Genomic DNA, 461,373 nt, shown 5'->3' with positions numbered 1-461,373 from the left:
CGCAGAAAGGGGAATTTTTCAAGGGCGACAGTCGGGAATATCTGGATTGGTGTGTGCGCAAGGGATTGCGTTTCGACGGCGTAATTCTGGATCCGCCGAGCTTTTCGCGCAATCGGGGAAAAGTCTTTTCGGTCAAAACGGATTTCCAGAAACTGGTTGCCGAAGTGGCAGAAGTCCTTGCGCCCGGCGGCTTTTTCCTTTCCAGTTCCAATTACAGCGGGTTTTCGTTGGCTGGCTTTTCCAAGGAAACGCTGCGGACTGTCCGGCAAAAATTCCCGTCTGCAAAAATCGCCTGGAGTCGCGGGCAGGGCTGCGATTTTCCGGGTTCGGGAACGCGCAAGGAGAGTTCCCTTTCCGCCGTCATGATTGAAGTTTAGCAGCCGGTGTCAAAATGCAAAGGGCGTGGGCGAAATAGGAAATGCCCGGCAGCTTGTTTTCGGCAAATTGCCTGTCGTAAAAACGCAGGCAGAAATGTTGCCAGTACACGTCGGAACAGTTTACCAGCATTTTCAATTGGGACGGATGCCCGACAAGGTTAAGCATGGACAGCAAAGGCCGAGCTTATGACAACATATTCGTAGAACGATTCTGGAGAACACTCAAACAGGAGGATATCTACATCAGGGGATACGAGACCGTGACGGAATGCAGACAAGGTCTAGAGGCGTATTTGGCGCGTTATAATGATGTACGACTGCATTCATCCCTTGGCTGGAACACGCCATCGGATGTATATTTCAAAAAGGTTCGGCTAGACAAGGTCGCCTAGGTCGGACTAATTCAACTAAGAAATCAATTTTTTCTGTTGGAAAAAGTGAACCACTTTAAACCATTCTTAAGATTTTGCAAAGATGGCACAGCCTTTAGGTATTCATCATTCATCAATTCCTTGCGTAGCTTTTCTAGATCAATCTGCAATTGATGCGGATTATACATCTCCACATAACCGACAGAAAAGGTCTTGCTCACTAAACCTTCGTTCAACAGGTTCTTGCCGCGATGTCCTAGAATTTTCGGATTCCCCGACTCATCAAAGTAGTAGAACATTTTCTGCGGCAAAGATTCCTTCACGTTAGACTCCATACTTGATATTATCAGCAAGAAATTTGCGTTTCAACAATAAAAATTATTTTATCATCAATTTAGATGAAAAATGGAAATTTTTTACCGCTACGAATTGCTTCACCGCTATTTTCTTTGAGGAAATGCTTAATCGACAATCTGCTTGTTTTTGATGAGGATGCGGAAATAGGGAGATTTTCCGTTGATGGTCAAATCCTTTTCGTCGTCGCCCTTTCGGAATTTGATGATTTCAAATTGGGCGGGATTGAATTTGTGCAAAAAGGTAATCGGAACGCCCATTACGCCTTTATAGTCCATGGGAATGTCTTTTGTTTTGTCCACATTAATCCCATTATAATTGTCATAATCCGGATAGCGGCTTTCGTTGCCGTAGTATTTTTGGGTGAGAGGGATGTTTTCGTTTCTGTTCCATAGAGTTCGTAATGCTCTGGGACAATAAACCCGGAAATACCTCTTCCTAAATGGATGCCAAGCCAAACTTTGTTATCTTTTATCAGATTGAAAATTTCTTTGTATGTAATGGCGTTGATGTTGCCGATAATCAAAAACTGCTTTTTGTAAAAAATCAGCTGTGCCACATATTCTCGGAATAAACTAAATGGCGGATTTGTCTCCACAATATCCGATTCTTTTAAAAGGCGGACGCTTTCTTCACTGCGGAAGTCGCCATCGCTATTAAAAGCTTTCAGTTCATTGGCTGATGGAGTAGGATTTTCTTTTCCCGTGTATTCATAATAAAACGCATGGTGAAAATTTTCTGGAGAAAATAAATCATATTCCCATTTTTTATAGCAGGATGCGATAATTTTTTTCAATCCCAGCTCTTTGAAATGCAAAACAAAATATTTGAAAAAATTGCTGCTTCTGGGGTCGTCGCAATTGCAATAGACTACCTTATTTTGAAAGTGGTTTTTGTAATGTTTTAATTCTCGTTCAATATCAGCCAGCTGGGTGTAAAACTCATCTTTTTTATTTGTCTTGGCATCGTCCAGTAAATGATGGGAAATGTTTCTTGCCACGGTAAATCCCCGTTATTTTTTGCCTGTGAGTTGCGCAAATAAATCAGAACCCAAAATTTTTAAGGAAGTTCTAGAAATCTCCAACATAATCTTCAAAATGGCGTTTCCGTCCCATCGTCTTCCGTCAGGTCTTTTTACTTTTACAATCTGTGTCAAAAAATTTGAACCTTCTAAAAATAATAGATAAGGAAAATAGGATTCGCTTAACATGTAGTTTGATATTTCGGCGATATTCTTATGCGCTCACACGCCAATTTCCATCATCATCTTTTACTTCAATGATTCCTCCGTCCGGTTTTATTTTAGAATCCAGAACAAATAATGTGGTCCCTAAATTTTTATCTATTTTTTGCAAAGCGTTGTTGATTTCTTTTTTAGAAAGGCTCTCTCTGTAACGAAATGTCAATTTTGGGAATTCGTTTTCTAAACAAGTTTTCGAGTATTTTGAAATTTCCGAAACTGCCGCATCGTGAATTTTTGCTTCGTTTCCGAAAATTCCAACCGCGCCGTGGGAACTTTTTTATTGTTTTGTCAATCGGTTTGATTGTTTTTCAGACATTTTTTTACTCTAGGGAAAAGTTCATTTTTGAAAATAGAAATTCCGTCGGGAATATTTTTGGCGATTGCCGGATAAAATAGGGAGCTTCCGTTTTTTTATCGATTAGTCGAAGATTGCCCGCAAGTCCTTTTCGCCCACCAAAAAAAGACGTTTCCCGTTCCGAAGCGCCGTTATTAAAGCGGCAGGGAGCAGAAAGCGTTTTGGTTTTGGATATATTGGAAGGAAAATTTACGCCTGCGCCCTATCTCCTGCCAAATTTTCTTCCGCGTTGGGGCCTTTCTTTTGGCGCTTGGCGATGCTCTCGTTCAGGCGGGATATCTCCGAGTCCAAATTTTTAGAAAATTCCGCAAGAGAAGTATTCCCGATTAAAGCCATAGCCGAAAGGTAAGGCTCTATTTGCTCGTTAAAGATTGAAAGGATGCTCTTTTTAAGGTAGGTGGCACATTCTGTCTTCGAGCCTTTCGATTTCGCATAAACGTCGTTGGCTTCATTGAAAGAATCCTGCGCCGCACGGATGTTGTTTGCCAGTTCCGAAACACCGTCCAGCTTTTCCATGTTCGCCTGGGCTTCCGCCGAGGAGAGCTCTTCCCAAAAGCTTTCCAGCATGGAACTTTCTTCCACATAGCTGGCGTTGATGATTCCCGCCTTGGTATACTTGTCGTAGATGATTTTCAATGCTAGGGCGGCATTCTTTTTTTCGTCGGAAGGATGTGCGGAATAGCCGGCCACGAGCTTGCCGAACGCCCTCAGCGCCTCGTCGCGTATATAGTCTGCTTCGTCCAGATTCGAAACGACCTTGTCCTGCAAAATCGCCGACGTAATCCTCCCCGAAAGCTCTTCCACCTCCGCCATCACGTTTTTGAGATAGACGTCCTCCTGCACCGACGAATCCGCCCTGTAAATCCGAAGAATCGTATTGGCGATGCCGCCGATTTCGTTTACACGCGCCTGGTTTCTGATTTTGTTCATAAGAACCTCCATATTGAATTGTTTTTTTACCAAACAAAAACCCCGCTTGTAAAGATAAGGCGAATTTTCTGGGATTCAAAGTAAAATCCCGTTAGCAATTCAAAATGCCACGAGCCGGAATCGGCAAAAGTCAACGAATGGCAAAATGCCATGAGCCGAAATCGGGAAAAGTCGGGTAATGGCAAAATGCCACGAGCTGGAATCGGCAAAAGTCAACGAATGGCAAAACGCTACGACCCGGAATTGGCAAAAGTCAACGAATGGCAAAATGCCATGGGTTCGTTTTTGCCTGTGTCAGCATTCGGCAAATCCTGAAGCTTTGCCGCGTGCTTCCTTTCGGCGGGCGATATTTTTTTACCTTTTCTCCTATGCTTAAAATGGATTTGCTGGCGCTGGCTTTGGCTTTTGTTTCTTTTGTTTGCTCGGGGGCTTTGTTGTGGAACAGGACGGCGGGGCCTTATTTTATCGAATCGGAAAAGGTGCTTTCTGCCCGTCCCTCGTTGCAGACGCTTGAACGTCGTCTCGCCCTGTTTGACGAAGATTGGAAAAGAAGGGACTCCCGGCTTATGGATTCGATCGCCCGGCGTCTGGATTCCCTTTCTTTGAACCGGGAGGAGGGCGAGATGTGGCTGGAACTGCTGAATCTGGAAAGCAACATTGCCCGCTACCGGGCTTTTGATTCGGCATCGAAGGCGGTGCAGGCGGAAATGGACGTGGAGCTGCAAATGCTCGACGGGAAAATGGCGCAGTTTTGTGCCGCCAATGGCATCCCGGTCCTTTTTGCGTCCAACAACAATTCCATCGTTTTCGGCTCTGGCACAAAAGCGGACAAGACAAAAGAGTTCAACGGGTTGCAGGAGTCGCTCCGATGAAATTTGAAAAGGCGATACTTTTTTCAGCCGTGGTCCTGGCTTTGGCGAGCCTTGCCGCCGCTGTTTATTTCCATTCCACAAACGTGCGTTACGGGTTTGTCAATACGGAAAAAATTCTGAATCCTTTGGGGAGTCCCAAAAGGCTTCGGGCGAAATTCGGGTAGAGGAGGAGAGGTGGCTGACGGAGGCCAGGATTATTGAAGATTCCCTTGCGGCATTCGAAGCCCGAATTCAAAAGGATTACGGAAAGCTTTCCGTAAAGGAAAAGCTGGAATTGAAAAAGGAGCACGCCGCCCGGATTGGGGAATTGGAACGGTTCAATGAAGCGAGAAAAAACGCGCTCCTGAAAATGCAGAGGGAAAAATTGGAGGGCGTGTACGGGAAAATCAATTCGGCGATGGACGAGTTTGCAAGGAGCAGCCGACTGGACGTGGTCTTTGCGACAAGCGACGGCAGCATTGTTTTTGGAGACGGAGGCAAGGCGGATTTGACGGAAGAATTTGTGCGTTTTCTCAACTCCCGGTACAAGTGATGACGTGTCCGTATGGTAAGGCGCTGATGCCACTGGGGCTGCTTTTGTTGGGAGCGTGTTCGAAGGAATACCCGCCGGGGGAGTTTGTGGCCCGCTATGAAAAAGATTGTTCCACGTCCGTTCTGCGTGGCGATTTCCGCCTGACGGCCATGCCCTTTTCCGAATCTTACGAAAGGGCGAAATGGGGCACTCCGCTGGGAGAGGGGAAAAGGGTCGTCGTTTCGGTCCATCCCAAGGCGGGAGTCGAATTTGACGGTGTTTTTCTGGTAGGTGGTGCGGACACTTTCCCGGCTGTCCTCCAAAGAAGAATCGGAACTTTCGAAACGGGAAATACGGATATTTTTTCAAGGTGTTTGAGCATTTCCCAGAAGAACATTTCCCTGAAAAGGCGAAACTCTTTTTGAAAAACGTGGACCACGGCATTGGCACCGTTGAAATTCCCCTTAAAAATTGTTCCGGACTGGAACTGCGGAAAACGTCAAGATGAAGAAGACCGCCCTCCTGCTTTTTGTCCTTTGTTTGCGGGCGTTCGCCTTGCAGGGCGGGGCCGTTCAGCCGGATTACGTCCAGTTTGCCCCGTCCGGCTTGAAGGACATGGTGGATCTTTCCACGGGGGATTTTGTCTACCAGATCCCCCTTGGCGAGGTCCCCGGACCTTATGGGAACTATCCGCTTTCCCTTTCCTACCGGGCGGGAATTTCCCCGCAGCAGGAGGCGTCCTGGGTGGGTCTTGGCTGGAGCCTGAATCCGGGGGTCATCAACCGGGAAGTCCGCGGTGTCCCGGACGACCAGTTCCACGGGGGGACTCTCGGCTTCATTTACCAATATGCCTCGATGCAGACCTGGGGCGTGGAGCTGGGGTTCAGCAACGGCGTGTTCAGCGTGGGCCAGACTTTTTCCAGCAACGGTTCCGTCGGCTTTTCGGCGACCGTCGGTCCCAAGATTGCCGGTTTGGGCGGCGTGGGCTTTACCGTGGGGAGCGAGGCTGTCGGAGTGACGGCGTCCGTCGGTTTGAACTCTGCGGCATCCTTGAAGTTCGGGGTTTCTGCTTCCACGAGGGACGGACGCGCTTCGGTTTCTTTGGGGGCATCCCTTTCGGCGGCAGGGGCTTCCTTGGGGGCGCAGGTGAGTTCCGGAGGCCGGGTGTCTGGCGGCGTCGGCTTTGGACGGGGGGAAAGGAGTTTTGGGATGATCGTGTCGAGTAACGGGGTGTCCATGAGCGTCTCCGACAGGGGCTCTCGCCTTTCGGCGGGTTCGGGCGGTGTCGGGTTCTCCGTCGGGGGGAGCGGGCTTGCCGTTTCCAATTCGTCGTCCCGGGGAACGAACAAGTCGGCGACTGCCGGATTTGCCGTCGTCGTCCCCACCTATGTCGGCGTTTTTTCTTCGGCGTTTAGCCAGTCCACTTACGAATACTGGATGCGCTCCGCCACGTCGGAATACATCTACGGCTATATGTATCAGGCGGGCCCGTCCATCGATGTGGGCGACACCAACGAGTTCCACGGCTTGCCCGATGCGGACATTGCGGCGAAAAGGGCCCAGGGGGCGTCGATTCCATGGAAATGGACCATAAAGGGACGGACTCTTGAAAGCATGGGCGACGAGGACATGAGTCCCGCTTACGATATCTATTCTGTGTCTTCGGAAGGGGGCGGCGGCGCGTTCCGTCCCTTTGCCAGGGAAAAGCACCGGCTGTATAAAAAATTCAGCAACGAAAAGACCGACGGCTTTGGCAGCGTGGAATCCTATTCCACAATTCTGGAGGATTGTGAAGACGACTGGCCCTGCCCGGACGATTTCAAGAAAGATTCTGCCGGGGAACTGGTCCCTACGGGCAGCGCTGCATACGAGGATTATGCCCATTGCCTGCGCAGCAATGGGGAATGTTCCGTCTATGGAATGTACCAGACGAATTACCGCAACAACGGGAACCGTCTGGTATTCAATTCGAAGGACGGGACGGAAGAACGGGGCGGGATGCAGTTCCTGTTTGTCGGGGAGGGCGGAGGCTATTTTGAAAGCGATGACGCCGGGGAGAATAGGGTGCGGCCCAGGAACAGCGCCTCGCAGCGCCTGCTCCGCCGGAGAATCGGGAATTTCGAATACGCCCTTTACGGTGCGCGGCGGATAGAGCCCCTGTTCGAGGACGGAAGCCCCGTGGGCAAGTTGGCCGGCTTTGTCGTTACGAATGCGGACGGGACGCGCTATTATTTTCAGCAGCCGGTCCGCTCCTACCTGAAGGTGGACTATTCAATCAACCGGGACAAGGGCGTTCCCCTTTTCTCGGACCGTTCCAGCAGCAAGTATGAAAATTTCTGGAAGAATCTGTGGGACGGGGTTGTGGCGTTCCACAAGTGGGGCGTGGAACATGCCTTGAATCCCTTTGCCAACGTGAAGGATGTTTACAACATTCTTTTCCGCTCCGGGCATCTCGAGGAGACCTGCATTGCCGGCGACGAAGGCTGGACGAAGGACTATTTCTTTTCTTATGCGGTCAATATGAACCCCTATGCGACGCAGTGGCTGCTTACCGAAATCCGGGGCGCGGACTATGTGAAAATCGGGGACAGGGAAATCGGCTACCATGTCAAGTTCGCTTATACGGAACCAGCCCTTTACCGCTGGCGAACCCCCTATGCGCGGCCCGATCTGGAGGCCTCGCTTTTGCCGAATTTCCGTTCGCCCAGGAACGCCTTTACGCCGGAAGGTTGCGATTCCAGAAAGTACCAGGCATCCTTCGGCATCAAGGAATACGTCTATCTCAAATCCATAGAGACGGCCTCCCACCGGGTGGATTTTGAATTGAACGTCGGGGAACGGGTGGACGGCAAGGGCTGGGAAACTTTAGATTCGGAAATCCCCATTCTGGTGCAGGCTTCCCTGGGCTGGAAAATCGAAAGCCGTGGCACGGAAACCCAAGAGGAGTTTCGTAAACCCGGAGGGCAGGGTGCGGCGGATTCCTGCAGCGTTCCCGTTCAAAGAATGACGGTCCTTCCCCAATACCTCTATTTCAATTCCCCGGTTCCGCAGAAATTTTTGGAAAGCCTTTATGCCGGCAGAAAAATCCGCGTCCATGGATTGCAGCGCAACCAATCTCTCACCTATGCGAAAATCCTGGGCTTCAAAAACGACAAGCTGGGGACTGTGCTTCATTTTTCGGGTCCTACGGATTACGAAATCGAGCCGGGTTCCTACGGCAGGACTTCGGGAGAGGAATCCCGCCTTGGCCTGTATCGGCTGAAGCTGAAGGCGGAACCGGTTAACGTGAAGTTTTATTTTCTGGAGGATTCCCTGAAGAGTCGGCTCCAGACTTTGGACGAGGTGGTGCTCGGGGAAAACGGGGATCTGGACCAGAATCCCTACATCGACTGGGCCGACGTGGCGTTTTCCAATTCCGCCCTTTCGGATTACGACAACCAGATGCGGTATTTGTTCGGAATTTCCTACTACCGGAAGGGCCAGGCGGAGGCCTATCGGGAATACGCTTTCGACTACGATTACAGCCTGCAGCCCAGGACCCTCAATTCCTACTGCAAGGGGAGATACCCCGCTGCGGATTCCATCCGGCAGGTGGTCGAATCGCCGGATTCCGCCGGAATCGGGGTTTGCGAAAATGCCGGTAGGCCCGCCCTGTTCGGCAAGCTCGCCCTCCGCTCTTTGACGGAAAGGGGATGCCGCGACGGCAAATGCTATTCCCTTCCACCCTTCCGCTTTTCGTACAACTCGCCTTCGGCGAGCCCCACGCGGATAAGTACCCCGGAGGGCTGGATGGACTATTTCCAGGGCAACGTTTCCAACGACGATTCGACAGTTGCCGATATGTACGGGCCGGACTATTTTGAAAATTTCAGCGATCTGGACGCCACGATTCTGGCTTCGACGAACACCACCGACGAATACGGTTTCTGGTCCCATGGGGCGAATGTGGAAAACCGCAAGGTGGATCAGGATTTTGCGGATTACGGTGCTGCGGCCTGGAGTTTGAACAAGGTGACGGATCCTGCGGGCGGGGAACTGGAAATCGAATACGAACGGGACAGGCTGGGGCGTTCCTTGGACTATGCGCAAGAGAAGAAGACCGCCGAGTTCTTCGATTTCGGCGAGTGCAAAAGCTTTGGCGTGGACGACTCCCTGGATGCCTCCGGGCTTTGCATCAAGGTAAAGCCCCTGTACTGGCGCGAGCAGTGCCTGGGTCCGAGAGCCGCTTATTGGGACAAGGAAAGGCCCCGGGGATTTAACGGGAACGGTTTTGAATATCTGGACTCGCTGGGGGTGAAATCGGGGAACGGCGTGTTCTTCAATTTGATGGCACAGGTGGGGACGAAGGTGAAGTGCGGCCTGTTCGGGGTGGGGCGTTGCAGCAGGACTCGCAGCGTGGCCCTCGTGGGGGACGGAAATTTGCGAAGGGAAATCGACAGCCCGGCGGACACTTCCCGGATTCTTGTTTTGGACAGGGAGTGGAACGACGTGTGGGCGGGCCTTTTGAAAGCCGCCAAGAAAATCAACAAGAAGCAGAAGTGGGCGCTGAAAGATAACGACGCCCGCAACGGCTACCTGTGGGGAGTTTCCGAGATTCCCGAATACAGGGTGGGCGACTTGCGGGTGAAAAGGCTGACGCGCCACGACATGGGCGTGCATTCCCGGACGGACTACTGGTATGCGGACGGGGAAATGACGCAACTTGCCGACTCTTCCTATACGAGCGTTCTGGGGAGCCGTTTTTATACGAACAAAATCTCCACCGCCTTGCCCGGCCTGCACCTGCCGCCGGTTTCGCGGATAGTGGGTTTCAACGACGACGACCTGATGCTTCTTCCGGGCGCCAAGGTCCTTTATCCGACGGTGACGGTATCCAATTCCTCGGAGGACGGTTCCGCGAAGAACGGGACTTCCGAATTTTTCTACATCACGCCGGAAACGGGAATCCCCCGGGGATATGTGGATGCCGAAACCCGGAAGGTCCTGAAGCCTTTTATCAAAGTCAACCTGCTGCACACGTCCCTTTCCAGCGACCCTGACAACAACAAGGGGCGTATTGTCCGGGTGTCCCTGCTGGATTCCGCGAAAAATCCCGTCCCTTCGTTGGAGTCGCGGACGGTCATCCTCTTCCCCGACCAGCTGCTTCCGCTGTTCTTCTATTCCGGGACGATTTCGGAAACGGGGTATGTGAAACATGTAAAGGTGGAAACCATGGCGAGCGACGGGCATTTTGTTCCGGCTAAAAGCCTGTGCACCCTGGATTCCGTGCAGGCGTTCAACGAGCTTTCCCTTTCCCTTGTCACGCCGAAGGATGTGGACGATACCTCCGCCGTGGACCTTTTGTGGTTCCGCAGCCAGAAGAAAAATTTCTACCCTATCCTATACAGGCAGGTCGCCTATGCCTCTATGCCCATCGATTTGGATGCGGCTTCCGACGGGGACTACTCTTTGAAGAACTGCGACGTGGATTTTGAAAGTTCTGTGACATACCACGACTTGACCGCTTTTTTGGGACGGAACTACAAGACCGTGTTCCACCGGGGCGGCGACGGGGGCGTTGTGGTCAAGATGGACAGTTCCGTGTTTTCGACGGTGGTGCCGGATGTCGCCGACGTGCAGGCCGAAGGTGTCGAGGGCGCTCTTTACAAGGTGGGGCGCCAGGTGGAGAAATGGTCTTCGGAAAACCGTTTGCAGTGCGTGGACAAATCCGGGAATCCGGACCTCCAGGGAAAAGGCAAGGTGTGCAAAAAACAGAAGATGGACCTTTTTATGCGGCAGTCCGCCGGTTCGGAGGCCCGCAAGGAATTTGCCCATATCCGCTATCCCGTTTTTCAGGTGGGTTCCGTGTCCCATGCCGGCTATGACAACCAGCCCTCCTCCGGGCGTTTCCTGTGGCAGGAGTCGAAACTGGAAAATCACCTTTACGACCCGATAACCGGGAACCCGACGGCGACCCTTGCCAGGACTCCCCTGGGTGCGGGCAAGGAGATGCGGAAGCTGTCCCTGAACGCGCCCCACTATGGAATCGCCCACGGAGATACCGCTGTTTCCCGTGGGATGTTCCTCCGCCGGATGCTTGCGCAGAATTTCCTCTCTGCGCTTTATTCGGGGGATGTGGATTCCGCTTCTCCTTGGAATTCCATCCGCATGAACGACAGCCTGCGGAGTTTCGAAATTTTCCCGTTCCGCTTCTTGCCGGACTCCCTTTATCCGAACGGGGAGCGTCCCCTTGTGGGCTGGGGGAGCTTTAAAAGCCGCAGGGAACCGCGGGAGATCCTTGCCGGAAAAGGCCTGCTGGAAACGACGGCCCCCTTCCAAAGCACGGATCCGGCGTCGGGGCAGGATTTCCCTCCCGTGGAGTCCTATGCCGGTGCAAGGATTGATCAGGTGGACGGGCGCTACCGGGTTCGGGAAATCCGGGACGCTTTCGGTCGCACAACTTCCAGCCACTATTCCTACGACGGGATGTACCAGACGGGCATCTTCTTTCCGGCGGGGCTTTCGGAGGTCGCGAGCATCGTCCCCTATGGGGATACCATCGCCATGACCAATTGCGGCATCGAGTCCTTGGGCTACCGGGTTACGGAGGGCGCCTTCATCCGTTTTGACGGGATTGCCCACGTCCGCTGCTATGCGAAATCCCCTTCGGACAAGCCGCTTGTCGCCGAATACGCGTTCAGGAAATCGGGGCGTAGCTGGGAAACCCATCGGGATACGGTCCGGAGTTTCCCATACGAGCTGACCTTTTACGGCGGCTACCTGCTGTCGTATCTGCGGGTCTATCCGGCGGATGGCGAGGCGAAGACCTTCGTCTATGACCGCTACGGCAGCCTTGTCCGCCTGGTGTCCGAGAGGAACCTTTCCAGCTCCTACGAATACGATCCCCTGGGAAATCTGGTACAGGTCCGGGATGACGACGGGAACAGTTTCAAGGCGCACCATCGGGAATATCTTAACGACGGAGGGGACACCCTTCTGGTCGTTCCGGGAGGCGGACGATGAAACGGTTTTTCGCTTTCCTGCTCCTGCTTTCCGCTTTCTCTTACGGGGAACTGGGCGTCCGCATCGCCGAAGGGACCCCCCGGCAGTTCTTTCTTGGGGAAAGGGCGTTCGTATCCGTTTACATTGACGGCGTGAGCGGCAACGGCTCCTCGGAGGGCCACCAGGGGACTTATCCCTATTCGCTTTCGAACCTGTCCGGCAACGCTCCCTGGCTTTTGCCCTCCGGGCGCCCGGATTTCGATTCCGGTCTGGACAATGCGAGGGACCACTGGCAGAACAACCAGAACTTCTGGCTGGAGCTTTCCGGTCAGGCGCCCTCGGCGGGCGAGTATTCCGGCGTTTTCCGGGTGACCAATTCGGCGACGGGGGAATTTGCCGACGTCCCCTACGCGTTCACGGTTTCGGGGCCTCCCGCCGCCGACAGCGGCATCGCCGTCATGATGCGGGACCCTGCGGCAAGCTATGGCCGCCAAATGGAAATCTACACGTCGCTTAAGAATGTCGGCATGGTGCGGAAAACCTTGCAGAGTCCCTACGTGGACTATTACGGGACCCGCAAAGGCGGCAACCAGTCGGTTGTCAAGGTGTGGGGCAGACCGTCTTCCTCCTGCCTCCAGGTGCTGGACTGCGGGAACGGGAACTTCGTCATCCGTCATCGTTTTCTTTCGTCCGTCACTCTCGATGCTGGTAAAGGGAGCGGTGAATTCCGGGTGGGCTACAACGAGGTGGCCAGTGCGAACAATCCCGACTACTACGCCCCTCTGCCGGAAAAGAACCTGGCGGCTTTTCTGGACGAGAAGTCGGGCTACGATCCGGTGACGAACAGCAACGCCTATGTGGACCATTCCATGGCGGGCTTTTCGACCAATTACACGGCGCGCGCCATGCGCAGGAACCTGTTCTACAATCCCGTGGAGGCGCTCTACGACCATTCGGGAAACCTCCTTTGGGGAAACGCTCCCGGCTGGTATTCCCCGGAGGGCTGCACCCTGGCCCGGGTGACGGCCTCCACCCGCTATGACCCTTCGAAGGTGAGGACCGATTCCGGCATTACCGGCTTTTGCACGGAGGGCATGGAGAACGTAGCCCCGGAAATCCACTTCCCGAGTGCCGGGCCGGACACCCTCTACGAGGGGGAGGACTATTTTTTGCGACCTCTTGTTTCGGACGGTGACGGGGACGAGTGGAGCCTGGAATTGACATCCGCCCCCGATTGGCTGGAGGTGGGGACCCCGGCGGACTACTGGGACGACTACGAAAATGTCCTTAAAAACAACGTGAACACGGCGGCGAACCGGCGGGTTGTCTATATCCGTTCCCAAAACGGGGAGGTTCGCCAACGTCCTGTCAGGACTCCCGGCACATACACCTACACGGTGAAGGCTACGGACTCCTTTGGGGCAAGTAGCTCAGTCACGCGGACGGTGGTCGTCTTGGATGGCGGTCTGCATCCGAACACCACGGTGAGCGGGCTTTCGATTCTTGTTGGCGACGAAACCTGGTTCAAGAAGTATCAGCTGGATGTGGCCAGCGGCGTGGTGAACCATTCGGAAAAATCCGTCACGCTGTCGGCGGGCTGGCATTACGACTACTACGGCGTTCACGGGGAACGGAGCACCCTTCCGGCGGCGCACCACTGGTACACGAATCCCGGGATGGACGTGGAATACCGGGATTGCGGTTCGGGCCGTTTCCGGCTGCGTTACACGGGCAGGTCTTCGCAAGTTTTCGCGGCGAACCGCTCCTATCTGGACAGCAAGACGGGTTTCGTGTACAGCACCACCTCCCGGATGGCGAAGGACGACGATTGGAGCGTCACGGATTTCTACGGGGCGGGGGACACGCTGCGCCGCCGTCGCTACGCCCCCAAGGTTCCCCTTTACGACGGCGACGGCAGCCTTTTGTGGGGAAGCGCGCCCGGCTGGGCGGGTGCCTGCGAGGATGCGCCTGCAATGTCGTCCAGTTCTTCGGACGCCTCCTCCAGTTCGGGAACATCCTCCTCCAGTTCTTTCGGCTCTTCGTCGAGTCCGTCCCCGTCTTCGTCCAGCTCCTCGTTGGTGCAGCCCCCCTTCGACCCCTACTCCGACCTTGCCGTCCGCTTCTGGGAAGAATCTCCCACGTCGAACGCCTCGACATTCCGCTTCGACATTTGGAACCGGGGAAATGCCGTCGCGGGGTTGGGCGGTTACGAGCTCTTCTACTACTACAATGGCGACGACACGCTGGACGCTTCGTCCATCGTCTTTGACATCTACCGCGTTCAGGATGTTGTGTCGTCGGCATCCGCGGAACGCTGCGGCGAGAACCTGTTCGCCTACCGGATCCGCCTTTCGGACAGCGCGTCGCTCTCCCCGGGTTCGAAACTGCCCTCGGAAGCGCTCTCCTACTCGGTCCACCGGGGCGACTGGCAGCCCTACGACCGTCGCGTGTTCGCCAGCTGGCAGGAATCTTCCGGACCGATGGAGAATCCGAAAATGGCACTTTTCGATTCGGAAGGCGGTCTGGTCTATGGGACGGCCCAGTGGCCCTGCGGGGGATATGCGGAAAAAAGTCTGCGGCTCTCCGTTCGGGAGACCGTGAATCCCGAATACTTCAAGGTGGCCGGGGGAGTGGGGAACGTGTCCCTGGAAATCCGGAACGACGGCGACTCCTCCCTTTCGGGCCCCGTCTTTGTGGACTTCTATGTCGCGCACCCTGCAGGGCGGGTTCCTGTAATTGCGGTCTCGTCCGATACGCTTTCCATGGCGGGATATTCCCTGGATTTGGGCGGCGGCCTCTCCGTGTCTCGAACCTCGTCCGGTGACAGGCACGCTTTCCGATTCCGCCTTGCCGATGGCATTCCGGCAGACAGCATTCGGACCCTTTCCTTCCGACTTTTGGATCAGTGCCTTTTGGACTGCCCCTCCGGCAGCGAGTCCTCCTATGCGTGGGAGCTGGGGGACGACTGGTCCGCCATGGACGGGGCCGCCACTCCCTGGATTTCTACGGCTACATCCCGCGTGGCCGTCTATTCATCTCGCGGAGAGCTCCTCTACGGCGAGGCCGACCCCTCCGCTCCTGTCTTCGCTGCGGTCACCACCGTAACCGGCGACACCCTGCGTCTCCCGTCCCACCCCCGTCCGCCCCTGTCCCGCCAAAGTGCCAACCGCACCGACGGCGTGATTTATTCGGAGGGGCAGCTCCTTTCCGGTGGCGACTTCGAAAGCGCATGGCTTCACGGCTGGACGGCATCTGGAGAGTCCCGCAGCGTCCGGGGCGGCTCCCCCCAGGGATCCCGTCATCTGGAGCTTCCCTCCGGTTCTTCCGTCCGGCAGTCTTTGCCCTCCCGCTCGGCGGGCCTGCTGTCCGACAGCGGGGCCGTTTTCAGACTCTGGCATTCGGGCGGCCTTTCCGTTTACCTCTGGCGGGGTGATTCCTGCGTCCGCAGGGTGGAGCTTCCTTCCGGCCCGTCCTGGCGGGAGGACTCCCTTCTCTTTGAAAGATCCCTCTTCTCCGCCGGAAGGGAGCATGCCCTGGAGCTTACCGCCCGGGCCGATTCGAGGCTGGACGACGCGCTTCTCCAGGCCGGGGGAAGCGTCCGCCCGGCCACGTACCGGACCCGGTTCAGCGACGCGTCCGGGGGGACTCTGGAAGAGCGCACCTACGACGGCGATGCGGAACTGCTCGTGTCCTCGTCGGAGCCGGACGCGTTGGGCCGCGCCTGGCTTAGCCACCTCCCCTTCGGCCTCCGCTGCTCCGGTGCATCGGGCTGCAACCCGGGCCGGGTCACCCTCCGCAACCCCGGCATGGCGGCACTCTATTACACGGCGTCCAGCCCGGACTATCCCGACGCCGGCGGCCAGCCCTACGGGGAGACCCGCTGGAAGCCGGATCCGCTGGCAACGGAGGATGCCAGGGGCCTCCCGGGTATCGCGTACGGCCTGGACAGCGGGCACGTGGACCGGGTGTTCCTTTCCGGGGTGGACCTTTCGGGCGTGGATTTGCTGGATTCCGCAAGTCTCGGATCCGCCGTCTCCGCGGAGTGCGGCGGTCGCGCCTACGACGGCCGCGAGAACTGCCACGCCCGCCGGGACGCGGACCCCACGCACCTGTGGGAACTCCGCATGGACAGGGACGGTCGCCGAAGCTTCGCGGTGAAGGACGGCGAGGGCCGCACCATCGTCTCCGGCGCCCTGGACGGTTCGGGAGCGCTCCTCTCCCGCGGCGTGGACGAGCTGGACTCCCGGGGCAACGTCGTCCGCCGCCACCCGCCCGCGAGCTGCTCCTACACGCCCAGGCCGCCCTCCTGCGTGGAGCCGGGCACCTACGAGTACGATTCCCAGGGCCGGGTGGTCGGGAGCGTGGAGCCTGACGCCGGGGAGAGCCGCACCTACTACGACATCGCCGGTCGTGTGCGGGCCACCCAGACGCAGCGGCAGATGGATTCGGGGCGCTTCAGCGTGTACGTGTACGACGCCCTGGACCGTGAAATCCTCCGTGGCGAGTGGGCGTCCCCCCTTGACCCGTCCTCCGCCAGGATCTATTTTGAGGACGTGAGCCACCAGTCCCTCCCCTCCGCCGACAGCCTCGTCCCCGGCACGGTCACCCGCACGTTCTACGACCGGACGCCCCCCAGGGACACCCTGGGCGTGGAGCTGTACCCGGAGGGAGTCTCCCCGGACGCGTTCCGCCACGGCAAGGGGTTCGTGACGGCGGTCGTTTCCGACGTGTCCACGGCAGGAGCGGGCGGCGTAATCCGCGTCTCGACGGCCTACTCCCACGACAGGTACGGCCGCGTCGTCGCCAGTTACGCCTACGACCCGACGGCCCCCGCCGACAGCCTGAAGACGCTCCGGACGGAGACCGCATACGACCTGGGCGGCAAACCACTCTCCACGACAAGGTACCCCTACGGGTCGGACACGTCCCGCAGCGTGAAGGAGTCCTACACCTACGACCGCTACGGTCGCATCGGCCGGATCGTGTCGAAAAACGGCACGGCGGACGAGACGGAACTTGCCCGCTACGAATACTTCCCGACGGGCGGGGTGAAGACCGTGACTCTCGGCAACTCGCTCGTGCTCTCCTACACCTACCACATTGGCGGGGCTTTGAAGACGGCGACGGTCGTCTCCGCGGAGGGCGGGGAGCTCTACGCCGACACCCTCCACTACGGGGACTGCGGTGACGGGGCTTGCACTCCCCAGTACAACGGCAACGTGAGCCGCCTGGTCCACCGCCTTGCCCACGGGAGCGGCGACTACGGCGACCTCCGCGACGTGCGCTACGCCTACGACGAATTGAACCGCCTGGTGGAGGCCGACGACTCGGAGCAGGACGGCTTCGACGAGGTCTTCGCCTACGACGCCCAGGGCCGGATGGCGGTGCAGCGCCGCGGCGGGAATGTGGGCAACGCCTCCGGCGGCGAATACGGCTACTACGGCGGCACGAACCGGCTCATGCGCGTGTCCGACGGCATGGGCGGCAGCGCCGACACCCGCGGCATGTCCGCAGACAGCGCTTTCGTCTATGACCGGGACGGCAACCTGGTGGAGGACAGGTCGAAGAATTTGAAGATCGCCTACGACTGGCGGGGAATGCCGGTGGAGTTTGTCAGAAAAATCGATGACGATTCGCTGAAGCTCGTGATGCTCTACGACGGTTCGGGCAGAAGGATTTCGAAGACGAGGCTGCGCAAGGAAACGGGTGCATCCGAATGAACCAAGGAACGCGCCACCCACTACACCGGCATCGGCACGGAAATCCGGGAGAATTTCACGGAAAATGATTCGTCCACGAAAGTCGTCGTCAATATGCCTCAGGGACTGGGAAGGTATGGAATGGAGTCTGATGACGGAACACGCAAGGGAAACGATTTCTACTTGAAGAATCATCTGGGTAGCACCATGATGGTTGCTAGGGTGGCTGGCTCCGACACGCCCGCAGAGGTTATTGCCGCCTACGATTACCGATCTTTCGGCGAACAGGTCGATTTGATGCCGCCCGCTGAAAAGGTGACGGAAACGTTTACCGGAAAAGAATTGGATGACGAAACCGAGCTGAACTACTTCGGCGCGCGCTATCTCGATCCCATGCTGGGCTTGTGGATAAGCGTGGATGCGGCGGGGCAGTTTGCAAGTCCGTATCTGTATGCGGGAAATGGGCTGAATCCGGTGAATGGCGTGGATGCGGATGGGAACAGGGTTGTTGCGAAAACAAAAGAAGATCAAGTTGCGTATGCAAATTGGGTAAACACTTTAAATTCAAGTGCTGCTCGTTTAGTATATGACATAGAAAAATCTGACATTTTAGTAAACTGGCATATCACAGATGAACCAATAAAAACAATGTTTCTTAATCCAGTTACTTTCGAATTAATAACAGCCGGTGGAATGATGAGGGGTGTAGAAAATCAACGAGCTTTAAATGTTATCATACGCGAATTTTCACCGTCAATGCGACTGATATAGGTTGAATCGGGAAGAAAAAAAGTTCCCTAGGGCTAGCCCCTGGGGAACCTGGCCGAAACTTTTCTACCTTGCCGATTCTACCAAAAAAGGACATGGCGGTGAGTCTCAACCAAGCACAAAGATACGAAATACGAGCGCTCAATGCGGCAAAGATCCCCCCGAAAAACATAGCCTTGCAGCTGAAGGTCCACAAATCCACAATCTACAGGGAACTAAACAGGGGCGGCGGCCGCCAGCATTACGACCCGGTCAAGTCGCAGGAACGGGCAGACCTCCTTGCCGCGACAAGTCACCTGCATTACGACTACGACGAGGACGACTGGAAAATCGTGGACGGGAAAATCAAGGAAGACTACTCTCCCGAACAGGTGAACGGACGCGCGAAACTCGATGGGATGGGTGTCCCTAGCGTCGCCACGATATACAGGCATGTGAACAAGGACGAGGACCTGAAGAAGCACTTGCGGCACGGCAAGAAACCATACCGTAAGCGCGGGGAGAAGAAGGACAAGAGAGGCCAGATTGTAGGCCGCGTGCCCATCGAGGAACGTCCGGCAATCGTGGACGAGAAATCACGCGTAGGCGACATCGAGATAGACCTGATAAACAGCGCGGACCATGACGCGAACCTGCTCACGATCAACGACAGGATGACGAATTACAGCCTGATAAGGTATCTTCCGACGAAGAACGCGAAAGACCTGAAGAGAACGCTTGTGAGGGCGCTGAAGGACTTTGAGAAAACGTTCGAAGTCAAGATTCTCACAATCACTTCGGACAACGGGAAGGAGTTCGCCTGTCACGCAGAAATAGCGAAAGCTATGAAGGCGGATTACTACTTTGCGAACCCGTACCACTCCTGGGAGCGCGGTGCCAACGAGAACATGAACGGTCTAATACGCCAATATCTTCCCAAGAAGGAGTCGTTCAAGGGAATCTCTCCCCGGAAAGTTCGCTGGATACAGGATAAACTGAACAACAGGCCTCGAAAAAGGCTTGACTTTATGACCCCTTTAGAGTATATTTATACGCAAGTTAAACTACAAACCTAAGTCGCGTTAGCGACGAAAATCCGCCATATATAGAGAAAATTTACAATCTTCTGGAATGCATGAATTTTATCATGTAGATCAAGCTAATGACTTCTTACAGAGCAATCCTGATTTAACAGGTTCTGATTGGAATGTGGAGTATGAAAAAAATCGGTTGGATTATGAACAAGAGGCATACGAAAGACAAGGGCTTAATTACTCCGAAGAAGAGTTGAAGAATGGGGGCTATCAGTGATAAAAAAACATATTTTATTCTTTGGACTTGCAGTATCATTGAATGCCAGATGCCCTCCAATAATGCATAAATCGGATCTTATAAAAATTGAACAATCGGGAAAAAAATGCTTAGTTACATCTGAAAAGGAATTGAACGATTGTGTTAAAGATTTTAAGTATAATTTTTTTATCTTAAACATATACTATGCATCTAAAGCATTAATAGTATTGAATGATTCCATAGCATTTTTAAATGTAAATTGGCCAATAAACGATGTTGTAGATGACAATGGAAATTTTCTTTGCAAACCGTCTGATGCTGTAAATTATTGTGTGGACAAAAATGGAATAAATCAAGTTGAATATGAGGTAAATCCTTGAGAATTTTCCTATGATTATAATGTATGCTCATTGACTTTGTGCATAAAAATTTTTGTCCGAACATTATTGCGGGCGTATCGATGTTTCTAGTCGTATTCTCCTATGTTGACTCGACTAGGCTCATGTCCGCAGACAGCGCTTTCGTCTATGACCGGGACGGCAACCTGGTGGAGGACAGGTCGAAGAATTTGAAGATCGCCTACGACTGGCGGGGAATGCCGGTGGAGTTTGTCAGAAAAATCGATGACGATTCGCTAAAACTCGTGATGGCCTACGACGGCTCGGGTAGAAGGATTTCGAAGACGAGGCTGCGCAAGGAAACGGGTGCATCCGAATGGACCAAGGAACGCGCCACCCACTACACCGGCATCGGCACGGAAATCCGGGAGAACTTCACGGAAAATGATTCGTCCACGAAAGTCGTCGTCAATATGCCTCAGGGACTGGGAAGGTATGGAATGGAGTCTGATGACGGAACACGCAAGGGAAACGATTTCTACTTGAAGAATCATCTGGGTAGCACGATGGCGGTCTATCGCACCACGGGGACGACTGCTGGGCTGCCTGTGCTTCAACACGCCTACGATTACCGATCTTTCGGCGAACAGGTCGATTTGATGCCGCCCGCTGAAAAGGTGACGGAAACGTTTACCGGAAAAGAATTGGATGACGAAACCGAGCTGAACTACTTTGGTGCAAGGTATCTCGATCCTATGCTCGGATTGTGGATTAGTGTGGATTTGGCAGGGCAGTTTGCAAGCCCGTATCTGTATGCGGGGAATGGGCTGAATCCGATAAATGGGGTGGATGAGGACGGGGATGTTTTACTTTTTGTCCCGGGTTCGTCTCCAGAATTTAAAGCTGAATTTGCTAGAGCGATTCAGTATTTAAATAATGGAAAATCTTCTTCTGTTTTTGCTGCGTTGCAAAAACGAAAGGAAATTGTTTACATTAAAGAGGCTGGAATAGACGAAACCTACATCATAGTAGTCTATACCAACAACCAAAGCTTTACGATTGCAATTCACAATTCCTCCTTGTTTAAGTATTTTGATTGACAATGAATCCTATTCGCCTATGCGACGCAAACAAAGCAATATCCATGCCAACAGTCAAAAATGCCGAAATTGCGTATTTTCGATGCTAAAACCGGCGACATTCGCTCTCACGGCGTTTCAATACTGAACAAAAAAGCAAACATTGTTCAATTTTGAAACTTTTTCTCATTTTCCAAATCGAAACCTTGCCTTTTGTATAAAAATAATGTAAATTTTGAGAAGAAATCTAAAAATTCAAGGATGCAGAATTATGCTTTTATCGTTTACCGTTGGCAATTTTCGTTCATTTAAAGAGAACAAAACTTTTTCTTTGAAGGCAGCCTCCATTCAGGAACTCAAGGAATTTGTGCGTGAAGATTGCGGCGAAAGCATTCTGCCTGTTACAGCAATTTACGGTGCTAATTCAAGCGGCAAAAGTAACCTTCTTATAGCCATGACGGCAATGAGAGGTATTCTGTTGTCGTCCTTCAAAACGAATCCTACAGAAGATCTCGACACCGACATATTTAAACTAGACGAAGCATATTCTCAAAAAAACACTCACTTTGAAGTTGTATGCACTATAGATTCAAAAATATTCCGTTACGGTTTCGAGTATAACGCAAAAAAAATAACGAAAGAGTGGCTTTTCGATGCAACTAAGGGCAAAGAGAAATTGCTTTTTACTCGCAACGAAAATGGGATAGGAGTAGATGAAAAATTCGCAGAAGGTCAAGGAAAAGAAGAAATGACCACAGATAACAAGCTATTCCTTTCCTTGGTCGCAAATTTTAATGGAAAAATATCTTATTCCGTTATGAACTGGTTCCAACATTTCAACGTCATTTCTGGAATAAACGATGAGGATTTCAAATTATTTTCCATTAACTACCTCACAAAAGACTCGCCCGAAGCAGCCAAGGCGAATAATTTCTTAGGAAATATGGATTTAGGATTTTCAATTTTGAAGAAGAGCGAATTGAATTTTGAAGAAACTCTTCCTCCTGATTTCCCTGAAGATTTAAGAAAAGACCTGTTGAAAAAATACCCTAATTCAAAAACACCGCTCTTAAAATCCGGGCACATAGTTCATTTAAATGACGGAACCTCTACAGAACAGTTTTTTTCTGTAGAAGAAATGGAATCCGAAGGAACGAAAAAAATTCTCAATATGTCCGGCCCCATCATGGACACCTTAACAAACGGTTATACTCTTGTCATTGATGAACTAGACGCTAAGCTACATCCTTTATTAACAAGAAAAATCATTGAAACATTTAATTCTCCAGAAACCAACCCAAACAAGGCTCAATTAATTTTTGCAACACATGATACAAATTTATTAAGCAACAAAATATTACGACGAGATCAGATTTGGTTTACAGAAAAAGACAGAAATGACGAATCAACAGACATTTATCCGCTAAGCGATATCAGAGAACAGAATGGCGACAAAATTCGAAATGACCGCATTTATGAAAAAGATTATATAAATGGAAAATACGGCGCAATTCCTTACTTGAGAGGTTAATATGAAAAAACTCTCGTTAGAAGAAATTGCCAAAGAAGAAGAGCTGCACGCTCAACGAATCGAGCAAGAATCGCAACCAAAAGAACGATTTGTAAAGCTCACTTTCCTGATTGCAACCGAAGGCACACAGACAGAGCCCAATTATTTCAATGCTCTCAAAAAAGAACTCGAAAAATCAAATCGCTTCAGCATAGATATTTCCGTGCAAGGCAAAGGAAAACCAACAACCACACTCGTCAACAAAGTTTATCGCCAGATAAAATACAACAACCAGGAATACGACCGCGTCTAGGTTGTCTTTGACAGAGACGAATTTTCCGATTTTGATGAAGCTATTCAACAGGCCGCAGATTATAAAATCAATTGCGCCTGGTCAAATGAAAGTTTTGAACTTTGGCTATTGCTACACTTCAAAGATGTTTCTGAACATACGAACCGAAAAGATCTCTGCAATTTGCTAGAAGCCGCCATTCGCAACGAATTGCACAAAATCGATCCAAACACCCTTTACGACTACTCTAAAGGCGACTCCGAAATTTACGAACACGTAACAAAACTCGGAAGTGAAACGGATGCTTTTGCAAGAGCCGAAACTCTTAAAAATAAATCCAAAGAATCAAGCAATGCTCCAAGTGCACAAAATCCTTGTACGCATGTAGATGAACTCGTTTTTGAATTGAGACATCCCGAACTGACAGCAGAAAAGATAAAAGATTGTAGCGCTTAACCGCAACTTGGAAAAAATTGAGGAAGCTAATAAGGTGTATATTTCCAACCAAGGAGCCACCTTATGGCAGAAGAAAATAAACCTGAAAAACAGAAACGTCGCCGCCTGAGTGCGGAGGACAAAGTCAAAATCCTGAGCGAAATTCTCCTCAAGGGCAGGGGCTTATCTGAACTTGCGGACGAGTACAAGATACATCCGAACAAAATTCTCGAATGGAGGAAGGTACTTTTCGAATCCGCTACGGGGATTTTCGAGCAGAAACGCCCCGACATAACCGAAAAGGCGCAACAGCGTAAAATAGACGCTCTCGAGAAAACCCTGGCCGACAAGGATGCCGTCATCGCCGACATCGCTCAGGAGAACCTGGCCCTCAAAAAAAATTAACTGGCCGTCCCTAGGAAAGAAGAAAATGAGCCTCTCCGAACGGACCGCCATCATTGCGGAAATCGACGCCATTTACGCAAGGACGGGAATCGCCCCGTCCAGGCTGGTATCCTTTTTGGGAATCCCGCAAAGTACATGGAACAACTGGGTTTCGCGGAGGAAGGCGGAAACGCGGCATAACCACGATACGCCGAAGTCCAACTGGATGACCCCGGAAGAGACTCGCGCCATCGTCGACTTCTGCAAACAGTACAAGGACCATCTGCATGGATACCGCTACCTGGCCTGGCTTATGGTAGACAGGGATATCGCATACGCCCGTCCATCGACGGTTTACAACATACTGAAGAGGAACAACCTTTTCGGCAAATGGGCTTTTCCTGCGGAAGCGCGGAAAAAGGGGTTCGACCAGCCGACACGTCCGAATGAACAGTGGCATACGGATTATTCCTACGTCAGAGTTTGCGGAGTGTTCTTCTACTTCGCCTGCGTCCTGGACGGGTTCAGCCGCAAGGTTCTCGTCTGGGACCTTTTCTCCACGATGGAAGGCTTGAACGTTGAAATTCTCGTGACCAGGGCGAAGGAACTCCATCCCGATGCGCATGCCCGCATAATCCACGATAACGGGAAGCAGTTCGCCTCGAAGGATTTCCTCGATCTGGTTTCGAAACTTGAACTCAGGGAGACCTCTACATCTCCCTTCCATCCGCAAAGCAACGGGAAAGTGGAACGTTTTCACAAGACCCTCAAGGCGGAGGAAGTCCGTCGTGACGCTTACCAGGACTATTCCGATGCAAAGAGGAAAATGTCGGACTGGATCAATTACTACAACTCGGAACGGCTACATTCCGCAATCGGATTCCTGACTCCTGACGAGGTTTTCGCAGGAAAGATGGAGGAACGACTTGCAGAACGAAGAACAAAATTGTATAATGCGACAAGAGAACGTGAGGACTATTGGGCTAACCAACCGACCTGACGGAATCCCTTATTAGCTTTGTTAAAATTTTCCAAGTTCAACTTGGGCGGGACAGAAAGAACAGAGGCGATTTTCTTTTGAACAGAAATATCTGCGGGCACAATAATTTCAGTTCTTCTTAAATCATCGTTATACAACCTTAAAATCGTACTACCATTCGACACTTTCCATTTTACATTTTTATAAGCGTAATACAAAAGTGCGTTCACAACTTTAGTTTCATCATTCTCAATCCATACAATATTTGAATCTTGAAAATATGCTTCTTCACCATTAAACACAACTGTGCGACCAATAGTTCCTGCTGCAGAAATTAGAACATCCCCTTTTTTAGGGTAAGAATATTTTGCTTTATACTCTTCAAATTTCTTTCTTGAAATGAAGACATCTGCAACATCGCCAAAAGTCCCGATTTTAAAAAAGGGAATTCCTGAAACAGTATTGGTTTCTTCTTTAAGAATGCGTTTACACATTCTTACTTCGCCAATATCACCCAACTTATGCTTCTTCATTTCCATATTCAACTTCACCCGATTTTTTGCCACACGGATTCGGAAAATCTAACGATTTTCCTGATTGAGATTCTTTTTCTTTTCAATAACAATCATAATATCATTCTCCTTGATTTTCCGTCAGGAAAATCGAATCCGTGTGGCGTCGTATGCGGCATGTTTTTCCTCTTCATGGATTCTATCGCCTCTTCGAGACTCCAGAATGACAGAGAACTAATTTTCGTTTCCTTGATTCGGTCATTTTCCAATTTATACTCCATCCTTGATAATCCAATATCCGTTCTTTTTTCCTCCAACATATTCAATCAGTCCAAGTTCCTTCAAAACAGCAAAATGTTTCTTTACCGCTCTTGATGTCAAGCCGATGACTTCAGCGATATCCGCCGAAGTGGCTCCGGGGTTCTTTTTCAGTTCTTCGAAGGTTTTTAGAGCCCCGTCAGAAATCTTTTGGGGAACTTTTGGGGAACTTTTTGGGGAACTTTTTGGGGAACTTTTTGTTGATTTCCGCGTCCTATAGATAGTCGCAGTAAAGAATTCTTCATCGGCAGAATAAACGACTTCATTCAAGCCGCTTTCTTTGCAGAGTTCCCTGATTCGCTTTATCCCCGTCCCCCACTTTTCAACGATTCCCATTTTCAAGAATACATCCGCAACCAGTTCATTTCGAATACTGGAAATTCCTGAGAGCATCTTTTCCATGGTCAGGCCGCCATACAGTCCACCCGGGTTTGTAATTTCAATGCGGTCATCGAAGATGCAAACCTGAATATTCGAATGCGCCAGGTAGTTCCGGTGCATCACGGCATTCACAATAAGTTCACGGATTACTTCAACAGGAATTTCGGGAATGTCCTTCCGATACAAGCCCTTAATCTCGGCGCCGATATTTATATGCTGCAAAATAAAGTTATAGGCGTTTTCAATTTGTTCGTAAATCGGGCCGTCAAATTCCTTGCTGTCCAAAAAGAAAACCTTATCCGTTCCCTTGAAAACACCGCACTGGATACGGGCAAAATGCAAATCGTTTTCAGCCAGCAACCGATACGCAACAGATGGGAGCAATTTGCCATTTTCTTCTTTGAGGAGGCCCCACCCAAGCATATTTTCAAGTTTCACGGAGCGTTTTTGGCTGTATTTGCCAACAACCTGGCAAAGATTTTTTACGGCATTTTCATTTGCGGGAGCGTGTCTTTCAAAAAGTTTGTCGTAAGATTTTCCTTCACCCCAAAGGACCAGTTCCTTTATCTTTTCTCTTTCGGCTTTTCGCGTGGTTGTCGCCACACGGATGTAAACGCCATCCAGGCTTCCTTCGGCTTTCAAGTAATACGGCTGGTTCTGGCCGGGGAGAATTTCTGTGATTACAATCGTTTTGTCTTCTATGGTTTCAAATGTGATACGCGGATTTATTTGCGGCTGAATGGAATCGCTAATCATATTGGCAAGGGAATCCATGAACTTAAAAACCTTGCCGTTGTCTATTCCAAAAACTTCAAGCGTTTTGTCGTCAACGCCAAACACGACCCTGCCACCTTTGCCATTGGAAAAGGCGACGATAGTCTTCAACAATTTTGAATCCTTAGAGGGAAATTCCCGTTTGAACTCAAGCGTCTCGGTTTCGCCCTTTTTGATCTCTTCTATGTTCATCTTCGCTGTTCCTTATGGCAATTTATTGGGGACATTTTGATTAGGGGCATTAGGGACAATTGGGGACATTTAGAGACATTTCCCCGCGAATTTGAGGCTTGTGAGATTTTTCAGGATTTGCTTGTCCAGCGCGACACCTTCATTGGAAAGCGTTTCCAGTTCCTTGGCAAATCCCTTTATCTTCGCCTTGAATTCTTCGGGGGTTATCTCCACATATTCCACCTTGATATCAAAGTATTGACCTGCACTCAGACTGTAGCCTTTTTCCTTAATATCCTTGTAACTTACCGCAACAGAGAAATCTTCCACTGTTTTCTTTTTGCGGAAGGTGGTTACAATCTTCTCGATTTCTTCGGGGCGTAAACGGCGCTTCTGGTTGTTGCCTTCCTTGTATTCTTCGCCAAGTTTGCTGGCGTCAATCAAAATCACCTTGTCGGAATCTTTCTTGGGCGATTTGTCGAAGAACAGCACAGAGACGTTGGTGCCGGTATTTGCAAACACGTTGCTCGGCATGCTGACCACGCCACTAACGATATGCTTGTCGGTAATGTATTCCAGGATTCGCTTTTCTACGCCGGACTTGCTGGTAATAAAACCAGTCGGGATAACGATTGCGCCCTTGCCTTCGGCCTTGATGGAGTTAATCACATGCTGAATAAAGCAGGTGTAAATGGCCATCTTGGGTTTGTTGGGGTCAACTTTCTTCACCTTGTTGGGGACACCAGCCCAAAAACGGACACTGTCTGCCGCCAGGGTGTCGGAATACTCAGGGAAGTCCAATTTGAACGGAGGATTGCTTACCACAAAATCAAACTTCTTGAGGCTTCCGTCTTTTTCCACATGGGCGGGTTCCAAAAGTGTGTTCCCCTGCACCACATTAGGCAAACTGCCTACCAAATTGTTCAAGATTAAATTCAGTCGCAGCATTTCGCTGGACTTGTCAGAAATATCCTGGCTGTAAAATGGAGCAACGGTCTTCGCCAATCTGGTGAGCGAGCGCCATAAGGAGCGTGCCGGTTCCGGCACTGGGGTCGTAGCAAGTCGCGCCCTTGTATTCAACTTCGGGATTCACCAAAAGTTGAGCCATCACCTGGGCAATGGCACGGGGCGTAAAGTATTCCGCATACTTACCGCCACCGGCGTTGTTGTAATCCTTGATCAGGTATTCAAAAATACCGCTAAAGAAGTCGTATTTTTCGTGGAACACTTTTTCAAAGTTGAATTCGGCAATGTTCTTCACCAAAGCCTTGGCAAAAGCATCGCGCTTGCCGATATCCGTAACGTAGGGAGTCACCGCAGCAAAGATGTTCACCTTCGCCTTGCCCGAAGTCACCACCGAAAACTGGTCCTGGTTATAGGTCGCAATTTCCACCAAGGTGGAATCCAGCATGGCAGAGAAATCGCCCTGAGTCGACGCGTTATACAAGTGGCTCAAGGTCTGGTGCGGCTTGATCAGGGGCACGCCACCGCCCATGTAAGAGAATAAATCCTCGACTTCTTCGTCGGTAAAAGAATCGTATTCGGTATCCCACTTTTCGGCCTTGCTCAAACGCTTTTTGTAAGGAGTCTTTTGGTTCTTGGCTTCAAAAGCAAACTTGTCGTTAAAGAACTTGTAAAGGAATATCTCTGTGATTATCTTGTATTCGTTGCCGCCATTTGCAAGGCCATACGCACCCGTCGTACTTTTAAGGGAATCAATAAGGGCTATGGTTTTGGCTTTGAGTTCTTCGGTGTTCATTTACACTCCATAACTATTATACTGATGGATGTATTCATTAGAAATCAGGTTGCTAATGAATTTGCGGTCATCAAGACTTGCGGTTAAATCAAGGTCCATGAACTTGTGGCTTACGCTGCCCAAAATATCTTTGCGAAGTTTGTCTTCATTCTCCACGATTCCGGGATTCTTTTCAAACAGGTAGTCAGCGGATTCCTTGATTTCAATAAGGCTCCTTTGAATTTCAAATTCTTCTTTGGAAAGCAGCGGCTTTTCCTTTTTATCGCTTTGGTCGCGCTTTGCGTTTTCTTCTACAATTCGCTTGTGGATGCGGACAAATCGCTCGTCGTCCTTGTAATGGGCCTTCAGCACGCGGTTTTTGCGATTGATTTCCTTGATTTTCTTCATCACGTCTTTCAGGTAGAAAATGCTGTCTTCGGCTTCGGCTTCGGTTTTGTCTTTAGGAATATAGCCGTGTTCCCTGAAGTATTTTTTGAATTCTTTAATAAGGTTAACGAACTTGTCTTCTTTCTTGTCGAAGTTGGCGTCAAACTCGGCACGAACTTTTTCGACTTCTTCCTGGAGGCTGTTGATGATTATCTTGAGTTCTTCGGAAATGCCCTTGCGGAATTCAAAATCCAGACTGTCGAGAATGGCGTTAATCATGCCTGAGACATCTTCACTATGGTCGTTGCCTTCCTTAAAGTGGATGGTCGCTATGCGGCGATCCACTTCACGCAGCAATACAGGGATACCGCCGGGCAACATGTTCTTATACTTGTCCTGCAATTCCTCGTTTCCGCTAGAACGGATTCTGTTGCCCAGACCCTTCGCATCTTCAAGAATTTTACGAAGGCGGTACAACGGTTCCTTGTCGTCAAATTCGTCAATGACTTTGCGGAATTCCTCATAATTCTCCGTGGGGAAATTCCACAAGAAATTCGTCAACTCCTTAATTTGCCGCTCGACTTCTTCGGGATTTTCAATAATCGCTTGGCCCGGATTTGCGGGAAGATTCAAGGTCGGGTCATCCGTAGTCTTGTTCAGTTCCCGCAAATAGCGGTCATTGGTGGCGTCGAAGTTTTCCTTGATGTCCACAAAATCCACCACATAGCCATATTTGAAATCCTTGTATGGGCGATTAACTCGGGTCAGCGCTTGCAACAAATCGTGTCCATCCAATTTGCGCCCAAGATACAACTTCTTCAAACGATTTGCGTCGAAGCCGGTCAGGAGCATTTTGTTGACAATCAAAAAGTCTGTCGCCATGTTCTTTTTGTAGTCCACGATGTATTCCTTACGTTCCTTCTTGTCGCCTTCGTCATGGAGAATCAACGACGCCTTCAAAGGCTTTTCAAAGAAAGAAGCATTGTAATGCATCAGCTTTTCCGCTGCCATCAATGCAATTTCTTCTTTCTTTTTCTCGATAACACTTAAAGCAAGATCATAGCGCTCGTTCCACAAGGCATAAAGTTTACGGGCCTGCTCATTGGTTTTGCAAACAATCATGGCCCCCACAGACTTGTCGTCACATGCAATGCGGAACGAAGTGAAATCGTCGATGATATAATCCAGCAAGGCATTCAGATACTTGGGATGCTCGATGATGGCATCCTTATCGATGTCGCTCTTTTTGACTTGAATCTGGTTTGCCGAATTATTTGGCGGATTTTCGTCGCTAACGCGACTTAGGTTTGTAGTTTAACTTGCGTATAAATATACTCTAAAGGGGTCATAAAGTCAAGCCTTTTTCGAGGCCTGTTGTTCAGTTTATCCTGTATCCAGCGAACTTTCCGGGGAGAGATTCCCTTGAACGACTCCTTCTTGGGAAGATATTGGCGTATTAGACCGTTCATGTTCTCGTTGGCACCGCGCTCCCAGGAGTGGTACGGGTTCGCAAAGTAGTAATCCGCCTTCATAGCTTTCGCTATTTCTGCGTGACAGGCGAACTCCTTCCCGTTGTCCGAAGTGATTGTGAGAATCTTGACTTCGAACGTTTTCTCAAAGTCCTTCAGCGCCCTCACAAGCGTTCTCTTCAGGTCTTTCGCGTTCTTCGTCGGAAGATACCTTATCAGGCTGTAATTCGTCATCCTGTCGTTGATCGTGAGCAGGTTCGCGTCATGGTCCGCGCTGTTTATCAGGTCTATCTCGATGTCGCCTACGCGTGATTTCTCGTCCACGATTGCCGGACGTTCCTCGATGGGCACGCGGCCTACAATCTGGCCTCTCTTGTCCTTCTTCTCCCCGCGCTTACGGTATGGTTTCTTGCCGTGCCGCAAGTGCTTCTTCAGGTCCTCGTCCTTGTTCACATGCCTGTATATCGTGGCGACGCTAGGGACACCCATCCCATCGAGTTTCGCGCGTCCGTTCACCTGTTCGGGAGAGTAGTCTTCCTTGATTTTCCCGTCCACGATTTTCCAGTCGTCCTCGTCGTAGTCGTAATGCAGGTGACTTGTCGCGGCAAGGAGGTCTGCCCGTTCCTGCGACTTGACCGGGTCGTAATGCTGGCGGCCGCCGCCCCTGTTTAGTTCCCTGTAGATTGTGGATTTGTGGACCTTCAGCTGCAAGGCTATGTTTTTCGGGGGGATCTTTGCCGCATTGAGCGCTCGTATTTCGTATCTTTGTGCTTGGTTGAGACTCACCGCCATGTCCTTTTTTGGTAGAATCGGCAAGGTAGAAAAGTTTCGGCCAGGTTCCCCAGGGGCTAGCCCTAGGGAACTTTTTTTCTTCCCGATTCAACCTATATCAGTCGCATTGACGGTGAAAATTCGCGTTTTCAAGTTCGTCAAGAATCCCCTGCAAAGTTTCCTTGTAGCGGGTTTCGATAGGCTCCCGCATCAACTTGAGGGTGTAACCGTCCGCAATGGACTTGTCGTAATAGTAGGTGTGAATGTAATCGCCAAACACGCGCCAGGATTCCCGTTCCGCACGAAGCAAAGGCGTTCCGGTAAGGGCTAGTTTTACCGCATGTTTGCCGGCACTTAAAAGGTTTGCGAGGAAAGCACCTTTGGGATTGTAGCCCCGATGTGCTTCGTCAATAAAGAAAATCGCTGCAAGTTCGTGTTGTACCCGGCGGAAATATCCACGGGGGCCTTGTCTTCGGCAAACTTCTGGATATTCACCACGGTGATTTCCAGTTTGCCTTCGGCACTCTTCACCAATTGCGTATTCTTGATGTCTGCCATCAGCTGCACACGGTCTTCGACAGTCTGCACCACAAGGCCGCGGGCGGAAAATTCGTCGCAAGCCTGTTCCATCAAGTCAATACGGTCCACGATGAAATAAAACTTGGCGGGAATGGACTTCCTTGCAAAATAATCGGTAAGACTTTTGACAGAGTAATACGCCAAGGCAGTCTTGCCCGAACCTTGCGTATGCCAAATGATTCCGCTCTTTACGCCTTCATCCAGTTTTTTACGGATGGCAAACGAGGCGAAAAGTTGCTGGTAGCGCATGACATGTTTTTCGAGAACCTTAATCTTTTCGCCATTGTCTTTTTCGACAGTCTTTTCCACGTATGCAAAGCCATAGCGAAGCAGGAACAAGAAACGTTCCTTGCTGAATAGCGAAGTCAGAATGCGATTGGTGGGAGTCGTCGCCTTGCAATTCGTGGCATACTCCGGATGGCATTTCAGGGAAACGCAATTCCTGTGCTTAAGAATCCGTTTTTCCGTATCTTCTGAAACGTCCCGATATGGATACTGGAGACCGAATTTTTCATCTTCTTCGCGGAATACATTGAAAAAGGATTTTTCCTTGCCGATGCAAGCATAAAACGCCCCTTGGACAGGGACACGGTTTACATTGTCGTATTCCTGGTTGTTGCTGAAAATCATCAGTTGGGTGATGTTCAGAAAACGCCTGAAACTTTTGTTGGGCAAACGTTTCTGGTTCGTGCGGTTTTGCTCGGCAACGACGCCTTCCGCGTTATTCGGCTTTTTTACTTCGATAAAGGCCAAAGGCAAACCGTTCACAAAGCAAGTGACATCGGGGCGGAAACTGTCGTGCGTTTCTGGATTTTCGCATGGGAGTTCCGTCGTGACAAGCCAGCTATTGTTCTCCGGATTTTCAAAGTCAATCAGCTTGATTCCAGAATTTGAAGAGAGAATCTGGTAAAATTCACGGCCAAGATCGTCGTTGCCGAGTTTGCTCAACGCATATTTGACGAAAATTTCAAGTTCATGGAGCTTCCGCTCTGGATTCAAGCGAACGAGTGTTTTAAGGAATTCATCGGTAAGGACGTTGTTGTTCTTGTCCAGCCGCCCCATTGGAGTTCCTTCTCCATATTCCGCAAAATAAGTGTAACCTAAACGGCACAGATGAAGTGCCGCAGGAACTTGAACTCGAGTACATTCGTTAAATCCGGCCATATAAAAAAGTCGTTTGCTTGTAATTTAATTAAATCTGTACGACAAAAAATGACGACGGATAAAATTTCACCCGATTTCTCCGTAAAGGAATGGGTTCTTTGTTTTTTCAAGCCTTTTGAAATCAAACGACGCAAACGGAAAATTTCCCGGCCTAAAGAGAAGGGGGCGGAACTATCGCCATCTGCGAAAGGAAATTCCCTCTTGGAAAAGTCAGCCAAACGTGCTTCGCAAAAAGGAAAGAATGGTGTGATTCAGAAAAGCTGCGAAAAAGTACGATTCTCTAGTCTTGAAACGAAGAACTTTGGCGCTTGCGAAATGTCGTTTGAAAACTGGCAGAAACCGTCTGGAAGGACAATTCGCCGAGGGAAGTAAAGCTTCCAAGGCCCGAGGGCAGGCGAGTGGGAAAGAATAAAAAAATTGAACCTCTAGCATTTGGCGCGGGGCGCAATGGGAATGCGCGTTCTGCGCCATATCGTTTTTTGTATTTGCCAGATTTTCTGCGGCGTTTATTTCCGAAAGGAATTTGTGTGTAATCCGTAAAAGTCAAATTTCGATTTTGTGGTCTTTCAGTTTGCGCCAGAGGGTCGCGCGGCTGATGCCCAGCCTTTCGGCGACTTCGGTTTTGTTGCCTTTGCAAATGTCGAGTGCGCGCAGAATGTGTTGCTTTTCCATTTCGTCCAGAGTCAGGATTTCGTTGAAATGCGGCGTGGGCAGTGCGGCGGGAGTTGGTATTGTCAAAGCTCCCGAAGGGGTCGCCGGATTTTTGGGAGCGGGGAGCAGGTCTTTGGTCTGTTGCAGCGGTGCCTGGCTGAGCTCGTCGGGCAGGTCTTCTAGCCGGATGGTCCCGTTTTCCGCCAAGATGACGGCGTGTTCGACGATGTTTTCGAGTTCGCGTACGTTTCCGGGATAGTTGTAGGTGGCAAGTGCCATCTGTGCAGCGGGTTCGATTTTGTGGATGACCTTGGACTCTTCCTTTTCAAATTTGAGAAGGAAATACTTGACGAGATTGGGAATGGTGGCGCGGCGTTCCCGGAGCGGCGGGACATGGATGTGGAAGGTGTTCAGTCGGTAGTAGAGGTCTTCTCGAAAAGTTTTGTTCGCCATGCCGAGGGCGAGGTCCGCATTTGTCGCGGCGAGGATGCGCACGTCGAGGTAGCGGGTTTCGGTGTCGCCGACCCGGCGCGTTTCGTGGCTTTGCAAAAAACGGAGCAGTTTCACTTGGGTCGCCGCCGAGAGTTCGCCGATTTCGTCTAAAAAGAGGGTGCCGCCGTTGGCTTCTTCAAAGAGCCCCTTTTTGTCCGACGCTCCGGTAAAGGCTCCCTTTTTGCTGCCGAAGAGTTCGCTTTCGATCAGGTTCTCGGGAATGGCACTGCAATTGACGGCAATGAAAGGGGCGTTCGCCCTTTTGGAAAGACGGTGCACGATGCGCGCGAGAAATTCCTTGCCCGAGCCGGATTCGCCGGTAATCAGGATGGAACTCGTCGTCGGGGAGACCTTGTAGAGGAGCCGCAGAATCTTTTGCATCCCGGCGGAATCGCCCAGAAGATTTTCCAGAAGATGGTCCTGGAGTTCGCGGTAATTGCTGGAATCCCTGAGCCCTTGCCGGTATTTTCGGGCGAGATCTTCCAGGGTGCGGACTTCTACCGGCTTTAGCAGATAGGAGGCTGCCCCATGGGAAATGGCGTTTTCCGCTTCTTTGGAGGTGGCGGGAGTGCAGAGGAGCACGACCTCCGCTTCCGGATTGTGCGACTTGAGAAAGCTGATGACGTCCACGTCTTTGTGCAGCAGCAAAGAAATATCGATGAATGCGAAATCAATGGGATTCTCATCGATAATGTTGAATAGGGCCGAAGAATCGGAAACGGTGAACAGGGACACGTCGGAAAGGGACCAGGCCGAGGCGACTCTGTCCAGCATTTTCCTGTCGGCGTCTGCTAACAGGACGTTCATCGGGGGGGGCTAGGCTTGCTTGTGGGACTGGACGATTTCATCGACTTTGGCAATGAGATCTTTGTAGTTGGGCGGCTTGGAGAAGATGGAGGTGACGCCGAAATTCTTGGCGATGCTCAGGTAATCTTCGGAAGAGGTTCTTCCGCCGCCGCTGATGGCAATCACGCGGTCGAGCTGGTTCTTGTTCCGGAAATCCAGAATGATGTCGAAGCCGTTCTGCCCCTGCATGATGATGTCGGTGATGACAGCGGCGTATTCGTTTTTGTCGTAGAGTTCTTTGGCCGATTTGCCGTCGGCTGCGGTATCCACTTCGTAGCCGGACATGTTCAGCATATCTTTCAGTACGGAACGAATGTCTTCTTTGTCGTCGATGACGAGTACTTTATCCATGTTTTTCATCCTCTGTAGTTTTGGTCATTGGCCAATATAACTTAAATGTAGTTCCTTTTCCGATGATTGATTTGACATCGATGTAAGCATTTGCCGCTTTAATGAGCTGGAGAGAAACCGAGAGCCCGATTCCCATTCCTTCTCCCGGTGGTCGGGTCGTGAAATAGGGGGTGAAAATGTGCTTGACGACGTCGGGATTCATGCCGGAGCCCGTGTCTTCGACGGAGATGAGCAGGTAGCTGCCCGCCGGAATCGTGGAATACGCAGTGACGATTTTTTCGGGAATGTCGATTTTTTGGCAGCTGTAGGTCAGCGTGCCGCCGTCTTTCATGGCGAGAATGGCGTTTTTCCCCATGTTCAGCATGACGCGGTGGAAGTCGGTCGGATTGCCGTAAGCGGTCATGTCGCTGGAGGAATTCTTGATGATTTTGATGTTGGGCGGGAGTGTCGCTTGCAGGGATTCTTCGATTTCGTCGAATACGAGGGAGACGTTGAAATGCGCAAACGTTTTTTCTTGGTCGCTCTCCCGGGCTTTGAGATGCTCGTAAGTGCGCTTGACCAGATCCGTCGCGTTGTTCAGCGAGTGCTGCATTTTTTCCAGATACTGCTCGGCTCTGGCGGTTTCGGCGTTCTTGGGAAGGGTCGTCTCGGCGAGATCCCGGTATCCGATGACGACGGCGAGGATGTTGTTGAAATCGTGCGCGAGCCCACCTGCGACGTTGCTCATGTCTTCAAAATTGGAGGCCTTGAGCAGATTTTCTTTCAGCTGGTTTCTTTCTTCTTCGAGGGCGTGGAAGTCGGTGGTGTCCTCGATGAGTCCCAGAATGCCGTCCACCCGGTTCGCTTCGTCGAACATGGGAATGCAGATGTGCTTTTCCCAGCGCTTTTTTCCGTTCGGGTCGATGTGCGTTTCGTTTCTGACGGCGATTTTCCCCGGCGATTGCAGGGCCTGCTTTTCCAGGTCGGTAAAAGGCGGGTCGTCTATCTGGCTGATTTTATATCCGCGTTCCTGAATATCTTTTTTGTTTTGCTGGGAATAGGAACCGATTTGCTTTTTGGACCAAAGGCGGATGGGCAGATAGTCCAGCAGGGATTGCAGGAAAAGGCTCTGGCTGCGGTTGAGCTTTTGAAGGCTGAGGAAGCGGGCGTTGATGGAATTGAGATTGTCTTGGAAGGCTTTTTCGAGGATGCTGTTCTTCTGTTTGCTCTCTTGGCTTTTTTGCATATCGTCGAGGTCGATTCTGTAGCCGATAAAGATGTTGTTGGAATATAGCGGGCTTACCGAAACGGATGTGGCGACATTTGTCTTTTGAATGATCGCCGGGATGTTGTGCATTTCGTTCAAGGGCAGGATGGATGGAAAAAAGTAGCTGATCGGTTTTTGCAAAATCGCTTTGCTGCCGACGCCGAACATCTGCAACGCCGCACGATTGGCGAGTTCCACATTGCCGTTGGAATTCAAAATCAGAACTCCTTTTTCTAAACTTTGAACGATTTCGTTTAGAATTTTGGGCAAGTCCATTTCGGTCTTGCTGATGGCGAAAATGGAGAAGAATAGGGTGACGGTGATGATGGGCGGATTTTCGTCGCTAACGCGACTTAGGTTTGTAGTTTAACTTGCGTATAAATATACTCTAAAGGGGTCATAAAGTCAAGCCTTTTTCGAGGCCTGTTGTTCAGTTTATCCTGTATCCAGCGAACTTTCCGGGGAGAGATTCCCTTGAACGACTCCTTCTTGGGAAGATATTGGCGTATTAGACCGTTCATGTTCTCGTTGGCACCGCGCTCCCAGGAGTGGTACGGGTTCGCAAAGTAGTAATCCGCCTTCATAGCTTTCGCTATTTCTGCGTGACAGGCGAACTCCTTCCCGTTGTCCGAAGTGATTGTGAGAATCTTGACTTCGAACGTTTTCTCAAAGTCCTTCAGCGCCCTCACAAGCGTTCTCTTCAGGTCTTTCGCGTTCTTCGTCGGAAGATACCTTATCAGGCTGTAATTCGTCATCCTGTCGTTGATCGTGAGCAGGTTCGCGTCATGGTCCGCGCTGTTTATCAGGTCTATCTCGATGTCGCCTACGCGTGATTTCTCGTCCACGATTGCCGGACGTTCCTCGATGGGCACGCGGCCTACAATCTGGCCTCTCTTGTCCTTCTTCTCCCCGCGCTTACGGTATGGTTTCTTGCCGTGCCGCAAGTGCTTCTTCAGGTCCTCGTCCTTGTTCACATGCCTGTATATCGTGGCGACGCTAGGGACACCCATCCCATCGAGTTTCGCGCGTCCGTTCACCTGTTCGGGAGAGTAGTCTTCCTTGATTTTCCCGTCCACGATTTTCCAGTCGTCCTCGTCGTAGTCGTAATGCAGGTGACTTGTCGCGGCAAGGAGGTCTGCCCGTTCCTGCGACTTGACCGGGTCGTAATGCTGGCGGCCGCCGCCCCTGTTTAGTTCCCTGTAGATTGTGGATTTGTGGACCTTCAGCTGCAAGGCTATGTTTTTCGGGGGGATCTTTGCCGCATTGAGCGCTCGTATTTCGTATCTTTGTGCTTGGTTGAGACTCACCGCCATGTCCTTTTTTGGTAGAATCGGCAAGGTAGAAAAGTTTCGGCCAGGTTCCCCAGGGGCTAGCCCTAGGGAACTTTTTTTCTTCCCGATTCAACCTATATCAGTCGCATTGACGGTGAAAATTCGCGATGAATAGAAAAATGGAAGCGCTTTCCGCATAAATAAACAAACCGAATGCGGGCAAAATCGCGTCCAGCAAAAAGCCGGCGATAATGGAGGTTGCGCAAATGGAAAAGATGACGCGGTGAATGCGGTAAGCGTTTGTGCGAATGGATTGGAAGGCGATGATGGCGGCGAGGGCGACGGGCAGGATCAAAAACAGGAGGATGGCGATGTTCGCGAATTGGGAATTTTCGGCGGTGTAGCCGTACCAGTTCAGGGTGATTCCCGTGTAGAAATATCCGGAAAATCCGGTGAACAGGCAAAGAAGAATGCCGAGCAGATTCCAGCCGTTTAAAAAGCGCTGCACCGTTTTCCAGCCCGGGCGCAGGTTGTTTCCGGCAAGATCGATGATGATGCAGAAAATCGCGTAGCCATATTGGATCCAGCAAAAAACGCCGAGAATGTAGAACGTCATGCGGGTGGAATCCGTGATATACGAAGCGGGAAGCTGTTCAAGAAGCGCCAGGGAATTCCAGGTGATGTTCAGAAGCAGCAGGTAGATGAGCTTTTTTTGCAGCTGCTTGGCGAACGTGTTGGAAAGAATGGCGGACAGCAGCATCGGCAAAAGGGCGATGCTGATTAACAGGGATATCGTCCCGTGCAAAAAGTGGATGTCGAATTCAAAATCCATATCGCCTGCTTATATTTCGTTCACTTTATCCGCCGGATGCCGAAAGTCTGCGTTTTGGTGTAGGAATCCTTTGATGAGAACCTTTTGACGATGTCTTCGCCCAGAGTCTCGTCCGGAATGAATTTGGCGTCGATGTCGATTTTGGCGATATAGGCTCCGGTTCCTAGCGCGCGTCCGTTTTCCGCAACCAGTCCCTGGGTGCAACGCGTCAGCCATTGCAGGCGCATGACGACTTTGTTGTCGCTGGAAAGGTATTTGGGCGTCAGGGAAAAGTCCTGCTTGAAACGGTTTACGGCAGAACCGAGATTGGTGTAGAACGGAATGTCGAATTGGAACTGGACCAGTTTCCAAGCCGGCGACGTGCCGACGGAAGTGCCGCGGGGAATTCCCATATCGATGTCGTAGAGCATCCCTTCAAAAATGTAGGCGTTGGTGTCTGTGCTGAAAAGGAAGGTGTTCTTTTCGTAGAAATCCCATTTGCGGGTTTCCTGGTTCAAGACCACCAGCCGGAAAGGAGGCGCGTCGCTTTCGCAGCTCTCGGCATTTTCCGAAGAGATGTCGGATACGGGCTTGTGCGGGCGGACGTGGAAGGTGATGTGCGGATTCCCCGAACCGGAAACGGTCGCCCACGGATTTTCTGGAGAGGGCTTGTTTCCGCTTTTGTCGAGGAATACGCTAGCGTCCTCTGGCGCAAAGCGGATGCGGTCGCCTTCCTGGACGGCGGTTTCCGCATCCTGGTCGTAGAGCATGGTAAAGGACGAAGTGGCTAGATTGTAGCGGTATGCGGCGACGCCGATAGGACCGCTGCGTTCGCGCTGGATCAGGGTTTGCAGGGTGTCTCCGATGGCGAGGGGTTCGCTGGCTTCGACAAGCAGGGAGAGGAAGGTTCCCGCGTTTTTAACGCTGCCGGCGACGACGATGGGACCCGTCAGGTCTTCGGCCAAGGTGGAATCCTTTTCGTAATTGGCTCCGCTGCCTTTGTGCTGCGTCAAAAGTCCCGCCCCGATCAGATCGCCGCCTTTGGAGGAAAGCCCGGAATAGTTGCCGTTCGTGTTGCCGAATTTAAATGGCGAAGGCATTTGGGCGACGGCTTCGGCCCTGTCCTGAGACCAGTCCAATGCGCTTGTCCAGAGGGTTTCGGGAACGGCGCTTCCAAAAATGACGGAGATGCTGTCCGGCGCGTGCTTGGAATCCACAGGGGAGGCAAAGTTCATGACGACGTGTTCGGCTAGGCCGTCTCCATCGGCATCCGAGATGCTCGCGTATTTGAGGGGGATGGGCAAAATCTTGAGGGTGAACGGCAGGATCGGTGGCTCGCAGACTGTCGAAATGCCGTTGCCCGATTTGTCCGTAATCGTGGCGGAAGCAAGGAGCTGCCCGCGCATTCCTTCCGTAATGACGGAGTTCCCGCTGGCGTCAAAGGAAACCGTCCATTCCCACACGTTCATTTCTTCGTTGTAAATTTTGGAATTGGTTACGCTGGGGGTCGTGCTGAGCGGGTTGCCGTCGGCATCGAAGAGTGCGAGCGGCCAAGAGGTTCCCGGAGCGGAAATCGGTTCGGAGAACTGGATGTAAATCTTGTCGGCAGTCGCGCTTTCCGAGCGTTCCAAGACGGAGAGCGAAAGGACCGTCGGCGAAATGCCGTCCGTGTAAATGTCCTGGCTGGTTTCTGTTTTCCCGGAGATATTGCTTTCAAGGGTTATCCATCCTTCGGGATTCGCATAGATGGCGTTGTCTTTCGGGGTAAAGGAAACGGTCAGCAGGCTGTCGTCGATGGAGGCTTCTGTCACTTGAACTGTATCGCCGCGGTAGCCGAACGAAACCGATTGGAAGGATTGCCCTTCTTGGTAAGAGGTGGTCAAAATAATCTGGAGCTTGTCGGGAATGTTGTCGCAGTCCGAGTCGAGCATTTGTGCGGAACCGATAATCGGCCACGGGGGAAGTTCTTCAATCAGCAGGAGAGCCTTTGCCGAAGTGTAATTGTATTTGGAACTGGACGAGGCCGCTGTCGCATAGAGCCAGGTTTCCAAAGGCGTGTCGCTGGAAACGTAGAAGGTCGCCTTGCCCGCGGAAAGCGTCAGCGTGGTCGTGGCGATGTTGGCGGTGGCGCTCGTGTAGAAGAATGCGGAACCGTTTTCCAGGGAAAGGTTTATCGTGATGTCGTCGTCGGTAATCGGCGTGTCGGTGGAATCGTATAGGGTTACAATCACTTGGGTGCGTTTGCCGATGTAGGCCTTTGCCGTATCGACGTTGAACATCAGGTAGCGTTTTTCGAGGGGCGTTACAATGGAATCCCATTCCGCGTTGGTGCGAACCACTTTGCAGGCGCAGTCGTAGCTGCCGCTCTTGTTCGCCCCGTGATTGTGCCAGCTCACCCAGTCTATCATGTTGTTGCCGTAAGCGAGGTTTTTGGAAACGCTAAAAATGAAGTCGTCGTATTTTTCACATATTCGGTGTTTGCAAAATACGAAACGCCGTTGCCTTCGAAATCGTCGAGGAAGCCGGAAGGCGAAACCGTGCTTTCCCCGGAGAATGTTGCCGTGCGCGCGGTGTCTTCAATGGAAGTCGCGGGGGAGACGAATGGCGATTGGAAGTCGAGGGTCAGCGTGCGGAAAATCGTGAGGTCGCTGGAAGAGGGATCGTAGTCGGGAGCATAGCCGTAAATGTGCGAACCGTGATAATAGATGGTCACATAGGGGTTCTTGGTGTAGGCGATTTCCTTTTGCCCGTTCACGTCTTCGAGGAATGTCGATTCGGAGCCTTTATAGAGCGGGCCTTTGGTCAAGTCGATTCCGGCGAAACGCTCCGGGGCCGAGCTTTCTGTGTGCGGGCGAAGAGACCACGAGCCTTCGATGTCGCCGTAGGTGGCCCCGATGAGCTGCATTTCAAACTGGAAACTGCTCGACACGCCGATGGTGCCGTTCAAGAGGACGGGCAGGTAGTAGCCGCCGCTTGTCGCATCAAAAACCGCGGTTCCGTAAGAGAGCGTCATGGAACTCATGTCGTCGTAGGAAACCTTGACCAGCTGCCCCCAGCCCGTTGCCGAGACGCTCTTGGTCAAGTAGAACCGGAGTTCCACGTCGGAATAGGGAATGGAATCATTGTTGGTCACGATGACAAAGAACGTGTTGCAGCTTTTCCAGTCGGTGCAACTGCTGTTCTTGTTCGCCGGCTTCACGTGTACGCGGAAATCGACCATTGTCGCTTCGGCGGAAGTGGTAAAGCTGTATGTGGAATCGCTGGTCGCTGTTCCCGAAGAGACTTTGAAGTAGTAAGTCGTTCCGGCGTCGAGTCCGGTAAGATATCCTTCGTGGAAGCGGACGGCTTTGCCCGAATCGGCGGCAAGGGATTGGGATAGGGTGGATGCGCTTGTGCCGTATTGCACCGTGCCGTTCAGAGCCTTGTCGCCCGTCCACCAGTAAATGCGGGCGCTGTTGTTGGTGACTTGACAAATGGTGACACCCGAGATGTTCGCGTCCGTGGCGACTTGGGTCCAGTTGTACCATTGTCCGTGGTTGTCGTCGGTGGTGTAATTCTTTTTCACATCGTGCCCGACAAGGTAGAAGTAATACGTCTGTCCTGGCGTGAGTCCGTTGATGGTGACGCTTCCGCCGACTCCAGCGATAGCCGTGATGGAATCGACTTTGGCGGCGTCCGGCGAAATGCCGTAATACACGGTCACAATCGCGCGTTCGTCTGTGGACCAGCTGACAATGGCCGAAGTGTCGGAAATCGCCGTCCCCTGGATGTTGGAAAATAGCGGCCCATCGACGTCTTCGGGAACTTTTTTGGAAAGGCTGAGTCCCGGAATCACAAATTGCGAAGAGAAGTCGATGCAGGTTTCCGTTGCCGTGTAATCGTTCCAGTCGTCTTTCAGCGTTTTATGCGGCGCGGAGCCTCCCATAAGTGCGCCCTTTGGACAGCGGTATTCGTAGGGGAGTGCGCCAGCGTTGTAGCCGTCCGGATTGGATGCTCGGTTGTGCGGGTGATTTTCGTTCCGGCTGCCAGCTCCCATGATGAAGGAAAGTCCCCAGGGGTTTGCTCCCATGTTGTAATAGAAATTGTCCAAGGCCACGTTGAGGTATTGCTCGTCCCCGGTCATGTCGTAAAGCATGAATACGGCGTTGGCGGCTCCCATATTGTAGCGGTTGAATCCCCAGTCGCTGGACGTCCACACCAGATTGTAGGGCGGGACGACGGTGAAGCTGCCGTAGGGATTGGTGCTGACGGTCGAGTCGCCTTGAGTGCCGTCGTCGGTGAGCCGCGTCATCGTGGCGATAAGTCGGGTCAGAAGGGTGTCTCTCTCGCTGCTGGAAATTCCGTAGCTCTGCGCTTTGGCGACCGTCGGAAGGATGAGCTTTGCAAAGGCGAAAAGAACGTAGGCGTGGACGTTTTCGTAGTCGGTCATCCAGCCGCCCGGATAGAATCCGCTCTGGTGCCCCATGTAACCGCCCCGGAAATAGGGAAGATTGTAGCGGTAATTGTCCGCGTTATCGTTGATGGCGGTATTCTTGTAAAGGTCGAAGGCGTAGGTCGTATCCTTGGTCGCATACCAGAGCGCGAGGGCTGCTGCGGCTGCATCGTCGTAAAGGGGGCCGCCTCCCGTGTAAAAACCGAGTAACTCGTCGGTGTTTTTCCCAGCGGGATTGGGTGCGATGATGTTTTTGTAGATATCCTTGGCGGCGGCGATCAGGGAATCCGAATAGCGGTCGGTTTCGTACATCTCCCAGCCGACGGCAAAGAATGCCATTGCGGCGGCATACATTCCGGCGGCGTTCGTGCCCGCACCTTTAGCGACAGGACGGGGGGCACCTCCTTTTGCCGGGCTTTGGGCGTCCTGGTGCTCGGGAACGTCCCAGAACTGGTGGTCTTCGCTGCCGACTCCCACGGAATGGTACATGTCTCCTTTTTCAATCAGCCCGTCGGCCTTGGAAGCCTTGTAAAGCTTGTAGATAAAGTCCACGCCCACCTTGGCTTCCCAAAGAATATCGGGAATGCCGTCCGTTGTCACCGTGTCGTTGTAAGAAGCTCCGTAATGGTCTTCGGCCCGTTCCGAATAGACGTTGTAGGCAAGGGCGAGGGTCATGGCCGTATAGCCTAGGGTCTGGCTCACTTTGAAATGGTCTCCGCAGTCGTGCCAGCCTCCGGTCAGGTCGTGCCCGATGGCGGAGCCGTCTTTGACATGGCAGGCACCGTGCAGCTGGGAATGCGTGTTTCCGCAACGCTGGATTCCAAAAAATTTCAGAGTGGTTTCAAAAACCGCATTGAACAGGTATTCGTCGATGATGAATTGAAACGAGGTGTCTTGCCCGACGACGAGGAAATAGGTTCCCGGCGCAGTCAGATTGGAAAAATCCGCGGTGTAGAGCTGTTCGGTGCTGCTGGAAAGGGAATCCGCCGAACCGAATTCATAGACGGAATTGATGGAGTTGAAAGCCCCGTTCACCCAGATGTTGGGACGAGGCCAGGTTCCGACCGACTGGAGCGATCCCTCGGCGACGGCGATGCCGTTTGAAGCGTCGATGACTTTGAAGGTGCTGGCCGTCGGGTTGGCGACAAAGGCGTGCTTGTGGGCATCTGAAGGGCGAAAACCGATTTGGTTCACCCGGATGACGGGACGGTCGTAAACATTCAAACTGTCCAGAAAACGACGGCTGCAAGTGTCGCAAGTAAAATCGATTTGAGGAATCCGATCGTCGGCAAAAAGAATTGTTGCAAAACTTAGCAGAATAAGAATCAGCCGCTTCATTTGCGCTCCTTTGGGATTTAGACAAACACTCCATTTAAAGATAGTTTTTTCCGGAAATGCGCTCCGTTTTCAAAGCGATGTCAAGGGGGTTGGCGAAACCAAGTTCGGGTAAAAAAAGGGGAATTTCTTCTCGCTGACTGCGAGGTGCTCGCCTACCCATGAGCCTTGGAAGCTCTGCTTCCTTTAGGCGAATTGTCTCTTCCAGAGATACTTCAACTATGGAATCGGAGATTCCCAGTTTCAGGGATGCAAAGCCCCATGAGCCTTGGAAGCTTCGCTTCCTTTAGGCGAATTGTCCCTTGCAGGGATACTTCAACTACGGAATCGGAGATTCCTAGTTTCAGGGATGCAGCGCCGCGGCGGGCGGAAGGGATAAGGGGGCTTCCAAGTTGACGCGTTGCGTCCGCGGCTGCGGCTCAGTAATGCCTGCAAGCAAGCTTGCGGCGCAACATTCGCCTTGCACGCTTTTGCAAAGGCTCCCTTCCAGGGACAATTCGTCTAAAAGAGTAAAACTCTTAAGACTCATGGGCAGCCCCTTTTCCCTTCACCCTATCCCCCGCCACGCTTTGTAGTTGGAAGTTTTGGTTTTGTGGGGTGGAATAGGATATTGCGCCATAGCGAGAAGGGGGAACTCGGTTATCAGTTATCAGTTATTAGTTTTCAGTTGTCAGTTTCAATCCTCAACTCCAAACTCCCAACTTTCAACTAATCACTAGTCGCTAACCCCTAATCCCTAACCATGGTTCGACTAGTTCGACAAGCGGTTACCGAGCTTGCCGAGGTGCACTAACCGACGGTCCCTGAGTTTATCGAAGGGCACCAACCAAGCAAATCGGGTGGAGTTTTGTATATAAGTCCCCAAAAAAAGGAAACCGGCTTGGCGGTTTCCTTGGAATGTTCAAAAGGACTTTTGCGGCTATTTGCTGATGCGGCGGAAGCCGAAAGTTTTGGTCTTGTTCGCCGATTGCTTTTTCGAGTGTCCTTTCTTGTATTTTCCGTTGGCCGTATTGGAAACCGCCAATTCTTTCGCCTTGAAAGAGAAGTGCGAAATATACGCTCCCGTTCCGATATGGCGTCCGTTTTCGGTGCGCGGCGCGATGCCATCGTGGGTCATCCATTCCAGCCGCAGTTTGATGGTGCCGTCGGAGGAAATCGCTTGGTTGGCAATTTCGGAAAGCGAGAAGGTGTAAGTCGTTGTGGCCATTGCCGAACCCGTGTTGTTGAAGAAGTCCACGCTGATTTTCAGTTCGGCGTTCCAGGCGTTTTCTCCCAGCGAATCCTGCTGCAACAGAATCGGCATATTGACGTCGATGTCGAAGGTCGGACCGGCGTGAATGTAGTTCGCCGTATCGTAGGTGACAGGGGTGATCGCCGACAGCTTTTTCTTGCCGCTGGCGAAGACGGTTTCCTTGGAATCGACAAGGTAGGAAAGCCGGAAATGCTCGTCTTTTTGCGGAAGATTTCCTGCATAGAGTTCCTTGCCCGGCGGGGGAGCCGAAATGCCAGCCATCATATTGACTTTGAACGTTACGTCGTCGATATCGCCCTGAACGATGACCCACGGATTTTCCGTTCCCGGGAAATTTTTGTATCCGTCAAAGGCTGTGGAGTATTCCGAACCGATTGGCAAACGGATTTGGTCGCCGACGTGGATTGCGGATTCCGCATCGTAGGAGTAAGAGAACGTCCAAGTCGTTGCCGTATTCTGGAAATTGGTGAACGCATTGAAGAAGGCGGTCGATCCGTCGCGGCGTTTTTGCAAGTAGTAGGGGCCTGCGGAGTCGATAACGGTAAGGGGTTCCGAAAGGGTCACGCGGAGAATGCCCATGGCGTCTGTTGGCTTGGTGATGGTCGCGCTGATGATAATCGGCGGGCATCTGTCGTAGAGCGTTGCCGTATTGTCGTCAAAGAATCCGCCGAGAGGGCCTTGCCTCGGAAGAATCAGACCGTTTCCGTTCCGGTTGCCGTAGGTCTTTTTGTTGTAGGTGTCGCCGGTAATCGGAATGCGGATGGCCGTCACGGTATTTTGCACGGAATCCACGCCGATGGTGTCGATTTTCGGGACGAACATGGAATCTTGAATGGTTTCGTACTTGGTGCAGACCTTGTTGTAGCCGGAAACCGCCGAGTCGATTTTTTCCACATCGCCTTCAGCAGTAAAGGTCGTGTCGTATTTGTAATAGGGGCGGTCTTCCTGCGAAACGCACGTCTTGATTTCCGAACCCTTTATCCAGGTTCCGTTGGCGGAGTCGAGCTTCGTGATATACTGAATCGTTTTGTCGCCCAGCACGGATTCCACGTTCCAGCCGTTTGCCGGTTTGGGGAATGCCTTGTAAATTTCGGGCTTGCCCCAATAGACGTCGATCGTGTCGAGCATATCCTTTTCGCGGAGGGACTTGGTAAACTCGATGTAGATTTCATCGGGTTGCCCATCGCCTTCGTTGTCCGCAATGTAGGCGTATTTGACAGGGACGGGGCGCACGGATTCGACAATGGTCACGGGGCCGTTGCAATCGGAAAGCGCATTTGTCGCCATATCGACAATATGGAATCCCGCTTTGATAATCGCTTTCAGGCCTTCTTTGATGAATGCGCCGTCGTTATTGCCTTCCACGACGTATTCCCAGATTTTTCCGTTATCGTTGCTCTTGGCGCTGATCACCTTGATGGTGCTCTGGTCGATTTCGTTGCCGTCCGCATCGTAGATGGCAAGCGGCCAGGAGTTTGTACTCATCGTGATGCGTTCCGAGAAGGCGATGCGGAGAGTGTCCTGCGCATTTTCGTGATTTTCATTTTCGAGAAGCGCGACGCTCGCAAGGGTCGGAGCGATGCCATCGGTAATGGATTTTTCAGCGGTCTTGACCACTCCCTTTTCGGTCATATAGACGACGACTTTTCCTGCGGGAGAAGCGTTCTTTTCCAGGTTCGCTTCATCGATGGGGAATGTCGCTTCTGCGCCAGAGACCTTTGTCGAAGGCTTCAGCACAAAGGAAGTCACCGCCGTCGTTGCCGAGGAGTCGAGTTGCACTTCCACGCTGTCGAGGGTCATCGAGGAACCGTCAAATTGCGCTCCGCTGAAGCTGATGATCAGGGCGTCCGCTGTGGAATTGCAGTTCGCATCGGTGAGGGTCGCCGTCTGCGGAATCGGTGTCGTGGGGTCGGCGTAGAAGTATTGCGAAGTCGAATCTTCGGGGTCTTCCACGTCGATATAGACGACCGTTACCGTATCGCCGCCGAGCAGAGGAATTTCCGGAATATCTCCGTCCGCCTTGTTCACCGCCGAAAGCCAGGAGCTTTCAAAGTAGCCGAGGGTGGCGTTTGTCCGGTTCAAGGTGATTTTGGTTGAATCCTTCGTGCGGGAATTGAAAAGCGTTACCGAGATGGATTCGTATCCGGCGTTGTCCTTGTCGCTGACCAGAATCTTGAATTTCATCGGGTCTTCTTTGACCGGGCTAGATACCGAGTTGCCGTCTTCGCGCACAAGCTGGATTTTCCCGGCGGTTCGGTCGCCTTTACTGAACTGCACATAGTAGGAGCGGTTGATGAAAGCGCAGCCGCCGTTTTCCTGGCAGTCGGTGCATTCCGGGTTCGGCCCCGCAAAGATGGTCACATCGACTTTATTTGTGCCGATCGACATTTTGACCGGAATGTTCAAGTCGAAGCGTCCTGTCGAATAGTTGTAAATCGCTGCCGTCGCCATCTGTTCCTTGGAAAGAGGGACGCCGTTCACCCAGATGGAAGTCACATAGCCGTTTTCCGAAATGGTCGCCGTTCCGGTCAGGCGCATGGTGCTGATGGTCGAGTCCAGCTGGATATAGGAACCGTTGGAAACATTGAACGGGGCGTCGAAGGCGACGGTCATCTTGTAATTGGCGCGTTTGTGGGTCATTTCCGAATACGAGGGGCTGAAACCGGAAACGAATTCGTCTTTGCGATAGACGACCACATAGGGATTTATCGGCGCTTCGTCCTGGTCGCCGTCGTCCTTGCCCCAGATGGGCATACCGGCATAGTCCGCGCCGTCTATATCGCGTTCGTGGGGTGCCCAGGTCCAGTCTCCGGAAGTTGCGGACATCCGTTTTTCGGGAGCGGTGCGCAGCGGGTCGCATTTGCCGTTCTGGTAAAGCCCTCTAGAGAATCCGAAGTCGATGCGCATCCGGGAAGAGGATTTGATCGTCGTGGAGCCGAGGGGAATCGGCAGATACCAGTCGTAAGTTCCCGTGGCCGCATTATAGGTGTCTTCGAGTTTGACAGGAGGAGCACCGCGGGCATTGTCGCGGATTTCGCGGTCGGTTTCGCAGGGCTTGTTGAAGCCGGCTTCGTCGTAGGCCTGGCAAATGTCTTCGTCGAGAAGCAGGGGGCAGCTGCCGGGCTGGTTGTTTTGGCCTGGCTGGGGTTCAATCTGTTCGGGTCTTGCTGTGACATAGAGGCGGAGTGTCAGGCTGTCGAATGCCCGATCCTCGTTGTTGTAAATGTTGATGTTCAAAAAGTCCAGCCCGCCGAATTCATACTGGTAAGTCCGGACGGCAAAATCGTAAGAGGTGACCGGAGTCGTGAATTTGAGCGGCATGCCTTCGTCGTCGGTGCAGCGGATGGAATTATAGCTTTGGACGCAGTAATAATAGGTCGTCTTTTCTTTGAGAGTGCCGAGCTTGATGTAATGGAAATTCGTCGGAATGCCCGAAACGTCGGCGTTCTGTTCAAAATTGCAGGTGCCGGTGGGGGAGGTGGGGCAGGTCATCTGGTCGTAACTCGTAAGGGTCGTGTCCCAATAGACTTTCGATTCATACTGGCCGTTGGGGGTGTACCACATGATTTCGGCACTGTCCGAAGAAAGGTTGCAAACCTTGATGTTCTGGATGTCGGCGTCAGCGGGTGGGCTGGCCAGAGTGGTGAAGGAGAATGGCGTGCTCGTGCTATCGACAAGCCACTTGGTCGTATAGTTTTCGCTTCTGCCGTTGATAGCGACGACCTTGAAATAGTAAGCGGTTCCGTTCTGGAGACCCGTCATGTGGAATTCGTGGCTGACTCCGTAAAGGGTGTCTTTGAAGATTTCGTTGAAGGGGCCTGTTTCGTTCGTGCTGTAAAGGATCATGGCGGGACCGCGCATATCCTGGGTCGTCTTGACGATGGCGGAATCGTAGCCGACATAGCGGATTTCCACGTTGATTCCGGACGGAGCGCGGCTTCTGTCTTCTTCGCGGACAGCGACTGCGCAAGAGGCGACGAACATGGCTGTCGCGTCAATGCAGGTTTCCGAAAGGTGGTAGTCTTCCCAGCTCATGGTCGAGGGAATCCAGGCATTGCCATCGGCGACGCTCGGAGTGACCCCGCCAAAGAGGGCGCCTGTCGGCGGGTTGTAAACATAGCCGGCGCCGGGCATGTTTTTGCCTTCCGGGTTGCTGGCGCGGTGGTGCGGGTGCGCGTCGTTCTTGTCACCCACGCCGAGCAGGAACGAAACGTCCCACGGATTCACTCCGAGCATGTAGTTCAGCTGGTTCGTGCCGAGCTGCTTCATCGCGGCGGAGTTCCAGTTCTGCACGCCTTTTTGCGGTAAGGAAACCCCTTCCAAATCTTTGGTCACATCGGAATAGGCGAGAACTTCAAAAATATTGCCGGCCAGGTAACGGTTGTAAATCCAGGTCTGGTCGGTCTGCATGTTGTACCAGAGATCCCCGAAAGAAACGGGCGTCGGACCGTTGAGAGTCGGAATCGTGATGCTGTTGGAGCCGGAGCCGCCGAGATAGCTGATGTTTGTCGCCAGAATCAACGCGACGTTTTCGGCGTATTTCAGGCGGGTCTTGTTGTCTATCCCGTATTGAAGTCCGGTCGCTTCGTCTTTTAAAAGCATCTTGTAGAAGCCGTATAGCGTGTAGGTGTAAGCGTTTGCCCAGCTCGTGTTCTTCTTCGACTTGCGCATACCGTCGCGGTTCCAGGCCATCCAACCACCGTTGAAGAAGCCGACGGAAGCTTCTTGGGGAACGCCGATGGTCGCGTCTTCGACCGCATCGTTCAAATAGTTCATTCCGGAATCCGGATAGGTCGCGTAGTGGAGCGCAATCGCCGCAATCGCCAGGTCGTCGTGGGATTCGTTGTTGCCGTTGTAGGCCGCGCTAGACCAGCCGTCCGCCTCGGTATTGTAAACGTAGGGCTTGCCGCCGTCGTAGGTGCCCGGCCCCAGATCCTTTTCTTTGAGCTTCAGGTTCTTGGCGAATTCGTACATCTTTTTGGCGATCATCAGGCAGCTGTCTGCAAAAGCTTTGTCGTAGGTCGCGTAATCCTTGCCGAGAATCGCAAGGCCGGCGGCAATCTGGCCCGAAATGTTGGATCCGAGTTCGCCGAGCCGCAAGTCGCGTTCATGCGGGCCGCCGCGTCCCGTGAGAGTTGTCGGGAGAGCGTCCTGGTTTTCTGGGCGTCCCCACCAGCCGTGGTCCGCACCGAAGTTGCCCACGGAAACCACCATGTTGTCAATAACGCCGTTTGCGAAAACATAGGAACGGATAAAGAAATCCGCCCCGTGCTTGGCTTCGCGAAGGATGTCGGGAATGCCGTCCGTATTGACGGTCTCGCCCATATTGTAAGCGTAATTGTCTTCGTCCCGGTCCGGGTTGGATGCCGCCATCACCGCCAGAACCATAAAGGCGTAAGCCTGCGTTTGCGATTCCTTCAGGTGGTCGCCGCAGTCATACCAGCCTCCCTGCAAAGCTCCTTCCTTGGGCGTGAATCCAGAGACCTCGGCGCCGGCTTGGCCTTGCACAAATTTTCCGCCGCCGTCTTTCGTGTGGCTCGGCTTGTGGAACCAGGATTCCGAATTGCCGCTGCGGTTGATGCCGTAGAATTTCAGGGTGGCGTCGCGGACCATCGAATAGACTTTGTCGCTAATGATAAAGGTGGCGGAATACTGCTTGAGTACTTTGACGCGGTAGCGGGTATTTGTCGAAAGTCCCGCCATGTCGGCGAGATGCCCGACGCAAACCGTTCCGCTCGGACCGTCGGCGTCAACGGTGTAGCGTTTCTGGTTGTTCGTCGCGGCGTTGGTTCCAGCGATAATCGTCCACGAGGAACTAGTGGACTTGCCGGTGCTTGTAAAGGTGCCTCCGCCAGCGACCTCGTTCCCATCCAAATCGACGACGGAATAGGTTTCTTTACAGCTGCCGTCGGAAACGTAGTAGAACTGCTTTTCGGAATCTTCGGGAAGGTAGCCCGCCTGGTTAATGCGGATACGTCCAATGCGCAGGTTCTGGGCGTCGCGGAAAGCCTGATTCAGGGAGTCCGGAATGATGCCGTTCGGCTTGAAATCCAGTGGCACGGTTCCGACAGGGGGAACGGGATTGTGCTTTGTCGGGTTGGGCCTGTATTGGCTGAAACTTTCCACGGTTCCGCCTTCGTCGGTTGCTGCGGTGTCCCATACCATAGGCCAGACGGGGCGAATCAAATCGTAGGGTGTCGGTTGCTCTTGTTCGACCGCAAAAAGGGCAGCGGAAAAAAACAGGATGTACGCAAAAACAGGCACTTTGGCTCCTTTTTTTGAAAAACAAACACAATCCCGCCAAAAAATAATTTTTTCTTGTGGCGATGTTATAGAGTTTGAAAAAAGTTACAAACGGACAGGGAAGGGTTGTATTTATATTTGGCTCATGATGTTCAGCCGTTCTCGTATTATTTCGTTAGTCGGCGTTTCGGCGCTGTTGTTGAATGCTGGTTTGAATCTTGTCGCTTGCGGAAGCGACTCCAGTTCCAGTTCCGAGGAATATCCCGACACCTATTCTTCTGAAGAGGAAAGATCCTCATCTTCGGCGAAAGTTTCGCTTTCGTCTTCGTCTGCTGTTTCTGGCAATTCTTCTTCGGGTGGGGCCGTGGCCTCTTCTAGCTCGTTTGCCGCCAAATCTTCGGCTTCGACGGAAACGACCAGCAGCGATGAAATCTTGAACGAGCCTCAGAAGGCGATTTCGGGGACCTGCGCTCCCACCAAGCAGTCTGTGGAAAAAGGCGAACTCGCGGAATGGAAATTTTACCGGGCGGAAGGCGACGTTTTTGCGCAAATCACCGCGCCTTTTGTGTGGGCATTCGAAGGGGCGACCGTCACCAATGTGCAGGGAAACGGGCTTGACAAGGTCAATGTCCGCTATAATGATGCGGGGGCCTATGCCGCCTATTTGAATGTGGACGGCAACGACGTCCTTTGCGACACGATTCAGGTTCAGGGTATTCCTATTTCGGTGAACTCTTGCAAGCCTTCCGTTTCCACGGCGAAAGCGGGCGAAGCCATCACTTGGACGGTGGATGCGGAATCCGAGTCGCCCATTACGGGCTATGTGTGGACATCTTCTTACGGAGAAGTCTCTGGTTCTGGTGCTTCCGGGTCGATGATGGCGACTTCCGCGATGCATAAACAAAGCGTGACGGCGACAGTCGCGGTATCCAATGCCGACAATTCCATTGTAAAATATGTCTGCGACGGTGTTGCTGTGGTGGACCCGGAATCGGTGGATCTAGTTCTAGAGTTGGGGAGCATCAACGATGCCGATAAATATGGCGAGACGGTGCTTCCTGGTCTTCCCGATTCGCTTTTCATTCCTGCTCAGACGGCGACAACTGTCCAGGTTCCTGCAGGCGCTCCGAGTGGCTGCACCATCGGCTGCAAACCGAAAACGGGTTTGGACTATAGGAATTTGCAAGTCTTCTGGGACTCGGATGAAGCGCTTTCCGGCTTTGCCTATTTCGCTCCGGCGGGTTGCGCTCCGGGCAAAAAGTACACGGTAACGACTTCGGTAACTGCCATTTGCGTGGTGAACAAGTAACGGTTTGCTCCAGGAAAGAGCGGAAACGCCGCCTAAACCTGGAGTTAGAATGAATGATTTTTAGCTGCCTCTAAAATTCGTTTTCAAAAATCGGTTGCTTTAGAGTGGGTTGTTGTCAGTTGTTGGTGAGTCTGCCGCCCTTCGACTAGTTCGGCTGGTTCGGCAGGCTCACCAACCAGCGGTCCCTGAGCCAGTCGAAGCACGGTTGCTGAGCCTGTCGAAGCATTCACCAAAGCAATTTTTAGAGCTTTATCAGCATCGGCTAAAAAGATTTTGTTGCCGCGATAATCGTTAGGAATGTCCGGGATAAGGACTGCGGGCTAAAAGAACTCACAGGGCTCTACTCGGACCCTTTGCTTCCCGTGGGGGGCATTCGGCATTTTGTAAACAAAGTTTTTCGGAAAAAGAGGGGGCAATCGGCCCGCTTCGAGCGTTTTAAAGGAAAAGGCGGCCTTTTAAAAACCCAAAAAACGAGGAAGAATGCCCGAATATAAAATCAAACCGTACGAAGAGCTGGACATCACCGACAACTTCATGTTCTGCAAGGTCTTCAGCAACGAGGACGTGGCCAAGGATTTCTTGCAGGACGTCCTGAAAATCGACATCGAGAGAATTTCCGTGGTGGCGGAGGCGACGAGCCAGGAGGACCCCTTCCGCAAGAGCGTCCGCCTCGACGTCCTTGTCCGGGAGGAGCTTGCCGGCAAGAAGGGCGAACGCCGCGCCGGCCGCTATTTTGACATCGAGCTGCAGATGGCGAATACGGGCGAACTCCCCAAGCGCGCCCGCTATTACCAGAGGATGTGCGACCTGGACGCCCTGGCCAAGGGCGTCGACTACGAGGAGCTCCAGGAGCAGTACATCCTGTTCATCTGCCCGGACGACATTTTCCATAAGGGGAAGCCCGTTTACAGGTTCCAGAACCTCGAGTGGGGCAGCCCGGAAATTTCGTTCGGGGACCTCTGCTACAAAAATTTCTATATATTTAAGAAGTACTCCGAAATCAAGGATGCGGCGACCCGCGAGTATATGCAGTATTTCGCCACTAAGCAGAGCGGCTCCGAAAAGATGGCCCGCATCCGCAGGCTTGTCGAAAAATACCGCCAGGATCCCGCAGCGAGGAAGGCTTACATGACTCTGGAACAGGAATTCAACATCCGTTACAAGAAAGGCCGTTCCGAAGGTGCCGACTTCAGGAACAGGGAGCTTGCCAAGGGCTTCCGCGATGATGGTGTTTCCATTGAAATCATCGCCAAGCGTACTGGCCTCACCCCCGAGGAAATCAAGGCGTTGTAATCTTGAAAGGGTCGCTCCCGTGAAGGGCGGCCCTGTTCTGTTTCTGCGTCCGTTTTTCCCAACTTTCAACTAACCACTAATCAAGCAAATCCGGCGGGCGTTTTGCATATAAGCCCCAATTTTTTGGTATTCACAAAATCCACCGACTTTCTATTCCACCCAGCGTTCTGCGTCGTATTTTTGCAGATTTTCCAGCAAGGCATTCCAATTCGGGTTTGGTTTTGGTGGCGGCACTTTTGAAATCCGGCGGTAAAAGGCGCAAACCGTTTCGCCGTCTTTTCTCCGGTAGCCGAGATGCCGTAGCTTCTTTTCTGTTTTGGACAGCAATTTTTGGAGATGGATGATTCTTGCGCTTTGCGGCCTGTCGGTTTGGTTCCGTCTCCAGAGTTGCCGTATCCTTTTTCGGAATGCCAGCGCGAGCAGCAAAAGAAGCAAAAGGTAAATCGTCGGACGTTGGATTTCCTTTTCCAGAAAAACCGTCCAGGAATCCAGCGCGGCGCGCCAGGTGCCGTCCTTGAGCAAATGGAACAGATAAAGCGTTTTGGCTTTCCATCTTTCGCTCCAGCTTTCCCATGCGGAAAATGCGGTCTCTTGGAAAAGAATCGGCGGCGTTGGGTCCCACGTTTGCCAGGAGTTTCCGTCGAAAAATTCCACCCAGGCGTGGGAACGGTTTCTTCGGAAGAACGCATATTCTTCCGTTTTTTCCGGGAAGGCGAAGCCGACGACATAGCGGGCGGGCACGCCGTTTTTTCGCAAGAGCAGCGTGGCAAAAGAGGCGTAGTATTCACAAAATCCGATTCGGTTTTCAAAGAAGGAAATCAGCGGGTCTCTTTTTCGGTTGGCGGCAAAGGGAACTTCCAGAGAGTAGGTGAAATTTTTCGCAAAATAATCTTGGATGACGGCAGCTTTTTGTGCGGGCGACGGAAAAATTTTCAAATTCAGCGAATCGGTCGCTTGCGCAAAGAGGGAATCTAGGCGTTTGGGAACGTTCAAAAATTCCGCAGTGTCTTCCATTGCCATTTTTTGTCCGGGAATGTAATACCAGTCGTTTCGATTTTCCTGCGGAGCCGAAAAACTTCCGCCAGCATAGAACAGCAGGGAGTCGGCATCCTTGTAAGCGATTCCCGAACCTAGCGGAGCGAAAGCAAAATCGAATGTATTGAGCGAGGCTTTGATCCAGACGGGTTCCGCCGAATCCTGGGCGAGGAAAACCGCATGGTCGCCGATATAGAAGTCGGGCAAAATCCATTTTTGATTTTTGGGCAAATTCCAGATTCCAAACGAATAATCGCCGTAGGCAATCGCGCGAAGATATTCAGGGGGATTTTTTGTCCACAGCCGGAGTACGATTTCTTGATTTTTACCCGACAGAAAATTGGTCTTGAAAGAACCGAGATAGCCGACGGGGGAAAATCCCATCATGGAACGTTCGTTTCTGTATTTTTCTTCCCAATTTCCCGATCGCATACGATGTCGCTGCCAGTCGGCAGCTTTCTGGAAGCCGAAGAGAAGCCCGATTCCCGCAGTCACAGAAAGCAGAATCGAAATGGCAAAGAGAAAATTCCGTCCTTTGGGCTTGATGCTGAAAAGCAAAAAGACGGCGGACGCAAAAAGGAAGGACGCCGAAATTTTGTCGGTCGCATGGAGCGAAAAGAGCAGTGCGAAAAGCGCGTTGAACCGGAAAAATACCGGGAAGCCGCCTTTGCCCGAACTTTGCCACTGCAAAATGGCGAGCGACATGAAATACCAGGATGGAATAACAAATAGCCATGGCGAAAAAAAATGCCCGCGGGTATTGGGCGAGAGAAACCACCAGAGCGCAAAGGGCAGAATCATCGCATACGCTACGGCTTTTTTGTAATTCGGCGTTTTCTTTTGCCGGTGCAGCGCAAAACCGACCGCTATCCAAAGCAAAAAGAAAATTCCCAAGAACCAGATTCCCGAAGATTGGGCGAGGGCGAGCACGGCAAAACCGAGAAAAAGGGCTTCGTACAGGCGCTTCATAGATGCACCTCGCCTTCCGAGGAAAGGGAAAGGAAAAATTTGTCGTCTTCCATGCCGTTCTTTTCGGAGACGACGATTTGCTTGGTGATCAAAGGCGAATCCAGGGGAAGGACGGAAACGGAAAGCACGGGAGCCATCGGGCGGGCGGCGGGATTCCATTTTTGGGGCTTTGGGAATTTTTTGCCGATTTCCGGATAGGGCGCGCGGGCCAGGGCGTCCAGAATTTTGGCGAAGGAATCGTGCGGCGCGTCTTTCGGGAGAGAAATTTCCCGGTCGGCAATGAAAAAGCGTCCGAGAAGCGAACGTCCCACCAGGTATTGGGCGATTCCCGCTGTCAGGCGCACGGCGTTTTCCACCCGGATTTTGTCGGCGACTTTTTGACAGGAAACGTCCAGCAGCAGGACAATCCCTTCGCCCCGTTCCGCGGCAAATTCCTTGGTGAAAGGTTTCCCGTATTTGGCGAAGGCTTTATGGTGCAAGTCCCGCAGGGAATCGCCTTCGCGGTATTCGCGGATGCCGATAAAATCCAGTCCCCGTTTGAAGCTCTGTTGCAGGTAGGGCGCAAACGCGCGCCCGCTTTTCCCGTAAGCCAAAAAATGCATCTGCCCGACGGGAATGGCGCGCGGCTGTACGACGAGTTCAAAATTTCCGGAAGCCGGTTTTAAAATGCTCGTGATGCCGAGCGCATTGGGCACGACCGCCGCCACCGAAGGAATTTCAAAAGCACCTCGCCGAGAAGTCCGGACAAAGGCGAAAAATTCTTTTTCCTCTGAAGGGCGAAGCGATTCGTATTTTTCTTCGTCTTGAAATTTTAAAGCCGGATGCATTCGGAAGCAGCCGAGTTTTACCGCCGCGAAATTTTTTTCCGCTTGGATTTTGGCTGAAATTTTTGCCGCGTCGCCTTCTTTCACGGGAGGAATTTGCACGTGGCGCACGGCGATTTTTTTTAGAGGGAAAAGGGTGAAAATCGAAACGATTAGAAAGGCGCTTGCCGTGAGCAAAAACGCTTTGACGGCGAACGCTCCCGGCACCCAGACAAAGAAAAGCGAAAAGAAGAGGAAAACCGCCAAAACCCGACCTGTTGCCGTCAGCCGTTCCTTCCAGAAATAATAAAAGTAGAGGAACGCTTTGGGCGTGCGGGACATCCGTGGATATTCCCGCCGGTAATAGGAAAGAATGCGGAAAATTTTTCCGGGCTTTGTCTGCGCGTTCATAAAATTTAACGGGGCAGGGGTGTCCGCTTCTGGATTTCGTTCAAAATATGTTCCGCTGTTCCGCTTTCGGCATCCGCGCAGAAAATGCGGTGCGCCATGACCGGCAAAAAGGCCTTTTGAATATCGTCCGGCTTTAGGGCTTTGCGGCCATCCATCCAGGCGAATGAAGACGCCAGAGAAAGAATCGAGATCCCCGCCCGTGGACTTGCCGGCAGACGTACAAGCGCGTGCGAACGCGTGGCCTGGACCAGCGAAACGATATAGCCGTAAAGGCTTTCATCCACATAAATCGATTGGATTTCCTTGCGCCATTTTAAAATTTCTTCGGGAGAAGTGACGGGCTGCACGGCATCGATCGGGTGCGACTCCTTGTGGGCTTTAAGAATCGACACTTCCGTATGGGTGTCGGGGTAGCCGAGTGAGAGCCGAATCAGAAAACGGTCCATTTGCGCTTCGGGGAGCGGGAAAACTCCGTGAAATTCGACCGGATTTTCTGTCGCGAGGACCATGAATAAATCGGGCAGCCGATGGCTTTCGCCTTCGAGGGAAACCTGCCGTTCTTCCATGGCTTCCAGGAGAGCGCTCTGCGTCCTTGGCGATGCCCGGTTGATTTCGTCCGCCAAAAGAATTTGCGTAAAGACGGGGCCTTTCTGGAGTTCAAAAGTTCCTGTCGATGGGCGATAAATGGAACCGCCCGTCACGTCGGCGGGGAGCAGGTCCGGCGTAAACTGGATGCGGGAAAAATCCGCTCCGATTGCCTTTGCCAGAGCCTTGGCGAGGGTGGTCTTGCCCGTTCCGGGAACATCTTCGATTAAAACGTGCCCACCGGCGAGAAGTGCCGCAAGCAGCAGATCGACCGCGCTTTCTTTGCCGAGAATCACCTTGTTCAGTTCTTTGCGTAAAGAATCTATCATGGCGATAAAATACATTATTCGGGAAATTCAGGCGGGGAAGGGGAGAATGCGGGAATGGGAGATGCTGCATCTTGCCGCTTTTTATGGTGAGATTCAAGGAAGGACGGTCTCTTGACCGTCCATGAATTTCATTTGCGATCTGTTATTGCGAGAAACGCTAGTGACGAGGCTGTTTTTAGAACGAGAAAGAAGGGTTACTTCATCTTTCGGAATTTGCAATGACGAAAAGAGTTTTTTCAACGAGCGTTGCGTTGGTCAAGTTTTTCCGACAGGAAAAACCGATTTTTTAGTAGACCAGTTCCCGTCATACGGACTTATTCAAGATTGCATATTTAAAACTTCGCTGAGCAGTTGTCTTCCTCGAAGCATTTCGAGAAGTTCTCCGATGCGTATTAGATACCCTAGTCGGTGTAGGGATCTCCGGTCATTTGTATTTGTTCATTGACACCTACAGTACTTTTACGCAGAAGTCCGATGATGGCGTACTCGACAGTCTCCGGGCGAGTATCCGACTGCAGAACCAGTCGATAATTGCGGTCAGGTACATGAACCCGCGGTTGAGCCGGATGTCGGTGATGTTGGGTTCCACACCTGATTTGCTCGCGTGATTTTCACCCCCTGTAGCAGGCAGGGGGGCCTGTGCTTCGTGCTAGGAATATCGTGAGGGGATCCGGATAGATGGCTTGGATGCCGATCTTTCGCGCCCGCATAAATCCCGAATTCCTTTTACGGAGCGGCCTGTATTTTGCGCTGGCCTGATGTCGGGGTTTCCGTGTAGATTTCGTCGATGGCCGTTCATAATTTCGATCTTGCGCCCGGCCTCCTTCTGCATATAACAGACGCTGCTGCGGGAAATATTCGGCAGCTCGCACAGTTCCGTGACCGTGTATTCAAAGTCGCCCTATCTTTCCTTATAGGAGCCGCAATTTCTTCAATTTTGAAACTTTTCATTAAAAATGATTATATATTTGAAAATGATAATTCGATAAAAAATAAAGTATTAGTCGGACTTTGAACGGACTTCTATCTTTGGCGGCGAAAAGGAAACAGTCAAATAGGAGTTTTCTATGAAAAAAATCGTTCTTTCCTTGATGTTTGCCGCGATTCTTGTCGCTTGCGACGATGCGCACAAATGTAAATTCGTCGAGGAGGACGGGACGCTTCGCTGCCCGGAAAAGAATTATAAAACGGTTTCCATTTTGGGGAAAAATTGGGTCGCCGAAAATTCGAACTTCTTTACGGATTTCAGCTATTGCTACGGAAACGGTTACAAAATGTGCGAAAGTTTTGGCCGGCTTTATACGTGGGAGGCTTCCAAAAAAGCTTGCCCGGTCGGATGGCGCGTGCCGACAAAAGCGGAATTTTTGGAACTCCTCCAATACGGCGAATTCGAAAAATTGAACGTGCTCGCCGCGGGATTCCGTTATTACGAGGACAATTACGTGGATAGGGAAAAGGCGGCGCGTTTTTGGACGAGCGACGAATACGATGGAACCCGGGCGTATATGATGAGCGTCGAAGGCGACGAAATCCTTGCGGAACATTTCAACAAGTCGATTGCCGCATCCGTCCGCTGCATCCAGGAATAGGACGATAACGCCATGGGAATCGGAATCGACATCGCGAGCATTTATTCGGGACATGCGAGGACGCTCATCGTTCTCGGATTGCTTGCGACGTTTCTCTTTTTTCTTTTTTGCCGAATTCTCGATGCCCGTCGGCGGAGTGCGAAGCCCGCGGAGGCGTCGAATTCGCTTGCAAAAAAATCGGAAATGCCGAAAACGGAAAGGATTATAGCCGAGTTCGCGGCTTCCATGGCATCCGCCGGGGCGACCAGTTCGCTTTCGGAGTCGAGCGTCCGGTATTTATGCGCCCGCTTCGGCGTGTCTGCGGAAATCATCGGATTTCCCAAACACGTATTGCTGAGCGTTTCCGACGAAAATCCCGTCCGAAATTTCACCATCACGCAGAAGTTGCAGCCAAACCCGTTGGACTTTCACCGGATAATCCTTTTGCATCGCTTGGCGAAGGAAACTTTGCGGGAAATGTATCCGCTTGAAGTTTTTTGGAACAAATACCGCGAAATCCTTTGCGAAAAAAGATTGCATCCGAATTTGGTTTTGGTGTTGACCGGGCTTGCAAACGCTTCGTTTTGCAAACTTTTCAATGGCGACGCCGTTTCGATGGGAATTGTTTTTTTGGCAACGGAATGCGGATTCTTTTTGAAAAACGCGTTGCACGGGAAATTCGGAATCGACATGCGCCTCGCCACGATTTTTGCCGCCTTCGTTTCCACGGTCATCGGTTGCGCGGGATACGCTTTCCAATTGGGCGACACGCCCGACATCGCGCTTGCGACGAGCGTTCTTTACCTTGTGCCCGGAATTCCGTATATCAATGCGCTGAGCGATCTTTTGAACGGCGCATTTCTAAGTTGTATACGGCATGCGTTCAATGCGACGATTCTTACGATATGTCTTTCCATCGGCTTTAGCCTTGGACTGATTTCCACCAACCTGCACTTTTTTTAATATGCTTTTGTCCACCCTTTTACAAGATGGAATTTTCGCCGCGATTGCCGCCATCGGATTTGGCAGCATCAGCAACGTTCCCAAAAAAATTTTTGCCGGCTGTGGAGTTGTTGCGGCGATGGGGCACGTCACACGATTCGTTCTGATGAATTTGTTCGGAACGCACATTATTTGGGCGAGCCTCGTGGCGGGACTTGTCATCGGTTGCGCGGCGATTCTTTTGAGGCGGGTTTGGAAATGCCCGTGCGAAATGCTCGCGTTCCCCGCGCTTTTGCCTATGATTCCCGGAATGTATGCGTATCGTTCCGTCCAATCGCTTTTGCTTTGTTTCAAAACGCCTAATGACGAGCTTTTCGAACATTACATCCATATTTTCGTGTACAACTTCATGGTCTGCGTGCTCGCCATTTTGATGATGGTTTTCGGGCTTACGTTCGTGATTCATCTTCAAAGAAAGCGGACGATTTTTCAAAAGTGGAAAAAGTCGTCTGTCGCTTTTTCGCAAAAATCGGTGGATTAGCTATTTTTGAAGACATCGAGGTTTATATGAAGTTTTATATTCTGGCTTTTTCCGCGCTTCTCCTGACCGTGATTTTCGGATGCGGGGAAGCTTCGCCAAAATCGGTCGTCATTTATTTTTCGCAAACGGGAACGACCAAAAAAATCGCCGAAGAAATCCGGGAAAACGCGGGTGCGGATTTGGCGGAACTTCGAATGGAAAATCCGTATCCTTCGACGTATGGCTGTATGATTTCCGCGTATCGCGTAGGAATGCGAAACAAAGAATTGGCCAAAACTTTTGAACGGGAAAATGGATTTGTCGAAATACGATATGGCTTATCCCGGCTATTCGATTATGTTCGGGATGTCCTTCCGTTCTGCATGTATGACCGCGGAGGCTTGCAAGTAGCGGCGAGAGAATTAAAACGGCTCGTACCTTACGCAAATGTTGTCGAATCTTATGGAATTGCGCATAAACGAATTTCAAAGTCCGCTAATGACCGAGGAATACTTACTACGGGTGATTGCGATTTCGGATGGCCTTATATTAATTGCGTCGGGGGGGGGCACGTCAAATCTTTTAGTCGCTCGATGCACTGCATTTCCTTCTTGGGATCGCTGAAGGCTTCCTAGGCATTCTTGAGTAACTCCAGCTATCGTATTGGTGTGTACGCCGAACTCGGCGGAGAGTTCACGGATGGCGGTGAGCGCCTCCTTCGCCTTGAACGCTTTGTCTAGCACCTGCGGGTGCATTTTCTCGGTCTTGTTGATACATGTGCGGCTGCTTGCCGTCTTCTTGCCCTTGCTGTTGGCCTTTTATTTTAATTAAGGAGCCGTACGAATTTTCCCGACCGGCTTATTTTTCACTTGTGGTGAATTTCCCACAAAAAAAGACCAACTCGCGTTGGTCTTGAAATGAAAATGGAATTGCCTTATTCTGCGGCAGGGATTTCCGCTGCCGGTTGTGCAGAGGGAAGTTCTGCTGCTGGAGCCGCGGGAATTGCCGTTGCCGGCATTTGCGCGGGAGCTTGAGCTGCGGATTGTTCCGTCGCTTGCTTCAGGGATGATTTTGTAGAAGCGGAACTATCGTTCTGGATGGTCATATAGCCAAGGGCGAATACGAGAACCAAATAGATAATCCCGACAACTCTCGTGAGTTTCTGCACGAATGTCGCCGCTCCCGCCGTGGAAAAAGCGGATTGCGAAGTCATTCCGCCAAGACCGGCGAGGCCGCCCATCTTGTCGTTTTGCAGAAGAATCAGCATAATCAAGAAAAGGCAAAGAAAAACGTGAATGACGATTCCTGCCCAAAAGAGTGTTGGCATGTTTTTTCCTTCGGATGAAATTACTTGGCTTCAGCAGCGTCGATGATGGCTTTGAAGGTGTCGGCTTTGAGTCCGGCTCCGCCAATGAGACCGCCGTCAATGTCTTTTTGCGCGAGGAGACCGGCAGCGTTGGCTCCCTTCATCGATCCGCCGTATTGGATGCGCATGCCTTCGGCAACGGCTTCGCCGTAGATTTCCTTGACGACGGAGCGCACGTAGGCCTGGGTTTCTTCGGCCTGTTCGTCGGTGGCGGTGACGCCCGTTCCGATTGCCCAAACAGGTTCGTAGGCGAGAACGCACTTGGCGGCGTCTTCGGCGGAAACGTCCTTGAATGCGCCCTTGACCTGAAGGCCGAGGACTTCCTTAAGAATGCCGCCGTTGCGCTGGTCGAGGGTTTCGCCGATGCAGATAATCGGCTTGAGTCCGGCTTCCAAGGTCTTTTTCACTTTGAGGTTCACCGTTTCTTCGGTTTCATGGAAATACTGGCGTTGTTCGGAGTGTCCGATGATCACGTATTCGGCACCGATTTCCTTGACCATGTCGATGGAAACTTTTCCGGTGTAGGCTCCCTGGTCCTTCCAGTGGATGTCCTGGATGGCGAGTTTCACGTTGGAACCCTTGATGACATCAGCGACTTTGGCTGCGGCAAGATATGTCGGGGCGATGACGACTTCGGTCTTCTTCACGTCCTTGACGGCGGCGACGATGTCGCTGGCGAGTTGAACGCTTTCGCTCACGGTCTTGTTCATCTTCCAGTTTCCAGCAATGATGTACTGACGCATAATGTTTAACTCCTTAAGAGGTTTGTTTGAAATCCAGACCAAATGTATAAAAAAAGCGTTGCTTTGCTAGCAGCGCTTTGACAAAAAATCGTTAATAGGTGTATTCCTGACTTTTCTTGGGAGGTTCGGACCCGCCATAGCGGTCGCCTTCGATTTTCTCCAGGATCAGCTCGTTTTCGTAGCCTTTCATACGGACCGCTTCCGGCGTTTTCCATTTCAGGCGGGTGATGAGCTGTCCGTCCCTTGTCAGGTATTCCCAAATGTGGCCGTCCTGCATTTCGCGGTCGGGAGGTCCCCAGAGGAGGTTCACCATTTCCTGGGTCATGCCTTCTTCGATGTAGCCTTGCAGGAAAATATCCTTGAGGCGTTTGTCGATGCCCATGCTTTCTTTGGTGGCAAAGTATTCCCGTTCGTATTGTTCGACGCCGCGTTCGACAAGAACAGATGAAGAATAGCGGCTGTTGCAGGCGGAAAGGGCGAGAATCGCAAGCCCGATTGCCAAGACCCTGTTGAGTTTCATAATCGCTCCTGAAAAGGTTTCACGTTCCATAGCGCATTTAAGATAAATAATTTTGGCGACCTCGTGTGTAAATTTCGGGAATTATATGCCATCTCGGCCAGTTCGACAACCGGCGCTCCCTGAATTTATCGAAGGGCGGCGAATCTACGGGCGCAGCGTTTTTTCGATTTCCGAGAGGGCGTTCGCCGTGTAGCGGTTTAAAAGTTTCGATGCGGACTTGGCGATTGCCCGGGGCTCATGGCTTTCGAGCGGTTCCTTCTCGTCGTAGTTCTTTTTCCACAGGGTGGAATCCTTTTGCAGATCGTGCAGGGAGAGTTCCAGTGTGACGTGGGCGTAGCGTTCCGATTCATCGACTTCTTCGATGGCGGTTACAAAACCGGAAAGCTCCAAGTCGGGCATTGCCGACGCCCGGAGTTCCACTTTCTGAAACAGCCCGCTCTGCTTGAAGTTGTCGGCGACAAGGCTTGTCACCTGGTATTCCGGGGAAGAGGCCCACATGTCGTTGTTGTAGGACATGAAGTCGTATGGCGATTCGCGGTAAACGATATTGGTTTGCGCATAAGCCGGGTCGATGGCGAATTTTTTGACGGAGAGCGTGTAGGGGGTAGGGGTTGCCGCTTGGAATTGCGGCTCTGGAGCGAGAGTGTAGTAGCGCGTCTGGATGGTGGTCGTGGAGCAGGCGGAAAGCAGGGCGAGGGCGGCGGCAAAGAGGATTTTTTTCATGAGGCAAATTCCTTGGAAATCGTCGAAATGGTTTGTTCCTATCGCCCTTGCGGTTTGGATTCCCGAATAAGGGCGGACGGGTTCTGTTTGATTTTTTGCGAAAAGACGGACAGGTTGGAAAGGACGACGTTCAGCTGGTCCAGAACTTCGCCCAGACGGTCCTGGTTGTTGTAAAGCACCATATCAGCGCGCTTGGTCATGTCGCTGACGGACTTTAGCGCAGAAACCGTATTCTGATTTATCGTCTGCACGTCGAGCGCTTCCATTTTTTCTTGGAGAAGTTTTAGGTTCGTCTCGATTTTGGTGGCGATTTCCGCCTGCTGGACATCGTCCAGAGTCTTGCGGAGGGCTATTGCCGAGGCTTCGATTTCTTTCATCGGGCTCTGGATTTCGCGGGTGATTTTAGAAGCGTTCGCACTGGCGCTTTCCAAATTTTTGAGGGTGTTGGAAATGTGCCGGGCGTTTTCCTCGGAAAGGATGGTGGAAACGTGTTCCAAAAGTTTGTCCACTTTGTCGTAGGTCGCTTCGGCTTTGCCGGAAACCTTTGTCAAAAAATTTTCCCCCGCTTGAACATAGCCGCCGGGCGGCACATCCATTTCGTTCACATTCCCGCCAGAAAGAACCAAATCCTTCAATCCGGTCAGGGAAATGCCGTGGGTCATTTGGGTGCGAGTGCCTTCCTTGATGGGCGTGCCCTCTTGCACGTTGAAGTGGACGATGACGTGGTTCAGGTTCGTGCTGTCGATGTGAATCTTGGTCACGTTGCCGACTTCGATGCCGTTCAAAAGTACTTTGGCGTCGATGGAAAGGCCGATGACCGACTCGTTGAAAATGGTATAGTATTCTGTTTTTTTGTCGGACAGCTGCTGCTGGGCGATAAAGACGGTGAATCCGATGGCGGCTCCCAGACAGATGAGGAGAAAAATGCCCAGCCGGATGCGTTCTGTTCTTGTCGTGTCCATAAAATTTGCTAATCCTCAAAATGAAAATGGACGAATTGTTTGTCCGTTTCGGTATTGTGGTGCGAGCGCGAAAAAAAATCGTGGATGTCGGGAATGTCGGAATCGATGCCGTCTTTTAACGTGCCGTCCATCAGGACCCGCCCGTTTTTCAGATAGATAAATTTGTCTGTAATCGTCCGGATGCTTTCCAGCTCGTGCGAAACGATAACGACGGAAATTCCCAAAGAGTCCCGCAGTTCCAAAAGGAGTTCGTCCAGGGAGCGCGAAGTGACGGGGTCAAGCCCGGCGGACGGTTCGTCGCAAAAGAGAAGTTCCGGTTCAAAAGCGATTGCCCTCGCCAGAGCGGCGCGCTTGCGCATACCGCCCGAAAGTTCGGATGGGAACTTGTAAAAGGCGTTGAGCAGGTGCACTTTTTCCAGCCGATCGGCGGCGATTTCGTCCAGAGTCTTTTGGGCGAGCTTGGGGTAGCTGCGGCGGAGGGGGAGTTCCACGTTTTCGGCGACGGTCAGGTTGGTAAGCAATGCTCCGCCCTGAAAAAGAACGCCTGTCCTTTTGCGGATGCGGTCCGGAATCGGTTCTCGTGTCGGGATTTCTTCGCCGAAAAAGGAGAGGGTTCCCGATATCGCCCTTTCCAGTTTCAGGATGTTGTTCAGCAGCGTCGATTTCCCGCAGCCCGAAGCACCCAGAATCATCCGGATTTCTTTGGGCATTACCGTAAAGGAGATGTCTTCCAGAATCACTTTTTGCCCGTAACCGGCGCGTAGATGTTTGACTTCCAATACTGCGGTCATGGCTTAATAATAGATGAATGAAAAGAGGGCGTCGGCAATGATGATTCCCGAAATGGACGTGACGACGCAGGATGTGGTGGCTTTTCCCACGGCATCGGCGCCTCCGCGGACGTTCAGGCCTTTTTGGGCGGCGACCAGGGCGATAATCCAGCCGAAGACGAGGGATTTAATCATGCTTTTCGTGATAAGCACGAGGTTTATTCCGTCTTTCAGCGAAAAGATGTAGTTGTAGGGGGAAATTTCACAGACCAGGTCGGCGACGATCATTCCGGAAAGGCAGCCGAAAATGGACGAGCAAAAAGAGAGAATGGGGACGGCGACGCTCAACGCCTTGAAGCGGGGGAGCACCAGAAATTGAATCGGGGGGATGCCCATGGTTCGCAGGGCTTTAATTTCTTCGGCGACGGTCATGCTGGAAATTTCCGCGGTGATGGAACTGCCGGAACGCCCCGCCAGAATAATGGAACTGAGCAGAGGGCCGATTTCGGCAAACATCAGAAAGCCGAGTCCGCTTGCCAGGTAGGATCCGCCCCCGACTGCATTCAGCATATTGGAACTCTGGAACGCGAGGGAGAAAGCGATAAGGAAAACCAGCAAAAAGACGATTCCGCAGGCGTCGCCGCCCAAGCGAAGGAGCTGCCGGGCAGTCCCGTGAAAGGGAATGCGGCTTTTGTCGAAGGTCTTAAAAAGAGTCCAGTAAAGGCATTCGCTGAGCAGGTAGAAAAAATCTCGCAGGCCTTTGAGGATAAAGAATCCGAAATCGCCGGTCTTTTCGACAATGCCCATTTCGTTCTGCGCTTCTTTTGGCGGAACTCTGTTGATGGTCAGCTGGGAAAGTTCGGTGCGGAGCTCGGGAGAAAAACCGCTCAATACGCATTTTTTCCCGGTGTTTTCTGCAAAAAGGGCGATGTCCGCAAGCAGGGTCTTTCCAAAAAAATCCAGAGAAAAAACAGCCGAGCCGTCCAAACGCAAGTTTCCTTTGGAAAGAATGCGGAAACAGCTTTTTTGGATGACGCCGAGGTCTTTCGGGGAAATATCCCTGGGAAGCTGGACTGTCGTAAAATTCTCCATTGCAAGCGCAATTTAGAAAAGAAATCCCGATTTTTTGATGGAGTTAAAATCTTTTGCGACAAGAAAGGCCCTATTTCGGATAAAGGACGCTTCCTTTACACAGGAACGTTTTGCCCGATTTGCGAAAACGGTGATAAAGGGCGGGCGTTCTTGGCGCACTTGATGAAAGCGGGTGAGGGGCTTGCTAGAAAATCTTTTTAAGGTTGATTTTTTTTTGAGAATACGAAAGTTTTACCGAGTAGTCATCAAAATTTTTTTAAATTGGCACTTGATGAATTTTTTCCGCCGACTGAAAACCTTCGTGAGCTGTAGTCTGTTTCTAACAGGCCTTGCTGTCGGCGATATTTTTGACTTTGATGGGCTTTACCGGTTGCGGTATGGTCCGAATGCCAGCGTGGTTCTTTCGGGGAATACGCCTGTGGTGTGGGGCGAGTGGTTGAATCAGGCAACGGGAACAGCCTCTTTCAATTGGATTGAACCGCTGCGCAGTCTGCCTTATGGGGAACCTTTGGATCCGGATGCCGCATTTTTGCGTTTTTCCTTCGATTTGGAAGCTTCGCCTTTTTATGGGGGATTTCGTTTGGGAATCGGAGGTCGCCCTCTCCAGATGAATCCGCAAATCGAAGTTCGCTTTATTTACGAACACTACACCTATTTCAATTCCAACGTAGAGATGACTCTGGCGAGCAATTCGAAAAACGGAAGCATCGCGGATTCGTGGAATGCGGACTGGATGAGCGACCGGGTGTTTTCCAAAGACGCTGCGGTGGATTTTATGCAGAATTTCGCGTTCTATCTCAATATGGAGTATGCGCTGTTGGGGGACGGCCTGCTCGGGATTGGGGCGCATTTTACGCTGGTGGATATCAGCACGCAATTTGAAGGGAAAAGCTTCGACTATCGCAGAAATATCCCGGTTTTCAGTAGGGACTTTATTATAGATCTGGTCGCCTTCGCCTATATTCCCTTTTCGGAACACTGGGCGGTCGCTTGCCATTTGAACCAGTATAATACGGGCAATTCCCGCTCTTCAGACGGCACTTATCTGAAGGAACCTTTAAGCTATACGATTGGGCTGGTGGGTCCGTCTTTCCGCTGGGGGAAAAAATCGCCTAGCAAAGTGACCCTTTTGGGGGGCTTTTGGATGCGGGAAAAAGACCGCTTTTACAGCGGGGATGTTTCCCAGCAGTTTCTTGTCCACCTACAGTTCCAGCGGAATTTCGAATTTGATATCCAGCCAGTTCCATAAACGCATTTTTTTGTCGGGTTGAATTTTCTTTGGACTTTCCGTTTGAGGGCGCTGCGTCTCTATTTTTCGCGCCGTCCGAATCCATAAAGAACCATGATAGTCGTTTCCCCAAAAATCCAGAATGGTCGGCAGAAGCATATTGTCGTAGGGCTTCCAGGAGTGGATTCGGATTGTCCGTTTGTTTTGGGCGTTGAAGTCGCTCATTTGGACGGAATCGGGAGTCGGGAACGTGTTCGGGGTCAAGCTCTGCCAGGTCTGGGATTTTGCGGTGAGGAAAGAGGCGAGTGGGCTGTGCTGGCTGTCCGGGCACAAGAACGCACCTCGGGCGAGAAGTTCCAGATCGTCCCATTTGATGGGACTCTCTCCGATGTTTTCTTTCAAGTGGTGCATGGCCATCAGTCGCCGGAAATTTTCGGGCTTTAATTCGATGTAGCGGAAATTTTCCGCAGAGACATAACGGAAAGATTCTTTTCCCGATACGGAAATGTCGAAAGTGTCGGCGGTAAAGGGCTGGTGCTGCCAGATAATGTCCACGTGGATTCGGGAATGTTCCCGGTTGATGAAACGGCCCTCTGCGGAGATCACCGCGGCAGAATCCATCAGCAGCTTGGGGCATTCTTCAGCGCAAACGGAAGAAAAGAACAAGGCGAGCAACAAGGCTGTTTTAGGGGCGGAAAGAATCATGAAATCGTAAAATTGGAATAGGCGATGGACCAGCTTTTTTCACCAAAGCCATTTTTAAATGGTGGCCAATACAATATAATTTATATCCGTTCGGAAATTTTATCCATGGTTTTGGAATCCAGACAAATAAGCTGGAATCAGCAGCGGTCGTCTCTTTTCTTTAGCCGTGCTTTTAGGAGAACTAAAGCAAAAGCCCTTTCCTCTTTCGCTGGACTTCGGAATATGGCGAAACCGAATTTGACGGATAGAGAAAAGGACTTTCTGTTATCAACGAAATTTTAGGCTTCTTCTGCGGCAGCTTCCGGAGAAATGGAATCGTCCGGAGAAATGGAATCGTCCGTAGAAAGGGCTTCGTCTTCGGAAATATCGAACATTTTCACGTCTTTCATGTTCTCGCGGATTTTCGTTTCGATCTCGCTGCAAATTTCCGGGTTGTTTTTCAGGAACAGGCGAGCACTTTCGCGGCCTTGTCCAATACGCTCGCCGTTATACGAGAACCAGGATCCGCTCTTTTCGATGACATCCAATTCAACGCCCAAGTCGAGAATGCTTGCTTCGCGGGAAACTCCCTGCCCGTAGAGGATGTCGAACTCGCATTGGGTAAACGGCGCCGCGACTTTGTTCTTGACGATTTTTACGCGGGTCCTGTTGCCGATGACATCTTCGCCGTTTTTGATTTGGGCGATGCGGCGGATGTCCAGACGCTGGGATGCGTAGAACTTCAATGCGTTTCCGCCGGTCGTCGTTTCCGGGTTGCCGAACATCACGCCGATTTTCATACGGAGCTGATTGATGAAAATCATGCAGGTGTTGGATTTGGAAAGGATGCCGGTGAGCTTGCGAAGGGCTTGGGACATGAGGCGTGCTTGCAATCCGACATGGTTGTCCCCCATTTCGCCGTTGATTTCCGCTTGCGGAACGAGAGCGGCGACCGAGTCGATGACGATGAGATCGATGGCTCCAGAACGCACCAAGGTTTCGGCGATATCGAGAGCCTGTTCGCCCGTATCGGGCTGGGAAACCAGAAGCTGATCAATGTTGATTCCCAAGTGGCGGGCATAGACCGGGTCAAAAGCGTGCTCCGCGTCAATAAAGGCAGCCACTCCGCCTTGTTTTTGCGCTTCGGCAATGGCGTGGAGGGAAAGGGTCGTTTTTCCAGAAGACTCCGGTCCGTAGATTTCGATGATGCGTCCGCGCGGGAATCCGCCAACTCCGAGTGCCATATCCAGCTGGATGCAGCCCGACGGGATGACTGGAATATTCTGTTCTGGCTGTCCTCCCAGCGTCATGATGGAACCCTTGCCGAAATTCTTTTCAATTTGTGCGATAGCCGCTTCGACGGCTTTAGCCTTTTCTCCGGAAAGGGGCTTGTTGAGAGAGGTCGCTGCTTTCTTTGCCATTTTGGTATCTCCAAGTGATTTTTTGAACTTAAATATACAAACTACTGAACTTTTGTGCAAGTGCTTTTCTGTTCATTTTTTGTTGGTGAGAGCACCGCGCAGAGCGTCCAGTACTTTAAAGACGCTTTTCTGGCGGATTTGTCCACGGTTTCCTGAAAATTTTTCACAGAATACGATTTTTTTACAATCGGAAACGACAGCCATCCATACGAGTCCTACTGGTTTTTCCTTAGTCCCTCCGTCCGGTCCGGCGATTCCCGTTGTAGAAACGGCCCAATCCGTTTTGTAAATCCGGCGTGCGCCTTCGGCCATGGCGAGTGCGGTTTCTTCGCTGACGGCTCCAAATCTATCTAAAGTATCTTGTGGGACGCCAAGAATGTCCCGTTTCGCGTCGTTCCAGTATGTACAGGCTCCGCCTTTGAAAAAAACGCTTGCGCCCGGCAGCCCGACCAATTCGCTGGCGACCATTCCACCGGTGCAAGATTCGGCGGTGGAAAGCGTTTCGCCTTTTTGCTGTAAAAGTCCGGCCAGATTTTCGAGCAGTTCGTTCAGCGTATTCGTGTTGGGTTCTGTTGTCATGGTTTTAGTTCCTTTTTCCTATAAGATAGAATGTCGGATTGACAGAATGTGACAAAAAGCCGCTTCTAAAAATCCTTTTCAAAAAATCGGAGGTTCGTTGTCCGTTGAGAGCGGTTCGTGAGTCAGGCTTCCTTCGATAAACTCAGGGCTCGTCGGTTGAAAACTATTCGCCCCGATTTCTTGCGGCGGTGGATTTGAACTTGTTGTGCTGGGCGAGCGAGCTGGAAAAAAAGTGGGTTCCGGAACCGTCGTCTTTGGCGACAAAGTAAAGGGCGTCCGTTCGGGCTGGATGAAGGGTTGCGACAATGGCTTTTTTCCCGGGATTGGAAATCGGACCCGGCATCAGTCCTTGAAACCGTCGCGTGTTGTAAGGGCTGTCGCTTTGCAGCTGGCTTTTGTAAATCGGGCCGGAGAGGTTCCGAAAGATAAAGCGAACCGTCGGATCGGCACCGAGCGGCATTCCGATGCGCAGCCGGTTCACAAAAACGCCGGCAATCAGATTTCGCTCTTCGATTTTTCCTGTTTCTTCTTCGACGACGCTGGCGAGGGTCAGTATTTTATGCCAGCCACCGAGTTCCTTCCACAGGGGGCTGTTTTCCTTTTCGAGTTCGTCGCGCAGTTTCAGGTTGGCTTTGACCATTTGGCGAGCGATGTCTTTTTCCGAAGCGCCGTATTCAATGGGATAGGTGTCGGGAAGCAGGTAGCCTTCCAGACTTTCTGCATCGACGCCGAGTTCCTGGGCAAATTGCGGGTCGTGGACGAGGGCTTCCCATTTTGTGGAATCGAAAGCGGGAAAGGCTTTGCGGAAGTAGGCGGGCATTTCCCACGAAGCGCGACCTTCGGGAATGGTTACTTTGCGGTTTGCCGTCTTGCCGGAGGTCAGGATCTTTGCCATTCCAGCGATGCTAGTTTGGGGCGGAATGTCGTACCAGCCGGCCTTTAGCTGCAATTTTTGGATTCGGCACCACCAGGAAAAGAGCTTGGCATGGGAAATAAGTCCCTGTTTTACCAGCATATTGCCCGCTTTAAGGGCCGAAGAACCGCTTTCTACTTGGACGGTGGTCCAGGTCCGGTTGTCCGAAGGGGCAAAAATCTGGCGTTTGGCCCCATAAAGGGCGATGGCGGCCATCGATAGAAGAATAAATAGGGCGAAAACAAATTTTTTCATACGAATGGGAATATAAAAAGAAAAAATCCCTACCATTTTGAAAAAATAAAGGATATATTTGGGATAAAGATTAGAAAAAAGGGTTCCACCCTAAGAGGATGTGAAATGACTAAAAAAATTTTGTTCTGCCTTCTTGCTTTGATGGTTGTCGCTGCTGTTGCCGCACCGAAATCGGTGAAGTCAAAACGCGGCGATATTGATTTGACCAAGACGAAAGGCGGTTCGGATGTGGTTTGTACCGCATCTTTCTCCGACGAACTTCGCATTGTAAAAGATGATGGCGATGCGGTTCTTGTCAAAGGTGCTTGCGGTCAGGGATGGGTCGCAAAAAGCATCGTGGAATATGTAGCGAAAGCCGAAGGCGACAAGTCGATGTCCTTGGATGAAGTTGACGTTATTGGTTGGTTGGACAACCCGAGTGCCGTGTTCGTTTTGGACGCTGACGCTGCGGAGTTCGATGGAGTGAATATCGATCGTAACTTCAAGGAATACTTGCAGCATACGATGGACCGCGAAACCATGGAAATGCAGAACAACGAAAACTAGTTCGATTTTCAAAACGATTTAGAAAGGATCCGCCTCATTCAAAGTGGGGCGGTTTCTTTTTTAGAATTTCACTAGCAACAAACCACTACTTTTCCCTTGGCGCTGGTTAGTGTGCTTTGACTAGTTCGATAAGCTCACTAACCGGCGGTCCCTGAGCCTGCCGAACCACTTCACCAAAGCAATTTTATTTAATAACGGATTTTGACCTGCATTTGCGAGTGTTGTTCAAAGGATTTTCAAGGGGCGAAGTGGATCCGAAAAATGGTGTTACGCATCATTTGTATAATTTGGGCTCAAGCTCGGGATTTGGTTCCATAAACTTTCAAAACGCAAATTTTGAAGGAAAAATTTTTTCCGAAAGGATTATTTGTTTTTGTCTGCATATTCCTGGCGGGTGATGACATAGCGAGAGTGGGGCATGACGATTCCTTTGTAATGCTTAACTCCGCTGTCTTTTTTGTGCATGCCGTTTCGGAGAGCCACGCGGATAGATGCCTCATTGTTATCGCGAATGATTGAGCAGACTTCTTGGGCTTTCCATTTTTCGAAAGCGTATTTTTTTGCAGGCGACAGCGGCTTCTGTAGCGAAACCCTGATGCCAAAATTGCCGTTCAAAAAGATATCCGATTTCCAGCACTTCTTCGTTTTTCCACGGTTGCATGGTTAGTCCGCATTGGCCGATGAAGCTGTCGCTTTCTTTTAAAACCACTGCCCACAATCCGAAATGCCACATCTTGTAGCGGGCGATTTGCCGTTCTAGCCATTGCCGGACTTCTTCGTCGGAAAAGGCTCCCTCGTAGGCGTACATGGCTTTGGCATCTTGCAGGGTTTTGCACAAAGCGGAAAAATCTTCTTGCTCCATTTCCCGGAAGTAAAGCCTTTGGGATTCCAGAATCCTCTTTTTTGAGTTAGAGTTCAATGGAAAGCTCGTATTTTTTATCGATGAAAATAGAATTTAGATGGAATTTTTGAGCCATTTCCAGAGAGTGCTTGTTTTCTTTCCAGAGATTTTCCTGAGAACAGTCGTCGTGTAGGCGTTTTTCCGTTTTGGCATATTTTTGAATGTCGTCAAAATGATTTCGGATATAATTTTCGCTCATGATCAGGCAATACGATTGGATGTGCTGGCGATATTTGGGAGCGAAATCACTAGTCCAGTTCCAAGGGATATAGCAGCCTTCCACAATCAAATTCTGATCGTTTTCGATAACGGTTTTTATCATTTCTCGCAGAATGGGCCAGAGAAATTCTGTGAGTTTTTCGTCGTCGGTGGGCGTGAGCTGGGCCAGTCCGCTTCGGATAAGCCCCATTTTCAGGTGGTCGATGGAGAAATAAGGATATTTGTATTTTTCCAAAAGTTTTTGCGCTAGGGTCGTTTTCCCGGTGTGGGATGCGCCCGTAATTAAAATGACCATTCGTTTCTCCGACGATATTTTTGTGACTTCAAAATTTATTTCTGAATTGCCTGTAATTTATGTACGTCATTTCCCAAAATGATTTCCAGATGGTCCAGAATTTTTTGAATGTCCCAGTCCCACCATTTAATTTGTTGTAAAATGGCGATTTCTTTTGGGGAAAAGCGTTTTCGGATTTCTCGGACGGGGTTCCCGGCGGCGATGGTGTAAGGGGGCACGTTTTTGGAAACCGTCGAGTTGGCTCTGATGACGGCGCTGTCTCCAATATGGAAGCCGGGCATAATTGTCACGTTTTGTCCAATCCACACGTCATTGCCGATGACGGTATCGCCTTTTTGGGGCAGTTCGGCAAGATGCTTTTGGTTCACGCCCTCCCTTTGCTGCAAAATGGCGGTAAAGGGATAAGTGCTAATGGCGTTCATGTTGTGATTTGCCGCATTCATGATGAAGCGGATGTTTTCGCTCAGGGAGCAGAATTTGCTGATAATCAGCTTGTCCCCAAATTCCTTGTAATGATACAGGACGCAGTCTTTTTCAAAATTTTCCACGCCCTTTTCGCAATTGTAGTAGGTGAAATCCCCGATTTGAATATTGGAATTTTGGACGACGTTTTTGATGTAGCAGATGTTTTTCAGGTTCTTGTTGGGATGCAGTTCGTTGGCGTTCATTGTTTTTTCCTTTGTGCAGTCCACTCTTCTTTTGTCAAAAGGGTGATGAGACAGGTCCGGGTCTCGTTTAGCAAGGGAACGGGGGAGTTCCTGTCGGTGTGATGGTGGGAAAATCCGCATTTTTTCTGGACGCGTCTGGATTTTGTGTTGCCTTCGTAGGATCCGCACCAGATTGCTGAAAGATTCAGCTCTTCAAATCCTCGGCGAATAAGTTCGCTCGCCGCTTCGGGAATGTAGCCGTTTCCCCAGAAAGGCTTTCCTATCCAGTAGCCCATTCGCATTCGCTGTCGCTTGTTGTCAAGTCAGAGCGTCCGTTGGGAATGAGTTCAATCGCTCCGATAGCTTTTTCGTCTTTTAGGCAGACGGCGTAGCATTCCACTCCGCAAAAAACGGATTCGATAATGCGGCGGCTTTCTTAGACGTTTTGGTGGGGCGGCCATCCGGCGATGTGTCCTACGTCGGAATCCTTGGCGTATTCGTATAGATTTTCCGCATCGTCTTTCTTTCTAGGGCGAAGAATCAATCGTTTCGTTTTCAATATCATGCAAATCCTTGAATTTATAGGCTCTTCTAAAAATCCATTTTCAAAAAATCGGTTGTATTCGAGTGGCTCGGGATTAATGATTGGTGGGCTTCGGGTTCCGCAGTCGTAGCTCGAACTCGTCGAATCATTTCATCAAAGCTCCGTTAAAATTCAATACAGAATTTTTTCAGCGGCGATGGTGGTTGCCGCTCCGTGCCCGCAGCATACGACGGTTTTGGCGTCCAGCACGAGGAGCTTTTCTCGGATGGATTTCAATAGGGTCGCTTCGTCTCCGCAAAACAAATCGGTGCGGCCTCGTCCGCCTTGGAAGAGAACGTCGCCAGAAAACAGTACGCTTTCCGATGTTTCGTAAAGAGCCAGACTTCCCGGCGAATGCCCGGGCACTTCCAGCACTTGGAAGGACATCTTGCCGACTTCGATGATGTCTCCCTCTTTCAAAAAGTTTCGAGGCTGGGGAACTTTCTCGTGGATTTCCAGACCGAAAAGTGCCGCCTGTTTTTCAACCCCTTGGATAAGAAATAAATCCTTTTCCCCGACTTCTGCTGAAATTCGAAAATCCCGTTCCACGAAGCCGTTGCCCAGACAATGATCCAGATGCAGGTGTGTATTGATGAGGCGTTTGGGAAGGAGTCGGTTGCTTTGGATAAAATCCTTGGCTTTGTTCCATTCGGTTTCGTTGTAGAATCCGGGATCAATCAAAAGGGCTTCTCGCGTGTCGTCATAGACGATGTAGGTATTTTCTTGAAAGGGGTTGCAGATGAAATTTTGGATATTCATACCTTTGAATATATATTTTCAAAAGTTCGCGTGTTTTGCTTGCGGCGGCTTTATGCCGGCGTTAAATGCCTACGGGATGAACGGTTCAACAAGGGTGTGTTATGTGTCGTTTTCAAAAAGTCCTCCTTGCGCTGGGTGCGTTTTCCATTTCGGCTTTTGCCGCGTCCATGGTTTCTCAAAATCTGGATTACTCGGATCATCTTCAAAGTTTTTACAATCCGGATATCGGATTTTATACTCCCCAGACCATGCATTTGAAGGTTTCCGGGAACACGCCCATTGCAAAACCTTATGGACGCTTTTTGCATTTGCGGGCGGAGCTTTCGGAATTTAGCGACAAGGCCTGGTGGCTGGACAAAGGGGATACCGTGCGGGGGAAAAGTCAGGATTTGACGGAGGACGCCCTGCAAGCTCTGGGAGAGACTTTGGATAATGTTCGCAAAAATTCGGGAACCACGATTATCCGCTTTTGCTACGACCCTTGGTATAACGGACATAGCAACACCACGCCAGATCAAAGCGTCATTTTACGGCATCTGGAGCAGTTGGCACCGGTTCTTTCCGAACACTTGGACGTGATTACCGCTTGGGAAATCGGGATTTACGGAGCTTATGGCGAAATGCATTCGGATACCATGAGCACTCACGAAAAAGTCGGGGAAGCGATTCGCTTTGCTTTGGAACACACGCCGCCCGAATTGAAAATTTTGACCCGGACCCCACGCTATGCGGCATACGCGCTGGGTTTTGCCAAGAATGCGGAGAATCCGGCCTTGGATGCCGATCCGAATGTCCACTTCAACGTGGAAAGCGAAGTGTTTCAGAGAATCGCCAAGGCAAAAAAGGACACCTTGTTTCGCCTGGGAATGTTTAACGACGGCTATTTGGGGACGCAATACGATTATGGAACCTGGAGCACTACGGCAGAAAACGGAATTTCCCGGGAAGAAGGAGTTGCTTGGCTGGAAACTTACGGCATGCACACGCCCTATGGCGGCGAAGCGCTGACGACGGCTTCGGGCTATCAAGAAATCAATACGCCGGATTTTATCGCCTACGAGGGATTCCGCACCCACACCAGTTATTTGAATATCCAATGGAATTACAATCTGATTGAACGCTGGAAAAATACCGACGTTTTTACCGCGCGAAAGTCCAATGCCATCGATTCCGGGTACAACGGGATTTCCGGATTCAAGTATATCAACGACCATCTGGGCTACCGTTTTGTTCTGAGAAATTCCTGGATGAACGACTCCGTGGGAATTGGCGGGCAATTGCAAGTGGCATTGCTGCTGCAAAATGTGGGCTTTGGGAATGTCACCCGGAAAAAGGCCACGACGCTGATTTTCAAATCGGATGCAAATGAAAGCATTTACGAAATTCGCCCGGATTCGGCCACGGACATTGGGAAAATCCTCTCCCGGAAAATGAACGCCGACACCACCATTTCCTATGACGGAACGGATACGCTTCGGATTTTGGCGAAGCTGCCCGAAGAAATGCCCCTGGGCCTTTGGAACGTGTTTGTGCGTTTTTCGGAGAACGGCGATTTTCGCACGGATGAAAATTTTTCCGTTATCCGCTTTGCCAATGATTCCAACTATTTCGATAAGGAAACGGGTTCCAATTTTGTCGGCACTTTTATCTTAAGCGACAGAATTCAATCGCTCCAAAGTCGGCCCGTGACCTCTGCGGTGGAATTGCGGCAAAATGGGAAAATGCTCATTGTTCGCCACGGCCAAGAGATTGAAATTTTGGATTTGAACGGAGTCCTGCAGGAAAGAAGGGCGATTCCGGAAAGGGAATGGATTTGGGACATTTCTAAATTTTCCGCCGGGCCTTTGGTTGTTCGCGTTAAAGACCGAAATGGAATTGCGCGAATCCAAAAAATAGAGTGCAGGAAGTAGCGCAGAAATTTTCAAGTCGCCGCGAGTTGGAAAATGGCGTTCTGGTATTGGGGGAGTGAACGCGCTTTGCGGATTTCTTTGGCGATTTTGTGCGGCAAGTCGGCGAATGTCCAAAACGGACGAATTTTGTCGAGAAGCTGCTGCGGATTTTGCCATTTGGCCCTGTAATCGTTGAATACCGCCGTGTGAATTTGCAGGAGGGTAGGAATCGGGGCCAGCTTTTTTTTAATGGCGGACTCCCGGGCGAGAGTTGGCCTTTGCAGCAGTCCGCGTCCGATCATGACTCCGGCAAGTCGGGGAAATTCCGATACCAGCTTATCGATTTGGGAAGAGGAAACGATGTCGCCGTTGAAAAGAAGCGGGTGCGCGCAGGCTTCGTAAAAGCGTCGAAAGGAATCCATGTCGAGTTCTCCGCGATATTGCTGCACGCCCAGTCGAGGGTGGAGGACGATGTGCGAAAGGGGCGCGGAGTTGAATAGGGAGAGCAGCCGGAAGATCTCGCTGGGGCTGTTCATTCCCGTGCGCAATTTGATGCTGAATTGGACTTCTGGCGCATAGCGTCCGATTTCTTGGAAAATTTCCTGAACCTTTTCGGGACGTTCCAAAATTCCTGCGCCACGTCCGGCGAGCGTCTGCTTGGGAAAGGGACAACCCATATTCAAATTGATTTCTCGAAATCCGTTTTGCAGCAGGCATTCGACGAGTCGGCAAAATTCCTCGGCATTCTTGGCGATAATCTGCGGAATCAGGCGGTAACCAGCCGCTTCCCCGCGGGACTTGTCTTCGAGAAGGTCGTTCAGGTCCTTTGCGCGTGCTTTGCCTTTTTCAAGGCGTAAAAAGGGCGTGTAATAGGCGGCGATCCCCCCGGCGAATTTGGCGTGGGCTCGTCTGTATGCGGAATCCGTAAATCCCTGGAGGGGCGCAAAGTGGACGGGAAGCATTACGAACAGCGAAGCCGTTGTCCGATTCGCAGGACGCTGTTTCTTTTGATGCGGTTCAGCCGACAGATTTTTTCCACGGACGTGCCGTATTTTCTGGCGATGGCACCGAGGGTGTCTCCCTTTTTCACGCGGTAGATGCGGTATTTGGAAAGTTCCTGCTGGATGGCGAGGTGGTCGGCACGGGCGACTTCCGTCGAAATTTTTGCCGCATTTTCGGCAAGAACTCCGTCCGTGAAATTAAAAACCTCTTCCGGTGAAATGTTGATGTCCTTGTAACGGATTTCGAAATGCAAGTGCGAACCTGTCGATCTCCCGGTGTTTCCGCCCAGCCCGATGAGGGAACCGCCAGAAACCTCGTCGCCGATTTTGACAAGCCGTTTGGCCAAGTGCCCGTAAAGGGTCCGCGTGCCATTTGGGTGCTCCAGCAAAATGTAATGCCCGTAGCCCCGTCTTTCGTACGCGGCCTTGATGACTTTTCCGTCGTGGGCGGCGACGATGGAATCCCCTTTGAAAACCTTGACGTCGATGCCGCGGTGCAGCCGGTAATGGCGAATGCCGTAAGGCGAAGTGATGCGGGTCGCGTGCACGGTGGGCAAGAACCAGTCCGAAAAATCCAGAGCGCTCGCCGCCAGGGAAGAATCGCTCAAGTCCGTTTGAACGGCGGAATCCAGGGAACATTCCGGTTCCGTATCCGGGTCGTCTGCGGGCATGGCAAGTGCCACATTTTCGCTGGAATCCGCTTTCTCGGCAAAGGGTTCCTCGTTTTCGGGGACATCCCGATTTTCTGCATCCGGGGCGCAGGAATCCTCTTCGGGCGTTGCGGCGACAGCCGCCGAATCCGCCGTTTCTTGAAGATTCTGGGCGGCATCTTCCGTTAAAGCAAAAGCCGGAATAGCGACGAGCAGAAAGCACCAGGAAAGAAAACGAATCATAGCGAGGCAAAATTAGAAAAATTTCCGGGTCAAAAAGCCGGGGCGTTCCCCGCACCTTGAGCGGGAACACAGGGCGGACGGGTGCGGGTCGGGCTCTGCTCGGGCGTAGCCCTCATCGTGCCTCATCCGGTTGGCGAGTCACGCCGCCTTCGCGCGACGATCCCTAACGCGATTTGGGAACTTTCCACTTCGTGCATGCGCCAGCAAAAGAAAACCCGCCGACAAAAAATCGGCGGGAGTTTGGGTTGGGATTGGTATCGTTATTTGGAAATGGTGACGCTTCTGGCTTCGCGATAAGAGCCCGTCGTCAATTTGACAATGTATGTCCCCTGCGGCATATTGCGCAAATCGAACTGGTGCTGGTGCGTCCCGGCATTTTGCAGCGGGGTGATTTCGTAAGTCAGCAGTGCGCCATAGGCATTGAACAGGCTGATTTTCACATTGTCCTTGTTCGGCAGCGTGTATTGGATGTCAAGAATGCCGCGCTTGTTTCTCAAGGAGAAATGCGTTGCGGGTCCGCTGATTCCATACATCAAGGCCGTCGTTGCGCCGCCGTTGCCAATCTCGTTCGTGATTTTGACGGTGACTTTATAGAGGACGGTTTTGCCGTTGTAGGTGAATCCCTGCTGGAACGAGTAAGAATCCCCGTTGGAAACGCGGTTCGGGTAATGTCCGACGACAGCGGAATCCTTGTCGAACTGAAATTCCGAATAGATCATTGCCGATTCGCCGTAATCTACGACGTTGCCTTTGGAATCAAACCAGTGTCCGGGAGCGTTTGCGGTAGAATTTGTGTTTTTCGCTTGCGTGTCGTGGTTGATGGCAAAGTAAGTCGCTTGCTGCATATCCGCAGTGGAAAGCCCGAGAGCGGAAGAGACTTGCGAAAGGTTCAGCCCGAATTTAACTCCGGCGTAGTTGTCGTCAATCGGGAGGGTGATGTTCACATCGTAGGAGAGGACAACGGTTTCTGCAACTTCCGAGGAAGAAGAAATGCTGGAACTGCTCGGCGTATAAGAAGAGCTGGAGCTGGGCGTTGTCGAAGAGCTGCTCGGAACGGAGCTGGAGCTGCTTGGAACAGAACTGGAACTGCTCGGTGCGGAGCTGGAACTGCCCGGTCTCGAAGAAGAGCTACTGGAGTTGCCGCTCGAAGAGCTTCCGGGAAGGCTGTTCCAATCATAGTCCAGTTTGAAGTCATTATAGTATTTGGTGTATGCATCGCCGGCTCCGCTGATGCCTTCTTCAAGTTTCAGCTTGTAGTCGAAATGCTTGGTACGGATATTCGTGTTGTTGGTGTATTGGTAATCGGTGTTCACGACGACGGCAAAGACCATCTGGGCACCGTTTGTGGAAGAGGGCGTCTTGTCCAGTCGAAGAGTGACGCTGCCTTCGCCGGTAATGGGTTCGCTGTAAACTGGTGTGCCGTCTGTCGCGCGGTAGCAAATCAGGAAGTTCATGTTGGTGTTGTTGGAATTGCTGCCATTGGGATAGAACGTCACCGTTACCTGCTTGGAGCCGCTTTGCACTTTCAGCGGAATGTAGTTGGCGCCGGACCAACCCGGAGTGATATCCTGATTCGGAACAAGATATTCACCACTTGCAGTTACAGTCTGGTAAGGGGTCATCTTCCAAGTATAACTGTAGTTTCCGTTATCCGAGTAATCCTGTTCCCAATAAGTGTTGCTCCCGAAATTCTGGTTTAGCAAATTCTTGATTTCGTTGGACCATTCCTTCATATCCAAAAGGGCGAGTTTCGCTCGGAATTCCGTAATCAGGCGACGGGTTCCTTCAATGCCAAGTCCTTCGTTGAGAGCGTATGTTTCGAGCAGGTACTTCGTCTTGCCGTAAGCATTTCCATAAATCCAGCGGACAGAGCCTGTACCAAGCCAAGTCCCCAAAAAAGTAGGGAAGATGTTGCTGTATTGGGCGCCGCCTAAAAGGGATCTCTGGTTCCTGCCGGTGACTCCACCGTTGTCTGCACCACCCCCGGGGCCTCCGAAGGTTCCGTCAATCAGCCAGCCCGAATAAGTTTCTATAGGCATAAAGGGCGCGATGACGGTTGCGGCGTTCAAAAATCCCATGCCGCTATAAACCGCATTGCGATGGCTGAACATATCCTGCTGGATCCAGGTGTTGCCCGCTTCCTGGAACCAATGCGCATCCTTGGCACCCGGGTAGGCGTTAGTCATCGAGTGAATGCCTTCGTGAATCATGGCATCCATTTGCGCCACGCGATCACGGTAGGGGCAACTGGTATTGAAACTGTAAAGCGGATAAAAAGAAGCTGCAACAGCCGTGTAATCAGCGATATAAGTCTGCCAACCGCCGGTTGTATCCGTCTTGCTGCCCCCGGCGCAAGTCCCCGAACCATAATAATAAATCGCACTATACTTGCCGTCCTGCGCCTGGGCATCCGGAGCCCAACCCAAGGTGTCGTAGAGGTAACTGAAATCCGTATCGTATTTTTTCAGGATGCTGTCGATGGTCACGTCCGTAATGCGCGAATCCCGATCGGTTCCCCAATAAAGCGCCCACCATTTTCCGGCTTTTTTCCCGGTAACGCCGGAGCAGTTGTTGTTAAATTGCGTCGGTGGCTGAACGACCCCGATGTGCGTTTTGGTGTCGTAATCCAGGTCCGAGCGGTAGCCCGGCCAAACGTAAGCGTCGCCGTTGGCGGCAAAAGTCCAGGAAAAGGACCCAGCCAGCATTAGAGCGAAAAGATTTCTTGATTTCATTTCCAAACCATCCTTTAAAATTTTTATTCAGGTGTGTAAAAAATAATCCACGAAAGCAGAAAATAGTGTCAATAAACCTTTTCAATTTGGAAGTTTCGTGTTGCAAGCGTGTAAAAATTTTTGGATCTGTGTGTAACACTCCAAGAAGTACTCGCGATTGAATTTTTTTTTAGTGGAATTTCTTTCGCGAGGTGAACTCGGTTATCAGTTGTTAGTTATCAGTTTTCAGTTCTAACTCCCAACTCCCAACTAATCTCTTGTCTCTGACCACTACTAGAGAAGGTCTTGGAATGAAAATCGGACGGGTTTCCATTCTCCGGGTTTTAATCCAGAAAGGGAGAGCTTTCCAATTTGAATGCGGATAAGGCGCAGTGTTGGAAAGCCGACCGCGGCGGTCATGTGCCGAACCTGGCGGTTTTTGCCCTCGGTCAGGGTGATTTTTATCCAGGATGTGGGAATGTTTGCCCGAAAACGAACCGGCGGATGGCGTGGCCAAAGATCTTCGGGTTCCGGGACGATTTCCGCTCGGCATTTTTGGGTGCGGTAGCCTTTGATGAGCACCCCGTTTTCCAATTTTTGAATGGCCGCTTCGGAAATTTGCCCTTCTACTTGGACCAGATAGGTTCTCGGGTGTCCGTTTTTAGGGTCGAGAAGCTTGTGGATGAGTTTTCCGTCGTCGGTCAAAAGGAGCGCGCCCTCGCTGTCGTGGTCGAGCCGACCCGCCGCATAAACGCCTTTGGGAAAGTGGAACTCGTCCAGAGCCCGGTGGTTTCCTTCGGGAGTGAATTGGCTGAGGACGCCGAAAGGCTTGTTGAAAAGAATCGTGGGCATGGGCGAAATCGCGTTTTTGCAAAATTAACTTTTTGGGCATCTCTAGATAGTTGGTAGTTGTCAGTTTTCAGCTATTAGTCTGCATTGTCTATCTGACCACGAATCCCTTTTCCCTTCACGCTGGTTGCCGCCCTTCGATTAGTTCGACAAACGGTTGTTGAGCTTGTCGAAGCATTCACCAAAGCCATTTTTAGAGGTTGCCTTTTTTTGGGGGAATTATATAGTCGTCCCTTAAAAAGGTCACTTTGCGAACGCAAGATAAGGACGTTCGCATTTTTTGTTCATTCCGTTCCACAGAAGGCAAAAAAAGTATAGCCATTCCAACAGGACAAAAAAGCGCCTCATGGCCCTCTTGAAGTTGAACGCCGCTGCTGCAAGCTTTGCATTGAGCATATCGCCAAAGATTCCCTTGTAGAAATTTCTGCCCATACGGTGATCGCTTTTCAGATGGCCGTTGATAGGCTCGATGCCAGCCCTCTTGCAAAAAAGATTGTGTGCCTTTTTCTTCTGGTAGTAAGTCGCGTTTTTCTTCGGGACGTCGGGTATCACGATCTTTGTCGTTCCGGATTCCTTTTGTCCGCGGTAGCCTCGGTCGCATGCGGCCTGGCTCGGCCTGAATCCAAGCATTTGTTCAACATGGTCAAGCGTATCGTCTATCGTATGTCCGTCATACTCGTCCCTGAACGCGACTGCGCCGACGATGATGCCGTTGTAGCTCCGGGCAATTGACACCTTGTTGCCGAACTCGTATTTCTTGTGTTCCTTGCCCTTGCCGATGCATTTCACTTCGGGTTCGTGTAGCGAATAGATTTTGTCCTTGTCGCATTTCTTCTGTGCCAGAACTTTGTAGAAAAGTTCAATTTTTCCTTTGTACGTACCCGACAGATTTTTCTTCGAAAGATTCCGTTCCATTTCGCGGACGAGCCGTCCCGCGATGGTTTTCAACCTGCGATCCGCCTTGTGAGCCTTTTTGGCGTTTTTCGGGTGATTGCGGAAACGCTGGTCACGATGAATCTTCTTCAAGGTTCTCTTGTAGGACTGTCTCTGCGGAAGGCCGTGTTCTTCCACGATTTTCTGCACCTGCTCTATTATCTTGTTCGCAAGTTTGGCGTCTGTAGGGAACGTGATGTTCTTTTCCTGCACGGTCGTGTCAAGAAAGACCGTGCCGCATCCTGTCGGTCCTTGTTTATCGTGGTCATCGTTGACGAGGATACTTTCCTTGAGGATCATGTCCAAGCCTTCCTCGCCGATCTTATGCCGGAAGTGGACAAGTTCGCTCGGGTCGCAGGGTTGCTCCGTCGAGAAGAACCGTTCTCCGCAAAAGTACTGGTAATAGGCGTTTTCCTGGAACTGCTCCACGACGGACTCGTCCGATACGTTGCGGATGTGCTTCAGGATGATGAGCCCGGTCATGAGACGGATCGGCTTGTTCGGCGCACCCATTTTGTCGTCAAACAGTTTCGAAAACTCGGTCTCGAACTTGTTCCAGTCAATCTTGTTCGCAAGAACGTAAAGGGGATGCTTGTGGTTCAACTGCTCCTCAAGGGAACAGAAAAGGCTTGTCTGGGCGGAGGATTTTGGCGGTCTGTACATGGGAAAAATTGCAAGGTTTTCAGTCATATTTTAGAAAACCTTGCAATATTTTCACAGGGTAGAAATCAATTTTTCCCAATAGTTATGCGGGCTGGGCGGGATTTTAAGGGACGACTATATACAATCTTCCTCCAAATTCTCACAAATAAAATTTTTTTCAAAGCGTGAATTTCCTTTTCACAAGGGGAATTTCTTCTCGCAGACTGCGAGGTGCTCGCTTTCCCATGAGCCTTGGGAACTTGTTCCCTTAGGCGAATTGTCCCTTGCAGGGATACTTCAACTACGGAATCGGAGATTCCTAGTTTCAGGGATGCAGCGCCCCATGAGTCTTGGAAGCTTGCTTCCCTAGACGAATTGTCCCTTGCAGGGATACTTCAACTATGGAATCAAAGATTCCAAGTTTCAGGGATGCGCCGCCGTGGCAATTCTTGCTGGCACCTCGTCATTGCGAGCAGCGATAGCGGCGCGGCAATCCTTGCTGGCATTTCGTCATTGCGAGTAAGCCGAAGCAATCCTATCTGCGGGAAAGGATTGCTTCACCCCTACGGGGGTTCGCAATGACGTAAAAACAACAGCCTGCGCAAGGAACGCAAGCGAGCAGGCAATCCTGTACACAATCCGTCCCAGCGAGGAACAATGCGATATGGCAATCTGTGCTGGCACCTCGTCATTGCGAGGAGCGTAGCGACGTGGCAATCTTGTCTGCGGGAAAGGATTGCTTCTACACTTCGAGTATAACTCCACTAAGGTAACAAAGTTACCAAGTGTCGTATATCCACATAGAGGATAACTCCACTAAGTCAATAAATTGACAAGTGTCGTATAACCCCTCCGGGTTTCGCAATGACGGTCGCTTTCAAATATGACTGATTTTCTCCTTGGTGGGTACGCAATGACGAATACTACTAGTCTCCTCGAAGATAATGCCAGCAAGCAAGCTTGCGGCGCAACATTCGCCTTGCACGCTTTTGCAAAGGCTCCCTTCCAGGGACAATTCGTCGAAAAGAGTAAAACTCTTAAGACTCATGAGCAGCCCCTTTTCCCTTCACCCTATCTCCCGCCACGCTTTGCTGTGGGAAATTTTGAATTCTAGAGCGGAATAAGGTGTATTACGTTGCGAGAGGGTGAACTTCTTTTCAAACGGGGCTTTTTCTTTCACAAGGGGAACTCAGTTATCAGTTCCAACACACAACTTTCAACTAACCCCTAATCACTAACCACTTACAAACAAATCGGGTGGAATTTTGTATATAAGTCCTTTTTTTTCTATAATTACGGGCGAATATGAAAAACATGGATACGATTGCCGTTCTCGATTTTGGCGGCCAGTATGCGCATTTGATTGCGAACCGGGTTCGCCGTCTCGGAGTCTTTACCGAAATCCATTCCCCGAATGCTCCCGTTTCGGAACTGGAAGGAGTCAAGGGAATCATTTACAGCGGAGGGCCGTCCAGCGTTTACGCCGCGGATGCTCCCGAATACAACCCCGAAATTTTGAGTCTTCCCGTCCCGAAGCTCGGCATCTGCTACGGGCACCAGCTTCTGGCGTTCCAGCAGGGCGGAAAAGTGCAGCCGGGAAAAGTCAAGGAATACGGCATCGCGGATTTGAAGGTCCTGGAACCTGCCGACCCGATATTTGACGGCGTTCCCCAAGCGTCGCCCATGTGGATGAGCCACGGGGACAGCGTCTCGGAACTTCCGGCGGGATACAAAATCATCGCAAGCACGGACGATTGCCCGATTGCCGCCGTTGCCTGCCCCGAAAAAAGACTTTACGGATTTCAATTTCACCCGGAAGTCACGCACAGCCGCTTCGGCATGAAAGTCCTTGAAAACTTTGTGAAATTCTGCGGTTGCGAAAAATCGTGGAATATGAAGAGCTATTTGCCCCTGATTACGTCTCGCATTCGTGAGCAGGTCGGGAACAGGAAAGTCTTCCTTTTGGTGAGCGGCGGCGTGGATTCCACCGTGGCGTTTGTCCTTTTGAACCGCGTCCTCGGACCTCAAAAGGTTCTCGGCTTGCATATCGACAATGGCATGATGCGCCTGAACGAATCGCAAAAAATCGTGGATTTTCTGAAAGCCGAAGGCATGGACAATCTGAAAGTCTGCGACGCCAGTGAAAAATTCCTCGAAAAACTGCGGGGCGTCACGGCACCGGAAACCAAGCGCGGCATTATCGGCAGGGAATTTCTGGTTGTCAAGGACGACGAAATGGCGAAGTTGCACCTGGATCCAAACGAATGGATGATGGCGCAGGGAACGATTTACCCCGACACGATTGAAAGCGGCGGCACGAAAAACGCGGACAAAATCAAGACGCATCACAACCGCGTCCAGGAAGTTCTGGATCTGATGGAAAAGGGGCTTGTTCTGGAACCCCTTGCCGATTTATACAAAGACGAAGTCCGTGCGCTCGGCGAGGAACTCGGCATTCCGCATCATCTTGTCTGGCGGCACCCTTTCCCCGGCCCGGGACTTGGGGTGCGCTTGCTTTGCAGCGAGGGAAAAATCGGCGAAGAAATTGTGCCTGCGGAAAACGTGCGGGATTTTTCCGGGAAATCGCTTGCCGAATATCTGCAAGAAAATCAAATCGACGGACGGATTCTCCCGATTCGAAGCGTCGGCGTGCAGGGCGACGGCAGAACTTATGCGCAGCCGTTTTTGCTTTCGACTCCCGGACTTTCTTGGAAACGGTGCGAAAAATTTTCCACGGAATTGGCGAACCGTTTCAAGGCTATCAATCGGGTGGTGTATCAGATTGGAACCGTCGGCGGGGAAGAGAAGCTTGTTGAGCAGTATGCCACGCGGAAAAATTTTGACACTCTCCGTTTATTCGACAACATCTGCACGGAATTTTTGCAAGAAAACGATTTGTATGAAAAAATCTGGCAGATGCCCGTGGTGCTTCTGCCGCTCCGTGTGCAGGAAAAGCCCTGCATCGTCATGCGCCCGGTGAACAGCTCCGAAGCGATGACGGCGAATTTTGCCGAAATCGAACCCGCTTTGCTCGGGGAACTTTGGCGCCGTTTCGAGTCGGCTGGAGCGGGTTCGCTTTGGTATGACGTGACGCACAAGCCCCCGGAACGATCGAGTGGGAATAAAGGAATTGCGCAGGTCTTGAAGGCGACTTGGCGGGGGGAATTCTCCCCCTGGCTCGCACGCGCTTGCGCTTGTTGCTCCCCACCCCCTCGCCTAGGGGGAACGCCCCCTAAGACGCCGACAGGCAAATAAATCCGCTTGGCCGATCTCTAACCTGCGTTCTGGATTACTTTTTGACAATCGCTTTAGTTTAATTCTTTTTGAATCTCTCATCCTTCTTTGCTGGCATCTATTTTTACTACTATTCCCACTGACATAGCCCTATGCCGCAAGGTGTTGGGCAATAGGTTTTTAGAGTTATTGTTCTTGTTCTCGCCTTGAACTTGGTCGTTTCCTCAAGGCGGTGGGCGCATTCGAATTCTCGCCTTTTTGTTTTCAAAAACAGCGTAAATCTCGCCCGGGCAAGAGCGCAACCCGCCTCTGTTGCATCGAGTCTGCGTCCATCCGTATTCACCATGCCGTGGGGGCTATAGGCGATTCGTAGATGGAATTATTTGACAATGTGGTTAAAACGGTCAAGGACGACCTTCTTGATAAAATTCGTCGCGGCAGTCGTGTTTCGGTGGCGGCGGCATGTTTCGCGAATTTTCACCGTCAATGCGACTGATATAGGTTGAATCGGGAAGAAAAAAAGTTCCCTAGGGCTAGCCCCTGGGGAACCTGGCCGAAACTTTTCTACCTTGCCGATTCTACCAAAAAAGGACATGGCGGTGAGTCTCAACCAAGCACAAAGATACGAAATACGAGCGCTCAATGCGGCAAAGATCCCCCCGAAAAACATAGCCTTGCAGCTGAAGGTCCACAAATCCACAATCTACAGGGAACTAAACAGGGGCGGCGGCCGCCAGCATTACGACCCGGTCAAGTCGCAGGAACGGGCAGACCTCCTTGCCGCGACAAGTCACCTGCATTACGACTACGACGAGGACGACTGGAAAATCGTGGACGGGAAAATCAAGGAAGACTACTCTCCCGAACAGGTGAACGGACGCGCGAAACTCGATGGGATGGGTGTCCCTAGCGTCGCCACGATATACAGGCATGTGAACAAGGACGAGGACCTGAAGAAGCACTTGCGGCACGGCAAGAAACCATACCGTAAGCGCGGGGAGAAGAAGGACAAGAGAGGCCAGATTGTAGGCCGCGTGCCCATCGAGGAACGTCCGGCAATCGTGGACGAGAAATCACGCGTAGGCGACATCGAGATAGACCTGATAAACAGCGCGGACCATGACGCGAACCTGCTCACGATCAACGACAGGATGACGAATTACAGCCTGATAAGGTATCTTCCGACGAAGAACGCGAAAGACCTGAAGAGAACGCTTGTGAGGGCGCTGAAGGACTTTGAGAAAACGTTCGAAGTCAAGATTCTCACAATCACTTCGGACAACGGGAAGGAGTTCGCCTGTCACGCAGAAATAGCGAAAGCTATGAAGGCGGATTACTACTTTGCGAACCCGTACCACTCCTGGGAGCGCGGTGCCAACGAGAACATGAACGGTCTAATACGCCAATATCTTCCCAAGAAGGAGTCGTTCAAGGGAATCTCTCCCCGGAAAGTTCGCTGGATACAGGATAAACTGAACAACAGGCCTCGAAAAAGGCTTGACTTTATGACCCCTTTAGAGTATATTTATACGCAAGTTAAACTACAAACCTAAGTCGCGTTAGCGACGAAAATCCGCCTTTTTCCATTTACGCGTTCAACGAACTCCGCAAGCAGCTGGAAGGTTGCGAAGAACTCCGTTTCATTTTTACGTCGCCCACATTTGTCGCCGAAAATTCCGACAAGGGGCTCAAGGAATTTTACATCCAGCGGCTCCATCGCGAAAAGTCCCTCTACGGCACCGAATTCGAGCTGCGTCTCCGAAACGAACTTAAACAGCGGGTGGTGGCCCGCGAATGCGCGGAATGGATTCGGCGCAAGGTAAAGTTCAAGTCGAACGTGACACGCGAAGGCATGAATAATTTTCTTTCGGTCAAGAATCCCGAAGAAACATTCACCTACACGCCAATCAACACATTCACAACGGTGGACTTGGGCGTAAAGCGCGGCAACAACCTGATGAACATGGTGACGCGCCTCGAAAATCCGGCGAGCGCAGAGTTCCTGCAAAAATTCAACGCCGTCTGGAACGATGCGGAAAAGTTGAAGGACGTCACCGAAGATGTCGTCAAGATGATAGCAAGCGTCTATCAGGAAAATTCGCCGGAACTCATCTACTTCATGACACTTTACAACATCTTCAGTGAATTTCTGGAAGATGTATCGGAAGATGTTTTGCCGAACGAGGCGACCGGTTTCAAGGAAACCGCCGTTTGGAACAAACTCTACAATTTCCAGAAAGATGCCGCCGTCGCCATTATCCATAAACTGGAACAATTTAACGGCTGTATCCTGGCCGATAGCGTAGGTCTTGGCAAGACGTTTACGGCATTAGCCGTCATCAAGTATTACGAGGGGCGCAACAAGGATGTGCTGGTACTCTGCCCCAAGAAGCTGTCCGAGAACTGGATGGCTTACCGCGGAAACCAGAAGAACAATCCCCTGACAGAAGACCGCCTGCGTTACGATGTCGCCTATCATACGGATCTTTCCCGCGACGACGGAAAAATTGCGACGGGCCTTTCCATCAACAGCATCAACTGGGGTAATTACGACCTCGTGGTAATTGACGAAAGCCACAACTTCAGGAACGGCAACGGCACAAACAGCAAGGGTGGCGAAAAGGAGAACCGCTACATGCGGCTCATGAGCCGGATCATCAAGCCAAACAAGAAAACGAAAGTACTCATGCTTTCGGCGACTCCGGTAAACAACCGTTTCTACGATTTGCGAAACCAGCTGGCTTTGGCGTATTGCGACAATCCCGACGAGTTCAACAACAAACTTGCTACGCGCTCGGATATCGACGAGATTTTCAGACAGGCACAAAGGATCTATAACGCATGGTGCAAATTGCCCGAAAAGGAACGCACAACGCAAAACCTTCTTTCCCGGTTGGATTTTGACTTTTTCGAAGTGCTCGACAGTGTAACGATTGCGCGTTCCCGCAGGCAAATCCAGACCTATTACGACATGAAGGAAATCGGTGTGTTCCCGGAGCGCAATAAGCTCATTTCGCTTAGGCCCAAGCTGACCGATTTGGCGGACGGAATCAATTACCACGAAATCTTTGAGTTGTTGCAAAATCTGAAACTCACGATATATACGCCACTCAATTTTGTACTGAAAAGCGCATTGCCTAACTACTTGGGCGACCGCGATACGGAAAAATTCCGCAAGGGCCGCGAACTCGGTATCCAGCGCATCATGGCGATAAACCTGCTCAAGCGCATGGAAAGTTCGGTCCATTCCTTTATGATGACGGTAGAAGAAATTTGTGGTTACCTGAAGCAGACTTCTCTGACAATCGAGAATTTCGAGAAGAATAAACTCGGAGAAATCACAGTCGAAGCGAATCCGCTTGCCCTTGATGGAGACGACCAGAATACGGACTTCTTTACTGTCGGGAAAAAGACTTCGTTCGACTTGCGCGACATGGACTACATTTCGTGGAAAAACGATATCGATGGCGACATAAAGACTTTTGCAAAACTTGTCGATTTGGTGAAGGTCGTGACGCCGGAATACGATTTTAAATTGAACGAGTTGAAACGCATTATCCGCGAAAAGGTTTCGCATCCGATTAACGAAGGCAACCGGAAGGTCCTTGTGTTTACGGCGTTTTCGGATACGGCTGAATACCTTTATGCGAATTTGTCCGAATCACTGAAGAATGAACTCGGCGTGAATGTGGCGCTTGTGACCGGTGACTCAAACGGACGGACGAATATTCCAAATTTCAAACCGGACATCAACCATGTGCTTTCTGCTTTTTCGCCAAGGTCCAAGGACCGCGATGTCCTCTACCCAAACGACAAGGAGGATATCGACATCTTGATTGCGACGGATTGCATTAGCGAAGGCCAGAACCTGCAGGACTGCGACTATTGCGTCAATTACGACATTCACTGGAACCCGGTGCGCATTGTGCAACGTTTCGGACGAATCGACCGTATCGGCAGCAAGAACAAGGTTATCCAGTTGGTAAACTTTTGGCCCGACTTGGATCTTGACGAATACATCAATTTGAAAGAACGTGTTGAGACGCGAATGCGCATATCGGTAATGACGGCGACCGGCGATGACGACTTGATAAACCAGGACGAAAAGGGCGACCTGGAATACCGCAGGAAACAACTTAAGAAATTGCAGGAAGAAGTCGTCGATTTGGAAGACATGGAGTCGGGCGTTTCCATCGTGGATTTGGGTCTGAACGAGTTCCGCATGGATTTACTTGCCTACATAAAGCAAAAAACGGATATGGACCATCTGCCGTTTGGAATCTATGCGGTAGTGAAGGGCGAAAAGCCGGGCGTGATTTTTGTACTCAAGAATACCAAGGGGGGCGACGCCATCAAAGGCAAGAATCGCTTGTATCCCTTTTACATGGTGTACGTGGCAAATGATGGCGAAATTATAGCCAACCACTTGCAGCCCAAGGACATCCTCGACATGATGCGCCTGCTTGCAAAAGGCAAGACCTCGCCAAACAAGGTGCTGTGCGACGAGTTCAACGAAGAAACTAGGGACGGATGCGATATGGGAGCGATTTCAAGATGCTTGGAACAGGCGATAGATTCCATTGTAGCAAAAAAAGAAGAGAGCGATGTCAGCAGTTTCTTGAACGGCGACTTTGTGGATTTCAAGAGCGAAACAATCAAAGGCCTCGACGATTTCGAGTTGATTTGTTTCTTTGTGGTCCGCTAGGTGGTTTAAGGAGACTGGTTCGTGTTTGGATTCCCTGGCAGCACCGCAGTGAAACGGATTATAGCGAAAGATTCCCTGTTTGGGCGTATCGGTACGTTGCCTGAAGTGACCGCCGCTCAGAAGACGGCGTTCAACAACGAAATAAAACAAGTGGCGATTACGAATGTTGTTGGCCCGAAGACGCTTGCCGTGGCGCCAGGCTCGCGCGTCCCCGGATTTTATGTGGCAAGTGTGGTGTTGAAACAGAAAAACTTTAGCTTGAAAAATGTTGAAACCTTGCTTCACCGGATTGGGCAAAAGAATATCTTGTTGGCTTTGTGCGTAGGGGAATCGGCCCGGTTCGCCTTGAAATACGATGATTACGTGGTGGTGTCGAAAGATTGGGTCTCGGCGGGCGAATACGGTTTTGCATTGGACGGGCTTGACTTGGATGCGATATGGAACGGAATCGTAAAGCAAGTGGCAGGTGAGCCGTGGAACGACTCCCTGAACGTTGCCGACAATCTCGATATTCATAAACGCGTTGAAAAGTTGCAGAAGGAAATCGTAAGCCTCGAAAAGAAAGCCCGCGCAGAAATCCAGCCCGCCCGCAAACTCGAATTTTTTAACCAGCTGAAAACAAAAATAGCTGAACTTGCCGATGCGACTACACAATTAACGTCATTGCGAGCCAAAGGCGAAGCAATCCACCCAGATCAATAGGGAGTAAAAACGGGAAATTTCATAAAGATAAACAAAAAAAATGTTCATCTTGTTGATTTTTGCGCAAAATTTTCCTATTTTTTTGGAAAAATAGGTACCAAAAGGCTCTTTTTATGTTTGTTTCCATGAAAATAAAGAATTTTCGTTCCATCATTGAAACGACTGTTTCCATGACTTACGAGGAAGGAAAAGCCCCCAATGGTTATAAAGAAATGCAAAGGTGGCCGTTCTTGGAAGACAAAGGGGAACGTTTGGTGCCCTGCTTGGCAATATATGGGGCGAATGCAGGAGGAAAAAGCAACATCATAAAAGCCTTCTTTGCGCTAAACCGACTTTTAAAATTTGGAACTGGCGAGGCTTTTCCTTCTGTGTTTGATCCAAACTTATTGATTTCTGATAATGAAACAACCTATTTTGAAACAAAAATTGTTTTAAATGGTTCTGTTTTTGTTTATGGCGTTGAATATTCCCAAAAAAAGATTGTTCATGAATTTTTAAAAGAAGGACGGGCCAACGACATCCGGCCTGTATTTGAAATAAGGGATTCCGAGCTTGTTCATTTTTCCGAGGTTTCCTCGGCTATATACAAAGAAAAAGACCTGAAAGAATTTCTGAGAGTGGAATGTTCCGGCAGGGAGGGACTGCAAAACAGGACGTTCCTTTATTTAATGGGAACAAAGTATCCCGCCTTGAATAAAAAAATCGCGGATGTGCTGGATTTTTTCCTTAAATCCGTTTTTATTTCCTTGAACAACCAGATTCCGGCAGGCCTTGGAATGAAAATGCTCGAGGACGCTCTTAAGAACCAGGGCCAAAAGGAAACGGCGTTTGAAAAATTGCAAAAGATAACGTCAAAATTGGACTTTGGAATCGAAAGAATGGAAATCAACAAGGCAAAACTTGTACAAAATGCCGACGGAGGGTTTCAAATACAGGCGAATCCTTTGGATGGGACACCTATAGGTGTGCGACAAGAAGGGCCGGAGGCATTTGCCGAATACCTATATTCATACCATAAGGATGACGGGCAAAAAGAAGTACGATTTGATTTTAATGAAGAGTCCATGGGAACGCAAATCGCTTTTGGCGTATTGGGAAGTATTTTGGCGGCCCTTGAACAAGGCGGTCTTGTGCTCATTGACGAATTGGACCGTTCCTTGCATTCCCTAGTTTTTCAGCAGATTGTCCAAATGTTCACGGAAAAACGCTACAATACCAAGAATGCCCAGCTTGTTTTTTCTGCGCACAATACGGATTTACTGGATGCGGATATTTTAAGAATTTCAGAAATCGATTTCGTCAACAAAACAAAGAAAAAAGGTACGACCATAAAGCGATTGGTAGAGTTTTCTGATATTCGAAATGTATCGAATTTTAGAAAAAGATATCTCTCCGGCGAATTTGACGGCATACCATTCCCTTATTTATAGCAGGCTTAGGTATGGCGAACAACAGAATGATAACTCTTTTGTGTGAAGGTCCGTCTGAAAACGCCTACATCCAAGAACTCAACCGATATTTACGGGAAAATGAATGTAAATTGGTTTTAATTCCTTCTAAAAATCCGATCGGTACTGGTTTTTACTCAACGGTTTACCCAAGATACCGTAAAGAACGTGAAAAAAATCCAAGAACACCAATAAAAGTGATTTTGGACGATGATATCTATGTCCGTAATGGCAACAATCAAGAAAAATCCAATACTGCCAAGTATAAAGATTCGCCTATCAAAGATGACTTTTTGTTTAACACGCATAATTTTGAAGATTTTTTAATGCTTCATTATGATGATGAAACGTTGAATCAATGGATAGCGACGTGTGCGGAATATAATCACGAACAAGTGCCGCTGCATTCGGATGAATACATCCCTTTGCTTCAAAAGATGTTCCCTAACTATAAAAAGGGGGAACTTCTTTTCACTCCGATAGATAAGGATAAACTAGATAATTTATTTAGGCACAACGAGGACAAAGGCATTTTTATAAAGAGTGATTTTGCTGCGTTTTTGAAAAAATTGCTGAATGATAGCTAGCGAATGATCGTCTGAATGCCTAAGGCCGAAAGAACGGGAATTTTAAAATAAGGAACAACTAAAATGGAAAAAGCAACCATGCACAGCCTTGATATGGTAAACGAAAACATCAAGAAAATCGGGTGCCTATTCCCGGAATGCATCACCGAAACCGTTGGCGAAGACGGCAAGGTGAAAGTTGCCATTGACTTTGAAAAATTGCAGGAAAACCTGAGCCATGCCACCATTGGCGAAGGCGAAGAACGTTACCAGTTTACTTGGCCCGGCAAGCGCGAGGCGATTCACAATGCAAATGCTCCCACCAACATGACGCTGCGACCCTGCAAGGAAGAATCTGTGGATTTTGACAACACGCAGAATCTTTACATCGAAGGCGATAACCTCGAAGTGCTCAAGTTGCTGCAAGAGAATTACCTTGGTAAAATCAAGATGATTTACATTGACCCGCCTTACAACACGGGCAACGATTTTGTGTATAACGACGACTTCAAGGAAGATACGGAATCGTTCCAATCGAAGAGCGGAATGTATGACGAAGACGGAAACATGCTTTTGCAGAACTTCGAGAAGAATACCGAAAGCAATGGCCGTTTCCATACCGACTGGCTCAACATGATGTACCCGCGCCTGAAAGTCGCCAGAAATTTGCTTAGCGATGACGGCGTGATATTTATTTCTATTGATGATAATGAACAGGAAAATTTGAAAAAGATATGTGATGAAGTGTTTGGGGCATTAAATTTCATCGCTAATTTTGCATGGAAAAGAAAAAAAGAAATATCGAACGATTCAAACAATGTCGCTATACAAGGGGAATATGTTCTATGTTACGGAAGGGGTGACGCCACTCTTTCTTTAGAACCTTTATCAGCCGAATACATATCAAAATCATACAATGACCCGACAGAAGCTTTTCCATTAGGAAAATGGAGACCCGTTCCATTAACAGTATCAAAGGGGCTAAATGGAGGAGGTTACACCTATACAATTACAACTCCTTCAGGCAAAAATCACACTAGACTTTGGGCTTATCCCGAAAGCAGCTATACAAAACTTGTTGAAAAAGGATTGGTATATTTCGGAAAAGATGGGTCCGCCGTCCCGCAAAGAGTTATGTATGCCAAAGACAGCAAGGGACAACCAACTTCAAATTATTGGGATAATGTTGCCACAAATAAAGAAGGAAAAAAGGAAATTCTAGAACTTTTTGGAGACAATTTTTTTGATACGCCAAAGCCAATCAACCTACTTAAAAAAATCCTTTTACTTGCAACAAAAGAAGACTCAATCATTCTTGATTTCTTCTCCGGTTCAGCAACAACAGCTCACGCCGTAATGCAACTCAATGCAGAAGATAATGGCAATCGTAAATTCGTCTGCGTTCAGTTACCCGAAGTGACTGCAGGTGACTCCGAGGCCTACAAGGCTGGTTACAAAAATATCTGCGAAATTGGCAAGGAGCGCATCCGCCGTGCCGGCAAGAAGATTATGGACGACATCATTGCGAATAACGAAACGTCCGCTGTCATTGCGAGGAGTGAAACGACGAAGCAATCCAAAGACTCTGCAATAGATTGCCGCGCCTCGCTCGCAATGACGCAGAACTCCCAACTAAAAACTGACAACTACAAACTCGACATCGGCTTCCGCGTTCTAAAACTCGCCGATAGCAACATGAAGGACGTTTTCTATTCCCCCGCCGAAACCACCAGCGCGGACATATTCGACGTCGATAACGTCAAGGAAGATCGCACCCCGCTGGACTTGTTGTTCCAGGTCATGCCCGAATGCAACCTGCCGCTCTCAAGCAAGATTGAAGAACGCTCAATCGAGGGAAAGACCGTCTATTTCGTAAACGGCAATTACCTTGTTGCCTGTTTTGATGAAGGAATCACCGAAAAGCTCATCAAGTCTGTCATCGATGTTCCCGATAGCGACAAACCCTACTACTTCTATATGCGTAATATTGGTCTCGGAGGCGACAAGGTTCTCGACAACTTCGAACAACTCTTTGTCCACTACAGCCCCTCCACCAAACGCAAGGTTATCTAGCTGAACATTTTGCGAAAATGATTGATTTTTGCTTAAAATATTTTGCGATTTGTGCAGTTTTACGACTAAAACATTTTGCGATTTCTGTAAAATGTGTGTATTTTAGGCAAAAAAGAGGCTAGAAATGATCTTTAAACGTAAGATGTATGCAACCATGCTCCAGTGGAAAAACAAGCGTCCCGGGAAAACGGCCTTGCTATTGAAAGGGGCTCGCCGTGTTGGCAAATCTACACTGGTAGAAGAATTCGCGAAAAGGGAGTATAAATCCTACATTCTAGTGGATTTTTCAAGAAAATCCAAGGAAATCGACGACCTTTTTAGCAACATGATGGATTTGGACTTTTTCTTCTTGCGTCTGCAGAACATTTTCGGGGTATCTTTGCACAAGCGTGAATCCGTCATTATTTTTGATGAAGTGCAGATGCAGCCTCTGGCAAGGCAGGCTATAAAGCATTTGGTGAAGGATGGTCGTTACGACTATATCGAAACCGGCTCCCTATTGTCGCTGAAGAAAAACATCAAGGGAATTGTAATCCCGAGTGAAGAACATGCCGAAACGCTTTATCCCCTTGATTTTGAAGAATTCTACTGGGCTATCGGAAACACGGTATCTCCTGGACAGATGCATGAGGCTTTCATGATGAAGCGGCCTATGGGCGAGGCGGTGCATCGTCGCTGGATGCGAGACCTCCGACTCTATATGCTGGTTGGGGGTATGCCACAAGCGGTAGAAGCTTATCTTCAATCGAATGACATGAGTGCGGTGGATGAAGTCAAACGTGGAATTCTTGAAATTTATGAATCGGATTTTTTCCGTATTGATCCGTCTGGCCGTGCGTCCAAAATTTTTTCGGCAATCCCAGCCCAGTTGAATAGCAACGCATCGAGATATCAGTTCGGAAAGACTATCAAACGACAAAGTTCAGATAAGACCAAAGAGCTGATTGCAGAAATAGAAAGTAGTAAGACGGTGACAATCGCTCATCACGCGAACGACCCTCAAGTAGGCATGGGAATGTTCGCTGATTTCAACGTTTACAAGATGTTTCTTGCGGATACAGGCCTGTTTGTAACTCTCGCTTTTAAGGATAAATTATATACGGAAAACGAAATTTATAGAAAACTACTTTCAGATAAGTTAGAGTCCAATATGGGCTATGTCTATGAAAACCTTGTTGCACAGATGTTGAAAACGAAGGGCTACGAAGTCTTCTATTACACATTCCCTACGGAAAATAAGCACAATTACGAAATTGATTTTCTTCTTACCAAGGGCAAGAAGATTGTTCCTATCGAAGTAAAATCGTCCGGTTACAAGACTCATAAATCCCTTGATATGTTCTGCGAAAAGTTTTCGTCGCGGATTGGCGAAAGAATTTTGCTTTATACGAAGGATTATCAAAAAGATGGTCCCGTAACATGCCTTCCCATTTATTACACACCTTTTCTCTAGTGAAACTGTAAACAAATGAAATTCAAGTTCAAGATTCAGCAATACCAAACCGATGCTGTCGAAAATACCGTAAACGTTTTTGCGGGGCAACCTTGCTATGACAATACCGTTTATCGCCGTGACTTGGGCAAGCGCAAAGGTCAAGTAAACGTATTCGATCAGGATGAAGCAGGCTTCCGTAACCACGATATCGAACTTTCCGAAAGCGAACTGCTCGCAAACATCCACAAGTCGCAGGATATCTGCGACATCAAGCGCTCTGCAAGCATCGTAAAGTCCGGCGTGGAAGCTTGCCGCCTCGATATCGAAATGGAAACGGGTACAGGCAAGACTTACGTGTATCTCAAGACCATGTTCGAACTCAACAAGCGGTATGGCTGGAGCAAGTTCATAGTTATTGTGCCGAGTAAGGCGATTCGCGAAGGCGTTTATAAGAGTTTCCAGACGCTTGAAGACCATTTTATGGAATATTACGGCAAAAAGGCCCGCTATTTCATCTACAACAGCGACCATTTGCAGCAGATTGATTCCTATTCGAGCGATGCCGGCATCAATGTAATGATTATTAACGCTCAGGCGTTTGCATCATCGTTCAACGAAGAAGATTACAAGAAGAAAATTGCCGAAGGCAAGAAAATTCCCGAAGCGAACAGGAAAATTTTTGACAGGCGCGATGAATTCGGGAGCCGTAGGCCCATTGACGTGCTGGCGGCAAACCACCCGATTGTCATTCTGGATGAACCTCAGAAACTTGAAGGAACTGTCACCCAGAAGACTATGCAGACGTTCAAGCCGCTGTTCATCTTGAATTATTCTGCAACGCATAAGGTCCAGCACAATCTTATCTATGCCCTGGACGCTCTTGACGCCTACCGCCAAAAACTCGTGAAGAAAATCCAGGTCAAGACGCTGACTGCAAAAAACTTGGCGGGAACGGCGGCATATTTGTATCTAGACGATATTATCCTAGATCCGAAAAAGGCTCCTGTTGCAAAAATTCAACTTGAAGTCAAGAAGGGTTCGGGAATCAGCCGGGAATATCGCAAGTTTGAATATGGCGATAAGCTTTCCGTTGCTAGCGGGACCAATGCGTATGACGGCTTCACCATTGCGGAAATCGATCCGCTCGCAAACCAGGTTGTTTTTACTAACGGTAAAGTAATTTACAAGGGCCAAGTCGTAAACGATACGGATGCAAAGACGATGCAGCGTTTGCAAATCCGCGAAACCATCGAAGCCCACTTCAAAAAAGAAGAAGAGCTTTTCAAGAAGGGAATCAAGTGCCTTTCGCTGTTTTTCATTGATGAAGTCGCAAATTACAAGAGCTATGAAGGCGATGACGAGGTCAAGGGTTTCCTCTGGAAAACGTTCGAGGAAGAATACAACAATATCGTTTCAGAAAAGCTGACCTTTTTCGATGACGATTATCAAAAGTATCTAAAAGGGATTACTGCCGAAGATACGCATAAGGGATATTTCTCTATCGACAAGAAAGGCCACGCCTGCGATAGCAAGGCCGAAAAGAAACTGGACGGAATGAGTGATGATGTTTCCGCTTACGACCTTATTCTAAAGAATAAGGAACTCCTGCTCAGTTTTGGGAATCCCGTGCGGTTCATCTTTAGCCATTCCGCATTGCAGGAAGGCTGGGATAATCCGAACGTGTTCCAGATTTGCACGCTCCGCCACGCTAGTTCCAATGTCCGCCGCAGGCAAGAGGTGGGGCGTGGGTTACGCCTTTGCGTGAATCAGGATGGTGATCGTCAGGATTTGGAAGTCTTGGGCGAAAACATCCATAACCTGAACAAACTGACTGTCATTGCTAACGAAGATTACGCCGCATTTGTAAGTGGTTTGCAGTCCGAAATCAGGGAAGCTCTTCGCGATAGGCCGACGCTGGCCAACAAGGATTACTTCTTCGGAAAATCGATTGAAATGGTCGGTGGTGAAAAGCATACGCTGACCGATGCCGAAGCAAGCCTTGTATTTGCATACCTTTACAGCAACGATTATGTCGATGAAAAGGGGCGAATCACCGAAAGATACAAGATGCACAAGGATGCCGGAACGCTTGCTGCGATGGGTGGTAAACTGGCCGGAATGGAAACAAGTATCCATAGACTCGTGCAGGCGACTTTCGATACGGAACTTGCGCTCGAAACGATGGTCGAAGACGGCAACGCTACCGAAGTTCCCGAAAGCGTTCTAAACGCCAATTACAAGAAACAGGAATTTCAGGAACTTTGGAAACGACTGAACCACAAGTATGTCTATACGGTGAATTATGACAGCAATGAACTCATTGAGAAGGCCGTCAAAAGTATAAACGATAACTTGATGGTAAGCGAGTTGACCTACGTCATCACCGAAGCAGACCAGACTGCAGTCGATCAGTTCGGCGGTACAAAAATTGTTCGCAAAAAGGCGAGTTCCATATCTTCATCAACAGTCAAGTACGATTTGGTCGGAGAAATATCAAAGGGGGCGACACTTACCCGCAAGACCGTCGTAGAAATTTTGAAACGTACCGAAGGCAAACTCTTTATGTTCCGAAACAATCCCGAAGAGTATATCAAGAATGTGGTGAAACTCATTAAGGAACAGAAGGCGACCATGATTGTGGAACATGTGGGTTATTCGCTAATTGACGAAACCTACAATACCGACATCTTTACCGCCGAAAAGCATGTAATCCTCGAAAAGTCAATGCTTGTGCGCAAGCATATTACCGACTATATTTTTACCGATGGCTACGCCAAGAAGCCGGAAGAAAGTGTCGAAGGCAAGTTTGCAAGCGAACTCGAAAAAGCCGATGAAGTCGCCGTCTATGCAAAACTTCCGAGGGCATTTCACATTCCCACTCCTGTAGGCAATTACTCACCGGATTGGGCAATTGCCTTCAAGAAGAATTCCGTAAAGCACATCTTCTTTGTTGCAGAAACCAAGGGTAGTATGGATTCCATGCAACTCAAGCCTGTCGAATCCGCCAAAATCCGCTGCGCCGAACGCCTTTTCAACGAAATCTCGACCGAAGACGTAAAGTACCACAAGGTCGCCAGTTACGAAGATTTGTTGAAAGCCATGGAGGCGGTGTAGGGGGCTTTACGAGAAAATGGCGTTTTTTAGCAAAGTATTTTGAGAAAGACGCTGTTTTTGAAGAATTTTGGCCTGAAACGTTACATTCGTTCAAAATTTATCTATATTGTAACGTATAGAGCGGGTGCGCTGTCCAAACAAGGCGTCAGGAACCTTTGAGAGGGCACATTCGTAAAATGTTCCACCGGACTTCCCTGTGGAGTCCAATTCTTAAAGGAGACAGAAATGTCGAATGCGAAAGAAATATACTCCGAGGCTTCGAAGTATTATTGCGAAACAAAAGTTCCATCCAGTTCTATAGATCAAGAAAGATATAATAAAAGTAAAGCAAGAGAGGCTAAGTTTAATGAGAACTGGAAAAAGGAAAAGGTAAATATCGTTGATATTGTGGAAAAGTATGCTCCAAATGCAAAAGCATATGAAAATGGTTATAAATTTTATTTTGAAGGCGAAAAATACACTGTTATAACAGATATGGTTGCCGGGTATTTGCGGATAAAAGATAATGCATCCGGCAAATGGCTTAGGCTTGACGGAACGCTTACAAAGTCTGACAAAAGGACTCATTTCAAAATCAAACGCAAGGAGGAAATGTAATGTGGGTTATTCTATTTAAAACACTAGAAGGTGTCGATTATTACGGCGACCGACCGGATGCTCCAGAAGACGGCGATCCTCGTGCTGAATTCTATGACTTTGACATCAATAGGGAATATTGGAATTTTCTTGAGGCTGATTTTATCAATCCAGTCAATGATTTATGCGGGTCATTATTGGATTTTGATGAGGACGATTTTTTTTGTGTCGAACAATGCGTCAAATTAAAAACCTGGATTGAAAAACGCTTTCAACAAGAAACATGTCCGGCTTTAAAACCCGTTTATGAAAAAATTTTAGAGTATGCCATAAAGGCGATTGACCTCGGAACAGGTATTATTATACAGTTTTAAAACATTAAACGGTTTTCTTCCACGGAGAGTCTGTTATGTCCACATTGACTGATTTCGCTACAAGACTAAAAAATGCTCGTCTTACCAAGGGATGGTCCATGGATAAACTATGTGAAAACATGGATCCTCCCGTTTCTAAGATGACAATTTCTAGGTACGAAAAAGGCGAGATTCTGCCGAGCAGTATTCACCTAATCGCTCTTGCAAATGCATTGGGCAAATCGTGTGACTACTTTGTGCGACCAATAACTTTTCAATTAGAAACAGTGCATTTCCGAAAGAAGAGCTGTGTCACGGTTAAAGAAACTAGGCGGATAGAGCAAGAAACTGCGGACAGACTTGAAAATTATATTGAGTTAGAAGAAATCTGCGGTGAATCTTCAAGTGAAAAATTGCCTATCTATGAAGTTTCCTCAATTAACGATATTATCGCTGCGGCAGAGGATCTTCGAAAAAAATGGGGTATTGGTAAAAATGGAATAACGAATGTTATCGACCTTTTTGAAAGTCATGGCATAAAGGTTATCGAAATAGATGCTCCGGATTCTTTTGATGGTTTAAGCTCGATGGTCTGTGGCGAAATTCCCACTATAGTTCTTGCTTACCAGAAGAAGTTCTCCGAACGCAAACGATTGACTGCATCGCACGAACTCGGACACCTTGTCTTGAAGTTTGACAATAAGATTACTGAAAAAGAGCAAGAATCCCTATGTAATCGTTTCGCTACCGAAATGCTCCTGCCGGAAAAAGAATTGAAAGAGATTTTGGGTGAAAACCTTTCGAATTATGTCTTTAGCGAAGTTCGCTCCGTGCAAAAGCGGTACGGAATATCGTTTGATGCTGTTATGTATAAAATGAAGGAATGTGGCATAATCCCCGAAAAACGATACATTGGCTATAGAATTTATAAGAGTAAAAATCCCGAATACAAGGCAAATGTTGAAGTAAATTATTGGCACGAAGAATGTTCAGATAAACTGTTGCGTCTTGCGGGAAAAGCATATAGCAAAGGGCTGATAACTCTTTCCAAAGCAGCTTGCTTGCTAAACAAGGATGTTGCCGAAATCCATAGGGAACTTGTTCTATAATGATCCGAACGCCGCTAGTATTAGACGCAAGTATTATTCTCAATATGCTCTCCGTGAATTCATTGGAGACGTTATTGGCGGTGGAAAGAGAATTTTGTACAACGGACTTTGTGCTAAACTCAATAAAAAAGACTATTTGCAAGGGAACTTTTGCAAAATTAGAGAAATCACAAAAGTTGAAAATCTATAGCATAGATAAGGATGTTGAAAAATTTTTTGAATTCCATTCATCCTTACGAAACCTGCTTACTATTGAGGGATGCTCAGTGCTGTTCCATGCGAAAAAAACAAATGCCACTTTATTGTCTTCCGATAGGAACTTGCTTGATGTAGCAAAGAAAAATGACATACGTTCTTTCGATTTGTTGGATGTACTGGAATGCATGATTAAGAAAAATATCTTGTCAAAAAAAGAGGCTGTAGAGAATTTAACCACATTAATGGAAGAAAATCGAATATTGCTGAAGGAGGAATGCGAAAAGAGAATTGTTCGCTGGGAAAATTAAAAATGCCGGAAGGCGACGCGAACCGTCTCCGGCAAGTCGCTTGTCGAGATATTGCTATCCAAACAAGGCGTCAGGAACCTTTAAGATAGCAATATCTCGGCTAAAAAGTCAACTAGGGATTCGATGTTTTTGGATTCCGCATCTTAGAGGTTTAAAAAATGGTTGAAAATCTGATCGATTTGCTGAAAGTTTCCGAAGAATACATCCGGTATTTGGAGCGCAAAGAGGTAAAATTTAACAGCAAGGGTTTCCCTTTGCTGCGCAAAGAGATGTTTTTGGATGAATATCCTGAACTCGTTCTTCCATACGATTTTCGCAAAAACACCCTTGTGGCGGATCCTAAAAAGACGCTACTTTGCTTTTATTGCGGGGATAAACGCATTTATCCCAGACTTAAGAAGGTGCTTAAAGATATTCCTGAGTACAAGCGTTTTTTAGGAGTTGTCACAATAGATATAACCGTTACCAGTGATATGGACGAGGAATGGCAAAACGCAATAATGTTGCTGCATCAGTTGTTTATGGCTGTTTTGGCGGTAAACGGGGTGAAGGTTGTGGCGAACCTCCGGACCGGCGATGCCCGTTCAGCAGAAAACCTAAACAACATGCCTAAAGGAATTATGTGGGCCGCTGGATTCCTCGGATGTGCAGAAGAAGACCCGCTAGACTTTCGTTTTATCTCGAGTACCTTGCGAGTGATGCCGTCTAAATTTGTTGTTTATGGCCCGGAAGATGAGATTGCTTTGGGAAAACTCAATATGATGGGCATTGATTACCGCGTATATGACGATTATCACAAACTGAGCAAAAAGTATAAGCGGAGTGCATAAAATGAAAAGCACATACAAACTACTAGGTGTATTTTGGGATAGAAAAGAAATCGTTGAAACCAATTTTGATGTAATCAGGAAATGCCGGGATATTCTTGATTATCGTTATGTACGGGAATTGTTTGACGTAAACAACTATGTTCGAAAAATTAAGGTAAGTGAACTTCTTAAAGCGAATCTAGAGAATGATGTCAAGGTAATTATCAATCAGTTGCGGCATTGCGATAAAATCGTCGGAGTGATTGATTATTTTCCTCGCGTCAAGAATGCTGTTTTACGAAGATTAGCTCGGAAGCGAATATTGCAGGTGCTGAACTATCTGCGGAAAGAATTGCCGAACGCGAAGATTTGTGTGAGCCGAAAAGTTTGAGGATGACATTTTTTAGAAATTGTGTTAGGGAGAGTGACCTTGCCCGCGACTGGCGTTCCGTTGTCGGTGACGACGATGCCGCTCCGGTTTACGTTGACGAGACCGCCCCCGAAGCAATCGAGAAGGTGATGCACCAGACCGTCATCAAGGTGACGAGCGCATCGCCCGAAATTTTGCTGTGGTTTTGATTTCCATTAATCGTCCAGGATGTCCTTAATCATTGCGTTTGCGTTCTTGTAGGATTTGGACTTGCGTTTTCCTGATGCGATTTTGTTTGCTTCGGCTATGGCGGCGATAGTCTCGTCGTTGGGAGTGTCAAGGGCAATCTCGAAAGGGATCTTGCGGAGACGAACGACCTGTTTCAAGAATACGGTTATTGCCGTGGACATGTTCATCCCGAGCTGGTCGAACAGGGTTTCGGCTTGCGTTTTGAGCTTGGAATCGATTCTTGCGCTGATTGTATGCATTGTGGTTCCCATAAAACGCTCCTTTTTACTAAGATTTATATAAAAATTAGTAAAATAGCAATACAGTGTATTAAATTTATATCCATACTTACCCGCTACAGAACATCAACGACGCGAAAATCCCCACGAAAATCAAGAACGGCAGCACTTTCAACAGCAAGGTGATGGCGCAGGCATCCCCTGCGTCGCCAGCCCCGAAATGTTAGAAAATACAATCAACGTTGAAATAAAAATCATCGCAAGAGAACAAGAGCGAAAGCCCGTAGCATCTAGGGAGAAAAATAGTATAAACAATTCAAAGGATTATGGACTGGCGGATGAAATACGCTGAAAATCATAAAATGTCAAAAATTGACGCTAAAATGGATGTATCTTTCCTGTGTAGGCTCCAAAACCACAAGAGGTCCCGATGAGCGTCGTCATTTTGAGATGGAATCCGGAAATTTCCAGCTACAGCATGAACCGTTTCAAGAATGCCATGGAAGAAGCGCGAAATACGCAAAACTACATGCTGAACTGGAGTGTGTGGGAGCACGAAAAGGTTCACTGCGGGGACCGCTTCTTTATGCTCCGTGTCGGCAAGGGGAAAACCGGCGTGGTCATGAGCGGAAGGATCGTGTCCGACCCTTATCATGACGAAGACTGGTCTGGCAAGGGCCGGATGACTTATTATGTGAATATACAGCCCGATTTCTTGGTGGATACGGAGCGGGGCGTGCATCTCAGTATTCGGGATCTCGAAAAGGCGTTCCCTCGATATGTATGGAAAGAGGGGCATTCGGGGATGGTGCTGAACGACTCTCTCGGGACGAAATTGGAATGGCTGTGGGTCAATTTTCTCTATAATGCTTTTACTGTCTCTGCGAAAAAGAATTTTGCTTCTAATTTGTGTGAAACAAATACGGAAAGCGTCCCTAAAACATATCATTACAGCATGGTAGTGCCTCTTCAACTGGATCTTGTGAAGAAAAAGGGTGCTGCGTGTGAAATCTGCGGTTACGATTACGAAAAGGTTTTTGATTTGACGTTCTTAAATTACGGTGGTGTTCAAAACATCTATTACTTTTTTCCGAGCAAGCGCCCGGTAAAAAATGTTCGTCAGAATTTCCACTGCATTTGTGCCAACTGCAGAAACATATACAACGACCTCCGCAACGACACCAACGATGGGGAACTGCTGCCCTTTGAAAGCTTGGCTAAGTTAAAACGATAAAAAGGTCGCATAATCGATCAAAAGGGAATGGATTGTATTTTGTGTGAGGCATCCAGCCAATTTTTGCAAAAACTTATATTTGTTAAGGCGGTGTCACAATGAACAAAATCCTTCCTTTCATTCTTGACTACTACGATCGCGAAGTTTCGCAGATGATTAGCAAGAAGTACGGATTCCCGATTATGGATGCGTACAAGAAGTTCATGTTCTCGAAGACTTATGAAATGTTGAGCAATCCGGAACTCCAAATGTGGGATTTTAGCTGCTTCGGGATTTTCGACATGTGGGAAGCCGAACAAAGAACGGGCGACCCGCGAGATTCCATTTACATTAGGAGATGCTGATGGCGAAGGAAATGGTGTAAGTATTCGGAGTTGGGAGTTTAGAGTTGGGAGTTGGGAGTGGGTGTATTGCAAATCAGAATTTCTTCAACAGAACTGAATGTTTGAAATCCGTCGTTGGGAATATCTAAGTTCTCCCTCCTTGTGGGTTCGTAAAAAAATGGAAAAGAATGAATTTATTTGTACAAAATGTTGATTATTAAGTTATAATCCCTTCAGGGCGACGAAACGTAGTTTCTATGCACACTGCTAGGGAGCTTGGTCGGCAAACGTAGTAATTCCGCGAGCCGCCCGGAGCCTGGTCGGCAAACGTAATAATTCCGCAAGCCGCCCAAGAGCCGGGACGGCAAACGTAATGATTCCGCAGGCCGCCTGGACGTTTGGACGGCAAACGTAATAATTCCGCGGGCCGCCTAGACGTTTGGACGGCAAACGTAATAATTCCGCAGACCGCCCAAGTGCAGGGGAACGAACGTAGTTTTCCCGCAAACCAAAAACAAAACCGGCAAACGTAATTTTTACGGAAGCCGAAAACCTATGGAGGTAAAAATGAAAAAAGTGATCAGTACCCTTCGCATCGCCGAAATCAACGGCCTTGCCGATTCGATTGTGGCGCACTACAGGAACGAATCTGGCCTGAATGGCGATGCCTTCCTTTCGGGCGTGATGGCGGAGGTGGAAGCCCTTTCGGCGAAAATCACGGCGGCCATCCGTCAGGACAGGGCGGTGAGCAGCCTGGACGAGGCGGACACCGTGCGCGACAACGCGGTGAAAAGCCTCGGCACGCTTCTGGAGGGCTATGCGGCGATTCCGCTCGCGGGGAAAAGGGCTTCGGCGCAGAGGCTTTTGACGGTATTCGCCAAATACGGGAAGTCGATTACTTTCGCGAACTATACGGCGGAATCGGCCCTGATCAAGAGCATGCTGGAAGACTTTGCCAAGGCGGACGCTGCGGACATCCAGAACCTCCCCGGCGTGGCGGAGAGCCTCGCGGAAATCCGCGCGGCGCAGGAGGCGTTCTCCAAAACGTCCGTGGAATACACGCAGGCGGCCTCGTCCAAGGTTGAAAGCGCGACCAGCGTCAAAAAGCCGCTCGTCTCGGCGATAAACGACCGGCTCGTCCCCTACCTGAACACGATGGCGATGGTGGACGGTGCGGGCTACGGCGGCTTCTCCCGACACGTGGAAACCGAAATCGCCAAAATGAACGAAACGGTGGGGAAGCGGAAGAAGGGCGGTTCGCCCGCTCCCAGCGTGGATTAACCCGAATCCGCCACTATCCACGGAATCCCGGTCCGCCGGGATTTTTTTTGTTCGGGGAATCAAGGAAGGACGGTCTTCCGACAGTCCAGAAGTCTGGAGGAATGCAGAAGAGTTTTCCGCAAAATCCGACACTCCATTTCCGCTCGAAAAGGCAGCGCCAAGCGGCAAGACCGCCGCTTTAACTTGCATTCCCGAAAGGGCACCCGTCAAAGCGAGAACGAAACGAGGCAGCACTGAATGCGGACAAAGATTGCTTCACCCCTTTGGGGTTCGCAATGACGGAACGCGCATTGGGGTTCGGACTGGCGGAATGCATATTGGGGTTTGGGGAGACGGAATGCGCATTGGGGTTCGGACTGGCGGAATGCATATTGGGGGTCGGGGAGACGAAGCAATCTTTGCGAGCATTAAAAGTCTGGCAGTGCAAGGAAAGACGGTCTCCCGACCGTCCAGAAATCTGGAGGAATGCAAAAGATTTTTCCGCAAAATCCGACACTCCATTTCTGCTCGAAAAGGCTGTGCCAAGTGGCGAGACTGCCGCTTTAACTTGCATTCCCGAAAGGGAGTCGGTCGTTCTTAAAGAAAACAGCAGGGCGGGTGGATAAAGGCAGTTGTTTGTCATGGGTCCAAAAAGATCGTTCTTCATGCAACGCCACCTCCCGTCTCTCTTGCTAGTTCGGATCCGTCCTTGGGTGCCGAAATAGCTCCTGTCGCCCCGAACCCCTAAGGGGTGAAGTAATCTTTGTGAGCGTCAAGTTTGCCACGCCTACGGTTCGACATGACGCCGGGCGGGCCCTTGCCATCGGGGAGTGCGCGGGTTCTGTCTTTCCATTTTTAGAGCTAGTTTGCCCGTTCGGGGGCATTGCTCGTTTCGGCATCTTCGCTGTGTAAAATTGCTTCCATATTTTGTACTATATATTCCTGCGCTTGTTTGCCGTAAATTACATACATATAGTCCGTACCCTTTAAATTGACCATTCTTTCCGCCCGGATTCCAATCCGGCGTCCTTTTCCCGTTGGCATCGTGACGTTTTTCTGAAATTCCTGGTTGAATACCTCGGTTAAGAATCCATGAGACTTAAGCCACTGCGTTATCGGCTTATAGGACAATTTCTGATAAATCCTGTCGTCCACGAATTCATTAATCTGTTTTACAAACCTCGATATAGCCAAGTCCTCTCGATAGGCGAAGTCGGCAAGAGCCGCCATCGGAAACGCCTGCTTGTCCGCTTTCTTTAGTTTGCTCCCTGTATAACCGCCATGGCACTTGACCTCTTCCAATACTTCTTTTACAAAATACATACAGCGAATCACATGGGGATTATTAAGGACGCTGTCGGCCTCGACAGGCACATTGTTCACCGGATTGTTGCCATCCGCAATTCTTTGCACGTAGATGATTGCGGTTTCCAGTTTGTTCATGTCTATCCATTTCATAGAATCGCCTCTCCTAATAATTATAGGCCTTTTGAAAAGTTCATTCATGCTTGAAATTCGGAAGTGGACTGTTGAAAATTATTGTTATCCGCTAAACTTTAATTCATGAATTCATAATCCCCAAAACGTCCCGTTTTCAAGGAAAACGGGACTTGTTTCAAAATACGAGCCCCCTTCAGTTCAGTTGGGACAGGAATGACTGCTGTGATTGCGGTGGAGCGAGTCCACCGACGTATGCATCCCTTACAGCCTTTATTGGAGATTCCAGGAGTTTGTACAGGTCTACGTAGTAGGTTGCACACTGGCGTATCAGCAGAACCGTGCTGGAGAAACTCAGCTTCCTTTTTGTCTGCGCACGAACAATGGCTGTCAGCAGGTTAGCTATCATTACTATCCAGATCTGTATCCGGATCGCATTCTCGCTGTCTCCGTAAAAGAAATGAAGCGGAAAATTCTGCTTGAGACTGCGGTAGAAGGTTTCTATCTGCCAGCGTCTTCGATAAATTTCGACTATTTCCTTGGCAGGAAGTTCATTGTTGTTCGTAAGCAGCCGCCATGTCTTTCCCGTCTCCTCGACATAATGTTCGACTATGCGGGCCCTGTGAACTCGCTCCTTCTTGCGGGAGACAAAATGAAATTGGACATTCTCGTCCCGAAGTATGTTGTCTGAAACGGGGTTGTCCGACACATGGTCGTACTTGAGGTTCTTCTTCATCCTGGTCACGTAGGTCGTTTTCTTTTTGGAGAAGCTCTCGAACAACTTGTAGTCGATGTATGCCCTGTCTATAGCAAGAAATGATTCCGAGGGAAGCTTGACTTTCTTGAGTTCAGTGCTGTCATGTTTCGCTGCCGGGGTCACGATGACGAACTCCGGCGCTCCAGACGAATCCTTCATCACGGTGTGCGCCTTGACTCCGCCCTTCTTCTTGCCCAGCTTCGGGTTCCTGCCGGCACCCTTCATCACGTCGGTGAAGAGGGAGACAGTCGTCGAGTCCATGACATAAAGCCTTTTGGACCAAAAATAGTCCCGGCTGTCCGCTAAACAGTGCTCGTACTTCTTGTGCAACTCATGGTAGAGCCGTTCGAATATCGCGGCCGGTCTCCGTCCGTTCGCGTCAGCGAATGTGCTTCTTTTGGGGATCTCCGTAAGTCCGGCGTGGACTAGCCGTCTCGATTCCGCTTCGAGCCCCAGCAAGATTTGATTGATGGACTTGTACTGCTCCATGACGGAAAACAAGAGCACAAGCAAATGCTGGTACGCATCGAACTTCTTGACATAGCGTTCCCCGCCGTTCTGTCTAGATAGGGACAGGACAAGGTTCTTGGGAATAAGCTTCATTATCTGGGAAAATACCGGCTGTCCGCTAAAGTTGCTATCTTTCATACTGCTTTTGGTTCCTTTTATTTGTGGTTATTTAAAACGATACCAAAAGTGACGGCTCTCGATTATCGGGAACCGTCTTTTTTTATAACTTTTCTACGAAATTGATTAACTTTTAGCGGACACTATTAATTGAAAATATAATTTCCATTTCGTGCGACGGTTGAGCAACAAGGCGTAGTTCCCCCAATCGTTTCCAACTCTCCTCTTCCCGCTCTTCCCCAATTTCAAAATTTTCCTATTTTTTCGCCCGTCTTTGGAGATTTTACAATGAAACATTTTGCTCTTTTCCTTGCTGCGGCGTTCTCTGTGACCTTTGCTAAAGATTTGGCTCCCAACAAGACGCACGCGGTTTTGAATATCTCTTATACGAATTTCGACGATGTTCCGCAAAAGAACAAGACTTTGACTTTTGTCGGGGAGAAGAAACCCAAAAACAAGATTGTCGTGAAAACGAATGGCTACGGGGAAGTTTCGTTTTTGATTCCCCGCGAGGACTCCTATACGATTCTGTGCGAAAGTTTGACGGGCGCTTTTGAATGCGGCAAGACTCCTTATGTTTCTTTGAAGGCTAGCTACGGCTCGGTGAATGTGGCGTTTGACGACACCCGTGCGGAATTGCACGGCGTTTCATTCAAGGCGGGAAGTGCGGAGCTTTTGCCTTCGTCGCTTTCGACGTTGGACAAGACGATTGCGGGTCTCAAAAAGAACGCCAAGGCAAAAGTGGAAATCGAAGGGCACACGAGTTCCGAGGGCGGCGAAGAATTTAACCAGAAACTCTCCGAAGACCGCGCGAACAGCGTCCGGGATTATATGATTCAAAAGGGAATTTCCAAAGATCGCGTGACGGCGGTCGGCTACGGATTTTCCCGGCCCAAGGCGTCGAACGATACCGAAGACGGCAGACGCCAGAACCGCAGAATTGAAGTTCGGGTGACAAATCCCGACGAGGTGAATGTTTCCGCGGAATAGGTACCTTTTCATTAGAGTGGCTATTTGTTAGTGGTCAGTTATCAGTTGTTAGTTATGAGTTGGGAGTTGGAACTTAGAACTGAGAACTTAGAACTGGGAACTTAGAACTTAGAACTTAGAACTGGGAACTGAGAACTAATAGTTGGTCGCTTCCAAAAGTTACCGAAGCGCTTCCGACTGGATTTTCCAAACCTGTTCGGGATTGTCGGACGTAAGCCAGGAAAGGTAAGCGTTTCCTTTAAAGGACCAGGCGAAGATGTTTTGGATTCCCGCTCGGCGGGCTTCTTCAGTAGCGATTGCGATGTCGTTTTCCCGTCCGCTTTCAATCTGGTAATTTTTAATCCACATTTGCGCTTCTTTGCCGAATGTTTTGGCGATGCTTGCAATGCGCTTGGAAATCTGTGCGTAATTCAAACGGATTTTTTCTTCGGAATCCCCGCGCTCCCAGTAAGGGTCGCAGGCGATTTCATCGACGGAGGGAAGCTTGGCGATTTGTTCCCAGTCGTCAAGTCCGGCGGGAAACCAGGGCGGGAGCATGCAGACGCAGTTCCTTTTTCCGCGGGCGTGCACGTCGGCTGTCATTTCGGCAAGGAAATCGACAAGGGAATCTTCCCGGAATTTTTTCACCTCTTCGGTTAGGGCCACTGGCATTTCGCAGCCGAACTGTTCCCGGAATTTTTGTTTGCACGCAGGGCAGCGGCACGCCCAGTTTTCCAATTTTCCCTTTTCAAAGTAGAAATGCGGCTCATCCCAAAAAATGGTTTCGACTCGGGATTTGCAGACGCTTTCTATCCAGCGGTGCATGTAGGCGCGGAACTTCGGCTGGTTGGGGCAGGCTGCGACAGAAGGACTTCCGTCCAGGGAAATCTGGCAGAGGGAATGATCCCGGGCGGTGAGTTCCGAATACGCTTCGCCACCGAAAACCCGTCCGACTCCCCAGGGATTCGCATAGACGGTGAATCCGGCGTCTGCGGACAAGTCGATGATGCGCCGCATCGTTTCGGGGTAGTATTGCTCGTCTTCTTCGGACCAGGTATGCAAAATGCAGTTGAATCCCGCTCGGCGGATTTCGTTCAGGTCGTCGATGATCCGTTCCGGATTTCGTACGCCAAAATAGGCGATTCCTTTTTTCATGGGCAAAACCTTTTAGGGAGAGATTTCTGGATGCGCGATGGCCTTGAATATCGCCGCCGGAATTCGGGCTTCTTGCGTTTCAGGGCTTGAATGTGGCATTCGACCATTGCGGCGTGGTCGCTTCGTCGAGAACATATTGCAGGACTTCGTCCCAGGAATTTTTGTTCACGGGTTTCGGCAATAGGAACGCTTCGTTAGAATCCCTGTCGATGGGATAATCTTTTTCTACCAGTTCGACAATCCAGGATTCCGGGATGGCGTCTCGGAGCCTTTTCCCAAAGAGGACGGATTCCTTTGTCGGCGCAGAAGCGTGGTCGAGAACGATGAGCGCTGGCGATTCGCCTTGGGATAGCGGAGTGTCCAGGGCCTTTTCGCCCTGCGCAATGCCTTTGCACGTGTAGATGGCGGTGTCTGCGGAAATATCATGGGAAAGCATCCAATCGAGAGTCCAATTGGCGATTTCCGAAAGATCCGTCGCAGGGTCGTCAGAGATGAAAAAAATGTGTCCCACGGGTGAAAAAATAACTAAAAATTTTAGCTTTACAGCAAATGGAAAAAACATCTTGGCATTTTCCCCCGTTGGGGGAGTTCGATTTTATACGGCAGATTCTTTCGGATAATGTCCCGATGGACAAAGCGTCTCCTTCGGAACGCCTGTGGCTCGGCGCCGGCGATGATTGCGCTATTTTTGACGGCTGGCTTGTGACCAAGGATATGTCGGCGGAAAATTCGCATTTCCGTCTGGACTGGTCGTCTCCGGAGCAGGCGGTGGAAAAGTGCATCGTCTCCAATGTCTCGGATATTTCGGCGATGGGCGGGGAAGCGGCGTTAGCACTTCTCGGTATTTGCGTGAACAAAAATTGGGATGCGTCCGTTCGGGCGCGGATTGCGGAAGCCTTTTCCAAAGGATTTTCTAAACGGGGAATTTCTCTTATCGGCGGCGACATCGTTTCTGCCGACGAAGGCCTGTTTTCGATTACGATGCTCGGTCGTGCAGTCGGGAAGCCGCTTCTCCGTTCGGGGGCAAAGCCGGGGGAGACCGTCTTCGTTTCGAGTCCAATTGGGGCGAGCGGAGCGGGACTGTGGGCTTTTTTGCACGGAAAGCAGGAAGATGCCGAAATCCAAGACGTCGTGTCTGAACACTTGTGCCCGAAAATCGACGAGAAATTCGGGGCGAATCTGGTGCACGCGGGAATCTCCGGCGGTTGCGTGGACCTCTCGGACGGCCTCAGCTCGGAATTGAACCACCTCGCGCTTTCTTCCGGGGTGAAAATTCGCATTGAAGAAAGCAAAATTCCCGTTCATCCGGGGGCGGTTCGCCTTTCGGAAAAATACGGAGTGGACGTTCGTGAGTTCTGGCTGCGGGGCGGCGAAGACTACCGCTTGCTTTTTACTTCGGACGATACCGAAGAAACCTTGCGGGAAAAAGGGGTTTCCGCCTATGCCGTGGGCCATGTTCTGGAAGGCTCCGGGGTGGAAATGATTTCCCGAACGGGAAGCGTGGAAAGGATTTGCGCTGCCGGCTGGTCGCATTTGTAGCATCAAAGGAGAAAAAGTGGATTGGGCGGTCTCTTTCTCGCCTGCCAAATTGTATATTTTCCTGCAAAATTCGCTGAAAAGACTTTTTGAAAAAGACGGTATCCCGTTTGGGCCGTTCCCGGCGAGGAATGTTTCGCGTTTTCAAAAAGGGAATGGATGTCGAATCGTAAGGACAACGTTGAAATCGGGTGGTTTATGGGATCTGGAAAAAAAATTGGCGAACTCCTGCTGCGTCAGGGAGTCATTGACGAAGATCAGCTGAAACACGCGTTGAGCGAAAACGAGCGGACAAAAATTCCGCTTCCGAAAATCCTTGTGCGCCTGGGGATGGTCAGCGAAGAAGTCTTGACGAATATTCTGGGCGTGCAGCTGCGCAATACGACCCGGATGCGTATCGGCGAAATGCTCTTGAAGCACGGCTTCATCACGGAAGCCCAGCTGAACAAGGCACTGGAAGAACAGAAAAAAACGGGTCAGCGGCTTGGACGGACGCTGGTGTCTTTGGGATTCATGCCCGAAGAACGGCTGGTGGAAATCCTTTCCGCCCAATTTGAAGTCCCCTATGTCAAACTGACGAATTTCAATATCGATTCGGAAGTCCACAACCTGATTTCCGAAGATGTCTGCCGTACTTATAAAATCGTCCCGCTTTTTGTGACCGACAAGACGCTGACGATTGCGATGATGGATCCGACGAATGTCCGGGTTGTCGATATTGTGAAGTTCAAGTCCCAGATGGATGTGGACGTCGTGATGGCGAATGAAAAAGACGTCATGGCGGCTATCGATCGGGTCTATGCGACCACAGCATCCGGCGATTCGTTGGAATCCTTGTTGAATAAGGCGAAAGCGGAAGGTTCCGAAGAACTGGAAACGGTGGACCGGGAAGCGGAAGCCCAGCAGGACGCTGCCCTGACCGATGAAGAAGGCCAGCAGGTTGTCAAAATCGTGACCTCGCTGATTCAGGAAGCGATTGCCAGCCATGCATCCGATATTCATTTGGAACCGCAGGAAACTTTCTTAAAGCTCCGTTATCGCATCGATGGCGACCTTCAAGTTCAAGCGCCGATTCCCGCCCGCCTGATGCCGCAGATTCTTTCGAGAATCAAATTGCTCGCCAAGATGGACATCGCGGAAAAGCGCAAACCTTTGGATGGCCGTTTCACGGTTCGATATCGCGGCAGCGAAGTGGACTTGCGTGTCAGCTCCTTTCCCGTTTCCCTCCGCAAGCGCGGCGTCTGCGAAAAAATCGTCATGCGTATTTTGGACCCGAATTCGGGCCAGTTCCCGCTGAAGGACATGGGATTTGCGCCCATCATGTTCAAGCAGTTCAAAGACGCGATCAATTCGCCGAACGGCATTGTGCTGGTGACGGGTCCGACGGGCTCCGGTAAATCGACGACTCTTTACGCGTCTATCCGGGAAATTCTCGATCCGACAATCAATATCTCGACGATGGAAGACCCTGTGGAATTGAATATCGATGGGGTGAACCAGGGACAGATCAACGTGGCTGCGGGATTTACTTTTGCGGCGGGCATCCGTGCACTTCTCCGTCAAGACCCCGATGTGATTATGATCGGCGAAATGCGTGACAAGGAAACGTCTTCCATGGCCATCGAAGCTGCTCTGACGGGGCACTTGGTGTTCAGCACTCTCCATACGAACGACTCTTCGGGTTCTTTCCCGCGTCTTTTGGAAATGGGGCTGGAACCCTTCCTTGTCGCGACGGTTATGAAAGGAATTCTGGCGCAGCGACTGGTGCGCCGTATCTGCAAGCACTGCAAGGAGCCTGTCGATATTTCTCCGGAACTTCGAGAAGAGCTGCACCTGGATCCCAGTATGCAGTTCTATCACGGCAGGGGTTGCGAACATTGCGACGGTTCGGGCTACAAGGGGCGTTGCGGCATTTACGAATTTCTGGTACCCAACGAAGCGGTGCGGAATGCGGTCGTGAAGCGCGCCTCTGGCGATGAAATCAAGCAGATTGCCATGAGGGAATGCAACATGATTACCCTGCGCATGGATGGAATGCAAAAGGCTTTGGAAGGCCTTACCACTTTGGAGCAAGTTCTCGGCTCCTCGAATCCGGATGACTAATGCCAAAAATTGTTGATTTTGCTTGCCTTCAGAAAGAATTGAACGAAGAACAGGTCGCTGCTGCGATAAAAACCGAAGGCCCGGCGTTGATTCTTGCCGGAGCGGGTTCGGGAAAAACCCGGACGATTACCTATAAAATCGCGCATCTGATTTCTTCCAAGGGCGTGGATCCCCGGCGGATTCTTGCGGTGACTTTCACAAATAAAGCGGCGCGAGAAATGAAGGGGCGCATTCAGCAGATTTTGGAAAGCGACGTCTCGCTGGAATGGATGGGGACGTTTCATTCCATCTGTGTCCGCATTTTGCGGCTGTGCCTTGCGAATGAACGGATTGTGCAGGCTTTGGGCTGGAAAATCAATCGGAATTTTTCGATTTACGATGACGACGACCAGAAAAAAATCCTAAAGGAAATTTTGAAGCCGATTTTTGGCGAAGAAATGGACGCTCAAAAATTGAAGCAGGCCAGATCGGCGATTTCTCGATACAAAAACGGCGTGCACAAGGAATTGCTTCCCGACGGCAGTTCGAAAATCGTGTTGCAGACTCCGGCGGTCGCTTTGGAAAAAGCCGCCTTTCCGGATCAGGTTCAAATGGCGGGCATCTATCGGGACTATCAGGCAAAGCTCGATGATGCGAATGCGATGGATTTTGACGACTTGCTTTTGAACGCGGTGGATCTTTTACAAAAACTTCCGCAGGTCGCCGCACAATTTGCGGGCCGTTTTCAATATGTCGTCGTCGATGAATACCAGGACACGAACGATGTCCAATACGAATTGCTGAAACTCTTGATCAACCGGGCGCAGCAGAACGTGACTGTCGTCGGCGACGATGACCAGAGCATTTATGGCTGGCGAGGGGCGAACATCGAAATCATTCGCCATTTCTCGCAGGATTTTGACGGCGTGACTTTTTTCAAGCTAGAGCGGAATTACCGTTCTTCGGCCAATATCGTTCGTGGAGCTGGTGCGGTTATTGCCCACAATGAACGTCCGCTGGAAATGACAAAAAACGTCTATTCCAAGGAGCCGCCCGGCGATCCGATTCATGTTGTACATATTTTAGCGGATACCTTTGAAGCGGAACAGATAGCCAAGCGCATCGCTTCGGCGGGCAAAGAATGTTATGCGCAGACTGCGATTTTTTACCGGACGAATGCGCAATCCCGCGCCATCGAAAAAGCGTTGAACAATTTGCGGATTCCCTGCGTGATTTTTGGCGGCACCCGTTTCTGGGATAGAAAGGAAGTGCGGGATGTTTTGGCGTATATGCGCCTGCTTTCAAACCCGAAGGACGATGCGGCGCTATTGCGGATTATCAACACGCCGCCGCGCGGGATTGGCAACGGCTCGCTGGATGCTTTGCGCTTGTCGGCAACGGCAAATTCCTGTTCTCTGTGGGAAGCCATGCCGTTGGAAATCGCCAAAGGCGGGCGCTCTGCCAAAGGATTTGAAAATTTCAGGAATCTTGCGGAACTCTGGCTGGCGATGCTCCGGAACAAGGAAGCGCTTCCGATTATTGCAGAACACATCGTCCAAGACACGTTCTATAAAGAGTTCCTCAAAAAGGAAGACGAATCGACAGCCGAAGAACGCGCCCAGAACCTGGACGAAATGGTGAACGCTTTCCGCGAATTTGAAGAAGACAATCCGGACAAGGGACTGGACGAATTTTTACAGGAAATTTCCCTGCTGACCGATGCCGATAAAAAAGTCGAATCGAAAGATACCCGCGTGACCCTGATGACCATCCACATGGCGAAGGGGCTGGAATTTGACACCGTCCATATCGCGGGTTGCGATGAAGGCGTCTTCCCGTTGATCCGGGAATCGAGCGCTTTGGAAACTCCCGACGAACGCAAAAAACAGACGGAAGAAGAGCGCCGACTCTTTTATGTGGGCTGCACCCGGGCGAGACACCAGTTGTATCTGTATCACGCCGGTCGGCGGTTTTGGCAGGGAACCCTTCGTCCGTTTCCGCCTTCGCGATTTTTGGAAGAAATCGATCCGGTCACGGTTTCCGTAGAAGGAAAAAGCAGCGACGACGAGGAACTTTCTTTTACCGGAGCTCCTTGGAATGCTGGCTTCGGAGGCTATGCCGGAAAATCGTCCCGTTCCTATTCAAGTTATGGACAGGAATCGGGATTGTCAAGGAAAAGGACTTTTGCCGCTCGAACTCCAGAACGCGCATCCGGAATGCACAGGACGCAGCGAATCGTTTACAGCAATCCTCCCGTCGTCGAAAAGGTGGAAAAGGGTCCGCGTCTGGTTTACGACGAAAACTGCGACAATCCGTTGCATCGCGGCGTGAAAGTAGGGCATTTGAAATTCGGCAATGGCATTGTGACAAATGTGTCGGGTTCAGGCGAGAATACGCGTGTCGAAGTACGCTTTTCCGACGGAATTGTCAGAAAATTGATTTTAAAATATGCGGGATTGAAAATTTTGGACTAGACAGCGAAGCCAAGTTTTATATCTTTGAAAAAAATGGCGTATTCTGGAAAAACAGAACCGTCGATAAACAGAGAAAGGTCATCATGTTAAGCAAAGAAGAAGTTTTGAAAATCGCCAAGTTGTCCCGGTTGAAAATTTCCGATGCGGAAATCGAATCTTTTGCAAAACCGCTGGACAAGCTTTTGCATTATATGGAAGATTTGAAGGCCTTGGACCTTTCGGATGTAGAACCGATGACCGGAGTGGAAGATGCGCCGACCGTTCTGCGTGAAGACGTGCCGCTGCCTTCCCTCTCGCATGAACAGGCGTTTGCCAATGCGCCGGAAGAGGAAAACGGCCATTTTGTCATTCCGAAAGTCATCGGCTGATTCGCGAGAATTTTATGAAGCCTGAAGTCTCCTGCGTCGTTCCCGCACGGTATTCGTCTTCCCGGTTTCCGGGAAAGCCCCTTGTCCCGATTTGCGGGCGGCCAATGATTCTTCGCACATTAGATAGAGCTATCGCCGCCGGGTGTTTTAGAAATGTCGTCTGCGCTACGGACGACATTCGCATTTTAAAAGCGGTGGAAGAGGCTGGATTTTCGGCGGTGATGACCGCGCCGGCAAAAACGGGTTCCGACCGTGTGGCGGAAGCCGCGCGCAAGCTGGGATTGGATCTGGTGGTGAATTTGCAGGGCGATGAACCCTTGGCGAACCTCCAGACTCTTCGGGATGTGGCAAATGCCCTTGCGGAAGAACCGGAATCCTGGGTAACGGTCGCGGCGCCTCTGGCCGATGCGGACCGGGAAACCCTTTCCATTGTCAAGGTGGAAGTGGATGCGCAAAATTACGCGACGGATTTTGTCCGAGAGATTCCGCCGGGAAATCGCCGATGGATGCGCCATGTGGGAATTTATGCGTATTCCGCAAAGGCGAGAGAAGAGTTTGCTGCGTTGCCGCAGTCGGCTTCCGAAAAGGAACGTTCTTTGGAGCAGCTTCGCATTTTGGGAAAGCGTCCGATCAAAGTTGTGAGTACTACATCCCTTTCTGCGTCGGTCGATTTACCGTCCGATGTGCAAAAGGTCGAAACCCTCTTTTTGAAAATGGGGAAACCATGAAAAAGGAACATGAATATAACGGCAAAACCAAATTTATCGTCGTGACCGGCGGTGTCATTTCCGGCTTGGGCAAAGGCGTTGCGGCGGCGAGTATCGGCGCGCTTCTTTCCAACCGGCTCAAAGTGATTCCGGTGAAATGCGACGGCTATTTGAATACGGATCCCGGGACGATGAATCCGACGGAGCACGGCGAAGTCTATGTGCTTGACGACGGCGGCGAAGTCGATATGGATTTCGGGCATTACGAGCGTTTTTTGAATGTGGTCGCCCGTTCGGATTGGAGCCTGACGATGGGCAAGGTGTTCAAGCTGATTTTGGAAAAGGAACGCCGCGGCGATTTTTTGGGGCATACGGTACAATTTATTCCGCACGTGACCAATGTTATCAAGGAACATTTTTACGAGGTGGCGAACAGCGAAAACGCCGACGTTTTGCTGATTGAAATCGGCGGAACAGTGGGCGATTTGGAAAATCAATTTTTCATCGAAGCCGCTCGGCAGCTTTCGCACGACGTGGGTTCCGAAAATTGCATGTTCGTCCATTTGACGTACGTTCCGATTCCGTCTGGAGTCAAGGAGCAAAAGTCCAAACCGACGCAGATGTCCGTTCGCGAATTGAATGAACGCGGAATCTATCCGGACATCATCATCGCGCGTTGCGAAGAATTTTTGAAACCGCACATCAAGGAAAAAATCGGGCTGTTCTGCAATTTGCCTGCGTCCCATGTGATTTCGGGCGTGGATGTGAAACACGTTTACGAATGCCCGCTGGTTTACGACAAGGAAGGCGTTCCCGAAATCCTGTTGAAAAAATTGCGCATTTATGCGCCGCCCAAACTTGACCGTTGGAGTCGCCTTGTCGATACGATGAATCGGAACGATGTCAGCCCGCGCAAGGTTTTGACCGTCGCCATCGGCGGAAAATACACCCGCTTGGAAGATTCCTATGCGAGCATTGTCGAATCCCTGAATCATGTTTCGGCGCATCTGGATGTCCACGTGGAAATTCGCTGGATTGATACGGAAAAATTGGAAAAGCATCCCGAAGAAGTGGAAAAGGATATGCAGGGGATCGATGCGGTCATCGTTCCTGGCGGCTTTGGAACCCGTGGGATCGAAGGAAAAATCGTGCTTATCCAATACGTGCGAGAACACAAGATTCCATTCCTAGGCATTTGCTACGGTATGCAGCTTGCCGTTGTGGAATTTGCGCGCCACGCCTGTGGACTGGCCGAAGCGGGGACTATGGAAACGGAAGCGGATTCCCATGTCAAAGACCCCGTTATCGCTTATTTGCCCGGACAAGATAAAATTCGGGAGATGGGTGCCTCGATGCGTCTTGGCGGCCACGATGTGCTTATCAGCAAAGGCTCCCTTGCGGAACGGGTTTATGGAGCAACGGAAATCCGGGAACGTTTCCGCCACCGCTACGAAGTGAATCCCGAATATGTGGAACGCTTGGAAAAAGGAGGCATCATTTTCTCCGGCAAGGCGAAAAATGAGAATATCATGCAGATTCTGGAACTTGCGGACCATCCCTTCTTTATGGCTTGCCAGTTTCATCCGGAACTCAAAAGTTCGCTTTTGAAACCCGCACCCCTTTTCCTCGGTCTCTTGAAGGCTGCAGATGAACGGGGCTGAAAAGAAGGTCTTTATATTAGCGATTTTTCTTTTGGGGCTGGGCGCCCTTGTTCGGTATTCCCCGTGGGATCCGGTTCCGCATATAGAATCTTTTGAATATGCGGAAAACGATTCGAATGGAATCGGGGAACAGGAAATGAAGACTTTCGCGTCGTCGGACTCCGAAAAGGGGGCGGCGCGCGATAAAAAGCCGAAAGGCAAGCGGGCAAAAAAGCCCGTGGTCCATTTTCCGATTTCCATCAACAAGGCTTCCGCCGAGGAACTTTGCGCCATCAAAGGGGTCGGACCCAAGCTCGCCGAAAAAATTATCGAATATCGGAACGCGCATGGGGCGTTTTCTGGAGCCAAAGACCTGAAAAAAGTGTCGGGAATCGGCAAGAAAAAAGCGGAGGCCCTCCTCGGCTTTATCGTTTTTGACTAGTTTTATGAAAAATAAAACGTAAGTTGTTGGTATTATGGACGATACGAAGTTACATCTAGGAATTGAAGCCGGCGATGTCCTTCTCAAGGTGGCGCTTTACAACCCCCAGGAGAAGAAAGTTGTCAAAACGGCGATTCTCAATACGGAAACGAATCCGCTGGACGACGTCTCCTCTTTTGAAGCCGCCTTGCAAGCGTGGTTTGCTGAAAATGAAGACGTGAATGTCGGTTCGGTCTCTTTGACCGTGCCGTCTTTTCGGGCTATCGTTCGGCAGGTCTTCATCCCGTCCGAAGCGAAAAACATTCGGGAATATCTCCAGTGGTATTTGGGAACGCTCGTCAATGTCTCCGCCGACGATTATGTTTTGGATTTTGTGGAACTGGGCGGTTCCGCCGAACTCGGGCGCACGGTTTTGATGATTGCCATGCGCAAAATCTGGGTCAATTCCATTCGCAAGGGTTTCCGAAATCAGCAGATAGCTCCGAAAGTTCTGGAAGTGGACATCCTTTCGATCATGAATCTTTTGGAAACCGCTGGCGGTTTGGACGGAAAGCTCCAGTGCGTGATCAAAGCCGATACGAACGGTGTCATGCTGCTGTGGATTTCTCGCGACGACTTGCGCTGCGTGAGCCATTGCCCGACATTTGACCTGGCCGGGAAGAGCCGGGAAGACGCTTATGCGATTCTTTCACAAAATGTGGCGAAACAGATGCGGAGCTCCGAAGAGATTTACGGAATGTCTGTGAACCGCTTTTTGCTTTGCGGCGAACTGGCGACCGATGAACTTTTTGTGCAGAATCTTTTGAAAGAACTCGAAGGCAAATCGCTGAAGTTGATGGATTCTTTTGAAAATATTCGCCTTCCCACAGACGAAGAAAGCGCTAACCACGTCCTTTCTTGCATTGGCGCAATCGGTGTCGCATTGAGGAGCGTAAATCATGATTGAATTGAATTTGATTGAAGCGGCGTCGCAGTCGGTTTCGATTCCAGTCACGCCGGTGACAAAAGAGACGTCGGATTCTGCGCAACGGAATTTTCCGAAACCTCTGATTGCCGTCGCGGCTCTTCTGGTGGTGATTGTCGGATTTTTTGGCTGCTTGAAAGTGGTCGGAATCCCTGCGTTTTTGGAAGGAGCTTTGCCGACTCCGCTTTTGGGGGCATTGGGGATTGAAGATCCCAGCCGTTCTGGTCCCGAAATGAATGTACGCCGGGTCAGCCAGATGACGACTGCGGGTGGAGGTTTGGAACGTCGCAAGGCCGAAGAGGAAGCCGCAGCGGTGCGTCTTGCCCAGGCGAATTCCCCGGAGCGAGTCGTCCAATCCGTGCAGCCGGGAATGTTCCAGAACGAAAAACGTTCCGGCTATGCGGCCATGTTCCCGATGGTTAAAATTGTGTACCAAAAGACATTGGCTGCACAGGTGTTTGAATTTATCAACGCGATTACTCCGGAAGGGGTGAGTTTTGCGGAACTTTCCTATATGGCTCCGAATTTTTATTCCGTCCGTGGTGTGGCAGAAACGCCGCTCATCCAGCGGAACTATTTGGAACGCTTGAAAATGGGAAGTTCCGAATTTAAAACGCCGGAATTGCCGGAAAATGCGCCTGCAACGGCGGTTACTGCATACGGCGTTCTCAATGCCAAGCCGGATATGACAAAAGCGTCTTCGGTGCCGTTTGTCAAAGATGACGAAGTAGCAAAGGAAATCGATTTGCTCAAAAAATTGGATGCGAACGGAAAATTGCGCTTGGCGGGGCTGAAACACGCGAAGGTTGAAGACTTTGGCGTGTATAAAAGTTATACATACAACGTAACTACCAAAGCCGATTTTGTGGTGGTGCTGAAGTTCTTGCAAGCTTTGAGCCAAAGCCCCGCTCGCGTGGGCATAGAACGAATCAAAATGTCGGCTTCGGGGAAAAAAGGCGTATCGACGTCCATGACCCTTGTCGTTTATTCTTCGAACTGATGTCCATTCGTATCACCGGCGGGGAATTTCGCGGACGCCAGATTTCTTCGCCTTTGACTTCAAAGACCCGACCCACGGGCGCCATGGCGCGCGAAGCCCTTTTCAATATCCTGCAAGATGTTTCGGAGTTCAACGTTCTGGATCTTTTTGCGGGATCCGGTGCTGTCGGGATTGAAGCTCTTAGCCGTGGTGCGGAGCAAGTCACTGCGGTCGAAAAAAATAGAGCGCAGGCTCAATCCCTTTTGAACTCTTACAAGTCGCTTGGCGTGGAAGAGAAACTTCATTTGTGCGTAGCCGAAGTGCAGGACTTTTTTTCACGGGCAATCACTAGGGAAGAGCGTTTTGATTTGATTTATGCGGATCCTCCGTTTACCGAAGCCTATCCCGATTTGCAGCCATTTTTAAAACTTCTTTCTCCTCGTGGTGTTGCCGTTTTTGAAATTCCGTCTCGAAAGGCTCCGGAATGGACGCAGGCAGGCAGAATCCGCCGCTATGGAGAAAGCTCGCTCGCTTTCTTTTCGGCAACTTTGTAAATTTGGCGTTATGGAACGCATTGCTGTTTTTGCTGGTTCTTTCGATCCATTTACATTGGCCCATTTGTCGATTGCAAAAAGGGCGAGTTCTCTTTTTGATCGGATTTTTATCGTTGTCGCCCAAAATGTGAACAAAAAATCCTTATTTCCTGTAGAAGTTCGGATGCGCTTCATTCAAAAGGCGGTAGCCGGTTTGCGGAATATTTCCGTAGAATCTTATTCGGGACTGACGGTGGATTTTGCCCAAAAAAATGCGGCAAAGTATTTGGTTCGCGGCATTCGTTCTTCGGCGGAATTTGATGCGGAACGCAACTTGGCGTGGAACAATCGCCGGCTCGCTTCCGAAATAGAAACCGTCTTTTTGCAGATAGAACCGGAATTTGCCGACGTGTCCAGTTCCGCCGTTCGGGAAGTCCTGAAATTCGGCGGCGACATTTCTTCGATGGTTCCTTCCACAATTTTACACGACATCCTTCACGAAACGGAGAAACTCTGATGTTTGGATTGAAACCCTTCCGTTATCTGTCCCAGCCGATTCGCATCCTTTTCATGGCGAATGCCGTTGTTTTTGCCATTTGCTTTTTCTCGCGAACTTTGCATTTGGATTCCCTGTATTCGTATCTGGTCGGCTACGGGGCTTTAGTGCCAGTCGCTTATGAGCAGGCGTGGCGTTATTTGACATACGCGTTCATCCATGTGAATTTCTGGCATTTTGCTTTCAATATGTTCTCGCTCTGGATGTTCGGGGATGATGTCGCTATGGCGATTGGATTTCGCCGTTTTTGGATTCTTTATATTTTCTGCGCGGTCTTTGCCGGGCTTTTCAGCATTCCGTTCTATTTGTTCGGTGCGATGTCGCCGATGACCTTTATCATCGGGGCTTCGGGCGCGTTGATGGGAATTTTTGTCGCTTATGCTCGGCTTTTCCCCGATCGGATGATTCTGATGTTCTTTGTCATTCCGATGCGCATCAAGCACGCTATCTGGATATTCATCGCGTTGGACGTTTTTATGGCGGGTTCCAACGATACCATTGCGCATTTTACGCATTTGGGCGGCGTCCTTTCGGGATTCCTGTGCATGTATTTTTTTGAACACGATATTTGGGCGAAGCTCCGCGGGGAATTTCAAGAAAAGCTTCGTGGAAAGCCCAAGGGAACACCTGAAGATCCGCTCGAAGGGGAAGTACGTTTTCTGGACAATCAAAAGCAGCTGGACATGATTCTCAAAAAAGTGAGTGAATCCGGAGTCAATTCGCTTTCGGAAAGTGAAAAGTCGTTTTTGATTCGGGAAAGCGAGCGTCGTCGCCACGGCGGTTTTCGTGGGTTTTAAATAAAAGGGATTTCAATGAAAAAGGTTTTAGGTTTTGGTGCTGCGCTGGTCGATTTGCTGGTCCACGTGGAAGAGGAACGGATTCAAAAGGCGAATGTTCCCAAAGGCAGCATGAATCTGGTAAAATATCCTCAGCTTTTGAAACTTTTGGATGGCGTGCAAAATCCGCAGAGGGTTCCGGGCGGATCGGCCTGCAACACGATGGTCGGCTTCGCGAAGCTCGGCGGCAAGTCCTCTTTCTTTTCCAAAACGGGACGTGACGAATTGGGCGTTCTTTTTGCGAAGCATTTGGAAAATTCCGGAGTGGAAAATCATCTGCTTTTATCTTCGACGGCGACAGGGACGGTTCTTTCGGCGGTGACTCCCGATGCGGAAAGGACGATGTTCACTTTTTTGGGCGCTTCGGATGAAGTTTCTGCGGCGGATATTTCGCCAGAACTTTTTGACGGTGTTGGGATTCTTTATCTGGAAGGCTATCGCGCATACGGTGAAGAGTGCTTTGCCAAAATGGTGTCGGAAGCTCGTCGTCGCGGGGTCATGACTGCTCTGGATTTTGGAAGCTTCGGCGTGGTGAACGATTGCCGTTCATTTTTTAACAAACTCTTTGCGGGCAAAGAAATCGACATTGTGATAGCCAACGAAGAAGAAGCGAAAGCCTATACGGGGGAATGCGAGGAGGCTGCTTTGGCAAAGATGGCGCAGTTTGCTTCCATCGCGGTAGTAAAGCTCGGCAAACGCGGCGCGCTGATTTCTCAAAATGGAAAAATCACCCGTGTAGAAGCCGGCTCGGCAAAGGCTATCGATACGACAGGCGCTGGCGATTTGTGGGCTTCGGGCTTTTTGTATGGACTTCTCTCCGGTTGGTCCATGGAGCGCGCAGGAATTTTGGGCAGCATGGTTTCCAATGAAGTCGTGCAGGTTGTCGGCGCGCAAATTCCAGAAGAAGGTTGGGAACGCATTCGCAAGGAAATGGGAAATGTCTGAATCGTCGGAACAGATGGAATGGATGACTCTGGAAACTTTTGCCACGGCAGAAGAAGCGCGGGCGTTGGCCGCCCTGCTGCAAGAGAATGCTTTGGAGTCGAATGTTATAAACGATGCGAATATGGGCGGCGACCCGCTGGGACTCGATTTTCAGAATCGCGGGGCGTCTTCGGTGATTGTACGGGTTCGGGCAAAAGATATTGAATCCGCGCGTCGTATTTTGGAAGCCGCCGTCAAAGCTGCCGTTACGGATGCGGACGAAGCGAGCCTTGCCATGTTTGAATCTTTTTCGGACGAAGACCTGCTGGAAGTTTTGCAAAAACCGGACGAGTGGAATCCGGAAAACGTGCTGCTTTCGCGGAAAATTCTGGCGTCGCATGGAAAGGAATATTCGGATGCGGATTTGCAACGTTTTTTTGACGAACGTCTGGCCGCTTTGCGTGCACCGATTCCTGTGAAAGTTTCCAGCGGCGCTCTTTCCATGGTCGGCTGCATTCTTGTTTTTGTCATCGCCGGCGTGAACTTTTTGTACTTGGACAATGTGAATTATCTCTATCTTCTTTGCATTGCCTTTTTGATTTCTTGCTTGGCGTTGATTGCGGGATTGAATTGGACGTATCGCAAAAAACGCCTGCCGAATGGTGAAAAAATTTTCGTATTCTCCAAAAGGATGCGCCTTTTTTCGTTCTGCGAAATGGTGCTTGCCGCATTGTCTTTGGCTGCGGTCATTATAGATATCGCTATTCGAACGATGTAATTTGCGGTTGTCTTGGGACAACGTTTTTTGGTGAAAGTTCGGGATAAAAGAAGAGACGCATTTAATTTTATGCCTATCGAAAAGGAAAAAATATGCGCTCTTTGCTTTGGCTTGCACTTCTCTGCGTTCCCTGTTTTGCGGCGATTTCTCTTACGGAAGTGGCCACTCTCCCTGAATCGCCCAATTACGGCGGCGGGGACAACGTCGGCTCTTTGCTGATTTCGGAAACTTACAATGCGGGCAAGGGACCCGGAATTTGGATTGTTGCCGATGGCGGTTATCGTTTGTATGTAAACGGCGAACTTTTAAAAGAAGATGTTCAGGCGGGGCGGGTGAGTTTTGTCCCGTACACTTTTCTGCCTGGAGAAAATGCGGTGAGCGTCGTAGGCGTCAATCGATCGGGCGCTCCCGGCGTTCTCGTGCAAATCGACGAATTGGAAAAATCGTATTATTCCGGTGCGGGGTGGGTTTCAAAACCAGCGGTAGGAAACAACGCGTGGAAAGCGAAGGGACGCGATCTTTCGCAATGGGGCGGTGCGACCATTCTCGACTATTCCAACCAGAAAATGCCGAGCGGCGGCGATCTTTCGGGATTTGCCGAAGATACGAAAGCAAAGTGGATTTGGACGGGAAGCGAATCGGATTCCCTTGCCGTTCTGCTCTATACTTTTTATGTGAAAGCGGAAGGCTTTGGAGCTGCGACGACAGGCGGCTCTGGGGGAGAAGTCGTGCTGGCGACGGACTCGGCAAGTGTTCGCAAGGCTTTGCAATCCAATGGCCCAAAAACGATTCTTATTCCCGAAGGAACCTATGATTTTCGGATTTTTAAAAATGCCGTGACGGATGCCAAAAACAGAAAATGGACATGGTGCAAGGGCCAATGCGGGGCAAATGATAAAAATTCAGGCAATACCTTTTACCGCATTTCCTTTACGGAAAATTCTTGCAGCGGGCTCAGCGAAGACGTGACGCCGGTCAGCGAATCGGAAAATTTGCAATCCTGGAACAACTGGATTACCACGAGCGCGGACAAAAGTCTTATCGGCATGGGACGCGGAGCCAACTTGCGCGGGGCGGCCATCAATCCGAGGTCGTATGAAAACGGCCACAATAATATCTATCGGAATCTGGCGTTTTACGATGTGAATCCGCATTTGGTCGAAGCGGGAGACGGTTTAAGTGTGGACGGTTCCGATGAAAATTTCGTACAAAAATTCTGGGCGGATCATATTTCTTATAAATGGATAAGCGATGGCTTTGACATTGGGAATGTGAAAGGTGCGACGGTGAGCTATCTGGATTACGACGGCACGAGCGAATTCAACTGCTGGGGATACGATCCCTACATGGCATTGGTTCAAGATGCAGAACTCACTTATGCGAATGTCTATTGGCATGGAACTTATGGCAGGGTTCCCAAAGTCGGCGGAAATTCCCACGTGCATATATTCAACAATTACACTTCTTATAATTATTGGACGGGAGCAGCGGTCAGCGGCGATAATTCCGGCAGCTATTCGCAAATACTTTACGAGAACAGCTATCTGGATCAGATGAATTTTCACATTGTCGATGTCGGAAGTTACGGCTATATGAATTTCACGGGCAATCAGGTAAAAAACAGCAAAGGCTGCTATTATGTCAATGGGGTATGCTCCAGCAATCCGCCGCAGAATAGCGTGTTCACACCTTCGTATTCGTATGCCAAGCGGACGGTTTCGGCGATTCCTTCGGAACTTCCGGTTTATGCAGGCGTTGGCGGAAAGTGGGGGAAAATGCCGGAATACAATCAGGCTTTTGAAATTTCGCCCAAAGCTGCCTCGGTATCTGTGGAAGCGCAAATTGCGAATAATGCGGTAACATTGAAAGCGACGGTGACAAGTTCTAGCGGCGCGGCGATTCAGCGAGTGGATTTTTACGTGGGAACGGAACTTGTTGGAAGCGCCCATTCCGCACCGTATTCGTTCAACGTTTCCGATCTCGTTCCGGGAGTTTACAGTGCCATCGCTGTAGCGACAGATAAAAATGGACTTTCGGGCGTTTCCTCTTATGTGGTATTTCAGGTTTCGGGCGAGTCGGAAAAAAAGGTGGCGAAGCTGATTAAAAATGGAGCGGGTTCTTCCAATCAGAATTTGATTCTTGGCGATTCCCTTGTTCCGTTCAGTTATGTTTGGGAAAATGCAGAAACGGTAACGGCGACGGGATTTCCCATGGGCGTGAATGTCTTTATAGATTCGCTGGATTCTCGAATTTCCATTTCGGGAACGCCTACGGAATTCGGAGAGTTTGTGTACACCATTACGACTGTCGGAGCGGATTCTAATGCCAGCGTCGTTCGCACCATTCGTGTTGCTGAATCGGAAACCGCGATAACGCATCAACAAACCGTTCTACCCAAAGCCTCTTCGTATCGGGTATTTGATTTGCAAGGACGCCTATTGTATCGTGGTGCTTTTCAACCGAGGATTTATAACCAGAGAGTTTTGGTTGTAGAATTTGATAAAGAGGGAAATGCGCTGCGGAAATATCTGATGCCTTGTTCTAAGTCGATGCCAAAATAAAGGAATTTATATACAAAATTCCACCTCGATTTGCTTGCCCTTCGACAGGCGGTTCTTGAGTTTATCGAAGGGCAGGGACCGGTTAAGAGTTAGGAGTTGGGGGTTGGAACTGAGAACTGAAAACCGAGTTCACCTTGTGAAAAAGAAATGCTTATTTTGAAAAAAAATAATTGAAAGTATTTACTGGAAGAATGTATATAGTCGTCCCTTAAAAAGGTCACTTTGCGAACGCAAGATAAGGACGTTCGCATTTTTTGTTCATTCCGTTCCACAGAAGGCAAAAACAGTATAGCCATTCCAACAGGACAAAAAAGCGCCTCATGGCCCTCTTGAAGTTGAACGCCGCTGCTGCAAGCTTTGCATTGAGCATGTCGCCAAAGATTCCCTTGTAGAAGTTGCGACCCATGCGGTGGTCGCTCTTCAAGTGACCATTGATTGGTTCGATGCCAGCCCTCTTGCAAAAAAGCTTGTGAGCCTTTTTCTTCTGGTAGTAAGTCGCGTTTTTCTTCGGAACGTCCGGTATCACGATCTTTGTCGTTCCGGATTCCTTTTGTCCGCGGTAGCCTCGGTCGCATGCGGCCTGGCTCGGCCTGAATCCAAGCATTTGTTCAACATGGTCAAGCGTATCGTCTATCGTATGTCCGTCATACTCGTCCCGGAACGAGACCGCGCCGACAATGATGCCGCTGTAGCTCCGGGCGATTGACACCTTGTTGCCGAACTCGTATTTCTTGTGTTCCTTGCCCTTGCCGATGCATTTTACTTCGGGTTCGTGTAGCGAATAGATTTTGTTCTTGTCGCATTTCTTCTGTGCCAGAACTTTTTTGAAAAGCTCGATTTTTTCTTTGTGCGTGTTCAACAAGTTCTTGCTGGCGAGATTTCGCTCTAATTCACGGACGAGCCGTCCCGCGATTGTCTTCAGCCTGCGATCCGCCTTGTGAGCCTTTTTGGCGTTCTTCGGGTGATTGCGGAAACGCTGGTCACGATGAATCTTCTTCAAGGTTCTCTTGTAGGACTGTCTCTGCGGAAGGCCGCGTTCTTCCACAATTTTCTGCACCTGATCTATTATCTTGTTCGCAAGTTTGGCGTCTGTAGGGAACGTGATGTTCTTTTCCTGCACGGTCGTGTCAAGAAAGACCGTGCCGCATCCTGTCGGTCCTTGTTTATCGTGGTCATCGTTGACGAGGATACTTTCCTTGAGAATCATGTCCAAGCCTTCCTCGCCGATCTTATGCCGGAAGTGGACAAGTTCGCTCGGGTCGCAGGGTTGCTCCGTCGAGAAGAACCGTTCTCCGCAAAAGTACTGGTAATAGGCGTTTTCCTGGAACTGCTCCACGACGGACTCGTCCGATACGTTGCGGATGTGCTTCAGGATGATGAGCCCGGTCATGAGACGGATCGGCTTGTTCGGCGCACCCATTTTGTCGTCAAACAGTTTCGAAAACTCGGTCTCGAACTTGTTCCAGTCAATCTTGTTCGCAAGAACGTAAAGGGGATGCTTGTGGTTCAACTGCTCCTCAAGGGAACAGAAAAGGCTTGTCTGGGCGGAGGATTTTGGCGGTCTGTACATGGGAAAAATTGCAAGGTTTTTAGAGGCATCATCAATATGTGTGGTAGCATTTAGGCTGCCTTGCTAGATGATTCTCTCGATTCCGATTCCCATTCGTAGGCTATCTTTACATCTACATAGGCACAGCTCAACATTATCAGCGACAGCATGTTGTTCATATTCCTGAAGCCATAGGCAGTCCGTATCAGTAGCTTTATCTTGTTGTTCGTCGCCTCGATCCTTGCGTTTGACACGCCCAGCCTGATTGTGTTGAGGATTCCGTCGTAGTTACGCTTGATCTTTGCGTACAGATCCTTTACTGAGCCGATGCGTGAGTGGCTTGCACGCCACAGCCACCTGTCCAGATTTTCCCTGGCATCGGCATAGCCCATCTTCAGGATGATGCGCAGCTCCTCCTTCAGCTGGTATGCCCTGTAGAGCCGCGGATAGCGGCTGGCTATGAGCTCTATTTTTCTCTGCTGGCTTTCGCTAAGGTTCTCTGGAGCCTTGCCCAGAGCGTACCTGGAGTTCTTTATCCCCTCCGCGGTGCGGTCCTTCGGGACGCTGTCCTTCGTGGGCCTGCCTCGGCCCCGTTTCGGATTGCGGTTTTCCTTGCGGGCCTCCCTCCAGGCTTCCACACGGACCTTGTCCAGGGCATCCGTCGCCCACTGTACGACATGGAAGCTGTCCACGCACCGCTCGGCATTGGGCAGGAACTCCTCGATGCTTGACCTTATCCACTTGGCGCCATCACAAGTCACAAGCTCCACGCCCTTGCGCTGCTCTTCGCTGAGTTCCCTCATGAAGATGTCCAGCACCTCCTTCCCGTAGCCCTCGTGCACCCAGATCACGCAGCGCCTGTCGTGATCCACTACCACCGTTATGTACTTGTGCCCTTTCTTGTAGCTGGTCTCGTCGATGCCTATGCGCCTGAAGATGCAGCCTGCCTTGATAGGCCTTGTGTCCAGGCGTTCCCATACGCGGTCGACGATTTCTCCCACGGTATTCCAGGCGATGCGTAGCTGCTTTGCGACAGCCTTTTTCGACATGCTGCATACGGCCCATGCGACCTGCTGCTCGAAGGCGTCGGTGAAGCCTGACCTGTGGCTTGCCCACGGCACCTTCACGGTTTTTACGCCGCACTTCCTGCACTTCACCCTGTAGGTGTCCATCTTGATGAAGCCCATTTTCGTGCCGAGATCGAGCGTCCGCCACACCCTCTGTTCCCGGCCGTTGTCGTAGAGTTTCCCTTTTCGCCCGCAACAGCCGCACCTGCTGGCGTTGCCCTTGGTGAGTCTTACCGTGATTGTGACCGTGGTATCGGTTTGCTCCTGCTTGACGACAGTACAGCCGTTGACATTGAAGATGGATTTGTATAATTTTGACATGGGCTTTTTCTTCTGTTTTTTTTGGCGATTAAATTTTAGAAAATAGCCCATTTTTTGTTTAATTTAGGCGAAAGTCAACAAAAAAGGGGGGCGAAGCCACCCACACATGTTGATGAAGAGCCGGTTTTTAATCCCATTTTAGAAATCCTTGCAATAATTTCACAGGGTAAAAATCAATTTTTCCCAATAGTTATGCGGGCTGGGCGGGATTTTAAGGGACGACTATATAATTCCCAAAATAAAGTTCCGATTTCTTACGGCGTTTTTTATCGTTGGGTTGGTTGCATTCTATCGTTTTCAGGATCTCTATTGCGGATCCATCCGGCTAAAAGTTTTCTCCATCGCTTGAATAGAGGATTTTGGAAGATGATGAACTTTCAAAAGCTATAAGCCCGAAGAATCCTTTTTTCCTGTTGCCTTATTTTGGGGAAGGATTCTTTTCTTTGATGATGGCAAAAGCGATTGCGCCTTGGATGGTTTGGAACAGAAGTGGCATATAGCTGAACAAGGTGGACGCCAAAACGATATCGGCGGGAATGCCTAAAAGTCCCGTGTACAGGCTAATTTGTACGTTTTCGCGAATGCCTATTCCGTTAATGGAAATGGGCAGCATGGTGAATGTCACCATAATAGTGGTAAAAACTGTAATGACGGCAAAGTTTACATCCACTCCCATCGCTTTAAAATACGCCCAATGAATAATAATGGTTATCGCTTGTAGCCAAATGGAATCCAAACCGGACAAGAAAAATTCTTTTTTATACTTGCGGTAAAGACAAAAAGCATCTTGCAGTTTCAATAGAAAAGGAAACTTTGTAGTCAATGGGGCGGGAAGCTTTATTTTATCGGAGAAAAGTCCTAGGAAAATGACAAGGAGTGCAATCAATGCCAAAATGCAGACGACAGCGACGTATGTCATCGGAATGTTGTATTCGACAGCCACAAAAGGCAATGCTATAAAGAAACTGAAAAACATGGCCAGTAGTCCCATGATTCGGGAAACGATAATAGCTGCTACAGAGTTTGCCATCTTGCCAAATCGCCTTCCAAAGGCGATCGTTTTTACCGCATCTCCGCCAAAATTGCTCGGCAGTAAATTGTTGAAAAAGTAACCCAGGGCGATATAAGCGTAGAATGATTTAAAAGGGATCTTCCGGCCTTCATTGAGCAACAGCCCTCTCCAGCGATTGGCTTGAATTGCCATAAATAGGATCGTTAGCGCGAAAATAAGCAAAAGCCATAACAGAGCTTTGGATGTCCATAGGCTTAAAGCGTCGTTTAGGGGAACCTTGCTGAAAACATAACAAAGGCCTCCCAAGGTAATTAGAATTTTGATGGCATTTTTTAAAATTTTTTTTGCGCCTTGGTTCATGTTTTTAATTTAGAATTATTTCTCTAGGAGTTGCTTTTGAGGGAAGTGCGTTTATATTTATCCCCGTATTACGATTTTTTGCGTGGAGACAATGGATGAACGGCGAATAAAAGAAATTTTATCTGAGTCAGGGATTATGTGTTGCGCTATTTTCTTTTACGGCTTGTTCTAATGCCGATGTTGCCGGTTCGGAAGAAACTTTGCAATCTGATATAGTTCTGACCTCTCTTCAAATACCTCCTTGTTCTCGTTCCACGGTCTCTGCCTGGACGTTGAACCCGGAAGACAGTGTTTATCTCAGCCAACGAATTCTACCGCTTCTGGCGAGTGTCTGTGGATTGCCGCTTGGGAATTGAATGACTCTTTAATGTCGGTAAGGATTATACGGGAAATGGCCATACTGCGGTGGCGGGAGATGACCGTGAAGAATATCTTGGTCGCGGAACCTTCAGGACGTTATGGCGACGGCTGGATGATTCGTGTTGATGACGGGATTCTTCGCGTCCACCTTTGCGACAGCCAAGCGCATGGAGTTGAGTGGCAAATTTTTGAAGGGCAAATCGATTGCATCCGTTACTACGGTATTCTCCAATAACGAGATAGATGTATATTTTAACGGAACTTTTTACGATCCCGTTTTTTGAGAAATTTAAAATGAATATAGATGTTGGAATTATCAACTATAACGGTGGCGATGAACTCATCGACTGTGTACGCAGTTTGGTGATGCAGACGATGCCTGTTCGTATTTTTGTTTTTGACAATGCTTCTGTGGACGATTCCATTTCAAAGCTAAAAAAATCAGAGCTTGCTTGCAAAGTGATTTCAAGCGATAGAAATTTAGGTTATGCGGGTGCCTGCAATCGGTTGCTGGATAATATGGATGCCGAAGTTCAAGTGCTCTGCAATATGGATTTGGAATTTGATGCGCATTGGGCGGAACATCTGTTGGCCTGTTTTGCGAGGCATCCGGATGCGGGCTCCGTGGCGAGTTTGGTTATGGAAAAAAGTGGCGTGGTGAATGCCGTCGGCGTTCAGTTCGGTCCCGATCTTTTTGCGAAGAATGAAGCCAGCGGTTTAGATGTTTCGGAAGCGGATCTGCGGGAAAAAGAAGTATTTGGTTGCTATGGCGCTGTGATGAGTTTTCGTCAGGAGGCCGCAAAGGCGGCGGGTCGAATGGATGCTGGCTTCTTTCTCTTTTTTGAAGAAACGGAATGGTATTTTCGTCATCGCCTGGCCGGTTTCAAGACGGTATTTTGCCCGGATGCCAAAGTTTTTCATGAACGATCTAAAACCACGGTGCGCTATTCTCCCAACAAATTATTTTATTCCGAACGCAACCGCTTGCGCTCGGCGGTTCGTTTACTCCCTGCAAAAGAAATTGCAAAACTGCCTTTTTATGCGGTAAAACGCTATTTATCGATGGCAAAAAATACTCCGGATCGTTCTGGCGACGGGAAAAAACTTTCCACCTTTTCGATTTGCGTCGCTTTGGCCAAGGCTTGGGGGCAGGCGATGGCTTTCTTGCCTGTAGATATAAAAATAAGGAGCCGTTACCGTCAAAAATTTGGCAATGTTGATGCTGTCGTGATGGAATTGTTGAAAACTTACGTTTTAAATTGAAGGGCGGTAGGGCTTGCTGAAATGGATGTGCAGGTTTTCGGGGTTACAAAAAGAGGAGTGCGTTCGCACTCCTCCTGGATTGATATTGTCGCTAATCGGATGCCCCGAGTTTAAGGTTTATCCATACCGCAAGGATTTCCTCCACCGCGGCTCAATCCGACTAAAAGATAGCTTTTATTGTGCGAACAAACAAGAGCGGAAGACGCTTGGTTGAAAAAAAAGTGTATTCTCCGGGAATACGCATTTCAGGGATTCAAGGAAAGATTGTTTCCCTCTCTCGCCATAGTAATTTATTCCTCCTAAAAGCTCAAAATTTCCAACCATAAAGCGCGGCGTTTCTAAAGCAAGTTAGTGTCCTTCGATTAGTTCGACAAGTGGTTACCGAGCTTGCCGAGGTGCACTAACCGGCGGTCCCTGAACCTACCGAAGGGCAGAGATCGGTTGGGAGTTGGAAGTTATGAGTTGAGAGCTGAGAATTGAGAACCGAGTTCCCCCTGTGAAAGAAAACGCCCCTTGCGAAAAGAGGTCCACCCTTTGAAAAAAATCGCGAGTATTTGGCAAAAGATTATGTATAATTTCTTTTTTTTTAATGTTATATTTGTGGTTGTGAATTTTAACCTGTTTTTGGCTATCGCTGCGATTTTGGTCTCCTCGCTTTGTGCGCAACAGACGTCCAGCACACCTGCACCCGTTTACTACATTATTGTGACGGACACTTCTGCATTGCGTTCTTTGCCCGAAGGAACGGTTGTCTATCCGGCTCAGCCGCCGAATCCGCAGCCATTGGAATCCGCACCAAAGGCCGTGCACCATTCTGCTTCCAGCGATGCTTTTACTGACGAGAGGGGACAAACTCCGAATGCGGAGAATCCGCGCCGCCCGAAAAGAGCCCGCAGCAGTTTTTACTTCAGCCCTTCCCTGAATTTTGTGGCCAATATTTTAAAAATGGAAAGGGATGACGACTATTACGATTATTATGACGAAGAAAGCGAGCTGGATGCCCTGGGACTGGGAATGTCCTTCAAATTAGGATGGAATATCAAGAACGTCGTAGCTCTGCATGGGACGCTGGAATTTACTGTGGCTCAAGGGGATCTCGAATACACGCGCAAAAAAGAAGGGGAGACTAACGAATCCATCTCTTTGGATGGTGCGGAATTTTCCCGATTCTTTTTCGGCTTTGGCGCGACGATTTTCCCATTCAGGGATACCTCTTCCGTTTTTCACGGAACCTTTTTTAGCACTTCGCTGGGCTATTCCTTTGGCTCTTATGCGGATTGGGACTATTATTCTTCCGATGATTTCTACGTAGGCTTTGGATTTAAAGCCGAAGTGGGGAAAGTGTGGGCGGTGAGCGAACGCTGGCATTTGGGGCCTTCCGCCGCATTCTCTTTGGACGGCTATGTGGGATACGACGAGGATGATTTTCGGCGGACGTGCTATTCTTTATGGCTCGGCATCAATATCGTCCGGAAATGACGCTGGATAAAAAAGCCGCTGATTTTGAAGCTAGCCACAAATAATTCACAAAAAAATCACACATTCCCTTTCCAAAAAAGGAAAAGTTTTCTATTTTCCTGCACCCACAGCAAACCTAAAAAAAGGAATATTATGTATTCTATTGTTGAAACAGGTGGTTTCCAGTATAAAGTCGAAGTCGGTAAGACTTACAAGGTCCCGAGCGTCGATGCTGCTGTCGGTTCTTCTCTGGAACTCAAGTCCGTCCTTCTTTTCTCTAACGGGAAAGAAGTGAAAGTCGGCACCCCTGTCCTGGATGATGCTTCTGTCAAGGTCGAAGTTCTCGCCCACGACAAAGAAGACACGGTGATTGTCTTCAAAAAGAAGCGTCGTACCCGCTACGTCCGTCGTAACGGTCATCGTCAGGGCTATACGGAAGTGCTTGTCACGGAACTTCATTCCGGTGCAGAATCCGAAGTGGTCGATCCGAAGATTGTCGAACGCAACCGCGCCCGCGTCAAGGCTCTTGCCGCTCAGAAGGTGCAGAACGTTCCTCTGACCCGCAAGGAAAAGATCGCTCAAGGCATTCCGAAGCCCGCTAAAGTCAAAAAGAATTCCATCCGCAAGTCGAAGGAGGCTTAATAATGGCTCACAAGAAAGGTCAAGGCTCCGTTCGTAACGGCCGTGATTCCAACGCCAAATATCTTGGTGTAAAGAAATACGCCGGAGAAACGATTAAAGCCGGCGGTATCATTGTCCGTCAGCGCGGTTCTCATTTCCATCCGGGTACAAACGTCGGCATGGGCAGGGACTTCACGTTGTTCGCTCTTGTTGACGGAAAAGTCAAGTTCGAACAGAATGCTGGTGCGCAAAAGGTTTCGGTCTATCCGGAATCGTAGAGTGTTAAAACGCATTTAAACAAGGCCGAGTGCAAACTCGGCTATTTTTTTAGGGATTGGGTCTATGAAAAAAATTTTTGCACTCTCGTTGCTTTGCTTGGGAGCGGTTCTTTTTGCCGAAGAGCCTGTCGATGCTTTCGGGTTTAAGAAAATCTATCGGACAAAAGCGGGAACGGAGGAATGGAATTCCTCCCATTGGGCGAATGGAAAGGCTCGCTCGGTCGAATGGGACGGGGATCCGGACGATCCTTGGGGCTGGACGGAAAGCCACAGCGCCGGTTCTGGCTCTTTTGATATCGATGGCCAGGGAATCATGCAGATGAACTGGAACGACGGACCGCGATTTCACTTGAACAGCCTGCACGGTTCTTCGACGCAGTTCTTTTTGAACTCCGAATGGACGGGCTACTTTATGCGGGATGCCTTGGGTGGCGAAAATTACGGCGGCATGGTTGTCGGTATGCGTTCGGGACCGCTTGGGCACGCTTCCAGCGGTGGCGACGATTGCGATGCGACGACGTATTACGCCCGTTTTCGCAACGACGGCAAATGGGATTTTGAAAAGGAGTGGAAACACCCGGAAAGCTATTATCGCACGACATCGGGAGTGGGGAATCAGGATCCGCTCTGGAATGGAAACGTGCTGCCCGTCGGAAAGTGGATCGGCATGAAGTATATCGTTTACAATAAGGACGCGGGAACTGTCCGCCTGGAACTTTATATCGATTCGACATCCAATGCGACTCCTCCCGGAAAATGGGAACCCGTCGGCGCCATTGAGGACTCGGGAACGGATTTCCGCGGAGCGTATAGCGAAACGGTTTCGGGCTGTTCCTATTCGGACGCTTATGCGCCGATTTTGGAAGGCGGCGGCACGATTCTCATGCGTTCGGACAAGGATCATCCTTACTACAAATTTGTGACCCTTCGCGAAATAGACGTTCAAGAAGCTCCGTTTGAAGGGACGGAGTCGATTCGGAAGCTGCCCGCCCGCAGCTGGATTCCCGCTATTTCTGACAAAGCGTTCGATTTGCTCGGTCGCCCGGCTGGTTCGGGGGATGTTTGGAAAATGCTTGCCCGATAGGTGAAGGCGGGGAGTGGGAGTTAGGAGTGGTTAGTGGTTAATGGTTAGCGGCTAGCGGCGTTGAATAAAGCTTTGACTTTGACAATGCCGTAGTGCGTTTAGATTGCGTTTTCTCTTTACGCTTCGAAAATATCCCGCAGATACGCGAGAGCACCATTGGCGACCGGCATCAAGTAGGCGCGCTGCTGCGTTTCGGAAATCGTCACCAGAAGTTGGCGGGCAAGCCTCGTGTTAAAGTCCCTGTCGAAACTGAAATTCGGCGGGAAAACGACTTTATTCACGCGTTCCCAGTAATTCTGGCTGCGTTCCGTATAGACGGGCGCAATGCCGAACCAGATTTCGGCATCCGGCAATTGTTCCAGCCAGAGTTCCAGCATGCCAACGGAAAAAAACGGCTGCGTAAAAAATCCGTCGCTTCCCGCATCCCGCTTGGCTCGGGCGTAGTCGAGTTCTTCGCGAAACGAAGAGCGGTAGGGGTCCAGCCCCGTATAGATTTTGAGCTGGGGAAATTCCCGTTTGACCGCTTGAACCGCCTGAAGCGTGGTGAGTCCGGAAGGGACGAAATCCGGGGATTCTTTGGGCGGATCGCCGCCGATAAGCAGAACTTGGGATAGTCCCGCTTCCACTAGGACGGCAATTTTTTGCAGCAGATCTTTTTCGCTTCTATCGATGAGGCGAAAATGCGGAGTCGTCACTAGGCCGGATTCCAGAAGGCGCTTCGAAGGTTCAAACGATTTGATGGGCAGCCGTCGGATTTCAGGAATGTTGATGGACGTTACGAACGGAAACGAGGAAAGGGACTCTCTGGCTTCGGCAAGGACGCCGTCGAGCGTGCGCGGAACCAATTCTAAAGCGATGTTTTTGGGTTTTCTGAAGCTCATGCGAATAATATAGCAAGATTTTTTGTTAAAGCAATGCGTAAATGCGAATTTTTGCATAAATATAGATCGGCTAAGAAGGGGGGGCAATTTATCGCCCGATTCTCGGAAAGATGGAAGTTGGGGCTTCAAATCTTCGTTTTTCCAAGCTTTTCAAAGTCTAGCGGCGAGAACAGAAAAAATCCTTTAAAGATATGCTCCCTGATTTCCGCGTAGAAATATGACGTTGAAGAGAAAACTTGCGAATTTTACCGCATCCTCAACGCCGCAGTAAGCTGCAAGCATAGCCCTTTTGTTCAGGTTGCCTTCTATCCGTCTTGACATCCCGCTTTTGAAAACTTTGGCAATCGCCGATTTAGATGGAAAACGCCCCCTCCAAAACGCTTTATTTTACTGGACTCGAACCGATTTTCGACAATGCGGAAACTAGAGCGACGGCAATTTTATATATTGTTGCATCCGAGGAAATTTTTTCATGCTGCGTTTTTTTATCCTTGTCGTTTTTGCTCTTTTGGAAGTCGCTGCGGCTCCGGCGATCACGGTTTCCGTTACGCTGGCTCCGTATGCAAAAATGGTGCGAAAAATTGCCGGGGATCGCGTGGATGTCGTTACCCTCGTCCCCGCCAATGCGAATCCGCACTCTTTTGAACCCAAACCGGACGCGCTAAAAAAGTTCGCTTCCGCTTCGATTTATTTTTCGGATGGCTCCGGTTTGGACGAAGCCTGGCGTCCGCGTTTTTTAAGCGTGAATCCCAAAGTCCGGGTGGCGAACCTTTCCGAAGGGATTTCTTTTATTTCGGAACCAGAAGAACACGGGCATCGGCACGGGGATGATCATGAACTCGATCCGCATTTATGGAATTCGCCACGGCAAGTGATTTTGGTAGCATCCAATATCTGCAAGGTCCTTTCGGAAGCGGATGCGGCGTCGGCGGGATTTTACCGGACGAATCTGGAAAATTTTTCTCGCGAACTTTCGGTTCTGGACGTCCGCTTCACGGAAACGGTGCGTAGTCTGCCGGAGGAACGTCGGACGTTTATCGTTTTTCATCCTTCTTATGGATATTTGGCGCGGGATTACGGATTGAAACAAATCGCCGTGGAAATGGACGGCAAAGAACCGAAACCGCAGGATTTGCAGTGCCTGATCCAGACGGCAAAGGCGAACCGTGCAAAAATCGTTTTTGTGCAGCCGCAATTCAGCCGCCGGGCCGCAGAATCCTTGTCTCGGGAAATCGGGGCGAAAATCGTATCGATAGATCCGCTGGCCTACGATTTTGACGAAAATCTGCTTTTGTTTTTGAAAACGCTTGCGGGAGATGGAAAATGAATCTTTTCCCGGCGATAGAAATTCGGGACGTGAGCTTTTCTTATGGCAAAACGCCGGTTCTTTCCCATGTGAACATGAGCGTTCGTGCTGGCGATTTTCTCGCGATTATCGGTCCGAACGGCGGCGGCAAAAGTACATTGATGAAATTGATTGTCGGGCTTTTGAATCCGTCGGCGGGAAGTGTCCGGCTTTTCGGAGAAAAGGTTCCGACAAAAAAGATCTCGGTCGGCTATGTCCCGCAAAATACGAACGGCAATCTGGAGTTCCCAATAACGGTCGAGGAAACGGTGGCGACGGGGCTTCTCCGTTACAAGTCCCATTCGGACCAGGTGAGACAGGCTCTGGAAACCGTCAAAATGGAGTCTTTTGCTGAAAGGCGGCTAGGGGAGCTTTCCGGCGGGGAACGTCAGCGGGTGCTGATTGCGCGGGCCCTTGCGTCCAATCCGCAGATTCTTTTTTTGGACGAACCTTCCAGCAATATCGACGCCAAGGGCCAAGAGGATTTATACGGGTTGCTGGCACAACTGAATCAAAGGATGACGATTATCATTGTCAGTCACGATTTGATGGTGCTATCCAGCCATGTCAAGAGCGTCGCCTGCGTGAACCGGGACGTGCATTTTCATTCTGGATCGCAGATAACTCCGGAGATGGTGCAGGGAATGTATGGCTGTGAAGTCGATTTGATTGCGCATGGAGTGCCACATCGGGTTTTGGGTTCGCACGACCATCTTCACGGTGGCTGCGCGTAAAAATCCGGGCGTTTTGATTCAGAAGATGTACCCGTAAAATGGACTGCATAAACGGTTCGGCCTCCTATTTTGCTTTTGCTGTCCGGAATTTTTGAAATTTATTAAATTATACAGGTCAAATTTATCCAATAGGAATACGAATGGAAACTGCAGCACAACTTTGGAAAAAAATCCAATCTCCCGATTTTAAATCGGCTAACGACATGAATCTGGTAGAAAGCGTGAAAAAAATCGCGCTTGCCAGTGAAACGCCTTGCACGGTCAGTTTTGGGACTTCCGGCTTTCGCGGAGAAATCGGAACGGAATTTACCCTGCGCACGGTGGAAGTGATCGCTTCGGCGATTATCCGCATGTATCGGGAAGCGGATGCGGATTTGCTCGCAGCTCTCGGCGTTTCCGGCTTTGAAGAATTGCAGGAACGCGGCATCGTTTTGGGACACGACAACCGTCTTCTCGGCGACGAATTTTGCATGGCGGTAGCGCAGGTCTTTGCCAAAGCGGGCGTCAAGAAAATTTATTACGGCGGCGAAATGGCCACCCCGGAATTTTCAGCGGCGATAGAAATGCTCAAGGCGGCGTGCTCTATCAATATGACCCCGAGCCACAACCCGTCGAATTACGCGGGCATCAAATTCAATCCGGTGGACGGCGGCCCCGCAGGCCCCGAAATCACGAGCGTCATCACTCGGCTTTCCAATGAAATGATGAAGGACTTCCAGCGGGAAGACTTGGAATCCGTCGAAGTCAAGAAAATCGATTCCGTGGCGATTTACAATGAATTCTTGCACAAGCAGGGGACAATCCAGTTTGCTCGAATCCAGAAGCTTTTGGACGAAGGTCGCTTGACTCTGGTCTGCGATCATGTGCACGGCGCTACCCGCGGACGCCCGAATGCCATTCTCGGCAATCCGCAGTGCCTGCTTTGTCTGCGCACCGAGGACGATCCGCTTTTTGGTGGCATCGCACCGGAACCGAGTTCCAAAAATTTGGAAGGCGTCAAGCGTATTTTGGATCAGAGCAAGAGCTGGTATCGTCTGGGTTGCATTTTTGATCCGGATGGTGACCGCGTGCGTTTTTACGATGGTTCCCGCGAAATCGATATGAACCGTTTTGGCGCGATTGCATTCCACTATATGGTGACGTGGCGCAAGGAAAAGGGCGTTGTCGCCAAGTCCGTGGCGACTTCCAATTTTGTGAATGTCATCGCGAACAAGTTGGGCGTTCCCGTGATGGAAACCCCCGTGGGATTCAAGAATTTCCGCCCCTGGCTTTCTCGCGCGGCGAATCCGAAAGGACTTATCGCTTTCGAAGAATCGGATGGCATTTCAGGATTGAACAACACCCTTGAAAAGGACGCGCAGTTCGGCCTTTTGCTCGCCCTTGAAATCATGGCGACGACGGGCAAAAACCTCGGGGAATACCTGGACGATTTGTATAAGGAGTTCGGTAAATTCTATCCGAGCCGTGCCGGTTTTGAAGTGGACAAATCGCTAGTCGGCGCTCCGCTTGCCGCACAGGTAATGGCTGTTGCGGATAAGGCCAAGGCTGGGGCCCAGGTCAAGGTCGGTGACAAAGAAAAGACGGTGCGCGAACTCTTGACCGTGGATGGCGTCAAAATCATCTTCGAGGACGATTCCTGGATGCTCATTCGCCCGTCTGGAACGGAACCGAAAGTCCGTATTTATACGGAATGTCGAGAGGAAACGGAAAAGGACGCTATGTTCGAAGCCGCAAAATCTTTGTTCTTTAACAAATAAGGGATATGGGCGCTATCGGAAAAGAGGGATGAAGTTCTTGATTTTCGGATGGCGCTTGAATTTCAAGATTGAGGAGTTGAAAATGCTGAGAAAACTATCGATGTTTCTTGTGCTTTGCGTGACGGTCTTGTCCTTTGCGCAAATAAAACCGTCATTCCAGGCCTTTAATGCCGATTACTTGGTTCTGGACGAAGCGATGAACGGCTATCACCAGTTCAAAATTCGCGTCGATTATGCCCCGTGGGCTTTTGTCGCCGAAGGAAAGGTAAAAGCTCCGCAAGGAGACGTCGATTTGCTTTTCAACAGCATTGACAACGACCAGTTGTATATTGAAGTCGCTTATGCGGAGGCTCCCGTGGGGGCGTCCGACGGTTTGGAATACCAGGCGGGAATTTACGACGTGATGATTTTCTATTCCGACGGCACGGACGAATTCGACACGAAAATCAAGGATTTGAAAGTTTCGCTTTTGCCGCCTATTGCCGGAGATTCTTGGGCGACGGGTTCTTTGGCGGATGCGCAAGGCCGTCGTGGTGCTCCGGGCAGCGTTTTTAAGGACCCTGCCAATGCCGATGCGATTTTCAAGGCTTCTGCCCGCCCCCTTTCTAAAGCCCAGGCTCAGGCGGCTCGCAAAGCGGCGGTGGAAAAGAAAAAGAATGCCGCCAAAGCGCGCCGGGATTCCATTGCTGCCGCGGAAGCTGAAGCGGCCCGAGCTGCTGAAGCCGCAGCCGCTGCGAAAGCCGTCAAAAAGAAGCAAGTGCGGCAAACCCAGCCGGTCGTCGAAGCGGCGGAGGATACTGTGCCGACAAAGACTGTCAAGCGTAGGATTATCCGGAAAAAGGTCAAGAAGGTCAAAGCGGAACCTGTGGAAGAGCCCGAAGAGGAACTTTCTCCGCGGGAACGCAAGCGCCAGGCGATGCAGGCCCAGCAAAGCGCTCCGAAAGCGGCAACGCCAGCTTCCACTTCGTCGGATCCTTGCGACCAGCCGGGAATGACGCCGCTTCAAAAGAAGCGTTGCCGGGTGAACAGCAAATAATACGACTGAAAATGGATAACGGCGGTTCTTTCGAGAATCGCTGTTTTTTTGTGGAGTGGCTTTTTGCGCTGCGGCGACGCAGGAAATGTACTTTCAAAAAGAGCTAAATTTAATCCGTGAAAGTATTGTATCGAAGCGTCCGGGTTCTGGGTTCTTTGCCGGTGGGAATCTTTTTATTGGCCTCCCTTTTTGTCCTGTCGTTCTGGGGAATTCTTTTTGATGCGCAGATGGGTGTGGATTTGGGGACGGAACGCTTTTTCAATAGCTGGATTTTTTTTGCCGCAGGCATTTTTCCTTTGCCGGCTTTGAAAACCTGGGCAGTCCTTTTTGGGGTGAATATCACTTGTTCTTTGCTCTTCCGAATGCCGCACACTTCCAAAAAGTGGGGAGTTTTGCTCTCGCACATTGCGCTTCTTGTGCTGATAGCGGGAAGTTTCGCCGCTTCTTGTACCCGGGAATCTTTTACCGCATTGGGTTTTGCCGGGAGTCGCATTGTATTGAACGAAGAGCGGGCGGATGGTTTTCAGATTTTGGCGGTGGATTCCGACGGTTGCTCGATAATTTCCCTTTCCCATGGGGACACGCTTCGCGTTGCCTACAACCAACCGCAAAACATAGGCGCTTACCGGCTTTATTTTGAAGAGTCGTTGTGGCTTTCCGCAGAAAAAGGAATCGCCCGTCTGCACGTAAAGCGGGATCCGTTTGGCTTTGTACCGTATTTATTTTCCGTCCTGCTGATTGTCGGACTTTTGGGAACTCTACTGCCGCTTTGGAGAAATCGCCGCTTATGATTCGCATTCTAATGGGGATATTCTTTTTGTTGCCGGTTTTGGCCGGTGCTTGGAATTTAACGGAAAAGAAAATCCCCGACTGGATCCGATTTGAATCTAGGATTCGCCCTCGCCAATCGTTCGAAATCCTTTTGGCGGAGCGTTTGTGTGAAAAAACGAAATGCGACGGTTTTTCCGCCGCGGAAATTTTGCAGAAAATTTGGAATGGAACTGCGGATTCGCTGGAAGTTTTTCGCATTAGCCGTTCGACGGCGGTGGAAATTCTGCATTTGCCGCAGAACCGCAGAACATTTCGGCGTTCAGAATTTGAAAATGCTCGGCCTTTGCTTCGGCAATATGCGGAACGCGAGGACTCTCATCCTTTAACTCGGGAATTCATCCGTTTAAATTCGGCGCTGGATTTGTACGATTCCATCCAGTCGGATTTTCTTGTGCATCGGGCTGTGCCTGAGGAGTCGCTATCATCGGAGGAATTGAGAAAATTGCAGGCGGAAGCTTTTTATCTGTCCATTGATCCCATGTTTTTTATTTGGATTCTTTCCTGTTGCGCGTTTTGCCTTGCGGCTTTGGGAAACCGGTCTCGGCGAGCTTTTCGGGCAGGCTGGATCTTAGAAGTTCTGCTCGCTTTCGGAATTTTTACGGTATTTGTTTGGCGGGGAATTTGCGAAGGGCGCTTGCCGTTTGCATCGCTTTATGAAATGGTGATGGCGGTGGCTTTTGGCATTGCGGCGGTCACGGGAATTGCTGCGTTCAAAACGAAGATGCCGGGAGTTTTGCTGGGGGGCGCGGGAACCGTATTTTTGCTGGTGACACTTCTTCGATTGGCTTTTCCGGCCAGCGGCGCATTTGAACCGGTTTCCCTGCTTTTGAATTCGCCGTTTTGGCTATCCTTGCACGTTCTGACGATTGCTTTTGGCTTTTGCGCGCTGATTTTTTCGAGTGTTGCCGCCCATATTTCTTTGTGGCTTGGCGTTTTTAGAAAGGCACCGTCCGAATCGCTTCGTTCCATTTTGCGGGCGACTCTTCGGATTGGCTTTGTCTTTTCTGCCTTGGGGACGGTTTTGGGCGGATTTTGGGCGGATATCGCATGGGGGCGTTTTTGGGGCTGGGATCCCAAGGAATGCGCCGCTTTATTGGTGCTGCTTTGGACGTTGATTCTTTTGCATCTGGAACACGGAAATTGGATTTCTGCAAAGACTTGGGATGCTTTGTCCGCTTTTTTGCTGGTCGTTATTGCGTTCTGTCTTTTTGGCGTAAACCTCTTGGGTGTCGGTCTCCACAGTTACGGTTATTCTCCCAGCGTCTTTTTCGCTTTTAGCGCTTTTTCCATTTTAGATTCGTTGCTGATTGGCTTTGCGTATTTTTTGTCGCGCAAGAACTGTCAGATTCCGTAGCAATCTCGGGTGTTTTGGCGAATCTGCTTCATCAATTCTTCAAAAGGGATGTTTTTTACCTGGGCGAGAACTTCGCCGATTTGGGGAATCATGCCTGCGTGACTTGGCTTGCCCCGAAAAGGAACGGGAGCCAGGTAAGGGGAATCCGTTTCGAGCAGCAATCGATTCAGAGGAACGCGGCTTGCGGCTTCTCGGACGGATTCGGCGTTTTTAAACGTGAGAATTCCGGTGAAGCCGACGTAAACGCGGCAAGGCAACTGAAGGGCCGCTTCTACGAAACGGCAACTCGCCGTGCAACTGTGAATATGGAGAGTCGCATTTTGCAGATGGGCGTGTTGAAGAACATTTAGAGAATCGTCGTCGGCTTCGCGCAAGTGCAAAACAAAAACTTTATGAAAGGGCAAGCCGATTTCCAATTGGCGCTCAAAAACTTCTCGTTGTTTTTTTCGGGATGCTGTTTCATAGTGGTAGTCGAATCCGATTTCGCCAATGCCGACGGTTTTAGGAGAAGCCCAAAGTCGCATGAGGCATTCTTCGGTTTCGGCGTCATAAGAGTCGGCATTTTGCGGATGAATGCCAAAAGCGGTATAAACGTTCGGGTACAAACGGGAAATTTTTTCGGCGTATTCGAATCCGGATTTTTCGCAGGCGACGTGAAGAATCGCATCGGGTTTGGGAGAAACCGTATTCCACCAGGAATCTAAATCGATTCCGGATTTTTCGGTGAAGGAATCCATATGGCAATGCGGATCGACGAAGTTCATTTGTATGTGATTCCGATGATGACGTATTCCACTTTTCCGCGTGGAATTTCGATGGTCACGCTGTCGCCCTGTTTTTTACCGATAAGAGCCATGCCAACGGGGGAATTGACGCTGATTCTTCCGGCGATGGGATCGATTTCCTGAACGCCGACAAGGGTATAAATGCGCTGTCTATTTGTCTTTTTATCTTGGAGGGTTACGGTCGCTCCAAAGCGGATGGATCCGTCGGCAGGAGCGTTCGTCGAAACGACTTTTGCATGGTCGATAATTTTATCGAGTTCGCGCAATCGCCTGTCGATATCCCGCAACCGCATTTTTCCATAAGTGTAGGCGGCGTTTTCGGAGCGGTCGCCTTCAGCAGCGGCGGCTCCTACTTGGCGTTGCATTTCGGGACGTTCTACAAACTTGAGGCGTTTCCACTCTTCCATCAGTTTGTCGAATCCTTCTTGAGAAATAAAATCGGACATACGGCAAATATAGATAAGGCCAGCGATTTTTTGAAAATGCTTTTTTGGAGGTTGCCTTAAAGCGTTCTTATTGGGTGAAAAATAGGGTAGTCCCTTTTGGCGAAACTCTTAAAATTTTCTCGTTTTCTATTATTGAAGCGATGTCCGCCTGTATTCATTTTTCCCATTTGTCTTTCGCTTATTCTAAACAGTCCTCTTTGGCTTTGGACAATGTGGACTTTGCCATTGGAAAAGGGGAATCCTTTGCGCTTTTGGGCCCTAATGGTGCGGGCAAAACAACGCTTTTGCGAATTCTTTGTGGAAGGCTTTCCGCTTTGAATGGATGTGTGAAATTGGATTCGGAAATGCGCCTCCCCAATGGAATGCTGAATTTGGCGAAGTGCGGCATTCTCTTGGAAAATCCCGGCGTTTATCCCCGTCTTTCCATCGAAGAATATCTGCGTTTTTTTGCGGATTTTTACGCTGTTCCCGACTTGAAAACGCGTCTATCCAAACTTGCCGATGCGCTCGGTATTTTGAATCTCTTTCAAAAGATGGGAACTCTTTCGCAGGGGATGCGGCAGAAAGTGCAAATAATGCGCGCGCTTCTTCCTTGTCCATCGCTTTTGCTTCTCGATGAACCTGTGGCGAATCTGGATCCGGAATCGCGAGAAACGGTGTGGGAACTTCTTGCCGATTGGAAAAGGCAAACGAATGGAACCCTTGTTGTGTGTTCGCATATTCTTGCCGAAATGGATAAAGTCGCAACATCCTTTGCCATTTTGGAACGGGGAAAACTTTTGTGTTGCAAAAAAGTCTCGGATTTACAAAATCGGGAAGTGGAAATTCGGGTGCGGATTCCGGAAGGAGAAACGGAAGCGGCATTTTGCGAACACCTCCTTTCCTCGGCAAAAAAGACGAAGGGAGAAGTTTTGAATGTGAAAACCGTTCGTCCGTCGCTGGAAAAATTTTATTGGGAATGCGTGGCGTCTTTGAAATCGCAGGGATTGAAAAAATGAAAAATGCGATTCGAATTGCTCGGCATGAAATGCGTCAAATTTTGCGGGAACCGAAATTTCTCATTCCCTTTTTACTGCCGCCCTTATTTTTAATAGGATCTCATCTGTTCTTATTTTCGGAGCAGATGCATTCGGATGTTTTGCCTTATACCATGTTGCTTTGTGCTTTGTTGATTTCTCCGATGGTGGTGCCGCTCGCTTCTGATAGTTTTGCAGGCGAACGGGAGCGCAATTCTTTGGAGCTGTTGCAGCTTTTGCCGATTCATCCGCTCAGTATTTTTTGGGGAAAAGTTTTGGCTCTTATTCCGATTCCACTTTTTTTCCTTGTGTTTTCCGAATTCGTTTTTGCGAAAATGCTTGCAGAAAGTTCGTTTGTCTATTTATGGAAAACGCTTTGGATGGGATTTTGTTCGACAAATCTTTTTACCGTCATTGCATTGCTTGTTTCTCTTTATGCGAAAAGCGCACGAGCTGCCAATCAAATTTCTTTACTCTTTTTCTTTATTGCGTTTTTCTTTTTTCAAATGGGTTCCTCCTTTTATTTGAGCAACGCATTTGCTCCGCTGTGGCTGGGTTTGCTTACGCTTCTGGCCGATATTCTCATAACATTTTTTGCCGTTCGCCGTTTCCGCAAACTTTGATTTTGGCGTTAAGTCAAAAAGCTATTTTCCCACATTCATGCTGCCGCTCCGAAATCCTTCCAAATCCAAGGAAACATAAGCGAATCCAGCTTGTTTGCATTCGCGGAGAATCGCCGCTTTGTGCTGAAATAATTTTTCAAAATCTTCAGGGAGCACTTCGATTCTTGCCAACTCGTTGCCATCGCTTCCGTGAATGCGGACTCGGTATTGCTTGAATCCAAGTTGAAAAAGAAATTGCTCGGTGCTGGAAATCATTTTTAAGCGGCGTTCCGTAATTCTTTCCCCATAAACAAATCGGGAAGCAAGACAGGCGAAAGAAGGTTTATTCCATGTAGAAAGTCCCAATTCCTTGGAAAGTTCACGGATTTCCATTTTGGAAAGTTTCGCCTCTCGCAATGGACTTTCAATGCGAAGTTCTTCAATAGCTTTCAATCCGGGGCGAAAGTCTTGCAAATCGTCCACGTTGCTTCCTTCGCAAAGGGTATGGAAGGAATTTTCAGCAGCGATTTTTTGAATTTGAAAAAAGAGATGACGCTTGCACAAGTAGCATCGATTTTTTGGATTTGCAGCAACGCCTTCTATATGGAGGGCTTTGAATGGATAAAAGATTTGCCGGATTTTTTCTTTTGTACAAAACGCTTCCGTTTCCTGCATTTCGCATTCCGTGAAAAATTCGGAATGGGCGGTAATGGCAATCGCTTTTTCGTCTAAAACGTCGTGGGCAACTTTCAATAAAAACGTAGAATCCACTCCGCCTGAAAAAGCTACGGCGACACTTTCTTGTTTGCACAGAAAATTTTGCAAAGTCTGCAATTTATTTTGTAATTCCGGAGGCATATCAATGGAAAATTTTCGTTTTAATCAGCGGTTCCTTCGGTGAACGAGGTTTCGGCAATGCGACGGGCTTCGTCGAAAATTTCTCGAAAAGTGGCTGCCGGATTTTTTTGTTGGGCTTCGCAAACGCTTTCGTATTCCGGATAAAAGCGGACAATGTCTTTCCAACTGCATTTTTTGACTTGAAGGATTCCGTATTTTGTAGGAACCTCCTGAATTTTCCGTTCCATGCAGATTCGCCGGGCGGCGTATTGCCGAACGCCGATGGTTGTGGTATAACGCAAAATGGCATTGGCGACGTTTTCCGCTTTTTCCCCTTCGGGAACGATTGCTTTCAACAAAACTCCCGGACGGTTCTTTTTCATTTGGCAGGGAATAAAATTCACATCGGCAGCTCCAGCAGTAAATAATTTTTCCATAGCAAATCCCAATTCTTCTGGGGTGGAATCGTCGATGTTCGCTTCTAAAATCTGGATGTATTTTTCTTCTGCATTTTTCTTTTCAGAAGAGTTGGCTTCATCATTTAAAATCATTGCTCGCAGAAAATTCGCTTTTCCAAAATCCCGTTTGCCCAGCCCGATGCCGATTTTTTCAATTTGGTAAATTTCGGGAAGGCGTTTTTTTGTACGCAAAGCGGCGGCAATGGCGATACCTGTAGGCGTAACCATCTCTCCTTTTACAGATGTCTTTTGGAGCGCAATTCCGTAAGTGGCTGCGATGTTTGCCACGGCAGGAACGGAAACCGGGAGCGCACCGTGCTGAGTCAGGACTTCTCCCGAACCTTCGTGCAGCGATTCTACAACGGTATTTTCAATGCCCAAATCGTCCATTAAAACGGAGACTGCCAAAATATCCGCAATGGAATCCAGCGCGCCCACTTCGTGGAAATGCACTTCTTCTTTAGAAACGCCATGGGCTTTGGCTTCAGCTTCGGCGATGATTTCAAAAATGCGGTGGGCGAGATTTTTGGCACGAGGCGTCAATTTCGCCTGGTCCACGATTTCAAAAACTTCGGCAAGGTGGCGGTGAGCATGCCTATGATGCTCATGATGTCTATGAGACTCGTGGTTGTGATGCTCGTGATTTTCGTGATAAGATTCTTCGTGGTGCTCTGTATGGTCCGCGTCTTTTCCGTGAACGAAAACCTGAAAATCCAATCCGGAAATGCTATAGGAATTTTTCCGTTCAAGAGCGTAATGCAAACCCAGGCTGTGTAAATCGGCGAAAAGAGCGTTCAGTTTTTCCCGACTTCCTCCCAAATCCAAAAGAGCGGCAACCGTCATGTCTCCGCTAATTCCGCTGGCACCTTCCAGATATAAATACTTTGCCATAACATCTCCTAAAAATGGGACTTGAAACTTAATGGTGGGCGATTTGTTTTAAAATGCGGCAGGCTTGGATGGCGGCACCAAATCCGTTGTCGATGTTTACTACGGAAATTCCTTCGGCGCAGGAATTGATCATGGAAAGCAAAGGAACGATTCCTTGTAAGGAGGCACCATAACCTACAGAAGTAGGCACGGCAATAACGGGCGCTTGCACAAGTCCAGCAAGAATTCCCGCCAAGGCTCCTTCCATTCCTGCGATGGCGATAATCACATTTGCCCTGCGAATTTGTTCAATTTTGGACAAAAGTCGATGAAGCCCAGCAACGCCTATGTCAAAGAATTTTTCAACGGTCGCTCCCTGAAATTCGGCAACAGTTGCCGCTTCTTCGGCGATGGGAAAGTCGGCGGTCCCGGCACAGCAAATGGCGATTTTCCCGGCAAGGGCTTGGGGCTTTCGATTCCTTAAAGAAAGAATTTTTGAAGTGGTGTCGTAGTGCACTTCCGGCATGGCGTTTCGTACAAATTCATACTGTTCCCATGAGCATCGGGTGCCCAAAGCATTGCAGGAATTTTTTTGAAATGCCGAAAAAATCTGGAGCAGCTGTTCCTTCGTTTTTCCAGAGCAAAAAACCGTTTCGTCAAATCCTGTGCGCTCCCGACGAGAAAGATCCAATTTGGCAAAGCCCAATTCCAAATAATCATCCTGTAGCGCTTAACCGCAACTTGGAAAAAATTGAGGAAGCTAATAAGGTGTATATTTCCAACCAAGGAGCCACCTTATGGCAGAAGAAAATAAACCTGAAAAACAGAAACGTCGCCGCCTGAGTGCGGAGGACAAAGTCAAAATCCTGAGCGAAATTCTCCTCAAGGGCAGGGGCTTATCTGAACTTGCGGACGAGTACAAGATACATCCGAACAAAATTCTCGAATGGAGGAAGGTACTTTTCGAATCCGCTACGGGGATTTTCGAGCAGAAACGCCCCGACATAACCGAAAAGGCGCAACAGCGTAAAATAGACGCTCTCGAGAAAACCCTGGCCGACAAGGATGCCGTCATCGCCGACATCGCTCAGGAGAACCTGGCCCTCAAAAAAAAATTAACTGGCCGTCCCTAGGAAAGAAGAAAATGAGCCTCTCCGAACGGACCGCCATCATTGCGGAAATCGACGCCATTTACGCAAGGACGGGAATCGCCCCGTCCAGGCTGGTATCCTTTTTGGGAATCCCGCAAAGTACATGGAACAACTGGGTTTCGCGGAGGAAGGCGGAAACGCGGCATAACCACGATACGCCGAAGTCCAACTGGATGACCCCGGAAGAGACTCGCGCCATCGTCGACTTCTGCAAACAGTACAAGGACCATCTGCATGGATACCGCTACCTGGCCTGGCTTATGGTAGACAGGGATATCGCATACGCCCGTCCATCGACGGTTTACAACATACTGAAGAGGAACAACCTTTTCGGCAAATGGGCTTTTCCTGCGGAAGCGCGGAAAAAGGGGTTCGACCAGCCGACACGTCCGAATGAACAGTGGCATACGGATTATTCCTACGTCAGAGTTTGCGGAGTGTTCTTCTACTTCGCCTGCGTCCTGGACGGGTTCAGCCGCAAGGTTCTCGTCTGGGACCTTTTCTCCACGATGGAAGGCTTGAACGTTGAAATTCTCGTGACCAGGGCGAAGGAACTCCATCCCGATGCGCATGCCCGCATAATCCACGATAACGGGAAGCAGTTCGCCTCGAAGGATTTCCTCGATCTGGTTTCGAAACTTGAACTCAGGGAGACCTCTACATCTCCCTTCCATCCGCAAAGCAACGGGAAAGTGGAACGTTTTCACAAGACCCTCAAGGCGGAGGAAGTCCGTCGTGACGCTTACCAGGACTATTCCGATGCAAAGAGGAAAATGTCGGACTGGATCAATTACTACAACTCGGAACGGCTACATTCCGCAATCGGATTCCTGACTCCTGACGAGGTTTTCGCAGGAAAGATGGAGGAACGACTTGCAGAACGAAGAACAAAATTGTATAATGCGACAAGAGAACGTGAGGACTATTGGGCTAACCAACCGACCTGACGGAATCCCTTATTAGCTTTGTTAAAATTTTCCAAGTTCAACTTGGGCGGGACAATCCTTCATGTTCACCGCCTTGACGGGCATCTTGCCCATCGGTTTCTCGTTCAGTTTCTTCCATTTTTTTTACTGCCGCCGTTAGTCGCAAACACGTCAAACGACGCAATGTCCCGAGCGTCCCGAAGTTCTTTCATGGTGGGAGCGTTCCTGTATTTTCGGGCAAAGAAAAGCCCCGCTTCAAAAAGCAAATAAGTGGGAGTGCCCAGCATCAGTTGGCTTACAATGTCCGGCGGCGTCAAAAGAGCTGCCAGAATCAAAATCAGGATAATGATAAAGGGACGCTTTTTTTGAACAGATTCGTATGAAAAAAAATCCCCAGCGCACCAATGCGTATGTGAGAATGGGAAATTGGAACATAACGCCAAAGGCCAGAGAAAGCCAAATGCCAAGGCTCACGATATTGGAAACGCCGAAAACGGGCTGCAAGGATTCCGTTGAAAAGCTGACTCCGAACTTAAGAATCAGGGGGAAACAAAGAGTCAAGAAAAAGACGACGCCTATTACAAACAAGCTGCTGGAAAGCCAAACCAGCCCCCGCAAAAAATGGCGTTCATCCTCATACAGGGCAGGCAAAATAAACTTCCAAATTTCCCAGGCGGTAAAAGGAAAGCAGAGGGCCACATCAAACAGGGCCGCCAGTTTCAGTTGCTGCAAAAAGACTTCCATCGGAGAAAAATAATGGAGAGAGGCGTTCGTGCTTGCAACAATCCGTTCCGAAAGAAAATCTAAAGCGTAGGGAGCCGCGAAAAACATGGGAATAATGCCGATTCCCAGTGCGACAAAGCAATGGATAAGCGTCTTCCGTAACGCTTCCAGATGAGAAATCAGGCTGCTATCGTTTTGATTGTTCTGGTCTTGCAAAATTTTTCTTGGGCTTTGGGTTATGCTTCCGAAGATTTTTCTTTTTCGGAAAGGTCAGCCTTTTCTGCTTTTACTGCAGTTTCGCCTGCTTTGTCAATGGTCTTTTCCAAATCGGCGGCTTCCTTTTCCAGCGATTCCTTTGCCTTCTTGTATTCGTATTTGGCTTTGCCCAGAGAACGGGCCAGTTCGGGAATACGCTTGCCGCCAAAAAGCAGAAGCACCACCACGACAATCAAAATGATTTCGGGAATTCCGAGTGACATAAAAACTCCTTCGTTAAATTTCAATCAAGTTATAGCGACGATTGCCCAATTTCAGCGCATCGGCAGCTTCCAACTGGTGCAGACCCTCGCGACTCTCGATGCGTTCCTTGATGTCGTGCAATTCGTTGGCGGGCAACTTGTAAAGCAAATCGATGGACGCCTGGTCGATGGCCAAAAGGTCTGTGGAAGCGAGAATCCCGATGTCACGGCAGGTAGGTTCCGCAGCGTGAAGCCCCGCACAGTCGCAATCCACGGACATACGACGCATCACGTTCAAAAATACCATATTCTTTCCGAAATGGTCGCAAGTCGCCTTGGCACTGTCTGCCATCAGTTCCATAAAGTAAGATTTTCCCGGCCAGGAAACGGTAGAAGCGTCTGCATCCAAGGGAACACCGTGGACTTCCTTTTTCCCGATTTGTCCGCCGGCGCAACCGATGGCGATGTTTTTCAAGGAGCCGCCGTAACCGCCCATGGCGTGGCCTTTGAAATGAGTCAGCACGATCATGGAATCGTAATTCAGCATGTGCTTTCCCACGTGCAATTCTTTCAGGTGCTTGCCGCCCTTGACAGGAATCGCGGTTTCGCCTTCTTCGTCCATAATATCCACCGGGGAGAATGTCCAGCCGTTCACTTTTAAAGCTTCCCGATGATCTTCCGTGGTGTAGCGGTCGCCTTTGTAAAGCGTGTTGGTTTCCACAATGGTGCTGTTGGGAACCTGCGCCTGAAATTCCTTTACCCATTCCCGGGGCAAAATGTTCGGGCCGTTCTTTTCGCCGGTGTGGAGTTTAATGGCGACTTTTCCCCGAATCCGGTCCCCTTTGATTTTTTGATAAAGGGCGATGAGGGTTTTCGCGTCCAGTGTTTTAGAAAAATACACGTCGGAAACCGCTTCCGATTTTCCGGCGGCAACGGCAGGCTTTACGCCCAAAGTTGCGGCTACAGTTCCGCCAATGGCAACGCCTGCGGATGCTTTCAAAAATTCTCTTCTGTCCATGTTGAATCCTCTTGATTTAAAATTTTTAGGGGCGAATGACCCGTTTAGGATCTTTGACGATTAAGTTGGCAAGCCAAATCAAAAGCCCTAGAGCCACGGCGGCAAATCCGAGAACGGCATCATTCAGCATATCGGAAAGAGCCGGCGTGAAAAATTCAGCCTTTTGCTCGGCGTATTCAAAAGCTGCATCCACAAGCCACATGAGGGAAGCTCCCCAATAGTAATAGCACAATGTGGAAAAACGCCACAGATTTTTCGGAGCGTCCTTATACCAGAGAATACTTGCAAAAATGGCTGCGAATAAAACGACCAGCAGCGTCATATCAGTTTTCCTTTTTCTCTTCAATCGGAAGAGGCTGCAATGCGGCGCGCTTGGCCATAACACTCTTGAAAGCGATGATTCCCGCCCAGACGGTGGTGACCAACGCCGCCATGGATACGCCGACCGTAGCCATTTCGTGTAACATCACCTGGGTTTCCGCCGCATCTTGCGCCGCCGTCAGGAACGGATACCAAGGTTGGATTTCCCCGTGCCACAGGTGCTCAAAAGCCAGCAAAGCTGAACCGCCCCAAAGCAAATTGGAGAGCAATTTCAATTTTTTATAAAGCGGCTCCTTTGGCGCAAAATCCACTTTTTCAACAGAAAGTTCCTTGGATTCCTTTTGAATCGCCTTTTTTTCCAGAACGTGGGTGGCGATGGTAACGATGGCGGCTTCTGCCGCTGGAACAACAAAACAAGCCATTCAAAACTCCTTATGAAATGAAGAAATCCCATGGTGCGAATTTCAAATAATAATACACGAGTTAGAGTTGACTTTAAGACAAGCGTTTTTGTTTTCTTTTTGTGTAAAAATAAAATTACGGGACGAAGGTGCCCAGTTTCTTGATTTTGCGCAAATCCAAGGTCTATATTTAAAACGTTTTTAGGAGTTTCTATGTCTTATTCCATCGGTCAGGTCGCACAGAAGACAGGGCTTTCCGCACATACTCTTCGCTATTACGAAAAAGAAGGTTTGCTGCCGTTTGTCAAAAAGACGCATTCCGGCATTCGTACTTATAACGATGAAGATATTGGCTGGCTTTCGATGATCGAATGTCTTAAAATGACGGGAATGTCGCTCAAGGATATTCGCCAATACATTGAATGGTTCAGCGAAGGCGATTCTTCTTTGCCAAATCGGTTGGAACTTTTTCGCAAACGCAAAGCAGACGTTTTAAAGGAAATGGAAACGCTCAAGACGATTCTTGGAAAAGTGGAGTTCAAAATTCGTTTATATGAAGAGGCGGTCAAGTTGGGTTCTCTCGATTTGGCTATGCAATCGCAGACGATACAAAAATTGCGGAAGAAACTTTTTGGAAACCCGCACTTTTTTCCGACGCGGAATGATGACGCAGAAAGGCTTTCGGCGTCTGCGGACTAGCTTCTGTTGTGGATGCCGGAAGTTGCTCGGGGAGGAATCGGAAACGTGAAAATTTCCGTTTTTAGGAATCCCGCTCTGAAAATGGGGCGCAAAATGAAATCGTTGGCGAGTTTTTTGTGGAGGCTTTTTTTCATTTAACTAGATTTTGTGTCAAATTCGAATGGAGATCGTCATGAAAAAATGGATTCCTCTTTTTTGTATTGCAATTGCTCTGCTCGCTTGCCGGGAAACGGAAAAAACAAAAGAATCCGACGCTTTGGAAAAAATCAAAGCTGCCGGCGAACTGGTTCTCGGATTGGACGATTCTTTCCCGCCGATGGGATTCCGCAATACGGAAAATGAAATTGTCGGATTTGACATCGATCTGGCCAAGGAAGTAGCGAGCCGCTTGGGAGTGACTCTTCGCATCCAGCCGATTTCCTGGGATGCCAAGGAACAGGAATTGAATACGGGCAAAATCGATTGCATCTGGAACGGGATGTCCGTCGATTCTTCTCGGGCTGCTGCGATGAGCCTTTCGGCTCCTTACTTGCAAAATCGCATGGTATTTGTGGTCAAGGATTCGGCGATTCAAAAAGTTTCCATGCTCGCCGGCAAAAAAATTGCGGTGCAGAACGGATCGACCGCGCAAAAACTGCTTGAAGCCTCCGATGCGGGCAAGTCGGCCTCGGCGTTGATTCCATTTGATGACAATCTGACGGCGTTGATGGATTTGGAAAAGGGCGGCGTGGAATCGGTATTTCTCGATGAAGTTGTCGCGGACTATCTGATTGCGGCTTATGCGAAATCGCTCCGCGTGCTAGCGGAAGAAGGGATGAATGAAGAAGAATACGCCATCGGTTTTCGCAAAAAGGACTTGAAATTGCGGGATGCCGTGGACAGCGTATTGAATACCATGCGCACGGATGGCACTTTTGCCGAAATTTCCGTAAAGTGGTTTGGCAAATAAATCGGCTTATGTCAGATCTCGCTTCGCTTTTGCCGATTTTGTGGGGCGGATTCCTCACGACTCTCGCCATTTTCGGACTGACCCTGCTCTTTTCGCTTCCCTTGGGATTGCTTGTCGCTGTGCTGAAGATGAGTCGTTTTCGGGCGATACGTTATCCGGTTTCGTTTTACATTTCTTTGATGCGGGGAACGCCGCTTTTATTGCAAATCGTCGCTATTTATTTTGGGTCGTATTATTTGTCGGAATATTCGGGAATGCAACTTTCTTTTGATCGATTTCCGGCGGTCATTGCAGCATTCTCCATCAATTATGCCGCCTATTTTGCCGAAATTTTCCGAGGGGGTATTCAGTCGATTAGCCGTGGACAATATGAAGCGGCGGCGATGCTTGGGCTTTCTCGCAGACAGACCTTTTTCCGAATCATTTTGCCGCAGGTCATCAAGCGGATTGTTCCGGCTAGCGCCAATGAAGTCATCACGCTGGTGAAAGACACTTCGCTGGCTCAAGTCATCGCCGTAACGGAACTTTTTGCGCTGGCGAAAAAACAGCAGGCCGCTTATGCGAGCATTTTTCCGCTGTTTGTTGCCGGCGTGTTCTACTATTTGGCGAACCTGTTGTTGAGTATGCTCTTTGCCTATATTGAACGCAAATTGAATTATTACAGATGAGGCGCACTGTGGACGATTCTCAAAAAATAATTCCGATTCTGCAAGTCAGGCATTTGAAAAAATCGTTTGGCGAAAACTGTATTTTAAAAGACATTTCCTTTGATTTGAATGCCGGGGAAGTCCTTTCGGTCATCGGGCCTTCGGGTTCGGGAAAAAGCACCCTTTTGCGTTGTTTGACCCAATTGGAAACTTTTGAACGCGGACAAGTTTGTGTAGATGGCCGGAATATGGTTGTTTCGGAAACGGAAAACGCAGGGCGTCTTCGTTATGCGTCGGCGCGGGAATTGCGGGAAATCCGTCTTTTAACGGGCCTGGTTTTTCAGAATTTCAACCTCTTCCCCCACTTGACCGTTTTGCAAAATATCACGTTGGCTCCGGTTCGGGTGCTTGGCCGTAACAGGGCTGCGGCTCGGGAGACCGGAATGGAACTTCTGAAACGGATGGGGCTGGAATCCAAGGCGAAGATGTATCCGTGCGAACTTTCCGGCGGGCAGCAGCAGCGGGTTTCTATTGCTCGCGCTCTAGCGATGAAACCCAAGATTCTTTTTTTCGATGAGCCGACCAGTGCGCTCGATCCGGAACTGACGGGCGAAGTGCTGAAAATTATCAAGGGGCTTGCCGAAGAACGCATGACGATGGTGATTGTCACGCACGAAATGGCGTTTGCCCGGGATGTGGCGAACCGTGTTCTTTTTATGGACGAGGGCATTATCGTGGAACAGGGGACTCCGCAATTCGTCTTTGAAGAATCCCGAAATGAGCGTTTGCGGGCTTTTCTCGCACGCTTTTCACAAAACGGAGACTGATATGCACGCTGTGATGGAACAGGAATCGCAGTTTGAAGAATACACGAAAACATTTCGCGTCGAAGAATCGATGATAGACAGAAATCACCATTTGAACAATGTTGTCTGCGTCGAATGGATTCAAGACATTGCCGTGGAACATTCGGAAGTGACCGGCGGGACAAAGAAAATGGAAGAACTCGGTTGCGGCTGGATGATTCGGACGCAGCATGTGGAATACAAGGCGCAGGCCTTTTTGAATGACGAAATCGTAGGAACGACGTGGGTGCCGGAGTATTCTAAAATTTCGACAAACCGCTATTCAAAATTCGTTCGCAAATCCGACGGGAAAGAAATTTTTTCGGCGGTAACCACTTGGGTTCTTGTCGATTTGAACCGGGGGCGCCCCATCGCGATTCCCGAAGAGATTAAGTCTTTTTTCCGCAAGAAATAATGCTTTGCGAGTAGGGCTTTTACTATATTAAGTGTGCTAAAATTTTCACATCAACAGAAGGTACAACGATGGCAAAACTTTCCATTGAAGATCTCGACCTCAAGGGCAAACGCGTATTTATCCGTGTGGACTTTAACGTCCCGCAAGACAAGGTGACGGGAGAAATCACCAACACCAAGCGAATCGAAGCCGCTCTTCCGACCATTCAGTATGCGCTCGACAAGGGAGCGTCCGTGATTCTCGCTTCCCATCTGGGACGTCCGAACGGCAAAGTGAATGCAAAATTTTCCCTCGCGCCGGTTGCCAAGAAACTGGAAGAACTCATCCAGAAGCCGGTCAAGTTCTTGAACGATTGCGTCGGTGCCGAAGTCGAAGCGGAATGCGCCAAGGCTCAGCCGGGCGACATTATCCTTTTGGAAAATCTCCGTTTCCACATTGAAGAAGAAGGCAAGGCCAAGGAAAAGAATGCGGACGGAACGGAAGCGAAGATAAAGGCGGATCCGGCCAAGGTCGAAGCTTTCCGCGCTTCCCTTTCCAAGCTCGCCGACGTTTATGTAAACGATGCTTTCGGTACGGCGCACCGCGCCCATTCTTCCATGGTCGGAGTCAATTTGCCGGTTCGTGCAGCGGGCTTTTTGATGAACAAGGAACTGAAGGCTTTCGACAAGGTTTTGAACAATCCTCCGCGTCCATTCCTCGCCATTCTCGGCGGAGCAAAGGTGGCGGACAAGATTCAGCTCATCAACAACCTTTTGGACAAGGCCGACAAAATCATCATCGGCGGCGGTATGGCCTTCACCTTCAAGAAGGTTTTGAACAACATCGAAATCGGCTCTTCTTTGTTTGACGAAGAAGGCGCAAAGCTCGTTCCGGATTTGATGGCCAAGGCCAAGGCCCAGGGCAAGGAAATCATTCTTCCGGTGGACTACATCGCGGCGGATAAATTTGCTGCGGATGCGGCAACTAAGGTCGTGACCGACGCCGAAGGCATTCCTGCTGGTTGGATGGGACTCGATGTGGGTGCTGAATCCACCAAGCTTTTTGTGAATGCGATCCAGTCTGCCAAGACGATTGTCTGGAACGGTCCTGCGGGAGTGTTCGAATTTGACGCTTTTGCTCAAGCGACCAAGGCGATGGCCGATGCGATTATCGATGCGACCGCTGCCGGCGCAATCACGGTAATCGGTGGTGGCGATACCGCTACGGCTGCTAAAAAATTCGGTGCCGATAAGAAGGTGACGCACACTTCTACCGGTGGTGGAGCTTCCTTGGAGCTTCTCGAAGGCAAAGTGCTTCCGGGCGTCGCCTTCCTGACCGATAAATAATCGGCGTTTGCCTGTGCAAAAGGGACCTTGCCGTTTGGCGGGGTTCCTTTTTTTTATAGATGCTCAATTCCAAATTTGGGGGTTTTAAAATGAAAAATAGGATTTCAAAAATCCTATTAAAGTTTATGAAAGTATATCGGGGTAGCCAGATTCGAACTGACGACATTCTGCTCCCAAAGCAGACGCTCTACCAGGCTGAGCTACACCCCGTAGCAGTCCAAATATAATAAAAGTTGCGACTTTTGGAAATGGAACAGATTTTGAAATCCGTTTTTGTTTTTGAAAATTCTTTATGTTATTTTTGAAAAAAAGAGGATTTTATGAATGAAGATCGCAGAAAGCTCCGAGACGAAGTCTATTCGCAGATGATGCTTGCGCAAGCGCGCCTTTCCAAGGATGCCAACACGCAGATGGGCGCGGTTCTGGTTTCGGGAGACGGGAGAGTCTTGAGTACCGGTTATAATGGTGCGCCAAAAGGATTTGACGATTCGACGGTTCCTTATACACGCGAAAAGCAGAAACTGGCCTATGACCTGCTGGATGCGGATTCTGGCGAGTTGATTTCCCATCATGAATTTGAAGCCAACAAATACCCTTTTATGGTTCACGCCGAAATCAACGCCCTGCATTATGCGCACGGAAAAGTGCCGCCGGGTTCCAAATTGTATGTCATCGGTTTTCCTTGTGAACGATGCGCTTTGGAAATTGCTCTTTCCGGTGTTTCGGAAATTTTTGTGGCGAAAGACGACTACGATCCGAATTCCTCGCTGAACAATTGCCGGGACACGGCTTACTATATGTTTGCGCAGGCGGATATTCTCGTGACGATTTGCGGAAAGCGGATGCGCCCGGTGATTTCGAAATGCCGATAGGATTACGCCAGATATAAAAAAGTCCGCCTTGAAGCGGACTTTTCTTTTACCGAGAAAGCTTACTTGCCGAATTTGGCACTTGCACGTTGAACCGCCGGATCAGATTGGGCAGCTTTGATTTTCCGCTTGATGTCGTCTTCGATTCCGCGCTTGAGCTTGTTGGCCAGCGCATTCCCAAAACGGTCGGCGAGCGAGTCGGAAAACGGAGCGTTCTTTTTAGACGCCTGGTGGGGTCTATCACCTGCACGGCGAGGCTTTCTGGCTGGTTTCTTGACTTTTGCTGCAGGAGCAGTTTTAGTTTCTGTGGTTTCTTTCTGTTCGTTTTCTGCCATTTTATACCTCGGAAGATGATTGTTTGTAAATTTCCGCGGCAAATTTAGAAAATTTTTGAAAAATGACAGGCGATTTGCCGCTTATATAAATCTTTTCCGGCAAAAATGCCGCCGTGACGCTTCAAATTAGAATCCTAGGCTGGCTTGCAGCATATAGACCCGACTTTCTTCCTGTCCGGTATAGTAGCCCAGCTCTTCGCCCCAAGTAGCAAATTCGACTTCGATAAAGCGCAAGGCTTCCAGGGCGATTCCCGCGGAGGGATAGCCGCCGTGAAAGCCTCCGGAAAGGCGTACTTTTAAAAGCCGCAGATTGTTGTTGTAACCGGGGAAGGCGAGCAAAACCTGTTCGAGTTCCATGCCGAAATTGAGATGGCTGAGAGTTTTGTAATTGCGGGATTTGAATAGGGCGTTTTCGTAGTCCACGGCAAAGTTCACTTTGCGGGAAAATGCCGAGTTGCGGTTTAAATATCTGGGGCTGTAAGCCATGCCGACGGTCAGGTTGGGAAGGATCCGTTCTCCGGCGAGTTCATTGAAGAAAACGTTGTTGCAAGATGCGCCGATGCGCATTTCCCGCGTCGCCTGATAAAGAACGCCGAAATCCATGCCGATTCCAAAGTCGTCAAAATCCGATATTTTCAAGGCTTCGGAAAAACGGTCTTCCAAAGTATCTTCGATGGAGTTGAAGTTGGAAACATCCACGCGGACCATATCGATTCTCTGGCGATTGGCGATTTTAAGCCCCGCTCCGACCGCCAGATTGTCGGTAATTCCAAAGGCTCCGCCGACTTGTGCAACCGCATCGATGTAAAAAGTGTCTATTCCGAGAAAGGGAAGGACGATGCCTCCATCGACGTAAGGCGCACTATTGCCATCGACCCAAAGGGACGCTCCAAAATTGTGAAAGGCGATTTCGGCGTCGGCCTTGAGAATCAGGCTCAGCAGCATATGGTCGTATCGGTTTATCCGTTTGACCAGTTTGGGATTTGCTGCCAGCGAATCTGCAAAGGCTTTTTCCATGGAAACGTCACTGTTTTCCGCGTCCTTTTCCGTTGCGTCGTATAAATCCTGCAAGTCGTCAATGAGATTATAAATGCGCCGCGCTTCATTCAGAGGCCCCGCAAGTCCAAGGTTGATGCGCATATCGACGGCGTTGTGGGGATAGTAGCCGACTTCGGGATGTTTCTCGTAATTGCCGAGTTTGTTCATCTGGTTCAGGCCGGCGTAATTGTAGTAAAGGGCCTCTTTGTCATCGACAATGGCGACGTGGGCGTTTCCCATCGCGTATGCGCGCAGGGATTTGTGTTTGGGCCCTTGGGCTGCAAGGCAGCTGGCTGCGCAGAAAAGGACGAGGAGTCGGGTGGAGAATTTCATTCGGCATCTCCCTGGCGGTTTTGAAACCAGACCTTAAATTGATTTTGTGTGTAATTATTCCAGCAGCGTCCGATGAGGCGTTGCCGTTCCGAAAGGGATACGCGAACGTTTGTTTCATCCGAATCCTTCAGAATTTGGAGTTGTTTCGCTTGGTAAGAGGAGTCGCCGCTGTGGATGCGTTCAAAATTTTCGGCAAAGAGGAATGTGCCGTCTGGTTTAAAGATGTGTTCGAGAGAATCTTCTTTGACTCCGTTTTGGTCGTGGTCAATGGAATCCTTGCCGATGCCGACGTAAACAATGGCCGAATCCGTGTCATAGCCCAGAGGGACAAGGCGCAGGTCTTCGTCGATAAGCCCGTCACCGTCGTTATCCTTTCCGTCCAGGATTTCTTCGTCGATGCAGCCGTCTCCGTCGTTGTCGATGCCGTCGCCGATTTTGTAAAAGCTGACCGTCCATTTGGCGGATTCTGCGGAAGAGCGGGTCTGTTCGTCCAGAATCTGCGAAATGCCAATCGAATCGTCGGAGTCGAAAAGCCCGCTGTTTTCCAGCGTTTCGGAAACCATCGGCAAAACATCGTCCAAAGTATAGGCCAAGTCGAGTTGCAACTGGTCGATGCTCTGGTTGAATTGTTCCAAGAGCTGGGCGTTTTCCAGAGCGTTTTCATAAAGAGAACCCAAACGGAAATGCAGGGTATTGCCGTCTATGTAAACGCCGATTTCGGAACCGACGGAGTGGCGAAAGCGAAGGACGGTATAGGCGAATTCCAAAAGCCCGTAGCTGAGGGAAAAGTTGGAATAGACGACTTTTCTGTCCGAAAGTTTTAGCGAGGGATTTTTTTGGGTGATCGTGTCTCGCCGGACAAGTTCCCGCAAAGGCATAATGGCCGAATGTACGGCGTCATAGTATTCGGCGGCGAGTTCGGGAGAAATTCCCATTAGAGGCAGGTTGTCCTCTTTTTGCTGAATATCCGAAACGATTTGGAGAGGATTCTTGGAATGCCGGTAGAGATTCGCTTTGGCGAGCCCGAACCAGGCTTCCGATTTGCTGGAATCGGCTTGAAGGGCACTGGCAAAAAAGTTGGCGGCACTCTCGTATTCCGATTCGCGGAATTTTTTTTGCCCTTCGTAAATCAGCATGGAAGCATTGTCCTTTTGAACAGAAGTGTCATCGGAAGGATTGAAAATGTTGCACCCCCACACGAAGAGGAGCCATGTTCCGCATAGCCAATGTTTGATTTTCATTTCAGGTTCTCCCTAAATCGGCATCGAGTCTCTTTTGCACAATGCAAAAAATAATTTTATCTTTAAAAAAAGAACGAGCAAAAGAAAAATTCACTTCATATATTTGTCTTTGTGCCTACTGAATTGGAATATTTCCCGTCACCCGCCTACAAGCGTTCCGTCTTGCGGATTCGCTCGCTGCTTGCAAAAGAAATCGCTCGCTTGGAATCGATAGCTCAAAAAAAAGGGCGGGCGAGTGCCATTGGAAAGGACAATCTGGGCGAGGAACTTCCCCGAATCCGTGCATTTTGTCGGGAATATCACAAGGCGTTTATGCGCTATTTGGACGCAACGCTTCCGCAGCATAAAAACGGCGTGCAGTGCAAGGCGGGGTGCGGAAATTGCTGCCACCATTTTCCCATGTCCGTCGAACCGTTTGAACTGGTCGAATTTTATGCGAATATCCGTAAATCGCCCGATTTGATATTGTATTTGGAAGAATGCGTTTTTCGGACTCGGACGTATTACGCGTTGCTGAAAAGCGGGGAAGTGCGCGGGGAGGAGGATCCTGAAGATTTTGCCCTTGTCAGCTATTTTAAAAAGACTTTGGCGTGTCCCTTTATTCGTGCAGACGGCGATTGCGGAACCTATTCTTGCCGTCCGGTTACATGCCGGATGTATTTCAGCGAAACGTCTGGCGAATTTTGCGTTCCGGAATATCTGCAGACCGAAAAAAATCGGAGCTTCATCGTTTATCTGCCGGACGACGTGGAATGGATGATTGCGGACCTTTCGGCGCATTATCAGGAACTCGCTTTGCCGGAATCGCTTTACGAGGGAATCCTTTCGATGAATACGTTGGAACCCTTTTTTGCAAATGCCGATAGCCAAGGCGGAGTGGTGTAATGGAAAAGGCGTTTTTGCAAACCGATTTGTTTGATCTTGACGAAGAACCTTTGCGAGACAAGGCTCCGAGCATTTTGAAATCGAATGCCCCCAATGCCTCGGTGATGTTTCATTTTGAAAAACGCCTAAAAAAGGGTATTCGTTTTCTGTGGAAAAGGCAGGAAAATGCCTACGAGCTTTTTTTGCCTGCCTATATGGAAACGGAAGATTTTTCTTCAGTCCGGGAACTCGCATTGGAATGCTGCCGCCTCTCTTTTCAAAAGAAAAAGGAAAGCCGGGAGAGGTATCGCCTTTTGCTCTCCCAGGTCTGGAACGAGACGGAAAGGATTTTAGCGGGTCGGGGTGAAAAATTTTTCGCTAGCCGGACCCCGCCCATTCGTCCTGTCGGTAAATTTTACGATTTGGAAAAAGTGCTCGCGGAAGTCAATCAAAATTATTTCCAAGGAAGATTGGCCGCTCGCATTACATGGAGCAATCGCAAAGGCGGACTCAGTTATCACCGGAAACTTCAAGACCCGGCAACGGGAGAAAATTTTCATCTGATTAGCATCAGCCGCGGCTATGATTTTCCGAATTGCCCCCCTTACGCGGTTGCCGGAGTCGTCTATCACGAATGCTTGCATATTGTGAATCCGCCGATAGTAAAAAATGGGCGCCGCATTGTACACGGGAAAGATTTTAAAACGGCGGAACGGCGTTATCGCGAATATGAAAAATGGACAAAGTGGCATGCCGAAGTCCTGCCGAAAAATGTTCGGGCCATGAATCGCCCTGTGAGACGTTGGCTTTTCGGATTGGGGAAAAAATGAAAAAGCTCTGGATGGGTGTTCTCTTTTGGTGCGGCGTTCTATGGGCGGAAAGTGCGATGGCGGATCCGCCTCCTGTCACATCCTTTTCCGAAAAATTCTTTCTCCAGCTTATCGCGCGTTACAATTACGCTTCGTTCTCGGGCGAAAGTACGGACGACGTTGATTTGAAAACCAATCTTCCCATCGAGTTGGGCGTTGGCGGCGGTTACGGAATTTTTTCCTGGAGTTCGCTCCTTTCATTTTCTTTTGGCTCGGAAGATGACCGCCCTAGCACAAAAGGGACTAACTTGCAGCTCGGCTTTTACGGCAACCGATTTTTTGGCGAAGCGTCCTTGCTTGCCGATGATGGATTTTACAGCAAGAAGTGGAACGAGGACAATGCCATTTCCTACAATCTTTTTGTGATGGAATTGGCGTTGAAATTGAACTATCTATGGAATCCGGAACATTCGCTGCGAGCCTTCTATTCCATGGATCGGCGACAATGGGTGAACAACGGCAGTTTTATTTGCGGATTGGGAGCGTATTATCATGGCATCGAATCCAAAGACTCCGTGATGGCGTATTATTCGGAAAGGCAGTCCTTTCTTCATGCGGGGCCGAGCGTCGGCTATTCCTATAATTGGGTGTGGGATAGCGGAATGTTCCTGAATTTAATGGCGACAGGATCGACGACGGTTGGCAAAAATGTGACCCGTGACAAATGGATGGTATTCTTCCAGTTTTTTCCGCAGGCGGTTTTGGGCTATCATAGCGACACCTGGTCTGTCAATTTTCCGTTTGCCATCAATTTTTTACATCTGAGCGATCAGAGCGGAAAAATCAGCGATGTCCTTTTGAAAGCGTCTGGCGGCATGACGCTGACAAAGCGTTTTTAGCGGCAGGACAGGAGTTCTAAAAATTCCGGGAGATGCCCGTTGATTTTTTGGATGATGCTTTCTGCGTCGGAAAAGGCGCAGATGGGAAGACAAAGGGATTCTTCCGCTAATTTGTTTGAAATCGGATTTTGTTTGCCGTCCTGCGCTGCCGTTTTGAATCGGGCAAAGCAGGGTTCTTGGGAGAGGGGGCTTTCGTAATAGATTCGGGTCGGAATTTCCAGTTGCAAAAGCTTTTGCCGAAAGGCGTCTCGTTTCGGAATGCGCAAGGCGTATTGGGCGTAAATGCTCTGGTTGCCCGTTTCTATTTTGGGCGTGGAAATGGCGGGAAGCTTGCTGAAGAACGAATCGTATCGGGCGGCGTTTTTTCGTCGGCGCTCCAGCTCGGCAGGGAAATGCTTGCGCTTTACGGAAAGGATTGCCGCTTGAATTGCGTCTAGTCGGCTGTTGGTGCCGCATTCCGCATAGACACCTTGGGCATTTTGTCCGTGGCGGGCGAAGATTCGGACGCGCTCCGCCAGATGCTCGTCATTGGTAAAAACGGCTCCTCCATCGCCAAACGAACCGAAGGGCTTGGTCGGGTAAAAACTGGTGGCCGCGATGGTGGCGAGGGAGCCGGCCGCTTTGCCGTTTTGCGTCGCTCCGAAACTTTGGGCGGCGTCTTCTAGAATCCACAGGTGGTGCTTTTGGGCGATTTCTTGCAGGCGAGGGTAATCGGCGCATTGTCCAAAGAGATCTACAGCGATAATGCCGACGGTTTTAGGGGATATGCGTTCCGCAACGGATTCGGGTGCTATCAAAAAATTCTCGTTCACATCGGCAAAACGGGGAATTCCGCCTTCGAGAACGACGGCTTCGGCGGTGGCGATAAACGTGTAATCCGGGACAATCACTTCGTCTCCGGGTTCTAGTCCAAGTGCTCGTAGGGAGAGCCGTAGCGCACTGGTTCCGCTGGCGCAAGAGATGGCGTGCGCACATCCCGTGTCGATTCGCAGATTTTCTTCAAAATTCCGGACCGCTTTCCCGCCAATGTAATCGCCGCTTTGAAGAACGGAGGAAATCGCCGAGTCCAATTCTTCGCGGTACATTTTATATTGGGCGGCCAGATTGACGAACGGAATCATGCCGTAAAGCTATAAAAATGGACTGCTCCCGCCGGATAGACTTGACTAAATCCCCAATTTATACTAATATTGTCTCAACATTTTTAAGATTTTCACCCGGAGATATAAAGGTGCCTAATCATCAGTCTTGCAAAAAACGTATTCGTCAGACCAAGAAGCTGACCGAAATCAACCGTTCCGTCCGTTCCGCAATCCGCACGAGTCTTAAGACGATTCGTTCTGCCAGCGACAAGGACGCCGCTCTCAAGGAAATGCCGCGTTTGTTCAGCATGCTCGATAAAGCTGCTGCCAAGGGTCGCGCAGGTTTCAGTGCCAATCGCGCTGCAAACTACAAGGCGAAGGTTGCTCGTGTCGTGAACGGTTTGGCGGCAAAGGCTTAAGTTTTTTGTCCGAAGTTCATGGAAACCGCAGCCTGATGCCTGCGGTTTTTGTATTTTTATCGGAAGTTTGTGCCGCTTGCTTATATTTTTTCTAGATTAGAGGAAAACTTGAGGAAGAAGAAATGTCATCGATAAACTTCGCCACCCGTGAAATCAGTTGCAAGGTCGTGTATTATGGACCTGGTTTGAGCGGCAAGACGACAAATCTTCAAGTCATCCACCAAAAGATGCCGCAGGACAAGAGAACGGACATGGTCTCTTTGGAAACCGAAGGCGATAGAACTTTATTTTTCGACTTTCTCCCGTTGAACTTGGGCGATATTAAGGGATTTAAAACAAAATTCCAGCTTTATACGGTTCCCGGTCAGGTCTTTTACAACTCGACGCGTAAAATCGTGCTGCGTGGTGTAGATGGAATCGTATTTGTCGCGGATTCCCAGCGTTCCCGTGAAGCCGAAAATTTGGAAAGCTTGCAGAATTTGCGCCAGAACCTAGAAGACTACGGCGTCAGCCTGGATGAAATCCCGCTGGTCCTTCAATACAACAAGCGGGATATGGACAACGTTTTCACTTTGGATGAAATGAATGCGCTTCTGAATCCGAAGAAAATCCCGTTTTTCCCGGCGACAGCCCATAACGGGAAAGGCGTTGTGACGACTCTCAAGGCGATTGCGATGCTGGTCATCCAGCGCTTTAATGTCAAACAGGGGTTTTTGCGAAAGGCGGCGGATAGCGTTCACAATACGGGAGTGCACGATGTGACTTTCGGCGGAAAGAACGGTGTTTCTATCGCGTCTCCGGAACCTTTGAAGCCGGTTGCCGCGCCGACGGAAACTCCTAAAATGGATGCGCCCAAGCCGGTGGATGCTCCCAAGTTCGCAGAACGTCCGCGTCCTGTCCCGCCCGTGTCGGGAGGATCGGTCTTCCGGGGCGGATTTTTCCAGAAAAGCGCATCTCCGTTTGGACGTCCGGCGGCATCTCCGCTTCCCAACGTCAAGCCTTTTGGTGCGTCCAATGGGAATTCCAATGGGGAAATTTCGGATGACGATATCGAATTGCGTCCGTATATTCCCAAGAAAAAATGATTGTGGGGAATTTTTCTGATGAGCGATTTTGCAGTTTATACAGATGATGCCGACAGGCTCCGCCGCTTGATGCAGGCCTATTTGACGAATGTGAAAGCGGATTATATCATGCTGGTGCACCGAGACGGTTCTGTAATTTCGGAAGTCGGAACTATCGGAATGGATACGGTTCCGCTGGCTGTTTTGAGCACGGCCTCTTTTGGCAGTGCCAAGCAGATCGGTACAATGCTCGGCGAAGGGGAGTTCAAGTCGGTTTCCTATACGGGCGAAAAACGCTCCATCTATATCGCTCCCGTGGAAAGCGCCCTTTTGCTTGTCCAGATTTTTTCGGGAAACAAATTGCCGAATCGCATTGAGGATTACAATAAATTATTGGTTGAAAAATTGATTGAAGCCGTGCCCGCATTTACCCAGAATACGAGCAAAATTCACCGCTAGAAATTTTTGGAGCAAGGGATGCCTCCATTACGCTATATCCGAAAGACGACTCTGATTTTTCTGGTCGTCTTTTTGAGTTTTATCGGGCACCGGATTTTCGTGTCGTTCAGCGCAATGGAAAATCAACAGAGAAAGGAAGAAATCAAAAAATCTTCGCCCCTTTACAGCGTTATTTGTCGGAACATTGTGGGCGGTTCTCCTTTTGGCGTGGATTCCGTTTTCCCGCTACATACGCGGTTGCATTATTATGCGGAACTTCCGAAGCGGGTGTGGGCTGTTCCGGACGGGAAAATCGTACACGTTTGGTTTAACGGGGCGGATACGGTGCAGAAAGTGGTATGCACTTTGGCGGAAAACGCTTGTGAAAGTTCCATTGCCCCGCAAAAGCTGGTTCCCGGCGATTGGAGCGTGGATGCCGTCAGCGGACGTAAACTTCTTTCTAGCCGCCAGTTCAAGGTGGAACCTTCCAAGGAATAGGCGTTGCCTTTTTTTGCTTGTATTCTCCTGCTTTTTTCGTCAGTTGCTTGGGCGGGGGACTATGCAAAGCTTTCTTTGGATTCCGTGCCTATTTGGCGCGGGGTTCCGTTTTTAAAACAGGACTCGCTGAAATCACAGAGAAACGCCGAACCTTCGGAGCGGGATACGCTGCGTTTGCAGACCAGAGGTTCAAAAACCATTCAGGTGACGGTGGGCGACGGCGGAACGGAAGTGGATCAGGAATTGCGGCTTTCCGTGCAGGGCGAAGCGACCCGTGGCGTTTATATCGATGCGCTGTTGTCCGATGTGGGGCGGGAAGCGGGTAGTGAAAGAACGGCGACTCTTCAGGAAGTGGACGAAGTGCATTTCCGGGTGGAATCGGAACGGCTTTTTTTGCATTTGGGCGATATGACTTGGAAGGAATCCGCTTTGGGATTTTCGGGATTGGAACGGGCGACTTTAGGTGTTGCGGCTGGAGTCAAAGCGGGGCGTTCCCAGGTGCGGGGCGCTTATGGTTATGACGAATTGCACAGCGTCTATTCCGTGTTTCGCGGCGTTGACGGGCAGCAAAAAGGCTACTTGCTTTCTACCGGGACGACAGAATCGTATCTGGCTGTTGTGCCGAATTCCGAAACGGTTTATTTGAACGGTATCAAGCTGAATAGGCAAGAAGACTACGTGGTGAATTATGCGGGCGGCGTTCTGGATTTTTTGGGAACGGTGATTCCCGGGGCGGAAGATGAAATCCGGGTGGAATTTCAGGCGTACAATTCCGGAGCTCTCCAGATTCTCAAGGCGGCGGACGGCAAGTATCGCGGGAAAAATCTTTGGCTGGACATTGTCGGGTTCGAACTTTCGAGCGATACGGCCCGCATGCGGCGAAATACCTGGTCCGAGGAAGATTTGAAAATGCTTCGGCAAGATGATGGGAGCGAATTTGAACGGGATGATTCTTTGGGGATTTTGGAACGCCCGTGGATGTTGCGACGTTTGGGTTCTCGCTTGCGCGCGCAGTGGGAAAATCACTATTATATAGATGCGGAAATCGGTTACAGCGAAGCGGATACCAATACGCTTTCGCATCGGATTGGTGGACCTTCCGGGCGGGCCTATCGCTGGTTTCTTTCGACCGACAGCACAGAGTCGCAAAGGTATTCGCGGTTGCGCCTTTCGCTTTCCGGCGATTATTTGCAAGAGGGTTTTCTTCAAAAAAATTATCAGGGAACGGACAGAAACTGGGATTCTTATCGCTTGCAGGAATTTTGGGATTTGGACTCGTCAAAAGTAAACGGCTCGCTTCGCTATGACGAAATTGCTTTGCAGATTAAATTGCCTTCGTCCTATTTTTGGGGAACGGAATGGGGTTATCGCCGGAGTTTAACCGAAGAGGAAAAATGGAATTCCTCTCGCGCCAGATCTTATTTGCTGCACAAGACGAACACTCTGCACAGTGAAATTTCATTTGTGCGAATCGCCTCTTTTAATGAAAACGAAATGGAACGCTATCAGGGAATCGCCGATGCCGAATACACGACGGGAATGTTCCGGCCTTTTGGCTATGCCGATTACGGAATTTGGAAAAAAAATTCGGAGCGGAAACAAGAAAATCGTTCTGAAAAAACCGACGTGAAAAGCGGATTGAATGTCGTCGGCGATAATTGGAATACCAAGGGAACTCTTTTTGGATTGCGGGTTCGGACCGGAGAAAATTTTGAAACGCTGGAAGATTCCTTGCGGGTTGCCGGTTTTGAACATTCGGCGAATTATTCGGGAAACCGTTTATCTTTTGGACATGTTCTTCAATACAAACGAAGCGATTTGGATACGGCGGGCGCATCAAACGCCTGGCTTTCGGAAGAATCCGTGGAATGGGGAGATTCCAGAACGCCTTTTGTCGGCAAGGCTTCATATCGTTTGGGATTGACTCGCGAAGTCCCCTATGTTCCCATTTACAAGGCGGTAGCCAAGGGGACTGGCGATGTGATGTTCGACAGTATTGCCGGCGTTTTTGTGGAAGGGGTCGATAACGGCGATTATGTTTATGAAGGAATGGGGCGTAGCGATTCGGCGGAAGCGGTTCGGGCAAGTTCGGCATCCATGTCGCTTTCGTGGACATTTGTTCCGAGGATGCTGGGAATTCAAAATGGCGTTTTACGGGATTTGGAGTTTTCTTTTGACGGGTCTAGCGAAGGACGGGATACGACGGGAAAAACGCTTTATCTGCCGCCGTTTTTTCGCAGCCAGCTTCGCGATCTAAGCAGTGGAATTTTTCAAGGTGAATTTTCCGTTTTGTGGTCGGAAGCGCAGAACCGTGGCTCTCTGGGATATTCTTTGGGAACGGAAAGTGAAAAACGCAATACGTCGCAGGGATATTTTGAAAATCGGACGTGGCATAAACTGGACGGCGTTTATTCGGGAAGGAAAAAAGAAACGTGGGAATTGGTTCCGGCATTGGAATTTGTGGATTTGGAAACCTTCCAAAAAATGGAATGGAAAATTTATGAAGCGACCATGTCTTGGAAAAGGGAATTGCCCCTTCACTTGTATGTGATGCCAAAAGCTTGGATTCGGAAAGGAAAGGGAAACGACGAGTCCGGTTCCATGGACGCCTTTCTGCGTCAAGCATCTCTTTTGCTGGGATTTGACAACGAGCGTTCTGTTCGGGCTTCCGACGAGTTCAGCGCGACTTATGTGACAACTCAAAATGAAGTGCTGCCTTACCAGATGATTTCGGGATTTGGCAAGGGCGTCACCTTTCGCAATTCGGCGTCCGTGACAGTCGATGCCAATGAATTTCTTTCGCTCGGATTTTATTATGTGGTGCGATTTGGCAGTGCCGAAAACGGCGTGTTTCAAAAAATGTCGATGGAGGCGAGAGCCTATTTTTAGGCGACGATGAAATTCTTTTTGCTGATTTTTCTAGTTCTCACGAACTTTCTGTGCGCATCGGATTGCGTGGTGAAAGGCGTGCGTTTTCACGGCGATTCGCTGGATGGATTTCAGGATTTTGACAGCGATGAAGAATGTGGGGACTGGGAAATTCGTCTCCGAAAAAAAATGGACGACTTTGCCGAAAACGGCTTTCCGTTTGCTGCGGTTTCGTATCGAATGGATTCGTCGGGAATTTGGGATGTGGCATTTTCCCGGGGAAGTGCGTATGTGTGGGCGCTTGCTGAAAACGCTGAGAACTCCAAAACGAAAAAGGAAAATTTTGCCAGGCTTTCCGGGCTGGAAGCGGGATCGCTCGTGCGGCTTTCCGATTTGGAACGGGCGGAACGCAAACTCGTCAACTCGGGCTACTTTGAATCGGTCGCCTCGCCGAGAATTTTCCGGGATTCGGTACGGAACCGTTTGGTACCGGTATTTTATATGCGGGATCTTTCCGTCAATTCCTTTGAAGGTCTGCTTTCTTATGCTAGCGGAGACGCTGGCGGTTGGGCGGGCAATATCGATTTGAATTTATTCAATATGCGCGGGACGGGGCGCGACTTGACGGTTTCGGGGCAAACAGGGGAATGGGGACGTTCCCTGTCGGCCTCTTACAAGGAACCCTGGCTTTTTGGTACAGGATGGAACGGTATTGTCCGTGGCTTTTTTGAAGAAGACTCGTCTTTTCGGGATGCGCAAGTCGAAGCGGGAGTTTCTCGCAGTATCGGCTTCTTTTTTGACTTTGCGATATTGGGGGGCATGGGAAGTGACAGATGGATTTACACCCTGGAAATGCATTATCGGAACGAAGACCGGGTGATTCTTCCCCGGCACGGGATGCGCATGAACGGCACTTTCCGTGTGAGCAAGGATCGATCGGATTCCCTGAACGCCTTTACGACGGATTTGCATGGGGATGTCCGCCTATATACGCCGCTTTCTTCCGCTTTTGTTTTGCAGACTTCTTTTTGGGCCGGAACGCTGCTTCCGACCGATCGCCGATTTAAAAATGCGGAACTGTTCGCTTTGGGCGGAATGACGGACTTGAAAGGATTCCGAAACGGCTTTTTCAGGACTCGAGCCTATGGCATCGCCGAAATGAATTTGCAATGGCGTGCGCTGGAAAGTACCGCATTCCATCTGTTTTTTGAACCGGCACTGCATCGTGCCCGAACTCCGGCTCATGGTTGGGAGGATTCCTACAGTTACGGAGTCGGCATTTCCCAGTATCGGGGCTATTGGAGTTTTTCTCTCTACTACGCTCTGCGAAATGGAAAGGACCCTTTGGACGGGCTCTTGCACTTCGGTGTGAAGACGCTTTTTTAGTGGAAGGCGAGCCTTTGCCTTTGTGGTTCCGCGGATTTGTGAACGCTCCTCTGGACTTTTGATCCAAAGCTTGCGGCTTTTGCCCTACAGAATCGGCGTCTTGGATTTTTCTCCGGCGATTTCCCGGACGAATCGGGGAACCAGATAGCCGGGAAGGCGCTCTCGCAATTCTTTCATGATTTTCAGCGCATCGCCGTCGGGAATTTCAAAGTGGGCGACTCCGGTCGCATGATCCAGCTGGTGCAAGTAGTAGGGGAGGACTCCTTGCGAAAAAAGTTTTTGCGAAAGCGCTGCGAGCACTTCGGCGGAATCATTGACGCCTTTCAGCAAAGTCGATTGGTTCAAAAGAACGGCTCCGATGCTGGCAAGATTTGCGAATACGGCGGCGGAAGCGTCATCGAGTTCGTTCGGGTGATCCACGTGGGAAACGAAGACGAGCTTTTTTTGAAGAGCCGCGTTTTTCAAAATGGGGAACAGGGAACGGTCTCTTTGCGGATCCAGCACCTGAGGAAGGGTCACGGGAATGCGGGAATGGATTCGGAGCGCCGTTATCGCGGGCTTGGAGAGAACGATGTCGAACAGGCTGGCTAGGTCCGTCGGGGAAAGCATCAGCGGGTCGCCCCCCGAAAAAATAATCTCGCGAATCTCTGGCGAAGACGAAAGCAGGCGGTTCAAGCGGTTGGCAAAATTGGTCGGCGCCCTTTTGGGTTCTGCCCGGCGAAAGCAGAATCGGCAATGCAGACTACAGGCGAAAGTCGGCTCCACCAGAATGCGTCCTGCGTATTTTTGCAGAATGCCGGGTTCCTTTTCGCTTTGGGAGTCTCCGACGGGATCGTCGATAAAGCCTTCGACCTTTCTATTTTCTTCTTCCGTCGGCAAAATTTCGCGCAGAAGCGGGTCGTTCGGATCGTTTTTGCGTATCTTGGAAGCAAAATGGCGAGAAACCAAAAAGGAAAAACGGGAGTTGGCTGCTTGAATCGGCGGGGAAGGCAATTCCAGAAAGGCGAAAAGGTCCTTTATGCTGGTGAAAAACGCTGAAGTTTTGGTCATATTTTTCTATCTTAAGCGAAAATCTTTTATAAGAGGCATATTTATGGGTACAGTCAGCACCAATGAGTTCCGCAAAAAGTTAAAAATTATCGTCGATGCCCAACCGTGGGAAATCGTCGAAAACCAGTTTGTGAAGCCCGGAAAAGGTCAGGCCTTTAACCGAGTCCGCATCAAGAACCTGGTGACGGGTCGCACTCTCGAACGGACCTGGAAAAGCGGGGACACCGTCGAAGAAGCCGATGTGACTTACACGGAAATGACCTATCTCTATAACGATGGCGAAACGTGGTTCTTCCTCGACAATACGACCAACGAAACGATGGAAATTCCGAAAGAGGCGTTGAACGGCGGCGAAGTCTGGCTTTTGGACGGGGCGACTGTTCAGGTGACCTGGTGGAACAACAAGGCGATTGAAGTGATTCCGCCGACCTTTGTCGAAATGACCATCACTTCCGCTCCTCCTGCGGTTCAGGGTAACACCAGCGGCAACGTCATGCGTGAAGCCGTTCTGGAAACCGGCGCCGTCGTGATGATTCCGCTCTTTATCGCCGAAGGCATGAAGATTAAGGTCGATACCCGCGACGGTTCCTACGTGGAACGCGCCAAGTAATCGAATCGGTTTCAGCGAAAATGAATAAAATCCCGAAAGTTTTTTCGGGATTTTCTGTTTTGGAAAAAGAAGTGAATGGCACGATGCCGCAACCCGTTTTTTGCCCGGGATGGTGAATGGCACGATGCCGCAACCCGTTTTTTGCCCGGGATGGTGAATGGCACGGTGCCGCGAGCCGTTTTTTGCCTGGGACAGCGAGTTAGTGATTAGTTAAAAGTTGGGAGTTAGGAGAAACAAAAAGCAGCACGCCCCATGAGCCTTGGAAGCTCAGCTTCCTTTAGGCGAATTGTCTCTAGGGATACTTCAACTATGGAATCAGAGATTCCTAGTTTCAGGGAGCCTCGGAGGAGGATGCCGCTTCTCCTTAACTATTAACTGACAACCGGCAACTCTCCGCATTCGGGGCGAAATTTCCTATATTTGGGGCAAAATAATTGTTCAAAGGATTTATCATGGCGAAAACCGTTCAAAATGCACTCAAGGATGTGATTTCCCTTTGTAAGAGACGCGGGTTTATTTTTCCGGGTTCCGAAATTTACGATGGCCTTGCCAATACTTGGGACTACGGTCCCTATGGCGTGGAACTCAAACGCAATATCAAGAATCTCTGGTGGAAAACCTTTGTGGAATCCCGTCCGGATGTCGTCGGGCTGGATTCTTCCATTTTGCTGAATCCCCGGGTTTGGCAGGCTTCTGGCCACGTTTCGAATTTTTCGGATCCGCTGGTCGATTGCAAGGCGTGCCACGAACGTTTTCGCGCGGACCATCTGTTGGAAGAAAAACTGGGTGAAGGCTGCTGCGCCGGAAAGACTTTCCCGGAAATTCACCAGATGATGGTCGATCATGCCATCGAATGCCCCAAGTGCGGCAAGAAGGATTTTACGGAGCCGCGCGCTTTCAATTTGATGTTCCAGACCCAGCTCGGCGTTTTGGAAGGCACGGGTAGCAAGGTCTATCTCCGTCCGGAAACGGCGCAGGGCATTTTCATCAATTTCAAGAACATCATGGACAACGTCCGCCCGAAGATCCCGTTTGGCGTGGGACAGATCGGCAAGTCGTTCCGTAACGAGATTACGCCGGGCAACTTTATTTTCCGCACGCGCGAGTTTGAACAGATGGAACTCGAATTCTTCTGCGAGCCGGGAACGGAAGTGGAATGGTACGATTACTGGAAAAAGTTCTGCGTTTCCTTTGTCGAAGGCCTGGGCGTGAACAAGGAAAAGCTCCGTCTGCGCGAACACGCCAAGGAAGAGCTGTCGCATTATTCCAACGGCACTTCGGACATCGAATACAATTTCCCGTTCGGATGGGGTGAACTGTGGGGCATCGCGAGCCGCACGGATTACGACCTGACCCAGCACCAGAAGGAATCCAAAGTCAAGATGGACTACTTCGATGCGGTCAATAACAAACGCTACATTCCTTATGTCGTGGAACCGTCCTTGGGCGTGGACCGTCTTCTTCTTGTCCTTCTTTGCGATGCCTACGATGTGGAAAAACTGGAAAACGGTGAAGAACGCGTCGTGATGCACTTCAGCCCGAAGGTCGCTCCGGTCAAGGCGGCGATTCTTCCGCTGGTCAAAAAAGGCAAGGTGAAAGAAGTCGCCGAGAATATCTATAAGGATTTGATTCAGCACTTCAACGTGGAATACGACGAGACGCAGTCCATCGGCAAGCGCTACCGCCGTCAGGACGAACTCGGAACGCCGTTCTGCATTACCGTGGATTTCGACACGATCGGCGAGGGCGACAATGTGAATCCGGAGCTCAAGGGCATGGTCACTGTCCGCGAACGCGATTCCATGAAGCAGGAACACGTCCGGATTGAAGATCTTTCCGGTTGGATCTTCTCCCATTTGAAGTAAGCTGAAGTCGCTATGGAATTGCTCGAAAAGGCAAAACGGAGAATTCTGGATTTCCGCGAAAAAATTCAGGATCTTCCCTGGTGGCGCAAAGGGCTGCTTCTCGTTGTGGCGCTTGCGCTCCCGGCGGGCATTTTGCTGGCGACGATTCTTTTTGTCCTTTGGAAAGGTCGAAAAAAATGAAGCTTAGCTTTTCTTCCAGACTTCCGGAGGATCTTTCTGATTCTCCGTTTTTTTTGCAGCTTTCGGCGTTAAAGCGCAAGGTGGGCACTTGGACGGATTTGACGGTTTCCACGCCGCTCTCGGCGGGCATTCCTTTTGATTTGGATTCGGTTTTGTCCGCAGCTTCTGGAAATTTTTCTGTCTGGAATCCGGATTCGAGCGGCTGGCTGCAAACCCGAGAGGCCGTGGCGCGCTATTTTGCGGAACGGGGCGGCTCTTTTGATGTGGAGCATATCCAGCTGACGGCGAGTACGAGCGAAGCGTATTCGATCCTATTCAAAACGCTTTGCAATCCGGGCGATGCCATTTTGACGCCTGTTCCGGGCTATCCGCTTTTGGATTCCCTTGCCGCTTTGGAATTTTTGAAAACCTTCCCGTATTTTTTGACATGCGCCGACGGAAAATGGCGTCTGGATTCAGGCTCGCTGTGCGCTTTTCCGCCGCAGACGAAAATTCTTTTAATCGTGTCGCCGAATAATCCGACGGGACATGTTTTTTCCAAAGAGGAATGGAATGCCGCCGTGGAAATGGCGTCCCGTGAAAATTGGGCAATTGTCGTGGATGAAGTTTTTGGCGATTTTATTTACGATGGGACGGAACGCCCGTGGAATTGGGATTCCAAGGATGTTCCCGTGTTTTTTCTGGGCGGCCTTTCGAAATCCGTCGGCTCGCCGCAGCTGAAGCTCGGTTGGATGGCTTATCGTCCGGGGCGTTTGGGCGCACGTTTGAAAGAAGCTGTGGAATATGTGGCGGACGCCTACTTGAGCGTGTCTTCGTCGGCGTTTGCTTTGGCGACTCCGATGCTTTCGCATTCCTTGGAATACAAGGCGAAAATCCAAAAGCGGATTTGCGACAATTTGTCCGTTTTGCGCTCAGTTTTTGGCCAAGTGGAAGTGGTGCCGAATGTGCAGGGCGGCTGGTATGCGGCGTTGCATTTTGACGGGGAAGAGGACGATGTTTTGACGTTGCGGCTCCTTCGGAAACATGGGATTCTGGTGCAGCCGGGATTTCTTTTCGACTTTCCGGAAGACGGTTGGATTGTTGTGAGCCTTTTGACGGAAACGTCCGCTTTTGAACAGGCGTTGCGGAAAATTGCACTGGAAATCCGCGCTTGCTGACCGCTCGCCGCTACCCCCTAATCACTGATCCGGTCGGACTTTATTTTTCTGTCGCCTTATACACGCCGTTCCAGACTTCTCCTGCTTTGACTGGAGGATTTAATTTATACGTCTGGCAGCGGGCAATAAAGACTTCGGAGGGCGTGGGCGGAGAACCCGGATCTTTTTCTTGCGTATGGGGTTCCAAAAGTTTGCACTCTTCAAATGCGGCAATGGCTTCGTCCCATTTTTCGGCAAAGTAGAGTTCGTGCGCTTTCTTCCAGAAGGAGACCAGGAGCTTGAATTGGCCCGCGTCTTCGTCGGTGTTTGAAGCCAACAGTTCGTAGATTTGAACGGGTTCGGTTTTGCCGACGACGTTCACCTTGTCGATGTATCGGGTGATGAATTCGTTTCGGTAGTCCGTTTTGTCGTCGGGATCCTGTTCTCCGGTCAGGACTTCCTTGCTCACTAGAATGTAAACGCCGTATTGCTTAGCGATGCTTTCCAGCCGGGAAGCCAAATTCACGGCGTCGCCCATGATGGTATAATTTTTCCGCGTTTCCGAACCCATGTTGCCGACGACGATTTCCCCGGAATTGATGCCGATCCTCGTGTGCATTTTGTAAACGGAATCCGGCCAGTCCGCCTTTCCGCTTTCCGATTCGGCTTTCCAGCGGGCGCGCAGCAGCAACTGGTTCTTTTGCATGGAAAGGGCGCAGAGAAGAGCGTTTCTCCGTTGATTTTTCAAAGGCGATGGCGCGCCGAAAAAGGCGATGATGGCATCCCCTTCGTATTTGTCCAAAGTCCCCTGGTGTTCTTCCTTGAGAATGTCCGTCATGACGCTCAGGTAGCTGTTCAACAGGACGACCAGTTTTTCGGGGTCGCCTATCTTTTCCGAAAAGGAAGAAAATCCCTGGATGTCCGTAAAATAGGCGGTCAGGTATTTCTTTTCTCCGCCGAGTCTTGGGAGCGTTTCGCTGTTCAGCATCTGGTCTATCAATTCGTTGGAAATGTACTGCTTAAAGGATTTGTCCAAAAACGTCTTGTCCCGGTTTTCAAAATAGAAGCGGACGAGGAAGGAACCTAGGAACGCCCAAAAAATTTCGATGATGTACGTAGCGCAGCCGATATAGAGACCATTCTTGAAAAAGTGGAACGAAATGAAGACGTTTAAGAGCATCAAGCAGATAAGAAGCAGAATCGCCAAATATTGGTATGCGAAAAGCCCGATGAGAATAGCGAAAATCGCCATGGCGATGTATAAAGTCGGATGGGGAAAATCCGAAATCATATAATCGTTGTTCAGAATGTTGTCCATGATGGTGGCGTGGACGAGGACGGCGGGGAAATGATCTTCTTGAGGCGCGTTGTAGAAATCGAACATGGCGGGGGCCGCACTGCCCAAAATGAAAATTTTTCCCTGATAGGTTTCGGGAGGAATCCTGCCTTCGATGACGTCGTAATAGGAAAGGTGCTGAAAGGTACGCTGCTGCGCGGGAATGTTGTAAGCGCTTTTGTAGTGCAGGATAAAATCCCCGTGTTCGTCGATGGGCACTTGTTTTCGCTTGCCAAAACGGATTTCTTCACCCGGCTTCAGTCCGCAGATTTGATTGGTGTCGGCTTGGAAAAGTTCGTCGAGGACATCGGGCGAGAAAATGGAGAAGTTGGAAACCCAGCGTTCTCTTTTTTTGCTGTAGTGGAAATCCAGCAGGGCGGAGAGCCAGCAGCTTTCGCCTTCGCGCAGATTTTGGATTTCCGGTTGGAAAAAGCGGATGATTTCCCTGTCGTAATCGCTCAATTCTTCGTCGTCCATATCGAAGTCGCCTTCATTGGTCAAAATGGTGACGCTTCCATCTTCGTTTTTGAGTGCTTGGACTTGAGACGTGATTTCTACGAAATTTTCGGCGAGGCTGTCCTGAGGTTCCTGGGAAAGGAGCGATTTATATTGCAGGAGCCGCCGGATCATCGGGTAGGTGATTTGCGGATAGGTAGTGCGTAAAATTCCGGAACTGTCGCGGTAAATGGCGAAAGGTTTTCCCAAATCGGCGTATTTCCCCGGAATGATTTGTACCGAATCCGGATTCGCCTGAAAAAGATGCATCAAGGTCGAGATGGAAAGAATCGGGTAAACCTGGGATTTTTCTTCGGGCCATATTGCGGAATTGGGAAAGCGGTAAAACAGGCGCATTCGGCGGACAATGCCGTCATCGTCAGGGGTCGCGTTGACGACTCCAAAATTTTTGGACGCGTTGGAAAGCTCCGGGAAAACATTGTCGAGAAGATCTTTCTCTTCGATTTGAGAGGGGTCGGAAACTTGCTCTAGCTGAAATACCGGTCTGGAACGGATTTGCTTTGCCCGATTTCCCGTGCTAAGGGGCATCCATTGCGATTGGTGCTTGTAGTCCGTTCTGGAGCTGAATGTTCCGCACACAATGACGTTGTTGTTTTGGGCGATGGTTCTCACCAGAATGGAATCGTAATCGTAGGACTGGCGGATTTTGTTGAAGTCCGCACGCCAATCGCGATCTGGGTAAAGTTCGCCGAGTACTTTTTCGGTGCGCCTGGCATTTCTGTTTCCGAAGTCGGCGTTTTTAAATAGGATGTCGAATGCGATGGCGGCCGCTCCGCCTTTTTCCAAATTTTGTACGACTTTGGCGTGGGTTTCCCGCGTCCATTCGTTATAGGGACCATATTTAGAAAGAGAGTTCTCGTCGATATCTACAATCAGAATGTCCTCGGAATGGCTTTCTTCATGGTCGGAGAGATATTTGGAAAATCCGTCGTAAAAAATGTATTCGGCACGGTGAAGAATGTCGGAGGGAATCAGAAGCAGGACTAGCGTCATGATAACGCCGGCGAGGAGCCCTGCCAATGTGCGCTTGATTTTTTTGGGATGCTTGAATTTCACAAGCAAAACATAGCAAAGAAAATGAATGATGCGGCAGTGCAAGCGGCGAAGAAGAAATCGATTTTCCTAACTTTCCACTAACCACTAACTTGTTTTGCTGCGTCTTCCGTTTCCAATTTCTTCCGGCGAATTGGAAATGTTGGCGGTTCGCCGCGTCGCTTTCGGGGGCGCATTTTCAAAGGAACGGTTTTGCTTTTGCACCGAGGCAAAATCCCTAGGGGAAAATAAATTATTATTGTTATCCGCTAAACTTTAATTCATGAATTCATAATCCCCAAAACGTCCCGTTTTCAAGGAAAACGGGACTTATTTCAAAATACGAGCCCCCCTCAGTTCAGTTGGGACAGGAATGACTGCTGTGATTGCGGTGGAGCGAGTCCACCGACGTATGCATCCCTTACAGCCTTTATTGGAGATTCCAGGAGTTTGTACAGGTCTACGTAGTAGGTTGCACACTGGCGTATCAGCAGAACCGTGCTGGAGAAACTCAGCTTCCTTTTTGTCTGCGCACGAACAATGGCTGTCAGCAGGTTAGCTATCATTACTATCCAGATCTGTATCCGGATCGCATTCTCGCTGTCTCCGTAAAAGAAATGAAGCGGAAAATTCTGCTTGAGACTGCGGTAGAAGGTTTCTATCTGCCAGCGTCTTCGATAAATTTCGACTATTTCCTTGGCAGGAAGTTCATTGTTGTTCGTAAGCAGCCGCCATGTCTTTCCCGTCTCCTCGACATAATGTTCGACTATGCGGGCCCTGTGAACTCGCTCCTTCTTGCGGGAGACAAAATGAAATTGGACATTCTCGTCCCGAAGTATGTTGTCTGAAACGGGGTTGTCCGACACATGGTCGTACTTGAGGTTCTTCTTCATCCTGGTCACGTAGGTCGTTTTCTTTTTGGAGAAGCTCTCGAACAACTTGTAGTCGATGTATGCCCTGTCTATAGCAAGAAATGATTCCGAGGGAAGCTTGACTTTCTTGAGTTCAGTGCTGTCATGTTTCGCTGCCGGGGTCACGATGACGAACTCCGGCGCTCCAGACGAATCCTTCATCACGGTGTGCGCCTTGACTCCGCCCTTCTTCTTGCCCAGCTTCGGGTTCCTGCCGGCACCCTTCATCACGTCGGTGAAGAGGGAGACAGTCGTCGAGTCCATGACATAAAGCCTTTTGGACCAAAAATAGTCCCGGCTGTCCGCTAAACAGTGCTCGTACTTCTTGTGCAACTCATGGTAGAGCCGTTCGAATATCGCGGCCGGTCTCCGTCCGTTCGCGTCAGCGAATGTGCTTCTTTTGGGGATCTCCGTAAGTCCGGCGTGGACTAGCCGTCTCGATTCCGCTTCGAGCCCCAGCAAGATTTGATTGATGGACTTGTACTGCTCCATGACGGAAAACAAGAGCACAAGCAAATGCTGGTACGCATCGAACTTCTTGACATAGCGTTCCCCGCCGTTCTGTCTAGATAGGGACAGGACAAGGTTCTTGGGAATAAGCTTCATTATCTGGGAAAATACCGGCTGTCCGCTAAAGTTGCTATCTTTCATACTGCTTTTGGTTCCTTTTATTTGTGGTTATTTAAAACGATACCAAAAGTGACGGCTCTCGATTATCGGGAACCGTCTTTTTTTATAACTTTTCTACGAAATTGATTAACTTTTAGCGGACACTATTAATAAATTATATTTGCTCCCGTATGAAAAAACGTTCCAAACAAAAGGGAAAGCAAATGGATCCGAAAACGCCTAAACGGATTTTGGGCGTTATATTGCTGGCTTTTGGATTCTTGCTGCTGGTTTCGCTGGTCTCGTTTATCGGCAGTGAAAAAAATGGGCTTGGCCCGATTTTTGGGACAGCGGTTCCGCAGGCTTTTATTTATGTGTTTGGAAAGTTCTCGGCAACCATGGTGTCCGTCTGCTCGATATGCTGGGGAATTTGGATTCTTCTTTCCAGGGAATGCCCGAAATATTTAAAAGTTTGTTTCGGCATATCCATCCTTTGCGTTCTTTGCCCGGCGATATTTTCTCTGCTCGCCGCCCATTCCGGAAACCTGTCTTTAAATGACGAAGCTTTGTATGCGTCGGGAGGTCGTTTCGGTTTCTTTTTGGTGCACACATTGCTTTGGCCTGTTTTTGGAAAAGAAAATTTTGTCCTGCCGTTCCTCTTTTTGCTTTTAGTTCTCCTTGTTGTTTTTGTAGCCTTTTTTCATTTCCCGTTGGCGAAATTGGGATTTTTAAAAATGCCTTTTGTCGGCTTTGCCGGTTTTGTCCGCTGGATGTTCGCCCGTTCGGAAAAGGAAATTGCAAGCCCGAAATCGGATTTGAAAAAAACAAAAGGAACTGCGGAAAAATCTTTGGAAAAAGCAAAAGTCAAGGCGGCGAAAGCGGACGAATGGAATAGCGATTATACTATGTTGGGCATCGAAGCGAAACCGTTTCGCGGAGTCGCAGGCGCATTTGACGGGACTCTTCCTGTAGAGCAGCCCGCTCCGTTCCGGGAAGAAACGGAAACGCCGTCTTTGGTGAGTCCGGAGGCGACCGCTTCGGAAACGCCTTCCAACGAAGAGGCTTCTTCCAATGTGGCGGAGAGGGAAATCGAAGAGAAGGAACGCTATTTGCGCGAAAACGAAAAGCGCATGGGCGCCTTGGAAGTCCGAGCGTTGCGAGACGAAATTGCCCACTTGCGTCAGGTTCAGCAAATGAACAATTGGGAAAACGACCGCCATAGCCGTCCGACAATTAAAGGCGTTGTGGTGCGCGGAAACGATTTTGCAAAGAAAGATTTGCCCGAGGAGATCGGTCCGGAAAATCTTCAGGAAGTAAAGGCTCCCGCAGAAGAATCTGCGGCGGATTTGCCGTCGGAGTCCCCTCAGACCGCGGAAAATACGACAACGGAATTGCGCTATGACGAATATGTGATTCCCCAGGTCGCCGAAATTCTCGATACGCCGCCGGAGCAGAAACCGGACTATACGGCGGAAGAACTGGATGAAATCAGTCACCAGTTAGAAGAGCAATTGGAAAATTTTAAAGTGAAAGGGAAAGTTCTGGGCATTTCGACGGGTCCGATGATTACCCGTTTTGAAGTGGAACCCGGGCCGGGCGTGAAGGTTTCGCGTTTTACGACTCTCCATGAAGATTTAGCCCTGGCGCTGAAAGCGAAGTCCATTCGGATTCTGGCTCCGATTCCCGGAAAGTCCCTGGTCGGCGTGGAAGTGCCGAATCGCAAATTGCAGACGGTCTATTGCCGGGAGATTTTTGAAAGCCCTTTATTTAAACCGCAGCCGGATAAATTGATTATTGCTTTGGGCAAGGACATTACCGGAAATTCCTATACGATGGATCTTTGCCGCGCACCGCACATTTTGATTGCCGGTCAGACGGGTTCGGGCAAGTCGGTTTGCATCAACACGCTGATGGCGAGCCTTCTTTTCAGCAAGTCTCCCGATGAATTGCGGATGATTCTGGTGGACCCGAAAGTCGTGGAATTGAAACTCTACGAGAACATTCCGCATTTGCTCGCTCCGGTGGTCACGCAGCCCGATGTCGCCGTGAGCGCTTTGCGTTGGGGCTGTGTGGAAATGGATCGCCGTTATGAAGTTCTCGCTCAGTATAAAGTGCGAAATCTGGTCGGCTATAATCAAAAACGCCGGGAACAGCAGGAATTGATTCGCCAGATAGAAGAAAAGAAGGCGGCTTACGAATCGGCGAAGGCCCTTGCTGAAAAAATCGAAGAAGAAAACCGGCAAGAGGTGGAACGGGCGACTGCCAGCGGGGAATCTCCGGTAAATTTGCAGGAAGTCCCCGCGGTTCCCGATCCGAAGGATATTCCCCCGATGCCGGAGGATGTCATGGAAAATATGCCCTATATCGTCGTGGTCATCGACGAACTTGCCGATTTGATGATGGTGGCGGGAAAGGAAGTGGAAAAATACATCGCCCGGATTGCGCAAAAGGCGCGCGCAGTCGGGATCCACCTGGTCATTGCGACACAGCGTCCTTCGGTCAATGTGATTACCGGGCTCATCAAAGCGAACCTTCCCGCGCGAATTAGCTTTAAAGTCGCTTCGCTCGTGGATTCCCGGACTGTGATGGATCGGGGCGGAGCCGAAAAATTGCTCGGGCGGGGCGATATGCTCTACCGTTCTGGGGACGATCCGGAACCGATTCGTGTGCACGGCGGCTTTTTGACGGATGAAGAAGTGGAGAAGCTGGCGGATTTTTGCGCGGACCAGAATGTGCATTTTGAAAGATTGGAGTCCTTTGACGTGGACGATCCTGCCGAGGATGCCGAAAACGCCGACGGCGCCGCCAATCTGTCTGGTAAAATTGACGGGTTGGCCATGGATGTCGCTCGCTACGGCATGGAGCGCGGCGCCCTTTCCGCTTCCGAAGTGCAACGCCATTTCTCTGTCGGGTTCAGCCGTGCGGGAAAAATTCTGGATCAGCTGGAAAGGTTGCGAGTCTGCGGACCGAAACGCGGTTCCAAGCCCCGCGAAATGCTGGTGAACGACGAACAGTCCCTTTATGACCTATGGCCTCGCTGAACTCTAAAACTCGGGCTCCTCGCAATCGGACGCTGACCATTTCTTCCGAAGAAATCGCTCGCTTGCAAAAGCGGCTTGTTGTGGATTCCGGGGAAAATTCCTTGCCGACGCTTGTCGAAAAAACGATTCTTGGGGATTCTTTGCGAGTCCTTCCCAAGATTCCGTCCTCTTTTGCGGATTTGCTCATTGTGGATCCGCCATACAACCTTTCCAAAAATTTTAATGGCAACCGCTTTTCTGCCATGTCGTCCGGGGATTACGAGGCCTATCTCGATTCTTGGATGGGGGAACTCGTTCGGATTTTGAAACCGGAGGGTTCGCTTTACATTTGTGGTGATTGGAAATGCACGTCGGCGATTCAGCGTTCTCTGGAAAACAAATTAACGGTGATGAACCGCATTTCCTGGGGACGCGAAAAGGGACGAGGGGCTTTGGCAAATTGGAAAAACAGCATGGAGGACATCTGGTTTGCCGTCAAGAATCCAGAGGCTTACACTTTTCATGCGGACGCCGTGCGCTTGCGCCGCCGGGTAATCGCTCCCTATAAAACGGATGGCGTTCCAAAGGATTGGCAAGATTCGGATTGCGGAAAATTTCGTGATACGGCTCCATCGAATTTTTGGGACGACATCAGCATTCCCTTTTGGAGTATGCCCGAAAATACGGTTCATCCCACCCAGAAACCGGAAAAGCTTTTGGCAAAACTGATTTTGGCTTCTTCCAATCCGGGCGATATGGTTTTTGATCCCTTTTTGGGAAGCGGGACGACAAGCGTTGTCGCTAAAAAATTGGGCCGCCGTTTTTGTGGAATCGAGCAAAATCTGGAATACGCCTGCCTTGCGGAAAAAAGATTGGAGCTGGCGGAATCGGACAATTCCATTCAGGGTTATACGGATGGTATTTTTTGGGAAAGGAACTCCCTTGGTGCGCAGAAATGCAAGACGAAAAAATAAAATGGCGTTCGTCGCCGCCTCCTAAAATGCCTGGCGTGCAGGTGATTCTCGACCAGAATCTCGAAGAGCTGGTTCCGTTTATCGACTGGTTTTACTTTTTTTACGGCTGGCGGATTCCGGGAAAATTTCCGGAACTTTTGGAAGGGGACTCGCCTAAGGCGGAAGCCGCGCGGAAACTCTACGGCGATGCGCAAGAATTGCTTCAAAAGGCGATAGCGAAAAAGTGGATTCGGGCGAATGGAATCTGTGGAGTGTTTCCGGTAAATCGCCATGGAGAAACTCTGGAATTGCGTTCCGAATTTGGCTCGTTCCGCTTTGAATTTTTGCGGGAACAGGAAGTGCGCAGTGGCATTTGCAGAAATCGATCGCTGGCGGATTTTGTGAACCCGAAGGAAACGGATTACATGGGACTTTTTGCGGTTTCCGCCGGTTTCCAGATCGCGGAGCAGTCGGAAGAGTTCAAAAAGAAAGGCGATGAATATTCGGTGCTACTTCTCCAATCGTTGGGCGGTCGCCTGACCGAGGCTTTTTCCCAAAAATTGCACTTGGACGTGATGAAAAAGTATTGGGGCTATTTGCCGGAAAATGCGGAACCCTTTGGAATAAGGCCTGCTCCCGGGTATCCGGCTTGCCCGGACCATACGGAAAAACTGCCGATTTGGCAAGCGATGCGGGTTCAGGAAAAAACGGGGATCGCTCTTTCGGACTCGTTTATGATGATTCCCGAAAATGCGACTTGCGGCTATTATTTTGCGCATCCGAAAAGCGGCTATTTTTCCATCGGGAAAATCGGCGAAGACCAGCTTTTGGAATACGCCCGGCGCAAGAATTGGACGTTGGAAACGGCGCGCAGATGGTTGTGCCCTCGAGAATAAATTATATTGACTCGCGATGGTGGATATCTGCTCCTACGTTTTGATCTTGGCGTCTGTAGTTCTATTTGGTTACAGCCTTTCTCGCCTTATCGATGGTTTTAGCACGGTTCAAAAGAAAATGCAGGATTATCGGCAGATGCTTGCGGAATACGAAGCCCCTCCTGATGCGACCCGCCGGATCAATACTTTGCAAAACGGCTTTCTGGCGCTGGGTTATGTCGTGCTGGCGCATCTCGCCGGTTTCACTTTGTGGTTTCTCGCTTTAATGGCTGCGAAATTTACGCTTTCCTGCTGCTTCTCGGACAAGCTGCATTGCCTTGTCATCCACAGGGAACGTACGCTTTCCAGACGCTTTTACGGGCTTCTCAAAGCGGACGCCCTGCTGAATATCTTTTTGAGTGCCTTCTTGCTCCTTGTGCTTGTTCTATGATAGGACCTTCTCTAAAAATGCCTTTTCAAAAATTCGGTTGCGACGCGTTGCGCTGTTTCGGGTTGCTTCGTTGCTCCGCTTTTCGGGGTGACGGTTCTTACCGATTGCCGAATCCGTCGAAATATCCTCGGTCTCTCTCGATGTTTCTTCTCCAGTGCCATTTTTAGAGGGACCATGAAAAAAATTCTGTTTTTGGCACTCTGTTTTTTCTCGGCTTCTTTTGCTCAAAAAATGCCTTTTGTTGTCGGCGCTGTCGCGGAATCCGGTTACGGCATTTTGGATGACGGTTCGGAAGGAGCGGGGCTGAACAGGATGACTCCTTTTGTCGGCATCTGGTTGCAGGGCATAGGCGCATTGCGCTTGGGTTATGGCATTTACAATTATTCGCGAACGGACGGCGAGGGCGATCATCTTTCGGTTCGTTCCCGGGCATTGAACGTCTCTTTGAATATCGCGCCGGGCGGAGCCGGACGTCCTTATTTCATCGGGTCTTTTTCCCGCGCCCGAAAGCTCTCCAATATCGGGGACGTAACCTGGTATGAATGGGGTGTTGGGGGTGGGGCGACTTTTCAGGTGCTTCCCACGGCGGCTATCGTCACGGAGTTGGAATACCGCTGGATTCTTTCCCATTACGATCCGGTCGCGGATTTGCGTGTAAAAGGAAGCCGTCTTCAATTTAATGTCGGTTTTATGGTCTATGTCTTCTAAATCGGTCGCTATTTTCGGCGGAGCTTTTGACCCGGTTCATCGGGATCATGTTCGCCTTGCCCGCCTTTGCTTGGATTTAAAACTTTGCGATGAACTCTGGTTTGTTCCGAGTCCCGACAGATGGGACAAAAAACTTTTTGCCTCTCCGGCAGATAGGCTTGCCATGCTGGATCTGGTGGTGGGCGACGATCCGCGCATTCGTGTTTCTGAAATGGAATTGAACATGGGAGATTATCGGGGTTCCTATGTTTCGATGAGTTTGTTCCGCGAAAAATTTCCGGGCGTGAATTTCCGGCTCCTTGTCGGGGCGGACAGCTATCTGGGCATTCCGCATTGGCGGGATCCCTTGCATTTTTTTGGAACGGAATTTAACGGTGCTCAGCTCCTCAAAGAATTTGAACTGATTGTTTTTGAACGCCGGGGTTCTCCGAAACCCGACATGGCGGGGCACTTGGCAAAAGGCTATGCGCAGATGTTCTGGGTAGGACGCGAACAGAATTTTGACGGCAAATATGCGAGCAGCGAAATCCGCAAGGAACTTTTCTTTGGTTCCGGAAAAAAGCCGGAAGGCCTGGACGAAAAAGTGTTCGACTATATCCGAAACAATAATTTGTACCGTCTATGAACGAAGTTCCGAGCACTCTTTTTTTTGAAAGCGTCGTCCGCAACGAACAGCGAGGCTTTTTCCTTGTAGATGCGCTGGCAGCCCGCTTTACCTACCTCTCCCGGGACGCATGGCGGCAAAAGATTTTAAACGGCGTAGTCACTTTGAACGGCGAAGTGGCAAGTCCCGAAACGATTGTGCAGGCCAAGGATAAAATTGTCTATCGGGTGGACGATTACGCCGAACCGGAAGTGCCTACGCATTTTGAAACGCTCTATCGCGATGACGATTTTTTGATTCTTTCCAAACCGGCGGGAATCCCTGTGCACCATACGGGCCGCATCTTTTACAATACGTTTACCGGAGTCGTGCGCCGCGCTTTTCAAAACGATGAAATTTCGCCGATGCACCGCTTGGACAGGGACACGGGCGGCATCATGGTTTTGGCGATGAATGCGGATACTTTAAAGCGCTTTGAAAAATCACTGGAGCACATTCTTTTGCGCAAGTTGTACTTGTGCGTTGTCCGCGGGAGTTTCCCCGAAGGCGAAACGGTTTGCGAGTTGCCTTTAGCCGAAGATCCGCAGCATAAGATTCGCATCAAGATGTTCCCTCGCGAAAATGGAAAGCCCTGCAAAACCGTTTTTCGCAAAGTGGCGGAATTTCGGGAAAACATCGGCGACATCGAAGCTCCTTTTTCCGTTGTCGAAGCGGAACTTTTCACGGGTCGCAAGCACCAGATTCGGGCGCATCTCGCGAGCCTTGGCCATCCGATTGTCGGGGACAAACTTTACGATTTTGACGGGTCGTTTTATTTGAAGCTCGTCGAAGGGCCGCTTTCGGAAAATGATTTCCGGATTTTGGGCGCGCACACGCAGATGCTTTTCGCCTATCGCGCGCAAATTGCCATTCCGGGCAAAAATCCGCAGTGGTTTGCCGCGGACAATTTTCCAGAGGAAATGCGGCAAGTCGTGCAAAAAATCCCCCAGAAGTGGTTTTAGGCCAGCTTTAAAATTTCATTTTTTAGAGTAACTAGCGGTCAGTTCTGAATTTTCAAGGCATGGCGACTAAAACGAATCGCTATTTTTGAATGGCTCAGGAGAAGCTGCATCCCTGCCGCCCTGCATCTCGCTTCCAACTTCCCAACGGATCACTCAATATCACCGGCAACCTTGAATTCGTCCATTTGCCCATCCATGTCGGCGAATATCCGTATTTGGGCGTCTTTTGTGGAGAAGTTCGCTTGACGGCGGGGACAATTTTCTATTTTTTGCGCCAAGTAGTTGCATTTGTCCCGGATCTGCAGACCAGAATCGCCAAATTCCACTGGGTGCAGGCAGAGATGGGGCTAAAAGTAATTCTTTCACATAAAACCAAAAAGGAAATGGACGGCATATGGCTACCATTACAAAAGAAAAGATTCAGGAACTCACCGCCAAGTTCGGCGCTAATGAAAACGATACCGGAAACGTCCGTGTACAGATTGCGATTCTCACGGAAAGAATCAAGAACCTCACGGAACACGCCAAGGCCAACAAGAATGACCACCATTCTCTTCGTGGCTTGTCCTTGATGGTTGCCCAGCGCAGAAATCTGTTGAAGTATTTCAGCAATAAGGACATCAATGCGGCTCGTCAGCTTATCAAAGACCTCGGCCTCCGCGGTTAATTTTTAAGGATGCTTATGGAATATCAAATGCTAGCGCCTAAAGAGGCGACGGCAAAGCTCCCCGACGGAACGGAAGTCGTTCTGGAGACGGGGCGTCTTGCCAAGCAGGCTTCGGGATCTGCGGTTGTTAAAATCGGAGATGCCTTTGTTCTGGCTACGGTCTGCTTTGGACCGGAAAAGGACGGAGACTTTTTCCCGCTGACTGTGGAATATCGCGAAAAGGCTTATGCTGCCGGACGTCTTCCTGGTGGATATAATAAGCGTGAAGCGGGCCGTCCGAGCGACGAGGAAATTCTTTCCGCCCGTATCATCGACCGTCCGATTCGTCCGATGTTTCCGGAAAACTTCACCCGTGAAGTACAGGTCATTGTAAACGTCCTTTCTGCGGACAAGAAGTTTGCGCCGGACGTATTCGGTGTCTCTGCGGCGTCTTTGGCCATCGGTCTTTCCGAACTGCCGTTTGAAGAACAGGTTGCGGCGGTTCGTGTTGCCGTCATCGGAGACGAATACATTGTCAATCCGTCCTATGAACAGGTTTCTGTAGCCGATCTGGATCTCGTGGTCGCCGGTACGGAAAACTCGGTCTGCATGGTGGAAGGCGGTGCTTACGAAGTTTCCGAAGATACGATGATCAAGGCGATTACGACCGGGCATGAAGCGATCAAGGTTCTTTGCAAAGCACAGGCTGAACTCGTCGCCAAATTTGCCAAGCCGAAAATGGTCCTCACCCCGAAGAACAAGGGCGAAGCGCATGAAAAGCTCGTTTCCACGGTCAAGGAAGTCATTTTTGACGAATTGAACGAGGCGCTTCACGCTAATATGGTGAAGACGCAGCTTTATCCGAAAATGGCCGAACTGGAAGCCAAGGTCGTCGCGGATCCCAAGATTCTTTCGATTATCGGTGAAGGCGATGCCCAGGATCCGGCGCTCCTCGCCGATGCGAAGGCCATTTTTGCCGAATTGGAACGCACGACGATGCGTATGATGATTTTGAATGAAGGTCGTCGTATCGATGGTCGTGCCACGACAGAGGTTCGCCCGATTGAAATTCAGTTGGGACTCCTTCCGAGCGTGCACGGCTCCGCCGTCTTCCAGCGCGGCGAAACCCAGGCTCTGGTCAGCTGCACTCTCGGCACCAAGGCCGATGAACAGCGCTACGAAACCTTGCAGGGCGAAGGCTCCAAGAGCTATATGCTCCATTACAACTTCCCGCCGTTCTGCGTCGGGGAATGCAAAAAGCTCGGCATGTCTCGTCGTGAAATCGGGCACGGCCACTTGGCGGAACGTTCGCTCAAGGCGGTTCTTCCCGTCACGGAAGACTTCCCGTACACCATTCGCATTGTCTCGGAAATTTTGGAATCCAACGGTTCCTCTTCGATGGCATCCGTCTGTGGCGGAACACTCTCGTTGATGGACGCCGGTGTTCCTATCAAGGCTCCGGTTGCGGGCGTGGCGATGGGACTCATTTCCGAAACGGGTCATGCCGATGATGCCAAGATCAAAATCCTCACCGACATTACCGGAACGGAAGACCACCTTGGCGATATGGACTTCAAGGTCACGGGTACTGAAGAAGGTATCACTGCGTTCCAGATGGACATCAAGATCAAGGGCATCACCCCGGAATTGATGCGCAGCGCTTTGGAACAGGCTCGTGCAGGCCGCTTGCATATTTTGGGCAAAATCAAGGAAGCGATTCCGGCTCCGCGAGACCATTTGTCTCCGAAAGCTCCGACCATGCTCAAGATGCGCATTCCGACAAGCAAGATTCGCGACGTCATCGGTTCCGGTGGCTCCGTTATCAAGGGAATGCAGGCGCAGACGGGTTGTCAAATCAATATCGAAGAATCTGGCGATATCGATATCGCGGCACCGAACGCCAAGGCTGGCGCCATCTGTCGCCGTATGATTGAAGAGCTGACTGCCGAACCCGAACCGGGTCGCATCTATAAGGGAAAAGTCAAAACGATTCAGCCGTTTGGCGCATTCGTTGAAATTCTTCCCGGGCGAGATGGACTTGTACATATTTCCGAACTTGCCGACTATCGAGTCGAAAAGGTCGAAGATATTGTTCACGTGGGTGACGAAGTTACCGTTCTCTGTCTCGGCATTGATCCGAAGGGAAAGGTCAAGCTTTCGATCAAGGCGCTTCAGCATCAGGAAAAACCGGCAGAGCCGCAGGGAGATGATCCCGCAGAGCCGCCGCAAGCCTAGTCTGTTTTAGCGACAAAAAATCCCGAACATCTGTTCGGGATTTTTCTATTCTGGCATGGATTTAAAAGCTGAAAGGCGAATGCTACGGAACGTTGAAGCGAAAAAGTTTGACTCATCCGCAAATGGATAAAATCCAAAAGCAGAGTGAGGCTATGCTCCATAGGATGGCATTTCTGAATCTGTGCTTTTTACCGACAGCGCAGAAGGTGACAATCGAAGTAAAGGTCAAATAAATGCTGAAAAAATAGCAGATGCCGGATTGAATGCCTTCGGGAATCCATCGTGGGGAACATCCTCCTTGAGCTAAAACAACGTAAATCGCAAAAATTTGAAACAGCGAGGGAAGAACCAGGGCTTTTCGCATTTCTGGTTTTATTTCTTTCCAGGTCAGCACCAGTTCTATCGCAATGGCAAGAGCTGCTACGGTAGATAAAATGGGTAAAGCAATCATGTTCTGCAAGATAGTTTTTTAGGGGATTGTAAACGATTCCTTTGGAAAAACGGCAGAAGTATTTTGCTCTAAAAATTCTTGTCGTTCCGCATATGAATTCAAGAAATCTTTTCAAGTGAATGTCGTCGGCTGCGTTTGGGATAAAATTTTACCGGGAAATTTATGGTTTCGTCGTTCCAAATTTTCATGATTTTTTGATAAAACGGATTTACGCTTTTCATTTTGCTGGGAAGAACGCCTCTTTAAAAATCGGTGGCGAGCCTCTGCAAAGGCTAGGAGACTCGCGATTAAAAAATTAGCCGCTAATAGTTATGGCGAGGAATGAACGCCGAGAATCTTGTGATGTGCGATGCGTATTTAAAAGATTGCTTTCCTATATAGAGGCGAAGTCAACGGGCAACGAGTTGCCGCGTTTCTACAATGCTTTGGAATTTGCAAAAACGATTCTTCCTATTTTCAATTCTCAAACTCGACTCCCAATTCTCTTTCCCTCGACATCGGCCCGTAATCGCTTGCTGACTATGGATGTACTTTTTTAGCTGGCTGGCTCACGGTCTTGCTTGATTTTTCTTCACTAAAGCCCTTTTTAGAGGTGGTATTCTTTCCAAAAAATGTTATCTTTTCTTTGCTTTTTGAGGTGATTTTAAATGAAATTTTGGATTTTAAATCTTTTGCTCGTTGTTTCGCTGGTTCTTTCCGGTTGCTTTGCGGCACCGGGGATGGTGTTGAACGAATCCGCGGACGAAGAGGGAGCGATTGACACTCTGGCGGATTTTCAAGGGGCAAAAGTGCATTTGCAGAGCATTAACGCCAAAACTCTTGCTTTGCAGTCTTCAGCTTCGCTTGCGTCTGGCGGCAGTGTCTCTCCCGAACTTCTTTCCTATTCGCCGGAAGCTTACAAATTGGGACCTTTCGACATTATTCAAGTCGTTATCTGGGAGCATCCAGAATTGACCAGCCCCTTGGGTTCGTATCGCAGCGATATTGCGACCGGACAACTGGTAAGCGAATCGGGAATCATGTTTTATCCCTATGTCGGGGACATCAATGTTCTGGGATTGACGATTACGGAACTGCGTGTCAAAATCGTCCAGGAACTTTCAAAAGTCCTGAAAGATCCGCAGATAGACATTCGGCTTTTGCAGAGCCAGCGTCACAAGATTTATGTGCAGGGTTCCGTCAAGAATCCGGGCGTTGTTCTTTTAAGCGATGTTCCCGTGACCCTTTTGGAAGCGATCAATCGTTGCGGGGGCGCAACCGTTGCCGCCAATCTTTCTTCGGTGGAATTTTCCCGGGATGGAAAGAATTATACGATAGACCTTTTGGCTCCTTATGAAGCGGGAAAAGGCCCAAATGACATTGTACTGAAGGATAACGATGTCATTCGCATTCCGGATGCGGAAGAATCCAAAGTCTATATGATGGGCGAAGTCGGTCGTCAGCAGGCGCTTCCTTTGAAGAACGGCAAGCTTTCTTTGGCGCAGGCCATTGCCGAAGCGGGCGGTTTGCAGTCGGAATCCGCCAAGGCGGAAAATATCTATGTGATTCGCGCAGCCGCTATGGACGAAATCAACGTGTTCCATTTGAATGCGGGCAATCCGATGGCTCTGGTTTTTGGCGATCGCTTTGCTTTGCAACCGGGGGATCTGGTGTATGTCGATGCGACCGGGCTTGCTCGTTGGAACCGCGTCATGAAGATGCTGCTCCCGACGGCTCAGCTCATTTACTACGGAACGCAGGCCGTCCATACGACGCATACGGCTAAAGAAGATTTGATGAACTGGTAACGGCAACTTAAAACGCTTTTTCAAAAATTGGTGGCGACGTGTCGCTAGGGGTTTGTGGTGAGTTTTCCGAAACTCTAACCCCTCCAGTTTTATTCGCCAAAGCTATTTTGGAAATCGCCTAACAGAATTTTAGGATTTTTTTCGGAAACACTTGTTTTTTCCTTTGCTATGTGTATATTTTCGCTATGAGTGTAAAAAACGTCAATTCGCCGGAACGTCCGTTCTGGAGTCGCAAGAACCAGAAAGCGTATCGGATCAATCGAATGCTCATTTATGCGACGATGCTTTTGTCGCTTCTTGCAGCGGGAATTGTCTGGTTTGGCGTGAAAAGCACTCTAGGAGAATAAACAGAGAGGTGTATTCTTATGAACTTTAAGAATATGGGCAATCACGAAACGATGTATTGTGGCCGTCGCCCCAAGAACGAAAACATTGAACCTTCCGTTCCTCTTGCCAGCGAAGAGGAGCAGGAAGAACAGGAAGAGGAGGAAGAAGAGGACCTCGATGAAGAGGTCAATTTCGACAAGCCTACTTTCAAGCGTGACCAGATTTGGAACGACTACGCTGAAGATCTGGATTACGACCAGTGATTTCTTCCCTGAAAAGGGGAGCTTTTTTACTTTCCGCTTTACTTTTGTCCGTCGCCCTCCTGTCTTGTGCCGCAAGGCAGGTTTACACGCCTGAAGCCGAGGAATCTTTTGTTTCTCGGGCGATGAGCGATTGGGTTGCGTCGGAAGAAGAGCTGCGGGAATCCTGGCAGCAATACCAGTTTGCATTGCAAGCGATGGAAGACGAGGATTGGCTTGTCGCCCGTCATCATTTGGATATCGCATTGAAAAAGCTGGTGGCGGAACGATACGATTCCGCATTTTACCATCAGCCGACTCCGGAGCGCGATTCTCTTTATCGTAGAGAACTCGCTCTCAAGATTATCGCCGCTTTGGATGAAATCTATCCGGAAGTCCTTCGCATGGGGGAGGATGCTTCGGCGTATGTGCAATATGAATTTGAAGACAACGGCCTGGAGGATTTGGACGAACCGCCATTGGACAGCGCGGAACGGTTTGAAATCGAAAGTTTTTTGGATACGCTCTCTCGTTCGGCGTTCACTCTGCCTGTGGAATTTAATGAACGGGTCATGCAGGAAATCCAGTATTTGACGACTCGGGCGCACGACTTTACGGAAGCATCGCTTTCTCGCAAGACCGCTTTTGATGAAATGATTTATGCGATTATCGATTCTTTGGAGATGCCCCGGGACCTGATTTTTTTGGCGTTGGTGGAATCGGGGTATAAAATCAAAGCGTATAGTCGGGCGAAAGCAGCGGGACTTTGGCAGTTTATTCCGGCGACGGGAAAGCGTTACGGGCTCTATCAGGATTTTTGGATGGATATGCGCCGAAACCCGGAACTTTCGACTGTTGCCGCGATGAAATATCTACGACGTCTGCACGATGAATTTGGCGACTGGCTGATGGCGATGGCCGCCTATAATTGCGGTGAAGGTTGTGTGCGCAGGCGCATTCGGGAATGCAAAGAGGATTCTTTGTGGGATTCTACGAAAACGCCGACTTATTGGGATTTGCGCCTTCCCAAAGAAACCATGCATTATGTGCCGAGGATTCTGGCGGCAATGACGATTGGACATTATCCGGAACATTATGGGATGAATGTGGAAAAGCGCGAAAGAACGCCTTTCGATACGGTCACGGTCGTGGAATTTATGCCTTTGGAACAGGTGGCCAAGGCGGCGGGAGTCGATACGAAGACGATTCAGGAATTGAATCTGGAATTAAACCGCTGGTGTACGCCGCCCAAGGAATCCGGTTACGTTGTGCGCATTCCGGAAGGCTCGCGGGATTCTTTTTTGGTCGCCTATGACAAGATGGACAAAAAATCGTTTTCCCGTTGGCAGTATCATAAAGTGAAAGACGGTGAAAATCTGGGGCTTATCAGTCGACGCTATGGCGTTTCGGTTCGGGACATCCAGTCGGCAAACCATTTGAAAAATACGCGCATCCGGCGTGGGCAGAATTTAATGATTCCGCTGCCGTCCGGGGCCTATTCGCCGGGGAAAGAAAATTCCGGAAATTCAAAAAATAAAAATGCCGGTCGTACTTACAAGGTTCGGTCGGGAGACAATCTCGGAAGCATCGCTAGAAAGTTTGGCGTGTCTGTAGCGAATTTGCAGGCGTGGAATCACTTGAACAATTCTTCGATTTTTGCAGGGCAGGTTCTTTTTGTTTCAAAACCATCCACGGAAAAGAATACGAAAAAAGAGAATTTGAAGCCGGAATCGAAAAAAGAAAAGAAGCCTCTCAAGATGGATTCGGAAAATTTTATAACGCATCGGGTTCAGTCCGGGGAATCGTTGTGGGATATTTCCCGCCAGTATGGGGTGACCATCGAGCAGATTGTGGAGTGGAATAAGAAGCAGACGACTAAAGTGAAAGCTGGAGAACTGTTGAAAATCCGAAAATAATGTGGATGCCTGATGCCGTCGGCGTTCATTGTCTTTCTTAAAATGAAATTTCCATTTTTTTCTATTTTCTGTGAAATGAAAGTGAAATTTGTTTTTTTGTTGGTCTTATGGAGCTTGGCTCATTTTGCGTTTGCGGCTCCAGCGGATTCCGTTCAAAATACGTCGGCAAAAAAGAATGGAATTTTGGCAAGCTTGCGCCCCATTGATGAAGACGAGGCGATTTATCGCGGCAACATTTTTGCTGGCACGACGTTGTTCCTGTTGCAAGGGAGTACAAATGATGAAACGCTGAACGTCCTGTTCGGCGATATTTAGTCGTCCCTTAAAAAGGTCACTTTGCGAACGCAAGATAAGGACGTTCGCATTTTTTGTTCATTCCGTTCCACAGAAGGCAAAAAAAGTATAGCCATTCCAACAGGACAAAAAAGCGCCTCATGGCCCTCTTGAAGTTGAACGCCGCTGCTGCAAGCTTTGCATTGAGCATATCGCCAAAGATTCCCTTGTAGAAATTTCTGCCCATACGGTGATCGCTTTTCAGATGGCCGTTGATAGGCTCGATGCCAGCCCTCTTGCAAAAAAGATTGTGTGCCTTTTTCTTCTGGTAGTAAGTCGCGTTTTTCTTCGGGACGTCGGGTATCACGATCTTTGTCGTTCCGGATTCCTTTTGTCCGCGGTAGCCTCGGTCGCATGCGGCCTGGCTCGGCCTGAATCCAAGCATTTGTTCAACATGGTCAAGCGTATCGTCTATCGTATGTCCGTCATACTCGTCCCTGAACGCGACTGCGCCGACGATGATGCCGTTGTAGCTCCGGGCAATTGACACCTTGTTGCCGAACTCGTATTTCTTGTGTTCCTTGCCCTTGCCGATGCATTTCACTTCGGGTTCGTGTAGCGAATAGATTTTGTCCTTGTCGCATTTCTTCTGTGCCAGAACTTTGTAGAAAAGTTCAATTTTTCCTTTGTACGTACCCGACAGATTTTTCTTCGAAAGATTCCGTTCCATTTCGCGGACGAGCCGTCCCGCGATGGTTTTCAACCTGCGATCCGCCTTGTGAGCCTTTTTGGCGTTTTTCGGGTGATTGCGGAAACGCTGGTCACGATGAATCTTCTTCAAGGTTCTCTTGTAGGACTGTCTCTGCGGAAGGCCGTGTTCTTCCACGATTTTCTGCACCTGCTCTATTATCTTGTTCGCAAGTTTGGCGTCTGTAGGGAACGTGATGTTCTTTTCCTGCACGGTCGTGTCAAGAAAGACCGTGCCGCATCCTGTCGGTCCTTGTTTATCGTGGTCATCGTTGACGAGGATACTTTCCTTGAGGATCATGTCCAAGCCTTCCTCGCCGATCTTATGCCGGAAGTGGACAAGTTCGCTCGGGTCGCAGGGTTGCTCCGTCGAGAAGAACCGTTCTCCGCAAAAGTACTGGTAATAGGCGTTTTCCTGGAACTGCTCCACGACGGACTCGTCCGATACGTTGCGGATGTGCTTCAGGATGATGAGCCCGGTCATGAGACGGATCGGCTTGTTCGGCGCACCCATTTTGTCGTCAAACAGTTTCGAAAACTCGCTCTCGAACTTGTTCCAGTCAATCTTGTTCGCAAGAACGTAAAGGGGATGCTTGTGGTTCAACTGCTCCTCAAGGGAACAGAAAAGGCTTGTCTGGGCGGAGGATTTTGGCGGTCTGTACATGGGAAAAATTGCAAGGTTTTCAGTCATATTTTAGAAAACCTTGCAATATTTTCACAGGGTAGAAATCAATTTTTCCCAATAGTTATGCGGGCTGGGCGGGATTTTAAGGGACGACTATTTACAGCGCTGAAGGCTATACTTTTCGGGTCGAGGCTTTCGGCGGTTATTTTGTGCGTAGTGCGATGGCTCTGGGTGCGCGTGCCGGATTTAGCAGGACAAATCTGGACATCGATTTTTCCTTGTTGGAGGACATTGCCGATGTTTCGGAACGGCGGCAGTATTTGAGCAACGCGTTTTTTGTGCAGCCCTTTCTCAAGAATTATTTTAAAGTTTTCGATTCCAAGAACATCTATTTTTTCAATGAAACATCCTTGATGGTGGAGTATTCTTACGGGATTTCGCAAACCGACGATGACGAAGATATTTCCAAAACAAAAAATCGCAGTTGGACATTTCAATTTGGAATCAATCCGGGCCTCAGCATTTTAGTGCTGGATCGTTTTGCTTTTGAATCTTCGGTGGGGCTTTTGGGACTGAGCTCTTCGTTTATGGAAATTGAAGAAAACAGAGAAACTCGCAGTAAAATCGTTTACAATATCGTGAATTTCAAAATCAATTTGCTCGCCTTGAATTTTTCGCTGGTCTATTTCTTTTAGGAGAATGGGATGAAACGATTGCTTTCTTTTATTACAAAAGGTCTTTGCGGAAAAATCTCCTGGATTGTTTTAGCGGCGATGTTGCCCGTCTCCTTTTGGGCTTGTTCTGCCGATTACGATACTTTTGGAACTTCGGATTATTGTGAATTAAAAGAAATTTCTTTTATGGAACAGAAGGGAGATCCTGCAATTTATTCTCGAGAGCATCGGATGGAATTTGATTTGCTGGAAATTCCGGACTCTTTGGACACGTGGGATTCAATCACTATTGCGGGCTTTGACATGAGTCATTTTGCCTCGTTGCATCTTGTAGATACGGAAATCGGGGAATTTCCCAAAGATTCTTTGGCTTTGGATTCTCTGGCGGAGAGCGTGGACTACGAAACGTCCCGATTGCGGAAACAGACCCGAATTCCCATCTCGGCAAATCAGAGCGTCTTTTTGCTAGTCCTTTCGGAAAGTGGAAACAAATCCATTTGGCAATTGAATTTTTCGATTCCCGAGAAAAGAGTCAGTTCTTCGTCGGTAAATTCTTCAAACAGTTTTTCGAAAAGCAGTTCCAGCAGCATCGCCTATAATTCCAGCAGTTCGGGGCTAGAAAATCCGGCGGATTCAACCTTGCCCGAAATACTGTCTCTCTTTATTGCGGGCAAAGAAGCACAGATTGAACGAGAAAGTAAAACCATCCATTTGGATTCTTTGGAATATCTGGCCGATTTAACACGTTTGGAACTCTCGGAATTAACGCTTTCTGAAGGGGCGAACGCCGATGTGACAGTCGGGGAATATTATGATTTCGGTACTGGAATTTCGGTAACGGTTACGGGAGCCAATGGAATGACACGGACATATTTTGTCAAGGCCGGATACCAGATTCCAGGAAGCAATTTGGATGTTTGGAAAAATAACGACGTTGTGCCGGATTCCATTTGGGGAAATGCCAATACGATTTTGACGACAACAGAAAAGATGACGGAAGGCTCCGTAATCGGGGCGAAAATTACAACGGGTGCCGTTCTTTCCAAAATTGCCAGTGGAAGCCTTTATACGGCGGATTTCAATCCGAATGGTATTAGTGTTCTTTCTATGGCGAGCGCATCGACATGGCCCGATGGAAATGAGCTGCTGGATTTTGGAAAACCATTTAAGGCCCGCCCGGAGTACATGGAAGTGAAATTTTCGTATAAAGGAAGTGGCGACAGCTGTGACGTTTACATTCTGCTGGAAAACAGAACTGGCGATAAGAACGTCAATCGAAAGAGCAGCGATGTGAATAAGCTTGTCGCTTCGGCTTGGTTCCGTTCGTCGTCTGCGGATGGTTCCGGTCACGTGAATCCTGATGTTGTCAGTATTTCGGATGCGGATGAAAATGGGTTGAGAACGCTTCTCCTTAAATTGCAATATGGAGATCCTTTGCCGGGTTCGCCGATCGAGCGCTCTTCGGTTTTCAACACTTCTCTTCAATCGAAGAATGCGAAGGCGATAAATAATGGTCTGGTGCAAGGCTCGGCGGAAGATTTGGTTACGCACGTTCGCATTGTTTTTGCTTCAAGCGCAGATGGAAATCATTATGAAGGGGTAAAAGGCGCAACGCTGATTATCGATTCGGTGCGTTTGATTTATGGAAGGTAGCGTTTCGTTGAGGATTGGAAACTATTTCTTGTAGATTTTTTTGAATGGAAATTTCTTTTTCGATGAGGAATTTTTCTTCAGACGATGAAATTTTTTTCAAAGTGAGAATTTCTCTTCGGAACGAAAATGTTCCTTCCAGCATTGTATTGTCTTCGCAGGCTGAACTCCGGCGGATTTTCAAAAATTCGTTTCCGGCAAACGGTTCTTTCGGGCGGTATATTTGCAGAACAGAGGGATGCGTTCAAGACTTAGCGAAGGCGAGCGTCTCGCAGTCAGCGAAAAAAAATCACCTGTGAAAAGCCATTCCACTTTGAAAAAAGAGTTCACCTGTGAAAAAGAAATCCACTCTTCGGAAAAATTTTAACGGCGACCCTTTTAGTGGAGGATTGCAATAAATCCCAAAAATGGGCTTCTTTCAATTCGTATAAAAGAGGGTTAGAATGATTCGGCGCGAGATTTTTCTCGCCGTTCACGAAGTTCTTCTACCACAGAGTATGGCATTTTCATGCAGTTTGGATTATACGGACTGCTTTCCGTATGAAAGTCTGAACCTCCGGTGCCGACTAATCTATAATGTTCGGCGAGTTCCCGGTAGCGTCTTCCGACGGCGCCTTTTTGTGCGGGCGAATAGATTTCAATTCCCTGAAGCCCTGCTTCGACAAGATCGGGAATCAAATTGTCAACGTTGGATTTGTAAGGATGGGCGAGTACGGCGATGCCCCCAGCGTTTTCAATGAGTCGAATTGTCTGCTGGGGGTTCAATCCTCGTTTTTCCACAAAAGCGGGTGCACCGTCCGCAAGGTATCGGGTAAACGCCTCTCCGAAGTTGGAAACGTATTCTTCGCCGACGAGAGCCATCGCGATATGAGGACGCCCGACGACTTTTCCTTTGCAGTAGCTCATCACTTTTTCAAAGCTCAAGTTGATGCCCAATCCCGACAGTTTTTTGAGAATGGCTTTGGCGCGCGAAATGCGTTGCTTGGCGCTTTCGGCTAGTTCTATGCTGATAGCCAGGTTCGTTGGATCGCAGAAGTAGCCGAGAATGTGGACATCTCGCCCTTGCCAGACAGAAGAGATTTCGATGCCCGGAATGATTTCCATGTCAAATTCTTGCGCGTAAGGCTTGGTCGCTTCATAAGAGGCCAAAGTGTCGTGATCGGTTACGGAAATGCAGCGCAGCCCGCGGCGCTTGGCGAGTTTGACCAAATCGAGAGGGGAAAGCGAACCGTCCGAGAGGTTCGTGTGCAAATGCAAATCGGCAAATCCGATTTTTTTCTTGTCCTGATCCGTCATGGAACCGCCCGATTGAATAGATCCATCAAAAATTCGGATCGTTTAGGGTGTTCGTCGCCGGCAGAAAGGCTAAGATTTAAAAGCGGATAGAATTTTTCGCAATCAAAACCAAATCGGTATGCCGCTCCACACATTTTGGCGAGAAAGAGCATCTGGAATCGCGGCTCGGGTTCCAAACAGATGCTGATGGAAATTTTTTTAGGGGGAAGAATGGTTTGGAGCTTTTGAAACTCGGGCTCTCCATATCGGCAACCGTTGGTGGTGTAGTAAAAAATTTCTTGAGCAATCCGATGTTCTTGCAGCAGTTTTTGATGGTCGCGATGCGCAAGGAGAAGGGTGCCGTGATTTTTGAACTTTTCCAGATTTTTAAGAAAGGGAAGATAAGCGAGAAGGGCGTCTTTGGCTTCGGGCAAAATGACGAAAATCCCTTGGATGTTGGCGAATGGGATGGGGTATTGAAATGTTTTGCTTTCGTCACCCGCTTTTTTGCAGAACCATCGCAACAAGGATTCCTTGGAGAGGAACCGCTTGAAAAAGAATGCGAAGGTATCGGCGAAATAAGGTGATGGCTTCAAAAAGGACTCCAGTTTTTGCGAAAGAAAATATAAATTTTCGGCAATGGGAAAAATGAAATTTTATGCGATAAAGACGTCATCGATGCAAAAAATTGTGACTTCTTGGCCGGAATGCGAAAAATTGTCGCACGGGGTGAAAGGCTGCCTTTTCAAGTCTTTTGCGTCATGCGAAGAGGCGAAGTCCTGGCTGACGGGGCTTACATCCCAAGCGGAGCCAGGCGGTTTGCGCATTTATGTGGATGGCTCCTTTTCTCCGGAATTTGACCGGGCCGGGTGGGCGTTTATTGCGGTGGAAAACGATCGGGAAATCGCTTCGGAAAGCGGCGTTACCGAGTTCCCGGCGGAAAGCCGAAATATCGACGGAGAATTGACCGCCAGTTTGCGGGCGATGGCATGGCTTCGGCGAGTGGGAAAATCGGGCGTCATCTGTCACGATTACGAGGGAATCGCCCGTTGGGCGAAAGGCGACTGGAAAGCGAAAAAGGCGGTTTCCCAGCGTTATGTACGGGATGTGCAAAAGTATTTGCCTGTCCAATTTGAAAAAGTTCCCGCCCATTCAGGAGTCAAATGGAATGAAGCTGTGGACGAACGGGCAAAAAAAGCGATTGAACTTGCGCGAAAAAAAGAGAGCCTTTCTGTGCTGCCGACTACTCCAAAGAATATTCCGCCCTTGTATCCGGAAAAAAAGGCTGAAAAGCCGAAAAATTTTTCGGCTCAGGAACAGATGGATTTATTTGGATGAGTCCCTGGGCGATTTGGCTCCAAAGGATTCGTTTTCCTGTTTGCTGATGCAATGCAGACTTCCGCCTTCTCGGATAACCGCCGAGCAGTCGATGCCGATAATTTCGCGATTCGGGAAGACTTTTTTAAAGTAGGCTTCGGCTTTTTTGTCGAATTTCTCTTCGTATTTGGGATAGACGAGCGCGCCGTTTAGAAAGATGAAATTCATATAGGATGCGGGAAGCGTGTTTCCTTCCCATTTTTTTTGCGTCGGAATTTGGACGGTATCGACTTGCGCTTGGGAACCGTAATGCCTTTTAATCCAAGTTTCTAGGATGACTTTATTTCTTTGCAGCGGAAGAAAATTTTCTTTGGACTGGTCGTCTTCCCAAGCCATAGCGATTCGATTTCGGGAAACAAAGCGCGCAGCGTTATCGATGTGCCCGTCGGTGTGGTCGCCGGCAAGACCTTCGGGAAGAACCAGCAGGTCCTTGAGCCCGAGGGCATCCTTGATGGCGAACTCGACATGCTTGATGTCTTTGGGATGGTTCCGGTTCTTTCCGACAAGGCAGGGAAGAGTCGTGATTCCCAAACCGTCATCGTTGACTTCAATCGCTCCGCCTTCAAAGATATAGGGAAATTCCTTGACGGCGAGCCTTTTCTTTTTGGCGATTTGGAATGGGATTTGTTCGTCGTTTTCCCAAGGAGGAAATTTGGCTCCCCAGGCGTTGAATTGAAATTTGACGATTTTCTTGACGCCGTTGTCGTTGAATACAAAGAAGGGGCCGTAATCCCGAATCCACACGTCGTCGGTTTGCATGGGGATGAACTTCGGTTTGAACGCCGCTTGGGAAAATATTTTTTTTTGAAGTGCCGGGAGGGCGAAATCCTCTGGAACAAGGACGTTCACCGGCTGGAACCTTGCGCAAATTCCGATGAGTTCATAGTAGAATGCGAAAATTTCGTCTCGGTTTTTGCCTGTCCAGTTTTGCGTGTTGTGCGGAAAGGCTAACCAGATGGCTTTTTGTTTTTCCCATTCCGCGGGATAGTGAAGATTCATGGCGTCATCCAGCTTTTGAGAATGTCAGAGTAGAGGTCGATGCGGCGATCGCGAAAATGCGGCCACCAGCGCCGGTTAAATTCGATTTCGGAAAAGTCGATTTCCGCAACGGAGCTTCCCCAAAAATCGGCGGGGAGATTTTGCAGAATATAGCCGTCCGGAGCGCACACAAAGGAATTTCCCCAAAAAGTCAAATCGCTTTCCATACCGATTCGATTGGCGGCGATAACGAAAAGGCGATTGGCGATAGCGTGCCCGCGCATGACGGTCATCCAGCTGTCTTTTTGGCGTTCGTAAAGATCCGGTGATTCTTTTTTGTCCCAGCCGATTGCCGTCGGGTAAATCAGAACATCGGCCCCTTTGAGTGCCATAATGCGTGCCGCTTCTGGAAACCACTGGTCCCAGCAGATGAGAATGCCCAGTTTTCCCGCAGAGGTTTGGATGGGTTCAAAACCGGTGTCGCCGGGTGCGAAGTAATACTTTTCGTAGAAACCGGGATCGTCGGGAATATGGCTTTTGCGGTAAAGTCCGGCGGTGCTACCGTCGCGTTCAAAAACATAAGCGGAGTTGTAATAAATTCCTCTTGCCCGTTTTTCAAAAAAAGGAAAGACGACGACGGCGTTGATTTCCCTGGCGACCTGTTGCCATTCTTCGATTAGAGGGGCGTCCTTTTCGATAGCCCAGTCGAATCCTTTTTCGTTTTCTTCGATGGGAAAGTAGGGCGTGTGACAAAGTTCGGGCAGAACAAGAAGATCGATTCCTTTGCCTTGGAATTTTCGGGCTTCGGAGACGTACCAGGAATGGGTTGCATGGGCTGAGCCTAGCCATTTGCCTTGAAGAATAGCGGTTTTCATAAGAATAAATGTAGAAATTGGTGATTCAAGGAGCTGGGAGAGTTTGGAGATTTCTTTAGAATGGAGAATTTTTATTTTTGAAAGGTGAAACAAATTTTCTTTTTTGCTTTTCTTTTCCTGCTTGTTTTTTTTCTCGGTTGCGCATCGCATTCCGAAGCGGGCAGAACACCTGTGGAAACTCCTTTGAAGGCTTTGCCGAATACGGTATCGAAAGAACTGCCGTATCGATGCGATTCTGTTGCTCCGCATCAAGAAATCCGTCGGGTTTCTGTAAAAGATTCGACCGCTTTGCCTACGCTCTCGGCTTTGGATTTTGCCGCCTACTATAAAAATCCGATTCGCGAAGCGGGAAAACAGGAACGCCCCGAAAACGCGACTCCCTTGCCTTCAAATTTTTCGAGCGAAGGCTTTCCGATGCTGGACAGCGTTCTCTTTTCGGAGCCGGAGTTTCTGCGATCGTCGGAGGCGCTAGCCTGGGAACCATTTACGCGTTACCTGTACGCGAAAGGAGCGGGCGATTCGCTTTCTTTGCTTCTCCGGCAAATCGAAAGCTTCAAATGGAATCAGCGGGAGGTTTTTGCGGACTTTCAAAAGGTGGAAAAATTGTATCTGGTTGGAGCGAAAGAAAATGCCAGCTGGTGGGTGCAAGTGGATCCGCGCTCTTGGACCGGGAAAACGCCTTTCTGGGCGAAAATGAAGCACCGGCCATCTTCGGCAGAAATCGAAGCTCATCGAAATTATACGACGGAATCGCTTTCTCTAGATGCCGCGTTGGATTGGGCAAAATCTCTGGCTGCTTATCTTTATCCGACTTACAATACCGATTTGGAACCGCACACTCCCGGTGCGGAATGGATGGGAAATCGTCCATTTGCCGTGATGCGCGGAAATCCGATGGGCGAGCCTCTTTGGGTGGCTTTTGATGTACCCGCATTCCGCAGGGCAACTCCCGAAACAGAATCGACATCGCCGACGAAAGAACTTGTCCGAAAACCGGATACGACTTCGGCATGGCGTCGGCAGAAGTTGCAGGAATTGCAGGGTGTCTGTTTAGAAACGGAAAAGACGCTGGAGTTTAAGCAAAAGCTTGCCTTGATTCTGGATTCTCTCCCGACCGATCAGAACGCCTGGCATGCAAATGGAATGCTGTGGTTTCGCCGTAACGCCAATTCGCTTTTGGCAAAGAATTTTCTGGAGCAGGATTCCCTGCATAATCCGCTGCCCCGAATGCTGGAGCTGAAAGCGTATTTGGACAGCTTGGGAATCCAGTTGCTGGTTGTGCCTGTGCCGACAAAGGAAGCGATTTATGCGGAACGTCTTGTTTCTGGAACCGAGGACACTCTTTGTGTCGATGTGGCGGAAGTAGAATTTGTACGTAATTTGCTGGAAGCGGGAATCGATGTGCTGGATATTTATCCGGCGTTGCGCTCGGCAAAAGCTGGCGACGATGAAGATCATTTTTCCTTTCAAAAATTTGATACGCATTGGGCGTTGTCTGCGGAACTCGCCGCTCTCGAAGAAATTGCCGGAAAAGTGGCGTCTTATTCTTGGTTTGCGGAATCCGGTGCGACTCCGGGATTTTTGGAAATGCGAGATACTTCCATTGTGCGGGAAGGCGATTTGATTCAGCAGCTCCCGACTCTGGAACAATCGGGTTTTGCTCCGGAGACGTTGGAAGTGAAAAAAATTTACCGAAAGGGAAAGCCCTATGTCGGCGGAAAGGATAGCCCGATTTTGTTGATGGGCGATTCGTTTACCGGCGTGTTTGAATCGGTGGATGGCAAATCGGGTGGCCCGGCTTCTTTGCTCGCTTTTGCGCTGGGCTTGGATGTTCAGGTGATGACGAGTTGGGGCGGAGGTCCCGGCGTTAGACATCGTCTCGTCAAAGACAAAAAATCATTGCAATCAAAGCGTCTGGTTATTTACATGATGACCGCTCGCGATTTTTGGCATTCGCCGCTGGAGTGGGATGTATTCTAAATCTTTTGTAAAACCGATCGCTTTGCTTTCACTTTGCGTGATGTTTACCATTATTGCGGTTTTGGGCCTTGCGACAAATCGGGATGACCGCGAGTCTTTGATGGATGCCGCTTGTACTTTTGATAGCTTGGAACCGCATTGTATGGATTCCAATTCTATTTGGACGGATGGCCTTGCTTATTACGACAGCGTACTTTTGCAAACCCGAGATACGATTTTTGCCGTGCGCTCCTTGCTGTGGGATTATTGGAATTTGCAGTTTGCCGGAGCTGAACATGTGGAAACTCCGGATGTGATTCTGCCCTCTCGGATTTTGGAAAAGAAAAAAACGGGTTGTGTCGGCGTCACTTGGCTCGCTTTGATGTTGAAAGAGATTCGAGGCGTGCAGGTGCAGGCGTTCCTTGTCCCCGGACACATCTATTTTTCGGTGAACGATTTCAATATGGAACCTAACCGGCGAGGCTATAGCTATTCGCACGAGGAATACAAAAGAAAATATCGGGCGGGTTTTTGGGAAAAGGATGCGCAGAGTCCGCTTTACAAAAATCAGTTCTTGGGAATCGTGGCGTTCAATTTGGGAAATGCGAAACTGGAAACGGATCCGAAAGGCGCTTTGGCCTGGTATCGGGTCGCGAGCGATTTTTATCCGGCGTATTCCAAAATTGGGGATAATCGCCGAATCGCCCTTCGAATGTTGAGCAAGGAACGTCAGCGATAAAACGCAGGCAAATGAATTGGATTTATAAAATCTCTTTTGCTTTCGCAGTCGCTTTTTTTGCGTTTTTCCCTTTGACGGATACGGATGTCTGGTGGCATTTGGCCTGTGCCCGAAATTACTTGGAACAGGGTTTAGTGCTGGAGGATCCTTTTTGCTGGACGCCATCCCGTTCGCCTTGGATCAATGTGCATCTGTATTTCCAGCTGGCGCTTTACGGCATTTATAAAATGCTGGGAACTGGGGACTTGTTTTGGTCAAGTCCTTTTTATGGGGGATTGTTGCTTTTTTGTGGGTTTTGCCCGTCCAAAAACGAATTTCTTTTTGCACTTTTTCTGTGGCGATTTTTTTTGCGTTTGTTTTTCGCTATGCGCTGGAATGCCGCCCGATTCTTGCAACGATGACATTTCTAGGAATTTTTTGGAATGTCTTGCCGCGCTTACTTCGCCCGATTTTTTTTCGCTGGTTTCTTTGGGCTTTTCTACTGCTTGGCGTAGAGTGGATTTGGGTGCGCTCGCAAGGGCTTTTCCCTTTGGGTTTTGTCATGTCGGCTTGCGCTATTTTTTTCGCTTGGAAAGAACGGCAAAAAGGGGAACGTTTTGCGCTGACCGCCTTTTTTGTTTTGCTTTTACTTGTTCCTTTGCTGCATTCGCAAGGCTTTTTGCTTTGGCGGTATCCGTTCGCCCTTTTGGATAGGCTGATGGGCGGCTCTTATTCGGCGCAGATTTTTGCGGCGGAAATAGCAGAAAACCGCTCGCCGCTGACCCTTTTGTTGAATGGGGAAAATGCGTTGTCAATGCTTGTGTTGCTTTTGACGATTCTTTTTTCGGGATGGATTATTTTGACTCAAAAATTTCGTTCGGAAAATTTCCGGGTCACATGGCTCTTGGTGGTTCTTTTTTTAGCGATTTCGGCAGAGCGGAATTTGACGCTTTTCTTTTTCCCTTTTGTCGCGGTCGCCTTGTTTGAAACTCCTTTCCCTTTGAAAACAAAAAAATCCGTTTCGAAAATTTCCCTGGGAGACGAGAAACGGGCTTCGTCATGGCAATCGTTTTGGGGTACGCTCCTCCTCGCTTTTGTCCTGGGATTCTTTTTGCGCTGCCTTGGTGCTTATCGAAGCGATGACGGTTGGATGACAGTCTCGGAAAATCGCGTTCCCTTTCGCGCGTTAATTTATATGCAGGAACATCCGCTTTTGGAGTGCCAAAAACTTTTCAATGACGATCGCTCCGGAGGCTATCTGGAATTTTTCCTGCCGCAGGAAAAAACGTTTTTAGACGGGCGGTTTATATTGAAAGATTCTTCCTTTATGGCGACTTATTTGGGGTTTGCCCGGAAACCGGAAACTTTTTTTCCCGCCGCCGATTCCCTCGGAATTTTTAGAGCGTTGATTCCCATTCGGCATATTCCGCTTTGGCAAAAATTGGACAGCGCGTTTTTTGAAAATCCAGATTGGAAATCTGTTTATCGAGACGACTTTTACGCGGTTTGGGAACGCTAGATTTTTTATTAATAGTGTCCGCTAAAAGTTAATCAATTTCGTAGAAAAGTTATAAAAAAAGACGGTTCCCGATAATCGAGAGCCGTCACTTTTGGTATCGTTTTAAATAACCACAAATAAAAGGAACCAAAAGCAGTATGAAAGATAGCAACTTTAGCGGACAGCCGGTATTTTCCCAGATAATGAAGCTTATTCCCAAGAACCTTGTCCTGTCCCTATCTAGACAGAACGGCGGGGAACGCTATGTCAAGAAGTTCGATGCGTACCAGCATTTGCTTGTGCTCTTGTTTTCCGTCATGGAGCAGTACAAGTCCATCAATCAAATCTTGCTGGGGCTCGAAGCGGAATCGAGACGGCTAGTCCACGCCGGACTTACGGAGATCCCCAAAAGAAGCACATTCGCTGACGCGAACGGACGGAGACCGGCCGCGATATTTGAACGGCTCTACCATGAGTTGCACAAGAAGTACGAGCACTGTTTAGCGGACAGCCGGGACTATTTTTGGTCCAAAAGGCTTTATGTCATGGACTCGACGACTGTCTCCCTCTTCACCGACGTGATGAAGGGTGCCGGCAGGAACCCGAAGCTGGGCAAGAAGAAGGGCGGAGTCAAGGCGCACACCGTGATGAAGGATTCGTCTGGAGCGCCGGAGTTCGTCATCGTGACCCCGGCAGCGAAACATGACAGCACTGAACTCAAGAAAGTCAAGCTTCCCTCGGAATCATTTCTTGCTATAGACAGGGCATACATCGACTACAAGTTGTTCGAGAGCTTCTCCAAAAAGAAAACGACCTACGTGACCAGGATGAAGAAGAACCTCAAGTACGACCATGTGTCGGACAACCCCGTTTCAGACAACATACTTCGGGACGAGAATGTCCAATTTCATTTTGTCTCCCGCAAGAAGGAGCGAGTTCACAGGGCCCGCATAGTCGAACATTATGTCGAGGAGACGGGAAAGACATGGCGGCTGCTTACGAACAACAATGAACTTCCTGCCAAGGAAATAGTCGAAATTTATCGAAGACGCTGGCAGATAGAAACCTTCTACCGCAGTCTCAAGCAGAATTTTCCGCTTCATTTCTTTTACGGAGACAGCGAGAATGCGATCCGGATACAGATCTGGATAGTAATGATAGCTAACCTGCTGACAGCCATTGTTCGTGCGCAGACAAAAAGGAAGCTGAGTTTCTCCAGCACGGTTCTGCTGATACGCCAGTGTGCAACCTACTACGTAGACCTGTACAAACTCCTGGAATCTCCAATAAAGGCTGTAAGGGATGCATACGTCGGTGGACTCGCTCCACCGCAATCACAGCAGTCATTCCTGTCCCAACTGAACTGAGGGGGGGCTCGTATTTTGAAACAAGTCCCGTTTTCCTTGAAAACGGGACGTTTTGGGGATTATGAATTCATGAATTAAAGTTTAGCGGATAACAATAATTTTTTATATTTTCTTTATGCGTTTTTTATTGTTTGCTGTTTTTGCCTTGCTGCTTTCGTGCGCAAATGAAGCCTCCGACGCGGATTCCTTTTCGGATTCATTTGAAGATCTTTCCCGCGTTCGAACAGAGAATGATTCCATATTGCTGGAAGCGGCGAATCTCACCGTGAAATTCTCCTACGATTTTTACATGGGAGAACACGAGGTGACGCGCGGTGAATATGCTGCGATTATGGGTGGGAATGTGGAAACGGGGTTTGATCGCAAGCCAGTAGTGGATGTAACCTATTACGACGCGGTCCTTTATGCGAATGCCCTTTCAAAATCTCTCAAGCTCGACACGGTTTACACGTTTAGCGGCAAGACTTACGACTCGGAGGGCCACGTTGTTTTTCTTGAAAATCTCGTCACGGATTTTACGAAGGAGGGCTACAGGCTCCCGACAGAAGCGGAATGGACTTTTGCTGCTTCGAACGGATGGAATCCTCAAAAGAATGCGTGGACATCGGAAAATTCGGAGTATGAAATTCACGACGTATGCACCATAGGGAAAAATGCCTGGGGCCTTTGCGACATGGCGGGAAACGCTCTCGAATGGACGAACGATTGGATGTCCGATATTTCGGACACGACCGTTTTGGACTTTGTCGGAGCGGATTCTCCGAATTTCCTGAACGAAGTTGTTGTCAAAGGCGGGAGTTTTCGAAATGCGGCGGCAAACATCACCCTCAAGAATCGCAAGGACATTTATACCGTCACGCCCTCAATGGCGGCGGATTACGTCGGATTCCGGCTGGTTCGCGGGATAATCGCGAATCCGGGTAGCGCAGCTGGCGGCGAAGTAAATGCCGAATACAACGTTGAAGTGCTCGTGACATCAAAGGAAATGAAGAGGTTGCTCGGTACCTACCGCGCGACGCTCGCCTTCCGGGACGACGAAACGGGGAACATCGGTTTTGTGAATTTTTACGGTTCGAACCCGCGGGCGGTGGAAATTCCGGACACTCTCGATTCCTACCACCCGGCGATAAGCCCGGACGGCAAGCGCATCGCGTTCTGCACGAAACCCGAAGGGATTTCCGGCAAGTCGGAACTCTATGTGCGCAATCTGGACGCAAACGGCTCAGGTCTTGTGAAACTCGACGTGGAAAGCGCGGCGATTCCACGCTGGCGAGTGGTGGGAGCGGACACGCAAATAGTCTACGTGACAAGTGCGGGCAACAATTCGGACGCGTCGGAGTGGAAGTCCGGATCGACGTGGGCGGTGAGCTTCTCGAACGGGAAGTTCGGATCTCCGCAGAAGCTTTTCGATGGGACATACAATGGCGGTGTTTCAGCAGACGGACATCTCGCGGTGAGCGGGGCGCGTCTCTTGCGCGCGAACGTCGGCGGAAAGGAAGATGTGTGGTACAACGGCGAGCAGGCCTGCAACGCATCGCTCGAGGATTCGACGAAGCGTACCTTGTTCCTCGACTTCGGGAGCGCGACGGGGGCGGCCTTCGCCGGGAAATCCTACCTCGCGCACGAGATGCTTCTCGTCTTGGACAGCTTGGGAGAGCTTGCCAAAATGATTCCTTCCCCTAAGGGATATGCGTTCGACCATACGGAATGGGTGCATGGAGGTGCGGGTTTAGCGTTGGCTAGCCTCACGGATGCGGACGGAGCGCATGCAAAAATCGCTTTGGTGAACACGTCGGACTCGAGCGTCTTGGAACTTCTTGAAGGTGCGGAGCTTTGGCACCCGGAACTGTGGGTGGGGAAATCGGACGCGGCCCACTTCGAGCTCGACCCGGACAGCGCGGGAGTGTACCAAAGTGATTCAAATGTGGAATATGGGTTGAAGACCCGTCGCATCCGAATGGAGCTTTTTTGGGAAAATGCCGATTTTTTGGATATGGTCTGTGTCGGAAGTTCACATATCGAATTGGGGGTGAAGCCGCTTCTTTTGACAGGACAAAAAGTAGTCAATATGGGAAATCCGCATACTTCTTTCGCATCGACCGTTTATGTCGCCGAAAATTATGTTTTGAATCATTCCGCTGGGTTAAAAGCCATTCTCATTTCGCTCGATATCGGAATTTGGTCCAATTCGGGATACTATCCGGCGGCGGAACAGTTTCTGAATTCTCCGGGGGCTATCTATGACAGGAATCACGAATTTTGGCGCGACGGCGTGCCCGAACACTTTGTCGATATGGTTCGGAACGGTTTTGTCGCCGACGACATACGAAACGTGCTCAAACCGTTTATGGGATACGCTCCGGCAGCCTCCGGCGATTGGGGGGGCGTTCCGGAAGTCGCCATTGATTCGAATTGGGCTACAAAAGCGCCCGAAGTCGTCGAGTTGCAAATGGGTCGGTTGGAAGAACTCATACAACAGGCCACGGAAAAGGACGTCTATTTGATAGGAATCATTTTCCCGCAGTCCCCGCGATATCGGGAAACGGGATCTTTTGGCCGCTACGGTCCACAGCGTTCCGTGGCGAAGCGGATTATCGAAAGGTTGGATTCCCTGCAAAACGTTTACCCGAAATTCGTTCTGATGGACGAGAACAAGTTCGGCTATCACGACTACACCGATGAAATGGCTCAGAATTGGGACCATCTGGCGGAACCGGGAGCCGTCCAATTGACGATCCGTCTCGATTCGCTGCTGCAAACTTTGGGGTTAAAATGAAAAATTGCATCCTTTTTTTTCTGCTTATTTTTCTTGTCGCCTGCTCGGAAAATTCCTCGTCGGTGGGCGGGGAATTTTCTTCCGAGGTTTCCCTCGAAAACGATGCCGAGCATTCCGGGATGGTTAAGGTGTTCTCCCGCGGAGCTTTCGCCGTTTTGGGAACGAACGACGCCGGCGCAAAATCGAACGAACGTCCCCAAATGAAAGCGATGTTCGACTACGATTTTTCCATCGGAAAGCGCGAAGTGACCTGCGGGGAGTTTCAAAAGCATTTCCCCAAGGTCGATTGCGGCTCGGCGGACCTCCCCGCTGTGAACGTGACGTTTTTCGATGCGGTGCTTTTGGCGAACTCCCGCAGCAAGGATGAAGGCTTTGACACTGCCTACACCTATACGGCGAAAGCCTTCGATTCCGACGGGCACGCGACGAATTTGGAAAATTTCGAATTTCTCTCGGAAGTTTCGGCCTACCGCCTCCCGACCGAAGCGGAATGGGTTTTGGTCGCTTCGCAAAATTGGAACCCGGACAAGGGTTGGAACTCGAACAATTCGGATTACGAATTGCGCAAGCCCTGTACGGCGAAGGATTTCGGGAGCGATTCTTCGAACGCCGTCTGCGACATGGCGGGAAACGCGATGGAGTGGGTGAACGATTTTATGGGAAATTTCGCGGATACGACCGTAACGAACTTCGTCGGTTCCAAGTCGGAGAATTCCCTCGGGGAACGGGTCGTCAAGGGCGGAAGCTTCCGGAACTCTCCGTCGGCGACGACGCAGCATTCCCGCGGGGACGTGTATACGGTCACCTCTTCAACGCGATCGGATTATGTCGGGTTCCGCTTGGCTTTTGGAAAAATTCCGAACGCGACTTGGCTGGATTTAGAAAAGGACGTTGAGGAATTTTCAGTGAAAATTTTGACAACCTCGGCAAAATTGAAAACACTTTTGGGAACGGCGCGGGCGACGCTCGCCTTCCGGGACGACGAAACGGGGAACATCGGTTTTGTGAATTTTTACGGTTCGAACCCGCGGGCGGTGGAAATTCCGGACACTCTCGATTCCTACCACCCGGCGATAAGCCCGGACGGCAAGCGCATCGCGTTCTGCACGAAACCCGAAGGGATTTCCGGCAAGTCGGAACTCTATGTGCGCAATCTGGACGCAAACGGCTCAGGTCTTGTGAAACTCGACGTGGAAAGCGCGGCGATTCCACGCTGGCGAGTGGTGGGAGCGGACACGCAAATAGTCTACGTGACAAGTGCGGGCAACAATTCGGACGCGTCGGAGTGGAAGTCCGGATCGACGTGGGCGGTGAGCTTCTCGAACGGGAAGTTCGGATCTCCGCAGAAGCTTTTCGACGGGACGTACAATGGCGGTGTTTCAGCAGACGGACATCTCGCGGTGAGCGGGGCGCGTCTCTTGCGCGCGAACGTCGGCGGAAAGGAAGATGTGTGGTACAACGGCGAGCAGGCCTGCAACGCATCGCTCGAGGATTCGACGAAGCGTACCTTGTTCCTCGACTTCGGGAGCGCGACGGGGGCGGCCTTCGCCGGGAAATCCTACCTCGCGCACGAGATGCTTCTCGTCTTGGACAGCTTGGGAGAGCTTGCCAAAATGATTCCTTCCCCTAAGGGATATGCGTTCGACCATACGGAATGGGTGCATGGAGGTGCGGGTTTAGCGTTGGCTAGCCTCACGGATGCGGACGGAGCGCATGCAAAAATCGCTTTGGTGAACACGTCGGACTCGAGCGTCTTGGAACTTCTTGAAGGTGCGGAGCTTTGGCACCCGGAACTGTGGGTGGGGAAATCGGACGCGGCCCACTTCGAGCTTGACCCGGACAGCGCGGGAGTGTATTATTCGTCGGCGGGAACGCTTGGCGATTACGTGATGCGGATAAAGATGGAACTTCTTTGGCGTTACAAGGATTCCGCGACTGTCGTCGTGCTGGGTTCCTCGAGACCGTTGAATGCTGTCAGCGCGGAAGATTTTTCCGAAAGCTTTTTTGTTTTGAACTTGGCGCAGACGCCCAATTCGATGTTTCTCTCCAGGGAAATTCTCGAAAAATATGTTTATCCCCATGTTCCCGGGTTAAAATATCTCATCTTGTCGTTGGACATCGATTTTTGGTGGAAAACCGAAGAAATGGAAGACGCGTCCTTGGCTGTCTATCAGCGGCAATATCCCGGCTACGCCTACGATAAAAATCACGGCTATTGGAAAGCCGATTATCCGTCGGATCTTTTGAAATTGACGGAGAATGGTCCCGGCAATCGAAATGAAGATCCCTCGCTTTATTCCGTGTATGCGCAGAATCATGGCCGGGCTTTTATGGACTGCATTTCCTGGGGCGGCGATGAACCACAAATCAGCAAAGACAGCACTTTTTACGACAACAAACCCGAACTCATCAAAAATAATTTTGCGGTTCTCCGAAGCATTCTGGAATCGACCGCCTCAAAAAACGTCCATGTCGTCGGGGTCATCTTTCCGCAAAGTCCGGCTTACAAATCGACAGGAGCGTTTGGACGTTATGGTCTCCGCCGCAGCAAGGCGAAAGTTTTGCTGGATTCGCTTAAAGGGCTTGAAACGGAATATGCGAATTTTTCGTTGATGGATGAAAATAAATTCGGCAATCACGATTACGGGGATGATGTGGCGTTGGATTACGACCATCTGTGCTATCGGGGAGCCGCCAAAATTTCTGTGCGTCTCGATTCGCTGCTTCGAACGTTGGAGGACAAATGAATGGCTGCTTCTTGCCCGATTGTCGCTTTTAAAAATGTATTTTCAAAAGGCTTTGAACAAAAGGAATTTTTATGAAATTGTCCGAAATAATTATTGCCGCTCTTGCGCTTTCCTCCCTTTCCTTTGCCGACGAGGCTCCGACAGGCGCGCCCGTTTCTCCGACATCCGAAGAACAGTCCGCGTTGAATGCTCTTCAGGGAAAATTGAAAGGCAAAATCGTCTGGTCGTCTTCGCGCAGCCATTCCACTCATGATTTGTGGCTGATGAACGCCGATGGCTCCGAAAAAAAACAGCTGACCAATTCGACGACGGTCGATTGGTTCCCGCGCTTTTCTCCCGATGGAAAAACGGTCATCTTCACCCGTTCCAAGGGTGGCTGGACTCCCGAAAATGATGCGAATTACCCGGAAAAATGGGAACTCTGGACAATTGGCGTCGATGGCCAGGGCGAAAAGAAAGTCGCGGACAATGCGACGTGGGGAACTTTCCGGCCTGATGGCAAAAATATCGTCTTTTCTCGCGGCGCAAACGTCTATACGAAAAATCTCGAATCCGGCGAAGAAAAGCTCCTGCTTGACGGCAAGAAGGCGTTTGATGAGGACGGCGTGATTTTGCAGGAACCGAATCTTTCTCCCGATGGCAAATATCTGGCATTGACTTTGCGCGGATCTATGCGGGAAACGGGAATTTGGGACTTGGCGAACAAGAAGTGGAATAAATCCGGAGACGGCTGCCAAATCGATTTCTTTGCGGACGGCAGTCGTGTCTATCGCGTCAATCCCACGGGAAACGGGGGCACGGCGGCACCGAGCGAAATCCTGTGGTTTACTTTGAAAGACGGCGTGCAGCAGGAAAAAATCGGATTTTTTGGCGTCCCCAAGGCTGCCAAGTTGATGGATCTTCCGGGGCGGCGTTCGCACGAGTATTTTCCCCGCGTTTCATCTGATGGGAAATGGCTCGTCTGGGGCGCGACGGCCAAAGGCCATGATCACGACATTTACGATTATGAACTTTATCTTTGGCAAATCGGAACTCCGGTCAAAACGGCGGCCCGCTTGACGAATCATACGGCGAATGACCGCTGGCCGGATATCTGGCTGGAAAAATGATTGCGGAAATTCTGTTCGCCGCAGCACTCGGACAGTTCAGCGTGGTCGATTCCGTGGAACATGATTCGCGGAATTACACGCAAGGGCTTTTTTTTGACTCTGGCGTTTTGTACGAATCCACCGGGCAATATGGCGATTCGCGCCTTTTGCGATATCGGAGTGTGGGCGGAGCGGTTTCGGATTCGGTAAAAATCGGAAGGGGCTTTTTTGGTGAAGGCTCCGTCCGATTTGGAAATGACATTTTTTGGCTGACATGGCGCGAGGGCGTTGCATTTGTTTTGGATGCCAAAACGCTGGAGCAGAAATCGAACTTTCCGATTCCGGGCGAGGGCTGGGGATTGACCGTTTTTCAAAATGCGCTGGTTCTTTCGGACGGATCGGCGACGCTTTTTTTTCTTTCGCCGGGTGATAAACGCATTTTTAAAACGCTGGAGGTAAAGGACGGCGAACGTTCCGTTTCTCGGTTGAATGAATTGGAAATGGTGGGGAATTTTCTTTACGCAAACGTCTGGCAGTCGGATTCCGTTGCTGTCATTGATATGAGTTCTGGCAGTGTTTTGGAGTGGTTGGATTTTTCGGAAATTTCCCGGAAACTGCGAAAAAGATTTCTTCGGGCGGAAGTGCTGAATGGCATTGCTTATGATGGAAAATTTTTGTGGATTACCGGAAAATACTGGCCTGTGATGTATAAGGTGCAGTTCTCGCCGCCGATGAAGAAATCCCGCTAATTGTCAAATTGCCACGTGATGCCGTAAAGAAAACGGATTCCTTCGGGGCGGTAGCCCGCTGCCGGTTCATACATGCTGTGGTTCAGATTGTCGATGCGCGTATAAAGGGAAAAGGAAAGGATTTTCATGCGGGCTTCGAAATTCAGAGCCAGGTAATGTTTTAATTCGATGATTTCCAGTTCGTCGTCTTCGTTCATCTGCAAATCGCAGCGGTTGCCGAACCAGGTAAAATCAAAACCGATGCTGACTCCCAGACGATTCTTTACAAATTTATCGGCCCAGCGGATGTAGCCTTTATAATAAAGGTCGGAAACGTCTATCGGACGATTTTGCTTGGAGAGCTTTTGTTCCCTTTCCAAATAGAATTGCCAGTTGCCGAGCGCAAATCCTGCGGCGACATACCAGTCGAGTGCTTCGGCATTGTGCAAATTTATCCATTGGTATGCGCGTTCTATCGATTCCAGCCCGGAGCCTGTCACCCAGCGAGGCTTTATCAGATTTTCCGCGTATTCGTAGCGAAGGCCAACTCCGTAAAAAATGCCGCCGGGATTCCATTCCAGATCCCCGGTAATGCGGGTGTGCTCTTCGGGCAATAGGTTTTTATTGGGAAAAGCGTATCGTCCGCGATTAAAAATTTTCAGTTCGTCGATGTCGGGGAAGCGGGTGTCGTATTTGAATGAGGTTTTCAAATCGACATGGAATGGCAAGTGGAAGGAAGCGTTGGCAGAAGCGGTCTTTGCCACTTCGGTGGAATCGAAAATGCCGGAATTGCGGAGGGCTCCCGCCTGAATCCGGAAATCCAGAAAGGGAAATTCGTTCTGCAATTCCAAATAATAGAGTTCCCGATCTTGCTTGTATTGCGAATTGGCTTCTGTAAATTCATATTGCATTCGCAGTGCCGGATTCAAGGGCAATTTTAGGGCGACACCGCCTTCACCGTTCACGGTTTCGTATTTGAGTTCATCGGTTGTGCCGTACCATGTCGTGTCGTGGACAATCCTATCCAGAGAGTCCCGCGAGTCTTGTACGCTTTGAACCAGATTCACCAGGCTGTCGTAAGAAATTTCGTGCTCTCCCGAATAAACGCTCGCATAGATTTCAATGCTTTTCGTGGGCCGAAATCCCGCGCGTACACCGTAAGTAAAGGAACGCAACTCCGTTTGGAATGGCTCTTGCAGGTAGGTGATGTCGGCATAATTTGTGGAATCGATTTCAAAAGCATAAGGGGGAATGTCGGCGTTTTCGACCACGAGGTAGTTCAGGCTGGCGGAAATTTCTCCTTTGGACATAAACCAGGTGACCGCGGGTTTGAAATGCGTCGTGTTCATCGCGATGTTGCGCCCGCTGAAGGGAATTTGCGAAGAGTCGCGTCCCAAGGCGAAAAACGGCTGATGGGTGACATCCTGGTAGCGGAAGACCTTGGAACTGTCGTTGGAATAGCTCGCCATGCCGATATCGAGTTCAATGCTGTCGAGCAGCAATCGCCGGAAATCCAACCCGAAGGCGTTGCCGTTGAACGCATAGCGTTCCCAGAGAATTTTCGTTTCGGGAGTGTCAACGGGAATGCCGTGGACGAATTCTTCTTTCATAATGCCGTTTTCGCCATACAGGGAAAGCTGCGTAGCATCGTATTGGAGGGGGAATGTAAAAATGCCGGCGAGCTTGGAGGGAAGTCTGTGTGTAGGATTTCCGATTCCTGCCGAGCGGGATTCCAAATCCGGATTTCCCAAAATGGACGTTCCCAAAATCCATTCCGCTTTTTGCCCTTCCAGATCGTAGGTTCTTTCTGCGATTTCGGAATGCTCCGCCCCTTTACGGGCAGTGCTTAGCTCTTCGATGGCAAAAGCGTGCGAAAGCAAAAATGAAAACGTGATGAATATCGCATAAAGGGGCATCAATGTACTCTCAACCTGCAAAAATAGTTATTTTAAAGAAAAATTTAAAAGAGGTTTTATCATGTCTGTTCTTAATGTGACTGAAAAAGATTTTGACCAGGTCATCAATTCGGGAAATCTTGTCCTTGTGGATTTTTGGGCCGTCTGGTGCAGACCTTGCCAGATGATGGGGCCTGTGATGGAAGAACTGGCGGCGGAATATGATGGCAAGTTGGTGGTCGCCAAGGTCAATGTCGATGAAAATGAAGGGCTTTGCGCTCGATTTGGGATTACGAATATCCCGAATATGAAACTTTTCAAAAATGGCATCGAAGTAGGCAATGTCGTCGGCGCAGTGCCAAAAAGTACTTTGGTTGCCGCTATCCATTCGAATCTTTAAATGTTGCTTCGTGCAGTAGATTGCATAAGAAATCCCGGATAAAGCGTTGTCCGGGTTTTCTGTTATAATGATGTCGTTCTTTTGCCTTAAAGGAAACCTCTAAAAAATCGGTTGTATTGGTGGTTTGTGTTTTTCAAACCACTTTACCTTCGACATGGTTTGCGACTGACAAACTCACAAACCAAGGTTCGGCAGCCGCTTTGCGGGTTAGAAATCGAACAGCGAGTTGGGAATTTTATCGGATTTCTGCATCCGGAGAATTTCCGTCGTTACGACGCTTTCTTGACCGTTTACGACTACCGATGTTTCCATTTTCTGAATTCTGTTGTTCACATCGTAAGAGAAGATTGTCCATGAGTTTGCTCCGTCCTTGTCGGATTCCATTTTTTCGATGCGTTTTTTCTTGGAATTGTAATAGAGCGTGCCGATAGTTCCCTGTATCGTATAAATATCGTCCGAAAGGAATTTTGGTTCGCTCCATTCGCCGGAATCCAGCGGATGAAAAGCTGCATAGGAGTCCGTCCCTAGCGCTTCGCCATTGTAATCCTGAATCTGCGATTTGCTGGTATTCAGGTCGGTGATTTTCATTTTATTGCCGTTTACAATGCTGCGCTGCTTCAGAAAACCGCTTTTGATTTCGGTATAGCTTTTTTCGCGCCCTTTGTTCACCAGATAGATGTCCGTCTGCTGGGAGATGCCGGTTGCCTTTACGGAAACCCGCAAATTCATTTCAATGGAATCCCGTGGGAGAACGCACTCTGCAAGAGTCGCTTTCACCTGTTCCAAAGTGAGTGCAAAGGATTGGAATGCGAAAAGTAGAAGAATGGGGAGAATTTTATTTTTCATATCAATCCTTTACGCAGCGGATGGAGAGCCAGTCGTATTGGTCGTAGTTTATGTGTTTGGCTTTTATTGTCTGAGATTCAAAAACTATTCCGATTGTTTTTTTGGCGAGATTGTTGACATCGGCAGTCCACAATAACGCCGCATAACCATCCTGCTTATTGGGACTGGTTGTAGTATAGATGCTCGTTATAGGTATTGGCAGCACTCCAAAAGCGCAGTCGTCGGTTCCATTAGATAATTCACCGGGATTCAAAGGCAGCCATCCTGCCGTTGCTTTTAACCGGTATCCTGCGGTATCGGCTCCGCCCATATTTTCAAAAAGCGTTAGCCATTCTTTATGTGTAGGTAAATGCCATCCTGCTGGACAAGCGCTTGGAGCCGTAGGCTGTGCGTAAATCCGGCCTTTCAGACATGCCTCGTCAGCACAGGATGAATTTTCTATTTCAACGTTCAAATTTTCCGCCATCCAAACCTGGTTCCCGATGCTGGTGTATTTGTATGTTCGCCCGTCTCGTTCGTCGATGAACGTTCCGCGGTTCGGTTCGCCGTAGGCATTCAGGCCTTCCGTTGGGCATACGACGCTGGCGTCAAAAGAATCTTCTGCCGAAGAGCTATTTTCGGAACAGGCTGTAGATAAGGCGATCAGCAGGATCGAAAAAATAAATAAGAATGAAAAATATTTTGAGTGACGTTTCATTTTTGTATATTCCTATAATGTTAAGTTGTTTGCTGGGATAGAGTTAGGTGTTGATAATAATAGAGGTTTGCGATTAATTGTTTTTTATGCACCGTATAAAGGAATAATCTATTGTGCTTCTAACATAATAAACTTTAGTGTTTATATAAAAACTGTAAAGTGAGATTAAATCGAAAAAGGTTGAAGTGGCAAAATAAGGGCTAATATATTTATAGTTTTTTTTAGGATCTTCAGGTTTCTCCAAACCAACAGCCATTGGCAAAATATTAAATGCGCAATCATCGGTTCCCGGAATAACATTTTCAAAAACGGTAGTACTTTGTAATCTCAATAGACCTTTTGCATCGGAACCCATATTGGTAAATAACGAATCCCATTCTAGAACAGAAGGCACATGCCACCCTGAAGGGCAAATGGTCGCAAGCCATTTGCGCACATCATGTTCTTGACGCAAAGGAGCGGATATGTAGAATCGGCCTACGCTATCGCAGTAATTCTCGATTTCCTTGAGGCATTGGCTCTGATCGGCTTCGATTTTCAAATTTTCCGCCATCCAAACCTGGTTCCCGATGGTGGTGTATTTGTATGTTCGCCCGTCTCGTTCGTCGATGAACGTTCCGCGGTTCGGTTCGCCGTAGGCGTTCAGGCCTTCCGCCGGGCATACGACGCTGGCATCAAAAACGTATTCGGGTTCCGAAGAGGAGCTGTTTTCGGAACAGGCGGTGAGCAAGACCGCAAGCAATGCGGCGCAAATGAGGAAGATGTTGAGTTTATTCATGAGGTTTCCTTTAGAAAAATGTTTAGTTCAAAAGTTCCCATGCAAGGATTTCCGAATTCTTGCGCAGTACGATATAGCTCGATGGCGGAATCTGTTTCATGTCGAGAGTCACCGAATGCTCTCCCGCTTCCCAAGAGCCTTTGTACAGGTTTTTTAGCGGAACGCCGATGGCATTCACTGTTTCAAGGGTGTAATAGCCACTTTCTTCGATATTCACATAGACGATGTCGCCTTCCCTATATATGGATTTGGCATGATTTTCTTTGACGATGTATTCGGGGCGGAATTTTGGCTGCGGAGCATTTCCCCAGAGCAAGTTGCCCTGTCTATCTAGAACCACAATGGAGTCGGCTTCCACCATTTCGCGGTTGTTCAGATTGTAGTGAGAAGGGTCGTCTGCGGCGTTGAAATCGTGAGTCCTGTTCGGATGATGTAGAGAGAATTGCACTCCGTTGCCGTAATCGGACTTGTCTCCCGCATTTAGAATATCGTCATACAGGAAGGAAACGTAATATAAGTCGCCGCCTGCGCTTACTTTGCTGCTTTGGGCGAACGCATTCCAGTAGATATCCAATTCTGTTTGAGCGGTGTCCCGGAAGTAGTAGCGCGTTTCAAAGCCGTCCACCGGGACGCTTCCGGTATTTTCCACATAGATGGCAAGATGGCTTTCGCTGTTTGATCCTTCGCTATTGTCCCTAGCCATGGCGCGAACGCGACGCTTCGCCTTTTGTATCGGGCCGTCTTCGTCGTAACAGGAAAATTCATTGAGCAAGTTTCCTTCGGCGTCCAACAGGGCGACTCCTGTTGCTTCGGCGTATTCCTTTTCTGCTTCCTGAATGTAACTCGGGTCATCGGTTATATCCCAATAGGGGAAGTAGTTGCTGGGTGAAGTCAGGCGATGCAGACCGATTAAAGGACCTTGCCCAAAGTAGGCGGTGCCGTAAGCGGCAATGACTTCGGTGAGCGCAAACTCCGCATAGAATACGGATCCCGCATCGTTTACGACCCGCATCGGAGAACTTGGATAGAATGCGACGGCGTTTACGTTTTCGCCTTCCCCTTTGTAATAGTAGCGAATTTTTGCATTTTCCAGAGCCTTGTCCGTTTTGTTACGCAGATCAAAACGAATTTGCGCCCATTTTTTATCGTCCAGAGTCTCGTATTTCATACGTACTTGGACTTTTTCCTCCGGAATTGTCCAGGAGGATTCTCCATAATCCATCATATTTCCATCCATACCCGCTTGAGAACTCGCTAACGCCAAAGCGGCGATACCGAGATTTCCCATAGGACGAATCGTCATTTCATGAACACCTGCTTTCAGGGGAAGATGAAGATCCGCCACTTGTTCGCTTTTCCACAAGCCTGTAGAATTTAGCTTAAATTTTCCGAGGTGCGTTCCGTCTATGGTCACTTCGACCTCGGATTCTTCGGTTATATAGTTTCGATGGAAAAGGTAGAGGGTATAATCATCGGCATCCAAATCGACTTTCCACGTCATTTTCCCGCTATTGTCTGTAGTGTTTTGACGGAGATACGCCTTTCCCGGAGCGGAACAGGACTGATCGACCGTTAGACCGTTTCTATCCGAGAGCGTTACAGCGCGAACAGATGCGATATGTACGGATCTTTCGCGAGGGACTCCGGCAAATAGATTCTGGATTTGTTCCGCACTGAGTGCCGAGGCATAGAAACGCAGGTTGGAAATGTTTCCCACGGCACTGCGCAATCCGTTGCGAGTTCCAATGGCAAGCTTGCCTTTTCCTCCGTACAAAAGCTCGTTTTTTAGACGGATGGTTTCTGTAAGTTTGCCGTTTTTGTAAAGGCTTGCATTTTTCCCTTCGACTACGACCGCTAGATGAGTGGGGATATTTGCATCGCGCTTTGTATTGAAGTAAAATACATCGGAGCCGACCTTCAGGAAGTAGCGGTTATAAGTGCCAAGGCCAAAAGTCCATTCGTTTTGACCGACAAAGCTGAGAATCGCCCAATCGCTTTGCTGGATGTTGCCCGCATTGAAATTCAGTTCAAATGTAAACGGACGCAGGGAATCCAAGGCTGCCAGCGTGTATCGGCTGCTTGCGGAATCGGTCGCTTTGTACAAATGTACTCCGTATCTTCCATTCCACGGCGCATTTATCGCGGAAAGATCAAAATGCATTCGCCTGGGATTTTCCTTTGTCATCAATTCGTAGCCGATGTTTCCCGAACCCTCGGCAAAGGGATACCACAAAACCAAGGAGGACGGATAGGGGTAAAGCTTTTCTGTTTGTTTGACAGCTTCATCGGTATTGTGTCCCTTGTCCTCGGCGATGACTTTGATTGTCGCTTGGCAACCGACGCAGGCGTAGAGAGACTTTCTGTCTAATTGAAAGTCGTATATCGGTGGTGCATTTCCGGGAATCGTCACGCTTTGCAGTAGATTTCCGCCCAAGAACAATTCCAGCGTGGATTTTGCCATGCCGCTTCCGATTTCGTCGATTTCCACTTCGACATGAACGCTTCGTCCACTTTCTTCATCTTCGGAAATAGAGGTTTCCACGCTTTCAATGATTGGAGCGATGGAGTCCAGGCGGACTGTTGGACCGAGCTTCTGTTCTGTATTGCCATCAATGCCGTAAAAGACGATGGACGATTGGTACACGGAATCCGAAATCGCCAAATCGGTATTTCGGATTGGCCAAACAATGGGGAACGTCGATGCCCCGCGGTGCTCCGCAGACACGTTGTTTTGGACGCTCAGTTGCAAAAGGTAGTTGCTCTTTCCCGTACACGGATAGGGAAATTCGAACCAGCCGTTTGCTGTTCCCATCCAAAGCGTATCCAACCAAAGGGTGTCCAGCTGGTAGCACGAAAATGCTTCGATTTTTTCGGGAAGAGAATCGATGAACATGACGCTGTCCGCGTTTGCCGAATCCAAGACGATGAACTTCGAGAAAGTTGGTGTCTTGGCATTTATTCTTGCGAAGGCGCAGGAATACGGATCTGCGGCTTTGCAGGGCTGTAATTCGGCGTCAAGGAGAACGATTGCGCCTTCCTTTTCCAACGGAACGATTTCTTTTTTTTCCAGTTTATAGATTTTCAAGTTGCGGAAATCGACCCCATCATTTTTCAAAGTCTCCATGGAAATATCTACAGTCACCAGTGGGGACTTGCCGTCTGGAAAGACGTGCGACGGAAGCACTTCGATAATTGGACCTGTTGGATGCATATTCCGAAATAGCTGGCAATCATAGCATTCGCTAGGATCCATGGTGCGCACGGTCACGTCGGCATCGCTTTTCCAGGAATCTTTTTCAAAATGAACGGAAACGTTGCCGTACATGGAATAGACAAAATTTTCTGCGTTTGCTTTTACCTGTTCGCCGATGCGTACGTCCAGTTGCCGATAATAGGTGACGTCGCCGATTCCTTTGTAAGTCAAGAAGAAAGACGTATTGCCTTGTAAGCGGTTCACGTCCATCGTGGCTTCTATCGGTTCCTTTGTGCCCTCTGCAATTTTAAAACGCATTCCGTTCTGGATGTAAGAAATTTTCCAGTCGGTGATGTTGTACGGAATGCGGCCTTGCAGAGTAACCATTTCGTTTTCGCGGGAAGCGTAAATGTCCGAAGAATTGCGAGAAACGGCAAATTGCTTGGCGGTGGAATCGTAGCGGGCGTTGAAATAGGGATGACGCGTGAAATTCGTGTCGTTGGGCAGCTTTCTTTTGAAAATGCCGGTGATTTCCGCGGACGGATTTTTTGCCCAGTCCGAATGGATTATCGTGTCTGCAAGAATTGGGCTTTGCGCAACTACTCTGGCTAAAGGAATTGCTTCGCTTTTCCCACCGTTATTTAGGCCTTTTTCGGATGTAAAAATAGAGTCCCTAGCACGGTAGAATGTCAATTTTGACGTTTTGTTTTTCCCTTTATTAAATATGCTGAAAGTGGTTGTATCGGTTGTGGACGAATCGATTTCCCATGCGTCGGAATTTCCTTCGTCTGATTTCAGGATATATTTTTTTACAGAAATGCCGCCAAAAATTTCATCGACGTCGGATTTCGGATTTTCCAAGTTGAAACTCCAAAAATTGTGTTGGGTGGACCAATTTTTCGGAGTGATGTGATAAACCAATTTTTCGTTGTTGGAGTCTATTTTAGGCGTTTCAATAGCGGTCAAATTTTCAAAAATGACGCTGGAATCGGTCAGCGGGTTGCGAATAAATCCTTGCCCGTTCTTCAATGCGAATCGGCTTTTCCACAGGGAATCGTTCCAATCGTTTTTCGCGGAATGCAGATGGGAAACCCACTTGTCGCAGCCGTAGAAACGATTGCCAGTTTCTGCATGGACTGAACAATTTCCTTCGTCCAAAGGATAGGCTACTGTATTTGTATGGGAAAGGAGTATGCCGGCATTTTTTGCTTCCGTGATATTCATTGTCGGAGCGACGTCAAAGTAAAATCCATAAGGAATCTGGATTTTGCCAATGCTCTTATCTTCTCCTGTTAAGGCCGCCTGTTCATTGCTCTGGAAGGATGCCAATAAGTTTCCTTCAAAAGTTCTTGTTTCCGCTTTGTAGTTGATGTCGCCACTGCCGCGATAGAATCGCCAAGAAAATTCGGAAGGATAGTATTTTACGGAAGAATCTTTGTTGTCGGGAAGATAGGCGAGAATTTCATCATTAAAAAGCAGCGGATTTTCCGGAATAGGCCACATCGGCAGACGTTGGACTTCGAATACGGTAGGACCGTTATTGAGTCTCGAATCGGCGACCCATGTGGAGCCGTTATAGAAATTGAGAAAGTCTCCGGCGACAAGTTTTGTAATATAGCCGTCGTTTCCATACAAGGTTTTGCTCAACGGATCAAAACGGGCGTAGCGGTTGGCCAAATTGTTCGTTCCCCATATTTTGGGTTCCCAATAATCCGGGTTTACTTGAAGGACGAATTTAACTTTAATGTCTGAACCGGAATTATCCATTTCACTACAATAGTTTTTCTCAAACTTCTTGATGACAAAACTTTTTTCACCATCAAAAGGCTTTAATTGGACATCCATCATAAAGGCATGGGGATTGTATTGTTGGACAACATAGGGATCAATTTCTTCTTTTGCGTTTTTGGCTCCGCATACAAATCTGGAATCGTCCTCGGATAAAGAAGATGACTCTATATCGTCTGTTTCGCAGGGAGAAATCGCGGCATTAAAAGCGTTAAGTAAACTGCCTGCATTGGAAATAATATTCAAATTCGTATCCACCGCTTCATAATACAGGGGTTGTCCCCAGTTGTTGAACCAGTTGGAAATCTGGTGGAAATATTGGCTATTAGTATTGTTCATATATGAATTCTTTTTGTAAACATTTTCCCATGCAAAATCTTTGGTTGAAGAAAATCCCGCATCCCATACGGCATTGTACATCGAATTTCCTATAAAGGATTCAATTGTTTCGAAAGAGCTTGCCGGAAAAATTTTGATTGCAGCCAAATTATGCAATACTTCTATGTTATTTGATTTGTAACCATAAATCCTGCTGTCATTTTCTTGAAGGGAGTCTAAATCCACCAAAATTTCTTTATTGGATTCGCCCTTTTTGAATTGTACTCGTTGTACATCCATTCGATACCAATAGCCTCTACTTTCTTTGATTCCTGTTTCAAAACAACAGCGAGATAGACCACACCAGCTGACTTGATATACTCGTGATTCGCTCATCACCAATGTTACCACCGTTGCCCAAAATTCATCACGGTGTCTTCGAATCCCAATACTTGGACGTGTTTTTTTGTACACAATAGGCTTTTGAATCCCGCCGTAGATATCCCATTCGTAGAGGAATGTCCTTTCATTTTCCGGAAGAATAGTCGCAGAAACATTGGATTGAAGAATGTAGTCGGGCTTTCCGATATAGCGGTAATTTCCGTTTTCATCCAAGAATGTTTCGAGCATCTTCAAGTCGGCTACCTGACCTGCCGAATCCTTTTTGGCTTCGACGAGATCTGTTCCCCATGTCATTTCAAAGGGATAAAGCGTGTCGATGACAATTCCGGATTCGCTTTTGACAAGAAGATGTACCGCATAAGAGCCCGCCAGCACAAGACCGTCGTCTTTGACGCCGTTCCAAGAAAGGGTTTGCCATTGATTGGTGGCGGTCGCCAAGACGAGCTTGTTATCCAACAAAGTTCGCACCACATTTTTTGCGGAATCCAGAATTTCCGCTGTCACGTATGCCGAACGTTCCGTCAATTTGAATTGAAATCCATAATCCGCTAGTTGCATTTCGGATGAATCGGCGTTTGAACCCAGAAAATTCACATAGTATTTTTCCAGATTCTGCGGAGCGATTTCGATTTTTGGATTTTCGTATTCCAAATACCATTTCGCTTCTTCGCTGAGGATGTGCTTCTCGTTTCCTTTTTCGTAGGCGATGACGTTCAGTCGGGCAAGGCTTCCGCTGGAATAGCTTCCGTTTATTAAACCATCCCACACAATATGTGCCTTGTATTTTTCCGGAAAAACATAGAGGACGGGACTTTGTGAAATTTCAAAGAATGCACCCTCGATCCAGGAAGCATCTACCGTAAAAGGTTTAGTGGTTTGAAATACCAAATGAACGCTATCTTTCCCGACGTTCCATAGCTTGGTTGCATTGTAAGGTGGAATGGTCAGGCTTATGCCTTCATTTTGAATTCGAATGCTGTCCATGACAAAAGACAAAGACGAACTGGAATCCGGCAGCGTTGTGTGGTTCCAATTGACTTCGCCTTCGACAAAGCGGATCGCCAAGTAGGGCGGCATTCTCGAAATCGTCGGGTTTGCTTTTGTGGAATCCGTGATTTTCAACCCCAAAGCATTTCCAGCGTGACGGACGTGCCAGGTGCAACCATCGTTTTCCTGCCAAATGGAAAGCCCGGAATCCGAAGTCGCAGCGAGGGTTTTAAAAGGAGAGGCCGTCATCGGGTCGAATGTTTTTTCTAGGGCTCTTACATAAGTTGTCGAATCTTTTGGCGATGGCACTTCGATAAATGCTTTCACCAGCCATCTTGAGTCTTCGGGTACATTTTTCAATTCGATAGAAATGTCTTTGTCTTGTCCGGCTCGGTGATTCCCGACGGGCGGAGCGATAACCAGTTTGGGAACATTTGCCGAATCAAGTGGTGCAACGTCATTTACAAAAACGATTTTTTCGTCGGAAATCCACGGGCAGGAATCGCAACTTCGGACGGAAAGTTTTAAAACATAGCTGCCCCTTGCCAGATTGCATTCCGCGGGATTCCATATTGCCAAATCTCTTTCCGACGGCAATAAGGATTTATCAAATACCAGATATTGGATTCCTTTTTCGGACCAAGTACTGTCCTCCTCTTTTTTCCAAGATATGCGGAATTCGCCGAGATTGTCATTTTCATGTACGAGAGGATTTGGTGCTATACCCCGAATTAAAATCGGGCCGCTATAAAAATCGTTTTGGGGATGGGTTATTTTGGGATAACGGGCTCCTATTTCCACGGAATTTATGTTTTTGCCGAAATTTCCGGCATCATCGTAGCATCCGAAATAGACAAACCAAATGCCATGGGTCGTATCCGGAGCGGCTTTTCCGAAATCAAAATGAATGTTCGCATTTTGTGCTATCTTGCTTGCGTTTTCCGGCAGAGGTCCTTTCCAGCTTCCTTCTTTGTCAAAGAAATTGACTTTGACATAACATACGAGTTCGGAACGGTTTCGGGCGTCATCTGCGCTTTGGCTCACGTGTGCGCTTCCTTTTTTCAATTCGGCAATGTTTTCGTAGGCGAAATCGCCGAGGGTGATTCCGCGAATCTGCGGGAGAGTTCTATCTACTCGCACATTTTTTAAGATTTGCTTGGAACTTTTATTTCCCGCTTCGTCGGTAAGAAATACGTTTAAAGTATAGATGCCGTCTTCGATTCTGTTCGCGTCCGGTTCTTGAAAAACGAATCGTTTTGTGGAGTTGCTCACGGTAAATTCATAGAGATACCGTTTTTGCTTCAAATTGCTTCTGTCAAGAGAATCCGTAAAGACCAATTCTACGACGACAATTTCAGAATCGCGCCCGAACAGATTTTCTTCGATATCAAAAGACAGCAGCAAAGTGTCCATTGCGTTCAGCAGAACTTCGTCTCCATTTTTTCGTTTGGCGAATGCGGGCAAGCTTTTGTCTGCTACGCCGAGGACTTTTAAATTTTCGGCACTTGCTTGAGGAGGCGCATTGTCCAGAAGAATTTTTTGATGGATGGATGTCCCGTTGATTCCCGCTCGGAATGTTGAATCGATCAGGGCGAATGCCCACGAACTTCTTGCGGAATCCTGCGCCGTATTTGCCAATTTTGCTTTCATCGAAAAATTCGGATTGGCGAAATCATACGCTTGCGCATACAAGTCTGCAACTCCGCTCCAAGAAACCGGTGCTCCTGTCCAGCGGATTCCATAGGAAGGCTCGCCAACATTTGCCTGATGCAGAAGCCATAGCGTGTCTTTCGTATCCTTGCGGACTAGAAAACTGCGCAAGCCTCGGAGCGGGCGATTTTCCACGGAATCCAAACTTTGGACGTAAGCAAAAGTTTCACCCTTATTCAAGGAAAATACCGGAGACTTTGAAAGCGTATCAAAGGCCAGCGAAGGCGCGGAAACATCTCCCCACACAATCGTTTTGGGGTTGTAATAAATGTTTTGTTCGCCTGATGTATAGTCCTCTTTTAACGTTTTTGTTTTAAAACCTAAATGCCATTGGAGTGTATAGGCGGCATTTTCCAGAGGATGCTTTTTCCAAATCGAAGACAAATCCGCCTTAAATCGGTAACGAGAGCCGGAACCTTTCAGGCTGTCCACGAATACCGGGACCGTATCTTGATGTTTTAAACTTGATACGATAAGGCGATATTCCCCTAATGACGCTCCATAGCCCAAGTCGTTTGCATAAATTTCCACAGTATCCATTTGGGATACCGTTTCAAAGGATTTCGGCCAGCCTTCTTCTATCAAGTAGTCCACTGCTTGGAATTTGAAAGCGATTCGCTGGTTGTTGGCCTTGCCTGCTTTGTTTACAATATAAATGCTGATACAGTTTGCTCCATCTTCTTGAATTGCGCTAAGTAAAATACTGTCCTTTTTGTCCGTAATGCCCTTGTTCAGAACTTCTTTGGGGCGGAAAACAAAAAGTCCGTTTTTTTGAATGGGGGATTTTTGCAATGTGTCGATAGGATTTTCTTCCCATTGGTTATTCAGCCCCCGATAGACGTACCACGTATGGCCTCGCCGTTCGTAGGCGAGCTGCATCCGGGCATTAAAATCAAATTGGATCAGATGCAATTCGTCCGGTTGAAAATCGTCGATGATAAAGCGATATTCCCGCGCGAATTTTCACCGTCAATGCGACTGATATAGGTTGAATCGGGAAGAAAAAAAGTTCCCTAGGGCTAGCCCCTGGGGAACCTGGCCGAAACTTTTCTACCTTGCCGATTCTACCAAAAAAGGACATGGCGGTGAGTCTCAACCAAGCACAAAGATACGAAATACGAGCGCTCAATGCGGCAAAGATCCCCCCGAAAAACATAGCCTTGCAGCTGAAGGTCCACAAATCCACAATCTACAGGGAACTAAACAGGGGCGGCGGCCGCCAGCATTACGACCCGGTCAAGTCGCAGGAACGGGCAGACCTCCTTGCCGCGACAAGTCACCTGCATTACGACTACGACGAGGACGACTGGAAAATCGTGGACGGGAAAATCAAGGAAGACTACTCTCCCGAACAGGTGAACGGACGCGCGAAACTCGATGGGATGGGTGTCCCTAGCGTCGCCACGATATACAGGCATGTGAACAAGGACGAGGACCTGAAGAAGCACTTGCGGCACGGCAAGAAACCATACCGTAAGCGCGGGGAGAAGAAGGACAAGAGAGGCCAGATTGTAGGCCGCGTGCCCATCGAGGAACGTCCGGCAATCGTGGACGAGAAATCACGCGTAGGCGACATCGAGATAGACCTGATAAACAGCGCGGACCATGACGCGAACCTGCTCACGATCAACGACAGGATGACGAATTACAGCCTGATAAGGTATCTTCCGACGAAGAACGCGAAAGACCTGAAGAGAACGCTTGTGAGGGCGCTGAAGGACTTTGAGAAAACGTTCGAAGTCAAGATTCTCACAATCACTTCGGACAACGGGAAGGAGTTCGCCTGTCACGCAGAAATAGCGAAAGCTATGAAGGCGGATTACTACTTTGCGAACCCGTACCACTCCTGGGAGCGCGGTGCCAACGAGAACATGAACGGTCTAATACGCCAATATCTTCCCAAGAAGGAGTCGTTCAAGGGAATCTCTCCCCGGAAAGTTCGCTGGATACAGGATAAACTGAACAACAGGCCTCGAAAAAGGCTTGACTTTATGACCCCTTTAGAGTATATTTATACGCAAGTTAAACTACAAACCTAAGTCGCGTTAGCGACGAAAATCCGCCCCGTATAAAATCGATCACCCTAAATCCATCGACTGCGGCATATCTCGTTTTTTTATAGAGCGAACCATTCCTTTGCTCGTCAAAAACATCCTTCATCATCACAAACCGATTGCGAGTCAAGGCATTACGCGGAATTTCGGAAAATTCGGAAGCGGGGAACAGATAGCCGTAGGCGAGGGAATCTTGGGAAATATCCGCAAAATTTTTCACGTCGTCAAAAGTCCTGTACAACGCCAGCGGAACGATGGAATCGGCAGAGATGCCGCTTTTGCGAACTGTTTGCAGGGAGATGATGGGTGTTCCGAAAAGCATGTTTTCCATGTCGGAGGACGCAATGTCGTGCGAGATGCCGTTGTGGTCATGCCAAGAACTGTGGGCAGGCTTTTGTTCTATAGATTGTTTTATAGCGATGTATTTGGCGGATCGCAATGCGCCCACATTTTGAACGGCTTTCTTGATATTCTGCGAAACATTTGCAATCAAAGTGACGTTCGTCAAAAATTGGGCGGCCCGGCAGGCTTTTCCTATGGCGGGATTTATTGCCTCTACGGCGGAACATCCGATTTTAAGACCCAAATCGATGTCTTGTCGAATTCCTTCCAATTCGCCGGCCTTGGATGTGTAATTCATGTAATCTTTCAATTCTGAGAAATCCTTTTGGTGAGCTTGCGCGTAATCTTTTAGCGAATAGCCGATACGCATGACGCCGGATTCTTTGAATGCACGGACATTCTTGCCGATTGCGCTGAAGGCAGGAACGTCAAATGTCCCTTCGTCAAAAAAATGGATGGCGTAGTTGGAAAGGTTGCTGGAAAGCAGACCCGTTCCCTTTTTTAGATTTCCTTCAATCTGTTGGACGCTTTCTCCCAGTTCCGAAAGCGTTTGCGAATACTCGTCGATGAAAGTGGAGAACAGTTCCGATTTGTATTTTTCCGGCAGGTATTTATTTGCGATGCTGATGATCTTCAGAACGGAACTTGAAAAATTTTCCTTGTTGAATTTCAGGTTGCTTAATGAAGAAATGTCCCGAACGCATTCGGCGATTTGTCCGACAGGAATGTCATAATCGGAGGCTATTCGATTGGCCGCTTGCATGGCGTCTGCCGTAAAATCACCATTCATTGCGTTTGAAACGACGCTTTGGATGTCTTCAGGAACAAAATCCTTGCCATTTTTGGCCATCATCGCCGAGAGCGATTCCGTCAGCATTTTTTGAAGCCTTTCCTTGCTCACGTGATTCTTTGCTTGGTCCGCGAAATCGGCCAGCGTGCGACGCCCGTTCCCGATGCTCGGAAGCCCGTAGGAATAAATGTTGTTGTATGCCGGATGCTCGTAGGAATTTAGCATCGAGTAGGCGTTCAGCAGTTGAGTGCTCCCCGCGAAATTTTTCAAATCCAATCCTTTTTCCTGTGCATTCTTTTGGACTTCACGGTAAGCGGCGTCCTGCAAATCCAAATCTTCCGCCAGATACAACAGGGATTTATACGATTTTTCCTTGTTCTCGAAATAGCCGGAAAAATGCTTTTTGATATCGCCTGCGTTTTGAACCATGCCAAGCACAGCCTCTTTCAAGAGCGACATCATCAGGTCTTCTAAAGCGCCTCCTCCGCCGATAAGGTAAATTGCCAATGCCAGCGGGATAATATCGCTATAATCTGAAGCGGATTTGGATTTGTTCAATGCGGAAGAGCCATTTAAAAGCGTTTGATCGGCAAAGCCCGTTCCTTCATGAGGCGTGTTGAAAAAAAGAACGTTTTCGATTTCACCCTGGTAATCCTTGCTTTGAATGTATTCGCGTACAGCTAGGCCGGCTACGCCTTCGGCGATAATGACAAATCGGTTCGGAGTCTGTTCGGAATTTGCAGCATTACTGTTTTGCGCCCAGTTTTTCAAGGCCTTGTTGAAAATGGAATTTTTTCCTTTCAAAAGGGAGTCGGCGGCTTCGGCAGGGGTCATCGAATCATCATAGAAAAAGCAGAAAATGGAGTTGGAATCCCCGTAGAAGGCGTTTTCTCTTAGAAATTTTACCGTTTGCATTTTATCCCACGATTCGGAAGAAGTTTCGTCGCACAAGCCGGAAGCGTCCAAGAGAATCGCCAAGGTCGAAGAAGAGGGGCTGAAAACGGCTGCCGAAGCGAAAACGGCGCATAAGAGAAGGGTTTTGATAAAATTTTTCATTGGCCTGAAAGGTTATGTTATGGAACTTGGAAGAATTTAGTGTGCGGCCAGAATTGAGTCAATGTTTTGTAAGCGAACTTTTGACATTCTTTCTTTTCTTTAATCGCTTAATTAAAAATATCGCACGAATCGGATGATTAATCCACGATTAAGCGCTCACCTTTCGTGAAATTCTTTTGTGGCGTTTTGAAAATGGTCAAAGAGGCGGATGCTTTAATTGCCGAATGGGCTTATGTGTCATTTGGATACCTAAATCTCTCGTAACCCATTGATACATAAGGCATAGCAGCAAATTTTTCTTTTTTGGGAAAAATTTGCTTTTTTGTGGTTCAAATGACACTGTGAAGAAGGGACTGTCGCACGGCTCCCAGAGATGGCTCTGCAAGGCGTGCGGGAAGCACTTTTCTAAGAAAAAGAAGGATTCCGCTTCCGAAATCCGGTCGCTCTACTCCAGCGGAAAGTACAGCCTGGACGACATATCAAAATTTCTAGGCATATCAAGAAGTACCGTATGCCGAGCCTTGCGAAATTATATTCCCGAACCCCAAACGCAAGACCCGCGCAAGATAATTGCGATGATGGACGCAACCTATTGGGGAACTAAAATCCCTTTTGCGTCGACACGGGGGAATTTCCGTCGAGTGCAGAAAAATGCTCATCTGGGAATATTTTTTTGGCTCCAGACCATATAAATAAGGGGCTGCAGGCCGTTTTAGGTATCCAAATGACACATAATGGAACGGATGCCTGTTTTCAGGTATCCGTTTGACACATAAGCCGAAAATTTTAACCTTTGTCTAAGGCGGAATATCGGATGTATCTCAAAAAAGGTTTGATATAAGTATCGTGCATTTTCTTGCATCTCATTTTAGCACTTTTGACAAAGATGTTCAAATAATGCCTAGTCCATTCCTCTCTAGTGCCGTTCCAGGATTGGTCTAATTCACATACATGAAATTGAATTTGCATAGCGGCTGCCCAGTTAATATATAATGTTTCTGGATTCGCCTTGAATAAATTTCCATGAAATGCTTTTGTAGCGGTGAGAGAGTTCCCCTTTTCTTTCCAATTGACTTCGATATAATCTATGCTAATGTTGTCAAATTCATTGTTGTCTATCATCAAAACGCAAGTTTTGGCTAGTTTGTATGCGGAGATGATATTTGGGGCCATAGCGGATTTTGAAATGTTTCTTGTCTTAACGTCAATGATGTCGTAAAATCCATTTTTGTAATATAAAATATCGGCTGTGTCGTTTTGTTTTTCTTCCGCGAATTTTCACCGTCAATGCGACTGATATAGGTTGAATCGGGAAGAAAAAAAGTTCCCTAGGGCTAGCCCCTGGGGAACCTGGCCGAAACTTTTCTACCTTGCCGATTCTACCAAAAAAGGACATGGCGGTGAGTCTCAACCAAGCACAAAGATACGAAATACGAGCGCTCAATGCGGCAAAGATCCCCCCGAAAAACATAGCCTTGCAGCTGAAGGTCCACAAATCCACAATCTACAGGGAACTAAACAGGGGCGGCGGCCGCCAGCATTACGACCCGGTCAAGTCGCAGGAACGGGCAGACCTCCTTGCCGCGACAAGTCACCTGCATTACGACTACGACGAGGACGACTGGAAAATCGTGGACGGGAAAATCAAGGAAGACTACTCTCCCGAACAGGTGAACGGACGCGCGAAACTCGATGGGATGGGTGTCCCTAGCGTCGCCACGATATACAGGCATGTGAACAAGGACGAGGACCTGAAGAAGCACTTGCGGCACGGCAAGAAACCATACCGTAAGCGCGGGGAGAAGAAGGACAAGAGAGGCCAGATTGTAGGCCGCGTGCCCATCGAGGAACGTCCGGCAATCGTGGACGAGAAATCACGCGTAGGCGACATCGAGATAGACCTGATAAACAGCGCGGACCATGACGCGAACCTGCTCACGATCAACGACAGGATGACGAATTACAGCCTGATAAGGTATCTTCCGACGAAGAACGCGAAAGACCTGAAGAGAACGCTTGTGAGGGCGCTGAAGGACTTTGAGAAAACGTTCGAAGTCAAGATTCTCACAATCACTTCGGACAACGGGAAGGAGTTCGCCTGTCACGCAGAAATAGCGAAAGCTATGAAGGCGGATTACTACTTTGCGAACCCGTACCACTCCTGGGAGCGCGGTGCCAACGAGAACATGAACGGTCTAATACGCCAATATCTTCCCAAGAAGGAGTCGTTCAAGGGAATCTCTCCCCGGAAAGTTCGCTGGATACAGGATAAACTGAACAACAGGCCTCGAAAAAGGCTTGACTTTATGACCCCTTTAGAGTATATTTATACGCAAGTTAAACTACAAACCTAAGTCGCGTTAGCGACGAAAATCCGCCTTCAAAGATATTTTCCGGCGACCATTCTTTTGTTGCTTTATCTCCTCTGCTAAGTAAAAATAATGCTGTTGGAGAATTCATCAGAGCATATCGTTGTTCAAGAGAGATATGCTTGGGGTGCTTTAGGTAGATGTCATTTAAATATTCAAATTGTTTGTAAATATTGTTTGGATATAACTGCTTTAATTTGTGATAGACGCATTTTTCAAAAGGCTCGCCAGCCGCATGTCCGGATAGTGTTCCGGCAGAAGATTTATTTGGGCGTTCAACCGTTTGATTTGCCATGCTGTTGATTATTTTGGTGAAATCTAAAATAGGTATGGTGTTTATCCTTGGAATAGAAAATTGAATTCGGAATTTATGTTGTTAAGATGAATAGGTAATCCATCCTTCAAGTAGTTTTGTACTTCGAGCGTGATACGATTGTGTGATGATAGTTCTTTTTGCGAGTTCCAGTTTATGGGTCTAAAGGGGATTGACGCGATAGGTGCTTCTGAAAATTCAACAATATCCCCTTTGACAATTCCATTAAGACTTAGCCAAGAAAAAACTCGGAAATTATTGAGATATGCCAGTATGTACTCTAACGATTCTTTAACGTTGTTTTTTTTGAAAACAGCCGTTACATCCTGTGTCGAGTAATAACCTGTTGGTGCATAGCAAAAGCGAAAATAATTTTTATTGGAAATCCGTTCTTTGCAGGGAACAAATATTCGTGGTTCTTTTCGTTCAAATTGCCTTTGATTACGGGGAAAAACAAATTCCCAATAGGGAATTTTACGGTTGTAGCTATATCGACTAGATAGCTCTTTTAAGTTTGGTTCAAAATGCTTAGCAAAGTTGGGGTATTTTATGCTGAATTCATAAGGAGTGATATTTTCTTGGATGAAAATATATGGAGTGCTGGATTTACTTGTATATGGGAGCATATCTTTTGCTTTGATTACCGGAATCAGGGCTTTTTGCTCCGCATCGTTTAGCTTGCATGCATTCTTGAATTGAAAAGCGGAATCAAGGCCGGATACCATTCCATTTCCAATATCACAAAAATCACCGATGGTATATCGCTCGTTGCCAAATAATGTAGTGCTTGGTTTTATGCAAGCTTGCTCGAATTTGAATATTTCTTGTTGTGCTGATTGTGAAGCCAGAACCCATCTATTATTTGCATTAAATTGAGGTATGACGACTTTATCAAAACATGTGCGGTTTGTTAATTCCTCTTGGGTTGGCAAAGCATGCCCTTTATTGTATTTATATAATTGGATTATTTTTGAATGCTGCTTGCTTTTGACATATCGAAAAATAATAAATGATGCGGTAACTTTTTCAAATAGAGGAGCCTCTTTGAAATGGTATATTTCGGAAAAATATCCATTTTGGCTCATATAATTTCTAAGAGAGGACGAGTTCGTTGTGTTTAGCCAATAATCTGTGCAAATAAATATCAACTCTCCGTTTTCATTTAAATGTTCTATACTTTTTAAAATGAAAATGAATAAATAATCGCAGAGGCTGTTAAAATATTTGTTCCACAGAAAATGGTTTGTCAGTTCCTTCTTTAATTCGGGTTCAAGATTTTTCCATCTAATGTATGGAGGATTTCCAATGACAACGTCATATTTTTCAAGCAGAGAAACCGGTAGAAAGCTTTGATATTTAACAAATTTGTATGGGGTCTCTAAAGTCCTGTCTATTTCATATGCGGAGATGTTGTTAAAATCTTGTTGAATGAGGCTGTCCAAGAAAACGCCTTTACCACATGCCGGTTCAAGAATTTTGCTGGCTTTCTTATGGGTTATTAGAGAGGTCATGAAATCTGCGATGACTTTAGTCGTAAAGTATTGCCCGTATTTGTTTTTTTGCATCATCGAACTCCTTAATTTCAAATTTACAATATAGCTATAAAATTCATTTTCCCTCATCTATTATGTTGGGAAAATGTGAAATTCAATAAAAAAAGCCCAGCTTGGCTGGGCTTATTATCCGTTTTGTCAATTTTTAACCTTAGCGGATGGAAATCGTGCGAGAGGCGTTCAATGCTCCGTTTGCTCGGACAATGTAATTTCCGGCAGGGATTTTGGACAAATTGAACTGGTGCGTTCCGGCGGAAAGGTTGCCGCTGTGCAGCGAACGGATGCGGACGCCGTTCATATCGAAGAGTTCCATGCGGATATTTGCCGGCTGGGAAAGTGTCAGGGTGACGGAATTTCCGATTTGGGAAAGGCGAGACGTTCTTGCAATAATCGCGTGGTGAATTCCTGCGACATAATCTTCGTTGTTGAAGACTATTTTGATTTCGGGAATTTGCACTTCCGTGTTGCCGAGGCTGCGGGAGAAGGCGTCGTATTTGTCGGCATTGAAATTGAAGAGGGTGTCCGTTCCGGCGACAAAGTCGTCGTAAAGGAGGGTTCCCGTGTAGCCTGTCGCGTAATTGGCCACGATGATGCTGAGAGTCTGGTTTCTGTCGGCGAGCGACGAAATGTCGAACGAACAGGTTTTCTTTTCTCCGGCGGCGACTTCGCAGGGGTCCGCAAAATTGTCCGTCCACTTCCATGCCGATGTCAGCTTGAAAATCAGGTGCAGCTGGGCGGTGCTGCTTCCGTTGTTTTTCACGGTGAAGGAAAGAGTACTCGCTTGGCTCAGGTCAAAAGTTTTCTGGTATTCGATTTGAGCATCGTCGTCGCCGTAAGTCACGGCCATCATGCCGTTTCCTGTGGCTTCTTCGATTTCTGCGTCCTTGATTTTGATGCTTGCGGAATCGGTCGCCCACAGTGCTTTCATCGCTTCGAGTGCCGGATCAATCGTGTAGGTGTATCCGCCGAACTGCGATTCCGTCTTGTCGCCAATGTATTGCCAAGCGAGTGCGCCCGCATATCCGCTGTCGAGAGCGATGCGGTAGCATTCTTCGGTGGAAATTTGCGTCTTGGCGGCCATGGAGTTCGTGTAAGTGGTGCCTTTCCAACCGCTGGCGGGGAATTCGCCGATAATCAGTGGCTTGCTTGCGTCAAAGGCGTATTTGCTGGCGAGGGTTTTGGCGGAATTGCGGAATGGGGAAATTTCGTCCGCCTGATAATAGGGATAGTAGTGCGTCTGGAAAAAATCCAAAGTTCCGTTCGCTTCGCCGCCCGCAGCAATCAGTGCGGCATCGTTCCAGTATTTTTGGTATTGGATGTTCACGCTCCCGGTGGAAACCAGCAATTCGCTGTTGGCGTTGTGGATAGCTGCGGCGACTTTGTTGGTGAATTTCTGGAGCTTGGAAAGCTCCATTTTTTCGGCTGTCCAGCCGTTGCATTCGGTCGTCATGCCTTCGGGTTCGTTGAAAACTTCCCATGTCATGAGCGCATTGTGGTTGCCAATCGCTTTGACGACGGGATTCAGAACGTTATTGATAAAGGCAGTCGTTCCTTCGTCCGTAAAAAGCTTCTTGTTCGCTTCGATATCGAGCTTCTCGTTGTAGAGTCCCCATTGATTCGGTTCCATCAGGTTGTGGCTGAAAAGGCACATGGAAACCATTACGCCGTATTCTTCGGCGATGTCGAGAGCTTTTTTCATGTTGTTGATGGTGTTTTCTTTAAGTCCCGAAACGAGGTGCGTGGTTTCATTGATAGCGGGGCTTTGGCTCATATTGTTGAAGAGCCACCAGCGGATGGCGTTTCCGCCCGCGGCACGCGTTCCTTCGACCGCTTTTCTCCAGGCGTTTTCGTTGAGGGGCGAGTCGCCGACGTCGGAGTTGTAATCGGCCCAAGCGAGGTTCGTTCCGCTGAAGAAAATCTTGTTGCCGTTATAAAGAAAATCCGTTCCTTGGATGGTGAGGCCCGGTGCCGCGCAAAGCGCGCCTGCGGTGAGGCTGGCAAAGGCTATCGATTTTGAAAATAAATTCATCGTTTCTCCTTCAAAAGAATGCTTCTTAAAAATAATCTAAAAGGATGGATGGAGATGTTCGACTGTCGAAATTTTACGCCGGGAAAGGGAAATTGCGCTTTGAGGCGAGATTGTACCCATGGACATTGAACGCGATTTCTAGTTTTGGGGTTTATATACAAAAGTCACCCGATTTGCTTGTATGAGTGGTTAGCGACTAGCGGCGAGTGGTTGACTCCTTTCGACTAGTTCGATAAACGGCTGCTGAGCTTCGGTTAGTGAGCTTGCCGAACTAGTTGATGCAAAGCGGGTTTAGCGCGTTTTCACGTGAAAACGGCTACAAAATGTGTAGGCTACAGTCGTCATTGCGAACCCGCCAAGGAGAAAAACAGTCACATTTGAAAGCGACTGTCACCCCGAACCCCGGAGGGGTTATACGACACTTGTCAATTTATTGACTTAGTGGAGTTATACTCGAAGTGTAGAAGCAATCCTTTTTCCGCAGACAAGATTGCCACGGCGCTATCGCGCCTCGCAATGACGAGGTGCCAGCACAGATTGCTTCGGCTGCGCATCCCTGAAACTTGGAATCTCCGATTCCATAGTTGAAGTATCCCTGAAAGGGACAATTCGCCTAAGGGAACAAGTTCCCAAGGCTCATGGGGCCTTACTCGCAATGACGCGGTGCCTGCACAGATTAAGTATCTCTGGAAGAGACAATTTGCCTAAAGGAATTAGTTCCCAAGACTCATGGGGCTTTGCATCCCTGAAACTTGGAATCTCCGATTCCATAGTTGAAGTATCCCTGAAAGGGACAATTCGTCTAAGGGAACAAGTTCCCAAGGCTCATGGGGCTTTGCATCCCTGAAACTTGGAATCTTTGATTCCGTAGTTGAAGTATCCCTGAAAGGGACAATTCGCCTAAGGGAACAAGTTCCAGGTTATCGGGGAAAATCTATACAATTTAATCGAACGGATGGCGGAATATTGTTTTTTGCTTGCAACCATCTCTGTAAAATATTCGCAACGTGTTCCTTTGATCTTTTTTCGGACATCTTTCTGCATTTTTTTGATGGCCAGGAAAAAAACGGCGCCGATGGCTGTTTTGAATCGGATGGAAAAACAAACAGGAGCTTTCTAATTCAGTAGGAAAGGCGTTTTACGCCGAGGTCGGGATTCTAATTCAGTAGGAAAGGCGTTTTACGCCGAGGTCGGGATTCTAATTCAGTAGGAAAGGTGTTTTACGCCGAAGTCGGGCTTCTAATTTTGTAGGAAAGGTGTTTTTCGCCAAAGTCAGGATTCTAATTCAGTAGGAAGGGTGCTTTTCGCTGAAGTCAGGGTTCTAATTTTGTAGGAAAGGCGTTTTTCGCTGAAGTCAGGATTCTAATTCAGTAGGAAAGGTGCTTTTTCAAAGCGGCTTATTGAAAGTTTTTCTATTGCGCTTCCTTTCGCGAATTTTGCAGCCTGTTTATGGTTTTTGCGCAAAAGAAATGGGACTTATATACAAAATCCACCCGATTTGCTTGGTTGGTGCCCTTCGATAAACTCAGGGACCGTCGGTTAGTGCACCTCGGCAAGCTCGGTAACCGCTTGTCGAACTAGTCGAACCATGGTTAGGGATTAGTGGTTAGTTGAAAGTTGGGAGTTGGGAGTTGGGAGTTGGGAGTTGAGGGTTGAAACTGACAACTGAAAACTGATAACTGAAAACTGAATTCCCCTTGTGAAAAAGAAATCCACGCTTTGAAAAAAAAATTATTTGAGGGAATTTGGAGGAATATTCTATATAATTCCCTAATTTATCTAGTTTTGGTCAAAAGAATTTTCGCCCAAAGGAGTTTTGTTTTGAAAGGACAAATAAAAAAGGCTCTTCATCAACATGTGTGGGTGGCTTCGCCCCCCTTTTTTGTTGACTTTCGCCTAAATTAAACAAAAAATGGGCTATTTTCTAAAATTTAATCGCCAAAAAAAACAGAAGAAAAAGCCCATGTCAAAATTATACAAATCCATCTTCAATGTCAACGGCTGTACTGTCGTCAAGCAGGAGCAAACCGATACCACGGTCACAATCACGGTAAGACTCACCAAGGGCAACGCCAGCAGGTGCGGCTGTTGCGGGCGAAAAGGGAAACTCTACGACAACGGCCGGGAACAGAGGGTGTGGCGGACGCTCGATCTCGGCACGAAAATGGGCTTCATCAAGATGGACACCTACAGGGTGAAGTGCAGGAAGTGCGGCGTAAAAACCGTGAAGGTGCCGTGGGCAAGCCACAGGTCAGGCTTCACCGACGCCTTCGAGCAGCAGGTCGCATGGGCCGTATGCAGCATGTCGAAAAAGGCTGTCGCAAAGCAGCTACGCATCGCCTGGAATACCGTGGGAGAAATCGTCGACCGCGTATGGGAACGCCTGGACACAAGGCCTATCAAGGCAGGCTGCATCTTCAGGCGCATAGGCATCGACGAGACCAGCTACAAGAAAGGGCACAAGTACATAACGGTGGTAGTGGATCACGACAGGCGCTGCGTGATCTGGGTGCACGAGGGCTACGGGAAGGAGGTGCTGGACATCTTCATGAGGGAACTCAGCGAAGAGCAGCGCAAGGGCGTGGAGCTTGTGACTTGTGATGGCGCCAAGTGGATAAGGTCAAGCATCGAGGAGTTCCTGCCCAATGCCGAGCGGTGCGTGGACAGCTTCCATGTCGTACAGTGGGCGACGGATGCCCTGGACAAGGTCCGTGTGGAAGCCTGGAGGGAGGCCCGCAAGGAAAACCGCAATCCGAAACGGGGCCGAGGCAGGCCCACGAAGGACAGCGTCCCGAAGGACCGCACCGCGGAGGGGATAAAGAACTCCAGGTACGCTCTGGGCAAGGCTCCAGAGAACCTTAGCGAAAGCCAGCAGAGAAAAATAGAGCTCATAGCCAGCCGCTATCCGCGGCTCTACAGGGCATACCAGCTGAAGGAGGAGCTGCGCATCATCCTGAAGATGGGCTATGCCGATGCCAGGGAAAATCTGGACAGGTGGCTGTGGCGTGCAAGCCACTCACGCATCGGCTCAGTAAAGGATCTGTACGCAAAGATCAAGCGTAACTACGACGGAATCCTCAACACAATCAGGCTGGGCGTGTCAAACGCAAGGATCGAGGCGACGAACAACAAGATAAAGCTACTGATACGGACTGCCTATGGCTTCAGGAATATGAACAACATGCTGTCGCTGATAATGTTGAGCTGTGCCTATGTAGATGTAAAGATAGCCTACGAATGGGAATCGGAATCGAGAGAATCATCTAGCAAGGCAGCCTAAATGCTACCACACATATTGATGATGCCTCATAAAAAACGTCATTTGTGGAATGATTTTGTTGGGGGCGTTTTGCGCTTGCAGCTCGCCGACGGTTTCGCCGGAAGAAGATTCGCCTGTTTCCGCAAATTCTTCGAGTTCTGTTGCCGTTGTAACAAGCAGTTCTTCTGTTTTTTCCAGTTCATCCGCTTTCATTCTCAGCAGCTCTTCGGCTTCGCTCTCGGCCATTTATGAAGGCGTCGAAATTTCCGGGCTTTATACGACCAGGGATTCTGTCGCCGCTTATCTTTGCAAATTCGGCGCGCTCCCGAAAATCTATGTCGATAAGGATTCCGCACAAACGCTTTATGAATTATCGGGAAAAAGCTTTTCCAAGTGGAATTTCAATCCGTATCAGGAGTTGGGCGTGATGGTGGGCGGAGATTCTTTCGGGAATGCGGAAGGAATGCTTCCCGGTGAAAACTATCGGGAATGCGATGTCGATTATTCCGGGGAAAATCGGGGAACAAGGCGGCTCGTTTACGGCGACTCCTGCGAAATCTATTTTACCGCGGATCATTACGAAACGTTTGAACGGCTTGAGTTTTGAGGGATGCTGTCACAAGAAAGGCCGGATTCAGAATCCGGCCTTTTGAAATTTTGTTTAGCGAAGTAGAAGTTTGTGGGAGAATGTCCTGCCCTTTTCGCGGATTTGGAGAATGTAGAGTCCGCGGGAGAGCTTGGAAATGTCGAGGCTGTGCGCACCTGCGGTGAATTTGCCGGAAATTTTTTGGATGCGTTTGCCCGTGGGCGTGTAGAAGAGAACGTCCGCGCTTTCTTGCAGGGTGAAGTGCAGTCGATTCTGCCTAATGGAAATGTGGAATGTTCCCGCTTGGGAGGATGTCGGTATTTGAGTGGAAACGTTTTCCCAGCCGGGCATGGTTTCCAGTTTTAAAATGCGGTCATCGGCGAGATTCTTTTTCCAAACATCATTGGAAGTCTGGTTCAAAAATCCCGAGCCCCAGGTGTTATACCACGGCATCCAGAAAGACCAGACGGATCCATCCGTGTGCATGCTGTCCACGTCGGGAATCGGTCCGTTTTCCGTTAAGGCGAGCATTTTTTTTGCGCCGAGCTCATCCACCATTTTATTGAAGTATTTAACGTTCGAGGAATTGTCGTTGGCATTGTTGTAAATATCCACACCGATAATATCCACATATTCGTCGCCGGGGTACCATGCCGGATTGAGTGCTCCGAAGTCGTAGCCGATTGCGGGATCGCGTTCGATGTTCCAGACCCAAATCAGGTTCTTTACGCCGTTCGTGTTTGTCATGCGGTCATAGACGAGTTTGTAAAGCGCTTTGTAACATTCCGCACCGCCGACTCCCCACCAGAACCAGCCTCCGGCGGCTTCGTGGAGCGGTCGCCAGATGGCAGCCACGCCAGCTTCTTGAAGTTCTAGAAAATGGGCGGAAAGCTTATCCACGTCGGCCATCAGGAGCGCGTATTCGTCGGAAGCCGGGTTGATTTCTTGGCAAGTGGAATCTTTGAAAGCCTTGGTGTAATTGAAGCAGGTGTTTTCTGCGGAAGAAGATTGAACGCCTTCCGTGCATCCGGCATTTTTGAAACCGCTGTTTTTGGTATAGAAAACCGTGTCTTCGCCGACTTTCCAGTGCCAGGTGAATGCCGGGATGCCACCTTTTGCCCAAAGCTCTTTGGCCATGCGCACATTGTTTTCGGTATAGCCTATGAACCAGCCTTCATCGGAATGGCCGCCGGCGGCGAAGAGCATATCGAATCCGCCGAGAGCCGGGTTGTAGCCGCTCCGTTCCTTGAAAAGCCGAATGTCCTCTTGCCCGAGGAAGGTCGTCTTTTCGTCTTCAAACGAGCAGGAGTCGCTGGGAACGCATTTTTCAATCAGCTTCATGTTGCCGTAATCGTAGTTGAATGCGTTGTCGCCAATCATCATGCCCGAAACGGTTTTGCTGCCGAAGTTCTGCAAGAGGAATGCCTTGAGTTTGTAGGCGCTTTCGGTTGCGCCCGCTGTGACGGGAGAGCCGTCGATGTCGAATACGATGGCCGGGTGCATTTCCACGGAAAGATAGTCGATGTTTGTGGATCCGCCGGAAAGTTTGATTTCGTTTGTTCCCGCATTGAGCTTGGCGCTTGTTTCGAGAATGTAAGTTGTGAATGCGCTGTCTGGGGAATTGGTGAGGAAGGATCCGACGCTTTTGCCGTTGACGGAAATTTCCGTATTGAACCAATCGTATTGCTTGACCCAGATTTTTGTGGAAATATCATAAATGCCGGATTCTTCGACGGATACTTGGAAAGTGAAGCCTTGCGCTGAAACGTATTTGCCCCCGGAAACGCTTGCGCTGTCCCGAACGGTCGCTGTCGGGTTGTTTGCCGTTTGGTCTTCTGCTTCGTAGATGGTCGCTTGCGCGGTTGCCGCTGCTAACGCGAGGAGCGCGGGCAATAGCTTTGAAATTTTCATTTTAACACTCCTTTGATTTCTTTTAAAAATAATTTTTATTTGGCGGTGAAGTTTTCGTTTGGAATTCGGTTTTTTGTCAAGAAAGGCAGAATTTCAAATTCATTCCTCAAGTTTTCCGCCCCAAAGCGATAATGCCAAATAGGTTATTGCAGGTAAAAGAATGGATGGGGAAAGAGGCGGAAAAATTGCAGCGGGAGTCGGATAGGGTTCGAATCCATTTCGGGCTCCACTAAAAATTTGATTCATTTTGAATGCACTTCGTGGCTGGGGCAAGGAATTTGGTAACGGAAATTGTCGATGGCATTGAAGGGGGTAGGAACACTGCGCACTTTCAATAGCTCTAATGCCTTGAATCTAAAGACTGCTGATGATTTCTTCCAGTTCTTTGTCCTTGAGTTGCTTTTCGAAGTGTACTTTGACTCCCTCGGACTCCATGTTCTTGAAGAACACCTTGGCGGATTCTATTTTCAGTTTTTCGCCGCCTCGCAAATCCTTGTCGGCGTCTTCGACATCCTTGCATTCCACAATCAGGTTCAGTTCATTCTTGCCCTTTCGGCGAATGATGTATATAAAGTCCGGGCTGTAGGTTTCGCCGAGAATGGTCGGAATGCGGATGGTGCTCTTGGGAATCTTTCCATAAACTTCCACGCCTTCGATACCGTTCAGGATGTCGGATTTTTCCAGCGGCGAATCGTAGGCGATGCTGTCGTAAAGGTACTTGTCAGGCACCTTGCCGCTGTCCCCGAATTTGCCCACGAGTCCCTGCGATATGAACTTTTCCGCATTTCCTTTTTCGTCGTTGAGCCAAGTCTTTTTAATTCGGGTGCGGCTCACTTTCTGGTAGCAGAACCGTCCCTTCAAATGTTCGATTTTCCAGTTGTGAATTTTCTGGCATACGTTAAGAAGCGTACGTTCGTTGAACATCACCTTCCCGCCCTTGTTTGCAAAATCGCACAGGGCCTTGTGCATCAGCGTTACGGGCACGGATTCCTTGGACTGGACGCGTTGCAGGAATTTTCCGTAAGCAATCGGGCGTTCCACTTCGTAATTGTCGCCACAGGCGTCCTGCACACTCGCTACGCCATTTTCAAACGAAACGACATTGCGCACGCTTTTAGAGATTGTCTTCTGGAAAAGCGACTGGTCCATCAAACCCGGCAAAGCCTGTTCCAGTTCCGCATTCAGGCTTTCATCAAAAGTCAAGAGATAGTGTTCGTTCATCTTGAGCCAGAGTTTTTTCAACGCCGCGTATTTTTCGCTGCGAATGCCGATGCGTTCGCCTTTGGTTTTCTTGTTGCGGTCGATAATGCGGCGTTCCGCATCGCCTCTGCGATAAAGTTCAGGATATTCCGCTTCGAAGGCTTCCGCATTCTCCGAGACAATCGGATAGCCGGGCATATCGATTTTGCGAATCTTGATAAACTTCTTTCCAAACAATTCGGCAAGCAAATCTTCAGCCTCTTGGCCGCACTTCTTGGCAAACGCTTCAAGCTGCTCATCGGTCAGATACAACTGTTCTGCTCGTTCGCCATTGATTTCATCCACAAGTTTTTGAGCAAATTCCTTTTCGGAGTAATCGACGATGTAATTGAGTACAAAGTTTTCGCCGGTCACGCGCTTTCCGTATTCGTTCACGGGAAGTCTAAGACCGCGACCGACTTCCTGCAACTTGCTGATTTCGCTACCACTGCTGCGGAGTTTTGCGATGGTAAAAACATTGGGGTTGTCCCAGCCTTCCTTAAGCGTCCATTTGGAAAATATAAAGCGGCGCGGATTATCAAAGGAAAGTAGCGATTTCTTGTCGTGCAGAATTTCCGTCACTTCCTGGGCAACGGCCTCATCTGAGCTTTCGTTATCCTTTGCAAAATATCCGCCGTGAGTTTTCGAAATGTCCTCCAGCGACTTTTCCAGATACGCCCTGTAATCATCGCCATCTTGCAACGACTCTATTTTCTGCTTGATTTCTCGTTTCAGTATTTTCTCAAAAGAGATTCGCAGGTATTCGGATTTTTCATCCCAATCGTGACGGTAAGCCGAAATATCATCTATAAAGAACAGGGCAAGCGTCTTTATCCTGTCTTCGCGTTTGAAATTTTCTTGCTCCGTTTCCAAATGTCGGCGAATTGCCATCGTGAGCATGGCTTCTTGGTAAGCGGTCGCATACATATCGGGCGTAAGGGAATCGCCTTCTTTCAGAACAACTCCGTTGCTTAAACGCACTATCCCCTTCTCAAAATCTTCGACGGCAAGATTCCCGAAATTCTCGTGGATGTTGGAAAGAGGAATGTTTGACGCCAAAGACTTTTGATGCTTTTTGCCAAGTGCATCTGTCCAACTAAATTTCACTTCTTCATTTTTCGAATCAATTTCTGTTGCTTTGATTTTAACATTTTCGGCATCTTTCAGCGGATCGATATGTTCCTTGGCGATTCCCTTAATCAGATTTTGGTGAAACGACTCGTATGCATCCAAATTATAGACAAGATTCTTATAATCCTTGACGGTTTTCTTGTTCTTGCCGCGACCTTCGCTCTTTTCGGGATAAGTCGCGCCGAAGCGGATAAGCATTTGCGGGCAAAGTTTGTTCATGATTGCAGCCATCGCCTTGTTTTCGGAGGCAAAGCGGTGCGGTTCGTCAATAATGACCACAGGGCGAGTCGCCTTTAGCGCATCGAGAGGGCAATAGAAGTTGTCAATGCCGTAATCAAAATCGTCCTTCGCATAGTTCGAATTGGTAAGCAATTGGCTATTCAGCAAGAGGACGGAAATATATTTATCGGAATCGCCCGGGTTTTGGTAGAAATTCGAAACCGCCGAAGGGAAATTCTTTTTCTTGTTCTTGGATTTTTGTTCCGTTCCTTCAAACAAACGGATTTCCGACTTGTAATCGCAGGTATTTTCAAAATGTTTCTTGACATCGGGATCGTTTAAAAAACTGGATGCGCCCGCCTTGATGGATTTGCCCGGGACAACAAGGATAAATTTCGACACGCCCAGTTGCCTGTGCAATTCGTGAATAGTCTCCGTATAGACGTAGGTCTTGCCCGTTCCGGTTTCCATTTTGACATCGATGTAAAGACAAGGCTTTTCGGCAATCCCGAAGGGTTCCGTTGCCGAAACAAAACTTTTCATGTCTGCAGAGAAATTCGTTTGCAATGCGGACAATGCCTGCTTGATTTTTTCGTCGTTCGGATAAAGATTTCTATTGGCGGCGTAATTTAAGGACTTTTTCGTTTGCAGCGTCTCCGTCACGTTCAAGATGCTGTCAATGGCTGCCCGTTGGTGGGGCAAATCTTTTTCGAATTGCAATTCCATGGCGGCCCCCATTAGTAACGGATTTCAAGGTTGATGTCGATACCTTCGACACTCTTGATGTTGCCTTTCAGAGTTTCTAGGGCGGTAATTCCGAAACTGTAGCCGAACACCACGATGTGCTTGGGCTTAAATTCCTTGTCTTCGTCGTACTTCTTGAACAGGGCTTTCATGTGCTTGGATCCGATATCCTTGTCAATCAGGTAGAGGTAATCTTTTACCTTGTAAGCGGTATAGCCATCAAGATCGATTGTTTCGACAGATGCATTGAATGTATGTCCGTCATCGACCATCCATGTGGCGAGAACGGTTTTGCTTCCGAAAGCCTTGAGAATGTTGTCTGCGCCGAAGTTCGGGTTGGGCACGAATTTTTCCAGCGCGTCCAAAGTTTTTTCCTTGGGCTTTTCGATGCTGTAATGCTTGAAGCCGAAATCGCATTTCGCATCGGGATGTTCGCTCTGGATTTTTGCTGCGGCACGGCGTATGCGCTCCATGCCGATTTGGTCAAGGGTGTGGGGTTTGTTGATGGAATCGAGGAACTTGATGGCATTCTTCGTTGTTTCGCTGGGTTTTGTTACGGCATCCAAATTTTCTGGAAGTTGCACTGCAATAAACTTCCTTCTTCCTTCATTTTCTGAAGCGTTTAATTGTAAAATTGAATGAGCTGTTGTTCCACTTCCAGAGAAAAAATCCATAATGACATCATTTTTCTCCGTTGAAAAATTCAAAATTCGTGCAATCACATTTAATGGTTTTGGATTATCGAACACCTTCTTCCCATCAAATAAATCTGCTACCATTTTAGTCGAAGCTCTATTGTCTTCATAAATGATGGATTTAAGAGCATCTGTTGCCGTTTCAATTCGTTGCTTTATGTGAGGTTGAGTGCTATGATCTTTGCCCCATTCTACTTGCCCAGCATTTGCATAATTCCAAAAAGTTGTTTCCGGCCAACGCCACCCATTAGCTGGTATTGGGCAATTTCTTCCAGTGACTGGGTGAGGAATATCAAACATATATCCACCCGGATGAGGGTTAGAAGAATTAGTCGAACTGCTGTATACACCATTTTCATCAACATTATTGTAGTGTGCAACGGATTTTAATCCCAAATCAAGTTTATTGTCCTTTATCCATTTTCTCAACTTTTCCTGTATTTTTTCTAAATCAGTTTCACGCTCTTTTATCTTTTCATACTGTTCCTTAATTTTCTTTGCCGCTTCACTTTTTAATATCCAATTTTTCACCAAATCTTTATTTCTTGCAAAACACAACATGTATTCGTGTTCTGTACAAATTTGTCTTGGATTGTTATCCGTTGCTGTTTGAATAATCAACTGACCGCAAAAATTCTCCTCCCCAAATATTTCATCACACAAGATTTTCAAATTCGCTTGTTCGTTGTCGTCGATGCTGATGAAAATCACGCCATCATCCTTGAGCAAATCGCGAGCGAGTTTCAGACGCGGATACATGAACGTGAGCCACGCCGCATGGGACCGCGAACCGCGTTTTTTCATCTTCAAAATTTTTTGTGCGCGCTCGGGTTCGTCAATGCCCAACTTTTCTTGCAAATCCTTTTCGCTAAAATCGAAGCTGTCGTTATAGACAAAATCATCGGAGCCGGTGTTGTAGGGCGGGTCGATGTAAATACATTTCACCTGTCCTTCGTAGGAGCGGCGCAAGTGCTTGAGGACTTCCAAGTTGTCGCCTGAAAGGTAAAGGTTTTCGCTGTCCTTGTTTTCGTTCTTCCTGTTGTTTTCTTCGTCGGGGACAATCACCGTCTCGGTGTCGAGTGCGTAAAGCAGCCGGGCGTAATCCTTGCCTAGAAAATTGAATGTCTCGCGTTCTTCGACCACCAGGTGTTTGTCACCCACGGCATGTTCCGCCCAATAACGGATGGCATCGGCATCTACCGTTCCCTCTTTTCCGAAGGCGTTCGGAATCAGCGCTTTCAATTTTTGGAGAAGATCGTTGTTTGGGTTCACCTTCTCGTTCTTTTGTATGATGTCGCGTATCATCGGGCGGTTCCTTATCGTTGCGAGTTCCGCCCTGCGTGCGTTCCGTCCACTAAAAAAGGCGTGGAGTTGAATGCAATTATTGTACTTCGAGGCTCTAGCAAAGCCTTGTTTACCAATACCGCAAACAACCCACGCCCCAATCGGGACGTGAGCAGTCTGCCCTATTCTCGTAAACGGTGAAACTGCTAGATTTCGAAGTAGAGATTAGAGCAAATACTCAATAAAACGGGCGCTCCGCACTTTTCGGTACGGGGCTATGTCGTGGGGAAAATTAGAAAAATGCGGAGCTGATTGCCGGGAATTGGAAAGTATGCCGACAAAACTCGCAAGATTATTGTGTTGTAACCTTCCTAGGACGGCGAACGAGATTTTCCCGTTTCGCGCCCAAGTGCGGGGAGACAAACGTAGTTTCCACGAATGCCGAAACATGGAGGAAAAATGAAAAAAGTGAACAGCGTCCTTTGTCTCGCCGAAATCAACTGGCTTGGAAATTCGATGGCGGCGCATTACAAAAACGCCGATCCGACCCCTAATCACTCAAAGTCCTTAAAAACCTGATTCTCTCGCGGATATGTCTCCAAAGGCCTGTATTGCCTGACGGCTTCTTTTTTCTAGAAAGCGTTCAAGTACAGGGTTTTCGCTAAGGAGAACAACGTCCTTTTTGATAAAAACATCGGCTCTTCTCGGATGGTTGAGGGGTCGTTTTAACTTCCCACTAGCAACGTAGCCGCAATCCTTACACGTTGAACAGATAGAACATAATGTCGCCGTCTTTAACGACATAGTCCTTGCCTTCCGTCCGGACGACGCCGGCTTCCTTGGCGGCATTCCAGGAACCGTGCTTCCGGAAATCTTCAAAGGCGAGGGTCTCGGCGCGGATGAATCCCTTTTCAAAATCGGAGTGGATGACGCCGGCGCATTGTGGAGCTTTGGCTCCCTTTTCAAAAGTCCACGCGCGGCATTCCTTTTCGCCGGCGGTAAAGAATGTCTGGAGCCCGAGAATCCGGTAGCCTTCGCGCACAACGGAATCGAGTCCGGATTCTTTCATGCCGAGTTCTTTGAGGAATTCTTCTTTGTCCGCGGCTTCCATTTTGGAAAGCTCCTCTTCGATTTTTCCGCTGATGACAACGACGGAAGTGCCCTGCTTCGCGGCAAATTCTTTCAGGCTTTTGACGTATTGGTTTTCGGTGCCGATTTCATCTTCGCGGATATTGGCGCAGTAGAAGAGTGGCTTGGCGGTAAGGAGGGCGAGGTCCTGCACTATCGCATCGAGGGCGTCTCCGTTTTTGCCGACAAATTCCCGTGCGCTTTTGCCTTCTTCGAGTCCTTTTTTCAGAATGCTACAGGCTTCGGCGTTTTCCTTGGCTTTGGCATTTCCCGTGCGAGCGGTTTTATTTTCGTTCGCCAGACGCTTTTCCACCGATTCCAGGTCTTTTAAAATCAGTTCGGTTTCAATGATGTCGATGTCCCGGACTGGATCAACGGAACCGAGAACGTGGGTGATGTCCTCGTCGTCAAAGCAGCGGACGACTTCCATAATGGCGTTGCATTCCCGAATGTGCGTCAGGAACTGGTTGCCAAGGCCTTCGCCTTTGCTGGCTCCTTTGACAAGTCCTGCGATATCGACAAATTCCGTGACGGCAGGGACGATGGATTTGGGGTGGTAAACGCTGACGAGTTCATTGAGGCGCCCGTCAGGAACGCTGACCATGCCGACGTTGGGTTCAATGGTGCAAAATGGGTAGTTGGCGGCTTCGGCGCCTGCATTTGTAATCGCATTGAAAATCGTACTTTTGCCGACGTTGGGAAGACCGACGATGCCGCATTTGAGACTCATGTTGAACTCCTTTTGAAACGCGTCCAAATCTAACAATTTTTTGGGCAAGCGGCGTTCGTTCAAAAAATGAGATGCTTCGAATTCCCGAAATAGGCAGTCGTGGCGATTCGGCTGCGCTGTTAATAAAAAATCCTCGTGCAAAAATGCCAGGCCGGTTTCATTCCTAAAGCATTTTTTAGTAAGTTGTGTTTATGCGTTGGATTTCATGGTTTCGATTTTCTGTGGCGTTGGGCGTTTGGGTTTTAGGGGCGTGCGCCGGGAATGGGCAATCGTCGGGAGCAAAGGATTCTCCGGGGGATTTCGGGTGCGAGGATTGCGGCGAGCAAGGGGAAATGGAATTGGAAATTTTTGACGAGCGGAAGTTTGTGGAGATGCACCCCAAAATCACGGAAGCTTTTCGGACCGTGTCGACGGTTGGCAGTTTTCCGACGCAGAAAGTTTTTGCCATGTGTCCCGAAGGAAGTAAAATTTGCCATAGTTTCAGCGACGACGCGGTGGATTTTGATTTGGCGCATTTTGAAGATTCCCTTTTGGCGGGCCGCTTTCCGGAGGCGAAGCGCGAACAGATGCTGGAAGGTTTAAGAATTCCCGAAGAAGATTCCCTGTGGATTCGGGAGGCGTTGCGGAAAATTCTTTCGACGGCTTTGGTCGATGGCAAATCGCTTTTGGATACGGCCTTTTGGAAATCCCGAACGGACGATTCCGAAATTTATTCGCGTTTTGAACGGGAAATCCCGCGGGAAATTCGGCGGGAACTGGCCGCGGTGTCGAAGCGTTACAATGTGCGCTATTTGACCATTCCCGTTTTTGTCCGGGTTGAAATTTTACCGAAACTGGGGAAGAGCGGCGGCTTTCGCTGGATGTCCCTGTGGACTCTTTGGGATGCGCGCTTGGGAAATCTACTGTTTTTAAGTTATGAAGAATTTGGTGCCAAAACCAAGAGCCGGATTGCTCCGGAGCGTCATTGGGCGAAGCCTTTTGCAGAACGATTGGGAAAAGACATTCTTTTAGATCCGCAGAAGATTGAAAATCATTAGGCTCCTGTGTTCAAACTAAAATTCCATTTCCGGCTTATGGGGCGAGCATCCCCGAAGCAAGTTGGTGGCTAGTGCCCTTCGACTAGTTCGGCAAGCGGTTGGAAGTTGGAAGTTGGAACTAATAACAGATAACAGATAACAGATAACTGATAACAGATAAGGTTAGCGTTCTGTAAGCGCAAGAAAACCGAGCAGATAGAGCATGCCGTCGTAATAGCGCCAGGTGCCTGTAGGAACGGGGGCGTTCCAGAAAGCGTTCAGAAAATAGGCGGCGAGTTCTTTGTCTTGTAAAAGGGAAAAATCGAGCGCGCCGGTGGCAGCTGCGTTCATGGCGATAAGTCCGGTTGTGATGGGACGGGAATTCTCGCAGGGAATGCCGTTTAAGCGGTAGTCGGCGCGTGGATTTTTTTGCGACTTGAAAAAACGGAGCATCTTTCGGATCGTTTCTTGGGCAAAATTTTTGGCGAGCAGATGTTCCTTTTCGCAAATGCCGGGAATTTCCCAGTTGGCGTCTAAAGCCAGGTTGTAGGCGACGCGCCAGGCGTCCCCGCTAAAACAATCGCTGTGAGGCGAGAACGCTGTGGATTTGGGTGAACCGTCAAATTCAGCGTAGTCCGGAAAAAGTCCCGTGTCCGGATGGGCTGCGCATTTCAAAAAGGCGACGCTTTGCTTGTAAACGGATTCCCAGAAAGTATCCTTGGTTTCTGCAGCAAAGAGGCGGTAAAAGGCGAGGGTGTGGTAACTCGGGTCGGTAAAATCGTTGCCCTCCACGGGAGAAAATCGGACGAGAAAATTTTCCGGGTCGAACATGGCGCGCACTTTTCCTGCGGGCTTTTTATGCGCCATCGCGTGGAGAAGTTTCAATGCTTCGTCTCGGTATGCGTTGTTTCCGAATCGGCGAGCCGCCAACAGAAGTGCCGCTGCAAAATATTCTTCGCCATCCGGGGCGGATCCTGCATCCATTTTGAAAAATTGCCTCTGACGTTTTTTGTCGAATCCGACTTGCCATGCAAAATAGGGAGCGTCATCGGTTTCTGCATTTTGCAGATACGTTTTTGAAAATTCCCAAAGGGCTTGGAAAAGTTCCAGAAGGCCGAGTTTGGCGGCGATATACATCCCGTAACTCATTCCCTCGCTTCGGATGTCCGAATGCCCGATGTCGATAATGCATTTGTACTGCTGAAAGTCGAAGCAGATTTTTTCGCTGGAGTCGTTTCCTTCAAAAAGACTGTGGAATGCGCTCTGGATTTTTTGCTGCACTTCGGCGGCGGATTTGCCGATGAGTTGAAACGGATTGTTCATTTGGAAATGTCGCGTTTGCTTGCCCGAAAAAATTCATCGAAAATGGAAAGCAGGGAAGAGCCGTTTTGGAATAGCTTCGTCTGCATTCCGATGGCGGTTGCTCCACGGATGTCACGGTTCGGATCGTCGCCGACGAACAGGGTGTTGGCGGGGTTGGTTCCAAGGCGTTCCAGTGCGATCTGGAAAATTTCGGGCTCGGGTTTTTTGTGGTGGACTTCGCTGGAAATCACGACGGCGTCGAGCATTTTGAGAAGTCCGTGCTTGCGCAAAACTTTACGGACGTGGGGCCCGTGCTCAAAATTGGAAACGATGCCGATGCGGACTTGCTGCCGTTGCAGTGCCTGTAAAAGGGGAATCGCTTGCGGGTGAAGCGGAACCATTCGCTGCCAGCGGTTCATGGAAGTGGCTGCGGTGTGCTTAATCCAGTTTACATCCGGAGAAATTCCAAAGTGTTCGGCGAGAATTTTCAGGCGCGATTCATAAAGGGTGAAACCCTCTTTTTCGGGGATGTCTTCGGCAAAAAAATGCTTGCACTGCTTGGAAACTTGGGAAACGGAAACCGATATTCCCAGATTTTTCAGTGCGCGTGTCAGATCTTCGTGCCAAAAGCCGAAAGCCCGGGACATATTGCCGTAGGTGAAAAGCGTCCCGTAAAGGTCAAAAAGAACACCGGAAATTTCCATTGGAACAAATCAGATTTCGTAGTCGATGACGCAGCGCTCGCTGGAAACTTTGCCGATGAATTGCTTGATGGCGACGTGGGCGGGAAAGTCCTGGTAAAAATCCAGGTCCGCTTTGGTGGGGAATGCCGTCACGAGACCGACATCCCAGGCTGCGGGGCTGCGGTTGAAGTCGATTCCGGATTCGATCGAAAGAAGCCCCGGAACTTTGCCTTCCAGCGTTTTGAATCGGGCGACGATTTCTTGGGCATTTTGTTCGGCGGTTTTGCCTTCGGCTTCGGGTTTCAATTTCCAAAGAACAATGTGTTTGATCATAATCTGTCCTTGATGATTTTTTGATACAGGGCGAATTGCCTTTCAAAGCAGCTTTGCCAGCTGAATTTTTTGGCGTAGTCCGTCGCCTTGCTTTTCAAATTGGCGATTCCCATCTGGGAAATTTTTAGGATGGCGTTTGCCAAAGCCTGCGGCGTTCGCTCTTCGAGAATGATGCCGGCTCCGGAATTTTTCAAATGTTCCGCAGCGGCTCCGGTGGATGCGGCCACGAGCGCATTGCCGCAAGCCATGCTTTCCAAAATGGAAAGTCCAAAAGTTTCCCATCCGGAAAGGGCGAGTCCCAAATCCACGCTGGCATAGTGGCGCGCCATTTCGGCGGCGTCTTGGATGAATCCTTCGTAACGAATATGCTTGTAAGTTTCGGCTGCTTTTTGAACTCTCGGCAAATCCGGTCCTGTGCCGGCAAAAAGTACGGCGGGTTCATGTCCCAGTTTTTCGCATAAAATCGGATAGGCGTCCAAAAACAGGCGCAGTCCTTTTTCGTCGCAAAAACGGTGCGGAAAAAAAATCGTCAGACGTTCAGGGTTGCCGACCTTGATTTCATTCACCAGTTTTTCGTCTGCGGCTTCGGGGCGGAAAGTCTGCAAATCCACGCCGAGGGGAATCCATTCGAGCCGGTTTTCGGCAAAGCCGTGGCGTTGCATGCGTTCCATGACTTCGTGGCAGCTCGCTTCCAAAACGGCGTAATCTTTGAAACTGGAGCGGGCGTAAGCAAAGGCGGCGTTTTCGCCGAATTGGGCAAGGCGTTTGAATCCCCATTTTTCAAAAAAGCGCCGGACGTAGGTCACGGGAAAATCCGCATGCCAAAATGCCGTGAGAACAGGTCGCTTCGCCATGTTCTTGGAGGCTTTGGAAACCGCCTTGGGAAGAATATACGGCGATCCGACTTCCACGATGTCGGGCTGGTATTTTTTGAGGGCGACTTGGATGTCGGCGTTTTTCCACAGAAATCGGTACTCCCAGTTTCCGGGAAAACGAAATGCCTTCGTGTGTTCAATAATCAGCGAATCGGAAACTTTTTCGGTGAAAGTCCTTCCATCGTTTTGCACAAAGACGAGCAGCGCATCGGTCTTGTCCTTGTAAAACTTCATGCGCTCCAGATGATAGCGGCGGACGCCGCCGCCAGAGGGACTCCAGAAATTATTGTAATCGACGATGACCAGGCGGCTCATTATTTCTCTTTCATGCGGTAGGATTTGTCCGAGAAGAGCAGGTTCGCTTCATATAGCAGGGAACCGGAATTTTTGAGATTTACGGTAAGCCAAAGGGCGCCGTCTTCTTTGCGCTCTAGCCAGAATGTCGCATCGGCATCGCGAAGGAAGGGTCGCGGACCTAAAATGTGATCGCCGTCTTTGATGACGGAGCCGCTGACAAAAACGGGAATGTCAAGAGTCTTGTAAAAGTCGAGGATGGCCGAAGAACGCCGTTCGTTCAAATCGGGAATGTCGCTCCGGTCCGAAATGCGCAGGTGGTCTATCCCATCTACAATCAAAATGAGATTCGGGTGCTCGGCGATTTCAGCTTGCAGTTCTTTCAAGAAGGATTCGTATTGGAATGTCTCCCTGTCTTCCCAGATTTCCAGACGGTCGGTTTTTACATAGTTGATAAGTTCTTGCGTGGCAACGTGAATTTGCTTGTTGATTTCGTCGTCTTTGCTGAGTTTATGCACGTCTGCTTCCGAAACGCCGGCGAGCATAGCGATAAAGCGATTCAATGCTGCACGGCGAGGGCTGTCGAGAGCCACGTAAATCACTTTTGCGTCGGGATTTCCTTCGATGAGGTCCAATGTGAACGAAGAGAGCGCGTGGCTTTTGAATCCGTAGGGGTCGGATGTCAGAAAATAGTAGCCGGGCTGGATGCCGTCGAGCGCATGGGTCAAAGCCGGGAAATTTTGTAGCCGATGGCCGACGTCCGAATCCGCATTGCGGCTGATTGCCGAATTGAAATTTTCTTTGATGTCTTGCAACAGGACGGATTTCCGGTGCGTTTGCATGGTGTCTTCCGCTGTTTCGCGGATTCTGTCCATAAAGGCTTCGGCTCCATCGGAACGGATAAGCGATTCGGCGGTTTCCCCTGCCGGAAGGACGATGGATTTGAATCGGATGCCTTCGGATTCGGCGAGTTCCAGGCATTTGCGGATGTGCTGTTCCTGGCTTCTTCGGTTGGCTTCTTTGCGGAGAACCAGCGATATGCTTTCGGCTCCGCAGGATTTCAGCTTGTAGAGATGGCTGCGGTTGAACGGCTGGTACATCGTTGAAACCATACCGGGAATTCCGGCCAGGTCGGCGGTCAAAACATCAAAAAGTCCTTCGACGATGATCGGCGATTCCATATCTTGCTGGATGTTGAACGGAATATCCAACGGCCCGGACGCATAGGAAATGTAAACGTCTTCGTTGCAATTTGGCGAGCAGTTGTCCAAAAGCCGTCCATAAACGGAATGGATGACGCCTTTGGAATTGCGGGCGGGAATCGTGAGGCGCGGTTCGTGGGATATGTCCAAGTTGTCCAGGTAAAAACTGATTTCATGGCGCTTGAGTCCGCAGAGGAGTCCGTAGCTGAAGAACGGTTCCGGATCGCCGCTGTAATAACCGATGCCATAAAGTTTGGACTGATCCAAAGTCCAGTTTCTTTCTTTCAAAAATTCGGCGGTGGTTTCGCTCTTGGTCGCGGCCCAATAGCAGTAACGTACAAAGCTTTCCAGGACGCGGACTTTGGCTCCTCCGATTTCTTGAATATGCGCGGCTTCGTCCTCTTCTTGGATTTTTAATTCATTTTCGGAGGCTCCCCAAAAGTCGAGTGCTTCTTTGCGGGCTGCATTTTCGTCAAGTCCGTTGAAGCGGCTGCGCATCAAAAATTCAACCAGATCGCCATCGGCCCCGCAATGGACGCAGTGATAACGCCAGTAGCCTAGGGAATCGTAAAAAAAGAGCGTCGATTCCTCGGGAGCGTGAAAAGGGCATTGGGATGCCAGATTGCGCCCCCAACGGGTCAGGGGAACTCCCAGGCGTCGCGGGTGGGTTTTTACACGGGAAAGTCCGATGATGTCTTCTTCGATGAGCATAAGCACCTCGATTTCCAACATAGAAATTTTACAGGTAGCTTGTTGGAAAGAAGGGAAAGAGAACTTAAAAATCGGCCTGTTCGCAGAAGCTCGCCGGCTTTTTCCCTTTTCAAAAGTTACATTTTTCCCGTATGGTTTTTCTCGGTGTGGATCCCGGTTCCTACACTTCCGGGTATGCGTTTCTCGATAAGGGCGCGGACGATTCGATTCGTGTGCTGGAATACGGAGCGATTTCCGCAAAATCCCGGGATTCTTTTGCTGACAGGCTGGTGAAAATCGTCGGCGATTTGGAAAAACGGGTGAAGGAGTACAACCCGTCGGTCTTGATCATGGAAAGCGCCTTTTTTGCGAAGAACGTTCACAGCGCGATGATTCTCGGCCATGTCCGAGGGGCGATTCTGGTCATGTGTCGTCGTCTGGGCATGGAATTTTTTGAATACAGCCCGCGATCCGTCAAGTTGGCGGTGACGGGAGACGGTGCGTCGTCCAAAGAAAAAGTGGCGGCTATGGTGACGTCTCGATTGGGCATTTGCCAAGGGAAAATCAAGCTGGATGCGACCGATGCGCTTGCCGTCGCCAGCGCCCATCTCTTTTTGCAAAAGGGAACGGTGCTGCATTCTCCCCGCAAATCGACGTCGCAAAAAAGCAAGCAGCTGCGGGAATTGATTGTGAAAATGGGAGGCAAGTTGCCCGAATGACAGAACTTTCAGCGTTTGGTTTGGAGGAAGAAGGTTTGGTGTTTGTTCCGGAAACGGAGTATCGTGTGCAGCAAAGCGTTTTGAAGCCTTTGCAGGCTTTGTCGGCGTCGGCTCTTGCGTCGGGTTTTTCCCTGCGTATCGAGAGCGCTTACCGTTCTTTTGATCGCCAGCTCTCCATTTGGAATCGCAAGGCGACAGGGAAGCTGAAATTGCTTGATAAGAACGGCGTTCCTTTTCGGGAATTGCCGCGTGATGAAGAAACGTTGATGCGTTCGATTCTTTTTTGGTCGGCGCTTCCCGGCACATCCCGGCACCATTTTGGAACGGAAATCGATGTCGTCGATGGCGCAAGCGTTCCGCCGGGATACCAGGTGGAATTGACCGAAGAAGAATGCGATTCTCTGTTCGCCAAATTTCACGCATGGCTTTCTCGGGAAATCGAAGGCGGCTCTTCGTTTGGTTTTGAAAGGGTCTTTGTTCCCGGTCGCGGAAAAATTCAGCCCGAGCGTTGGCATTTGTCCCATCGGCCTTCGGCTTGCGAGCTGGAACGGCTTTTTCGCCCGCAGGAATTGCGCAGGATCTATGAAAAATCGGATATCGAATTGAAAAGCGCTATTTTGGATAATTTTGACGAGCTGATGCGGGATTATGTCTTTCCTTATTTTGAAACGTCGCCTATTTGAGTGTTGATATGTTTGCTTCTGTTTTTCGCAGCCCGGTCGAACAGGGGATTTTCCCGTTTCCATTGGAGGAATACGGACGTTCTTTTGAAGGGACTCCTCTGCGTTTTTTGCCCGCCGCCAAGGAATCTCGCTTGCTCATTTTTGCGGCCATCCATGGCGAAGAGACCGAAACGACATTTTTGCTTTCCCGGGCTTTGCGGATGCTCCGAAACTCGCCTCCCTATGTGGCTTGCGTTCTTTCGGCAAATCCCGACGGGGCGTTGCGGGGGACGCGGGCGAATGCGCGCGGCGTGGATCTCAATCGGAATTTTCCAACCCAAAATTGGCAAAAAGGCGTGGCTCTTTCGCGGCTTCTTTTGGAATCTCCCCGAATCACCGAACTGTCTTGCGGGGAATTTGCGGGGAGCGAACCGGAAACGCAGGCGCTGATTCGGCTAATCCGCTCTCTTTCCGTGAAAAAAGCGGTCGCTCTCCATTCCCCTTTCGGAATAATCGATTCAGAAACGCAAACGGAACTTTCTCAAAAAATGGAAGCTGTTTTCCGTCAGCCTTGGCAAAGCGGCGTGGGGTATCCGACACCGGGAAGTTTTGGTTCGTTTGCGAGGGAAAAGGGAATGGACTGCGTCACTGTGGAACTTCCCCGGGAATCTCCGGAAAAGCTCGTCTCCCTTTTTGCGGAACCGTTGGCAGAATTTTTGCAGTCCTATACAGGATGATTTTTTGTCTTTCCTTCGACTAGTTCGACAAGCGGTCACGGCCCTTCGACAGGCCGAAGCACGGTTGCTGAGCTTGTCGAAGTATTCACCTAAGCGATTTTTAGAAGAGGCCTAAAGAGATTCTTTGTTGGCTTCGGCTTCGGAAAGGATGGAGGCGCGTTTGGCAAAACCGATGGCAAAACCGATAACGATATAGCTTCCGCAAAGGAGCAGGAGATAGGAAAGAATCAGGTTTTGAAGTCCCGTGTCCGAGGTGATGAAGAAAAAGCCACAAAGGTAGGTGATAACGACCAGAATAATCTGGACTGCGGCAAGGAACTTGTTTTTCAACGGATGGAGCTTTGGCAGAAAACAGGGGCTGACCATCATCAGGCCGGTAACGAGCATGACGACCACCGGAACAATCAAAAGCTTTGTGTTGCTCGGAGAGAACAGATTGTGGAGCGTCAGATAGCTCAAAAGGATGACATTGATGGCTCCCGCAAAAGTGCTGGGCAGGCCTGAAAAATAATTCTTGTAGGAATCGCAATCCATCGCGTTGTATTTGGCAAGCCGCATCGCCGCGCAAAGAACGTAAATGGCGAAAACCATAATGACTAGCACCAGATTCTTGTCCAGCCATTCCGGAGCGTTTGCCTTGTAACTGAAAAATAGGCAGAATGCGGGGGCAAGGCCAAAGCCGACCAGATCCCCTAGGCTGTCGAACTGGGCGCCGAACTCGGAACTGGCATTGACCAGTCGGGCGGCAAATCCATCGAGTTTGTCGCATAGAACGGACAAAAGGACAAAATAGGCAGCCATACGGAACGGGTCCAGGGCGGAATAGCCGGCGAACATTCCTGCGGACCAGCAAATAGAAAAAACTCCCAGCAAAAAGTTCATGCTGGTGAATGCGTTCGGCAGGATAAATTTCGCTCTTTTCATTGTAAAGTCTCCAAAACGTGGCTACAATCTAATAAAAAAAGCCCGTAAACGAACGCGCTTTTTTTATTTCTCTTGTTTGTGATTATTGAACCGGCTTGATTTCCCAAAGTGCTTTTACGCTGGCTCCAATGATAAGAGCTTGGGGTGGGGCGTAGGGATTTTCTTCGGTCGGAAAGTTGGTCCAGTGTTTTGTCGAGAACTGGTAGAACTGCGATGGGCGGTACATCAGTGGCAAAACCGGGATTTTTTCCATAAAAATGCGGTTGAGATGGCGATAGGCTTCTTTCAGCGCCGTGGAATCGGTCAAAGACGGAATCAATTCCAAGAGGCTGTCCGCCGTGGGATCCGTGAATCGCCCGGGATTTGAAAACGCTTCTTCGCCGACAGGTTTGAAGTCCTTGCTGCTCATCACCTGATTGAAGCGTCCCCACGGCGTTGCCGCCGAAAGATCCGCCGTTTGGGTTTTCATCACCAGGTCGAATTTGCCATAGCGCAAATCCTTTTCCCATTCGCTATAGTCCACAAAACGCTGGTTGGTGGAAATTCCCAATTCCTTAAACGATTCGGCGACCACCTTGATGGCGTCTTCCCAGTCTGTCCATCCCTGCGGGCATTCCAGGCTGAACGGACGAATCGGCATTCCTTCCTTGTTTAGAATTTTGCCGTCGTTATCCCAGGAGTAGCCGGCATCGGAGAGGATTTTCCGGGCTTTGACCAAGTCGTAGGAATAGCCGTATGTCTTGGCGTCTTCTTCATTAAAATAACGGGCTTCCTGATTGAATGGTAAAATGAATCCGGGGCGCATCGCATCGGTATAATTGGATACGGCGACGGATTTGATTTTTTCAAAATTGATGGCGTGGGCTAGGGCGCGGCGGAAAGCGATATCGTTAAACGGAGTCGTTGTCGTCGCGATGAAAAGAGTTGGGATGGATCCCGGATAGTGATAGGGCTCTTTGAGGCTCCAGGCTCGGATGTCGTCCCGTTTCTTTTCCCAGATGCGGGGCATAAAAATGGACGAAATGTCCAAATTGCCTTTAGTCATGGCATTGTTGAACAGATTGTTGCTTGTGTAAAGCGAGTGGATAATATAGAGCGGCGCGGGCGCTTTGCCGTTGTGCTTGGCGTTTCCCCAATAATTTTCAACTCGTTTCAGAACGATTTTGTCGGGATAGTAGGAATCCAGATTGTAAGGGCCCGAAACAACAGGCGAGGAATCGTTTTTAAAGGTAAGAACGTTGGCGTAATTGTAGCGTCCGTTGGTTTTGGAGGCTTCGACGATGGGTTTAAAAACGCTCTTGGGCAAAATGGAAGTTTCCGAAATCAGGCTCAAAAGAACAAGGGGGTTCTTTTCTTTTTTATTCATGACGAATTCGAGCTGATTTTTCCCCGTCGTTTTAATCCGGTCGATATAGCGCCAGCCGCCGTGACGTGGAGTGGGGAAGATGGAATCCATGTAGAAAGTGTACAGGACGTCTTCTGGGCTGACTTTTTCCCCGTTGCTCCAGCGCGCCCGCTCGTCCAATTCCACTTGAATGGAGGAGTCCGTCTGGACAAAGCTCTTGGCTAGCATGGGTTCTGTTTTGCCGTTCAGATTATTATAAGCGAAAAGGGATTCGTACATCAGGCGGATGTTGCCGTCTATGGGGAAATTGGGATCCCCGTCCAAAGGATTGAATGTCGTGGGGGGCGCCCAGTCGAAACCGCCGATATAAAGGGTTTGGGCGCGCGGGTACAAGGATTCTTCCGCGACTTTAGGAGAGCTTTCTGAATCTTCTTGGCATGCGTTCAAAAAGAAGCAAGACAGAATCCCTGCGGAAAGGAGATTCACAATACGACAATTTGGCATTTTTGTATGCAACACAAACCCACCTTTTGATTGTACGAATACAATCTATTCTAAATTTACAGAATCCGAACAAGTTTGTCGCAAATTTTTAAGTAAAAAAAAGATTATTATGATAAAAATTTTTAAAGAACATTTTTCCGTTGCAAATCGGCATCGGTGTTAAACGCCCGTTATTTCAGTGGAAATGCGTAAAGCAGCCTTTTAGGCGAAGGACAGAAAAGGGTATTGTCCAAGATAAAGGGGGTTCCAGCTCCGCCGGGAGTGCTGAAAGATTTTTCCAGAATCCCTTTGGCAAGCGATATTTTGGCGATATGCGTTTTTTGATCAATATAAAGGCTGTTCCCGTTTATCACCGGCGAAGAATAGACGGAGCCTTGCCCGGCGTAAGTCCATAGCGGCGTCTTGGAAGTGAGTCCATAGAGGTGAATTTTTTGGCTGGCCGTCATGGTCAAAAGATAGGGTGTGTTGCCGACGACCGCCCAGTGGAGGGAGAGGATGGGTGAGTCGGTTTGAATCGTGTGCGTCGGCTTTTTTTGATGAGGGGAGAACACGTAGATTTCGTTTTGTTCGGAAGCGATGGCCACCAGGGTGTCCGAAAGTTCCATTGAGGAAACGTTGGCTCCGATTTCCAGCATTTCATCGATGTTTTGACCTGTTGCCGCATTTACAAATCCGAAACTTCCCTCTAGGCTGGAGACGGCGATGGAAGATGTCGAAATGTCGAAATGGAAGGGAAGGTTGAAAAGTTTTCTCGCCCAGGCGATGCTGTAATTGGGGGCGAGAAGTTTGACAAAGTAGCCGTTCCAGGTGGAGACGAAAATGGAATTGTCCCAAAATTGAATCTGGAAAGGTTTTCCGGGCAGGTCGCTGTAGCGCATTTTGCCGTTGTGCTGCAAGTCCAGAATCTGGATGCGGAATCCGCTGGCCAATGCCAAGCTGGAAGAATTGTTGGCGAAAACGGGACTGGTTTCCAGAAAGCCGAGATCTTTTTTCCAGCGGATGGTTCCCGTTGCGGGGTCGATAGCGAAAAGCTGCTGCGCTGCGGGATCCACCGTGTAAAGATTATGGCCTGCGCTAAAGAGGTTCGGGTAAGGAGTGCGCGGGGAGAGCGGCAGAAAATGGACGTAATGGGCGCCGATGATCTTGGCAAAATGATCCAGAATTTTGGGGGAATCTTTGGCATTGCCGAATGAATAGCGGACGGTGTTCGCCCAAGCGTTTGCCCGGGTATTTTCGTCTGCCCCGATTTGTTCCAGATAAACGGCCTGCAAATAATTGACGGTCGGATTTCCCGGTTCCAGTGCTATTGCCGAATCGATGTGCGCTTTGGCGTTTGTCCAATCCCCGTTGTGCATTTCCGAAAAAGCGAGCGATGCGAATTGCTGGGAAAGAATCGGTTTTTTCCCATAGTGCAGAGCGGTAATCGTGATGATTTCCTGATTGTCGAAGGGCAAATAGATTCGACCTTGATTTTTGAATGGCTTCGCAGAAAGGGGCTTGCCAAAGTGGTATTCCCACAGCGGTTGCAGCTCTTCATTGACGACGGTTAGTGCGCCTTCTTGGGAAAAAATTCCCAAAGCTCCCTGGGCGGTTTCAAAAAGAATTTCGCCATCTATTTGGGTCGAGTTCGTTTCGTTGCCGGTGTGCGGATCGAGCAGTTTGAGGTTTCCCCCGGTTTCCAAAACCGCTATGCGATTTCCGAAAAAGGTCATGCTTTCTATCGGGTTGCACTTGCTTTCCCATTGGAAACTGAGAGCGTTCTGCGGGCGGTAAAGGCGAATGGAATTTGCGGAAGCCACATAGATGCCGTCCTCGGTGAGCAGGGTATGCTGAATCGGATCCATCAGGGAGAGCGTCTGCATTTCGGAGCCCGTTTCGGCGTCGATCAAATGCAGCGCGTTGTCTTGGCAGTTGAGGACAAGCTCGTTTTGGGCTTCATATATGCCGACGGGAGTGCAGCCGCGGTAACGGTTTTCGATAGAGAATCGGATTCCTTCGTTGAAGACGTAGGCGAAATTTTTTTCGGTCGTGACCATGGCGCTCTGGTTGGAAACGGGCAAAACATCCAGAATTTTTGAGTCGAATGTGAAAATGTGAATGGCCTGTTTGGTGTTTTTCGGTTGGAACTGGAGCGTGTTTTCGGCAAGGGAGGAAAACCAGATTCCTTGAGACGAAATGGCGAAAATTTTGGATTCGCTGGGAATGGAGGTGGGGACAGCGACGAGTTTTTCTTCGTGCAGGGTGTAGAGCTGGTTGTTGGCGAGAAGAATGGAGGGCGAGGAATTTTCAAAAGTCTTTCGGATGGAAACGGGGAAGCGGGTGCGGCTCAGGACGATGCGCTCCGGCGAGGAATCCAGTGCGGCGATGCGGCTCGCTAGAAAATAGGCGTGCTCCGAAGACTGGGGATTTATCAACGCTTGTCTGTAATAGAACGCGGCGTTTTGCGGATTTTCGGTCACTTCCTGGATTTTGCCCAAAAGAAAAAAAGCGTTGCTGCGGTCTTCTTCATCGCCTTCCAGGGATATGCGGGAAAGTTGATCCTGCGCATCCATAAAGTTGCCTTTGATTTCAAACTGATAGACAGCTTCCCGAAGTTCCTTATACATGCGGGATGCGAAAACGGAGACGATAGAGAAAAGTATCGCGAGGACTATTTTTTTCAAAAGATGGGTGCGCATTTCTTGGCCGATCAGACGTCTAATTTGTAACCGGCGCCGCGGATGGATAGGATGATTTTGGGGTTTGTCGGATCGGTTTCGATTTTTTTGCGAAGATTCACAATATGGTTGTCGATCGTTCGGGTGGAAGGCATATTTTCGGGAGTGTATCCCCAGATATCTTGAAGCAGGTCTTCGCGCCAGACGACTTCACCGCGTTTGCTCCAAAAATATTGAAGAATTTGAAATTCGCGGGCGGACATTTCAAACGGCATATCGTTTTTGGTCGCTTCGAATCTTTTGAAGTTGATTCGGATGCCGTTAAATTCAATGATGTCTTGAGAGGAAGGCTCTGCCTGTGGAACGACGGTGCCGCCGGTACGGGGTCCTCGACGGAGAAAAGCTTTGGCTCGGGCGAGCAGTTCTAAAATGGAAAAAGGTTTTGTCACATAGTCGTCGGCTCCCATTTCCAGTCCCGTCACTTTAGAAGATTCTTCGGTTTTGGCGGTCAGCATAATGATGAATGTGTCCGGATGCTTTTTTCGGATGTAGCGGCAGACTTCAAAACCGCTTTTCTTGGGAATCATCAAGTCGAGAATGACCAGGTGCGGCAAAAAGGAATCCGCTTTTTGAATCGCTTCGTCGCCGTCGCCTGCCGTTTCGACGATATAGTTTTCCAATTCAAAATTGTCTTTCAATCCGATTCGGATGATTTCTTCGTCTTCGACGATGAGTATTCTGGTGTTTTCCATATTTTAATCCGCCTTTTTGAGCTTTACCGTAAAAGTGGAACCCTTGCCGGGATGACTTTGTACGGAAACGCTCGCTTTGTGTGCTTCTGCCACGCGTTTCACAATCGCAAGTCCCAGGCCGGAGCCTTTGGTGCTGCGGGTCATTTCGTCGCCGACGCGGTAGAAGTCGTTAAAAATGTTTTTTTGCTCGGAAGAAGCGATGCCAATTCCGGTATCCATTACAGAAAATAGGATTTTTTCATTTTCCATGCGGGTCTGGATATGCACTTTTCCCGGAGGGTTGGTGTATTTTATCGCATTTTCGATAAGGCTTTGCGCCATGCTGTAGAGCGAAGCGAAGTCTCCCATGACAAATGCGCCGGGAGCGAGTTCTTTGGTCAGGGTGATTCCCCGATTGTCCGCAATGTCCAAAATGGATTCGTAAACTTTTTCAACGCACGCCGACAGATCCAGTTTTTCCCAATGGAAGACTTGCTTTCCCGATTCCATGCGGGTGTAGTTGAGGATGGCGGCGATCAGATTTTCGAGCCGAGTCGATTCCTTGCCGATAAAACGGCTGTATTCCTGGCATTTTTCGATTTTTTGAACGCGCCCGTTGGAAATCATTTCGGCGAACATTTTAATGGAGGTCAAGGGCGTTTTCAGTTCGTGGGAAACCGATGAAAGGAAATTGGTTTTCATGGAAATCAGTTTGCGTTCCTGGGAAATGGATTTGAGGATGAAGAAGGAACCGAGAAGAACCGTCAAGAGCGAGAAGGCGACAAGTCCCGAAAGAAGGAAAATCTTGTGCTGCGCTTCGCTGTAAATTTCTTGCGAGTTGCGATTGTAGAGGGTGAGAGTCCAGCCGAGTCCTTCGCCAAGGAGAATTTGTTTGGAAATGACGGTGAGGGAATCGAGAGGCTGGCCGAAAATCGTGGAATCCCTGCTGTCGGTAATCGCGTAGGAAATGTTTTTCCATTCGCGGGAAACTTCGGAAAGCTTTTCGCAGATGCGTTTGCGGTAGGCGTCGCGGTCCAGCATTCCGATGACGACCTGATCGCCGGACAGCCACGGATATGCCATGCGGAAAAAAAGCTGGTCGGCATCCTGTTTGTAGAATATTCCGTCTTTGGCGGGGAACTGTTCTTCGGAAAATTTTTGCAGAAATTCTTTGTGCAGAGTAAAAATTTCGGCGTGTTCCAGCTGGCGATTCAGATTCTCTCGCAGATTCCAAAAGGCGTCCCGTTTTTTTTGGGAAAGATCTTCAAAGGAAAGAATCCGGCTTAAGGCATTGTCGAAAAAATATTTCGCCTTGCTGATGTTCTGTAGGGACCGGCCTTCTAAAAATTGCGAAAAGAGTTGCAGACAGTAGTTTTCCGCCTGTTGGTGTTTTTTCTGCTCTACAAAAATTTCAAATTTGAGCAGGTGCAGGGATTCGTGGAGGTCCGTCAGCAGATAGCCGTTGGCATGGGGATATTGTTCTAAGATGTCGATAATTTGAAGGGATGCGTCAAAGTCCTTTTGTTTGTAATGCAAACGTAAAAGTCCCAAAAGATTTAAAATGTTGTCTTGCCGGGATATCAGGGGCGCGCGCATCAGGACCGCGGAGCGGGCGTAGGCAATCTTGTCGGGACCGCGTCCAGAAATTTCTCCCCGGAGCAGTTCCTTTTCGATGTTTCCGGGAATGGTCGTGGGAATGGCTTCCGTCGTTTTGCTGTGGAAAGAAATGCTCGGAAAAACCAGCCTGTTTTCGTTGAATAGAAAAATCGCCTTGACTCCCTGAACCTTTTTAAAGGAGGCTGCATTGCCAAATTCCAAAAGCTTTTGTGGCTGCTCGTATAAAAATTGAGAGGCGTTTTTGGTTTCTTTCAGAACTTCTTTCTGCTCATTCTGGACAATTTGGACCGTCTGCTTTAAAAATGTGTTTTGTGCATTTTCAAAGTTCTTTTCCGTCAAGAGCAGTTCGCTTTGGACGTTGCGAAAACTGAGAAAGGCCAAAATCGCTGTCGGAATGATAATCCCGCAGAAAAAAAGCACGATGAAAATGCGATTGTTCTTCGGAAGATTCACCGTTTGCCTTGGTCAGTAAAAAATTTGAACCAGCTGCGAAAGTTTGTTTTGTCCGAGGGTTTGCGCCAGGGCGTCGGCTGTGGACGGGCTTATTGTAAAAAGGACCGTCATGAATAATTGTCCCGCGATAAGGAGGGCAAAAATCCATAAGGCGACAATGACGATCCTGAATTTCATTTTGCCAGCTGGACCTTATGGGTTATCGAAACGAGATTGCCAAATTCAATCCGGCGGTCACTGTAATAGGACTCGCGGATGAGGATGATGGCATTCTCTTTGTTGAGGCTGGTCACGAGTCCACGGGCAAGCAGACGCGGAGGAATGAGCGAGTCGGAACGGTCCCTTTCCCAAATGGCGACGCCGTCCCCGAGGGAATAGCCGTTGTCGGATCCCTGGTCGATGAGGACGTATTCATAGGGGCCGACGACCAGATTCTTTCCCAAGGTAAAGCGGATGAGAGCCATATCTTTGACCGCCACGGATTGGATGCGCGAGTAGCCGTTGACATTGATCGGTGCAAAGGGCTTTTGCAAGCGGGCTTTGGCGTATTCCATTTTGATTTCGCGCATGGTCTGGATGATAATCGCCCGGGAAAGAGTATCGCCGACATCGGTAATCCGAGCGAGTCCGGCAAAGCGGAGAATCGCCCCATCTTCTTTGGCACGGATTTTGGTCTTGGGCAAATCCACACGACGTGCGTCCCAGATTTCGACCATGTCGCCCACTTTGGCCTTTTGCGGCGTATTCATGCCGATTCCGACGACCACTTCCTTTTCGACCGTGTGAACGAGCGGCTCCCGCTTTTCTCCGCTGCGGATGGTGAACCAGTCCGGGTCGGCTTTCAGGCTGTCCGGATGGGTGACGACGGGAGCTAAAATCTGGTAGTAGCCGTTAAAGAGTTTCGGTTGCGCTCGCTGCGAATAAAAATAGGACGTTCCCTTTCGGGCGGGGCGTTTTTGTTTTTGATGGCTGGAATCGTTTGCCAGCTTGCCCAGTTTTTTGGCAAAGTTGTTGTTTTCGTCGCCAAGGCAACCGCTGGGAATGGAAACGCCTTTGGGAAGCGTGGAGTCGGGAGCGGCCGTGGCGCAAGGTGCAGACGGCTTTTTTGGCTCTGGCTTGACGGATGTATCGGGCGCACTTCCCAGATAGATGGAGTCGCCGGGATAAATCCAGTGCGGGTCTTGAATGTGCTTGTTGTTTTCCCAAAGATCTGGCCATGCGAACGGATCGTTCAGGTATTCGTCGGAAATATCCCAAAGGGTATCGCCTTCTTTAACGAAATAGGCGCTTGCGGCGAGAGCGGCAAGGGCGAGGGTAACGGAAATGTATTTTATCAGCCTCATACTTATCAATTTAAACTATTTCAAGTGGTGAAAAAAATCATTTGCGCCGCTTTTGTGTGAAACGGATTGTTTCCGCAGCGTTTGACATGTCGGTGGCCGGCTTTTCGATGCGCTTGATCACTTTGCCGGGATGCGGCGTTTTGCGACCGAGAAGTCCCGCCCGATCGGGAACGAACAGGAAAAGGGTCTGGAATGTATTGCTGCCGGGTTCCAAATCCAGCGGAATGATTTTGCGGAGCATGTAGCCTTCATTGCGAAATTTTTTGATTTCGGTAGTGGCGACGGACAAATTGGAAGAATTCAATAAAATGCGTTCCGGGCGACAGGCTGCCATTTTGGAAACGAGGGCTCCTAGGCTTTTTCCGTTGGGAGGATCCAGGTAGATGGTCCATTTGCCTTCCTTTCCTTTGCCCGCGAAGAATTTTTCAAAGAAATCTTTTTCGACGGTGGAACGGATCATGCGAACGTGGGGCACTTGGCGGGGAATGTTCCGTTGATCGACCGCATAGGATGCCGAAAAATAGGGAGAGAGCGCTTCGGCGATATAGGCGGGGCCCGCATGGCATTCTAAAAATTTGTCTTCTTTTGAGGGGTGGATGGCTTCGCGAATCCGCTTGGGCAGCGCCAGCCATGGTTCTTTGGCACGGGGAGTCCAATCGGCGATGTGGAACATTTGTCCTGTTCCGGCGATGGGCAAAAATTCGTTCCCGAAGCCTTTGTGCAATTCGATTTGCGAATCCGGCGATGGGTGTGCGGGATCAAACGCTTGAACGGGGCGAATCTGGATCTGGTGGCAGCAGAGGATGTCGCTCGAATGCTCGTGCTTCAGGTAATTCATGAAGGTTTTGAATTCGCGGGTCGCTTCCGCCGAATGCAGGATGGTCTGGACGGCAAGTCCGTAACGCCCGTCCCCTGTCGCACGAAACCAGATTTGCAGAACGGATTTGCGGAATTTGGAGAGGTGCGGCTTGCGAATCTGCGCATCGATGTCGAGGACGATTTTCGGGGGCTTGGCCCCTTTGTAAGGGCCTTCGATGGAAAGGACGCGGTTTGTCTTGGAGAGCATTTGGGAGTGTATTCTCCAGTCGCTGGTCTCCGCTTTGGATGGCTGGGTAAACCAGCTTTGAATTTTCCCGGGAATGCGGTTTTCTTTAACCCAGTTTTCCAGATAGGCTTTTTTCCCCTCCAGATCCGGGGGAATGGGACCCACGATTTTGGGGGCGGCGTCCTTGGGACCGGGCTTTGGGGAAGTGCGGTTCCATGTTCCGCGGTTTTCCATTTTTTTTCTTTGCATAAATGAAGTCGGTTAAATGATGAAACGAGGGTAGTGCCAGCTGCAATCCTGGGCGGGAGACGGGGGGAAGTTCCGGAAATTCCCGCGGATGCAGAACATATTCGGGTGGGAGTCGATGGGCGACAGGGAAATGAGGGAATCCGCATGGGCTTCGAGTTGCGGGAATTCTTTCGGATTGACTGCGGCAATTACTGCGGAGCCTGTCAGGGCGATAAGAGTTTCCGCTAAAAGGAGCAAAGCCTGTTCGGGTGGGATATTGTTACGCACGGCTTTGGGGTTGTGCAAAATGGCCGACAGGGAATCGATGATGATGACGCCGTAGTCGTGCAGTTCGAGTTTTTTCGCCCCTTTGACTCTTTTGGCGATGCACTGTGCCATTTCCAGCGGGGAAAGCGCTTGTCCGCGCAGATTCAGGAAGCCGATTTCGGGAATGGATGCGGAAAGTCCGCGGGAAGCGGCGACGGCAAAAAGCCGCCCGAGTACGGTGGAACGCGAATGGTTGAAGTTTACCAGCAGAACGTCCGTTTTGTGTGTGGAATGGCCGAGCCAGTCGTCGCCGTAGGAGAGCGAAAGGGCTAGATCCAGCAAGGCGAAAGATTTCCCGGATTTGGGAGGCGCTGAAAGCAGCATGAATTCGCCGGCCTGCAAAGCATTATCGACGAAGAGCTTTTCTTTTTTGGGAGCGTCGTCGTTGTCGCTCGCCAGTTCGATAAGGGGTTTGCCATCGAGACAGAATTCGACCCAGGTCTGCCACGCTTCGAAAGTCTGCGCACCTTGATTCAGCCCGATAAGATATTGCTGTTTTCCGTTTCGGAGAACTCCGGGCAATCGGACCATTTGCGCTGGGTTGGGAATTCGGTTTTCGACATCAAAGCCCTGCTCTTCCAAAGTCTTGAACAGGTATTCGACCCGCTCGTCGTATTCGGCCCGGTTCTTGGCATGGATTTTTATCCACGCCTGCACGGAATTGGCTCCCGTATTGACCAGAGCGGCACAGGGCAAATTGAGTGCCTTGTAGTAGGCGAGCTGTTTGGCAAGGCTTATCTGGGGGTTATCGACCACGGCGTAGCGATAGCGGAAAGACTCGTCTTCTTCCGAAGAGCTTTTGACTGCATTGATGGAAACGAGTGCCCCGTCCGGTCCGTCAAGGGCTTTCATGGTTTTCTTGATGCCGTTTGATTGCTCCAAAATGCTTGCGACCGTGTTCGTTTCTGCTTTGGGCGTGTTGGACATCTTGTATTCGACGGATTCGTCCGGTTTGAACAGGGCGTCCAGCAGCTTGAGAAAATCCATTCGCCAATCCGGCGTCGGCCACGGGATATTCAGCGCTTCGGGATCAATTCTGTGATTTTGCAACAGTTCCAGCGCTTTGGCATCAAGTCCCATAGCGAGAACCTGTTCCAGGGAAATGGAACCTGCAATGATGGGTTGAGCGACTCCTGTTGCGGCAATGGCGGGCATCGCCTGCGTAGAGGGCTGTGCAGCTGAAGCCGCCTGTTGAGGGGCTTGTGGCGCCGGCTCCCGTTCGCGGGAACGCTTTTCCGCAGCGTAAGCCCGTCGGATAATCGCGTCCGATTCTTCTTCCGAAAGTCCTTCTTCTTTGGCATGGTCTCCCAGCTGGAAGGTGGCTTCCATGTAAGTCATTCCGACTTGTTCCGCTGCTTCCGCCGCTCGGAAAAGTTCTCCTTTCAGATCTTCGGAACTAAAATGATTCGATAAGAATTGGTTGATTATCTGCCGAGGTGATTCCATATAGGGTAAATATATGTTTTTTGAATGCGCGAATTTTCACCGTCAATGCGACTGATATAGGTTGAATCGGGAAGAAAAAAAGTTCCCTAGGGCTAGCCCCTGGGGAACCTGGCCGAAACTTTTCTACCTTGCCGATTCTACCAAAAAAGGACATGGCGGTGAGTCTCAACCAAGCACAAAGATACGAAATACGAGCGCTCAATGCGGCAAAGATCCCCCGAAAAACATAGCCTTGCAGCTGAAGGTCCACAAATCCACAATCTACAGGGAACTAAACAGGGGCGGCGGCCGCCAGCATTACGACCCGGTCAAGTCGCAGGAACGGGCAGACCTCCTTGCCGCGACAAGTCACCTGCATTACGACTACGACGAGGACGACTGGAAAATCGTGGACGGGAAAATCAAGGAAGACTACTCTCCCGAACAGGTGAACGGACGCGCGAAACTCGATGGGATGGGTGTCCCTAGCGTCGCCACGATATACAGGCATGTGAACAAGGACGAGGACCTGAAGAAGCACTTGCGGCACGGCAAGAAACCATACCGTAAGCGCGGGGAGAAGAAGGACAAGAGAGGCCAGATTGTAGGCCGCGTGCCCATCGAGGAACGTCCGGCAATCGTGGACGAGAAATCACGCGTAGGCGACATCGAGATAGACCTGATAAACAGCGCGGACCATGACGCGAACCTGCTCACGATCAACGACAGGATGACGAATTACAGCCTGATAAGGTATCTTCCGACGAAGAACGCGAAAGACCTGAAGAGAACGCTTGTGAGGGCGCTGAAGGACTTTGAGAAAACGTTCGAAGTCAAGATTCTCACAATCACTTCGGACAACGGGAAGGAGTTCGCCTGTCACGCAGAAATAGCGAAAGCTATGAAGGCGGATTACTACTTTGCGAACCCGTACCACTCCTGGGAGCGCGGTGCCAACGAGAACATGAACGGTCTAATACGCCAATATCTTCCCAAGAAGGAGTCGTTCAAGGGAATCTCTCCCCGGAAAGTTCGCTGGATACAGGATAAACTGAACAACAGGCCTCGAAAAAGGCTTGACTTTATGACCCCTTTAGAGTATATTTATACGCAAGTTAAACTACAAACCTAAGTCGCGTTAGCGACGAAAATCCGCCTTATAAAAAAAGACGGTTCCCGATAATCGAGAGCCGTCACTTTTGGTATCGTTTTAAATAACCACAAATAAAAGGAACCAAAAGCAGTATGAAAGATAGCAACTTTAGCGGACAGCCGGTATTTTCCCAGATAATGAAGCTTATTCCCAAGAACCTTGTCCTGTCCCTATCTAGACAGAACGGCGGGGAACGCTATGTCAAGAAGTTCGATGCGTACCAGCATTTGCTTGTGCTCTTGTTTTCCGTCATGGAGCAGTACAAGTCCATCAATCAAATCTTGCTGGGGCTCGAAGCGGAATCGAGACGGCTAGTCCACGCCGGACTTACGGAGATCCCCAAAAGAAGCACATTCGCTGACGCGAACGGACGGAGACCGGCCGCGATATTTGAACGGCTCTACCATGAGTTGCACAAGAAGTACGAGCACTGTTTAGCGGACAGCCGGGACTATTTTTGGTCCAAAAGGCTTTATGTCATGGACTCGACGACTGTCTCCCTCTTCACCGACGTGATGAAGGGTGCCGGCAGGAACCCGAAGCTGGGCAAGAAGAAGGGCGGAGTCAAGGCGCACACCGTGATGAAGGATTCGTCTGGAGCGCCGGAGTTCGTCATCGTGACCCCGGCAGCGAAACATGACAGCACTGAACTCAAGAAAGTCAAGCTTCCCTCGGAATCATTTCTTGCTATAGACAGGGCATACATCGACTACAAGTTGTTCGAGAGCTTCTCCAAAAAGAAAACGACCTACGTGACCAGGATGAAGAAGAACCTCAAGTACGACCATGTGTCGGACAACCCCGTTTCAGACAACATACTTCGGGACGAGAATGTCCAATTTCATTTTGTCTCCCGCAAGAAGGAGCGAGTTCACAGGGCCCGCATAGTCGAACATTATGTCGAGGAGACGGGAAAGACATGGCGGCTGCTTACGAACAACAATGAACTTCCTGCCAAGGAAATAGTCGAAATTTATCGAAGACGCTGGCAGATAGAAACCTTCTACCGCAGTCTCAAGCAGAATTTTCCGCTTCATTTCTTTTACGGAGACAGCGAGAATGCGATCCGGATACAGATCTGGATAGTAATGATAGCTAACCTGCTGACAGCCATTGTTCGTGCGCAGACAAAAAGGAAGCTGAGTTTCTCCAGCACGGTTCTGCTGATACGCCAGTGTGCAACCTACTACGTAGACCTGTACAAACTCCTGGAATCTCCAATAAAGGCTGTAAGGGATGCATACGTCGGTGGACTCGCTCCACCGCAATCACAGCAGTCATTCCTGTCCCAACTGAACTGAGGGGGGGCTCGTATTTTGAAACAAGTCCCGTTTTCCTTGAAAACGGGACGTTTTGGGGATTATGAATTCATGAATTAAAGTTTAGCGGATAACAATATTTTTGAACAGAATTTTTGGGAAAGGATTACAGATGTCTTTTGAAAAAATAGGTTTTGCATTTGTTTGCGCCGGTTTTGCGCATTCTCTTTGGGCGGCACCGCTGGCTTTTCCAGAGGCTCTCGGCTTTGGGGCGAATGCGACTGGCGGCAGAAACGGCAGCGTCTATCATGTGACCAATTTGAACGATTCGGGCGAAGGTTCGTTCCGGGATGCGGTCAGCAAAAGCAATCGCATTGTGGTCTTTGATGTGGGCGGCTATATCCAGCTCAAAAGCGCGGTTTCCATCGCGAGCGACATAACGATTGCCGGGCAGACAGCACCGGGCGAGGGAATCGGATTTCGGGGCGGAAAGCTTTCCATGGGCAAGCAAAAAAACGTGATTGTCCGCTATATCCGCATCCGTCCGGGGAGCGAAACGGCTTCGACAAAGGACGTCGGCATCAATCTTTACAATGCGCGAAACGTGATTCTCGACCATGTGTCCATTGAATTTGCGCCATGGAACAATATCGGCGGCGTGAGCGACGACTGGCAGAATTATCCCGTGACGGATGTGACTATCCAAAGCTGCTTGATTGCCAATCCGATTTACCAGCAATTCGGCGCACACGTGGAATCGGTGAATAGCAACTGGTCCTGGTATTACAACGCTTTCGCCAATACGCACAACCGGAATCCGCTCGATAAAGTGAACGATGTTTTTGTGAACAACATCCTCTATAATTTTGAAGCGGGCTATACGACGCACACGAGTACGAATTTCAAGCACGATATTGTGAACAATTATTTTGTCTATGGTCCCAAAGGAAAAAACGCCTGGTATCAGGTGGATAAAAATCAGTCGATTTATTACAGCGGAAACAAAATCGATACGGACCGGGATGGAATTTTAAATGGCGGAGAGACGACTCCTTACTGGTATCAGGGAGAGGGGACGGTTTTGAGTGAACCCTGGTCCGAACATACAACGGCGAATCCCGTCTATAGCGCAGAAACCGCTTGGCGGCTGGTGACTTCGCAATCGGGCGCGCTTCCTTACGACGATATCGATTCGTTGGTTTGGTCGCAAATCAACAGTCTCGGGAGTGCGGGCGTTCTTTATACGAGCCAGGAACAAACGGGACTTTCTAACAACGGCTACGGAGAAATCCTGGGAGGAGAAAAACCGCTCGACAGCGATAACGACGGAATGCCCGACTATTTTGAAGAGGCGTTCGGGAGCGATAAGGATAAAGACGATGCGATGGTTATCGGCGATGACGGATATGCCCATATCGAGAAGTACATCAATTATTTGGGCGCGCCTCATGCGACGGCGAAAGCGGGGGAGGAAACTCGTGTGGATTTGCGGCAATGGACTTCTGGATTCCAGAGCGTTGCTCCGGTTTATTCCATAAAGGCTCCAGAAAATGCTGCCGTCGTGCTGGCGGATGACGGCCATTCGGCGATTTTTACCGCGGATAAAAAGGCATCTGGACTGATGTCTTTTCAATACGTTGTTCGGGGAAATGACGGCTCGGAATATGCGGGCAAAGTGGAAATGCTCGTTTCCCCCAATGCCGCTGCGGATTCTACGGGAGAAGACGAACCGTTGCGCTTGACTCCGGGAATTTTTTCTGCGGAAAAGGTACGGGTGCATCTTGCGGAAGGCTTTGTTTACGCTCCGGAATCGGGCTTCTTGCAAATGCAGGTTTTTGATTTGAATGGGAAATGCCGATTCCGTTTTGCACGGCAGGTTTCGGCGGGAACGACCTTTTTGAATCTTCCGGCTTCGGTTTCTTCTGGTGTGTCCGCAGTCCGCGTAAAATTCAGGCCTCGGGCGCAATCCAAGTAGTTCTTTCTCTCTGCACAAAAAAGGACAGGTTCGCGCCTGTCCTTTGCATTTTTTTTGCGGAATTATTCGCCGATGAATTTGAAGAAGACGGCTCCGAGAGGTGGCAACTGGATGTTCGCGCTGAACGGGCGATTTTGCCAGGGCGTTTCTTCGGAGTGAATCTCTCCGGCGTTGCCGATGTTTCCGCCGCCCCACATTTCGGAATCCGAATTGAAAATCTCTTGCCAATGTCCGCGAATCGGAAGGCCGATGCGGTAAGGCGTTCTGGGAACCGGCGTGAAGTTAAATGCGCAGAGAATGGTGGCGCCGTGCGCATCGCGACGGATAAAGGAAACGATGGAATTGTCCGCGTCATCGCAGGAAATCCATTCAAATCCTTCGGGCGCATGATCGACTTCCCAAAATGGGCTTTCCGATTTGTAAATGTGCGAAAGCGTTTTGAACATCTGATGCAGTTTGCCGTGGGTTTCCCAAGAAGTCAAGTGCCAGTCCAAGGACTGCTTTTCGTTCCATTCGCGGAATTGCCCGAAATCGTTGCCCATGAAATTGAGCTTTTTGCCGGGATGGGCGAATTGGTAAGCGTAGGCGAGACGCAGGTTGGCGAATTTCTGCCAGTTGTCTCCAGGCATTTTGCCGAGCATGGAACCTTTGCCGTGCACGACTTCGTCGTGGCTGAGCACCAGAATGAAATTTTCGGAATAGGCGTAAACCATGCTGAAGGTAATCAGATTGTGGTGGTATTTGCGGTGGACGGGTTCGTGCTTCATGTAAGAGAGGAAGTCGTTCATCCAGCCCATGTTCCACTTGTAATGGAAACCGAGGCCGCCGCGTTCGGGGGGCCTTGTGATGCACGGGAAACTCGTGGATTCTTCGGCGATGAGAATCGCATGGGGGGCAAGACGTCCCATGATGCTGTTCAGGTGCTTGAGAAATTCCAGAGTGTCGTAGTTGATGTTGCCGCCGTCCTTATTCGGGACCCATTCGCCGTCTTTTTTGCCGTAGTCCAGGTAGAGCATGCTCGCGACCGCATCGACGCGCAAACCGTCGCAGTGGAATTCGCGCAGCCAATACATGGCGTTGGCAATTAAAAAGTTGGATACTTCCTTGCGGCCCAGGTTGAAAATATACGTTCCCCAGTCCGGATGTTCGCCTTGGCGCGGGTCGGCGTGCTCGTAACAGGCTGTGCCGTCAAAACGCCCGAGCGCATAGGAATCTTTGGGGAAGTGGGCGGGAACCCAGTCCAGAATCACGCCGATTTCGTTCTGGTGGCAAATGTCCACAAAGCGACGGAATTCATCTGGAGAGCCGAAACGGCTGGTCGGCGAGTAGTAGCCCGTCACCTGATAACCCCAGGATTCGTCGAGCGGATGTTCCATAATGGGCAAAAATTCGACGTGCGTATATCCCATTTCCTTCAGGTAGGGGATCAGCCTGTCGGCGAGTTCGTTCCACGAAAGGAACCGGTCCGGATTGGACGGGTCGCGCTGCCAGGAACCGGCGTGCACTTCGTAGATGTTCATGGGGCTGCCAAAAACGCGGGTCGCATAATGCGTGTCCATGTAGAGCTTGTCGTCCCACTTGTAACCGTCGAGGTGCGTTGTCACGCTTGCCGTCGCAGGTCGCATTTCGCTCCATTTGGCGAACGGGTCGGACTTTGTCAAAAGGCGACCGTCCTGGGCGTGGATTTCAAAACGGTAAAGTTCGTTCTCACCGAGTTCCGGAATAAAAATTTCCCAAACGCCGGAATCCCCAATCATGCGCATCGGGTGGCGCCGACCGTCCCAGCTGTTGAAATTGCCGACAACGGAAACGCTTTTGGCATTCGGGGCCCAAACGGCAAACTGGACTCCGCTAAATCCCTGATGACGGACGATGTTCGCTCCGAGTTTTTTATACAGTTCGTAATGGGTTCCGTTTTTGATCAGGTGGCAATCGAAATCGGTCAGGACGGGAAGGAAGGCGTAAGGGTCGATGACGGAATACTGGATGCCGTTATCGAGGGTGATATGCAGCCTGTAAAAGAACGGCTGAAATTCCATGTCGAGAACGGCTTCAAAAAATCCCGAATCGCCGATTTTCAAAAAGTCGAAAACGAGTTTTTTGGCGTCGTCCTGCGCGGTTTTGGTTTTTGAAGCGCGCGGCGATTTTGCTTTGCTGGTTTTGGCCGTTTTGGTTTTGGTCGCTTTAGGTGCCGCTTTGGCGTTCTTTTTACTTGTGGTTTTTTTGCTTGCCTTGACTTCGACTACGGGTTCTTCGGCATTCACTGCGCCATAGAGAATTTCGGGTTCTGCGGATTCGCCGCGGATGGCTGCGGCTCCGGGCAGGTACACGCGGATTACCGTTTTAAGACCGCGGTCCGTTTCCAGAGCGTGAATTCCCAAAATGGAAAAGGGGTCGTGGCAGTTGAAATTCCATAGGGAGTTCATTTGGTCTTGAGTCATCGTCGTCATGTTTTGAATATCCATAGAGAACCTTATTTTAGAACCTTTTAGAGTTATTTGTAAAATTACTTTAATTTTTGAACGGTAAATCAAGAAATTTCAAAATTTCCGAAAAATGTCCCCAAGGAATCCTTTAACGCGATACCCCCCCCGATCTGTTTTTATGACGGGCTCGATTTTTTGTAGAATGTTCAACGATGGAAGCCGAAAATTCGCAAAGCCCTGTTGCAAGTTGTCGAAAAAGTTGTAGGAATTTTTATTGCGTATTTTGTGCGCAGCCGGGAAGGCCGTATAATTTGTTATGGAGACGTGCGTTCAAAAGGAATCCGAAATGAAGCGAAGCAAGGGATGGCGAGCTTTTTGCTCGGTTTGTTTCATGCAATGGAGAAAAATTTCTTTGGCGTAATGACGTTGGATTTATTCATTTTCAAAAATCGAGTTGCATTGGAGTGGCTTGTTGTCAGTCCGAATTGCCCATCTGACCATTCAGCACTTCTCCCTTGACGCGGGTTGGTGTGCTTCGGCTAGTTTGACAAGCTGGCGGTCCCTGAGTCTGCCGAAGGGCAGCAATCGCTTGTCGAACCACGGTTGTTGAGCGTATCGAAGCATTATCAAAGCAATGTTTAGGGGCGGCCTTGGAAAAATCATCCTCGCAAATTGCTAGATTGAATTTCCATCTGTAGGAAGGCTTTTGAATGAAAATAAGACATTTGATTTTGAACCCGATCAAGATTTTCTCCATTTTGAGACGTAGAGGCTTTTTACGTTGGATGCCCGATTCCTTGTATTTGAAATTATGCTTTAAAGAGAAAATCGGCCGCTGGCCGGATTTGAAAAATCCAAAGACTTTCAATGAAAAAATCCAGTGGCTGAAATTGCACGATCGGAACCCCCTATACACGCAACTGGTGGACAAGTACGAAGTGCGCAAATATATCGCCGAAACGATTGGCGAAAAATATCTGATTCCGCTTCTCGGCGCGTGGGATTCTTTCGACGAAATCGACTTTGACAAGCTGCCGAACCAGTTCGTACTCAAATGCACCCACGACTCGGGCGGGCTGGTCATCTGCAAGGACAAATCCAAGCTGGACATCGAAGCGGCGAAGAAAAAAATCAACCAGTGCCTGCAGCGCAACTATTACTATACTTGGCGTGAGTGGCCATATAAGAATGTAAAGCCAAGAATTATTGCTGAGGAATATATGGAGGACGAACCCGGTAAAGGCTTGAAGGATTATAAATTTTTCTGCTTTAATGGCGCGGTGAAGGCTTTGTTTGTTGCTACGGATAGAGAAATTCATCAAACCAAGTTTGATTTCTTTGACCCCGAATTTAACCATTTGCCAATGAAACAGCATTATCCTAATAATGAGGAAAGAGAAATAAAGCGGCCGGCAGGATTTGAAGAGATGAAACTCCTTGCGTCAAAATTGACTTCGAAGTTTCCCCATTGTCGGGCGGATTTTTACGATATGGGTGGAAAAGTGTATTTTGGTGAATTGACTTTTTCTCATTTTAGTGGTTTTGAACCGATGGAGCCAATGGAATGGGATGACAAATTTGGCAGCTGGCTGACATTGCCAAAAGGATGATAAGCTTCTTCTAAAATTTTGAAAAATGATGGAAGTCAAAGCTTTCCGTTCCGTTCTTCAGATGCCTGCCCCGACAGAAATGAAAAAAGCGGCAAAGGGCCGCTTCTTTTAGATTTTTAGTTCTTCCGTTATTTTTTCTTTTTCCTGCTGGCGAACCATTCGTCGAAGGTTATTGCCCTGTCGAGATAGCCCGTGGGCGTGAGTTCCAGAACGCGGTCGGCGAGGGTTTCCGCAAATTCGTGGTCTTCGGTGCAGAAAAGAATCGGGCCTTTGTAGGCTTTGAGCCCGTTGTTGAGTGCCGTGATGGATTCCAAATCCAGATGCGCCGTCGGTTCGTCGAGCATAAGCATATTGGCGTTGGAAAGCATCATTTTGCTGAGCATGCAGCGGACTTTTTCGCCGCCGGAAAGCACCTTCGCCGACTTGAGCGCTTCTTCGCCGGTAAAAAGCATCCGTCCGAGGAATCCGCGAATGAACGTTTCGTCCTGTTCCTTGCTGAATTGCCGGAGCCAATCCACAAGGGAAAGCTCTTCGGTAAAGAAAGCGTCGTTGTTCTTGGGAAAGTAGCTTGTGGAAATGGTCGTTCCCCATTTGACTTTGCCCGACTTGATGTTTTCTTCATCCTGGATGGCTTCCAGGAATGCGGTTTTCAAAACGCCGTAATCGCCGACCAGGGCGACTTTGTCGCTGCCGCCGAGAGAAAAATTCAGGTGCTCGAGCTGGGTGCCGTCGCCGGCGGTAATGGTCAAGTCCTTGACTTCGAGGACGATTTTTCCCGGTTCGCGGTCCATTTTAAAGCTGACCCACGGGAATTTGCGGCTTGATGCGGGCATTTCTTCGACGGTCATTTTGTCGAGGAGCTTTTTGCGGCTTGTCGCCTGCTTGGCTTTGGATGCGTTCGAGGCAAAGCGCTGGATGAACGCTTTGAGTTCCGCTATTTTTTCTTCGGCGCGGCGGTTCTGGTCCTTGCGCTGCTTTTGGGCGAGCTGGCTGGCTTCGTACCAGAATTCATAGTTGCCCGCGTACAAATTGATGCGACCGTAGTCGATGTCGCAGATGTTCGTGCAGACCGTGTTCAAAAAATGCCGGTCGTGTGAAACGACGATGACGGTGTTTTCAAAACGTTCCAAATAATCTTCGAGCCAGCTGACGCATTCCAAGTCCAGGTGGTTCGTCGGTTCGTCGAGCAAAAGGATGTCGGGATTGCCGAAAAGCGCCTGCGCCAGAAGAACCCGGATTTTTTCGTTGCCGTCCAGTTCCTTCATCAATTTGGTATGCGATTCTTCGGGAATTTCCAGGCCTTTCAAAAGGGTTCCCGCCGAAGATTCCGCTTCGTATCCGCCCATTTCCCCGAATTTCGTTTCCAGATCAATCGCTTCCATGCCTTCTTTTTCGGTCATTTCGGCTTTGGCGTAAAGTTCGTCCCGGCGTTTCCCGATTTTGTAGAGCTCCGGGTAACCCATCATCACCGTGTCCAGAACGGTAAATTCTTCGTAGGCAAAGTGGTCCTGCTTTAAAACGGCGATGCGTTCATTTGCGTCGTGCGAGACGTCGCCCGTATTCGGTTCGAGTTCGCCGGAGAGGATTTTTAGGAATGTGGATTTTCCCGCGCCGTTTGCGCCGATGATGCCGTAGCAATTTCCCTTGCGGAAAGAAAGATTGACTTCCTTGAAAAGTACACGGCTTCCATACTGTAAACTGACATTAGAAACATTGAGCATGCGCCAAAGATAGTAATATCCGGGATATTTTGAAGTGAAGGCTCGGGGGCTTCCTGCTAGAATCTTCCGAGGAAAATGATTTCCCGTTCCAGATTGACGCCGCTAGCCTTGAAAACTTTTTCTTTGGCGATTTCCGAAAGGTCGTAAATCTGTTGCGCAGTTGCATTCCCGATATTGATGATGAAGTTGGCGTGCTTTGTCGAAATTTGTGCGCCGCCCAGAGTGAATCCTTTGAACCCCGCCTGTTCGACGAGTGCGCCGGGAAAGTGGGAACCGTTTCTTTTGAACACGGAACCCGCGCTGGGAAATTCGAGAGGCTGCTTGGCCTGGCGTTCGGCGAGAATCCTTTTTTGCTCGGCAAGCAGTTCTGCGGAATCGCCCTGCGAAAGTTTGAACGTCGCTCCGAGAATGATTTTGGGCGAATTTTGAAATGAGGACTTGCGGTAAGCGAATCCGCATTCCTCGCGAGAAAAGGTTTTGATTTTGCCGTCTTCGTCCAGAAATTCGACGCTATCCAAAGTCTGGCCGATTTCTTGGCCGTAGGCTCCTGCGTTCATAGTGACCGCTCCGCCGATGCTTCCCGGAATGCCGGCGAGCAGGTGCATTCCCGAAAGGCCGAGAGTGGCGCTCGTGCGCGCAATCAGGGAGAGGGGTGTCGCCGCCTTGACGCTGAGCCTTTCTTTGTCGAATTTAAAATGTGAAAAATTTTTGCCGAGCTTGACGATCAGCCCGTCGAAACCGGAATCCGAAACAAGCACGTTGGAACCGAAACCGAGCAGGAAAAAAGGAACGCCTTTTTCTTTGGCGAATTTTTGAAGCTCCGGAATTTCTTCCACGGATTCCGCCACGGCAAAATAGCGTATGCTTCCGCCGGCTCGGAAGGTCGTGAGTTTTTTGGAATCGGCGTTTTCTTGGATTTGGGACATAATGTTTTTAAAATGGCTTGCTTTAGAGGATTTTCTTGCCGAATTTTTCTTCGAATTGTGCGCAGATGTCGATGAATTTAGGGTAGTATTTTTCGAGCAGCCGATGGGCGGTTCGTTCAAATCCTTGCGGGACTCCAAAGAGAGGTTCTGCAATGCTTCCGGCAATGCAAGCGAGGGTATCGCTGTCGCCTCCGAGGGAGACCGCATTCCGAATGGCGTCTTCGAAATTTTCCGCTTCCAGAACGGCGCAGACGGCCTGCGGTACGGTTCCTTGGCAAAGTGCCGCACCCGGATATTCCCAACTATAAACGGGGCGCAGGGAATCGATGGTGAAATTCATGTCGTAGCAGAAGTCGTCTTCCATCATGCGCTTCAACTCTTCTTTGGTCGTGCCTTGTCTAGCCATTAGAATGGCGAGGGCTACCGCCTGCGCGCCTTTGATGCCTTCCGGATGGTTGTGAGTGCATTCCGCGGATTCCTTCGCCTTGGCAAGAACTTCTTCTTTAGTGTTGAATGCCCAACCCACGGGCCCCACTCGCATGGCAGAGCCGTTTCCGCAGCTGTTGTAAGGCTTGCCTTGTCCCGTAGCGCGGGCGTCGATGACATACCTGGTGAAACCGCCGCCGTATCCGCCAACCGGACAATCGTACTTGCTCGCGTAAGCCACGTAGTATTTCCACACTTCGCCCCCGCGCATAATCCAGTCCGCCGTCGCGAAAGTCAAAATGCTGTCGTCCGTGGGTTCTATGCCTAATCCGAAAAATTCGAAATCCTTGGTTTTAATGTTTTCAAATTCGTAAATGGATCCGACAGAATCGCCGATGATAGAACCGATCATGTGTGCTCCTTTTTAAGGGAAAATATAGAAAAAAAAGGAGGCGTCGATATGAGGACGCATCTAGAGAGTTTTGCAAAATAGTTTTTCAAAACCTGTTCAAAGTCGCTATTTATTATCTTCGTATTCCTATGACGATGCCGAATTGAGCATCGCATGGACTGTGGAATAAATTTACGAGGGCGATTTTGTAAATCCCTTGGCTTATAATGAATGTCCGAAATCGCATCAAGAAGGACGTACGTCGTTGGAGATGCCTGTGCTTTATGGTTATATTCATTTGTGAATGAAAGCTTTAATCGCTTTCGCTAATACTGGAGAGTCGAAAATGGAGTTTTGCAAGACAATCTGCATTTGGTGCGCATTTGTCGCCGCCGCCGTAAACGCCGATGTTATCCCGCTCTCGGTGGAAATCAGGAATGAGCAGCCCTATTCGCTAGACAATAACGCGATAAGGATAAGGGTGTTTAACCATGGCACCGACACGCTCAGGAGCATGTCCTTTTGCTACAGGTTCCACGCGAACAAGGAGTTTGTGTTTGAACATGACTGGTATTTGCCCGATTTGAATTTTAAAGTCGATACCTTGACCGACACCACGTATCAAATCCATTTTTGGTTGAAACAGGGAGCGTTCATCGCCCCGAACAGTTATTTCCCGAATACATCCGGCATCGTGTTTGGTTTGCATTATCGGTATTGGTTCCCGTGGGAACACCAGCTGGATTATTCGTTTTCTTCAAGCCCTGTTTTTGAAAGTACAGACAAACTATTCTTGTCCATGACGGATGAGTGTTACGACAACGTTGTGACGATTGATTCGGCAAGAATTAAAATTCTTGGAGAAGACAAGGATGGGAATGGCGTCCGGGACGACTTGGATTCTCTGATAGATGCGGAAATTCCCGACAGCCCCGAAAAAAGGGCAGCCTATCGCTACTTGGCCCGCGCCATACAGAACCAATGGACAGCCTTCTATGAAAATCCGCAAATGACTTACGAGGAATTGCACCCGTATGAGGTTTTGGCTTCGTTGGGAACAACTTTTGTTGACGAGGTATATGCAGAAACCGATTTAGATTGGAAAATCTTTCAGGCACAACTTCATAATACGAAAGAGCGGATTCTATTTGATGATGAAATTGATCAACTCTTTGTCGGAAAATCTTTACCTGTTGCAGTCGGGAGGACAAAGCGATATCCAAGTGAAACTGCTAAAGGTCGGAAAGATTTTCAGGAACTTTTAAAAATTGAGGGGATGAAGTAATGAAGAATCTTTTGGCATCTTTATTTTTCTAATTTTGTCTGTCTCATTTGTGTGAAAATGAATTTTTTTTAATCACATCTTATTAACGCTGGAGAATCAGAAAATGAATCCATACAAAATAATTTGCATTTTGGGTGCTTTGGTTGCGGTCGCATTTGCGGATTCCCATGTTATGCCATTAACGGCAGAAATCAAAAACGAGCAGCCCTACTCGCTGGATAACAACGCTATAAGAGTGAGGGTTTTCAATCATGGAATCGATACATTAAAACAGATGTCGTTTTGCTATCGGTTTCACGCCAACAAGGAGTTTGTGTTTGAACACGACTGGTATTTGCCTGATTTGAATTTCAAAGTCGATACTTTGACGGACACCACCTATCAAATCCATTTTTGGCTGAAACAGGGAGCGTTCATCGCCCCGAAAAGTTATTTCCCGAATACATCCGGCATCGTGTTTGGTTTGCATTATCGGTATTGGTTCCCGTGGGAATACCAGCTGGATTATTCGTTTTCTTCAAGTCCTGTTTTTGAAAGCACAGACAAACTATTCTTGTCCATGACGGATGAGTGTTACGACAACGTTGTGACGATTGATTCGGCAAGAATTAAAATTCTTGGAGAAGACAAGGATGGGAATGGCGTCCGGGACGACTTGGATTCTCTGATAGATGCGGAAATTCCCGACAGCCCCGAAAAAAGGGCCGCCTATCGCTACTTGGCCCGCGCCATACAGAACCAATGGACAGCCTTCTATGAAAATCCGCAAATGACTTACGAGGAACTACACCCGTATGAGGTTTTGGCTTCGTTGGGAGGCTCTCTCATCCATGAAGTAGATGCCAAAAAGGAATTGAAATGGAATCTTTTTTTTGCTCAGTTGCATAATACGAAGGAACGAATTCTATTTGATGATGAAATTGATCAAATCTTTTCCGGAAAATCTTTACCTGTTGCTGTAAAATTTGACAAACGTTATTCTAGTTTAGTTGCAGAGGGGATGAATACTTACAATGAAATTTTGGAACAAGAGAGGATGAAGTAATGGAAAAACATTTGACATTTTTTGTTTTTCTAATTTTGTCTGTTTCATTTGTGTGGTGTGCCGAATCACCTTGTAAAATAATGAATTTAAAAGGATCCGTGGTTTATGAAGGATATTGCCAGCATTCCGCAGGGATTATTACCACAAATGAAATTCTATCTCTGAAAGGTATTTTTCTTCTAGAAGATAAGAAGAATGGGAGTTTTAAAAAGGTTAGTATAAAAGAAAATAAGATAACGGCACAAAGTTCTTTAAATGATGATTCATTGTTTGTTGTAGGAAATAGAACATTAAAGAAGGTGTATAATTCAGGAGTTTTAAAGAAGGAAAACTCACTTTCTGACGAATATTACCTTAGAACAAATTTTTTCGCCATAAATGGAATTGGTTATGATTCTAGGCAAAATGCATGGGATAATTTTGAAAATTTATTTGTTTATGTAAAAGAAGCTATTCAAAAGCAATTTCCAGAAGACACCATTTCTACGGAATTGATATTTAATAAGACATCGCGCAACAAGTTTACTGACATTGTTCAAACTATCTATAATATGGTGGTGGATGCAGGGCCTGATATTAGCGTGCTGGGTTTAGGTGTATTCCTTTATATGTCGTATGAAGAATTAAAAATACAATTTGCATCGCAATTTAATCCTGTATTAGAAGAAATTATTAATTATAGAGATAAACTCTGGAATGAAATTATTGAGTCTAATGAAAAAACAGATGCGGATCTAAAATCCGAGTTGGCTAATTGTGCAAACAATAAATCGAGAGCTTTGGTGCTTGGCCATTCACAAGGTGGAATGTACACATACAAAGCATTCAATTCGTTTCCCGATTCCGTCCGTGAACATTTTTATTCGTTCAACGTCGCTGTTCCTACAGATAAAAATCCTGATTGGTACCTGATCAATGACAACGATTTAATTGTCAATGCGGCAAGGGTTCTTCTTTGAACAATTCCTGAGGGTGAATCCAATGGCCCTGTTGATGGAGAGGAGTGCGAAAGTAATAACTTTACACATCACGCTTGGAATGAATCGTATTATAAGCCATGCTTACAGAGCTACGCCAAAATCAATGCGGCGATTGAAAACGCGTTTAGAACAGTTCCATATTGGGAAAAGGAAAAGAAAAATGCCATGTATCAATTGGTTTGGTATAACAGTGCTGCGCAAACGACGATTGAAATCGCCAAGGCCGATGGCTCGTTTGCGACCCTTGGCACCTATCACGGATACCATGTTACCGACCCGACGATAAAGACCGTTCCGGACGTTTTGCTTCAGGATGGCGTCCCTGTATTGAGAGTCAAGTCGTATCATCATGAATCGTGGTGGGGTCCCTATTTGTCTACGGATCCGGGTTTCTTTGAAATCGTTTCCAATGATGACGGCAGTCTGACTTACCTGATGTCCGATGCGTGGAGCCCGTATTCCTATGACGATGCCGAATTGAGCATCGCATTGACTGTGGAATAAAGTTTATTCTTAAAGGCGATTTTGCCTTTCCCTTGGCTTTGCCGGGGGAATTTTTAATTCTATCTTTCCCATAGACATTTTTGAAGAGTATTTGCTCTCGTTCTCCGCTCTGAAATACGACCAAATTTTTCAATCGGGAGAATGGGACGAACGCTCACGTGAATACGTTTTGGCGTACTGTACATCTACAGTGCGTTCGGGCGTATTTCGACAGATACGGCAAACAGGAACGTCATTGCGAGGAACCGTAAGGTGACGAAGCAATCCATCCAACATTTGTCGTGTTTTCTGTCGCCCGTTTTGGGGCGTGAGTTGTTTGTGCTTATTTCGATAGGGTACTTGGTCGTAACCTCAGAGCGGATAAGTGCATTCAACTTCACGCCTTTTTTATTTGTGAATGCGGATTGCGCCGAATCAGGGCAAAGCTCCAAGGAGCAAGCCCCATGGCGAAGAACAGCCAGTTGAATAGCGCGAAGAACGCCAAGAAAGATGAATTTTACACCCAGCTCTCGGATATCGAGAACGAGCTGAAACATTACAAGAAACATTTCAAGGGAAAGACAGTCCTTTGCAACTGCGACGACCCACGGGTGTCGAACTTTTTCCACTACTTCGCCTACAACTTTGAACACTTGGGCTTGAAAAGACTGATTACCACCTGCTACAAGAATCAGGAACGGGACCTGTTCAGCCAGAACGATTCCGAGCGGGCGATTTGGCTGGAATACTTTGGCGACAAAAATGGCAACCGCGTCCCCGACCCCGAAGAAATCGGCATTCATTATTTTGAAGGCGACGGCGATTTTCGCAGTGCCGAATGTATTGAGCTTTTGAAACAGGCAGACATCGTGGTGACAAACCCGCCCTTTAGTTTATTTAGGGAGTATGTGGCGCAGTTAATAGGGTTTGGGAAGAAGTTTCTGATTGTAGGGAATCAGAATGCAATTCACTATGTTGAAATCTTTCCTTTGATTAGAGACAATCTTATTTGGCTGGGCAATCATGCGGGAGATATGAAATTTAAGGTTCCCGATTACTATGAGCCGCGAGAAACACGCTTTTGGGTTGATGAAACTGGTCAAAAATGGAGGAGTCTTGGCAATGCGTGTTGGTTTACCAACCTTGACTTGCCAAAGCGCCATGAAGACTTGATTTTCTATAAGAAATACTCTCCTGAAGAGTATCCGCATTATGACAATTACGAAGCCATCAATGTCAACAAAACCGATGAAATTCCCGAAAATTATGACGGGGTCATGGGAGTCCCGATAACCTTCCTAAATAAGTATAACCCGGAACAATTTGAAATTCTTGGAACAAGTACAGACTCAATGCCGAAGGGGGCGCCGTATGTAGCAGGCAAAAGAATTTATGAACGCGTCCTCATCCGTCGCCGCCAAAGAAACTCCTAATCACTAATCACTAACCACTGTCCATTAAATTATGAAAATCGAACTCAAGCAAATCAAAATCCGTGACCTTGTAGAGGGTTACGAAAGCGATGATGAAACAGGCCGCGTGGTCGCATTCGGTGGAAAACTCGACATCCGTCCGCCCTACCAGCGAGAATTTATCTACAAGGAAAAGCAACGCGAAGCCGTCATCGATACCGTATTCAAGGGATTCCCGCTGAACGTGATGTACTGGGCTCTCCGCGAAGACGGCTCGTTCGAAGTCATTGACGGGCAACAGCGCACTATCTCGATATGTCAATATGCGGACAATGAATTCGCCTTTGATTTTCGCTATTACAAGAATCTCGCCGATGACGAGCAGCAGAAGTTTTTGGACTACCCGCTCATGGTCTATGTCTGCTCCGGTACGGATTCCGAAAAACTCTCCTGGTTCCGCACCATCAACATCGCAGGCGAAAAACTGACGGAACAGGAACTTCGCAACGCCGTGTATGCAGGCCCTTGGGTGAGCGATGCTAAGCGCTACTTTAGCAAGAACGGCTGTGCTGCGCAGAAAATCGGAGCGGATTTCTTGAACGGTTCCGCCATCCGTCAAGACTATTTGGAAACGGCCATCTATTGGCTCGGCGGAGGAGCCATTGACGAATACATGGCAATTCACCAGCACGACCAAAACGCCGGAGCGCTGTGGCGTTATTTCCAAAACGTCATCGAATGGATTAGGACTACGTTCAACGCTTCAAAGCAACGCATCAAGTTGATGAAGGGACAGGACTGGGGGTTTTTCTACAACGATTACAAGGACGATTTTTTTGATACGGAGAAGCTGGAAGCCGAAACGCAAAAACTCTTGCTAGATGACGACGTGACCAACAAACGCGGAATCTATCCCTATCTTTTGACCCGCAAGGAAAAATTCCTTTCCATCCGCGAATTTTCCGATGCGCAGAAAATTGCCGCTTATGAACGCCAGCAAGGCAAGTGCGCAAACCCGGATTGCCCCGACTGCGGAAAGGTCTTCCAAATCGCGGAAATGGAAGCCGACCACATTACGCCCTGGAGCCAAGGCGGCAAGACCCTATTGGAAAATTGCCAAATGCTCTGCAGGGATTGCAACAGGAGGAAATCCGATAAATAGGCGTTCCTAAAAAACGCGGAATGCGCATAAGATAAGCGGGAACGCCGTCTTCCCCGTTTGTTTTGCCCGAGAAAGTCATTTAAAAATGGGCGTTTTCAAAGTGTTTTTATTATTTTAAGGGCGATGTCCAACACCCGCGAAGATATCGACGCCCTGAAAGCCTCGCTTTCGATTACCCAGGTGGCAGAACGCTTGGGACTTCAAGTTGTCCGCGGAAAAATCCGTTGCCCTTATGCGGTGCGCCATGCTCATGGAGACAGGACGCCAAGCGTTTCGCTTTCGGAATCGAAGGGGCTTTTCAACTGCTGGGTTTGCCCGGATGTTCACGGCGATGTCATTCGGCTAGTGGAATTGACTTTGGACTGGAATTTTCAGAAAGCCGTGGACTGGTTGCGTGTGGAATTTTTTCCGGATTCGTCGCTAGGGGCGGGCGTTTCTAAAAATGGCTCTTCGTTAAATCGGAATGCCGCGGCTTTGGCAAAACCGCTTCATCGAAAACAGGAACCCGAAATCGATCCGATTTTGCGCACAAAAATCATTCTCGCTTTTTTTGAAATGCTTTCTCCCGTGGACAACACTCCGGCGTCGGCGTGGCTTATCAAACGGCGCATTTTCAAAAAAACGTGGGACTCCGCGCGGCTGCGCTTTATTTCGGACTACGACAAGGTGAATCGGGAACTTCTGCAGAAATTCGGCTTGGAAGTGTTGCAGAAAGCGGGGCTTTACAACGAAAAGGGCAATCTGCGCTATTACAAGCATCGCCTGCTTTTCCCTTACATCGACGAAAAAATCATTCCCCGGTATTTTCAGGCGCGGGCTATCGATGCGGAGACGCAACCGAAGGAATTGAACTTGCGCGGGTCCGTGCCGTTTCCATTCAACGTCTCGCTTTTGGATGGAAAACCCGGCTGGATTTATTTGTGCGAAGGCTGCGTGGATACTTTGACCATGATGGACAGGGGATTTCCTTCGGTGGGAATTCCGGGAGTGAAGTCGTTCAAACCGGAATGGACAAATCTTTTTCGAAATAAGCGGGTCGTCGTCTGCTTGGATCAAGATGATGCGGGCAGAATCGGGACCGAGAGCATTTTGAAGGTATTGAAGAATGCGGGAATCGATGCGGCGCCTTTGGGGGCGGGGCTGACTTTGGAAAAATTCCGTATGGCCGAAGGGCAGGATATCAATTCTTGGTTTGGCGGAAAGAAGTAGCGGGGGAGTTTCGCCTCCCCCTCCGAGTTTACTGCATTTTAGTTTTCCGCTTTAGCACCCAAACCGTTCCCACGGCGATAACGAAAATACAAAGCGAAATGAGTCCAATCCAAAGCGAAATGCGCACGGCGTCGGATTTATATTCCAGACGAACCGTCGATTCGCCCGCAGGGACGACAACGGCTCGCAACGTGCCAAAAGCCTTGTAAACTTTGGCGGGTTTGCCATTGACTGTCGCTTTCCAGTAGCGGTGGAAATTGCCCGACGAAAGCATGATGGCGGGGCGGTCTGCATGGACTTTATAGGTCAGGTCGTCCATTTTGGGGCTGGCGACCAGCTTGGCGGAACCCGTCACCGCATCGGACGGGGAAAATCCTTCGGGCTTTTCGGCAAGGATGATCGTCTTTTTAAAATCCATTCCGTTGCGTAGAGATTGGACGGCTTCGGAATCGCTTTGTACCGTGTAATTGGCATAAAGTCTGCCGTCGCTTTCGCTGTTTTGCAGAGGGACGTATTGCACGCCGGCGCGGGAATCGAAAATGACGTCGCCGATGTTCATCAGGTCGAGGAAGGCGTTTTGCGCTTGCCCTTGAATCACCTGGTTTATGTTGTAGAGATAATTTTCGTTGTTTTCTCCGCGGAAAAGCCGGTAGCTCGCGAGTTCGTTGTCGTGAAATCCGCTGGCGTTGCGCATTCCGTAAAGCGGGAACGAGTTGGAGCTGAAGGCCTGCGTCTGGGAAATGGAAAGGACCCGCGGGCGTTCGGTCGCGTTCGGATGCTCTGCCTGGATGCTGCGGATAACGGGGTGTGTCGGTTGGGCGTATTCGCTCGCCTGCACGTTTTGGATGAATGTCGCGTCGAGGGTGTAAAGTTCCACGGCGGCGATGGCTCCGACTATCAATGCTTTTTGCAGCGCGGATTTTTGGGTGGCGCACACGAACCAGACCCCTAAAATGGCGGCGACTGCCAGAATCAAGCTAGGAATCATTTTGCTTGCGGAGTAGCGCATGACGTTTTCATTCAAACTTTTGAAGTAGCCTGCGGTGACGGGGTCGGCGAGAAGATTTTGGTCGGAGAGAAAAAATAGCCCGGTAAGGAGGAAGGGGACGAAGAGCGAGCCGAGTTCCAGCTTGGAAGAACCCTGGAATTTGGATTTGAAGGCAAGGATGAATTCGTCCATTTTAAATGGAGCGTCGCGGTCGAGAATGTTGATGACGGCAATCAGGACGGTGCCATAGGCGATGGAAACCAAAAAGCCCGGAATGCCCAGAAAGCTTGTCCAAGAGAATCGGGCGATGCAGGCGAGTCCCAAAAGGGAAAGGAACATGATGAGGCCAGCTTTGAGGCTCCGGCGATTTTCGGGCCGGTTGAACGCTTGGATGACGGGAATCGCCATCATCATCATCACGAGCGGAAGCCAGAACATGGCCATGCTGGGCGCACGGAAACTTTTCATGCCGGGGATAATGGCGAACCAGAGTTTAAAGAGCGGGGAATGCGCGCCCATCGCGTAAGAGAGGGCGACGGCGGCTCCGACAAACCAGAAAATGGCGGCTCGCCGGCTTTTGCGCACAAAAAATCCGAGAAAAGCGAGGAATGTGAGAACGATGCCCGCGCTGTCGTGGTTCAGTTTAAAAGGATTGTGCCCCAGTAGAAAGGCGAACCCTGCAATCCCTCTTTTTGCATGTCGGCATAGGGCACTGTAATGAGCGCACTGCCCGAAAGTTCCGGTCCTGCCGCTCCGTTTTTCTGCTCGTAAACATCCACGCCGAGAAATCCCGGAATGAGCATCGAGGCCAACTCTTCCTGATGAAGCGACCAGCTGCTTGCGTGCCCGTAATTGGTTTTTTCTCCGGTTCCCCGGACGGATTCCGCAGTGGTGTAAAGGTAGGGCGGGATTATCTGGAATGCGGAAATGCCCAGCGCAATTGCCAGTGCTCCCGCAGCGATTCCCAATTTTTGGGAGCGGACTTTCCAGCTTGCGTTGAGGGCGAGGGTTTCAAAGAGGGCGTAAAATCCGGCACCCCAGAGGAACAGGTAGGTGAGCTGCAAATGCGAGCCGAGAATCATCCAGACGATGGAAAGAGTGAAGACGATAAAATAGAAGAGGCTGCCTTCCCGAATGATTTTCCGAATGGCGAGAATGGCGAGAGGCGCCACGGCGAAAACCATCATCTTGCCGTCGTGTCCGCCATAGACGTAGGAAAAGTACTGCGGAGAAAAGGCGTATAGAAAACCGAAAAGGGTTCCCCAGGCGAGGCTTCCCGAGAGCGAGCGGGCGAGCAGAGTCGCGCACAAGAAAGCGACCCATACGATTAAAATGAATTTAAATCCGACGGCGCGGGCGGGATCCGTCAGGAATTCGACAAGAACCAGCGGGTGGTAGGCGTCGCCAAACAGGGCGTCGATGGTTGGAACTCCGCCCAATCGGGAATCGTCCCATTCCGAGAGGACAAGGCTTTGCGCCCGAACGACCTTGCTGCCGATGCCGTTCAGCTGGTCGGAATTGAGCATCAGCGTATTCGCGTCGAATACGAAGGCCCGAAAAATAAAAAGGAGAAAAAGGAAAAAGGCGATGCCGATACCGGCGAAAGTTCCAAGTTGTTTTACGGATTCTTTTTTCATATTCGCAAGGTAATAAAAAACCGCCTTATTGCGAAAGGCGGCGACTTCAGTTTCGGGATTCTAATCAGTCTGCGGCGTTCTCGTCCAAAGAACGGGATTGGACGATGTGGTAAATCGAAAAGAGAGAAAGCAGGAAGACGGTGACAATCCCGACGATTTTGACGAATTTTCCCATAAAGGCACTCCTTGTTTTGAAACCAAGATAAATTTACTTAAAAAAAGGAAAAAAGAATATCATGCCGGCAAATTTTTTTTCACGATGACGCAGATGGCGGGAAGCTTTTCTTCGGTAGAAATTTCGCTCTGGATGATTTCCGAAGTATCGATTCGGCAGGGCAGGTTTTGCAGCAGGAACTGGATGCGTTCTTTGCTGAATCCGAGCCAGAGATGCCCATGGGATTCGCGGAGTTCCTCTTCCTGGTGTTCCGCAAGGTCGAGCAGGGCAAGGGTTCCGCCAGGAGTCAAAAGTCGGACGGCTTCGGCCAGGGCTTCTTGCGGGCTGGGCGCATGGTGCAGAACCTGGCTCATTAAAACCAGGTCGGCGCATCCTGTCGGGAGGGGAATTTTTCGCATATCGGCGCAAATCGCGTTCAGATTTTCGGTGCCTTTTTCGCGGGCGATGTCCATCACGCCTTTCACGGTGGTTTCGTTGATGTCGATGGCGGTAACTTGCTTGCAGCGGTTCGCAAGCATAAAGCTCAAGTCGCCGCCTTCGCCGCAACCGATATCGATAGCGTGTTCAAAGGGGAGCATCAGATGGGCGAAAAGGGAAATTTGGGCTTTCAGGCTCCCGCCGGCTTCGGAAAGCTTGTGGAATTTTGCCGTGTTGCTGTTCCGCCGGGCGACCAGAAGCTCTTCCACTTTGCTTTCGACGAGCGCCAAATCGGAAAGCTGCTCCCAGGCCTTGGAAATCATGTCGTAGAGTTTTCTGCTCAGATAGAGGTCGTCGGAAAGTCCGTAAAAGGCTTTGGTCCCTTCGCGCCGGTCTTTGAGGAGCCCGCAGCTCGAAAGTTTGGCGAGATGACGGCTGGCATTCGACTGGTGGATGCCTAGAATTTCTTTCAATTCGTTTACCGTAAATTCTGAACGGGATAGAATCATCAGAATTTTAAGTCGGGTCTCGTCGGAGACCGCGTTGAAAAGGTCAAGAGTTGGAATGAGCGGTTCTAGGGCGGAGCTTTTTTTTTCCATGGAATAAATCTATCTTATTTTCCGAATAATGGCGACTTCTAAAAATACATTTTCAATAAAGCGGTGGCGACTTGTCGTGCAGACCGTCTTTCCAAGAGGCTTTAGATTATGGCACTATCTCGTCGTTCAGGCGTTCGGAAGTGCGCAAATAGCGGCGTGGCTAGAGAGGTGCTTACAAAATGGCTTTGTCGCTCTGCATTTCGTTATGACGTTTTTTCAAACCGGTAGGTGCCCTTTGGCAAGCTCAAGGACCGGTTGTCGAACTAGTCGAACCATGGTTGGTGAGCCTGTCGAACCACTTTGCCGGACCCCTTTTTAAAAGCTGCCGAATGAATTTCCGTTTTTCCTTTTTTTTCTTTTTGATCGCCGCTTCGATGGTTTTGCATTGGGGAGCGTCGCCATCATTTGCCGAAGAAAAAACGTTTGCCTGGAATGCGAAAACGGATGTTCCTTTGCTCGTGTTAGGTACCGGGGTTTCTTTGTGGGGCTCCCTGCGGTATGCGGATATGGAACCTCGCCGGGATTTGCCGGATAAAAGCGAATTGTTGCCGTGGGACAGGCCGTTTGCGGGGAATAAGAACAAGGTCGCCGATCGCATTAGCGACTGGATGTCGCTTGGCATTCTCCTGCCGTTTGCATGGGAGGGTTACAATTGGGCGACGGACAAAAGCGATGCCGGGGAAGTCTGCGTATTCTTGTTGAGTGCCGTGGAAATCGGCTTGTGGACGAACGGGATCAATTTGCTGCTCAGAAGTTCTCGCTTGTGGCCGCGCCCGGAATTATACGCTTCGGGGGCGGATTTGGAACGCGGGGAAGCCTGGGGCTCTTTTTATTCCGGGCATACGAGCGCGGCATTTGCCCTGGCCGTTTTCAGCGGAATGTGGTACGATGCGAAAAATCCGAATTCCCCTTATGTGCCTCTTGTTTGGAGCGTATCGCTTTCGGCTGCGGCGAGCGTCGGCGTGTTGCGGATTTGGGCGGGGAAGCACTACCCGACGGATGTTTTGGCTGGAGCCCTTGTCGGTTCTTTGGGAAGTTTTGCCGTTTTGCGGTTGCACCGCTCTTCGCGGGTTTCCCTGGTGGCGCTTCCCGGCTATTTGGGGGCTAGCGTCCGTTTTTAAGGGACGTGATTTTTATCTTTGAAAGCGATGAAAAATCCCTCGCTTTTTCTGTGGCATATCCTCGCCATTTTGACGGTATCCGTTTGGGGAGCCAGTTTTGTTTCGACAAAAATTCTTTTGAATGCGGGCTTTTTGCCGACCCATATTTATCTGCTGCGTTTTCTTTTTGCCTATTTGATTCTTTTGCTGCTCTCTCACGATAAATTCTTTGCGGACAGCTGGAAACACGAAGGAATGCTTGCGTGTTGCGGGCTTACCGCCGGATCCATTTATTTCATTGCGGAAAATACGGCTTTGGAATACTCGCTCGTTTCCAATGTGTCTCTGATTGTTTGCGCCAATCCACTGCTGACTATGATTGTTGCGGGAGCGCTGTTTCCAGGCGAACGCTTGAACAGGAGACAGATTGCGGGTTCGGTAATTACTTTGTGCGGAATGGCTCTGGTCGTTTTGAATGGAAAATTTATTTTGAAACTTTCTCCGGTGGGCGATATTCTGGCGTTTGCAGCAGCCTTGGCGTGGACGGTTTATTCGCTGATTGTGCGGCCTCTTTCCGGATGCTACTCGTCGCTTTTCATTTCGCGAAAGATTTTCTTTTACGGAACGCTGACGTCGCTTCCGGTTTTAGCTTTGGTGGGGCTGGACGTTCCCTGGGCTGCATTTAAAAATGGACAGGTCGTCGCCCATTTCCTCTTTTTGGGAGTCGTCGCGTCGCTATTTGGCTATGTGGTTTGGAATCGGGCTTTGCGCGTCATTGGAACTGTGCTCGCGTCGAATTACATCTATGCGATTCCGCTGGTTTCCATGATTCTTTCGGTTCTCTTTCTGTCGGAACGGATTACGGTTTTTGCCTGTATTGGAGCGGGGCTGATTCTTTTCGGAATGATTCTTGCGGAATGGCAGGATCATCGTAAAAAGAAAACGGAGCATTGAAGAACAACGAGTCTAGGCTTGGGTTAAAAAGTGCTATATTGAAGCCATGTCCGAAAATTTTAATTATCCCTATATGCCGAACCGCTTCTCTCCGGTTCGCAGAAAAACGGTCCGGGTTCAAGTTGGCGAAGCCGTGATTGGCGGCGAATCCCCCGTGCTCGTGCAGTCCATGACGACGACCAAACCCAAAGATGTCGCAGAAACAGTTCGCCAGACTTTGGCCTTGGCTCAGGCGGGATGCGGTCTTGTCCGTATTACCGTGCCGACTCTTGCCGACGCCCAGGCACTCGAAGAAGTAATGCGCCAGATTCGCGCTACGGGCTGTCGGGTTCCCGTCTCTGCAGATATCCACTTCCAGCCGAAGGCCGCATTCGAAGCCCTCAAGTGGGTCGAAAAAGTGCGCATCAATCCGGGCAATTTTGTCGATTCGGGAATTGCCACTTTGGAAAAGCAGGCGGAAAAAAATTTTGAAGAAGGCAAAGAAAAAGTCGTCGAGGCCTTTACGCCGTTTGTCCGGGAAGCCAGAGAGCGCGGACGGGTGATTCGCATCGGCGTCAATCACGGATCCCTTTCGGCTCGGATGCTTTACCGTTATGGCGATACGGTCGAGGGAATGGTCGAAAGCGCCATGGAATATCTGGCGGTCTGCGAAGCGGAACATTTTGATCAGGTCGTGGTCAGCTTGAAATCTTCGACGCCCCGCGTGGCGATTGCCGCTTATCGGATGCTTGCCGCTCGATTGGAAAAAGAGCATTTCAAACCGTATCCGTTCCATGTTGGCGTTACGGAAGCGGGAGCTGGCGAAGATGGACGGCTCAAGTCGGCGGTCGGCATCGGCTCGCTTTTAATCGACGGCCTTGCTGATACGATTCGCGTTTCCTTGACCGAGGATCCTGTCGCCGAGGTTCCTGTCGCGCAAGAATTGATTCGGGTTTCTGAACTTCCGCAAAAAACGTTGGACTTTCACGTTCCCGATTGGGCAAAGGACCCTTACCATTACAAGCGTCTGGAAACGGAAAAAGTTTCGTATTCGGGGGGCGCAATCGGTGCCGCGGAAATGGTGCGTGTTGGCGTTTCGGCTCCGGTTCTCAGTCTTTCCAATGGACTTCGGTCTCCGGAATTTGCGTTCACCGGCTTTGCTGGGCAGAACATAGTCGCTTTTAAGGACGAATTGGATATCGCCGCTTTTGCCGATGGAAGCAGAAATATCCCGCAGGATTCTTTGGTGGCGTATGTGGGCGAGCAATTCGTTTTGGGCAACCGCGCGCTGGTTTCGGCTTTGGAATCGAGAAAACAGAAAAATCCGGTGCTGCTTTACAAACGGATTTCCGCTTCGGAAAGCGACAAACTGAAAACGGCAGCCGAATTTGGCAGCTTGCTCGCCGACGGAATAGGCGATGCCGTTGTCGTCGAATCGGAAAGCGACCAGAATATGGCCGTGTCTCTCGCTTTCGATATTTTGCAGGCTGCCGGCGTGCGTCGGAGCAAAACGGAATTCATCAGCTGCCCGGGCTGTGGCAGAACTCTCTACGATATTCGGGAAGTCATCGGAAAAATTAAGGCCCGGCTGGGACATTTGCAAAACATTTCCATCGGCGTGATGGGCTGTATTGTGAACGGTCCTGGAGAATTGGCGGATGCGGATTTCGGCTATATCGGCGGGGCCCCCGGATTCATCAATCTGTTCGAGGGCAAAACCTGTGTCAAAAAGAATGTCCCCGAGGCAAATGCCTTGGACGAACTCGTGGAACTCATCAAGAGCCGCGGTCGTTATGTGGAAGCAAAAGAATCTAAATGAATCATAACAAAGGAACTCACCATGCGTAAAATCAAAACCCTGAATAATATCTCCCAGAAAGGTCTGTGCCTGTTTGGCAAGGATTACGAAGTTTCGGAATCGGTTGAAAATCCGGAAGCGATTCTTGTCCGCAGCGCCCAGGTCGATACGGATTCTTTCAGCGAATTGCTGGCCGTCGCCCGCGCCGGTGCCGGTGTCAATAACATCACCATCGACAAGGCGAGCGCAAAGGGAATTTGCGTATTCAATGCTCCGGGAGCCAATGCGAACGCTGTCGCCGAATTGGTCATGACGATTCTCGGCATGGAAGTGCGCCACGTTTTTGAAGCGACGAATTGGGTCAAGAATCTGGATCCGAACGATCCCGCTTTGGACAAAACGATTGAAAAAGGCAAGAAAATGTTCTCGGGAACGGAACTTTCCGGAAAGACCCTGGGCGTTATCGGCCTTGGCAAAATCGGCGTTCTCGTTTCAAATTATGCCCGCTGGAAAAACATGAACGTCGTCGCTTACGACCCCTATCCGAGCGCGGCGAACATGCACAAGCTTTCAAATGTCGTCTCGGTGGTGAAGACCATCGACGAAGTGATTGCCAAGTCGGATTTCATTACCGTCCATGTTCCGTTCATCAAGGGCGTCACGGAAAATATGCTGAACGAAAAGAACCTTGCCGCATTCAAAGGCTCCATTATCATGAACTTCGCCCGCGGCGGAATCGTGAACATGGACACCGTTTACAAGATGCTGGACGAAGGCCGTTTGCAGAGTTACTTGACGGATTTCGCCGACAAAAAATCCTTGCAGAATCCGAAAATCAAAATTTTCCCGCACCTTGGCGCAAGCACCGAAGAAGCGGAAGAAAATTGCGCGGTAATGGCTGTCGAAGAACTCAAGGACTATTTGGAATTTGGCGTGGTGCGCAACTCGGTCAATTTTCCGCCGCTGGACAGCTATCCGCATGCAGAAGTCAAGAGCCGCGTCGTTGTCATCAACCAGGACGTGCCGAACATGATTGCCGAAATCACCAAGGTCTTTGGTGCCGCAAACATCAACATTGCAAGCTTTAGCAACAAGAGCAACGGCAAAATCGGATACAATCTGATTGATGTGGAAACTTCCGTCGATGATTCCATTATCGATGCGCTGAAAAAGTTGGAAAAGGTCATTCGCGTTCGCGTCATCCATTTCTAATTTTTTGCCCTGTCTTTTATATGCGCCGAAGAGTTTCTTCGGCGTTTTTGTATTCGATGCGTTTTTTAGTTTGTCGGCTTGAATTTGATTTGTGGAAGAAATTCTGGACAGCGCCGTCGAAAAGAGGCAAACAGAACTTCCGAAAATCGATTCGGAAAATGACTCGAAACGTTTTGAAAATCCGTATGCAAAAATCGGTTTTGAGAGGACGCAATCGACGAGTTGAAAGTTTAGGTTTATTTGGACGTCTTTTTGTTTCGCGAAGCTCCACAAAAACTAGGCTTTGCGGGGTTCCGCTATCGCTCATTCCGGCGCGACGCTTCGGAACTGCTGGCGCAGCCCCTACAATCCTTGGCGCAAAAGGGAACGGTTCTTTTATATCGGCAACGCAAATTTTGAAATGTCAACGCCTTCCATTTTCAACAGTTCGATTTTTTTATCGATACCGCCAGCGTATCCGGTGAGGCCGCCGTTCGTTCCGACGACTCGGTGGCAGGGAATTATCAGCGAAATGGAATTGTGCCCGACCGCTCCGCCGACGGCTTGCGTCGAGACCGCTTTGCCCGTTTCCCATACGATTTGCTGGGCGATTTTTCCGTAGGTAGAAGTCTCTCCGAACGGAATGTCAAGCATGATTTCCCAGACGCGCTTTCTAAATGGCGAAATCCCGACGAATGCAAGCGGCGGTGTAAAAACCGGGGCTTTTCCCGAAAAATAAATGTCGAGCCATCTCCGTGCTTGCTCGAAAACAGGCAAATCCTTTTCTTCGTATTCTTCGGGCAATGTGTCGGCAAAAAATCTTTGTCCGTCGAACCAAAGCCCGGTCAGTTCTGTTCCGTTGCTGGCTAGCGTTATGCCGCCGATGGGAGAATGGTATTTGTTTGTCCAAAACATAGCAGTAACCCTTGATATAGATTGTAATTTATTTTTGCTTTTTGAACCGAGCTTTTTCAATATGAAAGTCGTCCGTTGTCGTTCCACTCGCCGTACATAACGCCGTTCCTGCTGTTTTCGATGAGTTTTTGAAGGCGGAAACGGAAAACTTTTGGATTTTTCTTTTTGATTTGAACCGTGTCTATTCGGATGCGCTGATATAAAACCGGAAAAGTCAAAAAATAGTGCCACGCCTTTTTGTCCGCTTGAAGGGCGGCGAGCACATCTGCGTCCATGACAAAGCCCTTTTCAGACATATCGGAAAGAACGGCTCTGCCCGCGTCTGTCATCTTGCCGAGTTTTTCCATTCTGCGGCAACGCTCTTTGTTCAGTTCGGACCATACGCTTTTTTTTGCGACGTGGTGCAAAACGCTGCGCCGTTCCGAGTCCCGTTTTTTTGGTCGTGCAGTCGATCCAACCGAAGCAGAGCGCTTCTTCGACAGCGTCGATGTACCAGAAAGTGCCGTCATCCACAGGGCGTCCCCGTTGGACGATAATCCAGCATTCTTTTTCCTTGCCATGATTTTCCGAAAGCCAGCGTCTAAATTCGCCTCGGTTTTTGATAGGCAGAATTTCCATGAAGTCTCCGTTTTGGGGGACGAGCAATTTAAGTGCAGCGGCAAAAACTTGACAATCCGGGCTTGCGAGACTGCGATTCGCCTATCGTACAGGCGTGTCCGCATTTCACTTTGGTCATCGTGTTTCTCCTTTTTTCGGGCGGCTTTTTGTTCCGCACCGCTTCACAAAAATCAGGCTTTCCGTGCTTCCGCTTTCGCTCCATTCCCGCGCTGTGCGCGTGAACGCTTGCCGCGGCACTCCAATCCTTGCCGCAAAATCCGCCAAGTCCATTCATATTAGCAAAATGGCAGGCGTGGGCATGAGGCAAACCCGTGACAGCCAGATGAAAAAGAAACGAAGCGCAGAAGTTCTGCGAGAGGAGGCGGAAATGCGCGCGAGTTTAAAACAAAAAACCTCTCCGAAGAGAGGTTTTTAGCGGGACGGACGAGGCTTGAACTCGCAACCTCCGGCGTGACAGGCCGGTGCTCTAACCAAAATTGAGCTACCACCCCGTTTCTGGGCGATAACGGATTCGAACCGCTGACATTCTGCTTGTAAGGCAGACGCTCTGAACCAGCTGAGCTAATCGCCCCTACTTCTTTCGATCATTGCCGCCCCAGAAGATTCCAATAGGAATGACAACCAGATAGGCAAGAACCAAAATAATCGGTGCGACCGTCAGTGATACAGGGTTGTCCGCAGGCCCTTGGGCAAGACAGACAAATCCGATCACTATCAACAAAGCTCCGAGAGCCACTAAAAGAATGTTCTTCTTCATAACTTCAAGCCTTGTTTAGTGTTATCACCAATAGGGTAGCCCAAATATATAAATGATTTTAAACCGTGTCAAGAGGTATTCCAAGAAAAAATGCAATTTTTTTTGAAATACTCGAATTTTGTCAGGGCTGGAGTTGTGGACGCCTTCTTCCTGCGGCAAGTGCTGCGGCTGGATACTTCACGCGGGTGTGGTATGTGCCGTCAAGACTCTGCAAAAAGACTTTTGTGAGCTGGGAAATTTCTCGCAGATTGAGTCCGCTTTCGGAAAGCTGGCCTTCGTTAAGCCGGGCGTTGATGGTCGTGTAAATGAGGTTTTCCAGTTTTTCTGGCGTCGGTTCGGGCATGGCGCGGCTGGAAGCTTCGACGACGTCCGAAATCATCAGTATCGCGGTTTCCTTGGATTGCGGCCTGGGTCCCGGATAGGTGAAGTCCGCCGCTTTCGTTCCTGGATCCTGCTTTTTGGCTTCCTGATAGAAATACTGGATGATGCTCGTGCCGTGGTGTTCCACAATACCGTCGGTGATGGCTTCGGGCAGCTTGAATTCCTTGGCGAGTTCAATTCCTTGGGTAACATGGCTGAGAATGATTTTGGCGGAGTCGCGCGGCTGGAGACTCGTGTGCGGGTTGATGCCCTGTTTCTGGTTTTCCGTGAAAAATTCGGGACGCATGGTTTTCCCGATGTCGTGGTAAAGGGCCATGGTGCGCACGAGCAGGGCGTTCGCGCCGATTTCGTCGGCGACTTTTTCGGCGAGATTCGCCACCTGAATGGAGTGGTGGAAGGTTCCCGGAGCAAGGTCGGAAAGTCTTTTGAGCGCAGGGCGGTTAAAGTCCGAAAGCTCCAGCAGCGTCAAGTCGGTCGTGATGCCGAAAATGCGTTCGGCCAAATGGATGAGCACCACGGAGGAGACGGCGCTCCACGTGACGATATTGATAACGCCCGCGAGGAATGTCGGGTAGATGATTTCCCACTGGAAGCGATTGCGCAAAAGCAGTTGGATGGAAAGGGCGATGGCAAAGGCGACGATGGCGGCCAGAATGCTCCAGATGAATTGGGAACGGTAACGGATCCGGTTCAGGTTGTGAAGCCCGGCCCAGCAGATTCCAAAAGCGAGAATGGTTGTCGAAAGGTCGTAGCCAGAGAGAATGCCCAAAAAGGATGCCGAAAAAATGGAGAAGAGCGTGCCGATTTTCCGGTCGTAGAGGACGGTGGAAATGACGGGGGAAAGGATGAAGGGGAAGAACCACGTTACGTCGATGTCCTGCGGCAGGTTCGGGGTGGTCGTCTGGATGTAAGCGCCAAAATGGTGAATGGCCGCAAATGCGCAAAGCTGGATGGCGGCGAGGGCGGCGATGCTCCAGATTTGGCGGCGGGTGCGGAAACGCTTGGAATGGAAGTAGTAAAAATACAGGAAAAAGAGGAAAATGATGACGGCGATAAAGATGGCTTGACCGTAGATGGCGGTGAAGTGCCGCGAACCTTCTTCTTTTTGCATGGCGTTCTGCATGGCTTCTAGCCGTTCCAGTACGTCTTTGGTGACAATCGATCCTTGCGAAATCAGTTCCATGCCGCGGGGAATCATGCCTTTGGAAGCGTTCACTTGATTTTCGGCCAGTTCCCGGCGGTGTTCCGTTTCTTTTTTCAGATAAAAGACGTTGGGCAGGGTGAACACGTAGAGGGCCTCGTAAAATGCGCTCTGCATCGCCTGGTTTTTGAAATACCGTTGCAAATCGGTGAATGTTTCGTCGATGGCGCGTTCGCGTGGCTGGATGCGGCTGGCGTCCAGCTTGCGTTCTTCATTGTCCCGCACAAAGGAAACTTCGGTTTTGGAATAGGGCAGGTAATTGACGTCCTGGATGTTGTAGGTGTCTCGGAAAAGTTGCACGCTGGTGTTGTTCGTCGCGAGAAGCGTGTTGGAAACGCCTTGATCTAGCATCCGGTTGAACGCGCTTTCCAGGGAATCCCTTGCCCGCTTGCTCGAAGAGAGCTGCTGCACGGCCGTGTTGGAAAGGCGGTTCGTCAGCTGGTGAAAAATCTGGGAGGCCTGCTGCACTTTGATCTGCATGGTCGAATCGTCGGTATCCGCCGAGATTTCGGCCTGGAGAGTTCCATAGCGGGAAAGACTCGAAAGGTAGGATTTTAAATCGTTGAGAATGCGCACGGTTTCGTCGTGGTTGTATTCGAATACCGCATAGACTTTGTCGGCGGCGCGGGATTTTTCGTTGATGATTTCCTGCGCGGACTTGGGGACTTCAAAAGAAATGGGGGCGACGATGGTCCGCGGGCTAATCTGCCCCAGGTGGGGAACTTCGGATTTTTGCGCCAAATTTTTGTCGGGGAACAGGACGATTCCCAAAATAATGACGATAAGGCATCCGAAAAAGAGATGCCGCTTCAAAGTTTTATGATTCATTTTCTGTCTCCGGATTCGTATGCTTTAATGATTTCCCGTACCAGGGGATGGCGCAGAACGTCTGTCGCCGGAAAGCGGATGTGGGCGATGCCTTTGACTTTGGACAAAAGCCGGATGGCGTGCGCAAAACCGGAAGTCTGCTTGGGACCCAAATCGATTTGGGAAGAGTCTCCGGTGATAATCGCTTTGGAGTGGGAACCCAGACGCGTCAGGAACATTTGCATTTGCGGAATGGTCGTGTTCTGCGCTTCGTCCAGAATGATGAAGGCGTGCTTGAGGGTTCGGCCTCGCATATAGGCGAGCGGTGCGACTTCAATTTGACCGCTTTCCTGGTATTTGCGCAATTTTTCCGCGGGCAGCAGTTCGGCCAGGCTGTCTTGGATGGGGCGCAGGTAGGGCGCGATTTTTTCTTTGAGGTCGCCGGGAAGGTAGCCGAGCGATTCTCCCGCTTCGACCGCTGGGCGCACCAGGCAAATGCGTTCCACTTCTCTTTGTTCCAGGCTGGCGACGGCGATGGCCACTGCGAGGAAAGTCTTTCCCGTTCCCGCAGGCCCGTCGGCAAAGATGACGTCGTTTTTTTCGCAGGCTTTGAGCAGTTCCGCTTGAGATGCGGTCTTGGCGACGACGGGAATTCCCGTTTTGTTCCGGAGGATGACTTCCTGAGGAATGAAGGGAGTTTCGTTCGGGCTTTTTTCGGCAAGGCCCGACAGAAAATGCGGCGAGATGAACGTGCCGTTTTTGGCTGCGATTTTCACCTGATCGAGCATGGACAAGGCTCCTTGAAGGTCGGCTTTGTCCCCTTTGGCTTCGATGCGCAGTCCGGAAAGGCGGGAATGGACGATAACGGAAAAACGGTCTTCCACCATGCGGAAAACCGTTTCATTTTCTCCCGCGATAATCCGTTTGAGATTGTCGGAAAGAGGGTATCGGACTTCTTGTTCCATCAATTATTGGACGGCTTCTGCATCGGCTGCGGGTTCTTCGGCGGCCGGTTGCGTGGAAATGCCGAGCTGGGTTTTCGCTTCAAAAATCTGGCGGCGCAGCTCGTGGTTTTCTTCCGTCATTTTCATGGCTTCTTGCTGGGTTCTTTGCAGTTCGCCTTCGTCCACTTTTTGGGCTTTGGCGGAACCGCCTTCGGCTTCTTCCGAGTATTCTTCAGCAGCTTCTTCGCTTCCCCCTTGACGGGAGCCTGCGCAAGCGACGAGGGAGAATGCGCAAAGAGAAGCGAGGGCGAGTTTCCAGAGTTTAGATAAAGACATTGTAAAAGCTCCATGCAAAATTGGTTCTACGGAAATATATATAGAAAAATCGGCGTGTTTTCGTTTTAGGCGTCAAAAAAAGTAGATTTTGTGGCATGAATCGCTATTCTCAGGTATTTATTGAACCGTCGGGCGATGTGCCCGCAACCGAAATTTATCGTTCCCGCCGAAAGAAACTGCTGAAAAAATTGGAAACCATCGGCCTTTTTGCCGGGGTTTTTCAAAATCCGGGTTCCGAAGAAGTCTTTACGGAAATCGGGAACAAGATGGTCCAGGATCCATCCTTTTTGTATTTGACGGGCTTGAATCAGCCGGGTTGCAAGCTTTTGCTGAATCCGCTTGCGGAAAGCGAAGGGGAACGCGAGGTGCTGTTTTTGCCGCCCAAGGACGCTTTGGGGGAATTTTGGACGGGGCGAAAGCTCGCGTATTCGGACGACTTGGACGAGGTGAAGGAAAGGACGGGTTTTCAAAGGATTTATCCTTCGACGGAGTTCTGGCGCTATTTGGACGCGTCCGTGAAAAAATGGCGGCTCGATACGCTGGAAGTTTTTTTCTTGGAATTTTTGACGAAGAACGGCGTCCGGGGGATTACGGGGGATCACAACGGGCGTTTCGCCGATGAATTGAAAGCGCATTTCGGCGATTCCTGTCGCATAAAGAGCCTGGCGGAAAAGCATTTCGATTTGCGGGTCGTGCTCGATCCCTTTCAGCAGAAGGATTCCCGGAAAGCGCAGGGCTGGACTGCCGAAGCGTTTCGCCTCTTTTTGAAGGAAATGAAAAATTTTCGGACGGAACGGGATGCCGCTTTGTTCTTGAATTACCAGATGCAGCGGCAAAGTGACGGGGATTTGGCTTTCCCGACGATTATGGCTTGCGGAGAAAATGCCTGCTGCTTGCACTATGTGAAAAACGACGAGCCTTTGGAAAGCGGAAAACTTTTGCTGATGGACTTTGGAATCCGGGCGGGAACGCAGCACAGCGACATTTCGAGAACGGTTCCCGTCGGCGGAAAATTCAACCCGCTGCAAAAAATCCTGTATTCCATTGTTCTGGATGCTCAAAAATTTCACGCTTCGCAGGTGAAGCCCGGAGCGTTTTTGCGGGAATTGGATGCGAATGTCTGGAATTTTATTGAAAAAGCGCTCGACGAACGTTTTGTGCAGAAAGGCGGCAAATGCCGTCTGCTTTACGACAAGCGACCGCACGGCGTCAGCCATCTTATCGGGGAACAGATTCACGAAGGCGACCCTTTCCGCGTCTATATGGACAAACCGCTTGAACCCGGGATGCTGATTTCGAATGAACCCGGAATTTACGGCTATTTTGAAATCGAGCTTTCTGGCGTGCGCTATGCGGAAAATGTCGGAATCCGCATTGAAAACGACTTGCTGGTGACTCCGGATGGCTGCGAGGATATTTCGGCGGCGATTCCGCGGGAAATCAAGGAAATGGAATCGGCGATGGCGGAATTTTGAGGGGAAAGTCCTGAAATCCTCGGTCAATTCTGCTGGGTATATGAGTTATTTAATTATCTTTGGGCTGAAAATGAGGTAGCCAATGAAAAAAACAGGTCTATTGTTTGTTCTCGCTTTTTCGGCGCTGGGTTTGGCGTGGAATAACGAATTCGGAGTCATTCCTAAAACGTTCCAGGTGCAGCTCTCCGGGAATACGGTTTTGTATAGCAATCTGTATCACGACGGTGATAAGGCCTCTTTGGACGAAACCTATCTCCAGTTGAATTTGATTCCGACGATTCGGGTCAGCCCGGTTCGGGGCATTGAATTTAATTTCAGCTATCCATTTCGCAGCGATGAAGATATGAAGGATGCAACGGGTTTTTGGGGGCCGATTCTCGGCATTAAATACGGAAGCCCTTCTTCGGCGGGATTTTTGAATTTCGTGTTTCCGGCGGGGTCTAAAAATCTGTTGGGAAACGGGGAAAATCCCTCTCCGGCGCTGATTTTTGGCGGAACCAGTTTTTACGGCAACTGGGAATCCTTCGGGATTCGGCTGCATTCCTGGTATTTTTGGGATTTTAACGAACATTCTGCGGACGAGCTTCTTTTCCTTATCCGCCCGGAATTGAATCTGGGGTTGATTCAGATCGGTCTGGGATTTCCCTTTGAATGGATTTTCGGAAATTCCAGTGCTTGGATTAGCAATACGCCGGGAACGGTTCGCGCGATTGGTGGTGGCGAAGATTTCGAATACGTGATGGTCTTTTCCATCCAACCCAAGGCCGTTATCGATTTGGGAAAAATCAAGGTGGAACCCTATTTTTCGATTCCCCTCTGGAAATATACGAGCAAGCACGCCTTTATGTATTACAGCTTTACCCTTGGCGTGGATGCGAAATTGAATTTCTGATTTTGAGGTGATTGGCTTATGTGGAATGTTAAAGGTACGCTTCCCCTGTTTCTCTCTATTTTTGGAACCACTTTTGCGGTGATGGGGCATTTTGTCTTTACGCAAAAGGTTTTGACGACGCATTACGACGGTTCGCAGCTTCAGTTCTGGAGTGCCTGCTTCCAGGCTTTTTTCCTGCTCCCGTTTATTTATATGGTGGTGCCGGCGAGTTTCTTTTCGAACCGCTTTTCTAAAAATCGGGTTCTCGCTTGGACATCGGTCGTCATTACCGCTTCGTTTATCGCGACGGGCGTCTTCTACACCCTCAAGTTTTACAATCTGGCGATTTTCTTTACTCTCCTGACGGCTTCGGCGTTTGCCGTGCACAGTCCCGCTAAATACGGCATTTTAAAAGAAATGTATGGGACCAAGAGCCTCGGTTTTGCCAATGCGGTTTTGCAGGTGATTTCCGTGATTGCTCTGGCACTTGCGGCGTTGCTTGTTCCCGGTCTGGATGCGGTGGATTCCGCTTTTGACGGTTCGCCGACGGTCAAAGAATTTTTGAGCAAGACGGTTGCTTGGCCGTGGGTCTTTATGGGAATCAGCGCCATTTCTACTTTGGCGGCGTTTTTTGTTCCGCAGGTGCACCGTGGCTATGCGTCCGCGCGCCGTTCTTCCGTTTTCCGCAATTTGGCGCACACCTGGAAAATTCCGATGGTCCGCGCTTGCATGGTCGGCATTTCCATTTTCTGGATTGGTGTGCAGGTCTTTGTAATGGTCTTTCAGCAGCAGACCGCCGCTCCCAATGAAACGCTGGCTCTTTTCAAAAACGGGATTTTCTTTGCCATTCTCGGGCTTTTGCTCGGTTCTATCATCGTCGGTCGGGCTTCCAAAGATTATATCGAAACGGGCCTTGTTCCGATGGGAGCGCTCGGATCGTCCGTCTGCCTGGCCATCGTTCCGTTCCTGTCTTCGCAGGTTTTTATCGACGTGGCTTTCTTTTTGATGGGCGCTTTCGGCGGGATGTTCCTGGTGACTCTCAATGCGCTTCTTCAGTTCAATACGACGGCGACCAATTCGGGGCGGATTCTCGCCGTTTCCAATTTGATTCAGATTGTTCTTTTGGGAGCCTTCCTCGGGCTGGAATCCGTTGTCCTTTACAATGTGCAAACGCATTTCCCGGAATACCGCAGCTGGATTTTCCCGGGATTTTTTATTGCGCTCGCCCTGATTTCCTTTGTGGGATTCACCTATTCCCTCAAGCATCTGCCGCAGGCCCTTTTGCGCTCGCTTTTGCGGACTTTTTTCAGCCCGTACAAATTGAAGGTCCTGGGTCTCCAGAATGTGCCGGATGAAGGTCCCGTCCTTTTGATGGGCAACCATTTCAGCTTTATCGATTGGGCGGTTTTGCAGATGGCGACCCCGCGTCCGCTCCGGATTGCGAGCAACAAGGACCATTTTGAAAAGTGGTATTTGCGCTGGCTTTTAAAACGCATGGGCGTTATCCGGATCCATAAAAAAAATCCCGCCGAAGCGATGCAAAAAATTCATGAAGCCTTGTTGAACGGCGATGCGGTGGTGCTTTTCCCGGAAGGCGAAATTGCGAAGTCTCCGTTCATCGGGCCTTTCCGCATGGACTACTCCGAAGCCATCAAGGACACGGAAACGGTAATCGTTCCGTTCTACATCCAAGGATTGTGGGGGAGCCGTTACTCTTACACGAACGAAGTGCATTTGTTTGGCCCTGCTTTGACTCGCATTATCACAGTGGCTTTCGGCGAAGCGCTCCCCAAGGAAACGGAACCGAACAAGATTCGCAACATTGTGCGGGAAATTTCTATCGATGCCTGGAGCAACTCGCTAAAATACTACAAGCCGATCGCTTCGTCGTGGCTTTACGCCTGTAAACGCATCGTGCGTTCGGGACCTTCGATTTACAGTCCGGACGGTGCGCACTTCTCGGGCTACAAGCTGCTTTGCGCGACCTTGGCCTTTAGCCGCGTATTTAAAAAACGCCTTTCGGGAGAATCGCATATCGGGATTATGCTGCCGCCTTCTGCGGGTGGTGTCATTGCGAACCTGGCGGGCTGGGTGCGCGGAAAAATCAACGTGAACCTGAATTACACGTCTTCGCCGGATATCGTCGCAAAGTGCATCGAACGGGCGGAAATCAAAACGATTATTACGAGCCGCGTTTTCTTGGAACGCCTAAAACAAAAGGGAACGGATTATTCCGTGCTTTCCAAAGTCTGCACGCTGATTTACGCCGAAGATGTGCTCAAGGGAATTCCCAAGTCGGCGATGGTGTTCCACATGTTTGCCGGCATCATTTTGCCCGTCAAATTGATTGAATTTTTCTATTTCAAAAAAGTCCGCTTTACGGATACGGCGGCCATCCTGTTCAGCTCGGGTTCGGAAGGAACGCCAAAGGGCGTGGAGCTTACCCATTACAACATCGTGGGGAACTGCCAGCAGCTCTCTTGCATTTTCAATGCGACCAAGTCCGACGTGATGCTGGCCGAACTCCCGCTTTTCCATTCGTTTGGACTTACGGTGAACGTCCTTCTCTGTCTGGTGGAGGGCATTCCCATCGTGGTGATTGCTGACCCGACGGATGTGAAGACGATGGCGCGCGCTTGCGCCGAATTCCGGGTGACGGCCTTTGTCGGAACGCCCACATTCCTGCGCGCGTTTACGGTAAACCGCTGGGTGCATCCGATGTGCTTCAAATATCTGCGCTTGATTATCGCGGGGGCCGAAAAGCTCCGTCCCGAAATCACGACGGCGTTCCGGCTCAAGTTCGGCAAGGATATTTTGGAAGGTTACGGCTGCACGGAAACCGCTCCGGTGGCGTCCGTCAATTTGGACAATATCCTTTTGGACGATTACCTGACGATGCAGGTGAATCACAAGCCGGGTTCGGTGGGAATGCCGCTTTGCGGAACCCTCTACAAGATTGTGGATCCCGATACGAACGAGGAATTGCCGGTCGGCGAAGACGGCATGATTCTCATCGGCGGTTGTCAGGTGATGAAAGGCTATCTGAAGGATTCGGAACATACGAAGAGCGCGATTGTGGAACTGGACGGTCGCCGCTGGTATCGCACCGGGGACAAGGGACACTTGGACGAGGACGGCTTCCTCACGATTGTGGACCGCTACAGCCGTTTTGCAAAACTCGGCGGGGAAATGATTTCTTTGGGAGCGGTGGAAATCCGCATCAACGAAACGAAGATTCTGGAAGGCAGCGATTATATGGTCACGGCGATTCCGGACAGTGCCAAGGGCGAATGCGTCGTGCTGCTCTATTCGGGTTCGGAACAGGAGCCTGCGGATGTCTTGCGCGCGCTTCGCAAGTCGGGCATTCCGCCGTTGATGGTTCCCGGGCTGGCCTTCAAGGTTCCCGCGGTTCCCAAACTCGGGACGGGCAAAGCGGACTTTAAAGCGTCCAAGCAGCTCGCCCTGGAACTTGCCAAAGCGTAGAATTTCTAAATTTCCGCCAAAATAAGGATTATCATGCGAAAAAAAGGCCTGATCCCGTATTTGGTAACTGTTTTAGCTTCATCTTTTATGCAGATGGGGCTTTTTCTTTTTTTTGAACAGTGGCTCAAATATTCGTTTGCAGAACCGAATGAATTTCCGGTTTACAGCGCATTGCTGCAAGCGATGTTCTATGTGCCCTATTTGCTTTTTTTCCCGATTGCCGGTTTTCTTGCGGACCGCTTTGGCAAGGGGAAGGTCATCGCCTGGTCTTCGCTCGGCTATGTGGCGGGATCGATAGTCATCGGCGTCTTGTGGACGGTCGGACTTCCGCAGGTTGCCATCTGGTTTGTGTTGCTGGTTTCGTCTTCGTTTGCGCTGGGAAGTCCCGCGCGCTACGGCGTGGTCAAGGAAATGTTCGGAACCGAGCATCTCTCGACCGGAGTCGCCCACATGTTCACCATGATGATTATCGGGGCGTTGGTCGCGTCTGTCGGGGTGATAAGCCTTTATCATGAATCGGCCACTTTGCTGGGCGTCGATTATCTGCTTTGGATTTTTGTCGGCGTGGCGGTGCTTTCCGAGGTGGCGGCGTTTTTCATTCCCAAAACGGGTCAAGAAAGAGAATCCTTGCAGATTCGCTCGCCGGGTCGGATTTTTCATGCGACTTGGTATATCAGCCTTTCGCGCATGATTATCATCGGGCTTGCGGTTTTTTGGGGACTGGCTCAGGTCTTTATTCTGCTTTCCCAAAGCCTTTCCGGCGAAGCGTTCTTGGCGGTGGTGCGGAACGGTCTGGTCTTTTCGGCTGTGGGCATGGTCTTTGGCGGCTATCTCGCTTCGCGCTCTTCGCACCAGTTTATCGAAGTCGGGCTGATTCCCGTTTCCGTGTTCGGCTGCAGCGTCTGCGCATTCTTCATCCCGATGGTCGATAATCCCGTCATCATCCGAATGCTTTACGCTTTTCTCGGCCTCTTTTTCGGGGCGCTGGGGACGGTCCTCAATTCGCTTCTTTTGCAATACTCCCGCCCGGTTTCCACAGGTCGAATCGTCGCCGTATCCAATATGGTGACGATGCTCTTTTTGATTTTTGTCGTCGGGTTGGAAGCGATTCTGCTTGAATTCACGCACATCGACCGTGAAACTTTCCTTTTTGTTTTCTCACTCTTTTTGCTGGGCGCGTTTGTCTGGGCGTTCATCCGTTTTCCGCAGTCGCTTTTGCGGACGATGTTCCGCGCCTACTATGTGTTCCGCTACAATCTGAAGGTGACGGGCAATGAGAACATCCCGATTGAAGGTCCGGTTTTGCTGATTGGCAACCACACGAGTTTTATCGATTGGATTCTTTTGCAGATGTCTTCCCCTCGGCCTTTGCGCTTGGCGATGAACGAAAATAAGTCGGAGCACGGCTTTTTCCGCTGGGTTCTCAAACTTTTGGGCGCAATTCGCATCAACCGCCGCAACCCGGAACCCGCCATGGAGAAAATCCGAAAAGCGCTGCTGCACGGCGAAGCCGTCGTCGTGTTTCCGGAAGGCGAGCTTGCCAAATCCTGCAACATCGGGCGTTTTTCCATCGATTATTCGTCGGCGGTCAAGGACACGAGTGCGCGCCTGATTCCGTTCTACATCCAGGGGGTCTGGGGAGGCAAATACAGCTACACGGATGAAAGCGTCAATTTCGGCGAAAAGACGACCCGGATTGTTTCCATCGCATTTGGAAAAGAAGTGCCGCTGGAAACCGAACCGGCCAAGTTGCGCAATATCCTGCGGGAGCTTTCCATGTCGGCTTGGGCGAAATCGCTTTCGTACTACCCGACGATTATTCCGCTCTGGTTGAAAGCGGCGAAACGCCGCGTGCGCCACCATGTTTCCATTTACAGCCCGCAGGGCAATCACTTGACGGGCTATGGCCTTATTCAGCAGGTGTTGATTTACGCCCGCGCTATCGAGAAGATGGCGGCCAAGGAAGAACGGCTGGGGTTCATGCTGCCGCCTTCGCCGGAAGGGGTTTCGCTTTTGCTCGGCATCTGGACGGTCGGGAAAACCAGCGTCAATTTGAATTACACGTCGGGAATCGATACCGTTTTGAAGTGCATGGAACGCGCCGAAATCAAGACGGTTCTGACGAGCTGGGCGTTCTTGAACAAATTGCAGCGCCGGGGACAGGATTTCTTTAAACTCGGGACTGTCTGCAAACTGGTCTGCGTGGAGGATTTGGAAAAATCCGTAAGTCCGCTCTACCGCGGTCTGGCGATTGCTTCGTCGATACTGCTTCCCGCACGGCTGATTCATTTCCTGTTTGCCAAATCGGTGAAGCCCGAGGACAATGCGGTCATTCTTTTCAGTTCTGGCTCCGAAGGCATGCCGAAAGGCGTGATGCTGACCTATCGCAATCTGGTTTCCAATACGCAGCAGGCCAATTCCATCTTTTCGATTCGCCCGCACGACGTGATGCTTGCGGAACTGCCGATTTTCCATTCGTTCGGTTTGACGGTGACGATGCTTTTGCCGCTTCTGGAGGGAATCCCCATGGTCACTTGCTCCGAGCCGACGGATGTGAAGACGATGGCGCGGGTCTGTGCGGAATACCGCGTGACCATTCTCGTAGGAACGCCGACTTTTTTGCGCGCGGTAGGCATTAACCGCTGGGTGCACCCGATGTGCCTCAAACATTTGCGCCTGGTTCTTTCCGGCGCCGAGAAATTGCGCACGGAAATTCGCGACCTCTTTGCCCGAAAATTCAAAAAGGACATTTTTGAAGGCTATGGCTGCACGGAAACCGCTCCGGTCGCCACGTTCAATTCCGAAGATGTTCTTTTGGACGACTTTTTGACGATGGATCCGCGGGCGAACCTCCAGTCGGTCGGAATGCCGATTCCCGGAGTCGGCGTGAAAATCATCGATCCCGAAACCAACGAGGAATTGCCGCAGGGCGAAGAGGGCATGATTCTTATCGGCGGGTGTCAGGTGATGAAAGGTTACCTCCGGGATCCGGAGCGCACAAAGAGCGTGATTCTGGAAATCGACGGTCATCGCTGGTACAAGACGGGCGACAAGGGTTATTTGGACAAGGACGGCTTTGTCTTTATCGTGGACCGTTACAGCCGCTTTGCGAAACTCGGCGGTGAAATGATTTCTTTGGGAGCCGTCGAAGGAAAATTGAACGATACGGGGCTTCTTGCTGGCATGGATTATGTGATTGTCGCGATTCCGGATGAGGTGAAGGGCGAACGGATTGTGCTGCTCTATTCCGGCGATAAGGATGCCGATGAACTGCTGCGGGAAATTCGCAAGTCGGGGATTCCGCAAATGATGATTCCGGGAGCCGCATTCAAAGTGGAGCAAGTGCCCAAGCTCGGTTCGGGCAAGGCGGATTTTGCGACCGCCAAGAAACTTGCCGTGGAACTTTCGACCAAGTAGCGGTTCCGTTTTTTGGGAGGATTTATGCTAGAAGAAGCTTTGCCGAAAAGTGACCTTTTGAAATCCGAAACGGAAAAGGGATTTTCCAAAATTCGTACGGTGCGCCTTTTGGGAATCGTGGCTCTAGCTCTGGCAATCCTTTTTGGCGTTCTGTTTCTTGCACTTTCCTATGTGGACGATTTTGCGTCGCAGGTGGTGAATCTCGCCATGGCGCGCTACAGCAATTTCACCGGCAAATTCGCCTTGAACAATTTTGAAGAGGACAAGCGGCTGATGGCCATTCTGCTTTCGGTCAAGGACGAGCTTTTGCCGCTCGTCGAATGTCTGAAACCGATCGCCTTTGTGAGCGCATCGCTTTTTGGAGTTGCCGCCCTTGTTTTTTGGATTTTCCCGTCGTGGATAGCCGAAAGGCTTCTTCGCTTTCGGATTTTGCGTGTGGCCGGGGAAGGCTCGGGCAATTCGATGTCGCCTTTTTCGCTTTCCAAAAAGACGCTGGTTGCTTTGGCGACCCTTGTCACGGTAGTGCTATTGTCGTTTTTTGTTCTGCAAAGGGATCCTGCCAAGGAGAATGTGGAAAAAGCGGCGGAGTTGGAGCGGGAAACCGCCCGCTTTGTGCAATTGCAGCGGCAATTCTATCAGAAAAACAAAAAGCTCGGAACCTGGGCGCAAATCGGTTATGAACCGGCAAAATCCGACGATTTCCTTTTTGAAAAGCGCGGAAAATTTGCATGGCAGGCAAAAAATCGAAAATCCTGGGAAGAATGTCCGGATTCCAGCGTCTGGAAGGCCTCATTTGAAATGACGGGATTTTTTACCAAGGAACTGAAAATCTACATATCGGCTCCGAAAGCGGCGAATTGTGCGCATTTAACTCCCGATTTTAGGCAAAATGTACTGCAGCGTTCCGCAAAACAAGAATAGAATTCTCGTTGAATTTTGCTTTTTTGTAAAAAAAGCTTATCTTTAAAGGGTAAATGTGAGGTCGTCATGTTTTTTTCTCCGGAAGAGGTTCTAGAAAAATTTCCGTCAGCGCTAAAAGCGGGAGAGTTTGCTGTTTATTACCAGCCGCAGTTCAGCCATTCTACGGGCCGCCTTATCGGTTCGGAAGCCCTGGTCCGCTGGATTTCTCCAGAACACGGCATCGTTCCTCCGTTGGATTTTATTCCTGTCTTGGAAGAAAATCGGCGTATTCCGGAATTGGACGCCTATGTGTTTGAACAGGTCTGCCGTTTTTTGCGGAAAATGCTGGACAAAAATCTGTCTGTCGTTCGGATCTCGGTGAATCTCTCTCGTTGCGATGTGATAGAACCGGATTTTATCCAGCGGTTGGAAGAAATTCGCCAGAAATACAAAATCCCTTCGAATCTTATTCATATCGAAATTACGGAAACGATGATTGTCCATGGGGCGAAGGTCGTCATGAATTCCGTGGACCAGTTTCATGCTTTGAATTATAAAGTGGAAATGGACGATTTTGGCAGCGGCTATTCTTCGCTGGCGGCTCTCAAGGATATTCGTTTTGACGTGCTGAAATTGGACATGAATTTTATTCCGGACGGGGCGATTGGCGATCATCGTGGCGGGATTATTTTGAGTTCGGTCGTTCGCATGGCGAAATGGTTGAAACTTCCCGTCATTGCCGAGGGCGTGGAAACGGTGGAACAGGCTGACTTTTTGCGCAGCATCGGGTGCGACTATGTGCAGGGCTACTTGTATTCCAAGCCGATGCCCGAGCAGGATTACGAAAAATTGCTGAACGGAGCCACGGTCGGGGCGATTGTGCCGCAGATGAAATTGCTGGACTCTTTGGATGCCAACCGGTTTTGGAATCCGGGATCGATGGAATCGCTGATTTTCAACCATTTTGTGGGCGGTTCCGCCATAATCGATTATCACGACGGGCAAGTGGAAGTTTTGCGGGTAAACCAGAAATACCTGCGCGAAATGGGAATGAACCAGTCGGAAAAGAACCTCATCCGCTCGAATCCTTTGAGCACGATGTCGGCGGCGGATCGGGAACTTTATTTGAAAACTTTGGATGCGGTGATTTCGACAAAAACCGAACAGGAATGCGAAACTTGGCGGGAACTTCAGTCGGCGTGCTGTGGCGACGAGAAGGTCTGCATCCGCAGTTCTTTTCAGCTTATCGGGGAGTGCGAGGTCAGTCGGCAATTTTTTGTGAGCATCCGGAATATCACCAAAGAAAAATTGCAAATTCAGTCCCTGTCGGAAAGCGAACGCAAATTCCGCATGGCCAGCGAACAGGCAAATATCTACTGTTGGGAATACTGGGTGGAAAAAAAGGAAATGCGCCCTTGCTTCCGCTGCATGCGCGATTTGGGGCTTCCGCCTTTGATTCGCAATTATCCGGAGCCCGTTATTCGTTCGGGGCTTTTCCCCGCCGAAGTCGCCGATATGTATCGGGATTGGCATCGCCAGATTGCCGCCGGCGTCAAATCTTTGGAAGCGGTGATTCCTTTAACGGAAAATCGTATTCCGTTCCGGGTCCGCTACACGACGGAATTTGACGATTTAGGAAAGCCCGTCCGTGCGTATGGATCGGCGGAGTGCATGGAAAACAATTAAAAAATGGGAATTCTTTTTCAGACGAGGCGAACTCGGTTTTCAGTTGTCAGTCTTCAGTTATCAGTTCCAACTTCCAACTTCCAACTTCCAACTCTCAACCGGTCGCTAATCGCTTTTGAATATGAATTTTTAGCGCAAGCCTTAAAGGACTTTTCGCAATTCCTTGCGGACGTTTTCTAAGTAACGGATGTATTCTTCGCTTTGGTAGTCGCGATAGGTCCATTCAAAAGGGTGAAAGTGCCCGTCTTGAAAATAGAGAGTCGGCTCCACATAAATGCCGTCTCGCATATAAACTCGCTGCCGCTGGTCTTTTGTCGTCGCTAAAAAAAATTGGCCGAGGGTCATGTAGCCCGGATCCAGATTCACGGGGCGCAGCCCATCGCTGCCGCATTCCTTGGCAAAGTCCAGCTCCATTTCGTTTGTCTGCAATTTGATATCGACAATAGTCTCCCTTTCGATGAGTTTCTGGTAGCAGACAAAGGCGCGCACGGGATTTTCGCCGATTTCTTCTTTATAGTAGTTGGTAAAGCGAAAAGGGAAAGGCTCCAGAACAAGATCCTCTTCACCGTAGATGTGGCGAAGGCGCGGACGGATTCGTGCGATGAGTTCGGCGTCTTTGGCGAGAAAGCCCATGACGAGTTTCGATGGTTGCGGCTTGTGCGTTAGTCCCATATCGCAAAGATAGCTTCATTGCACGGAAAAGAACTTTTATATTTTTGTCCCATGCAGCAATACCTAGACCTTTTACGAGACATTATGGAAAATGGCGTGGACCGTTCCGATAGGACGGGAACGGGGACGCGTTCCGTTTTCGGACGGCAGAACCGTTACGATCTTTCCCAAGGATTTCCGTGCCTGACGACCAAAAAACTTCATTTGCGGAGCATTATCCATGAACTTTTGTGGTTTTTGAAAGGCGATACGAATATCCGGTATCTGCATGAGAACAAGGTGACGATTTGGGACGAATGGGCGGATGAAAACGGGGACCTCGGTCCGGTTTACGGGCACCAGTGGCGCAGTTGGCCTTCTCCGGATGGCGGGCATATAGACCAGATTCAGAATCTATTGGACTCGCTGAAGAACAATCCGGATTCCCGTCGTCATCTCGTGTGCGCCTGGAATGTCGCTGAAGTGGACAAGATGGCGCTTCCCCCTTGCCATTGCCTTTTCCAGTTTTACGTGGGGGGTGTGGGAAAAAGCGGTCGGCGAAAACTCAGTTGCCAGCTGTATCAGCGGAGTGCCGATATGTTTTTGGGCGTTCCTTTCAACATCGCCTCGTATGCGCTTCTCACATTGATGCTTTCGCAGGTGCTGGACTATGAACCGGGAGATTTTGTGCATACTTTTGGCGACCTGCATTTGTATCACAACCATTTTGAACAGGCGAAGGAGCAGCTCGCGCGCACGCCGCGCCCCTTGCCGACCATGAAGCTGAATCCCGACGTGAAAAGCCTGTTCGATTTTCGGTTTGAAGACTTCAGTCTGGAAAATTACGACCCGTGGCCGACGATTAAAGCTCCGATTGCGGTCTAATGGAATTATTTCTAAATTGCGGTTATGAAAAAAATTTCACTTACAGGCATTAAGCCTACAGGAACCCCGCATTTGGGGAATTATCTGGGCGCCATCCGTCCGGCTTTGGAACTTGCTAAAGATTACGACACCATTTATTTTATCGCCGACTATCATGCGCTGACCACGGTGCACCAGGGAGATGAAATGCGGGAAAATATTCGCAAGGTCGCAGCGACTTGGCTGGCTTGCGGACTCGATCCCGAACGCGGGCTTTTTTATAAACAGAGCGACATCCCGGAAATTTTTGAATTGAGCTGGGCTTTGAGCTGCTTCACGCCAAAGGGTTTCATGAACCGCGCTCACGCTTACAAGGCGAAAGTCGAAGCGAATCGCGCTGCCGGCGAAGACCTGGACACGAACATCAACATGGGCCTCTATTGCTACCCCTGCTTGATGGATGCGGACATTCTGATGTTCAATGCGGATGTCGTCCCGGTCGGTAAGGACCAGAAACAGCATGTGGAATTTGCCCGCGACGTGGCGATACGATTCAACAAGCAGATGGGCAAAGATGTCTTTACGATCCCGGAACCGTTCATCCAGGAAACGACGGATGTCATACCCGGACTCGATGGACGCAAAATGAGCAAGTCCTACGACAATACGATTGAAATTTTTTTGGAACCGAAAGCGCTGAAAAAGAAAATCGGAAAAATCGTAACGAACAGCCTGCCGATAGAAGCCCCGAAAGATCCGGAAACCTGCAATGTTTTCAACCTTTATAAGTTGTTTGCGACTCCCGAAGAAACGGCGGCTCTTGCGGAAACTTATCGCGCGGGCGGTATGGGCTGGGGCTTTGCCAAAGGGGAACTCCTCAAGGTGCTGGAACGCACATTTGGCGAAGCTCGTGAAAAGTATAACGATTTGATGGCGAATCCGACGCGAATCGATGAAATTCTTCACGCGGGCGCAGAAAAGGCGCGGCCTGTGGCGCGCGCCCATTTGGAACAGATTCGGGAAGTGCTAGGCTACGGGAAGATTTTCTGATTTTTCCACCCAGATTCTTCCATCCGCTATTTCGGTAACGCAGACGGTTTCGCCTGCGTTTATCATTTCGCCTCTTGTTTGCACGTCAAAAGATTTGCCGTTGAATCGGGCGTGTCCCACCGGGCGGAGCGGAGTCTCGGCTTTTCCGAGTTCCCCGATTTGGATTTCCCGCATATCTTCTGTGGGGGAGGTGGCGTTTCCCAAATCGGTTTTAAGCATGGGAGTCCAGCCTTCGGGCAAAAGGGGAATCAGGTATTTGGAAGCGAGAATGGGGAAGAGCACGGCGATGAGGGCGCAGGCGGCCACATAAAGCAAAATGGGCTGCCAGGAAGCTCCGGCTTCGGAAACGCCGGGAATGAAAGAAGGCAAACTGGAAATATCGAAGGTGAGGACGAGGGCGATTCCCATGCACAGGATGCCCGCAATGCCAAAAAGGAAAGTTCCGGGCAACACCAGAATTTCAACGACGAACAGCCCGATGCCGAGGACGAGCAAAATGACGGGAAGGTAATCGCCCAGATGGTTGGCGTATTGTCCCAGAAAAACGGTGGCAATCAAAACGATTCCCGCAATGCCGAAGAGTCCAAATCCCGGCGTTTTAAATTCGATATAAAGCGCGCCGAAACCGAGAATCAGCAGAATCCCGGAAATGCCTGCGATAAATCGGGCGATTTTTTCTCCCCAGGTGGATTCAATCTCGTGGCTGCTTTCAATGCCGAGCATCTTTTCAAAAGCGGCTTTGGTTTCGGGAGTTCCTTTGGAAAATTGCAGGGCGACAGCTTCTTCGTCGGTCATGGTCAAAAGTTCCCCGGAGTCCACGAGAACTTTGGGCGTTCCCCAAAAAGCCTTGTCCTGCTTGCTCCACTTTTCGTATTTGGATGCTTCGACGGCGATGGTGGAATCTTTGCGCTGCAATTCGTAAACCGCCAAATCCGGAGAGACCATTGCCATGGAAAGCAGTTCCGGGTAGCCGTTCTTTTGGGCGAGGTTTCGGAATTTGGCGCGAAGGGGCGACTGGATCTTTTCACCGACGATTTGCGGAGTGCCGTCGCTGTTCTGCACAATCGGGGCGCAGTCGCCGATGGTCGTTCCCGGCAGCATATAGAGTTCCTTGCTGGATAGGGCGATTAAAGCCCCGGCGCTAATCGCCTTTTTGGAAACGAACGCGACGGTTTTCGCCTTTTTGATTCCCATGATCGTATCGACAATATCGAATGCCGCATCGAGTCTTCCGCCGAAAGTATTGATGTCAAAAACGATGTAGTCGGGATTTTTCTGCACGGCTTCGCCAATAGCGCGGGCGGCGTAATCGTACATTCCCGGATCGACGTCGCCATCGAGGGAAATCCAGACGGCGGTTTTTGCCCAAGTGAATCCGGTCAGGAAAAGAACGAAAAGAAGAATGAAAGTCTTGAAAAAATGTTTCATGCAAATTCCGGGAAAAAGTTCCTTGTAAATTTAATCCTAAAGTCGGAATTGGTCAAATAGCGAAAATTGTAGAGGTGTTGAATTTGATGGGAGAGTCCAAAATAGTGGGACAAGGGTGTAGCGGTTACTGGTTCACTAGCCAATCGCAAAAGGAAGACAGCTGGTTGTCATTTGTCAAATTGGCTGCATAGTCAAGCATTCCAGTTTGAAGCTGGCTGTATATTTCTTCAGCCATCGCCTTTTCAATAGCTCCGCCGATAAATGCGATGTACACTTTTTTAAAAGAAGACCGGATACGATCTAAAGCTGCTCTGGCCGTTTTCCAATGCTCGTCGGCTCCGGCAGGATCTATGCCTCCCTTCAGCTCTCCCATGACTATGTAATTCTTGTAGTCTTTTAAAATCGGTTCCAGATGCTTTTTATCAATGGCTTCGGCGAATTGGTTAAAAACTACAAAGTCCACATTTTTTGAAACGCCTGGGATATTTGTATTGTGAATGAGCATTCTTGGATAGTTTCCGTTTTTCCAGCGAATCGCCTTTGCGGCACTTTCGTCGTTTGGCGAGCAATTTTGTCCATTCATCCATTTTCCTTCGCCTCGATGAATTTCAAACGGAAAGCCGTAAACTCTCAATTGCGCAATAATTTTTCGGGACAGCTTTTCTACGGCTATTTTGCCAATGATGTTACGCATTTTTCCACCGAGTTGGTCGCCTAATGCGAGAAGATAACGATATACAATTTCATCGACACATTTATTGCCGCAGGGGCGTAGAACCCTATCTACAAATTCTTCAAGTGTAATCCACAGTCAAATGGCTCTGGGCTTTTACGGATAAACCGGAAGCAAGCAAAAGGGCTTCACGGATATCGACCTGATTCATAATATCGTCGCAGGAATTGGTTTCTGAATTTAATTTCGCCCACAGGGCTTTTCCCTGTTCGAGATAGGGAATAGATTCGGCATTTCGTCGCAAAGCAATTTCAAGAAATCCGTTTCTTCTTGCTTCTGGAGTCGTGACAAAATCTTCAGCCCGAGAAATGTACGGAAGGAATGCTGCCATTTTATTTTTCCTTCATAATTTGTTCTTTTACGGCTTTGGCTACAGCTTCCGCAAGAACGGGGGGAACCGCATTTCCGACTTGGCCAAATTGGGTCATTGCCACATTTCGGGAGTGGCTGTAGGAATCTAGCCGGACACCTGTAAATTCCCATTCCAGTGGAAAAGTTTGCAAACAAGCTAATTCGCGCACGGTTAGTGTCCTGTCGTATTTAGGATGGATAAAATCCCTGTAGCCGCTCCGCGTGACGGTTGGCGATGGACGGTTCGGGTCTAATCTTCTGTAGGCACTTCCAAAAATTTTTTCTTTGTCTGCAAGTTTTTCCCCGATGCCCACTTTCTTTATTTTTTCTATGGTTGAAGGCGCATGGGCTGTAGCTTCGTGATTTTTAATAACCATGCTTTTCTATTCTCCCTTTAATAGAGGATGCAACTCGCCTTGCTGTTTCGGATGGAGCAGTTGCTGGAGGAAGTTTTCCGATGGCGTCCTGTACTGTTTTGTAAGGCCTTAATTTTTTGTCGAATAGATTTGGAGTCTGTTCGCTTTGTGAAAAACCATAAATAGGTTCCGGAAAGACAAATGGAATGTGTAGCCTGTTTCCGACAATAAAAATTCTCTCGCGAAATTGGGGGACTCCATAAGAAGCCGCGTTCAAAATTTGATACTTGACTTCGTATTGGTATGTTTTGCCTTTGTATTGTATTGGTTGAGTGGCCTCTTCAATGATGGCATTCAAAGCCCTTCCGTGTTCCCAGTTGGCAAGTCCCCGTACGTTTTCCATAACAAATCCGACGGGCAGGGCTTCACGCACAACCCGGATGAATTGAAGAACGAGTTTACCGCGAGGGTCGTTCAGGCCCATTCTTTTTCCGGCCAAACTGAAACTTTGACAAGGAGGTCCGCCAACTACAAGAGCTGCTTCAAGAGGTTTCAAATGGCCTGCATTCAAAATACATTCCGTCGGAATTTCGTTGATGTCGCCTTCAATAACAGGAACTTCGGGCATATTTGTGCGAAGAGTGTTGCAACAAGCCGAGTCCCTTTCTACCAAGACGGCTGTTTGAAAGCCCGCTTCATGAAAGCCTATGTCCAGTCCTCCGGCACCGCTGAACAAAGAGATTATTTTCATTTTATTTTGCATTGCCTATAGAAAATAGTTTTTCCTTTGTGAGGAAAAGTTGGGATGGGTGTAAATTCATCGGGAAATAATTCGCCTTTTGAGATGGTCTGGGGTATTTTGATTCTTGTGCCCAATCAAATTGTTAGCGTAGTGGCGGCTTGCGCCCGGCAGCGCGCAGCTCTTGCACTTTGGCGAGCACCGCCTTGTTCGCATGGAGAATGCGGGTCAGGGCGGTTGGCGTCAGCCCGAAGGCGTTTGCCGCTTCTTTCGTATCGCCTCCGTTGGCGGCGACAATATCCAGAACGTCCGCGATGAATTGCGGGTAGGCCTCGTTGGAAGGCTGGATATGCCCCATGCTTCCCGGAAATTTCAATTCGCTTGTCGCTTTGGGCGCTTCTCGGACGTTTAGGGCAATGGCCAGACGCATCCGGTGCAATGCGTGCACCTTGTTTTCGCTGGCGCTCCTGCTTTCGCAAGATTTGATTGCTAAATTGAATGCGGACAGCCGAAGATCGACTCCGGAATTGGTCTTGTTGCGGAACTGACCGCCGGGACCGCCGCCTTGAAAGCCCGAAACTTTGCAGGCTTTGAGAAGTTCGTTCAGCGGCATTTTCAAATAGGAATCGCGATGCATCGTCAAAAAAATACAATATTCTCTGCGACAAAAGGCGTGTTGTTTTTCCTTTTCGTCGGCCTCCTTGCCGTGCTTTCTGCCTGCGCCGGGCATACGGCGGCAAAGACTTCCGATGCGGTGACTTTTGAGCAGACTTCCGAAGAGAAAATGCAGAAGCTCGAACAGACTTTCGCCACTTTGCTCCAAAAAATGAACGAGAACATCCCGCCGGAATCGCTTCTTGTTTTTCTCACGGACACATCTTATTATTGGACGGACACCTTGCAGCGTTATGCCAAGGAATTGCCTGCGGAACGCGTCGAAGAATTGCCGCTTGGTGAAATGCTCGCCGTTCTTGTCTATCGCATTTTTGAGCACGAGCGGGCGTGGGATCCGAACCTGAATGAAGATTATCGGATGCTCTCCCTTTTCACGGGAAAAAGCGGCGTGTTCGTGCGGACGACCGGATTAAAGCTCGGGCCTTTTGAAATCAAAAAGGACAGGGGAGTGTCGGGCTGGCGTCAAGTCCCAAAGTTCCCGTCATCATTTTTGAATGGGACGATTCGGTGTGGAAGCTGGATTTGAAAGCGACGCTTCCGCTGATAACCAAAGGGCTGGAAAGCATCGGCGTGAAAAAGAATTGGACGACCAAGGAACTCGCGCTCTACTTGCTGGAAAAGGAATTCCATTACAAGTATCCCGACATTTCTTTTGACGATTCCCTTTTGGACCCCTACTCGACTTTTTAACGGGAACTGCGAAGGAAATTTTCAAAATCGGTTGAATGGGATTGGTTTGCTGTCTGCGGTCAGTCGTTGAAATATCGGGCTTCGTCGAAGCCTTTTTTAGAGGAATCCTAAATGCAAAAAAATCTGGAGTCTTGGAAAATCCGATCGGTGGAATCGCTTTTGGACACGAAATATCTGCGTGTGGACAAGGAAACGTGCGAATTGCCGAACGGGAATGTCATTCCGGATTTCTATACCCTTTGGCAGCCGGACTGGGTTTTGATTTTAGCGCAGAATGCTGAGGGGCTTTGGCTGATGGAAAAGCAGTATCGCCACGGCAGCCGAACGATTTCGCTGGAATTTCCGGCGGGAATTATCGAAGCGGGCGAGTCTCCGGTGGCGGCGGCAAAACGGGAATTGCAAGAGGAGTGCGCTTTTGGCGGCGGTGCTTTTGAACTAGTGGCAAAGCTTCCGGTCAATCCGGATAGGCATCGCGGGCATTTTTTTGTCGTTCGGGCAACGGGCGTTTCCGCGCAGGGAAGTACGCGTTTCGATTCGGGCGAAGAAATTGAAACCCTTTCCTTTTCCACGGAAGAAGTCATGCAAAAAATGCGCGCGGGGGAAATTTGCCACCCGCACCAGATTGCCGCTTTTTTTCTGTATGGACTTTCTGCGTGAAGACTTGCTCATGAAACAATCCGTCTTTGAAACCGAAATTTTTTCCCATTCGCTGTCGTTGAAAAATGCCGGCGTGCGGATTTCTTGCGACCGTCTTGCGTTGCCGAAAATCGAATGGCTCTTACCGTCCGGCGAACTTCTTTGGGCTTCGGACGATGCGGATTCGTTCCGGCGGCTGCATTTTCTTTCCCTCCGTTCTTCGGGTCTTTTTAAAAATCCGGAAGAGGGAATTTCTTTGCTGGAACATCTTGCTCCGGTGTTTTTGCTTTATCCGCAAATGCGCTTTAAAGTCCAGGCGCTTTCTGGCGAGCTTCCCCTTTTGGACGGGAGCGCGTACCCGTGGTATGAAGCCGTTCGTTCTCTGGCGGGCATTCCGCAGGAACTGGCTTTTTACGATGTGCCGCTTCGGGAGCGTTTGGAATTTGAAAACGGTTTCTGGGAAATTTCGCCTTCGGAAACTTTGGAGGTGGAGTACTCTATTTCGCACAGCGCTTTTTCGGATTCGGCGTATTGCGCTATTTACGATGCCGAGGATCTGGTGAAAATTTTTCCCGCGCGGACTTTTATTTTTGAAGAGGACTTGGCAAAGGCGCAGGCCGCAGGCTTGCTTTCCGGCGTGGATGCGCATAGCGGGCTTTTGCTTTCGGAGCGGAATGGGGAAGCGTGTGCGCTTGTCGGTGCGCCCTTCCGACAAAAAAACGAGCCGGCAATGCATAAAATTTTGGATTTGATTGGCGATTTGTCCCTGCCGCTTCCTTTTTTACCTAAATTGAAAATCAGAATTCACAATGGTGGGCATATCGCCCATCGAAAACTTTTAGAGAGGTTATTGGATTATGCTTTTGGAAACTCTTCCCAAGTCGAATAAACCCGGCGTTCTTTACGATTACGAGGCGATACTGAAAATTCTGCCGCATCGTTATCCGTTCCTGTTTATCGATCAGGTTCTTTCTTTGGAAGCGTCCGCAGAAGTGCCGTCGATTGTTTGCACCAAAAATGTTTCCTTTAACGAACCCTTCTTTCAGGGGCATTTTCCGGGAGAGCCGGTGATGCCCGGCGTCATTCAAATAGAAACGATGGCGCAGGCCGGAGCGATTCTTGCCAGTCTTTGTTGCGAACAGGAATGCTCGGGAAAGCGTCCCGCCTTTATGGGCGTGGATGGCTGCCGTTTCCGCAAACCCGTGCGCCCCGGCGACCGGCTTGAAGTCCGCGTCTCTCTTGACAAAATGCGTCGCGGCATTCTTTTCTTTAGCGGGGAAATCCGCTCGGACGATGCGGTGGTTTGCAGCGCAACTTTCAGTGCCACGATGATTTGATTTTGCCAAACGGCAAATCGGATGAAGGCGGTTCTCGGAAACGGGAATCGTTTTTTTATAGAGATAGGATAAGAACAAACGATGCACGCCACGTCTCAGTCTGGATTTTCGCACTTATTAAACAGGATAAAGAAAATCTGGGGATTTGAAAAGGTGATTTTCAAAAAGGCATCTTTTTTTGATTTGTCTCCTATTTTGGAAAATGGTATCTATATTTGGGCGAACTTTGGCGCAGTTCGAATAAACGATTGCTATAAGGCTGAAGTATTACTAACCGTTTAATCTTGATTTATCATCTTTTGGTGCTGCAAAAACACGTATTGGCCAATTGCAAAGGAGAAAAATGAGGTCAAGCTTGTGGACGCGCCTCTTTGCGCCCAAATCGCGAACTTGTTCCTATCTCGTCGAAACGCAAGCTTCTTGCAACACTGCGGCATTTATCAAATTCCGAATGTTCGATGGGGCGATGAGCGGACGTTTACGACCATAGAGTTGCCGGAAGCTGTGGCTTTTGTTTTTTATCCTTGCCATAAAAATATTTGCCCAAATCAATCACATTTAATTCCTGAACCAAATTTTTTAGAGTTGCCGATTTTATAGTCACCAAACTTCTGCTCCGAGTTGTTCAAGCCTGATTCGAACGGCGATATGCAAGTTCATTTCTTCCAAAAACAGGAAATGCCGCTATCTAGAAAAGCTCTGATGTAGCTTTTGAGCATTTCCTTGGAGTAAGCTTTATAAATAGAGTTGTTGCATTTTTCCCTGTCGTCGATAATCACGATAGTTCCCACATCATGCATCTGGCGAAGCAAAAGTTTGAAATCAGCTTCCGTATCAATATGAGAATCCAGCCAGGAAACTTTAATGAAACGCAACAGCTTCGAAGACGGATTGTCAAAGAGATTCCGGCGTTCCGTAAACGAACATAAAGGGAGTGTCACTGGTTTTGTATAACGAAGTTTCTTCAAATCGATAAAATCCGTCTCCATCAGGTTAAAAAATTTTTGGTAGCAATAACAGTTGGGCATACTAGAACCAGAACCATATCGGCATATCAGTGGATTTCGCAAATTCCAGAGCTTCAATGAGTTTTTGGACTGCCCTCTTTAGCACTTCTTTCTTGCTACGCTTCTGAAAAAATCTCGTACTGCACTTTTGAAGAAATTCCTTCGCCATCTCCAACGCTTCAGCAATACATTCCTTGCCCAATACGCAGTCTTCGGAGGAATCTATATACACATTGAATCTTTTACAATAGTCAAAGAGAATGGAATTGATTATCGAATTCATTTCCTCTGTCGTAATAGCCCACTCTTTAAAATTCCCAGTGCATGGGTCTCCCATTTGCAGCATATCAATTTCTAAACCTTGTTGATTTATGGGCACTAACATACGTCGCCAAGGTTCATGCGGTTCTTGCATAATTACATCTCCTTTCTTTTTAAGATTTTAAAATGGGTTGCAGCATTGAACTGAACGTTGTTTCTACCCTGCTTTTTGCCCCTGCTGTTAATATAGTTTCTAGCATCGTTGCCGTTGATGTCGAGGAAGCGTTCTTTGCCGCGTTTTGTCGTATCTTCCAATCGGCAATAGCCACCTGCAACATCGGCGACAACTCTTAAATTATTATGCTTGCTTTGGTAAAAAATTTTTCTTCCATCTTCGCTAATTTCGCCTTTGGCTCCAGAAGCAAATTTTTTTACAAATGCATTAATGTTCACCTTTTGCCAATTTTTCTTGTAGAGAAATGATTCTTTTTGAGCTCTTTCGAACAAAAGATCCAATCTTTTTGAAAAGAAACCTTTTACTTTTTGAAAAAATACCTTTACTCGATAATCGTGTTTAGTGTCAGCCATTAGCAACCTCCTGCGATTTTGCATAGGATCGTGTTCTGAAATCCTTAAAGACTTTATGTTTTACGCCATAATCATTGAGTATTTTGATGATTTGCTTATCTTCGCTACCATACAGCCAACATTCTTTTGGAGTTTTAATGAATAACTTCTGCTCAAAAAGGAAGGCGTCACTTGGACTACTTTGCTTTGTACAACCGAGAGTCCCAACGCAGAATGAAATACCTTCCGGATAACTATGAAGAGCGTCATATGTAGAGTTATCCCCTATACGAAAATTTCCTATCAGTTTCACTCCGTTTAATGCTAAATAAATAGCCGCCATTTGATTCAAACAAATATTAAAACGTTGCTGTTCCGTTTTCCATTCCGCACGGGGACTCAAATCGAAGACTACCATTGCGTAATACTCTTTATATTCAGGTAAGTTTTCCTTTAATTTTTTTAGACGTGGATAAATGAATTCGTCGTCGCAGAAAGTGCATGAAGCCGTACTACTTTTGTCTTTAGTCTGAAGTCTATTCCGGAAAGGAAGAATCTCTGAGGGTTTCTGAACTGCGAAAAAAGATTTTCTGAAGTGCGGGAAACCGCTTTTAGAAAATCGAATGTTATGCTTTCGCAGTTCCTGATGTAGCTCCGCATAGATAGCGAACAAATCGATTTTGTGATTCAATACCATAATTTACCTTTGCAAATTACGCTAAGAAAATGAATGTTAAGGAAAATTATGCTATATTGAAAATAGTTAGAATTCGCTATAGCGTAATTTCGACTACGCCTTGAGGTTTGTCCGAACGTCAAGGCGTTTCCCTTTTATAGTCTTGGAATGCAGTGCACCCCATATATTCATATATAACTCTTTTTCACCCCTTTGTCAAGTCGAGTTTTTACAGAATGACGGTCGTTTTTTTAGGTTTTATGTCGCATTTGTTTTGTTATTTTACAGGATAATGTAAAATATCAAATTTTTCTCAATAATTTTTATAGAAAATTTTTAGAAAAATTGTAATTTTTGTAAAAGAGGTCATCTTATGGTTCAAACGACTTTAAGTGAAAATATTCGCCGTTACATGAAAATGAAAAATTGGACGATCCCTTCGTTGGCAGACAAAGCGGAAATAAGTACGACAACATTGTCGAACTGCCTAAACGAAAAATCGGATCCACGAATTTCGATTATCCAAAAAATCGCAGGCGCATTAGGTGTTACGATGGTTCAGCTATTTGCCGAAAAACCTTCTTTTGGCAATATCCGATTTCGTTCTTTATATGCACTCACGGCAAAGGAGACGGCTTGCCGCGAAAACCTTCTTTTTTTAATCCATGATAAAATACAAGAATATCGGCATATAGAAAGCTTTGCTGAAAAAGAAAACAAATTTACTTTTTCAGATGATAAATTTAACAATCCAATCGAAGCTGCGCATAGCGTGCGGGAACAACTCTCTATTTCTCAGAGTGTACCTATTTTGGACATTTGCGAAATGATTTCAAAATTGGGAATAAAATTTTTTTATTTCAATTTTAATTATGCTAAAACTTATGGAGCTTCTGTCGCAGCCAGTGATGGAGGACCTGCGATTATTTTAAATAGTGCGATTGCATCTGTAGAGCGGAAAATTTTTACCGTTGCTCACGAACTTGGTCATATTCTTTTGCACAAGGATTCATACAAAAATACAGAGACGAAAGAAGAAAAAAATTCAATTGAAGAACACGACGCCAATCTTTTTGCTGGTGAATTACTGTGTCCACAAGATGTCGTTTATGAAAAAGTTAAAGATACGAATGGATTTTCGTTTATTGACGCTGTTCTAAAAATCAAACAGGTTTATCGAGTAAGTTATGGGACTGTTCTTCACCAGTATTGCAATAAATACGGAATTTCAGAACAATATTCTAACGTGACCAAAAAATTTCAGGCGATGTACGCAAATAAAAACAATATATCTTTTAAAGGGCATTACGAACCTTTTGCGTTAAATGAAACCTTATATCGCTTTGAAGATCCGTTTTTTCGAGATGCCGTGCTAAAACTGCGTCTGGATGAAAAAATTTCTTCAGCAACAGCAGCGGAGCTTTTGAATTGGAAAAAATCTTCCCTTGAAGAGTGGTTAAAAAAAATGGATACGTCTTTAAAAAGTTCATTACCTTTTTAGGAAAAAAAACACATTTTCTTACGCTGCAGAAGCGTTCCAATATTCTGAATTTTATTGTTTCTGCGCGCCCGGTCAAAAAGGAGTACAGATAATGCAAAAAAAAATGTTGGCATACCGCACGATTCAATTGTTTCGATAGGGACATACGGATGTTGCCAAACTCAAGATGAAAAGCGATTGATGCACTGAGGGGTTATAGAAATGCTGAAAATTTTGAAACCGCAGATTGTCGTGGTCTATGGGGCGATGCCGAGGGACGTGTTTTGCGAATTGCCTTCGGAATCAAAATTCTTGCGGTTTGATAATTGGACAAAGGAGAAGCGTTTGGAAAAATGAGCGAAATTTTTCACCAAGAAGAAAATGGGGGTGTGAAATTCGCCGATTTTAAATGCGTCTCTTGTCCGGGAAAAGAAATATATTCCGATTATGCGAGCTGTATTTTTTCTCTTTTTGATGGCGTGCTTTTCTCTGGCGAAAATCCCTACCGACGGGCTTGTCGCCTATTTTCCTTTTAATGGAAATATCGAAAATCAATCGGCTGTTTCATTGCCGCCGGGAGAGAATCACAACGGAGTCTTTGTTCCGGATCGCTTCGGGAACGAAAGCGCGGCGATTTCCTTTGACGGGACCAAATCAAGTTATGCGGAATTTCCGGACGATGACGCCTACAGCATTTCGACGACGGGCGCACTTGCCATTTCGGTCTGGATGAGCCCGGACACCCTCACCTTTCCGGTCAGCGATGACGGTTATATCCATTGGATGGGCAAGGGGACTTTCACCGGAACGGATAAAGGAAATATGGAATGGGGTTTCCGAATGTATAACGAAGAAAATTCGGCAAACCGTCCCAACCGCATTTCGGCATACGCATTCAATCTCGCCGGAGGATTGGGTTCCGGAAGCTATGTGCAAGAGCCGGTGACTGTTGGCGAATGGATTCATTTTTTGGCGATTTACGATACGGGCGAAAATCTCATTCGCGTTTACAAGAACGGCGTACTCAAGGATTCCGATTCGCTTTACGACGAGACGTACAAAGTGGTCGTCCAGAACGGCGATTCGCCTCTTCGGATAGGGACGCGTTCCCTTTGGTCATTCTTCCGCGGGAAAATCGACGACTTGCGCATTTACAGCCGGGTGCTTTCCGAATCGGAAATTTTGGAATTGTACCGGGAAAAACCGTCGGCGGGGGATTCTTCTGGCGTTTCCAGTTCTTCTCGGGTGGAATCGTCTTCGTCGTCTGCAGAAAATCCGGACTTTATCGTTGCCCAATCGGCTGTCTCGCCGCTTCGCCTATCGGTTGTTTCGCGTACGCTTTCTGTGGCGGGCATTCGTCAGGGTAGCAATCTCGTCGTTACCGATGCGCTTGGGCAGGTTCTCGTTCGGGAAAAAATTGCCGGAAATCATCGGGTTTTGCATTTTCCTGCTGCTGGTAATTATTTTCTGAAAATCGGCAATGAAATCAGGCGGGTTCAAATTCGCTAGAGAAGGGTGGGAATGTGGGGCAGCTATTTTGCATCATTTGGGTGACTTTACAGTGCGGTTCCCAAATATTTGTTTTGGACTCTATTGGCGAGGACATGGCCTATTTCAAATTGAATTTAATGTGAAAATTGCCTCCCTTGGTTTGGGTGCCAAATCCGCTGTTTGGTTTTATTTCTATAAAAATTTTCTAAAGAGCGATGGGGCTTGGACTTGCCTTGTTCAGGAATATGGCGATAGCAGCTATTATACGTTGAAAATTTATACTAACGGATTCTTGTCAAATTCAAATATTCGTTCTTATGGAGAACTGGTTCAGGTTCACCGTGTGGAAGGAAATTTGTATTTGATTGCCAAGACAAAAGATGCTGTAGCCATTTATTTGGTTAGGAATGATTTGTCCAGCATTTCGTCTACCTATTATGGCACTAAAAAATTCAATGTTGAAGAAACGCATTTTAATATTTTAGGGCAAAAAATAAATTTTGCTGAATATGAAAAACTTCCGGAGTATTTAAAGAAGACGATTCCGCAATAGAGTTTTTGGCGCACCGCTTGATTTACGGCTCCTGTCGTCTTGGATTCGCTTTAAACAACAGACTAGAAGCATGGGCGGAGATTAGGTAAAGGAATAAAAAAAAACACCAGCCAAGCTGGTGGTTCCCAAAAAGCCTTTTGGCGGTGATGGAAAAATCCTCCAGCTAATTTTACGATGCGGTCTGTACACTGCATCAGTTGCATTAGCGATGAAAACTCACATGGAAAATATAAGAACAACTGCCCATACGAGCTGGAACTGCAAATACCACATAGTGTTCGCCCCAAAATTCAGGCGGAAGGTGTTTTACGGAGAGAGACGGCTGGAAATCCCGCCCAAGTATGCCGTGTCCAGCGTGGTGGGCTTCTTGAAGGGAAAAAGCAGCCTGCAGTTGTACGAACGCTTTCCCGAGTTGAAGTTCAAATACAGGAACAGAGAATTTTGGTGTCGCGGCTACTATGTTGACACGGCAGGCAAAAATGCGGCCAAGATAGTGAACTATATCAAGCATTGGCTGGATGAAGATTATTTGGGGAACAGTTGACCATGATGGGTAAACTATAGCCCGTTTACGGGCAGCCAGTAGGGATCGAACGCCAGTGTCAGAACCGTCAACGCGTGCTACGCGTTGCTAGTATCCTAGGGCTATGCCGGCGGGAATTCGGATGGAGTTTTATATGATTGCGAGACGCTTTGCCTGCACGTGAAACTTGAATTTGGGCTTGAACACAGGGGAAGCGGCATCCTTGCCGCTTTGAAGAAAACGCAAAATGGCAGGGCCCTTTCTTCCGGTTCAAAATAAAGACCGCCAGCGATAAAAGCCGACGGTCTTGGAAATGGAGGACGAAATTACGAAGCGAGGGTTGCTAAACGGACTTCGTCGATTTTTTGGGCGACCGCACCGGAGTCGATGGCGTTGAGCGCCATTTGGAATCCTTCCCGGAGATTCGCCGCCCGCCGCGCGACGTAAAGGGTTGCGCCCGCATTCAAAGCGACGGCATTCCGGATGGTGGGATTTCCTTTGCCGCTTGCCAGCTCTAGGGCGATTTTTGCATTTTCTTCACCCGTGCCGCCGCGAAGTTCGTTGTCGCTGGTCGTTGGAATTCCCATTTTTTGCGGATCTATTGTGTATTCCAAGGCGTGGTTCGCTTCATCGATTTCATAGGCGAATGTGGGAACATTGGGGGAAATTTCGTCAAAACCGTCGGTGCTGCAAACCGCCAGAACGTGTTTTGCTCCGAGCATTTTAGCGGCTTCCGCCATCGGCTTCAGCAATTCTTTGCTGTAGGCGCCCAGCAGCAGGTATTGGGCTTCGGCGGGATTCGTCAAAGGCCCGATGAGGTTCATGATGGTCTTGATTCCCAGGGATTTTCGAACTGGAGCGGCGAAGCGCATCGCGTTATGGTAAACCTGAGCAAAGAGGAATACGAAGTTTGTTTTTTGCAAGACTTTGGCGGCCTGTTCCGGTTGCAGGGCGAGATGGAACCCAAGGCTTTCGAAAAAGTCCGCGGCTCCCGATTTGCTGGAAACCGCCCGATTGCCGTGTTTGGCGACAGGGCAACCGCAGGACGCGCAGATAAGGGCGGAGAAGGAACTGATGTTGAAGCTTCCCTTGCCATCGCCGCCGGTTCCGACTACTTCGGCGACAGGGGCGTTCTTTTCGTGGGGAAAGGGCTTTTTCTTTTTGTTGAGCACTTTTGCACAACCGGCGATTTCCGAGGCTGCGGGATTTTTTGCGGCCATTGCCGTTAAAATGGCCGCGGTCTGTCTTTCGTCGAGCATTCCCTCTGTCAGGTTTTCCATAAAAAGTTCCGCCTCTTCGCAGGTCAAATTTTCCTTGGAAATCAATTTGCTCAAGAATTGTGAAACGGGAAGAGCATCCCGGCGGTAATGGAGAAAGGAACGGAAAAGAGCGTCGCCTTCTTTGGCGGCAATGGACTCCGGGTGGAATTGAACTCCTTCGATGTCGAGGGTTTTATGGCGGACTCCCATGATGTCGCCGTCTTCGGCCCGGGCGGTGATTTCAAATTCCGACGGGAGGGATTCTTCTTCGACGACAAGGCTGTGGTAGCGCATAAACGTTCCGCGCTTGCCGATATGGCGGAAAAGCCCGCGCCCGTCCAAGTTCATTTCTTCGGCTATGCCGTGCTTGATGAATTTGGCGGAGACGATTTTTGCTCCGAAGGCGTGGCAAATGGCCTGATGCCCGAGGCAGACTCCTAAAATGGGGATTTTCCCCGCAAAATGGCGGACGGCGTCTTCGGTGATTCCCGCGTTTTCGGGGCGTCCCGGTCCGGGCGAAAGAATCAGGTGGGATGGGTTTTGCTTTTCGATGTCTTCCAGGGTGCATTCCTTGGAGCGCATAACGCAGACTGCTTCCGGTGTGATGCGCGAAATGGACTGGTAGATGTTGTATGTGAAAGAGTCGTAGTTATCGATGATGACAATCATTTTTGAATCCTTTTTTGAAATGGCGTGGCTTATTTTTCTTTGGTCTCTAGAACTTGGAGGAGGGCGCCCAATTTTTCATTGGTTTCTTCCCATTCGCGTTCCGGATCCGAGGCATAGACGATTCCCGAACCCGCTTGCAGTGTGTAGATGTTCCCCTTTTTCAAGGTACAGCGGATTCCAATGCAAAAATCCAGATCTCCATTGGCTTCCAGGTAGCCGACGGCGCCAGCGTAAAAGTTGCGCTTTTCGGATTCCAGCGAAGAAACGATTTCAATGGCGCTGATTTTGGGTGCGCCGCTGATGGTCCCCGCCGGAAATACGGATTGCAAAACTTGAATCGGCTTGATGTCGCTGCGATTTTCTCCTTCCACTTCGGAAACGATATGGATGACATGGCTGAACAGTTCGCATTCCATGTTCCGTGTCAAATGGACGCTTCCCGGCTTGCTCACTCGCCCTAAGTCGTTTCGGGCCAAATCGACGAGCATCAGATGCTCTGCCCGTTCTTTCGGGTCGTTCGCCAGTTTTTCCTTGAGCTGTTCGTCTTCGGCTTCGTTTTTTCCCCGGCGGCAGGTCCCTGCGATGGGACGGATGGAAGATTTGCCTCCATGGGAGCGTACCAGGCTTTCGGGCGATGAACCGATGAGCTGATAATCGCCAAAGTCGATGTAGAGCAGATAGGGCGACGGATTCAATGAACGGATTCTCCGGTAGGTTTCCAGCGCGGGCATTTGGGATTCGATTTGCAGGCGGCGAGAGGGAACCGCTTGAATAATATCCCCGGCAACGATGCGCTTTTTCAGCTCTTTCACGCAGTGGACGTATTCGTCGTGGCTTTTTTGCAGGTCGGTGATAATCCTGTAGGGATATTTTTCCGTCGAGGCTTCCAGATAGGAAAAATCCAGATTGGAAAGTTTCTTTTGAATGCGGGCAAAGGCTTCGGACAAATCGATTTCATGTTCGTCGTAGTTTAATCCGAATAAGTGGAGCGTATCTGTAAAATGGTCAAAGACGATGTAGATGTGCCCGACGACAAATTCGGATTCGGGAATTTGCAACCCGTCTTTTTGCTTTGCCAAATGGATGGTGTCGCAGCGTGCGCAAAATTCGTAAGAGAGGAAGCCGATTCCCGCAGCCGGGAGCGGAATTTGGGGAGGCTTTTCGTTTTCGGCGGCGATTTTTTCCAAGGCTTCCAAAATGTTTCGGCTGTCGCAGGGCTTGCGCTGTCCTTCGCTTACAATCGCGACGCCTTGCTCGTCTTCAATGACGTGGAAAGCTTCTTCGAGCATCAGGATGGAATAACGGGCCGATCCTTGGGAAAAAGAAGCGGATTCGAGAATCGCTTCGGCACCCAATTTTTTGGCGAGAGAAAAGGGAGTGTAGCGGTCTCCTTCTAGAGAGAGGTATAAGTTGTCGGTTCTTTTGTTCATCGTATTGTCCTTTTGTTGTTTTTTTTGAGGGGTGGAGGGGAGAATGGGTTTGGGGGAAATAAAAAAGGCCCCGATGTAGAATCGGAGCCATTGACGCATCAATAGAATATTAAAATTCGTCGCTTAACACGCGTACTCCGATATCGAAGTGCGCCACCACCAACGGTTGGATAACGTGAAGCGAATCATGCCGTGAAATTATAAAAGTAAAAGTGGTATGGCAATGGTTTTTCTAAAATTTTTTTTGATTTCCGACGGTATTTCATGCGCGGAATGGTGTAGATTAAGGAAAAAACAGATAGGACGGTTTATCATGGCTGTTGAAATGCCGCAAATAGGTGCTAAAATTTTCAAGACCCTTGGCAATAGGGGATTCTCTTCTTCCGCAACTTGGTCTCTCGCCGGTTCTGCCGGCTCTGGGCGACAGTATTTTCGTATTCGTGAAAACGGCAAGTCCGCCATTCTCCAGACGAATGCTTCCGCCAACGAGGATTTTGAACGTTTCGTTTCTTTGGGCAGGTCGTTTTCGGCGTTCAAGTTGCCGACTCCTGAAATTTGGGCAGTCGATGAAGAATCCTGTCAGGTCCTGATGCAGGATTTGGGAGAAAATACGCTTCTTTCGCAAATGCTGAACAACGGGGAACTGACGGGGAATGTCCGCATTCTTTATCCGGTGGCCATCGAAGCGCTTGTGCGTTGGCAGGAATCCAGTTCGAGATTTTTCCTTTCTCGCCCGGATATTGCCGCACGGCGTTTTGATTACGATGCGCTCAAGTGGGAAACCGATTATTTCCGGATGAACTATTTGCAGAAAAAGCAGGGAATCACGGAAATTCCGATGGAAGTGGAAAACTTCTTTGCGACTTTGGCGTGCATGGTGGATACGCATCCGAAAGTATTGATGCATCGGGATTTTCAGTCGCAGAATATCATGGTGTGCAGCAATTCCGAAGTGGGATTCGTGGATTTTCAGGGCGCGCGCCGAGGATCCATGTTCTATGATATCGCTTCGCTTTTGTGGGATCCGTATGTCTCCCTTCCCGAAGAAATCGTTGTGGACTTTTTCACGGAATGGTATCGGACTTATTTGCCTGTCTCGCAGTCCTTTAGTCCCGAAGACGCTTGGACTCTATTTATTCAAGCCAGTTTGCAACGCCTGATGCAGGCTTTGGGCGCATTCTGTTTCCTTTCGACGGAAAAGAAAATCCAGAGCTTTGAAGCGTATATCGAACCGGGAAAAAAACGGCTTTTGCGCGTGTTGGAACTTTACGAGTCGCTGAGTCCTTCTTACCACAAAGCAATTGCTTTTCTCAAGAATTCGCTAGCGTCTTCTTGAGTTGCCACTCGATGTGGTTTTCAATTTCGGCGTGGGCGTCAAAGCTTAATCCGAATGTGGTTGCGATTTTTTCGACGGAAAACAGCATGGGTCTGTCGGACCATCCCAGATCTTGCTCCACAATTTTTGCGGAGCATTTTTGTCGGGTGATGGCTTCGTATTTGGCGATCATGCTTTCGGCTATTTTGCGCCAGGAAATCCAAGACGAACCGAGTCCGAGGAAAATTTCTTCGTTGTAATCGCTGTCGAGAACCCGATGGAATAGTTTGGCCTGATCCGCCGCCGAAATAAACTGTGTGCCATCGTTTTTGATGAGAGAAATTTCGCCGCCGCGAACGATCGCCTGCGCCATCAAGGCGAAACGCTTGTCCGGTTGGCTTACCCCATCGGATGAAAACGCGGGATTTCCAAAGGTATAGCCGGGACGGATGATGTTCCTTTTCATCGACGTGGAGCGAAAGCCCAGTACAAAGGCTTCGCCGGCAGCTTTGGTCGCTCCGTAAAGGTCGATGGGAATGTTTGAAACATTTTCGTTCATGACGGCGCGGAATTTTCCCATGGCCGCCGTGCTGCTGGTATAGATGAATTTTTGGCAGCCCGCTTTGGCGGCGGCTTGCAAAATAAGGACGGAAGATCGGGTGTCGTTCTCCAGCATGGAAAGAGGGGTCTCTCCCCAGCCCAGTGCGATATGGATGCAGGCGTCGCAGCCTTCGAGTCCTTTGGATATGGCGGCAACGTCCTGAATGGATCCTGTCACCAGAGTGACTTGTGGATGATGGGCAAGCGTTGGAATTTTGTCCGGGTGCCGGGTGAGAATCACAATCTCGTGTCCGCAAGCTACAAGTTCCTTGGCCACGTAGTGGCCGATAAAGCCGGTTCCGCCAGTCATGAAAATCCGCATATTCATTCCTCAAAAAATGCTTTTTACGAAACTAGATTTCTTTTTGGAAAATGGACGTTTATCAATGTAAAAGTTTAATAAGGCCTCCATTAAAAATTGCCTTGTCGAAACACGCTAACCAGCGGTCTCGGAGCCTATCGAAGGGCGGCAGGAATTTTCTTCCATCTCCATCGGATGTGTCTGAGACGGCGTTTTTCCCGTTTTGGCGCTATTCTCAAGTCTTGGTAATTTTCTATCTTTGTTTCCCGAAAAAATCCTTTTGAATCAAGGAGCTGTATATGGGCGGTTTTTGTGGCGTTGTTTCTAGACAAGATTGTGTCAGCGATCTTTTTTATGGAACCGATTACCATTCACATCTTGGAACCCATCGGGGCGGCATGGCCGTGTTGAAGCCGGACGGCAATTTTCACCGTTCGATTCATAATATCCAGAATACGCCGTTCCGCAGCAAATTTGAACATGACCTCCGCTCTTTTTCGGGAAACGTCGGCGTTGGAGTGATTTCGGATACCGATCCGCAGCCGCTCGTGATGACTTCAAAACTGGGGACGTTTGCTATCGTCACTGTCGGGCTCATTTCAAATATCGAAGAATTGAAGGAAGAACTTTTCCGCAACAACTGTATGCAGCTCCAGTTTTCGACGACGAGCGGAATGGTCGGACCGACCGAAGTCGTTTCGGCCCTGATTGCCACGCAGGATTCTATTGTGGATGGCATTCGCTATGTTCAGGACAAGGTGAAGGGCAGCTGCTCTCTCCTGATTTTGGATCGCAGTGGAAAATTTTACGCAAGCCGGGACAAGTGGGGCAGAACTCCTATCGTCATCGGCAAAAAGGACGGGGCGATGATCGCCGTGCAGGAAAGTTGCGCGCTTCCCAATCTCGGATACGAGTATGTACGCGATTTGGGTCCGGGCGAAGTCGTGGAATTGACTCCGGATGGAGAATCGACTCTGGTTCCTCCCGGAAAGAAAATGGCGATATGCTCTTTCCTTTGGGTGTATTACGGTTATCCCGCTTCCAGCTATGAAGGTCGCAATGTGGAAATGACCCGCTACCGTTGTGGGAGCGCGCTGGCGAAAAGAACGCCTACGCTTGCGGATGCGGCTTGCGGCATTCCCGATTCGGGAACTTCCCATGCGCTGGGCTATGCGCATGAAGCGGGAATCAAATTTTCACGTCCGTTTGTCAAATACACGCCGACATGGGCGCGCTCCTTTATGCCGCAGGACCAGCGTCAGCGGGAACACGTCGCGTCGATGAAGCTCATCCCGATTTCCGGGCTTATCAAGGACAGACGTCTTGTTTTTTGTGACGATTCCATTGTCCGCGGAACCCAGCTGGGAAAGCAGGCGGAAAAACTCTATTCGATGGGTTGTAAAGAAACGCATATGCGCATCGCCTGCCCGCCGCTTGTCTATCCGTGCAAATTCATCAATTTTTCCCGTTCTAAAAGCGAATACGATTTGATTACCCGTCGATACATTCGGGAACAGGAAGGTGAGAACGCGGATGTGGAAAAATATACGAATCCGGATGGCGAACCCTACAAAAAAATGGTGGAATACGTCCGCAACAAATTGAATCTGACGTCGCTCGCCTTTCAGCGCATTGACGATTTGGTTCATGCGATTGGGCTTCCGGCGGAACAGCTTTGCACGTATTGCTGGACGGGCAAGGATTATGCGGAAACGGGCGATTGCTTCCACTGTCCCTGCGGCGGCGAATGCCCGGGACATTCCAAGGAAGAGTAGCTGTTTTCAGTGCCTTGGCTATCTGTGATAAGGAGTAATAGGGCATGTACGGACCTCAATTGTGTCCAACTTTTTGTCCGCATTCCCAAGTGTGAATTATCTTTCGCAAGGTGAACTCTTCTTCAAAGTGGGAATTTTCTTTTTCACATAATAAATTCTTCTCGCAGACTGTGAGATGCTCGTCTGCGCCCCATAAGCCTTGGGGGCTCAGCTTCCTTTAGGCGAATTCTCCCTTGCAGGGATGCTTAATCTGTGCAGGCATCTCGTCATTGCGAGCAGCGATAGCGCCGTGGCAATCTTGTCAGCGAGAAAAGGATTGCTTCTACACTTCGAGTATAACTCCACTAAGGTAACAAAGTTACCAAGTGTCGTATATCCACATAGAGGATAACTCCACTAAGTCAATAAATTGACAAGTGTCGTATAACCCCTCCGGGGTTCGGGGTGACGGTCGCTTTCAAATGTGGCTGATTTTCTCCTTGGCAAATTCGCAATGACGGTCCCTTGCAGGGATACTTCAACTACGGAATCAAAGATTCCAAATTTCAGGGATGCTCGTAGGAGGATGCTGTTTTCCCTATGAACTCTAACAACTGATAACTGACAACTAATCACTGATCACTAATTACAAACCTCTGACCATGGTTCGACAAGCTCACCAACCAAGCAAATCGGTGGAATTTTGTATATGGGTTCCGTTTTTTTGAAAGACCGACAGTGCAACGGTCGTCTCCGATTTTTTTGAAAATGTATTTTTTGCAAAAACCAAAGGAAGTTTTATGCAGAATCATTTTTTGTTCTTGTTGGCGGACGGTTTTGAAGAAACGGAAATGGTCGTCCCGTTCGATATTTTGCTTCGCGGCGGCGTGAAGGTCTCGCTGGCGAGTGTCCGTAAAGAGTTGAATGTGAAGGGGGCGCACGGCTTGCAGGTCAAGGCGGACGTGCTGCTTTCGGACGTGGACATTTCGTTGTTTTCGGGAGTGTTTTTGCCCGGCGGCGGTTTGGGCGTAGAAAATCTGCGGGCTTCGGAAGCGGTTCTGGATGCGGTCCGTTCCTTTGCGTCGGCGGATAAATGGGTGACGGCGATTTGCGCTGCGCCGACAGTTCTCGCTTCGGCGGGAATCTTGCACGACAGGCGCGTTACCAGCTATCCTTCTACGGAAACGGATGTGTTGCCGCATTGCGGTTCCTATTCCCAGGAACGGGTTGTTGTCGATGGCAAATTGCTCACGAGCCGCGCTCCGGGAACGGCGGAAGAATTCGGCTTTGCGCTCTTGGAACTTTTGGAAGGCAAGGAAAAGGCGGAATCGGTGCGTTCCGCCATGGTTGCCCGGTAAAAAATTCAAAAAGCGGATTTTTTATTGCTAAATTGAAATCGCTATGCAAGACGTATTTCTTTACGATACTACTTTACGCGACGGCAATCAGGACCGCAAAATCTCCTTTTCCTTGGCGGACAAATTGCAGGTCGCCAAATTGCTGGACACTTTTGGATTCGATTATATCGAAGGGGGTTGGCCAAATCCCAGCAATCCGACGGATGTCGAATTTTTTAAGCGCATTGGCGAAATGCAGTTGAACCATGCGAAAGTGGCGGCGTTCGGCAGCACTCGCCGTCCCAAGATTCTGGCGGAAAACGACCCGCTGCTTCAGGCTCTGGTGGCGAGCGGCGCTCCGGTCAAAACGATTTTTGGCAAAAGCTGGGACTTGCACGTTACCGATGTCATCCGCACGACCCTCGAAGAAAATCTGGACATGATAGAATCTTCCATCCGTTTTCTTCAGGAGCATTCCGAAGAAGTCATTTACGATGCGGAACATTTCTTTGACGGCTACAAGGCGAATCCGCAATATGCGCTGGAAACCATCAAGGCGGCGACTCTCGGCGGCGCGGATTTTATCGTCCTCTGCGATACGAACGGCGGCACGATGCCCTGGGAGTTGCAAGGGATTTTTGAAGAGGTCAAAAAAGTGACCGATGTCCCGCTTGGCATTCATGCGCACAACGATAGCGGAGTCGGCGTGGCCAATTCCTTGGTGGCGGTCAAGTCTGGTGCGCAAATGATTCAGGGCGTGTTGAATGGCTACGGGGAACGCTGCGGCAATGCGGACCTCACGACTATCGCTGCCGATCTGGTTCTGAAATTGCAAAAGAATGTCTATTGCGGTAAAAATTTGAAGGAACTCCGCAAGGTGAGCCTCGCTTTGGATCAGATTGTGAATCTCCCGAGTGACGTCCATTCGCCTTATGTTGGCGATGCGGCATTTGCCCACAAAGGCGGAGCCCATATCGATGGCGTGATGAAGGTCTCCCGGAGTTTTGAACACGTCGATCCGAAACTGGTGGGGAACAATCGCGTCTTTGTGACGAGCGATCAGGCGGGCGGTTCCCTGGTGGTGGAAAAAATCAAGGAACTGCTGCATATCGAAGTGGACAAGAAAGATCCGAAGGTGCAAAATCTTTTGCGCTTGATCAAGGAACGCGAAAATGCGGGCTGGCATTTCGACAGTGCTGAAGCGAGTTTTGAAATGCTCGTCTATCGCACTCTCGGGCGTTTTGAATCGCCTTTCTCCGTGGAGAATTACCGCGTCATCGAGGACCGTTCGGAACAGGGCGTCAGCGTGTCGCAGGCTTCCGTCAAGCTGCGCGTCAAAGACGAGATAAGCCATCAGGTGGCGGAGGGCGATGGCCCGGTGAACGCTTTGGATGCGGCATTGCGCAAAGCGCTCGTGCCCTACTATCCCTATATGAAAAACGTCCACCTGAAGGATTTTAAAGTACGCGTTCTCGGATCGAATGTCGGTTCCGATGCCCATGTTCGGGTCTGGAGTACCTTTGGCGACGAAAACGGGGTCTGGCATGTGGCGGGAGTTTCGACGAACATCATCGAGGCCTCGTGGTTTGCTTTGGTGGACGGGCTCTCCTACAAGTTGTATCAGGAATCCTTAAAAGGAAGTGGCAAATGAAAATCATCAAGGTCAAGCAGAATTCGCAAGAAGTCGATCGCATTTGTGCGCGGGGCGTCGCTCCGACGGAAGAAATTCACCAGAAAGTCAAAAAGATTCTGGAAGACGTTCGCACGGGCGGCATGGCCAAGGCTGTCGAATATGCGCAAAAGTTTGACGGACTTCAGGGTAAAAAGCTGTCGGTTTCAGAAAGCCAAATCGCAAAGCTCGCCGACAAAGTTTCCCCGACTTTGGCAAAGGCGTTGCGCCAGGCGATCAAAAACGCTGTCGCTTTTCATCAGCACGAATTGAATGACCTGAAGGGCTTTTCGTTTCAGGGCAAGAATGGCGAAGTGCTTGGACAACGGATTCGCCCTATGCGGCGTGTCGGGCTTTATGTGCCGGGCGGTGCTGCGGTCTATCCCAGCACGGTGATTATGAATGCCGTTCCGGCTTTGGTCGCGGGCGTCGATGAAATTGTCGTGACGACTCCGGCAAAAGACGGGATTCATCCGTCGGTCGCTTTCGTTCTCCGCGAACTCGGCATTTCGGAAGTTTACCACATCGGCGGTGCGCAAGCGATTGCGCTGCTCGCATACGGCGCGAAAGGCGTTGAACCCGTGGACAAGATTGTCGGACCGGGAAATGTTTTTGCGGCAATTGCCAAGAAGGAAGTTTTTGGCGTCGTAGATATCGACATGATTGCGGGCCCTTCGGAAATTCTCGTTTTGGCGGATTCCTCGGCGGATCCCGATTTTGTGGCGGCTGACCTTTTGAGCCAGGCGGAACACGGCTCCGGTTTTGAAGCGGCTCTCTGCATTACCGACAATATGGATACCGCTAAAATGATTTCCGAATGCGTGGACGAGCAGGTGGAGCGTTCCCCGAAAAAGGAACTGCTCGAAAAGGTCCTGGAAAATTTCGGGCGGATTCTGGTCGTCAAGGATTGGTTCGATGGCGTGGCGATTGCCAATCGGATCGCTCCGGAACATTTGGAAATCATGACGCGAGAAGCGGAAGAGCTTTCCCAAAGCATTGTGAACGCGGGAGCCGTGTTTATCGGTCCTTGGTCCAGCGAACCCGTCGGCGATTATTTTGCCGGTCCGGATCACGTGTTGCCGACCAATGGGACGGCGCGCTTCTCGAGTCCTCTCGGCGTTTATGATTTTGTCAAGCGCATGAGCGTCATCCAGTATTCGCAGAAGGCGATTCTGAAAAACGGCAAAGCGATTGCGGAAATGGCGAATACCGAAGGCTTCTTCCATCATGCACAGGCGGTTTTGAAACGCCTGTAATAGAAAAAGCACCCCGAAGGGTGCTTTTCTTGGAAAAACGAAAAATTCGCTCGAAATTTTGCAGAAAACGAAAACCCACTGGCTTGCACCAGTGGGTTCTTTTCGAGCGGAAAAAGGGACTCGAACCCTCGACGTTCAGCTTGGGAAGCTGACGCTCTACCAACTGAGCTATTTCCGCAGGCGTTACAAATGTAATAAAGAAATGCCGGTTTGGACAAGGGAGAGTGAAAATTTTTATTGTTGTGCCATGTTCAAAAGAAAATTTTTTCTTGTACTCTTGTCGGCGTTGGCTTTGAACGCTTTTGCGGAAGATTCTCCCCAGAAGAAATCCTTGTGGGATTCCTTTACGAGTTTTTTCAGTTCCAAGGCGGAACCGCAGGGCGAAGGTGCCATGTATCAGCAGCTCGCCGATATCGACAATGAAATTCAAGAAACGCAGTGGCGTTATTCGCGGGAACGGCGTTCCGTTCGGAAATCGCGTTACAAGATGCACCTGAAAGAGCTGGGCGCACGCCGGGATTCGCTCTCGGCGGAAATTGAAAAAGCGAAAACCGCTCCCGCTGGTTCCAGTTCGTCCAGCCAAAATCTTTCTTCGCAGGCGAGTTCCTCTTCTTCGCGAGTCGTCCTTTCTTCGTCGAGTGCCCTATTAGAAAAATCGCCGCAGTCTTCTTCATCTGGAAATGCGACGCCGCCGAAAAAAAAGGCAGATCCCGTTCCGGATTCTGTTGTTGTGACGGTGACGGTCACCAAGTTTGTGCATGACACGGTTTTCGTTCGCGATACGATTTTCATTCGGGATACGCTTGTCGTCCATGACACGATTTATGGCAACCTCTAAAAATGTATTTTCAAAAGATTGTTGCGGTGCATCGCATTGGCGACTCTCACAAATGGTCTCTTAAACAGGAAGTTTTAAACGGATTCGGTTCTTACAAAACAAAAGGATTTTTCAGATGATTCATGAATTTGCTCCGGCGAAAATCAATCTTTTTTTGGACATTCTGGACAAACGTCCCGACGGCTATCACGATTTGGGAACTCTTTTCCAGACGATTGATGTGGGCGACGAGCTTTCTGCGGAGGCCAATACGTCGGGGGAGATTTCCATGCGCTACAACTTTCCACAGGAATATCCCCTAGAAAAAGATTTGGTGTATAAGGCGGCGCTTCTGTTGAAACAGGAGCTTGGCGTTCGGGCGGGCGCGGATTTCTATCTGGAAAAAAAGATGCCGCTCGGGGCGGGGCTCGGTGGGGGCAGTGCCGATGCCGCGGCGGCGTTTCGGCTGCTCAACCGTTTGTGGAACTTGAATCTTTCTTCGCGGGAAATGGAATCGCTGGGGGCGAAAATCGGTGCGGACGTTCCCTTTTTGATTTGCGGGGGCAGCGCTTTTGCCGAAGGCATTGGAGACAGGCTCACTCCGCTTTCTCCATTGACATTGCCCGCGGGTTCCGCTTTGCTGGTGGCGACCCCGCTGTGTGCCGTGCCTACAAAGGCCGCCTATGCGGGTTGCATTCCTTCCGGGGATGCCCGTTGGAAGGCCTATCGAAAATCCGATTTCGCCGATTTCAAGTCGGGCGCGTTCAATAAATTTGAAGAAACGGTTTTGCCCCAGTTCCCGCCGATTGCCCGCCTCAAACAGGAAATGCTGTCGTTGGGAGCGGACTTTGCCCTCATGTCAGGCTCTGGAGCTTCGGTTTTCGGCGTGTTTCCCTCTCGCTTGCAAGCGGAGAATGCAGCGAAAAAATTGGCGCCCACTGTCCGTTATGAAGCCGTTGCCGATTTCTTTTGCGGTTTTTTGCGCTGATACCTTGCGAACTGGAAAAAACTTTTCTATCTTTGGGAAACCCTTTGGGGTATCGTCAAGTTGGTAAGACAACAGATTTTGATTCTGTTATTCGTTGGTTCGAGTCCAGCTACCCCAATAGGTTTTTTATTTTACTGGAGAAAAAATGCAGCTTACAACACTCAAAGCAACCTCGAGAGTAGCAGGGTCGTCGCGCGCAACAGGTCGTCTTCGTAAGGAAGGCTTGATTCCGGCGGTCTATTATGGTAAGGGTCAAGAGTCGGTAAGTATCAGCGTCAAGGCTCAGGATGTGGCGAAGATTCTCGCTCCGGGCAAGCGCTATACGCTTCTGGATCTTGAAATTGATGGCAAGGCCGGCAATCCGGCGGTCATTTACAGCTATCAGAAAGATTCCATTTCTTTTGCCATCGAGCATATCGACTTCCTCAAGATTGACGAAAAAATGCCGGTCACGGTTCGCGTCCCGGTCGTTTTGAACGGTCTCCCCGTCGGCGTCAAGAATGAAGGCGGTCTTTTCTCCCAGATTACCCGGTATATCAAACTCAGCACGGTTCCGGAAAAGATTCCGACAAACGTTGCGCTGGACATTACCGACTTCCATGCGGGAACGACTTTCTATGCGAAGGATCTCAAGTTGGAAGGTGCCGAATTGGCTTCTCCGGAACGCACCGTAATCTTTACGATTTCTACGAAGTCGAAAGCGAAAGCCGCTGCTGCTGAAACGGCAGATGCGACAGCTGCCGCAGCTCCTGCAGCCGCTGCTGCTCCGGCTGCAGATGCCAAAAAGTAGTTTTCATATTGATGAAACAAGGATGCTCGCAGAAATGCGGGCATTTTTTGTATAAAGACCCATAGGGCTAGCCCTTTGCTGGAATCCGCCTTGCGCTGGTAATTTTCAAAACGCCAGCTACCACTCCTAATGCACGCCGTCGCTGTTTCCTTGGGGAAGGGCGGCGTACCAGTTTTGGATTTTTTCCTGCGTCTCTTTGGAAAATCCGGGTTTGTTGTCCAGAATTTCTTCGGCAAGGGTGAGCATTTTTTGAATCAGTCCCTGGTCGGCAATCCAGTCGAACCAGCGGAAAACCCAGGCCCCGCTTTGCTCTGAACCTTCCAGATTTCCCGCGCCGCGTTCCTGCATATCCATTTCGGCGATTTTGAATCCGTCATCGGTGCTGGCAAAATGGGTCAATCGTTCGTGGGCGGGGCTTTGCTGTGGGACGATTAAAAAACACCAGGCTTCCTGATTTCCTCTGCCCACGCGTCCGCGCAGCTGGTGCAGTTGGGCGAGTCCAAAGCGTTCGGGCGCATCGATGACCATCAGGTTGGCTTCGGGAACGTTCACGCCGACTTCGATGACCGTCGTCGCCACAAGAACCTGGATGTCGCCTTTGGCAAAGGCATTTAAGATGGCATCGCGTTCGGTTTCGTCCATTTGTCCGTGGACGGCTCCGACTTTCCAATGGGAATGGTAGGCTTCTAATTCTTCCTGCACTTCGCCGACGCTCCGAGAACCGCCTTCGTCGTCGATTTCAACACGGCTTACGACCCAATAGCAGCGGTTGCCGTTTTGCACTTCGTTCAAAATGAAATTTTTCATATCGTCCCGTTTGGCGGGGGCGACCAGTCGGGTCTTGACGGGCTTTCGACCTGCGGGTTTCTCATTTAAAATGATGGGTTCCAGATCCCCGTAAATCGTCATGGCCAGGCTTCTGGGAATGGGAGTCGCGCTCATGACCAGCAAATCGGGGTATGTTCCTTTTTTTAGCAGGGCTTCCCTTTGGTTTACGCCGAAGCGATGCTGCTCGTCGATGACGACAAAGGTGAGATCTTTAAAGAGGACATCCTTGGAAAACAGCGCATGGGTTCCGATGACGATCTGCGTGAGTCCCATTTGCAGCTCTCCGGAAATCGTCTTTTTTTCGGCGGCGGAGCAGGCACCCAAAAGCAGGGCGGAACGGATGCCGGCAGCGTCGAAAAAGGGCTTCAGATTTTTATAGTGCTGGCGAGCCAGAATGTCGGTGGGGACCATGAGGGCGCATTGTTCGCCGCACTGGGCGACGGCAAGCATGGCGAGCATGGCGACGACGGTTTTTCCGCTGCCGACATCGCCTTGTAGCAGGGCGTGGAATTGCTTTTTTCCTTGGAGTCCGTCCAGAATTTTTTGGACGGCGTCTTTTTGTCCGCGGGTCAGTGCAAATGGCAGGGACGCTTGCGCTTTTTGCAGAAGCTCCTGGTCGATGTCACGCGCTTTTCCGCGAAAGACCAGATTGCGGCGGCGGACATTCATCCGCAGGCAAAAGGGGAGCAGTTCGATTTTTTTCAGTTGCTGCTTGGCTTGCATCGCTTCGACAAAGGTTTTGGGCGTATGCAGCCGTTTCAAATTTTCGATAACGGGCGCGATTCCCATATAGTCCGTCAGTTCCGACGGTGGCGCATTGGGAACCGAAAGATTGGGCAATGCAAAAATTTTGGGATACAGGTTTCGGAAAAAATTCTGCTCGATTTTGGCCGCGTGTTCCGCTTCGGTGATGGTATAGACGGGTTCGATTCCGCCGGCAAATTCTTCGCCCTCTTCCATTCTTTGCATTTCGGGATGGACCAGCTGGAGGCCGCGGTAATCGCCGAGCTTGCCGATGACGCACCAACGGCTTCCTACGGTAATCGTCTTGGCCCAATGCCTCGCCCCGCGAAAAAAAACGAGGTTCACTTGCCCTGTTCCGTCGTCCAGAACGGCTAAGACCCGGCTCATTCTGCCTGGCACAATTCCCGAACGCCGAATCACGCCCGTAAAGATGACGTTTTCGCCGACTTTGCTTTCGGCGATTTTATTCAGGCGGGTCCTGTCGAGCCAGGTGCGCGGAATGTTGAAAAGCAAATCGGAAACCGAGTGCAGTCCGGATTCGGAAAGCGCTTTCAGCCGTTTGGGTCCAAGCCCCGGAATCGAAGACAAATCCATATTTTAAAAATAGAAAGACGGAATGGAAAAGTGGGGTATGTTAGAATCCGTAAGCGTTCCGGATGGCGTAGGCTAAAATAGCGAAGGCGCTAGCGACGTTCAAGCTCGCTTTTCTGCCGGCCATGGGAATTTCGATTTTTAGGGAGCATTCTTTCAAAAGTTCCGGCGCAATTCCCAGTTCTTCGTTTCCCAACAGGATGAGTCCTTTTTTAGGCCAGACGACGTTCTGAATGGGGATGGCGTCTTCGCCGGTTTCCAACGCCAAAATGGCGTAGCCCTGCTGCCGAAAATTTTGGATGCAGTCCAGCGGCGAATCCCAGCGTTGGCTCTTTACCCATTTTTCAGTTCCCCGGGCGGCGCTTTTCAGCATGGCGTGTGAAATGTCGGGTGTGTATCCGGACAAGTGGACCGCTTCAAGTCCCAAGCAATCGGCTGTGCGGAATAGGGAGCCGACGTTGAAAGCACTGCGCAGATTGTGCGCCAGGACGCTATAAGGCAGCGTGGGCAAAACGGAATCCTGTCTGTCGCCGGGTTCGTTTTCCAGATACACGTCCCGTTCAAAACCGAGTCCGCATTCCTGCCGAAAGTTTTTGTATAGTTCGATGAGTTCCGCCTGGTTCTTGCCGTCCAGCCGTTTTTCGGGAGGAAGCTTCGCCCATTCGGCGTAATCGTCGTATTCCTTTTTGGCTTGGGCGATGTCGTTTCCCAGCTGCAAAATGAGAATCCGCAAAAGTTCCGCAAAGCGTTTGGCGCGGGTCTTGGGCGGAAGATTCAAAAATTTGCGTTCGGAATACATGCGCGTTGCCGAAAGTGCGGATTTAATGGACTTTTGCGCCTTCCGCCACGTCGCATTTGACGGGCTGTCCGTTCACTTCCAGAGCGTTCTTTCCGCAGAAAACCACTTGGCCGTGTATGTCGAGCGAAATTTTTTCAAAGTCCTTGACCTTGAGAACGCGGGCTTCCGCTGAAGGGGCGATTCCCTGGAAGAGGGCGCGGTCGCCGGGTTTTGCGCTTTCGGGTGGGGTGAGCAGTTTGCAGACGTGTTCCGTATTGGTGTCGCCGGCAAAGAGCATCCCACTGCTCATGATGCCGCGGAGCGGGGCGGGCTTGAGGTTGGCAAAAAGGACGATCATGCGGCCTTGGAGTTCTTCCGCAGTATAGCTTGCGCGAAGGCCCGAACAGATGGTGCGCATTTCAGGTTCGCCCGCATCGACTTTTAGCACGTAGAGCGAGTCGGCGTCCGGATGGTTTTGCACATCGACAATTTTGGCCACGCGAATATCCATCGCTGCTGGGACGTCTTCTGCCGAAAGAGGCTTGTTTTGCTTGGGCTTTGCTTGCGCTTCGGGCTTTTTGATTTCTTCGACGATCCGCGGGAAAAGGGCTGCGCCTTCGCCAAATTTTTCGCCGCCCTGGAATTTTCCCCAGTTCAAATCCTGAACGCTGTCGAGGGAAGTGCCGAGCATGGCGAGACCTTCCCGACTTTTGGACGGAATGATGGGCGAAAGAAAGCTGAGCGCCAAGCGGATGGCTTCGGCGGCGGTGAAGAGTACGGTGGCGAGTTCGCCCTTCCGACTTTCTTCCTTGGCCATTTTCCATGGAGCTTTGAGTTCAAAGTAGCGGTTTACGGAGCGCACGAGCGACATGATTTCTTCGACGGCCTGGGAAAGTTTCACATTTTCCAGCAGGGCATTGACGGATGCGCTCAATTTTTCGGACTGATTTTGAATGGCCTTTTCTTCGTCTCCAAAGGGAAATTCGGGCTTGGGCAGAACACCGCCGAAATGGGTGAGAACCAGCCGGTGAACGCGATTGACAACGTTTCCCAAGTCGTTGGCCAAGTCGCCATTGATGCGCCGAATAAAGCCTTCGTGCGTAAAGCTCGCATCCTGACCGACGACCATATCCCGGGCGAGGTAGTAGCGGAAAGAATCGACGCCGTATTTTTCCATGTAGTCCATCGGATTGACGACGTTTCCCGTCGTCTTGCTCATTTTGTCGTTGCCGACGAGCCACCAGCCGTGCGCCAGAATGTGTTTCGGGAGAGGGAATCCCAAAGCGAAAAGCATGGTCGGCCAGTAAACGCTGTGCGTGGTGATGATGTCCTTGCCGACGAGGTGGTAGGATGCCGGCCAAATAGGTTCTCCATTGGCAAATGTCCTTCGGGGAACCAGATTGCCGTTTTCGTCCAATTTCATCACAGCGCTCACATAGTTCAACAGGGCGTCAAACCAGACGTAGGTCACATAGTCGGTATCGAACGGCAGGGGAATGCCCCAGCTCAAGCGCGCTTTCGGGCGGCTGATGCAAAGGTCGTTCAGCGGCTGTTTTAAAAATCCGCGGATTTCGTTCCAGCGGTAATCCGGCACGATCCAATCTTTATGGCTTTCGAGATAGTCGATCAGTTGCTGCTGATAGGAACCCATTTTGAAGAAATAGTTCTTTTCTTTTATCCAATCGACGGGACGGTGACTGATCGGGTCGCAGCCGTTTTCGTCGAGTTCGTCTTGCGTGAAAAAACGCTCTTCGCCGACAGAATACCAGCCTTCGTATTCTTTGGAATAAATCTGCCCTTTGTCCCAGAGCATTTGCAGGCACTGGCTCACGAATTGCTTGTGGTCGGCATCGGTCGTGCGAATGAAAAAGTCGTAGCCGATATCCATTTTTTTCCACAGATTTTTGAACCGCAGATTGTATTCGTCCACGTGTTCCTGCGGTGAAACGCCGCGCTTTGCCGCCGCCCGCTGGACTTTTTGGCCGTGCTCGTCGGTGCCGGTCAGGAAAAAGGTTTGGTAGCCCAGAAGTTTGTGGAAACGGGTGAGGATGTCGGCGAGGACCGTCGTGTAGGAGTGCCCAATATGGGGCGCGTCATTGACATAATAAATCGGAGTGGTGACGTAAAAATTTTTCATGGGCGGAAAGATAGAATTTTTGATTGGGGAATGATAATCAGTCTTCCACCAAATAGTCTCAATTATATTTAGTTATGAGTTATTAGTTTTCAGTTCCAACTCCCAACTTTCAACTAATCGAAGGGCGCTAACCCCAAACTTGCGTGAAGCGAATTTTGTATATCGGTCCCTTTAATCGCCTGATTTGCCGGGTGCGCTAGTGTGCAAAAAAATCCCGGCTTTGGCCGGGATTTTTCAAATCGTTTCCGATGCGATTAGTGGATGGTGCCGATCAGGTTGCCGGTAAATCCGTAGTCGCGGGAAGTGCCGTAGCTGTGCGCACCGAAAGAAAGCGTGAAGCGTTTGGTCAGCGGCTTTTCGATGTAGAACGCGGCGAGAACGTCTTTCACGTGCTTCTTGTCTTTGTCCGCATAATCGGTTTCTGCACGGTCGTGGATGTATTCCGCTTCGAGAATGATGCGGTAGTCGCGCGGCGTAAACAGGATGCCGCCGGTAATCGGAGCCACGAGATCCTTGGTGCGGGTGCGCTTTTTGCCAAAGCGGTCTTTGTAGGTTTCTTCGGCGTCAATGCCCATCAGCGCGCCTTCCAGGAAGAAGTAGGCGAGGTCGTTTACAATCGGCGTCTTGCCCTGCAAAGAAATCGTGTGCTGCACGTCGGTATCGTCGTCGTGGACAATGTCGAACACGTTTGTGCGGTAGCCCAGATCCAAGTTCAGAAATTCAATGCCCGAAAGATCGTGGAAACGGAACATCAAGCGGAGATCGCCGGTGTTGAGATTCGGCGTCGTGCTGATGAACGCCACGTCCATCGACATGGTTTCCGTCGGCGTGAACGAGAACTGGAGAGCGTTTTCGCTGTTGGTTCCGCTCTTGAATCCGTTGTAGTAGCCATCGACGTAGTTACCGAAGTAGTCGCCATTCTTCTGTGTGAATTCCCAACGACCGAGCTTGATGGCCGCATAGCGGGTGTGCTGCTCGGCGTATGCCTCGTGGATTTCAAACAGGTCGCGATATTCATAGGTATCGGACGTGTCGCCGTTGGCGGTATGGTGCGTGTGGTACTGGTTGTCTTGCAGGTCGCCCGGATACATATAAATCAAGATGCGACCGTTGAAATCATTTGAACGGGTTTCCAAACCGAGGTTGGCGCGTCCCCACCATTCTTCGAGGTTGTCGCTGTTCTTGTCGTCTTCGCTGACCCAGAGGGTTTTTCCCGCCTGGATTTCAAAGCTGGCGTTAATGTCAAATTCAAATTGGCCCGCTTTCAAGAGGGGTTCTCTTTTCTTCTTTTTCTTTTTGGGTTCGGAATCGGCAGCTGCCATCGACATATCCGGAGCGGGCTGCGCTTTTTTTACAGCCTTTGCGGAATCGGCCTGTGCTACTGGTGCCGCCTTGACGGAATCCGCCGCCACGTTTGCCGCTTCGGCTTCGAGGGCCTTTGCGGAATCGGCCTGTGCTACTGGTGCCGCCTTGACGGAATCCGCCGCCACGTTTGCCGCTTCGGCTTTGGGAACCTTTGCGGAATCGGCCTGTGCTACTGGTGCCGCCTTGACGGAATCCGCCGCCACGTTTACCGCTTCGGCTTCGGGCGCCTTTGCGGAGTCGGCCTGCGCGATGGTTTCCGCCTTGACGGAATCCGCAGTTGCATTTGCCGCTTCGGCTTCGAGGGCCTTTGCGGAGTCGGCCTGCGCGACCGGTGCCGTTTTTGTCGTATCGAGCGCGGGCTGCGCTGCGGTGGCCACTGGTGCCGCCTGGGCGAACAGTGTCGTCGCCATTGCAAGGGAAGCAAGTAGGACTTTGTTCATGGATGTCTCCTTTTTATGCGTTATTCAAACAAAATTATAACAATAATTCTCGCGGAATTTTTAATTTGTCCCCATGATTCGAGTCGAAAAATCCAGAATTCTTTTTTTAGACGAAAAACCGATTCGGCGGTTGCTGGAATTTCGGTCGGACTATTATCCGGTGATGCTTCGGATTCTCGACATCGTCTATGAACGCCAGATCCAGATGGTCTCCTCTCCCATTTCGTTGGCGAATCTTTCCGCCCGTGCTTACGAGAAAGGTCTTGCTGTGCTGGCCCGGGAATTGAAGGAATTCTTCACGAACAGCGCACAGTTCCGGCTGCGGGAAACGGATGCGGAAATCGCGCTCCTCTCTGCCGAATACCGGGTGAAGTACAAACTCTCTTTTGAAGATTCCTTGCAGCTTTCGACGGCTTTCGTTTCGGGCGCAGACCTCGTGCTGACGGAAAATGCCGCCTGGAAAGAAGTCGATGGGCTGAACGTCTTGACTTTGGAAGAACTGCTTTAGGGCGTGCCAGCCGTGGCTGTCGGCGAGCTGCGGGCTACCTTCCAGTCGGTGCTACGCACTGGCGCGGAAAAATTCCTACAGCTGGTTCCGCGCCACCCTCCGCATGCCTCACGCGGTTTCTGGCCACAAGCAAAGAAAGGAATGCGGAAAACCCGGCTTCGGACAAGACGCTCGGATTGCAAAATTTTATATTTGCAAAAAACGGGCGCTTGCGTTCCCAAGAGGAAAGTTCTGGATTAGTCTTTGCCAATTCCGCTTTCCGAAGGCGGCGAAAGTTTGGCCCGGCGAAAGAAGGAAAACTTGTTCGGAGTTATCATGTCTAAGTATTATCCTGTCATCGGTCTTGAAATCCATTGCCAGCTGGCCACCAAAACGAAAATGTTCTGCGGTTGCGAAATCGAAGTCAATACGAGCCCGAATAAGCACGTTTGCCCTGTCTGCCTGGGATTTCCCGGGGCGATGCCGGTTCCCAACAAGAAGGCTGTGGAATTTGCCATTCGCCTGGGCCTCGCTCTGCACTGCGAAATCGATTTGAATGCGATGTGGACCCGCAAGAACTACTTTTACCCGGATTTGCCGAAAGGCTACCAGATAACCCAGACCGGTGGACTTCCCATTTACGACCATCCGATTTGCAGCAAGGGCTGGCTGGAAATCAAGCGTTCGGATGGCGTTGTTCGTCGCATTGGCATCACGCGTATCCACATGGAAGAAGATGCGGGAAAGCTGGTTCACGACATGAGTCCCACGGGCAGCCACTTTGACGCCAACCGTTGCGGAACTCCTCTTTGTGAAATCGTGACGGAACCCGATATTCGCAGCCCGGAAGAAGCCGTTCTCACGTTCAAAAAAATCAAGCAGATTCTGGAATACACGGGAGTTTCCCATGCGAATATGGAAAACGGCAACATCCGCTGCGACGGCAACATTTCGATTCGCCCGAGCGAAGATGCGCCCTATGGGACCCGCGCCGAAATCAAGAACCTGAACAGCTTTACGAACTTGGAAAAGGCGCTGACCGCCGAATTGCTTTTGCAGACGGTCACTCTTGACGCCGGTCGGGAAGTGCAGCAGAGCACCAAACGCTACGATCCGAATGCGGACAAGACCATTGTCATCCGTTCCAAGGAAGATGCGCCGGACTACAAGTATTTCCCCGAACCGGACATGGTGCGCCTGGTAACGGATCCGTCGGTGGTCGAAGAAATCCGTCGGACTCTTCCGGAATTGCCGGACGCCCGTTTTGCGCGCTTCTTGCAGGAATACAAATTGACGGAATATGACGCTCAGGTTTTGACGGATGAAATCCACGTCAGCAACTGGTTCGATTCGGCGGCGAAGACTTGCAAGAATCCGAAGATGCTCGCGAACTGGGTCATTACGGAACTGCTTTGCGAAGTGAAGGAGCTGGAAGGTGGCTTTGATGCGGTCAAGGTCCGGCCCGAACAGCTTTCCGCTCTGGTGAACTTGATCGAAGACGGGACCATCAACGGAAAAATTGCCAAGCAAGTCTTTGCCGAAATGTTTGCGTCGGGAAAAGATCCGGAGGTGATCGTCAAGGAAAAAGGTCTGGTGCAGATTACGGACACGGGTGCCATCGAAAAAACGGTGCGCGAAGTCGTGGAAAAGAACGCCGCCCAGTTCGCCGAATTTAAGGCGGGCAAGGTCGCTCTCAAGGGATTTTTTGTCGGTCAGGTCATGAAAAGTTCCGGCGGCAAAGCAAACCCGAAGATTGTAAACCAGATTCTCGACAAGCTTGCGCAGGAATAGTTTCTTTTGCCGCAGAAAATTTCGAAAAGCCCTTTCCGAGTTCCCTCTTTCGGAGGGGCTTTTGTGTTGGTTCTGCTACTGCTTTTCGCTGTTGCGGCTCCCGCCGCGGATTCGTTCGATTCCACTTACATCAATACGCTGAACATGACGGACGAAGAAATCGCCGAGGTTTACGGTGTGGATTCCACCAAGATCCAGGTGAAGCCGACACGGCAGGAATTGCAAGAAGAAAAGGAACCGCAATATGTCATCCGAGAATACAATCACCGGGAGCAGGTGATTGTTGGCGTCTCGGTCATGCTTTGCGTGGCGCTCGCGATGGTGATGATGAACAATTACAATCCGATGCGCTGATTTTTTTCCCAATCCTGCATGGCGGAAATCAGTTTTTGCTTAAGTGCTTCCATGCCGATGTTTTCTTTCGCACTGATTTGCAGAGCTTCGGGATAGTGCGCAAGAAGTTCCTTTCGCCGTTCCTCCGAAGCGGCTTCCGCCTTGTTGAAAGCGATGATGCGAGGCACTTTTTCATCCACGAGTTCCTGTAAAATCCGGTGGGTAATTTCCAGATGCTCTTCATAATCGTTTGCAGTCGCATCGACGACATTTAAAATGCAGTTCGCATTGCTCGCTGCGCTGAGCGTGCTTTTGAAAGTGTCCAAAAGATGGGGCGGCAATTTGCGGATGAATCCCACCGTATCGGATAGCAAAATGAATTTTCCGTCGCCGACGTAGAGTTTTCGCATGGTGTTGTCGAGGGTCGCGAAAAGCTGGTCTTTCACATAGACGGAGCTGCTGGTCAGGCGATTGGTCAGAGTGCTTTTGCCCGCATTGGTGTAGCCGACGATGCCGACTTGAAAAATGCCTTTGCGGCGTTCCGCTTGACGTTCTCGGGCACTTTCGATTTTTTCCAGTTTCTTTTTGAGCTCCTGAATTTTTTTGCGGATAATCCGACGGTCGGTTTCAAGCTGCGTTTCGCCGGGGCCGTTCATGCCGATGCCCTTTCCGCCCGCTTGTCGGGAAAGGTGCGTCCAGGCGTGAGAAAGTCGCGGAACCAGGTACTGGAGCTGAGCGACTTCCACCATCAGGCGGCTTTCCGCCGTCACGGCATGCTTGGCAAAAATAGCGAGAATGATGCCCGTTCGATCGAGAACTTTGATTCCCGGAAGGCGTTCTTCGAGATTGCGTACTTGCGAACCGGAAAGATCTTCGTCGAAAACGAGCAGCTTGGCGTTTTCTTCGTCGAGCGCGGCTCGGATTTCCTGTACTTTTCCTTCGCCGATAAGGGTCGCCGGGTTGAACGCTTGGACTCTTTGTAAAAATGTGCGGCAGACGACGGCACCTGCGGTTTCGGCAAGGCGTTCCAGTTCGGACAGGTGTTCTTCGGCAGTGCTTTTCCGGATGTTCGGTGTAACAATGCCAACAAGGATGGCGTTTTCTAAAGTTTGTTGCATATAGGGAATCTCCCGAATTCAAATTTAGAGGAATCGGATTTATTTATCGAAGATGATTTTCAAAGAGGACTTGAAAATGGAAATCGGTTTCTTAATGGATATTCATTGTCGTAACATTCAATTTGGATTTTTTCAAAATATACATTAGAAGGGTTTCCCTGTCAAGATACAGCGCGCCTTCCCGCCGAATTTTGTCTTGGAAAATCAGCTTGTACGGAGAAAGCTTGCGCCCTTTTGCCATGCAAACCGGATTTTTCCAAGACAGCTTTTGTCAAAGCTTCGTTTCTTTTTTCAAGATTTTTCCGTTATATTCCCGCGATGGATTCGGCGATGCCTTCCGATGTGATTCCCAGCGATTGCAGAAGCTCTTCGGGATTGTAACGGTCGTAAAATTTCTTTTCGAGCCCGTAAACTTTGACGCGAAGAGGAGAATCGGCAAGGTAGGTCGCCACTTTGGAACCAAAGCCGCCGTCGATAATGCCGTCTTCCAACGTGATGATTAGCGAATGGTTCTTTTTGAGGTTGTCCAGCGTCTGGGTATCGATGTCCGAAGCGAATCTCGGATTGATGAGCGTCGGGACGAAATGCAATTTTTCCTGAATGGTTTTGGCAAGCGATTCGCCCCGCTGGAAAAAATCGCCGAGGGCGATGATCGCCACTTTTTCCCCGGCCTGTTCCGTTTTAAAACGAACTTGTGCGTAATCCGAATCGGCTGCGCGGGAATCTTCTATCACGCCGTTTCCCGGAATCAAGACGATGGTCGGGTGATCCTGCTGCTCGATGGCGTATTCTACCATGGACAGATATTCCGCTTTATTGGTCGGTGCGAGCACGCGGACATTCGGAATGTTGCCGTAAATCGAGTTGATGTAAATGCCGAGATGCGTCACGTCGGTCAGCGTGTTGAAACTGGAATAATTGAGAATGACGGCGATGGGATTATTGTTGATGGCTGTGTCCTGTGCCATCTGATCGTAAGTCCGCTGTAAAAAAGTCGCATTGGTCACGACGACGGGTTTTGCTCCGCGTTTTGCCGCCCCCGAAGCCATCGCGATGGCCTGTTCTTCGGCGATACCGACGTCGGCGTATTGGGAACCGAGCGCTTGCCGAATCGCAGGAGAAAGTCCGACCGAAGCGGGCATTGCCGGCGTAATCACCAGAAGTTTAGGGTCTTTTTTGGCTTTTTCGAGCAGATAGTTCGCAGTGATGGACTCATAACTTTCTCCGTCGCCCCAATCGACTGTCGGCTTGCCACTGGCCCTGTCAAAGGGCGCGCACCAATGCCAGGCTTCCTTGTTTTCTTCGGCGAACGGGTAGCCTTTTCCTTTGAGGGTGTGGATGTGCACGACGACAGGATGGTCGATGTCTTTCACTTTTTGGAAGGTTTGAATCAGGCTTTGGATGTCGTTGCCGTTCGGTTCATAAAGGTAATCGAATCCGAGCGCTTTGAAAAAATTCGGGTTGGCGTTTCCGTTGGAAAGGCGAAGGGCTTCCAGATTTTTATAGATGCCGCCGTGATTTTCGGCAATGGACATCTCGTTGTCGTTCACAATCACGATAAAATTGGAACGCAGTTCGGAACCCGCATAATTCAAGGCTTCCAGAGCTTCGCCGCCCGAAAGGGAACCGTCGCCGATAAAAGCGATAATGTTTTCTTTTTCATGGGCGAGGTCGCGGGCTTTGGCAAGACCGGAAGCGAGGGAAATCGAAGTGGAGGTATGCCCGACATTGAAAAAGTCGTGTTCCGATTCGTCGGGATTTGTGTAGCCGGAATTTTCATTCAGCTTGGCGCTGTCGATATAGCCGTTTTTTCTGCCGGTGATGATTTTGTGCGCATAGCTTTGGTGCGACACGTCAAAAACGATTTTGTCTTGAGGGGAAAGGAAAACGTAATGCAGGGCGATTTCCGCTTCGACCGTCCCGAAGTTGGGACCGAAATGTCCGCCTTTTTGAGTGAGCCGATTGAAAAGCGCTTCGCGAATTTCTGCGGCGAGAAGTTCTAGTTCAGAGGCGTTTAATTTTTTAACGTCGGCGGGGGAGTTGACTTTTTGCAAAATTTCGTACATGAAAACCTCGTGTTTTGAATGCGATTATCAATATACATTTGAAAATGAAAATTGCAGCCGGCCTGTCCGCTTTGCTTGGAAAGCGATGAAGTCTCCCCCAACGACTCGCTTCAATTCGCTCGCTCTTTTCTTTCGGAAATAAAATGCAATAGCGATTCCATCCATTCCTTTTTCGCTTGGGCGAGCTTTTCGATGGAAGTCTCGTCGGCGGGGCTGGAGTCGCGCAGGGCTTTCAACTGGCGGTAGGCGTTGAGCATCTCGGCGGCTTGGGGAAAATCCGGCGTCAGATTTTGCAAAGCTTCTTCGATTTTTTCGTCGGAGTAGTAGCGCAAAACCCCTTGCAGATAGGTTCGGATAAATTCGTCGATATTGCCGTCTTCCTTTTGCTTTCGGGCGATTTCGAACTCAAACGGGCTGATTTTGTCCATCCATTCGGCTTCTCGGATGTATAAATCGTTATCCAAAGCGATGGCGTTTTCCTGCCTGGAGATGCGGAGCTGCTCGGCGAGTAGTGGACGGTAGGATTCCATGTCCACGTGGATTCCTTCCGCCAAGAGGAATGCCCCCAGATTGTTCAGATTTTTTTCGGAAGGGCTTTCTAAAATGCGTTCTTTTAAAATGGCGAGTCTCGATTCTCGGGGGAGTGCCTGAAATCGGGGATTGTCCAAATCGGTTGCCCGCAGGTGCAGGACAAAGGCGCGAAAAAGAAGCAGGGCAAGGAGGAGAGTAAAAATAATGGCGGCGGTCATCGTGCTGTAATCTTAGAAAAACAGATCATTATTCTTGGAAAGAAGCCGCGCTATTAAATGCTGTTGGTCACTCTTTTTTGCCTTTTTAGGGAAATTCGTAAAAAAAAGATTGCGGAAAGAATCGATTGAAGCGAAAAGTTTTATATTTGGGGGGAATATATTCCTACACCCTTTTTTGGTGGAGATTGTGTACATGATGAAAAAAATTTTGATGTTTGCCACGGCTCTTTCTGCGGGGGCTTTTGCTCAGGTCTCTTCAATACCCATTACGCTGGACGTGATTGTCCGCGACTTCCAACCCAGTCACCCCGACTTCGAAAACTTCTCGGAAGAGGCCGTAAACCATATGGACGCGATTTATGGTTACAACAAGCCGGGTTACGATGCGGATTGGTACAATCGGGCCGCGTATCATAATAGCTGCGGAAACAAGGAATCTTTCGCTAAATATCAAGCCGGTGTTCCTCTGGGCAAAGACGGCCTGCCTTGGACTGCAAACACGCTGCTTCCACCCTATCTGCAAAAGCAGACTGCTTCTCCTGCCATTTTGACCTATGGGCAGTGCAGTAACTCGGCAATTCCGGGGGTTAAGAATCAACGCGGATTTGGATCGAATACAGCCACTCAGTTTAAGGGCGTTATAAAAAATACCTGTTCCGGTGGTATGTATTGGGAAAACAACGTGGTCTATACTCCAGGTATGGTTAAACCTTATCTGACTTTTGATATGGATGAAGAGGGCAATCCGCTTTACCTGGAAGGTGCGCATATCCGTAAATTGGGTGATGCTTGCGATAACTCGTTTTTTGAACAGTGGTTTGAAGATGTCGGCGGAATCAATAAACGTTCCAACTTGACATTGGATATTCCGACTGCTGCCGACGATCCCAAATACAAGGAATTGGACTACAACTACAACAACGGCGGCTATTTCCCGCTGGATGTTGTCGATCCGGCTTCTCAAAAATGGCTGGGTTCTGTGGAAGGAACGGACCAGTTTGGACCGCAGAGCTTTTCGATTTTCTGCCCTCCGTATAATTATCAATATGCTTCAACGCAGGACGACTTCCTTGGTCAGAATACCTATGCTCTTTGCTTGGATTGGCTGAATTATGGAGGTCCCCGCGCTTTGACTGCGGAACAGGCGATGACTATTGCCGCTTCTAAAGGCAATATCGGCGTTCAGCATTTGCGCAATTACAACTTCACCATGATGGGTTATGCGAATTTCCGCTATTACAAAGCCAACAATACCGACGAATTAAATCAGGAAATCTTTGAATTTGCCGGCGACGATGATATGTGGATTTTCGTGGATGGCGTGCTTGCCGTGGATTTGGGCGGCACCCACCTGGCGACTCCGGGCATTGTGAACATTCGGGAATTGGCGATGAATAATCACGGTTGTAATGCGGGTGAACCGTTGGCTGCTGTTCAGCAGAGCAAGGGTGCTTGTGCCGCGGACGGCTGGACGGACGGATCTTGGCACCATCTGCACTTCTTCTATGCGGACCGCCAGTCCGATGGCTCCAACCTTTACATCCGTGCAAACCTCGCCGAAGTCGCTGCTTCTGCCTATGGTCAGCCCCGTATTCTCGAAGCGGAACTCGTCAAAAACGACGCAGGCAACTTTGACACTTATATCTATGTCAGTTCGCAGCTTTCCGATGAAACGGTCAATTTGATCAATGCGGCGAATGGCCAGTATTTCCCGATTTTGACCAAGCGCGGAATGGATACTTTGGCCTATCAGATTACAGGTTTCAAGTATGTTCAAAGAACCGCCAAAGGTTATTCCTACGAAATCAAGGGAAAACTCTGTAAGGATGCCCTTTGCACCGATTTGCGTAATCCGGCTTTTGGCGACTCTTTGGCCTTTAACCATCCTGCCAACGATGTGGATCCCGTCAATAGCATTTTCGCTTCGGTGATGCAGGTGTTCTCGAAGACGGGCAAAGCTGTAGATACTTATCACTGGGGTCCGGTGACAACGGTTACGATGTCGCAATCGACGACGATTGTTCCCGCCGATACGACGATCGACCGTCCGCCGTTTGACGATTCCAGACTCCCGAGCGGGGAATTGAGTGACAAGCAGACCGGTGAAATCGTTGTCAGTGTTTTGCCGCCGAGCTATGCGAATGCGGAAGATCAGGCTGCTTGGATTGCCGATTCTTTGAAGCATTACACGCAGGCTCCTTCGATTGGTAGTGATGGGAAACCCGTGCCTGGTTCTTCAATCATTAATTCGACAACAGGAGGCGCCGCTTCTTCAAATGCGACGGCTCTTTGCGGAACCGATGCTGCCGGAACGGAAAACTGCGTAAGCTTCTCCTTTATAACCGATGAAGCTTTCCGCGTGAACGTCCGAATCTTCGACCATCTCGGCCATTTTGTGAACCAGTATAACCAGGAACTTTCTAAAACACAGTTCAATGCGATTACGAACACTCAAGTGGAAGATGGAAGTAAGAGTTGCCGTCTGTTCAATGACCAAACGCCGGGAACGGGTACGATTGCCGCCAGCGTCAAAATGTATCCGGTTTCTAAGAATGGACGCAAGCTCGGAACGGGTGCTTACATCTATCAGATTTCCCTGATTGAATTCCCGCAGCCGCACTGTACCAAGGTTGGCGAGGATTGGCAATTTTCGGAAGGCACGTATCGTCGAACCGAATACAAGCAGACCCGCGGCTTCCGTCGCATTACCGAATAGCGGCGAGTTTTAGAAATTCATCCCGGGCGTTTCGCTCGGGATTTTTTTGTGGATTATATATTCCGCCCAAGTCGTCAAAAATCTAGAATGGCAATTGGCCTGAATAACAGCGACCATTGTGAGTTCCAAAGTAGCTTCTGTCATAGCGAGTTCCGAATTTGCATTCATCATTGCGAACATCCCCCCCCGTCATTGCGAACGTAGTGAAGCAATCCAAACGCATGCAAGAAGATTGCTTCACCCTAAAGGGTTCGCAATGACAAATGACCGTCACGCTTCCACGAAACTTGGCAATTTATTGCCTTAGGGAGTTGCTCGCATCGCAAGGAGGGACGGTCAGTCGGCAGACAAGACGCTCCTCGGAGTGACGGAATACGTTCCGCTTCTGGTGAAAATGGAATGCGCTTTGCTCTTTGCCATGACTTAGACCACTCGCTCGCAATGGCGCGTGCAACTTTGCCTCCACGTGACGGGGATAAAAATAAGCGGCAGAATTCAAAATGTGGGGAAGCACCTTCTTCCAGTCAATTTTTGGCGACCCTCTTTATTAAATGACTTGGAGAGTATTCTTTTTTGAAAATGGAATTGGTAAACCCCCGCCGGTTTTCTAAATTTAGGACACCAAGTAGAGGTATTTATGTCTGAAGAATTGAATTTGAAATTTGTATCTCCGCAGCCGCTTCGCTACGGTGAAAATTCCCACCAGTCCGCTGTTTTTTATCGGGATCCGACTTGTGATGAAGCAAGCCTTGCTACGGCAAAGCAGCTCCATGGAAAAGAACTTTCCTACAATAACATTGTCGATGCCGACGCGGCTCTGGAAATGGCTCGCGAGTTTAGCGATTCCAATGCGATTGTCATTGTGAAGCACATGAATCCCTGCGGCTTGGCGACGGGCGAAACCCTGCTGGAAGCGATGGAAGCGGCTTGGGCTGGGGATCCGGTTTCGGCTTTTGGTTCTGTCATCGCTTCATCTCGCAAAATCGACCTCAAGACGGCAGAATTTCTGAAGGGCAAGTTTGTGGAAATTCTTTTGGCTCCGGCTTTTGACGAGGACGCTCTTGAATTTTTGAAAAACAAGTCGAAGGACATCCGTTTGCTGGAAGTCGGCAAAATCGAAAAGGCAAAGCACTGCAAGGTTTACAAGCACGTGATTGGTGGCATGCTGGTACAGGACCGCGACGTGGACACTTATGAAAAGTTTGAATGCGTCACCAAGGCGCAATTCCCGAAAAATAAAGAAGAACTCGCGCGCTTTACATGGCTTGTGACCAAGCATACCAAGTCGAATGCGATTGTCATGGGATACGAATACAAGCCCGGCTATTTTCAGGTGTTGGGACTTGGACCGGGACAGCCGAACCGCATTGACAGCAATTTGCGCCTTTGCCAGCCGCGTGTCCGGGACAACGTCGCCCGGATGGATGCCGCCAAGCCTTTCTTTGATGCCGAAGGAAAACTGGTCGATGAAGCTGGCCTTAAAGCTTTGGAACGGAAGGTTTTTGGCGAAGTCGTCATGGGTTCCGACGCCTTCTTCCCGTTCCCGGATAACGTGGAAGCGGCTCACGATGCCGGAGTTCGCTACATTGTTCAACCCGGCGGATCCAAGAAGGATGACTTGTCCATTGCCGCAGCGGACGATTTCGGCATGGCGATGGTCTTTACCGGAATGCGCCACTTCCGTCATTGATTTGGTTCCGATGAGTTTGAAAAATACACGGACAAGTGCTTGCGAAACCTACCTTATGGTTTTGGACTTTTTGAAAAAGGCCTACCGCAAGGGGCTTCGCAAGGTCAATTCCTCGGATTGGAAATCCTTTTGCGATAAATTGAAGACTTTTTCGGTTTCTGCGGAAGAGGCAAACGCCATCGGTTTTTGGACAATCGAAAATCTGGCTTGTCACAATCCGTCTCGGATGCAGCCGCGCTCCCTGCAAGAATTTGAAGAGAGAATTTTTCCGGGGGCGGTACATAGCGAGCTGGTGGAAGCCGTACAATTTGGCATGGTCAGCGAATTGCAGTGCGAAAACATTCTGGAAGAATTTTTGGAAAATTCATCGCAGGCGGTTTTGCCCGACAAGATGCTTTCATCGCTTTCCGATGTCTGGTCCAGGAATATCCAAGGCTTTCGTTCAATTAAGGTCAGCTGATGCGAGTGCGTGTAATCGGAGGCGGTCTTGCCGGTTGCGAAGCGGCGTTGCAGCTGGCGTGCCGCGGTTTTGACGTGGATCTTTACGAGATGCGTCCGCATCGGATGACGCCCGCCCATCGGGACGGTTCTTTGGCGCAGCTGGTCTGTTCGAACAGCCTGAAGGGAATGGAGCCGACGTCGGCGCACGGCCTCTTGAAGCGGGAATTGCGGCTGCTCGGGAGTTTCCTTTTGAAATCGGCGGACGAGGCCCGGGTTCCGGCGGGGGAGTCGCTGACGGTCAATCGGGAGCTTTTCAGCCAATCGGTGGAAAGGGCGATAGCTTCGGCTTCTCGCATTCACTTGCATCGGGAAGAAGTGGCGAGTCTTGCGGGCGACTTGCCGACGATTGTGGCGGCGGGTCCTTTGGCGAGCGATGCTTTGGCGGACGATATTTTCGCGCGGTTGGGCGGTGAACGCCTGCACTTCTTTGATGCGATTGCTCCTGTTGTGGAAACGGATTCCATCGACATGGATCACGCATTTTACATGAACCGCTGGGAAAAGGGTGAAACGGCGGATTTCATCAACTGCCCGCTGGACAAGGAAACCTACGATGAGTTTGTGAGAAGGCTTCGCGAAGCGGAATCGGTGGAGCCTCGTCCGTTTGAAAAAAAGGAATTGTTTGAAGGCTGTCTTCCGATAGAGGAAATGGCGCGTCGCGGAGAAAATACGCTGCGCTTTGGACCGATGCGGCCCGTGGGACTTGGGCTGGGCAATAACGGACACAAGTGGTATGCGGTAATCCAGCTGCGAGCGGAGAACAAGGAAAAGACGCTTTTCAATATGGTCGGATTTCAGACCCGCTTGCATTATGGAACTCAGAAGGAAATTTTCACTCTCGTGCCCGCATTGCGGAATGCCCGCTTTGCTCGTCTTGGAGCTATGCATCGCAATACCTTTATTGAAAGCCCTAAACTTTTGGATGAAACGCTTCGATTAAAACCCGAAGTGGAAAAAGAAAACGGCCTGCCGCCGACTTGGTTCGCGGGCCAGATTACGGGGGCCGAAGGCTATACGGAAGCGATTGCGACGGGATGGTATTCCGCTTGGAATATGGCGAATACGCTGCTCCACGATAAAACGGACGAACTTCCGGAAGAAAGCTGCATCCGTTCGCTGCTGCATCATCTGGTGAGTCCTAATGAAAATTTCCAGCCGATGAATTTCAATTTCGGTCTGCTGCCGCACAAGCAGGATTACAAAAAGAAAGACAAGAAACGCCTTTTGGCGGAGCAGGAAGATTTGGCTATTCGGGAATGGATTGCCGGACGCTCTCTTCCCGATGTCGAATAGAATCAATCGCAGACGTGCTGGAGCTTGATAATCTGCTCCTTGCCCCATTCTTCGAAGGTGTCGCTTTGGATGTGCGCTTTGGCGTCGCGCATGAGCTTTAAATAGAAATGCACGTTGTGGATGCTCGCCAGGGTCATGGCGAGAATTTCGCCGGAATGAAAAAGGTGGCGCAGATAGGCGCGGCTAAAGTTTTTGCAGCAGTAGCAATCGCAGTTTGGGTCGGGTGCTAAGTCGAGGGATTTGGCGTAGCGACCGGCTTTGTAATGCAGAACTCCTTCGCTGGTAAAGAGCATGCCGTTGCGGGCGTTGCGCGTGGGCATGACGCAGTCGCACATGTCCACCCCGCGGAAAATCAGTTCGAGCAGGTTCCAGGGAGTACCCACACCCATGACGTAGCGGGGCTTGTCTTCGGGCATCAGGTTTGTGCAGAAGTCGGCGATTTCATACAGGGTTTCGGTCGGCTCTCCCACGGAAAGTCCGCCGAGCGCATAACCGTCCGGGTTGATTTTTTGGATTTCTGCAATCGCTTTTGCCCGGAGTTCTTTGTGCATTCCGCCTTGGATGATGCCGAAAAAACTCTGGTCGTAGCCAAAGAGCGGGGGATTTTTTTCCAGGTATTCTTTCGCGAGGCGCGTCCAGTGCAGGGTGTAGTTCAGCGACTTGAGTGCTTCCTGTTCCGTGCTGGGGTAGGGCGTGCATTCGTCGAGAGCCATAATGATATCGGCTCCGATTTCCCGCTCCGCCTTCATAACGCTTTCGGGAGAAAAGAAATGCTTGGAACCGTCCAGATTGCTGCGAAATTCGATGCCGTCCTTTTTGATTTTGCGTAAATCCTTGAGACTCCACACTTGAAATCCGCCGCTATCCGTGAGAATCGGGCCGTGCCAGTGCATAAAGCGATGCAGCCCGCCAGCGTTTTTGATGAGTTCTGTTCCCGGGCGCAAATACAGATGGTAGGTGTTTCCCAAAATGATTTCTGCTTGAGCTTCGTCCAGATCGCGGGGAGTGAGGCCTTTGACGCTTGCCTGAGTGCCGACGGGCATAAAGATGGGCGTCGTGATTTCACCGTGGCCGGTTTTGATTTTTCCCAACCGGGCTTTCGATTTGGCGGATGTTTTCAGAAGTTCGAAGCAGTTCTTTTGCATAAACGTATCGCAGTATATTTAACGGGTTTTGACGATGGTCCATGCTTCATCGAAAAGGCGGGCGGCGTCCCCCGGATCTTGCAGAAAGACCATGCGCTTGATTTCTTCTGCTGTTGGGTTGATGACGCGGTTTTCGGTAAAGTCCTTGTCCAAAAATTCGAGTGCCTTGGTGTTCGGCGTGGCGTAGTTGATGTATTTGGCCAGCTGCGCGCCGATTTTTCCATCGAGAATGTAGTTCATGAATTTGTACGCGCCGTCGGGATTGGGGGCCTTGCTGCTGAGAGTCATGGCATCCACCCACATGAAGGATCCTTCCGTGGGAATCGCGAACTGGAGAGTGGAATCCTCGTCGATAGCTGCCATCGCTTCGCCGTTGAAAACGATGGCAGCCCAGTCCATTTTGGAAAGCACTTTGTCCTTGCCGCCGACGGAACCGTCAAAGCCGAGGAAGTGCGGATCCTTTTTCGCCTGCAAAATATATTCGACGGCCTGGTTGATTTCGTCCTTGCTTGTGCTGTTTGCATTGAAACCCTTTGCCTGCAAAGCCATGGAGAGCATGGAACGGCTCTCTTCGAGCAAACTAAAATTGCCTTTGGTGTTCTTGGCGTCGAAAAGCATGCTGTAGCTGACGTTCATCGGGTCGATGGTGGAATCGCGATAGAGAATGCCGGTCGTTCCCCACAGATACGGAACGGTGTATTCGTTTGTCGGGTCGTAGCTCGGATTTTTGAATTGGTCGGCGATGTTTGTCTTGTTCGGGATTTTTTCCATATCGATTTTGCCGATAAGCCCCAAGTGGATCATCTGCTGGATAACGACATCGCTTGCGATGATGACGTCGTATTGGGCGGTGCCGACGGTCTGCAATTTGCTAATCATCTCTTCTTGCGCTTCGTAGAGTTCGATTTGCAGCTTGTAACCGGTCTGTTTTTCAAAATCGGTAATCATATCCGGATCGATATATTCGCTGTAAATCATGACGGTGACTTTCGTCGGCTTGGCGGCTTCGTTTTTGGCCTCTTTGCAGCCGAACAGAGTGGCGACTGTCAAAATGGAGAGTGCGAGAAGAAATTTTTTCAAGGTGAGTCCTTTTGAAGAAAGTGAACGGCTTGTTTTGGGGTAAATTTAGGAATTTTTCGTGAAAAATAGGGAGGATTTTTCGGAATGCGGAAATTGTTAGGCTTTTCTAAAAATGATGTTGAAGCTTGCTTCGACTCGTTCGGCTGGCTCAGCGACAGGTGTGCGGTGTTGTGGCGAAAAATAAAGTGTGATTTTTTTCCCTTTCGCGGGAGTGTTTCTGTTTCGGGAAGGACGCTCTCTTTTGGATGGGGCGCGCTTTTTTGCACGAGCGTTTTCGTTTGGAAGAAGAAGTTCTCCGTGGAACAAGTGAAGTTTTTTTTTCACTAATGCTTCGTCTTCTCGGACGGTGCTTTTTTGCAGAACAGGTGGAGTGTTCGGAGTTGCGAAGTCCACCCTCCCCCTATCCTGTACCAACCCCCTTGGGCACGCTTCTTGTCTTCTGAAGCTGTGGAGAACTTTTTTGAACGGGAGATGTCGTTTGGGAGGAAAATTTAGTTACGGAAAGAAAAGAGGTTTCCCTTTCGCGGGAGCGTTTCTGTTTCGGGAAGGAAGCTCTATTTCGGACGAGGCGTGCTTTTTTGCACGAGCGTTTTCGTTTGGAAGAAGAAGTTCTCCGTGGAACAAGTGAAGTTTTTTTTTCACTAATGCTTCGTCTTCTCGGACGGTGCTTTTTTGCAGAACAGGTGGAGTGTTCGGAGTTGCGAAGTCCACCCTCCCCCTATCCTGTACCAACCCCCTTGGGCACGCTTCTTGTCTTCTGAAGCTGTGGAGAACTTTTTTGAACGGGAGATGTCGTTTGGGAGGAAAATTTAGTTACGGAAAGAAAAGGTGATTTTCCTTTCGCGGGAGTGTTTCTGTTTCGGGAAGGATGCTCTCTTTCGGATGGGGCGCGCTTTTTTGCACGAGAAATTTTTTCACGAGTGATTTCGTTTGGAAGAAGAAGTTCTCCGTGGAACAAGTGAAGTTTTTTTTCACTGAAGCTTCGTCTTCTCGGACGGTGCTTTTTTGCAGAACAGGTGGAGTGTTCGGAGTTGCGAAGCCCACCCTCCCCCTATCCTGCACCAACCCCTTGGGCACGCTTCTTGTCTGTTCTTGTCTGCTGATGCGGGGCGCAAGTTTTTTGAATGGGAGATGCCGTTTGGAAGGGAAATTTCATTACGGAAAGAAAAGGTGATTTTCCTTTCGCGGGAGTGTTTCTGTTTCGGGAAGGATGCTCTCTTTCGGACGGGGGTGTGCTTTTTTGCACGAGAAATTTTTTCACGAGTGATTTCGTTTGGAAGAAGCGTTGTTTTTTCTGAACTTTCCTTTTTGGAAATGAGTTTTCTTTTGGAGCGGGCATTGCTTGTTTGCAAAGGCGTTACTTTTTCCGCGGACGTTGCTGGTAACGTTTTTGTGAGAGACAAGGAGAGCGGCAGGCTTGCTAACCCCTATTCACCATCCGCGAGTCGATATTCACTTCCATTTTGATCGGGATATTTTCTATTATTAGGAATAAAAGCATAAAGGATTTCTATGGCAAATTTGAATGATGATGACGAACTCGACTCTTTTTCGAATGAGCGGGCGAATGAAGACAATATCGAAAGCGCGATGAAACCGCATGATTACAGTTCTCGTCGCGTTCTTGTATGGGAGGGCGACGATCAACGCCGGAATTACGCTGTCGAAGTGATTTCGACTCTTTTGACGGGGGCTTTTGTGGAGGGAGTCGCGACAGAGGCCGAAGCTTTGCAGAAATTGGACGAGGAGCTTTGGGATACTTTTGTCGTTGATTTTTATAACGAAGGCTGTTCTGAATCCGAATTCGTGAAAAAGGTGAACAACTATCCGGATTCGATTCTGGTCGCTTTGAACCTGGCGCCGTTTACCCTTCCCGAAGAGCGCAACCGTTACAAGATTGAACCTCTCCGCAAATTGTTTGAAATTGAAAAGCCCAAGGCGGAAGACGAAGAAGCATCTTCCGAGGATGAGGATTCCTTCAACGAGGATAATTTCAGGGATTGATGATGGCAGAAGCCAAATCGGCGATTGATCTTGTCCATGTTTCCAAGGCTTACCCCGGAGAAGCCGATGCGGTAAACGATGTTTCGCTTTCCATTCGGGAGGGCGAATTCATTGTTCTGGTCGGTCCGTCCGGGTGCGGAAAGTCTTCGGTCTTGCGGATGATCGCCGGCTTGGAATCTCCGTCGCGCGGTAAATTGTTTTTGTATGGCAAGGACGCCAGTCGTCTAGAGCCGAAGGACCGCGACATTGCGATGGTCTTTCAGACCCATGCGCTTTATCCGCACATGACGGTTCGCGAGAATCTGGAATTTGCGTTGCGTATGCGGGGAATTTATTCGGCGGCGGAAATCAAGGAGCGTCTCCGCGAAGCGATTGAAATTTTGGATCTGGATTCCATCTTGGACAGGAAGCCGAAGCATCTTTCCGGAGGGCAGCGGCAACGCGTTGCTCTGGGGCGCGCCTTGGTGCGGAAGCCGAAGATATTTCTCTTTGACGAACCGCTTTCCGGTCTGGATGCCAAAATGAAAAACCAGATGTACGTGGAACTGGGAAGGCTGCATTCCCGTTTGCAGGCGACGATGGTGTTTGTCACCCATGACCAGAACGAAGCGATGATGATGGGGGACAGGGTCGTCTGCCTTTCCAAGGGAGCCATCCAGCAGGTGGGAACGCCCATGGAATTGTATTCGCACCCGGCGAACGATTTTGTGGCGAGTTTTATCGGCAACCCTCCGATGAATATCTTTGCGGCGCAGTGGACGTGGGACGGGCTCTTTTTTGAAAAGGCGGCTTTTACGTTTCCCGTTTCCGAAGATTTTCGGCGTCGCTTTGCCAATGTTCCAAGGCTTCTTGTCGGCGTTCGTCCGGAATTTTTTACGGTTTCAAATGCGTCGCCGACAGCGATGGCCGTTACGGTTGAAGTCATCGAGCGGCTGGGGTTTGAAACCCTGATCTATGCCCAGTGCAACGACCAGAGCTTTGTTTTGCGCGTGCCTCCGGCGGAATCTTTTTTTGTCGGGGAAAAGATATTTCTGTCTTTGGACGAAAAGAATATCCACCTGTTTGATATTTCGACGGGAGTCAGTTTCCTTTGATCGAGCGGTGCGCCATGCGGATTTTCGCCGCTTTGCTGTGTGCGCTCGCCCTTTGGGGCTGTGAAACGGAGCGTTCCCTCAAAAAGGAAGTTCTTCAGCTTTGGATTATGCCGAACAGTCCGGATCCGGCTGCGGATATGCTGCACGTCCTGCGCAATTTTGAATTGGAAAATCCCGGCATTGAAGTGCAGGTGACGATTCTCGACTGGAGCGTCGCCTGGACAAAAATCACGACGGCTGCGGCGACGCATAGCGGACCCGATGTCCTGCAGATGCCGACGACGTGGGCGGCTTCCATTTCGGCGATGGGAGCTTTGATGCCCCTTGATTCGCTGCTTGCCGTTTCGGGTGGGGATTCCGCTTTTGCGGAGGTTTCCATGAAGTTTGCGCGACCGGGGACTTCCTTTGCGACTTCGCTTCCTTGGTTTCTGGATGTTCGACCGCTTTTCTTTCGCCGGGACGTGCTGGCCGAAGCGGGAGTGGACCCGAAAACGCTGCTGAACTGGACGGATTTCCGAAAGGCTCTTTTAAAAATTCAGAAGGCGGATTTGACAATCGAGGGAATGCGCATTGCGCCTATCGGATATCCCGGAAAGCACGATTGGAATGTCATCCATAATTTGGCGCCTTGGGTTTGGGGTGCGGGCGGGGATTTTCTGGATTCGACGGGAAGCGAAAGCCGTTTGGCGACAAAGGAAAGCATTGCCGGTATTCTTTTTTATTTGAATCTGGTCCGCGACGGATTTAACAGCAAAAAGAACTTGACGAAGAATACGAATCAGGTGAGCATGGATTTTGATGAAGGGCGGCTGGCTTTCTGGTTCGATGTGACGAACAAGACGCTTTATTTGGACAGTCCGCGTTTTTTGGGAGGCTCTTCCAAGAATGTGACGGCGCGCAATTATTCCGTGATGCTTCCGCCGACGGCCCCTGCCGGAAAAAGCACCTATTATTTTGCGGGCGGCTCCAATCTTTCCGTCTCCCGCTTTACCAAGCACAAGCGTTCCTCGATGGCGCTTGTCCGCTACCTTTCTTCCCGTCCGGACGTGCAGTTGGAACTTTCGCGCGTGACCGGTTTTTTGCCGGCGCTTCTTTCGACGTATGAATATCCGTATTTCAAGGAAGATGAAACGCGGGGCGTTTTTCAGCAGATGATTTCACGCTTGCGTTCGTATCCGGCGGTACCTTATTGGGGAGAAATCGAAACGGAAATTCTTTTGCGTCGTTTTGGCAACATCTTTGACTTGATTACGTTGAGCGGCGACAACGCCTGGCCGGAAAAAGAAATCCTCTCGGAAATTCGTGCGGCGGACAGCGAAATCAACCGCTTTATTAAACGGCAGCGGGAGAGCGGCAAATGACGAGGCGTTATTTCTTTATTTTGCCGATGCTGGCTTTTGCTGTCGTTTTTTTGATGGTGCCCGTCCTGTTCGGTCTGCTCCTTCCTTTTTTTGACGGAAATTCGCAGAACGCTCTGGGCGGTTCGTTCAGCATCCAGAATTTTTTCAAGGCGGTTTCTTCGGCTTCGGGAACGGGGCTTATCGACGCGGCGCGCAATACGGTGATTTACACGCTTTGCGTTTCTAGCGGAAGCATTGTGCTCGGTCTTTTTGGCGCGGTTATTGTAACGCAGAAGTTTCCCACGGTGAAAATCGTTCGCGGGCTGATGATGATTTCCTGGGTGGTTCCGACGTATATTGTCGGGCTTCTTTGGGGATTCATGTGGCAGCAGGATGAAGGCATTATCAATACGCTCCTGTTCGACTATTTGCATTGGGATCGGATTTCCGGCTTGTTCGGCGCCGTCTGGACGTATTCGGACAACGGAATTCTGATCAAGCCGAATTGGCTGACGGGACCGAATACGATTTGGGCGATTATCGTTCCGGCTATCTGGAGAAACTGGCCGTTTTGCATGATGATGTTTTTGTCGGCGATGGCGGCGATTCCACGGGATATTTACGAAGCGGCGGAATTGGACGGCGTGCCTGGCCGCGAGCGTTTTTTGCATATCACGCTTCCGATTCTCAAACCGATTTTTGCCGTCATTATTTTGGAATGCCTGGTCATCAATATGTATAGCTTCAATTTGGTGGCGATGATGTTCGGAAATGGAGCCGGCTTTCCGGGAAAATACGGCGACCTGATGATGACTTTTTTGTACCGCACGTCTTTCCAGACCTGGAATTTCGGGGCGGGAGCCGCTTTGGGAACGTTGATGATGATTGTAGCACTTTTCGGCGTTTCGCTTTGGTATCGGAATTTTGCAAAGGATTTGCACCATGCTTAAATTCCTCGCCTGGGCTTTCGCTTTTTTGAATATCGCGCCGCTTTTATGGATGGTGTGGAGTTCCCTTTTGGGATCGAGCGAAATCCAGCAGGGGAAAATTCTTCCCGATCCGTATCCGAATGACGTCGTGTTTGTGGAAAAAATTTCGGATGGCCGCATTGTGGCGGGGACTTTGCACGGTCAGATTTACCAGTTTGAAAACGGAAATCTGGACTCTCCGATTCGCCGCTCTTTGGATCTCTCGGCGGTTTCTGTAAATTACACCGTTGCGGATTCCAGCCTCTATGCGTTTTCTCCGGATGAAGGCGTGATGCGGGTGAATTTGAATCGCTGGAAAGTGGATAATCGTTGGGATCTGGGGGATTTTGAAGAGGCGTATCGGAAAAGCGATTTCTCGGAATTCCGCTACGTTCCAAACCAGATGCCTGAGGGAGAATTTTCCAGGCTCGGTGCCCTTCTCGATTCGCTTCCGCTTGCGGAAAACGCCAAGTGGACTTTGGCGGAAGTTTTGGGTTCGCCTTTTCCCCGGGATTCTTCGATAATTCAAAAACTCAATGGCATTTTGAATTCTCCGCAAGTGCTTGCGCGGGTAATTGGCGTCTGGCAGGGAAAATCGGACTGGGTGAACCCGGCTATCGGCAGCCTTTTGAAAAAAAGGAACCGCTCCGATGCAGATAATCGTCGTCTGTTCCGCTGGTGCCTTGCAGAACGGGCTCCTAGCCCGCTGACGATTTTTCGGCAGATTCCGTGGACGCCTATCTGGGTGAATCGTGTTCCTGCCAGCGATCACGGGGTTTCAGTGGTGAGCGCTGGCGATTACTTGTGCGTGGGCATGTGGTGGGAACAGTTTCCGGGAATTGCCTTTGTACACAAAAAGACGGGAAAAATCCATTGGCTGACTTCGCAGTGGGGGCTTCCCTCCAGTTCCGTGCAGCGGATTTTGCGGATTTCGGATTCGGAAATCCTGGTGGCGCACGACCAGGGATTTTCCTTGGTCGAAGTGGAGAGGCAAAAAGTCAAGGCGAATTACCTTTTTGGCGAAGGCGGGCTTCCTTTTTACAATGGGAGGGATTTGCGTTTGTCCGTGGTGAATCGCAGCGCGATGCTTTTCGCCTGGGGGCGGCAGATAGTGTTTTTTGATATCCGTGCGGGGCGTGCCATCAAACGGCTTTACGAGGATTCCGAACTTTTCCAGTCCGATATTTCCGTTATCAAAAGCGGCGGTGACGGGCGGGTCTTTTTCGGGCTTGTAGGCGGGCTCGTGGAAATGAACTTGTGGGATTTGCTGAGCGAGGTCGGCAACCAGAAAACCTACTCCGTTTTAGGAACGGCGACAAGCCTTTCCTTGGACGGGAATCGCCTGCTGGTCGGGATGCAGGGTGGAAAGATAGCTCTTCTTGATTTGGAAAACCCGGCGGGGAATCGCAGCGTTCAGCTGCCGGAAGGCGGCATTTATTTGCATTGGCGAAATTATGAAGACTTGCTCCGTATGATTCCCTTTGGCACTTTTTTCACCAACTCGCTCTTGATTTGCGGGACGACGGTTTTGATTTGCCTTTTGCTGGGTTCTTTGGCGGGCTTCGGGCTTTCCCGGGCGACAAGAAAGTTGCGTATTGTGGTCAATGCGGGATTGATTTGGAGCCAGATTGTTCCGAACGTTCTTCTTTTGATTCCGGCTTTTTTGCTGGCCTCGTATTGGCAGTTGCACACGCCTATCCAGATGCTCAATACCCGGTGGGGAATCATCTTGCTGTACTCGGTACTTTTCTTGCCGATGACCGCCTGGATTTTGCAGAATTTTTTCCGCTCGGTTCCCCGGGAAATCGAAGAAGCGGCGATGATGGACGGCTGCACGGCGTTTTCCGCCTTTTTTCGGGTCATTGTGCCGTCGTCTTTGCCGGGAATTTTGGCGACGGGAATTTACGTCTTCATTCTGGCGTGGGACGAACTGATGTTCGCCTGGGTATTTTCGATGGACACTTCATCGGCGACGATTCCTGTCGGCCTGCGCCTCTTTTTTGGACAGTTTGGCAACCGCTTTGATTTGATGATGGCGGCGGCAACCCTATCGACTTTGCCCGTGATAGTCCTTTTCTTGATTGTACAGCGCAAGCTGTTGAGCGGATTCGCCGGCAGCCATTCGGCGGGGATCAAAAACAAGGCTTAAAAAATTCTATATTCTCGGCGGTTCTTTTTGGAGTTTTTGATGGCTGTAGCAAGAAAAAAAACGGAAAAATCTCGGGTGACGCGGATTTCCCGAGTCTATTTCAATCGGATGTTCCCCAAACGGATGGATGCGCTGAAGGTCGCTCTTTCTGTATTCTTGGGAGTATTCATTGGAATTATGCCGACCATCGGCATCGCCATCATTTTGACAGTAGCCGCCTGCGCTTTATTTAAGCTTCCCAAGGTGCCGGGAGTCGTGTCGTCTTTTGTGGCGAATCCGCTGACCCAGTTCGGTTTCTTTTATCCGTCGGGATATTATATCGGGAAAAAAATTCTCCAGCCTTCGGCGATTTCTTTTGATTTCCTTCGGGAATTGGAGGGACTTTCCTTTCGGAATTGCATCGATGTCGTGACCCGGCTTTGGAATGATGCCGGAGGTCATGTCTTGGCGTTTTTGCTCGGTATCACCTTTATCGCGCTGGTTTTTGGAATCGCTTTCGGAGTTGCCGCCTATTTCATCGTTTCTTACCGCAAAAAGAAACATATCGCGATTAAAAACAAGTATATTCAGGAACTTATTTCCGAAGACCAGAAAATCATTAAAGAAGCCAAACTCAAAGGAAAACACATGCATATCTTTCCCTTCAAAGCTCTCCGTCCCGTGGACCCGAAGTGCGCCAAGGACATTTCCGCTTTGCCTTACGACGTGATGAATCGTGAAGAAGCCAAGGAAATGGCCAAGGGGCTCCCTTACTCCTATTTACGCATTACCCGCGCGGAACTCGAGCTTCCGGATTCTGTTGACGCTTATGACCCGAAGGTTTATGCCCACGCCAAGGAAAATTTGGAAAAGTTCATAGCGGACGGCGTCATTGCTTTCGACAAGAAGAATTGCCTTTACATTTATCGCCAGACGATGAACGGACGGGAACAATACGGGCTGGTTTGTACGGTCCCCGCCAAGGATTATTTTGACAACATCATCAAGAAGCACGAGCTGACCCGCAAGGATAAGGAAGACGACCGTCTGCGTCACGTTCTGGCGACGAATTCGAATACGGGTCCTGTGTTCCTCACCTATCGGGATCAGGGACAATTTGAACTGCTCAAAAAAATTATCGCCCGCGACCCGGTCTATGATTTTGTAACGGAGGCCGACGGCTTTGGGCATACGGTATGGGTCATTGACGACGACAATGAAATCGAAGAAATTTGCCGTTCGTTCGATTCTGTTCCCGTGTGCTATATCGCCGACGGGCATCATCGCAGTGCCGCCGGAGCGCGTGCTGCCGGATACCGTGCCGCCCAGAATCCCAATAACCGCGGCGACGAGGAATACAACCGCTACCTGGCGATTCTCTTCCCGAGTACCCAGCTGAAAATTCTGGATTACAACCGCGTCCTCAAAGATTTGAACGGGCGCACGCAGGAAGAATTTTTTGCGGAACTGGAAAAAGTCTTTGTCATGGAAAAGTTGCCGTCCGCGGCGCATCCGTCCAAGCAGAACGTGGTGAATATGTATATCGGCGGAAACTGGTATGCGTGCGCGTTTAAGCCGGAATATCTGGAGGATTTGGGACCTGTCGATAGTCTGGACGTCGCCCTTTTGCAGAAGCTCGTTCTTAAGCCGCTCTTCAACGTGGACGATCCGCGCACGGCGAAGAACATCGATTTTGTGGGCGGAATCCGCGGGCTGGGCGAACTCGAGAAACGCGTGGATTCCGGTGAATGCGCCTGCGCTTTTGCCATGTATCCGACGACCCTTGACCAGTTGATGGCGATTGCGGATGCTGGCGAAATCATGCCGCCGAAGAGCACCTGGTTTGAACCGAAACTTCGGGACGGCCTTTTGGTCCACTCCTTGGATTGATTCGTGAGCGGGATTTGCGGAAATCGGATTTTAGGAATGCGCGCTGTTTTGTGCGTATTCCTTTTGGCGTTTTCCGCTTATGCGGGCAATGTAAAAACCGCAGGCGTTTCGGCGGGCGATGCCGCGACTCGCGACTTGCAGCTGCGCGAATTCGGGATGGTTTTTCATCCGCAGACATACGGCTATCTGGGGGCGAATCTCCTCTATTTTCCTCTTCCTGTTCAGACAAAACTCTCGACGGAATACGGCAAGCACGAGGGCTATGTCTTGCGCCAGAATTTTGCGGCCTACTTTGCGGATTCTTTGGGAAAAAGTCCGTGGCAACTCGGCGTTTTGTGGTGGTTTGAACGCCACGGCTGGGATAGCGAGGACTTTCTTCTTTTTCCGCATTACGGAGATTTCTCGTTGATTCGCAGCGTGCAGACGGCGGGCGTTACCCTTTCCCGACCGGATCTTGGTTGGGGCATTGCGGGCGGCATCCAGTATTCCAATCCGGAATTTGTCGGTCGGGGCTACGAAGCGGAAACGGATTCGCTGTTTGAATGGGCCGCTTTTACCTGGTCTTCTTTTTCTGTGCAGACGAGTTTTCATCATTCGCATTTTCGCCATGCTCGCCTTTCGCTGAATTTGGAATCCAAACAGGTTTTGGGCGGCCATTCGTCGGGTCCTTGGACGTATTTGCCGAATATCGATATCGCCCTTTATGACCGGAACGGTGATAGCAACGACTCCCTGCGACTTTCTTGGGAACAAAATCTGATTGCGCAGCGCTTGTATGCGGAAGTTCTGGTCTATTTCCCGGACAAGGCTTTGCGCTCGGTTTCCCTCAAGTATTATCCCGATCCGTCTAAAATTGTTTCCTTCGACGTGACCTGCTACCGCAAGCCGGGCGGGGATTTGCTGTGGGGCGGGGGGATTACCATGCCTTTTATCCGGGTCGCTTACAATCACGCCGACGATATCGAAAATGTTTTTGGTCTGCGGGGAACCTGGATTGTCCAGTTCCATCTGGGAATTGAAAAAATCCTGGACAAGTTTGTCGGACTGAACGGTTCCCGTTCGACGCCCATGATGACCCGCTCCATCGATACGGACGAATCCTTAAAGAAACAGCGCCGTGAAGAACGGGAAAAGACGCTTCGCTCTTCGGACGGGCTTTCGTCTAGGACCAAGGAAATCACGGCGAAGGGCATTGTCGTGGAGGAGGCGAAATGAAAAAATTTTTGGCATTAGCCTTTCTCTGTTTATCCGCCTGTTCGCATCTGGTGGTGGATTCTACGGAGCGTTTGCAGATTAAAAATTTGTCCGATAAGGCGATTACGCGTTTTTCCGTTGTCGGCAAATCGGATACGTTGCTTTGGGTTCCGGACACGGTCCTTCCGGGCGAGCTTTCGTTTGTACGCGAAGCGGATTTTGTCGGGACTTTCCATGCGGTTTTTTACGCTGCCGATTCGACGGGAAAATTTCATCTGGTCGATGCGGGCAAAATCCATTTTGACGGCGGAAGCGAACTTCTCAAATTTTCGGAAAAGGACGATGTTTGGGATTTGGAATTTGAATAACGCCTTTGATTAAGCTACTTTTTCCATAACGTGAAGATTACCAAGTTAAAGATTTTCGGCTTCAAGTCGTTTGCCCAGCGAACAGAAATCACGTTTTCTGGGAACGGGCTTACTGCGGTTGTCGGTCCGAACGGAGCGGGCAAGTCCAATATCGTGGACTCGATTCGTTGGGTTCTGGGCGAACAGCGAGCGTCGGTTCTGCGTATGGATAAAATGCAGAGCGTCATCTTTTCTGGAACGGAAGAACGCGCGGCCATGAGCCTTGCCGAAGTCTCCTTGGTCATCGACAACAGCGACGGGGATTTGGCTTCGGAATATTCGGAAGTGATGGTGACTCGCCGGGCGCACCGCGACGGCCTGACCGAATATCTGATCAACAATCAGGAATGCCGCCTGAAGGACATTCAAAATCTTTTTTTCGATTCGGGGTTGGGTTCCGGCAGTTATTCCCAGATGAACGAAGTGATGATTCGCAATGTTCTCGCGGATAGTCCGGAATACCGCCGTACGCTTTTTGAAGAAGCCGCCGGCGTCAGCAAATACAAGAAGCAGCGCAAGGAGACTGTCAGCCAACTGGAAAGGGTTCGCTCCGATCTGGAACGCGTCGAAGACAATTTGAAGCACGAGCGCAATACGGTTCGCCAATACGAGAAACAGGCGGAAAAGGCGAACGAATGGAAACGATTGCGCACCAGACTGCGGGAATTGGATCTCTCGGTCAGTTTGGATAGGCACGAGGACAACCGGAAAAATCTGGCGGTTCTGAACGACGCCAAGACTCGGATTCAGCATGAACAGGATGCGGATAAAACCCGTCTGTCGGAATTGGAAACGAAAATTGCCGAACGCCAGCTGCTCATCGCCGGCGACGAAGAAAATCTGCGCGGCCTGGAGAACGAGGTCAAAAAACAGGAATTTGAACTGAATGATTTGAACAACGAGCTTTCCCGCAACCGAGAGGCGCAGGGAAATGCGGAGATGAACATTCAGAAATATCTCGGGGAAATCGAGGATTCCAAAAACCGGATTGCGTCTTTAAAGCAGGAAAGCGACCGGCTGGAAAACGAAACCAGCCAGTTGGGCTCGGAAGACGTCCTTTCGGAGCAGCAGGCGGAACTGGAGCGGGAAGAAGAAGCGTTGCAGGTCTTGCGGGACAGCGTAGATGATTTGCGGGAATCTTCCCGGGCGCTTGCGGACAAACGCATTGCGTGCGTGAACAGGGTGAACTCCCTGCGCGCCAACTGGCAGCGTCGGGACGCGGAATCGGAAATCCTTTTGGCGAATGCTCAAAAATGGAAATCGGAGTATTCGGACTTGGAACGCCGAAAGAACGAGTCCGAAGAAACGCTGCGCGAAATTGCAGCTGGCGTTGAATCCGCCCAGCGGGAAATAGAAATTTTGCAGGAACGCAAAAGCGTGCAGGAAGAGGAAATCGAAACCCTTTCCGCCTCCCTTTCTCAGCAAGAAGAAAAAATGCTGCAGGCGAAATCGCGGATTGCGGGGCTTGAATCGCGCATCGAATTGCTGGAAAATATGGGAAGCGACGCCCTTGCTGGCGAAACTTTCCTGCTGAATTCCCGGGCGTCCGAAGTGCGCGGCCTGTTAGGTTCGCTGATGACCGTGGAACCGGCGTATGCAAGCGCCATCGAATTTGCTTTGGGAAGAGCGCTGAACGCCGTTGTAACCGATTCTTCTCGATTGGATGCGCTGCTGGACAATTTGGATGCCGCCGAAGCGGGGGGCGCCATTCTCGCTTTTGTTAGTGGGAACGCCGATGTCCAAGAATTTCCCCACCGTCCGGGGGTCATTGGTGTCGCCAGCCGATTTGTCCAAGCGGAACCGGCAATTCTTCCTTTGGTCGAAAGACTGCTTTCCCGAGCCGTTCTTGTCGAAAATTTTGCCACGGCCAAATCGCTTGCCCAGGAATTTGCCCGCGAAGACTACTGGTTCCTTTCTCTTGACGGACGTTATGTTTCTACGCGCGGACTTGTCTGGGGCGGTTCCGGGAAGAATGAAGCACCGGGCGTGCTGGCGCGCAAAGCCGAACTGGAAAAAGACGTGGCGGAAGTCGAAGCGATTCGGGCGGAAGCCGAGCGCATTGCCGATGAACGGGAACGGTTGAAAGAAAGATTGGAAGAATCCCGTGCGGTGCTTTCGGAATCGGAAGATTCCATTCGGGATGCGGATGGGCGGATTCGTTCGGGAGAAGCGGCAAAAAAAATTCATCAAGGCGTTCTTTCCGATGTGGAACGGCAGATGGCCAATCTGCGCTCCAGTCTGGAAAATGCGGAAGCTCGCATTGCGCAAGCGCAATCCGAAAAATCCGACGATGCCGAACTCGCCGCCGCCGATGCGGAGTCCAAAAGCATCGAAGACGAATACGCCAAAGTGATGGACGCCCTGTCGGAAAAAGAACAGATCTGCAAGGACAAAGAAGAAGATGTTCGGGAAATGCGTTCTCGGCTCGGAGCGACTCAATCTTCTTTGCAGAACAGTTTAAACCGCATCCGTTCCATTGCGGAGCAAATTCAGGTTTTTGACGGCATTATCGAAGGCCGTCATCAGGAAATCGAAAAAATCGCTTTGCAAAAGGAAAATTTGCTGGCAAAAGAAAACGAGCTGGCGGAGAAAATCCAAAACAAAGACGAAGAGCTCCGCATCAAGGAAGGCGAGCGGGATGCGGCACGCGAACGTTACAATGTCGTTGCGGGAGACTTGGCCGACTGGCGTTCCGAAGTGAATGAAATCAACCGGAAATTGCTGAATCGATTGAACGATATCAACGATTTGACGTTGCGCATCAATGCGCTCGGTACCAATATCGACCGGATGAAGGAACGCGTTTTCAGCGAATGGGAAGTGGACATCGACCATGCGGAAGATGTGGAACGCGTAGAATACAATGAAAGCGCCGCCAAAAAGGAAATCTCCGATTTAAAAAGCCAGATAAAGAACTTGGGTCCGGTGAACGTCGATATCATGGAAGATTTCGATGCGCAAAAAGCGCGCTTGGCAGAAGTGGAGAAGCAATTCAACGACTTGGACAAGGCGCGCGCGTCCTTGGATCGCACTATCACCAAATTGGACGGCATTGCCCGCGAGCGTTTCTTGGAAACTTTCCGTCGTATCCAAAAAAATTTCCAGGACGTGTTCAGTCGGGTCATGGTGAACGGCGAAGCCAAGCTGGCACTTCAGGGCGACGATCCTTTGGAAGCGGTCATCGAAGTGAACGCGCGGCCTACGGGCAAAAAAATGCGTGGAACGACTGCGCTTTCCGGTGGGGAACGCGCTTTGACCGCGGTTTCCCTCCTCTTTGCCATTTACATGGAGAAGCCTTCGCCCTATTGCGTTCTGGACGAAGTCGATGCGCCTTTGGACGATGCGAATATCGGTCGCTTTATGGAACTCTTGCGCCATTTTTCAAACAAGACGCAGTTCATCCTTGTCACGCACAACAAGCGTACGATGGCCGCCGCCGATATGCTTTACGGTGTGACGCAAGAAATCAAGGGCATTTCGCGAATCGCTTCGGTAAAGTTGGACGACGCTGTCGCTTTGGAATTGCACCGTTCGACTTAATGGACTGCGCTTTTCTGCCGTTTCGCATTCTTTCAAATTTCCGGGTGGCTTAAATCGCTTAAAGAATGCTATATTTGTGCTGCTGAAAAGGAAGCGTTTAGCTTTGGGGGCGAATCCAATCGTCTGCGAAGTTCGACGTTCTAGAATGCATTTAAGCCCTCATAGCTCAAAAGGATAGAGCACGCCCCTCCTAAGGGTGAGATCTACGTTCGATTCGCAGTGGGGGTATTTTTTAGAGCCTATGAAACGCTATTACGTTTTATTTACCGTCGTCTTTTTTTTGATGCTGCTCCTGCCGCTTTCTTGGGAATTGGCTCATTCCGTTTGCGAAAAAAAAGCGTTTGCCCCGTTTGACCTTTTTCGGGATGCCGTTCGCCCTGTTGTTCGGGAATCGGTTTTGCAAAGGGAAGCGGATTCTCTCTATGCGGTTTGGCGGGAAGCCCTTTCTGTGGCGGAATCTTCGGACGTTTCTTTGGAAAAACGCGAAGAGGCTTTTTCCCTTGTGGATGAATGCGCGCAAAATCTCAAGCGCACGATCATGAATGTCAATGCCTACCTTCCTTTGGATTCGCTGGATTCGGCGGTGCAAAACATCTCCGCGATGCAGAAGCTCCTTGCCGCATGGGAATCGGAAGAGGACGTTCGGGATTCGCTGGAACATTTGGCTTTGGCGATTCGCGAGGAGTATTCGTCGTTTTCGTGGAAGCGTCTTGGGAATGCCTGGCTTTACCACGGTTTTTTGAACGGGGATTATCTGCGGGCTTATGAAAATCAGCAGGAAAAAGAAAACGCCTTTGTCAAAAAGACGCGCCCCGTTTATCAGGCTTTTGCATGGAAAGTTCTGCGGGATCCTGGAGAGAAGGCGGTTGTCGCCGATTCGAATTTTCTTTTTTACCGGCAAGATGTGGATTTTTTGGTAAAGCCCGCTCCATGGACCACGGACAGTTTGGACAATCCCATTGAAGCTGTTCTCGATTTTAAAAAGGAATTGGAAAAAAAGGGAATTGAACTGCTGGTCGTTGTCGTTCCGGGAAAGCCCACCATCTATCCGGAAATTTTGAATCCGCAGCTATACGGGCTTTCGGGAATGAATATTTCCTTGGGTCGGCGTTTTGTGGATACCCTCCGCTCGTTAAATGTGAATGTGGTGAATCTTTATACGCCGTTGATGCAAGCCAAGCAAAAAGATCGGCGCAAGGATTTTCTCTACTTGAATACGGATACGCACTGGACGCCGCGCGGGGCGCAAATCGCTGCCAAAGTCATTGCGGATGATGTGAAGAAATTGCCTGTGGCAAAAAATCTGCCGCATGAAGACTGGGTGGATTCGCTGGTGATGGTCGACCGTGTCGGCGACGTGGCGACGATGGCAAATCTGGAATACGCTTTTCCCCAGCAAAGAGTCGAAGCGTTTCAGGTGAAAAATGCGAAAACGGGAACGCCCCGCGGCAACGATTTTCGCAAAGCGAAAATTTTGATTTTGGGAGACAGCTATTCCCGCATTTATGAAACGGATGCGCCGATGTCGTCCGGATGGATTTCCCACTTGGCGAAGGAATTGCGTACTCCTGTTGCAAGCATTGTTTCCGATGGCGGCTCCAGCACCCTTGTCCGGGAAAAGCTCGCGCGCCGTTCTGGCGTTCTCAAAGGAAAAGCACTGGTGATTTGGGAATTTGTCGAAAGGGATTTGCGCTTTGGAGCCGAAGGCTGGAAAAAAGTGAGGTTGGACTGATGGAAAATTCTTGGTGGAATCGTGCGCTGAAAGTGTTGCCGGGCGGCGTGGACTCTCCTGTCCGCGCATTCGGCGGAGTCGGGGGTGTTCCTCTTTTCATTCAACGTGCGCAGGGACCTTATTTGTATGCAGACGACGGAAATGCCTATGTGGATTTTATCGGCTCTTGGGGGCCGATGATTTTGGGACACAACCCGAAAGAAGTCGTGGAAGCCCTGAAGGAACAGCTTTCCCGGGGGCTCAGTTTTGGAATGTGCACGGACATCGAAGTGGAACTTGCCGAATGCATTCTTTCGAAAATTCCGGGGATGGAAAAAATCCGTTTGGTCAATTCGGGAACGGAAGCGACGATGAGTGCGATTCGCGTGGCTCGCGGGGCGACTGGTCGCCATAAAATCATCAAGTTCCGCGGCTGCTATCACGGGCACGGCGATTCGTTTTTGATTCAGGCGGGCTCTGGCGCGCTGACGCATGGAACTCCCAGTTCTCGGGGCGTAACGCCGGGAGTTGCTCAAGACACGCTTGTAGCGGACTACAATCATTTAGAAGACGTGTCCGCTCTCTTTGACGCAAATCCGAACGAAATTGCTGCGGTCATTGTGGAACCTGTTGCGGGAAATATGGGCTGCGTGCCTCCTCGCGCAGGATTTCTCGAAGGTCTGCGGGAACTCTGCACAAAAAATGGGGCGGTTCTCATCTTTGACGAAGTGATGACGGGCTTTCGCGTTTCGGACGGGGGAGCGGCAAAACGCTTCGGTGTTTTGCCCGATATGATTACGCTGGGAAAAATTGTTGGCGGGGGAATGCCGCTTGCCGCTTATGCCGGCAAGGAATCGCTGATGCGCAATGTGAGTCCGCTTGGAAAAGTCTATCAGGCGGGAACGCTTTCCGGCAATCCGATGGCGGTGACGGCGGGGCTTTCGCAATTGCGGGCCCTCTTCCAACTGAATCCGTGGGAGTCCTTAGAGAAGAAGGGCGCATTTCTGGAGTCTGCATTGAAAGCGGCTGCCGCTTCGGCGGGATGTTCCGTACAAATAAATCGTGTCGGAGCGATGTTCACCGTTTTCTTTTCCTCGCTTCCTGTTGTCGATACGGAAACGGCGATGTCTTCGGACACCAAGCGCTTTGCGGCCTTTTTTCATGCGATGCTTTCTCAGGGAATTCTCTTTCCGCCTTCGCAATTTGAAACGACATTTTTCGGCACGTCTCATACCGAGGAAATTTTTGAAAGGACCATCTCGGCGGCTCGTACCGCATTTGAAAAGGCGATTTAAATGAATATCTTTGAAGCTGTCCAGTTTCTTTCCGACGAGGCTAAAAAATCGACGACCGCGTTTGACATTGTGGCGGGGCATTCCAAATCGGAAGGCGTTTCCGTTTTTCAGGGTAAAGTGCAAAATACGGAAATTTCCGAATCCGTCGGTGTCGGGATTCGCGCTTTCTGCGGGGCAAAACCCGGCTATGCTTACACAGAGCGTTTGACAGAGAGCGCCTTGATGCAGACTTTAAAAGATGCGTTGCAGCACACGAAACTTACCAAGGATTTGCCCATATCGCTTCCGCATCCGGAAAATCACGCTTTTCGCAGGGAACATTATAATCCGCATTTAAAAGACGTTTCGCTTTCGCAAATGACGGATTTGGCGTTGGACATTGAAAAACGTTGCTATGCGCTTTCCGCAGATGTCAAAAATGTGCCGTATTTGGGATGCCAAAAGAGCGAGAGCCAGATGATTTTCGCCAATTCAAACGGTGTCTATTTTGAATCCGTCGGCAATGGAATCGGAGCGGGCGCGGGGCTTGTCGCGGAACGGAATGGTTCCCGCAAAATGGGAAGCTTCGACCAGGACAAAGAGCGGATTGAAGACATTTCCGCCGAGAAAATCGCCCAAAAGTCTGTAGAACGCGCTTTGGAACTTTTGGAACCGCAAAAAATCGTTTCGGGAAAAATGCCTGTCGTGATTTCCGAACGCGTTGCCGGGCAGCTGCTGGGCATGTATGCTTCTTCCTTTATCGCGGAGCAGGTGCAAAAAGGGCAATCCCGCTTGCAGGGAAAGCTCGGACAAAAAATCGCCGGAGCGAATCTGACTCTTCTTTCCGATCCGACTCGCGAAGATTTGCCGGGAGTAAAAACTTACGATGCCGAAGGCACTTATGCGGACACGGTTACGGTTGTTCGTGACGGCGTTCTTTCCGAATTTCTTTACAATTTGGAAACCGCCGCGGTGGAAGGGAAAAAGAGCAACGGCTGTGCAGCCCGTTCGTATGGCGGAAAGGTGGGAACGGCTTTTTCCAATCTTGTCGTTCTTCCCGGTGAAAAAACGACTGCGGAGCTTCTGCGGCTTTTCCCGTGCTGTCTGCTAGTCGTGAAGCTCGAAGGCAATTCCGGTTGCAGCGCGATAAGTGGCGACATGAGCATCGGCGTGCAGGGGCTTTATGCGGAAAACGGAGAGGTTCTTCATCCGGTCGAAGGCGCTACTTTGAGCGCGAACTTTATCGATCTTCTGGAAACCCTAGTCGCTATCGGAAGCGAATACCCGGATGCTTTTTCCGGTTTGCAGGTCCCCGCTTTGGCGTTCCCCGAGATTTCGGTTTCCAACTGATTCTTTGGTAGCGCTTGCAACCATTTGAATCGGGTGGGCATCCAAATGGCGTAAAAAAACGCTTCTAAAAATGGCTTTGATGAAGCGGTTCTACAAACGGCTGCTGTGCTTCGACGGGTTCAGCAACCGGCGCTCCCTGAGTCTTGGTTAGTGCACCTCGGCAAGCTCGATAACCGCTTGTCGAACTAGTCGAAGGGCTGCAACCATGCTTCGGCATGGTTCACCAACCAGATGCTGTGTCGTAACCGATTTTTTGAAAATGAATTTTTAGAAGTGACTGTAAATGAAATAGGTTGAATCATGAAAAAATCGACAATTTCTTTCTCTTGTTTTATAACTGGAATTTTTATTGGAATTTTTGTATTGACCGCTTGCTCTTCGGAAAATACGCCTCAGCCGTCCAAGGCAGCCCGAAAAGGCGCAGGGGCGAAAACGCTTCGTGTTTCGGGCTACATCGCTCGGGAAGATTCCACATCGGGAGTATATAGCACGGACGGTGAACTTGTCGCTGCGAATCAGGTGGATGTCGCCGCGGAAACGGCGGGCAAAGTTGTCAAGCTCTATGCAAAAGACGGCCAATCGGTTTCTCAGGGATTTATCCTTGCCAAACTCGACGATGCGGAGTTGCAGGCGAATTTGAAAAGCGCAAAGGCTTCCCTGGATCTGGCGCAAAAAAAGGCGGCGCGCATCAAGACGCTCTTTGAAAAGGACGGGGCGACAGCCGAAGAGCTGGAAGCCGCAGAGAGTGCGGTTCAATCGGCAGAGGCTTCCCGGGATTTGATTCTTGCCCAATTGAAAAAAACGGAAATTCGCGCGCCTTTCGTCGGCGTTTTGGGAGTGGTCGATATTTCCGAGGGGGCTTGGATTACTGCGGGTTCTAAAATTGCCACTCTCACGGACAAGCGAAAACTCAAAGTGGATTTTGATTTGCCGCAGCGCTATGCGTATAGCGTTAAAAATGGGGACAAGGTGGAACTGATGGATTCGGAACGGGGCGAAAGTTTTGTGGCGAAAATCGCTTTCATGGATGCCACGCTCTCCAATTCCAGTCGCACACGCAAAGTTCGAGCGATTGTCGATAATGCGAATAAAAAATTGCTCGCCGGAACCTATGTCCGCGTTCGCTTGAATTTTGGAAACGGAACCGTCGCGGGCTTTCCGATTCCCTCCGAAGCGGTGACTTTGGATGCGAACGGGGCGTTTATCTTTATCGTCAAAGAGGGCAAAGCGCAGGAAGTCCGCGTAAAAACGGGGCTTCGCACGCCGATAACGGTGAATATTCTCTCCGGCCTTTCGGCGGGAGACACCGTCGTTGTTTCCGGTTTGATGAATGTTCGTAACGGAATGTCTTTGGAAATCAAGGACATTGTGAACAACATGAATTACGGGGTAAAGGAATGAGTTTTTCGACTCTTTCAATTCGTCGCCCCGTATTGATGACGGTGCTGGCTTTGGGCATTGTCCTTGTCGGGGCTTTCGGGGCGATGAATTTGGGCATTCGGGAATATCCCAATGTGGATTCGCCAATTATTACTGTTCGCACGACTTATACGGGGGCGAATGCCGCGGTCGTGGAATCGGAAGTGACGGAAATCATCGAGGCTTCGGTGAACAGCGCGGCGGGCATCAAGTCGCTCACTTCGACCAGTTCCGATGGCAGCTCCACAATTCGTGCGGAATTTGAAGTGGGAACGGATTTGGAAGCGGCGGCGAATGATATTCGGGACCGGGTTTCCCGGGTGACGCGGAGATTGCCCGATGCTGCGGACGCTCCTGTGGTTTATAAGTCTGACTCGGATTCGGATCCGATTTTAATCGTGAGCCTTTTGTCCGATACGCGGGATGCGATGGAGCTTTCGGAGATTGCGACGAATGTGGTCAAGGAAAAATTGCAGACGATTGCGGGAGTTTCCGAAGTGAGCCTTTGGGGCGCAAGAACGCCCGTCGTTCGCCTGTGGCTGGATCCGCTTCGTATGAAAGCTTTGGGTGTGACCCCTTCCGATGTTTCGCAGGCCATCAGCCGCGAAAATGAAGAACTTCCTGCGGGAAAAATTGAAGGCCAGACAATGGATCTTTCGATTCGTACCTTGGGCCGTTTGGAAAAACCTGCCGAGTTCAATTCAATCCCGATAAAAACGGCTTCGGACGGCTCTATTGTCAGGCTTTCCGATGTGGCTACCATCCATTATGAACCCAAGGATACGCGCACGGGATTTAAACGCAATGGCAAAAATACGATTGCTGTCGCCTTGATAGCCCAACCGGGGTCGAACCATGTCTCCATTGCCGACGATTTTTACAAGCGCGTGGAAGAACTCCGCCGGGATATGCCTTCGGACGTGAAAATCGTGAACGGCATGGATTCCTCCATCAATATCCGTTCTTCGATTCGCGAAGTGATAGAAACGATTTTCATTTCTTTTCTCTTGGTCGTTGCCGTCATTTTCTTCTTTTTGCGGGAAGCTCGGACCACGTTGATTCCGATGATTGTCATTCCCGTTTCCCTTGTCGGCAGCTTTTTCGTCCTCTATCTTTTCGGATTTTCCATCAACGTGCTGACTCTTTTGGCGATGGTTCTGGCGATAGGCCTGGTTGTCGATGATGCGATTGTCATTGTGGAAAATATCTACCAGAAAATCGAACATAAAATGTCTCCGAAGCAAGCTGCCGTAGCGGGAATCAACGAAATTTTTTTCGCGGTGATAGCGACTTCTGTCGTTCTGATGGCCGTCTTTGTGCCGATGCTCGCCTTGGGCGGAATGACGGGGCTTCTTTTTCGGGAATTTGTGGCGGTGATGATTGGGACCGTCGTGATTTCCACATTCTGCGCTCTGACTTTGACGCCCATGCTTTGCTCCAAAGTGTTGCGCGTGCAGAAAAAAGGCCTTCTGTACGAAAAAACGGAACCGATATTTGTGTGGCTGAACGAGCTTTACAACACATTGCTCAACGGCTTTTTGCGGGTGCGCGGACTGATTTTCGTCATCATCGCTTTGTTGCTTGGCGCAGCCTATTTCTGCTTTAACAATCTTTCTAGCGAAATGGCTCCGCAAGAGGACAGCAATATGTTCATGGTGAACATCTCGGCTCCCGAAGGGACGGGGCTCGGGCAGACAAAAAAGATGACCGAGGCTTTTGTCGAGGAAATGACGGCGTTGATGGATTCTTCGGAATATGAAGAAATTCAGGCGGGCGCGCGTTCCGGCGGCAGTTCCATGATTCGCGTGACGCTTTCTAGCGACAAGTCCAAACGCCGTTCGCAAAGCGAGATCGCCCGTTCCGTACAGATCCTGGGAGCGAGCTATCCGGATTTGCGGGTGATGGTATTTGAACCGCAGAGCATCAGTACGGGGCGCGGTGGACTTCCTGTGCAATTCGTACTTCAGGCGGGGAATATCGAAACCCTTCGGGATTTGCTTCCCGTCTTTACCGCCGAAGCGGAAAAAAGCGATGTTTTTAGCGTGGTCAATGCCAACTTGAAATTCACGAAACCGGAATTGCACGTACAAATTAATCGAGACAAGGCGCACGATCAGAATGTTTCCGTAGATGACATTGCGAAAGCGGTTGCCCTCTCGATGGGGGATCAGACTTACGGGGAATTTTATCAGGACGGCAGGCAATACGATGTCATCGGGGCGGTTCCTTACGAATATCGCTCCGAGCCGATGAATCTAGAAGAACTGAGCGTGCGAAACGGTGCGGGGGAAATGCTTTCCGTTTCAAATTTCGTCTCCTATGTGGAAAAATCGGCGTCTCCATCTCTTCCTCGTTACAACCGCTTTAGTGCCGCGACGATTTCCGCAGGTCTCATGCCGGGAAAGACCATCGGCGACGGGGTTGCCGAAATGCGGCGAATCGCTAAAAAGGTCATTCCGGATTCTTTGAATATTCAAACGGAACTCGCGGGCACTTCCAAGGAATACGAGGAAAGTTCTTCGGGGCTTTACATCGTTTTCCTTTTGGCCCTGGCTTGCATATTCTTGGTTCTTGCCGGGCAGTTTGAAAGCTACCGCTCGCCCTTTGTCACTTTCTTCACCGTGCCGCTGGCGATTGCGGGGGCCATCATTTCGCTTTATCTCTTTGGGCAGACTTTGAATATATTCAGTGAAATCGCCCTGATTCTTTTGCTGGGACTGGTGACAAAAAATGGCATTCTGATTGTGGAATTTGCGAATCAGATTATGGCTAGAACCGGTTGCTCTCGATTGGCTGCGGCGAAAAAGTCTGCGCGTTTGCGCTTCCGCCCGATTCTCATGACGAGCCTTTCCACGGTTCTGGGGGCGGTTCCCCTGATTATGACGGGAACGCCTAGCCGTGTGGCGATGGGCGTTACCATCGTTTGCGGTCTTACCTTTGCGACATTCCTGACGCTATTTGTCGTCCCTGCTGCCTATTCGTTTTTTGCGGGAAAGCCTGTGGAAAAAGCGAATGCCCAAAATGGAAAGGGCGGTCTGGCGAAATCGCCGGCTCTCTCCCTCTTGTTGGGCGCGTTCTTGATTTTGCCGGTGAAATCCTTTGCTGGACTTTCTCCCGAAGAGGCGGTGCGCACGGCTCTCGAAAAGAATACGGGCGTGCTGATTTCCGAAGAAAACGTCAAAAACGCCGAAGTTGCTCAGAAAAGCGCGCGCAAAGGCCTTTTGCCGACTCTGGATCTTTCGCTCTCCCGTTATTACACCTACGGCGATTCCTATTCCAAAACGCAGGCTGGAGTGGCTACGGATATCGACGATAATTTGGGGCGCAGCGATGCGTTTCAGATTGCGGTGAATTATACCGTTTTCGATGGCTTTCGGGATATTTCCAGTTACAAATCGAGCAAGGCTCAAATCGAAAGTTCCAGGGCGGCATTTCGGGCAGAAAGGGAAGCTTTGGCTGCAAAAGTTTTAAACGCCTATTTTGAAGCCGTTCATGCAAAATCCGCGTCGGCTCTTTCCGATTCCAATCTTCAGGTTTCTCGTGCCCGCCGGGAACTTTTCCAAAATAAACTGGACGCCGGATCCGTTACCCGTTTGGATTATCTCTCTGCGGAAATGGATTTTAAAAGCGACAGCGCGGCAAACCTTTCCACCAAATCGCAGCTGGCGTCGGCGATCCGTTCTTTGGATGAATTGCTGGGAGGGAACGTGATTTCGGATGCCCGGGATTTACCGGATTCCGTTGCCGTAGAAAGAAATCTGTATTGGCTGACTCCGGAAGGACTTTTGGAAGCGAAGCAACGCGCCGTCGAAAACAATGCGGAACTCGCGGCGGCCAGAGCGCAGATGAATTATGCGCAAATCCATCGGCAGGGTTCGTCGTCGTCCTTGTATCCCAAGCTCAATTTGCAGGGTTCCTGGAATGCGACAGCCAGCGAAGCGGACAAGGGAAATCCCGAGAAATCGAACAGCCAGTATTTTCGGATTGGTGCGGATTTGACGTGGAATCTTTTTAACGGTTTTGCCGACAACGCGACAGTGGAAACAGCGAAAATCGCGGAACGCTCTGCGGAATTGCAGGTGGAAAACGTCCGCCTGAATGTCGAAACAAATGTGGCGAATGCCGTAGAGTCGCATTCTCGGGCGCTAGAATCTTTGGAAGTGGCGGAGGGCAATGATTCGCTGGCAAGGGAATTGCTGCAGCTCGGCGAGGAACGTCTCAAAGCGGGACGCATTACCGCTTTTGAATTTCGGGAAATGCAGAGCCAGTGGCGTTCTGTGCGGGAAGCGTTGCTCTCGGCGGCGGTAACGGCCCGAAAGGCGCAAATCCAAGTGGAACTGCTGACGGGGGAGATTTTGAAGTAGCAGTCTTCATCGATATTTTTACATTTGGCGGAAAGAAAAAAATCTAAATCTATAGGAGTATGGATATGAAAAAATGGATTTGCCTTTTCCTGAGTTTGTGCGCCTTTCTTTTTGCCGATCAGACTTTGCCCGTTTATCAAAAAGAAAATCCGCAGTCCCGCATTTTAGGGTATTTGAACGCTTCGGATTCGGTTGAAGAATTGCCGATTCCCCCCATCAAGAAAAAACAAGTGAAATATGTCAAGCAGCGGAATTCCAAAAAGAAAAAGAAAGTCGTCCGCTATGTGGAAGTGCCCAGGCAGGAGCCGCCCGAATACATCCCGGTTAAAACGCGATTTGCTAAAAAGGGATATGTCCGCCGGGCCGATTTGGCGCGCTTCAAAGAGCGCAGCGCGGATTTGAGCGGCATCTATTCTTCCAAGACGGGAACGGTTGTGCTTTCCAAATCGCCGAATTCGCCGGGCCGCTTCAACATCCGGATTCAAAATGGGGAAGGGGCTTCCCGGGCGGAAATCGCAATAGGCAATGTTCAAGCCAAAGAGCACTTTGGGCATACCCGCTTTGAATACGCCGAATCGGGCTGCAAATTGGATATCGATCTTTTTGACCGCAAGGTTCGGGTCGCCGAAAATGGTTGCGAAGAATATGACGCTCCGAATTTCCGATTGGCGGGAACCTATGACGTCTATAAGGAATATCGCCATCGGGTGGAAGTTTTTCGAGATCCGGAAGTCCGCCAAAAATTCAAAAAATTTCTCTGGTGTCCGGAGGGCCCCGCATCTTGTGAAAAGATCCGGGACGAGGACGGCTGCGATGTGGAAATCGTCTGGAGCAAGGATTCCCAAGGGATGATCGAACGCCATTGCGGGGATCAAGTGCACAAGTATCGTCCGATGGAACGCATGATTCCGCACAAACGGGATTTTTTTCAGGGCGAAAAGCCTGTCATGATCAAGGCGAAGCGAGCGGATATGGCGAACGAATGGATGGTCTGGTCTTATTATCCGAAGGCGGAGCGTTTTAAAATGGTGCGTCAGGGCGCACGGGAAGACATTGCCTATACGGAAATTTACGAGTAGTTTTAGAAAATGGGTTTTGCACGAGATTGTATGCAATCCGCTAAAGCTGCAAAAAATTCATTTTCAAAAAATCGGTTGCGCTACGTCGCACTGCGTTGTTGCGTCACGTCTCGCCCCACGTCTTTGCGAGCGAAGCGCGGCAATCTTGATGCACACGAAGATTGCTTCACCCTAAAGGGTTCGCAATGACGGATGACTGCCTTTATCCACCCGCCCTGCTGTTTTCTTTAATATAGAATGACTGTAGTGCTAAATTTTTCCGATTCCGCCTCTGCTCGGTCCCGCTTGATTTCTCTTTACCAAAGCAATTTTAAAAGGCCTACAGGGGATGCGGCGCATTTAGATGCCTAAAAGCCTTGCCGGACGGTCGGGAGACCGTCCCTCCTTGAATGACGGGAATGCGACCGACCGCAATGAAAGTGTCCGCTAGCATATAGCCCAGGGATATCCTGCAATCCCCAGTGACAATTGACAGCTCCTGTGAAAAATTACCGTTCGCTTCCCGGTTGATCCCGATTCCCATTCCATAAAAAAACGGCGCCGCCTTTGGAGGTTGCGCCGTAAATTTGTACGCGAAGATGCTTTGCGAAATTATTCGTCGTCCTCTTCCACGGGGGATTTGGATTCCTGCTTCCGTTTGTGCGGATCCAGCGTGATTTTCCGCAAGCGCAATGCCTGCGGGGTCACTTCGACGCATTCATCGTCGTTGATAAAGGTGACGCATTCTTCCAGCGTCATCCGGCGATAGGGAGTCAGCTGAATGTTGTCGTCCGACGCCTTGGAACGCATATTGGTCAAGTGCTTGCCTTTGGTCGCGTTCACGATGATGTCGGTGGTGCGGTTGTGCTCGCCGATAATCATGCCCGGATAGACTTCCGTCGCCGGCGGAATAAAGAGCGCGCCACGATCTTCGAGTTTTGCGAGAGCGTAGCTCGCTGCTGCACCCGGCTCCTTGGCGATGAGAACGCCGTTGATGCGGGCGGGAATGTCGCCCTTGTAAGGTTCGAAACCGAGGAAGAGGGATTGGGAAATCGCGTAACCTTTGGAAAGGGAAAGGAGCTTTGCACGGACACCGAGAAGACCGCGGCTCGGAATCTTATATTCGAGGTTCACACGGTTGTTTTCGTCGGTTTGCATGTCGACCATTTCGCCCTTGCGACGACCGAGTTCTTCGATGATTGGGCCGCTGTATTCGGATGGAACTTCCACCTTGAAGGTTTCCATCGGTTCGAGAAGCTTGCCCGCTTCGTCCTTTTGGAAAATCACCTGCGGAGAACCGATGGTGAATTCGTAAAGCTCGCGGCGCATATTTTCGACGAGGATCGTCAAATGGAGAATGCCGCGTCCAGAAACCTTGAACGTGGACGCACCGTCTGCCTTTTCGACGAGGAGAGCCGGGTCGGCCATGTGAGCGCGTTCGAGGCGTTCCGCGAGGTTGTTGCCTGTGAGGAACTTGCCGCCGTCCTTGCCGGCGAGCGGGGAAGTGTTCACCGTGAAGAGCATGGAAATGGTCGGCGGATCGATGTGAATGCGCGGGAGGCTAACCGGCTTGTCTGTAGCAGAAAGCGTATCGCCGATATCGAAGGTTTCAAGGCCTGCGATCTGGATGATTTCGCCAGGGCCTGCTTCGTCGATCGGAGAAGACTGAATTCCATCGTAATGGAGAATCTTCTGGATGCGAATGTTCTTAACCTTCGGGGTATCGGAATCGTTATCGGTCATGAAGCTCTGGGCGACGGTCATGCCGGTTTTGAACGTTCCTTGCTGGACGCGGCCTACCGCCATACGACCGAGGAAGCTCGAATATTCGAGGGTGCTGATCTGAAGAAGCGGTGCTGCATTCGGGTCGCCCTTCGGAGCCGGAATCTTGTCGATAACGAGATCCATCAAGATGCGAAGATCGCCATCCGGATCGTCAATTTCCTTGCGGCAGATGCCCTTACGGCCGCTGGCGTACACGCAAGAGAAGTCAAGCTGGGATTCGTTTGCGTCGAGTTCGCAGAAAAGGTCGAATACCTTGTCTAATGCACTGTGCGGATTGCAACCGTCGCGGTCGATCTTGTTGATGACGACGATTGGGGTAAGGCCGAGCTGAAGAGCCTTCTGTGTCACAAAGCGCGTTTGGGCCATCGGGCCTTCGAAAGCGTCCACCACGAGGAGCACGCCGTCAACGGTGCCGAGAACACGTTCCACCTGGCCGCCAAAGTCCGCGTGCCCCGGCGTATCGACGATGTTGATGTGGTACCCTTTATAGTTCACACTGGCGTTCTTCGAAAGAATGGTAATGCCGCGTTCGCGTTCGATAGCTCCAGAGTCCATCACGCGTTCGTTCACTTCTTCGCCTTCGTGGAACGTGCCGCATTGTTTAAGAATCTGGTCCACGAGTGTTGTCTTACCGTGGTCGACGTGTGCGATAATCGCAATGTTTCTGATTTTGTTCTGATCCATCTTGGATGTCCTATTTAAGGTGCTTCCGATTTATTTTGCGGCAAAATTTAGAAATTTTTCGAGGAAATGGAAGCCGCGGTTTAGGGAGTGGGGGAGTTGGGAGTTTGTAGTTGGGAAGTTAGAAGAAACGGCAACAGCCGTTTGGTTTTTTCTTCAAAGCGGCAGGATGTGGTCTTAAATGCACACAAAGGATTGCTATCGAGAGGCCCCAAAAATTATACTTTTGTAAACATCTTGTGCAATGAGGATTTATGTTGGCCAAAGAGCAAAAGGCGAGAGCGAAAGAATTTGTGGAAAAATGGTCCGGAAAAAACGACGAAAAGGAGCACTGTCAGCTTTTCTGGATAGACCTTTTGCAGGACGTTTTCGGAATAAAAAATGTCAGCGAGTACATTTCTTTTGAAGATAAAGTCAAGCTGGGCCACACCAGCTTTATCGATGCGCGGATAAAGTCCGCCAAAGTCCTCATTGAACAGAAATCGGGTTCCGTGGATTTGCGAAGTGCCGCAAAGCAAAGCGACGGAACGCTTTTGACTCCCTACCAGCAGGCGAAAAGATACGCCAGCGAATTGCCGGTTTCGGAACACCCCCGTTGGATTGTCTGCTGCAACTTCAAGTCCTTTCTGGTCTATGACATGGACGCCTTAGGGAAGGAGCCCGAAGAAATTTTGCTTGCCGATTTGCCCAAGGAATACAACCGGCTGAATTTCCTGTTGAACGAGACGAAAGTAAACCTGCAAAGGGAAATGGAGATTTCCATCCAGGCGGGGGAGCTGGTGGGCAAAATTTACGATGCCCTTTTCAAAGAGTTCCCGGACAAAAATTCCATCGTTACCCACCGCAGCATCAACACGTTGTGCGTCCGGCTGGTCTTTTGTCTTTATGCCGAGGATTCCGGCATTTTCGGCCACGACATGTTCAGCAACTATGTCAATAGTTTCCATGCGGACAACGTGGACTTGGGGCTTAAGGAATTGTTCAAGATTTTGAACACGAAGGAAGAATCCCGCAGCCCTCTGTTGAAAGACAAGCTGAAATGCTTTCCCTACGTGAACGGCGGGCTGTTCGACGATGGGAAACTGGACGAAGATTCCATTCTCATTCCGCCATTCAGCGAAGAAACGAAAAAAGTCCTGGTGGAAGAATGCGGCTTCGGCTTTGACTGGAGCGGCATCAGCCCCACTATTTTCGGCGCCGTTTTTGAATCAACATTGAACCCGGAAACCAGGCGCAACGGCGGAATGCACTACACCAGCATCGAAAACATCCACAAGGTCATCGACCCGCTGTTCCTTGGCGGCCTGAACGAAGAATTTGAAAGCCTGGTTTCCAAAAAGGGCTTAAGCAGGAAAGCGAAGAGGGACGCCCTGGAAAAATTCCGGGACAAAATTTCGAAGCTGAAATTTCTGGACCCCGCCTGCGGCAGCGGCAACTTTCTGACGGAATCCTTTATGAGCTTGCGCAGGCTCGAAAACAAGGCCTTGCGGGAATTGCGGGAGGGAAGCGCGCAGATGGAGCTGGGAGGCGATTTGTCGCCAGTCAAGGTGAGCATCCACCAGTTTTTCGGCATCGAAATCAACGACTTCGCGGCCACGGTGGCGATGACCGCGCTATGGATTGCCGAATGCCAAATGCTGCAGGAAACGGAAGACATCCTGGGCGAAGCATTGGACTTTTTGCCCTTGAAGAATTACGCCAACATTGTTTTAGGCAACGCCCTGAAAATCGACTGGAAGACGTTGAAAGCCAACGAAAGCATTGGCGGCATCCTTGCCCACACCGAAAAGTCCGAAGACGAAATCCACTACGACTATATCATGGGAAATCCGCCGTTCGTGGGATATTCTTTACAGAGCAAGGGGCAAAAGGAGGATGTGGCATCCATAATGCCCAAAGGAGTCAAGAACGTCGATTACGTCGCCCTGTGGTACTACAAGGCGGCTCGGCTGATACAAAATACAGCCACGCGTTGCGCCTTCGTTTCCACAAACTCTATCTGCCAAGGCGAGCAGGTGACGGCGGTTTGGAAGCACTTGTTCGAAGAGCTTGGCATAACCATCGACTTTGCCTACCGCACCTTCCGCTGGGACAGCGAATCGACGCAAAAAGCGCACGTCCATTGCGTGATAGTGGGATTTAGCATGGGAGAAGCGGCTCTGGGGGAAGCGGCGTCCTCGCCGCTTAATCTCAAAACATCATCAAGCGGCGGGGAAGCCGCTTCTCCTAAACGCATCTTCGACGGCGAAAAAGTAGAGTTCGCCGACAACATCAATGCCTACCTGCTGAATGCGCCGAACGTTTGGATTGACAAACGGACAACGCCGCTGTGCGATGTGCCTCAGTTTGTCAGGGGCTGCCAACCTACGGACGACGGCAACCTGATTCTGACGAATGAAGAAAAAGAGCAATACCTCAAAAATGAGCCGCAGGCCGAAAAGTTCTTGCGCCCGTTCATGATGGGCAAGGATTTCATCGACCGCAAACCCCGTTGGTGCTTCTGGCTTGTGGAAGCGAACCCCTCCGACTTGCGCAAGTGCCACTCACTGCTTGGACGAATAGAGAACGTGCGGAAATTCCGCCAAAGCAGTACAAAACCCGCCACCCAAAAGAAAGCCGAAACCCCCACTCTTTTTGACGAGATAAGGGAGCCGCAAAGCGATTATGTAGCCTTACCTACTGTTTCTTCGGAGGGTAGGCGGTATATACCTATCGATTTTTTACCCAAAGAAGTAATCCCTGGAAACAAAATATACTTTTTGCAAGGGGCGACTCTTTATCACTTCGGCGTGCTCGTGTCGAGCGTTCACATGGCATGGATGCGCGCAGTCTGCGGACGACTAAAAAGCGATTACAACTACTCGAACACAATCGTCTACAACAACTTCCCGTGGCCATTTACAGAAAAACAAACGGATTTGTTCGCGCCTAACGGCACTCACGAAAAAAAAGCGAAGAACGTTAGTTCTGAGCAAATCCGCTTGTTAAAAACCAAAATCGAACAAACCGCCCAAGCCATCCTCGACGTCCGAGCCAAATACCACGACTCATCCCTCGCCGACCTTTACGACGAAACCACGATGCCGCCGGAACTGCGCAAGGCGCACCGGGAAAACGACCTCGCCGTCATGGAAGCCTACGGCTTCTCGCCCAAAATGACCGAAAGCGAAATTGTCGCGGAGCTGTTTAAGATGTATGAAAAACTCACGGAAGGCAAATAAGAAAAAACAACCGGATTTGTTCGCGCCTAACGGCACTCACCAAAAAAAGCGAAGAACGTAGTTCTGAGCAAATCCGTGTGTTAACAAATCAAAACCACGGAAAGGTGAAAAAAGGACAACCGGATTTGTTCGCGCCTGACGGCACTCACCAAAAAAAGCGGCCATTTAAGACCGCTTTGCTTTTTATTCCGGAATTTTTTCATTCGAACCGGCCATTACAGAAGCCGAAAGGGTTCCCCGTTTTCGCCCGGTCTCGTTTATGCGAGAGATTTCCCGTTCGACTTTGGCGGAAAAATTTTCGTACATGTCGGCATTTACCAGGCGCATTGCGGACAAATAAGGCAAAAGTTTGTCGTTGATAATCAAAACCAGAGTTTTCTTAATAGACGTGGCACTCTCTGTTTTAACAGCCGTACCTGCCGTGTAAACGTCATTCGCTTGGGCAAAAGCCTCCTGCGCCGTGCGGATATTCTCTAAAATTTGTGCTATGCCGTCCAATTCTTTTACATTCGCTTTGGCTTCTTCTTGACTAAAATCTTCGAGCAGGCTTTCAATCAAAGACGATTCGCTCGCATAATTGGCCCGCGTGATTTTGTAGCCATATTTATTAAAAATCGCCAAAAGTTTTTCGCCGGCGGCTTTTTTGGATTCTACCGGGAACACCGAATAGCCGGCAAGAACTGTCCCTAAAATTTTCACGGCTTCGTCGCGCTCGACATCGGCGTTTTCCAAACCGCTCAAAACCTTGTTCTGGTTGATGGCCCCCGTAAGTTCCACCGAACGCTTTTCGATTTCTTCCATAACGCCTTTTAAAAACGCATCGCCTGCAAATCCGGATTCCGTCTGGTAGATTCGCACAAGGGAATAGCCCAGCGCAGCCGCTACGGTGATAGTTGTCGTCGTTTTTAATTTTTTCATGATTCCTCCATACTAAATGTTACATGATAACAAGAATATAGGCAATTCAACCCGGAAAAACTTCAAAAGATTCGTTTCTGTCGCGACGTTCTTGCAAAAACATTTTTACAAGTATAAAAAAAGAAACAATAGCTTTTCGTTTTCAAAAGCTAGACATTTCAGCAACGAAGCAAGCTTCGTAACAGCTACACTTGCCGATTCACTCGTGCGACACGCTTTGTTGCCATTACACTTGCCGATTCACTCGTGCGACACACTTTGTTACCATTACACTTGCCGATTCACTCGTGCGACACACTTTGTTGCCATTACACTTGCCGATTCACTCGTGCGATACACTTTGTTACCATTACACTTGCCGATTCACTCGTGCGACACACTTTGTTGCCATTACACTTGCCGATTCACTCGTGCGACACACTTTGTTGCCATTGCACTTGACATTTCACTCGTGCGGGGCCTCTGCAATCGCTACAACGGGCTTTTTTAAGGGACTTATGTAAAAACTCCACCCAATTCGCTTGGCTGCTGAGCTTGTCAAACCATGGCTTGGGAGTTGGGAGTTGGAACTGATAACTAATAACTAATAATTAATATTGGCTTCGCCGAATCGCGCTTTGGGTAAATCCTTCCGGATCCGTGGAAAGAGCTATATTTGAAATGTGAATTATCTAGGCATCGATTACGGAGAACATCGGGTCGGGATTGCTTTTGCCGATTCCGAACTCAAGTGGGCATTTGCCCGGGAAACCAATCCCTATGACTGGGGGGGATGATTATTCGAATGTTTCTACTATTGCTCGATTGGATGTGCCGATGGAACTATCTATTTATGCCACCGGATGGCTTCGATTAAATGATGGTGTGGACTGCGAAACTCTATTGCGTGATACATCCGATTTTTATTTACAAGATAGGATTTGGATGCCATATACCAAAGGAAAATGTTTTCTTGGATCAAACGATTCTGTAGGTTATTCTGTGGTGCTGGGAACAAAAACTAAAGTTCACGGGATTTCTACCAAAGGCCGAGTTTTTTTAAGAAATGGCTCCGAGGTGCAGGGAAATATCCGTTTTTATCATTGTCAAGACAGCTCTTATTGTTTGCAAAAACAGCAGAGGGCAAAACATCATTATGGTCGGGTCCTTTTTAGAGATGAATTGTATTGGCCTTACGCAATTCAAGAGTTGCCGCCGATGGAAGATGTTGGTCAAAGGGAAGTGAGGGTGAAATATGGCGAAGTTCTGACTTTACAAAGTGGAGATAAATTTAAGAAACTTTCTGTTGCTCCTGGTGGCACGTTGCGTGTTCCCATGGGGGAATTCCATTTTGGTGAATTGCAAATGGATGCCAGCAGTCAAATTGAGTATGTAAATCCCGGGTATAAAACTGTATTCCATGTGAACGGATCCTGTATATGGCGCGCCAAATTAAATCAACTAAATAATCTTCAAGATTCTACAATAATTGCCCGTGGCGTAATGCTTATGCAGCACGGCAGCGAGACAATGTTTATTGAGGGGGAATGGGCGGGGACGATTCTTGCGCCGAACGCCGATCTGGTACTAGGGCAATCCAATAAAATAGTGTACGGCCGCTTTGCCGGCAAGAATGTAACCGTCCATCAATATGCAATGGTTAAGATTGTTCCGTTCAACCCGACGGAGCTTTACGAAGTTGTTTTCTTGGGAGGTGCAAAATGAAAAAATATCTGTTGGCAACTTATTTGTTTTTGTTTTCGATTTCGAGCAAAGCGTACGAACCGGTATTGTTATATGAAAATCAACCATCGAATGACTTTGCATTTATGCCGGGAGAATTTTCTATGGATACAGTAATTCTAAAAAAATATTGTTCCGAAAATATAAAATCGGTGTTGTGTGGCTACAATATGTTTGAGAATTTTATTATTGGAATAGAACAATCTGTTTTTGATGCAACTGTTGAAATTTATATTTATATGTGTGCACATGAAGATTATATTGAAGAAATCTCTATAAGACGTTATACGCAAGAGTGTTTGGACTACAACGGACATGAAGTGGATGGGGAAAAGGGGAGTCTTCCATTTAGTGAAGTCCTGAAATTGGAATTAGGTAGGCTCAGGGATTATGGGGCGTTGCTGGCGACAGATTCCATGGTGAATGCTTTTATTTCCAAATTATTAGATTATGCTCATTCTGGTTGTAGTAATCCGGACGGTTGTTATGATATGTGCAAAGATATAGATGGCCTGATGTACGCAAATGGAAATCCTTATACGCTAGTTGGCCAGGGGAGATGCTGCTCTGTATTGAAAGATTCCTCGTCCGGCTTTGTTCAAACGGCCTTTACTGCCGTTCCCCTAAAAGTGCGGCCTTTGGCGGACAAGCGGTTCTTTGTTGAAAATGGGCAGGGCAAGGCCTACGATATTTTTGATTTGAACGGCAAGCGCATCGGCGGCGGCACCTTCCGCAGCAATGTTCTGCACGTAAAAGCTTTGCCCGTCATTTTGAAAGTTGACGGCATGGGCAGTGTGCTGCTGAAGTGAGGGGCAACCGCGAACTTGCGGGATGGTCGGGGAGACGGGAATGTCTCGAGTCTTTAGGTTTTTCGGCTGATGGGGCTTGGAAGCTTGTTTCCTTTAGACGAATTGTCCCTATGGGGCGTATCCCGCTCTCTGCAAATGCTATTTTTAGTTCAAAGGGATAAGGGTGTTTTGGGGTTGCTTCTTCCGCCTCGAGTTGGGAGGACATTCGTGAATTGAAAATGATTTTGATTTTGAAAAATGATTGAAACTCCGCTATTTTTTGATGTGAAGCCCGTTTGTTTTTTGAAAGGCTCTGTCCCCCCAATGTGTTGGTGAAATAAATCCAAATATATAAGGCTATGTCCACCCAAAGTGTTGCTTGGAGTTACTAACAATTAAACAAAATGTTATCCACGTTTAACTAATGCCACCAAAAATGCGATAGAAAATATGATTGTAGTAAAGAGCGTTCTGTATAATATCTTGTATTTTATTGCATATGATATCATTTCACATCATGATAAATACGGCATTAAAGGCAACCCCATCAAGCAACTTGTTGCACGACAACTTAAACAATGGAATCTGGCGCATCCTGAATTGATGAATACAATGTACAGCATTGAAGGTAGTCTAGATTGTACGGAAAATGAATCAATCTTAGGAAAACGTTGTTATTCAGTATCACGCCGAGTGAACGAATTGTACGAAAAATATTTTAACGAGTTGTTCGATGGGTAAGATTATCCCAATTGCATTATTGATAGCGTCATTAGCATTCGCTAGTGAGTATTCTTGTGTCGCCTTACAAGGTCCAACGGAAAGTCCCGTAGACAGTGGATTTTGCTGGATTGTATTATTGGATGAACGGGATGGTAATAAATATATAGCCTCGTTGGACAATGGTTCCGGCATGATTGACCCAAAGCCTGAAATCACGATAGTTGAAAATATTCGCTTCCGCGATGTCGCCGAACAATGTGATATGGCCGGATGCCTGTATAAAAGCAACAAGACGGCTGCCGAAATTTGCCCTCCGATAGAAGGAATGTCTGTCTCATTCGAAGCATCCGATGTTTTAATGACCATTAAAACTCCGGAAGAATACGAACGCTGGCGTTCAAACATTATCAGTGGAATGAAATCGCGGCTGGAATACCCGTCCATTAGGCAAGACCGTAATTCTGTAATGAGATTCGCATCACCATATCATGATAATAGAGAGACCCTGAATGTATTATCCAATCACTCAACATGCGACCAATATTCGCATCTCCCAAACACCTGTGAATTCACTGCAGCTGTACCAAATGAACTCCGATATGCAAAGTGCAATTATATGATGAAATGAATGCGTTTACACCTTTTTCTATTTTCCATGCATTGTCATTTTATGGCAGTGCATTTTTGCTATATGTGTAGTATGAAGGATGCCTTTATGTCAGAAGTCAGCGTAGTCATGCAAATGTACCAGTCGCTATCGGCTGAAGAGAAGGCGACCTTCCTGCGCTTGCTCGGGCTTCCACAGGAACTGACCGAAATCGAGTTCTTTCTAGTAGTTTATAACAGTTTGACCTAAATTGTCCGTATGTATCCTTCTCCTTGTCCGACAACGATTTAAACATCTGGAATACTACATTTGCTTCTGCCATACTCTAAATGTAGTATCGTCCTGTTGACAAAAGGTGTCAATTTTGAATGTATTTTCAACACTTTGGGGTGACAAAGCCTTTTGAAAAAGTCTTTTTCGTCTAGAACAGGACTGCCAACCATAATGTCAAAATATTTTGCGATCGGCAGGGAATGCTATCCGTTTGCTCCCGTTCGACCCTTTGGGGGGCAAATTCCCGTCTGCAAGCGGCAGCCCTCTGTATATGGATTTTCTGCGTGAGGGATGGTGACCCGGATGGGCGGAGACGCACTGGCGCGGCTCCGTTGCCCTTGGCGGCTTTGCCGGTTAGGGCAATACAGCCCGACCCGCCGCGAGGCGGGACACGCCCGGTTCAGTTCGGCTTGGCACAGCAGCGGTAGGGGATGGAGACGTCCGTGTAGAATGCCACCGCTTCTCCGGTATTCGGCAGTGTGGCTGGCGTCGCCGAATCGCGCTTTGGGTAAATCCTTCCGGATCCGTGGAAAGAGCTATATTTGAAATGTGAATTATCTAGGCATCGATTACGGAGAACATCGGGTCGGGATTGCTTTTGCCGATTCCGAACTCAAGTGGGCATTTGCCCGGGAAACCATCGACCAGAAAAAGACGGATTTGATGAAACGCCTTTCGGAACTGGTCAAGGAAAATAAAGTGGACGTTTTTGTCGTGGGGATGCCCTTTCGCCCCGACGGTCGCCCGGACGGGAAAAACCTGGTCGTAGAAGAATTTGTTCGCAGGCTCGCCGAGCGGTTTCCGCAGATTCCGATTCAAACGGAGGACGAGGCCTACACTTCTGTCGCGGCACTCCAGGAAACGAGCTACTTAAAAAAGAAAAAGAAGCAGCAGGACAAGGGCCTTGTGGACAGGCTTGCCGCTCAGCATATTCTGCAATCGTATTTGGATGGTCTTTGAAGTCGGTTCTTCAAAACAGGAATTTTTTCACCAAGTGAATTTTTCTCGCGGGTCGCGAGGTGCTTCGCAAAGGATTGCCGCGCTTCGCTCGCAATGACGGGCCGCTAGCTCGGATTGTTCCGCCTTTACAAACGTTCTTCCCGTCATTGCGAACCCTGCCGGGGTTATACGACACTTGTCAATTTATTGACTTAGTGGAGTTATCCTCGAAGTGTAGAAGCAATCCTTTTTCGCTGTAAGAACAAAAGCAAATACTTCTTCTGCTCACTCCGCTGGACTTTGAATGGGAAAGAAACGATTACAAGCAAATCGGGTGGATTTTATATATAAGCCACAAAAAAAGCCCCGGATTTCTATCCGAGGCTTTTAGTAGCGGGGGCAGGACTTGAACGCTGCGACCTTTGGGTTATGAGCCCAACGAGCTACCAACTGCTCCACCCCGCGTCGAGGTGTGTGCCATTTCTAGCACGAAACCATATATAGTAAATCGAAATGGGTTTGGCAAGGGGTCGTCCCTCAAATAGGAGGGATTAGACGTATTTTTTGAGAATATGCTTGGAAGAAACGAAATAATCGATGCCGCTTCCCAGTGTAATCGCCGTGATGACGCCCATGACGATTGTCGGGAAATGCTGCCATACCTTTTGGAACCCTTCCAGCTGTTGGATGGGGTCCAGCGCACCGACCAGAATGGCGACGATGCCGATTCCCTGCAAGGCGGTTTTCCACTTCCCGCTGCGCCGGGCGGGCATGACCAGGCCTTCGGCTGCGGCCAGAGTGCGGAGGGTTTCCACGCTGGCTTCGCGGAAGTAGATGAGGGCGACCATCCATACGGGAGCGTAGCCGGTCGCGATGAAGCACATGAAAATGGTCATGTTCGAGATTTTGTCGCTGAACGGATCCAGGTATTTGCCGAGAGTCGAGACTTCTCCCCATTTGCGGGCGAGGTGCCCGTCCAGATAATCCGTGAGCATGAATCCCAGAACCATCACCAGGGCGAGGACTTTAAAGACGAGATGGTTGTTGGTGTAATTGAGGTCGTTGTCGTAAAAGAAAATCCACAGGAAAAAAGGCGTGAGGACAATGCGGGTCATCGTGAGCTGGCTCGCGATGGAAAGCGGCTTGCGGTGGGCGGGGTCCCGGTAGAACCAGTAGAGGTAAGAGGCGGAGGCGGCTCCCATCAAAAGCATGCTGGCCACGACGCAAATCTGCTGGAACGGGTCGATGTTGAGGATGTAAACGAGCATCGTGATATTGATGGCCGTTGCCGATAGCTTCGACCAGACATGCTTTCCGGGAAGTTTTTTCCCTTCTCGCAGGATGCTCAGCGAAAGAAGCGAGTGGGCGACGACGCGGATGAAGAGAAAGAGGCATCCGACCGAAAGCAGGATTTCAAAATCGTTATCCACGAAGTAGTTCCGGATAAGGATGCTGGTCATGACGGTGACGGAGAGGATTCCTTCAATGACGTTTAGCCAAAGCTGGTAGTAGGGCTCTTCAAATTCCTGGGTGCGCAGCTGCCAGTTGCTGAGCCACGAGATGATAAGGACGATAAGCGTTATCATGGCGGCGGTGTAGCTGTGCTGCGTCCAGATGGCGGCAATCAGGGGGATGAAAAGGGCCGCCCGGAAAATTCTCCAGATGCGTCCGTGCATCCGGATGGTTCGCAGTTTTTCTTTAAGAGGCATTGGCTTCCTCCAGAAGTTCTTTGGCGTGGGCGAGGGAAGTGGGCGATTTGGCATCGCCGAGCATTCTCGCGATTTCGGTAATGCGTTGCGGATAGGTCAGAACATGGACCGTGGAAACGGTTCTCGCGTCGCTGTTCTCGTGCTTTTCGACGGCCAGATGGGATTTTGCTCGGCAGGCGACCTGCTGCAAATGGGTGATGGCGAGAATCTGGTGGAATTTGCCGATTTCCCGCAGGGCATGCCCGACATTGTTCCCCACTTCGCCGCTGATGCCCGAATCCACTTCGTCAAAAACGAGGAGAGGAATGCTATCCCGTTCTGCCATGACCGATTTGAAAGCCAGCAGCACCCGGGAGAGTTCGCCACCGGAGACCGCTGCGCGGAGCGGTTTTTGTCCTTCGCCGACATTGGGGGCGATGCAGAATTCGACACGGTCTTTGCCTGTCGCGGAAAAGGGCTCTTCGGAAATGTCGGTCACGAATTTCGCTTTGGGCATGCCGAGGGAATGCAGCACCTCTTCGACTTTGGCGTCGAGGGTCGCTTTGCCCGCTTGCCGTTTGCGGGATAGTTCATCGGCGAGGCGTGTTAATTCGTCTTCCGCTTTGCGGATGTTTTTTTGGATTTCGGCGAGGTCGGCGTCCAGATTTTCGAGGCTTTCAAGCTCCTGCTTTCTTTTTTCGAGCAGCTGGACTAACCCGCTTTCGTCGGTGCGGTATTTCCGCTTGAGCCGCTGGATGAGGGCGAGGCGGGAATTGGCGCGGTCGAGAGCCGCCGAATCGATTTCTTCGCCGGAGCCGACTTCCTGTAGGGCTTCTTCAATGAAAGAAAGCGAGTCGTAGGCGTCTCCGAGACGCTTTGCCCATTCGTCGGTTTCGGGAAGGACGGAAGCGAATTGCCGCACTTTTGTTTGGAATGTCTGAAATTCCGCCATGAGCCCGTTTTCGCCGTCGAACATGTTTCGCAGGCTTTGCACGGCGCGCATTTTGGCTTCGGATTTTGCCGCCGCCGAAGTCTTGGCTTCCAGCTCCGCTTCTTCGCCCAGACGCAGGGACGCTTTTTCCAGTTCGTTCTTTTGAAAAGTCAGGAATTCTTTTTGTTCGGCGAGGATTTTCGCGTTGTCTTCGGTTTCTTTCAGGCTGTTTTTCAGCTTCGTCCATTCGGCGTATTTCTGGGCGTAGATTTCCCTTTCCGCTTTGCATTCGCTGTAGGCGTCCAGCAAGTGCAGCTGGGTCCGCAAGTCGCGCAGGAGCAGCTGGTCGCTTTGCCCGTGCATCTGCACCAGGGTTTCGCCGAGTTCTTCGAGGGTTGCGTGATTGACGACCGTCCCGTTCACGCGCGTCCGGCTTTTTCCGCCGGCAAGGACTTCCCGCTGGATGATCAGTTCGTCGTCTCCGTCGATTTCCTGAGAGTCCAGGATGCGCTTCGCTTCTTCGTTTTTCGAAATGTCGAATGTCGCTTCGACGGTCGCCTTGTTTGCCCCGTGGCGAATCATCGCCGGTGTGGTCTTTCCGCCGACGACGGTGCGGAGTGCGCCCATCAGAACGGATTTGCCCGCTCCGGTTTCTCCGGTGATTGCCGAAAAGCCGGTTTCAAAGTGTATTGTGCATTCTTCGATGAGTGCGAAATTGTGGATAGAGAGCTGCTGCAGCATGGTTTCCGCTTTTATTCGGCCTTGTCAAATTCAATGATACTACGGTATATCGGTCGGCCTTCTTGCCGATATTTCTTTTCAAAATTGGTCATGATCCCTTCGGTCGGGCTGGCGGTGTTGCGTTCCAGGACGGTCGCGCCGCAGAAATGGTCGAAGGTTTCCAAAGCCACTTCGTTGTATTCCTTGTGGTCGGTGCCCCAGAAGAAAAGGCGCTTTCCCGGTTTGAGGACCCGGGCGACTTCCGTCAGAAATTCTGGACGCAGTAAACGATTTTTGTGATGGCGTTCCTTGGGCCAGGGGTCTGGGAAATACATGTGGAAAGCATCGACGGAATTGCTCTGTACCCTGTCCCGCAGAAAATAGAAGACGTCGCCCCGGAGCATTGCCGTGTTCTCGCCGACTCCGTTTCGCATTTCCCGGCTTGCTGCGTAATGCGCCCAGGTCAAATCCCATTCGCTTCCTAAAATGGAAATTTCCGGATGCCTTTTGCCGTATTCGACCAGAAAGCCGCCCTTGCCGGAGCCGATTTCAATTTCGATGTGCCCGTTGTGGTTCGGGAAAATCTCTTTCCAGTCCAAGGGGTGCTTGTCTGGCTGGTTGTCGGGAGTCTGGACGGGCTTTCGCGTTCCGGGAAGATGGCGGTGAACAAAGTGCCACAGGCAAGGGTATTCCTTGTCCCGATTCAAGTCCCTGTAAAATTCGGGAATGACGATTTCTTTTTTTTCTTTGGGCTTTGCCGCGTTTTGGATTTCTTCGTTCATGTTCGCCTTAAATAAATGCGATGATTTTTTCCTGAAATTCTTCGGGAATTTTCTTTTGGAGGGTTTCCAGAATATGTTCCGCGGAATACTTCATCGAAAAATGATTGAGTACGACGTGCTTGCATTTCATCGTGTCGCCGTATTTTTGAAGAGCTTCGGCGATAGCGGAAATGTGGGTGTGTCCCTTTTTTTGCGCCATTTCCTCTTCTTCGTCGTCGAGGAATGTGCATTCCGTGACCAGGATTTCGGAATCCCAGACGGATTGAAGGTTCGGGTCCAGCAGGTTTTCGCCCAGACTGTCGCCCATGAAAGTGATCAGCGGGTCAAAAACCTCCCGGGTGATGCACGTTCCCTTTTGACGAAGTTCGATCAGCTTGGAGGAATCCAGCCCCAGAAATTCGTCCTTGAGTTTGTTCTTGTGGTTGTACAGGGTAATTCCCATAGCGGGCAAAAAATGTTTGCCGAGCGAGGCGTGGCGCACGTTGAACGCTTCGATGTAAAGATCTTTTCGATAAGCAAGGGCCTGCTTTTCTCCGGCTTTTACGGGAATTATCTTGGGCAGTTTAAAACGGCTTTCGGGAACGCCTTCAAAGGAAGCTTCGGCGTGAATCCACTCTTCCGCTCCGGGAACGAGTTCCTCGGGAATGTAGTAAACCGACGGCTTTTCTACCCCCATCATCCGGCGCAGACTGTGATGCCGCATAAGGCAGCGGCTGTGGTCGCCGTGGGCGTGCGTCAAAAAAACATGGTCGATGCCGATTGCCGAAATGGGGCATTCTCCCATATCCACGCAAAAATTGTGTTCGGGAAGCTGTAAATACGTTGCCAGCCCCGAAACGGAAAATCCGCAAAGTCGAACTTTGCCTACGTGGAGTCGAACTTGACGCAAAGCGTTGTGCAGCGATTTGTTTTCTTGCATTTCGGCATCAAAGATAGCAAGTTTTTCTAGGATGACGGAAGATCGGTCGGGAAAGTTCCCAAGGAAAAAAGGGAATTGTGGACAATCTTCCACTAAATACTCTTAATAATTTTTTTTCAAAGAGTGAACTTCTTTTCAAAGCAAGCATTTCTTTTTCTCTAAGAGAATTCTTTTTCAAAACGAGGCGTTTTCTTTCTCAAGGCGAATTCTTCTCGCAGACTGCGAGGTGCTCGCCTACGCCCATGAGTCTTGGGAACTTGTTCCCTTAGACGAATTGTGCAAAGCCCCATGAGTCTTGGGAACTTGTTCCCTTAGACGAATTGTGCAAAGCCCCATGAGTCTTGGGAACTTGTTCCCTTAGGCGAATTGTCCCTTCCAGGGATACTTCAACTACGGAATCGGAGATTCCTAGTTTCAGGGATGCCTTGTAGGCTGGCGGGCGGAATGAAATGTGTTACGTCGCGAGAGGGGATATCGTCTTTTTCACAAGGAGAACTCAGTTATCAGTTCCAACTCCCAACTCCCAACTTCCAACTTTCACCTAACCACACGCTTTCGCACTCTAAAAAATGAAAGAACATTCCTGCTTTGAAAATCGGATATATATTTAAGAAGCGAAACATTTGAGGTATGTATGCTCATAGACTTTAATCAAATCGAAGCGATTCGCGGTCCGGGAATGAATCATGGTTCCGGGGAAATGTCTGCACAGGTGTTCGATTGCGAACAGGGAAAATTCGTCATCACGCGAATACACCCGTTCGGATCCATCGGCATTCACGAACAGAAACTGGGTGACGACATCAATTACGTCATTTCGGGCACGGGAACCGCCTATGTCGATGGCAAAGAGGAAGTCCTTTATCCGGGCTGCTGCCATATTTGCCCCAAAGGTTCCCGCCATAAAATCATGAACACGGGGATTGACGATCTGGTGCTTTTTACGGCGATTGTCGATAGGGGATAGCCGAAAGCGCCAAAAAAAGTTGCATTTCTGTAAAAAAAGAATAGTTTTGTCCAAGGGTTTTCTCTTTTTTTGGAGATACGGACGTCACATTTTCCTTTAAGGAGTTTTATACTATGCGCGATCTTCTCGATAAGTTGCTCAAAATGGGGTATTCGGTTCTTTTTTCTGTAGAAGGCGGCTTTCCTGTTGTCCGCATCATTCAGGGGACGGACGTGGAGCATCCGGTAAAGAGCTGTAGTCTGGGTTCCGGGGATTTTCGGGAGAGCATTGAAGAAACCCTCCAGTCCATGATTCTGGATTTGGAAAGGCATCCCAATTAACCGAATGTAATTTTCTATATTTGGCCTCGTAAAAAATACGAGGCCTATTTTGTCTATTCATCCCGAAATTGCCAAACGACGTACTTTTGCCATTGTCAGCCATCCGGATGCCGGCAAGACGACCATTACCGAAAAATTCCTATGGTTCGGGAAAGTGATTCGGGAAGCGGGCCATGTCCGCGCCAAGGCGAATCGCAGCTATACGGTCAGCGACTGGATGAAAATCGAACAGGACCGCGGAATTTCCGTTTCGAGTTCGGTTCTGAATTTTCCGTTTGAAGATTGCTGGTTCAATCTGGTCGATACGCCGGGGCATCAGGATTTTTGCGAAGACACCTATCGGGCGCTTACCGCCGTCGATTCCGCGCTGGTTCTGATTGACAGCGTGAACGGTGTGGAAAAGCAGACGATCAAGCTGATGGAAGTCTGCCGGATGCGCCATACGCCCATCATTACGTTTATCAATAAGATGGATTTGGATGGTCGTCCCGTTTTGGACTTGCTGGATCAGATTGAATCGGTGCTGAAAATCAAGGCGATTCCTTTTACCCTTCCGATTGGCGTCGGGAAGCTTTTCAAGGGCGTCTATTCCATTGCGGACAACACTTTCAACGTGTATAATGAAAAGTCGGGGCATCAGGAAATTCTCCAGATGACGGGTCCCGACGATCCGAGGCTTGTGGAATTGTGCGGTGAAAACTGGGTGAAGCCGTTCCGGGAAGAATACGACATCGTTACGGGAGGAATGGATCCCTTTGACCATGAACTTTTTTTGAAAGGCGAAATGTGCCCGGTTTTCTTTGGCAGCGCCGTGAACAATTTTGGAGTCCGTCAGCTGTTGAACGCTTTTGCGAGTCTAGCGCCGGCGCCTATGCCGCGGGAAACGGACAAGCGGATGGTGGAACCCGGAGAATCGGATTTCAGCGGTTTTGTTTTTAAAATCCAGGCGAACATGGACCCGAAGCACCGCGACCGGACGGCTTTTTTGCGTATTTGCTCCGGGGAATTCCAGCGCGGGGACAAGGTTTTTCACGTGCGTTCAGGGCGGGAAATCCGGCTGGCGGCTCCGACGGCGTTTTTGGCGAAGGACAAGGAAGTCATCGATACCGCTTGGGCGGGAGACATTGTGGGCATTAACGACCCCGGCCTTTTCCATATCGGCGATACGCTGACGAAAGGCGAAAAAATCAATTTTTCGGGCATTCCGGATTTTGCTCCGGAATTCTTTGCGCGCGTCTCCCTTTTGAATCCGCTCAAGTCGAAGCAGCTTGCGAAAGGGCTCAAGGAATTGACGGAAGAGGGCGCGACCCAGCTTTACCAGCCTTTTAAATCGGCGATTCCCGTGATTGGCGTCGTTGGCGAATTGCAGTTTGACGTGCTAAAATTCCGCTTGATGTCGGAATACGGCGCAGACGTTTCCTTGGATCGCATTCCCTCTTACGGGGTTCGCTGGATTGTCGGGGATGCCGCCGAAGTGGACAAGTTCGTGGACGAAAACGGCGTCGATTGCATGCGGGACAAGGAAGAACGCTTTGTGTGCCTGTTCCCGAATGAATACCGCTTGAGTCTGGCGATGAAGAATTTTCCGAATCTCCAGTTCCGGGAAACTTCTTTGGGGTAAATGGGACGGGGGACTTTATGAAATGGCATTCCGTTTTCAAATGGGCCGTGTGGCTGGTCCTTTTAACACTTGCGGCGTGCAGCAATTCCAAAAAGCAGCAAGTTCCCGCAGAAGAGTCGCCTTCCGTTCCGATTGTCGAACAGCCGAAGCCCGCAGAAATTCCGGAGCTTCCGGCATCCGCTCCAGAAGAAACCCGCACGGACAAGGCGGACACTTCGGAGGTTTCCTTTTTGGCGATAGGCGACGTGCTTTTTCACACGCCCCTTTTCAAAGCCTGCAAGGAAGATTCGGCGTTTTGCCATTTTGAATATGTGTTCGCTCCGTGGGAAAAGGATATTGCGGCTGCGGACATTGCGGTCGTCAATCAGGAGACCATATTTGTCCCGCGCAGCGATGGGTATGCGTCGTATCCGAGTTTCGGTTCTCCGGAAGAAGTTGGGCTTGCGGAAATCGCTGCAGGGTTTGATTTGGTGACGCACGCGACGAATCATACAATCGACCGGGGCGAAAAAGCGGTGGATTACACCATCGGCTTTTGGAAGGACAAGTCCGCCAAGGCGTTGGGAATTCATGCGACGGAAGCGGACCGCGATTCCGTTTTCGTTTTGGACAAAAAGGGAATCCGTTTTGCGTTTGTCAATTTCACTTATGGTTTGAACGGACAAAAGCTGCCTGCGGATCGCCCCTATCTGGTGGACCTTCTGGATTCCGGAAATCTCTGGTTGAAACCGATTCAACGCGCCGATTCCCTTGCGGAAGTCACCGTGGCGTTCCTGCATTTTGGAACGGAGTATGTGGAATTGCCGTCTCCCGAAGCGATGCGGCAAGCGGAACTCGCGATTGATGCGGGGGCGGATATTATCGTGGGAACGCATCCGCACGTGATTGAGCCTTATGGCGTTTATACGACAAAGGCGGGAAACCGCGCTCTGGTCTATTGGTCTCTCGGCAATTTCGTTTCGAACCAGCAGCAGCTGGAAACAAATCTGGGCGGCGTGGCGAAATTCACCGTGCGCAAAATCCAAACGGCGGATTCTTCGAAAATCGAAATTACGCAGGCTCTGTTTGAAGGTTCTGTCACGCAGCAGGAAGTGGGGAATTATCATGCTGTGCCGCTTTCGGCGTATTCGGATTCCCTTTCTCAAAGGCATCTGCTCAAGGCGAAAGTTCCCGCTTTCAACTTGGAAAACTTGCAGGCGCACTTCCAGAAAAATTTGGAAAATGCCAAAAATTGCCAGACCGAAGATCCGGCGGGACATTTGCCCCTCGCCATTGGCAATCCCTCTTTTAAAAAGTGATTTTGTTTATCAAGGAGATTCTATGAAGTCCGTTCCTATCACTCTTCTTGCCGGTTATCTCGGAGCCGGAAAGACCACGCTTTTGAACCATGTTTTGAACAACCAGCAGGGTTATCGGGTTGCGGTCATCGTCAATGACATCGGCGAAGTGAACATTGACCAGACGCTCATTGAAAAAGGCGGAAACGTGCAGCAGAAAGATGCCGTTGTCCCGCTTTCGAATGGTTGCATTTGCTGCACCCTGAAAACGGATCTTTTGGAACAGATTGCGCAGATTCTGGAACAGGGCAAGTTCGATTACATTCTGATCGAAGCGAGCGGCATTTGCGAACCGCTTCCCATTGCGCAGACGATTACCCTGATGGGTTCCAAGCTGAAAAGTCGGGACGGCAAACCGCTGCCGTGCCACTTGGACGGGATTATTTCCGTGGTGGACGTATTGCGCCTGGCGACGGAATTTGGAGCCGGGGAAAAACTTCTGGACGAGAATATGGACGAAGAAGACGTGTCCAGCCTGCTCGTGCAGCAGATTGAATTTTGCAACACGATTGTCCTGAACAAAGTGGACAGCATTTCCGCGGAAGATCTGAAGCACGTTCGCGCCGTCGTCCGCGCCTTGCAGCCCGAAGCCAAAATGATCGAAACCAATTTTGGCAAGGTGGAAATGGCGGATATTCTGGATACGAAGCTTTTTGATTTTGCCAAGGTTTCCAATTCGGCGGCGTGGGTCAAACAGTTGAACGAACCCGAAGAAGAGGAAGAAGGGGAGTCCGAAGAATATGGCATCGGCACTTTTGTTTATCGGGAACACCGTCCGTTCAATCGGGAAAAGCTGGAAGCGTTTTTAGACGATTATCCGAACAGCATTATCCGGACCAAGGGACTTCTTTGGTTTGACGACGACCGCACCTATTCTTATCTCTTTGAACAGGCGGGAAAGGATGCGAGCGTTCATTGTCTGGGACGCTGGATTGCCTCGCTGAACAAGGGGGAACAGGAACGCGCCTTGGAAGAGGAACCCGAAGTCCGCAAAATGTGGGATGAAAAATACGGCGACCGTGAAATCCGTCTTGTCTTTATCGGGCAACGCATGGATAAGGCGGAAATCGTCCAGTCCTTGAACGCGTGCTTGGGCGAATAAAAACTTTCGGGAATTATGGACAATCTTCCGCCAAACGTTCTCAATTAAAAATTTTTTCAAAGTGTGAACATCTTTTTCGCAAAGTGGAACTCTTTTTTTCAATACAGGAATTTCTTTTCCACAAGGAAAATTTCTTCTCGCAGACTGCGAGGTGCTCGCTTTAGCAAAGGCTCCCTTCCAGGGACAATTCGTCTAAAAGAGTAAAACTCTTAAGACTCATGGGCAGCCCCTTTTTCCTTCACCCTATCCCCCGCCACGCTTGGCGGGGGGAAATTTTAGATTCTGGGGCGGAATGAGATATGTTACTTCGCGAAAGGGGGAACTCGGTTATCAGTTCCGACTCCCAACTTCCAACTAATCACTGATCACTAGTCGCTAACCATGGTTCGACTAGTTCGACAAGCTCGCTAACCGACGGTCCCTGAGTTTATCGAAGGGCACCAACCAAGCAAATCGAGGTGGAATTTTGTATCTAAATCCCAAATATTCCGATAAAAGAAAATAGCGAAACACGGAGTTTCGCTATTTTTATATCCACCGGACGTTTCGGCAATTCAAAAGAAGTGCCGCCCGCGATAGAAAATTACTCCTCTTGGGAGGTTCCGAGTTGTCGAAGCATTTCGAGCAGGGTCTGCACGCCGAATCCCGTCGCTCCGTAAGAAGTGTATTTCCAGGCTTGCGTCGTGTAGGCGGGACCCGCGATATCGAAGTGCGCCCATTTGACATCTTCGGGAACAAATTCCCGCAGGAACAGGGCGGCGAGAATAGCCCCGGCGCTTTTTCCCACATTGGAAAGGTCCGCATAATGGTCTTCGAGTTCTTTGAAGTATTCGTCTTCAAGCGGCATCTGCCAGAACTTTTCGCAAGCGGCGTTGCCTGCCTGAATGACTTGTTTCGCCAATTCGTCATCGTTGGCGAAAAATCCCGCGATGCTGGGTCCAAGAGCCCGAACCATGGCTCCGGTAAGGGTTGCCAAATCGATAATGTGGGTTGCTCCGCTTTCGGCTGCGGCGCAAAGACCATCCGAAAGAACCAGGCGGCCTTCGGCATCCGTGTTGCCAATGGCGACTGTTTTGCCGTTCTTGGCCGTAAAGATGTCGCCGGGCAGCATGGCTCCCGAACCGATGCGGTTTTCGGCAAGGCAAAGATAGGCCGACATTTTCACGGGGAGTTTGAGTTCGGCTGCGGCGCAGATGGCGGCAAGGGCAGCAGCCGCTCCGCTCATGTCGCTGATCATTTCCTGCATTCCGCGGGCGGTTTTTAGGGAAATGCCGCCGGTGTCAAAGGTGATTCCTTTTCCGACAAGGGCCAAGTGGACGTTGTCCGCGGCGTTTTTGGGATTGTAGCTGAGCTTGATCATGCAGGGTTCAAATCGGCTGCCGCTGCCTACGGTCAAAAGACCGTTGAATCCGTTTTTGGCAAGAATTCGAGAATTGAGAATCGTGATCGAGAGTCCCGGAACCCGGTGAGCCTCTTGAATGGCAGTTTTGGCGAAGGCGTCCGGATTCAATTCGGAACCGGTCGTATTCACCCAGTTTTTGCAAAGGCCGATGTAATGCTGTTCTACGGCAACTTCGGCGGCAATCTTTTCAAAATCCTTGGCCCGGGAGTCCGCTTCGATTTCATAGGTGACGCAGAAATTGTCCGGAATTTTGCTTTTGTATTTGGAAAAATGGTAATCGCTGTAATAAATGCCGTGGAGAATCGCTTTGAATTGTTCGTCGGCGGCGTCGGCAAGAAGAAGCTTGACGGTTTTAAATTGCTTTTGGCTTGCGCGCTTCCCCAGCCTGTAGCCTGCCATCCGGAGTTGATCCAGCGCAGAAAGCCCGCGGTCTTTGGCGGCGTCGATGAAAATGGTCTTGTGTCCGTCGATGTCTGCAATGTCCGAGTCCTGGGAAATGCCTTTGGCGACTTCGGAAAGAAAATGGGAAACCTGGATTTCTCCATTTTCGCTCAGCACAGAAGAAAATTGGATCGCTTTTTTGACGAAGAAAAGAGCGTGGGCGTCTGTATTGTCGGTAACGTGTTTAGCAATTTTGATCTTTATCATGTTTTTAAAAATAGAAATTTATCGGGTGTTGCGAAAATTTCTTGGTGAAGGGCGCGAGGGCGAAAAACGTCTTATGCCAAACAAAAAAGCCTGCTCGCGGAAGTCCGTTGCGCAGGCCGTTTGTCATTTTGAAATTCGTTATTTGATGGTCGTTGTAAAGCGCAGGGCGACGGCGACATCGTCAAGTTCTTTTTCGCTGAAAACATTGAATTGCGCTTTTGTGCGTCCGTAGGATTTGACCAGTCCGACCGTCCAGGCGAAATCGTCGGCATCGGCATTCAGTTCGTCGCGGTTGCCGACGTGTTCCAATTCAAACATCAGATGGTCGAGGAATCCCATCGTGGGAATTTCCAGGCCGACGTAAAAAGGAAGATGCTCGGAGCCTTGTGCGTATTCCGGTTTGATGGCGTTGCCCGCGGCGATGCTTTCTGCGTTCACGTCGCTGTCTTCGGTGGTTTTAATGTAGGCGATTTCCCCGTAGATCCGCAGATTTTTGACGAAGGAATAAGAAAGGTATCCGGCGACACGATGTGTCTGGGTGGCCGGCTGGTTCATGGCGTCAAGGGCGTTTACGCGGTAGGCGACGGCGATTTCCAGCGGGAAGCTGAATTTCAGGCGTTCTTCCACGCGGACATAGCCGGTGTTGAATTGATTGTCGGAAGTGGCGAGCATCGCCTTGAAAGCGGACGGTCCGAAGTTCCAGCCGAGTTCAAAAGCGTCATGCGAATAATCGCGCATCATCATGCCGCGGCGGTTGAGTGCCGGATCGACATAGGTACCGAAATTGCCGGAATTGCTCCAGTCGGTTTTCCAATGTCCGAGTTTCAGGTTCAGCGCATGATCCCCGAGACGGTATTTGTAATTGGCCCAATAGAGGTCGGCGAGAAATTTGTCGTATTCCTTGCCGTTGATTTTATTCCCGAAATGCGGACCGAACATGCGAATCATGATTTGGGCGTCAAAATTTTCGGATTTGTACATTCCGCCGAGATTGGCGCGGAACCAGAAGGATTCCAGACCGTCGTCGTTATTGTTGGCGACCGCCTGCGTCTGGATATTTCCTTTAAAGGCAAAGTTTTCGGCGATATCCGCTGCAAATGCGTTCACGGAAAAGGCAAAAGCGATGGCAGCAGTTGTTTTGAAAATGTTCTTCATTTCAACTCCTTGAAAAGGCGGGTAAAATTTATTAAAAAAGGAAGGCTTTGGGGCGGGAATGGCATTTTTTAGTGGGGAAGTCATCTTTTTCAAAACGTGAATTTCTCTTTCGCAATAAAAATTTTTCTCGCGGACTTGGATATTTCTTTTGCAGGAAATAAGTTGCACGAACACTTGCTGAGTTAAAAGAAGTACAAAAGGGCGCAAAAAACCGGTCCCATACGGGACCGGCAAAGATTTCCTTTTTAAGATATGCGACTAGTCTTTCTGGAAAGGTACCAGTTCCACGCGGCGGTTCTGGGTGCGGCCTTTCTTGGTTTTATTGTCTGCAATCGGCTTGCTGGAGCCGAAGCCGACGGCGCGCACTCTGTCGCTGGAAATGCCTTTCTTGACGAAGTAATTGACGACTGTTTGCGCACGTTCCTGAGAAAGCTTGTTGTTCAATTCCTCGGAGCCGGTGTTGTCCGTATGTCCCTGTACTTCCAGATTGGCTTGCGGAATCTGGTTCAACAGGCGAACGATGTCGTCCAGAGTTGCATAGGACGCTTTTGTCAGTTCCGCCGAGTTGGATTTGAATTGGATTCCCTGTTTCAACTTGCTGAGGTCCTGCTTCTTATTTACAGGGCATCCCTTGTTGTCGATTTTTACGCCGGGCAGGGTATTCGGGCATTTGTCCGAAATATCGGGTACGCCGTCCTGATCGCTGTCGAGCGGGCATCCTGTGGAATCCACCGGTTCGCCTTCCTGGGAATTGGGGCACTTGTCGAAGGAATCGGGCACGCCGTCCTTGTCTCCGTCGAGCGGGCATCCCAACGTATCGACCGAAACGCCTTCCTTGGTATTCGGGCATTTGTCAAAGGAGTCCGCCACGCCGTCCTTGTCGCTGTCGGCGGGGCATCCCGTGGAATCGACCGTAATGCCTTCTTTGGAATTGGGGCACTTGTCAAAGGAATCGGGCACGCCGTCCTTGTCGCTGTCGAGCGGGCATCCCGTGGAATCGACCGAGACGCCTTCCTTGGTATTCGGGCACTTGTCAAAGGAGTCCGCCACACCGTCCTTGTCGCTGTCGGCGGGGCATCCCGTGGAATCGACCGTAATGCCTTCTTTGGTGTTCGGGCATTTGTCGGCGGAATCGGGGACGCCGTCCTTGTCGCTGTCAAGCGGGCAACCTGTGGAATCAATCGAAGTTCCTTCCTGGGTGTTCAGGCACTTGTCAAAGGAATCGGGGATGCCGTCCTTGTCGCTGTCGAGCGGGCAACCGATGGAATCGACCGCCACGCCCTGTGGCGTATTCGGACATTTGTCCTGGAAGTCGGGAATCGAGTCCTTGTCGCTGTCGAGCGGGCAGCCCTTTTCGTCGATAGGAGCATCCTTCGGGGTGTGCGGGCAAAGGTCTTTTTTATCGTCGATACCGTCGCCGTCGCTATCCTTGGGCGTGGAGCCGCCGAGTCTCCAGCCGATTAACGCAGACACTCCGTAATGCGCTTCGTTCTGGACGTAGGTTTTGGATTTGATGCCGTCTTCGCTTTCGTGATAGATGGAGAAGCCATGTCCCTGCTCCATTTCCTTTTCGGTATCGAATGTCGGGTTGTTGAAATTCTTCAGGCCGATGTCCAGACCGAGAGCCACGTCGATATGGTAAGGCAGATGGAAGCGCACACCGGGAGTCAGCACCATCGGATCCAGATCATAGGGCATTCTGGGGATGTGGGTTTCTTCGATGCGGGTTTCCGCGTTGAATTCCAAGAAGGCATCCAACAGGGGGTTGATGATGTAGTTGGCGGCGGCTCCCCAAATCAGGGTGTTTGCGCCGTAGTCGATGGTCGCGACATAGCCCGCGTAGGCGTTGAAGCGCAGAGGAACGTCGATTTTCGTCAAGTCCGCGGTTCCGATAAGGCTAGCCGAGAGGATGATCTGGTCGGCGGTGAATGCCTGCGTCGCACCGTCGTTCATGTACCAGACGTGACGGACTCTGGCTCCGTAGCCGGTTTCTCCGGTCGGAACGGACATCTGCAAAAGCAATGCCACTTGGAACGGATTGCTCTCTTTCAGGAAGGGCGCGCGGATTTTGGTCCACAGTTCCAGATCGCCGAAACCTGCAGCCCAGAGTTCTGCCGCCCCCGCCATTCCATCGTCGATATGGTCGTAGTAGTAGGGCATCGAAAGGCCGATATCCAAGAAGGGAAGCAGGCCGACTGCCGCATACAAGTTGAAATCAAAGGATGGGGAATTTTTGGGCATTGCGTAGGTTTTTCCGTTTACGGAATAAATACCGCCGCGGGACATTGCCCAGCTGTCGAGAGTTCCGCTCATTCCCAAACCGGCACTGACTCCCCATTGACCCAATGTCCAAGCGTTTTGCTGATGAAGCCCATCGCTTCCGCCTTTTAATCCGCTCTGCGCCATGCTAACCGCAGCCGCTAAAAGCACGACGGACGTTACTTTTTTTAGATTCATTGAATCCTCCTTATAATAATCGCGCAAAATATAAAAAAATGTGTTTTTTTCAATTTGTTCGGTTAAAATATGGTGACGAAGCGAAATGGAATGTGACAGCGAACAAAGCCCGCTTGGCGAATAGGCTGGCTTGTGGATTTAGCGTTTTGAAATGGCCGGGTGAAATTAGCGGACGATGATTTTTTTGATGCCGAAACGGGGAATACCCACCAGGTAAATTCCCGGCCTGAAATTTTGGACGGAAATGCTTTCGTTGGGGGAAAGCGAAGGCTGGCTGTAAAACTCTTTGCCGTTGATGTCAAGAATCCGAAGGGATGCACTCTTGGAGGAATGCGTCATCCGCAGGGTCTTGCCGTTTACGACGACCGAGAACGTCGGGCGTTGCGGAATCGTTTTTAACGGAAGCGGTAAAAGTTTGGAGGGAGTCTCGTCGTAGCGGGTGGCGAGAGCCATTAGGAACCAGATGGAATGGGGAAGCCACTGTTCAATTCAGAGCCAGTTTTGGCCCGTTTTCACGTGAAAGCCGTGGTTCGACAAGCGGTTACCGAGCTTGCCGAGGTGCACCAACCGGCGGTCCCTGCCCTTCGGCAGGCTCAGGGACCGATTGGGTGTCGGAACTGATTACTGATAACCGAGTTCCCCCTTGCGAAAGAAAAAGCCCCGTTTGAAAAAATTCCCCCTTCTCGCTATGGCGCAATATCCAATCCCACCCCACAAAACCAAAACTTCCAACTACAAAGCGTGGCGGGGGATAGGGTGAAGGGAAAAGGGGCCGCCCATGAGTCTTAAGAGTTTTACTCTTTTAGACGAATTGTCCCTGAAAGGGAGCCTTTGCTAAAGCGAGCACCTCGCAGTCTGCGAAAAGAAATTCCCCTTCTGAAAAGGAAATTCACGCTTTGAAAAAAAATTATTTGAGGGTATTTGGAGGAAGATTGTATATAATTTCCAAAAAAACACCTTGCCGAAGCAAAGTGTTTTTGAAAATTCCTGTTTTCGTCGGAAGAATTTTACTAACGGGAGTAGTATTCCACCACGAGCTGTTCTTGGAGCTGAACCGGAATTTGACCACGGAGCGGAGTCGCTACGAGTTTGCCTTCCATTTTGTCCTTATCCACAGCCAGATATTCCGGAGCTGCCGGCGCATTGTCGATGGCTTCCTTGATCTGGACGTGGTTTTTGGAACGTTCGCGGACGGCGATCACGTCGCCGGCCTTTACGAGTCGGCTCGGAGAATAGCTGCGGACGCCATTTACGGAGAAATGGCCGTGGGCAACATACTGGCGTGCGGCAAAAATGGTGCGCGCAAAACCCATGCGGAAGACGAGGGCGTCCAAGCGGGTTTCGAGAAGAACCATCAGGTTGTCGCCTGCAGAACCGTCACGACGGTTGGCTTCGGCATAAGTCTTTGCCATCTGGGCTTCGGAAATGTTGTAGGTGAAGCGGAGACGCTGCTTTTCGACAAGCTGCTGCTTGTAAACGGAAGCGGACTTCTTGCGGTCTTGGCCGTGCTGACCGGGACCGAACTTACGACGGTCCAGAACCTTTTGGGTTTTAGGGGTGATTGCAAGCCCGAGAGAGCGGGCAACCTTGGCTTTGGGTCCACGATAGGACATTGTTACCTCGAAAGGAAGCTCTTTAGTTAAAACCGTTTTGCTGGCAGAGCTTGGCTCGGCAAAACGGTGTGCGAAATATAGAAAAATTATTCGTTGATGTAAACGGTGATTGTGTCGCGAGCTCGCGGATCGGCTTTGCTTTCCGCAATCAGGTGGAAAGTTTCACCGATGGCTTCGTCATTTTCGGTGATGACGACATTGTTTGCGCTTAAAAGCTGGTCCGAACCTTTGGACTTGCAGCTTTCCATTGAATAGGCGGACTGGATGTAGGCGAGATCTTCGCAGGGCATATACCAGCGGGCGAGGTTGCTCACGTCCGAGGGCTCTGTGCGGAGGGAAAGCGACGCAAAGTGGAGCGTGTCGCCAAGGCTCCTTGAATACTCCGTGATAACTTTGTCGAGTTCTTCGTCGTAGAAGTAGAATTTGGTCACGTAGTTCAAACGCTGGATCATCGTATGGAGAGTCAGGATCTGGCTGCTTGTCTGCGGCGGGGAGTTCAAGCGGATGTAATGCAGATAGTAGTCGCCGTCTTTAGGCGCGATAAACTGCGGGCGGGTTTCGGTAATGGTGGAAATGGAATCGCCTTCGCTGTCGAGTATCGTGTAAGTGGCGGGGTAGCTGGCATCGGAGAAGTAGCCTTCGATGCTGTGGTAAATCTGGAGGGTGTCGCCTTTGGAAAGCTTTGCCAGCCACACGTATTGTTCTTGGCGCAGATAGTATTTGGCGGCGTCGTTTTTGGGACGGACGATGGTGAGCGTGTCGCCGACTTTCTGGATGGAATCCGGCAGGGCGAAGTATTCTCCCTTTTCCAAATCGCGGCTGGTCGTTTCAATGGTGAAATAACCGTAGTAGCCCGTCTGGTAGTTGGGGAATTTTTGCGGACGGATGGCGACGGAATACTCTTCGTCTTTTTCGGGCAGAATCTGTTCGTTTACGGAAAGTCCCGAAGCGAGGGTCGAAGATTTGCTGCGAAGGACGATTTCATCGAGAGACTTGCCGAATGCTTTGATGTTGATGCTCTTGCCCGTGGATGCTGAAAATCCGGCGAGTGCGCTGTCGCTTGAATTGCCTAGCAGGAAGACGCCGCGAATGGTGTCGCCCGGTGAAAGTTCCAGCCGGGTGGTATCGCCGACGTAGCGGTAGTAGCCGCTCTGGATTTCAGCGGCAATGCGGATGGAAAAAGAAGAATCCCGGTCCGTGCTGATGCGGGGAATATCCACATAGTAGAATCCGGAGTTTGCCGTTGTGACGAAAATGACCGAGGAATAATCGGCGGTGTCCAGCTTGGCGTACAAATTCTGCGTGTTGTAGGTCGTGTCTCCGTTTGCGTCCGTCCAAAAATATTCCGGGTAGAGAATTTCACCCGCTTCTTCCCGGACGAACAGGGAATCGGCGTCGCCTCCCGTCTTTTTCGCTATAATCCGGATGCGCGAACCTTGAGGGAGTTCTCCTAAAAACAGCTTGCAGGAAGAGAAGAGGGAATCGCGGGGAGTTATGCGGAGCGTGTCCGCGGTGAGCGTGTCCGCATAGAGGACGTCGAGGCGGTTGGAATAGGAACTGGACGAAACGGACGACGAGGATTCCGAAGAAGAGGACTCTTCACTAGCGGAGGAGCCGCTGTCGCTTCCGCAACCGATGAGGGAGAGGGCGAAAATTGCCGGAATGAATTTGAAAAATGCGTGCTTCATATCTGCCTTAATTCAGGATGTAGAATTTTTCTTCGCGGGAGAAGGATTCTCCGGAGACTTTCAAGGTGTATTTGCCCGTCGGGAAGCTTTTCGCCTTGAACTTGAAGGGGTATTTGGTCTCGCTCTTGAGTTCCCGCCCGCAAATCTGCTGGATGAATTTGCCGGATTCGTTGAAAATTTCGATTTTGACGAATTGCGGTTCGCCGATGGTCAAATCGAAATCGCATTCCAGTGTCACGATGTCGATGTGGACTTTGGAAAGCTGGATGGCGCTTTCCGTGGTGATGCCGCTGACCGTACGGTTGGAATCGAAATAGCTGATGTAGAGGGCGGGGGCGAGTGCCTTGCCGGCGTCGCGCGAATAGACGAAATAGCTGGAATCGCTGGGGGCGACTGCGGAAAGGATGAACGTGAAAATTTTCGATTTGTGCTTGCGCTTCATGAAGTCTGTCAAGTTCGTCGTCTTGATGAACGTTCCGAAGGGGGAATCCGGTTTGGGCGAAATCGTGCCGAGGTAGCTTGTGTATTTGGGGTCAATGCCACCGCCGCGCGCCTTGCGGGGAATGTAAGCGCCGCCGGGACCGTCCTGATTGGCGGGGGCGTTATACCAGGTCATTTCGCTTTCCTGCCAGTCCGCGGGAAGGATGCCGTCTCCGAAATCCTTTCCCGGCTCTTCGAGAAGCCCGAAGACATTCCACAGGACGGGCTTCTTTTTGTCTTTATAGCGGGGATCCGGAGGCATCTGGAGTTGCAACGCCGCGTCGGATATGGGGCCTGGAACTGCGGACACGTCGAACTTGAGGTAGATCTTGGCGCTGGCCCCTTCTTTGCTGTAGCCGATTTGCAGAAGCGAGTCGTCGCCGTGCGGGGAATAGCCGTCGAATTCCGAAACCCAGGTGTCCATGCCGCGTCCCGAAGCAACGCCGTTTCCGCTGTGGTCTTTGGTGGTCGTGCGCAGGTCAAAAACGTAAATGCGGGAAGTGTCGCTGCTCTTGAACTCGCCGTCGTCCGCGGTAAAGGCGATGTTGTATCTGCCGCTGTAAGAGAACGACACGTCTGTTTCGTAATCCTTGTCGTTGGAAAATACGACGCGTCCCGGTCCGGAAATTTTTTTCCATTGGACGGGATCTTTGCAAAAGCCTTTGCTCCCGCGTCCGTCGTCATAGACCCTGCCGGAGAACTTGGCGATGCCGCTCTGCAAAAGAATCATGTCGTCTGCGCCTTCCACTTCGGGCGGCTCGTTGCTGCCGACCTTGGGAATGTAGCCGACAAAAAGCGTCATCATGGTTCCGCCGGACGGATTTTTGAGCAGGTTTTCGGAAAAGAGGGTCTGCGTGATGCCGTTCCGAGTTTCTTCGGCAATCTTGGGGAAGGCGTTCCCTTGAATGAGGGTCTCGCGGAGGCCTTCGACGGAAATGCTCGCCGAGTCATTGATGAACATCGGGGCGTATTTCGCCTTGCGGTTGGAAATGACGTGGACGCCGACCAGTTCCGCTTCGCCGTGCTTCCGGTTGTGCAAAACCGTATTTCCGTTGTTCGCCGTCAGTCCGAGAATCCATAGAGTGCCGCCGTTGTTTACAATTTTCGTCTTGCGGTCGTTGTCCATGTAAAGGCTGCGTCCCCAGACGTGTTGCCGGTTGATTTCCATCTGGTTTATCGCCACGTCTTCCAGGTAGAGATCGCCCGCGCCCTGCTCCGCGCTTTCGTATTCCTTGACTTTCATGTTTTTGAGAATCAGCGCCTGCGGGGACTTGTGGACGATTCCTGCGCCGAACTCGCCGAACCTTTCGATGGTGATTTCCTTGAATGCGCTGCTCTCGATGATGAATTTTCCCGTGCCGTCGATGGTCGCTTCCGTTCCGATGAGACGCCGGACTCTTTTGCGGATGTGGATGTCCTTGTTAATCGTATAGCGTCCGCCGGGAGTGAAGTAGATGGTCTCTGCGCCGTCGTCAATCGCCTGCTGGATGGCTTTGGAGTCGTCGGAACCCGTGCCTTGCGTTCCGCCGTAATCGCCTTGGATTCCCACCCACAAGTCGGCGGTCTGCTCGACGGGGAGCATGGTTTCGGCAACGGAAAGCTTGAAGGAATACTGCGGGGAATGGCAGAGGTTTGTCGGAAGGTCGGAAGAGTATTCGATGATTTCGGAGCCGTCAACTCCTTCACCGGAAGCGGGTCCGCGGTCTTCGATCGCTTTGGCGTATCGGCTGGTGGCGATGTCGCGCGCAAAGAGGAAACCTTCGTTGTAGATGGCGGGGATTTTGGCCTTTTTCTTGCCGGTGTATTCCAGTGCGCCGCCGAGCATCGTGAGAAGGGCGTTTTCACCGAAGTTGGCGACGGCGGGAACCGCGTTGCGGCTGCGGAGATTGCGGATGGTCAGAACCTGATCGTGGTTTTCGATGCCGTATTTCTTTTGGTCGAGAAGGGTGATGTGTTCAAAAGTCATCCCGTACATGGGGAAGCCGGTGAGAATGCCCACATTGAATCCGCGGATTTCCACGTTCTTGATAAAGAGGGGACCGATATTGTCCGTATAATTCATGTCGATGCCGGCGACGCCGGAACCATCGCCCGAGAAGATTTTCACATTCAGGATGGTCCCCTGGTTGTTGGCGTTAAAGCGGATGCCGATAAGCCCCGGATTGCCTTTGCCCGTGTGGAGAGTCATATCGCGGATGGCGTTCCGATTGTGCGCGAAGTTGCCCATTCCCGTGTAGAGCATCGCCCGGGGAGCGTCCGGATTGTCGTAGCCGTAGGCGTTGTCCTGCATGACAAGATGCGTGCCTCCCATGCTTTCGCCCTGAAGGATGGTCTTGCGGTAGGAATGTTCCTCTTTTTCGGCTTGGGGCCAGCTGAGCTGGCGCGAAATCAGGTAGGTTCCATTGGGCAAATAAATAATGTAGTCGCCGTTAGGATGATCGTCCAGAGCCTGCTGGATGATTTCTGTCACATCGGTCTTGCCGTCGTTTTTGGCATTGTAAGGCGGCAGGGTCACGTCGATGACGCCGGAACCATGCGGAAACTGGACTTGGGCAAAAAGCGTGGAGAAGGATAAGAAAAGGGCAAAAACAGCTAGGCGAAGCACAGAAACCTCGTAAAAGGGAAACCGTGTGACGAATCACACATTTTCAAAAATACATAAAAGCGGGGAAATGCCGTTCCAAAAATTTTAAAAAGCCTTGAGGCGACCTTTAAAAAGGGCTTGGGAAATGCTTCGACTAGTTTGACAAACGGTCCCTGAGCCCGTCGAAGGGCACCAACCGATTTGAAAACGTCATTCCGTGCAGAAACTCGTATTCATCATTGATGTAGCCAGGCGGGCTTCAGACTAATCCATACGTTCATTCAATCGACGGATAGGATTCCTGATCCGAAATGGCTTCGTCCAAATCCTTCAACGGGAACTTCAAAAGGGCTTCCCAATTCGCCACATACAGGGTGTCACCGACGGCAACCATATCAAAAGAAGCGTCGCGAACAAGGCAACTTAGGTGGGAACACAAGTTGCCAAAAAACCATCGCCAGCCCTTTTCCTCATTTCCATAGGGTTCTCCATAGTCACCCATGTAAACATAAGGTGCCGCATCGCTACCTGCAACAAACAAATGTTTTCCATCCGACGCCAAGGAAAAACGGTTAAACGGACCGCTCTTATAAACTCTATGCCCACGATAGGGGTCGGCAAAAGGGTCCGTCGTGTCAATAGTCTCGTTGTAGGTCTCAATGACGCTGTCTATAGGGTTCCACAAGTCCAGACTTTCATCATATTCAAGGATGCTGGTAGAAGAATATTGACCTATAACATAAATTTTATTCTTATGCACTACGATGTCCATAATTCCTTCTGTAGTATCATTTTTATCAACCCATGTCGCCCAGTTGGGAATTGGAGTTTTCTCTATCTTTTTCCAGCTGCCGCCATAGCGCCACATGCCACGGGCACCGCTAATCGTGTACAACTTGCCATTTAGCTCAACCCCCTTGTGGAACTGCATCGGGTTTTCCTTGGGCGAATCGTAGTTATACGTGATATCCACCCATCCGGTATCCGTCTGCATTTTCATCGCAAGCTTTATGGTTTCGTTGCGCTTATCGGTACGGTCCTCGAAGCCGGCGAGGCATACAACGGGGCGGCCTTGGTAAATGGCAATTCCATAGACGTTGTACAAACCGAGCGAATCAAATGGGTGCGCATATATCACGTCCCATGTACTGCGATCGAAATCGTACTTCAGAACCTTGCCGCTAAGCTGGGTCCCGGCATAAAGGCCGGTGGAGTCCCCGTACACGTAACGAATCCACTCGGAACTGACAAGTGCGTCCCAATGAGTCGATCCGATCTTCGAGGCGAACACCCTTGGGGTATTGGTGCCAGGCTCCAGGGAAGTATACTCGTTGCTGGACCAGTAATCGTCAACCAGAACAATCCTGTCGCCGACATGATAAATAGATTTCAGGCCTCCAAACGACTTGGATTCGTCTAGCACCGGGATGAAATCCCCCTTGCGCCAGCCAAAATCCGGATCGTATTCTTTCTCTCTGTAGGCCTGCGTTACCGAAGATTCGTCGAAACAGGCGAACAGAAGCAACGCCAAAAGGAAAACGCACAGATTCTTCATGTCAAATCCTCCATACATACTGGAGATTCAAGAGACTGGGCGCATCGTATGCCTTGCATTCTTCAATGGAAGGTGCTTTCCCGAAAATCACATTTCCTTCGGAAACAGATAAAATAGCACAAATAACAATTTTGCTTTCATAAAGCTTCCTTATTTGCTGGCTAAAAAGCGCAATAAGCTATAAAATTGTTCTCGTCTCGTCAATATTGCGCCTTCAAAATGGAAGAATCTAGCCGAAACGATTTTGTACAACATTCCGTAAGGGAACGATTATGAGGGAGACTGGCGGGGAGCTGGCGCATTTCTGGCGCGAGTGCGAACATCTTGCCGAACACGTGTGGCAGCATACTCGCCATTTCTTTACGTTGTTCTTTTTCTGGAATGCGGGAAGCCTTTGCCGTGATCATCGTTGCGTTGCTGGCTATCGTTCCTCTGAAAGAGCCTTGGTGAAGAGGTTCGCCCTTCGACAGGCGGTTCCTGAGTTTATCGAAGGGCAGGGACCGCCGGTTAGTGATCTTTGACAAGCTCAGCAACTATGGTAACAACTGATAACTAGCCGCTTTCATGCAACTTAGAGGAGGCCTTTTGCAAAAGCCCGAAAAGGCGGGCGGAACGCAAAACGTTCCGCCGAGAGCTTTGACCGTTAGCCGAAAAGATCCGGCATATCGGGATTTTTGGAATCTTCCGGAAGTTCGCCGCCGGTTTCTTCGTCGATTCGGGTAAAGCGTTTCACTTTTTTGGCGGTGAATTTGCTTCCCAGAGCCTTGTAAGTCTTGACGTCGGCCATCACGGTCAGATCGATTTCCTCTTGTTCGACCTTGTGCCCGGACTGGTAATCCATAGTGACTCGGGCACTGTCCGTGCTGAAGAGTTCCACCATGCGAGTGTCCGGATGATCGGAAAGAATGTTGAATTCCGTTGTCGTCGGGCAATTTTCCAGGGTAAAGCGCTTGACCATGTAGCTGAAATTTTCGCCTTCAAAATAGAGGACGGTGAATGTCAGCTCCGGATCGTATTTTCCGATATACAGAATGTCCGTCCCGACGAGAATCGGGTCTTTCATCTCGTGCAGTTTCGTCATGCCGTTTGTGCGGATGGTAATCAGTTTTTCTCCGTCTTCAAATGCGCCGAGGCGGTTGCCTTTGCGCTGCGTACTGACGATGCCGGATACGGTGTCGAAGTAATAGATTTTGGCACCGAGGGTGCTTTCTCCCGCGCTGATCTTCTTGATGGATTTGACCGCATATTTGGTTACTTGGTTGCCCAGCGTGTTGCGGCCTTTGATTTCGGTATCGGCGAAATCCACTTCAAAGTTCAGCTTGATTCGCGGGCGAGGCTTGAGAATCACCTTGACCACTTCGGCTTCGCCGTTCGGATTCGAGGAAATGTAGAGAATCTTCGTTCCCGGTTTTCCTTTGCCCATCGGGTAGTCCTTGTTGCGGGTGACGCCGCCGACGTTGAATCGCTTGATGAGAGCCGGGCCGTCCTTGCCGTCCTGGTAGATGACGTTGTAAATGCGGCGTTCGTCTTCCTTGTTGAATTTTTCCACCAGAAGGATGTCTTTGCCGACAAAATCCTTGTCCGAAACTTTGACGATTTTATAAGTCCCGTCCGCTTTGAATACAATGATGTCGTCGTATTCCGAGACGTCGAACAGGTATTCCTCTTTTTTGAGTCCCGTGCCGACAAAGCCTTCTTTGCGATTGACGTAGAATTTCTGATTCGCCATCGCGACGTGGACGGCATCGACTTTTCCGAATTCCGTAATCTGGGTTTTGCGTTCCCGGCCTGCGCCGTATTTCTTTTCCAGATTTTTGAAATGGTTGATGGTGTATTCGGTGAGGTGTTCCAGATTGTGGTTGATTTCTTCGATGTGGGCGTCGAGCTCTTTCAGAAATTCGTCCGCTTTTTTCCGGTCGAAATGGGAGAGCTTGCGCATCGGGATTTCGACGAGCTTTTCAAGATCCTTGGAGGTCACTTCCCGGCGAAGCTTTTTGACGTAGGGACGCAGGCCTTCGCTAATCCGAAGGAACATGTCTTCCCGGTCTTTCGATTTCTCGATGACTTCGTAAACCTTGTTCTCGATGAAGATCTTTTCAAGGCTTGTCGCGTGCCATTTTTCTTGCGTATGCTGGAGGTCGTTTTCGAGTTCCCATTTAAGCAGACGCTTCGTATGGTTTACGCTCAGCTTCAGAAGTTCCGTGGTCGTGGTGAAGCACGGCTTCTTGTCGATGATGACGCAGGTACATGGGGAAAGCGATTTTTCGCAATCGGTAAACGCGTAGAGCGCTTCGATCATTTTCTGCGGTTCGGAACCCGGCAACAGATGGATGATGATTTCCACGTTCTGCGCGGTGTCGTCATCCACGCGCTTGATTTTGATTTTGCCCTTGTCGTTGGCGGCGACAATCGATTCGATGAGCGAGCCGGTTGTGGTGCCGAAGGGGATTTCGCGGATGACGAGGGTCTTGGCATCCTGCACTTCGATTTTGGCGCGGACTTTGACTTTTCCGCCACGGGCACCGTCGTCGTAATGCGATACGTCAATGGAACCGCCGGTGAAAAAGTCCGGGTAGAGCGTGAATTTTTTGCCTTTCAGATAGGCGACGCTCGCTTCGCAAAGTTCGTTGAAATTGTGCGGAAGAATGTAGGTGGAAAGCCCGACCGCGATGCCATCGACGCCCTGGGCGAGCAGCAGCGGGAACTTGGCGGGGAGGGTTACCGGTTCTTTGCGTGTGCCGTCGTAATTCGGAATCCATTCGGTCGTTTCGTCGTTGAAGAGGACTTCTTGTGCGAATTGGGAAAGGCGCCCTTCGATATAACGCCCTGCCGCCGCGCCGTCGCCGGTGAGCGGATTTCCCCAGTTTCCCTGCGTTTCAATCAGCAGGTCCTTTTGCCCGAGTCCGACAAGCGCCGTATAAATGGACGAATCGCCGTGCGGGTGGTATTTCATCGTGGCACCGACGACGTTGGCGACTTTGATCAGATGCCCGTTGTTCATTTCGGAAAGGGTGTGCAGAATGCGGCGTTGCACGGGTTTCAGGCCGTCTTCAAAATAGGGGACGGCGCGGTCCAGAATGACGTAGCTCGCGTAATCGAGGAACCAGCCGTCGTAGAGCTTTTCCAGATGGTTGGCGTTGGAAAGCCCGAGAATCGCCGTGTTGCTTTGCACTTCGGCTTCGTGGATGTTGGAATCGAGTTCTTTGTTTTCTTCGTTGTTCATGTCGCTCATTACAGTTCCTCCACAGCGCTAGCCCGCAGGTTTTTAACAATGCGTTCCTGTCGTTCGGGGGTGTTCTTTCCCATATAGTAGCCGAGCATTTTTTGCAGGGATGCGTCCGGCGGTGTGACTACGCTTTCAAGCCGCATCGTTTCGCCGATGAATTGGCGGAATTCGTCCGGGTTGATTTCGCCGAGTCCTTTGAAACGGCTGACTTCCAGATCGGCTCCGGCGAGAACTTTTGCCGCCTCGTCCCGTTCGGATTCGTCGTAGCAGTAGAGCACTTTTTTCTTTTTGCTGTTGCGCACGCGGAAAAGCGGAGTCTGCAAAATATACAGGTGCCGTTGTTCCACGAGTTCCGGGAAAAATTGCAGGAAGAACGTCATCAGAAGAAGGCGGATGTGCATGCCGTCCACGTCGGCATCGGTCGCGATAATCACTTTGTCGTAGCGCAGGGAATCCAGACCGTTTTCGATGTCGAGAGCGTGCTGGAGCAGATTGAACTCTTCGTTTTCATAGACGACTTTTTTGGTCAGCCCGAAACTGTTGAGCGGTTTCCCGCGGAGGCTGAATACCGCCTGGTTTTGCACGTTGCGCGCCTTGGTCAGCGTTCCCGAAGCGGAATCGCCCTCGGTCAAGAAAATCATCGTTTCTTTGTGGATGGGATTTTTGACATCGGGCAGGTGTACTTTGCAATCCCGGAGCTTCTTGTTGTTCAGGTTGGCTTTGCGCGCCCTTTCGTTGGCGAGTTTGCGAATGCCGGCGATGTCCTTCCGTTCGCGCTCGCTTTGCGAAATCCGGTCGAGCAGCGCCTTTTCGGCATCGGCATGCTTGTGCAGATAATTGTCCACTTCCGTGGAGACGAAATCGACAATCCAGGTGCGAATCGACGGTCCGTCCGGTGCCGTTGTCGTGCTGCCGAGCTTCGTTTTGGTCTGCGATTCAAAGACGGGTTCCTGGATGCGTACGGCGATGGCCGCAATAATGCAGTTGCGAATATCCGCAGGGTCCAGGTCCTTTTTGTAATGGTCGCGGATGCCTTTGACGAAACCTTCTCGGAACGCTTGCTGGTGCGTGCCGCCCTGGGTCGTGTGCTGGCCGTTTACAAAACTGAAATAGTGCTCGCCGTATTGATTTCCGTGGGTAAAGGCGATTTCGATATCCTTGGTCTTGGAATGGGCGATAGGGTAGCGCAGCGTGTCATCGACTCGACCGGAAAGCAGATCGAGAAGCCCGTCCTTGCTCACGTATTCCTTGCCGTTCATCACCAGGGTGAGTCCGGTGTTCAGGTAGGCGTAATTCCAGATTTTTTCTTCCATGTAGGCGGGAAGAAAGCGGTAGTTCTTGTCGAAAATCGTCGGGTCGGGAGAGAAGATGATTTCGGTTCCGTTCTTTTCGGAGGTTTTGCATTCCCCGTATTCCCTGACGAGTACGCCGCGGCTGAATTCCGCCTTTTTGCATTTGCCGTCCCGGAAACTCTGCACGATGAACTTGTCGGAAAGGGCGTTCACCGCCTTGGTGCCGACGCCGTTCAGGCCGACGGATTTTTGGAACGCTTCGGAGTCGTATTTGCCGCCGGTGTTCATTTTGGAAACGCAGTCGATGACTTTTCCGAGCGGAATGCCGCGCCCATAGTCCCGGACATGGACTTCGCGATCCTGGATTTCGATTTCAATCCGTTTTCCCGCGCCCATCACAAATTCGTCGATGGAGTTGTCGATAATTTCTTTTGCCAGAACGTAAATGCCGTCGTCGGGGCTTTGACCGTTGCCCAGCTTCCCGATGTACATTCCCGGGCGCATCCGGATGTGTTCGTGCCATTCCAGCGATTTGATGTTGTCTTCGGTGTATTTGACTGCCATAGTAATCCTTAATCCTATAACCCTAAATCTCGATTTTTCTGAAAACGAGCCAAATATGGATAAATTTTCTCTCCGTACCGGGGGAGAACCCGGAGTTCCGGTTCGATTTTCGCAAAAGATAATAAAAATTTTCTGTCGCGAAGTGCTTTTTTGTGCATTATTCAAGAAGGTTTGTGGAAAGAATGGGGAAATCGCAGGCGGAGCTTGGGGAGGCGTTTGGGAAAATTTACGGGAGAAGCGGCTTTGAAGACGGCAAGAAGTGAGCGTCTCCGACTTTTCAGAAAATCGGGACGCTACGAGAAGGACTGCGGGATTTTGGTCTCCGTTGAAGTATATTTCAGCTCCGGCAAGGCGAATCGGATGACGCAACTCGCCTGGTGAAAAGGAGTGTTTATGAAAACTTGGAAAACGATGCTGGCTTTGACGGCGGCTTGGGGAGTGCTGGCTTTTTCTCATGCCATCGTGCCCAATAAACTGGTTTCGGGCGGTCTTCCCGCTTATACGGGAACGGGTTCGACGGATTATTTGACGGACGGCTTTCTCACCAACTGGAAAAGCTCCTCCGCAAAGGAAATCGCCATTCACGTGGGGCAGGGTCCGGAAAAGCTCCTCGTCAACTGGGAATCTTACGGCGATTGCGCTTGGGCTGTCGATTTTACGTCCGGTTGCGGGCATAGCGGCGTCGCCCTTTCAAATTTCAAAATTTTGACTTCGGCGAATTCCTCCGACGGATTTGACGGAGACTGGGAAACGGCGGCGACCATCCAAAACAATCCGGTCATGGCACGGGGCGTACAAATCGATTTTGCCGGAAAATCCTGGTTCAAATTGCAGAGCGAAGGAGATGTCGGGCAGATTTTGGAAATCGAAGCGTTCGATATGACGGAAGGCGGCACGGACACCTGGTTTTTCATGGGCACGAGCATCAGCCAGATGGGACTCAAACAGCAGGAAACGGATTCGACGACGGCGCAGCTCATTCACGCGCGCTTTCCAGAATACACGCCGGCGATGCTTCGCGGAGGCATTGGCTGCATCAACAGCGCGGAAGTGGTCGAACACTTGGGCGATTATCTGGAATATGCGGGAAACGTGAAATACTGGGCGATTGAAATGGGGACGAACGACGCCTGGGGCGGCGGCGACTGGAATCTTTCGACATTCGTCGCGAATATGCAGACGATTATCGATTCCGCCAAAGCGCACGGCATTACGCCGGTTATCGCCCGAATTATCGCGACGGATTCCGTCAAAGCGGGTTGGCAAATCCATCCCCGTTTTTTGGAAGCGCTTGACAGCCTGGTCCGGGAAAACGGGCTTCCGCAAGGTCCCGATTTTTACACCCACTTTTTGGAACACCCGGAATGGATTGGCAGCGACGGCGTGCACCCGGAGGCGAATAGCGGAGGAAAAGCGATGCATCGCCTGTGGGCGGAAGCGCTCTCCCCTCTCTACGAAAAAAGCGACTCTTCGGAAACAGCCCTTGCTTCAAATTTCACTCGTTTTGCAGTCCCGCAAGTCAGCGTGCAAGGCAAAAATATCACGCTCTCGAACGTGGAGAAAAATGCGTCCGTCCGTCTCGTCTCGGTCATGGGGCACGTGGAAGAAATCCGACCGCATGGCGATTCATTTCAAGCGCAGGTCGCTTCGGGGCGTTACGTCCTTCTTGTCCACGAAATCAATCGCCAAATCTCGATTCCGGTTTCGGTGAAGTAGGCGGGGGAAGCCTCCCCCTCGCAGAAGCCGGGACTCGGCAAGCTCGGTCGCCGTCTTCTGCTACCCCCTCTGCGGGGACACCCCGCAACGCCCCGGTTGCGAAAAAAGCTTCGTCGGAAACGCGCCAATAGCGGCGAGTGATCAGTTGGGAGTTATGAGTTGGAACTGGTAACTGAGAACTAAGAACTAAGAACTGAGAACTGAGAGCTAAGAACTGAGAGCTAAGAACTGAGAACTAAGAACTGAGAACTAAGAACTAAGAACTAAGAACTAAGAACTAAGAACCGACTTCACCGTGTGAAAGGCTCCTCTCGACACTACCATTTCATTCCTCCCTATAAATCCAAAATTTTTCAACTATAAAGCGTGGCGGGGATAGGGTGAAGGGAAAAGGGGCTGCCCATGAGTCTTAAGAGTTTTACTCTTTTAGACGAATTGTCCCTGGAAGGGAGTCTTTGCAAAAGCGTGCAAGACGAATGTTGCGCCGCAAGCTTGCTTGCAGGCATCATCTTCGAGGAGACTAGTAGTATTCGTCATTGCGTACCCACCAAGGAGAAAATCAGTCATATTTGAAAGCGACCGTCACCCCGAACCCCGGAGGGGTTATACGACACTTGTCAATTTATTGACTTAGTGGAGTTATCCTCTATGTGGATATACGACACTTGGTAACTTTGTTACCTTAGTGGAGTTATACTCGAAGTGTAGAAGCAATCCTTTCCCGCAGCCAGGATTGCCACGTCGCTACGCTCCTCGTAATGACGAGGTGCCAGCACAGATTGCTTCGGCTTTGCATCCCTGAAACTAGGAATCTCCGATTCCGTAGTTGAAGTATCCCTGGAAGGGACAATTCGTCTAAGGGAACAAGTTCCCAAGACTCATGGGCTGCTATCGCTGCTTGCAATGACGGGATGCCGGTAAGGATTGCGCCGCCATTGTGTTTTGGCGTTTTTCCGGTTGCCCAAACGCTCGCTGACAATTTTTAAGCGTTTTTTCATTTGCCCAAACTCTCGCTGGCGTTTTTACGTCATTGCGAACCCCGCAGGGGTGAAGCAATCCTTTTCACGCAGACAAGATTGCTTCGCCTTGCTCGCAATGACGTACCGCTGGCTTGGATTGCCACGTCGCTACGCTCCTCGCAATGACGAGGTGCCAGCAAGAATTGCCACGGCGGCGCATCCCTGAAACTTGGAATCTCCGATTCCGTAGTTGAAGTATCCCTGAAAGGGACAATTCGTCTAAAGGAACAAGTTCCCAAGACTCATGGGGCTTTGCATCCCTGAAACTAGGAATCTCCGATTCCATAGTTGAAGTATCCCTGGAAGGGACAATTCGCCTAAAGGAAGCGGAGCTTCCAAGGCTCATGGGGCTTTGCACAATTCGCCTAAAGGAAGCGAAGCTTCCAAGGCTCATGGGTAAGCGAGCATCTCGCTGTCTGCGAGAAGAAATTCACCTCTGTGAAAAAAGTTCACGTATTGAAGCTTTCAAAAGAATGGAATGTTTTGACTTTCGCGTTAGCGACCGACGCCCGGATGGGTTCGGACAAATTTCTGGAAATTTGGCTGAACGGACGCCGAAAGCGATAACGCTAGGGAGCGGCCCGCCGCAGGCGGGAAACGCCCGGAAATAGCGAACTTTGTGAAAAATTTTTAAATGCGAAGATTTCGTGGAATTTTGTATAAACCTTAAAATTTTTAGCTCGTCAAATGGAAATGTCGCTCGGTTTGCACTTTCTCTTTGGGCGGGAGAAGGCGTTTTTCATTTCGGAAATTATATTCTAGGCGAAGCGTTCACAGGAAAGGAAAGAGATGAAAAATAGATCGTTTGCGAAACAGGAAACGGAAGAGTCTTCGGCAAAACTGGCGGTTCTTATCGATGCGGATAATGCACAGCCTTCGGTTTTCGAGTATCTGCTTTCGGAAATTGCCAAATACGGCGAAGCGACGGTCAAGCGGATTTACGGGGATTTCACTTCTCCCCAAAGCGCCCAGTGGCGGGCGATTCTCAATGAATTCGCCATCAAGCCGGTTCAGCAATTCGCCTATACCAAAGGGAAGAATGCGACGGACAGCACGATGATTATCGATGCGATGGATTTGATGTACACGCGCCGCTTTGACGGTTTTTGCATTGTTTCCAGCGACAGCGATTTTACGAGCATTGCAACCCGGATTCGTGAAGAAGGCCTGCTGGTTTACGGCTTTGGCAAAAAGACGACTCCCGAAGCGTTTAAAAATGCCTGCCATGTATTTGTCGATACGGAAATTTTTGCGCCCTCGAAGCCGGAAAGAAAATCGGCGAATAGAAAGAATTCCGAAAAACACGAATTTTCCCAAACGGGGCCCTCCTTGCCCTCGAAAACCGTTAAAGCTATTGCGACCGCTTTAGAACAATCCAGCGACGATACCGGCTGGTCGCATCTCGGGACTTTCGGCAGCATTTTACTCAAGTTGAAATCGGATTTTGATCCGCGCCAATACGGATTTAAAAAGCTGAGCGAGTTTGTCAAAGGCCGCAGCGATTTGTTTGAAATTCAAGAACGCAAACAGGCAAATTCCGAATCCATTGCTCTCTATTTGCGCCCCAAGAAATAGCGGAAGCATTGCTGTTACAAAAATGAAATTTTTTAGCGTTTGCTTTTTGCGGAAGAAAGCGAAATTTTTTGTAGCCCCCAAAAAAACAAGGGATTTTCAGAAATTCAAATTCTTCTTTTTTTAATTTTGGGACGAATTGCAAAAGAGGAATTTTCATGTTTACCCATAAAACGAAAATTGTCTGCTCCATGGGCCCGACCACTGCCGACGACGCAATCGTTTCCCGCCTGATTCTCGCCGGGATGAATGTTGCCCGGTTTAATTTTTCGCACGGGACTCACGAATCCCATTTGGAAATGATGGATCGGGTGAAGCGGGTTTCATCGGCGTTGAATCGCCCTATCGCGCTGATGCTGGACACGAAAGGTCCCGAAATCCGGACGGGGAATACGGCGAAGAATGCTCCCGTTTTGATTCAAAAAGGCGACAGGGTTTTGGTGACCGTCGATGGTTGCGAAACGGTGGCGGCGACGGAATCCGAACCGGCGCGGATGTCGGTGTCGTGGACGGATTTGCCCCACCGGGTTCAAAAGGGAAATCGCATTCTGGTGGCCGACGGGCTTTTGGAATTGGATGTGGAAGATTCGGATGGTTCCACGGTTTTTGCGGTTGCCAAAAATTCCGGGGAAATTTCCAGCAAGAAAAATGTGAATCTTGTGGGGCTTCACGCCGGGCTTCCCATCATGAGCGAGCAGGACAAGCTGGACATCAAGTTTGGCGTGGAACAAAACGTGGATTTTATCGCGGCCAGTTTTGTGAGTTACGCCAGTGAGGTTCAGGAAATTCGTCGCTACCTGGAAAGCCTGAATTCCAAAGCGCGGATTATTGCCAAAATCGAAAACGAGGAAGGCCTGAACAACATTCGGGAAATCGCCGAAGCGGCGGACGGCGTCATGATTGCCCGCGGGGATTTGGGAGTGCAGCTGCCCACGGAAAAAATCCCGCTGGCGCAAAAGCATATTATCCGGGTTTGCCGCCAGTTTGGAAAGCCGGTCATTACGGCGACGCAAATGCTGGAATCCATGATTTCTCACCCGCGCCCCACCCGCGCGGAACTGACGGATGTGGCCAATGCGATTTTTGACGGCACGGATGCGGTGATGCTCTCCGGGGAAACCGCCAACGGCAGCTATCCCATTGAAGCGGTGGAGACGATGGTGCGGGTGGCGGTGACGGTGGAATATTCGCCGGAGTATTACAAGAAAATGCGGGAATCTTTTGAAATGGATTTGCGGGGGGACATCAGCCGGATTGTTTCCCAGAACGCTTACCAGACCGCCCGGGATGTGAGTGCCACGGCGATAATCACTCCCACTCTCAGCGGCAATACGGCCCGTATGGTCAGCATGTTTCGACCGGAACAGCCGATTCTGGCGGTGACTCCCCATCAGCAGGTGGAACGCCAGCTGCTTTTGAATTGGGGCATTTTCCCGCTTTTCGCAAAACTGGTGACAGGCTCCGATGACATGGTGCAAAATGCCATTAAGAGTGCCCACGACGCGGGAGCCGTTCGCATTTCCGATAGAATCGTGATGGTTTCCGGTTTTCCGCTGTCGGCTTCCGTGGTGAATACGATTCGCGTCCTGTATGTGGGAAACATCTTGGCGCGGGCGGATTTTGGCGGGGTAGCCAGCGAAGAATTTCCCCGGGCCACGGGAAGGATTTTACGGGCGAACTCGCCGACGGAAGCTTACTTGCTCCAGCGCAAAGAAAGCGACGAGATTTTGCTTTGCCCTACGCTCACCGAAGAATACATTCCGGTTCTTCGCCAGGTGCGAGGCGTTATCGTGGAAGGGGAATGCAAGATTCCGCCGGACGTGCTTTCCATTGTCAATCCCCGCTTGGTCTGGCTTTCGGCGGTGAAAGACGCCATGCGGATGCTGGAACCCGGATTCGCGGTGACCATCGACGGCAAGAGCCTTGTGGTTTATGAAGGACGCTTGTAATTTTCTGGCTACAGACGACAATTCTCTTTTTTGTTTCGTTTTTCCAAGCTTCTTGAAATCTAACTTCGCATTTTTCAAGGATCGTGGCGGGGTAGCCTTGACGCAAGTTGGTGATTAGCGCCCTTCGGCAGGCGGTTCCTGAGCCTGTCGAAGGGCAGGGATCGGTTGGGTGTCGGAACTGATAACTGGGTTCCCCTTGTGAAAGAAGAAGCCCCGTTTGAAAAGAAGTTCACCCTCTCGCAACGTAATACACCTTATTCCGCTCTAGAATTCAAAATTTCCCACAGCAAAGCGTGGCGGGGATAGGGTGAAGGGATAAGGGGCTGCCCATGAGTCTTAAGAGTTTTACTCTTTTAGACGAATTGTCCCTGGAAGGGATACTTAATCTGTGCGGGCACCTCGTCATTGCGAGCAAGGCCCCATGAGCCTTGGAAGCTCTGCTTCCTTTAGGCGAATTGTCCCTTTCAGGGATACTTCAACTATGGAATCAAAGATTCCAAGTTTCAGGGATGCAAAGCCGAAGCAATCTTGGCTGCTGAAAAGGATTGCTTCACCCCTTCAGGGATTCGCAATGACGACTACAGCCTACACATTTTGTAGCCGTTTTTAGGTGCACACGGGGCAAAATTTTCTGCGGCGACTAATTTTCACGTACACACGAGCCAAAACTTTCCGCGGCAACCAATTTTCACGTACACATGCGCCAAAACTTTCCGCGGCAACCAATTTTCACGTACACACGGGGCAAAATTTTCTGCGGCGACTAATTTTCACGTACACACGAGCCAAAACTTTCCGCGGCAACCAATTTTCACGTACACACGCGCCAAAACTTTCCGCGGCGGACAATTTTCACGTACACACGCGCCAAAACTTTCCGCGGCGGACAATTTTCACGTACACACGCGCCAAAACTTTCTGCGGCGGGTAATTTTCACGTACACACGAGCCAAAATTTTCTGCGGCAACAAATTTTCACGTACACACGGGGCAAAATTTCTGTAGCGACCAATTTTCACGTGAAAACGCGCTAAAACCGGTTTGCTTCGACAAGCTCAGCAACCGTGCTTCGACAAGTTCAGCAACCGTGCTTCGACAAGCTCAGCAACCGTCTGTCTCCGTATGATAAACCCAGGGACCGGTTGGAACTTGAAACTGAAAACTGATAACCGAGTTTCCCCTTGAGAAAAGAAGTTCTCCTTTTTGAAAAAATTTCTAATTGCGAGTATTGGGTGGAGGATTGTCCATCATTCTCGTTTTTTGCGTGAGGGATAGCAGTGGCGAAGCCATTCGGACTCGCGAAGCGAGGCTGAACGGACGCCGGGCTCTGGATTTTTTGATTTGAATTGCCCGGCGATAACGCCATAGCCCGACCCGCCGCAGGCGGGGGACGCCCATTCCGTTTTTGCTTTTTTTCCTTGTGTAAAATCGATGTAAAGTCTGTGAGAAATTTTTTCAAAAGCTGCTCGGACGCTCTTGTTCCGGCGCGTTTTCCCGTTTAATTTTGGGGCATGGATATTTATGTAGTAGTTATCGGAATGCTTTTTCTTTTGGCCGTTTTCGATTTGATAAACGGCGTGTCGAACGATGCCTCCAATTTTTTGAATTCGGCGGTGGGCTCCAGGGCTTTCGGTTTCAAGTTTCTGATTGCGATTGCCGCAGCGGGGATTTTAATAGGGGCTTCTTTTTCGAGCGGGATGATGGACGTGGCGCGGCATGGGATTTTTCAGCCGCAGCATTTTACGTTCGCAGAAATTATGGCGATATGCGCGGGTGCTATGCTGACCGATGTGATTTTGCTCGATATTTTTAATATGCTCGGCCTTCCGACTTCGACGACGGTTTCGATGGTCTTTGAACTTTTGGGCGGGACTTTTTCCCTTTCGCTGATCAAGCTGCATCGGGGCGCGGGTGAACTTTCCCTTGGCGACTTGGTCAATTCGGAAAAAGCTCTGTCGGTGATTATCGCCATTTTTACGTCGGTCGCCGTCGCTTTTGTCTTTGGCTGGATTGTCCAGTGGATTTCCCGCGTCGTTTGGACGTTCCGTTATAAACCTCGGGAGAAGTATTTTATCGCCGTATTCGGGGGATTTCCTTGTCGGCGATTTTCTATTTCGTCCTTTTTCAAGGGCTTAAAGGTTCGGCGATTGCGGTGCCCGAAGTTTTGGCGCAGAACAGGCTTGGTACTTTTCTAGGCAGCTTTCTTGTTTTTGCGGCTTTGTCCGAACTCCTCTTCCTGTTGAAGCGCAACGTGTTCAAGCTGATTGTCGCAGCGGGAACCTTTTCGCTTGCGCTCTCCTTTGCCGGGAACGATCTGGTGAATTTTATCGGAGTGCCGCTTACCGGGCTTTCCGCTTTTATGGCGTATGCGGATAGCGGGCTTTCGGCGGATCAGGCGATGATGACGGCGCTCTGCGCTTCGGAAAAAAGCCTGTGGTGGATTCTTTCTTTGGCGGGTGTCATTATGGCGGTTTCGCTTGCGACTTCCCGCAAGGCGCGGAATGTGATTCGCACATCGGTTTCGCTTTCGAGCCAGTCTTCTTCGGAGGAATTGTTCGGCACAAGCCCTATCGCCAGGGCTTTCGTCCGTTATGCGGATCTTTTGTCGTCGGTGGTGCGCGGAATCGTCCCGTTTAAAATTCGGAATTTTTTGAACAGGCGCTTGGATGCCCGACGATTGCAGCTCGAAGAAAGCGACGCCGCGTTCGATTTGCTGCGGGCTTCGGTGAATTTGATGCTCGCTAGCATTCTGATTTCGCTCGGCACGTTTTTCAAATTGCCGTTATCGACGACCTATGTGACATTTATGGTCGCTATGGGTTCTTCGCTAGCGGACAAGGCGTGGGGGCGCGAGTCCGCGGTCTATCGCATCACGGGTGTTTTCTCGGTGGTCGGCGGCTGGTTCTTTACGGCGTTTGCGGCGTTCGTGTGCGCCTTCATGGTGAGCGGCATGATTTTTTGGGGTGGCATTCCGGTGGCCTTCCTGCTTTTTGGTCTGGTGGTCTGCATTCTTGTGCGCTCGTCCGTCCGGTATCGAAAAAAAGAGAAAGAAAAGGAGTCTGCTCCCGGAGAATTTCAAACGATTCTGGAAGAAAAGGATTCGCAAAAAATTCTGCCGATGGTTCAGGCCTATTATTCCAAAGGCTGGGGCTGGTTCCTCGTGTTTGTGGAAGATTCCGTCCTCGATACGCTGAAAGCTTTGGCAAACGAGGACTTGGAGACGTTGCGCTATGTCCGGCAAAGGATGAAGCAGGAGTATAAGACGCTGCACCGCTTGCGCCACGAAGGATTTGCCTGTTCGCAAAAAATGTTCCACGAAGAAACGCTGGCAAAAAAATTTTTCCTTTACCAGGCGAACGATTTCGCGATGTCTCTCTATTTCAGTTTGGAACGCGTCCATAAGCCGTGCCTGAATCACGTCGATAATCACTTGACGCCTTTGGGAGAATCGCAAAAAAAGGTCCTGCTGGAACTCGCCGAAGAAATGCGCGATGGCATCGAAGATTCCGCCCGCATGATTTTGGAAAACGACTATTCGGATTATGCGGGGTTGCAAAATCGGCTTCGAGCGCTGGGGGCGAAAATCGTCGGCATTCGGAAAACGGCTATGCAGCAAAAGGTACCTGAAAATCAGATGGTGGCGAGCGTCAATCTGCTTTTTTTGACCGTCCTTTACGAGTGCCGCGCCATTCTCGATGCTACGGGCTATTTAAACAAGTCCTCTAAAAAAATGATGACGGATTTAGTCTAGATTTTTGGAAAACGCATTTTTAAAGGTCGCCCAAAGGATGCTTCGATGATTTGTGTGGTAGAAGACGACAAGAATATCCGGGAAATGGAAGTGTATGCGCTCCAGAGCGCGGGATACGAGGTGGTTTCAGCCTCTTCTGCGGACGAGTTTTTTTCGGTTCTGGAAAAGCGGGTTCTTTCTCTGCTGATACTCGACGTGATGCTTCCCGGAAAGGACGGTTTTGCGATTCTTGAAGCTTTGCGCAGGGACAATCGCACGGCTTCTGTTCCCGTGATGATGGTGACTGCCAAGACGACGGAACTGGACAAAATCCGCGGGCTGGATTCCGGAGCGGACGACTACTTGACCAAGCCTTTTGGCATTATGGAATTTTTGGCTCGTGTGCGCGCATTGTTGCGCCGCGCCGAAAAGCGTTTTGAAAATCGGGAATCGGAAGAATCGCGCCGCATTTGTCTGGGCAAAATCGAAATTGACGACTTGCGGCATGTCGTCACGGTGGAAGGCGAACCGGTAGAATTGACTTTCAAGGAATACGAAGTTTTGAAATTGCTCTGTTCCCATCCGGGAATCGTTTTTGGGCGAAACCAGCTGCTGGAAAAATGCTGGGGAATTGACGCCGCTCTGGAATCGAGAACGGTCGATATGCACGTCAAAACGCTGCGAAAAAAACTGGGAAGCGTCGGCGATTACATCAAGACGGTTCGAAACGTCGGTTACAAGGCGGAAAGCGGGGAAAACGGTGAAGGAAAAACTGAGCTTTAGCCTTTTCTATGTCGGGCTTCTTGCCGCCCTCATCGCCATGCTTTTGACGGCGGGCGCATTTCGCACGGGAATTGCGAATCAGGCTGTTCAAGATTTAAAACAGCAGGGAGCGATAGTCGCCAGCGCTTACGGATTTATCGATTCCGTCGCGGATTTAGAAAAATTGGCGACGCCCTCTTTGCGCATCACATTGATTTCGCCTACGGGAGATGTCCTCTTTGAATCCGACGCCAAGGACAAAACGCTGGACTTGCATCTTTCCCGCGCGGAAGTGCGTGCTGCTTTGCAGAATGGTGAAGGTTCGAGCTACCGTCTTTCCCAGACTTTGGAAACGGGAGTGTATTATTACGCCCGGCTTTTGCCCGACGGCAATGTCTTGCGCCTTTCCGTTCGGAAAAGCATTGCCTTTTCTGTCCTTTCCGATGTCTATCCCAAACTGGCGATTCTCTTGGCTGCGATATTTTTGCTTTCCCTGTTCTTTGCCCATATTCTTTCCCATCGTTTTGTGGAACCGATTCGCCGTCTGGCGGAAAATCCGGATTCGCTCCAGTTTCCGGAAGGGGATTTGCTTTATCGGGAACTCGCTCCGTTTGCGCGGCAGCTCAAGCGGGAAAGGGACAATACGCTGCGGGAAATGTCGCGCCTGAAATTTGAAAGGAACCGTTTTCGCACGCTGATTGAAGAAATGTCCGAAGGCATGATTTTGCTGGATTCCCAAAGCGACGTCGTCCTGGTGAATGGTGTCGCCCGGGAAATGTTCGGCGTCGATGGCGATTTTTCGGGAAAGCCTTTGCGCGCTTTTTCAGAACGCCCGGAACTTCTCAAGGCGGTGGAAAAGGCTTTGAACGGCGTCAAGGAAGATGCGGAAATTCAGCTTGCAGGCAAGGATGTCCGCCTCATCGCCAGCCCTGTTTTGGTCGGCGGCGAAGTTTCGGGGGTGATCGCCATCCTGCTCGATGTCACCGAAAAGAAAAACCTCGCTCTCCTTCGGGAAAGGTTTACAGCCAATGTCTCGCATGAATTGAAAACGCCGCTCACATCGATTGCGGGCTATGCGGAAATGATGGAATCGGGGATGGCGAAAAGCGAGGACATTCCGGAATTCGCCGGGAAAATCCGCAAGGAATCGGCGCGTCTGATTTCCCTCACCAACGATATCCTCAAACTTTCGGAACTGGACGAACTCGATCCGAATGCCCTTCGCCTGGAAAAATGGAACCTGCGGGAAATTGTCGGGGAAGTCGCCTCTGAACTGGAATCTTTGGCGAAGGCGCGGAACATTTCCATAACTCTTCCGCAACGGGATTTTTTCCTGCGGGTGGATAAAAGAAAAATCTTTGAAATGCTGTATAATCTGCTGTCGAATGCGATTCGTTACAATAAGGATTCGGGAAAAGTCGCCGTTTCCTTTGAAGGGAATGCGGTCGTCGTGAGCGACAGCGGCGTGGGGATCTCGGAAGAACATTTGCCGCATATTTTTGAACGCTTTTACCGCGTGGACAAAAGTCGTTCCAAGGAAACGGGCGGCACAGGACTTGGGCTCGCGATTGTCAAGCATATCGCCGAAATTCACCGGGCGAAAATTTCTGTCCATTCCGTTTTCGGCGAGGGAAGCCGCTTTCGGGTCGAGTTTCCCGCGGAATCGGTTTCTGGCTAACCGCCCGTCGTACTATCCGGCGCGTCAGTTTTAAATCGTCCTTCGCATTGCAAAAAACTTTGCAAATATCTTTTTCCCGCTTTTCCACCGGCGAAATTTTTTTTTGTATAGATTAGGGGAAACGCGGTCTTATTATGGATAAATTGTCTCCCTTTCAATTTTTAGATTATCGTGAATATCTGACGGCTTTTTTTGAAAGCAAAAAGGCAAAGTCCCCCTGGTATTCCTATAAGGTCTTTGGCGATGGGGTCGGGCTGGATCAGAGCCAGGTTTTTCGGATCCTTCAAAAGAATTTGCACATCTCCAAACGCGCTCTTCCGCGTTTTATCGAATATCTGAAATTAGACGAAAAGGAAGCGCAGTATTTTGAAAAACTGGTGGAACTCGGGCGCGCTCGCCGGGAATCCGACACCCGGCGGCTATTTGCCGAAGCGTTGGCGTTGAAGGGGGCGACCAGTCGGGACCTTAAAGCGGACCAGTATGAATTATACGCCTGCTGGTATCACAGCGCAGTGCGGACGCTGTTGGGCTTTGTTCGCATTCGGGATGACTATGCGGCTTTGGGAGCGATGGTTTCTCCACCGATTTCCGCCGACGAAGCAAAAAATGCTGTGACTCTGCTCTCCCGTTTGGGGCTGGCTGTGCGGGATGCCGAAGGCTTTTGGAAACTTTCGGATTTGACATTAAGGGCGGGCGGCGCGGCTTTGCAGGCGAAACGGGTCCGGGCGTATCAGGCCGAATCGATGAAATTGGCTATGCAGAGTCTGGAAATCCACGATAAATCGAAACGCGACATCAACGTGATGAATATGGCCTTGGACGAATCCGCGTTTCGGGATTGTCTTGCTATCTTGGAGAATGCGCGCGACGAAATTCGGGCCCGGGTCGAAAAGGTCCATTCGCCGGATAGGGTCATGCGTTTGGCGACGGCGTTTTTTCCGGTTGCTTTTTCAAAAGAGGTTTCGTCTTCATGAAAAATGCGGCAATTTATCAACTGTTTTTCCTCTCGCTCTGCTTGGGGCTTTTCTCTTCGTGTTCCGAATCGACGCAGACCAGCGGAGGCATTTGGGACGAAACGCAGAACACTCTCGCCGTCCGCATCCGTTTGGCTTCTGGGGAACCCGCCGTGGCGGCAAAAGTCCGCTTGGTTACGGAAACCGCCATCGTCGAAGACAGTGCCGTTGCCGATGAATCGGGAATCGCCCGGTTAAAGCGCCCTTCGCAGGACGGCTTCATCGAAGTCCAGGAAAAGTCCGGCGTTGCCCGGAATCGGGTTTTGGCGGGAGATTCCCTTTTGACGGATACATTGAAAAAACCGGCGAGTTTGCAGGGAAAACTGGTCGTGCAAACGGCAATGCCTCGGCGGCTCTTTCTGTTTGGAACGTCCTATGCTGCGGAAGTTTCCGAATCGGGCGCATTTCGTTTTGAAAACATTCCGGATGGGGAATACGCCGTACTTTCGGAAGGGGAGTCGGAATATGTTTTTTGGGAAACTCTTGTTGCTAACGGCAATGCTGCCGCGGAAACGGAACTTGCGGAGCCTTCCCCAGACAGTGTTCTCGTCGAAGATTTTGAACGTTCCGTGGCGACAAATCGCTTCGCCGCATTGACGGGGGCAAGCTGGTGGTTTACGTCTTCGGATTCTTTGAGCCACGTCGAACCGGAATCGATAACGGACGCTTTAGTGCGTTCGCCGGAAAGCTTTGAAACTTCGCAGAGTGCCCATTATACATTTGTCGTCGATACGACTTTGGCAGATGCCTTTGCCCTTTGCGGCTTCGATATCGGCGTTTCGTTTTGGCAGGACTCGACGACCTCTTACGATATGTCTCAAACGGACAGCGTTTCGTTTTACATTCGGGGCTCTGGCCACGTCGTCATGCAATTTGCGGGATTAAACGAAGCCGGTGAAGTGGAATCCTGGGACTTTGAATTTGACATTCCTTCTTCCACGGAATGGGTTCGGGTTGCCGTGCCGCCGTCGGGAAATGAAACTTGGGAAAAGATAAAGTCGCGGATGCGGATGATTACTTTCCTTTCGACAAGAAATATGGATTTGTGGCTGGATAAAATCGTTTTCCACGGAGTCTCCGCACAGGATTTGTTCCGGGATTTGCTCGGACGTTAGTATTTTTTTGGGGGC

General features: G+C 49.7%; 377 protein-coding genes, 7 tRNA genes and 10 pseudogenes (1 of these 394 only partly in view). 227 read left to right on the top strand and 167 right to left on the bottom strand.

Annotated elements, in window-relative coordinates:
* Positions 1-377, top strand: the 3' portion of a protein-coding gene (locus tag BGX14_RS03140; protein ID WP_233126384.1) for a class I SAM-dependent rRNA methyltransferase. 598 nt of this gene lie to the left of the window's left edge; only the last 377 of its 975 coding nucleotides appear in the window; its start codon lies off the left edge, out of view; the stop codon is at positions 375-377.
* On the opposite strand, the gene BGX14_RS03135 is transcribed toward BGX14_RS03140, so the two are convergent.
* On the bottom strand, positions 361-543 hold the full coding sequence (locus BGX14_RS03135) for a hypothetical protein (protein WP_095879030.1): 183 nt from the start codon (positions 541-543) through the stop codon (positions 361-363). The genes BGX14_RS03140 and BGX14_RS03135 overlap by 17 nt on opposite strands.
* Here BGX14_RS03135 and BGX14_RS03130 point away from each other — a divergent pair.
* On the top strand, positions 542-769 hold the full coding sequence (locus BGX14_RS03130; protein ID WP_078777452.1) for an integrase core domain-containing protein: 228 nt from the start codon (positions 542-544) through the stop codon (positions 767-769). The two genes, BGX14_RS03135 and BGX14_RS03130, sit on opposite strands and share 2 nt — an antisense overlap.
* A gap of 23 nt (positions 770-792) precedes the next feature.
* On the opposite strand, the gene BGX14_RS03125 is transcribed toward BGX14_RS03130, so the two are convergent.
* The 4 genes and pseudogenes from BGX14_RS03125 to BGX14_RS03110 all read right to left on the bottom strand — a co-directional run bounded on the left by BGX14_RS03125 (position 793) and on the right by BGX14_RS03110 (position 3,630).
* Positions 793-1,083, bottom strand: coding sequence for a hypothetical protein (locus BGX14_RS03125; protein ID WP_073306326.1), 291 nt, complete (start codon positions 1,081-1,083; stop codon positions 793-795).
* A gap of 126 nt (positions 1,084-1,209) precedes the next feature.
* Positions 1,210-2,102, bottom strand: a pseudogene (locus tag BGX14_RS03120) (adenine-specific methyltransferase EcoRI family protein).
* A gap of 12 nt (positions 2,103-2,114) precedes the next feature.
* Positions 2,115-2,598, bottom strand: a pseudogene (locus BGX14_RS16415) (EcoRI family type II restriction endonuclease).
* 291 nt (positions 2,599-2,889) lie between these two features.
* Positions 2,890-3,630 (bottom strand): DUF6261 family protein, encoded by a 741-nt coding sequence (locus tag BGX14_RS03110; RefSeq protein WP_143394103.1) that lies wholly within the window; start codon positions 3,628-3,630, stop codon positions 2,890-2,892.
* Positions 3,631-3,998: 368 nt separating this feature from the next.
* Between BGX14_RS03110 and BGX14_RS03100 the strand changes: the two genes are divergently transcribed.
* From BGX14_RS03100 to BGX14_RS03030, 15 genes and pseudogenes are all read left to right on the top strand, one after another.
* Entirely contained in the window at positions 3,999-4,502 is a 504-nt protein-coding gene (locus BGX14_RS03100; RefSeq protein WP_095879027.1) for a hypothetical protein, read from the top strand.
* Complete coding sequence (locus tag BGX14_RS15460) at positions 4,499-4,666, top strand: hypothetical protein (protein ID WP_158223211.1); 168 nt, start codon at positions 4,499-4,501, stop codon at positions 4,664-4,666. Before BGX14_RS03100 ends, BGX14_RS15460 begins: the two co-directional genes overlap by 4 nt.
* A complete protein-coding gene (locus BGX14_RS03095; RefSeq protein WP_095879026.1) occupies positions 4,657-5,034 on the top strand; it encodes an OmpH family outer membrane protein in 378 nt (125 codons plus the stop codon). Before BGX14_RS15460 ends, BGX14_RS03095 begins: the two co-directional genes overlap by 10 nt.
* Complete coding sequence (locus BGX14_RS03090) at positions 5,031-5,438, top strand: hypothetical protein (RefSeq protein ID WP_143394102.1); 408 nt, start codon at positions 5,031-5,033, stop codon at positions 5,436-5,438. Before BGX14_RS03095 ends, BGX14_RS03090 begins: the two co-directional genes overlap by 4 nt.
* 79 nt (positions 5,439-5,517) lie before the next feature.
* On the top strand, positions 5,518-12,015 hold the full coding sequence (locus BGX14_RS03085; RefSeq protein WP_095879024.1) for an RHS repeat domain-containing protein: 6,498 nt from the start codon (positions 5,518-5,520) through the stop codon (positions 12,013-12,015).
* The gene (locus tag BGX14_RS03080; protein ID WP_095879023.1) at positions 12,012-17,714 is read left to right on the top strand and encodes a hypothetical protein; all 5,703 of its coding nucleotides are present in this window, start codon (positions 12,012-12,014) and stop codon (positions 17,712-17,714) included. Before BGX14_RS03085 ends, BGX14_RS03080 begins: the two co-directional genes overlap by 4 nt.
* Positions 17,715-17,834: 120 nt before the next feature.
* Entirely contained in the window at positions 17,835-18,464 is a 630-nt protein-coding gene (locus BGX14_RS03075; RefSeq protein WP_158223210.1) for an RHS repeat domain-containing protein, read from the top strand.
* A 92-nt stretch (positions 18,465-18,556) separates the two neighbouring features.
* The gene (locus BGX14_RS03070; protein WP_095878741.1) at positions 18,557-19,516 is read left to right on the top strand and encodes an IS30 family transposase; all 960 of its coding nucleotides are present in this window, start codon (positions 18,557-18,559) and stop codon (positions 19,514-19,516) included.
* 55 nt (positions 19,517-19,571) lie between these two features.
* Complete coding sequence (locus tag BGX14_RS03065) at positions 19,572-19,751, top strand: hypothetical protein (RefSeq protein ID WP_095879021.1); 180 nt, start codon at positions 19,572-19,574, stop codon at positions 19,749-19,751.
* On the top strand, positions 19,748-20,113 hold the full coding sequence (locus tag BGX14_RS03060; RefSeq protein WP_143394101.1) for a hypothetical protein: 366 nt from the start codon (positions 19,748-19,750) through the stop codon (positions 20,111-20,113). Before BGX14_RS03065 ends, BGX14_RS03060 begins: the two co-directional genes overlap by 4 nt.
* A 23-nt stretch (positions 20,114-20,136) precedes the next feature.
* Entirely contained in the window at positions 20,137-21,171 is a 1,035-nt protein-coding gene (locus tag BGX14_RS03055; protein WP_095879019.1) for an RHS repeat domain-containing protein, read from the top strand.
* A gap of 250 nt (positions 21,172-21,421) precedes the next feature.
* On the top strand, positions 21,422-22,681 hold the full coding sequence (locus tag BGX14_RS03050) for an ATP/GTP-binding protein (RefSeq protein WP_095879018.1): 1,260 nt from the start codon (positions 21,422-21,424) through the stop codon (positions 22,679-22,681).
* A 1-nt stretch (position 22,682) separates the two neighbouring features.
* A pseudogene (locus BGX14_RS16410) lies at positions 22,683-23,408 on the top strand (RloB family protein).
* Positions 23,409-23,471: 63 nt separating this feature from the next.
* The gene (locus tag BGX14_RS03035; RefSeq protein WP_095879015.1) at positions 23,472-23,792 is read left to right on the top strand and encodes a transposase; all 321 of its coding nucleotides are present in this window, start codon (positions 23,472-23,474) and stop codon (positions 23,790-23,792) included.
* 25 nt (positions 23,793-23,817) lie between these two features.
* Positions 23,818-24,771: a DDE-type integrase/transposase/recombinase gene (locus tag BGX14_RS03030; RefSeq protein ID WP_095878958.1), complete on the top strand. Its 954-nt coding sequence runs from the start codon at positions 23,818-23,820 to the stop codon at positions 24,769-24,771.
* Here the strand turns inward: BGX14_RS03030 and BGX14_RS03025 are convergent.
* The 15 genes and pseudogenes from BGX14_RS03025 to BGX14_RS02960 all read right to left on the bottom strand — a co-directional run bounded on the left by BGX14_RS03025 (position 24,747) and on the right by BGX14_RS02960 (position 51,965).
* Positions 24,747-25,289 (bottom strand): restriction endonuclease subunit S, encoded by a 543-nt coding sequence (locus BGX14_RS03025; RefSeq protein ID WP_095879765.1) that lies wholly within the window; start codon positions 25,287-25,289, stop codon positions 24,747-24,749. The two genes, BGX14_RS03030 and BGX14_RS03025, sit on opposite strands and share 25 nt — an antisense overlap.
* 243 nt (positions 25,290-25,532) lie before the next feature.
* Positions 25,533-26,927, bottom strand: coding sequence for a helix-turn-helix domain-containing protein (locus BGX14_RS03020; protein WP_095879014.1), 1,395 nt, complete (start codon positions 26,925-26,927; stop codon positions 25,533-25,535).
* A gap of 69 nt (positions 26,928-26,996) precedes the next feature.
* Positions 26,997-28,665 (bottom strand): annotated as a pseudogene (locus BGX14_RS16405) (N-6 DNA methylase).
* Positions 28,666-30,222 (bottom strand): type I restriction endonuclease subunit R, encoded by a 1,557-nt coding sequence (locus BGX14_RS03010; RefSeq protein ID WP_095879013.1) that lies wholly within the window; start codon positions 30,220-30,222, stop codon positions 28,666-28,668. It abuts the pseudogene before it with no gap.
* 110 nt (positions 30,223-30,332) lie between these two features.
* Positions 30,333-31,292 (bottom strand): IS30 family transposase, encoded by a 960-nt coding sequence (locus BGX14_RS03005; RefSeq protein ID WP_095878741.1) that lies wholly within the window; start codon positions 31,290-31,292, stop codon positions 30,333-30,335.
* Between the two features lie 97 nt (positions 31,293-31,389).
* Positions 31,390-31,683, bottom strand: coding sequence for a hypothetical protein (locus BGX14_RS16255; protein ID WP_255404508.1), 294 nt, complete (start codon positions 31,681-31,683; stop codon positions 31,390-31,392).
* The gene (locus BGX14_RS03000) at positions 31,626-33,014 is read right to left on the bottom strand and encodes a type I restriction endonuclease (RefSeq protein WP_198951140.1); all 1,389 of its coding nucleotides are present in this window, start codon (positions 33,012-33,014) and stop codon (positions 31,626-31,628) included. Before BGX14_RS03000 ends, BGX14_RS16255 begins: the two co-directional genes overlap by 58 nt.
* Positions 33,015-33,557: 543 nt before the next feature.
* Positions 33,558-34,964 (bottom strand): sigma-54 dependent transcriptional regulator, encoded by a 1,407-nt coding sequence (locus BGX14_RS02990; RefSeq protein ID WP_095879012.1) that lies wholly within the window; start codon positions 34,962-34,964, stop codon positions 33,558-33,560.
* 9 nt (positions 34,965-34,973) lie between these two features.
* Positions 34,974-35,354 (bottom strand): response regulator, encoded by a 381-nt coding sequence (locus BGX14_RS02985; protein ID WP_158223209.1) that lies wholly within the window; start codon positions 35,352-35,354, stop codon positions 34,974-34,976.
* Positions 35,347-36,876, bottom strand: a complete 1,530-nt coding sequence (locus BGX14_RS02980; protein WP_095879011.1) for an ATP-binding protein — start codon at positions 36,874-36,876, stop codon at positions 35,347-35,349. The genes BGX14_RS02985 and BGX14_RS02980 overlap by 8 nt, the downstream gene beginning before the upstream one ends.
* A gap of 77 nt (positions 36,877-36,953) precedes the next feature.
* Positions 36,954-37,913: an IS30 family transposase gene (locus BGX14_RS02975; RefSeq protein WP_095878741.1), complete on the bottom strand. Its 960-nt coding sequence runs from the start codon at positions 37,911-37,913 to the stop codon at positions 36,954-36,956.
* Between the two features lie 97 nt (positions 37,914-38,010).
* Entirely contained in the window at positions 38,011-38,703 is a 693-nt protein-coding gene (locus BGX14_RS02970; RefSeq protein ID WP_095879010.1) for a hypothetical protein, read from the bottom strand.
* Between the two features lie 20 nt (positions 38,704-38,723).
* Positions 38,724-41,090 (bottom strand): hypothetical protein, encoded by a 2,367-nt coding sequence (locus tag BGX14_RS15940; RefSeq protein ID WP_233126383.1) that lies wholly within the window; start codon positions 41,088-41,090, stop codon positions 38,724-38,726.
* Complete coding sequence (locus BGX14_RS15935; protein WP_233126382.1) at positions 41,087-44,452, bottom strand: glycoside hydrolase family 9 protein; 3,366 nt, start codon at positions 44,450-44,452, stop codon at positions 41,087-41,089. The genes BGX14_RS15940 and BGX14_RS15935 overlap by 4 nt, the downstream gene beginning before the upstream one ends.
* A gap of 916 nt (positions 44,453-45,368) precedes the next feature.
* Positions 45,369-51,965 carry a glycoside hydrolase family 9 protein gene (locus tag BGX14_RS02960; protein ID WP_095879009.1) on the bottom strand — a complete coding sequence of 2,199 codons (6,597 nt, stop codon included), beginning with the start codon at positions 51,963-51,965 and terminating at the stop codon, positions 45,369-45,371.
* Between the two features lie 124 nt (positions 51,966-52,089).
* Between BGX14_RS02960 and BGX14_RS02955 the strand changes: the two genes are divergently transcribed.
* Positions 52,090-53,253: a hypothetical protein gene (locus tag BGX14_RS02955; protein WP_143394100.1), complete on the top strand. Its 1,164-nt coding sequence runs from the start codon at positions 52,090-52,092 to the stop codon at positions 53,251-53,253.
* 480 nt (positions 53,254-53,733) lie between these two features.
* Entirely contained in the window at positions 53,734-54,546 is an 813-nt protein-coding gene (locus tag BGX14_RS02950) for an Rpn family recombination-promoting nuclease/putative transposase (protein WP_095879007.1), read from the top strand.
* 150 nt (positions 54,547-54,696) lie between these two features.
* Here the strand turns inward: BGX14_RS02950 and BGX14_RS02945 are convergent, their stop codons facing one another.
* From BGX14_RS02945 to BGX14_RS02935, 3 genes are read right to left on the bottom strand one after another with little or no spacing between them, the layout of a single operon-like run.
* Positions 54,697-56,550 carry a transglutaminase family protein gene (locus BGX14_RS02945; RefSeq protein ID WP_158223208.1) on the bottom strand — a complete coding sequence of 618 codons (1,854 nt, stop codon included), beginning with the start codon at positions 56,548-56,550 and terminating at the stop codon, positions 54,697-54,699.
* The gene (locus tag BGX14_RS02940; RefSeq protein ID WP_095879764.1) at positions 56,547-57,764 is read right to left on the bottom strand and encodes a DUF58 domain-containing protein; all 1,218 of its coding nucleotides are present in this window, start codon (positions 57,762-57,764) and stop codon (positions 56,547-56,549) included. Before BGX14_RS02940 ends, BGX14_RS02945 begins: the two co-directional genes overlap by 4 nt.
* 5 nt (positions 57,765-57,769) lie before the next feature.
* Positions 57,770-58,678 (bottom strand): MoxR family ATPase, encoded by a 909-nt coding sequence (locus tag BGX14_RS02935; protein ID WP_073305920.1) that lies wholly within the window; start codon positions 58,676-58,678, stop codon positions 57,770-57,772.
* Between the two features lie 787 nt (positions 58,679-59,465).
* Here BGX14_RS02935 and BGX14_RS02930 point away from each other — a divergent pair.
* From BGX14_RS02930 to BGX14_RS02910, 5 genes are read left to right on the top strand one after another with little or no spacing between them, the layout of a single operon-like run.
* Positions 59,466-59,693 (top strand): hypothetical protein, encoded by a 228-nt coding sequence (locus BGX14_RS02930; protein WP_073305871.1) that lies wholly within the window; start codon positions 59,466-59,468, stop codon positions 59,691-59,693.
* Positions 59,694-59,745: 52 nt separating this feature from the next.
* Positions 59,746-60,267, top strand: a complete 522-nt coding sequence (locus tag BGX14_RS02925; protein WP_073305873.1) for an FISUMP domain-containing protein — start codon at positions 59,746-59,748, stop codon at positions 60,265-60,267.
* Between the two features lie 12 nt (positions 60,268-60,279).
* On the top strand, positions 60,280-61,209 hold the full coding sequence (locus BGX14_RS02920) for a threonine/serine exporter family protein (protein WP_073305875.1): 930 nt from the start codon (positions 60,280-60,282) through the stop codon (positions 61,207-61,209).
* Position 61,210: 1 nt separating this feature from the next.
* On the top strand, positions 61,211-61,729 hold the full coding sequence (locus BGX14_RS02915) for a threonine/serine exporter family protein (RefSeq protein WP_073305877.1): 519 nt from the start codon (positions 61,211-61,213) through the stop codon (positions 61,727-61,729).
* 26 nt (positions 61,730-61,755) lie between these two features.
* On the top strand, positions 61,756-62,343 hold the full coding sequence (locus BGX14_RS02910; RefSeq protein WP_143394099.1) for a hypothetical protein: 588 nt from the start codon (positions 61,756-61,758) through the stop codon (positions 62,341-62,343).
* A 299-nt stretch (positions 62,344-62,642) separates the two neighbouring features.
* Here BGX14_RS02910 and secG read toward each other — a convergent pair whose 3' ends face one another.
* From secG to BGX14_RS02875, 7 genes are all read right to left on the bottom strand, one after another.
* Complete coding sequence (secG, locus tag BGX14_RS02905) at positions 62,643-63,035, bottom strand: preprotein translocase subunit SecG (RefSeq protein ID WP_078777505.1); 393 nt, start codon at positions 63,033-63,035, stop codon at positions 62,643-62,645.
* Positions 63,036-63,055: 20 nt separating this feature from the next.
* Positions 63,056-63,817 (bottom strand): triose-phosphate isomerase, encoded by a 762-nt coding sequence (tpiA, locus tag BGX14_RS02900; RefSeq protein WP_073305883.1) that lies wholly within the window; start codon positions 63,815-63,817, stop codon positions 63,056-63,058.
* Between the two features lie 91 nt (positions 63,818-63,908).
* Positions 63,909-64,337, bottom strand: coding sequence for a hypothetical protein (locus tag BGX14_RS02895; protein WP_095879763.1), 429 nt, complete (start codon positions 64,335-64,337; stop codon positions 63,909-63,911).
* 144 nt (positions 64,338-64,481) lie between these two features.
* The gene (locus tag BGX14_RS02890) at positions 64,482-65,060 is read right to left on the bottom strand and encodes an ABC-type transport auxiliary lipoprotein family protein (RefSeq protein WP_073305885.1); all 579 of its coding nucleotides are present in this window, start codon (positions 65,058-65,060) and stop codon (positions 64,482-64,484) included.
* A gap of 38 nt (positions 65,061-65,098) precedes the next feature.
* Positions 65,099-66,022: an MlaD family protein gene (locus BGX14_RS02885; protein ID WP_073305887.1), complete on the bottom strand. Its 924-nt coding sequence runs from the start codon at positions 66,020-66,022 to the stop codon at positions 65,099-65,101.
* Between the two features lie 8 nt (positions 66,023-66,030).
* Positions 66,031-66,813: an ABC transporter ATP-binding protein gene (locus tag BGX14_RS02880; protein ID WP_073305889.1), complete on the bottom strand. Its 783-nt coding sequence runs from the start codon at positions 66,811-66,813 to the stop codon at positions 66,031-66,033.
* Between the two features lie 3 nt (positions 66,814-66,816).
* Positions 66,817-67,884 carry an ABC transporter permease gene (locus BGX14_RS02875; RefSeq protein ID WP_073305891.1) on the bottom strand — a complete coding sequence of 356 codons (1,068 nt, stop codon included), beginning with the start codon at positions 67,882-67,884 and terminating at the stop codon, positions 66,817-66,819.
* 271 nt (positions 67,885-68,155) lie between these two features.
* On the opposite strand from BGX14_RS02875, the gene BGX14_RS02870 reads away from it, so the two are divergent.
* The gene (locus tag BGX14_RS02870; protein WP_095879004.1) at positions 68,156-69,133 is read left to right on the top strand and encodes a hypothetical protein; all 978 of its coding nucleotides are present in this window, start codon (positions 68,156-68,158) and stop codon (positions 69,131-69,133) included.
* On the opposite strand, the gene BGX14_RS02865 is transcribed toward BGX14_RS02870, so the two are convergent.
* The 4 genes from BGX14_RS02865 to mltG all read right to left on the bottom strand — a co-directional run bounded on the left by BGX14_RS02865 (position 69,086) and on the right by mltG (position 72,964).
* Positions 69,086-69,817 carry a hypothetical protein gene (locus BGX14_RS02865; RefSeq protein WP_095879003.1) on the bottom strand — a complete coding sequence of 244 codons (732 nt, stop codon included), beginning with the start codon at positions 69,815-69,817 and terminating at the stop codon, positions 69,086-69,088. The genes BGX14_RS02870 and BGX14_RS02865 overlap by 48 nt on opposite strands.
* A 278-nt stretch (positions 69,818-70,095) precedes the next feature.
* Positions 70,096-71,217: a recombinase RecA gene (recA, locus tag BGX14_RS02860; protein ID WP_073305897.1), complete on the bottom strand. Its 1,122-nt coding sequence runs from the start codon at positions 71,215-71,217 to the stop codon at positions 70,096-70,098.
* A 72-nt stretch (positions 71,218-71,289) separates the two neighbouring features.
* Entirely contained in the window at positions 71,290-71,796 is a 507-nt protein-coding gene (locus tag BGX14_RS02855) for a CinA family protein (protein WP_095879002.1), read from the bottom strand.
* A gap of 163 nt (positions 71,797-71,959) precedes the next feature.
* Positions 71,960-72,964 carry an endolytic transglycosylase MltG gene (gene mltG, locus BGX14_RS02850; RefSeq protein WP_233126381.1) on the bottom strand — a complete coding sequence of 335 codons (1,005 nt, stop codon included), beginning with the start codon at positions 72,962-72,964 and terminating at the stop codon, positions 71,960-71,962.
* Between the two features lie 105 nt (positions 72,965-73,069).
* Between mltG and BGX14_RS02845 the strand changes: the two genes are divergently transcribed.
* Positions 73,070-73,510, top strand: coding sequence for a hypothetical protein (locus tag BGX14_RS02845; protein ID WP_073305902.1), 441 nt, complete (start codon positions 73,070-73,072; stop codon positions 73,508-73,510).
* Positions 73,511-73,873: 363 nt separating this feature from the next.
* On the opposite strand, the pseudogene BGX14_RS02840 reads toward BGX14_RS02845, so the two are convergent.
* The 5 genes and pseudogenes from BGX14_RS02840 to BGX14_RS02820 all read right to left on the bottom strand — a co-directional run bounded on the left by BGX14_RS02840 (position 73,874) and on the right by BGX14_RS02820 (position 76,914).
* Positions 73,874-74,372, bottom strand: a pseudogene (locus BGX14_RS02840) (GNAT family N-acetyltransferase).
* A gap of 46 nt (positions 74,373-74,418) precedes the next feature.
* Complete coding sequence (locus BGX14_RS02835; RefSeq protein ID WP_369833017.1) at positions 74,419-74,943, bottom strand: adenylate kinase; 525 nt, start codon at positions 74,941-74,943, stop codon at positions 74,419-74,421.
* Between the two features lie 17 nt (positions 74,944-74,960).
* The gene (locus BGX14_RS02830; RefSeq protein ID WP_095879762.1) at positions 74,961-75,593 is read right to left on the bottom strand and encodes a CatB-related O-acetyltransferase; all 633 of its coding nucleotides are present in this window, start codon (positions 75,591-75,593) and stop codon (positions 74,961-74,963) included.
* Positions 75,590-76,137: pseudogene (locus BGX14_RS16400) on the bottom strand (GNAT family N-acetyltransferase). The gene BGX14_RS02830 and the pseudogene BGX14_RS16400 overlap by 4 nt, the downstream one beginning before the upstream one ends.
* A gap of 150 nt (positions 76,138-76,287) precedes the next feature.
* Entirely contained in the window at positions 76,288-76,914 is a 627-nt protein-coding gene (locus BGX14_RS02820; RefSeq protein ID WP_095879000.1) for an MBL fold metallo-hydrolase, read from the bottom strand.
* Positions 76,915-77,015: 101 nt separating this feature from the next.
* Here BGX14_RS02820 and BGX14_RS02815 point away from each other — a divergent pair, with 101 nt between their 5' ends.
* Positions 77,016-78,824: a DUF4832 domain-containing protein gene (locus tag BGX14_RS02815; RefSeq protein WP_095878999.1), complete on the top strand. Its 1,809-nt coding sequence runs from the start codon at positions 77,016-77,018 to the stop codon at positions 78,822-78,824.
* A gap of 11 nt (positions 78,825-78,835) precedes the next feature.
* On the opposite strand, the gene BGX14_RS02810 is transcribed toward BGX14_RS02815, so the two are convergent.
* From BGX14_RS02810 to BGX14_RS02790, 5 genes are all read right to left on the bottom strand, one after another.
* Positions 78,836-79,765 (bottom strand): tRNA-dihydrouridine synthase family protein, encoded by a 930-nt coding sequence (locus tag BGX14_RS02810; RefSeq protein WP_095878998.1) that lies wholly within the window; start codon positions 79,763-79,765, stop codon positions 78,836-78,838.
* A complete protein-coding gene (locus tag BGX14_RS02805) occupies positions 79,765-80,697 on the bottom strand; it encodes a M23 family metallopeptidase (protein ID WP_095878997.1) in 933 nt (310 codons plus the stop codon). Before BGX14_RS02805 ends, BGX14_RS02810 begins: the two co-directional genes overlap by 1 nt.
* Before the next feature lie 260 nt (positions 80,698-80,957).
* Positions 80,958-83,402 carry a DUF4859 domain-containing protein gene (locus BGX14_RS02800; RefSeq protein WP_233126379.1) on the bottom strand — a complete coding sequence of 815 codons (2,445 nt, stop codon included), beginning with the start codon at positions 83,400-83,402 and terminating at the stop codon, positions 80,958-80,960.
* Between the two features lie 300 nt (positions 83,403-83,702).
* Entirely contained in the window at positions 83,703-84,260 is a 558-nt protein-coding gene (locus BGX14_RS02795; RefSeq protein ID WP_073305918.1) for a pseudouridine synthase, read from the bottom strand.
* A gap of 240 nt (positions 84,261-84,500) precedes the next feature.
* Positions 84,501-85,853: an IS5 family transposase gene (locus BGX14_RS02790; protein WP_198951137.1), complete on the bottom strand. Its 1,353-nt coding sequence runs from the start codon at positions 85,851-85,853 to the stop codon at positions 84,501-84,503.
* A gap of 862 nt (positions 85,854-86,715) precedes the next feature.
* Between BGX14_RS02790 and BGX14_RS02785 the strand changes: the two genes are divergently transcribed.
* The 18 genes from BGX14_RS02785 to BGX14_RS02705 all read left to right on the top strand — a co-directional run bounded on the left by BGX14_RS02785 (position 86,716) and on the right by BGX14_RS02705 (position 107,041).
* Positions 86,716-86,946: a hypothetical protein gene (locus tag BGX14_RS02785; protein WP_073306322.1), complete on the top strand. Its 231-nt coding sequence runs from the start codon at positions 86,716-86,718 to the stop codon at positions 86,944-86,946.
* A gap of 191 nt (positions 86,947-87,137) precedes the next feature.
* Entirely contained in the window at positions 87,138-89,087 is a 1,950-nt protein-coding gene (guaA, locus tag BGX14_RS02780; RefSeq protein ID WP_233126378.1) for a glutamine-hydrolyzing GMP synthase, read from the top strand.
* Positions 89,088-89,439: 352 nt separating this feature from the next.
* Entirely contained in the window at positions 89,440-89,562 is a 123-nt protein-coding gene (locus BGX14_RS16250) for a hypothetical protein (RefSeq protein WP_255404472.1), read from the top strand.
* 97 nt (positions 89,563-89,659) lie between these two features.
* Positions 89,660-90,619 carry an IS30 family transposase gene (locus tag BGX14_RS02775; protein WP_095878741.1) on the top strand — a complete coding sequence of 320 codons (960 nt, stop codon included), beginning with the start codon at positions 89,660-89,662 and terminating at the stop codon, positions 90,617-90,619.
* A gap of 299 nt (positions 90,620-90,918) precedes the next feature.
* Positions 90,919-93,771: a helicase-related protein gene (locus BGX14_RS02770; protein ID WP_198951136.1), complete on the top strand. Its 2,853-nt coding sequence runs from the start codon at positions 90,919-90,921 to the stop codon at positions 93,769-93,771.
* Between the two features lie 21 nt (positions 93,772-93,792).
* On the top strand, positions 93,793-94,473 hold the full coding sequence (locus BGX14_RS02765) for a DUF4391 domain-containing protein (RefSeq protein WP_073306316.1): 681 nt from the start codon (positions 93,793-93,795) through the stop codon (positions 94,471-94,473).
* A gap of 113 nt (positions 94,474-94,586) precedes the next feature.
* Positions 94,587-95,903 (top strand): ATP/GTP-binding protein, encoded by a 1,317-nt coding sequence (locus BGX14_RS16395; RefSeq protein WP_073306314.1) that lies wholly within the window; start codon positions 94,587-94,589, stop codon positions 95,901-95,903.
* Between the two features lie 11 nt (positions 95,904-95,914).
* A complete protein-coding gene (locus BGX14_RS02755) occupies positions 95,915-96,508 on the top strand; it encodes a hypothetical protein (protein WP_073306312.1) in 594 nt (197 codons plus the stop codon).
* Between the two features lie 63 nt (positions 96,509-96,571).
* Positions 96,572-98,560 (top strand): site-specific DNA-methyltransferase, encoded by a 1,989-nt coding sequence (locus tag BGX14_RS02750; RefSeq protein ID WP_095878993.1) that lies wholly within the window; start codon positions 96,572-96,574, stop codon positions 98,558-98,560.
* Positions 98,561-98,684: 124 nt separating this feature from the next.
* Positions 98,685-100,013 (top strand): ATP-binding protein, encoded by a 1,329-nt coding sequence (locus tag BGX14_RS02745; protein ID WP_095878992.1) that lies wholly within the window; start codon positions 98,685-98,687, stop codon positions 100,011-100,013.
* 15 nt (positions 100,014-100,028) lie between these two features.
* A complete protein-coding gene (locus BGX14_RS02740; RefSeq protein WP_095878991.1) occupies positions 100,029-103,109 on the top strand; it encodes a type III restriction-modification system endonuclease in 3,081 nt (1,026 codons plus the stop codon).
* A gap of 225 nt (positions 103,110-103,334) precedes the next feature.
* Positions 103,335-103,706, top strand: coding sequence for a hypothetical protein (locus tag BGX14_RS02735; protein ID WP_095878990.1), 372 nt, complete (start codon positions 103,335-103,337; stop codon positions 103,704-103,706).
* Positions 103,706-104,059 carry a hypothetical protein gene (locus BGX14_RS02730; protein WP_095878989.1) on the top strand — a complete coding sequence of 118 codons (354 nt, stop codon included), beginning with the start codon at positions 103,706-103,708 and terminating at the stop codon, positions 104,057-104,059. Before BGX14_RS02735 ends, BGX14_RS02730 begins: the two co-directional genes overlap by 1 nt.
* A gap of 35 nt (positions 104,060-104,094) precedes the next feature.
* The gene (locus BGX14_RS02725; RefSeq protein WP_073302231.1) at positions 104,095-105,147 is read left to right on the top strand and encodes an XRE family transcriptional regulator; all 1,053 of its coding nucleotides are present in this window, start codon (positions 104,095-104,097) and stop codon (positions 105,145-105,147) included.
* A 74-nt stretch (positions 105,148-105,221) separates the two neighbouring features.
* Positions 105,222-105,653, top strand: a complete 432-nt coding sequence (locus BGX14_RS02720; RefSeq protein WP_158223206.1) for a hypothetical protein — start codon at positions 105,222-105,224, stop codon at positions 105,651-105,653.
* 158 nt (positions 105,654-105,811) lie between these two features.
* On the top strand, positions 105,812-106,483 hold the full coding sequence (locus BGX14_RS02715; RefSeq protein ID WP_095878987.1) for a DUF4417 domain-containing protein: 672 nt from the start codon (positions 105,812-105,814) through the stop codon (positions 106,481-106,483).
* Between the two features lies 1 nt (position 106,484).
* Positions 106,485-106,853 (top strand): hypothetical protein, encoded by a 369-nt coding sequence (locus BGX14_RS02710; protein WP_143159294.1) that lies wholly within the window; start codon positions 106,485-106,487, stop codon positions 106,851-106,853.
* Positions 106,854-106,855: 2 nt separating this feature from the next.
* Positions 106,856-107,041 (top strand): hypothetical protein, encoded by a 186-nt coding sequence (locus BGX14_RS02705; protein WP_073302225.1) that lies wholly within the window; start codon positions 106,856-106,858, stop codon positions 107,039-107,041.
* Positions 107,042-107,047: 6 nt separating this feature from the next.
* On the opposite strand, the gene BGX14_RS02700 is transcribed toward BGX14_RS02705, so the two are convergent.
* Positions 107,048-107,332 (bottom strand): type II toxin-antitoxin system RelB/DinJ family antitoxin, encoded by a 285-nt coding sequence (locus tag BGX14_RS02700; RefSeq protein WP_083545590.1) that lies wholly within the window; start codon positions 107,330-107,332, stop codon positions 107,048-107,050.
* A gap of 397 nt (positions 107,333-107,729) precedes the next feature.
* Here BGX14_RS02700 and BGX14_RS02695 point away from each other — a divergent pair, with 397 nt between their 5' ends.
* The 3 genes from BGX14_RS02695 (at position 107,730) to BGX14_RS02680 (ending at position 110,137) form a co-directional block, all read left to right on the top strand.
* Entirely contained in the window at positions 107,730-108,533 is an 804-nt protein-coding gene (locus BGX14_RS02695; protein WP_073302223.1) for a hypothetical protein, read from the top strand.
* Positions 108,534-108,631: 98 nt separating this feature from the next.
* A complete protein-coding gene (locus BGX14_RS02690) occupies positions 108,632-108,877 on the top strand; it encodes a hypothetical protein (protein WP_095878986.1) in 246 nt (81 codons plus the stop codon).
* A 546-nt stretch (positions 108,878-109,423) separates the two neighbouring features.
* A complete protein-coding gene (locus BGX14_RS02680; protein ID WP_073302269.1) occupies positions 109,424-110,137 on the top strand; it encodes a DUF6261 family protein in 714 nt (237 codons plus the stop codon).
* 178 nt (positions 110,138-110,315) lie between these two features.
* Here the strand turns inward: BGX14_RS02680 and BGX14_RS02675 are convergent, their stop codons facing one another.
* The 3 genes from BGX14_RS02675 to BGX14_RS02665 all read right to left on the bottom strand — a co-directional run bounded on the left by BGX14_RS02675 (position 110,316) and on the right by BGX14_RS02665 (position 112,958).
* Complete coding sequence (locus BGX14_RS02675) at positions 110,316-110,759, bottom strand: hypothetical protein (protein ID WP_073302217.1); 444 nt, start codon at positions 110,757-110,759, stop codon at positions 110,316-110,318.
* Between the two features lie 218 nt (positions 110,760-110,977).
* Positions 110,978-111,574: a hypothetical protein gene (locus BGX14_RS02670; protein WP_143159292.1), complete on the bottom strand. Its 597-nt coding sequence runs from the start codon at positions 111,572-111,574 to the stop codon at positions 110,978-110,980.
* A 175-nt stretch (positions 111,575-111,749) separates the two neighbouring features.
* On the bottom strand, positions 111,750-112,958 hold the full coding sequence (locus BGX14_RS02665; protein WP_095878730.1) for an IS4 family transposase: 1,209 nt from the start codon (positions 112,956-112,958) through the stop codon (positions 111,750-111,752).
* Positions 112,959-113,225: 267 nt separating this feature from the next.
* Between BGX14_RS02665 and BGX14_RS02660 the strand changes: the two genes are divergently transcribed.
* A complete protein-coding gene (locus tag BGX14_RS02660) occupies positions 113,226-113,927 on the top strand; it encodes an OmpA family protein (RefSeq protein WP_073302213.1) in 702 nt (233 codons plus the stop codon).
* Positions 113,928-114,086: 159 nt separating this feature from the next.
* Here the strand turns inward: BGX14_RS02660 and BGX14_RS02655 are convergent, their stop codons facing one another.
* Together BGX14_RS02655 and BGX14_RS02650 are read right to left on the bottom strand one after the other, a co-directional pair.
* Positions 114,087-115,061 (bottom strand): hypothetical protein, encoded by a 975-nt coding sequence (locus tag BGX14_RS02655; protein ID WP_095878985.1) that lies wholly within the window; start codon positions 115,059-115,061, stop codon positions 114,087-114,089.
* A gap of 79 nt (positions 115,062-115,140) precedes the next feature.
* Entirely contained in the window at positions 115,141-115,572 is a 432-nt protein-coding gene (locus tag BGX14_RS02650) for a hypothetical protein (protein ID WP_073302209.1), read from the bottom strand.
* Between the two features lie 38 nt (positions 115,573-115,610).
* Between BGX14_RS02650 and thiL the strand changes: the two genes are divergently transcribed.
* The 15 genes from thiL (at position 115,611) to BGX14_RS02575 (ending at position 132,441) form a co-directional block, all read left to right on the top strand.
* Positions 115,611-116,600: a thiamine-phosphate kinase gene (gene thiL, locus BGX14_RS02645; RefSeq protein WP_073302207.1), complete on the top strand. Its 990-nt coding sequence runs from the start codon at positions 115,611-115,613 to the stop codon at positions 116,598-116,600.
* A 156-nt stretch (positions 116,601-116,756) separates the two neighbouring features.
* The gene (locus tag BGX14_RS02640) at positions 116,757-118,700 is read left to right on the top strand and encodes a GspE/PulE family protein (protein ID WP_233126376.1); all 1,944 of its coding nucleotides are present in this window, start codon (positions 116,757-116,759) and stop codon (positions 118,698-118,700) included.
* A complete protein-coding gene (locus BGX14_RS02635; protein WP_095878984.1) occupies positions 118,700-121,153 on the top strand; it encodes an ATP-dependent helicase in 2,454 nt (817 codons plus the stop codon). The genes BGX14_RS02640 and BGX14_RS02635 overlap by 1 nt, the downstream gene beginning before the upstream one ends.
* A gap of 83 nt (positions 121,154-121,236) precedes the next feature.
* Entirely contained in the window at positions 121,237-121,521 is a 285-nt protein-coding gene (gene gatC / locus BGX14_RS02630) for an Asp-tRNA(Asn)/Glu-tRNA(Gln) amidotransferase subunit GatC (RefSeq protein ID WP_095878983.1), read from the top strand.
* Positions 121,522-121,535: 14 nt separating this feature from the next.
* On the top strand, positions 121,536-122,249 hold the full coding sequence (locus BGX14_RS02625; protein WP_095878982.1) for a 3-deoxy-manno-octulosonate cytidylyltransferase: 714 nt from the start codon (positions 121,536-121,538) through the stop codon (positions 122,247-122,249).
* Entirely contained in the window at positions 122,246-123,889 is a 1,644-nt protein-coding gene (pyrG, locus tag BGX14_RS02620) for a glutamine hydrolyzing CTP synthase (protein WP_095878981.1), read from the top strand. Before BGX14_RS02625 ends, pyrG begins: the two co-directional genes overlap by 4 nt.
* Positions 123,876-124,310: a helix-hairpin-helix domain-containing protein gene (locus BGX14_RS02615; RefSeq protein ID WP_095878980.1), complete on the top strand. Its 435-nt coding sequence runs from the start codon at positions 123,876-123,878 to the stop codon at positions 124,308-124,310. Before pyrG ends, BGX14_RS02615 begins: the two co-directional genes overlap by 14 nt.
* 34 nt (positions 124,311-124,344) lie before the next feature.
* Entirely contained in the window at positions 124,345-125,256 is a 912-nt protein-coding gene (locus BGX14_RS02610; protein WP_073302197.1) for a hypothetical protein, read from the top strand.
* Positions 125,249-126,274, top strand: a complete 1,026-nt coding sequence (locus BGX14_RS02605) for a hypothetical protein (protein ID WP_073302195.1) — start codon at positions 125,249-125,251, stop codon at positions 126,272-126,274. Before BGX14_RS02610 ends, BGX14_RS02605 begins: the two co-directional genes overlap by 8 nt.
* Positions 126,274-126,807 carry a 16S rRNA (guanine(966)-N(2))-methyltransferase RsmD gene (gene rsmD / locus BGX14_RS02600; RefSeq protein ID WP_073302193.1) on the top strand — a complete coding sequence of 178 codons (534 nt, stop codon included), beginning with the start codon at positions 126,274-126,276 and terminating at the stop codon, positions 126,805-126,807. Before BGX14_RS02605 ends, rsmD begins: the two co-directional genes overlap by 1 nt.
* A 10-nt stretch (positions 126,808-126,817) precedes the next feature.
* Positions 126,818-127,303, top strand: a complete 486-nt coding sequence (coaD, locus tag BGX14_RS02595; protein WP_233126375.1) for a pantetheine-phosphate adenylyltransferase — start codon at positions 126,818-126,820, stop codon at positions 127,301-127,303.
* On the top strand, positions 127,303-128,139 hold the full coding sequence (locus tag BGX14_RS02590) for a rhomboid family intramembrane serine protease (protein ID WP_233126374.1): 837 nt from the start codon (positions 127,303-127,305) through the stop codon (positions 128,137-128,139). Before coaD ends, BGX14_RS02590 begins: the two co-directional genes overlap by 1 nt.
* A 15-nt stretch (positions 128,140-128,154) precedes the next feature.
* Positions 128,155-129,123, top strand: coding sequence for an adenosine kinase (locus BGX14_RS02585; RefSeq protein ID WP_073302189.1), 969 nt, complete (start codon positions 128,155-128,157; stop codon positions 129,121-129,123).
* Entirely contained in the window at positions 129,116-129,880 is a 765-nt protein-coding gene (locus BGX14_RS02580; RefSeq protein ID WP_095878978.1) for a hypothetical protein, read from the top strand. The genes BGX14_RS02585 and BGX14_RS02580 overlap by 8 nt, the downstream gene beginning before the upstream one ends.
* A 92-nt stretch (positions 129,881-129,972) precedes the next feature.
* Positions 129,973-132,441, top strand: a complete 2,469-nt coding sequence (locus BGX14_RS02575) for an Ig-like domain-containing protein (protein WP_095878977.1) — start codon at positions 129,973-129,975, stop codon at positions 132,439-132,441.
* Positions 132,442-132,658: 217 nt separating this feature from the next.
* Here BGX14_RS02575 and BGX14_RS02570 read toward each other — a convergent pair whose 3' ends face one another.
* The 3 genes from BGX14_RS02570 to BGX14_RS02555 all read right to left on the bottom strand — a co-directional run bounded on the left by BGX14_RS02570 (position 132,659) and on the right by BGX14_RS02555 (position 136,750).
* The gene (locus BGX14_RS02570) at positions 132,659-134,011 is read right to left on the bottom strand and encodes an IS5 family transposase (protein ID WP_198951135.1); all 1,353 of its coding nucleotides are present in this window, start codon (positions 134,009-134,011) and stop codon (positions 132,659-132,661) included.
* A 50-nt stretch (positions 134,012-134,061) separates the two neighbouring features.
* Entirely contained in the window at positions 134,062-135,429 is a 1,368-nt protein-coding gene (locus tag BGX14_RS02565; RefSeq protein WP_095878915.1) for an ISL3 family transposase, read from the bottom strand.
* A 367-nt stretch (positions 135,430-135,796) separates the two neighbouring features.
* Entirely contained in the window at positions 135,797-136,750 is a 954-nt protein-coding gene (locus BGX14_RS02555) for a lysylphosphatidylglycerol synthase transmembrane domain-containing protein (protein WP_095878975.1), read from the bottom strand.
* 421 nt (positions 136,751-137,171) lie between these two features.
* Between BGX14_RS02555 and BGX14_RS02550 the strand changes: the two genes are divergently transcribed.
* The 6 genes from BGX14_RS02550 (at position 137,172) to BGX14_RS02525 (ending at position 141,814) form a co-directional block, all read left to right on the top strand.
* Positions 137,172-137,345 (top strand): hypothetical protein, encoded by a 174-nt coding sequence (locus BGX14_RS02550; RefSeq protein WP_158223205.1) that lies wholly within the window; start codon positions 137,172-137,174, stop codon positions 137,343-137,345.
* Between the two features lie 59 nt (positions 137,346-137,404).
* The gene (locus tag BGX14_RS02545; protein WP_095879760.1) at positions 137,405-138,373 is read left to right on the top strand and encodes a glycosyltransferase family 2 protein; all 969 of its coding nucleotides are present in this window, start codon (positions 137,405-137,407) and stop codon (positions 138,371-138,373) included.
* Between the two features lie 600 nt (positions 138,374-138,973).
* The gene (locus tag BGX14_RS02540; RefSeq protein ID WP_143394097.1) at positions 138,974-139,852 is read left to right on the top strand and encodes a hypothetical protein; all 879 of its coding nucleotides are present in this window, start codon (positions 138,974-138,976) and stop codon (positions 139,850-139,852) included.
* 132 nt (positions 139,853-139,984) lie between these two features.
* Positions 139,985-140,473 carry a 50S ribosomal protein L21 gene (gene rplU / locus BGX14_RS02535; RefSeq protein WP_073302177.1) on the top strand — a complete coding sequence of 163 codons (489 nt, stop codon included), beginning with the start codon at positions 139,985-139,987 and terminating at the stop codon, positions 140,471-140,473.
* Between the two features lie 2 nt (positions 140,474-140,475).
* Positions 140,476-140,730 carry a 50S ribosomal protein L27 gene (rpmA, locus tag BGX14_RS02530; RefSeq protein ID WP_073302175.1) on the top strand — a complete coding sequence of 85 codons (255 nt, stop codon included), beginning with the start codon at positions 140,476-140,478 and terminating at the stop codon, positions 140,728-140,730.
* 64 nt (positions 140,731-140,794) lie between these two features.
* On the top strand, positions 140,795-141,814 hold the full coding sequence (locus BGX14_RS02525; RefSeq protein WP_095878972.1) for a hypothetical protein: 1,020 nt from the start codon (positions 140,795-140,797) through the stop codon (positions 141,812-141,814).
* 116 nt (positions 141,815-141,930) lie between these two features.
* Here the strand turns inward: BGX14_RS02525 and BGX14_RS02520 are convergent, their stop codons facing one another.
* Positions 141,931-142,695, bottom strand: a complete 765-nt coding sequence (locus BGX14_RS02520; protein ID WP_158223204.1) for a methylenetetrahydrofolate reductase — start codon at positions 142,693-142,695, stop codon at positions 141,931-141,933.
* A gap of 472 nt (positions 142,696-143,167) precedes the next feature.
* Between BGX14_RS02520 and BGX14_RS02515 the strand changes: the two genes are divergently transcribed.
* The 6 genes from BGX14_RS02515 (at position 143,168) to ccsA (ending at position 149,752) form a co-directional block, all read left to right on the top strand.
* Complete coding sequence (locus BGX14_RS02515; protein WP_095878970.1) at positions 143,168-144,022, top strand: metal ABC transporter solute-binding protein, Zn/Mn family; 855 nt, start codon at positions 143,168-143,170, stop codon at positions 144,020-144,022.
* Positions 144,019-144,774 carry a metal ABC transporter ATP-binding protein gene (locus tag BGX14_RS02510; protein WP_073302170.1) on the top strand — a complete coding sequence of 252 codons (756 nt, stop codon included), beginning with the start codon at positions 144,019-144,021 and terminating at the stop codon, positions 144,772-144,774. The genes BGX14_RS02515 and BGX14_RS02510 overlap by 4 nt, the downstream gene beginning before the upstream one ends.
* Positions 144,775-144,914: 140 nt before the next feature.
* A complete protein-coding gene (locus BGX14_RS02505; protein ID WP_095878969.1) occupies positions 144,915-146,531 on the top strand; it encodes a phosphomannomutase in 1,617 nt (538 codons plus the stop codon).
* A gap of 82 nt (positions 146,532-146,613) precedes the next feature.
* Positions 146,614-147,567, top strand: coding sequence for a hypothetical protein (locus BGX14_RS02500; protein ID WP_143394096.1), 954 nt, complete (start codon positions 146,614-146,616; stop codon positions 147,565-147,567).
* Positions 147,568-147,683: 116 nt separating this feature from the next.
* Entirely contained in the window at positions 147,684-148,358 is a 675-nt protein-coding gene (locus tag BGX14_RS02495) for a hypothetical protein (protein ID WP_143394095.1), read from the top strand.
* Positions 148,355-149,752 (top strand): cytochrome c biogenesis protein CcsA, encoded by a 1,398-nt coding sequence (ccsA, locus tag BGX14_RS02490; protein ID WP_095878966.1) that lies wholly within the window; start codon positions 148,355-148,357, stop codon positions 149,750-149,752. Before BGX14_RS02495 ends, ccsA begins: the two co-directional genes overlap by 4 nt.
* Here ccsA and BGX14_RS02485 read toward each other — a convergent pair.
* Both BGX14_RS02485 and greA read right to left on the bottom strand, forming a co-directional pair.
* On the bottom strand, positions 149,740-150,516 hold the full coding sequence (locus BGX14_RS02485; RefSeq protein ID WP_095878965.1) for a TatD family hydrolase: 777 nt from the start codon (positions 150,514-150,516) through the stop codon (positions 149,740-149,742). The genes ccsA and BGX14_RS02485 overlap by 13 nt on opposite strands.
* The gene (greA, locus tag BGX14_RS02480) at positions 150,513-150,983 is read right to left on the bottom strand and encodes a transcription elongation factor GreA (RefSeq protein WP_073302159.1); all 471 of its coding nucleotides are present in this window, start codon (positions 150,981-150,983) and stop codon (positions 150,513-150,515) included. The genes BGX14_RS02485 and greA overlap by 4 nt, the downstream gene beginning before the upstream one ends.
* 140 nt (positions 150,984-151,123) lie before the next feature.
* On the opposite strand from greA, the gene BGX14_RS02475 reads away from it, so the two are divergent.
* Together BGX14_RS02475 and BGX14_RS02470 are read left to right on the top strand one after the other, a co-directional pair.
* Positions 151,124-151,981 (top strand): ABC transporter ATP-binding protein, encoded by an 858-nt coding sequence (locus tag BGX14_RS02475; RefSeq protein ID WP_143394094.1) that lies wholly within the window; start codon positions 151,124-151,126, stop codon positions 151,979-151,981.
* Positions 151,942-152,622 (top strand): ABC transporter permease subunit, encoded by a 681-nt coding sequence (locus tag BGX14_RS02470; RefSeq protein ID WP_095878963.1) that lies wholly within the window; start codon positions 151,942-151,944, stop codon positions 152,620-152,622. The genes BGX14_RS02475 and BGX14_RS02470 overlap by 40 nt, the downstream gene beginning before the upstream one ends.
* Positions 152,623-152,643: 21 nt before the next feature.
* Here BGX14_RS02470 and larE read toward each other — a convergent pair whose 3' ends face one another.
* From larE to larB, 3 genes are read right to left on the bottom strand one after another with little or no spacing between them, the layout of a single operon-like run.
* On the bottom strand, positions 152,644-153,459 hold the full coding sequence (larE, locus tag BGX14_RS02465) for an ATP-dependent sacrificial sulfur transferase LarE (protein WP_095878962.1): 816 nt from the start codon (positions 153,457-153,459) through the stop codon (positions 152,644-152,646).
* Positions 153,460-153,479: 20 nt separating this feature from the next.
* The gene (gene larC, locus BGX14_RS02460) at positions 153,480-154,787 is read right to left on the bottom strand and encodes a nickel pincer cofactor biosynthesis protein LarC (protein ID WP_095878961.1); all 1,308 of its coding nucleotides are present in this window, start codon (positions 154,785-154,787) and stop codon (positions 153,480-153,482) included.
* Between the two features lie 28 nt (positions 154,788-154,815).
* The gene (gene larB / locus BGX14_RS02455) at positions 154,816-155,478 is read right to left on the bottom strand and encodes a nickel pincer cofactor biosynthesis protein LarB (protein WP_095878960.1); all 663 of its coding nucleotides are present in this window, start codon (positions 155,476-155,478) and stop codon (positions 154,816-154,818) included.
* An 85-nt stretch (positions 155,479-155,563) separates the two neighbouring features.
* Between larB and BGX14_RS02450 the strand changes: the two genes are divergently transcribed.
* Both BGX14_RS02450 and BGX14_RS02445 read left to right on the top strand, forming a co-directional pair.
* Positions 155,564-155,899 carry a transposase gene (locus BGX14_RS02450; protein ID WP_095878959.1) on the top strand — a complete coding sequence of 112 codons (336 nt, stop codon included), beginning with the start codon at positions 155,564-155,566 and terminating at the stop codon, positions 155,897-155,899.
* A gap of 11 nt (positions 155,900-155,910) precedes the next feature.
* Positions 155,911-156,864, top strand: coding sequence for a DDE-type integrase/transposase/recombinase (locus BGX14_RS02445; protein ID WP_095878958.1), 954 nt, complete (start codon positions 155,911-155,913; stop codon positions 156,862-156,864).
* 104 nt (positions 156,865-156,968) lie between these two features.
* On the opposite strand, the gene BGX14_RS16390 is transcribed toward BGX14_RS02445, so the two are convergent.
* From BGX14_RS16390 to BGX14_RS02420, 6 genes and pseudogenes are all read right to left on the bottom strand, one after another.
* The gene (locus BGX14_RS16390) at positions 156,969-157,286 is read right to left on the bottom strand and encodes a twin-arginine translocase subunit TatC (RefSeq protein WP_369833001.1); all 318 of its coding nucleotides are present in this window, start codon (positions 157,284-157,286) and stop codon (positions 156,969-156,971) included.
* 31 nt (positions 157,287-157,317) lie between these two features.
* Positions 157,318-157,782 (bottom strand): annotated as a pseudogene (locus BGX14_RS02440) (twin-arginine translocase subunit TatC); the annotation flags it as partial.
* Positions 157,783-157,802: 20 nt separating this feature from the next.
* Positions 157,803-158,045 (bottom strand): twin-arginine translocase TatA/TatE family subunit, encoded by a 243-nt coding sequence (gene tatA / locus BGX14_RS02435; RefSeq protein ID WP_095878956.1) that lies wholly within the window; start codon positions 158,043-158,045, stop codon positions 157,803-157,805.
* A gap of 13 nt (positions 158,046-158,058) precedes the next feature.
* Positions 158,059-159,042: a DUF362 domain-containing protein gene (locus tag BGX14_RS02430; protein ID WP_095878955.1), complete on the bottom strand. Its 984-nt coding sequence runs from the start codon at positions 159,040-159,042 to the stop codon at positions 158,059-158,061.
* A 25-nt stretch (positions 159,043-159,067) separates the two neighbouring features.
* Positions 159,068-159,364 carry a hypothetical protein gene (locus BGX14_RS02425; protein WP_073302141.1) on the bottom strand — a complete coding sequence of 99 codons (297 nt, stop codon included), beginning with the start codon at positions 159,362-159,364 and terminating at the stop codon, positions 159,068-159,070.
* A gap of 1 nt (position 159,365) precedes the next feature.
* Entirely contained in the window at positions 159,366-159,785 is a 420-nt protein-coding gene (locus tag BGX14_RS02420; protein WP_078776299.1) for a hypothetical protein, read from the bottom strand.
* Positions 159,786-159,977: 192 nt separating this feature from the next.
* Between BGX14_RS02420 and BGX14_RS02415 the strand changes: the two genes are divergently transcribed.
* From BGX14_RS02415 to pgk, 6 genes are all read left to right on the top strand, one after another.
* The gene (locus BGX14_RS02415) at positions 159,978-160,463 is read left to right on the top strand and encodes a MerR family transcriptional regulator (protein WP_095878954.1); all 486 of its coding nucleotides are present in this window, start codon (positions 159,978-159,980) and stop codon (positions 160,461-160,463) included.
* A 172-nt stretch (positions 160,464-160,635) separates the two neighbouring features.
* The gene (locus BGX14_RS02410; RefSeq protein WP_073302260.1) at positions 160,636-161,412 is read left to right on the top strand and encodes an amino acid ABC transporter substrate-binding protein; all 777 of its coding nucleotides are present in this window, start codon (positions 160,636-160,638) and stop codon (positions 161,410-161,412) included.
* A gap of 8 nt (positions 161,413-161,420) precedes the next feature.
* Entirely contained in the window at positions 161,421-162,080 is a 660-nt protein-coding gene (locus BGX14_RS02405; RefSeq protein WP_073302136.1) for an amino acid ABC transporter permease, read from the top strand.
* 29 nt (positions 162,081-162,109) lie between these two features.
* Positions 162,110-162,886 carry an amino acid ABC transporter ATP-binding protein gene (locus tag BGX14_RS02400; protein WP_369833016.1) on the top strand — a complete coding sequence of 259 codons (777 nt, stop codon included), beginning with the start codon at positions 162,110-162,112 and terminating at the stop codon, positions 162,884-162,886.
* 1 nt (position 162,887) lies between these two features.
* Positions 162,888-163,319, top strand: coding sequence for a thioesterase family protein (locus BGX14_RS02395; protein ID WP_073302134.1), 432 nt, complete (start codon positions 162,888-162,890; stop codon positions 163,317-163,319).
* A gap of 68 nt (positions 163,320-163,387) precedes the next feature.
* The gene (gene pgk, locus BGX14_RS02390; RefSeq protein ID WP_095878952.1) at positions 163,388-164,644 is read left to right on the top strand and encodes a phosphoglycerate kinase; all 1,257 of its coding nucleotides are present in this window, start codon (positions 163,388-163,390) and stop codon (positions 164,642-164,644) included.
* Positions 164,645-164,780: 136 nt separating this feature from the next.
* Here the strand turns inward: pgk and BGX14_RS02385 are convergent.
* Positions 164,781-164,854 (bottom strand) — tRNA-Pro (locus tag BGX14_RS02385).
* A 110-nt stretch (positions 164,855-164,964) separates the two neighbouring features.
* On the opposite strand from BGX14_RS02385, the gene BGX14_RS02380 reads away from it, so the two are divergent.
* Complete coding sequence (locus tag BGX14_RS02380; RefSeq protein ID WP_073302256.1) at positions 164,965-165,516, top strand: deaminase; 552 nt, start codon at positions 164,965-164,967, stop codon at positions 165,514-165,516.
* Positions 165,517-165,575: 59 nt separating this feature from the next.
* Here BGX14_RS02380 and BGX14_RS02375 read toward each other — a convergent pair whose 3' ends face one another.
* The 3 genes from BGX14_RS02375 to BGX14_RS02365 all read right to left on the bottom strand — a co-directional run bounded on the left by BGX14_RS02375 (position 165,576) and on the right by BGX14_RS02365 (position 168,460).
* Positions 165,576-165,848, bottom strand: coding sequence for a hypothetical protein (locus BGX14_RS02375; protein WP_073302130.1), 273 nt, complete (start codon positions 165,846-165,848; stop codon positions 165,576-165,578).
* A gap of 126 nt (positions 165,849-165,974) precedes the next feature.
* The gene (locus BGX14_RS02370; RefSeq protein ID WP_095878951.1) at positions 165,975-167,219 is read right to left on the bottom strand and encodes a hypothetical protein; all 1,245 of its coding nucleotides are present in this window, start codon (positions 167,217-167,219) and stop codon (positions 165,975-165,977) included.
* The gene (locus BGX14_RS02365; RefSeq protein ID WP_095878950.1) at positions 167,216-168,460 is read right to left on the bottom strand and encodes a hypothetical protein; all 1,245 of its coding nucleotides are present in this window, start codon (positions 168,458-168,460) and stop codon (positions 167,216-167,218) included. The genes BGX14_RS02370 and BGX14_RS02365 overlap by 4 nt, the downstream gene beginning before the upstream one ends.
* A 111-nt stretch (positions 168,461-168,571) precedes the next feature.
* On the opposite strand from BGX14_RS02365, the gene BGX14_RS02360 reads away from it, so the two are divergent.
* Genes BGX14_RS02360 through BGX14_RS02350 form a run of 3 tightly spaced genes read left to right on the top strand, consistent with a single transcriptional unit; the run spans position 168,572 to position 171,032 of the window.
* Positions 168,572-169,345 (top strand): YkgJ family cysteine cluster protein, encoded by a 774-nt coding sequence (locus BGX14_RS02360; RefSeq protein ID WP_143394093.1) that lies wholly within the window; start codon positions 168,572-168,574, stop codon positions 169,343-169,345.
* Positions 169,345-170,154: a SprT-like domain-containing protein gene (locus tag BGX14_RS02355; protein WP_073302120.1), complete on the top strand. Its 810-nt coding sequence runs from the start codon at positions 169,345-169,347 to the stop codon at positions 170,152-170,154. The genes BGX14_RS02360 and BGX14_RS02355 overlap by 1 nt, the downstream gene beginning before the upstream one ends.
* The gene (locus BGX14_RS02350; RefSeq protein WP_158223201.1) at positions 170,151-171,032 is read left to right on the top strand and encodes a DUF4421 family protein; all 882 of its coding nucleotides are present in this window, start codon (positions 170,151-170,153) and stop codon (positions 171,030-171,032) included. The genes BGX14_RS02355 and BGX14_RS02350 overlap by 4 nt, the downstream gene beginning before the upstream one ends.
* Here the strand turns inward: BGX14_RS02350 and BGX14_RS02345 are convergent.
* Positions 171,029-172,153: a DegT/DnrJ/EryC1/StrS aminotransferase family protein gene (locus tag BGX14_RS02345; RefSeq protein WP_073302116.1), complete on the bottom strand. Its 1,125-nt coding sequence runs from the start codon at positions 172,151-172,153 to the stop codon at positions 171,029-171,031. The genes BGX14_RS02350 and BGX14_RS02345 overlap by 4 nt on opposite strands.
* A gap of 110 nt (positions 172,154-172,263) precedes the next feature.
* Between BGX14_RS02345 and rpsT the strand changes: the two genes are divergently transcribed.
* The 6 genes and pseudogenes from rpsT (at position 172,264) to BGX14_RS02315 (ending at position 178,787) form a co-directional block, all read left to right on the top strand.
* Positions 172,264-172,533: a 30S ribosomal protein S20 gene (rpsT, locus tag BGX14_RS02340; protein WP_073302114.1), complete on the top strand. Its 270-nt coding sequence runs from the start codon at positions 172,264-172,266 to the stop codon at positions 172,531-172,533.
* Between the two features lie 122 nt (positions 172,534-172,655).
* Positions 172,656-173,219: pseudogene (locus tag BGX14_RS16385) on the top strand (ATP/GTP-binding protein); the annotation flags it as partial.
* A 417-nt stretch (positions 173,220-173,636) separates the two neighbouring features.
* Positions 173,637-174,056: a roadblock/LC7 domain-containing protein gene (locus tag BGX14_RS02330; protein ID WP_073302254.1), complete on the top strand. Its 420-nt coding sequence runs from the start codon at positions 173,637-173,639 to the stop codon at positions 174,054-174,056.
* A gap of 18 nt (positions 174,057-174,074) precedes the next feature.
* Complete coding sequence (locus tag BGX14_RS02325) at positions 174,075-174,533, top strand: hypothetical protein (RefSeq protein ID WP_095878946.1); 459 nt, start codon at positions 174,075-174,077, stop codon at positions 174,531-174,533.
* A gap of 3 nt (positions 174,534-174,536) precedes the next feature.
* Positions 174,537-177,422 carry a hypothetical protein gene (locus BGX14_RS02320; protein ID WP_095878945.1) on the top strand — a complete coding sequence of 962 codons (2,886 nt, stop codon included), beginning with the start codon at positions 174,537-174,539 and terminating at the stop codon, positions 177,420-177,422.
* Positions 177,423-177,428: 6 nt separating this feature from the next.
* Entirely contained in the window at positions 177,429-178,787 is a 1,359-nt protein-coding gene (locus BGX14_RS02315; protein ID WP_095878944.1) for a BamA/TamA family outer membrane protein, read from the top strand.
* Positions 178,788-178,871: 84 nt separating this feature from the next.
* Here the strand turns inward: BGX14_RS02315 and BGX14_RS02310 are convergent, their stop codons facing one another.
* Positions 178,872-179,837, bottom strand: a complete 966-nt coding sequence (locus BGX14_RS02310) for a KamA family radical SAM protein (RefSeq protein WP_073302105.1) — start codon at positions 179,835-179,837, stop codon at positions 178,872-178,874.
* Between the two features lie 43 nt (positions 179,838-179,880).
* Here BGX14_RS02310 and efp point away from each other — a divergent pair, with 43 nt between their 5' ends.
* The 4 genes from efp (at position 179,881) to BGX14_RS02295 (ending at position 183,649) form a co-directional block, all read left to right on the top strand.
* Positions 179,881-180,447, top strand: a complete 567-nt coding sequence (gene efp / locus BGX14_RS02305; RefSeq protein WP_073302103.1) for an elongation factor P — start codon at positions 179,881-179,883, stop codon at positions 180,445-180,447.
* Between the two features lie 452 nt (positions 180,448-180,899).
* The gene (locus BGX14_RS02300) at positions 180,900-182,312 is read left to right on the top strand and encodes a glycine--tRNA ligase (RefSeq protein WP_073302102.1); all 1,413 of its coding nucleotides are present in this window, start codon (positions 180,900-180,902) and stop codon (positions 182,310-182,312) included.
* A 12-nt stretch (positions 182,313-182,324) separates the two neighbouring features.
* On the top strand, positions 182,325-182,492 hold the full coding sequence (locus tag BGX14_RS15455; RefSeq protein ID WP_158223200.1) for a hypothetical protein: 168 nt from the start codon (positions 182,325-182,327) through the stop codon (positions 182,490-182,492).
* Positions 182,489-183,649 (top strand): pyridoxal phosphate-dependent aminotransferase, encoded by a 1,161-nt coding sequence (locus BGX14_RS02295; RefSeq protein WP_095878943.1) that lies wholly within the window; start codon positions 182,489-182,491, stop codon positions 183,647-183,649. Before BGX14_RS15455 ends, BGX14_RS02295 begins: the two co-directional genes overlap by 4 nt.
* Before the next feature lie 40 nt (positions 183,650-183,689).
* On the opposite strand, the gene BGX14_RS02290 is transcribed toward BGX14_RS02295, so the two are convergent.
* A complete protein-coding gene (locus tag BGX14_RS02290; RefSeq protein WP_143394092.1) occupies positions 183,690-186,536 on the bottom strand; it encodes an adenylate/guanylate cyclase domain-containing protein in 2,847 nt (948 codons plus the stop codon).
* Positions 186,537-186,865: 329 nt separating this feature from the next.
* Positions 186,866-188,074: an IS4 family transposase gene (locus tag BGX14_RS02285; protein WP_095878730.1), complete on the bottom strand. Its 1,209-nt coding sequence runs from the start codon at positions 188,072-188,074 to the stop codon at positions 186,866-186,868.
* Positions 188,075-188,223: 149 nt separating this feature from the next.
* On the opposite strand from BGX14_RS02285, the gene BGX14_RS02280 reads away from it, so the two are divergent.
* The 9 genes from BGX14_RS02280 to pnp all read left to right on the top strand — a co-directional run bounded on the left by BGX14_RS02280 (position 188,224) and on the right by pnp (position 198,525).
* Complete coding sequence (locus tag BGX14_RS02280) at positions 188,224-191,073, top strand: DNA translocase FtsK (protein WP_095878941.1); 2,850 nt, start codon at positions 188,224-188,226, stop codon at positions 191,071-191,073.
* Positions 191,061-192,026, top strand: a complete 966-nt coding sequence (locus tag BGX14_RS02275) for a DNA methyltransferase (protein WP_095878940.1) — start codon at positions 191,061-191,063, stop codon at positions 192,024-192,026. The genes BGX14_RS02280 and BGX14_RS02275 overlap by 13 nt, the downstream gene beginning before the upstream one ends.
* Positions 192,008-192,901: a vitamin B12 dependent-methionine synthase activation domain-containing protein gene (locus BGX14_RS02270; RefSeq protein ID WP_095878939.1), complete on the top strand. Its 894-nt coding sequence runs from the start codon at positions 192,008-192,010 to the stop codon at positions 192,899-192,901. Before BGX14_RS02275 ends, BGX14_RS02270 begins: the two co-directional genes overlap by 19 nt.
* Before the next feature lie 16 nt (positions 192,902-192,917).
* Positions 192,918-193,331, top strand: coding sequence for a hypothetical protein (locus BGX14_RS02265; RefSeq protein ID WP_078776320.1), 414 nt, complete (start codon positions 192,918-192,920; stop codon positions 193,329-193,331).
* A 174-nt stretch (positions 193,332-193,505) separates the two neighbouring features.
* Entirely contained in the window at positions 193,506-194,039 is a 534-nt protein-coding gene (locus BGX14_RS02260) for a hypothetical protein (RefSeq protein WP_073302089.1), read from the top strand.
* Positions 194,029-194,664, top strand: a complete 636-nt coding sequence (locus BGX14_RS02255) for a nicotinate-nicotinamide nucleotide adenylyltransferase (protein WP_073302087.1) — start codon at positions 194,029-194,031, stop codon at positions 194,662-194,664. The genes BGX14_RS02260 and BGX14_RS02255 overlap by 11 nt, the downstream gene beginning before the upstream one ends.
* Positions 194,661-195,644 carry a pseudouridine synthase gene (locus tag BGX14_RS02250; RefSeq protein WP_095878938.1) on the top strand — a complete coding sequence of 328 codons (984 nt, stop codon included), beginning with the start codon at positions 194,661-194,663 and terminating at the stop codon, positions 195,642-195,644. Before BGX14_RS02255 ends, BGX14_RS02250 begins: the two co-directional genes overlap by 4 nt.
* Positions 195,645-196,038: 394 nt before the next feature.
* Positions 196,039-196,311, top strand: a complete 273-nt coding sequence (rpsO, locus tag BGX14_RS02245) for a 30S ribosomal protein S15 (RefSeq protein ID WP_073302082.1) — start codon at positions 196,039-196,041, stop codon at positions 196,309-196,311.
* Positions 196,312-196,326: 15 nt separating this feature from the next.
* Positions 196,327-198,525, top strand: a complete 2,199-nt coding sequence (pnp, locus tag BGX14_RS02240; RefSeq protein ID WP_233126372.1) for a polyribonucleotide nucleotidyltransferase — start codon at positions 196,327-196,329, stop codon at positions 198,523-198,525.
* A 112-nt stretch (positions 198,526-198,637) separates the two neighbouring features.
* Here the strand turns inward: pnp and BGX14_RS02235 are convergent, their stop codons facing one another.
* On the bottom strand, positions 198,638-198,976 hold the full coding sequence (locus BGX14_RS02235; RefSeq protein ID WP_073302078.1) for a hypothetical protein: 339 nt from the start codon (positions 198,974-198,976) through the stop codon (positions 198,638-198,640).
* A 647-nt stretch (positions 198,977-199,623) separates the two neighbouring features.
* Here BGX14_RS02235 and BGX14_RS02230 point away from each other — a divergent pair.
* The 5 genes from BGX14_RS02230 (at position 199,624) to BGX14_RS02215 (ending at position 203,560) form a co-directional block, all read left to right on the top strand.
* A complete protein-coding gene (locus BGX14_RS02230) occupies positions 199,624-200,763 on the top strand; it encodes a polysaccharide biosynthesis/export family protein (RefSeq protein ID WP_073302076.1) in 1,140 nt (379 codons plus the stop codon).
* A gap of 185 nt (positions 200,764-200,948) precedes the next feature.
* The gene (locus BGX14_RS15450) at positions 200,949-201,110 is read left to right on the top strand and encodes a hypothetical protein (RefSeq protein WP_158223198.1); all 162 of its coding nucleotides are present in this window, start codon (positions 200,949-200,951) and stop codon (positions 201,108-201,110) included.
* A gap of 18 nt (positions 201,111-201,128) precedes the next feature.
* Positions 201,129-201,353: a hypothetical protein gene (locus tag BGX14_RS02225; RefSeq protein WP_143159286.1), complete on the top strand. Its 225-nt coding sequence runs from the start codon at positions 201,129-201,131 to the stop codon at positions 201,351-201,353.
* Positions 201,354-201,397: 44 nt separating this feature from the next.
* Positions 201,398-203,245, top strand: a complete 1,848-nt coding sequence (locus tag BGX14_RS02220) for a LysM peptidoglycan-binding domain-containing protein (RefSeq protein WP_143394091.1) — start codon at positions 201,398-201,400, stop codon at positions 203,243-203,245.
* A 75-nt stretch (positions 203,246-203,320) separates the two neighbouring features.
* Positions 203,321-203,560 carry a hypothetical protein gene (locus tag BGX14_RS02215; RefSeq protein WP_143394090.1) on the top strand — a complete coding sequence of 80 codons (240 nt, stop codon included), beginning with the start codon at positions 203,321-203,323 and terminating at the stop codon, positions 203,558-203,560.
* A gap of 16 nt (positions 203,561-203,576) precedes the next feature.
* Here BGX14_RS02215 and BGX14_RS02210 read toward each other — a convergent pair whose 3' ends face one another.
* Positions 203,577-204,929 carry an IS5 family transposase gene (locus BGX14_RS02210; protein WP_198951133.1) on the bottom strand — a complete coding sequence of 451 codons (1,353 nt, stop codon included), beginning with the start codon at positions 204,927-204,929 and terminating at the stop codon, positions 203,577-203,579.
* A gap of 170 nt (positions 204,930-205,099) precedes the next feature.
* On the opposite strand from BGX14_RS02210, the gene BGX14_RS02205 reads away from it, so the two are divergent.
* Together BGX14_RS02205 and BGX14_RS02200 are read left to right on the top strand one after the other, a co-directional pair.
* A complete protein-coding gene (locus BGX14_RS02205; RefSeq protein WP_143394089.1) occupies positions 205,100-205,585 on the top strand; it encodes a hypothetical protein in 486 nt (161 codons plus the stop codon).
* A gap of 9 nt (positions 205,586-205,594) precedes the next feature.
* Entirely contained in the window at positions 205,595-207,217 is a 1,623-nt protein-coding gene (locus BGX14_RS02200) for a PCMD domain-containing protein (RefSeq protein ID WP_095878934.1), read from the top strand.
* Between the two features lie 435 nt (positions 207,218-207,652).
* On the opposite strand, the gene BGX14_RS02190 is transcribed toward BGX14_RS02200, so the two are convergent.
* Together BGX14_RS02190 and BGX14_RS02185 are read right to left on the bottom strand one after the other, a co-directional pair.
* A complete protein-coding gene (locus BGX14_RS02190; protein WP_073302064.1) occupies positions 207,653-208,510 on the bottom strand; it encodes a PHP domain-containing protein in 858 nt (285 codons plus the stop codon).
* Positions 208,507-209,085 carry a hypothetical protein gene (locus BGX14_RS02185; RefSeq protein ID WP_073302062.1) on the bottom strand — a complete coding sequence of 193 codons (579 nt, stop codon included), beginning with the start codon at positions 209,083-209,085 and terminating at the stop codon, positions 208,507-208,509. The genes BGX14_RS02190 and BGX14_RS02185 overlap by 4 nt, the downstream gene beginning before the upstream one ends.
* Before the next feature lie 43 nt (positions 209,086-209,128).
* On the opposite strand from BGX14_RS02185, the gene BGX14_RS02180 reads away from it, so the two are divergent.
* Positions 209,129-209,827, top strand: a complete 699-nt coding sequence (locus BGX14_RS02180; RefSeq protein ID WP_095878933.1) for a viroplasmin family protein — start codon at positions 209,129-209,131, stop codon at positions 209,825-209,827.
* On the opposite strand, the gene BGX14_RS02175 is transcribed toward BGX14_RS02180, so the two are convergent.
* Positions 209,816-210,865: an agmatine/peptidylarginine deiminase gene (locus BGX14_RS02175; RefSeq protein WP_078776863.1), complete on the bottom strand. Its 1,050-nt coding sequence runs from the start codon at positions 210,863-210,865 to the stop codon at positions 209,816-209,818. The genes BGX14_RS02180 and BGX14_RS02175 overlap by 12 nt on opposite strands.
* The gene (locus BGX14_RS02170) at positions 210,862-211,719 is read right to left on the bottom strand and encodes a carbon-nitrogen hydrolase (RefSeq protein WP_073302057.1); all 858 of its coding nucleotides are present in this window, start codon (positions 211,717-211,719) and stop codon (positions 210,862-210,864) included. Before BGX14_RS02170 ends, BGX14_RS02175 begins: the two co-directional genes overlap by 4 nt.
* Before the next feature lie 84 nt (positions 211,720-211,803).
* Between BGX14_RS02170 and BGX14_RS02165 the strand changes: the two genes are divergently transcribed.
* From BGX14_RS02165 to BGX14_RS02125, 8 genes are all read left to right on the top strand, one after another.
* Positions 211,804-213,699 carry a hypothetical protein gene (locus BGX14_RS02165; RefSeq protein WP_095878932.1) on the top strand — a complete coding sequence of 632 codons (1,896 nt, stop codon included), beginning with the start codon at positions 211,804-211,806 and terminating at the stop codon, positions 213,697-213,699.
* A 40-nt stretch (positions 213,700-213,739) separates the two neighbouring features.
* Positions 213,740-214,417: a hypothetical protein gene (locus BGX14_RS02160; protein WP_143394088.1), complete on the top strand. Its 678-nt coding sequence runs from the start codon at positions 213,740-213,742 to the stop codon at positions 214,415-214,417.
* Between the two features lie 334 nt (positions 214,418-214,751).
* Entirely contained in the window at positions 214,752-215,915 is a 1,164-nt protein-coding gene (locus BGX14_RS02150) for a hypothetical protein (protein ID WP_095878929.1), read from the top strand.
* Between the two features lie 137 nt (positions 215,916-216,052).
* On the top strand, positions 216,053-217,261 hold the full coding sequence (locus BGX14_RS02145; RefSeq protein ID WP_095878730.1) for an IS4 family transposase: 1,209 nt from the start codon (positions 216,053-216,055) through the stop codon (positions 217,259-217,261).
* 115 nt (positions 217,262-217,376) lie between these two features.
* Positions 217,377-220,037, top strand: coding sequence for a TIGR02171 family protein (locus BGX14_RS02140; RefSeq protein ID WP_095878928.1), 2,661 nt, complete (start codon positions 217,377-217,379; stop codon positions 220,035-220,037).
* Complete coding sequence (locus BGX14_RS02135; protein WP_095878927.1) at positions 220,034-222,784, top strand: TIGR02171 family protein; 2,751 nt, start codon at positions 220,034-220,036, stop codon at positions 222,782-222,784. Before BGX14_RS02140 ends, BGX14_RS02135 begins: the two co-directional genes overlap by 4 nt.
* A 71-nt stretch (positions 222,785-222,855) precedes the next feature.
* A complete protein-coding gene (locus BGX14_RS02130; RefSeq protein ID WP_095878926.1) occupies positions 222,856-223,893 on the top strand; it encodes a PD40 domain-containing protein in 1,038 nt (345 codons plus the stop codon).
* A complete protein-coding gene (locus BGX14_RS02125) occupies positions 223,890-224,621 on the top strand; it encodes a glutaminyl-peptide cyclotransferase (RefSeq protein ID WP_073302046.1) in 732 nt (243 codons plus the stop codon). Before BGX14_RS02130 ends, BGX14_RS02125 begins: the two co-directional genes overlap by 4 nt.
* On the opposite strand, the gene BGX14_RS02120 is transcribed toward BGX14_RS02125, so the two are convergent.
* Entirely contained in the window at positions 224,618-226,519 is a 1,902-nt protein-coding gene (locus BGX14_RS02120; protein WP_143394087.1) for a hypothetical protein, read from the bottom strand. The two genes, BGX14_RS02125 and BGX14_RS02120, sit on opposite strands and share 4 nt — an antisense overlap.
* 58 nt (positions 226,520-226,577) lie before the next feature.
* Between BGX14_RS02120 and trxA the strand changes: the two genes are divergently transcribed.
* On the top strand, positions 226,578-226,895 hold the full coding sequence (gene trxA / locus BGX14_RS02115; protein ID WP_073302042.1) for a thioredoxin: 318 nt from the start codon (positions 226,578-226,580) through the stop codon (positions 226,893-226,895).
* A 207-nt stretch (positions 226,896-227,102) separates the two neighbouring features.
* Here the strand turns inward: trxA and BGX14_RS02110 are convergent, their stop codons facing one another.
* The 4 genes from BGX14_RS02110 to BGX14_RS02095 form a co-directional block, all read right to left on the bottom strand.
* On the bottom strand, positions 227,103-227,741 hold the full coding sequence (locus tag BGX14_RS02110) for a hypothetical protein (RefSeq protein ID WP_095878924.1): 639 nt from the start codon (positions 227,739-227,741) through the stop codon (positions 227,103-227,105).
* A gap of 1 nt (position 227,742) precedes the next feature.
* Positions 227,743-228,438, bottom strand: coding sequence for an FISUMP domain-containing protein (locus BGX14_RS02105; RefSeq protein WP_095878923.1), 696 nt, complete (start codon positions 228,436-228,438; stop codon positions 227,743-227,745).
* A gap of 73 nt (positions 228,439-228,511) precedes the next feature.
* Entirely contained in the window at positions 228,512-229,216 is a 705-nt protein-coding gene (locus BGX14_RS02100) for an FISUMP domain-containing protein (RefSeq protein ID WP_095878922.1), read from the bottom strand.
* Between the two features lie 22 nt (positions 229,217-229,238).
* Positions 229,239-238,526, bottom strand: a complete 9,288-nt coding sequence (locus BGX14_RS02095; protein ID WP_143394086.1) for a LamG-like jellyroll fold domain-containing protein — start codon at positions 238,524-238,526, stop codon at positions 229,239-229,241.
* A gap of 167 nt (positions 238,527-238,693) precedes the next feature.
* Here BGX14_RS02095 and BGX14_RS02090 point away from each other — a divergent pair, with 167 nt between their 5' ends.
* Positions 238,694-239,653, top strand: a complete 960-nt coding sequence (locus BGX14_RS02090) for an IS30 family transposase (protein ID WP_095878741.1) — start codon at positions 238,694-238,696, stop codon at positions 239,651-239,653.
* Here BGX14_RS02090 and BGX14_RS02085 read toward each other — a convergent pair.
* Positions 239,637-241,856, bottom strand: coding sequence for a hypothetical protein (locus BGX14_RS02085; protein WP_095878920.1), 2,220 nt, complete (start codon positions 241,854-241,856; stop codon positions 239,637-239,639). The two genes, BGX14_RS02090 and BGX14_RS02085, sit on opposite strands and share 17 nt — an antisense overlap.
* 786 nt (positions 241,857-242,642) lie before the next feature.
* Positions 242,643-243,116: pseudogene (locus tag BGX14_RS16380) on the bottom strand (HincII family type II restriction endonuclease); the annotation flags it as partial.
* Between the two features lie 134 nt (positions 243,117-243,250).
* On the opposite strand from BGX14_RS16380, the gene BGX14_RS02070 reads away from it, so the two are divergent.
* Positions 243,251-244,210 carry an IS30 family transposase gene (locus BGX14_RS02070; protein WP_095878741.1) on the top strand — a complete coding sequence of 320 codons (960 nt, stop codon included), beginning with the start codon at positions 243,251-243,253 and terminating at the stop codon, positions 244,208-244,210.
* Here the strand turns inward: BGX14_RS02070 and BGX14_RS02065 are convergent.
* The 3 genes from BGX14_RS02065 to BGX14_RS02055 all read right to left on the bottom strand — a co-directional run bounded on the left by BGX14_RS02065 (position 244,194) and on the right by BGX14_RS02055 (position 248,120).
* Entirely contained in the window at positions 244,194-244,520 is a 327-nt protein-coding gene (locus BGX14_RS02065) for a HincII family type II restriction endonuclease (RefSeq protein WP_095878917.1), read from the bottom strand. The genes BGX14_RS02070 and BGX14_RS02065 overlap by 17 nt on opposite strands.
* A gap of 41 nt (positions 244,521-244,561) precedes the next feature.
* Entirely contained in the window at positions 244,562-246,106 is a 1,545-nt protein-coding gene (locus tag BGX14_RS02060) for an N-6 DNA methylase (RefSeq protein WP_073302252.1), read from the bottom strand.
* Between the two features lie 136 nt (positions 246,107-246,242).
* Positions 246,243-248,120, bottom strand: coding sequence for a T9SS type A sorting domain-containing protein (locus tag BGX14_RS02055; RefSeq protein ID WP_095878916.1), 1,878 nt, complete (start codon positions 248,118-248,120; stop codon positions 246,243-246,245).
* Positions 248,121-250,032: 1,912 nt separating this feature from the next.
* On the opposite strand from BGX14_RS02055, the gene BGX14_RS02050 reads away from it, so the two are divergent.
* Both BGX14_RS02050 and BGX14_RS02045 read left to right on the top strand, forming a co-directional pair.
* Complete coding sequence (locus tag BGX14_RS02050; RefSeq protein ID WP_095878915.1) at positions 250,033-251,400, top strand: ISL3 family transposase; 1,368 nt, start codon at positions 250,033-250,035, stop codon at positions 251,398-251,400.
* Between the two features lie 49 nt (positions 251,401-251,449).
* Positions 251,450-251,986 (top strand): ribonuclease domain-containing protein, encoded by a 537-nt coding sequence (locus BGX14_RS02045; RefSeq protein ID WP_095878914.1) that lies wholly within the window; start codon positions 251,450-251,452, stop codon positions 251,984-251,986.
* A 54-nt stretch (positions 251,987-252,040) separates the two neighbouring features.
* Here BGX14_RS02045 and BGX14_RS02040 read toward each other — a convergent pair whose 3' ends face one another.
* The 3 genes from BGX14_RS02040 to BGX14_RS02030 form a co-directional block, all read right to left on the bottom strand.
* Positions 252,041-253,876 (bottom strand): glycosyl hydrolase, encoded by a 1,836-nt coding sequence (locus BGX14_RS02040; protein WP_095878913.1) that lies wholly within the window; start codon positions 253,874-253,876, stop codon positions 252,041-252,043.
* 354 nt (positions 253,877-254,230) lie between these two features.
* Complete coding sequence (locus BGX14_RS02035; RefSeq protein ID WP_158223197.1) at positions 254,231-257,191, bottom strand: type III restriction-modification system endonuclease; 2,961 nt, start codon at positions 257,189-257,191, stop codon at positions 254,231-254,233.
* An 11-nt stretch (positions 257,192-257,202) separates the two neighbouring features.
* Complete coding sequence (locus BGX14_RS02030) at positions 257,203-258,849, bottom strand: site-specific DNA-methyltransferase (protein ID WP_198951132.1); 1,647 nt, start codon at positions 258,847-258,849, stop codon at positions 257,203-257,205.
* A 219-nt stretch (positions 258,850-259,068) separates the two neighbouring features.
* Here BGX14_RS02030 and BGX14_RS15700 point away from each other — a divergent pair, with 219 nt between their 5' ends.
* Positions 259,069-259,389, top strand: coding sequence for a hypothetical protein (locus tag BGX14_RS15700; protein ID WP_198951131.1), 321 nt, complete (start codon positions 259,069-259,071; stop codon positions 259,387-259,389).
* A gap of 556 nt (positions 259,390-259,945) precedes the next feature.
* Here the strand turns inward: BGX14_RS15700 and ychF are convergent.
* Positions 259,946-261,046 (bottom strand): redox-regulated ATPase YchF, encoded by a 1,101-nt coding sequence (gene ychF / locus BGX14_RS02025; protein ID WP_073302250.1) that lies wholly within the window; start codon positions 261,044-261,046, stop codon positions 259,946-259,948.
* A 191-nt stretch (positions 261,047-261,237) separates the two neighbouring features.
* Between ychF and BGX14_RS02020 the strand changes: the two genes are divergently transcribed.
* The gene (locus BGX14_RS02020) at positions 261,238-262,083 is read left to right on the top strand and encodes a hypothetical protein (RefSeq protein ID WP_095878910.1); all 846 of its coding nucleotides are present in this window, start codon (positions 261,238-261,240) and stop codon (positions 262,081-262,083) included.
* Between the two features lie 162 nt (positions 262,084-262,245).
* Here the strand turns inward: BGX14_RS02020 and BGX14_RS02015 are convergent, their stop codons facing one another.
* From BGX14_RS02015 to BGX14_RS01995, 5 genes are read right to left on the bottom strand one after another with little or no spacing between them, the layout of a single operon-like run.
* Positions 262,246-263,385 carry a glycosyl hydrolase family 8 gene (locus BGX14_RS02015; protein WP_095878909.1) on the bottom strand — a complete coding sequence of 380 codons (1,140 nt, stop codon included), beginning with the start codon at positions 263,383-263,385 and terminating at the stop codon, positions 262,246-262,248.
* The gene (locus BGX14_RS02010; RefSeq protein WP_073302016.1) at positions 263,382-264,068 is read right to left on the bottom strand and encodes an HAD family hydrolase; all 687 of its coding nucleotides are present in this window, start codon (positions 264,066-264,068) and stop codon (positions 263,382-263,384) included. The genes BGX14_RS02015 and BGX14_RS02010 overlap by 4 nt, the downstream gene beginning before the upstream one ends.
* A 9-nt stretch (positions 264,069-264,077) precedes the next feature.
* Complete coding sequence (locus tag BGX14_RS02005) at positions 264,078-264,380, bottom strand: Dabb family protein (RefSeq protein WP_073302014.1); 303 nt, start codon at positions 264,378-264,380, stop codon at positions 264,078-264,080.
* Positions 264,377-265,570 carry a glycosyltransferase gene (locus BGX14_RS02000; protein WP_095878908.1) on the bottom strand — a complete coding sequence of 398 codons (1,194 nt, stop codon included), beginning with the start codon at positions 265,568-265,570 and terminating at the stop codon, positions 264,377-264,379. The genes BGX14_RS02005 and BGX14_RS02000 overlap by 4 nt, the downstream gene beginning before the upstream one ends.
* On the bottom strand, positions 265,570-267,462 hold the full coding sequence (locus tag BGX14_RS01995) for a CHC2 zinc finger domain-containing protein (protein ID WP_095879759.1): 1,893 nt from the start codon (positions 267,460-267,462) through the stop codon (positions 265,570-265,572). The genes BGX14_RS02000 and BGX14_RS01995 overlap by 1 nt, the downstream gene beginning before the upstream one ends.
* 131 nt (positions 267,463-267,593) lie before the next feature.
* Here BGX14_RS01995 and ruvC point away from each other — a divergent pair, with 131 nt between their 5' ends.
* Genes ruvC through mpaA form a run of 3 tightly spaced genes read left to right on the top strand, consistent with a single transcriptional unit; the run spans position 267,594 to position 269,559 of the window.
* Complete coding sequence (ruvC, locus tag BGX14_RS01990) at positions 267,594-268,160, top strand: crossover junction endodeoxyribonuclease RuvC (RefSeq protein ID WP_073302011.1); 567 nt, start codon at positions 267,594-267,596, stop codon at positions 268,158-268,160.
* Positions 268,157-268,843, top strand: a complete 687-nt coding sequence (locus BGX14_RS01985; protein ID WP_095878907.1) for a M15 family metallopeptidase — start codon at positions 268,157-268,159, stop codon at positions 268,841-268,843. Before ruvC ends, BGX14_RS01985 begins: the two co-directional genes overlap by 4 nt.
* Positions 268,844-268,851: 8 nt before the next feature.
* Positions 268,852-269,559 (top strand): murein tripeptide amidase MpaA, encoded by a 708-nt coding sequence (mpaA, locus tag BGX14_RS01980; RefSeq protein ID WP_073302007.1) that lies wholly within the window; start codon positions 268,852-268,854, stop codon positions 269,557-269,559.
* A 111-nt stretch (positions 269,560-269,670) separates the two neighbouring features.
* On the opposite strand, the gene BGX14_RS01975 is transcribed toward mpaA, so the two are convergent.
* From BGX14_RS01975 to BGX14_RS01940, 8 genes are all read right to left on the bottom strand, one after another.
* Positions 269,671-270,483, bottom strand: a complete 813-nt coding sequence (locus BGX14_RS01975) for a phosphatidylcholine/phosphatidylserine synthase (protein ID WP_073302005.1) — start codon at positions 270,481-270,483, stop codon at positions 269,671-269,673.
* Positions 270,484-270,565: 82 nt separating this feature from the next.
* Positions 270,566-272,332, bottom strand: coding sequence for an ABC transporter substrate-binding protein (locus BGX14_RS01970; protein ID WP_143394085.1), 1,767 nt, complete (start codon positions 272,330-272,332; stop codon positions 270,566-270,568).
* 170 nt (positions 272,333-272,502) lie between these two features.
* A complete protein-coding gene (locus BGX14_RS01965) occupies positions 272,503-274,938 on the bottom strand; it encodes a PQQ-binding-like beta-propeller repeat protein (RefSeq protein WP_095878905.1) in 2,436 nt (811 codons plus the stop codon).
* Positions 274,939-275,021: 83 nt separating this feature from the next.
* Positions 275,022-275,741 carry a response regulator transcription factor gene (locus tag BGX14_RS01960; protein WP_073301999.1) on the bottom strand — a complete coding sequence of 240 codons (720 nt, stop codon included), beginning with the start codon at positions 275,739-275,741 and terminating at the stop codon, positions 275,022-275,024.
* A 3-nt stretch (positions 275,742-275,744) separates the two neighbouring features.
* Positions 275,745-277,757 carry a cell wall metabolism sensor histidine kinase WalK gene (locus tag BGX14_RS01955; protein ID WP_233126371.1) on the bottom strand — a complete coding sequence of 671 codons (2,013 nt, stop codon included), beginning with the start codon at positions 277,755-277,757 and terminating at the stop codon, positions 275,745-275,747.
* 206 nt (positions 277,758-277,963) lie between these two features.
* Positions 277,964-279,133, bottom strand: coding sequence for a LysM peptidoglycan-binding domain-containing protein (locus BGX14_RS01950; protein WP_095878904.1), 1,170 nt, complete (start codon positions 279,131-279,133; stop codon positions 277,964-277,966).
* Between the two features lie 37 nt (positions 279,134-279,170).
* The gene (locus BGX14_RS01945) at positions 279,171-280,427 is read right to left on the bottom strand and encodes a hypothetical protein (RefSeq protein WP_095878903.1); all 1,257 of its coding nucleotides are present in this window, start codon (positions 280,425-280,427) and stop codon (positions 279,171-279,173) included.
* A 12-nt stretch (positions 280,428-280,439) separates the two neighbouring features.
* The gene (locus BGX14_RS01940) at positions 280,440-282,179 is read right to left on the bottom strand and encodes an AAA family ATPase (protein ID WP_095878902.1); all 1,740 of its coding nucleotides are present in this window, start codon (positions 282,177-282,179) and stop codon (positions 280,440-280,442) included.
* 232 nt (positions 282,180-282,411) lie between these two features.
* On the opposite strand from BGX14_RS01940, the gene BGX14_RS01935 reads away from it, so the two are divergent.
* The 3 genes from BGX14_RS01935 (at position 282,412) to BGX14_RS01925 (ending at position 286,545) form a co-directional block, all read left to right on the top strand.
* Positions 282,412-283,290, top strand: a complete 879-nt coding sequence (locus BGX14_RS01935) for an IS30 family transposase (RefSeq protein WP_095879463.1) — start codon at positions 282,412-282,414, stop codon at positions 283,288-283,290.
* Positions 283,291-283,403: 113 nt separating this feature from the next.
* The gene (locus tag BGX14_RS01930) at positions 283,404-284,612 is read left to right on the top strand and encodes an IS4 family transposase (RefSeq protein ID WP_095878730.1); all 1,209 of its coding nucleotides are present in this window, start codon (positions 283,404-283,406) and stop codon (positions 284,610-284,612) included.
* Positions 284,613-284,742: 130 nt separating this feature from the next.
* Positions 284,743-286,545, top strand: a complete 1,803-nt coding sequence (locus BGX14_RS01925) for a hypothetical protein (protein ID WP_095878900.1) — start codon at positions 284,743-284,745, stop codon at positions 286,543-286,545.
* 62 nt (positions 286,546-286,607) lie between these two features.
* On the opposite strand, the gene glgB is transcribed toward BGX14_RS01925, so the two are convergent.
* Positions 286,608-289,010 (bottom strand): 1,4-alpha-glucan branching protein GlgB, encoded by a 2,403-nt coding sequence (gene glgB / locus BGX14_RS01920; RefSeq protein ID WP_233126370.1) that lies wholly within the window; start codon positions 289,008-289,010, stop codon positions 286,608-286,610.
* Positions 289,011-289,211: 201 nt separating this feature from the next.
* Between glgB and BGX14_RS01915 the strand changes: the two genes are divergently transcribed.
* Positions 289,212-289,490 (top strand): hypothetical protein, encoded by a 279-nt coding sequence (locus tag BGX14_RS01915; protein ID WP_095878899.1) that lies wholly within the window; start codon positions 289,212-289,214, stop codon positions 289,488-289,490.
* A 191-nt stretch (positions 289,491-289,681) separates the two neighbouring features.
* A complete protein-coding gene (locus tag BGX14_RS01910; RefSeq protein WP_095878898.1) occupies positions 289,682-290,581 on the top strand; it encodes an ATP-grasp fold amidoligase family protein in 900 nt (299 codons plus the stop codon).
* A gap of 128 nt (positions 290,582-290,709) precedes the next feature.
* On the opposite strand, the gene BGX14_RS01905 is transcribed toward BGX14_RS01910, so the two are convergent.
* From BGX14_RS01905 to BGX14_RS01895, 3 genes are read right to left on the bottom strand one after another with little or no spacing between them, the layout of a single operon-like run.
* Positions 290,710-292,302 carry an ABC-F family ATP-binding cassette domain-containing protein gene (locus tag BGX14_RS01905; protein WP_073305304.1) on the bottom strand — a complete coding sequence of 531 codons (1,593 nt, stop codon included), beginning with the start codon at positions 292,300-292,302 and terminating at the stop codon, positions 290,710-290,712.
* Positions 292,303-292,358: 56 nt separating this feature from the next.
* The gene (murB, locus tag BGX14_RS01900) at positions 292,359-293,348 is read right to left on the bottom strand and encodes a UDP-N-acetylmuramate dehydrogenase (RefSeq protein WP_255404469.1); all 990 of its coding nucleotides are present in this window, start codon (positions 293,346-293,348) and stop codon (positions 292,359-292,361) included.
* A complete protein-coding gene (locus BGX14_RS01895) occupies positions 293,251-294,066 on the bottom strand; it encodes an ADP-ribosylglycohydrolase family protein (RefSeq protein WP_073305307.1) in 816 nt (271 codons plus the stop codon). Before BGX14_RS01895 ends, murB begins: the two co-directional genes overlap by 98 nt.
* 325 nt (positions 294,067-294,391) lie before the next feature.
* On the opposite strand from BGX14_RS01895, the gene BGX14_RS01890 reads away from it, so the two are divergent.
* The 7 genes from BGX14_RS01890 (at position 294,392) to BGX14_RS01860 (ending at position 301,621) form a co-directional block, all read left to right on the top strand.
* The gene (locus BGX14_RS01890) at positions 294,392-295,330 is read left to right on the top strand and encodes a hypothetical protein (RefSeq protein WP_143159453.1); all 939 of its coding nucleotides are present in this window, start codon (positions 294,392-294,394) and stop codon (positions 295,328-295,330) included.
* Between the two features lie 103 nt (positions 295,331-295,433).
* A complete protein-coding gene (locus tag BGX14_RS01885; RefSeq protein WP_095878897.1) occupies positions 295,434-296,375 on the top strand; it encodes a hypothetical protein in 942 nt (313 codons plus the stop codon).
* Positions 296,375-297,334 carry a hypothetical protein gene (locus BGX14_RS01880; RefSeq protein WP_095878896.1) on the top strand — a complete coding sequence of 320 codons (960 nt, stop codon included), beginning with the start codon at positions 296,375-296,377 and terminating at the stop codon, positions 297,332-297,334. The genes BGX14_RS01885 and BGX14_RS01880 overlap by 1 nt, the downstream gene beginning before the upstream one ends.
* Positions 297,335-297,520: 186 nt before the next feature.
* Positions 297,521-297,859 carry a hypothetical protein gene (locus BGX14_RS01875; protein ID WP_073305314.1) on the top strand — a complete coding sequence of 113 codons (339 nt, stop codon included), beginning with the start codon at positions 297,521-297,523 and terminating at the stop codon, positions 297,857-297,859.
* A 443-nt stretch (positions 297,860-298,302) separates the two neighbouring features.
* Positions 298,303-299,271 (top strand): adenine-specific methyltransferase EcoRI family protein, encoded by a 969-nt coding sequence (locus BGX14_RS01870; protein ID WP_073305367.1) that lies wholly within the window; start codon positions 298,303-298,305, stop codon positions 299,269-299,271.
* 31 nt (positions 299,272-299,302) lie between these two features.
* Entirely contained in the window at positions 299,303-300,412 is a 1,110-nt protein-coding gene (locus tag BGX14_RS01865; protein ID WP_095878895.1) for a DUF262 domain-containing protein, read from the top strand.
* 123 nt (positions 300,413-300,535) lie between these two features.
* Positions 300,536-301,621, top strand: coding sequence for a toprim domain-containing protein (locus BGX14_RS01860; protein ID WP_073305318.1), 1,086 nt, complete (start codon positions 300,536-300,538; stop codon positions 301,619-301,621).
* Positions 301,622-301,649: 28 nt separating this feature from the next.
* On the opposite strand, the gene BGX14_RS01855 is transcribed toward BGX14_RS01860, so the two are convergent.
* From BGX14_RS01855 to BGX14_RS01845, 3 genes are all read right to left on the bottom strand, one after another.
* Positions 301,650-303,194, bottom strand: coding sequence for a hypothetical protein (locus BGX14_RS01855; protein WP_095878894.1), 1,545 nt, complete (start codon positions 303,192-303,194; stop codon positions 301,650-301,652).
* A 53-nt stretch (positions 303,195-303,247) separates the two neighbouring features.
* The gene (locus BGX14_RS01850) at positions 303,248-304,246 is read right to left on the bottom strand and encodes a hypothetical protein (RefSeq protein WP_095878893.1); all 999 of its coding nucleotides are present in this window, start codon (positions 304,244-304,246) and stop codon (positions 303,248-303,250) included.
* Between the two features lie 234 nt (positions 304,247-304,480).
* Entirely contained in the window at positions 304,481-305,437 is a 957-nt protein-coding gene (locus tag BGX14_RS01845) for a metalloregulator ArsR/SmtB family transcription factor (RefSeq protein ID WP_073305321.1), read from the bottom strand.
* A gap of 359 nt (positions 305,438-305,796) precedes the next feature.
* Between BGX14_RS01845 and BGX14_RS01840 the strand changes: the two genes are divergently transcribed.
* From BGX14_RS01840 to BGX14_RS16245, 5 genes are all read left to right on the top strand, one after another.
* Positions 305,797-306,558 (top strand): phosphatase PAP2 family protein, encoded by a 762-nt coding sequence (locus BGX14_RS01840; protein WP_158223196.1) that lies wholly within the window; start codon positions 305,797-305,799, stop codon positions 306,556-306,558.
* Positions 306,559-306,585: 27 nt separating this feature from the next.
* Positions 306,586-307,491 carry a DMT family transporter gene (locus tag BGX14_RS01835; protein ID WP_073305324.1) on the top strand — a complete coding sequence of 302 codons (906 nt, stop codon included), beginning with the start codon at positions 306,586-306,588 and terminating at the stop codon, positions 307,489-307,491.
* A 46-nt stretch (positions 307,492-307,537) separates the two neighbouring features.
* Positions 307,538-309,289, top strand: coding sequence for a (E)-4-hydroxy-3-methylbut-2-enyl-diphosphate synthase (gene ispG / locus BGX14_RS01830; RefSeq protein WP_073305326.1), 1,752 nt, complete (start codon positions 307,538-307,540; stop codon positions 309,287-309,289).
* Between the two features lie 21 nt (positions 309,290-309,310).
* Entirely contained in the window at positions 309,311-310,480 is a 1,170-nt protein-coding gene (locus BGX14_RS01825; RefSeq protein WP_073305328.1) for a phosphoglycerate dehydrogenase, read from the top strand.
* Positions 310,481-310,571: 91 nt separating this feature from the next.
* Positions 310,572-310,706 carry a hypothetical protein gene (locus BGX14_RS16245; RefSeq protein ID WP_255404467.1) on the top strand — a complete coding sequence of 45 codons (135 nt, stop codon included), beginning with the start codon at positions 310,572-310,574 and terminating at the stop codon, positions 310,704-310,706.
* Between the two features lie 149 nt (positions 310,707-310,855).
* On the opposite strand, the gene BGX14_RS01820 is transcribed toward BGX14_RS16245, so the two are convergent.
* The 9 genes and pseudogenes from BGX14_RS01820 to BGX14_RS01780 form a co-directional block, all read right to left on the bottom strand.
* Complete coding sequence (locus tag BGX14_RS01820) at positions 310,856-311,374, bottom strand: methylated-DNA--[protein]-cysteine S-methyltransferase (RefSeq protein WP_095878891.1); 519 nt, start codon at positions 311,372-311,374, stop codon at positions 310,856-310,858.
* Positions 311,375-311,430: 56 nt separating this feature from the next.
* Positions 311,431-311,992 (bottom strand): annotated as a pseudogene (locus tag BGX14_RS16375) (YdeI family protein).
* Positions 311,993-312,020: 28 nt separating this feature from the next.
* The gene (locus BGX14_RS15190; protein WP_143394082.1) at positions 312,021-312,266 is read right to left on the bottom strand and encodes a hypothetical protein; all 246 of its coding nucleotides are present in this window, start codon (positions 312,264-312,266) and stop codon (positions 312,021-312,023) included.
* Positions 312,267-312,407: 141 nt separating this feature from the next.
* A tRNA-Asp gene (locus BGX14_RS01805) sits at positions 312,408-312,483 on the bottom strand.
* Between the two features lie 5 nt (positions 312,484-312,488).
* Positions 312,489-312,563: transfer RNA gene (locus BGX14_RS01800), tRNA-Val, on the bottom strand.
* Positions 312,564-312,749 carry a hypothetical protein gene (locus BGX14_RS01795; RefSeq protein ID WP_073305334.1) on the bottom strand — a complete coding sequence of 62 codons (186 nt, stop codon included), beginning with the start codon at positions 312,747-312,749 and terminating at the stop codon, positions 312,564-312,566.
* 121 nt (positions 312,750-312,870) lie between these two features.
* Positions 312,871-315,159: an HD family phosphohydrolase gene (locus tag BGX14_RS01790; RefSeq protein WP_095878889.1), complete on the bottom strand. Its 2,289-nt coding sequence runs from the start codon at positions 315,157-315,159 to the stop codon at positions 312,871-312,873.
* The gene (locus BGX14_RS01785) at positions 315,156-316,103 is read right to left on the bottom strand and encodes a PhoH family protein (RefSeq protein WP_073305337.1); all 948 of its coding nucleotides are present in this window, start codon (positions 316,101-316,103) and stop codon (positions 315,156-315,158) included. The genes BGX14_RS01790 and BGX14_RS01785 overlap by 4 nt, the downstream gene beginning before the upstream one ends.
* A gap of 3 nt (positions 316,104-316,106) precedes the next feature.
* Entirely contained in the window at positions 316,107-316,418 is a 312-nt protein-coding gene (locus BGX14_RS01780; RefSeq protein ID WP_095878888.1) for a hypothetical protein, read from the bottom strand.
* A 95-nt stretch (positions 316,419-316,513) separates the two neighbouring features.
* On the opposite strand from BGX14_RS01780, the gene BGX14_RS01775 reads away from it, so the two are divergent.
* The 6 genes from BGX14_RS01775 (at position 316,514) to BGX14_RS01750 (ending at position 328,250) form a co-directional block, all read left to right on the top strand.
* Positions 316,514-317,893 carry an aminopeptidase P family protein gene (locus tag BGX14_RS01775; protein ID WP_095878887.1) on the top strand — a complete coding sequence of 460 codons (1,380 nt, stop codon included), beginning with the start codon at positions 316,514-316,516 and terminating at the stop codon, positions 317,891-317,893.
* An 82-nt stretch (positions 317,894-317,975) separates the two neighbouring features.
* Positions 317,976-318,785, top strand: a complete 810-nt coding sequence (locus tag BGX14_RS01770) for a hypothetical protein (protein ID WP_095878886.1) — start codon at positions 317,976-317,978, stop codon at positions 318,783-318,785.
* Positions 318,786-318,803: 18 nt separating this feature from the next.
* On the top strand, positions 318,804-322,247 hold the full coding sequence (locus BGX14_RS01765) for an MFS transporter (RefSeq protein WP_095878885.1): 3,444 nt from the start codon (positions 318,804-318,806) through the stop codon (positions 322,245-322,247).
* A gap of 33 nt (positions 322,248-322,280) precedes the next feature.
* Entirely contained in the window at positions 322,281-325,664 is a 3,384-nt protein-coding gene (locus BGX14_RS01760; RefSeq protein WP_095878884.1) for an MFS transporter, read from the top strand.
* Between the two features lie 24 nt (positions 325,665-325,688).
* On the top strand, positions 325,689-326,585 hold the full coding sequence (locus BGX14_RS01755; protein ID WP_095878883.1) for a hypothetical protein: 897 nt from the start codon (positions 325,689-325,691) through the stop codon (positions 326,583-326,585).
* A gap of 66 nt (positions 326,586-326,651) precedes the next feature.
* Entirely contained in the window at positions 326,652-328,250 is a 1,599-nt protein-coding gene (locus tag BGX14_RS01750) for an EAL domain-containing protein (RefSeq protein ID WP_095878882.1), read from the top strand.
* Between the two features lie 141 nt (positions 328,251-328,391).
* Here the strand turns inward: BGX14_RS01750 and BGX14_RS01745 are convergent, their stop codons facing one another.
* Entirely contained in the window at positions 328,392-328,922 is a 531-nt protein-coding gene (locus BGX14_RS01745; RefSeq protein ID WP_095878881.1) for a DUF4416 family protein, read from the bottom strand.
* Between the two features lie 51 nt (positions 328,923-328,973).
* On the opposite strand from BGX14_RS01745, the gene BGX14_RS01740 reads away from it, so the two are divergent.
* Complete coding sequence (locus BGX14_RS01740) at positions 328,974-329,786, top strand: thymidylate synthase (RefSeq protein WP_095878880.1); 813 nt, start codon at positions 328,974-328,976, stop codon at positions 329,784-329,786.
* A 24-nt stretch (positions 329,787-329,810) separates the two neighbouring features.
* Positions 329,811-330,815 carry a tryptophan--tRNA ligase gene (locus BGX14_RS01735; protein ID WP_073305359.1) on the top strand — a complete coding sequence of 335 codons (1,005 nt, stop codon included), beginning with the start codon at positions 329,811-329,813 and terminating at the stop codon, positions 330,813-330,815.
* Here the strand turns inward: BGX14_RS01735 and BGX14_RS01730 are convergent.
* The 6 genes from BGX14_RS01730 to BGX14_RS01710 all read right to left on the bottom strand — a co-directional run bounded on the left by BGX14_RS01730 (position 330,792) and on the right by BGX14_RS01710 (position 335,059).
* Positions 330,792-332,243 (bottom strand): nodulation protein NfeD, encoded by a 1,452-nt coding sequence (locus tag BGX14_RS01730; protein WP_073305361.1) that lies wholly within the window; start codon positions 332,241-332,243, stop codon positions 330,792-330,794. The genes BGX14_RS01735 and BGX14_RS01730 overlap by 24 nt on opposite strands.
* 124 nt (positions 332,244-332,367) lie before the next feature.
* Complete coding sequence (locus tag BGX14_RS01725) at positions 332,368-332,985, bottom strand: AvaI/BsoBI family type II restriction endonuclease (RefSeq protein ID WP_369833015.1); 618 nt, start codon at positions 332,983-332,985, stop codon at positions 332,368-332,370.
* 52 nt (positions 332,986-333,037) lie between these two features.
* Positions 333,038-333,307 (bottom strand): AvaI/BsoBI family type II restriction endonuclease, encoded by a 270-nt coding sequence (locus tag BGX14_RS16240; protein WP_198951127.1) that lies wholly within the window; start codon positions 333,305-333,307, stop codon positions 333,038-333,040.
* 1 nt (position 333,308) lies between these two features.
* Entirely contained in the window at positions 333,309-333,704 is a 396-nt protein-coding gene (locus BGX14_RS01720) for a DNA cytosine methyltransferase (protein WP_073306271.1), read from the bottom strand.
* A complete protein-coding gene (locus BGX14_RS01715; RefSeq protein ID WP_198951005.1) occupies positions 333,694-334,434 on the bottom strand; it encodes a DNA cytosine methyltransferase in 741 nt (246 codons plus the stop codon). Before BGX14_RS01715 ends, BGX14_RS01720 begins: the two co-directional genes overlap by 11 nt.
* Positions 334,435-334,567: 133 nt before the next feature.
* Complete coding sequence (locus BGX14_RS01710) at positions 334,568-335,059, bottom strand: peptide chain release factor (protein ID WP_073306275.1); 492 nt, start codon at positions 335,057-335,059, stop codon at positions 334,568-334,570.
* Between BGX14_RS01710 and BGX14_RS01705 the strand changes: the two genes are divergently transcribed.
* The 6 genes from BGX14_RS01705 to BGX14_RS01675 all read left to right on the top strand — a co-directional run bounded on the left by BGX14_RS01705 (position 335,054) and on the right by BGX14_RS01675 (position 338,360).
* Entirely contained in the window at positions 335,054-335,623 is a 570-nt protein-coding gene (locus BGX14_RS01705) for a hypothetical protein (protein WP_095878879.1), read from the top strand. The two genes, BGX14_RS01710 and BGX14_RS01705, sit on opposite strands and share 6 nt — an antisense overlap.
* Positions 335,620-335,787: a hypothetical protein gene (locus BGX14_RS01700; protein WP_158223195.1), complete on the top strand. Its 168-nt coding sequence runs from the start codon at positions 335,620-335,622 to the stop codon at positions 335,785-335,787. Before BGX14_RS01705 ends, BGX14_RS01700 begins: the two co-directional genes overlap by 4 nt.
* 111 nt (positions 335,788-335,898) lie before the next feature.
* Positions 335,899-336,444 carry an NUDIX hydrolase gene (locus tag BGX14_RS01695; RefSeq protein WP_233126369.1) on the top strand — a complete coding sequence of 182 codons (546 nt, stop codon included), beginning with the start codon at positions 335,899-335,901 and terminating at the stop codon, positions 336,442-336,444.
* Positions 336,428-337,312 (top strand): UDP-3-O-acyl-N-acetylglucosamine deacetylase, encoded by an 885-nt coding sequence (locus BGX14_RS01690; RefSeq protein WP_095878877.1) that lies wholly within the window; start codon positions 336,428-336,430, stop codon positions 337,310-337,312. Before BGX14_RS01695 ends, BGX14_RS01690 begins: the two co-directional genes overlap by 17 nt.
* On the top strand, positions 337,281-337,760 hold the full coding sequence (fabZ, locus tag BGX14_RS01685; protein WP_073306278.1) for a 3-hydroxyacyl-ACP dehydratase FabZ: 480 nt from the start codon (positions 337,281-337,283) through the stop codon (positions 337,758-337,760). Before BGX14_RS01690 ends, fabZ begins: the two co-directional genes overlap by 32 nt.
* 357 nt (positions 337,761-338,117) lie before the next feature.
* The gene (locus BGX14_RS01675; protein WP_233126368.1) at positions 338,118-338,360 is read left to right on the top strand and encodes a DUF4417 domain-containing protein; all 243 of its coding nucleotides are present in this window, start codon (positions 338,118-338,120) and stop codon (positions 338,358-338,360) included.
* Positions 338,361-338,416: 56 nt separating this feature from the next.
* Here the strand turns inward: BGX14_RS01675 and BGX14_RS01670 are convergent, their stop codons facing one another.
* From BGX14_RS01670 to BGX14_RS01655, 4 genes are read right to left on the bottom strand one after another with little or no spacing between them, the layout of a single operon-like run.
* Entirely contained in the window at positions 338,417-338,749 is a 333-nt protein-coding gene (locus BGX14_RS01670; protein ID WP_073306282.1) for a hypothetical protein, read from the bottom strand.
* Positions 338,750-338,789: 40 nt separating this feature from the next.
* Entirely contained in the window at positions 338,790-339,182 is a 393-nt protein-coding gene (locus BGX14_RS01665; RefSeq protein WP_073306283.1) for a hypothetical protein, read from the bottom strand.
* A 2-nt stretch (positions 339,183-339,184) separates the two neighbouring features.
* On the bottom strand, positions 339,185-339,616 hold the full coding sequence (locus tag BGX14_RS01660) for a hypothetical protein (RefSeq protein ID WP_143394081.1): 432 nt from the start codon (positions 339,614-339,616) through the stop codon (positions 339,185-339,187).
* Positions 339,609-340,292: a DUF4417 domain-containing protein gene (locus BGX14_RS01655; protein WP_095878875.1), complete on the bottom strand. Its 684-nt coding sequence runs from the start codon at positions 340,290-340,292 to the stop codon at positions 339,609-339,611. Before BGX14_RS01655 ends, BGX14_RS01660 begins: the two co-directional genes overlap by 8 nt.
* A gap of 352 nt (positions 340,293-340,644) precedes the next feature.
* On the opposite strand from BGX14_RS01655, the gene BGX14_RS01650 reads away from it, so the two are divergent.
* The 5 genes from BGX14_RS01650 (at position 340,645) to tnpA (ending at position 344,339) form a co-directional block, all read left to right on the top strand.
* Positions 340,645-341,772 (top strand): ImmA/IrrE family metallo-endopeptidase, encoded by a 1,128-nt coding sequence (locus BGX14_RS01650; RefSeq protein ID WP_073306289.1) that lies wholly within the window; start codon positions 340,645-340,647, stop codon positions 341,770-341,772.
* Between the two features lie 201 nt (positions 341,773-341,973).
* Complete coding sequence (locus BGX14_RS15915; protein WP_233126367.1) at positions 341,974-342,108, top strand: DUF4417 domain-containing protein; 135 nt, start codon at positions 341,974-341,976, stop codon at positions 342,106-342,108.
* A 90-nt stretch (positions 342,109-342,198) separates the two neighbouring features.
* Complete coding sequence (locus BGX14_RS01640; RefSeq protein WP_095878874.1) at positions 342,199-343,260, top strand: LamG domain-containing protein; 1,062 nt, start codon at positions 342,199-342,201, stop codon at positions 343,258-343,260.
* On the top strand, positions 343,232-343,795 hold the full coding sequence (locus tag BGX14_RS01635) for a hypothetical protein (protein ID WP_143394080.1): 564 nt from the start codon (positions 343,232-343,234) through the stop codon (positions 343,793-343,795). Before BGX14_RS01640 ends, BGX14_RS01635 begins: the two co-directional genes overlap by 29 nt.
* A gap of 220 nt (positions 343,796-344,015) precedes the next feature.
* Complete coding sequence (tnpA, locus tag BGX14_RS01630) at positions 344,016-344,339, top strand: IS200/IS605 family transposase (protein WP_095878873.1); 324 nt, start codon at positions 344,016-344,018, stop codon at positions 344,337-344,339.
* A gap of 305 nt (positions 344,340-344,644) precedes the next feature.
* Here the strand turns inward: tnpA and BGX14_RS01625 are convergent, their stop codons facing one another.
* Both BGX14_RS01625 and BGX14_RS01620 read right to left on the bottom strand, forming a co-directional pair.
* Positions 344,645-346,246: a bifunctional anthranilate synthase component II/anthranilate phosphoribosyltransferase gene (locus BGX14_RS01625; protein WP_073305820.1), complete on the bottom strand. Its 1,602-nt coding sequence runs from the start codon at positions 346,244-346,246 to the stop codon at positions 344,645-344,647.
* A gap of 29 nt (positions 346,247-346,275) precedes the next feature.
* On the bottom strand, positions 346,276-347,676 hold the full coding sequence (locus BGX14_RS01620; protein ID WP_095879757.1) for an anthranilate synthase component I family protein: 1,401 nt from the start codon (positions 347,674-347,676) through the stop codon (positions 346,276-346,278).
* 313 nt (positions 347,677-347,989) lie between these two features.
* On the opposite strand from BGX14_RS01620, the gene BGX14_RS01615 reads away from it, so the two are divergent.
* A complete protein-coding gene (locus tag BGX14_RS01615; RefSeq protein WP_158223194.1) occupies positions 347,990-349,012 on the top strand; it encodes an aminoglycoside phosphotransferase family protein in 1,023 nt (340 codons plus the stop codon).
* Here BGX14_RS01615 and BGX14_RS01610 read toward each other — a convergent pair.
* The gene (locus BGX14_RS01610; protein ID WP_233126366.1) at positions 348,987-349,919 is read right to left on the bottom strand and encodes an NAD(P)-dependent oxidoreductase; all 933 of its coding nucleotides are present in this window, start codon (positions 349,917-349,919) and stop codon (positions 348,987-348,989) included. The two genes, BGX14_RS01615 and BGX14_RS01610, sit on opposite strands and share 26 nt — an antisense overlap.
* A 272-nt stretch (positions 349,920-350,191) precedes the next feature.
* On the opposite strand from BGX14_RS01610, the gene BGX14_RS01605 reads away from it, so the two are divergent.
* From BGX14_RS01605 to hisD, 4 genes are all read left to right on the top strand, one after another.
* The gene (locus BGX14_RS01605; protein ID WP_095878871.1) at positions 350,192-351,667 is read left to right on the top strand and encodes an amidophosphoribosyltransferase; all 1,476 of its coding nucleotides are present in this window, start codon (positions 350,192-350,194) and stop codon (positions 351,665-351,667) included.
* A gap of 779 nt (positions 351,668-352,446) precedes the next feature.
* Complete coding sequence (locus BGX14_RS01600) at positions 352,447-353,004, top strand: DJ-1 family glyoxalase III (RefSeq protein WP_095878870.1); 558 nt, start codon at positions 352,447-352,449, stop codon at positions 353,002-353,004.
* Positions 353,005-353,047: 43 nt separating this feature from the next.
* Positions 353,048-354,634 (top strand): citramalate synthase, encoded by a 1,587-nt coding sequence (gene cimA / locus BGX14_RS01595; RefSeq protein WP_095878869.1) that lies wholly within the window; start codon positions 353,048-353,050, stop codon positions 354,632-354,634.
* Entirely contained in the window at positions 354,631-355,908 is a 1,278-nt protein-coding gene (gene hisD, locus BGX14_RS01590) for a histidinol dehydrogenase (RefSeq protein ID WP_078776249.1), read from the top strand. The genes cimA and hisD overlap by 4 nt, the downstream gene beginning before the upstream one ends.
* Before the next feature lie 105 nt (positions 355,909-356,013).
* Here hisD and BGX14_RS01585 read toward each other — a convergent pair.
* Positions 356,014-356,086, bottom strand: a tRNA-Gly gene (locus tag BGX14_RS01585).
* Between the two features lie 69 nt (positions 356,087-356,155).
* Here BGX14_RS01585 and BGX14_RS01580 point away from each other — a divergent pair.
* The 4 genes from BGX14_RS01580 to BGX14_RS01565 all read left to right on the top strand — a co-directional run bounded on the left by BGX14_RS01580 (position 356,156) and on the right by BGX14_RS01565 (position 358,503).
* Positions 356,156-356,746, top strand: coding sequence for a hypothetical protein (locus BGX14_RS01580; RefSeq protein WP_073305831.1), 591 nt, complete (start codon positions 356,156-356,158; stop codon positions 356,744-356,746).
* A gap of 115 nt (positions 356,747-356,861) precedes the next feature.
* Positions 356,862-357,713 carry a 4-(cytidine 5'-diphospho)-2-C-methyl-D-erythritol kinase gene (gene ispE, locus BGX14_RS01575; protein ID WP_233126365.1) on the top strand — a complete coding sequence of 284 codons (852 nt, stop codon included), beginning with the start codon at positions 356,862-356,864 and terminating at the stop codon, positions 357,711-357,713.
* 45 nt (positions 357,714-357,758) lie between these two features.
* Positions 357,759-357,831: transfer RNA gene (locus BGX14_RS01570), tRNA-Gln, on the top strand.
* Positions 357,832-357,858: 27 nt separating this feature from the next.
* On the top strand, positions 357,859-358,503 hold the full coding sequence (locus tag BGX14_RS01565; RefSeq protein WP_073305832.1) for a 50S ribosomal protein L25: 645 nt from the start codon (positions 357,859-357,861) through the stop codon (positions 358,501-358,503).
* Between the two features lie 126 nt (positions 358,504-358,629).
* Here the strand turns inward: BGX14_RS01565 and BGX14_RS01560 are convergent, their stop codons facing one another.
* The 4 genes from BGX14_RS01560 to BGX14_RS01545 form a co-directional block, all read right to left on the bottom strand.
* Positions 358,630-360,669 carry an ATP-dependent DNA helicase RecG gene (locus tag BGX14_RS01560; protein WP_095878868.1) on the bottom strand — a complete coding sequence of 680 codons (2,040 nt, stop codon included), beginning with the start codon at positions 360,667-360,669 and terminating at the stop codon, positions 358,630-358,632.
* Between the two features lie 40 nt (positions 360,670-360,709).
* Positions 360,710-361,465 (bottom strand): TrmH family RNA methyltransferase, encoded by a 756-nt coding sequence (locus BGX14_RS01555; RefSeq protein WP_095878867.1) that lies wholly within the window; start codon positions 361,463-361,465, stop codon positions 360,710-360,712.
* Positions 361,466-361,487: 22 nt separating this feature from the next.
* The gene (metG, locus tag BGX14_RS01550; RefSeq protein WP_233126364.1) at positions 361,488-363,581 is read right to left on the bottom strand and encodes a methionine--tRNA ligase; all 2,094 of its coding nucleotides are present in this window, start codon (positions 363,579-363,581) and stop codon (positions 361,488-361,490) included.
* A gap of 254 nt (positions 363,582-363,835) precedes the next feature.
* Positions 363,836-365,386 (bottom strand): hypothetical protein, encoded by a 1,551-nt coding sequence (locus tag BGX14_RS01545; RefSeq protein ID WP_095878866.1) that lies wholly within the window; start codon positions 365,384-365,386, stop codon positions 363,836-363,838.
* A 73-nt stretch (positions 365,387-365,459) separates the two neighbouring features.
* On the opposite strand from BGX14_RS01545, the gene BGX14_RS01540 reads away from it, so the two are divergent.
* The 3 genes from BGX14_RS01540 (at position 365,460) to BGX14_RS01525 (ending at position 368,018) form a co-directional block, all read left to right on the top strand.
* The gene (locus tag BGX14_RS01540; protein ID WP_073305837.1) at positions 365,460-365,894 is read left to right on the top strand and encodes a PIN domain-containing protein; all 435 of its coding nucleotides are present in this window, start codon (positions 365,460-365,462) and stop codon (positions 365,892-365,894) included.
* Between the two features lie 315 nt (positions 365,895-366,209).
* Positions 366,210-367,664, top strand: a complete 1,455-nt coding sequence (gene gatB / locus BGX14_RS01530; protein WP_095878864.1) for an Asp-tRNA(Asn)/Glu-tRNA(Gln) amidotransferase subunit GatB — start codon at positions 366,210-366,212, stop codon at positions 367,662-367,664.
* 63 nt (positions 367,665-367,727) lie between these two features.
* Positions 367,728-368,018, top strand: a complete 291-nt coding sequence (locus BGX14_RS01525; RefSeq protein ID WP_143159479.1) for a hypothetical protein — start codon at positions 367,728-367,730, stop codon at positions 368,016-368,018.
* Here BGX14_RS01525 and hflX read toward each other — a convergent pair.
* The 4 genes from hflX to BGX14_RS01510 form a co-directional block, all read right to left on the bottom strand.
* Positions 368,000-369,115: a GTPase HflX gene (gene hflX, locus BGX14_RS01520; RefSeq protein WP_073305839.1), complete on the bottom strand. Its 1,116-nt coding sequence runs from the start codon at positions 369,113-369,115 to the stop codon at positions 368,000-368,002. The genes BGX14_RS01525 and hflX overlap by 19 nt on opposite strands.
* Before the next feature lie 91 nt (positions 369,116-369,206).
* Positions 369,207-369,356, bottom strand: coding sequence for a hypothetical protein (locus BGX14_RS15445; RefSeq protein WP_158223193.1), 150 nt, complete (start codon positions 369,354-369,356; stop codon positions 369,207-369,209).
* Between the two features lie 64 nt (positions 369,357-369,420).
* On the bottom strand, positions 369,421-371,181 hold the full coding sequence (locus BGX14_RS01515) for a 1-deoxy-D-xylulose-5-phosphate synthase (protein ID WP_095878863.1): 1,761 nt from the start codon (positions 371,179-371,181) through the stop codon (positions 369,421-369,423).
* 110 nt (positions 371,182-371,291) lie between these two features.
* Positions 371,292-371,930 carry a hypothetical protein gene (locus BGX14_RS01510; protein WP_095878862.1) on the bottom strand — a complete coding sequence of 213 codons (639 nt, stop codon included), beginning with the start codon at positions 371,928-371,930 and terminating at the stop codon, positions 371,292-371,294.
* Between the two features lie 193 nt (positions 371,931-372,123).
* On the opposite strand from BGX14_RS01510, the gene BGX14_RS01500 reads away from it, so the two are divergent.
* Positions 372,124-374,646, top strand: coding sequence for a fibro-slime domain-containing protein (locus BGX14_RS01500; protein WP_095878860.1), 2,523 nt, complete (start codon positions 372,124-372,126; stop codon positions 374,644-374,646).
* 9 nt (positions 374,647-374,655) lie between these two features.
* Here BGX14_RS01500 and BGX14_RS15440 read toward each other — a convergent pair whose 3' ends face one another.
* Positions 374,656-374,817 (bottom strand): hypothetical protein, encoded by a 162-nt coding sequence (locus tag BGX14_RS15440; protein ID WP_158223192.1) that lies wholly within the window; start codon positions 374,815-374,817, stop codon positions 374,656-374,658.
* A gap of 466 nt (positions 374,818-375,283) precedes the next feature.
* On the opposite strand from BGX14_RS15440, the gene BGX14_RS01495 reads away from it, so the two are divergent.
* From BGX14_RS01495 to trmFO, 3 genes are read left to right on the top strand one after another with little or no spacing between them, the layout of a single operon-like run.
* Positions 375,284-376,336 (top strand): IMP cyclohydrolase, encoded by a 1,053-nt coding sequence (locus BGX14_RS01495; RefSeq protein WP_095878859.1) that lies wholly within the window; start codon positions 375,284-375,286, stop codon positions 376,334-376,336.
* 10 nt (positions 376,337-376,346) lie between these two features.
* The gene (locus BGX14_RS01490; protein WP_143159474.1) at positions 376,347-376,796 is read left to right on the top strand and encodes a hypothetical protein; all 450 of its coding nucleotides are present in this window, start codon (positions 376,347-376,349) and stop codon (positions 376,794-376,796) included.
* The gene (gene trmFO, locus BGX14_RS01485; RefSeq protein WP_073305754.1) at positions 376,796-378,130 is read left to right on the top strand and encodes a methylenetetrahydrofolate--tRNA-(uracil(54)-C(5))-methyltransferase (FADH(2)-oxidizing) TrmFO; all 1,335 of its coding nucleotides are present in this window, start codon (positions 376,796-376,798) and stop codon (positions 378,128-378,130) included. Before BGX14_RS01490 ends, trmFO begins: the two co-directional genes overlap by 1 nt.
* 2 nt (positions 378,131-378,132) lie before the next feature.
* On the opposite strand, the gene tgt is transcribed toward trmFO, so the two are convergent.
* The 3 genes from tgt to BGX14_RS15185 form a co-directional block, all read right to left on the bottom strand.
* The gene (gene tgt, locus BGX14_RS01480; RefSeq protein ID WP_073305752.1) at positions 378,133-379,275 is read right to left on the bottom strand and encodes a tRNA guanosine(34) transglycosylase Tgt; all 1,143 of its coding nucleotides are present in this window, start codon (positions 379,273-379,275) and stop codon (positions 378,133-378,135) included.
* An 18-nt stretch (positions 379,276-379,293) separates the two neighbouring features.
* The gene (locus tag BGX14_RS01475) at positions 379,294-380,355 is read right to left on the bottom strand and encodes a spermidine/putrescine ABC transporter substrate-binding protein (protein ID WP_073305750.1); all 1,062 of its coding nucleotides are present in this window, start codon (positions 380,353-380,355) and stop codon (positions 379,294-379,296) included.
* A 96-nt stretch (positions 380,356-380,451) separates the two neighbouring features.
* Entirely contained in the window at positions 380,452-380,748 is a 297-nt protein-coding gene (locus tag BGX14_RS15185) for a hypothetical protein (protein WP_143394079.1), read from the bottom strand.
* A 699-nt stretch (positions 380,749-381,447) separates the two neighbouring features.
* On the opposite strand from BGX14_RS15185, the gene BGX14_RS01455 reads away from it, so the two are divergent.
* The 17 genes from BGX14_RS01455 (at position 381,448) to BGX14_RS01375 (ending at position 406,117) form a co-directional block, all read left to right on the top strand.
* Positions 381,448-381,822: a hypothetical protein gene (locus BGX14_RS01455; RefSeq protein WP_143394078.1), complete on the top strand. Its 375-nt coding sequence runs from the start codon at positions 381,448-381,450 to the stop codon at positions 381,820-381,822.
* Between the two features lie 45 nt (positions 381,823-381,867).
* Positions 381,868-382,359: a hypothetical protein gene (locus BGX14_RS01450; protein ID WP_073305746.1), complete on the top strand. Its 492-nt coding sequence runs from the start codon at positions 381,868-381,870 to the stop codon at positions 382,357-382,359.
* Positions 382,359-383,453 (top strand): ABC transporter ATP-binding protein, encoded by a 1,095-nt coding sequence (locus BGX14_RS01445; RefSeq protein ID WP_198951126.1) that lies wholly within the window; start codon positions 382,359-382,361, stop codon positions 383,451-383,453. The genes BGX14_RS01450 and BGX14_RS01445 overlap by 1 nt, the downstream gene beginning before the upstream one ends.
* A gap of 14 nt (positions 383,454-383,467) precedes the next feature.
* A complete protein-coding gene (locus BGX14_RS01440; RefSeq protein ID WP_143159472.1) occupies positions 383,468-384,814 on the top strand; it encodes an extracellular solute-binding protein in 1,347 nt (448 codons plus the stop codon).
* Positions 384,811-385,743: a carbohydrate ABC transporter permease gene (locus tag BGX14_RS01435; protein ID WP_073305742.1), complete on the top strand. Its 933-nt coding sequence runs from the start codon at positions 384,811-384,813 to the stop codon at positions 385,741-385,743. Before BGX14_RS01440 ends, BGX14_RS01435 begins: the two co-directional genes overlap by 4 nt.
* Entirely contained in the window at positions 385,736-387,910 is a 2,175-nt protein-coding gene (locus BGX14_RS01430; RefSeq protein WP_095878854.1) for a carbohydrate ABC transporter permease, read from the top strand. The genes BGX14_RS01435 and BGX14_RS01430 overlap by 8 nt, the downstream gene beginning before the upstream one ends.
* A gap of 39 nt (positions 387,911-387,949) precedes the next feature.
* Positions 387,950-389,779: a DUF1015 family protein gene (locus BGX14_RS01425; RefSeq protein ID WP_095878853.1), complete on the top strand. Its 1,830-nt coding sequence runs from the start codon at positions 387,950-387,952 to the stop codon at positions 389,777-389,779.
* Between the two features lie 36 nt (positions 389,780-389,815).
* Entirely contained in the window at positions 389,816-390,994 is a 1,179-nt protein-coding gene (locus BGX14_RS01420; protein ID WP_073305738.1) for a hypothetical protein, read from the top strand.
* Positions 390,991-391,341, top strand: coding sequence for a hypothetical protein (locus tag BGX14_RS01415; protein ID WP_073305737.1), 351 nt, complete (start codon positions 390,991-390,993; stop codon positions 391,339-391,341). Before BGX14_RS01420 ends, BGX14_RS01415 begins: the two co-directional genes overlap by 4 nt.
* A gap of 30 nt (positions 391,342-391,371) precedes the next feature.
* Positions 391,372-394,920, top strand: a complete 3,549-nt coding sequence (smc, locus tag BGX14_RS01410) for a chromosome segregation protein SMC (protein WP_095878852.1) — start codon at positions 391,372-391,374, stop codon at positions 394,918-394,920.
* 155 nt (positions 394,921-395,075) lie between these two features.
* Positions 395,076-395,148: transfer RNA gene (locus BGX14_RS01405), tRNA-Arg, on the top strand.
* Positions 395,149-395,161: 13 nt separating this feature from the next.
* On the top strand, positions 395,162-396,652 hold the full coding sequence (locus tag BGX14_RS01400; RefSeq protein WP_095878851.1) for a hypothetical protein: 1,491 nt from the start codon (positions 395,162-395,164) through the stop codon (positions 396,650-396,652).
* On the top strand, positions 396,652-397,926 hold the full coding sequence (hemL, locus tag BGX14_RS01395; RefSeq protein WP_095878850.1) for a glutamate-1-semialdehyde 2,1-aminomutase: 1,275 nt from the start codon (positions 396,652-396,654) through the stop codon (positions 397,924-397,926). The genes BGX14_RS01400 and hemL overlap by 1 nt, the downstream gene beginning before the upstream one ends.
* Positions 397,927-399,255, top strand: coding sequence for a TldD/PmbA family protein (locus BGX14_RS01390; RefSeq protein WP_095878849.1), 1,329 nt, complete (start codon positions 397,927-397,929; stop codon positions 399,253-399,255). It abuts the gene before it with no gap.
* Positions 399,256-399,618: 363 nt separating this feature from the next.
* Positions 399,619-400,656 carry an efflux RND transporter periplasmic adaptor subunit gene (locus tag BGX14_RS01385; protein WP_158223191.1) on the top strand — a complete coding sequence of 346 codons (1,038 nt, stop codon included), beginning with the start codon at positions 399,619-399,621 and terminating at the stop codon, positions 400,654-400,656.
* On the top strand, positions 400,653-405,038 hold the full coding sequence (locus tag BGX14_RS01380; protein WP_095878847.1) for an efflux RND transporter permease subunit: 4,386 nt from the start codon (positions 400,653-400,655) through the stop codon (positions 405,036-405,038). Before BGX14_RS01385 ends, BGX14_RS01380 begins: the two co-directional genes overlap by 4 nt.
* A gap of 65 nt (positions 405,039-405,103) precedes the next feature.
* Positions 405,104-406,117, top strand: a complete 1,014-nt coding sequence (locus BGX14_RS01375) for a hypothetical protein (protein ID WP_143394077.1) — start codon at positions 405,104-405,106, stop codon at positions 406,115-406,117.
* A 591-nt stretch (positions 406,118-406,708) separates the two neighbouring features.
* Here BGX14_RS01375 and typA read toward each other — a convergent pair.
* On the bottom strand, positions 406,709-408,565 hold the full coding sequence (gene typA / locus BGX14_RS01365) for a translational GTPase TypA (RefSeq protein ID WP_095878845.1): 1,857 nt from the start codon (positions 408,563-408,565) through the stop codon (positions 406,709-406,711).
* A gap of 251 nt (positions 408,566-408,816) precedes the next feature.
* On the opposite strand from typA, the gene BGX14_RS01360 reads away from it, so the two are divergent.
* Complete coding sequence (locus BGX14_RS01360; RefSeq protein ID WP_095878844.1) at positions 408,817-411,783, top strand: DNA methyltransferase; 2,967 nt, start codon at positions 408,817-408,819, stop codon at positions 411,781-411,783.
* A 183-nt stretch (positions 411,784-411,966) separates the two neighbouring features.
* Here BGX14_RS01360 and BGX14_RS01355 read toward each other — a convergent pair whose 3' ends face one another.
* Positions 411,967-412,701 carry a DUF6261 family protein gene (locus BGX14_RS01355; RefSeq protein ID WP_198951125.1) on the bottom strand — a complete coding sequence of 245 codons (735 nt, stop codon included), beginning with the start codon at positions 412,699-412,701 and terminating at the stop codon, positions 411,967-411,969.
* A gap of 804 nt (positions 412,702-413,505) precedes the next feature.
* Here BGX14_RS01355 and BGX14_RS01350 point away from each other — a divergent pair.
* The 6 genes from BGX14_RS01350 to ruvX all read left to right on the top strand — a co-directional run bounded on the left by BGX14_RS01350 (position 413,506) and on the right by ruvX (position 417,774).
* Positions 413,506-414,405, top strand: coding sequence for a hypothetical protein (locus BGX14_RS01350; RefSeq protein ID WP_143394075.1), 900 nt, complete (start codon positions 413,506-413,508; stop codon positions 414,403-414,405).
* Positions 414,402-415,232, top strand: coding sequence for a hypothetical protein (locus tag BGX14_RS01345; protein ID WP_095878842.1), 831 nt, complete (start codon positions 414,402-414,404; stop codon positions 415,230-415,232). The genes BGX14_RS01350 and BGX14_RS01345 overlap by 4 nt, the downstream gene beginning before the upstream one ends.
* A 429-nt stretch (positions 415,233-415,661) precedes the next feature.
* Complete coding sequence (locus BGX14_RS01340; RefSeq protein ID WP_095878841.1) at positions 415,662-415,952, top strand: hypothetical protein; 291 nt, start codon at positions 415,662-415,664, stop codon at positions 415,950-415,952.
* A complete protein-coding gene (locus BGX14_RS01335; RefSeq protein WP_095878840.1) occupies positions 415,945-416,562 on the top strand; it encodes a hypothetical protein in 618 nt (205 codons plus the stop codon). The genes BGX14_RS01340 and BGX14_RS01335 overlap by 8 nt, the downstream gene beginning before the upstream one ends.
* 87 nt (positions 416,563-416,649) lie before the next feature.
* A complete protein-coding gene (locus BGX14_RS15435; protein ID WP_158223190.1) occupies positions 416,650-416,790 on the top strand; it encodes a hypothetical protein in 141 nt (46 codons plus the stop codon).
* A gap of 573 nt (positions 416,791-417,363) precedes the next feature.
* Entirely contained in the window at positions 417,364-417,774 is a 411-nt protein-coding gene (gene ruvX, locus BGX14_RS01330; RefSeq protein WP_078775855.1) for a Holliday junction resolvase RuvX, read from the top strand.
* Between the two features lie 370 nt (positions 417,775-418,144).
* On the opposite strand, the gene BGX14_RS01325 is transcribed toward ruvX, so the two are convergent.
* The 5 genes from BGX14_RS01325 to BGX14_RS01305 all read right to left on the bottom strand — a co-directional run bounded on the left by BGX14_RS01325 (position 418,145) and on the right by BGX14_RS01305 (position 422,793).
* Positions 418,145-418,218: transfer RNA gene (locus BGX14_RS01325), tRNA-Met, on the bottom strand.
* A gap of 86 nt (positions 418,219-418,304) precedes the next feature.
* Positions 418,305-419,462 (bottom strand): CDP-diacylglycerol--glycerol-3-phosphate 3-phosphatidyltransferase, encoded by a 1,158-nt coding sequence (gene pgsA, locus BGX14_RS01320; RefSeq protein WP_073305652.1) that lies wholly within the window; start codon positions 419,460-419,462, stop codon positions 418,305-418,307.
* Positions 419,452-421,113, bottom strand: a complete 1,662-nt coding sequence (gene recN, locus BGX14_RS01315; RefSeq protein ID WP_073305649.1) for a DNA repair protein RecN — start codon at positions 421,111-421,113, stop codon at positions 419,452-419,454. Before recN ends, pgsA begins: the two co-directional genes overlap by 11 nt.
* Positions 421,114-421,124: 11 nt before the next feature.
* Complete coding sequence (locus BGX14_RS01310; RefSeq protein ID WP_095878839.1) at positions 421,125-421,874, bottom strand: tRNA (guanosine(46)-N(7))-methyltransferase TrmB; 750 nt, start codon at positions 421,872-421,874, stop codon at positions 421,125-421,127.
* Between the two features lie 7 nt (positions 421,875-421,881).
* Positions 421,882-422,793 carry an MBL fold metallo-hydrolase gene (locus BGX14_RS01305; protein WP_073305673.1) on the bottom strand — a complete coding sequence of 304 codons (912 nt, stop codon included), beginning with the start codon at positions 422,791-422,793 and terminating at the stop codon, positions 421,882-421,884.
* Between the two features lie 634 nt (positions 422,794-423,427).
* Between BGX14_RS01305 and BGX14_RS01300 the strand changes: the two genes are divergently transcribed.
* From BGX14_RS01300 to BGX14_RS01280, 5 genes are all read left to right on the top strand, one after another.
* Positions 423,428-423,760, top strand: coding sequence for a cupin domain-containing protein (locus BGX14_RS01300; RefSeq protein WP_073305645.1), 333 nt, complete (start codon positions 423,428-423,430; stop codon positions 423,758-423,760).
* A 113-nt stretch (positions 423,761-423,873) separates the two neighbouring features.
* Positions 423,874-424,080 carry a hypothetical protein gene (locus tag BGX14_RS01295; protein WP_095878838.1) on the top strand — a complete coding sequence of 69 codons (207 nt, stop codon included), beginning with the start codon at positions 423,874-423,876 and terminating at the stop codon, positions 424,078-424,080.
* Positions 424,081-424,135: 55 nt separating this feature from the next.
* Positions 424,136-425,701: a peptide chain release factor 3 gene (locus BGX14_RS01290; RefSeq protein ID WP_095879754.1), complete on the top strand. Its 1,566-nt coding sequence runs from the start codon at positions 424,136-424,138 to the stop codon at positions 425,699-425,701.
* Positions 425,702-425,718: 17 nt separating this feature from the next.
* Complete coding sequence (locus BGX14_RS01285) at positions 425,719-426,999, top strand: CapA family protein (protein ID WP_095878837.1); 1,281 nt, start codon at positions 425,719-425,721, stop codon at positions 426,997-426,999.
* A 22-nt stretch (positions 427,000-427,021) separates the two neighbouring features.
* Positions 427,022-428,140 (top strand): GTP-binding protein, encoded by a 1,119-nt coding sequence (locus BGX14_RS01280; RefSeq protein WP_095878836.1) that lies wholly within the window; start codon positions 427,022-427,024, stop codon positions 428,138-428,140.
* A gap of 583 nt (positions 428,141-428,723) precedes the next feature.
* Here BGX14_RS01280 and BGX14_RS01275 read toward each other — a convergent pair.
* The 11 genes from BGX14_RS01275 to BGX14_RS01220 all read right to left on the bottom strand — a co-directional run bounded on the left by BGX14_RS01275 (position 428,724) and on the right by BGX14_RS01220 (position 446,804).
* On the bottom strand, positions 428,724-430,190 hold the full coding sequence (locus tag BGX14_RS01275; RefSeq protein WP_073305635.1) for a M17 family metallopeptidase: 1,467 nt from the start codon (positions 430,188-430,190) through the stop codon (positions 428,724-428,726).
* Between the two features lie 138 nt (positions 430,191-430,328).
* Positions 430,329-431,345: a hypothetical protein gene (locus tag BGX14_RS01270; RefSeq protein WP_073305669.1), complete on the bottom strand. Its 1,017-nt coding sequence runs from the start codon at positions 431,343-431,345 to the stop codon at positions 430,329-430,331.
* A gap of 258 nt (positions 431,346-431,603) precedes the next feature.
* Positions 431,604-433,802 (bottom strand): OmpA family protein, encoded by a 2,199-nt coding sequence (locus tag BGX14_RS01265; protein WP_073305633.1) that lies wholly within the window; start codon positions 433,800-433,802, stop codon positions 431,604-431,606.
* A 165-nt stretch (positions 433,803-433,967) separates the two neighbouring features.
* Positions 433,968-434,255: a T9SS type A sorting domain-containing protein gene (locus BGX14_RS01255; RefSeq protein ID WP_073305629.1), complete on the bottom strand. Its 288-nt coding sequence runs from the start codon at positions 434,253-434,255 to the stop codon at positions 433,968-433,970.
* Positions 434,256-434,812: 557 nt separating this feature from the next.
* Complete coding sequence (gene rpsD, locus BGX14_RS01250) at positions 434,813-435,415, bottom strand: 30S ribosomal protein S4 (protein WP_073305628.1); 603 nt, start codon at positions 435,413-435,415, stop codon at positions 434,813-434,815.
* Between the two features lie 86 nt (positions 435,416-435,501).
* Complete coding sequence (locus BGX14_RS01245) at positions 435,502-437,103, bottom strand: hypothetical protein (RefSeq protein ID WP_095878835.1); 1,602 nt, start codon at positions 437,101-437,103, stop codon at positions 435,502-435,504.
* 7 nt (positions 437,104-437,110) lie between these two features.
* Complete coding sequence (locus tag BGX14_RS01240) at positions 437,111-440,188, bottom strand: glycosyl hydrolase family 28-related protein (RefSeq protein ID WP_095878834.1); 3,078 nt, start codon at positions 440,186-440,188, stop codon at positions 437,111-437,113.
* A 256-nt stretch (positions 440,189-440,444) separates the two neighbouring features.
* A complete protein-coding gene (locus tag BGX14_RS01235; RefSeq protein WP_095878833.1) occupies positions 440,445-441,722 on the bottom strand; it encodes a hypothetical protein in 1,278 nt (425 codons plus the stop codon).
* 200 nt (positions 441,723-441,922) lie between these two features.
* On the bottom strand, positions 441,923-442,246 hold the full coding sequence (locus BGX14_RS15175; RefSeq protein WP_143394074.1) for a hypothetical protein: 324 nt from the start codon (positions 442,244-442,246) through the stop codon (positions 441,923-441,925).
* A 119-nt stretch (positions 442,247-442,365) separates the two neighbouring features.
* The gene (locus BGX14_RS01225; RefSeq protein WP_073305618.1) at positions 442,366-444,954 is read right to left on the bottom strand and encodes a DNA gyrase/topoisomerase IV subunit A; all 2,589 of its coding nucleotides are present in this window, start codon (positions 444,952-444,954) and stop codon (positions 442,366-442,368) included.
* Positions 444,954-446,804 carry a DNA topoisomerase IV subunit B gene (locus BGX14_RS01220; RefSeq protein ID WP_095878831.1) on the bottom strand — a complete coding sequence of 617 codons (1,851 nt, stop codon included), beginning with the start codon at positions 446,802-446,804 and terminating at the stop codon, positions 444,954-444,956. Before BGX14_RS01220 ends, BGX14_RS01225 begins: the two co-directional genes overlap by 1 nt.
* 216 nt (positions 446,805-447,020) lie before the next feature.
* Between BGX14_RS01220 and BGX14_RS15430 the strand changes: the two genes are divergently transcribed.
* The 11 genes from BGX14_RS15430 (at position 447,021) to BGX14_RS01170 (ending at position 461,358) form a co-directional block, all read left to right on the top strand.
* Positions 447,021-447,185: a hypothetical protein gene (locus BGX14_RS15430; protein WP_158223189.1), complete on the top strand. Its 165-nt coding sequence runs from the start codon at positions 447,021-447,023 to the stop codon at positions 447,183-447,185.
* Between the two features lie 12 nt (positions 447,186-447,197).
* Positions 447,198-448,520, top strand: coding sequence for an SGNH/GDSL hydrolase family protein (locus tag BGX14_RS01210; protein WP_143394073.1), 1,323 nt, complete (start codon positions 447,198-447,200; stop codon positions 448,518-448,520).
* 1,457 nt (positions 448,521-449,977) lie between these two features.
* Positions 449,978-450,106 (top strand): hypothetical protein, encoded by a 129-nt coding sequence (locus tag BGX14_RS16235; protein ID WP_255404460.1) that lies wholly within the window; start codon positions 449,978-449,980, stop codon positions 450,104-450,106.
* Positions 450,107-450,328: 222 nt separating this feature from the next.
* Positions 450,329-451,114 (top strand): NYN domain-containing protein, encoded by a 786-nt coding sequence (locus BGX14_RS01205; protein WP_073305612.1) that lies wholly within the window; start codon positions 450,329-450,331, stop codon positions 451,112-451,114.
* A 155-nt stretch (positions 451,115-451,269) separates the two neighbouring features.
* Entirely contained in the window at positions 451,270-453,060 is a 1,791-nt protein-coding gene (gene pyk / locus BGX14_RS01200) for a pyruvate kinase (protein WP_095878829.1), read from the top strand.
* A 1,511-nt stretch (positions 453,061-454,571) separates the two neighbouring features.
* Positions 454,572-455,255 (top strand): inorganic phosphate transporter, encoded by a 684-nt coding sequence (locus BGX14_RS01195; protein WP_095878828.1) that lies wholly within the window; start codon positions 454,572-454,574, stop codon positions 455,253-455,255.
* 23 nt (positions 455,256-455,278) lie between these two features.
* Positions 455,279-456,811, top strand: coding sequence for an inorganic phosphate transporter (locus BGX14_RS01190; protein ID WP_143394072.1), 1,533 nt, complete (start codon positions 455,279-455,281; stop codon positions 456,809-456,811).
* Between the two features lie 45 nt (positions 456,812-456,856).
* Positions 456,857-457,573, top strand: a complete 717-nt coding sequence (locus BGX14_RS01185) for a response regulator (RefSeq protein WP_078776328.1) — start codon at positions 456,857-456,859, stop codon at positions 457,571-457,573.
* Entirely contained in the window at positions 457,551-459,230 is a 1,680-nt protein-coding gene (locus BGX14_RS01180) for a cell wall metabolism sensor histidine kinase WalK (protein ID WP_143159518.1), read from the top strand. Before BGX14_RS01185 ends, BGX14_RS01180 begins: the two co-directional genes overlap by 23 nt.
* 134 nt (positions 459,231-459,364) lie before the next feature.
* Positions 459,365-460,204, top strand: a complete 840-nt coding sequence (locus BGX14_RS01175; protein ID WP_095878826.1) for a TIGR02147 family protein — start codon at positions 459,365-459,367, stop codon at positions 460,202-460,204.
* The gene (locus tag BGX14_RS01170) at positions 460,201-461,358 is read left to right on the top strand and encodes a hypothetical protein (RefSeq protein ID WP_095878825.1); all 1,158 of its coding nucleotides are present in this window, start codon (positions 460,201-460,203) and stop codon (positions 461,356-461,358) included. The genes BGX14_RS01175 and BGX14_RS01170 overlap by 4 nt, the downstream gene beginning before the upstream one ends.
* Positions 461,359-461,373 lie beyond the last annotated feature (15 nt).

The sequence above is a fragment of the Fibrobacter sp. UWS1 genome (assembly GCF_002300445.1).
Taxonomy (GTDB): domain Bacteria; phylum Fibrobacterota; class Fibrobacteria; order Fibrobacterales; family Fibrobacteraceae; genus Hallerella; species Hallerella intestinalis.
The sequence above is the reverse complement of the archived record's forward strand: the minus strand, read 5'-3'. Positions and strand labels throughout refer to the sequence as shown.

Excerpts from the sequence above, each read along its gene's own strand:
- BGX14_RS01850 (WP_095878893.1), bottom strand. The coding sequence starts at position 304,246 with ATGAAAAAAGAATCCGTAAAACAACTTGGAACTTTCGCCGGTATCGGC.
- BGX14_RS02110 (WP_095878924.1), bottom strand. The coding sequence starts at position 227,741 with ATGAAAAATAAAATTCTCCCCATTCTTCTACTTTTCGCATTCCAATCC.
- gatC (WP_095878983.1), top strand. The coding sequence starts at position 121,237 with ATGTTAAGCAAAGAAGAAGTTTTGAAAATCGCCAAGTTGTCCCGGTTG.
- BGX14_RS01490 (WP_143159474.1), top strand. The coding sequence starts at position 376,347 with ATGAGTTTGAAAAATACACGGACAAGTGCTTGCGAAACCTACCTTATG.
- BGX14_RS01710 (WP_073306275.1), bottom strand. The coding sequence starts at position 335,059 with ATGCATCGCGATTCCTATTTGAAAATGCCGCTGAACGAACTTCTCAAA.
- pgsA (WP_073305652.1), bottom strand. The coding sequence starts at position 419,462 with ATGCCTCTTAAAGAAAAACTGCGAACCATCCGGATGCACGGACGCATC.
- BGX14_RS01605 (WP_095878871.1), top strand. The coding sequence starts at position 350,192 with ATGGGCGGTTTTTGTGGCGTTGTTTCTAGACAAGATTGTGTCAGCGAT.
- BGX14_RS02065 (WP_095878917.1), bottom strand. The coding sequence starts at position 244,520 with ATGGCAAATCAAACGGTTGAACGCCCAAATAAATCTTCTGCCGGAACA.
- BGX14_RS02700 (WP_083545590.1), bottom strand. The coding sequence starts at position 107,332 with ATGGGAACCACAATGCATACAATCAGCGCAAGAATCGATTCCAAGCTC.
- guaA (WP_233126378.1), top strand. The coding sequence starts at position 87,138 with ATGAAAAACATGGATACGATTGCCGTTCTCGATTTTGGCGGCCAGTAT.
- BGX14_RS16395 (WP_073306314.1), top strand. The coding sequence starts at position 94,587 with ATGTTTGTTTCCATGAAAATAAAGAATTTTCGTTCCATCATTGAAACG.
- BGX14_RS03075 (WP_158223210.1), top strand. The coding sequence starts at position 17,835 with ATGGAGTCTGATGACGGAACACGCAAGGGAAACGATTTCTACTTGAAG.
- BGX14_RS02635 (WP_095878984.1), top strand. The coding sequence starts at position 118,700 with ATGCCAAAAATTGTTGATTTTGCTTGCCTTCAGAAAGAATTGAACGAA.
- BGX14_RS01235 (WP_095878833.1), bottom strand. The coding sequence starts at position 441,722 with ATGAAGAATCTGTGCGTTTTCCTTTTGGCGTTGCTTCTGTTCGCCTGT.
- BGX14_RS02615 (WP_095878980.1), top strand. The coding sequence starts at position 123,876 with ATGAACGGGGCTGAAAAGAAGGTCTTTATATTAGCGATTTTTCTTTTG.
- glgB (WP_233126370.1), bottom strand. The coding sequence starts at position 289,010 with ATGGATATTCAAAACATGACGACGATGACTCAAGACCAAATGAACTCC.
- BGX14_RS02370 (WP_095878951.1), bottom strand. The coding sequence starts at position 167,219 with ATGAAATTCTCCACCCGACTCCTCGTCCTTTTCTGCGCAGCCAGCTGC.
- BGX14_RS02785 (WP_073306322.1), top strand. The coding sequence starts at position 86,716 with ATGACTGATTTTCTCCTTGGTGGGTACGCAATGACGAATACTACTAGT.
- BGX14_RS02790 (WP_198951137.1), bottom strand. The coding sequence starts at position 85,853 with ATGTACAGACCGCCAAAATCCTCCGCCCAGACAAGCCTTTTCTGTTCC.
- BGX14_RS01225 (WP_073305618.1), bottom strand. The coding sequence starts at position 444,954 with ATGAGCGACATGAACAACGAAGAAAACAAAGAACTCGATTCCAACATC.
- BGX14_RS02425 (WP_073302141.1), bottom strand. The coding sequence starts at position 159,364 with ATGACGCTGCTGGTCGTTTTATTCGCAGCCATTTTTGCAAGTATTCTC.
- BGX14_RS15460 (WP_158223211.1), top strand. The coding sequence starts at position 4,499 with ATGAAATTTGAAAAGGCGATACTTTTTTCAGCCGTGGTCCTGGCTTTG.
- BGX14_RS01295 (WP_095878838.1), top strand. The coding sequence starts at position 423,874 with ATGCGCGATCTTCTCGATAAGTTGCTCAAAATGGGGTATTCGGTTCTT.
- BGX14_RS02085 (WP_095878920.1), bottom strand. The coding sequence starts at position 241,856 with ATGAAAAATTTTATCAAAACCCTTCTCTTATGCGCCGTTTTCGCTTCG.
- BGX14_RS01620 (WP_095879757.1), bottom strand. The coding sequence starts at position 347,676 with ATGAACAAAAGAACCGACAACTTATACCTCTCTCTAGAAGGAGACCGC.
- larE (WP_095878962.1), bottom strand. The coding sequence starts at position 153,459 with ATGCCTCCGGAATTACAAAATAAATTGCAGACTTTGCAAAATTTTCTG.
- larC (WP_095878961.1), bottom strand. The coding sequence starts at position 154,787 with ATGGCAAAGTATTTATATCTGGAAGGTGCCAGCGGAATTAGCGGAGAC.
- BGX14_RS02445 (WP_095878958.1), top strand. The coding sequence starts at position 155,911 with ATGAGCCTCTCCGAACGGACCGCCATCATTGCGGAAATCGACGCCATT.
- BGX14_RS02930 (WP_073305871.1), top strand. The coding sequence starts at position 59,466 with ATGGCCGTTCATAATTTCGATCTTGCGCCCGGCCTCCTTCTGCATATA.
- trmFO (WP_073305754.1), top strand. The coding sequence starts at position 376,796 with ATGCGAGTGCGTGTAATCGGAGGCGGTCTTGCCGGTTGCGAAGCGGCG.
- rsmD (WP_073302193.1), top strand. The coding sequence starts at position 126,274 with ATGTCCATTCGTATCACCGGCGGGGAATTTCGCGGACGCCAGATTTCT.
- BGX14_RS01265 (WP_073305633.1), bottom strand. The coding sequence starts at position 433,802 with ATGAATCTAAAAAAAGTAACGTCCGTCGTGCTTTTAGCGGCTGCGGTT.
- BGX14_RS01640 (WP_095878874.1), top strand. The coding sequence starts at position 342,199 with ATGCGAGCTGTATTTTTTCTCTTTTTGATGGCGTGCTTTTCTCTGGCG.
- thiL (WP_073302207.1), top strand. The coding sequence starts at position 115,611 with ATGGAAAAAACATCTTGGCATTTTCCCCCGTTGGGGGAGTTCGATTTT.
- BGX14_RS01820 (WP_095878891.1), bottom strand. The coding sequence starts at position 311,374 with ATGTTTTGGACAAACAAATACCATTCTCCCATCGGCGGCATAACGCTA.
- cimA (WP_095878869.1), top strand. The coding sequence starts at position 353,048 with ATGCAAGACGTATTTCTTTACGATACTACTTTACGCGACGGCAATCAG.
- BGX14_RS01305 (WP_073305673.1), bottom strand. The coding sequence starts at position 422,793 with ATGCAAGAAAACAAATCGCTGCACAACGCTTTGCGTCAAGTTCGACTC.
- BGX14_RS01785 (WP_073305337.1), bottom strand. The coding sequence starts at position 316,103 with ATGGAACAAGAAGTCCGATACCCTCTTTCCGACAATCTCAAACGGATT.
- hisD (WP_078776249.1), top strand. The coding sequence starts at position 354,631 with ATGAAAATCATCAAGGTCAAGCAGAATTCGCAAGAAGTCGATCGCATT.
- pgk (WP_095878952.1), top strand. The coding sequence starts at position 163,388 with ATGGCAAAACTTTCCATTGAAGATCTCGACCTCAAGGGCAAACGCGTA.
- BGX14_RS02055 (WP_095878916.1), bottom strand. The coding sequence starts at position 248,120 with ATGAATTTATTTTCAAAATCGATAGCCTTTGCCAGCCTCACCGCAGGC.
- BGX14_RS02265 (WP_078776320.1), top strand. The coding sequence starts at position 192,918 with ATGGTGGATATCTGCTCCTACGTTTTGATCTTGGCGTCTGTAGTTCTA.
- BGX14_RS01610 (WP_233126366.1), bottom strand. The coding sequence starts at position 349,919 with ATGAATATGCGGATTTTCATGACTGGCGGAACCGGCTTTATCGGCCAC.
- BGX14_RS02300 (WP_073302102.1), top strand. The coding sequence starts at position 180,900 with ATGGCGAAAACCGTTCAAAATGCACTCAAGGATGTGATTTCCCTTTGT.
- BGX14_RS02970 (WP_095879010.1), bottom strand. The coding sequence starts at position 38,703 with ATGGATTTTGAATTCGACATCCACTTTTTGCACGGGACGATATCCCTG.
- BGX14_RS01545 (WP_095878866.1), bottom strand. The coding sequence starts at position 365,386 with ATGAACAAAGTCCTACTTGCTTCCCTTGCAATGGCGACGACACTGTTC.
- tgt (WP_073305752.1), bottom strand. The coding sequence starts at position 379,275 with ATGCAAAAGAACTGCTTCGAACTTCTGAAAACATCCGCCAAATCGAAA.
- BGX14_RS02355 (WP_073302120.1), top strand. The coding sequence starts at position 169,345 with ATGGAAAAGGCGTTTTTGCAAACCGATTTGTTTGATCTTGACGAAGAA.
- BGX14_RS03035 (WP_095879015.1), top strand. The coding sequence starts at position 23,472 with ATGGCAGAAGAAAATAAACCTGAAAAACAGAAACGTCGCCGCCTGAGT.
- BGX14_RS02985 (WP_158223209.1), bottom strand. The coding sequence starts at position 35,354 with ATGGATAAAGTACTCGTCATCGACGACAAAGAAGACATTCGTTCCGTA.
- BGX14_RS02515 (WP_095878970.1), top strand. The coding sequence starts at position 143,168 with ATGCTGCGTTTTTTTATCCTTGTCGTTTTTGCTCTTTTGGAAGTCGCT.
- tatA (WP_095878956.1), bottom strand. The coding sequence starts at position 158,045 with ATGTCACTCGGAATTCCCGAAATCATTTTGATTGTCGTGGTGGTGCTT.
- BGX14_RS01660 (WP_143394081.1), bottom strand. The coding sequence starts at position 339,616 with ATGGCTGACACTAAACACGATTATCGAGTAAAGGTATTTTTTCAAAAA.
- BGX14_RS01875 (WP_073305314.1), top strand. The coding sequence starts at position 297,521 with ATGTATCAATTGGTTTGGTATAACAGTGCTGCGCAAACGACGATTGAA.
- BGX14_RS02410 (WP_073302260.1), top strand. The coding sequence starts at position 160,636 with ATGAAAAAATGGATTCCTCTTTTTTGTATTGCAATTGCTCTGCTCGCT.
- BGX14_RS01930 (WP_095878730.1), top strand. The coding sequence starts at position 283,404 with ATGAAAGATAGCAACTTTAGCGGACAGCCGGTATTTTCCCAGATAATG.
- BGX14_RS02655 (WP_095878985.1), bottom strand. The coding sequence starts at position 115,061 with ATGAAAAAAGGAATCGCCTATTTTGGCGTACGAAATCCGGAACGGATC.
- recN (WP_073305649.1), bottom strand. The coding sequence starts at position 421,113 with ATGCTGCAGCAGCTCTCTATCCACAATTTCGCACTCATCGAAGAATGC.
- BGX14_RS01390 (WP_095878849.1), top strand. The coding sequence starts at position 397,927 with ATGAATATCTTTGAAGCTGTCCAGTTTCTTTCCGACGAGGCTAAAAAA.
- BGX14_RS01360 (WP_095878844.1), top strand. The coding sequence starts at position 408,817 with ATGTTGGCCAAAGAGCAAAAGGCGAGAGCGAAAGAATTTGTGGAAAAA.
- BGX14_RS01885 (WP_095878897.1), top strand. The coding sequence starts at position 295,434 with ATGAATCCATACAAAATAATTTGCATTTTGGGTGCTTTGGTTGCGGTC.
- BGX14_RS02795 (WP_073305918.1), bottom strand. The coding sequence starts at position 84,260 with ATGCCCACGATTCTTTTCAACAAGCCTTTCGGCGTCCTCAGCCAATTC.
- BGX14_RS03065 (WP_095879021.1), top strand. The coding sequence starts at position 19,572 with ATGCATGAATTTTATCATGTAGATCAAGCTAATGACTTCTTACAGAGC.
- BGX14_RS02940 (WP_095879764.1), bottom strand. The coding sequence starts at position 57,764 with ATGAACGCGCAGACAAAGCCCGGAAAAATTTTCCGCATTCTTTCCTAT.
- BGX14_RS01400 (WP_095878851.1), top strand. The coding sequence starts at position 395,162 with ATGAAACGCTATTACGTTTTATTTACCGTCGTCTTTTTTTTGATGCTG.
- BGX14_RS02750 (WP_095878993.1), top strand. The coding sequence starts at position 96,572 with ATGGAAAAAGCAACCATGCACAGCCTTGATATGGTAAACGAAAACATC.
- BGX14_RS16240 (WP_198951127.1), bottom strand. The coding sequence starts at position 333,307 with ATGGCAGCATTCCTTCCGTACATTTCTCGGGCTGAAGATTTTGTCACG.
- BGX14_RS02875 (WP_073305891.1), bottom strand. The coding sequence starts at position 67,884 with ATGGAGAATTTTACGACAGTCCAGCTTCCCAGGGATATTTCCCCGAAA.
- BGX14_RS01445 (WP_198951126.1), top strand. The coding sequence starts at position 382,359 with ATGATGGCAGAAGCCAAATCGGCGATTGATCTTGTCCATGTTTCCAAG.
- BGX14_RS15455 (WP_158223200.1), top strand. The coding sequence starts at position 182,325 with ATGGAATTGCTCGAAAAGGCAAAACGGAGAATTCTGGATTTCCGCGAA.
- BGX14_RS02725 (WP_073302231.1), top strand. The coding sequence starts at position 104,095 with ATGTCCACATTGACTGATTTCGCTACAAGACTAAAAAATGCTCGTCTT.
- BGX14_RS01450 (WP_073305746.1), top strand. The coding sequence starts at position 381,868 with ATGGCAAATTTGAATGATGATGACGAACTCGACTCTTTTTCGAATGAG.
- BGX14_RS02255 (WP_073302087.1), top strand. The coding sequence starts at position 194,029 with ATGTCTTCTAAATCGGTCGCTATTTTCGGCGGAGCTTTTGACCCGGTT.
- BGX14_RS01775 (WP_095878887.1), top strand. The coding sequence starts at position 316,514 with ATGAATCGCTATTCTCAGGTATTTATTGAACCGTCGGGCGATGTGCCC.
- BGX14_RS02590 (WP_233126374.1), top strand. The coding sequence starts at position 127,303 with ATGTTTGGATTGAAACCCTTCCGTTATCTGTCCCAGCCGATTCGCATC.
- BGX14_RS03070 (WP_095878741.1), top strand. The coding sequence starts at position 18,557 with ATGGCGGTGAGTCTCAACCAAGCACAAAGATACGAAATACGAGCGCTC.
- BGX14_RS02945 (WP_158223208.1), bottom strand. The coding sequence starts at position 56,550 with ATGAAGCGCCTGTACGAAGCCCTTTTTCTCGGTTTTGCCGTGCTCGCC.
- BGX14_RS02180 (WP_095878933.1), top strand. The coding sequence starts at position 209,129 with ATGGGAAAAATGAAATTTTATGCGATAAAGACGTCATCGATGCAAAAA.
- BGX14_RS02525 (WP_095878972.1), top strand. The coding sequence starts at position 140,795 with ATGAAAAAAATTTTTGCACTCTCGTTGCTTTGCTTGGGAGCGGTTCTT.
- BGX14_RS02170 (WP_073302057.1), bottom strand. The coding sequence starts at position 211,719 with ATGAAAACCGCTATTCTTCAAGGCAAATGGCTAGGCTCAGCCCATGCA.
- BGX14_RS03000 (WP_198951140.1), bottom strand. The coding sequence starts at position 33,014 with ATGGCCGGATTTAACGAATGTACTCGAGTTCAAGTTCCTGCGGCACTT.
- BGX14_RS01415 (WP_073305737.1), top strand. The coding sequence starts at position 390,991 with ATGAAAAAATTTTTGGCATTAGCCTTTCTCTGTTTATCCGCCTGTTCG.
- BGX14_RS02735 (WP_095878990.1), top strand. The coding sequence starts at position 103,335 with ATGTCGAATGCGAAAGAAATATACTCCGAGGCTTCGAAGTATTATTGC.
- BGX14_RS02625 (WP_095878982.1), top strand. The coding sequence starts at position 121,536 with ATGAAGCCTGAAGTCTCCTGCGTCGTTCCCGCACGGTATTCGTCTTCC.
- BGX14_RS01770 (WP_095878886.1), top strand. The coding sequence starts at position 317,976 with ATGAAAAAAACAGGTCTATTGTTTGTTCTCGCTTTTTCGGCGCTGGGT.
- BGX14_RS02775 (WP_095878741.1), top strand. The coding sequence starts at position 89,660 with ATGGCGGTGAGTCTCAACCAAGCACAAAGATACGAAATACGAGCGCTC.
- BGX14_RS02035 (WP_158223197.1), bottom strand. The coding sequence starts at position 257,191 with ATGGAATTGCAATTCGAAAAAGATTTGCCCCACCAACGGGCAGCCATT.
- BGX14_RS02270 (WP_095878939.1), top strand. The coding sequence starts at position 192,008 with ATGCAAGACGAAAAAATAAAATGGCGTTCGTCGCCGCCTCCTAAAATG.
- BGX14_RS01750 (WP_095878882.1), top strand. The coding sequence starts at position 326,652 with ATGTTTTTTTCTCCGGAAGAGGTTCTAGAAAAATTTCCGTCAGCGCTA.
- BGX14_RS02740 (WP_095878991.1), top strand. The coding sequence starts at position 100,029 with ATGAAATTCAAGTTCAAGATTCAGCAATACCAAACCGATGCTGTCGAA.
- BGX14_RS02510 (WP_073302170.1), top strand. The coding sequence starts at position 144,019 with ATGAATCTTTTCCCGGCGATAGAAATTCGGGACGTGAGCTTTTCTTAT.
- BGX14_RS01375 (WP_143394077.1), top strand. The coding sequence starts at position 405,104 with ATGAAAAAATGGATTTGCCTTTTCCTGAGTTTGTGCGCCTTTCTTTTT.
- BGX14_RS01175 (WP_095878826.1), top strand. The coding sequence starts at position 459,365 with ATGGATAAATTGTCTCCCTTTCAATTTTTAGATTATCGTGAATATCTG.
- BGX14_RS02980 (WP_095879011.1), bottom strand. The coding sequence starts at position 36,876 with ATGGACTTGCCCAAAATTCTAAACGAAATCGTTCAAAGTTTAGAAAAA.
- BGX14_RS02175 (WP_078776863.1), bottom strand. The coding sequence starts at position 210,865 with ATGAATCTTCACTATCCCGCGGAATGGGAAAAACAAAAAGCCATCTGG.
- BGX14_RS01270 (WP_073305669.1), bottom strand. The coding sequence starts at position 431,345 with ATGAAGAACATTTTCAAAACAACTGCTGCCATCGCTTTTGCCTTTTCC.
- BGX14_RS02450 (WP_095878959.1), top strand. The coding sequence starts at position 155,564 with ATGGCAGAAGAAAATAAACCTGAAAAACAGAAACGTCGCCGCCTGAGT.
- BGX14_RS02020 (WP_095878910.1), top strand. The coding sequence starts at position 261,238 with ATGCGTTGGATTTCATGGTTTCGATTTTCTGTGGCGTTGGGCGTTTGG.
- BGX14_RS02755 (WP_073306312.1), top strand. The coding sequence starts at position 95,915 with ATGGCGAACAACAGAATGATAACTCTTTTGTGTGAAGGTCCGTCTGAA.
- BGX14_RS01760 (WP_095878884.1), top strand. The coding sequence starts at position 322,281 with ATGCGAAAAAAAGGCCTGATCCCGTATTTGGTAACTGTTTTAGCTTCA.
- BGX14_RS02865 (WP_095879003.1), bottom strand. The coding sequence starts at position 69,817 with ATGATTCTTTCCGCCCCTAAAACAGCCTTGTTGCTCGCCTTGTTCTTT.
- BGX14_RS02260 (WP_073302089.1), top strand. The coding sequence starts at position 193,506 with ATGAAAAAAATTCTGTTTTTGGCACTCTGTTTTTTCTCGGCTTCTTTT.
- BGX14_RS01565 (WP_073305832.1), top strand. The coding sequence starts at position 357,859 with ATGCAGCTTACAACACTCAAAGCAACCTCGAGAGTAGCAGGGTCGTCG.
- BGX14_RS01195 (WP_095878828.1), top strand. The coding sequence starts at position 454,572 with ATGGATATTTATGTAGTAGTTATCGGAATGCTTTTTCTTTTGGCCGTT.
- greA (WP_073302159.1), bottom strand. The coding sequence starts at position 150,983 with ATGTCCGATTTTATTTCTCAAGAAGGATTCGACAAACTGATGGAAGAG.
- BGX14_RS01880 (WP_095878896.1), top strand. The coding sequence starts at position 296,375 with ATGGAAAAACATTTGACATTTTTTGTTTTTCTAATTTTGTCTGTTTCA.
- BGX14_RS02230 (WP_073302076.1), top strand. The coding sequence starts at position 199,624 with ATGAAATTTTGGATTTTAAATCTTTTGCTCGTTGTTTCGCTGGTTCTT.
- BGX14_RS01720 (WP_073306271.1), bottom strand. The coding sequence starts at position 333,704 with ATGGTTATTAAAAATCACGAAGCTACAGCCCATGCGCCTTCAACCATA.
- BGX14_RS02810 (WP_095878998.1), bottom strand. The coding sequence starts at position 79,765 with ATGCTTCCCGTCCACTTTGCGCCCCTCCAGGGATTTACGGATTCCGCA.
- recA (WP_073305897.1), bottom strand. The coding sequence starts at position 71,217 with ATGGCAAAGAAAGCAGCGACCTCTCTCAACAAGCCCCTTTCCGGAGAA.
- BGX14_RS02675 (WP_073302217.1), bottom strand. The coding sequence starts at position 110,759 with ATGACAAACAACTGCCTTTATCCACCCGCCCTGCTGTTTTCTTTAAGA.
- BGX14_RS02845 (WP_073305902.1), top strand. The coding sequence starts at position 73,070 with ATGACTAAAAAAATTTTGTTCTGCCTTCTTGCTTTGATGGTTGTCGCT.
- BGX14_RS15450 (WP_158223198.1), top strand. The coding sequence starts at position 200,949 with ATGAGTGTAAAAAACGTCAATTCGCCGGAACGTCCGTTCTGGAGTCGC.
- BGX14_RS02815 (WP_095878999.1), top strand. The coding sequence starts at position 77,016 with ATGTGTCGTTTTCAAAAAGTCCTCCTTGCGCTGGGTGCGTTTTCCATT.
- BGX14_RS01430 (WP_095878854.1), top strand. The coding sequence starts at position 385,736 with ATGCTTAAATTCCTCGCCTGGGCTTTCGCTTTTTTGAATATCGCGCCG.
- BGX14_RS01905 (WP_073305304.1), bottom strand. The coding sequence starts at position 292,302 with ATGCTCAATGTTTCTAATGTCAGTTTACAGTATGGAAGCCGTGTACTT.
- BGX14_RS02285 (WP_095878730.1), bottom strand. The coding sequence starts at position 188,074 with ATGAAAGATAGCAACTTTAGCGGACAGCCGGTATTTTCCCAGATAATG.
- BGX14_RS02005 (WP_073302014.1), bottom strand. The coding sequence starts at position 264,380 with ATGATCAAACACATTGTTCTTTGGAAATTGAAACCCGAAGCCGAAGGC.
- BGX14_RS01500 (WP_095878860.1), top strand. The coding sequence starts at position 372,124 with ATGATGAAAAAAATTTTGATGTTTGCCACGGCTCTTTCTGCGGGGGCT.
- BGX14_RS02225 (WP_143159286.1), top strand. The coding sequence starts at position 201,129 with ATGAACTTTAAGAATATGGGCAATCACGAAACGATGTATTGTGGCCGT.
- BGX14_RS15915 (WP_233126367.1), top strand. The coding sequence starts at position 341,974 with ATGCTGAAAATTTTGAAACCGCAGATTGTCGTGGTCTATGGGGCGATG.
- BGX14_RS02640 (WP_233126376.1), top strand. The coding sequence starts at position 116,757 with ATGTCGAATCGTAAGGACAACGTTGAAATCGGGTGGTTTATGGGATCT.
- BGX14_RS02565 (WP_095878915.1), bottom strand. The coding sequence starts at position 135,429 with ATGGGCTATTTTCTAAAATTTAATCGCCAAAAAAAACAGAAGAAAAAG.
- BGX14_RS02505 (WP_095878969.1), top strand. The coding sequence starts at position 144,915 with ATGGAAACTGCAGCACAACTTTGGAAAAAAATCCAATCTCCCGATTTT.
- BGX14_RS01185 (WP_078776328.1), top strand. The coding sequence starts at position 456,857 with ATGATTTGTGTGGTAGAAGACGACAAGAATATCCGGGAAATGGAAGTG.
- BGX14_RS01335 (WP_095878840.1), top strand. The coding sequence starts at position 415,945 with ATGGGTAAGATTATCCCAATTGCATTATTGATAGCGTCATTAGCATTC.
- mltG (WP_233126381.1), bottom strand. The coding sequence starts at position 72,964 with ATGAAAAAATTTGTTTTCGCCCTATTTATTCTTCTATCGATGGCCGCC.
- BGX14_RS02570 (WP_198951135.1), bottom strand. The coding sequence starts at position 134,011 with ATGTACAGACCGCCAAAATCCTCCGCCCAGACAAGCCTTTTCTGTTCC.
- BGX14_RS01210 (WP_143394073.1), top strand. The coding sequence starts at position 447,198 with ATGAAAACTTGGAAAACGATGCTGGCTTTGACGGCGGCTTGGGGAGTG.
- BGX14_RS02585 (WP_073302189.1), top strand. The coding sequence starts at position 128,155 with ATGAAAAAGGTTTTAGGTTTTGGTGCTGCGCTGGTCGATTTGCTGGTC.
- BGX14_RS02660 (WP_073302213.1), top strand. The coding sequence starts at position 113,226 with ATGAAACATTTTGCTCTTTTCCTTGCTGCGGCGTTCTCTGTGACCTTT.
- BGX14_RS01670 (WP_073306282.1), bottom strand. The coding sequence starts at position 338,749 with ATGGAGACGGATTTTATCGATTTGAAGAAACTTCGTTATACAAAACCA.
- BGX14_RS01945 (WP_095878903.1), bottom strand. The coding sequence starts at position 280,427 with ATGCAAAGAAAAAAAATGGAAAACCGCGGAACATGGAACCGCACTTCC.
- hemL (WP_095878850.1), top strand. The coding sequence starts at position 396,652 with ATGGAAAATTCTTGGTGGAATCGTGCGCTGAAAGTGTTGCCGGGCGGC.
- BGX14_RS01245 (WP_095878835.1), bottom strand. The coding sequence starts at position 437,103 with ATGAAGCACGCATTTTTCAAATTCATTCCGGCAATTTTCGCCCTCTCC.
- BGX14_RS01865 (WP_095878895.1), top strand. The coding sequence starts at position 299,303 with ATGAAAATCGAACTCAAGCAAATCAAAATCCGTGACCTTGTAGAGGGT.
- BGX14_RS01380 (WP_095878847.1), top strand. The coding sequence starts at position 400,653 with ATGAGTTTTTCGACTCTTTCAATTCGTCGCCCCGTATTGATGACGGTG.
- BGX14_RS02890 (WP_073305885.1), bottom strand. The coding sequence starts at position 65,060 with ATGAAAAAAATCCTCTTTGCCGCCGCCCTCGCCCTGCTTTCCGCCTGC.
- BGX14_RS02545 (WP_095879760.1), top strand. The coding sequence starts at position 137,405 with ATGAATATAGATGTTGGAATTATCAACTATAACGGTGGCGATGAACTC.
- BGX14_RS02160 (WP_143394088.1), top strand. The coding sequence starts at position 213,740 with ATGTTTACCATTATTGCGGTTTTGGGCCTTGCGACAAATCGGGATGAC.
- BGX14_RS02295 (WP_095878943.1), top strand. The coding sequence starts at position 182,489 with ATGAAGCTTAGCTTTTCTTCCAGACTTCCGGAGGATCTTTCTGATTCT.
- rplU (WP_073302177.1), top strand. The coding sequence starts at position 139,985 with ATGTATTCTATTGTTGAAACAGGTGGTTTCCAGTATAAAGTCGAAGTC.
- BGX14_RS02000 (WP_095878908.1), bottom strand. The coding sequence starts at position 265,570 with ATGAGCCGCCTGGTCATCGTCGATTACAATAATTTCTGGAGTCCCTCT.
- BGX14_RS01600 (WP_095878870.1), top strand. The coding sequence starts at position 352,447 with ATGCAGAATCATTTTTTGTTCTTGTTGGCGGACGGTTTTGAAGAAACG.
- BGX14_RS01440 (WP_143159472.1), top strand. The coding sequence starts at position 383,468 with ATGCGGATTTTCGCCGCTTTGCTGTGTGCGCTCGCCCTTTGGGGCTGT.
- BGX14_RS01970 (WP_143394085.1), bottom strand. The coding sequence starts at position 272,332 with ATGCCAAATTGTCGTATTGTGAATCTCCTTTCCGCAGGGATTCTGTCT.
- BGX14_RS02855 (WP_095879002.1), bottom strand. The coding sequence starts at position 71,796 with ATGACAACAGAACCCAACACGAATACGCTGAACGAACTGCTCGAAAAT.
- BGX14_RS02955 (WP_143394100.1), top strand. The coding sequence starts at position 52,090 with ATGATGTTCAGCCGTTCTCGTATTATTTCGTTAGTCGGCGTTTCGGCG.
- ruvC (WP_073302011.1), top strand. The coding sequence starts at position 267,594 with ATGGTTTTTCTCGGTGTGGATCCCGGTTCCTACACTTCCGGGTATGCG.
- BGX14_RS02395 (WP_073302134.1), top strand. The coding sequence starts at position 162,888 with ATGCACGCTGTGATGGAACAGGAATCGCAGTTTGAAGAATACACGAAA.
- BGX14_RS02715 (WP_095878987.1), top strand. The coding sequence starts at position 105,812 with ATGGTTGAAAATCTGATCGATTTGCTGAAAGTTTCCGAAGAATACATC.
- BGX14_RS03130 (WP_078777452.1), top strand. The coding sequence starts at position 542 with ATGGACAGCAAAGGCCGAGCTTATGACAACATATTCGTAGAACGATTC.
- BGX14_RS02090 (WP_095878741.1), top strand. The coding sequence starts at position 238,694 with ATGGCGGTGAGTCTCAACCAAGCACAAAGATACGAAATACGAGCGCTC.
- BGX14_RS02015 (WP_095878909.1), bottom strand. The coding sequence starts at position 263,385 with ATGAACAATCCGTTTCAACTCATCGGCAAATCCGCCGCCGAAGTGCAG.
- BGX14_RS01765 (WP_095878885.1), top strand. The coding sequence starts at position 318,804 with ATGTGGAATGTTAAAGGTACGCTTCCCCTGTTTCTCTCTATTTTTGGA.
- BGX14_RS02310 (WP_073302105.1), bottom strand. The coding sequence starts at position 179,837 with ATGACCAAAACTTCAGCGTTTTTCACCAGCATAAAGGACCTTTTCGCC.
- BGX14_RS02145 (WP_095878730.1), top strand. The coding sequence starts at position 216,053 with ATGAAAGATAGCAACTTTAGCGGACAGCCGGTATTTTCCCAGATAATG.
- BGX14_RS02210 (WP_198951133.1), bottom strand. The coding sequence starts at position 204,929 with ATGTACAGACCGCCAAAATCCTCCGCCCAGACAAGCCTTTTCTGTTCC.
- BGX14_RS02770 (WP_198951136.1), top strand. The coding sequence starts at position 90,919 with ATGAATAATTTTCTTTCGGTCAAGAATCCCGAAGAAACATTCACCTAC.
- BGX14_RS02050 (WP_095878915.1), top strand. The coding sequence starts at position 250,033 with ATGGGCTATTTTCTAAAATTTAATCGCCAAAAAAAACAGAAGAAAAAG.
- BGX14_RS02135 (WP_095878927.1), top strand. The coding sequence starts at position 220,034 with ATGAAAAATTGCATCCTTTTTTTTCTGCTTATTTTTCTTGTCGCCTGC.
- BGX14_RS02200 (WP_095878934.1), top strand. The coding sequence starts at position 205,595 with ATGAAACGATTGCTTTCTTTTATTACAAAAGGTCTTTGCGGAAAAATC.
- BGX14_RS02500 (WP_143394096.1), top strand. The coding sequence starts at position 146,614 with ATGCTGAGAAAACTATCGATGTTTCTTGTGCTTTGCGTGACGGTCTTG.
- BGX14_RS02580 (WP_095878978.1), top strand. The coding sequence starts at position 129,116 with ATGTCTGAATCGTCGGAACAGATGGAATGGATGACTCTGGAAACTTTT.
- BGX14_RS02215 (WP_143394090.1), top strand. The coding sequence starts at position 203,321 with ATGAAAGTGAAATTTGTTTTTTTGTTGGTCTTATGGAGCTTGGCTCAT.
- BGX14_RS02820 (WP_095879000.1), bottom strand. The coding sequence starts at position 76,914 with ATGAATATCCAAAATTTCATCTGCAACCCCTTTCAAGAAAATACCTAC.
- BGX14_RS02130 (WP_095878926.1), top strand. The coding sequence starts at position 222,856 with ATGAAATTGTCCGAAATAATTATTGCCGCTCTTGCGCTTTCCTCCCTT.
- BGX14_RS01580 (WP_073305831.1), top strand. The coding sequence starts at position 356,156 with ATGTTCAAAAGAAAATTTTTTCTTGTACTCTTGTCGGCGTTGGCTTTG.
- trxA (WP_073302042.1), top strand. The coding sequence starts at position 226,578 with ATGTCTGTTCTTAATGTGACTGAAAAAGATTTTGACCAGGTCATCAAT.
- BGX14_RS01205 (WP_073305612.1), top strand. The coding sequence starts at position 450,329 with ATGAAAAATAGATCGTTTGCGAAACAGGAAACGGAAGAGTCTTCGGCA.
- BGX14_RS01560 (WP_095878868.1), bottom strand. The coding sequence starts at position 360,669 with ATGGATTTGTCTTCGATTCCGGGGCTTGGACCCAAACGGCTGAAAGCG.
- BGX14_RS03100 (WP_095879027.1), top strand. The coding sequence starts at position 3,999 with ATGCTTAAAATGGATTTGCTGGCGCTGGCTTTGGCTTTTGTTTCTTTT.
- BGX14_RS02555 (WP_095878975.1), bottom strand. The coding sequence starts at position 136,750 with ATGAACCAAGGCGCAAAAAAAATTTTAAAAAATGCCATCAAAATTCTA.
- ispE (WP_233126365.1), top strand. The coding sequence starts at position 356,862 with ATGATTCATGAATTTGCTCCGGCGAAAATCAATCTTTTTTTGGACATT.
- BGX14_RS03030 (WP_095878958.1), top strand. The coding sequence starts at position 23,818 with ATGAGCCTCTCCGAACGGACCGCCATCATTGCGGAAATCGACGCCATT.
- BGX14_RS02105 (WP_095878923.1), bottom strand. The coding sequence starts at position 228,438 with ATGAAACGTCACTCAAAATATTTTTCATTCTTATTTATTTTTTCGATC.
- BGX14_RS02380 (WP_073302256.1), top strand. The coding sequence starts at position 164,965 with ATGAATGAAGATCGCAGAAAGCTCCGAGACGAAGTCTATTCGCAGATG.
- BGX14_RS01965 (WP_095878905.1), bottom strand. The coding sequence starts at position 274,938 with ATGTATAAGGAACTTCGGGAAGCTGTCTATCAGTTTGAAATCAAAGGC.
- BGX14_RS01910 (WP_095878898.1), top strand. The coding sequence starts at position 289,682 with ATGAAAATAAGACATTTGATTTTGAACCCGATCAAGATTTTCTCCATT.
- BGX14_RS01695 (WP_233126369.1), top strand. The coding sequence starts at position 335,899 with ATGCAAAAAAATCTGGAGTCTTGGAAAATCCGATCGGTGGAATCGCTT.
- BGX14_RS02605 (WP_073302195.1), top strand. The coding sequence starts at position 125,249 with ATGATTGAATTGAATTTGATTGAAGCGGCGTCGCAGTCGGTTTCGATT.
- BGX14_RS02235 (WP_073302078.1), bottom strand. The coding sequence starts at position 198,976 with ATGATTGCTTTACCCATTTTATCTACCGTAGCAGCTCTTGCCATTGCG.
- BGX14_RS15940 (WP_233126383.1), bottom strand. The coding sequence starts at position 41,090 with ATGATAGACTGGGTGAGCTGGCACAATCACGGGGCGAACAAGAGCGGC.
- BGX14_RS02470 (WP_095878963.1), top strand. The coding sequence starts at position 151,942 with ATGCGTGGCGTCTTTGAAATCGCAGGGATTGAAAAAATGAAAAATGCG.
- rpsO (WP_073302082.1), top strand. The coding sequence starts at position 196,039 with ATGGCTACCATTACAAAAGAAAAGATTCAGGAACTCACCGCCAAGTTC.
- pyk (WP_095878829.1), top strand. The coding sequence starts at position 451,270 with ATGTTTACCCATAAAACGAAAATTGTCTGCTCCATGGGCCCGACCACT.
- BGX14_RS01170 (WP_095878825.1), top strand. The coding sequence starts at position 460,201 with ATGAAAAATGCGGCAATTTATCAACTGTTTTTCCTCTCGCTCTGCTTG.
- typA (WP_095878845.1), bottom strand. The coding sequence starts at position 408,565 with ATGGATCAGAACAAAATCAGAAACATTGCGATTATCGCACACGTCGAC.
- BGX14_RS03125 (WP_073306326.1), bottom strand. The coding sequence starts at position 1,083 with ATGGAGTCTAACGTGAAGGAATCTTTGCCGCAGAAAATGTTCTACTAC.
- BGX14_RS01510 (WP_095878862.1), bottom strand. The coding sequence starts at position 371,930 with ATGACCGCCGCCATTATTTTTACTCTCCTCCTTGCCCTGCTTCTTTTT.
- BGX14_RS01285 (WP_095878837.1), top strand. The coding sequence starts at position 425,719 with ATGAAATGGCATTCCGTTTTCAAATGGGCCGTGTGGCTGGTCCTTTTA.
- BGX14_RS01495 (WP_095878859.1), top strand. The coding sequence starts at position 375,284 with ATGTCTGAAGAATTGAATTTGAAATTTGTATCTCCGCAGCCGCTTCGC.
- BGX14_RS01740 (WP_095878880.1), top strand. The coding sequence starts at position 328,974 with ATGCAGCAATACCTAGACCTTTTACGAGACATTATGGAAAATGGCGTG.
- BGX14_RS01705 (WP_095878879.1), top strand. The coding sequence starts at position 335,054 with ATGCATCGTCAAAAAAATACAATATTCTCTGCGACAAAAGGCGTGTTG.
- BGX14_RS01310 (WP_095878839.1), bottom strand. The coding sequence starts at position 421,874 with ATGAACGAAGAAATCCAAAACGCGGCAAAGCCCAAAGAAAAAAAAGAA.
- tpiA (WP_073305883.1), bottom strand. The coding sequence starts at position 63,817 with ATGCGTCAGTACATCATTGCTGGAAACTGGAAGATGAACAAGACCGTG.
- BGX14_RS01555 (WP_095878867.1), bottom strand. The coding sequence starts at position 361,465 with ATGTATTCCGAACGCAAATTTTTGAATCTTCCGCCCAAGACCCGCGCC.
- BGX14_RS02250 (WP_095878938.1), top strand. The coding sequence starts at position 194,661 with ATGAACGAAGTTCCGAGCACTCTTTTTTTTGAAAGCGTCGTCCGCAAC.
- BGX14_RS01690 (WP_095878877.1), top strand. The coding sequence starts at position 336,428 with ATGGACTTTCTGCGTGAAGACTTGCTCATGAAACAATCCGTCTTTGAA.
- BGX14_RS02420 (WP_078776299.1), bottom strand. The coding sequence starts at position 159,785 with ATGGCTTGTTTTGTTGTTCCAGCGGCAGAAGCCGCCATCGTTACCATC.
- BGX14_RS03055 (WP_095879019.1), top strand. The coding sequence starts at position 20,137 with ATGCTCATTGACTTTGTGCATAAAAATTTTTGTCCGAACATTATTGCG.
- BGX14_RS01845 (WP_073305321.1), bottom strand. The coding sequence starts at position 305,437 with ATGGAAAAAAAAAGCTCCGCCCTAGAACCGCTCATTCCAACTCTTGAC.
- BGX14_RS15190 (WP_143394082.1), bottom strand. The coding sequence starts at position 312,266 with ATGAATGGACTTGGCGGATTTTGCGGCAAGGATTGGAGTGCCGCGGCA.
- BGX14_RS01995 (WP_095879759.1), bottom strand. The coding sequence starts at position 267,462 with ATGCTCATCGAAGAAGACATCATCGGACTTTCCCGTGTAAAAACCCAC.
- BGX14_RS02125 (WP_073302046.1), top strand. The coding sequence starts at position 223,890 with ATGATTGCGGAAATTCTGTTCGCCGCAGCACTCGGACAGTTCAGCGTG.
- BGX14_RS02910 (WP_143394099.1), top strand. The coding sequence starts at position 61,756 with ATGAAGTTTTATATTCTGGCTTTTTCCGCGCTTCTCCTGACCGTGATT.
- BGX14_RS02190 (WP_073302064.1), bottom strand. The coding sequence starts at position 208,510 with ATGACGGATCAGGACAAGAAAAAAATCGGATTTGCCGATTTGCATTTG.
- BGX14_RS15435 (WP_158223190.1), top strand. The coding sequence starts at position 416,650 with ATGTCAGAAGTCAGCGTAGTCATGCAAATGTACCAGTCGCTATCGGCT.
- BGX14_RS01655 (WP_095878875.1), bottom strand. The coding sequence starts at position 340,292 with ATGGTATTGAATCACAAAATCGATTTGTTCGCTATCTATGCGGAGCTA.
- pnp (WP_233126372.1), top strand. The coding sequence starts at position 196,327 with ATGGAATATCAAATGCTAGCGCCTAAAGAGGCGACGGCAAAGCTCCCC.
- BGX14_RS01635 (WP_143394080.1), top strand. The coding sequence starts at position 343,232 with ATGAAATCAGGCGGGTTCAAATTCGCTAGAGAAGGGTGGGAATGTGGG.
- BGX14_RS02485 (WP_095878965.1), bottom strand. The coding sequence starts at position 150,516 with ATGAACTTCGTCGATCCGCATTGCCATATGGATTCCTTCACCGAAAAA.
- BGX14_RS02805 (WP_095878997.1), bottom strand. The coding sequence starts at position 80,697 with ATGATTCGTTTTCTTTCCTGGTGCTTTCTGCTCGTCGCTATTCCGGCT.
- BGX14_RS01780 (WP_095878888.1), bottom strand. The coding sequence starts at position 316,418 with ATGTCTTTATCTAAACTCTGGAAACTCGCCCTCGCTTCTCTTTGCGCA.
- gatB (WP_095878864.1), top strand. The coding sequence starts at position 366,210 with ATGTCTAAGTATTATCCTGTCATCGGTCTTGAAATCCATTGCCAGCTG.
- BGX14_RS02375 (WP_073302130.1), bottom strand. The coding sequence starts at position 165,848 with ATGGCAGAAAACGAACAGAAAGAAACCACAGAAACTAAAACTGCTCCT.
- BGX14_RS03085 (WP_095879024.1), top strand. The coding sequence starts at position 5,518 with ATGAAGAAGACCGCCCTCCTGCTTTTTGTCCTTTGTTTGCGGGCGTTC.
- rpsD (WP_073305628.1), bottom strand. The coding sequence starts at position 435,415 with ATGTCCTATCGTGGACCCAAAGCCAAGGTTGCCCGCTCTCTCGGGCTT.
- BGX14_RS02280 (WP_095878941.1), top strand. The coding sequence starts at position 188,224 with ATGAAAAAACGTTCCAAACAAAAGGGAAAGCAAATGGATCCGAAAACG.
- BGX14_RS01985 (WP_095878907.1), top strand. The coding sequence starts at position 268,157 with ATGACAGAACTTTCAGCGTTTGGTTTGGAGGAAGAAGGTTTGGTGTTT.
- BGX14_RS02350 (WP_158223201.1), top strand. The coding sequence starts at position 170,151 with ATGAAAAAGCTCTGGATGGGTGTTCTCTTTTGGTGCGGCGTTCTATGG.
- ychF (WP_073302250.1), bottom strand. The coding sequence starts at position 261,046 with ATGAGTCTCAAATGCGGCATCGTCGGTCTTCCCAACGTCGGCAAAAGT.
- BGX14_RS01890 (WP_143159453.1), top strand. The coding sequence starts at position 294,392 with ATGGAGTTTTGCAAGACAATCTGCATTTGGTGCGCATTTGTCGCCGCC.
- BGX14_RS02690 (WP_095878986.1), top strand. The coding sequence starts at position 108,632 with ATGAACAAAATCCTTCCTTTCATTCTTGACTACTACGATCGCGAAGTT.
- BGX14_RS02990 (WP_095879012.1), bottom strand. The coding sequence starts at position 34,964 with ATGAACGTCCTGTTAGCAGACGCCGACAGGAAAATGCTGGACAGAGTC.
- BGX14_RS02915 (WP_073305877.1), top strand. The coding sequence starts at position 61,211 with ATGCTTTTGTCCACCCTTTTACAAGATGGAATTTTCGCCGCGATTGCC.
- BGX14_RS01715 (WP_198951005.1), bottom strand. The coding sequence starts at position 334,434 with ATGAAAATAATCTCTTTGTTCAGCGGTGCCGGAGGACTGGACATAGGC.
- BGX14_RS15700 (WP_198951131.1), top strand. The coding sequence starts at position 259,069 with ATGTTCCGCCCAATAACGGATGGCATCGGCATCTACCGTTCCCTCTTT.
- BGX14_RS16250 (WP_255404472.1), top strand. The coding sequence starts at position 89,440 with ATGGAATTATTTGACAATGTGGTTAAAACGGTCAAGGACGACCTTCTT.
- BGX14_RS01255 (WP_073305629.1), bottom strand. The coding sequence starts at position 434,255 with ATGGCTCTCGCCACCCGCTACGACGAGACTCCCTCCAAACTTTTACCG.
- mpaA (WP_073302007.1), top strand. The coding sequence starts at position 268,852 with ATGTTTGCTTCTGTTTTTCGCAGCCCGGTCGAACAGGGGATTTTCCCG.
- BGX14_RS03080 (WP_095879023.1), top strand. The coding sequence starts at position 12,012 with ATGAAACGGTTTTTCGCTTTCCTGCTCCTGCTTTCCGCTTTCTCTTAC.
- BGX14_RS02325 (WP_095878946.1), top strand. The coding sequence starts at position 174,075 with ATGCCTCCATTACGCTATATCCGAAAGACGACTCTGATTTTTCTGGTC.
- BGX14_RS02415 (WP_095878954.1), top strand. The coding sequence starts at position 159,978 with ATGTCTTATTCCATCGGTCAGGTCGCACAGAAGACAGGGCTTTCCGCA.
- BGX14_RS02670 (WP_143159292.1), bottom strand. The coding sequence starts at position 111,574 with ATGAAATGGATAGACATGAACAAACTGGAAACCGCAATCATCTACGTG.
- BGX14_RS02345 (WP_073302116.1), bottom strand. The coding sequence starts at position 172,153 with ATGATTCCGTTCGTCAATCTGGCCGCCCAATATAAAATGTACCGCGAA.
- BGX14_RS01615 (WP_158223194.1), top strand. The coding sequence starts at position 347,990 with ATGGCTGTTGAAATGCCGCAAATAGGTGCTAAAATTTTCAAGACCCTT.
- BGX14_RS01425 (WP_095878853.1), top strand. The coding sequence starts at position 387,950 with ATGGCTGTAGCAAGAAAAAAAACGGAAAAATCTCGGGTGACGCGGATT.
- BGX14_RS02680 (WP_073302269.1), top strand. The coding sequence starts at position 109,424 with ATGAAAAAAGTGATCAGTACCCTTCGCATCGCCGAAATCAACGGCCTT.
- BGX14_RS02920 (WP_073305875.1), top strand. The coding sequence starts at position 60,280 with ATGGGAATCGGAATCGACATCGCGAGCATTTATTCGGGACATGCGAGG.
- BGX14_RS02710 (WP_143159294.1), top strand. The coding sequence starts at position 106,485 with ATGAAAAGCACATACAAACTACTAGGTGTATTTTGGGATAGAAAAGAA.
- efp (WP_073302103.1), top strand. The coding sequence starts at position 179,881 with ATGGGTACAGTCAGCACCAATGAGTTCCGCAAAAAGTTAAAAATTATC.
- BGX14_RS01435 (WP_073305742.1), top strand. The coding sequence starts at position 384,811 with ATGACGAGGCGTTATTTCTTTATTTTGCCGATGCTGGCTTTTGCTGTC.
- BGX14_RS03135 (WP_095879030.1), bottom strand. The coding sequence starts at position 543 with ATGCTTAACCTTGTCGGGCATCCGTCCCAATTGAAAATGCTGGTAAAC.
- BGX14_RS02100 (WP_095878922.1), bottom strand. The coding sequence starts at position 229,216 with ATGAATAAACTCAACATCTTCCTCATTTGCGCCGCATTGCTTGCGGTC.
- BGX14_RS02695 (WP_073302223.1), top strand. The coding sequence starts at position 107,730 with ATGAGCGTCGTCATTTTGAGATGGAATCCGGAAATTTCCAGCTACAGC.
- BGX14_RS02950 (WP_095879007.1), top strand. The coding sequence starts at position 53,734 with ATGCCCGAATATAAAATCAAACCGTACGAAGAGCTGGACATCACCGAC.
- BGX14_RS02575 (WP_095878977.1), top strand. The coding sequence starts at position 129,973 with ATGCGCTCTTTGCTTTGGCTTGCACTTCTCTGCGTTCCCTGTTTTGCG.
- BGX14_RS01870 (WP_073305367.1), top strand. The coding sequence starts at position 298,303 with ATGGCGAAGAACAGCCAGTTGAATAGCGCGAAGAACGCCAAGAAAGAT.
- BGX14_RS02045 (WP_095878914.1), top strand. The coding sequence starts at position 251,450 with ATGATTTTGTTGGGGGCGTTTTGCGCTTGCAGCTCGCCGACGGTTTCG.
- BGX14_RS01275 (WP_073305635.1), bottom strand. The coding sequence starts at position 430,190 with ATGATAAAGATCAAAATTGCTAAACACGTTACCGACAATACAGACGCC.
- metG (WP_233126364.1), bottom strand. The coding sequence starts at position 363,581 with ATGAAAAATTTTTACGTCACCACTCCGATTTATTATGTCAATGACGCG.
- BGX14_RS02060 (WP_073302252.1), bottom strand. The coding sequence starts at position 246,106 with ATGATGCAAAAAAACAAATACGGGCAATACTTTACGACTAAAGTCATC.
- BGX14_RS02010 (WP_073302016.1), bottom strand. The coding sequence starts at position 264,068 with ATGGAAATTTCCGGTGTTCTTTTTGACCTTTACGGGACGCTTTTCACC.
- BGX14_RS01940 (WP_095878902.1), bottom strand. The coding sequence starts at position 282,179 with ATGGAATCACCTCGGCAGATAATCAACCAATTCTTATCGAATCATTTT.
- BGX14_RS15935 (WP_233126382.1), bottom strand. The coding sequence starts at position 44,452 with ATGAAGCGGCTGATTCTTATTCTGCTAAGTTTTGCAACAATTCTTTTT.
- BGX14_RS02975 (WP_095878741.1), bottom strand. The coding sequence starts at position 37,913 with ATGGCGGTGAGTCTCAACCAAGCACAAAGATACGAAATACGAGCGCTC.
- fabZ (WP_073306278.1), top strand. The coding sequence starts at position 337,281 with ATGCTTTTGGAAACTCTTCCCAAGTCGAATAAACCCGGCGTTCTTTAC.
- BGX14_RS02405 (WP_073302136.1), top strand. The coding sequence starts at position 161,421 with ATGTCAGATCTCGCTTCGCTTTTGCCGATTTTGTGGGGCGGATTCCTC.
- BGX14_RS01960 (WP_073301999.1), bottom strand. The coding sequence starts at position 275,741 with ATGGAAAACACCAGAATACTCATCGTCGAAGACGAAGAAATCATCCGA.
- BGX14_RS01540 (WP_073305837.1), top strand. The coding sequence starts at position 365,460 with ATGATTCGAGTCGAAAAATCCAGAATTCTTTTTTTAGACGAAAAACCG.
- BGX14_RS01665 (WP_073306283.1), bottom strand. The coding sequence starts at position 339,182 with ATGCAAGAACCGCATGAACCTTGGCGACGTATGTTAGTGCCCATAAAT.
- BGX14_RS03110 (WP_143394103.1), bottom strand. The coding sequence starts at position 3,630 with ATGAACAAAATCAGAAACCAGGCGCGTGTAAACGAAATCGGCGGCATC.
- BGX14_RS15440 (WP_158223192.1), bottom strand. The coding sequence starts at position 374,817 with ATGATGAATGCAAATTCGGAACTCGCTATGACAGAAGCTACTTTGGAA.
- BGX14_RS02610 (WP_073302197.1), top strand. The coding sequence starts at position 124,345 with ATGGACGATACGAAGTTACATCTAGGAATTGAAGCCGGCGATGTCCTT.
- BGX14_RS01825 (WP_073305328.1), top strand. The coding sequence starts at position 309,311 with ATGCGTAAAATCAAAACCCTGAATAATATCTCCCAGAAAGGTCTGTGC.
- BGX14_RS02830 (WP_095879762.1), bottom strand. The coding sequence starts at position 75,593 with ATGAACGCCAACGAACTGCATCCCAACAAGAACCTGAAAAACATCTGC.
- BGX14_RS01745 (WP_095878881.1), bottom strand. The coding sequence starts at position 328,922 with ATGGGACTAACGCACAAGCCGCAACCATCGAAACTCGTCATGGGCTTT.
- BGX14_RS02430 (WP_095878955.1), bottom strand. The coding sequence starts at position 159,042 with ATGGACAGAAGAGAATTTTTGAAAGCATCCGCAGGCGTTGCCATTGGC.
- BGX14_RS01835 (WP_073305324.1), top strand. The coding sequence starts at position 306,586 with ATGAAAAATCCCTCGCTTTTTCTGTGGCATATCCTCGCCATTTTGACG.
- BGX14_RS01355 (WP_198951125.1), bottom strand. The coding sequence starts at position 412,701 with ATGAAAAAATTAAAAACGACGACAACTATCACCGTAGCGGCTGCGCTG.
- pyrG (WP_095878981.1), top strand. The coding sequence starts at position 122,246 with ATGAAAAAGGAACATGAATATAACGGCAAAACCAAATTTATCGTCGTG.
- BGX14_RS01925 (WP_095878900.1), top strand. The coding sequence starts at position 284,743 with ATGTCTTTTGAAAAAATAGGTTTTGCATTTGTTTGCGCCGGTTTTGCG.
- BGX14_RS01790 (WP_095878889.1), bottom strand. The coding sequence starts at position 315,159 with ATGAATCATAAAACTTTGAAGCGGCATCTCTTTTTCGGATGCCTTATC.
- BGX14_RS01515 (WP_095878863.1), bottom strand. The coding sequence starts at position 371,181 with ATGTACGAAATTTTGCAAAAAGTCAACTCCCCCGCCGACGTTAAAAAA.
- coaD (WP_233126375.1), top strand. The coding sequence starts at position 126,818 with ATGGAACGCATTGCTGTTTTTGCTGGTTCTTTCGATCCATTTACATTG.
- BGX14_RS01345 (WP_095878842.1), top strand. The coding sequence starts at position 414,402 with ATGAAAAAATATCTGTTGGCAACTTATTTGTTTTTGTTTTCGATTTCG.
- BGX14_RS03025 (WP_095879765.1), bottom strand. The coding sequence starts at position 25,289 with ATGGAAATGAAGAAGCATAAGTTGGGTGATATTGGCGAAGTAAGAATG.
- BGX14_RS02040 (WP_095878913.1), bottom strand. The coding sequence starts at position 253,876 with ATGAAAATTTCAAAGCTATTGCCCGCGCTCCTCGCGTTAGCAGCGGCA.
- BGX14_RS01735 (WP_073305359.1), top strand. The coding sequence starts at position 329,811 with ATGAAAAAAATTTCACTTACAGGCATTAAGCCTACAGGAACCCCGCAT.
- BGX14_RS02665 (WP_095878730.1), bottom strand. The coding sequence starts at position 112,958 with ATGAAAGATAGCAACTTTAGCGGACAGCCGGTATTTTCCCAGATAATG.
- tnpA (WP_095878873.1), top strand. The coding sequence starts at position 344,016 with ATGGAAAATATAAGAACAACTGCCCATACGAGCTGGAACTGCAAATAC.
- BGX14_RS02365 (WP_095878950.1), bottom strand. The coding sequence starts at position 168,460 with ATGAAAATCAAACATTGGCTATGCGGAACATGGCTCCTCTTCGTGTGG.
- BGX14_RS02315 (WP_095878944.1), top strand. The coding sequence starts at position 177,429 with ATGAAATTCTTTTTGCTGATTTTTCTAGTTCTCACGAACTTTCTGTGC.
- BGX14_RS01755 (WP_095878883.1), top strand. The coding sequence starts at position 325,689 with ATGCTAGAAGAAGCTTTGCCGAAAAGTGACCTTTTGAAATCCGAAACG.
- ccsA (WP_095878966.1), top strand. The coding sequence starts at position 148,355 with ATGATTCGCATTCTAATGGGGATATTCTTTTTGTTGCCGGTTTTGGCC.
- BGX14_RS02520 (WP_158223204.1), bottom strand. The coding sequence starts at position 142,695 with ATGAGCTTCAGAAAACCCAAAAACATCGCTTTAGAATTGGTTCCGCGC.
- BGX14_RS01340 (WP_095878841.1), top strand. The coding sequence starts at position 415,662 with ATGATTGTAGTAAAGAGCGTTCTGTATAATATCTTGTATTTTATTGCA.
- BGX14_RS01795 (WP_073305334.1), bottom strand. The coding sequence starts at position 312,749 with ATGAAGAAGAACATTCTTTTAGTGGCTCTCGGAGCTTTGTTGATAGTG.
- BGX14_RS02705 (WP_073302225.1), top strand. The coding sequence starts at position 106,856 with ATGACATTTTTTAGAAATTGTGTTAGGGAGAGTGACCTTGCCCGCGAC.
- BGX14_RS01895 (WP_073305307.1), bottom strand. The coding sequence starts at position 294,066 with ATGATCGGTTCTATCATCGGCGATTCTGTCGGATCCATTTACGAATTT.
- BGX14_RS03050 (WP_095879018.1), top strand. The coding sequence starts at position 21,422 with ATGCTTTTATCGTTTACCGTTGGCAATTTTCGTTCATTTAAAGAGAAC.
- BGX14_RS02935 (WP_073305920.1), bottom strand. The coding sequence starts at position 58,678 with ATGATAGATTCTTTACGCAAAGAACTGAACAAGGTGATTCTCGGCAAA.
- BGX14_RS03020 (WP_095879014.1), bottom strand. The coding sequence starts at position 26,927 with ATGAACATAGAAGAGATCAAAAAGGGCGAAACCGAGACGCTTGAGTTC.
- rpmA (WP_073302175.1), top strand. The coding sequence starts at position 140,476 with ATGGCTCACAAGAAAGGTCAAGGCTCCGTTCGTAACGGCCGTGATTCC.
- secG (WP_078777505.1), bottom strand. The coding sequence starts at position 63,035 with ATGCCAACACTCTTTTGGGCAGGAATCGTCATTCACGTTTTTCTTTGC.
- BGX14_RS02880 (WP_073305889.1), bottom strand. The coding sequence starts at position 66,813 with ATGACCGCAGTATTGGAAGTCAAACATCTACGCGCCGGTTACGGGCAA.
- BGX14_RS01300 (WP_073305645.1), top strand. The coding sequence starts at position 423,428 with ATGCTCATAGACTTTAATCAAATCGAAGCGATTCGCGGTCCGGGAATG.
- BGX14_RS01860 (WP_073305318.1), top strand. The coding sequence starts at position 300,536 with ATGTCCAACACCCGCGAAGATATCGACGCCCTGAAAGCCTCGCTTTCG.
- BGX14_RS01220 (WP_095878831.1), bottom strand. The coding sequence starts at position 446,804 with ATGGCAGTCAAATACACCGAAGACAACATCAAATCGCTGGAATGGCAC.
- BGX14_RS01950 (WP_095878904.1), bottom strand. The coding sequence starts at position 279,133 with ATGAGGCTGATAAAATACATTTCCGTTACCCTCGCCCTTGCCGCTCTC.
- BGX14_RS01975 (WP_073302005.1), bottom strand. The coding sequence starts at position 270,483 with ATGAAAAGAGCGAAATTTATCCTGCCGAACGCATTCACCAGCATGAAC.
- BGX14_RS03005 (WP_095878741.1), bottom strand. The coding sequence starts at position 31,292 with ATGGCGGTGAGTCTCAACCAAGCACAAAGATACGAAATACGAGCGCTC.
- BGX14_RS01280 (WP_095878836.1), top strand. The coding sequence starts at position 427,022 with ATGAAGTCCGTTCCTATCACTCTTCTTGCCGGTTATCTCGGAGCCGGA.
- BGX14_RS02330 (WP_073302254.1), top strand. The coding sequence starts at position 173,637 with ATGAGCGATTTTGCAGTTTATACAGATGATGCCGACAGGCTCCGCCGC.
- BGX14_RS02895 (WP_095879763.1), bottom strand. The coding sequence starts at position 64,337 with ATGAAACTCAACAGGGTCTTGGCAATCGGGCTTGCGATTCTCGCCCTT.
- BGX14_RS01420 (WP_073305738.1), top strand. The coding sequence starts at position 389,816 with ATGCGCGCTGTTTTGTGCGTATTCCTTTTGGCGTTTTCCGCTTATGCG.
- BGX14_RS02730 (WP_095878989.1), top strand. The coding sequence starts at position 103,706 with ATGTGGGTTATTCTATTTAAAACACTAGAAGGTGTCGATTATTACGGC.
- BGX14_RS02475 (WP_143394094.1), top strand. The coding sequence starts at position 151,124 with ATGTCCGCCTGTATTCATTTTTCCCATTTGTCTTTCGCTTATTCTAAA.
- BGX14_RS02070 (WP_095878741.1), top strand. The coding sequence starts at position 243,251 with ATGGCGGTGAGTCTCAACCAAGCACAAAGATACGAAATACGAGCGCTC.
- BGX14_RS02275 (WP_095878940.1), top strand. The coding sequence starts at position 191,061 with ATGGCCTCGCTGAACTCTAAAACTCGGGCTCCTCGCAATCGGACGCTG.
- BGX14_RS01730 (WP_073305361.1), bottom strand. The coding sequence starts at position 332,243 with ATGAAACATTTTTTCAAGACTTTCATTCTTCTTTTCGTTCTTTTCCTG.
- BGX14_RS02745 (WP_095878992.1), top strand. The coding sequence starts at position 98,685 with ATGATCTTTAAACGTAAGATGTATGCAACCATGCTCCAGTGGAAAAAC.
- BGX14_RS02140 (WP_095878928.1), top strand. The coding sequence starts at position 217,377 with ATGCGTTTTTTATTGTTTGCTGTTTTTGCCTTGCTGCTTTCGTGCGCA.
- BGX14_RS15445 (WP_158223193.1), bottom strand. The coding sequence starts at position 369,356 with ATGGCAAAAGGGCGCAAGCTTTCTCCGTACAAGCTGATTTTCCAAGAC.
- BGX14_RS01625 (WP_073305820.1), bottom strand. The coding sequence starts at position 346,246 with ATGATTGTCATCATCGATAACTACGACTCTTTCACATACAACATCTAC.
- BGX14_RS02800 (WP_233126379.1), bottom strand. The coding sequence starts at position 83,402 with ATGCTGGCTGGGTCCTTTTCCTGGACTTTTGCCGCCAACGGCGACGCT.
- BGX14_RS02925 (WP_073305873.1), top strand. The coding sequence starts at position 59,746 with ATGAAAAAAATCGTTCTTTCCTTGATGTTTGCCGCGATTCTTGTCGCT.
- hflX (WP_073305839.1), bottom strand. The coding sequence starts at position 369,115 with ATGCAACAAACTTTAGAAAACGCCATCCTTGTTGGCATTGTTACACCG.
- ispG (WP_073305326.1), top strand. The coding sequence starts at position 307,538 with ATGTCCGAAAATTTTAATTATCCCTATATGCCGAACCGCTTCTCTCCG.
- BGX14_RS02885 (WP_073305887.1), bottom strand. The coding sequence starts at position 66,022 with ATGGACACGACAAGAACAGAACGCATCCGGCTGGGCATTTTTCTCCTC.
- BGX14_RS01650 (WP_073306289.1), top strand. The coding sequence starts at position 340,645 with ATGGTTCAAACGACTTTAAGTGAAAATATTCGCCGTTACATGAAAATG.
- BGX14_RS02870 (WP_095879004.1), top strand. The coding sequence starts at position 68,156 with ATGAATTTTTTCCGCCGACTGAAAACCTTCGTGAGCTGTAGTCTGTTT.